Annotated in this window: 400 protein-coding genes, 6 tRNA genes, 3 rRNA genes, 1 other RNA gene and 2 pseudogenes (1 of these 412 running past the window's edge); 227 read left to right on the forward strand and 185 right to left on the reverse strand. The window is 48.8% G+C overall.

The window, feature by feature from the left end; translation table 11 throughout:
- Together AWQ22_RS12635 and AWQ22_RS12640 are read right to left on the reverse strand one after the other, a co-directional pair.
- Positions 1-1022: the 5' portion of an S-layer homology domain-containing protein gene (locus AWQ22_RS12635; RefSeq protein ID WP_065711308.1), read on the reverse strand. 190 nt of this gene lie to the left of the window's left edge; 1022 of the gene's 1212 nt are visible here — the first part of the coding sequence; the start codon lies at positions 1020-1022; its stop codon lies beyond the left edge, outside the window.
- A 105-nt stretch (positions 1023-1127) separates the two neighbouring features.
- Complete coding sequence (locus tag AWQ22_RS12640; protein WP_065711309.1) at positions 1128-3101, reverse strand: flotillin family protein; 1974 nt, start codon at positions 3099-3101, stop codon at positions 1128-1130.
- Positions 3102-3332: 231 nt separating this feature from the next.
- On the opposite strand from AWQ22_RS12640, the gene AWQ22_RS12645 reads away from it, so the two are divergent.
- A complete protein-coding gene (locus AWQ22_RS12645; RefSeq protein ID WP_012308107.1) occupies positions 3333-3542 on the forward strand; it encodes a ferredoxin-thioredoxin reductase variable chain in 210 nt (69 codons plus the stop codon).
- Positions 3543-3633: 91 nt separating this feature from the next.
- Here the strand turns inward: AWQ22_RS12645 and AWQ22_RS12650 are convergent, their stop codons facing one another.
- Together AWQ22_RS12650 and AWQ22_RS17320 are read right to left on the reverse strand one after the other, a co-directional pair.
- The gene (locus AWQ22_RS12650; RefSeq protein ID WP_065711310.1) at positions 3634-5535 is read right to left on the reverse strand and encodes a glycosyltransferase; all 1902 of its coding nucleotides are present in this window, start codon (positions 5533-5535) and stop codon (positions 3634-3636) included.
- A 147-nt stretch (positions 5536-5682) separates the two neighbouring features.
- The gene (locus AWQ22_RS17320) at positions 5683-6882 is read right to left on the reverse strand and encodes a YadA C-terminal domain-containing protein (RefSeq protein WP_065711311.1); all 1200 of its coding nucleotides are present in this window, start codon (positions 6880-6882) and stop codon (positions 5683-5685) included.
- Between the two features lie 600 nt (positions 6883-7482).
- Here AWQ22_RS17320 and AWQ22_RS12660 point away from each other — a divergent pair.
- Positions 7483-11127, forward strand: coding sequence for a hydantoinase B/oxoprolinase family protein (locus AWQ22_RS12660; RefSeq protein ID WP_065711312.1), 3645 nt, complete (start codon positions 7483-7485; stop codon positions 11125-11127).
- On the opposite strand, the gene AWQ22_RS12665 is transcribed toward AWQ22_RS12660, so the two are convergent.
- Complete coding sequence (locus tag AWQ22_RS12665; protein ID WP_065711313.1) at positions 11124-12665, reverse strand: pentapeptide repeat-containing protein; 1542 nt, start codon at positions 12663-12665, stop codon at positions 11124-11126. The two genes, AWQ22_RS12660 and AWQ22_RS12665, sit on opposite strands and share 4 nt — an antisense overlap.
- A gap of 193 nt (positions 12666-12858) precedes the next feature.
- On the opposite strand from AWQ22_RS12665, the gene AWQ22_RS12670 reads away from it, so the two are divergent.
- Complete coding sequence (locus tag AWQ22_RS12670; protein ID WP_065711314.1) at positions 12859-14040, forward strand: RtcB family protein; 1182 nt, start codon at positions 12859-12861, stop codon at positions 14038-14040.
- On the opposite strand, the gene argB is transcribed toward AWQ22_RS12670, so the two are convergent.
- The 4 genes from argB to AWQ22_RS12690 all read right to left on the reverse strand — a co-directional run bounded on the left by argB (position 14037) and on the right by AWQ22_RS12690 (position 17140).
- Entirely contained in the window at positions 14037-14948 is a 912-nt protein-coding gene (argB, locus tag AWQ22_RS12675; RefSeq protein ID WP_012308112.1) for an acetylglutamate kinase, read from the reverse strand. The two genes, AWQ22_RS12670 and argB, sit on opposite strands and share 4 nt — an antisense overlap.
- A 135-nt stretch (positions 14949-15083) precedes the next feature.
- Positions 15084-15644, reverse strand: a complete 561-nt coding sequence (locus AWQ22_RS12680) for a shikimate kinase (RefSeq protein WP_012308113.1) — start codon at positions 15642-15644, stop codon at positions 15084-15086.
- 56 nt (positions 15645-15700) lie between these two features.
- Positions 15701-15910: a lipopolysaccharide assembly protein LapA domain-containing protein gene (locus tag AWQ22_RS12685; protein ID WP_012308114.1), complete on the reverse strand. Its 210-nt coding sequence runs from the start codon at positions 15908-15910 to the stop codon at positions 15701-15703.
- Between the two features lie 3 nt (positions 15911-15913).
- Positions 15914-17140, reverse strand: a complete 1227-nt coding sequence (locus AWQ22_RS12690) for a bifunctional sterol desaturase/short chain dehydrogenase (RefSeq protein WP_012308115.1) — start codon at positions 17138-17140, stop codon at positions 15914-15916.
- A gap of 352 nt (positions 17141-17492) precedes the next feature.
- On the opposite strand from AWQ22_RS12690, the gene AWQ22_RS12695 reads away from it, so the two are divergent.
- Positions 17493-17681: a hypothetical protein gene (locus AWQ22_RS12695; protein ID WP_030007610.1), complete on the forward strand. Its 189-nt coding sequence runs from the start codon at positions 17493-17495 to the stop codon at positions 17679-17681.
- 90 nt (positions 17682-17771) lie between these two features.
- Here AWQ22_RS12695 and AWQ22_RS12700 read toward each other — a convergent pair whose 3' ends face one another.
- Positions 17772-18512, reverse strand: a complete 741-nt coding sequence (locus AWQ22_RS12700) for a DUF561 domain-containing protein (protein WP_065711315.1) — start codon at positions 18510-18512, stop codon at positions 17772-17774.
- A 121-nt stretch (positions 18513-18633) separates the two neighbouring features.
- On the opposite strand from AWQ22_RS12700, the gene AWQ22_RS12705 reads away from it, so the two are divergent.
- The 13 genes from AWQ22_RS12705 to AWQ22_RS12760 all read left to right on the forward strand — a co-directional run bounded on the left by AWQ22_RS12705 (position 18634) and on the right by AWQ22_RS12760 (position 27840).
- Positions 18634-19050: a ferredoxin gene (locus AWQ22_RS12705; protein WP_065711316.1), complete on the forward strand. Its 417-nt coding sequence runs from the start codon at positions 18634-18636 to the stop codon at positions 19048-19050.
- Between the two features lie 63 nt (positions 19051-19113).
- Entirely contained in the window at positions 19114-19758 is a 645-nt protein-coding gene (locus AWQ22_RS12710) for a response regulator transcription factor (protein WP_030007607.1), read from the forward strand.
- Positions 19759-19816: 58 nt separating this feature from the next.
- A tRNA-Thr gene (locus AWQ22_RS12715) sits at positions 19817-19889 on the forward strand.
- A 63-nt stretch (positions 19890-19952) separates the two neighbouring features.
- Positions 19953-21212, forward strand: a complete 1260-nt coding sequence (locus AWQ22_RS12720; RefSeq protein WP_065711317.1) for a competence/damage-inducible protein A — start codon at positions 19953-19955, stop codon at positions 21210-21212.
- Between the two features lie 185 nt (positions 21213-21397).
- Entirely contained in the window at positions 21398-21541 is a 144-nt protein-coding gene (locus AWQ22_RS16770) for a hypothetical protein (protein ID WP_156785477.1), read from the forward strand.
- Between the two features lie 58 nt (positions 21542-21599).
- Positions 21600-22046 carry a type II 3-dehydroquinate dehydratase gene (aroQ, locus tag AWQ22_RS12725; protein ID WP_065711318.1) on the forward strand — a complete coding sequence of 149 codons (447 nt, stop codon included), beginning with the start codon at positions 21600-21602 and terminating at the stop codon, positions 22044-22046.
- 8 nt (positions 22047-22054) lie between these two features.
- Positions 22055-22606, forward strand: coding sequence for a DUF4340 domain-containing protein (locus AWQ22_RS12730; RefSeq protein WP_065711319.1), 552 nt, complete (start codon positions 22055-22057; stop codon positions 22604-22606).
- A gap of 90 nt (positions 22607-22696) precedes the next feature.
- Positions 22697-23323 (forward strand): imidazole glycerol phosphate synthase subunit HisH, encoded by a 627-nt coding sequence (hisH, locus tag AWQ22_RS12735; RefSeq protein ID WP_065711320.1) that lies wholly within the window; start codon positions 22697-22699, stop codon positions 23321-23323.
- Positions 23324-23448: 125 nt separating this feature from the next.
- On the forward strand, positions 23449-23907 hold the full coding sequence (gene panD, locus AWQ22_RS12740) for an aspartate 1-decarboxylase (protein WP_065711321.1): 459 nt from the start codon (positions 23449-23451) through the stop codon (positions 23905-23907).
- Positions 23908-23998: 91 nt separating this feature from the next.
- On the forward strand, positions 23999-24412 hold the full coding sequence (gene psb27, locus AWQ22_RS12745) for a photosystem II protein Psb27 (RefSeq protein WP_065711322.1): 414 nt from the start codon (positions 23999-24001) through the stop codon (positions 24410-24412).
- A 184-nt stretch (positions 24413-24596) separates the two neighbouring features.
- Complete coding sequence (locus tag AWQ22_RS12750; RefSeq protein WP_065711323.1) at positions 24597-25772, forward strand: DUF2827 family protein; 1176 nt, start codon at positions 24597-24599, stop codon at positions 25770-25772.
- Positions 25773-26137: 365 nt separating this feature from the next.
- Positions 26138-26947 carry a YadA-like family protein gene (locus AWQ22_RS12755; RefSeq protein WP_065711324.1) on the forward strand — a complete coding sequence of 270 codons (810 nt, stop codon included), beginning with the start codon at positions 26138-26140 and terminating at the stop codon, positions 26945-26947.
- Between the two features lie 179 nt (positions 26948-27126).
- Positions 27127-27840, forward strand: coding sequence for a sulfotransferase family protein (locus AWQ22_RS12760; RefSeq protein WP_065711325.1), 714 nt, complete (start codon positions 27127-27129; stop codon positions 27838-27840).
- A gap of 37 nt (positions 27841-27877) precedes the next feature.
- On the opposite strand, the gene AWQ22_RS12765 is transcribed toward AWQ22_RS12760, so the two are convergent.
- A complete protein-coding gene (locus tag AWQ22_RS12765; protein WP_065711326.1) occupies positions 27878-29071 on the reverse strand; it encodes a response regulator in 1194 nt (397 codons plus the stop codon).
- 120 nt (positions 29072-29191) lie between these two features.
- Here AWQ22_RS12765 and AWQ22_RS12770 point away from each other — a divergent pair, with 120 nt between their 5' ends.
- Positions 29192-29509 carry a hypothetical protein gene (locus AWQ22_RS12770; RefSeq protein WP_012308130.1) on the forward strand — a complete coding sequence of 106 codons (318 nt, stop codon included), beginning with the start codon at positions 29192-29194 and terminating at the stop codon, positions 29507-29509.
- Positions 29510-29639: 130 nt separating this feature from the next.
- Here AWQ22_RS12770 and gatB read toward each other — a convergent pair whose 3' ends face one another.
- The 4 genes from gatB to sppA form a co-directional block, all read right to left on the reverse strand.
- Positions 29640-31130: an Asp-tRNA(Asn)/Glu-tRNA(Gln) amidotransferase subunit GatB gene (gene gatB / locus AWQ22_RS12775; RefSeq protein WP_065711327.1), complete on the reverse strand. Its 1491-nt coding sequence runs from the start codon at positions 31128-31130 to the stop codon at positions 29640-29642.
- 117 nt (positions 31131-31247) lie between these two features.
- A complete protein-coding gene (locus tag AWQ22_RS12780; protein ID WP_065711328.1) occupies positions 31248-31805 on the reverse strand; it encodes a Uma2 family endonuclease in 558 nt (185 codons plus the stop codon).
- 76 nt (positions 31806-31881) lie between these two features.
- Positions 31882-32295, reverse strand: coding sequence for a chorismate mutase (aroH, locus tag AWQ22_RS12785; protein WP_065711329.1), 414 nt, complete (start codon positions 32293-32295; stop codon positions 31882-31884).
- Between the two features lie 15 nt (positions 32296-32310).
- Positions 32311-33129, reverse strand: coding sequence for a signal peptide peptidase SppA (gene sppA, locus AWQ22_RS12790; protein WP_065711330.1), 819 nt, complete (start codon positions 33127-33129; stop codon positions 32311-32313).
- Between the two features lie 242 nt (positions 33130-33371).
- Between sppA and AWQ22_RS12795 the strand changes: the two genes are divergently transcribed.
- Positions 33372-34391, forward strand: a complete 1020-nt coding sequence (locus tag AWQ22_RS12795) for a DMT family transporter (RefSeq protein ID WP_065711331.1) — start codon at positions 33372-33374, stop codon at positions 34389-34391.
- Here AWQ22_RS12795 and AWQ22_RS12800 read toward each other — a convergent pair.
- The gene (locus tag AWQ22_RS12800) at positions 34388-35023 is read right to left on the reverse strand and encodes an alpha/beta hydrolase (protein ID WP_065711332.1); all 636 of its coding nucleotides are present in this window, start codon (positions 35021-35023) and stop codon (positions 34388-34390) included. The genes AWQ22_RS12795 and AWQ22_RS12800 overlap by 4 nt on opposite strands.
- 94 nt (positions 35024-35117) lie before the next feature.
- Complete coding sequence (locus AWQ22_RS12805) at positions 35118-36302, reverse strand: NAD(P)H-quinone oxidoreductase subunit H (protein WP_012308136.1); 1185 nt, start codon at positions 36300-36302, stop codon at positions 35118-35120.
- A 186-nt stretch (positions 36303-36488) separates the two neighbouring features.
- On the opposite strand from AWQ22_RS12805, the gene rnc reads away from it, so the two are divergent.
- The 3 genes from rnc to AWQ22_RS12820 all read left to right on the forward strand — a co-directional run bounded on the left by rnc (position 36489) and on the right by AWQ22_RS12820 (position 39540).
- Positions 36489-37265: a ribonuclease III gene (rnc, locus tag AWQ22_RS12810; protein ID WP_065711333.1), complete on the forward strand. Its 777-nt coding sequence runs from the start codon at positions 36489-36491 to the stop codon at positions 37263-37265.
- Between the two features lie 128 nt (positions 37266-37393).
- The gene (locus tag AWQ22_RS12815) at positions 37394-39115 is read left to right on the forward strand and encodes an AarF/ABC1/UbiB kinase family protein (RefSeq protein ID WP_065711334.1); all 1722 of its coding nucleotides are present in this window, start codon (positions 37394-37396) and stop codon (positions 39113-39115) included.
- A 35-nt stretch (positions 39116-39150) separates the two neighbouring features.
- A complete protein-coding gene (locus AWQ22_RS12820) occupies positions 39151-39540 on the forward strand; it encodes a hypothetical protein (protein ID WP_030007777.1) in 390 nt (129 codons plus the stop codon).
- Positions 39541-39588: 48 nt separating this feature from the next.
- Here AWQ22_RS12820 and AWQ22_RS12825 read toward each other — a convergent pair whose 3' ends face one another.
- On the reverse strand, positions 39589-41157 hold the full coding sequence (locus tag AWQ22_RS12825) for a glycosyltransferase family 39 protein (protein WP_065711335.1): 1569 nt from the start codon (positions 41155-41157) through the stop codon (positions 39589-39591).
- A complete protein-coding gene (gene topA, locus AWQ22_RS12830) occupies positions 41154-43796 on the reverse strand; it encodes a type I DNA topoisomerase (protein WP_065711336.1) in 2643 nt (880 codons plus the stop codon). The genes AWQ22_RS12825 and topA overlap by 4 nt, the downstream gene beginning before the upstream one ends.
- 435 nt (positions 43797-44231) lie before the next feature.
- On the opposite strand from topA, the gene AWQ22_RS12835 reads away from it, so the two are divergent.
- The 6 genes and pseudogenes from AWQ22_RS12835 (at position 44232) to AWQ22_RS12865 (ending at position 50699) form a co-directional block, all read left to right on the forward strand.
- A complete protein-coding gene (locus AWQ22_RS12835) occupies positions 44232-45809 on the forward strand; it encodes an NAD(P)H-quinone oxidoreductase subunit N (RefSeq protein WP_065711337.1) in 1578 nt (525 codons plus the stop codon).
- Positions 45810-45899: 90 nt separating this feature from the next.
- Positions 45900-47294, forward strand: a pseudogene (locus AWQ22_RS17140) (PIN-like domain-containing protein).
- Positions 47295-47314: 20 nt separating this feature from the next.
- Positions 47315-47689 (forward strand): ferredoxin, encoded by a 375-nt coding sequence (locus tag AWQ22_RS12850; RefSeq protein WP_065711340.1) that lies wholly within the window; start codon positions 47315-47317, stop codon positions 47687-47689.
- Between the two features lie 101 nt (positions 47690-47790).
- Positions 47791-48309, forward strand: a complete 519-nt coding sequence (locus tag AWQ22_RS12855; RefSeq protein ID WP_030007782.1) for an adenine phosphoribosyltransferase — start codon at positions 47791-47793, stop codon at positions 48307-48309.
- 32 nt (positions 48310-48341) lie between these two features.
- On the forward strand, positions 48342-49361 hold the full coding sequence (locus tag AWQ22_RS12860; RefSeq protein ID WP_030007783.1) for an ABC transporter permease: 1020 nt from the start codon (positions 48342-48344) through the stop codon (positions 49359-49361).
- Positions 49362-49469: 108 nt separating this feature from the next.
- Entirely contained in the window at positions 49470-50699 is a 1230-nt protein-coding gene (locus AWQ22_RS12865) for a zinc ribbon domain-containing protein (protein WP_065711341.1), read from the forward strand.
- A gap of 8 nt (positions 50700-50707) precedes the next feature.
- On the opposite strand, the gene AWQ22_RS12870 is transcribed toward AWQ22_RS12865, so the two are convergent.
- Positions 50708-52132, reverse strand: coding sequence for an efflux RND transporter periplasmic adaptor subunit (locus AWQ22_RS12870; protein ID WP_012308147.1), 1425 nt, complete (start codon positions 52130-52132; stop codon positions 50708-50710).
- 171 nt (positions 52133-52303) lie between these two features.
- On the opposite strand from AWQ22_RS12870, the gene AWQ22_RS12875 reads away from it, so the two are divergent.
- From AWQ22_RS12875 to AWQ22_RS12885, 3 genes are read left to right on the forward strand one after another with little or no spacing between them, the layout of a single operon-like run.
- Positions 52304-53188 carry a tetratricopeptide repeat protein gene (locus AWQ22_RS12875; protein ID WP_065711342.1) on the forward strand — a complete coding sequence of 295 codons (885 nt, stop codon included), beginning with the start codon at positions 52304-52306 and terminating at the stop codon, positions 53186-53188.
- Between the two features lie 58 nt (positions 53189-53246).
- On the forward strand, positions 53247-54473 hold the full coding sequence (locus AWQ22_RS12880) for an ABC transporter ATP-binding protein (RefSeq protein ID WP_065711343.1): 1227 nt from the start codon (positions 53247-53249) through the stop codon (positions 54471-54473).
- 42 nt (positions 54474-54515) lie between these two features.
- Complete coding sequence (locus tag AWQ22_RS12885) at positions 54516-55403, forward strand: DUF4922 domain-containing protein (protein ID WP_065711344.1); 888 nt, start codon at positions 54516-54518, stop codon at positions 55401-55403.
- Positions 55404-55416: 13 nt separating this feature from the next.
- Here AWQ22_RS12885 and AWQ22_RS12890 read toward each other — a convergent pair whose 3' ends face one another.
- The 5 genes from AWQ22_RS12890 to AWQ22_RS12910 form a co-directional block, all read right to left on the reverse strand.
- A complete protein-coding gene (locus AWQ22_RS12890) occupies positions 55417-56076 on the reverse strand; it encodes a M23 family metallopeptidase (protein WP_030007788.1) in 660 nt (219 codons plus the stop codon).
- 142 nt (positions 56077-56218) lie between these two features.
- Positions 56219-57643, reverse strand: a complete 1425-nt coding sequence (locus tag AWQ22_RS12895; protein ID WP_065711345.1) for a folate/biopterin family MFS transporter — start codon at positions 57641-57643, stop codon at positions 56219-56221.
- A 69-nt stretch (positions 57644-57712) separates the two neighbouring features.
- A complete protein-coding gene (locus AWQ22_RS12900) occupies positions 57713-58345 on the reverse strand; it encodes a transaldolase family protein (protein ID WP_065711346.1) in 633 nt (210 codons plus the stop codon).
- A gap of 38 nt (positions 58346-58383) precedes the next feature.
- Complete coding sequence (fabD, locus tag AWQ22_RS12905) at positions 58384-59262, reverse strand: ACP S-malonyltransferase (RefSeq protein WP_065711347.1); 879 nt, start codon at positions 59260-59262, stop codon at positions 58384-58386.
- Between the two features lie 83 nt (positions 59263-59345).
- Complete coding sequence (locus tag AWQ22_RS12910; RefSeq protein WP_030007792.1) at positions 59346-60680, reverse strand: histidine phosphatase family protein; 1335 nt, start codon at positions 60678-60680, stop codon at positions 59346-59348.
- A gap of 139 nt (positions 60681-60819) precedes the next feature.
- On the opposite strand from AWQ22_RS12910, the gene folK reads away from it, so the two are divergent.
- Both folK and AWQ22_RS12920 read left to right on the forward strand, forming a co-directional pair.
- A complete protein-coding gene (gene folK / locus AWQ22_RS12915) occupies positions 60820-61335 on the forward strand; it encodes a 2-amino-4-hydroxy-6-hydroxymethyldihydropteridine diphosphokinase (protein ID WP_065711729.1) in 516 nt (171 codons plus the stop codon).
- A gap of 96 nt (positions 61336-61431) precedes the next feature.
- Positions 61432-62244, forward strand: a complete 813-nt coding sequence (locus AWQ22_RS12920) for a tetratricopeptide repeat protein (RefSeq protein ID WP_084449003.1) — start codon at positions 61432-61434, stop codon at positions 62242-62244.
- Between the two features lie 100 nt (positions 62245-62344).
- Here the strand turns inward: AWQ22_RS12920 and AWQ22_RS16410 are convergent, their stop codons facing one another.
- On the reverse strand, positions 62345-62515 hold the full coding sequence (locus tag AWQ22_RS16410) for a metallothionein (RefSeq protein ID WP_012308158.1): 171 nt from the start codon (positions 62513-62515) through the stop codon (positions 62345-62347).
- 102 nt (positions 62516-62617) lie between these two features.
- Here AWQ22_RS16410 and AWQ22_RS12930 point away from each other — a divergent pair, with 102 nt between their 5' ends.
- A complete protein-coding gene (locus AWQ22_RS12930; RefSeq protein WP_065711350.1) occupies positions 62618-62944 on the forward strand; it encodes a helix-turn-helix transcriptional regulator in 327 nt (108 codons plus the stop codon).
- On the opposite strand, the gene gmd is transcribed toward AWQ22_RS12930, so the two are convergent.
- The gene (gene gmd, locus AWQ22_RS12935; protein ID WP_065711351.1) at positions 62941-64020 is read right to left on the reverse strand and encodes a GDP-mannose 4,6-dehydratase; all 1080 of its coding nucleotides are present in this window, start codon (positions 64018-64020) and stop codon (positions 62941-62943) included. The genes AWQ22_RS12930 and gmd overlap by 4 nt on opposite strands.
- A gap of 76 nt (positions 64021-64096) precedes the next feature.
- Positions 64097-64987 carry a branched-chain amino acid ABC transporter permease gene (locus AWQ22_RS12940; protein WP_012308161.1) on the reverse strand — a complete coding sequence of 297 codons (891 nt, stop codon included), beginning with the start codon at positions 64985-64987 and terminating at the stop codon, positions 64097-64099.
- Positions 64988-65143: 156 nt separating this feature from the next.
- Between AWQ22_RS12940 and AWQ22_RS12945 the strand changes: the two genes are divergently transcribed.
- Together AWQ22_RS12945 and AWQ22_RS12950 are read left to right on the forward strand one after the other, a co-directional pair.
- Entirely contained in the window at positions 65144-65350 is a 207-nt protein-coding gene (locus AWQ22_RS12945; RefSeq protein ID WP_012308162.1) for a DUF751 family protein, read from the forward strand.
- 86 nt (positions 65351-65436) lie between these two features.
- Positions 65437-66981, forward strand: a complete 1545-nt coding sequence (locus AWQ22_RS12950; RefSeq protein WP_065711352.1) for a peptide ligase PGM1-related protein — start codon at positions 65437-65439, stop codon at positions 66979-66981.
- Between the two features lie 75 nt (positions 66982-67056).
- On the opposite strand, the gene AWQ22_RS12955 is transcribed toward AWQ22_RS12950, so the two are convergent.
- The gene (locus AWQ22_RS12955; protein WP_065711353.1) at positions 67057-68784 is read right to left on the reverse strand and encodes a succinate dehydrogenase/fumarate reductase flavoprotein subunit; all 1728 of its coding nucleotides are present in this window, start codon (positions 68782-68784) and stop codon (positions 67057-67059) included.
- A gap of 138 nt (positions 68785-68922) precedes the next feature.
- On the opposite strand from AWQ22_RS12955, the gene ldpA reads away from it, so the two are divergent.
- Together ldpA and AWQ22_RS12965 are read left to right on the forward strand one after the other, a co-directional pair.
- On the forward strand, positions 68923-69987 hold the full coding sequence (ldpA, locus tag AWQ22_RS12960; RefSeq protein ID WP_065711354.1) for a circadian clock protein LdpA: 1065 nt from the start codon (positions 68923-68925) through the stop codon (positions 69985-69987).
- A complete protein-coding gene (locus AWQ22_RS12965; protein WP_012308166.1) occupies positions 69984-71759 on the forward strand; it encodes a R3H domain-containing nucleic acid-binding protein in 1776 nt (591 codons plus the stop codon). The genes ldpA and AWQ22_RS12965 overlap by 4 nt, the downstream gene beginning before the upstream one ends.
- Here AWQ22_RS12965 and AWQ22_RS12970 read toward each other — a convergent pair.
- The gene (locus AWQ22_RS12970; protein ID WP_065711355.1) at positions 71756-77488 is read right to left on the reverse strand and encodes an alpha-2-macroglobulin; all 5733 of its coding nucleotides are present in this window, start codon (positions 77486-77488) and stop codon (positions 71756-71758) included. The genes AWQ22_RS12965 and AWQ22_RS12970 overlap by 4 nt on opposite strands.
- 280 nt (positions 77489-77768) lie before the next feature.
- On the opposite strand from AWQ22_RS12970, the gene AWQ22_RS12975 reads away from it, so the two are divergent.
- Both AWQ22_RS12975 and AWQ22_RS12980 read left to right on the forward strand, forming a co-directional pair.
- The gene (locus tag AWQ22_RS12975) at positions 77769-79001 is read left to right on the forward strand and encodes a hypothetical protein (protein WP_065711356.1); all 1233 of its coding nucleotides are present in this window, start codon (positions 77769-77771) and stop codon (positions 78999-79001) included.
- Positions 79002-79025: 24 nt separating this feature from the next.
- Positions 79026-79874, forward strand: a complete 849-nt coding sequence (locus AWQ22_RS12980) for a mechanosensitive ion channel family protein (protein ID WP_232321380.1) — start codon at positions 79026-79028, stop codon at positions 79872-79874.
- Between the two features lie 32 nt (positions 79875-79906).
- On the opposite strand, the gene AWQ22_RS12985 is transcribed toward AWQ22_RS12980, so the two are convergent.
- On the reverse strand, positions 79907-81709 hold the full coding sequence (locus AWQ22_RS12985) for a GAF domain-containing sensor histidine kinase (RefSeq protein ID WP_065711358.1): 1803 nt from the start codon (positions 81707-81709) through the stop codon (positions 79907-79909).
- A 29-nt stretch (positions 81710-81738) separates the two neighbouring features.
- Positions 81739-82080: a hypothetical protein gene (locus AWQ22_RS12990; protein WP_030007807.1), complete on the reverse strand. Its 342-nt coding sequence runs from the start codon at positions 82078-82080 to the stop codon at positions 81739-81741.
- 199 nt (positions 82081-82279) lie between these two features.
- On the opposite strand from AWQ22_RS12990, the gene AWQ22_RS12995 reads away from it, so the two are divergent.
- Both AWQ22_RS12995 and AWQ22_RS13000 read left to right on the forward strand, forming a co-directional pair.
- Entirely contained in the window at positions 82280-83827 is a 1548-nt protein-coding gene (locus AWQ22_RS12995) for a pitrilysin family protein (protein ID WP_065711359.1), read from the forward strand.
- 615 nt (positions 83828-84442) lie between these two features.
- The gene (locus tag AWQ22_RS13000) at positions 84443-87013 is read left to right on the forward strand and encodes a hypothetical protein (RefSeq protein ID WP_065711360.1); all 2571 of its coding nucleotides are present in this window, start codon (positions 84443-84445) and stop codon (positions 87011-87013) included.
- Between the two features lie 493 nt (positions 87014-87506).
- On the opposite strand, the gene AWQ22_RS13005 is transcribed toward AWQ22_RS13000, so the two are convergent.
- The gene (locus AWQ22_RS13005; RefSeq protein ID WP_065711361.1) at positions 87507-87866 is read right to left on the reverse strand and encodes a hypothetical protein; all 360 of its coding nucleotides are present in this window, start codon (positions 87864-87866) and stop codon (positions 87507-87509) included.
- Positions 87867-88223: 357 nt separating this feature from the next.
- Here AWQ22_RS13005 and AWQ22_RS13010 point away from each other — a divergent pair, with 357 nt between their 5' ends.
- From AWQ22_RS13010 to AWQ22_RS13030, 5 genes are all read left to right on the forward strand, one after another.
- On the forward strand, positions 88224-89930 hold the full coding sequence (locus AWQ22_RS13010; protein WP_084449005.1) for a mechanosensitive ion channel family protein: 1707 nt from the start codon (positions 88224-88226) through the stop codon (positions 89928-89930).
- Between the two features lie 72 nt (positions 89931-90002).
- A complete protein-coding gene (locus AWQ22_RS13015) occupies positions 90003-90272 on the forward strand; it encodes a type II toxin-antitoxin system ParD family antitoxin (protein ID WP_065711362.1) in 270 nt (89 codons plus the stop codon).
- Positions 90269-90568 carry a type II toxin-antitoxin system RelE/ParE family toxin gene (locus tag AWQ22_RS13020; protein WP_065711363.1) on the forward strand — a complete coding sequence of 100 codons (300 nt, stop codon included), beginning with the start codon at positions 90269-90271 and terminating at the stop codon, positions 90566-90568. Before AWQ22_RS13015 ends, AWQ22_RS13020 begins: the two co-directional genes overlap by 4 nt.
- Positions 90569-90655: 87 nt before the next feature.
- Entirely contained in the window at positions 90656-93055 is a 2400-nt protein-coding gene (locus AWQ22_RS13025; RefSeq protein ID WP_065711364.1) for an endonuclease MutS2, read from the forward strand.
- A gap of 72 nt (positions 93056-93127) precedes the next feature.
- A complete protein-coding gene (locus AWQ22_RS13030) occupies positions 93128-93586 on the forward strand; it encodes a phosphate-starvation-inducible PsiE family protein (protein ID WP_030007941.1) in 459 nt (152 codons plus the stop codon).
- A gap of 76 nt (positions 93587-93662) precedes the next feature.
- On the opposite strand, the gene AWQ22_RS13035 is transcribed toward AWQ22_RS13030, so the two are convergent.
- Positions 93663-94469: a hypothetical protein gene (locus AWQ22_RS13035; RefSeq protein ID WP_030007942.1), complete on the reverse strand. Its 807-nt coding sequence runs from the start codon at positions 94467-94469 to the stop codon at positions 93663-93665.
- A gap of 107 nt (positions 94470-94576) precedes the next feature.
- On the opposite strand from AWQ22_RS13035, the gene murG reads away from it, so the two are divergent.
- A complete protein-coding gene (gene murG, locus AWQ22_RS13040) occupies positions 94577-95626 on the forward strand; it encodes an undecaprenyldiphospho-muramoylpentapeptide beta-N-acetylglucosaminyltransferase (RefSeq protein WP_065711365.1) in 1050 nt (349 codons plus the stop codon).
- Here murG and AWQ22_RS13045 read toward each other — a convergent pair.
- On the reverse strand, positions 95610-97415 hold the full coding sequence (locus AWQ22_RS13045; protein ID WP_065711366.1) for a protein phosphatase 2C domain-containing protein: 1806 nt from the start codon (positions 97413-97415) through the stop codon (positions 95610-95612). The genes murG and AWQ22_RS13045 overlap by 17 nt on opposite strands.
- A 146-nt stretch (positions 97416-97561) precedes the next feature.
- Between AWQ22_RS13045 and AWQ22_RS13050 the strand changes: the two genes are divergently transcribed.
- From AWQ22_RS13050 to hemH, 3 genes are all read left to right on the forward strand, one after another.
- The gene (locus AWQ22_RS13050) at positions 97562-97999 is read left to right on the forward strand and encodes an NfeD family protein (protein ID WP_030007945.1); all 438 of its coding nucleotides are present in this window, start codon (positions 97562-97564) and stop codon (positions 97997-97999) included.
- 144 nt (positions 98000-98143) lie between these two features.
- Positions 98144-100726 (forward strand): EAL domain-containing protein, encoded by a 2583-nt coding sequence (locus AWQ22_RS13055; RefSeq protein ID WP_065711367.1) that lies wholly within the window; start codon positions 98144-98146, stop codon positions 100724-100726.
- 160 nt (positions 100727-100886) lie between these two features.
- On the forward strand, positions 100887-102047 hold the full coding sequence (hemH, locus tag AWQ22_RS13060; protein WP_012308184.1) for a ferrochelatase: 1161 nt from the start codon (positions 100887-100889) through the stop codon (positions 102045-102047).
- A 69-nt stretch (positions 102048-102116) separates the two neighbouring features.
- Here the strand turns inward: hemH and AWQ22_RS13065 are convergent, their stop codons facing one another.
- From AWQ22_RS13065 to AWQ22_RS13075, 3 genes are all read right to left on the reverse strand, one after another.
- Complete coding sequence (locus AWQ22_RS13065) at positions 102117-104090, reverse strand: bifunctional aldolase/short-chain dehydrogenase (protein ID WP_065711368.1); 1974 nt, start codon at positions 104088-104090, stop codon at positions 102117-102119.
- 65 nt (positions 104091-104155) lie between these two features.
- Positions 104156-104803, reverse strand: a complete 648-nt coding sequence (gene pdxH / locus AWQ22_RS13070; RefSeq protein WP_065711369.1) for a pyridoxamine 5'-phosphate oxidase — start codon at positions 104801-104803, stop codon at positions 104156-104158.
- A 98-nt stretch (positions 104804-104901) separates the two neighbouring features.
- Positions 104902-105159 (reverse strand): MoaD/ThiS family protein, encoded by a 258-nt coding sequence (locus AWQ22_RS13075; protein WP_012308187.1) that lies wholly within the window; start codon positions 105157-105159, stop codon positions 104902-104904.
- Between the two features lie 149 nt (positions 105160-105308).
- Here AWQ22_RS13075 and AWQ22_RS13080 point away from each other — a divergent pair, with 149 nt between their 5' ends.
- From AWQ22_RS13080 to AWQ22_RS13105, 5 genes are all read left to right on the forward strand, one after another.
- Positions 105309-105866 (forward strand): J domain-containing protein, encoded by a 558-nt coding sequence (locus tag AWQ22_RS13080; RefSeq protein WP_030007951.1) that lies wholly within the window; start codon positions 105309-105311, stop codon positions 105864-105866.
- Positions 105867-106844: 978 nt separating this feature from the next.
- Positions 106845-107420, forward strand: coding sequence for a hypothetical protein (locus AWQ22_RS13090; protein ID WP_065711371.1), 576 nt, complete (start codon positions 106845-106847; stop codon positions 107418-107420).
- A gap of 153 nt (positions 107421-107573) precedes the next feature.
- A complete protein-coding gene (locus tag AWQ22_RS13095) occupies positions 107574-108593 on the forward strand; it encodes a hypothetical protein (RefSeq protein ID WP_065711372.1) in 1020 nt (339 codons plus the stop codon).
- A 95-nt stretch (positions 108594-108688) separates the two neighbouring features.
- The gene (locus AWQ22_RS13100; protein WP_065711373.1) at positions 108689-109492 is read left to right on the forward strand and encodes a hypothetical protein; all 804 of its coding nucleotides are present in this window, start codon (positions 108689-108691) and stop codon (positions 109490-109492) included.
- 72 nt (positions 109493-109564) lie between these two features.
- Entirely contained in the window at positions 109565-112417 is a 2853-nt protein-coding gene (locus tag AWQ22_RS13105; RefSeq protein WP_065711374.1) for a carboxypeptidase-like regulatory domain-containing protein, read from the forward strand.
- Positions 112418-112430: 13 nt separating this feature from the next.
- On the opposite strand, the gene AWQ22_RS13110 is transcribed toward AWQ22_RS13105, so the two are convergent.
- From AWQ22_RS13110 to AWQ22_RS13150, 9 genes are all read right to left on the reverse strand, one after another.
- A complete protein-coding gene (locus tag AWQ22_RS13110; RefSeq protein ID WP_065711375.1) occupies positions 112431-115184 on the reverse strand; it encodes a response regulator in 2754 nt (917 codons plus the stop codon).
- Between the two features lie 46 nt (positions 115185-115230).
- Complete coding sequence (locus AWQ22_RS13115) at positions 115231-118236, reverse strand: methyl-accepting chemotaxis protein (RefSeq protein WP_232321382.1); 3006 nt, start codon at positions 118234-118236, stop codon at positions 115231-115233.
- Positions 118237-118278: 42 nt separating this feature from the next.
- Positions 118279-118779 (reverse strand): chemotaxis protein CheW, encoded by a 501-nt coding sequence (locus AWQ22_RS13120; RefSeq protein WP_065711376.1) that lies wholly within the window; start codon positions 118777-118779, stop codon positions 118279-118281.
- 39 nt (positions 118780-118818) lie between these two features.
- Positions 118819-119184, reverse strand: coding sequence for a response regulator (locus AWQ22_RS13125; protein WP_012308196.1), 366 nt, complete (start codon positions 119182-119184; stop codon positions 118819-118821).
- A 78-nt stretch (positions 119185-119262) separates the two neighbouring features.
- On the reverse strand, positions 119263-120387 hold the full coding sequence (locus AWQ22_RS13130) for a response regulator (RefSeq protein ID WP_065711377.1): 1125 nt from the start codon (positions 120385-120387) through the stop codon (positions 119263-119265).
- 489 nt (positions 120388-120876) lie between these two features.
- A complete protein-coding gene (locus AWQ22_RS13135; protein WP_084449007.1) occupies positions 120877-122544 on the reverse strand; it encodes an AarF/ABC1/UbiB kinase family protein in 1668 nt (555 codons plus the stop codon).
- Positions 122545-122593: 49 nt separating this feature from the next.
- Entirely contained in the window at positions 122594-123421 is an 828-nt protein-coding gene (locus AWQ22_RS13140) for an A24 family peptidase (RefSeq protein ID WP_065711379.1), read from the reverse strand.
- A gap of 88 nt (positions 123422-123509) precedes the next feature.
- Positions 123510-124757: an S-layer homology domain-containing protein gene (locus AWQ22_RS13145; RefSeq protein WP_232321384.1), complete on the reverse strand. Its 1248-nt coding sequence runs from the start codon at positions 124755-124757 to the stop codon at positions 123510-123512.
- Positions 124758-125103: 346 nt separating this feature from the next.
- Positions 125104-125946 (reverse strand): prohibitin family protein, encoded by an 843-nt coding sequence (locus tag AWQ22_RS13150; RefSeq protein ID WP_012308201.1) that lies wholly within the window; start codon positions 125944-125946, stop codon positions 125104-125106.
- A 175-nt stretch (positions 125947-126121) separates the two neighbouring features.
- Between AWQ22_RS13150 and AWQ22_RS13155 the strand changes: the two genes are divergently transcribed.
- Together AWQ22_RS13155 and AWQ22_RS13160 are read left to right on the forward strand one after the other, a co-directional pair.
- Entirely contained in the window at positions 126122-127480 is a 1359-nt protein-coding gene (locus tag AWQ22_RS13155) for a Rieske 2Fe-2S domain-containing protein (protein WP_065711381.1), read from the forward strand.
- 225 nt (positions 127481-127705) lie between these two features.
- Positions 127706-128428, forward strand: coding sequence for a hypothetical protein (locus AWQ22_RS13160; protein ID WP_065711382.1), 723 nt, complete (start codon positions 127706-127708; stop codon positions 128426-128428).
- Positions 128429-128632: 204 nt separating this feature from the next.
- Here the strand turns inward: AWQ22_RS13160 and AWQ22_RS13165 are convergent, their stop codons facing one another.
- From AWQ22_RS13165 to AWQ22_RS13185, 5 genes are all read right to left on the reverse strand, one after another.
- Positions 128633-129076 (reverse strand): serine hydrolase, encoded by a 444-nt coding sequence (locus tag AWQ22_RS13165; RefSeq protein ID WP_232321386.1) that lies wholly within the window; start codon positions 129074-129076, stop codon positions 128633-128635.
- Between the two features lie 30 nt (positions 129077-129106).
- Positions 129107-130330 carry an RNA-guided endonuclease TnpB family protein gene (locus AWQ22_RS13170; protein ID WP_065711383.1) on the reverse strand — a complete coding sequence of 408 codons (1224 nt, stop codon included), beginning with the start codon at positions 130328-130330 and terminating at the stop codon, positions 129107-129109.
- A 212-nt stretch (positions 130331-130542) separates the two neighbouring features.
- Positions 130543-130866 (reverse strand): serine hydrolase domain-containing protein, encoded by a 324-nt coding sequence (locus AWQ22_RS13175; RefSeq protein WP_232321387.1) that lies wholly within the window; start codon positions 130864-130866, stop codon positions 130543-130545.
- Positions 130867-131002: 136 nt separating this feature from the next.
- The gene (locus tag AWQ22_RS13180; protein WP_065711385.1) at positions 131003-133315 is read right to left on the reverse strand and encodes a cation-translocating P-type ATPase; all 2313 of its coding nucleotides are present in this window, start codon (positions 133313-133315) and stop codon (positions 131003-131005) included.
- Positions 133316-133384: 69 nt separating this feature from the next.
- Positions 133385-134137 (reverse strand): serine/threonine protein kinase, encoded by a 753-nt coding sequence (locus AWQ22_RS13185; protein ID WP_157094630.1) that lies wholly within the window; start codon positions 134135-134137, stop codon positions 133385-133387.
- An 84-nt stretch (positions 134138-134221) separates the two neighbouring features.
- On the opposite strand from AWQ22_RS13185, the gene AWQ22_RS13190 reads away from it, so the two are divergent.
- The 5 genes from AWQ22_RS13190 to AWQ22_RS13215 all read left to right on the forward strand — a co-directional run bounded on the left by AWQ22_RS13190 (position 134222) and on the right by AWQ22_RS13215 (position 139249).
- Positions 134222-134530: a carbon dioxide-concentrating mechanism protein CcmK gene (locus tag AWQ22_RS13190; protein WP_062436057.1), complete on the forward strand. Its 309-nt coding sequence runs from the start codon at positions 134222-134224 to the stop codon at positions 134528-134530.
- Positions 134531-134638: 108 nt separating this feature from the next.
- Positions 134639-134974, forward strand: coding sequence for a carbon dioxide-concentrating mechanism protein CcmK (locus AWQ22_RS13195; protein ID WP_012308208.1), 336 nt, complete (start codon positions 134639-134641; stop codon positions 134972-134974).
- 126 nt (positions 134975-135100) lie between these two features.
- On the forward strand, positions 135101-136387 hold the full coding sequence (gene proA, locus AWQ22_RS13200) for a glutamate-5-semialdehyde dehydrogenase (protein ID WP_065711387.1): 1287 nt from the start codon (positions 135101-135103) through the stop codon (positions 136385-136387).
- A 682-nt stretch (positions 136388-137069) separates the two neighbouring features.
- Positions 137070-138086: a hypothetical protein gene (locus AWQ22_RS13210; RefSeq protein WP_030007440.1), complete on the forward strand. Its 1017-nt coding sequence runs from the start codon at positions 137070-137072 to the stop codon at positions 138084-138086.
- 41 nt (positions 138087-138127) lie between these two features.
- Positions 138128-139249: a CARDB domain-containing protein gene (locus tag AWQ22_RS13215; protein WP_065711389.1), complete on the forward strand. Its 1122-nt coding sequence runs from the start codon at positions 138128-138130 to the stop codon at positions 139247-139249.
- 7 nt (positions 139250-139256) lie between these two features.
- Here AWQ22_RS13215 and AWQ22_RS13220 read toward each other — a convergent pair whose 3' ends face one another.
- A complete protein-coding gene (locus AWQ22_RS13220) occupies positions 139257-140579 on the reverse strand; it encodes a hypothetical protein (protein WP_065711390.1) in 1323 nt (440 codons plus the stop codon).
- Positions 140580-140660: 81 nt separating this feature from the next.
- Between AWQ22_RS13220 and AWQ22_RS13225 the strand changes: the two genes are divergently transcribed.
- Positions 140661-141134, forward strand: a complete 474-nt coding sequence (locus AWQ22_RS13225) for a TspO/MBR family protein (protein ID WP_065711391.1) — start codon at positions 140661-140663, stop codon at positions 141132-141134.
- Positions 141135-141137: 3 nt separating this feature from the next.
- Here AWQ22_RS13225 and psb32 read toward each other — a convergent pair whose 3' ends face one another.
- Positions 141138-141836 carry a photosystem II repair protein Psb32 gene (psb32, locus tag AWQ22_RS13230; protein WP_065711392.1) on the reverse strand — a complete coding sequence of 233 codons (699 nt, stop codon included), beginning with the start codon at positions 141834-141836 and terminating at the stop codon, positions 141138-141140.
- 327 nt (positions 141837-142163) lie between these two features.
- On the reverse strand, positions 142164-142622 hold the full coding sequence (locus AWQ22_RS13235) for a photosystem I reaction center subunit XI (protein WP_030007435.1): 459 nt from the start codon (positions 142620-142622) through the stop codon (positions 142164-142166).
- 247 nt (positions 142623-142869) lie between these two features.
- Here AWQ22_RS13235 and AWQ22_RS16415 point away from each other — a divergent pair, with 247 nt between their 5' ends.
- The 5 genes from AWQ22_RS16415 to AWQ22_RS13255 all read left to right on the forward strand — a co-directional run bounded on the left by AWQ22_RS16415 (position 142870) and on the right by AWQ22_RS13255 (position 146469).
- Positions 142870-142986 (forward strand): photosystem I reaction center subunit VIII, encoded by a 117-nt coding sequence (locus tag AWQ22_RS16415; RefSeq protein WP_012308216.1) that lies wholly within the window; start codon positions 142870-142872, stop codon positions 142984-142986.
- A gap of 216 nt (positions 142987-143202) precedes the next feature.
- On the forward strand, positions 143203-143700 hold the full coding sequence (gene sixA, locus AWQ22_RS13240) for a phosphohistidine phosphatase SixA (RefSeq protein WP_012308217.1): 498 nt from the start codon (positions 143203-143205) through the stop codon (positions 143698-143700).
- Positions 143701-143782: 82 nt separating this feature from the next.
- Positions 143783-144925 (forward strand): citrate synthase, encoded by a 1143-nt coding sequence (locus tag AWQ22_RS13245; RefSeq protein WP_065711393.1) that lies wholly within the window; start codon positions 143783-143785, stop codon positions 144923-144925.
- 16 nt (positions 144926-144941) lie between these two features.
- Positions 144942-145541, forward strand: a complete 600-nt coding sequence (locus AWQ22_RS13250) for a hypothetical protein (protein ID WP_157094631.1) — start codon at positions 144942-144944, stop codon at positions 145539-145541.
- 7 nt (positions 145542-145548) lie between these two features.
- Complete coding sequence (locus tag AWQ22_RS13255; RefSeq protein WP_012308220.1) at positions 145549-146469, forward strand: NAD(+) kinase; 921 nt, start codon at positions 145549-145551, stop codon at positions 146467-146469.
- Positions 146470-146656: 187 nt separating this feature from the next.
- Here the strand turns inward: AWQ22_RS13255 and AWQ22_RS13260 are convergent, their stop codons facing one another.
- On the reverse strand, positions 146657-147418 hold the full coding sequence (locus AWQ22_RS13260; protein ID WP_062436071.1) for a pentapeptide repeat-containing protein: 762 nt from the start codon (positions 147416-147418) through the stop codon (positions 146657-146659).
- Positions 147419-147613: 195 nt separating this feature from the next.
- On the opposite strand from AWQ22_RS13260, the gene sbcC reads away from it, so the two are divergent.
- The 5 genes from sbcC (at position 147614) to ssrS (ending at position 157154) form a co-directional block, all read left to right on the forward strand.
- Positions 147614-150637 carry an exonuclease subunit SbcC gene (gene sbcC / locus AWQ22_RS13270; RefSeq protein ID WP_065711396.1) on the forward strand — a complete coding sequence of 1008 codons (3024 nt, stop codon included), beginning with the start codon at positions 147614-147616 and terminating at the stop codon, positions 150635-150637.
- Between the two features lie 66 nt (positions 150638-150703).
- Positions 150704-153742, forward strand: coding sequence for an efflux RND transporter permease subunit (locus tag AWQ22_RS13275; RefSeq protein ID WP_065711397.1), 3039 nt, complete (start codon positions 150704-150706; stop codon positions 153740-153742).
- 159 nt (positions 153743-153901) lie between these two features.
- Positions 153902-156229: a nitrite/sulfite reductase gene (locus tag AWQ22_RS13280; protein WP_065711398.1), complete on the forward strand. Its 2328-nt coding sequence runs from the start codon at positions 153902-153904 to the stop codon at positions 156227-156229.
- 139 nt (positions 156230-156368) lie between these two features.
- Positions 156369-156935 carry a hypothetical protein gene (locus tag AWQ22_RS13285; RefSeq protein WP_065711399.1) on the forward strand — a complete coding sequence of 189 codons (567 nt, stop codon included), beginning with the start codon at positions 156369-156371 and terminating at the stop codon, positions 156933-156935.
- Positions 156936-156971: 36 nt separating this feature from the next.
- Positions 156972-157154: non-coding RNA, 6S RNA (gene ssrS / locus AWQ22_RS13290), on the forward strand.
- Between the two features lie 39 nt (positions 157155-157193).
- Here ssrS and AWQ22_RS13295 read toward each other — a convergent pair.
- A complete protein-coding gene (locus AWQ22_RS13295) occupies positions 157194-157775 on the reverse strand; it encodes a CPBP family intramembrane glutamic endopeptidase (protein ID WP_030007426.1) in 582 nt (193 codons plus the stop codon).
- 13 nt (positions 157776-157788) lie between these two features.
- Positions 157789-158862 (reverse strand): DUF3326 domain-containing protein, encoded by a 1074-nt coding sequence (locus AWQ22_RS13300; RefSeq protein ID WP_065711400.1) that lies wholly within the window; start codon positions 158860-158862, stop codon positions 157789-157791.
- A gap of 175 nt (positions 158863-159037) precedes the next feature.
- Between AWQ22_RS13300 and glmU the strand changes: the two genes are divergently transcribed.
- On the forward strand, positions 159038-160387 hold the full coding sequence (gene glmU, locus AWQ22_RS13305; protein WP_065711401.1) for a bifunctional UDP-N-acetylglucosamine diphosphorylase/glucosamine-1-phosphate N-acetyltransferase GlmU: 1350 nt from the start codon (positions 159038-159040) through the stop codon (positions 160385-160387).
- Positions 160388-160422: 35 nt separating this feature from the next.
- Here glmU and AWQ22_RS13310 read toward each other — a convergent pair whose 3' ends face one another.
- Entirely contained in the window at positions 160423-161223 is an 801-nt protein-coding gene (locus AWQ22_RS13310) for an ABC transporter permease (RefSeq protein WP_065711402.1), read from the reverse strand.
- A 168-nt stretch (positions 161224-161391) separates the two neighbouring features.
- Between AWQ22_RS13310 and AWQ22_RS13315 the strand changes: the two genes are divergently transcribed.
- Positions 161392-162285, forward strand: coding sequence for a nucleotide exchange factor GrpE (locus tag AWQ22_RS13315; RefSeq protein ID WP_232321389.1), 894 nt, complete (start codon positions 161392-161394; stop codon positions 162283-162285).
- A 50-nt stretch (positions 162286-162335) separates the two neighbouring features.
- A complete protein-coding gene (locus AWQ22_RS16775) occupies positions 162336-162797 on the forward strand; it encodes a hypothetical protein (RefSeq protein ID WP_157094632.1) in 462 nt (153 codons plus the stop codon).
- 36 nt (positions 162798-162833) lie between these two features.
- Here the strand turns inward: AWQ22_RS16775 and AWQ22_RS13320 are convergent, their stop codons facing one another.
- From AWQ22_RS13320 to AWQ22_RS13350, 7 genes are all read right to left on the reverse strand, one after another.
- The gene (locus tag AWQ22_RS13320; RefSeq protein ID WP_012308232.1) at positions 162834-163292 is read right to left on the reverse strand and encodes an SRPBCC family protein; all 459 of its coding nucleotides are present in this window, start codon (positions 163290-163292) and stop codon (positions 162834-162836) included.
- 84 nt (positions 163293-163376) lie between these two features.
- Positions 163377-164576: a Coenzyme F420 hydrogenase/dehydrogenase, beta subunit C-terminal domain gene (locus AWQ22_RS13325; protein WP_065711404.1), complete on the reverse strand. Its 1200-nt coding sequence runs from the start codon at positions 164574-164576 to the stop codon at positions 163377-163379.
- A 255-nt stretch (positions 164577-164831) separates the two neighbouring features.
- Positions 164832-165541, reverse strand: a protein-coding gene (locus AWQ22_RS16570; protein WP_397428282.1) for an IS1 family transposase whose coding sequence is annotated in 2 segments (ribosomal slippage) — positions 164832-165256 and positions 165256-165541 — 711 coding nt in all. Because the reading frame shifts where the segments join, the coding sequence is not laid out codon by codon here.
- A gap of 96 nt (positions 165542-165637) precedes the next feature.
- Positions 165638-165898: a type II toxin-antitoxin system RelE/ParE family toxin gene (locus tag AWQ22_RS13335; RefSeq protein WP_065711405.1), complete on the reverse strand. Its 261-nt coding sequence runs from the start codon at positions 165896-165898 to the stop codon at positions 165638-165640.
- Positions 165879-166082: a hypothetical protein gene (locus AWQ22_RS13340; protein ID WP_223209935.1), complete on the reverse strand. Its 204-nt coding sequence runs from the start codon at positions 166080-166082 to the stop codon at positions 165879-165881. Before AWQ22_RS13340 ends, AWQ22_RS13335 begins: the two co-directional genes overlap by 20 nt.
- Before the next feature lie 48 nt (positions 166083-166130).
- Complete coding sequence (locus AWQ22_RS13345) at positions 166131-167042, reverse strand: o-succinylbenzoate synthase (protein ID WP_065711406.1); 912 nt, start codon at positions 167040-167042, stop codon at positions 166131-166133.
- Positions 167043-167825, reverse strand: coding sequence for a peroxiredoxin-like family protein (locus tag AWQ22_RS13350; protein WP_065711407.1), 783 nt, complete (start codon positions 167823-167825; stop codon positions 167043-167045).
- 111 nt (positions 167826-167936) lie between these two features.
- Here AWQ22_RS13350 and AWQ22_RS13355 point away from each other — a divergent pair, with 111 nt between their 5' ends.
- Positions 167937-172613, forward strand: a complete 4677-nt coding sequence (locus tag AWQ22_RS13355; protein WP_065711408.1) for a PAS domain-containing protein — start codon at positions 167937-167939, stop codon at positions 172611-172613.
- Positions 172614-172631: 18 nt separating this feature from the next.
- On the opposite strand, the gene AWQ22_RS13360 is transcribed toward AWQ22_RS13355, so the two are convergent.
- Entirely contained in the window at positions 172632-173432 is an 801-nt protein-coding gene (locus AWQ22_RS13360) for a hypothetical protein (RefSeq protein ID WP_232321391.1), read from the reverse strand.
- A gap of 298 nt (positions 173433-173730) precedes the next feature.
- Here AWQ22_RS13360 and AWQ22_RS13365 point away from each other — a divergent pair, with 298 nt between their 5' ends.
- From AWQ22_RS13365 to AWQ22_RS13385, 5 genes are all read left to right on the forward strand, one after another.
- A complete protein-coding gene (locus AWQ22_RS13365; protein WP_071925390.1) occupies positions 173731-174627 on the forward strand; it encodes a lipopolysaccharide assembly protein LapB in 897 nt (298 codons plus the stop codon).
- 54 nt (positions 174628-174681) lie between these two features.
- On the forward strand, positions 174682-176703 hold the full coding sequence (gene ligA / locus AWQ22_RS13370; RefSeq protein ID WP_065711410.1) for an NAD-dependent DNA ligase LigA: 2022 nt from the start codon (positions 174682-174684) through the stop codon (positions 176701-176703).
- 207 nt (positions 176704-176910) lie between these two features.
- Positions 176911-177096, forward strand: coding sequence for a PCP reductase family protein (locus AWQ22_RS13375; protein WP_012308243.1), 186 nt, complete (start codon positions 176911-176913; stop codon positions 177094-177096).
- Positions 177097-177197: 101 nt separating this feature from the next.
- Complete coding sequence (locus AWQ22_RS13380) at positions 177198-177914, forward strand: OB-fold-containig protein (protein WP_065711411.1); 717 nt, start codon at positions 177198-177200, stop codon at positions 177912-177914.
- A 64-nt stretch (positions 177915-177978) separates the two neighbouring features.
- Entirely contained in the window at positions 177979-178197 is a 219-nt protein-coding gene (locus tag AWQ22_RS13385; RefSeq protein WP_030007410.1) for a hypothetical protein, read from the forward strand.
- A 24-nt stretch (positions 178198-178221) separates the two neighbouring features.
- Here the strand turns inward: AWQ22_RS13385 and AWQ22_RS13390 are convergent, their stop codons facing one another.
- Complete coding sequence (locus tag AWQ22_RS13390; protein ID WP_065711412.1) at positions 178222-178566, reverse strand: hypothetical protein; 345 nt, start codon at positions 178564-178566, stop codon at positions 178222-178224.
- 266 nt (positions 178567-178832) lie between these two features.
- Here AWQ22_RS13390 and purB point away from each other — a divergent pair, with 266 nt between their 5' ends.
- The 4 genes from purB (at position 178833) to AWQ22_RS13410 (ending at position 183122) form a co-directional block, all read left to right on the forward strand.
- Positions 178833-180128 carry an adenylosuccinate lyase gene (purB, locus tag AWQ22_RS13395; protein ID WP_065711733.1) on the forward strand — a complete coding sequence of 432 codons (1296 nt, stop codon included), beginning with the start codon at positions 178833-178835 and terminating at the stop codon, positions 180126-180128.
- Between the two features lie 231 nt (positions 180129-180359).
- Positions 180360-181058: an EAL domain-containing protein gene (locus AWQ22_RS13400; RefSeq protein WP_229364887.1), complete on the forward strand. Its 699-nt coding sequence runs from the start codon at positions 180360-180362 to the stop codon at positions 181056-181058.
- A 179-nt stretch (positions 181059-181237) separates the two neighbouring features.
- Positions 181238-182377 carry a GTP-binding protein gene (locus tag AWQ22_RS13405; RefSeq protein WP_065711413.1) on the forward strand — a complete coding sequence of 380 codons (1140 nt, stop codon included), beginning with the start codon at positions 181238-181240 and terminating at the stop codon, positions 182375-182377.
- Positions 182378-182552: 175 nt separating this feature from the next.
- On the forward strand, positions 182553-183122 hold the full coding sequence (locus tag AWQ22_RS13410; RefSeq protein ID WP_065711414.1) for a lipopolysaccharide assembly protein LapB: 570 nt from the start codon (positions 182553-182555) through the stop codon (positions 183120-183122).
- Between the two features lie 108 nt (positions 183123-183230).
- Here the strand turns inward: AWQ22_RS13410 and AWQ22_RS13415 are convergent, their stop codons facing one another.
- The 6 genes from AWQ22_RS13415 to AWQ22_RS13435 form a co-directional block, all read right to left on the reverse strand.
- Positions 183231-184007, reverse strand: coding sequence for a hypothetical protein (locus tag AWQ22_RS13415; protein ID WP_065711415.1), 777 nt, complete (start codon positions 184005-184007; stop codon positions 183231-183233).
- A gap of 665 nt (positions 184008-184672) precedes the next feature.
- Positions 184673-184837 (reverse strand): hypothetical protein, encoded by a 165-nt coding sequence (locus AWQ22_RS16780; protein ID WP_012308252.1) that lies wholly within the window; start codon positions 184835-184837, stop codon positions 184673-184675.
- 113 nt (positions 184838-184950) lie between these two features.
- Positions 184951-185610 (reverse strand): Fe2+-dependent dioxygenase, encoded by a 660-nt coding sequence (locus AWQ22_RS13420; RefSeq protein ID WP_065711416.1) that lies wholly within the window; start codon positions 185608-185610, stop codon positions 184951-184953.
- 74 nt (positions 185611-185684) lie between these two features.
- Positions 185685-186509: a hypothetical protein gene (locus AWQ22_RS13425; RefSeq protein ID WP_065711417.1), complete on the reverse strand. Its 825-nt coding sequence runs from the start codon at positions 186507-186509 to the stop codon at positions 185685-185687.
- 67 nt (positions 186510-186576) lie between these two features.
- Positions 186577-187590 carry a multicopper oxidase domain-containing protein gene (locus AWQ22_RS13430; RefSeq protein WP_065711418.1) on the reverse strand — a complete coding sequence of 338 codons (1014 nt, stop codon included), beginning with the start codon at positions 187588-187590 and terminating at the stop codon, positions 186577-186579.
- A 177-nt stretch (positions 187591-187767) separates the two neighbouring features.
- A complete protein-coding gene (locus AWQ22_RS13435; protein WP_012308257.1) occupies positions 187768-187971 on the reverse strand; it encodes a (2Fe-2S)-binding protein in 204 nt (67 codons plus the stop codon).
- A gap of 225 nt (positions 187972-188196) precedes the next feature.
- Here AWQ22_RS13435 and bfr (AWQ22_RS13440) point away from each other — a divergent pair, with 225 nt between their 5' ends.
- Together bfr (AWQ22_RS13440) and bfr (AWQ22_RS13445) are read left to right on the forward strand one after the other, a co-directional pair.
- On the forward strand, positions 188197-188661 hold the full coding sequence (gene bfr, locus AWQ22_RS13440; RefSeq protein WP_012308258.1) for a bacterioferritin: 465 nt from the start codon (positions 188197-188199) through the stop codon (positions 188659-188661).
- A 67-nt stretch (positions 188662-188728) separates the two neighbouring features.
- Positions 188729-189196, forward strand: coding sequence for a bacterioferritin (gene bfr / locus AWQ22_RS13445; protein WP_012308259.1), 468 nt, complete (start codon positions 188729-188731; stop codon positions 189194-189196).
- Positions 189197-189281: 85 nt separating this feature from the next.
- On the opposite strand, the gene AWQ22_RS13450 is transcribed toward bfr (AWQ22_RS13445), so the two are convergent.
- The 3 genes from AWQ22_RS13450 to AWQ22_RS13460 all read right to left on the reverse strand — a co-directional run bounded on the left by AWQ22_RS13450 (position 189282) and on the right by AWQ22_RS13460 (position 192365).
- On the reverse strand, positions 189282-190283 hold the full coding sequence (locus tag AWQ22_RS13450; protein WP_012308260.1) for a phosphoribulokinase: 1002 nt from the start codon (positions 190281-190283) through the stop codon (positions 189282-189284).
- Between the two features lie 380 nt (positions 190284-190663).
- A tRNA-Val gene (locus AWQ22_RS13455) sits at positions 190664-190735 on the reverse strand.
- Positions 190736-190820: 85 nt separating this feature from the next.
- Positions 190821-192365: a DASH family cryptochrome gene (locus AWQ22_RS13460; RefSeq protein ID WP_065711419.1), complete on the reverse strand. Its 1545-nt coding sequence runs from the start codon at positions 192363-192365 to the stop codon at positions 190821-190823.
- Between the two features lie 496 nt (positions 192366-192861).
- Here AWQ22_RS13460 and AWQ22_RS13465 point away from each other — a divergent pair, with 496 nt between their 5' ends.
- The gene (locus AWQ22_RS13465; protein ID WP_065711420.1) at positions 192862-193443 is read left to right on the forward strand and encodes a GAF domain-containing protein; all 582 of its coding nucleotides are present in this window, start codon (positions 192862-192864) and stop codon (positions 193441-193443) included.
- 48 nt (positions 193444-193491) lie between these two features.
- Here AWQ22_RS13465 and AWQ22_RS13470 read toward each other — a convergent pair whose 3' ends face one another.
- From AWQ22_RS13470 to AWQ22_RS13505, 8 genes are all read right to left on the reverse strand, one after another.
- Entirely contained in the window at positions 193492-194295 is an 804-nt protein-coding gene (locus AWQ22_RS13470) for an alpha/beta fold hydrolase (protein ID WP_084449008.1), read from the reverse strand.
- Between the two features lie 104 nt (positions 194296-194399).
- A complete protein-coding gene (locus AWQ22_RS13475; RefSeq protein WP_012308265.1) occupies positions 194400-195077 on the reverse strand; it encodes a hypothetical protein in 678 nt (225 codons plus the stop codon).
- Between the two features lie 2 nt (positions 195078-195079).
- Complete coding sequence (locus AWQ22_RS13480; RefSeq protein ID WP_065711421.1) at positions 195080-195550, reverse strand: phycocyanin; 471 nt, start codon at positions 195548-195550, stop codon at positions 195080-195082.
- Between the two features lie 134 nt (positions 195551-195684).
- Positions 195685-196167, reverse strand: a complete 483-nt coding sequence (locus tag AWQ22_RS13485; RefSeq protein ID WP_157094633.1) for a hypothetical protein — start codon at positions 196165-196167, stop codon at positions 195685-195687.
- 34 nt (positions 196168-196201) lie between these two features.
- Positions 196202-196909 carry a V4R domain-containing protein gene (locus tag AWQ22_RS13490; RefSeq protein WP_030007396.1) on the reverse strand — a complete coding sequence of 236 codons (708 nt, stop codon included), beginning with the start codon at positions 196907-196909 and terminating at the stop codon, positions 196202-196204.
- A gap of 65 nt (positions 196910-196974) precedes the next feature.
- Positions 196975-197487, reverse strand: a complete 513-nt coding sequence (locus AWQ22_RS13495; protein ID WP_030007395.1) for a 2Fe-2S iron-sulfur cluster-binding protein — start codon at positions 197485-197487, stop codon at positions 196975-196977.
- Between the two features lie 23 nt (positions 197488-197510).
- Positions 197511-198326, reverse strand: coding sequence for a response regulator (locus AWQ22_RS13500; RefSeq protein WP_065711423.1), 816 nt, complete (start codon positions 198324-198326; stop codon positions 197511-197513).
- A gap of 391 nt (positions 198327-198717) precedes the next feature.
- Positions 198718-199227: a 2Fe-2S iron-sulfur cluster-binding protein gene (locus AWQ22_RS13505; RefSeq protein WP_012308271.1), complete on the reverse strand. Its 510-nt coding sequence runs from the start codon at positions 199225-199227 to the stop codon at positions 198718-198720.
- Between the two features lie 80 nt (positions 199228-199307).
- Here AWQ22_RS13505 and AWQ22_RS13510 point away from each other — a divergent pair, with 80 nt between their 5' ends.
- From AWQ22_RS13510 to AWQ22_RS13555, 10 genes are all read left to right on the forward strand, one after another.
- Complete coding sequence (locus AWQ22_RS13510) at positions 199308-200942, forward strand: hypothetical protein (protein WP_065711424.1); 1635 nt, start codon at positions 199308-199310, stop codon at positions 200940-200942.
- A gap of 98 nt (positions 200943-201040) precedes the next feature.
- Complete coding sequence (locus AWQ22_RS13515) at positions 201041-201520, forward strand: hypothetical protein (RefSeq protein WP_065711425.1); 480 nt, start codon at positions 201041-201043, stop codon at positions 201518-201520.
- A gap of 86 nt (positions 201521-201606) precedes the next feature.
- The gene (locus AWQ22_RS13520; RefSeq protein ID WP_030007391.1) at positions 201607-202035 is read left to right on the forward strand and encodes a hypothetical protein; all 429 of its coding nucleotides are present in this window, start codon (positions 201607-201609) and stop codon (positions 202033-202035) included.
- Positions 202036-202076: 41 nt separating this feature from the next.
- A complete protein-coding gene (locus AWQ22_RS13525; RefSeq protein WP_084449010.1) occupies positions 202077-202490 on the forward strand; it encodes a hypothetical protein in 414 nt (137 codons plus the stop codon).
- Between the two features lie 389 nt (positions 202491-202879).
- Positions 202880-204298, forward strand: coding sequence for a hypothetical protein (locus AWQ22_RS13530; protein WP_065711426.1), 1419 nt, complete (start codon positions 202880-202882; stop codon positions 204296-204298).
- A gap of 34 nt (positions 204299-204332) precedes the next feature.
- Positions 204333-205337 (forward strand): DUF1822 family protein, encoded by a 1005-nt coding sequence (locus AWQ22_RS13535; RefSeq protein WP_065711427.1) that lies wholly within the window; start codon positions 204333-204335, stop codon positions 205335-205337.
- Positions 205303-208626 (forward strand): CHAT domain-containing protein, encoded by a 3324-nt coding sequence (locus tag AWQ22_RS13540; protein ID WP_084449011.1) that lies wholly within the window; start codon positions 205303-205305, stop codon positions 208624-208626. Before AWQ22_RS13535 ends, AWQ22_RS13540 begins: the two co-directional genes overlap by 35 nt.
- Before the next feature lie 40 nt (positions 208627-208666).
- A complete protein-coding gene (locus AWQ22_RS13545; RefSeq protein WP_065711429.1) occupies positions 208667-209836 on the forward strand; it encodes a hypothetical protein in 1170 nt (389 codons plus the stop codon).
- A 6-nt stretch (positions 209837-209842) separates the two neighbouring features.
- Entirely contained in the window at positions 209843-211003 is a 1161-nt protein-coding gene (locus tag AWQ22_RS13550; protein ID WP_065711430.1) for a TonB family protein, read from the forward strand.
- A 121-nt stretch (positions 211004-211124) separates the two neighbouring features.
- Positions 211125-211943: a hypothetical protein gene (locus AWQ22_RS13555; RefSeq protein ID WP_065711431.1), complete on the forward strand. Its 819-nt coding sequence runs from the start codon at positions 211125-211127 to the stop codon at positions 211941-211943.
- Between the two features lie 100 nt (positions 211944-212043).
- Here AWQ22_RS13555 and AWQ22_RS13560 read toward each other — a convergent pair whose 3' ends face one another.
- Positions 212044-212496, reverse strand: coding sequence for an EVE domain-containing protein (locus tag AWQ22_RS13560; protein ID WP_065711432.1), 453 nt, complete (start codon positions 212494-212496; stop codon positions 212044-212046).
- A gap of 182 nt (positions 212497-212678) precedes the next feature.
- Here AWQ22_RS13560 and AWQ22_RS13565 point away from each other — a divergent pair, with 182 nt between their 5' ends.
- Together AWQ22_RS13565 and AWQ22_RS13570 are read left to right on the forward strand one after the other, a co-directional pair.
- A complete protein-coding gene (locus AWQ22_RS13565; RefSeq protein ID WP_065711433.1) occupies positions 212679-214397 on the forward strand; it encodes an ABC-ATPase domain-containing protein in 1719 nt (572 codons plus the stop codon).
- Positions 214398-214491: 94 nt separating this feature from the next.
- Complete coding sequence (locus AWQ22_RS13570; RefSeq protein WP_065711434.1) at positions 214492-215049, forward strand: universal stress protein; 558 nt, start codon at positions 214492-214494, stop codon at positions 215047-215049.
- A gap of 12 nt (positions 215050-215061) precedes the next feature.
- Here the strand turns inward: AWQ22_RS13570 and AWQ22_RS13575 are convergent, their stop codons facing one another.
- The gene (locus tag AWQ22_RS13575) at positions 215062-216363 is read right to left on the reverse strand and encodes a hypothetical protein (protein ID WP_030007381.1); all 1302 of its coding nucleotides are present in this window, start codon (positions 216361-216363) and stop codon (positions 215062-215064) included.
- Between the two features lie 374 nt (positions 216364-216737).
- On the opposite strand from AWQ22_RS13575, the gene murF reads away from it, so the two are divergent.
- The gene (murF, locus tag AWQ22_RS13580) at positions 216738-218090 is read left to right on the forward strand and encodes a UDP-N-acetylmuramoyl-tripeptide--D-alanyl-D-alanine ligase (protein ID WP_065711435.1); all 1353 of its coding nucleotides are present in this window, start codon (positions 216738-216740) and stop codon (positions 218088-218090) included.
- A 55-nt stretch (positions 218091-218145) separates the two neighbouring features.
- Here murF and AWQ22_RS13585 read toward each other — a convergent pair whose 3' ends face one another.
- Positions 218146-219072 (reverse strand): type II secretion system F family protein, encoded by a 927-nt coding sequence (locus AWQ22_RS13585; protein WP_065711436.1) that lies wholly within the window; start codon positions 219070-219072, stop codon positions 218146-218148.
- A gap of 171 nt (positions 219073-219243) precedes the next feature.
- On the opposite strand from AWQ22_RS13585, the gene AWQ22_RS13590 reads away from it, so the two are divergent.
- Both AWQ22_RS13590 and AWQ22_RS13595 read left to right on the forward strand, forming a co-directional pair.
- Positions 219244-219810: a thylakoid membrane photosystem I accumulation factor gene (locus AWQ22_RS13590; RefSeq protein ID WP_030007378.1), complete on the forward strand. Its 567-nt coding sequence runs from the start codon at positions 219244-219246 to the stop codon at positions 219808-219810.
- Between the two features lie 191 nt (positions 219811-220001).
- Complete coding sequence (locus AWQ22_RS13595; protein WP_012308290.1) at positions 220002-221000, forward strand: SPFH domain-containing protein; 999 nt, start codon at positions 220002-220004, stop codon at positions 220998-221000.
- A 108-nt stretch (positions 221001-221108) separates the two neighbouring features.
- Here AWQ22_RS13595 and gap read toward each other — a convergent pair whose 3' ends face one another.
- Both gap and AWQ22_RS16785 read right to left on the reverse strand, forming a co-directional pair.
- Entirely contained in the window at positions 221109-222152 is a 1044-nt protein-coding gene (gap, locus tag AWQ22_RS13600; protein WP_012308291.1) for a type I glyceraldehyde-3-phosphate dehydrogenase, read from the reverse strand.
- Positions 222153-222257: 105 nt separating this feature from the next.
- A complete protein-coding gene (locus AWQ22_RS16785; RefSeq protein WP_157094634.1) occupies positions 222258-222413 on the reverse strand; it encodes a hypothetical protein in 156 nt (51 codons plus the stop codon).
- 254 nt (positions 222414-222667) lie between these two features.
- On the opposite strand from AWQ22_RS16785, the gene AWQ22_RS13605 reads away from it, so the two are divergent.
- Positions 222668-223855: a hypothetical protein gene (locus AWQ22_RS13605; protein WP_065711437.1), complete on the forward strand. Its 1188-nt coding sequence runs from the start codon at positions 222668-222670 to the stop codon at positions 223853-223855.
- 6 nt (positions 223856-223861) lie between these two features.
- Here the strand turns inward: AWQ22_RS13605 and AWQ22_RS13610 are convergent, their stop codons facing one another.
- The 3 genes from AWQ22_RS13610 to infC all read right to left on the reverse strand — a co-directional run bounded on the left by AWQ22_RS13610 (position 223862) and on the right by infC (position 227308).
- Entirely contained in the window at positions 223862-224545 is a 684-nt protein-coding gene (locus AWQ22_RS13610; RefSeq protein WP_065711438.1) for a TIGR04283 family arsenosugar biosynthesis glycosyltransferase, read from the reverse strand.
- A gap of 5 nt (positions 224546-224550) precedes the next feature.
- On the reverse strand, positions 224551-226539 hold the full coding sequence (locus tag AWQ22_RS13615) for a serine/threonine phosphatase (protein ID WP_065711439.1): 1989 nt from the start codon (positions 226537-226539) through the stop codon (positions 224551-224553).
- Positions 226540-226771: 232 nt separating this feature from the next.
- Positions 226772-227308 (reverse strand): translation initiation factor IF-3, encoded by a 537-nt coding sequence (infC, locus tag AWQ22_RS13620; protein ID WP_012308296.1) that lies wholly within the window; start codon positions 227306-227308, stop codon positions 226772-226774.
- A gap of 208 nt (positions 227309-227516) precedes the next feature.
- Here infC and AWQ22_RS13625 point away from each other — a divergent pair, with 208 nt between their 5' ends.
- From AWQ22_RS13625 to mnmA, 7 genes are all read left to right on the forward strand, one after another.
- Positions 227517-228425 (forward strand): alpha/beta fold hydrolase, encoded by a 909-nt coding sequence (locus tag AWQ22_RS13625; protein ID WP_065711736.1) that lies wholly within the window; start codon positions 227517-227519, stop codon positions 228423-228425.
- Positions 228426-228478: 53 nt separating this feature from the next.
- A complete protein-coding gene (gene ilvN, locus AWQ22_RS13630; RefSeq protein ID WP_012308298.1) occupies positions 228479-228997 on the forward strand; it encodes an acetolactate synthase small subunit in 519 nt (172 codons plus the stop codon).
- Between the two features lie 186 nt (positions 228998-229183).
- Positions 229184-229615, forward strand: coding sequence for a YggT family protein (locus AWQ22_RS13635; RefSeq protein ID WP_065711440.1), 432 nt, complete (start codon positions 229184-229186; stop codon positions 229613-229615).
- Between the two features lie 146 nt (positions 229616-229761).
- Positions 229762-231354, forward strand: coding sequence for a methionine--tRNA ligase (gene metG, locus AWQ22_RS13640; RefSeq protein WP_065711441.1), 1593 nt, complete (start codon positions 229762-229764; stop codon positions 231352-231354).
- 167 nt (positions 231355-231521) lie between these two features.
- Positions 231522-232136 (forward strand): NYN domain-containing protein, encoded by a 615-nt coding sequence (locus AWQ22_RS13645; RefSeq protein ID WP_012308301.1) that lies wholly within the window; start codon positions 231522-231524, stop codon positions 232134-232136.
- 9 nt (positions 232137-232145) lie between these two features.
- Entirely contained in the window at positions 232146-233300 is a 1155-nt protein-coding gene (lptC, locus tag AWQ22_RS13650; RefSeq protein WP_232321393.1) for an LPS export ABC transporter periplasmic protein LptC, read from the forward strand.
- 151 nt (positions 233301-233451) lie between these two features.
- Positions 233452-234513: a tRNA 2-thiouridine(34) synthase MnmA gene (gene mnmA / locus AWQ22_RS13655; protein ID WP_065711443.1), complete on the forward strand. Its 1062-nt coding sequence runs from the start codon at positions 233452-233454 to the stop codon at positions 234511-234513.
- A 17-nt stretch (positions 234514-234530) separates the two neighbouring features.
- On the opposite strand, the gene AWQ22_RS13660 is transcribed toward mnmA, so the two are convergent.
- The 9 genes from AWQ22_RS13660 to AWQ22_RS13695 all read right to left on the reverse strand — a co-directional run bounded on the left by AWQ22_RS13660 (position 234531) and on the right by AWQ22_RS13695 (position 239901).
- Entirely contained in the window at positions 234531-235544 is a 1014-nt protein-coding gene (locus AWQ22_RS13660) for a VOC family protein (RefSeq protein ID WP_065711444.1), read from the reverse strand.
- 71 nt (positions 235545-235615) lie between these two features.
- Positions 235616-236491 carry a hypothetical protein gene (locus AWQ22_RS13665; protein WP_065711445.1) on the reverse strand — a complete coding sequence of 292 codons (876 nt, stop codon included), beginning with the start codon at positions 236489-236491 and terminating at the stop codon, positions 235616-235618.
- Between the two features lie 72 nt (positions 236492-236563).
- Positions 236564-236773 carry a hypothetical protein gene (locus tag AWQ22_RS13670; protein WP_012308307.1) on the reverse strand — a complete coding sequence of 70 codons (210 nt, stop codon included), beginning with the start codon at positions 236771-236773 and terminating at the stop codon, positions 236564-236566.
- A 36-nt stretch (positions 236774-236809) separates the two neighbouring features.
- Positions 236810-237424 (reverse strand): dephospho-CoA kinase, encoded by a 615-nt coding sequence (gene coaE, locus AWQ22_RS13675; protein ID WP_065711446.1) that lies wholly within the window; start codon positions 237422-237424, stop codon positions 236810-236812.
- Entirely contained in the window at positions 237411-237710 is a 300-nt protein-coding gene (locus AWQ22_RS13680; RefSeq protein WP_065711447.1) for a hypothetical protein, read from the reverse strand. Before AWQ22_RS13680 ends, coaE begins: the two co-directional genes overlap by 14 nt.
- Before the next feature lie 40 nt (positions 237711-237750).
- Positions 237751-238512 carry a hypothetical protein gene (locus tag AWQ22_RS13685; protein WP_065711448.1) on the reverse strand — a complete coding sequence of 254 codons (762 nt, stop codon included), beginning with the start codon at positions 238510-238512 and terminating at the stop codon, positions 237751-237753.
- A 100-nt stretch (positions 238513-238612) separates the two neighbouring features.
- On the reverse strand, positions 238613-238804 hold the full coding sequence (locus tag AWQ22_RS16790) for a hypothetical protein (RefSeq protein ID WP_198166501.1): 192 nt from the start codon (positions 238802-238804) through the stop codon (positions 238613-238615).
- 114 nt (positions 238805-238918) lie between these two features.
- Positions 238919-239155, reverse strand: a complete 237-nt coding sequence (locus AWQ22_RS13690; RefSeq protein ID WP_065711449.1) for a CDGSH iron-sulfur domain-containing protein — start codon at positions 239153-239155, stop codon at positions 238919-238921.
- A gap of 44 nt (positions 239156-239199) precedes the next feature.
- A complete protein-coding gene (locus AWQ22_RS13695; RefSeq protein WP_065711450.1) occupies positions 239200-239901 on the reverse strand; it encodes a pirin family protein in 702 nt (233 codons plus the stop codon).
- A 121-nt stretch (positions 239902-240022) separates the two neighbouring features.
- On the opposite strand from AWQ22_RS13695, the gene AWQ22_RS13700 reads away from it, so the two are divergent.
- Positions 240023-240919: a LysR family transcriptional regulator gene (locus tag AWQ22_RS13700; RefSeq protein ID WP_065711451.1), complete on the forward strand. Its 897-nt coding sequence runs from the start codon at positions 240023-240025 to the stop codon at positions 240917-240919.
- Positions 240920-240978: 59 nt separating this feature from the next.
- Here AWQ22_RS13700 and AWQ22_RS13705 read toward each other — a convergent pair.
- From AWQ22_RS13705 to AWQ22_RS13720, 4 genes are all read right to left on the reverse strand, one after another.
- Positions 240979-241060, reverse strand: a tRNA-Leu gene (locus tag AWQ22_RS13705).
- A gap of 127 nt (positions 241061-241187) precedes the next feature.
- A complete protein-coding gene (locus tag AWQ22_RS13710; protein ID WP_065711452.1) occupies positions 241188-242441 on the reverse strand; it encodes an MlaD family protein in 1254 nt (417 codons plus the stop codon).
- Between the two features lie 57 nt (positions 242442-242498).
- Positions 242499-243293: an ABC transporter ATP-binding protein gene (locus tag AWQ22_RS13715; protein WP_030007725.1), complete on the reverse strand. Its 795-nt coding sequence runs from the start codon at positions 243291-243293 to the stop codon at positions 242499-242501.
- Between the two features lie 52 nt (positions 243294-243345).
- Entirely contained in the window at positions 243346-244083 is a 738-nt protein-coding gene (locus AWQ22_RS13720) for a DUF3153 domain-containing protein (protein ID WP_065711453.1), read from the reverse strand.
- A 117-nt stretch (positions 244084-244200) separates the two neighbouring features.
- Between AWQ22_RS13720 and AWQ22_RS13725 the strand changes: the two genes are divergently transcribed.
- Positions 244201-245472 (forward strand): RNA-guided endonuclease TnpB family protein, encoded by a 1272-nt coding sequence (locus tag AWQ22_RS13725; RefSeq protein WP_065711454.1) that lies wholly within the window; start codon positions 244201-244203, stop codon positions 245470-245472.
- A gap of 14 nt (positions 245473-245486) precedes the next feature.
- Here AWQ22_RS13725 and AWQ22_RS13730 read toward each other — a convergent pair whose 3' ends face one another.
- Together AWQ22_RS13730 and AWQ22_RS13735 are read right to left on the reverse strand one after the other, a co-directional pair.
- A complete protein-coding gene (locus AWQ22_RS13730; protein ID WP_062436707.1) occupies positions 245487-246785 on the reverse strand; it encodes a TldD/PmbA family protein in 1299 nt (432 codons plus the stop codon).
- Positions 246786-246950: 165 nt separating this feature from the next.
- Positions 246951-247943: a ribose-phosphate pyrophosphokinase gene (locus AWQ22_RS13735; RefSeq protein ID WP_012308319.1), complete on the reverse strand. Its 993-nt coding sequence runs from the start codon at positions 247941-247943 to the stop codon at positions 246951-246953.
- A gap of 279 nt (positions 247944-248222) precedes the next feature.
- On the opposite strand from AWQ22_RS13735, the gene bioD reads away from it, so the two are divergent.
- On the forward strand, positions 248223-248936 hold the full coding sequence (bioD, locus tag AWQ22_RS13740) for a dethiobiotin synthase (RefSeq protein WP_065711455.1): 714 nt from the start codon (positions 248223-248225) through the stop codon (positions 248934-248936).
- Here bioD and AWQ22_RS13745 read toward each other — a convergent pair.
- The 3 genes from AWQ22_RS13745 to AWQ22_RS13755 all read right to left on the reverse strand — a co-directional run bounded on the left by AWQ22_RS13745 (position 248896) and on the right by AWQ22_RS13755 (position 251373).
- Positions 248896-249549 (reverse strand): ABC transporter ATP-binding protein, encoded by a 654-nt coding sequence (locus AWQ22_RS13745; protein ID WP_012308321.1) that lies wholly within the window; start codon positions 249547-249549, stop codon positions 248896-248898. The two genes, bioD and AWQ22_RS13745, sit on opposite strands and share 41 nt — an antisense overlap.
- Before the next feature lie 535 nt (positions 249550-250084).
- The gene (locus AWQ22_RS13750; RefSeq protein WP_030007730.1) at positions 250085-250723 is read right to left on the reverse strand and encodes a cofactor assembly of complex C subunit B; all 639 of its coding nucleotides are present in this window, start codon (positions 250721-250723) and stop codon (positions 250085-250087) included.
- Between the two features lie 149 nt (positions 250724-250872).
- Positions 250873-251373: a pentapeptide repeat-containing protein gene (locus tag AWQ22_RS13755; RefSeq protein ID WP_030007731.1), complete on the reverse strand. Its 501-nt coding sequence runs from the start codon at positions 251371-251373 to the stop codon at positions 250873-250875.
- Between the two features lie 408 nt (positions 251374-251781).
- Between AWQ22_RS13755 and AWQ22_RS13760 the strand changes: the two genes are divergently transcribed.
- The 5 genes from AWQ22_RS13760 to AWQ22_RS13780 all read left to right on the forward strand — a co-directional run bounded on the left by AWQ22_RS13760 (position 251782) and on the right by AWQ22_RS13780 (position 258528).
- Positions 251782-252315 (forward strand): FHA domain-containing protein, encoded by a 534-nt coding sequence (locus AWQ22_RS13760; protein ID WP_065711456.1) that lies wholly within the window; start codon positions 251782-251784, stop codon positions 252313-252315.
- A gap of 33 nt (positions 252316-252348) precedes the next feature.
- Complete coding sequence (locus tag AWQ22_RS13765) at positions 252349-254301, forward strand: FHA domain-containing protein (RefSeq protein WP_065711457.1); 1953 nt, start codon at positions 252349-252351, stop codon at positions 254299-254301.
- Positions 254298-254738 (forward strand): hypothetical protein, encoded by a 441-nt coding sequence (locus tag AWQ22_RS13770; protein ID WP_065711458.1) that lies wholly within the window; start codon positions 254298-254300, stop codon positions 254736-254738. Before AWQ22_RS13765 ends, AWQ22_RS13770 begins: the two co-directional genes overlap by 4 nt.
- 172 nt (positions 254739-254910) lie before the next feature.
- Entirely contained in the window at positions 254911-256527 is a 1617-nt protein-coding gene (locus tag AWQ22_RS13775; protein WP_071925391.1) for a protein kinase domain-containing protein, read from the forward strand.
- 69 nt (positions 256528-256596) lie between these two features.
- Positions 256597-258528, forward strand: a complete 1932-nt coding sequence (locus AWQ22_RS13780; RefSeq protein ID WP_065711460.1) for a S9 family peptidase — start codon at positions 256597-256599, stop codon at positions 258526-258528.
- Here AWQ22_RS13780 and AWQ22_RS13785 read toward each other — a convergent pair.
- Together AWQ22_RS13785 and AWQ22_RS13790 are read right to left on the reverse strand one after the other, a co-directional pair.
- Complete coding sequence (locus AWQ22_RS13785; RefSeq protein WP_065711737.1) at positions 258525-259724, reverse strand: glutathione S-transferase family protein; 1200 nt, start codon at positions 259722-259724, stop codon at positions 258525-258527. The genes AWQ22_RS13780 and AWQ22_RS13785 overlap by 4 nt on opposite strands.
- Before the next feature lie 127 nt (positions 259725-259851).
- On the reverse strand, positions 259852-260949 hold the full coding sequence (locus AWQ22_RS13790) for a mechanosensitive ion channel family protein (RefSeq protein ID WP_065711738.1): 1098 nt from the start codon (positions 260947-260949) through the stop codon (positions 259852-259854).
- 58 nt (positions 260950-261007) lie between these two features.
- On the opposite strand from AWQ22_RS13790, the gene AWQ22_RS17145 reads away from it, so the two are divergent.
- From AWQ22_RS17145 to mutY, 4 genes are all read left to right on the forward strand, one after another.
- Entirely contained in the window at positions 261008-261145 is a 138-nt protein-coding gene (locus AWQ22_RS17145) for a hypothetical protein (RefSeq protein ID WP_157094636.1), read from the forward strand.
- Positions 261146-261189: 44 nt separating this feature from the next.
- Positions 261190-262179, forward strand: coding sequence for a methyltransferase domain-containing protein (locus AWQ22_RS13795; protein ID WP_065711461.1), 990 nt, complete (start codon positions 261190-261192; stop codon positions 262177-262179).
- Positions 262180-262295: 116 nt separating this feature from the next.
- A tRNA-Glu gene (locus AWQ22_RS13800) sits at positions 262296-262368 on the forward strand.
- A gap of 67 nt (positions 262369-262435) precedes the next feature.
- Positions 262436-263485, forward strand: a complete 1050-nt coding sequence (gene mutY, locus AWQ22_RS13805) for an A/G-specific adenine glycosylase (protein WP_084449012.1) — start codon at positions 262436-262438, stop codon at positions 263483-263485.
- On the opposite strand, the gene AWQ22_RS13810 is transcribed toward mutY, so the two are convergent.
- Together AWQ22_RS13810 and AWQ22_RS13815 are read right to left on the reverse strand one after the other, a co-directional pair.
- The gene (locus AWQ22_RS13810) at positions 263482-263979 is read right to left on the reverse strand and encodes a YchJ family protein (RefSeq protein WP_065711462.1); all 498 of its coding nucleotides are present in this window, start codon (positions 263977-263979) and stop codon (positions 263482-263484) included. The genes mutY and AWQ22_RS13810 overlap by 4 nt on opposite strands.
- Positions 263980-264035: 56 nt before the next feature.
- Positions 264036-264485: a hypothetical protein gene (locus AWQ22_RS13815; protein WP_065711463.1), complete on the reverse strand. Its 450-nt coding sequence runs from the start codon at positions 264483-264485 to the stop codon at positions 264036-264038.
- Positions 264486-264595: 110 nt separating this feature from the next.
- On the opposite strand from AWQ22_RS13815, the gene selD reads away from it, so the two are divergent.
- Positions 264596-266791 (forward strand): selenide, water dikinase SelD, encoded by a 2196-nt coding sequence (selD, locus tag AWQ22_RS13820; protein WP_065711464.1) that lies wholly within the window; start codon positions 264596-264598, stop codon positions 266789-266791.
- Here the strand turns inward: selD and AWQ22_RS13825 are convergent.
- Positions 266788-268188, reverse strand: a complete 1401-nt coding sequence (locus tag AWQ22_RS13825; protein ID WP_065711465.1) for an ABC transporter substrate-binding protein — start codon at positions 268186-268188, stop codon at positions 266788-266790. The two genes, selD and AWQ22_RS13825, sit on opposite strands and share 4 nt — an antisense overlap.
- Before the next feature lie 70 nt (positions 268189-268258).
- Complete coding sequence (locus AWQ22_RS16800; RefSeq protein WP_157094637.1) at positions 268259-268489, reverse strand: hypothetical protein; 231 nt, start codon at positions 268487-268489, stop codon at positions 268259-268261.
- A 69-nt stretch (positions 268490-268558) separates the two neighbouring features.
- Between AWQ22_RS16800 and AWQ22_RS13830 the strand changes: the two genes are divergently transcribed.
- The 5 genes from AWQ22_RS13830 to AWQ22_RS13850 all read left to right on the forward strand — a co-directional run bounded on the left by AWQ22_RS13830 (position 268559) and on the right by AWQ22_RS13850 (position 271802).
- Complete coding sequence (locus tag AWQ22_RS13830) at positions 268559-268873, forward strand: GIY-YIG nuclease family protein (protein ID WP_065711466.1); 315 nt, start codon at positions 268559-268561, stop codon at positions 268871-268873.
- 219 nt (positions 268874-269092) lie between these two features.
- Positions 269093-269455: a photosynthetic/respiratory NAD(P)H-quinone oxidoreductase subunit C gene (gene ndhC / locus AWQ22_RS13835; RefSeq protein WP_012308340.1), complete on the forward strand. Its 363-nt coding sequence runs from the start codon at positions 269093-269095 to the stop codon at positions 269453-269455.
- Entirely contained in the window at positions 269446-270177 is a 732-nt protein-coding gene (gene ndhK, locus AWQ22_RS13840; protein ID WP_012308341.1) for a photosynthetic/respiratory NAD(P)H-quinone oxidoreductase subunit K, read from the forward strand. Before ndhC ends, ndhK begins: the two co-directional genes overlap by 10 nt.
- A gap of 3 nt (positions 270178-270180) precedes the next feature.
- Complete coding sequence (locus AWQ22_RS13845) at positions 270181-270705, forward strand: NAD(P)H-quinone oxidoreductase subunit J (RefSeq protein WP_065711467.1); 525 nt, start codon at positions 270181-270183, stop codon at positions 270703-270705.
- Positions 270706-270878: 173 nt separating this feature from the next.
- Entirely contained in the window at positions 270879-271802 is a 924-nt protein-coding gene (locus tag AWQ22_RS13850; RefSeq protein WP_065711468.1) for a hypothetical protein, read from the forward strand.
- Between the two features lie 16 nt (positions 271803-271818).
- Here AWQ22_RS13850 and AWQ22_RS13855 read toward each other — a convergent pair whose 3' ends face one another.
- The gene (locus AWQ22_RS13855; protein ID WP_065711469.1) at positions 271819-272304 is read right to left on the reverse strand and encodes a GNAT family N-acetyltransferase; all 486 of its coding nucleotides are present in this window, start codon (positions 272302-272304) and stop codon (positions 271819-271821) included.
- Between the two features lie 63 nt (positions 272305-272367).
- The gene (locus AWQ22_RS13860) at positions 272368-272985 is read right to left on the reverse strand and encodes a response regulator (RefSeq protein WP_157094638.1); all 618 of its coding nucleotides are present in this window, start codon (positions 272983-272985) and stop codon (positions 272368-272370) included.
- 297 nt (positions 272986-273282) lie between these two features.
- On the opposite strand from AWQ22_RS13860, the gene AWQ22_RS13865 reads away from it, so the two are divergent.
- On the forward strand, positions 273283-274737 hold the full coding sequence (locus AWQ22_RS13865; RefSeq protein WP_065711471.1) for an ammonium transporter: 1455 nt from the start codon (positions 273283-273285) through the stop codon (positions 274735-274737).
- A 207-nt stretch (positions 274738-274944) separates the two neighbouring features.
- Here the strand turns inward: AWQ22_RS13865 and AWQ22_RS13870 are convergent, their stop codons facing one another.
- Positions 274945-275988: a fatty acid desaturase gene (locus tag AWQ22_RS13870; RefSeq protein ID WP_065711472.1), complete on the reverse strand. Its 1044-nt coding sequence runs from the start codon at positions 275986-275988 to the stop codon at positions 274945-274947.
- 53 nt (positions 275989-276041) lie between these two features.
- Here AWQ22_RS13870 and AWQ22_RS13875 point away from each other — a divergent pair, with 53 nt between their 5' ends.
- The 7 genes from AWQ22_RS13875 to AWQ22_RS13905 all read left to right on the forward strand — a co-directional run bounded on the left by AWQ22_RS13875 (position 276042) and on the right by AWQ22_RS13905 (position 282188).
- A complete protein-coding gene (locus tag AWQ22_RS13875) occupies positions 276042-276266 on the forward strand; it encodes a hypothetical protein (RefSeq protein WP_045442321.1) in 225 nt (74 codons plus the stop codon).
- An 89-nt stretch (positions 276267-276355) separates the two neighbouring features.
- Complete coding sequence (locus AWQ22_RS13880) at positions 276356-276673, forward strand: TMEM165/GDT1 family protein (RefSeq protein WP_012308349.1); 318 nt, start codon at positions 276356-276358, stop codon at positions 276671-276673.
- A gap of 85 nt (positions 276674-276758) precedes the next feature.
- Positions 276759-277046, forward strand: coding sequence for a TMEM165/GDT1 family protein (locus AWQ22_RS13885; RefSeq protein WP_030007751.1), 288 nt, complete (start codon positions 276759-276761; stop codon positions 277044-277046).
- A gap of 92 nt (positions 277047-277138) precedes the next feature.
- The gene (locus AWQ22_RS13890) at positions 277139-278350 is read left to right on the forward strand and encodes a M20 family metallopeptidase (protein WP_065711473.1); all 1212 of its coding nucleotides are present in this window, start codon (positions 277139-277141) and stop codon (positions 278348-278350) included.
- A gap of 4 nt (positions 278351-278354) precedes the next feature.
- Positions 278355-279005, forward strand: a complete 651-nt coding sequence (locus tag AWQ22_RS13895) for a cupin domain-containing protein (RefSeq protein ID WP_065711474.1) — start codon at positions 278355-278357, stop codon at positions 279003-279005.
- A 142-nt stretch (positions 279006-279147) separates the two neighbouring features.
- Positions 279148-280806 (forward strand): EAL domain-containing protein, encoded by a 1659-nt coding sequence (locus tag AWQ22_RS13900; protein WP_065711475.1) that lies wholly within the window; start codon positions 279148-279150, stop codon positions 280804-280806.
- A gap of 137 nt (positions 280807-280943) precedes the next feature.
- Positions 280944-282188 carry a VWA domain-containing protein gene (locus AWQ22_RS13905; RefSeq protein ID WP_062436250.1) on the forward strand — a complete coding sequence of 415 codons (1245 nt, stop codon included), beginning with the start codon at positions 280944-280946 and terminating at the stop codon, positions 282186-282188.
- Positions 282189-282208: 20 nt separating this feature from the next.
- On the opposite strand, the gene AWQ22_RS13910 is transcribed toward AWQ22_RS13905, so the two are convergent.
- From AWQ22_RS13910 to gshA, 5 genes are all read right to left on the reverse strand, one after another.
- Positions 282209-282424: an RNA-binding S4 domain-containing protein gene (locus tag AWQ22_RS13910; RefSeq protein ID WP_012308354.1), complete on the reverse strand. Its 216-nt coding sequence runs from the start codon at positions 282422-282424 to the stop codon at positions 282209-282211.
- A gap of 24 nt (positions 282425-282448) precedes the next feature.
- Positions 282449-283186, reverse strand: coding sequence for a dienelactone hydrolase family protein (locus tag AWQ22_RS13915; RefSeq protein WP_065711476.1), 738 nt, complete (start codon positions 283184-283186; stop codon positions 282449-282451).
- A 145-nt stretch (positions 283187-283331) separates the two neighbouring features.
- The gene (locus AWQ22_RS17405) at positions 283332-285296 is read right to left on the reverse strand and encodes a peptidoglycan DD-metalloendopeptidase family protein (protein ID WP_065711477.1); all 1965 of its coding nucleotides are present in this window, start codon (positions 285294-285296) and stop codon (positions 283332-283334) included.
- A gap of 749 nt (positions 285297-286045) precedes the next feature.
- Positions 286046-286501, reverse strand: coding sequence for a tRNA (cytidine(34)-2'-O)-methyltransferase (locus AWQ22_RS13930; RefSeq protein ID WP_012308357.1), 456 nt, complete (start codon positions 286499-286501; stop codon positions 286046-286048).
- 56 nt (positions 286502-286557) lie between these two features.
- Positions 286558-287703 carry a glutamate--cysteine ligase gene (gene gshA / locus AWQ22_RS13935; RefSeq protein ID WP_030007759.1) on the reverse strand — a complete coding sequence of 382 codons (1146 nt, stop codon included), beginning with the start codon at positions 287701-287703 and terminating at the stop codon, positions 286558-286560.
- Positions 287704-287881: 178 nt separating this feature from the next.
- Between gshA and AWQ22_RS16975 the strand changes: the two genes are divergently transcribed.
- Both AWQ22_RS16975 and cobA read left to right on the forward strand, forming a co-directional pair.
- Positions 287882-288022, forward strand: a complete 141-nt coding sequence (locus AWQ22_RS16975; protein ID WP_012308359.1) for a hypothetical protein — start codon at positions 287882-287884, stop codon at positions 288020-288022.
- A 247-nt stretch (positions 288023-288269) separates the two neighbouring features.
- Positions 288270-289040: a uroporphyrinogen-III C-methyltransferase gene (cobA, locus tag AWQ22_RS13945; RefSeq protein WP_232321395.1), complete on the forward strand. Its 771-nt coding sequence runs from the start codon at positions 288270-288272 to the stop codon at positions 289038-289040.
- Here cobA and AWQ22_RS13950 read toward each other — a convergent pair.
- The 5 genes from AWQ22_RS13950 to AWQ22_RS13970 all read right to left on the reverse strand — a co-directional run bounded on the left by AWQ22_RS13950 (position 289023) and on the right by AWQ22_RS13970 (position 294811).
- A complete protein-coding gene (locus AWQ22_RS13950) occupies positions 289023-290660 on the reverse strand; it encodes an acetolactate synthase large subunit (RefSeq protein ID WP_030007761.1) in 1638 nt (545 codons plus the stop codon). The two genes, cobA and AWQ22_RS13950, sit on opposite strands and share 18 nt — an antisense overlap.
- A gap of 49 nt (positions 290661-290709) precedes the next feature.
- Positions 290710-292074 (reverse strand): NAD-dependent succinate-semialdehyde dehydrogenase, encoded by a 1365-nt coding sequence (locus AWQ22_RS13955; RefSeq protein ID WP_065711740.1) that lies wholly within the window; start codon positions 292072-292074, stop codon positions 290710-290712.
- 167 nt (positions 292075-292241) lie between these two features.
- Positions 292242-292766 carry a phycobiliprotein lyase gene (locus tag AWQ22_RS13960; RefSeq protein WP_045442612.1) on the reverse strand — a complete coding sequence of 175 codons (525 nt, stop codon included), beginning with the start codon at positions 292764-292766 and terminating at the stop codon, positions 292242-292244.
- A gap of 111 nt (positions 292767-292877) precedes the next feature.
- The gene (locus tag AWQ22_RS13965) at positions 292878-293078 is read right to left on the reverse strand and encodes a hypothetical protein (protein WP_030008230.1); all 201 of its coding nucleotides are present in this window, start codon (positions 293076-293078) and stop codon (positions 292878-292880) included.
- Positions 293079-293263: 185 nt separating this feature from the next.
- Positions 293264-294811 carry an AAA family ATPase gene (locus tag AWQ22_RS13970; protein WP_065711481.1) on the reverse strand — a complete coding sequence of 516 codons (1548 nt, stop codon included), beginning with the start codon at positions 294809-294811 and terminating at the stop codon, positions 293264-293266.
- A 233-nt stretch (positions 294812-295044) separates the two neighbouring features.
- Here AWQ22_RS13970 and ald point away from each other — a divergent pair, with 233 nt between their 5' ends.
- Positions 295045-296133 carry an alanine dehydrogenase gene (ald, locus tag AWQ22_RS13975; RefSeq protein WP_065711482.1) on the forward strand — a complete coding sequence of 363 codons (1089 nt, stop codon included), beginning with the start codon at positions 295045-295047 and terminating at the stop codon, positions 296131-296133.
- Positions 296134-296178: 45 nt separating this feature from the next.
- On the opposite strand, the gene AWQ22_RS13980 is transcribed toward ald, so the two are convergent.
- The gene (locus tag AWQ22_RS13980; protein WP_065711483.1) at positions 296179-297021 is read right to left on the reverse strand and encodes a tetratricopeptide repeat protein; all 843 of its coding nucleotides are present in this window, start codon (positions 297019-297021) and stop codon (positions 296179-296181) included.
- A gap of 115 nt (positions 297022-297136) precedes the next feature.
- Entirely contained in the window at positions 297137-298102 is a 966-nt protein-coding gene (locus AWQ22_RS13985; protein WP_065711484.1) for a tyrosine-type recombinase/integrase, read from the reverse strand.
- A gap of 762 nt (positions 298103-298864) precedes the next feature.
- On the opposite strand from AWQ22_RS13985, the gene AWQ22_RS13990 reads away from it, so the two are divergent.
- The 32 genes from AWQ22_RS13990 to AWQ22_RS14150 all read left to right on the forward strand — a co-directional run bounded on the left by AWQ22_RS13990 (position 298865) and on the right by AWQ22_RS14150 (position 327769).
- On the forward strand, positions 298865-299446 hold the full coding sequence (locus AWQ22_RS13990; RefSeq protein ID WP_065711485.1) for a hypothetical protein: 582 nt from the start codon (positions 298865-298867) through the stop codon (positions 299444-299446).
- 375 nt (positions 299447-299821) lie between these two features.
- A complete protein-coding gene (locus AWQ22_RS13995) occupies positions 299822-300880 on the forward strand; it encodes a hypothetical protein (protein ID WP_157094639.1) in 1059 nt (352 codons plus the stop codon).
- Positions 300881-301752: 872 nt separating this feature from the next.
- Positions 301753-302148: a hypothetical protein gene (locus AWQ22_RS14005; RefSeq protein WP_065711488.1), complete on the forward strand. Its 396-nt coding sequence runs from the start codon at positions 301753-301755 to the stop codon at positions 302146-302148.
- Between the two features lie 68 nt (positions 302149-302216).
- The gene (locus AWQ22_RS14010) at positions 302217-302723 is read left to right on the forward strand and encodes a hypothetical protein (RefSeq protein WP_065711489.1); all 507 of its coding nucleotides are present in this window, start codon (positions 302217-302219) and stop codon (positions 302721-302723) included.
- 2 nt (positions 302724-302725) lie between these two features.
- Positions 302726-303982 (forward strand): phage terminase large subunit, encoded by a 1257-nt coding sequence (locus tag AWQ22_RS14015; RefSeq protein ID WP_065711490.1) that lies wholly within the window; start codon positions 302726-302728, stop codon positions 303980-303982.
- Positions 303982-305448 carry a hypothetical protein gene (locus AWQ22_RS14020; protein WP_065711491.1) on the forward strand — a complete coding sequence of 489 codons (1467 nt, stop codon included), beginning with the start codon at positions 303982-303984 and terminating at the stop codon, positions 305446-305448. The genes AWQ22_RS14015 and AWQ22_RS14020 overlap by 1 nt, the downstream gene beginning before the upstream one ends.
- 113 nt (positions 305449-305561) lie before the next feature.
- On the forward strand, positions 305562-306155 hold the full coding sequence (locus AWQ22_RS14025) for a hypothetical protein (protein WP_065711492.1): 594 nt from the start codon (positions 305562-305564) through the stop codon (positions 306153-306155).
- Between the two features lie 10 nt (positions 306156-306165).
- Positions 306166-307125: a phage major capsid protein gene (locus tag AWQ22_RS14030; RefSeq protein WP_065711493.1), complete on the forward strand. Its 960-nt coding sequence runs from the start codon at positions 306166-306168 to the stop codon at positions 307123-307125.
- A gap of 70 nt (positions 307126-307195) precedes the next feature.
- The gene (locus tag AWQ22_RS14035; RefSeq protein ID WP_065711494.1) at positions 307196-307564 is read left to right on the forward strand and encodes a hypothetical protein; all 369 of its coding nucleotides are present in this window, start codon (positions 307196-307198) and stop codon (positions 307562-307564) included.
- A gap of 4 nt (positions 307565-307568) precedes the next feature.
- Positions 307569-307886: an HK97 gp10 family phage protein gene (locus tag AWQ22_RS14040; RefSeq protein WP_065711495.1), complete on the forward strand. Its 318-nt coding sequence runs from the start codon at positions 307569-307571 to the stop codon at positions 307884-307886.
- A complete protein-coding gene (locus AWQ22_RS14045; protein WP_065711496.1) occupies positions 307883-308356 on the forward strand; it encodes a hypothetical protein in 474 nt (157 codons plus the stop codon). The genes AWQ22_RS14040 and AWQ22_RS14045 overlap by 4 nt, the downstream gene beginning before the upstream one ends.
- Positions 308353-308964 carry a hypothetical protein gene (locus AWQ22_RS14050; RefSeq protein ID WP_065711497.1) on the forward strand — a complete coding sequence of 204 codons (612 nt, stop codon included), beginning with the start codon at positions 308353-308355 and terminating at the stop codon, positions 308962-308964. The genes AWQ22_RS14045 and AWQ22_RS14050 overlap by 4 nt, the downstream gene beginning before the upstream one ends.
- The gene (locus tag AWQ22_RS14055) at positions 308954-310420 is read left to right on the forward strand and encodes a phage tail sheath subtilisin-like domain-containing protein (RefSeq protein WP_065711498.1); all 1467 of its coding nucleotides are present in this window, start codon (positions 308954-308956) and stop codon (positions 310418-310420) included. The genes AWQ22_RS14050 and AWQ22_RS14055 overlap by 11 nt, the downstream gene beginning before the upstream one ends.
- 21 nt (positions 310421-310441) lie before the next feature.
- Entirely contained in the window at positions 310442-310918 is a 477-nt protein-coding gene (locus tag AWQ22_RS14060) for a hypothetical protein (protein ID WP_065711499.1), read from the forward strand.
- Positions 310919-310963: 45 nt separating this feature from the next.
- Positions 310964-311362, forward strand: coding sequence for a hypothetical protein (locus tag AWQ22_RS14065; protein ID WP_065711500.1), 399 nt, complete (start codon positions 310964-310966; stop codon positions 311360-311362).
- Positions 311363-311575: 213 nt separating this feature from the next.
- A complete protein-coding gene (locus AWQ22_RS14075) occupies positions 311576-313474 on the forward strand; it encodes a hypothetical protein (RefSeq protein ID WP_065711502.1) in 1899 nt (632 codons plus the stop codon).
- Positions 313475-313476: 2 nt separating this feature from the next.
- Positions 313477-314235, forward strand: coding sequence for a hypothetical protein (locus tag AWQ22_RS14080; RefSeq protein ID WP_065711503.1), 759 nt, complete (start codon positions 313477-313479; stop codon positions 314233-314235).
- On the forward strand, positions 314235-314639 hold the full coding sequence (locus tag AWQ22_RS14085; protein WP_065711504.1) for a LysM peptidoglycan-binding domain-containing protein: 405 nt from the start codon (positions 314235-314237) through the stop codon (positions 314637-314639). The genes AWQ22_RS14080 and AWQ22_RS14085 overlap by 1 nt, the downstream gene beginning before the upstream one ends.
- A gap of 1 nt (position 314640) precedes the next feature.
- Positions 314641-317340, forward strand: a complete 2700-nt coding sequence (locus tag AWQ22_RS17325; protein ID WP_065711505.1) for a peptidoglycan DD-metalloendopeptidase family protein — start codon at positions 314641-314643, stop codon at positions 317338-317340.
- Complete coding sequence (locus AWQ22_RS14095; RefSeq protein WP_065711506.1) at positions 317340-318068, forward strand: hypothetical protein; 729 nt, start codon at positions 317340-317342, stop codon at positions 318066-318068. Before AWQ22_RS17325 ends, AWQ22_RS14095 begins: the two co-directional genes overlap by 1 nt.
- Positions 318069-318073: 5 nt before the next feature.
- Complete coding sequence (locus tag AWQ22_RS14100; protein ID WP_065711507.1) at positions 318074-318409, forward strand: hypothetical protein; 336 nt, start codon at positions 318074-318076, stop codon at positions 318407-318409.
- A gap of 3 nt (positions 318410-318412) precedes the next feature.
- Positions 318413-319606 (forward strand): baseplate J/gp47 family protein, encoded by a 1194-nt coding sequence (locus AWQ22_RS14105; RefSeq protein ID WP_065711508.1) that lies wholly within the window; start codon positions 318413-318415, stop codon positions 319604-319606.
- Between the two features lie 2 nt (positions 319607-319608).
- The gene (locus tag AWQ22_RS14110) at positions 319609-320166 is read left to right on the forward strand and encodes a phage tail protein (protein ID WP_065711509.1); all 558 of its coding nucleotides are present in this window, start codon (positions 319609-319611) and stop codon (positions 320164-320166) included.
- A 4-nt stretch (positions 320167-320170) separates the two neighbouring features.
- The gene (locus AWQ22_RS16980) at positions 320171-322183 is read left to right on the forward strand and encodes a hypothetical protein (RefSeq protein WP_065711510.1); all 2013 of its coding nucleotides are present in this window, start codon (positions 320171-320173) and stop codon (positions 322181-322183) included.
- Positions 322183-322614, forward strand: a complete 432-nt coding sequence (locus tag AWQ22_RS14120) for a hypothetical protein (RefSeq protein ID WP_065711511.1) — start codon at positions 322183-322185, stop codon at positions 322612-322614. The genes AWQ22_RS16980 and AWQ22_RS14120 overlap by 1 nt, the downstream gene beginning before the upstream one ends.
- Positions 322614-323174, forward strand: a complete 561-nt coding sequence (locus AWQ22_RS16810; protein ID WP_157094640.1) for a hypothetical protein — start codon at positions 322614-322616, stop codon at positions 323172-323174. Before AWQ22_RS14120 ends, AWQ22_RS16810 begins: the two co-directional genes overlap by 1 nt.
- A 25-nt stretch (positions 323175-323199) precedes the next feature.
- The gene (locus AWQ22_RS14125) at positions 323200-324828 is read left to right on the forward strand and encodes a hypothetical protein (protein ID WP_065711512.1); all 1629 of its coding nucleotides are present in this window, start codon (positions 323200-323202) and stop codon (positions 324826-324828) included.
- Positions 324829-324848: 20 nt separating this feature from the next.
- Entirely contained in the window at positions 324849-325157 is a 309-nt protein-coding gene (locus AWQ22_RS14130; RefSeq protein ID WP_065711513.1) for a hypothetical protein, read from the forward strand.
- Positions 325141-325428 carry a hypothetical protein gene (locus tag AWQ22_RS14135; RefSeq protein WP_065711514.1) on the forward strand — a complete coding sequence of 96 codons (288 nt, stop codon included), beginning with the start codon at positions 325141-325143 and terminating at the stop codon, positions 325426-325428. The genes AWQ22_RS14130 and AWQ22_RS14135 overlap by 17 nt, the downstream gene beginning before the upstream one ends.
- A gap of 5 nt (positions 325429-325433) precedes the next feature.
- Positions 325434-326189, forward strand: coding sequence for a C39 family peptidase (locus AWQ22_RS14140; RefSeq protein ID WP_065711515.1), 756 nt, complete (start codon positions 325434-325436; stop codon positions 326187-326189).
- A 51-nt stretch (positions 326190-326240) separates the two neighbouring features.
- Complete coding sequence (locus AWQ22_RS14145; protein ID WP_065711516.1) at positions 326241-327365, forward strand: tail fiber protein; 1125 nt, start codon at positions 326241-326243, stop codon at positions 327363-327365.
- Between the two features lie 5 nt (positions 327366-327370).
- Positions 327371-327769, forward strand: a complete 399-nt coding sequence (locus tag AWQ22_RS14150) for a hypothetical protein (RefSeq protein ID WP_065711517.1) — start codon at positions 327371-327373, stop codon at positions 327767-327769.
- A 546-nt stretch (positions 327770-328315) separates the two neighbouring features.
- Here AWQ22_RS14150 and AWQ22_RS14155 read toward each other — a convergent pair.
- The 3 genes from AWQ22_RS14155 to AWQ22_RS14165 all read right to left on the reverse strand — a co-directional run bounded on the left by AWQ22_RS14155 (position 328316) and on the right by AWQ22_RS14165 (position 331682).
- Positions 328316-329779: a hypothetical protein gene (locus AWQ22_RS14155; protein ID WP_157094641.1), complete on the reverse strand. Its 1464-nt coding sequence runs from the start codon at positions 329777-329779 to the stop codon at positions 328316-328318.
- Between the two features lie 451 nt (positions 329780-330230).
- On the reverse strand, positions 330231-330791 hold the full coding sequence (locus AWQ22_RS14160; RefSeq protein WP_065711519.1) for an NUMOD4 motif-containing HNH endonuclease: 561 nt from the start codon (positions 330789-330791) through the stop codon (positions 330231-330233).
- Positions 330792-330971: 180 nt separating this feature from the next.
- Positions 330972-331682 carry a hypothetical protein gene (locus AWQ22_RS14165; RefSeq protein ID WP_065711520.1) on the reverse strand — a complete coding sequence of 237 codons (711 nt, stop codon included), beginning with the start codon at positions 331680-331682 and terminating at the stop codon, positions 330972-330974.
- Positions 331683-331885: 203 nt separating this feature from the next.
- Between AWQ22_RS14165 and AWQ22_RS14170 the strand changes: the two genes are divergently transcribed.
- Together AWQ22_RS14170 and AWQ22_RS14175 are read left to right on the forward strand one after the other, a co-directional pair.
- Positions 331886-332350 (forward strand): hypothetical protein, encoded by a 465-nt coding sequence (locus AWQ22_RS14170; protein WP_030008234.1) that lies wholly within the window; start codon positions 331886-331888, stop codon positions 332348-332350.
- 43 nt (positions 332351-332393) lie between these two features.
- Positions 332394-332954, forward strand: a complete 561-nt coding sequence (locus AWQ22_RS14175; protein ID WP_065711521.1) for a glutathione S-transferase family protein — start codon at positions 332394-332396, stop codon at positions 332952-332954.
- Positions 332955-333054: 100 nt separating this feature from the next.
- On the opposite strand, the gene AWQ22_RS16425 is transcribed toward AWQ22_RS14175, so the two are convergent.
- From AWQ22_RS16425 to AWQ22_RS14185, 3 genes are all read right to left on the reverse strand, one after another.
- Positions 333055-333192 carry a photosystem II reaction center protein K gene (locus tag AWQ22_RS16425; RefSeq protein WP_012308371.1) on the reverse strand — a complete coding sequence of 46 codons (138 nt, stop codon included), beginning with the start codon at positions 333190-333192 and terminating at the stop codon, positions 333055-333057.
- A 26-nt stretch (positions 333193-333218) separates the two neighbouring features.
- Entirely contained in the window at positions 333219-334355 is a 1137-nt protein-coding gene (gene tgt / locus AWQ22_RS14180) for a tRNA guanosine(34) transglycosylase Tgt (RefSeq protein WP_065711522.1), read from the reverse strand.
- Positions 334356-334436: 81 nt separating this feature from the next.
- Complete coding sequence (locus tag AWQ22_RS14185) at positions 334437-334892, reverse strand: hypothetical protein (protein WP_030008237.1); 456 nt, start codon at positions 334890-334892, stop codon at positions 334437-334439.
- A gap of 304 nt (positions 334893-335196) precedes the next feature.
- On the opposite strand from AWQ22_RS14185, the gene cobS reads away from it, so the two are divergent.
- The gene (gene cobS / locus AWQ22_RS14190; RefSeq protein ID WP_065711523.1) at positions 335197-335985 is read left to right on the forward strand and encodes an adenosylcobinamide-GDP ribazoletransferase; all 789 of its coding nucleotides are present in this window, start codon (positions 335197-335199) and stop codon (positions 335983-335985) included.
- Here cobS and AWQ22_RS14195 read toward each other — a convergent pair.
- The 7 genes from AWQ22_RS14195 to AWQ22_RS14225 all read right to left on the reverse strand — a co-directional run bounded on the left by AWQ22_RS14195 (position 335965) and on the right by AWQ22_RS14225 (position 343774).
- Positions 335965-336402 (reverse strand): PPC domain-containing protein, encoded by a 438-nt coding sequence (locus tag AWQ22_RS14195; RefSeq protein ID WP_065711524.1) that lies wholly within the window; start codon positions 336400-336402, stop codon positions 335965-335967. The genes cobS and AWQ22_RS14195 overlap by 21 nt on opposite strands.
- A gap of 196 nt (positions 336403-336598) precedes the next feature.
- Positions 336599-336716: ribosomal RNA gene (gene rrf, locus AWQ22_RS14200) — 5S ribosomal RNA — on the reverse strand.
- 79 nt (positions 336717-336795) lie between these two features.
- Positions 336796-339607 (reverse strand): 23S ribosomal RNA (locus AWQ22_RS14205).
- 207 nt (positions 339608-339814) lie between these two features.
- Positions 339815-339890, reverse strand: a tRNA-Ala gene (locus AWQ22_RS14210).
- Between the two features lie 39 nt (positions 339891-339929).
- Positions 339930-340003: transfer RNA gene (locus tag AWQ22_RS14215), tRNA-Ile, on the reverse strand.
- A 121-nt stretch (positions 340004-340124) separates the two neighbouring features.
- Positions 340125-341613, reverse strand: a 16S ribosomal RNA gene (locus tag AWQ22_RS14220).
- Together the 16S, 23S and 5S rRNA genes with 2 tRNA genes alongside form the textbook arrangement of a ribosomal RNA operon.
- Positions 341614-342022: 409 nt before the next feature.
- Positions 342023-343774 carry an ABC transporter ATP-binding protein gene (locus AWQ22_RS14225; protein ID WP_065711525.1) on the reverse strand — a complete coding sequence of 584 codons (1752 nt, stop codon included), beginning with the start codon at positions 343772-343774 and terminating at the stop codon, positions 342023-342025.
- 291 nt (positions 343775-344065) lie between these two features.
- Here AWQ22_RS14225 and AWQ22_RS14230 point away from each other — a divergent pair, with 291 nt between their 5' ends.
- Entirely contained in the window at positions 344066-345205 is a 1140-nt protein-coding gene (locus tag AWQ22_RS14230; protein WP_065711741.1) for an anhydro-N-acetylmuramic acid kinase, read from the forward strand.
- Here AWQ22_RS14230 and AWQ22_RS14235 read toward each other — a convergent pair.
- Positions 345199-346116 (reverse strand): histone deacetylase, encoded by a 918-nt coding sequence (locus AWQ22_RS14235; protein ID WP_065711526.1) that lies wholly within the window; start codon positions 346114-346116, stop codon positions 345199-345201. The two genes, AWQ22_RS14230 and AWQ22_RS14235, sit on opposite strands and share 7 nt — an antisense overlap.
- 40 nt (positions 346117-346156) lie before the next feature.
- On the opposite strand from AWQ22_RS14235, the gene AWQ22_RS14240 reads away from it, so the two are divergent.
- Positions 346157-346501, forward strand: a complete 345-nt coding sequence (locus tag AWQ22_RS14240; protein WP_065711527.1) for a hypothetical protein — start codon at positions 346157-346159, stop codon at positions 346499-346501.
- 120 nt (positions 346502-346621) lie between these two features.
- Here the strand turns inward: AWQ22_RS14240 and ftsY are convergent, their stop codons facing one another.
- Positions 346622-348241, reverse strand: coding sequence for a signal recognition particle-docking protein FtsY (ftsY, locus tag AWQ22_RS14245; RefSeq protein WP_198166503.1), 1620 nt, complete (start codon positions 348239-348241; stop codon positions 346622-346624).
- Positions 348242-348420: 179 nt separating this feature from the next.
- Between ftsY and AWQ22_RS14250 the strand changes: the two genes are divergently transcribed.
- The gene (locus tag AWQ22_RS14250; protein ID WP_065711743.1) at positions 348421-349203 is read left to right on the forward strand and encodes a photosystem II S4 domain protein; all 783 of its coding nucleotides are present in this window, start codon (positions 348421-348423) and stop codon (positions 349201-349203) included.
- On the opposite strand, the gene AWQ22_RS14255 is transcribed toward AWQ22_RS14250, so the two are convergent.
- From AWQ22_RS14255 to AWQ22_RS14265, 3 genes are all read right to left on the reverse strand, one after another.
- On the reverse strand, positions 349200-350633 hold the full coding sequence (locus AWQ22_RS14255; RefSeq protein ID WP_065711528.1) for an FAD-binding domain-containing protein: 1434 nt from the start codon (positions 350631-350633) through the stop codon (positions 349200-349202). The genes AWQ22_RS14250 and AWQ22_RS14255 overlap by 4 nt on opposite strands.
- A 113-nt stretch (positions 350634-350746) precedes the next feature.
- Complete coding sequence (gene ilvB / locus AWQ22_RS14260; RefSeq protein WP_065711529.1) at positions 350747-352522, reverse strand: biosynthetic-type acetolactate synthase large subunit; 1776 nt, start codon at positions 352520-352522, stop codon at positions 350747-350749.
- Between the two features lie 477 nt (positions 352523-352999).
- Positions 353000-355096 carry a hypothetical protein gene (locus AWQ22_RS14265; protein ID WP_065711530.1) on the reverse strand — a complete coding sequence of 699 codons (2097 nt, stop codon included), beginning with the start codon at positions 355094-355096 and terminating at the stop codon, positions 353000-353002.
- Between the two features lie 292 nt (positions 355097-355388).
- Here AWQ22_RS14265 and AWQ22_RS14270 point away from each other — a divergent pair.
- Positions 355389-356676, forward strand: a pseudogene (locus AWQ22_RS14270) (proton extrusion protein PcxA).
- Between the two features lie 122 nt (positions 356677-356798).
- Here AWQ22_RS14270 and AWQ22_RS14275 read toward each other — a convergent pair.
- Both AWQ22_RS14275 and AWQ22_RS14280 read right to left on the reverse strand, forming a co-directional pair.
- Entirely contained in the window at positions 356799-357434 is a 636-nt protein-coding gene (locus tag AWQ22_RS14275; RefSeq protein WP_065711531.1) for a type IV pilin-like G/H family protein, read from the reverse strand.
- A gap of 188 nt (positions 357435-357622) precedes the next feature.
- Positions 357623-358204, reverse strand: coding sequence for a type IV pilin-like G/H family protein (locus tag AWQ22_RS14280; RefSeq protein ID WP_084449051.1), 582 nt, complete (start codon positions 358202-358204; stop codon positions 357623-357625).
- A gap of 349 nt (positions 358205-358553) precedes the next feature.
- Here AWQ22_RS14280 and AWQ22_RS14285 point away from each other — a divergent pair, with 349 nt between their 5' ends.
- From AWQ22_RS14285 to AWQ22_RS14295, 3 genes are all read left to right on the forward strand, one after another.
- The gene (locus tag AWQ22_RS14285; protein ID WP_065711533.1) at positions 358554-358955 is read left to right on the forward strand and encodes an endonuclease domain-containing protein; all 402 of its coding nucleotides are present in this window, start codon (positions 358554-358556) and stop codon (positions 358953-358955) included.
- Positions 358956-359136: 181 nt separating this feature from the next.
- Positions 359137-360336, forward strand: coding sequence for an argininosuccinate synthase (locus AWQ22_RS14290; protein ID WP_065711534.1), 1200 nt, complete (start codon positions 359137-359139; stop codon positions 360334-360336).
- A gap of 342 nt (positions 360337-360678) precedes the next feature.
- On the forward strand, positions 360679-361632 hold the full coding sequence (locus tag AWQ22_RS14295; RefSeq protein ID WP_030007672.1) for a ribonuclease Z: 954 nt from the start codon (positions 360679-360681) through the stop codon (positions 361630-361632).
- On the opposite strand, the gene AWQ22_RS14300 is transcribed toward AWQ22_RS14295, so the two are convergent.
- The 3 genes from AWQ22_RS14300 to AWQ22_RS14310 all read right to left on the reverse strand — a co-directional run bounded on the left by AWQ22_RS14300 (position 361624) and on the right by AWQ22_RS14310 (position 363948).
- Positions 361624-361959, reverse strand: a complete 336-nt coding sequence (locus AWQ22_RS14300) for a hypothetical protein (RefSeq protein ID WP_083993550.1) — start codon at positions 361957-361959, stop codon at positions 361624-361626. The genes AWQ22_RS14295 and AWQ22_RS14300 overlap by 9 nt on opposite strands.
- Before the next feature lie 201 nt (positions 361960-362160).
- On the reverse strand, positions 362161-362874 hold the full coding sequence (locus tag AWQ22_RS14305; RefSeq protein ID WP_157094642.1) for a fatty acid desaturase: 714 nt from the start codon (positions 362872-362874) through the stop codon (positions 362161-362163).
- A 111-nt stretch (positions 362875-362985) separates the two neighbouring features.
- Positions 362986-363948, reverse strand: coding sequence for an orange carotenoid protein N-terminal domain-containing protein (locus AWQ22_RS14310; protein ID WP_012308397.1), 963 nt, complete (start codon positions 363946-363948; stop codon positions 362986-362988).
- A gap of 235 nt (positions 363949-364183) precedes the next feature.
- On the opposite strand from AWQ22_RS14310, the gene AWQ22_RS14315 reads away from it, so the two are divergent.
- The 4 genes from AWQ22_RS14315 to AWQ22_RS14330 all read left to right on the forward strand — a co-directional run bounded on the left by AWQ22_RS14315 (position 364184) and on the right by AWQ22_RS14330 (position 369401).
- On the forward strand, positions 364184-365569 hold the full coding sequence (locus AWQ22_RS14315; RefSeq protein WP_065711536.1) for a TldD/PmbA family protein: 1386 nt from the start codon (positions 364184-364186) through the stop codon (positions 365567-365569).
- 416 nt (positions 365570-365985) lie between these two features.
- The gene (locus AWQ22_RS14320; RefSeq protein WP_012308399.1) at positions 365986-366264 is read left to right on the forward strand and encodes a 4a-hydroxytetrahydrobiopterin dehydratase; all 279 of its coding nucleotides are present in this window, start codon (positions 365986-365988) and stop codon (positions 366262-366264) included.
- A gap of 306 nt (positions 366265-366570) precedes the next feature.
- Positions 366571-368292 carry an iron uptake porin gene (locus AWQ22_RS14325; protein ID WP_065711744.1) on the forward strand — a complete coding sequence of 574 codons (1722 nt, stop codon included), beginning with the start codon at positions 366571-366573 and terminating at the stop codon, positions 368290-368292.
- A gap of 242 nt (positions 368293-368534) precedes the next feature.
- Positions 368535-369401: an NAD(P)-dependent oxidoreductase gene (locus AWQ22_RS14330; protein ID WP_065711537.1), complete on the forward strand. Its 867-nt coding sequence runs from the start codon at positions 368535-368537 to the stop codon at positions 369399-369401.
- Here the strand turns inward: AWQ22_RS14330 and AWQ22_RS14335 are convergent.
- The 3 genes from AWQ22_RS14335 to AWQ22_RS14345 all read right to left on the reverse strand — a co-directional run bounded on the left by AWQ22_RS14335 (position 369379) and on the right by AWQ22_RS14345 (position 374310).
- Positions 369379-370449, reverse strand: a complete 1071-nt coding sequence (locus AWQ22_RS14335; protein WP_065711538.1) for a diguanylate cyclase domain-containing protein — start codon at positions 370447-370449, stop codon at positions 369379-369381. The genes AWQ22_RS14330 and AWQ22_RS14335 overlap by 23 nt on opposite strands.
- A 119-nt stretch (positions 370450-370568) precedes the next feature.
- Positions 370569-372836: a bifunctional (p)ppGpp synthetase/guanosine-3',5'-bis(diphosphate) 3'-pyrophosphohydrolase gene (locus AWQ22_RS14340; RefSeq protein WP_065711539.1), complete on the reverse strand. Its 2268-nt coding sequence runs from the start codon at positions 372834-372836 to the stop codon at positions 370569-370571.
- A 205-nt stretch (positions 372837-373041) separates the two neighbouring features.
- Positions 373042-374310 (reverse strand): RNA-guided endonuclease TnpB family protein, encoded by a 1269-nt coding sequence (locus AWQ22_RS14345; RefSeq protein ID WP_065711540.1) that lies wholly within the window; start codon positions 374308-374310, stop codon positions 373042-373044.
- A gap of 184 nt (positions 374311-374494) precedes the next feature.
- On the opposite strand from AWQ22_RS14345, the gene patD reads away from it, so the two are divergent.
- Positions 374495-374866 carry a heterocyst frequency control protein PatD gene (gene patD, locus AWQ22_RS14350; protein WP_065711541.1) on the forward strand — a complete coding sequence of 124 codons (372 nt, stop codon included), beginning with the start codon at positions 374495-374497 and terminating at the stop codon, positions 374864-374866.
- Here the strand turns inward: patD and AWQ22_RS14355 are convergent.
- A complete protein-coding gene (locus AWQ22_RS14355; RefSeq protein WP_065711745.1) occupies positions 374832-375974 on the reverse strand; it encodes a histidine kinase in 1143 nt (380 codons plus the stop codon). The two genes, patD and AWQ22_RS14355, sit on opposite strands and share 35 nt — an antisense overlap.
- A 316-nt stretch (positions 375975-376290) precedes the next feature.
- On the opposite strand from AWQ22_RS14355, the gene AWQ22_RS14360 reads away from it, so the two are divergent.
- The 5 genes from AWQ22_RS14360 (at position 376291) to AWQ22_RS14380 (ending at position 380899) form a co-directional block, all read left to right on the forward strand.
- Positions 376291-377880, forward strand: a complete 1590-nt coding sequence (locus AWQ22_RS14360) for a glycoside hydrolase family 57 protein (RefSeq protein WP_065711542.1) — start codon at positions 376291-376293, stop codon at positions 377878-377880.
- 242 nt (positions 377881-378122) lie between these two features.
- Positions 378123-378881, forward strand: a complete 759-nt coding sequence (locus tag AWQ22_RS14365) for a hypothetical protein (protein WP_065711746.1) — start codon at positions 378123-378125, stop codon at positions 378879-378881.
- A gap of 80 nt (positions 378882-378961) precedes the next feature.
- Positions 378962-379321: a phage holin family protein gene (locus AWQ22_RS14370; RefSeq protein ID WP_012308408.1), complete on the forward strand. Its 360-nt coding sequence runs from the start codon at positions 378962-378964 to the stop codon at positions 379319-379321.
- A 107-nt stretch (positions 379322-379428) separates the two neighbouring features.
- Positions 379429-380163: an ABC transporter ATP-binding protein gene (locus AWQ22_RS14375; protein ID WP_062436324.1), complete on the forward strand. Its 735-nt coding sequence runs from the start codon at positions 379429-379431 to the stop codon at positions 380161-380163.
- 40 nt (positions 380164-380203) lie between these two features.
- Positions 380204-380899, forward strand: coding sequence for a YkvA family protein (locus AWQ22_RS14380; RefSeq protein ID WP_232321402.1), 696 nt, complete (start codon positions 380204-380206; stop codon positions 380897-380899).
- A gap of 10 nt (positions 380900-380909) precedes the next feature.
- Here AWQ22_RS14380 and AWQ22_RS14385 read toward each other — a convergent pair whose 3' ends face one another.
- A complete protein-coding gene (locus AWQ22_RS14385) occupies positions 380910-381134 on the reverse strand; it encodes a YgiT-type zinc finger protein (protein WP_065711543.1) in 225 nt (74 codons plus the stop codon).
- Positions 381135-381175: 41 nt separating this feature from the next.
- Positions 381176-381700 carry a 5-(carboxyamino)imidazole ribonucleotide mutase gene (gene purE, locus AWQ22_RS14390; protein WP_030007687.1) on the reverse strand — a complete coding sequence of 175 codons (525 nt, stop codon included), beginning with the start codon at positions 381698-381700 and terminating at the stop codon, positions 381176-381178.
- A gap of 151 nt (positions 381701-381851) precedes the next feature.
- On the opposite strand from purE, the gene nagA reads away from it, so the two are divergent.
- Positions 381852-382886 (forward strand): N-acetylglucosamine-6-phosphate deacetylase, encoded by a 1035-nt coding sequence (gene nagA / locus AWQ22_RS14395; RefSeq protein WP_232321404.1) that lies wholly within the window; start codon positions 381852-381854, stop codon positions 382884-382886.
- Here the strand turns inward: nagA and AWQ22_RS14400 are convergent.
- From AWQ22_RS14400 to AWQ22_RS14410, 3 genes are all read right to left on the reverse strand, one after another.
- Complete coding sequence (locus AWQ22_RS14400; RefSeq protein WP_065711545.1) at positions 382883-383866, reverse strand: hypothetical protein; 984 nt, start codon at positions 383864-383866, stop codon at positions 382883-382885. The two genes, nagA and AWQ22_RS14400, sit on opposite strands and share 4 nt — an antisense overlap.
- Positions 383867-383990: 124 nt before the next feature.
- Entirely contained in the window at positions 383991-384701 is a 711-nt protein-coding gene (locus tag AWQ22_RS14405) for a DUF1176 domain-containing protein (protein WP_065711546.1), read from the reverse strand.
- Between the two features lie 46 nt (positions 384702-384747).
- Positions 384748-385827, reverse strand: a complete 1080-nt coding sequence (locus AWQ22_RS14410) for a PIN/TRAM domain-containing protein (protein ID WP_012308417.1) — start codon at positions 385825-385827, stop codon at positions 384748-384750.
- 187 nt (positions 385828-386014) lie between these two features.
- Here AWQ22_RS14410 and hemW point away from each other — a divergent pair, with 187 nt between their 5' ends.
- Both hemW and AWQ22_RS14420 read left to right on the forward strand, forming a co-directional pair.
- Positions 386015-387205, forward strand: a complete 1191-nt coding sequence (gene hemW / locus AWQ22_RS14415) for a radical SAM family heme chaperone HemW (protein ID WP_065711547.1) — start codon at positions 386015-386017, stop codon at positions 387203-387205.
- Positions 387206-387235: 30 nt separating this feature from the next.
- Positions 387236-388174, forward strand: a complete 939-nt coding sequence (locus AWQ22_RS14420; RefSeq protein WP_065711548.1) for a GDP-L-fucose synthase — start codon at positions 387236-387238, stop codon at positions 388172-388174.
- A 21-nt stretch (positions 388175-388195) separates the two neighbouring features.
- Here AWQ22_RS14420 and AWQ22_RS14425 read toward each other — a convergent pair whose 3' ends face one another.
- The 6 genes from AWQ22_RS14425 to AWQ22_RS14450 form a co-directional block, all read right to left on the reverse strand.
- Entirely contained in the window at positions 388196-389098 is a 903-nt protein-coding gene (locus AWQ22_RS14425) for an acyl-CoA desaturase (protein WP_071925392.1), read from the reverse strand.
- Positions 389099-389190: 92 nt separating this feature from the next.
- Positions 389191-389859 (reverse strand): Mo-dependent nitrogenase C-terminal domain-containing protein, encoded by a 669-nt coding sequence (locus AWQ22_RS14430; RefSeq protein ID WP_065711749.1) that lies wholly within the window; start codon positions 389857-389859, stop codon positions 389191-389193.
- Between the two features lie 219 nt (positions 389860-390078).
- Entirely contained in the window at positions 390079-391197 is a 1119-nt protein-coding gene (locus AWQ22_RS14435) for a response regulator (RefSeq protein ID WP_065711549.1), read from the reverse strand.
- Positions 391198-391399: 202 nt separating this feature from the next.
- The gene (locus AWQ22_RS14440) at positions 391400-393016 is read right to left on the reverse strand and encodes an RluA family pseudouridine synthase (RefSeq protein ID WP_065711550.1); all 1617 of its coding nucleotides are present in this window, start codon (positions 393014-393016) and stop codon (positions 391400-391402) included.
- Between the two features lie 76 nt (positions 393017-393092).
- Positions 393093-393539, reverse strand: coding sequence for a hypothetical protein (locus AWQ22_RS14445; RefSeq protein WP_065711551.1), 447 nt, complete (start codon positions 393537-393539; stop codon positions 393093-393095).
- A 26-nt stretch (positions 393540-393565) separates the two neighbouring features.
- Entirely contained in the window at positions 393566-394453 is an 888-nt protein-coding gene (locus AWQ22_RS14450; RefSeq protein WP_065711552.1) for a glycerophosphodiester phosphodiesterase, read from the reverse strand.
- Between the two features lie 97 nt (positions 394454-394550).
- Between AWQ22_RS14450 and ccmA the strand changes: the two genes are divergently transcribed.
- Entirely contained in the window at positions 394551-395405 is an 855-nt protein-coding gene (gene ccmA / locus AWQ22_RS14455; protein WP_065711553.1) for a heme ABC exporter ATP-binding protein CcmA, read from the forward strand.
- A gap of 20 nt (positions 395406-395425) precedes the next feature.
- Here ccmA and AWQ22_RS14460 read toward each other — a convergent pair whose 3' ends face one another.
- From AWQ22_RS14460 to AWQ22_RS14480, 5 genes are all read right to left on the reverse strand, one after another.
- A complete protein-coding gene (locus AWQ22_RS14460) occupies positions 395426-396007 on the reverse strand; it encodes a Uma2 family endonuclease (protein WP_065711554.1) in 582 nt (193 codons plus the stop codon).
- Between the two features lie 69 nt (positions 396008-396076).
- Complete coding sequence (gene stpA, locus AWQ22_RS14465) at positions 396077-397327, reverse strand: glucosylglycerol 3-phosphatase (protein ID WP_065711555.1); 1251 nt, start codon at positions 397325-397327, stop codon at positions 396077-396079.
- A gap of 112 nt (positions 397328-397439) precedes the next feature.
- A complete protein-coding gene (glpK, locus tag AWQ22_RS14470) occupies positions 397440-398954 on the reverse strand; it encodes a glycerol kinase GlpK (protein ID WP_198166504.1) in 1515 nt (504 codons plus the stop codon).
- 81 nt (positions 398955-399035) lie between these two features.
- Entirely contained in the window at positions 399036-401384 is a 2349-nt protein-coding gene (gene gghA, locus AWQ22_RS14475) for a glucosylglycerol hydrolase (RefSeq protein WP_065711556.1), read from the reverse strand.
- A gap of 179 nt (positions 401385-401563) precedes the next feature.
- Positions 401564-401809, reverse strand: coding sequence for a hypothetical protein (locus AWQ22_RS14480; RefSeq protein ID WP_232321406.1), 246 nt, complete (start codon positions 401807-401809; stop codon positions 401564-401566).
- A 111-nt stretch (positions 401810-401920) separates the two neighbouring features.
- Here AWQ22_RS14480 and AWQ22_RS14485 point away from each other — a divergent pair, with 111 nt between their 5' ends.
- The 4 genes from AWQ22_RS14485 to AWQ22_RS14505 all read left to right on the forward strand — a co-directional run bounded on the left by AWQ22_RS14485 (position 401921) and on the right by AWQ22_RS14505 (position 408330).
- Entirely contained in the window at positions 401921-403354 is a 1434-nt protein-coding gene (locus tag AWQ22_RS14485; protein WP_012308431.1) for an MFS transporter, read from the forward strand.
- Between the two features lie 160 nt (positions 403355-403514).
- A complete protein-coding gene (locus AWQ22_RS14490) occupies positions 403515-404720 on the forward strand; it encodes an MFS transporter (RefSeq protein WP_065711557.1) in 1206 nt (401 codons plus the stop codon).
- Positions 404721-405341: 621 nt separating this feature from the next.
- The gene (locus AWQ22_RS14495) at positions 405342-407021 is read left to right on the forward strand and encodes a PLAT/LH2 domain-containing protein (RefSeq protein ID WP_065711558.1); all 1680 of its coding nucleotides are present in this window, start codon (positions 405342-405344) and stop codon (positions 407019-407021) included.
- A 190-nt stretch (positions 407022-407211) separates the two neighbouring features.
- A complete protein-coding gene (locus tag AWQ22_RS14505) occupies positions 407212-408330 on the forward strand; it encodes a mannan-binding protein (protein WP_071925393.1) in 1119 nt (372 codons plus the stop codon).
- Between the two features lie 56 nt (positions 408331-408386).
- Here AWQ22_RS14505 and gghA (AWQ22_RS14510) read toward each other — a convergent pair whose 3' ends face one another.
- Both gghA (AWQ22_RS14510) and AWQ22_RS14515 read right to left on the reverse strand, forming a co-directional pair.
- Positions 408387-410936, reverse strand: coding sequence for a glucosylglycerol hydrolase (gene gghA, locus AWQ22_RS14510; RefSeq protein ID WP_198166506.1), 2550 nt, complete (start codon positions 410934-410936; stop codon positions 408387-408389).
- A gap of 526 nt (positions 410937-411462) precedes the next feature.
- Positions 411463-411723: a hypothetical protein gene (locus tag AWQ22_RS14515; protein ID WP_138071926.1), complete on the reverse strand. Its 261-nt coding sequence runs from the start codon at positions 411721-411723 to the stop codon at positions 411463-411465.
- A 103-nt stretch (positions 411724-411826) separates the two neighbouring features.
- On the opposite strand from AWQ22_RS14515, the gene ggpS reads away from it, so the two are divergent.
- The 6 genes from ggpS to AWQ22_RS14545 all read left to right on the forward strand — a co-directional run bounded on the left by ggpS (position 411827) and on the right by AWQ22_RS14545 (position 418383).
- Complete coding sequence (gene ggpS, locus AWQ22_RS14520; protein WP_030007709.1) at positions 411827-413329, forward strand: glucosylglycerol-phosphate synthase; 1503 nt, start codon at positions 411827-411829, stop codon at positions 413327-413329.
- 147 nt (positions 413330-413476) lie between these two features.
- Positions 413477-415177: a glycerol-3-phosphate dehydrogenase gene (gene glpD, locus AWQ22_RS14525; protein ID WP_065711563.1), complete on the forward strand. Its 1701-nt coding sequence runs from the start codon at positions 413477-413479 to the stop codon at positions 415175-415177.
- 196 nt (positions 415178-415373) lie between these two features.
- On the forward strand, positions 415374-416315 hold the full coding sequence (locus AWQ22_RS14530) for an NAD(P)H-dependent glycerol-3-phosphate dehydrogenase (RefSeq protein ID WP_339367123.1): 942 nt from the start codon (positions 415374-415376) through the stop codon (positions 416313-416315).
- A gap of 125 nt (positions 416316-416440) precedes the next feature.
- Positions 416441-417091, forward strand: coding sequence for a phosphoribosylanthranilate isomerase (locus AWQ22_RS14535; protein WP_030007711.1), 651 nt, complete (start codon positions 416441-416443; stop codon positions 417089-417091).
- Positions 417084-417680, forward strand: a complete 597-nt coding sequence (locus tag AWQ22_RS14540) for a molybdenum cofactor guanylyltransferase (RefSeq protein ID WP_030007712.1) — start codon at positions 417084-417086, stop codon at positions 417678-417680. Before AWQ22_RS14535 ends, AWQ22_RS14540 begins: the two co-directional genes overlap by 8 nt.
- Positions 417681-417705: 25 nt before the next feature.
- Positions 417706-418383, forward strand: a complete 678-nt coding sequence (locus tag AWQ22_RS14545; RefSeq protein ID WP_030007713.1) for a hypothetical protein — start codon at positions 417706-417708, stop codon at positions 418381-418383.
- Between the two features lie 108 nt (positions 418384-418491).
- On the opposite strand, the gene AWQ22_RS14550 is transcribed toward AWQ22_RS14545, so the two are convergent.
- Both AWQ22_RS14550 and AWQ22_RS14555 read right to left on the reverse strand, forming a co-directional pair.
- Positions 418492-422418 (reverse strand): AAA-like domain-containing protein, encoded by a 3927-nt coding sequence (locus AWQ22_RS14550; RefSeq protein WP_065711564.1) that lies wholly within the window; start codon positions 422416-422418, stop codon positions 418492-418494.
- 57 nt (positions 422419-422475) lie between these two features.
- Entirely contained in the window at positions 422476-423834 is a 1359-nt protein-coding gene (locus AWQ22_RS14555) for an AAA-like domain-containing protein (RefSeq protein ID WP_030008256.1), read from the reverse strand.
- A 327-nt stretch (positions 423835-424161) separates the two neighbouring features.
- Here AWQ22_RS14555 and AWQ22_RS14560 point away from each other — a divergent pair, with 327 nt between their 5' ends.
- The 6 genes from AWQ22_RS14560 to AWQ22_RS14585 all read left to right on the forward strand — a co-directional run bounded on the left by AWQ22_RS14560 (position 424162) and on the right by AWQ22_RS14585 (position 430702).
- Complete coding sequence (locus tag AWQ22_RS14560; protein WP_030008255.1) at positions 424162-424992, forward strand: hypothetical protein; 831 nt, start codon at positions 424162-424164, stop codon at positions 424990-424992.
- A 290-nt stretch (positions 424993-425282) separates the two neighbouring features.
- Positions 425283-425900: a peptidoglycan-binding protein gene (locus AWQ22_RS14565; RefSeq protein ID WP_052349742.1), complete on the forward strand. Its 618-nt coding sequence runs from the start codon at positions 425283-425285 to the stop codon at positions 425898-425900.
- Positions 425901-426006: 106 nt separating this feature from the next.
- Positions 426007-426555 (forward strand): hypothetical protein, encoded by a 549-nt coding sequence (locus AWQ22_RS14570; RefSeq protein WP_052349741.1) that lies wholly within the window; start codon positions 426007-426009, stop codon positions 426553-426555.
- Between the two features lie 67 nt (positions 426556-426622).
- A complete protein-coding gene (locus AWQ22_RS14575) occupies positions 426623-427606 on the forward strand; it encodes an amidoligase family protein (RefSeq protein ID WP_065711566.1) in 984 nt (327 codons plus the stop codon).
- 57 nt (positions 427607-427663) lie between these two features.
- Entirely contained in the window at positions 427664-428257 is a 594-nt protein-coding gene (locus AWQ22_RS16430) for a L,D-transpeptidase (RefSeq protein WP_030008251.1), read from the forward strand.
- A 777-nt stretch (positions 428258-429034) separates the two neighbouring features.
- A complete protein-coding gene (locus tag AWQ22_RS14585) occupies positions 429035-430702 on the forward strand; it encodes a mechanosensitive ion channel family protein (RefSeq protein ID WP_065711567.1) in 1668 nt (555 codons plus the stop codon).
- Positions 430703-430724: 22 nt separating this feature from the next.
- On the opposite strand, the gene AWQ22_RS16575 is transcribed toward AWQ22_RS14585, so the two are convergent.
- Both AWQ22_RS16575 and AWQ22_RS16985 read right to left on the reverse strand, forming a co-directional pair.
- Positions 430725-431518 (reverse strand): IS5 family transposase gene (locus AWQ22_RS16575; protein WP_157094579.1). Its coding sequence is split into 2 segments (ribosomal slippage): positions 430725-431185 and positions 431185-431518, totalling 795 coding nucleotides; the frame shifts between segments, so codons are not numbered across the junction.
- A gap of 116 nt (positions 431519-431634) precedes the next feature.
- On the reverse strand, positions 431635-431838 hold the full coding sequence (locus AWQ22_RS16985; RefSeq protein WP_030008313.1) for a hypothetical protein: 204 nt from the start codon (positions 431836-431838) through the stop codon (positions 431635-431637).
- Here AWQ22_RS16985 and AWQ22_RS14605 point away from each other — a divergent pair.
- The 3 genes from AWQ22_RS14605 to glcD all read left to right on the forward strand — a co-directional run bounded on the left by AWQ22_RS14605 (position 431837) and on the right by glcD (position 435415).
- Entirely contained in the window at positions 431837-432733 is an 897-nt protein-coding gene (locus tag AWQ22_RS14605) for an META domain-containing protein (RefSeq protein ID WP_065711568.1), read from the forward strand. The two genes, AWQ22_RS16985 and AWQ22_RS14605, sit on opposite strands and share 2 nt — an antisense overlap.
- 124 nt (positions 432734-432857) lie before the next feature.
- Complete coding sequence (locus tag AWQ22_RS14610; RefSeq protein WP_030008311.1) at positions 432858-433760, forward strand: phosphoribulokinase; 903 nt, start codon at positions 432858-432860, stop codon at positions 433758-433760.
- 173 nt (positions 433761-433933) lie between these two features.
- Positions 433934-435415 carry a glycolate oxidase subunit GlcD gene (gene glcD, locus AWQ22_RS14615; protein ID WP_065711569.1) on the forward strand — a complete coding sequence of 494 codons (1482 nt, stop codon included), beginning with the start codon at positions 433934-433936 and terminating at the stop codon, positions 435413-435415.
- Between the two features lie 63 nt (positions 435416-435478).
- On the opposite strand, the gene AWQ22_RS14620 is transcribed toward glcD, so the two are convergent.
- Positions 435479-436591 (reverse strand): VWA domain-containing protein, encoded by a 1113-nt coding sequence (locus AWQ22_RS14620; protein ID WP_065711570.1) that lies wholly within the window; start codon positions 436589-436591, stop codon positions 435479-435481.
- Positions 436592-436870: 279 nt separating this feature from the next.
- Between AWQ22_RS14620 and AWQ22_RS14625 the strand changes: the two genes are divergently transcribed.
- The 4 genes from AWQ22_RS14625 to AWQ22_RS14640 all read left to right on the forward strand — a co-directional run bounded on the left by AWQ22_RS14625 (position 436871) and on the right by AWQ22_RS14640 (position 441604).
- The gene (locus AWQ22_RS14625) at positions 436871-437113 is read left to right on the forward strand and encodes a DUF433 domain-containing protein (RefSeq protein ID WP_065711752.1); all 243 of its coding nucleotides are present in this window, start codon (positions 436871-436873) and stop codon (positions 437111-437113) included.
- Complete coding sequence (locus AWQ22_RS14630; RefSeq protein WP_030008072.1) at positions 437110-437472, forward strand: DUF5615 family PIN-like protein; 363 nt, start codon at positions 437110-437112, stop codon at positions 437470-437472. Before AWQ22_RS14625 ends, AWQ22_RS14630 begins: the two co-directional genes overlap by 4 nt.
- A gap of 148 nt (positions 437473-437620) precedes the next feature.
- On the forward strand, positions 437621-440032 hold the full coding sequence (locus tag AWQ22_RS14635; RefSeq protein WP_065711571.1) for a GH116 family glycosyl hydrolase: 2412 nt from the start codon (positions 437621-437623) through the stop codon (positions 440030-440032).
- 150 nt (positions 440033-440182) lie between these two features.
- Entirely contained in the window at positions 440183-441604 is a 1422-nt protein-coding gene (locus AWQ22_RS14640; RefSeq protein WP_065711572.1) for a diguanylate cyclase, read from the forward strand.
- A 170-nt stretch (positions 441605-441774) separates the two neighbouring features.
- On the opposite strand, the gene yvcK is transcribed toward AWQ22_RS14640, so the two are convergent.
- A complete protein-coding gene (gene yvcK / locus AWQ22_RS14645) occupies positions 441775-443193 on the reverse strand; it encodes a gluconeogenesis factor YvcK family protein (RefSeq protein ID WP_062436397.1) in 1419 nt (472 codons plus the stop codon).
- 405 nt (positions 443194-443598) lie between these two features.
- On the opposite strand from yvcK, the gene AWQ22_RS14650 reads away from it, so the two are divergent.
- From AWQ22_RS14650 to AWQ22_RS14665, 4 genes are all read left to right on the forward strand, one after another.
- Positions 443599-444279: an MBL fold metallo-hydrolase gene (locus tag AWQ22_RS14650; protein WP_065711573.1), complete on the forward strand. Its 681-nt coding sequence runs from the start codon at positions 443599-443601 to the stop codon at positions 444277-444279.
- A 72-nt stretch (positions 444280-444351) separates the two neighbouring features.
- Positions 444352-444888: a rhodanese-like domain-containing protein gene (locus AWQ22_RS14655; RefSeq protein WP_065711574.1), complete on the forward strand. Its 537-nt coding sequence runs from the start codon at positions 444352-444354 to the stop codon at positions 444886-444888.
- Positions 444889-444942: 54 nt separating this feature from the next.
- Complete coding sequence (locus tag AWQ22_RS14660; RefSeq protein WP_030008065.1) at positions 444943-445794, forward strand: sulfite exporter TauE/SafE family protein; 852 nt, start codon at positions 444943-444945, stop codon at positions 445792-445794.
- Positions 445795-446163: 369 nt separating this feature from the next.
- Positions 446164-447990, forward strand: coding sequence for an EAL domain-containing protein (locus AWQ22_RS14665; RefSeq protein WP_232321570.1), 1827 nt, complete (start codon positions 446164-446166; stop codon positions 447988-447990).
- Positions 447991-448096: 106 nt separating this feature from the next.
- On the opposite strand, the gene AWQ22_RS14670 is transcribed toward AWQ22_RS14665, so the two are convergent.
- Together AWQ22_RS14670 and AWQ22_RS14675 are read right to left on the reverse strand one after the other, a co-directional pair.
- Complete coding sequence (locus tag AWQ22_RS14670) at positions 448097-448474, reverse strand: hypothetical protein (protein ID WP_065711575.1); 378 nt, start codon at positions 448472-448474, stop codon at positions 448097-448099.
- A gap of 130 nt (positions 448475-448604) precedes the next feature.
- Positions 448605-450242, reverse strand: a complete 1638-nt coding sequence (locus AWQ22_RS14675) for a VWA domain-containing protein (protein WP_065711576.1) — start codon at positions 450240-450242, stop codon at positions 448605-448607.
- 157 nt (positions 450243-450399) lie between these two features.
- Between AWQ22_RS14675 and cysS the strand changes: the two genes are divergently transcribed.
- Positions 450400-451824: a cysteine--tRNA ligase gene (cysS, locus tag AWQ22_RS14680; RefSeq protein WP_065711754.1), complete on the forward strand. Its 1425-nt coding sequence runs from the start codon at positions 450400-450402 to the stop codon at positions 451822-451824.
- A gap of 102 nt (positions 451825-451926) precedes the next feature.
- Positions 451927-452400, forward strand: coding sequence for a nitrate reductase associated protein (locus tag AWQ22_RS14685; protein WP_065711577.1), 474 nt, complete (start codon positions 451927-451929; stop codon positions 452398-452400).
- The last annotated feature ends 55 nt before the right edge of the window (positions 452401-452455 follow it).

A 452455-nucleotide genomic window follows, 5' to 3' on the forward strand; every position in this document is an offset into this window, starting at 1 on the left:
TAGCCAAATACCCGCCGCACATTGGCTTGGTCACCGTTTTGAAAGTCCACGTAGAGGGCTTGGAGGGCTCTGGTGTCAATTTTGGCGGCATCCTGAAAGCCCCAGGTTTCGGCGATATTATCGAGGCTGGTTTGGGGCAGAGCCTGGCGACGGTCGAGGGGCACTTTCCAGGCGATCAGGCTTTCCCGGGTGAGGGGGGCATCGGGGCGAAAGGTGGTAATGGTGTCGTTGGTGAGGCTTGAGGGAATAATGCCGGCTTCGGCCAAGCCTTGAATGAACGGAAAGTCGGGGTCGTTGGCCGGTACATCGGTGAAGATGGGTTTACTGCTGGCATTGGCGCGGCGAATTTGTTGGTTTTGGCGATCGCCATAGATCGCGTTGTGGGCCTTGAAGAGCCAGCGGGCAAATTGGCGTCTGGTGATCACCGTATCGGCCTGAAAATCCGCAGCGGTAAAAACCTGGAGGGCAACGAGATCTTGTACCTGGGTAGGAAGTTCCGCATTTGCGTTATCGGTCGGTACTGGATCGTTAGTCCCGGTGGTGCTTAAAGTTCGGTAACTGAGGACGAAGGTGGTGCCTACAACGGCTTGGTCAGAGTTATTCGCTGTGGGAGAAGTGGCTTCTGACAAAGACAGGGTTACTTCTAGGTCGCTGGTGCGGGCGACAATTTCTAAAAGGTTATCCGTCGCGGCAGTGGGGGACGCGACAATTTCCCAGGGAGCTTCGCCAAAGGCTTTACGGTAAAAGGCTTCGAGGCTCTGGACATTATCGGCGATCGCCCAGACGGTGGTCTTGTCTTCTGCTTGAATGAGGGTTGCTTCGGGATAGAGGGGAATTTCTGCCGGAAAATCAGTCGGTAAGGACGAATCTGCTGGGGGGTCGGTTTCAGCGGCCTGTTCCTGTTGTTCTACGAGGCGCGGATCGGGGGCTAGACTCTCTTCTAAATTGCCCAACTGGGCACAGCCCCCCAAGAGAACCAATAACCCACCCAAAAGTCCAAATTTTTGCCAACTGTACTGCACGCCTGGTTTGCCGCTAAATTCACATCGTTTGTGATCGTAGCGTATTCCCTCGCTCGGTTGGCGATCGCCTTTTTGGAAAATCGAGTTTTAAAATCCCTGAAAAAATTATGCCCCTTCAGAATCTTTTGCCTCCTTGGGCAGCGGGACAAAAGTAGTGGGTAGCGGCGAGGTTTCAGAGGATGTTGTCGTTGTCTTTTTCTCCTTTAACTCAGCCAGGAGAGTTTCCACATTTTGCAACACCTCGTTATTGCTGGTGTCTGCATCGTTATCCTGCAACAGGCTTTTCACCTGGGCCAACAGCGTCCCCAGCTTACCGTCTTCTAAAAGACCATTGACCAACGACAAACCGCTCGTCGAGAGCAACAATTTATTAATCTCCCCCAGGCCAGCCCCATCGCCATTGGTGCCCGGAAAGGCAAATACTTTTGCATCGCCCAGGACGCCGGGTTGGGGAGCGAGGGACTTCATAATGTCTGGCAGTTGGTCGGCGAGGGTCGGTAAAAAGAGCTTCATCAATTCCGCAGTGCGGTTGGCATTGCTCAGGGCATTTTCTGCTTCGATTAGAGCCTGTTTCCCCTGGGCCTCGGCGAGGGCTTGGTAGCGGTTGGCATCGGCCAGGGTGCGGATCGATTCGGCCTCTAGTTCCGCCGCTTGACGGGCAATTTCTGCTTGACGTCGCCGCCGGAACACATCAATTTCCACCACGTTTTGGTCAGCGATGCGTTTTTGATCGGCTTCTTTTTCGGCATCAATAATTGCCAGGCGTTGTTCCCGGTTGGCCTGTTCGACGGCCTTGGAGGTGGCCACAGCTTCTTCGGCCCGGGTGCGTTCGGCCTCGGCGGCGAGGCGTTCTTTTTCTTTATTGGCAATGGCGATCGCCGCCTGTTGTTGAGCAATTTTTGCTTCTTCTTCCGCCTCCGCCATGGCAATTTTGAGGGCTTTATTTTGCTGCTCTAGGGAAATATCGGCGGCAATTTGGTTTTGCTGAATTGAGAGTTTCTGTTGAATTTTTTCCTCTTCGACGGCCTTTTCCTGGAGGATACGATTTCGTTCAATCTTGGCTAGCTCTTGATCCTGGGATGCCTGAATTTCCTGGGCCTGTTGCGCCTTGAGAAACTCAATTTCCTTCGCCTGATTTAACTTAGCTTCTTCCTTCGCCTTCGCAAGCTTCAGGGATTTTTGTTCGGCGGCCAATTCCTGTTCTTCGATTTCTACCTTGGTGTTGAGTTCTAGCTCCCGCTTTTCCTTCAGCACCGTTAACTCAACGTCGAGTTTTTGTTTAATGGATTTTTGGATTGTTTCCGTGCGGAGGCGGACCCCTTGGGCATCGAAGAAATTATTTTCATCGTAGGTGTCGCTTTCTTCGATTTCAGAAATGGCAATATTGTTGAGGGTCAGCCCTACTTTCTTGAGATCCTGCTGAATTAGATTCAAAACCTCGTCAGCAAATCCCAGTTTGTCAGAATCAATTTCGGCAATGCTTTTGCGTTTAGCGGCGGCCCGAATTGCGTCATCGGCTCGTTTCTCCAGGGCTTCTTTGATATCTGCTTCGGAAATGCGTCCCTGCTTGGATAACCGGGCGGCGGCGACTAAAACATCTTCTTCATTGGCATTGATACAAACGTAAAATGTGACTCGCATATTTGCCCGCAAGTAATCTTGGGTGCGGACAGCGAGGTTTCCAGTACGTTCGACATCGATGGAAATTTCCCGCAGCGGTACGCGAGTTAACTCGTGGAACCCCGGTAGAACAATGCAGCCCCCGTTGAGAATAACCGTTTTCTTTTTGCGAATGACGCCCCCGGTACGGACAAAGGCTTCGTTGTTGGGGGTAATGACATAGACCCTGGTGTAGGCCCAAATGCTCATCAAAAAGAGCACAATCAGGGTGACGATAATGCCTGGAAAGATCAACGCGCCACTAACGGGGAGTTGGGCGGGGGTCAGGGTGGCCGAGGCCGGGGAGGTGGGATGCGGATCAAGCCGCAGTGCCTGGGTGTCGATTTCGGAATCGAGTAACTCTACATCCATGGTGCTCAGTTCAGGCAGAGATTGGAGCAGGGTAAACCAAAACTTCATGGGGCACGCATCCTTTGGTAACGGGCATTCTGTTTTTATTTTGCCCGTGTCCCCTGGGAATCAAGCGATTCACGCAACAATATTTACATCTGTCCGATGAATGGGCTTTTTGCGATCGCCAGTTCCAAAAAAACAGTGCGGTAGGGAGCCCATGGCTATGTACAATGGAAAAACTGTTTGCTCTCCAGAGAGCTTTAGAGATATTTGTACGAGAGAGGACAAGAAAGGTTTATGAACGTTGGCGATCGCATCCGTGTTACGGCATCTGTCATTGTGTACAACCACCCCCAAAACCGGAAAAAAGCCTTTGATCTAAAAGGTATGGAAGGGACCATCGAAACGATTATCGGCCGCCCGATCACCGCAACGTTACCAATCAAAGTCCGGTTCGACCCGAAATATGCGGCCCACCTCCGGGAAGAGGAAATCGAAGTCATCTAAAACTCAGTCAGGGGCGATCGCCATGACGAGCAACTATCATTATCCAAAAACATCAAGAAGATTCTTGGTGTTTTTTTCTTTAAACCAAATCCTAAAACTGCTTAATACCATTTAGATCATAGGCATTTTTAATTTTTCCAATTTCTGTGCTAAGTCTGCCTATATGTCTACATACAATAGCATCGAAAAAAGCCGCAAAGTAACCGTGTTCAACAAATCGTTCACCATACTCTAGCTCAAAGTTTCCTGGCTGTTCTATAAACTTTCCAATGTGCTGTAAAACTTTTGTTTTCATCATGAAAGGCCGAAAAGAAAAGTGAGGCCAAAAGCAGTTAGTTAGTGAACCTTTAGGATATTTTTGTAAAAAATAATTGACATTTATTGAGTTTCTGCCGCCAGGAACATATTCATGGATAATATGCCTGATTGGTTCTTTGTTTAAGATTCCTCCTACAATATGTTGTTCATTTAGTAATTCCGTATAGTTTCGATTAAACATGACTTGGGCAAGATTCTCTTGGCTTTCTAAGATTGAAATCGCTTTTTCTATATAAGGCATGGATACTATAAATTCCCAGTCATCTTCGAGGTGTAACCAATAGTTACTATCTATCAAGTCAAATAAAAGATTCATACTTTGGGCATGACCTTTTTGCTTTTCGTCCTTGAAGATAAATTCAAAAAAAGGATATAGCTTTTGCATTTCGTTTCTATTTTCAGGAGATGAATTATCATCAATGCATATGAATTTATTGATTTTATATAAATCTTGACAGCAGTTTAGAAACGAATTTATTGTTCTTTTAAATAAATCAAGTCTTTTACATGAAGTAACAGTCAAAGTTACTGTACTTGATTTATTAAATCGAATTGCTTGACTAAGACTATTAAGTAGAAGTGATTCAATAATATCTTCGGGATATTTTGTTTTGATTTCTGCAATAACATCAACACAAAATGAGGCATTTTTTTCAACTCGTTGCCTATCTTTTTCTGGCAATAAATCCCCCAGTAAAAGTTTCTGACAAAGATTAAATGATTGTTTTTTATCACCAGTCCAAAATGCAGCAATGGCCGCTTCATCCATTGCTCTATAACGATAAGCCGAGTTTTCGAGAAACAAAGTATCATTTGGTTTCTTGATTTTTAGCGCTTGTTGAGCAAAGATATTTGCGAGGTGATATTTTTGTTTTTCTCGATAAAATCGAGCTAACTCTACTAATGGTTCTGCGCGACTGGGTCTAAACTGATAAGCAGCTAAATAAGCATTACATATTTTCTCTTCTGGCTCATCTAGGCGCTCATTTAATTTTGCAATTTGATATAGCGAATACCAGATTTCTTCGTTCCATCCGCCAATTTCTATACGTTTTCTGTATGTTTCTCTAGATTTTAATAAATTATTATTGTCTCTATAACTTTGAGCCAGATAAAATAAACTCCTCGAATTATTAGGATTTTGTTTTAGATCTTCGAGCAATAAGTCAATATCTCTCTGGAATTTTCCAGCCCGGTTAAAACCTGATGCATGATCGATAAACCACAATTCCTTTAGTTGTTTTGGCAGACACGATATTGACAAATATTCATGGGTTACACCTATATATTGAGCTTCTAAATTGGCTTGTATTAGTCTTGTATTGTAATACCATAGTTGGTTTCTTTGTTGGATACTGTAAGCTGGCTCGCAGAGTCTAGACTTAAAATTTATATCGTCAACAACCAGCTCCATATCTGCATCAGCAAATAAAATATAATCTTGAATAACGTGAGAGTTTTTTGCCTTTTTTAGTGCTTCATTTCGTGCCTGTTCCCAATTAATAAAGGGGAATTCATGTATTGTTCCAGGTATTTTGTTACTGTTGAAAATATTTTGGATTTTTTGTATTGTATCGTCGGTCGATCCTGTATCACAGATAACATATGAGTCAATCCAAGATAACATTGAATTTAAGCAGCGTTCAATGTTTTCTGATTCATTTTTAACGATCATATTTAAACATATTGTCGCCATCAGAAGCTCCTCAGAATACTTTTAGATATTTCTATATATTATTTCAAAGCTACCATTTGTCAATTATCAAATAAAAAAGCCTGTCCTTCAAAGACAGACTTGCTGAGTTCGTAAAAATTTAGACTTTTAATCGAATTCAAGTTGTAAGCCAGCACCAAAACCAAAGGTATTTCGATTGATCCCCCAACCTGCCGTAACACTAAAATCAATAACTGTTTTTTCTAGCGCTTCGTCGGGATCTGTAAAACGAAAGATTGCGCCAGCCGCAACAGCAGACTCTCCTTCAAAATTACCAAATCCCATGCCGAAAGAATATTTCTTGCCATAACTTAAACCACGAGTAGCATTGATCATGGCATAACCCATGGCAATACCGGAACGATTATCCAGGATTTCCTGTCTGTTCTGCTCAATTTGGTCTCTGTTGTTTTCAATCTTGCCATAGATGTTGTTAAGTGTTTCTTGATCGACTGCACCAGTCGCACCTGTAGGGCCAGTGGGGCCAGTATCGCCAGTGGTACCGGTCGCACCCGTAGCACCTTGAATACCCTGTTCACCTTGTTGACCTTGAGGGCCAGTGGGGCCAGTATCGCCAGTGGCACCGGTCGCACCCGTAGCACCTTGAATACCCTGTTCACCTTGTTGACCTTGAGGGCCAGTGGGGCCAGTATCGCCAGTGGCACCGGTCGCACCCGTAGCACCTTGAATACCCTGTTCACCTTGTTGACCCTGGGGGCCAGTGGGGCCAGTATCGCCAGTGGTACCGGTCGCACCCGTAGCACCTTGAATACCCTGTTCACCTTGTTGACCTTGAGGGCCAGTGGGGCCAGTATCGCCAGTGGCACCGGTCGCACCCGTAGCACCTTGAATACCCTGTTCACCTTGTTGACCTTGAGGGCCAGTGGGGCCAGTATCGCCAGTGGCACCGGTCGCACCCGTAGCACCTTGAATACCCTGTTCACCTTGTTGACCTTGAGGGCCAGTGGGGCCAGTATCGCCAGTGGCACCGGTCGCACCCGTAGCACCTTGAATACCCTGTTCACCTTGTTGACCTTGAGGGCCAGTGGGGCCAGTATCGCCAGTGGCACCGGTCGCACCCGTAGCACCTTGAATACCCTGTTCACCTTGTTGACCTTGAGGGCCAGTGGGGCCAGTATCGCCAGTGGCACCGGTCGCACCCGTAGCACCATCGAGATCACAAAAAGCTTGTCCTTGAATATTCCCAGCTTGATTGGGTTGTTCAACTTGAGTTACTTCAAAAACCCCATCATTATCTGTATCTGCGACATCGAAACACGTTGCTTCTTGACCTATTGTCTGTGCCATTATTGAGGATCTTTCTCGAAACGTTCCAGGAAGCAATGACTGTACAAAGTTTAAAACTACACCTGCAGAGGCATATAAAACAATTAATGAAAGCTTAGATTTTTTTGTAGACTGCATATTATCTAAAAGTGTTTATGGCTTTAATGGTTTGGCAAAACTGCTTAAGTTCTCGTGCTTTTAAATCCTCTAAATAATATTAATTTAAATCAATATTGCAACCCTGTGTAAATTTATATAAAGCACTCCATAAAACACGATAATGCTCGAATTCTTCATGGTTTCTTCATATAAGCTTTATGTGTTTTTTATATAGTCAAGAAAACTGATAGAGACTTTATGGACTTTATGACTTCTGGGATTAAAAATTATGGTACATGGCAAAAAAAACGGAGTTTTTTTCTAAATGCATTTTGTCAATGCGTTATTTGTCGCGATTTTAGGGTGCTCAGTGTAAGCTTTAAATTGCCAATTTTTGATCTCATGCATACAGTTTTGCTATTTACTAGCCAATATCTACGATGTGATATGACAAAGTCATTTCGCGTACCCCAAGCTTGAAATCAGGTTTAATAGAAAGGCTTCAGCTATTTCACGGAAATTATGGGCGCAAGTAACCTTCCACAACAATCGCGCTGGCAATTTTGGATTGATCGAGGTGGCACCTTTACGGATATCGTCGCAAAACGCCCCGATGGCGGGCTGGTTACCCATAAGTTGCTGTCAGAAAATCCAGAATGTTACCCCGATGCGCCGGTGCAGGGTATCCGGAATTTATTGGGTCTCAGTCCGGATCAATCGATCCCCACTGAAAATATTGAAGTGATCAAAATGGGGACGACGGTGGCGACCAATGCCCTCCTGGAACGGAAAGGCGATCGCCTAGTTCTCGTGATCACCCAGGGCTTTCGGGATGCGTTGCGTATTGGTTATCAACATCGCCCGGATATTTTTGCCCTAGAGATTAAACTGCCGGAGATGCTCTATGAACAGGTGATCGAAGCGCCGGAACGAGTCGATGCCCAAGGCAATATTTTGCAGCCATTGGATCTCGATCAAGTACGGCAGGATTTACAAAACGCTTTTGATGCGGGGATTCGCAGTTGTGGCGTGGTGTTGATGCATGGCTACCGTTACCCTGACCACGAACGAAAAATTGGGGCGATCGCCAAAGAAATTGGGTTTACGCAAATTTCCCTATCCCATGCAGTCAGCCCGTTGATGAAGCTGGTCAGTCGGGGCGATACGACGATGGTAGATGGTTATTTATCGCCAATTTTGCGCCGCTATGTGGATCAGGTGGCGGGTTATCTCCAAGCCGAGAGCCAGGGGCCAAAGCTGATGTTTATGCAGTCCAATGGGGGATTAGCCGAGGCGACGCAATTTCAAGGGAAAGACAGCATTCTCTCCGGGCCAGCGGGGGGCATTGTCGGCGCGGTAAAAACCTGTGCGATCGCCGGCTTTGAGAAAATTATCACTTTTGACATGGGGGGCACCTCCACCGATGTTGCCCACTACGATGGTAGCTACGAACGCAGCTTTGAAACGGAAATTGCTGGGGTACGTTTGAAAACACCGATGATGGCGATCCACACTGTCGCGGCGGGGGGCGGTTCCCTAGTGCAATACGACGGCGCACGGTTTCGGGTCGGGCCAGAATCTGCCGGGGCGCATCCGGGGCCAGCCTGTTACGGCAAAGGGGGGCCACTGACGGTCACCGATTGCAATGTGCTGTTGGGAAAAATTCAGCCAGCTTTCTTTCCGCAGGTTTTTGGCTCAGACGGCAAAGCCCCCCTAGATCGCGTCATTGTTACAGAGAAGTTCCAAGCCCTCGCTGAAAATTTAGCGCAAGAGCCCGCCGAGATTGCCGCTGGTTTTTTGGCGATCGCCGTGGAGAATATGAGTAACGCAATCAAGCAAATTTCCCTGCAACGGGGCCACGATGTGAGTGACTATGCCCTCTGCTGTTTTGGTGGGGCTGGGGGACAACACGCCTGTGCGATCGCCGACACCTTGGGGATTAAAACCATCGTGATCCATCCCTTTGCGGGGGTACTGTCCGCCTATGGCATTGGTTTGGCCGAAATTCGCATCTTAAAGGAAAAAGCCATTGAAAAGGTTTTAGCAGTAGATCTTTTCCCTGAACTAGAAGCAGAATTCCGGCAACTTAAGCACCAGGCCACCGGGGAACTTAGTCAGCAACATCCCCCAAGCCAAGCCGAAATTTTTGAGGAACGGAAAGCCCATCTCAAATACCAGGGCACCGACTCGACGTTAATTGTCACCTTCGCTGATCAAAAAACCATGGTGGCAGAGTTTTCCGCCCTCCACCAACAACGCTATGGGTTTACTCTGCCCGACAAGGCACTGATCGTCGAATCCATTAGCCTAGAACTCATTTGCGAAACCCAAGCCGCGACGGAAACGCCCCATCCCCAACGCACTGCTGGCCCTGTAAAACCGATGGAAACAATTGCGATGTACAGCGGTGGTCAATGGCAACAAACCCCCGTTTATGACCGCGCGACCCTCCAGCCCGGTGATGTTATTCCCAGTCCTGCCCTAATCATCGAAAAAACTGGCACAAACGTCATTGAACCCGGTTGGCAAGGCCGCTTAAATGAATACAATCACTTGATCCTCGAAAAAGTCAGTGACATCTCTCAGGAAATTACACTTGTAGCCACAGATTTCCGTCAACCAGATCCCGTCACCCTCGAAATTTTTAATAATCTCTTCCGGGCGATCGCCGAACAGATGGGCGTGACCCTGCAAAACACCAGTTACTCGGTCAATATCAAAGAACGCCTCGATTTTTCCTGCGCGATTTTCGATCCCCAGGGTCACCTCGTCGCCAACGCCCCTCACATTCCTGTCCACCTCGGCTCCATGAGTGAGAGCGTTTACAGCTTGATCCAGGCCCACGGAACGCACCTCCAACCCGGAGATGTGTATATGTCGAATAACCCCTACAATGGCGGCACCCATTTACCCGACGTGACGGTGATTACGCCTGTTTTCGCGCCGGGACAAGGGGAAAATACTCAGGCTAAACCTTTATTTTTCGTTGCGTCTCGCGGTCACCATGCCGATCTAGGGGGGATTACACCGGGGTCGATGCCGCCCCAAAGCACCCAGATCCAGGAAGAAGGGATTTTAATCGACAATGTTTGCCTTGTGAAACAGGGGAAATTCCAAACGGAAACTGTGGCGCAATTGTTCACGGACGCGGTTTATCCCGTGCGCAATTTAACGCAGAATTTAGCGGATCTCCAGGCGCAAATTGCCGCCAACGAAAAAGGACTCCAGGAACTGCAACGGCTGGTGCGCCATTACGGTCAGGGGATGGTTTTGGCCTATATGCAGCACGTGCAAGATAACGCCGAACAAGCGGTCAAACAGCAGCTTCAACGACTCCGGGATGGAGAATTTACCGTCAATCTAGACAATGGCGATCGCCTCCAGGTCAGCATCCAAATTAATCACGAGCAGCAAACGGCCACGGTGGATTTTACCGGCACTGCCCCCCAATCGAAGACGAATTTTAACGCCCCGAAAGCCGTAACCCAAGCGGCGGTGTTGTACGTTTTTCGGAGCCTAGTACAGGACGATATCCCGCTAAATTATGGTTGTCTAAAGCCGATCAAAGTCATTATTCCTCCAGGCTGTCTGCTCAATCCCCAATATCCGGCAGCGGTGGTGGCGGGCAATGTGGAGGTATCCCAGAATATTACCGATTGTTTGTATGGCGCTTTGGGGGTGATGGCGGCTTCCCAGGGAACAATGAACAACTTCACCTTTGGGAATGCCCAGTATCAATATTACGAAACCATCTGCGGCGGCTCCGGCGCTGGCCCAAATTTCCACGGGACGGATGCGGTGCAAACCCACATGACCAATTCTCGCCTGACGGATCCAGAGGTCTTGGAATGGCGTTTCCCGGTGCTCCTAGAAGAATTTTCCATCCGTAAAAATAGTGGTGGCCCAGGAGAATTTCATGGCGGCAATGGCATGATCCGTCGCTTGCAATTTCGGAAACCAATGACCGCAGCGATCTTGTCCAGTCGGCGATTAGTAGAACCCTTTGGGCTAGAGGGGGGCTTACCGGGCGCTTGTGGGGAAAATAAAGTGATCCGCAGCGATGGCACTGAAACAATATTGCCCAGTACCGTTGAAGTGGCGATGGAAAAAGGCGATCGCCTAGAAATCCAGACCCCTGGGGGGGGTGGCTATGGCTCCCCTAGTTAAATGCCCTTCGCCCCGGTAATTTTCGTCTGATCGTTCACGTAGGCAAAATAAAACTTTGTGCCACTGAGATCGGTTTCGCGTAGGTTACTCCCCAGAAAGCTGGTGTTGTGGAGCACCGCATCCTGGAAATTACTGCCACTGAGGTCTGCCTGGTCGAAATTGGTATTTTGCAGGCGGGTATTGCTGAAATTTGACTTGGGAAAAACCGTTTCGATGCAGGTGGCACAGGACAAATCTGCCCCAGAAAAATCAATGCTGCCCTGGTAATAGGGATATTTTTTGCTGCCTTGGGTGGCACTGCCATTGAGGTTCGTGCCGCAGAGCCGCGCGCCGATAAATTTAACGTTCGACAAATTGGCATTGGCCAACTCCATTCGCTCCAGATTCCCCTGGGAAAAGTCCGCATCTACCAACACCGCTCCTTCCCATTGACTGTTAGTAAATGTCGTTGCCGTAAAGTTGCCTTTTTTGCCGTTGGTTTGGTTGAGGATCGCCCCCGCAAAGCTCGCCTGGAGACAGTTGGTTTCTCCCAGATTGCCCCCGCACCAATGCACATTCTGGAGATTTGCCCCCTGAAAGTTGGCGCGGTAAGCATTGGCCTGATTGAGGGTTGCAGCGGTTAAATTGGCTTGGTTGAAATCAGCGTTCACTAGACAGCTATCCGTTAAGTTAGCTTCTGTCAGATCTGCTTGGCTAAAGTTAGCCAACTCACCGTTGATACCTGTTAAATTCGCTTGCATCAGTTGGGCCTGGCTTAAATTTGTGCCTCCTAGGTTCGCCTGACTCAGATCGGCCCCTCGTAAATTGACCCCCTGCAAATTGGTCTGACTGAGATCCATGCCGCTCAAATCAGCACCGGCGAGGTCGGGTAAATAGGTTTCATATTCCCGGAATTGGTTCCAGGCTTTGATGCCAGCTTCCCCGGCTTTGAGGAGTTGGATCGCGCGCTTAGTGCTGATCAGGTTAGATGACTCCTGGGGCGCTTCACTATCGGGCGGATGTTGGGTAGTCTTTTTTTGTTTGGCTGTTTTTTCAAAGTGAGCAAGAAGTTGTTGGATCTGCTGTTTGATACGGGGTGAGTGCACCACCGATAGGGCTAATTCGAGATAGGTTTTAATTTCTGGGGCGATCGCCACCGGATTATTGTCGAGCAACTGGCGGCTGTAGAGCATTAAAACTTCGCCATAGAGATCGGCGCATTGGGGATCGGTAGGAAATTGCCCGTAGAGACCCTGGGCCTGGGCGATCGCCGCCTGGAAATTTTGTTGATCCCGGAGTTGCCGGACTGTGCGCAATCGATCTGCTTTTTCAGTGCCTTGGAGGTCTTGGTTATATTTTTGTCGCTGTTCTGGATTAGATAAAATTTCGTAAATCTGATTGAGTTCCTTAAAGTCTTCCTCCGCTTGTTTCCGTTGGTCGGCGGGGGTATTGATCGTCAGGGTGTCTGGGTGGAGGGCGATCGCCTTGCGTCGGTAGGCCGTTTTAATTTCCCGTTGGTTGGCCGTAATCTGAATCCCCAAAATCTCGTAATAATTCATAAGTGCCCTGCTGCGACCGATGATTTTCTATCCTAGTGCCCACCCTTTAACCCGTCGCAACGGTGCCGTGATTTATCAACTAAACGTTAAAAATATTTATGCTTGGATACGCAATCGTTATGATCTGAAGGAGTGACAAATAACCCAATCTTTTTTGAATCACCTCATTTTTACTGCTGTTCCGTAGCCCCCGATGCCCCACCAACCCCTACCGATCCAAACCGAAAAACCCGTTTATTCTTGGGCTGGCCATGATTTAGCCTCCCAGGAACTGCAAATGGCGAAAAATGTGGCCTCGCTGCCGTTTGTGTTTAAACACGTTTCCCTGATGCCCGACGTTCACCTAGGGAAAGGAGCCTTGGTGGGTTCTGTCATTGCCACAAAAGATGCCATCATTCCTGCGGCGGTGGGGGTCGATATTGGTTGTGGCATGGCCGCCCTCAAATTGCCCTTTAAAGGCGATCGCCTCGACGGCAAACTTAAGCAAATCCGCAAAGACCTCGAAGCCATTATTCCCGTTGGTTTTGAAGAAAACAAAGACGTTGATAAAACGGTGAGTAATTGGGGCGGCTGGCAAAACTTTAAAGATCTCCACCGGGGCGTGAAAAACCTCGAAAGCAAAGCCCTCAAACAAATGGGTTCCCTCGGTGGCGGCAATCATTTCATTGAGGTGTGCCTCGATGAAGAAAATAATGTGTGGTTAATGCTCCACTCCGGTTCGCGGCATATTGGCAACAAACTTGCCCAATGTCACATTGGCACCGCCAAGGATCTTCTGAAACTCGCGGAAACTAAAGTACCAGATCCCGATCTCGCTTATTTCGTGAAAGGTACGCCGGAATTTGAAGCCTATTGGCGCGATCTCCAATGGGCTCAAAATTATGCTCATTTCAATCGCGATGTGATGCTGGCGCGGTTTAAAAAGGTCATCGAAAAACATCTCGCTGGTGGCAAACCAACAAAAGCCTTGATGGTTGTGAATTGCCATCACAACTATGCCGAACAAGAAACCCATTTCGACGAAGAGATTTACGTCACCCGTAAAGGGGCAGTGCGGGCACGCCAGGAAGACTACGGTATTATTCCCGGTTCCATGGGCGCAAAATCCTACATCGTTAAGGGCAAAGGCAACGTGATGAGCTATTGTTCCTGTAGCCACGGTGCGGGCCGTTTAATGTCGCGGGCCAAAGCTAAAAAAACCTTTACCTTAGATGACTTGGTGGCCCAAACGGCTGGGGTTGAATGTCGCAAAGATACCGGCATCATCGACGAAATTCCCGCCGCCTACAAACCCATCGAACAGGTGATGGCGAAACAGGCAGATTTGGTGGAAGTTGTCGCCACCCTGAAACAAGTGATTTGCATCAAGGGCTAGTGAAAAGGCGACATCGGAAACTGACTGAGGTAGTCCGACGCGACGATCATCGAGCCAATGCCATCGTTGGTAAAGATTTCAAGGAGGAGAGCATGGGGGATCCGCCCGTCGATAATGTGGGCTGCTTTAACGCCTTGGGCCAGCGATCGCACACAACAGGTCACCTTGGGAATCATTCCCCCGGACACAACACCTTGATCAATTAACTCCCGCGCCTGCTGCAGATTCAAGCGGGGAATCAAGGTTGCGGGATTATGGTAATCCTCTAGAATGCCAGGGGTATCGGTGAGTAGGATCAGCTTTTCAGCACTAAGGGCGGCGGCTAGCTCCCCGGCGACGGTATCGGCATTGATATTGTGGGCTTGACCTGTTTCATCGGCAGCCACGCTGGAAATGACGGGCACATAGCCATTTTCCACGAGGGATTGAATCAATTTGGTATCAATGGTGGTCACTTCCCCGACAAAACCAACCCCTTCTTTCCCGACATGGCGGGCTTGGATCATATTGCCATCTTTGCCACAGAGGCCCACGGCAGCGCCACCTTCTTGGTTGATTAAGGAAACAATTTCTTTATTCACCCGACCGACGAGCACCATTTCCACCACATCCATGGTGTCGGCATCGGTAACTCGCAGGCCATCTTTAAACTGGGGTTCGATGTTTAATTTAGCCAGCCAGGTATTAATCTCTGGGCCACCGCCATGGACAACAATCGGCCGCATACCGATACAAGAGAGAAAGACAATGTCGCGAATCACTTTATCTTTGAGGGTGCTGTCTTTCATCGCGGCGCCACCATATTTCACCACAATGGTACGCCCCGCAAATTGTTGCATATAAGGGAGGGCTTCGCTGAGGATGCGGACGCGGGTGGCTTCGACTTCTCTGATGTATTCGCTTTCCATGAATTGTTGTCGTTTCTAGGGATGGACTGAGCCCGGTGATGTGGCTCGACATGGGTCGGTATTGTACGGGATCGGCGATCGCCCCATTTGTTCCCGATTAGCATTTTTAACGAATTTTTAGGTTTGGGTCTTAATTCAAGGGCGATCGCCAATAAATTCTGGCGGTTTCCGCAGCACCGAAGGAATTTGGGCGATGATGTCCTCTGCCACGGCCCGGGGGGGACGATTGCCGGGAATTTGGATATGTAAATCTGCCTCCGCATAACGCGATCGCCGCTGTTGGAGCAGTTGCGTTAATTTGCGCTCAAGATCAACATTTTGCAAAAGGGGGCGCGACGTATCACTCCGCAGCCGTTCTACCAAGATTGGCACTGGCACATCCAGCCAAATGGTCAAACCCTGGCGCAGATAATACCAATTGGCCTGGGACACCACAATACCGCCCCCCGTCGCCACCACCGTCCGGGTTTGTACCGCGATTTGCTTGAGGACTTGGGTTTCGAGTTTGCGAAATTCCGCCTCTCCCATCTCGGCAAAAATCTCACTGATCGACTGCTTTGCTAGGGTTTCAATGATGCTGTCCGAATCCAAACTGCGGTAATTCATCAACTCCGCAATAATTTCTGCGAGGGTACTTTTCCCCGTGCCCATCATGCCGATGAGATAAATATTTAAACCTTTGAGCAAATCATCCATGGATTAGCGAGTCCAAACCGACAGACAACCATCATAAAGGGTTTTTTCCCACTGCCCTAACGACGAGAGCCGAGGGGAATTAAACTGCCCAAAATCAGACCCAGCCCGACCCCAATGGCGAGTAAGATGCCGAAGGGTAAACGCACCGATTGCCACAGAAGAAAGCGGATCGACACCAGTTCAATATTTTGGATTGACACCACCGCCACCACCACCATCACAGCGGCAAGGAGAGACATGGCAATCAAGCGGCCTAGGGTCTGCATGGGTTATGCTCCGCGACTAAACAGCTTGAAATAGCTTGCCACAAAAAATTCCTTGATGGGAAACAACAGATAGGTGAAGGGGTTGATGGTGACAATGATATTGCGAAAATCTCGCCTAGCCCCACCGACGATCCCCTTTGCGACCCAGCGGGCTGACATCACGCCCACGGGATTTAAGGCACTCTTGAATGGCCCTAAAATTAGCTTGCGGATCACGATGGGAGAATCCAACCGCTGTAAAGTAACGAGATCGCCTAAGGCCCGCTTACTCAGTTCATAGAGAGGACTGACGGCGGGACTGACTTCCGCTTCGGAGGTGTTTACCCAAATTTCTTTGCGTACCCGGTCTTGGTTGGTTTCCACGGTGCTAAGGAACAGCTCAATTAAACGCTGCTGGGAAAAGGTATTGATCGCGTAGGATTTGTGGATTGCTGCGGGGGTGCGATCACCATGGACATTGATCCCGTGGTTCAGGACAAGAATGTCAACTTTTTTTAAGGTTTCTAATAAATCTGCTTCTGCGCCGATCTGCCAAGGCACCGTTTGCAGGGGGATTTCTTGATTCTTAATTGTCAGGGAAATGGTTTCTTGGCTCGAAGTGAGGGCGATCGCCTTGGCTCCAGCCTGGTGTAGTTCCGTGAGGAGAGCATGGCCCAGGGTCCCCGAAGCACCGGTTACAGCGATTCGTTTACCTTTGAGAGAAAGTGCCGTGCCCATTAGTTTATCCACGAGGGTAAAGGTGCCACAATAATAGGCCTCCTGGTTATCAAAATGGTGCCGCCAGTGGTAGGGGCGATTCACAAACCAATCCCCTGGTAACTCGGTAAAGTCTCCGGGACGGTGGGTCAGATCCGTCAGTTCATCCACGTAGGGTAAACCCAAACCCCTAGCGATCGCCGCCCCCAAAAACGAGAGCGTATACAAGCAGCCCGCCAATCCCAGCCAAGCCGTCGGCACTGCCAGCGCAACCAATAGCCCCCAAAGCAGTAGCCCAAAACTGAGCATCACCAGCGCCTCTGGCACATCATTGTACCAATGGGCTTTTCGGTAAATTTCCGCGTTGACTGGCGTTAGATCCCGCCGGAAAACCCGATGGTGCCATCCATGGAGGCGGCCCACTGGTTCCCAAACATGGGCAAGGACATGGTACAAATCCCGCACCAGTTCCACCCAAAAGACAGACCCAAAAACCAGACCACTACCGAGAACAAGTTGGCTACTGCTGATCATGCCCAAAGAATTACAAAAGAATTATCGAGAGTTTTTGCTACCCAATTGTTGTAGCATTGTTTCTTTTTCTTGGGAACTTCAGACGTTGCCCAACCTTCCCAGGCTAACAACCCAATCCCCCCCTTTGGCGATCGCCTTAAACCCCACCACACCCTAAACTTGATGTCTGCCAATTTATACTTGACAAAAATAAAAATCAGTGGATTTTAAAGTTGTTTTTGATGGCGATCCCCGCAAGCTTCGACAAAATAAGGCTTTAGGCAGCCCCGCAAATCTTAAGACACCCTGAATTTTTCCCGCTGATTTGCAAGACAATGTATTAGAATGGAGCTAAGTTAACAAAAATTAAAATATGCTGGTTCCAATTCTCATCTTTGATGTTGCCTTAGTTGCGTGGTCACTCCACCTGATGCAACAGGCATTTGACCAACAGGAGTTTTCTCTGATGTTGGCAGGAACCTTAGTTGCCGCCGCCGCCGCTGCCATGATGGTTGTGTACTTTTTGATGAACAACTGTCTCCATCATTTGTTGTTGTCCTGAGAAGCAAGAAATAAAACTCCCAAAATAAAGCCCCCCATGCACGATGGAGGGTTTTATTTTGGCCTCAACCGAAACTGTTGGCACGAAATTTTAAGCTTCTACGCCCACAACGGCACCATCGAGGGCCTCGACTAATTGGCGCACCGTTGCCACCATCGCCAGGGGATCATTGAGTTTATTGATTGCAGAGCCGACGCCAATCCCAGCAGCACCAGCGGCGATCGCCATGGGAGCTGTCACATCAGACAACCCAGACGCACACATCACAGGGACATCTACCGCGCGGGAAATGGCATGGGCTGCAGCCAAGGTGGGCGCTGCCTTTTCGATTAAACCAAGGGTTCCAGCGCTGGTGGGACGGCTGGAAGTGCCCCCTTCTGTTTGGATAATATCTGCACCCGCTGCCACGAGTTGTTCGGCGAGGGCAACCTGCTCATCGAGGGCAAGGATATGGGGAACCGTTACCGAAAGGGTTACGTTAGGTAATAACGCACGGGTTTCTTTAGTGATTGCCAGCACTTCTTCTGCCTCAAAGCGAATCCCCTGGGCGTAGAATGCATCAAAGTTTCCAATTTCCACAAGATCAGCCCCCGCTTCAACCGCATCAGCTAAAACTTGAGCATCAACCCCAGACACGCATACAGGCAGAGAAATGACTTCTTTCACCTGACGAATCAAATCTGCATCGGCGGCAATATCGACGAATGTTGCGCCACCGGCTTCGGCTGCCCGGGCCACAGCGAGAACATTGGTCGCATCAAAGTTATTCAAACCACTAATGACTTTTAATGCCCGACGTTGAGCAAAGGCATCTTTGAGCATGGGATCCATAGAATCAAACAGTTATTCAAAATTTTTGCTTCCCTCTAGTGTATCCTTCAATGTTCCTTCCTTCGCCGCCGGATCGCCTGACTCGCTAAAATTGTTCGCGTCCCCCTAGAGAATCTTGGTAATGCCAGAACAATGTGATGCAAGTTTGAAAGTCTGTGCGCAAAATCTTGGCCTCGACCGAATTGATCGCCATGTGTTTATCTGTGCCGATCAAACGAAGCCCAAATGTTGTGATAAGCAGGCCAGCATTGACGCTTGGAATTATCTCAAAAAACGCCTCAAAGAATTGGGATTAGACGCTCCCAGTGACGCTTTACCCCACATTTTCCGCACGAAAGCGAACTGTCTCCGGGTCTGTAGTCAGGGGCCGATTTTGGTGGTTTATCCCGATGGCATTTGGTATCACAGTGCCACACCAGCGGTCATTGAACGGATTATTCAGGAGCATTTAATCGGCGATCGCCCCGTCCAAGATTATGTATTTATGGCCCATCCCCTACCCGAACCATCGCCAGTAAACCCCGTCCCAAATCCCTAATCCCAGCCAAAATTCCTTTGCTAAGATTTGGCTAACCCTGATCTTTGCGACCCTATTCCTGCCATGAGCGATTTTCCTAATCCCCAAGGTACGACTCTACTCCTGATTGACGACGATCCCAATCTCATTTTGTTAGTGCGCGATTATCTCGAATTTCGCGGCTATGACATGTTGACCGCGGCCAATGGTGTCGAAGGCCTGCAAATCCTCGAAGAGACAACCCCTGACTTAATCATTTGTGATGTGATGATGCCAGAAATGGATGGTTATACCTTTATCCAAAATGTCCGTCAAAATTCGCAAATTAGCTGGATCCCTGTAATTTTCCTCTCGGCAAAAGGGCAAACCCGCGATCGCATCGAGGGCCTGAACCAAGGGGCGGATGTGTACCTTGTGAAGCCTTTTGAACCAGAAGAATTAGTCGCCCAGGTGGAATCGTCGTTAAACCAGGCCCGGCGTATCCTGAGTCATTCTGGGGCGACAACCTCGTCCATGGCCTTTCAGGTGCCGAGTCATGTGGAGCTTACCCCCACGGAAACTAAGGTTGTGAGCTTTGTGGCCCAGGGACTTTCTAACCGGGAAATTGCCGAGAAGCTCAATGTAAGCCAGCGCACCATCGAAAGTCATGTGTCGAATATGTTGAACAAAACCAGCTTAAATAACCGCACGGAACTGGCGCGGTGGGCCATGGACAGTCGATTGGTGTAAAAAGCTTGACAATTTCCGGTGCGCTTTTGCTATACTTGCATACGGTTTAGAGACCAATGCCCACGTAGCTCAGTTGGTAGAGCAGCTGATTTGTAATCAGCCGGTCGCAGGTTCAAGTCCTGTTGTGGGCTTTTAAAATTGAATGTTTACCAAACAAATGAGGAAAGGCGATCGCCTTTTACTGAAGGAGCACCATGGCGGCGGAAATTATCTGTGTTGGCACTGAGATTCTTTTGGGAGATATCGTCAATAGCAATAGCCAGTACCTTGCCCAGGAGTTCGCAAAGCTTGGCATCAGCCATTATTTTCAGTCTGTGGTGGGAGACAATATTGCTCGCATCCATTCCCTCCTAGAGATTGCCGTGCAACGGGGGACAGAAATTATTGTCTTTACGGGTGGCCTTGGCCCCACCCCCGACGATCTCACCACCGAGGCGATCGCCGCCTATTTCCAAACGCCCCTCGTCGAGCGACCAGAGATTGTCGCCGATATCACCACAAAATTTGCCCAACGGGGGCGCATCATGACCCCCAACAACCGTAAACAAGCCCTTTTGCCGGAGGGAGCGGAGATTCTCCCAAATCCGACGGGAACTGCCCCTGGTCTGATTTGGCAACCCATTGAGGGACTAACAATTTTTACCTTTCCGGGCGTCCCTGGGGAAATGAAGCGGATGTGGCAAGAAACTGCTGTCCCCTACCTCAAGGCCCAAGGCTACGGTCAGATTGTGATTCACAGTGAAATGATGCGCTTCCGGGGTATTGGTGAATCGAGTCTGGCCGCTAAAGTGAATCATCTTTTTGCATTGACGAACCCGACCGTAGCTCCCTATGCCTCTAAGGGAGAAGTCAAGTTACGGGTGGCAGCCCGGGCAGAATCCGTTGCCGCAGCTAAAAAATTAATGGATCCGGTGGTTGCAGAAATTAAGGCGATCGCCGGATTGGATTATTTCGGTTCCGATGGGGCCAGTCTCCCCCTAGTCATCGGCGACTTACTGCGGACGCGCCAGGAAACCCTAGCCGTTGCCGAATCTTGCACTGGCGGCGGCCTAGGCGCACTAATTACAAGCGTTTCCGGCAGCTCCGACTACTTTTTGGGGGGTATTGCCGCTTATGCTAATGCCGTAAAAATAAACCTTCTCGGCGTGAATTCCGCCGACCTGCAAAACCAGGGGGCCGTCAGTGAAACCGTGGCCCAACAAATGGCGCTGGGGGCCAAACAAGCCCTCGGTAGCGATTGGGGCATTGGCATTACCGGCATTGCTGGCCCGAAGAGTGATGACTCCGCCAAACCCATCGGCTTGGTTTGTATCGCCTGGGCCGATCCCCAAAATCACGTATTTAGCCACACCTACCGCTACGGTACAGACCGAGACCGGGAATTAATTCGTTACCTGAGTGCCTGTGATGCCCTCGATGGCCTCAGGCGATATTTAAAGAACGACAAATCTTAAAGTTTTGTTACGAAATATTATGGTTTCTGAGGAAAAAGTCTAAGCCCTAACTAAGGATTCGGCGATCGCGCCCCGAAAAGCTTGTGTTATTCTTAATATATCTATAAGAACAACGTACCAAAGACGCCAAGATTTATGATGAATAAATTAGAGCGTGGTACATCGAGTTTACAGGAGTCGTCTTTTTGATGGGCTATATCGAAAAAGTACTGGAAAAACTCAGAGAGTGGGCGGGCAAAGTCATTGAAACCCTCCTTGGGCCAGCGGCCGAACCTGAGCCTGAACTCATCCCGATCCCTGTCCACGACCGTCAACGTCGCCGCTACTAAAGGCCTCGGACGTTGGGATGCTAACCTTATTAGTTAATCTGCGTTAGGTTCACCACCGTTGTCCACCCTGAATATCCTTGTGCTCCACGGGCCCAATTTAAATTTGTTGGGCTTACGGGAGCCTGAAATCTACGGCGCCACAACCCTCAAAGACATCAATGCCCGCCTCGAAAAGGAGGCAAAAGCTCTTGATGCCTCTCTGCACTGTTTTCAATCCAACCATGAGGGCGCGTTAGTCGATCAGATCCAGGCCGCCCTCGGTAAATTTTCTGGCATTTTGATTAATCCGGCGGCCTACACCCACACCAGTGTCGCCCTTAGGGATGCTTTAGCGGCGGTAAATTTACCCACCATAGAGGTGCATCTCAGCAATATTCACCAGCGCGAAACCTTCCGTCACCATTCCTATATCGCGCCCATTGCAGTGGGTCAAATCTGCGGCTTTGGGGCGGAAAGTTACTATCTCGGTTTACGGGCTTTGGTAAACCATATCCGCGCTAGATAAAAATCGCCATGGTGCAGCGGAGTACAGGAATTTGGCTGGTGATCGCCTTAGGACTTGGGGGAATCACCTGGGCTGTTACGCAACGACAAAATACCTTAACACCCTCAGAATCAGGTTTCGTTGCCGCAGATGCTGAGGTGCTTCTTCCCATTCAGGAAGCGGAGATCCAGACTTTATCTTTAGACATTCAAGGGGAAACCCTCAACTTTGAACAACGCTTTGCACCCGTCCCTCAATGGTGGCTGACTAGTCCCGTTGAAAAACCGGCAAATCGGGGGGCGATCGCCTATTTGCTCAATTTACTCATCGAACCCCAGGGTTACGCTAGTTTTTCTGTGGCCTCTGAGGAACTGGCCGATTATGGCCTCCTTGAACCCAAAGCTGTGGTCACGCTCCAAACAGCGGCAACTCAACCCTCTCAACTCAGCCTCGGCACTGAAAATTTTGACCAAACCAAAATCTATGGTCGCCTAAATGATGAAAATATTGTTTTAGTCTTGCCGCTGGAATTTCGTCATGCTGTAACCCGGCAGTTGTCGGAATGGGTGGATGAAAGTTAAGCGTCAACATTCTAAAGAAATTGTTAGGATCAAATTCCTTTTGTGGTGTATGTTAAGGGTTTCTAACGTGAACGTTCGGGCAATGAGAAGATGGTGAATATTGCGGTTGTTGACTACGACATGGGGAATCTCCACTCCGCCTGCAAAGCCCTAGAAAAAGCGGGGGCAACTCCCACAATCACGGATCAATCGGAACAAATCCTGGGGGCCGATGCGGTCGTTTTACCGGGGGTTGGGGCGTTTGATCCGGCGATGCAACATCTCCGCGATCGCCACCTCGAAGCTTCCATTCACCAGGCGATCGCCAGTGGCAAACCCTTCCTCGGCATTTGTTTGGGGATGCAAATTTTATTTGACAGTTCCGCCGAAGGCACAGAAAAAGGTTTAGGCATTATTCCCGGCAGCGTGAAACGATTTCAGCCAGAGCCAGAGATTACCATTCCCCACATGGGCTGGAACCAACTGCAACTAACCCAACCGGATCATCCCATTTGGCAGGATTTACCGAAAGATCCCTTTGTTTATTTTGTGCATTCTTTTTATGTGGCCCCGACAGATCCTGAAGTAAATGCCGCCACCGTCACCCACGGCCAGCAAACCGTCACAGCGGCGATCGCCAAAGATAATTTAGTTGCGATGCAATTTCACCCCGAAAAATTCTCAGCAATTGGCCTAAAAATCCTCGAAAATTTTGTGCACTGGGTTAAGCAGCAATGAAATTCTTCAAGTCTCTTGTAGAAAAATGATTTAGAGATTTATTAAAGTCTCCCTTCCGAAGAGAGATTTAGAGGGATATCCCCCTTCCCAATCAACTTTCTTTACCTTTACCGTTTTCCTTTACCATGGCCCAAATCAAACTGATGCACGCGAAACTCCACCATTTGCGGGTGACCCAGGCTGAGCTAGATTATGTGGGCAGCATCACCATCGACCAAGCCCTGATCGAGAAAGTGGGAATTTTGCCCCTCGAAGAAGTCAATATCTGGAACGTAGAAAATGGTAACCGCCTGACCACCTACGTTTTGCCTGGTGAGCGAGATAGTGGTGTCGTCTGTCTCAATGGTGCGGCGGCCCATCTTTGTAGCCCAGGCGATCGCCTGATTGTCGCAGCCTATGAATTACGCGATCGCGCCAGTGTTTTAGCGCAAGGTCATACAGCAAAAGTGATCCTGGCCGATGAGCAAAACCGCTGCCAGACGTTTTTTGAGCAACGCCTCAATCCCCAAGGCCAACCAGGGGCTAACTTACAGGTAACAGATCAATCCTCAGTGACGACGGACGCACCGATGCTAATTTGCTAACGATCCCTACAAATAGGGTGATAAGCATTGGTTGAATTTTCGCGGTAGGATAACAGTTAGCTCTAAGCGTGCTTTGTTATACCGAAAAACTATGTTAAAGAAATTTTTATCTCGCCTTGTGGCGATCGCCCTGGTGATTATGGTGAGCGTAACCGGGCTAACAGCCTGTAGCGGCACCAGTGCCAGTGGCCTAACCGGGAAATATGTAGATGATACTTTGCTCGTCGTCGAAAATCTGACTGAAGCCATTCAACTACCTGGCGATGCCCCTAACCGTAGCGAAGTGCAGGCAGCGGCCCGCTTGCAGATGAATGAATACATGTCCCGCTATCGTCGTGACCCCAAAACCTCTGGGTTGCGTTCTTTCACTACCATGCAAACTGCATTGAATGCTTTGGCTGGCTATTACAGTTCCTTTGGTAGTCGCCCCTTACCTGAAAAATTAAAAACACGTTTAGCGACAGAATTTGAAAAAGCGAATATTGCTGTTAAACGTGGAATTTAATTAATCATCTCCAAAGATATTTAAGGAATTGACAAATAGTTATGTTAATTCCTTTTTTATTTCTTTGCAAACCAAAAGAGAAAAAAATGCTCTGTTTAAGCAATATGAATTCATAGATTTTTTTATACTTCTACTTTTAACCAATGAAGCCGATCAATGCTCTAAGAGAATCAATAAATAAGCAATGAAAAAAATCAAAATTGGATTTATCATTTCTAAGTACAAAGGACTAGCCACCAAATATAATTATGGGCTAGAACAAAACACTTATTTTCTGGTGCAGTTATTTCGCTCTATTCCAGAATTTGATGTTTCCTATGTCATTTGTGAGGAAAATGTCCTGGAGGAATCTCTAAAAAATCGTGTGGAAGTTGGAGAAGATACGCCATTAGTTGAACAAAAAGATCTCAACCCAGATTTAGATAGCCACTTAATCTATGATGTATTGATCACGACAGAGGCTTATCTTGCGCCTAACTTAATGAAAAAAATCAAGGAAAAGTACTCCACTAAAATTGTTGAATTTCATGCTGGGATCATCATGTGGGGGTTGATTGAAGATGTTATTTACAATATTGAAAATCGTTTTAGCGGTGCACTTCTTCAACGTGAACCCGGCATGGTTGATGAAATCTGGATATCACCTCATCATGCCTATCACAAATCCTATGTCGAGACAGTCTCTAAATCTCGAGTGACGATTAGTCCTTATTTATATGAACCTTGGTTTTTGCAAAAATTAGAAGTTGATCGAATAACTATCAATCCTAATTTTAACCCACGCTATCAAAAGAATAATAGTAAGCATATTGGCATATTAGAACCCAATATCAATCTTGTAAAAAATTTTGTGATTCCGACAACAATTGTAGAATCTTTATATTCCCAAGATTCGTCTATTTTTGGACGCAAGAATGCTCGAATTTATTGCTCCAATCATATTATTGAACGTCAGGCTTTTAAGCATTTTTATAGCTATCTGAGTTGCCAAAAGATTTTATCTTCTGAAAAACGCTATCCAGTAATTGATATTTTTCACTCTGACTGCAGTCTAGTTATCAGCCACCAACATCTCTGTGAACTAAACTATCTTTATCTTGATGCTTTGTATTACGATATTCCTCTAGTCCATAACTCTCCTTTCTTGCAAGATTGCGGTTACTACTATCCGGAATTCGATGTCAAAAAAGGTGCACTAGCTCTTAAACAGGCCTTAACGGAGCATGATCTGAAGTTAGACGAGTATAGAGATCAAGCTCAAAAGACTTTGTATCGGTACAGTACTAAGAATCCAGACAATATTCGTGGTTACCGAAGCATTATCCAAAATTTGGTTAATGATCAACTTGAACAAGCATAAGCACTACGGCTACATTTCTTATGTGCTTCAAAAAGTGGATTGAATTCATGATGACCAGTATCAGAAAGTCATAAAAGTCACATTGATTAATACATGAGATATAGTCATGTATTACGCAAAAGACTTAAGAAAAACAAATACTGCAACACAAAGACATTTGCTGTTTTTCGGAAGGTTTCGAGGTATATTTTGGAAGCAATCAGTTCACACACCTGTTTCGTCTCCTCAAAACGGCACTCTCTTAGACTAGTTTGCTAAACCTAAATTCTTGACAAACGCAATAAGTTAAAATCTGGGCTTTGCAATCCAGGAAAGATTTTTAAGGTGACTAGTCTAAACAGTACAACTAGGGAAACAATTCTCCAATGAAAATCAAAAATTATAGCCTCTTATTCAACAACATCCTTGGACTTGCTGTCCTCCTCAGTGGTTGGTCTTTTGCATCGCCTCGTGCAGCAGCACAAGCTTGTCCTGCCCAAACAATTGATGGTGTTACTGTAATTAGCTCTGTCTCTTTTCAGAACTTCCAATTGAACATCACTACTGCGGAAGTGGCAACTGAAGGTTCTACTCAAAATGCTGTTGATAATTTAGTTAGTTGCAACAATGCTAACTCCACCAACATCGTGAGTAACGCTAACGATATCGCGACCAACTCCACCAACATTGTGAGCAACGCTAACGATATCGCGACCAACTCCACCAACATTGTGAGCAACGCTAACGATATTGCGACCAACTCCACCAACATTGTGAGCAACGCTAACGATATTGCGACCAACTCCACCAACATTGTGAGCAACGCTAACGATATCGCGACCAACTCCACCAACATTGTGAGCAACGCTAACGATATTGCGACCAACTCCACCAACATTGCGACCAACGCTGCTGACATTGCTGATCTTAAGCAAGATGTCAAGGAGCTCAGAGCTGGTGTAGCTAGTGTTATTGCAATGGATAATGCAGAACCTGAACTACGTCCTGGCCACCGCTTTGGTATTGGTGTTGGTTTTGGTACTTTCCAAGACGAAACGGCCCTCGGTGCCGCCGCAAAATTCCTCTTCACTGATCCAAACAGTACCGGTACGGCTGTGACTTTTAAAGGTAGTGCCGGATGGGGATTGAATGAAGATACATTCTCAGCAGGTGCTGGTCTCGGTATTAGTTTCTAAGATCACATCCTATTGATTGGGTAGAATTTTTTTCTCTACTTTAAGTAAGATAAACCTCGTACTTTATATCTTTAGGTATGAGGTTTATTTTTTATAAAAAAATGACTTACGACACTAATGCCAAGTGTAGACTAAGGTGATTTAGCCTATCTACTCAAAAAAACTTTCATTTGCAATATATGATGAATAAATATCAAAATCAAATTATCCAATTTAAAATCTTTGGAGAGCGCCACACTGCAACAAATGCGATCGCGAGATTACTGATACAAAACTTTGATTTAGATTATCCTTACTATGATTTCCTCGGTTGGAAACATCGCAAAGCTCCTAATGCAGAGGAATTGCAAAATAAGCCCTTGGTTGCTCGCACATTATTTATTATCACAGTACGTCATCCCTATGAATGGGCGGCAGCAATGCACCGTTGGCCGTACTGCGATTCTGATGCAGTCATTCACCGGTACAGTTTCAAGCGATTCTTAGACTATCCCATTGAAGACTACGCAAGTATTTTAGATATGTGGAATCAAAAATATGCTAGCTATCAAAAGTTCATCGAACTGGTGCCCTATGTAAAAGTTATTCGATATGAAGATTTCAAAAAAGATCAATTAGCTGTTCTTCAGGATTTATATCAATGGATACCTCAACCAGAAAAGCCGGAAATTTTTAACCAATATATGCATGGTGGCGTTGGTTGGAATTTAACTTTAACGAATCGCACTATTGAAAAACTTATCTATCAACATTGGCTACAATTTCCAGTGGATGCTAGTAATTCTAGTGCCCCTCAAAAACCTCTGGAACCAATTACTGATGACATTGCTAGCATGATTGATAAGCAGATAGATGATTCAGTTTTACGTTATTATTACCCGACGCTTGCTTAACTAAATTTTTCACAATTATTTGCCAAAAGCACTGATCCTAGCGGAGATATTTTTGCAGTGCTTTAAGCAGTTCGTCTGGTGTACCTGTCTTTGAAATAAAGTCTGTGACCCCAGTTAAGCGCCCTTTAACGCGATCAAAAAGACGATTATTATCGGTCATGAGCAAGACTGGTGTTTGACGAAATAGTGATAGTTTTTTCAATTGGGTACAAAATTCAAGGCCATTTGTGTTGCCATCAAGTTCTAGATCTAAAAGGATGAGATTCGGTTTTTCTGTTAAGAGATCCGGCAGTGCCTTGGTGAGATCGGCGATCGCCAAATAACGATAACGCTGTTGCTTGAGGATTTGACGGAGGTGCTGATGTTGTTTGGAGTCTAGGCTTAGATAGGCGATGAGTGGCTGATTCTCAGCAATCACTGGTTTTGAAGCCGTCGGCTGGGGGGGAGCATTCGTCAGCGGTGACGACAGATCATCTAACATCTTGACATCAATAAACCCTAACTTCATGTAGGGCATCAAGAGTCGGGCGACCTGGGGCACATCCTGTTTGAGACGGATCGATAAATCCCAAAAGGTTCGCCGTCCCGTGACCAAACTCGTTAGTAACTGGTAATTGGCTTCCGAAGAGCGCGCCTGTAACAGATCTGGTTTAACAATAACAGGGGCAACCTGGGGCGACAGGTGGGCAATCTCTAGATTATTCCACTGTTCAAAGAGTCGCCAAGCTCGCAAAATACTTTGGGCTGGGTCAATTAAAATCAGCGGATCTTCCTGCTGCTCTGTGACGGGGTCGAAATGGTAGGTGACTTGCGTACTCTGGCTGACTTCAAAAAAAATCTCGGTGGCGATCGCCTCAATCATGCGACGAATTTGATCACGCGTAATCCGTTGTTGCCCATGCCAAGTTTGAATCAAATCATATTCCCAATGCAGTTTAATCGCCTGGGATGTAATGGCCGATAAACCCTGTTGCAATAGTTGCGTATTGGCCGCGATGTGGGGCATTTGAGCCGTCAGATGACGCCGCCAACGCCGTACCGAGTGGGTTCCCCCCGAAGCATAGATCAGACGACCAAAATACAGGAAAAAAGACCATTGATGCGATCGCGGATCCGTCAAGATCAAGCGACCTGTGAACTGCGGCATTTTGAGGGTCTGAAAAAGGGTTGTTTGCTTCGCTGCATCAAAATTGCGAATCGGAATTTCCGGGGGCAAGTTGGCATTTGTCATCGCATAACCCTTAAGCTTCAAAATAGAAACACCACTGCAACATTAATTGACAAACAAACCGCAGTGATTGCCTACACTAATACTCAATACTAAGTCATTTATTCTGTTCCTATCATCACCATGACACACCAAAGTACAGATTTTTCCCGTTTAGCCAAACACCTCGAAGCCTATACCCGTAAGTATGCCCATGAAGTGCTGCTACTTCACCTAGGCCACGGGGAAATAGAAGACCAAATTATTATTTTTAAAGGCTTTTCTAGTTCTTTGATGCAGCCAACAGACTATAATCCCGATAACCCAGTTCTAGCAGAAATGCCAATTCTCAGGATTGATCGTCTCCAAAGTCCCTACAATCCAAACCAGCCTATTTTCCTCGAACAAAACCTTTCCCTAGAACAGATGCAGCAATACCTGAGCGATGCCGACATCTGTTAAAGGCTAATTTCTCTAACCGACAAAAAAAGGAGAGCCACCTTGTGACTCCCCCAATCATCAGGGTGCATCTACTATCTTTAATATAGCCCAGTCTACCTGGGGGGACAATCCCCTCACCCCAAGAAAATTTCTAGCCCCGCAGTTTCTGGGCCAGGATTTGGTTGAGCAGTTTCGGATCAGCACGGCCGCTGGTTTTCTTCATCAGTTGCCCCACAAAAAAGCCCTGTAACTTTGTTTTTCCGGCGCGGAATTGTTCTACTTTCTCAGGATTGGCGGCCAAAACTTCGTCCACCATGGCCTCTAGGGCACCTGTGTCTGAAATTTGGGTCAAGCCGCGACTATCAACAATTGCCTTGGGCGAACCGCCTTGCTCTAACAGTTCCGGGAGAATTTCTTTGGCAATTTTGCCGCTAATGGTGCCATCGTGAATTAAATTGACGAGTTCAGCTAATTGCGTTGCCTTTAGGGGAAGCTCAACAATCGTTAGACCGACATTTTTATTGAGGTGGGCAGCGATGTCTTGGGTCACCCAGTTGGTCACTTGTTTGGGATCTGCCCCAGCCGCCACAGCCGCTTCAAAGTATTCAGCTACGTCGCGGTCATCGGTTAAAACTCTCGTGTCATAGGAAGACAGACCATACTCAGTTTCGTAACGCTCTCGTTTTTGGGCGGGGGTTTCGGGGAGTTCGGCAGCCCATTTTTCTAGTTGTGCTGGGGTCACTTCAATGGGGGGCAGGTCTGGCTCTGGAAAATAACGGTAATCGCTGGAGCCTTCTTTTTTCCGCATACTAAAGGTGCGTTGGCTACTTTCATCCCAGAGGCGCGTTTCTTGGTAGATGGGTTCCCCTGTTTCGACGGCTTTGATTTGTCGCTCGATTTCGTAGTCGATCGCCTTTTGGATCGCACTGAAAGAGTTCATATTTTTGATTTCGACTTTGGTACCGAATTCTTCTTGGCCGACGGGGCGAATGGAAATGTTTACGTCACAGCGGAGAGAGCCTTCTTGCATGTTGCCATCGCCGATGCCGAGATAGCGGACGAGGCGGCGCAATTCCTGGGCGTATTCAGCAGCTTCTTTCCCAGAACGAATATCGGGTTCGGAGACAATCTCCAGGAGCGGAATCCCGGTACGATTGAAATCCACTTTAGAGTAGGTAGAACCCGCGAGGCGATCGCTCCCGGCATGGACTAATTTTCCGGCGTCTTCTTCCATGTGGAGGCGGGTCACGCCAATGGTTTTTTTGACGGGGGGGTCACTGGGTTTGTCGGCGATTTCAATTTCTAGGTGACCATGCTCAACAATGGGCAGATCGAATTGGGAGATTTGATAGTTTTTGGGTAGGTCTGGATAAAAATATTGTTTTCGGTCAAATTTGCTGTAGGGGCTGATTTTTGCATTGAGGGCCAGGCCCATTTTCACCGCCGATTCCAGCACCTTTTCGTTTAAAACGGGCAAAACTCCAGGATAGCCTAGGCAGACGGGACAGACATTGCTGTTGGGGTCGCTGTCAAATTTAGTAGAACAATGACAAAAAATTTTGCTGGCGGTATTGAGCTGACAATGGGTTTCGAGCCCAATAATCGCTTCATACTCGGTTTTGCGGGGTGCTGCAACTGCCATAGGACTTTTTTTATTTAGGAAACGTACAAAAATCAATAGCCTCTATTCTATCCTTGGCTGGTTGAGTTACTGTGCTCGGTTAGGGTGATACCAAGGAAAAAGCATTGTTATTACAGCTCAGAGAGCAAAGAGATCCTGTGGGGTCAGGGTCAATTCAGGAAACTGTTTTGAAACCAGCTTCTCTTCTTGTGTGAAAATCCTTTCATCGTATAGACCTTCATTAAAAGTCAGAATTGTAATTTTTTCGGCGCTCGGATCAATGAGCCAATATTCCGGAACGGCGATCGCCGCATATTCAGAGCGCTTATAACGGTAATCTCGAATCACCGACTCTGGATTGACAATTTCCACGACCAAGTTGGGTGTCGATTGATAGATGCCAGCTTGATCCACCGCAGCGGCAACCTTTTGTTGATCAACCACCATCAAATCGGCAATCCGTGATTTTGCGTAACCAACCCGCAACCCTGTTTCCCGGAGGCAGTACAGGGGGAGATTTAAGCGCGTGATTTCTTGTTTCAGGCGATCGCCCAATTTTTCCGCAAGTAAAATATGGCGAAAGGTGGGGGGCGTCATTGCAACTAAATTGCCATCTTCAAGTTCGTAGCGGGTATCGGTGCCGTCATCATGGCAATACGCTTCAAAGCTATAACGGTTTGTCGAGGTGGCAACCATGGGCGGAAGTTTCTTTAGGGAAATAACTTCATTGCTTCCCATTGTACTGGACTGTTTTTCCAGACATCGTTAAACGTTAACGGCTCGCAATTTGGGCGAGGTGCCAATCGGGGCGGAGGTTTTGGGCGTGGCGCAGGTAAGAGTGGTAAATCTCCGCCTGGGGTTTGGGGGTATTGAGGTGAATTAAGACGCGAATACAACGCTCCAGGCTTCCTTGGACAGCCATTTGCTGCACATCGAGGAGGGGCACATTATCCCAGTTGGGCCGTTGCCGGGCGATCGCCGCCGGAAAAATAGCGTCCAAATCGGCAGTGGCAGTGAACACCACACTGATAATTTCTTCGGGGTCTAGTTGGTTGCGGACTTCAATGTCATCGAGTAGTTCCCGCACCGCATCGGCGATCGCCTCCTTGGTATTGGCCGTTGCTGTAATTGCGCCTCGAATAGCCCGCACCTTCCAGTCCACGTTGGTTTCCTCCGCCTCAAGCATCAAAAATTTTCGAAATTAGGGTCGATAGAGCCACAGGGGGTGTCCCGCCGTTGCCAGTTCAAATTCTACCCAATTAAGGGCGTTCCCCACGGGCGAACTCAGTTGATTGCGACTCAAAAGGCGAGTAATCAGGGGTTTGGGTTCCTCAATGGTGCGACATTCTGCCTTATCTGGATCTAAGCCCGCTAATTTTGCGGCCCAAATACGTGCATCTTCTTCAGTGCCGAGGCGATCAACGACACCAAGCTCCTGCGCTTGTTCTCCGGTAAAAATGCGACCATCGGCAAAGGTTTTCACTGTTTCCACATCCAGATTGCGGGCTTCGGCGACGGTTTTGACAAATTGGCCGTAGCTGACATCGATCATTTCCTGGAGAATATTTTCTTCCGCTTCGGTCAACTCCCGGTCAAAGGACAAAATATCCTTGTAGGGGCCAGACTTAATCACCTTAAAAGAGACACCAACCTTTTCGAGAAGCCGCTCTAGGTTATTGCCCCGCAAAATAACGCCGATGCTGCCTGTAATTGTCCCCGGATTTGCAACGATGTGCTGCGCTCCCATGCCGATGTAAACGCCCCCGGAAGCCGAAATATTGCCGAAGCTGGCGACAATCTTTGTTTTTTCCTGGAGTTTTTTGAGGGCGTAATAAATTTCTTGGGAGTCGCCCACGGTGCCCCCAGGGGAATCGATCCGCAACAGCAGGGCCGGATATTTTTTCTCTTCGACTTCTTCGAGGGCTTTTAGGACTCGTTTTCGGGTATCAGCGGCGATCGCCCCGGTGATTTCAATACGCGCAACTTGTTTACGGGTTTTCGGAGGAAACGGCCACACCATAGGGATTTGTCAAAAATAAATAATGAAATGTTAGCAGGCCCTGCAGATTAGACGTTGAGGGCACTAATCCCCTATGCTAACTGATCCGCTGGGTTTTACCGTGGTTTTTCCGGCGGTAGTGGGCAAGTTTTGGGGGCCAGTGGCGGGGGGACTGTACGGGAAAGAACAACAAAAATTATAAATTTCCCCTATGCTTAACATTACTACACATTACCGCGAGTCTTTATAGTTGCCCTGAATTTATGGCCCTCAATCTCTCGAAGTCGAACTTTAGTCAATTTCCCTTGGTACTGATTGCACCCTTTTTCCTGTGGGGTACGGCCATGGTCGCGATGAAGGGCGTGATCCCCCAAACCACACCTCTTTTTCTAGGAGGGGTGCGCTTAGTGCCAGCGGGATTATTGGTGTTGCTGTTCGGACTCCTATCGGGACGCGATCGCCACATTTCTTGGCAGGGTTGGCTCTGGATTGGCCTTTTTGCCCTAGTCGATGGCCTCATGTTCCAAGGCTTTTTAGCAGAGGGACTCGTGAAAACGGGAGCAGGATTGGGTTCCGTGATGATTGATTCGCAACCCCTTGCCGTGGCCCTTTTATCGAGTTGGCTATTTGGGGAAGTGATCGGCCTCTGGGGTTGGCTAGGGTTAGGTTTCGGGATTTTGGGGATTAGCTTAATTGGCATTCCTGATGCGTGGATTTTGGCGCTGTTCCAGGGAGATCTTTCTTTTTTTCAGTGGGAAAACCTCGGTATTAGTGGTGAAGTGTTGATGCTGGGAGCTTCCCTATCGATGGCAGTGGGCACGATTTTAATCCGTTATGTCAGTCGCCATGCGGATCCGGTGATGGCAACGGGCTGGCACATGATTCTCGGCGGGATTCCGCTCTTTATTGCTTCGGATCAACTAGAAACCCTGCAATGGCAATTTATTAGCACGTCGGGCTGGTGGGCCTTGGCCTATGCCACGATTTTTGGCAGTGCGATCGCCTATAGTTTATTTTTCTACCTGGCGTCCGAGGGGAATTTAACCAGTCTTAGCGCCCTGACGTTCCTCACCCCTGTTTTTGCTCTAATTTTCGGCAATGTCCTCCTCAACGAAAAATTAAGCCCCCTGCAATGGGTCGGTGTGGGCTTGACCCTGGTGAGCATTTATTTAATTAACCAACGGGAAAAAATTGCCGCTTGGTTTTCCCAAACTGAAGCTGTAGCAGGGGTAGGCACGCCCCAGGACAGTAAAATTCCCGTCGAAAGCAGTAAACAAAATTAGGTTTCTTTCTGAAGCAAATGCTGGTTTAGAAACTGGGATATTCGGGCTAAGGCGATCGCCGGAATTTCGTGGCCCCCAGAAAATTCAAAATAGTCGAGGGGAACGCCCACTTGACCCAGTTGGGTTTTGGCTTGGTGGGCTGCTTGGATCGGCACCACGGGATCTTGGGTGCCGTGGATTAGTAACGTCGGCGAAAAATCCCCTGGCCGTCTTTGGGGTTCGTAATGGAGATAGCCGCTGCAACTACAAAGGGCCGCGAAATTGAACTGTAAACCGACATCGAGGGTCATCGCGCCTCCCTGGGAAAAGCCAATCATCGCGGTTCGTTCCGGAGGAATGCCCGTATTTTCTGGTAGGATTTGCAGCCACTGAAAAAGGCGATCACGCGCCTCTGGCAAACCCTGAAAATCTTCCCGTTCCAGGGCATACCAAGCCCGCCCCTGGGGACTTTGGAAATGGGGAAAAGGTGCATTGGGGAAAAGAAAGTGACAGTGGGGAAGATCCAGCATCCGGGCCAAGGGCTTGAGGTCATGGTAGTTGGCCCCCCAACCGTGGAGCATCACCACCAAATATTGCGCGGTCTCCGGTGGGCAGTTGGCAAATTCTAAACTTTCTAACGGGGCGATCGCCATAATTTTCTATTCTCCAAATTTTCAAAACATTAAATACCGCAAACAAAAAAAGAGAGCCGCCATAGCCCTCTTTCACATTTCTCACTCAGAACAATTAACGGTCAACGGAACCCATAATCACGTCAATGCTACCGAGGATCGCCATAATGTCCGCTACTTTCACGCCCTTTAGCAGGTGGGGCAAAATTTGGAGGTTATTGAAGTCTGCCGAACGAATTTTCCAGCGCCAGGGGAACACATTGTTATTGCCCTGGATGAAAATTCCCACTTCGCCTTTGCCACTTTCGAGACGGACATAATGTTCACCGTCAGGAATTTTAAAGGTCGGCGCAACTTTTTTCGCGATGTATTGGTAATCGAAGTCGTTCCATTCGGATTTTTTCCCTTCTAACATCCGCTTGGCTTCGAGGTTTTCGTAGGCACCGCCGGGCATTCCTTTCAGGGCTTGGCGAATAATTTTCACTGACTCGCGCATTTCCCGAATCCGCACCAGATAACGGGCAAAACAGTCCCCAGCAGTTTCCCACTGCACATCCCAGTCAAAATCGTCGTAGCATTCGTAGTGGTCTACCTTGCGGAGATCCCATTTCACCCCAGAGGCCCGTAACATTGGCCCTGACAGACTCCAGTTGATCGCTTCATCGCGGGTGATCGTGCCGACCCCTTCTACCCGGCGGCGGAAAATGGGGTTATTGGTGATTAGTTTTTCGTATTCATCAACTTTGGGATCGAAATAATCGCAAAAATCTAAACATTTATCGTTCCAACCATAGGGCAGATCGACGGCTACACCACCAATGCGGAAATAGTTGTTGTTAATTAGGCGCATTCCGGTGGCGGCTTCCCACAGATCATAGATCATTTCCCGTTCCCGGAAGATGTAGAAGAAAGGCGTCTGGGCACCGACATCCGCGAGGAAGGGGCCAAGCCAAAGAAGGTGATTGGCAATGCGGTTCAGCTCCAGCATGATCACGCGGATATATTGGGCGCGCTTCGGTACTTCGATATCGGCGAGTTTTTCGGGGGCATTAACGGTGATCGCTTCGTTAAACATCCCTGCGGCGTAGTCCCAACGACTCACATAGGGGACATACATGACATTGGTGCGATTTTCGGCAATTTTTTCCATACCCCGGTGCAGATAGCCGATGACGGGTTCGCAATCAACGACGTCTTCCCCGTCAAGGGTGACGATCAAGCGTAATACGCCGTGCATGGAGGGGTGGTGAGGCCCCATGTTAATCACCATAGGTTCGGTACGAGTTTCAATTCTTGTCATGGATCCGCAGGTCTTCCGTTATGCTTATTTAAATTAAATCTGGTGATGGGGTGAGATGGTTTGTTTGTGCATTGCGTTTTTCCAATCTCCTGAATCACCGTTGCTTATGAGTTGCAGTGATTGGCTTTTAGATGGTTTGACGCTAGGTTTATTTACTCTCTGAACATTATAAAGTTTCGCTTAACCATGACAAGCTTGCCCACTTTTCGGCGATCGCCTCTTCTGTTACAGGCGTTGACCCACCGCTCCTTTGCCAACGAACAACCAGAGACAATCCAAGACAATGAGCGTCTGGAATTTTTAGGCGATGCGGTGCTCAAGTTCATCATGGGAAAGCTGCTGTATGAGCGTTATCCTGACTTTCAGGAAGGGGAACTGAGCCGGTTGCGGGCCAGTTTAGAAAATAATCGCCACCAGCTCGCTGAATTTGCCCAGGCCTTGGGTCTCGATCAGATCTTGCGCCTCGGCAAAGGGGCCGAAAAGGAAGGGGCCAGGCAAAACCCAGAGATTTTAAGTAATACCTTTGAGGCGGTCGTCGGGGCTTACTTTCTAGATGCGGGGATCGAAGCGGCGATCGCCTTTGTCGAAACCTTAGTCATTCCCGTGGCCGATCGCCTCGTGCAACAACCAAGCAATTCCCTCGCCCAAAATTTCAAAGGCCAATTGCAAGAGTGGGCCTTAGCAAACCACGGTGAAATCCCGAAATACAAAACCCTAGAGGAATCCGGGGCCGACCATGCAAAAACTTTTACGGTGGCGGTTTATCTCCAAGGACAGGAATGGGGCCGGGGTCAAGCGGCCTCGAAGAAGCAAGCCCAAAAAGCCGCAGCCCAGGTTGCTTTACAAAAATTAACCTCTTCATCAGTGCCCACCGAGCCGTCTCCTAAACCACCTGCAACAGATGATCGTTTTGCCCTCCTCCAAGCCCTTGCCACCCAAATCACCCCGCGCCAATCCCTTTAATTGGGCGAGAAAATGGCTGTCCTTGATCCCCGATGCAGGCTTGGTTTGGTGTCGCTGCGAAAAATTTCGATACAATATAGTGTGATTTACTTTACAAAACCACACAATTCATTGACGGCGAAACCACTGTGACCCAGTATCCTTCCGTTGCCCCCGACCACAAACTTGGTTCTACCACCTTGACCCGCTATGACGCCAAGGCGATCGCCAAACATTACCGTTGGCGACCCTGGCAATCCCTATGGCGGGCCTTTACGATTATTTGGTTATTTGGGTGGTTTTCCTTCAAATTGTGGCTAGATAGTAAACGCGAAGAAGACCCCGAAACCCGCGCCCGTCGCGCTAACGAACTGCGTGAAATTCTGACCCGCTTAGGGCCGACATTTATCAAAGTGGGGCAAGCCCTTTCAACCCGGCCGGACTTGATTCGTCCCGACTTTCTCGAAGAATTAATCAAGCTCCAGGATCAACTGCCTTCTTTTGATAACGAGATTGCCTTTGCGATTATTGAAAAAGATCTCGGTCGTCCCGTCGATGACATTTACCAAGAAATTTCCCCCCATCCCGTCGCGGCAGCCAGCCTCGCCCAGGTCTATCGGGCACGTTTGTATAGTGGTGAAGAAGTTGCCGTTAAGGTACAACGTCCCAAATTACTCCCGCTGCTGACCCTTGATCTGTACCTGATGCGTTTAGGGGCAAGCCTGTTTGCCCCCTATCTTCCCCTCAACTTGGGCCATGACTTGACGTTAATTGTTGATGAATTTGGCACCAAGCTTTTTGAAGAAATTGATTACATTAACGAAGGTTGCAACGCCGAGAAATTTGCCGCTAATTTTCGCGACGATCCCACCGTTAAAGTCCCTGCCATTTATTGGGAATATACAAGCCATCGCCTTCTCACTCTGGAATGGATTCAAGGTTATAAGCTCAACGAATTAGACCGCATCCGTGCCGCTGGCCTAGACCCTGACAAAATTATTGAAATTGGCGTAACCACGGGACTGCGACAATTGTTAGAACATGGTTTCTTTCATGCTGATCCCCACCCAGGTAATCTGTTTGCCACCTTTGATGGACGCATGGCCTACATTGATTTCGGCATGATGGATCAGTTGGATAACACCACCAAAGAGACCATTGCTAGTTCCGTTGTCCAGCTGATTAATCAGGATTATCAAACTCTGGCGAAGGATTTTGTGGAATTGGGTTTTCTCGCCCCTAAAACAGATATCCGTCCGATTATTCCGGCCCTAGAAAAAGTATTAGGGAAAGCGGTGGGGGAAAGTGTCGGTGATTTTAATTTTAAGACGATTACCGATGAATTTTCGGCGCTGATGTATGAATATCCGTTCCGGGTGCCGGCCAAGTTTGCGCTGATTATCCGCTCCCTTGTGACCCAGGAGGGATTGGCCCTGAGTTTGAATCCGGATTTCAAAATCGTCGAAATTTCCTATCCTTATGTTTCCCGGCGTTTGTTAACCGCTGAAACCCCAGAGCTACGCCGCAAGCTCCTAGAAGTACTCTTTAAAGACGGAAAATTCCAATGGCATCGCCTCGAAAATATGTTGGCGATCGCCCAGGCAGATAATCAGTTTGATATTTTACCCACGGCCCAAATGGGTTTTCAATATCTAATGTCCGAAGAGGGTGCAGAAATTCGCCGGATGATCCTCCTGGCCTTAACGGAAGACGATCGCCTCCATACCGAAGAAGTACAACGACTCTGGGCGCTCCTGAAAGACGAATTTCAACCCCAAAAATTACTGGGGGCCGCCTGGTCAAACCTCCGTCAATTTTCCGGTGAGCGTTTAACGGCTGTTTTGCCGAGTTTCGCCCAATCTCGGTCATAATGAAGGCTAGTTAATAAAGTTTTGTTAAAAAATCCATGGAAGAATATTATTACTATTACATTCCCCAGCCGCCGTTTTTGTTGGTGGGCCTTGGCTTGTTTATTGCCCTAACTAGCGGCTTTGCGTTCCAGAGTACCCTGAAGCTCAAAGCACGGGGGATTGTTGCCAATAACGACGATATTCGCAAACAGTTATCCACCATTGATTTACAACTGCCTCTCTTTGGCATTGGTATGGGCATGAGTATTTTTCTCGCCAGTGGTTTAGAAGTCTTTTTTATCCCCGCTTGGTTTGCCTACAGCTTGTCTTTACCTTTAACTATCGGCACTGTGGGTCTTTTATGGAAACAATTGGAGCGAGTCTTTGCCATTCTCCGGGAAGGTGGATCAAAAGCCCTAGAAGTTGATTCTTTCAATATTTTTTAAGGCCAATTTAGCGCCCAACACAACCGAATTATCGCTCAATCGCCTCCTTTAGTCCGGGAAAAAATGCACCAGGTTAAATCCTGAGGCTCGTCCCAGCAGTTCCAAGGGAGGCAATGCTTCTTTTAGGGCCGGTTGTTCTGTTAACAGATTTTGGTGAATGAGCCAATATTGCTCGCCAACGGGCGCTTCGAGGGGCTGGGGACGCACAGGGCGATCGCCATAGAAATCTAAGCTGGGCCGACTGTAATCAAAGGTGGTGAAAATAATCGCATCGGCTGGGGTTTCCGCCCGAATAATGGCGGCAATGGGTTTGACCGGAAAGACTTCGTTAATTTCCCAGACCCAAGCCTGGGAGCAAAACAGCAGAGCTAAACCGCAATACATTCCTCCCACCAAAATATAAAGAGCCTGGGGCCGGGGCCAAAGCCAGGTAGTCACGGCAAACATCCCCCCTAGGGTAAGGGCCATTAAAATTAAGGGAATCTGGGGATCTGTGAAGTAGAGATAAATACCTCCCCCCAAAGCGGCGATCGCCAACAACCCAAATAGCCCCCGCAGAAACATCGCCTTGCGTGGTGGTGCATCCCAGAGTTTCGCTAAGTAATGTCCCAGCGCAAGGGCCAAAAACGGGTAAACCGGCATCACATACCAGGGCAATTTTGTCCCCATCACAGAAATTAAACCCAGATAAAAGATGCTGCCCGTCAAAATTAATTTGCTGCTGGATATTTGGCGGGTCTGCCAAAGATATTGATAACTTTGGGGTAGAAAAAATAACCAAGGGGCCGTGTATTTGGCTATTTCTAATAAATAAAACCAGGGGGGCTCTTGGTGACTTTCAACGGTACTGGCGACCCGGTCAAACCCTTGGTTGAAAAAATGGACCTGAATAAAAGTCGCACCATAATGCTGAATTTGCGCCCCATACCAGAGAAGCACCGGGCAAGCGCCGAGACCCAACCCCAGCCAAATATAGGAATTTTTAAAAACAAACCAGCGACGATCCCAAATCACAAACAACAGGGCGATCGCCCCCAGGGGAAGCATTAATAACCCCTTGACAAAGGTAATGATGCCCAAGCCCAGACCGAAGCCCAGTCCCCAGATGGGAGATTTTTGCACCTTGAGTAAACACCAGAGACTGAAGATGAGGGCCGTTAAAACCAGACCATCAAGCATCAGCAGACGACCATGGCGCACCACTGGCAAGAGGGTGAGATAGACCAAGGCACTCCACAGGGTAGGTGATCGCCCCTGGAATAATTGCCGTCCGAGGCAGTAGAGGAGAGGCACTCCCAGGGCACTGCCGAGAGCCCCCGGTAAGCGACTTGTCCATTCATTCACGCCACCGAGGGTATAGCTACTGGCCACGAGCCAATCCATTAAGGGGGGTTTCAGCAGGTAAGGATCGCCGAATTGGGTGGGATGCAACCAGTTGCCAGTACGGAAAATTTCCCGCGCCACCAGTGCCCTGGTGCCTTCATCCCAATCCCGGAGGGGCATATTTCCCAGATTCAGGCAAAACAAAAAAAGGGCCGCTAGGCTTAAACCTAAGATAATTTGGCGATCGCCAAGGGTTTGGCTCCAATCTTCCCACCGACGCTTGCTGTGGCTCATGAAGAAGTTTTTGTTTTACGGCTGGTGGTTTTTTTTGCTGTTGTTTTTTTCGTCGTCGTTTTCTTTTTTGTCGTCGAACGCTTCTTCGTTGCTTTGCTACCCGCTTTTTCGGCGATTAGTTCGAGGGCCTTTTCGAGGGTAATTGTTTCTACGGTTTCTCCTTCTGGCAAACCTGCATTCACTTTTAGGTGATTCACGTAGATACCATAGGGGCCTTCATAAACATTGACTGGTTCGTTATCAGCGGGATGTTTCCCCAGTTCCTTCAGGGGCGTCTTTGTTTTGCCCCGGCCACGGGAACGCTTTGGTTGCGCTAATAGTTCCATGGCCCGTTCAAAATCGATCGTAAAGAGATTGTCTTCTTTTTTGAGAGACCGATAATCTTTACCTTCTTTCCCTTGGTCGTGGACAACATAGGGGCCAAAGCGACCGAGACCCACTTTGACGGGTTTGTTGGTTTCGGGGTGTTCTCCCAATAGGCGCGGTAATGCTAACAGATCCACCGCCATCTGTAGGGTGAGCTCTTCAGGCTTAACGGTTTTGGGAAGGGAAGCACGCTTGGGCTTTTTCTTCTCTTCGGTGACTTCGCCCAGTTGAACGTAGGGGCCATAGCTACCCACAAGTAAATAGATAGGATCGCCTGTTTGAGGGTGCGTCCCCAATTGTTCGGGGCCTTCGGTTTTTTGTTTGAGGATTGTTTCAACCTGCTCCGGATCGAGATCGGCGGGGGTTAAGTCCGCTGGTAGGGATGCAGTGATCGTTTCTTCGCCGTTAGCAGCTTCAATGTAGGGGCCAAAGCGACCAATTTTGACTTTCACGGGGAGGTTTTCGATGGCGATCGCCTTCGCAGTGGCCGGATCAATATTTTCCTCGCGCACTTTTACTTGGGTACCCAGGCCATCATCTCCGAGGTAGAAATTTTTTAGATAGGGTAACCATTGGGCTTTGCCGGTGGCAATCTCATCGAGGGTCTGTTCCATTTGGGAGGTGAAATCTGTATCCACCAGATTGGGGAAATGTTCCTCCAGGAGGGCCGTCACCGCAAAGGCCGTAAAGGTGGGAGTTAAGGCTTTATCGCGAATTTGCACATAACCGCGATCAACGATAGTGCCGATGATTGTGGCGTAGGTGCTGGGGCGACCAATGCCTTTACTTTCGAGGGCTTTGACCAAACTGGCCTCGGTATAACGGGCCGGGGGTTGAGTATTGTGATCGACTTCTTCTAATTTTTTGCAGGTGGGTTGGTCTCCTTCCTTGAGATCGGGGAGCACCACTTCTTGGTTTTCGAGGGCAGCATCGGGATCATCAGAGCCTTCCACATAGGCCCGGAAAAAACCCGGAAAATCAATGCGTTTACCAGCAGAGCGGAACTCGGCATCATCGACCTTGAGAATGACCGACAGTTGAGTGAGACGAGCATCGGCCATCTGACAGGCGACGGTGCGTTTCCAAATGAGGTCATAGAGGGCTAACTCTCGACCACTGAGGCCGGTTTCCTGGGGCGTACGAAAGCTGTTACCCGCAGGCCGGATCGCTTCGTGGGCTTCCTGGGCTCCTTTACTTTTCGTTTTGTATTGGCGCACCTTGGGGCTGAGATATTCTGTGCCGTATTTTTCTGCAACGCAACTACGGGCTGCGGCGATCGCCTGCTCGGAAAGATGCACCGAGTCCGTCCGCATGTAGGTAATGTAGCCCTCTTCGTAGAGCTTCTGGGCGGTACGCATGGTATCCCGCGCCGAAATACCGAGTTTGCGGTTGGCTTCCTGTTGCAGAGTGGAGGTGGTAAAGGGGGGCGACGGGCGGCGGGTACTGGGTTTTTCTTCGGTTTTGCTGACCGTCCAAGGTTGATCTTGTAAACGCTCCTTGAGGGCGATCGCCTCTGCTTGGGAGAGAACGACAACTTTTTTACCCTTGCTGAGTTTCCCCGTGGCCGCATCAAAGTCACTCCCAGACGCTAATTTCTTGCCGCCGAGGGTGATCAGCTTGGCCTCAAATTTTGATTTCTTCTGGAGCAGTTCTGCCTTGAGATCCCAGTAATTTGCTGATTGGAAGGCCTGCCGTTCCCGTTCCCGTTGCACCAACAAGCGTACAGACACCGATTGTACTCGTCCCGCCGAGAGACCTTTAGCAATTTTGCGCCAGAGTAAGGGCGAGAGGGTGTAGCCCACTAAACGGTCTAAAATCCGGCGGGTTTCCTGGGCATGGACGAGGTTTTCGTCAATTTCCCGGCAATTAGTTAAAGCTTTTTGGATGGCTTCTTGGGTAATCTCATGGAAGACCATCCGTTTAATCGGCACCTTGGGCTTGAGCACTTCGAGCAAATGCCAGCTAATACTTTCCCCTTCGCGGTCTTCGTCCGTCGCCAGAATCAATTCATCGGCTTCTTTGAGGGCTTGCTTGAGTTCGGTGACAACTTTCTTCTTTTTCTTCGGCACGATGTAGAGGGGCGCGAAGTTGTTTTCCACATTGACCCCAAGCTGAGACCAGGGCTGCCCTTTTTGTTCCTTGGGGATTTCCTCGGCAGAGGAGGGTAAATCGCGGATATGGCCCATGGATGCCGTCACATGATATCCCTTCGGTAGATAGTTCCGAATGGTACGGGCTTTGGTCGGGGATTCAACGATGACAAGGGTAGACATGGGCTGTCAAAAAAAGTGAGGGTTTAGGTGTTTAGGCTTCTGATATACCTTACATATCTAATCAATGGCCCATAAGCCCCTGTTTCGTCAAGGATTAAATTTTTCTAAGTCTCCGGCATAGAACTGAGAATTCAGGCGTTTACCCTGTTTTTAAGGTTTTGTTGCACGGCAACGGGTTGAAATCCCCGTCCTTTGGGGCGTACCATGGGTTGATACATCTTGACCACTGCATCCCGCAGCGCAAACTTAAGCCCAGCGGGTCGTGTCGCAAGAAAAAGTATTGGGTCTGGGGAACCCGGACGCCTGCCTGTGGAGGCAATGTAAGACCAAAAGAACGACTGAGATCTAGAGGCCATTGCTGTCGAATCAGGAAGCTCTGCCCGTCTGTGGTGGGGTAGTTCACTGGAAGTTGGTTCACTAAGCCGAAGAGCAAAGATGGATTTTTCAAGCACTGTGGCAAGCCAGTTGTACACTGGGGCAATTCTGCCGGAAAGTATCGTTATTTTGACCCTCATCGTTGTTTTGGTGGGGGATTTAATTGTCGGACGCGCTCGTTCGGGTTGGATTCCCTACGCGGCGATCGCCGGACTGTTGGGGTCAGTATTCGCCTTGTACCTCGGTTGGGATAATCCCCATCCCGTTGCCTTTTTGGGGGCATTTAACAGCGATAACCTCAGTATTTTATTCCGGGGCATCATTGTCCTGTCTACGGCCTTCACGATCATGATGTCGGTGCGCTATGTGGAACGTTCCGGCACCGCCCTCTCTGAATTTATCTGCATCTTGCTCACGGCCACCCTGGGGGGGATGTTCCTCTCTGGGGCGAATGAGTTGGTGATGATTTTTGTCTCCCTCGAAATGCTTAGTATCTCGTCTTATCTACTGACGGGCTACATGAAGCGAGACCCCCGTTCCAATGAGGCCGCCCTCAAGTATTTGTTAATTGGGGCCGCGAGTTCGGCGATTTTCCTCTACGGTGTGTCTTTGCTCTACGGCCTATCGGGTGGCAAGACAATTCTCAGTGAGATTGCCCTTGGATTTACGGATCCCCAGGGGGGCCAGTCTCTTGCGTTGGCGATCGCCCTGGTCTTTGCGATCGCCGGGATCGCCTTCAAGATTTCAGCGGTGCCCTTCCACCAATGGACCCCTGACGTTTACGAAGGTTCTCCGACCCCCGTTGTTGCGTTTCTCTCGGTGGGGTCTAAGGCCGCTGGTTTCGCCCTGGCGATTCGTTTATTGGTAACGGTTTTTAACCCCGTGAGCGAAGAATGGCACTTCATTTTCACAGCTTTGGCAATCCTCAGTATGGTCTTGGGGAACGTGGTGGCCCTGGCGCAAACCAGCATGAAGCGGATGTTGGCCTATTCTTCCATTGCCCAGGCGGGTTTTGTGATGATTGGCCTCGTTGCGGGGACTGATGCGGGCTATTCCAGCGTAATTTTCTATCTGCTGGTGTATTTGTTCATGAACCTGGGTGCGTTTACCTGTGTGATTCTTTTCTCTCTCCGGACGGGCACAGACCAAATCGCGGAGTATGCAGGACTTTACCAAAAGGATCCGTTACTGACCCTCGGCCTCAGTGTTTGCCTACTCTCGCTTGGGGGCATTCCGCCCTTGGCTGGGTTCTTCGGGAAAATTTACCTATTCTGGGCAGGTTGGCAAGCGGGCCTCTATGGCTTAGTGCTGTTGGGTTTGATCACCAGTGTGATTTCGATCTACTACTACATCCGCGTGATCAAGATGATGGTGGTCAAGGAACCCCAGGAAATGTCTGATTCTGTGCGCAATTATCCAGCGGTCACCTGGACGGCTGTAGGGATGAAACCTTTACAAGTGGGTCTGGTACTGTCGGTGATTATCACGTCTTTGGCGGGAATTCTCTCGAATCCGTTGTTTGTGATTGCGGATCAATCCGTCACCAGTACACCAATGTTGCAGGCGGCAAATCATCCCACAGAACAGGTCGTTGCCCAAGTAGAAAGTGAAATACTTGGAGTGGCGATCGCCGATTAGAAATTCTTACTCTACAATTTAATATAGTTCTCTAGCTCCAGTTTTCAATATAAATTGGGGCTTTTTAGTACAGTCTATACGTTGAAAATTATGAAAGAATTATTCCAATGGAAGTTGCCTCTGTCAAAGGAAAATTATGATAATCTTTGGAGAGAGGCTATATTTATTTTTGATACAAACTTTCTTTTAGATCTGTACAGAGGATCTTCCTCAACAACCGATGATCTGATAAAAATCTTACAAGAATTAAAAGATAGAATCTGGTTACCATATCAGGTGGCTGATGAATTTTTAGATCGTCGGGAGAAAATATTTAATGAAGGAAAAAACTCATTTAATGCAGCACTTGAAGCCATTGAAACTTGGAAGTGTTCTCAGCTTAAGTTAAAAGACCTCCAAGAGAAACTCAAGCAGTCAGGTAGGATTATCAATGCCGAAATAGAGGAATTCTTCGATCTAAGCCTTGATGAGTATGACAAACAAGTCAATCAAGTAAGTGATGCTATATGCTCAAGAATAGCTGAAACCCAAGAAAGCCATCGGATTTATTCTTTAAATGAAGATTCTGTTTTACCTATTCTCCTTGAGCTGTTTGAAGAAAAAGTAGGGCTCAATTACGAACAGAAAATATTAGAGAATTTGTATAAAGAAGGAGAGACTCGATATGAAAGAGAACAACCTCCTGGCTTTAAAGATAAAAATAAGGAAGATGATAGAAAATATGGTGACTTAATTCTCTGGAAATAAATCTTGGATTTTGCAAAAGAAAAACGATGTTCTGTGATTTTTATAACAGGAGATAGTAAAGAAGATTGGTGGATAAGAAATAATGAAAAAATTGTTGGCCCACATACCGAGTTACGAAAAGAATTTCATGAAGAAGTTGGACAGCTCTTCTGGATGTACCGGACTCAACGCTTTCTGGAATTGGCCAAAGAAAAATTAAGTATAAACATTAATGATTCTTCAATTAGCGAAATTGAAAATATTGAAAATTCACAACTACAAGAAAAAAAATCTGCGTTGCTGTATTCAGACAGAGAAGCTGATTATAATTTACCGGGCTTAGATTTTTTGAAGCCTAATAATTGGTTGGGGTCAAGGTCATTTGCTGATATAGAGCGGGCAAATAAAAGTGTGAATAAAATACTTGAGTCTTTTCAGCTTTCACAAAAAAATATTAAAGGACTTCAGCCTACCCAAGAAGTATTGGAGGCACTTGGGTTATTCAATTCTGATCAAAAAGTACTTGAATCACTTAATTCTACGCAAAAAGCAATTGAAAAAACTCTTAAACTTTCACTCTTATCCGAAAAATTGCAACAATCTCTAGCGTATTATCAAAATCTTGAAGATCAACAAAAGAAAATACTTAAACAGATTGTTTTGTTAGATTTACAATCTTCTTTAAACGGTCCAATAACTGCTATCCGTAATCATCCTGATCCTGGACAAATTTCACAAGATAATTTGTCTGACGATTGATTAAAACAAAGGTGTGAATATTGAAAAAAACAATCCTTGTTTGTTGTCACCATACTTGTCCAAAACAGGGTTCAACGGCGATTTTGGCCGCCTTCCAAGCCCAAACTCCGGCGGATGTTGAAGTGCGACAGGCTGGTTGTTTTGGGGAATGTGGCAATGGCCCCCTGGTGCGCGTGCTGCCCGATGAGGTGTGGTATGCCCATGTACAACAAGCCGATATTCCAGCAATTGTTAAACAGCATTTGCGCCAAAACCGACCCGTCAAACAGAAGCTCTATGGCAAATTTCACCAACCCAATCATGGGGCGATCGCCGCTCTCTTTTTATTTTTTTCCTTTTTCGGCTTTCTGATCGGGCTATGTTGGCTCTTGGCTAGTCACACGGAAGTCTTTTGAAAATCATGAAAATAAGCTGGCCGCCAGTGATGTTTACGCGCCAGAACTCGCTAAGATGAGGGGCGATCGCCTTTTATTCCCCTTAAACCGCTCTAAAAACTATGGATCTAAAATCCCTGATTCGTGACATCCCTGATTTCCCCAAGCCCGGCATTCTCTTCCGCGACATTACCACCCTCCTCAACCACCCCGAAGGTATGCGCTACACCATGGATGCCCTAGTGCAACTCTGCCTTGAAGCCAACCTCAAACCCGATCATGTGGTGGGGATGGAGTCTAGGGGGTTTATCTTTGGGCCGACCCTCGCCTATAACCTCAATGCTGGTTTTGTCCCCGTGCGTAAACCCGGCAAACTCCCCGCCGCCGTCCACACCGTCGAATACGAACTCGAATACGGCACCGACACCCTCGAAATTCACCAGGATGCCGTGGGGTCTGGGGACAAAATTGTCATCGTCGATGACCTGATCGCCACCGGGGGTACCGCCAAAGCCACCGCAGAACTGCTTACAAAAATTGGCTGTGACATCATTGGTTTTGTGTTTATCGTCGAACTCCTAGATCTTAAGGGCCGCGATCGCCTGCCAGACGCCCCCGTGCTTTCCCTCATACAATACTAGGCAGGATTTGGAACACCCGATTTAACCCCCCAATGAGCATTCGTAATCCCCTGACGATCTTTGATCGAGAAACGATTTTTTATATCTTAAAGCGCCTACTCCAGGCGATTTTTACCCTATTTTTGGCTTCGATCCTGAGCTTTGTGATTATCCAATTGGCTCCAGGGGATTACCTTGATGCCCTCCGGCAGAACCCAAAAATGACCGAGGAGACGCTCTTAGATCTCCAAAGTCGTTTCGGCCTCGATCAACCGATTCTGACCCAATATGGCCGCTGGCTATGGCGGGTGGTGCGCTACTTTGATTTTGGCATTAGTTTTGAATCCTTCCGGCCTGTCCATGAGCTGCTCCTAGAACGGATGCCCGCCACCCTACTCCTGGCGCTCACGTCAATTATCGGTACCTGGGCGATCGCCATTCCTTTAGGGATTCTCAGTGCGGTGAAGCAAAATACCGTCCTCGATAAATTTTTGCGGGTGATTAGTTACCTCGGCCAGGGTTTGCCCAGCTTTATTACGGCCCTCGCCTTGCTGATGGTGGCCCAACAGGTTTCCCCGTTACTCCCGGTGGGGGGCATGACCAGTATTAATTTCGTGGATCTCCCCTGGTACGGCAAAATTCTCGACATCGGCTGGCACATGATCCTACCCACTATTGCCTTGAGCTTAACGGGCTTTGCGGGGTTGCAACGGCTGACCCGTGGTCAACTCCTAGATGTGTTGCGGCAAGATTATATCCAAACGGCGCGGGCCAAGGGCTTACCCGAAAATCGCGTGATCTATGTCCATGCCCTCCGCAATGCGATCAATCCCCTCATTACCCTGCTGGGCTTTGAATTTGCCAGTCTGTTGAGTGGCTCATTTATTTCTGAATTTTTCTTTAACTGGCCGGGCCTGGGAACTTTGACGTTACAAGCGGTGCAATCCCAGGATTTGTATTTAGTCATGGCGGCCCTGATGATGAGTGCAACCATGCTCATTGTGGGGAATCTCCTGGCAGATTTGATGTTAAAGTTTGCTGATCCCCGCATTAAATTAGACGATTTGAAGTAATTGCATCATGGCCTCCAGAAGGCGCTACAGCAGCAAAGATTTATGACCAAGGTTCCCCCGTTGGGGCTTCTTTTCCTAGAGTAGAGAAAACGACGGGGGACTTATTTTATGGTGCGTTGGCTGAAGCGTCTTTGGTGGAATCTTGTCCATAAATCGACCCATGTCCGTCAGGAACCACTCAATAAAGTGAGTATTGTAATCCTGATTTTGATCGACATTTTTGTGTTGATCAATGTGTTTCAGGGTCTTGATAGTGTTGGTAACTGGCCCCTTTCGCCCCAGGAACGGTATCCTTGCTACCGCGTTTATCAGACCTATCAAAATAACAATAACTCCGATAAAGACTTTACCTGGGTAATGGAAATGTTGGGGGATTATCCTTCCCAAGACATTCAGCTCGTTGAAACAGAAGGGCGCTTGGGGGAAGTTTCTAGCCAGTGCGATCGCCTTTTGGCCCTCACACCAACGGTAAAAAATCCGGAAACCCTGGCTTTATCCAAAGAGATTCAGAATTTACAAACCCAAATTAATGAAGTCAACCAACGCATTGCCACCTACAAAGAGCAATATGATTCGACGCTTTTAGAAGAAATTGCGGGCCAAGATCCGAATCAATCGATCAACGAAACAACGGCAGCCCAAACGAAGGCCGACATTGAGGCCGCCGAAGCCCAAAAAGCGACCCTGACCGAGACCCTAGATCGTAAAAAAGCCGAGCTTCTTAATCAATCAGAGGTACAGGCTTATTTAACGGCCATTGGCGATCGCCAATTTTTTGCCACTTTAAAACAGGATTTTGAACGGGCTGAATTTTGGCACCCCAATCGGCAATTCTTTTTGCAGACCCTTTTCCTCTTACCGCTGATTTTGATCAGCTATTTTTGGCATCGTCAGGCCGTAGAGCGGCACCGGGGAACCCAGGCGCTTTTAAGTTGGCATTTATTACTTATTTTTCTGATCCCCCTGCTCATTAAAATTCTCCAATTTATCCAGTTTGGGAATCTAGTGCGGGCGATTTTTGATGTCTTGATCGCAATTTTTGGTGGCTTAGTTTTTATTTCTAGCTATCTGCTGATCTTGATTATCCCGCTGTTGGGCTTTGGCTTGATTAAATTTCTCCAGCGGTTTGTTTTTAATCCCAAAGTCCAGGCGAAAAGTCGCATTCAAAAACAGCGCTGCATTCAATGTAGTAGTCGGCTCCGTAAAGACGATCAATTTTGTCCTTTTTGTGGATTTGAACAATGGATTAGTTGCCCAAACTGTGCGGCAAAAACCTATAAATACACAGAATATTGTCGCCAGTGCGGGGTGGATTTATCGGATTCTCTGCCCCAGTAAATCTAAAATTATTCAGGCCGCTCTAGGTTTTCTGGGAGGTCAATAAAGACCCGGTCTTCTGGGGTGACGCCCCGGACAATCTGGGTGCGATCGCCGACGGTCGCGCCGATGATCACAGGCTTAAATTGGGGGGTGTTATTCGCATCAGGAATGAGCACCCCGGTTTCGCCATTTTCTGTGGCGATCGCCACCGTGGGCACTGTCATCACATTAGTTAAATTTTGGCCGACGAAAGTAACGTCAGTATTCATCTTCGAGCGGAGAAATTCCCGACCCGATAACAGGGCAATGCGCACCTCAAAGGAAGTCACATTATTTTCGACAATCGCTTCCGGGGCCACCAACAACACCCGTCCCCGAAACACCTGGGCGGGATCCGCATCGGCAACAATTTCCACATCCTGACCCGGTTCAATTTGCTGAATATCCACTTCTGGCACCCTGGCGACCACCTCCAAACCCCGCGCTAGGGCCAAAATAGACGAAGAGGTGGCCGAGGCCGTACTCGAAGCGGCAGTCGTTGGCGTTACAAATGCCCCTTCGGTGGCGAATTTTTGGGTGATCACCCCATCAAAGGGCGCCCGAATAATGCTGTCTTGGAACTGTACCGCCGCAATTTGTCGCTGGGCCTGGGCCTGTTCGAGGGCCGCTGTCAGTTGAGTTAACTGGGGTTCAGCGTTGCGTTCGAGGCGATCTAGGCTCGCTCTGGCTTCGACGGTGGCAGCGGTAAGGGCTTCAAGTTCGGGATTGGCGGTATTTCTGACCTGGGCTAACCGTTGCTGGGCTTCAAAAAAGCGGGCGCTAGCATTGTCAAATTCGTTGCGGACATCGTCATAGGTTTCCTGGGCGATCGCCCCACTGTCGAGGAGTGTTTCAAAGCGTTCAACCTTGTCCTGGGTGCGCTGGAGATTGGCTTGGGCTGCCGCCAGTTGCGCATTGGCTTGATCAATTTCTTTGGGAATACGCTGCTCCGCCTGTTGCAGTTGGGCTTGGGTGCGAATGTAGCGGGCGCGGGCTTCTTCAATTTCTCCCTGGATACGGGTTTCTGTGGCCCGAAGTTCGGCAATGCGTTGTTTCGTCAGAGATTCAGCACGAATCCCCTCGGCATACAGTTCACTATTGTCCATAATTGCCAGTTCTTGGCCTTCGGTGACAACATCTCCCTGTTCCACGAGCAGTTGGGCGAGGCGACCGGGGGTTTTGGGACTAATGTTGACGCTCTGGATCGGTTCGACAATGCCGTTGGCCTCGATGCGCACCGCTAAATTTTCCACTTCAACGGGAACGGTCAGGGCTGCCAGTTGTTCTTCATTCACCCCTGCTTGGCGATCGCCAAACATTCTCGCCACCGGCAGACCAATGAGTAGCACCCCACCAGCTAAGGCAGCCAAGGACAAAACAACTTTTTTGGGGGTGACAAGGGCACCAATCATAGGAATTTTTGCGGGGGGTTGCGTGAACAGGACTAATCCGTAGTCTACTGTAATCCCTCAAAATTGAAATAGTCCCCCGTGGGGAATCTTTTTACAATGGTTTTACGTCAATTGCGGGGGAAAGTCGCTAGACTTGGTTTTAAGAATCGTTGTTTCGTGAAGAGTTGAACCGTGCCTAAACATCGTTGGTTAGTTGCCCTTGGAGCCTGTGTTAGTGTGTTGTGGATGGGAAATAGTCCTGTGCGATCGCAGGCGGTACTGCCCCTGAGGCGGGATTTTGACCAGGCCCAAATGGAACAACAGGGGCTGATGCTCATCGAAGATGCAATTCAACTTTCTCGCTTCCAACAATATGAATGGGCGATTCCCCGGGCCAAACTCGCGACCCAACTGGTGCCAGAACGTTTTGAAGCTTGGTACATTTTGGGCACTCTCCTCGTGCAAGAGCGGGAACTTGATGCCGGGATTCAGGCCCTCACCACAGCAAAACGACTCAACCCCCGTGAAAGTGGTGTCCATAGTATTTTGGGGTCGGCCTATTTCCAACAGGGAGATTACGAAGGGGCACTACGGTCGCTGAAAACGGCTACCCAGCTTGGGGACAATTCCATCGAAACCCTCTTTGATCTCGGCAATACCCAGTACAAACTCAAGCAATATGATGCGGCGATCGCCACCTACAACCAAGCCGTTGCCCTCGATGCCACCTTTTGGCCGGGGATTAATAATATTGGCTTAATCCAGTACGAACAAGGCAAGGTTGATGCTGCCATTGACAGTTGGCAAAAGGCGATCGCCCTCGACCCCACCGCCGCAGAACCCCAACTCGCCGTTGCCGTGGCTACCTACACCAAGGGTGATCGCGCGAAGGGCTTAGAACTGACCCGTACCGCCCTAGATCTCGATGGTCGTTACGGCGAAATTGATTTCCTCGTGGAAAACCTCTGGGGTGAAAAATTGATCCAGGCCACTCAAACTGTTTTTGATACGCCAACCGTCCAGGCTTTTTTTACAGAACTCGACCGCAGGGCATTTCAACCGGAGATGGAACCCTAGGGACAAGGGTGCGATACCATAAGCATCACTGCTTCTCTGTTGATGGGAAAACATTGCCGTGGCCCAGGTTGTACTCAACGATATTCACAAATCTTTTGCGGATCGCTCCACCGGAAAAATGACCGCCGTCTTGCGGGGGATTAACCTCCAGATCCAGGCGGGGGAATTTATGGTGCTGGTGGGAGCTTCTGGGTGTGGTAAGAGTACGTTATTGCGACTCATTGCGGGCCTCGAAACGGTGACAACGGGACAAATTGCCATTGGCGATCGCCCGGTGAATGATCTTCCGTCTAAACAGCGAGACATTGCCATGGTGTTCCAAAATTACGCCCTGTATCCCCACCTCAATGTCTATGACAACATTGCCTTTGGGTTGCGGCGGATGCCCACGGCAGAAACGAAAAGTCATTGGCTGCAAAATACCTGGCGGGGCGTCACCAGACCACTCCCAAAATCCCTGCGTTATCAACCGACTGCCGAATTACAGATCCGCCAAAAGGTGCAGCAGGTCGCCCAACTGTTGCAGATTGACCATCTCCTCACACGACTCCCGAAACAATTGTCCGGTGGCCAAAAACAACGGGTTGCTCTGGGGCGGGCGATCGCCCGCAATCCCCAGGTTTTTCTGATGGACGAACCCCTTTCTAATTTGGATGCGGCCCTGCGCAGTGAAACCCGCGCCCAGATCGTTCAACTCCAGCGTCAACTGGGGATTACAACAATTTACGTGACCCACGACCAAACCGAAGCAATGACCATGGGCGATCGCATTGCAGTGATGCACCAAGGGGAAATTCTCCAGGTGGCCCCGCCCCTTGAAGTTTATAATCGCCCGGTAAATCGCTTTGTGGCGGAATTTATTGGCTCGCCACCGATGAACTTTCTGTCGGTGCAGTTGACCGTCGCTTGCGTCGTTGAACATCCCCAATTCCGCTTTCCCGTCCCAGAAGGTTGGCGACCCTTACTCCAGCCCTACCAGGGGCGATCGCTCCTCCTGGGCATCCGGCCCGAACACCTCAGCCTCAGTACCGCCGCCCCCGAAAATCTTGAAGTGGCGATCAATCTTGTCGAAGCCCTGGGCAATGAAACCTTCCTCTCGGCTCACCCCGTTGACTTGCCGCTACAAAATCTCAAGGTGCGCATTCCCCCCAAGGCTAAGGTTGCCCCCCAGGAAAAAGTCTGGTTGGCCTTTGATTTAGAGCAACTCCACTTTTTTGATCCAGAGACGGAATTCAGCCTCGGTCAACCCCACCCCAAGGGTGAAGCGGAACAACTGATCCGTTAAACTTTGGGATGTTGAGTCGTGTGGCGATCGCCCCAGCACCCTATGAATGAATTGCTGACCAAAATTCAACACACCACGCGCCACGCCAAACAGGCAGGGGCGCTGCATTCTTTGACCACGGCCCAGGAAGTGATTGTTGACCATGGGATTCCCTTTGTGGTGCGCATTTTAGAGCAACTCGACCGCAAGGAAAATTATCAAGCGAAGCAAGAAAAAGCGAAGGTGAATCCTTTTTTGCCCTACGAACAGGATTTATTCGTTTGTGATCTGACGCCCCACCATGTCTGTCTGCTGAATAAATTTAACGTCGTCGATCACCACATTTTGATCATCACCCGGGAGTTTCAGCCCCAGGAAACCTGGTTAATGGAAGCTGATTTTACTGCCCTGGCCCATTGTCTCCAACGTCTTGATGGCTTGGCCTTCTATAATGCCGGGGCGATCGCCGGGGCGAGTCAACCCCACAAACATTTGCAATTGATCCCTTTCCAAAGCAATGGGGAAACCTTTTCAGTGCCCATCGACCAAGTGTTATCCCAGCTCAATGATCGGATGCAGCCCCAGCAAATTCCTCTTTTTCCCTTCATGCACGGGATTATCCCTCTACCCCAGGATTACGACGGCAAGATTTTGTTCGATTGTTACCTCGCCCTGCTGCGTTTTCTCCGCTTCATTGACGGGCCGCTCAACCCCGGCTGGCAAACCCAAGCCTATAATCTTCTCGTTACCCGCCGTTGGATGTTGCTGGTGCAACGGGCCCAGGATCAGTATGAAAAAATTCCAGTGAATTCCCTGGGGTTTGCGGGGGCTCTTTTGGTGCGTAATCAGATGCAGTTGAGTTTGCTCAAAAAATTAACCCCCCTGCAACTATTAGCCTCAGTGGCGGCACAGGGGGATTTATCCCAAAGGGCGATCGCCCCCTTTGAATAAGCCAAAAAACTGGCTATGTGGGCTGTACCAAATCATCCAGGGAAGCCGTGGGCTGGTTGTACATTGCCTGGAGCACAAGGGCCGGATCGACATAGTTCCCGGAATATTTCAAGCCCCAGTGGAGGTGGGGGCCAGTGGTGCGTCCGGTCATCCCAACACGACCAATGCGAGTGCCAGCGCTCACTTCCTGACCAAGCCAAAGCTGAATGCCACCGTTGCGATCCATGAGGAAAGTCCCTTGACCAGAGGAAGAAACATAGCCACTGAGGTGACAGTAGATATGTTCCCAATCACCGGATTTAATCTGGATCATTGTGCCGCAGGCGGTGTTATCCGAAAGGCCCACAACTTTACCACTCCACCAGTTACGGATGTAGCTGCCGAGGGGGGCGGCAATGTCTAAGCCTTGGTGAAATTGGCGTTGGCCACTGGTGGGCGACGTGCGATAGCCAAACCCAGATGTGTAACTTTGAAAATTTTCGACGGGAAAGGAAGCCTGTCGCCAACTGTTGTTGATACTAACGCGGGTTTGGGCCTGGGCGATCGCCAGGGGTGTTGATTGTGGCTGAGGTAAGAGATTAAACCCCAACACAAGGGCCAAGGTCACAGCCCCCAGCAGGATTGGTTTAATCCAGCGGCGAGCACGACGGAGATAAAACTGTAGGTTAAGCATTTACATCAAAGCCTAAAATCCATGGTAAGGGGATGTCCCAGACAAAAAAGATCATGTTGACAAACCATTGTAAGTCTAGTCTTTAGTCTGCGCACTTTTGTTTCACAGATTTTTGACCTGCACCACTGCTGGCATGACATTTTTAAGACTGTTTTTCCGACTGGGAACCCACCAAATTCGGTTCTACCGTCGGGAAAAGGGCCGATTCTGTTCCCGAAATTGCCGCGTGGTGTTCGTAAAGCTCTACTGAGGGCGTGGGGTGTTCTTCAAGATCAGCCTGGGGATCCCCTGCCGGGAGCCATTTCAAGAAGACAAGGGGCAATAGGGTCGTCAGATTCGTGATCGTGACCAAAAGCCAAAGTCGGTCAAAATTGGTTTCTGTCACTCCGAGCCACTGGGTGAGAAGAGCCCCCAACTCATGGGAGAGTAAACCCGCCAGGTTCCAACTCGACATCAACAGGGCAAACATGGTCGCCTCGACACCGGGCGGACAAAGGCGCGCTGACAAAACCAAAATGGGCATCAGGGCAATTTCGCCAGTAACGGTCAAAATCAAATTATCCCCCAAGCTAAACCAGCGATCATCAATGCCCAAAGCACGGTTGGCGTGGGTCACAAGAATAAGGGTGGTAAAACCAAGGACGGCGGAAATGACGGTACTCCACCCCAACATTTTCCGGAACGAAACTTGCTTGAGATATTTTTGGTAGATGGCAATCCCCGCCAGGGCCGCAAAGCTAGTAACTAGGCGCACCCGCCCTAAAAATTCCGGGTTAAAGTCTAGCTCGTTGGTGACAAAAAAGAAAAAGGCAGAATCGGCACTGGGGGTGGCCTGCCAGAGGAAAACAAAGGCCGTGGGCAACAGAATTTTTTTCTGCCGTACTGCTCCCCAGAGGGTTTTCATCTGGTTGCCAATGTTATCGGTGGTAGCTTTTAGGGATATGGCTTCACGGGGTTGCTCAATAATTAACAAGGCGATCGCCGATACCAACAGCGGAAAAATGGCCGTAATCCCAAACACAACCCGGGTACTAAATTGTTCCAGTAACCAACCGCTCAAGTAGGCTGTTGTTAAACTCCCCACCGCCGCCACGGCCCAGGTCAAGGACTGGAGTGACCCTACTTTATCTAAAGATTCGGCCCGGGCGCGTTCGACCACCACCGAATCGACAATCACATCACTAATTGCCACGGAAATCGAACTCAAGACAATCATCGTTGCTGCCAACCAGGGCGCTTGGACAATGGTGGCCATCGCCGCCCAAGCACCACAACCGAGTAAGCCCGCCAAAATGAGATAGGAGCGTCGTCGATAACCAAAGATCGGAAAGCCATCCGACAAAAAGCCAAAAAGGGGCTTGACGACCCAGGGAAATGCCGCGAGTCCCGTAAGGGCTGCCACTTCTGCCGGGGTTAGGCCGAGGTCATCTTTGAGGAAAAAGCTCACCGCAAGCCGGGAGAGATTGAGAATCCCCTGGACGAAATACACCGTCAACAGAGCAAACAACTCTGGGGTGACAGCATGGCCGAAGAGGGTTGGTTTTTTGAGATTGTCGAGAAAGGTCATCAAGGGAACGCTTATGATGAAGTTTTGTAAAGTCTTTTCTCAGTATAGACAACCTTTTCTGAAATCTGTTTAGCGTAAACCAAACCCTAAGCGATTAAATTCGGCTTTGGTTTCTTCCGATAAGGAATGTGTAGTCAGGGTTTTGAGCAGAGCCAAAGGAACGGTAATGTGGTCTGCCCCAGCAATTATGGCATGGGTGACTTCGGCGGCGGATTTAAGGCTGGCGGCCAGAATCGTGGTTTTACTTCCTTGTAACAGAGCTTTCATGGCGCGGAGAAGGCTACTACCATCCCCCTGGAGGTTTGTGGCGCGGTTCACGTAGGCGATCGCATATTTGGCACCACCTTCTGCAGCGATTAACGCTTGGGTCGGCTGATAGATGGCGGTGACAGAGCAGCTCATTTCCGGGGCGAGTTTGGGCAAAGCCTGAAAGCCGTTGAAAGTGGCGGGAATTTTAAGCACGAGCTGATCGCCAATGATTTCCCGTGCCCGGTGGGCCTCGCGGAGCATCCCCTCACAGTCTTCACTGACTAACTGGTAATAGAGTTCTCCAGGCGTGATGGCCGCCAAGGTTTTTAGGGTCACTTCCGGGGGCGCATCACTTTTGGCCAGGAGGGTAGGATTGGTGGTAATGCCCTTGACCCAACCCCAGGCCATGGCTTCGGTGGCTTCGGTGGCGATCGCCGAATCTAAATAAATCATGGTTCCCTTTGGGCGCAATGGTTTGGTATGCCTTGAGCCTAGCCAATACTGGCGAGGGTATCAATGTTTGCCGTGGTCATGTCTTTGCAGGTGCGTTTAATCAGGCCCGTTAACACTTTACCGGGGCCAATTTCTACGGCCTCTGCAACTTCTAGGGCGCTCAGTTGCTGCATGATTTCGAGCCAACGGACAGAACCGGTCATTTGGGCCTTGAGGCGCTCCTTGAGGGCGGCTGCTTGGGTTTCCGGTTGGGGATCGACATTAGACAGTACGGGTACCTGGGCATCGGCAAAGGTAACGGCATCGAGAATCGCTTCAAATTGGGCGGCGGCTTCGGCCATAAACGGGGAATGGAACGCACCAGAAACATTCAAGGCGATCGCCCGCTTGGTTTTGACACCATTCATAATCGCATCAACGGCTTCTGGGGTACCGGAAATGACAACTTGTTGTTCGCTGTTGTCGTTGGCGAGGGTCACGCCCTCGGTTGCCGCAATTTTTTCCATTAATTCAGTACGGTCAAACTTCATCAGGGCCGCCATTTTCCCCCCAGACGCTTGATCCATCAGTTGGGCGCGCTTTTGCACTAATTGCAAACCGGCGGCGAAATCATAGACCCCAGCCGCATAAAGAGCGGAATATTCACCGAGGCTGTGGCCCGCCACAAAGTCTACCTGGGGCGCTTTCTCCCGGTAGCGATCGCAGAGAATCGCCTCTAGCACATAGAGACAGGGTTGGGTGTAAAGGGTGCGGGAGAGGGTCGCTTCATCCCCCTGGCATTTTTCTAGAATCGACCAACCGAGGATTGCCTCTGCTTCAGCAAATCTTGCTTTGGCGACGGGATGTTCGGCAAGATCAACACCCATGCCCACCGCTTGAGATCCTTGGCCCGGAAAGACCCACGCAATTTTACCCATTACACACGCTCGTTATTGTTGCTACAAAAATTTTCCAGACTTGATTATAGGGGATGGCGATCGCCCCTCATTTTTTCCCAGGCTTACAAAGCTCCGGCTGCCGTCTGATCAATCACCCCAAAGCCAAGGTGCGACGTAATATTTAGCGCCTGGAGTACCGGTTCACTGTCTGCCCCCTGGAGATAGTCAATGACCGTCACTGCACAGTTCCCCTGTTTCACCGCCCAAATATCCTGGGGCTGTAGTCCCATCAAGCGACAGAGAATCACCTTGTTAATGGCATCATGGGCGACCACTAAACCCACTTGATTCGGGGTTTGGCTATACTGCGCCACAATCTCATCCCAGGCTTCGTTGGCCCGGTCCCACACCTGTTGGAGATTTTCCCCCTCTGGCATCTGGACTGTTTCTGGCTTGGTTTTCCACTGGGCCAGCATGCCGGGGAAGCCCGCTTCAATGTCAGCTTCTAGTTTGCCTTCCCAGAGGCCATGGCCAATTTCTTCTAATTTAGGGTGGGTACCCAACACCACCCCAGGATGGGCTTGCAGAATGATTTCAGCGGTTTCTTTGGGCCGACTCATGGGGCTAGTCATGCCGAAATGCAGGGTCACATCCTTAAGGAATGCACGGGCTTTGGCGGCTTGGGCTTGGCCATTCTCATTTAATGGAATATCCATGGTGCCTTGGAAACGCCCTTCCTTATTCCAGTTGGTTTCCCCGTGGCGCACGAGCAGCAAACGGAGACCTTTGTGGCCCGGACGGTAGCTGGGGAGGGGCAGGCCGAGGTGGGCCGTTTGGTTAATTGATTCAAATTGAACAATGTCTCCCAACTGGCCGACAAAATTCAGCACATTGATGCAGCAGTTAGATTGTTGAATGCTCTGATATTTACTGGGGGGGATGCCCGCCGCACTCATCAATAAACAGCGGTTGATGCCATTGTGGGCGACGATTAAAATAGTCTCCCCTTGGTGTTTGGCGAGGATTTCCTGCCAAAATTGTCGGGCTTGGTCATAGAGGTCTTTAACCGGAGAGTGCTCGCTCCCATCGGCGTGGGTCATCACAAATTCAGCGGGATTTTCGTGCCAGAGGCGATAGGCTTCTGGATATTGTTCTTTGACGTCACTTTTGAGGAGTTTTTCCCACTGGGGCAAATTAATTTCTAGCAGACCCTCACTGGTGATGGGAGCGGGGGCCTTGTCGAGGTGCTGGTGGATAATTCCAGCGGTTTGCTTGGCCCGTTGGAGGGGGCTGCAATAGATCGCAGCAAAGTCGATGCCCTGGAGGGTTTGGCCTACGGTGGCGGCGTCGGCACAGCCTTTGTCGGTGAGTACTGATTCATCACAACGGCCCTGGATCATTTTGAGGGCGTTATAGCTACTTTGTCCGTGACGCACGATTATGACGCGGGTTGCCACCTTGGTTTCCTCCATTATTTGGGTGTGGTGTTGCGAGGGGGGAATTTTTGCCTACACCATAGTATCTGGTTCGGGGTCAGGGGAAAAGGTGAAGTTCGGGCTATGATTTTGGGGCATGAATACGGGGAAATTTTTTGCAATGGAACGGGCTGTGGATGTGGCGATCGCCCTCGGAAGTAACTTGGGTAACTCCTTAGAAATCTTAGAAAATGCCATTCAACATTTGAGCGAACATCCGGCGATCGCCCTAACGGCTCGGTCTGCTTGGTACCGCACAGCCCCGGTCGGCCCGCCACAACCGGACTACATCAATGGTTGCGTGACTGGTCAGGTGCGCAATCTCAGTCCCGAAGCTCTCCTCGAAATCCTGTTGGCGATCGAGCAAGTATTTGGACGGGAACGGCGAGAACGTTGGGGGGCGCGGACGTTGGATTTGGATTTGCTTTTGTATGGCCAGGACATGATTTATCTGCCCCATTTGCAGGTGCCCCACCCCCGGATGCAGGAACGGGCCTTTGTGTTGGTGCCTCTAGCAGAGATTGCGCCCCATTGGTGTGAACCCCGGACCCAACGAACGATCCAAGCCCTCAAGGAACGGCTTCCCCTCACTGGAATTCAGAGATTAGACAGCGAAACTACGGGGAACCATTATTGATTGTAAATATCTCCCCCTAGGAAAAGCAGCGGCAACGGTAATTCTGACTATGATGGAAGATATTGGACGAATGGCAATATTTGGTGGAGTGTTCCCATGGTGCGTATTTTTTCTAGGCTGTTGGGTGGTATGGGTCTAGCCTTGGTTTTGGGAGGAACATTGACGCCGGCGATCGCCCAAGCGCGCCCCTGTGGTTCGACTCCTTGCCTCTTCGCCCAAGGTGCTGGCATGACCGCCGATTCAGTGGATGAATTGGTATTCCAGGGCAATGAATATTACGACCAAGGGCAATATGAACTGGCCCTCGCCGCCTACGATGCCGCCTTGATTTTGAATGCGAACGATGCAGAGCTTTGGATCTGGCGGGGCGTTACCCTAGGGGCCTTGGGGCAGCACGAAGAGGAATTGGCCAGCTATGATCAGGCGATCGCCCTTGACCCCGATCAAAACCTGGTGTGGTACAACCGGGGCGTTGTGTTAGGAGCTTTAGAGCGCTACGAAGAAGAACTGGCTAGCTATGACCGCGCCCTGGAACTGGATCCAGGGGATGTGGATGCTTGGTATAACCGGGGTATTGCCCTGGGCTTTCTGGAACGCTATGAAGAAGAATTAGCCAGCTACGATCAAGTACTAGCGTTAGATCCCGCAGATGTGGATGCCTGGTTTAATAAAGGCTATGTTCTGGCCGATCTAGGTCGCCATGAAGAAGCGATCGCCACCTATGCCGCCCTCCTAGCACTCGATCCCGACGACGCCGAAGCCTGGAATAATCAGGGTATTTCCCTCGAAGCACTGGGGCGCTATGCCGAGGCGATCGCCAGCTATGACCAAGCCCTCGCCATTGACCCAGACTACGAAGACGCTTTGATCAACCGAGAAATTGCCCAAGCTGCCCTAGAGCAACTTTAAACTTCAACTAAATCAATCTTTATCAAAAAAAATACCCAGCTCCGGTGATGGGTATTGCTTCAGCTTATAAATTTGGCTCAACTTTTTTCTATTGATGGCTCTATTGGTGACAAGTACAGCCCCCATGGCCACAGCCTTCACTCCCTGCGGGATGGCCATCGGCACAGGCTTGGCTGCAATAGCTCTTACCTTCCTTTTGGATAGCGCTATTGAGATCCACGATGCAAAGACAAGATTCACAGGCACACTTCATTTGGGTCACAGTTACCATGGTTTAAACCTCCAAGGTATTGTCTTAAATAGTTGAACGATTGTTCACATTTTTAGATTAACACATGAACAACTATTCAGGTATTGTTTGGATCAACGAACCATGACAGACCACAGTGGCAAAATCTTGAACCAAGTCAAGGCCCAACGGATGGCCGAATTTTTTGGTGTCTTGGGGGATGCCAATCGCTGGCGTATTCTTTCGGCCCTGGCCACCGGAGAGATGCGGGTGGGGGAACTCGCCGCCGCCGTTGAAATGAGTGAATCGGCTGTCTCCCACCAACTAAGAACCCTGCGCACGGCACGTTTAGTGAGCTATCGCAAGGAAGGGCGGAATGTGATTTATCGCCTCAAGGATCACCACATTCTTAATCTTTATCGTGACGCTTCGGAGCACCTAGACGAACCAGAGGATGGACACACCCACTAATCAACGCGGCTGCCGGTTGCTTGGCGGATATAGGCTTGATCTGCCTCGTAGAGTTTGCCCATCGCTGGATTGTGGGGCGGTAAACCCAAAATGGCAAGATCTGCTTCGACCATAATCCCGACGAGGGTCGGAAAATCAATACTCGGCTCCCAGTTCAGTTGTTTTTTAGCCTTTGTGGGATCGCCAATGAGTAAGTCCACCTCGGCAGGACGGAGATAACGGCGGTCAAAGGCGACATAATCTTCCCAGTTTAGATTAACGTAGGCGAAGGCGGTTTCTAAAAATTGGCGGACTGAATAGGTTTCCCCTGTGGCAATGACATAGTCGTCGGGTTTGTCCTGCTGCAACATCAGCCACATCGCCCGCACATAGTCTTTTGCATAACCCCAGTCCCGCTTGGAATCGAGGTTGCCGAGGTACAGTTTGTCCTGCTGTCCGGCGATAATTCGGGTGATCGCCCTGGTGATTTTCCGAGTAACGAAGGTTTCCCCCCGGCGTGGCCCTTCATGGTTAAACAAAATGCCATTGCAAGCAAACAGATCATAGGATTCGCGGTAGTTCACCGTTTGCCAGTAGCCATAGACCTTGGCGCAGGCGTAGGGACTGCGGGGATAAAAGGGGGTCGTTTCCTTTTGGGGCACCTCTTGCACAAGGCCAAACATTTCCGACGAACCGGCTTGGTAGAAGCGTACTTCATTGCCCGTCCGTTCCTGGTAGTCCCGAATCGCTTCTAGGATACGCAGCGTCCCCATCGCCACGGTATCCACGGTATATTCCGGCGAATCAAAGCTCACCCGCACATGGGATTGGGCACCCAGATTGTAAACTTCATGGGGCTGGATTTTTTCGATTAATTTTCCTAGGGATGTGCCATCGGTGAGATCCCCGTAATGAAGAAAGAACCGAGCGTCGGGGGTATGGGGATCGACATAGAGATGGTCAATGCGGTCGGTATTAAAGGTAGAAGCGCGACGGATAATGCCATGAACTTCGTAACCCTTTTCGAGGAGTAGCTCCGCCAAATAGGAGCCATCTTGTCCGGTGATCCCTGTTACCAGTGCTTTTCGATTACCCATGGAGCTCGTGTTTACTCAACATATCAATTAAGCAATTTTAGAACAGTATTCACCGATATGGACTTTAAGACGCCATTTACATGGTGCCCTTAAAAAGACCCTGGGGCCGCACCAACAGCAAGACCACCATAATGAACAGCGCAACCCCCAGCTTGTAGTCTGGGCCAAGCCAGGCCACACTGAGTTCTTGGGCAATGCCAATCACAAAAGCACCGGCGATCGCCCCGTAGGGATTGCCAATGCCCCCCAAGATCACCGAGGCAAACATCGGCAAAATTAAAAACCAGCCCATATTCGGCCGCACCGTGGTGATCAGCCCGTACATACTGCCGGCGATCGCCGTTAAAGTCCCTGTAATAATCCAAGTCCAGAGCACCACCCGTTCCACATCAATGCCGGACACCCGTGCCAGGTCAATATTGTCAGCTACTGCCCGCATCGCTTTGCCAACCTTGCTATTTTGCAGGATAAAATGCAGCCCTAAAATTACTAAAACCGTCAGCACCATCACCACGACCCGATAGTAGGCAATACGCAAATCTGGCACCGTTTCCGGGAGTCCCACAAGTTCGGTCAAGTTAATGGCCCGTACCACCGGAAGATCATATTGTTGATTGCCACTGCCCCAAATAAACAGCACTGCACTACGGATAAACAGTGCCAAACCAATGGAGATGATGATCAAGGTTGTCGGTGTCGCCCGCTTATCTCGCATCGGCTGCCAGAGTAATTTTTCTGCCACGAGCATCCCACCAATGGTGCCAAAGGCCCCTACCACCATCGACAGCCAAATATTTAACCCCAGGGAATTACTTAGCCAGGTAATGTAGGCTCCCAAGGTCATATAATCCCCGTGGGCAAAATTGGATAAGCGCAGAATCCCGTAGGTTAGGGTCAGTCCCACGGCAGCAAGGGCCAGGATACTCCCGACCGACAGACCATTGAGAACGAGTTGCAGGGTGTCCATGGCGAAGGTGAAGGTAAGGGCTAAGGAAATAAAAAATGAATTAATCTTACCAAGCCTACCTTGGCAGGGGAAAACTGGGAACGCAGAGGGGAATGCTACAATTTGAAGCCATAAAATCTTCCCTATTTAAACCCATAAAATTCCCCTTCCGGTGCTATGCAAGAGTTTTTTGAGAACGTCCTCCGCTACCCCCGTTACATGATCAGTTTGATCCTGGGGATTTTTATCAGTGTATTTGAATGGCTGAAGCCGCTATTTTTTAAAAATAAAGCGACGGCCACCGCCACGATTGGGCTTTTGGTGGGTCTCTTTGCGTTTCTCTACTTCACCCTGCGGGCAATGCTTGGTTTAAGTGTTGTTTAGCTTTTTTGTAAGCTGGACAGAAAATTTTAAGATCAGACGTAGGGTGGTCAAAAACGATCCTATGAGTTCGATCTGGGCAAAAAACGGTGCATAATCCTTCTTTCCAGACCTTTGCGGCCTTACAACAGCAACTGCGCCAGCGTTGGCAAGATTCGGCTGATTTTGAGGCGGACGATCAAGATATTTTAGTGGTGCCTTCTTTTAGTGTGGATCAGCGGGTCGGCCAGAAGGTGCCTGGATTTTTGCATTATGAAGAGCGGTTACTGTTCTCACTGATTCGCCTGCGCAATCCCCACACGCGCTTGATTTACGTTACTGCCCAACCGCTCGCTCCCTTAATTATTGATTATTATCTCCAGCTCCTATCGGGAATTCCGTTTTCCCATGCCCGCGATCGCCTGCTCTTGGTGACCACCTATGACAACTCCTACAAACCTTTAACCCAAAAGATTTTGGAGCGGCCCCGGCTGGTGGAAAGAATTCGCCGCGCCCTGCGCCCCAACCAGTCCTATATGGTGTGTTACAACTCAACGCCCCTAGAACAGGAACTGTCAGAAAAACTGCAAATTCCCCTCTTTGCCGCTAGCCCCAGCCTGAACTATTGGGGCTCGAAAAGTGGCAGTCGCGAGATCTTTCAGACGGCGGGTGTTCCGTTTCCCGATGGCAGTGCTTTGGTAAAAACGGTGCCGGAATTGATCCAGGTTACGGCGCAACTATGGGAGCGACAACCCCACCTCAAACGAATCGTGATCAAACTAAACGAGGGCTTTTCGGGGGAAGGGAATGCAGTGTTAAAGTTACCTGCTCTGTCGCCAGGAGCCAGTTTTACGGAACATTGTGAACAGATTGCGGCGGCTTTGCCCAAGCTCAGTTTCCAGGCCAGCGGCGAAACCTGGGATAATTTTGCCTCGCGCATTCCCGAACTAGGGGCGATCGCCGAAGCCTTTATCGAAGGAGATCCAAAGCGATCGCCCAGTGTCCAAGGGTTAATTACGCCCAGTGGCGAAGTCCAAATCCTCTCGACCCACGACCAAATTCTGGGGGGACAGGATGGCCAAATTTACTTAGGATGCCATTTTCCAGCCGCCAGCGAATATCGCCTACAGTTACAGGAACTGGGCCTAAAAGTCGGCAAGATTCTCGCTGAAAAGGGAGCGATGGAACGCTATGGCGTTGATTTTATCGCCACCGAAAACCCCGACCACAGTTGGGATCTCCAGGCCATTGAAATTAACCTCCGCAAAGGGGGCACCACCCATCCGCTGATGACATTGCAACTGTTAACCAACGGCTTCTATGACTGCGCTACAGGGTCATTCTTCACCCCCCAACACCAGAAAAAATACTACATTGCCTCCGACAATCTCCAGAAACCCCAATACCAAGGCCTCCTGCCCAGTGATTTGATGGATATCATCGCCGCCCATGGCCTCCATTTCGACAGCAGTACGAAAACAGGGAGCGTGTTTCACCTGATGGGCACTCTTTCAGAATTTGGCAAATTAGGGCTGACCAGCATTGGGAATTCTCCCGAAGAAGCCGCCCAAATTTATCAACAGGTCGAGCAAGCTTTGGATTTAGAGACAACCAGTCAACGCCCTGCAACGGTCACGCTTCCCTTGACGTGGTAAGTCTTTTCTAAGGAACCTCAATCCGTATTCTTGGGCAAGATGCCACAGCACCACCTTTGAGAAGGGCTGAGGGCTTCAATACTTGCGCTCTTTGGGCTCAAAACGATTAATGACGACGGGCATATACTCAATCGTTACACCTGTGTCGTTGCAGAAACTCAGGGTATGGGCTAGATAGGTTTGATCATCCCTGGTGGGGAAATCTTCCCTGGAGTGCGCCCCCCGGCTTTCTTTGCGGTGGTAAGCAGAGGTAAGAATGGCTTCTCCGACTTTTAAAATGCTCTGTAACTCTAGGGCTTCAATCAGTTCCGTATTCCAATGGATATCTTTGTCATCAAGAAAAAGATGATTGTATTGATCCTTAAGATGTTGAATTTGTTCTAGCCCTGCCGCCATGGTTGCCTCGGTTCTAAAGACACCACAATGGTCGCTCATGGCGTCTTGAAACTGCTGCCTGAGATTATGGATGCGCAGATTGCCGGATTGATTGAGAAGTTGCCCGATGCGATTTTTCGCTTCGTCTAAATATTGTTGTTCGTTAATCTCTGGAAAAAGGCGATCGCCAATATAATCGGCAATCTTGCCACCGACCCGCTGGCCATAGACCACACATTCCAAAAGAGAATTGCTGCCGAGACGGTTGGCTCCATGGACAGAAACACAGGCGCATTCCCCCGCCGCAAAAAAGCCCTCGGTTAATTCGGTACTGTTGCACCGCACCCGACCATCGGTATTCACGGGGATGCCGCCCATGGAATAGTGAGCCGTGGGACGCACAGGCATCGGTTCATTAATGGCATCAACGCCGACAAGACGGTAGGCTTCTTCCCAACAAAAGGGTACCCGCTCCATAATTTTTTCCTTACCCATGTGGGTGAGATCGAGATGGACAAAATTGCCGCCCGCACTACCATCAGGATGAATGCCCCGTCCGGCCCGAATTTCTAGGGTAATCGCCCGGGAAGTAATATCCCGTGGGGCCAATTCCATCTGCTTCGGGGCGTACTTTTCCATAAAGCGATCGCCATCACTATTTCTCAGATAAGCTCCTTCTCCCCGCACCGCCTCCGAGATCAGAACTCCCACTGGAAAAAGTCCGGTCGGATGGAACTGCACAAATTCCATATCTTCTAAGGGCAACCCCACTGCCGCCGTCATCGCCAGACCGTCTCCGGTGGAAGCAAAATCATTGGAGGTCGTATTAAACACCCGGCCATAGCCCCCCGTTGCAAACATCACGGCCTTCGTTTGGACAATTTCTAAATGTCCAGTTTCGATGTGATACATGACAATGCCCTTCGCCTGATTCTCCTCAAAGATCAGGTTCATCACGTACCATTCGTCGTAGATTGTGACCCCATTGCGCCGTAGGTTATTCACCAGTTCATGGAGGATCGCGTGACCTGTTTTATCGGCGGCGTAGCAAGTCCGTTTGTGGGAATGACCCCCGAAGGCGCGTTGGGCAATGCGACCATCCTCTAGGCGCGAAAACAAAACCCCTAAATGTTCCAATTCGATAATCACATCCGGGGCTTCTTTCGTCAGAATTTCGACGGCATCTTGATCGGCGAGGTAATCAGAACCTTTGACCGTATCGAAGGCGTGGGCTTCCCAATTATCTTCTGGATCAACATTTTTCAAGCTGGCAGCAATCCCCCCTTGGGCCGCCACGGAATGGGAGCGGATCGGATGGGTTTTCGCGACGAGTCCCACATCAAAGTTTGGATTTTTCTTTTTAATCTCAAGGGCAGCGCGGCAGCCAGCCAAACCACCACCGACAATAATGACGTCGTGTTGCAACATATCCACAAAGATCAGGGGTTATTCTTTCTATTGTGGGTTAGAGGTCGGGGAGAAAGGCGATCGCCCTTACGGTTTTTTACATCTCTCTCTCCTGATCAAGACTTTCCAAAGGGAAAATTAGAGCGTTACGATAAAGGGGTGAAGCAATCTCTTTTTCCTGCCCAATCCCTCACCGCTGGCCACTGGTTCAAACTCATCTGTGGTGCGAGTTTTCAGCATCTCCCCGCCATCCGTGATTTGACCCTCGTCTATAGCTTAGTGGGTGCCGATTGCATTGATGTGGCCGCCGATCCGGCGGTGGTGACCATGGCCCAGGAAGCGCTCACCCAGGCGGAGGCGATCGCCCGTCAAAATCCCGCAAAATTTCCCCAATGGCAGGGCAAACCCTGGTTGATGATTAGCCTTAATGACGCCGAAGATCCCCACTTCCGCAAAGCGTTTTTTAATCCAAATCGTTGTCCCGCCGATTGCCCACGCCCCTGCGAAACCGTTTGTCCTGCCCTAGCGATTGATCACACGGGTGTAATTGGCGATCGCTGTTATGGTTGCGGCCGCTGTTTGCCCATCTGTCCTTTGGGTTTAATCGAAGCGAAAAATTATATTTCTAGTCCCCACATTGCGGCGGAAATGATCACGACCATGGCGATCGATGCGGTGGAAATCCATACCCAAGTGGGCCATTTTGCTGATTTTCAACGGCTTTGGCAGACCCTCAAACCCGTCCACCATCACCTCAAATTACTTGCGATTAGCTGCCAAGATCATCCCGATGTGTTGTCTTATCTCGAACAATTGCTCATAGAAATTCAGCCCCTAGATTGTCTCCTCCTTTGGCAGACCGACGGACGACCGATGAGTGGCGACATCGGCAAAGGGACAATCCATGCCAGTATCCAGTTCGCCCAGAAGGTTCTCCAGAGCGGCTTACCGGGTTATGTGCAACTGGCGGGTGGTACGAATAATCACACCTTCGATAAATTGCGACATCTTGGTCTATTGAATGAAGGGCGATCGCCTTTTATTGCTGGGGTTGCCTTTGGCGGTTATGCCCGAAAAATACTCCAACCGTTCCTTGAAAATGCCGTTGAAATGCAGCCGCAACCCCTCGAATCTGATCCCGAACGGTTTGACCAGGCGATCGCCCACGCCACCCAGTTGATAAATCCATTAAAATCTTCGTTAAACCCAAGCCTTAGTCTATGACTGCACCCCAATCCCCCGCTTTTCCGGCCCACCGTCGCCTCGTGACGGACGATCTCGAAAAACTGCTGACAATTTTGCCCGATGCGATCCGCGATCGCCTCGCCGACCACCCCAATAAAAACGCCCTGATTGAAGTGGTGATGGATCTCGGTCGCATCCCCGAAGCTCGCTTTGAAAATAGCACCGAAGACCTAGGCGATCGCCCCATTAGCCGCGAAGATTTGCAATATTCCGTAGAGCGGGTGGGGATGTTTAGTGGCGACAACCGGGCGGGTATCGAACGCACCCTGCACCGGATCAGTGCCATGCGCAACCGCCAGGGGGACATCGTTGGTTTAACCTGTCGCATCGGTCGCGCCGTGTTTGGCACGATTTTGATGATCCAGGAACTCGTTGAAAGCGGTAAATCGATTCTCCTGTTGGGACGGCCTGGGGTCGGTAAAACCACGGCGCTGCGGGAAATTGCGCGGGTTCTCGCCGATGACTTTGGCAAACGGGTGGTGATTATCGATACCTCCAACGAAATTGCCGGGGACGGGGATATTCCCCATTCCGCCATTGGTCGCGCCCGCCGGATGCAGGTGGCTACCCCGGAATTGCAACATAAGGTGATGATCGAGGCGGTGGAAAACCATATGCCTGAAGTGATTATCATCGATGAAATTGGTACAGAACTTGAAGCCCAGGCCGCCAGAACCATTGCCGAACGGGGTGTTCAACTTGTCGGGACAGCCCACGGTAATCGCATCGAAAACCTGATTAAAAACCCGACTCTCTCGGATCTTGTCGGCGGCATCCAAGCCGTTACCCTGGGGGATGAGGAGGCTCGCAAACGGCGATCGCAAAAAACCGTCCTCGAACGAAAAGCGCCTCCAACCTTTGATGTGGCCGTAGAAATGCTAGAACGACAACGGTGGGTGGTTCATAGCGATGTGTCGATCACCATTGATACCCTCTTGCGGGGTCACCAACCGTTACTGGAAGTACGCACCGTCGATGATCAAGGCAATGTGAAGATCACCGAGGAAATGGAGCACCCCGTTGAGATTCCTAACTGGAACCCCCAAACAAAGATGGCCCCTGAACCCAGCCGTCCACGGGGACTGCGTGCTTCTGGCAAAATGGCTCCTCTCCCTTTCGGTAGCCAGAAAAAAAAATTAGTTTCCCCGAGAAGCAACGCCCTCGATCCCCTCATTGATCAATCTTGGATTGCCCGTGATCCGCAACAGCAGGAGAAAGTGCGGGTGCCTGGCCCCAACGGTGAAGATTACCCCGTGTATGTCTATCCCTACGGCGTCGGGCGATCGCAGCTAGAGCAGGTGATCGAAATTTTGCGGCTGCCCATCGAACTCACCAAAGATCTCGAAGGGGCCGATGCGGTTTTAGCGTTGCGATCGCAGTTAAAAAATCACTCTAAATTGCGTCAAATCGCCCAAACTTGCCATGTGCCGATCCATGCGGTGAAGTCCAATACGATCCCCCAAATCACGCGGGGTTTGCGGCGCATTTTGAATTTAGATGATCCCCAAAACCAAGAACCGACGGATTTACGGTTATTTGCCCAAAGCAATAGTGACGACGAAATCGATGCCCTCGAAGAAGCCCGCCTGGCGGTAGAGCAAATCGTGATTCCCCAGGGTCAACCCGTGGAACTGCTGCCCCGTTCGGCCAAAATCCGTAAGATGCAACACGAATTGATTGAACATTACCGTTTGCAATCATCGAGCTTTGGGGAAGAACCCAACCGCCGCCTGCGGATTTTCCCTGCCTAATTCACCTCTAACGTCGAAGAAGTACTTCTGCCAAAGGTTTCGGCGTTGTATTGCAGTGACACTTCAGCCCCAGGATAGTCAAAGCTGCCGGGGGTGATGGCGCGGACTAAATAGTGCAGGTTGTATACGCCCGCATTCAGGCGATCGCCATAGGCAACGACTTTATCTTTATAGATTTTCTGGTAACGCAATTGCCATGCGTCCTGTTGGGGTTGGTAATAGGTGGTGGCGGTTTGGAAGGCGGTATCAATCGCCTCGAAGCCGGCGGGCAGGGGATCGCTAATCAGCACATGATCGACGGGGTGATCGGTAATTACTTCTAAGCCAATGTCAAAGACTTGTCCGGCTTCGACGCTAAAGGGTTCTTTGAGGTCGTACAACCCATATTTACGAACAACCTCGGTTTGGTTGGCGGGGCGGATATAGCGGGTGATGCGCAATCCATTTAATTTGCCGGGTTGGCTGCCCGGGAGACGGTAGTTAAATTCACTCAGGTAATGGAGTTTGCCGTCGCCGTCTTGTTGAATGATCAGTTGGCGATCGCCTTTGGGGAGATCCTGCATCGGCACATTGACAGTGGCACTGGGATTTTCGTAGCCTTGGAAATTAAATTCACCCAATTGTTGGCGGTCAAGTTTGACAATACTACTCAAGTTCGGTGGGGTCGTTTCGGTTTCGCTATAGACGGTCAGTGCGGTGAGGGCTTGGGCGTTGTCATAACTGGTTTGCCATGTGCCATCGCGCCGTTGATCGAGCAACCCTTGTAAGACTTGGCTGAGGGTGGTGGGGGTTTGCTCAATGTCCACAAAAAGCCGGAGGGCTTGGGACTGGGCGGTGGTGTTGGAGTGATACCAAAACCAGCGTTGGGGCAAATTAATCTGGGCGGTGCGTCCGGTTTGATAAATTAACTCGTTGACTTCATCAGCTAACTCCTGGGCTTGGATTTGCCAATCGAGCAGTTGGGAAAGGTGGCGGGCTAATTTAATGTTGCCGACGGTATCAAACTCCTCGCGGGCATCATACAAAGTTGCCGCAAAGTCGCCGCGCACATCCCCCAGTTGATCGAGGGCTAAGAGGGTTTCGAGGCGGACGGTATTTTTACAATTGGTGGTGCTGCATTCGCTAAATTGGGCAGGATTGGCAAGGGTTTGATCAAGATAGGTTTTCAGTTTATTCACCAAATTTTCATCAACGGATAATCCGGCTTGCTGGGCAAGGGCGATCGCCTCGGCGGCGTAGGGGGTGACATAGGGATCGGGGGTGTCGTCTCCGGGGAAGGAGGCAAAGCCACCACTGGCGAGTTGCAATTGGCTGAGATGGGTGAGGGCTTGGCTCGCTTCGGTTTGGATATCAAAATTCTCGAAGGCTTGACCATAACGCTGTTTGAGGATTTCTAAATTCGCGGCAATGAGTAGTTGACTGGCAGTGGGTTCGAGGAATGGGAAATCGTCGTCGTTAAACGTATCTTGGGCCGGGGCGGTTAATTCTGGGATTAGGGTACTGGCAACGGTGACCGTTAAACTGCCTTGGTTGGGAACCACCTGCCGATCGATGTTCAGGGGAATTTTTACTTCAGCCTCGGTCAAAATCCCCGTGGCGATCGCCTGTTCTTTGACCGCTAATTGCTTCACGTCGAGGGGCACTTCCACGGCATCGGCGACCCCATTTTTCTGGGTTGTAAATTTAAAGGTGGCGGTTCCGGCTTCGTTGGCGACCATCGGGAAACGGTACACCTCGGTATTATTGCCAATTTCGGCGGTTTGCGTTTGCCGTTGTTTATTCCCTTGGACAAATTCCATCGCCCCCTGTACTTGGGCTTCAATATTTAAGCGACCTTTGGCACCCGTGGTATTGGTGACCATCACGCCCCCCTCAAGGCGATCGCCCACCCGCGCAAATTGGGGGAGAACGGGATTGGTGAGCAGGGGTTGGGTGGCGATAAAGGTTTCGTCGCCATTACCAAAACGCATTTGATCATCCGTTGCCACCACGAGGACGCGCCAGGTGGTCAGGTCATCGGGCAGCATGAAGGAGACGACCGCTTGACCGTTGCTGTCCGTTAAAACGGAACTATCGTAGAAGGCGATCGCCTTAAAATCGGTGCGGGTGCGGGTATTTGCTAAAGCCGAGGATGCGCCACCGCCATAACCCCAACCTTTTGCTTCGGTCGAGTCCATCGGCGCAATGGTCACATCGGGGCGATTGTCTGCCCAGCGGGTGGTGATCGGTTGATCGCGATAAATTTCAGCCAGCAGATCGGGAGGACGATAGCCCGTCAATTGCAAAATCGCTTCATTGACCACCATCACCGTTAACTGTCCGGCAACGGGTTGATCCGCTTGGTCTTTGAGTTGCAGATTTAAGGTTTGTGCGTCACCGGGCATCACCTGATTCTGCTGGGGCTGAATGGCGACGGTTAATTTTTTCTCGGCGAGGCTCGTGCGGAAATCGTCAAAGCCAATTTTCATCAGCTTATCCACACCATTTTTGCGGGCAGCTTCAATGGATTCCCCCTTATGAATTAAAACGGCTTCCACCGCAGCATTGGGCAACATCTCCGGCGTGACGGTAAATTGCACTTGGGGGGCGGCTCCGGTCACGGTTTGCTGGGTTTCGTACAGCACGCCGTGGCGAATCACAGAAAAATATAGTTCTGCTTCGGGGTAGGGGGATTGAATTAATGCGGTTGCGGTGTCGCCAATTTTGTATTCATCTTTGTCGAGGGTGACTTCCACGCGGTTATTGTCGAAGCGATCGCCCCAATTAAACCAGCCCGCACCGCTGACCCAAATGAAACTATCGGTGGCGGCGGCATCGGGTTGCCCGCTAATGGTGGCATGGAGGCGATAGGAACCACTGTCGGGGGCAGTCAGTTCAACGGTTTGGGGTTTGGCAGCAGATTTAATAGTTTGGCTGGCGATCGCCTCGTATTCCACTTGGGGGCGTTTAACTTGAGATCCCTCGATAATTTGGGAAACTTCGCTGTAATTGACCTTCTGCAATTCTAATTTGACCGTTTGCCCTTCCATCGCTTTCCCGTCGGGACTGGTGACAATCACTTGGGTTTTAAAGGGTTTTTCCGCATCGGCAACAAAATCATGGTTGATCCCAATCAGGCGATCGCCGGGCAACGCGGTAAAGGTTTGGGTATTGGACACGGATAGATTCGCCGCATCGGTCACTTCCGTTTCCACGCGATAGGTCACTGGATAGGGCAAATCTTTCGCCACTTCAATTTGCTGAGAACTTTGTCCCCCATCGTTTAAGGTTTTTTGCGTTTGCAGAACATCGCTACTAATGGACGGCTCCGTTTCCGACCAATGCCACTGCCGCCCAAACTGGAATTCGTCCCACCCCTCCGGTTGAAAATAACCGCGACTGCGGGTGACGTAATAATTCACCTTGCTGTTGCTCACGGGCGCACCAAACAAATAATCGCTCTGGGTCGTAGCCGTCAGGCGATCGCCCATCTTTGCAAATTTTTGATCAAGCTTGAGATCCACTTTGAAATTGGGCGGCCGGAATTCAGCCACTCGAAAATCCCCGTAAATATTCACCCCATTCGGTGCTTCGGCGCGGAGGTAATAACTCCCCAAATCCTGCGTTTTCGGCACATCCCATTCCACCGTAAACGTGCCGTAGCGATTCGTTTGGAAGTTGCCTAAAGTGGTCTCTTCCCCCTCTGGATTACTCAAGATTACCTTGTAATTTTGGTTAATATCCTGCCGCAATTTCCCATTTTTTAAATAATAGGCAACCCCTGTAAAATAAGCCTTTTCGCCCGGTTGATACAGTTGGCGATCGCTAAAAATCGTGCCCCGCCCTTGGGTTTCCCCATTATCCCAATCGGCATAAATCCCGTAACCGTAGGAACCGCTGTACTCATCGGTACGCGTAAAAGCCCAGTCCGAATTTTCGCGGGCAATCACGAGTAATTGCGGCGCATATTCTTGACCCTGCACACATCTGCGCCAATCACGTCCCGTCACCAGCAAATTACCACCCCCATCGGTCTGTCCCGTAAAACAAGCTTGGGGATTTCCCTTCGTTTTTTGATCTAACTTGGATTGATAAATTTCGATCTGGACATTAGGGACAGCCTCCCCCGTATCCAGATGGTGTACCCGCACAATGCCCGACTCCGGAAACCACTGGGCAAACACCCCCAAATTCGTCAACTGCACCAAGCCATAATATTGTGGCGATCGCCACTGGGTTTGATTATTCTGATCCTTATAGGTATTGGTTTTTGCCGTAATCCCGTAGGCGAGTAAACCCGTATTCCCACCCAATTTTTCCCGAATCGGAATCGGCGTTTTCACCGACTGATTTTTCGGTTGTTTGACTGTAATGCTTTCCCAACTGCCTTCTGACGGCACTAAATCAGTGCTGTTATTTTGCGGATAAGCCGTTTCCGCATAAACCAAATCCGTCGGTTGCACCACCCGATAACCCACCTGAAACTTGCTTTCGGGTAAATTAATCGTTTCAATATCAAGATTCAGATCCGTCCCCGCCGGAAAAATATTCAGATCCCGCTGCGCCCAAATATCCGCCGCCACATCACCGGGGTTATAGGTAATGGTTTGATCCTTGCCGAGGGTCTGCCCGTATTGATCCTTAAGATTTTTGCTAATCGTGATCGTGTAATCGGTATTCGGTTGGAGCACCCACGGATTCAGATCCACCGAGCGGCTACCGGGATAGGTACGAACGGCGAGATCATCCCCCTCCGGTTTTGGGCTAATCGTAATATTTTCTACCGCCGAATCCGCATCCAAACCATTATTAAAAACCAGTTGCGCACTCCCTTTCACAAAGCGACCATAGGCTCCCCCCGCATCCGGCTGCCCATAGAAAGTCATTTCTTCATATTGCAACGGCGCATAGGTTTTAAAGACGGAACGAAAGCTTTTTTCGGTGGGCAAGTTGCCTTGGTCTGGGGCGATTCCCGGTTGAAATTCTAGGGTGTATTGACTTGCTTTCTGTAAAGGTTGACGAGGTTTAATAATGTATTGCCAGGTTTTTTCTGGATCGAATTGACCGTCTGAAAGAATATCTGCTGGCGGTTCCTGCATCGTAACAGTTGCCTTAACTTTGCTCTGGCCGCTGACAAAAACAGTATGTTGCTTGAGGGAGTCGAGGTCGAGTCGGGTGTTGCTAGTCACTGTGCTTGCTTCCTCAAGACCCAAGGGTTCTGCATCTTCGGGCAAAGTGCCAACAACCCCGGGTAAATTGCTGAGGCGAATTTGGGGCGTTTGAAATGTCCAAGCTAAATCTTCCGTGAGTTGATTATTTTCGAGATCCCCTAAACCGGATTTGAGAGTGACTTGGAAACGGGTAGCTTTGGGTAGGGGTTGGTCGGCTTGAAAACCAATCATTTTCGGTGTGAGAAAGCGAAATTGCCCAGAAATGGCGGGAATCAATTCAATCTTTTGGAGGAGGGCTGTTTCCTGGGGGCTTTCGAGTTGGGCGACGGGAATCAGGGGATGTTTAAACAGAATCCTGATTTGGGCGAGGTCGGCGGCTTCTCCGGTGGGGCTAATTTCGGTGATCCAGTCGGGTAGTTCTGGTAAAGGGAGCGCAGCAACGGCGGGAAAAGGCGCGGCTTGGTTGGTGACTTGGCTGATTTGGAGGATTTGTTGGCACCCAGACAATCCGGCGATCGCCAACAGACAGCTTAAACAGGCCAGTAAGAGAAATTTAACAAAGCGACGTGGAAACCCCATACAATGCCCTCTGATTCTCTCTTCTGTGATAACGAATCCCCCTGGCAATAAACGATTTTTCGTATATTTCTTAAAAACGACAAAGATATTAATTCGTGACGAAATTGTGGCGATCGCCGGGGGAGCCATTGGGTAAAATGACGCAATCTTGATGAAAAAGTCGGCTGCTCTGCAAATATCCCCTAAAATGGCGGACAAATTGTGAGCAAATGGGCTTGATAACGATGATTCCTCCGGGAATGGATTGGCGATCGCCCCGTAGCTTTTCCCTACCGATGCCATGGCACCTCTTTTTGTTGACTCCCTCAAACAGCAGTTCCACACCTGGTTTACCCAGCAGCAGGCGACCACGGAAGAAGCTGCCGACTTGGTAGAACTCCCCGATACCCTGTCCCTCCAGTTGGCGCGTCAACTGGAAACCCTGGCGAGTCCAGAGGGCTATTGTGCGCCTGTCAAAACCTCCATTACCGAGGCCATTGAAACTTGGCAAACCAATTTAGAAGCCCCCAATAGTTTTGTGCTCCTGGGCAATCCCGTGGAGCCGCTCCCGAAAATTTTGAGTGAGAGTATTCCCCGCCAAACTTTCCCTGATCTGGAAATCCTCACTCCCCTCGCCTGTTTGCAGCGCCCCCTCCACCCCAGGCACATTAGTCAACAGATCCAAAAGGCCCTAGAGCTCTATCCCCAGATTGATCTCAGCCCAGGCGATCGCCAAGATCAGCCCACTGTGGATCAACTAGAACAACGACAAACCCTGGTGATTATTCCCTGTCTAGAGCAATGTTTTCTCCGGTGTATTGGCGGTTGGGAAGGCATCGAGACCCTCCGGGATATCACCATTCAAAATCGCCACTGTTTCTGGATCATGAGCTGTAACCATTGGGCCTGGGACTTTCTGGATTTTGTGGGACAAATCAGCGCCTATTTTAGCCATGTGGACACCCTGCCTAAGTTAAAAGGGGAAATGCTCCAGACTTGGTTAGAACCCATTGCCCAGGTGGTTTTGCCACCCCCTAACGTCCCCGAAGACCCGCCAGAGGATACGGCTGAATCAGATTCCCCTAAAGGGGAGCGTCTCGATGATTGGCAAAATCTCGCTAGTCAAGCCGACGGCACAGGTCAAATCGCCGCAAATCTTTGGCTCCAAAGCTTACGGATTCACCAAGAGCAAATCGAGCAACACCCAAACCTCCAATTTGATTTCGACGCAACAGATCCGCACCAACAGCCCCTCACCCTTGAGAGCGTTAAACCAGCTCTACCCAGTCTGCCCAGCTTAGCCAGTGGTGATCTCTACATTCTCCATTCCGTCTTGATCCATGGCCAAATTAGCCGCGCCCACCTAGCCTTGAGTTTGGGAGAATCTCGGAATCGCATCCAAGCGCGGATCCAGTGGCTCCTCCGCCAGGGGGTGTTGCGGGAAAATCAAGGGGCCCTCTCCATCCAAGCGGCCCACTATATCCGCCTCAAAAGTGAGCTGGCCAATAACAATTTTTTTGTGGGGGAAGATTGATCGATGGGAGTATCCTTTGTGCCGATGTCTGAATGGTTCACCCTCTTAGCCCAGGTTGACCCGCCTGAAAATTTATCCCAAAGACTTTTAACGGATTTCACGATCCAAAAAATCCTCCGGGCCGTGCTGGCGATCGCCATTGCCTACGGCACGATGGCCCTGATCCAAGGCACCATTAACTGGCTGTCGGAACGGGTGCCCCGGCGCTTGCGGCTCTTGATTAAACAATCAATCCCCTTCTGGAAAGGCTTGATCCTAATTTTAATCCTCGCTTATCTGCTGAATTTATTTTTTAATCTCTCCCAAAACAATCTCATCGCCCTAACCGGCACCATCGCCGTGGCCTTGGGTTTTGCCTTTAAGGATTATGTAAGCTCAATTATTGCCGGGGCCGTGGCCTTGTTTGAAGCCCCCTACCGCGTTGGCGATCGCATTAAAATTGGCGAACATTATGGCGAAGTCGTTGGCTATGGCTTGCGGGGGATTCAGCTCCAGACCCCCGACGATAACCTCGTCACCATTCCCCATAACAAAACCTGGACAGAGGCCGTTTCCAATGCCAATAGCGGCCAACTCGAAGCCCAGGTCGCCACGGACTTTTTCTTTGGCCATGGCGTTGATGTGGAGCAGGTGATCCAAATTCTCTACCAAGCGGCCTACAGCAGCAAATATACCCAGCTTAAGCTACCGATTGTGGTGGTGATGCAAGAAAAAATGTGGAGCACCCAATTCAAGCTCCGTTGCTATCCCATGGATGCGAGGGACGAATTTATCTATAAAACGGATTTAATCCGTCGCGCGAAACAAGCCTTCGCCCATCAAGGTCTGCCTTATCCGAGGCTTGTGCCCCAAACCATGGATGCCGAGGAATAAGTCTTAATTATATTGATCTAAAAATCCGCCCGTTAAAACCCGGCGATCGCCTGGGGAAAATCCAATAGAAAGCACGTGCGGTAATCATTACGGTGAGGATTGGGGTCACTAGAAACGGTAATGCTACCTTCTAAATGTTCAACAATGGTTTTCACGAGGGCGAGACCAAGACCAGTACCAGGAATGGCCTGGGCTGTGGCCCCGGTGCCCCGACGAAATTTATCAAAAATTTGGGATTGTTCTTCGGCGTGGATGGCGGCTCCATCGTTACAAAGGCGAATTTGAATCCGGGCGGGCGATCGCCCCAAATATTCAACGCTGAGGGTAACGTTACTCTTGGGGGTGGCATATTTCCCGGCATTGGTGAGGAGTTCACTCATGGCATTGAGAAACTGTTCTGGATCCGTCTCAAATTGCAATTTTGTGCTGAGAGCCTTGGGCTTAAACCGGAGGTGAAACTGGAGTTGTTTGAGGGGAGTCCAACGATCTTGGAATTTTTGCACAAGCTCTGAGAGGGCCGGGCCGATGGCGAGGCGTTGGGGTTTGAGGGCAAATTCACTGGCCTCTGCCTGTTGGAGCTGGAGCAGGTCGTGGATGAGTTTGCTTTCTCGGTTGAGTTCTTGATCGAGAATGTTTAAATAAGTCCGTTGTTTTTCTGGCGATCGCCCCGGTTGTTTGAGCATTTTAATCGCCAGCTTCATCGTTGCCAGGGGAGTATTGAGTTCGTGACTAACAGTGCTCAAAAAATCATCCTTCAAGCGATTAAGGTGCCGCAGTTGTTGAATTTGGTGCCGCATCTGTTGACTAAGTTTCGCCTGGACTTCAAGGCTCCATTTCAATTGACTCGTGCGTTCTTCGACTAGGGATTGTACCTGCCGGAGGGCCTGGTGGTGGATCATCGTGCGGCCCAATTGGTGAGCAATGCTGGCCATGGTTTGAATTTCTTCGGGGAGCCATTGTCGGGGCGATCGCTGGGCCAAAATCACAAAACCTAAGACCGGTTGACTGTGCTGGGGAGACAGTTGCCCACCCATTAACGGAGCAAAGAGTAGGCTACGAACTGGGGATCCCAGGAGAGGAGATTGCCAGGGATGGGTTGTGGTATCGGCGATCGCCCACACCAGAGGCGCTTTTTGCCAAGCCACCTGACAGAGTTCACAGTCCTGGAGCGACCATTGGGTCGGCAGCTCAGACCAGCTAGACTTAAGCTCCAAAGTATCCGTCGGATCAGGTTCCTGTCGTTGACGGAGGGGATTCGCCGATTTGAGTAAAAGGATACCTCCCTGCTCGACGCCGAAAATTGTTTGGAGTTGGGTACTGGCGGCCTGAAATAATTTTAGTGTGTCTTGAATTTCATCAATGAGCTGCTGAATTTCCCGCTGGGCCTGTTGGTACTGTTGGCAGTTGGCGATGCGGTTTTGCTGGGCCAAGATCCCAAGGGCCAACTGGAGCGGTGGACGGAGTGCCTCAAGGGTGTTTATCTGGGGTAAGGTTTGGGACTGACAACCGAGCCATAGATAACCCTGGGCCTGCTGTGCGGGGAGGGGCACAGTGGCGATCGCCTCCAGACCCTGGGCCATCAGAGCGTGGTAAGGCGTGTGACGTAAATCGGCATAGGTGCAAATGTCAGGATGAAATTCTTGGGGTAGAACAAAATTGACATCGGCTAGGTTCGTGGGCCAGGTCTCGGTGAGGCTTTGGGATGGGCTTAAATCGACCCTCAAACAAACCCAATCTACCTGTAACTGCCGGGCGATCGCCGCCGTTAAGCGGGCTAAAAGGCGTGGGGATGAGATGCCAAATTCTAAGCAGTCGTAGAGGGCAGCGGAGACCATGGTTTCGCCTGAAATATCTTGCTCTATTTTTATTCTTCCCCGTCATCCTCAGAATCATTCTCTAGGGCTTCTGACTCCACCGCCAAAAACTTTTCCAAAATAAACTGTAACTTCGGCCGCGCAATGTAGGGCCATCCCCCTTCCGTTTCCATGTCCCGCAGGATGTTGTACAGATCCCGCCGTCGTTCCGGGAGACTCGGATAAAAATAATCTTCAGAAATTTGACGATGGGTAAATTCTAGTTCGCGCAAAATCTCCAGGAGCCTTTCCCCATTGCCTTCATATTGGGCGGCGATCGCTAATAATTCCTGCTGGATACGGTCAAGTTGTTCAGAGAGATTAGCGGCAGAATCAGGGGAAACCATGGGCATCGAAAATCAAAGATAGGACAAAGTAGACCCGTCGATCTTACTATTTATTCCCGCCAAAATTTGCCAGGGAGTCGCCCATTTCTCCGGTTTTCAGGGGATCAATGCCGCTATTTTCCGATCTAACCCGTCGGGCATTCCAAAAACTTTCCTTTAGAATAGGACGAGAATATTTTCTTCAAGATCATCACCAAAAATCTCCATGTTTAAAGGGTTGTTCCGTCGTAGATTACTCGCCAGTTGCTTAATCGCCGTGATCAGTTGGCAACTTTCCCCCGCCATCAGTTGGGCCCAGGTTCCTGGTGTGACCCCCTCGATTCAACCCTACCTCGACCAAGTCATTGAAAATATCACCGAATTTACCCTCGACAATGGCTTGCAATTTATCGTGCTCGAAGACCGGAGCGCCCCCGTCGTTTCCTTTGTCACCTATGCTGATGTGGGCGGCGTCGATGAACCCGACGGCAAAACAGGGGTGGCCCACTTCCTCGAACACCTCGCCTTTAAGGGCAGTACAAACCTCGGCACCACTAACTACGAGGCCGAACAAGTCCTATTAGATCGCCTTGATCGACTCTTTGACCAAATGCAGCAGGCCAAGGAAGCTGGCGACATGGCCCAGTTCGAGACCCTTGAAACCGAATTTCAGCAGGTGCAAGCAGAAGCCAACGAATATGTCATCCAAAATGCCTTTGGCCAAGTGGTTGAAGCCGCTGGGGGGGTTGGGTTAAATGCCGCCACGTCCGCCGACTATACCCAATACTTTTACAGTTTTCCTAGCAACAAATTGGAATTGTGGATGTCCCTCGAATCGGAACGCTTTTTAGATCCTGTTTTTCGGGAATTTTATAAGGAGCGGGAGGTGATCCTCGAAGAACGGCGGATGCGCACGGACAACTCCCCCATCGGCAAAATGGTCGAAGTCTTTCTTGATACGGCCTTTTCAGCCCACCCCTACCGTCGTCCGGTGATTGGTTATGACGAAGATATTCGCAATTTGACTCGCCAAGACATTAAGGATTTCTTTGGGGAACACTACACCCCCGATAACCTCACCATCGCCATCGTGGGAGATGTAGACCCCACCCAGGTCAAAGCCATGGCAGAGGTTTACTTTGGTCGTTTTCCCAAAGCTGCAGCCTTGGAGGAACCGCCGCTTCCCGTGGAGCCGCCCCAAACAGAAACCCGTTCTGTCACCCTCGAACTCCCCAGCCAACCGTGGTACTTGGAAGGCTACCATGCGCCCCAGCTAACAGATCCAGATTATGTGGTGTATCAGATTATCGCCTCAATTCTCAGCAATGGCCGCACGTCCCGTTTGTACAAGTCCCTTGTAGAAGAGCAGCAGGTGGCCCTGAATGCGGAAGGGTTTAATGGTTTTCCGGGGGAAAAATATCCGAATATTATGTTGCTCTATGCCCTAACGGCTCCAGGAAAAACCGTAGATGATGTGGCAGCGGCTTTTGCGGCGGAATTGGAACGTTTAAAAACAGAGCCGGTGAGTCCCGAAGAGCTAGAGCGGGTAAAAACCCAAGCCCGGGCCAGTCTATTGCGATCGCTAGATTCCAATATGGGGATGGCGCGTCTGTTGGCGACCTATGAAGTGCAAACCGGGGACTGGCGGGAGTTGTTCACGGAGCTAGACCGCATTGCTGCGATTACGGCGGAGGATGTGCAACGGGTTGCCCAGAAAACCTTTACCCCAGAAAATCGCACCGTTGGGAAGTTGTTGTCGGCACCGACGGAATAGAGACGGAATAAAGGCGATCGCCTCAGAATCAAAAAATGCGGTGCGAGTACATCCCAGAGAGTTAAAGGCCTTTGCCTTTGTGTGTAGATACACTCTACTGAAACCATAGAGGTAACTTATCGTGGGTCAAAACTGACACGCTATTAATTGACTAATGAAATACAGCTAAAGTGTTTATGCACACCAATGCAAACACCTCACAGGGCTATGAGTTGTGGGGAGTGTTATGTTCAAATCACGAAATATTAAGAATAGCTACAAAGTGTCACAAACAATTCTCGAAACAGTGATTTACTGCAAGTTTAGGTGTGGTTTTAAAGTATCAGGACAAAAATTATCGATAAAACTTGCACTTTTCATAACAAATAGTAATCAAGAGCCTAGTTTATCTAGCTATTCACCACCCCACATTAACTACTTTGCCAAATAAATAAAAAGCAATCAGTCTAAGGGTAGATTTTCGATCGTCTTGAATTTTTGATGAAGAGTGATTGAAAAATAAAGTAGCTCATCTAATATGTGAAGAATATTGTTTCACTTGTTAAATAAGTTTGGATTCCCTCGGATTTTTCGGGAAGTCTACGTAAAATAGAAGCATAATTTTGGTGTGTGGGTATGAACTTCAAGAATTTAAAACAAGTCAAAGGTATTAGGGCAGTAGTCTATACTGCGATCCTTCTATCTTGTGGCCCTATCTTCGCGGCTTCAGCGAATCCGGCAGAGCATCTTCTCTCAGACTCCAGCCCGATCATAGAAAGACAAGAAAACAAAAGACGCGTCAAACCTCAGTCCGTCCCTGAGCTTGAAACTCGACAGCAGACAAGTTTAATTGCTCAATCTGGTAGTGGTGCTTCATCGACAGGCCAATCCTCGTTACCAGGAGTCACTGGTGGCGTCGAAGATACGAGTGTTTCAGAGCCTGGCTCCCCTTCTAATATTAGAAATGTTGATGAAGAATTAGAGCAACTGCTCTCTGAGCCAGACGAAGTATCGCCAGAGTCAGAAGTTGATGACGAAAGTATCGTCGGGGAAGGAGAGGATCCAGAACAAGAGCTAGAAGATATTCTTTCTGAATCAGACAATCAGAGCGAAGACACTGACGTACAAGTCATTTCTGACAGTCAGCTTCGAACGTTAAATCCCCGGTATTCCACTGTTTATCTGGACGAACTTCCTGTTTCTCACCTCTCTGACCTAGAGGTATCGACTAATATTCTCAGTGGAGATTTCACTATTCGGGACACCGGTTTCCAAATCCTGCAAAATTTAGGGTCTAGTACGAGCGCCAGTGTTGAAGATAATGTCTTAACCACAGAATTCCATGGGAATTTTCTCCAAGTCAAGACAGCCCAACAGCTTAGAGAAGTGACGACAACATTGGAAGTGCCTGTAACAATTCAGGGCTTTCGTATTCGATTTAGTCTTACTGGCTCCTGTGAGCTAGTACCTCAAGCAGGTGAAAATCCACCAGATGGTTCTATCTGCAGCTATACACCACCGGTAAGGCTTGTTTATGATGAAAATGAACCGACCAATCTAATTCCTACAGATATTCTCCTTGGGGATGACATTCCCGATGGCTATCAATTTAGAGAAGTTGTTCCTGCCTCAGATGGCGATGGTGAGCCTATCCCGGGATCCTTACTGGCTAGAATTGAAGAATTTGATGGTGATGGTTATATTGGCTCTGTAGAAACCTTGTTGGAAGGTGAGAAGCAGCTAGGCATTGATGTGGATGTACGCAATTCTGGTTTTGCTGAAGATACGAGCCGCGACCGATTTACCAGAAGATCTGAAGAAATTGATTATGTAGTGACCACTAAGGTTGCCAATGTTCGGCAAGTCATTAAGCAGAACAGCGAAGAAGCTGTTTTAGGTCGTACCGTCCGGGCGCTCAACATTATCCCCAATGATGAAAGTGTTGAGTTAGATATCGTTGCCCAGCTTGCGAGTATCTGGTTACCTGATGCAGAGCCGACTCTAGAGGGAACAGATGAGCCCTACAACGCTAATATTAACGTTAATATTTTCAGAGCAGCCGATGCAGCTAGAGTGCCGGCGAATAGCTTTGCTTGGTATCATGCGGGTATTGCTAAAGCAGAAAGTCTACCTCCATTAGCACCAGGTGAAGAGCGTAAATTCTCAGACATTCCAGTTGGTCGCTACAACGGGATCTGGCTTGGTTTATCACCGGTAATTGATCGCAGTTTTGAAGTAACCGAGAACGGAACTCGTTTTAGAAATATCTCGGCACCACGTTTAGTAGATTCTGTATTTGAAGAAGCTGGTTCAGGTGATCTCGACGAAGAGCAAATCAATGTTGATATCTTTGGTTTGTTTTTGGATGAGTTTGGAGAAGTAACAGATATCATCGACTTTGACTTTAGCGATATTCCGGATGCTTATACCCAGGTAGGTCTTGACATTTTCGAGAGAGATGCGATCGCCCCTAATACTCTTGTTTATCGTGAACGAACAAACTACATTCCCCATGTAAGTTTCACCGGAACTAAAGTTGATGCTCGCAATCGTAAGCGCTATTACACTGGTCTGCTTTGGGACTATACCGAAGGAGAATCAGGGCAAAAGTTCCGTTCTTATCTAGGTGCTGATTATCAATATCTCAACCCAGAAAGAGGTGTGCGAGCCTTTACTGGTTTGATTGGTTACATTAATCCTGACCGAGACTACTACAGTCAAGTTTGGGGTGAAATTGCCAAAACGTTTAGTTCAGCTGATAAAAATACCAGCTTTACTCTCGGCACATCTCTCGTTTATGCCATTGACCAAGCAGACGACATTGGTAACGATATTTTCGTTGATGCAGACGCCAGTAAGTTTTTATTAAGTGCCGGTGCTCGTTTTGGTTCCATCAGACTGGGTGTGGATCAAAATATTGACTTTTTCCCGAATTCTGATGATGCAAGCACAGTTTTATCCGCAGGCATTGACTTTGGAGAAAGTGTTACCTTTGCCGGTTTTTATACTCCCTACGATGAAGGCAATAATGTCGCTCTAGTGGGAGCAAACCTGGGTTTCCGCTTCGGTACTGACTACAATAGCCCAAGATTATCTCTGGGTTGGAGTCAAAATGAGTATCGATTTGATACTAATAACTTCATTGACAATCGCTACACGTTGACCTTCCGTGTTGGTCGACCTGGCAATCCGTTTGGTCCTCGGTAAGAGTCAATTTAAGTTCCTCCATTCAAAAAGCATAAAGATGGCGAAAAGTAAATTTTCGCCATCTTTATTTTTATTCTTAGTACTATTAACAAATAACAGTTTAGATATAGCAACCTTGTTATTGACAAGTTATTTTTAAGAGCTTATTTTTGTATTCCTCATTTTTAAGATCGAGGATAAGAGGATAAATTGTCTAACAACAAGCACAAAGATTAAGACACGGCCAGATAATCTGAGAGAATGTGTTTCTGGAAATTACTTACACATCGAATTTTTAACTAAGACTAAGATCTCTTTAAATTGACTTTTTTATGTCACCATTCTTAGAAATTAAAATGCCATCTGATTACGGAAAGTAAAAAATCTATTTTCTGCATCAAAGAATAGCTTGGTAATTTCTCATCTTAATCAAGCCATAAAAATAAGACTTAGACATAACATCTAAGCCTTTAAAATAATTGATTATTCAATTTCAAGAACTGAATACCTAAACCTAGGAAGGATCTTCACCAATAGTGAATTCAACAACTTCTCCTTCATCATCGAAGGGGTTTAGCTCGTTAAGTTCGATAAATACGGAGGTTTCAGAATTACCGATAGCATAACCTTGGGTAATGACAATGTCGGGACCAAAAGGAATTTGCACAGCAGCAGCACCGGTTGCAGCAGCAGCGTAGCCGTCACCAAAAGCAACGGAGCCAGAGAAGCCAGTTTGATCAGTGCCAAAACCACCGACAACTTCCTGATCTACAAAGGAAACGGAAGCAGCGAATTCAGCTTTTGCGGAAGAGGCAAAACCGAGAGAAAGAGCAGCAGCACCAGCGGCAACAGCAGCGATTTTTACAAAGTTCATTTTTGTTTCTCCAATAATCAAAATTTTGAATGTGTAATTGGATGGAGCTTATACTTAATATATAGCCCCTTACTCTAGTAAATATACCCCACTTCCCCAAAAAAACGATCATTCTTTATAAGAAATTTACGTTTAATTGTTGTGAGTAATTAATATTTTTTTTGTTAAGAATCAGTCAAGTTAACAACTACATTGAAAGCTTTTTTTTTTCAAGTATCCCAGGGAATAATCTTTACGTAAGTATAACTTTGACAGCAAGGGCAGTTGGTTTTCGTGTACTGCTTATGGGTTTGGGTTGTTAATTAGATTGTTTTTGGCCAAAAATAAAGATTGAAGTTTCCATAACACCTTGCATTTGTGAAAGTTACTAAATTTTTATATAGTCACTTATTCAAAATTTGGCGATCGCCTTTTTTCCTTTTTCTCTCCTCCTGCCTGCTGGTGATCAGCCTCAGCCTTGGATTGCAGCAACCAGCGGGAGCAATTTTTGGTCTACCCTTACCGGAAGCAGATCTAGGGGAGGTGTTGCCGAACAATGGTCAGGAGCTAATCGTCGATCGGTGTGTGTATTTGGATGGCCACTGTATTTTTAAGGTGGCGGCTCCCCGTTCGGAACTTTCGACACGGCTAAACTATATCCAAACCCAGCTCAACCGAATTAAACGGGTGTATGACGCGGAAAATGCCCCAAACATTCAAGTGATACCTGTTGGATCTGAGGGGGAAGCGAACGGTGATCTAGAAAACAATATTCAAATCCAGGTGGGAGATGATGAATCCATCCGCTTGATGACCGTGACCCGCTGGGACGCACAACTGAGTGGCGAAGATATTGAAGGACGCACCGAGCAGATTATTGGTCAGATTGAAAGTGCCTTAGACCGGGCTCAGTTTGAACGAACGGACACATTTTTAAAACAGCGGGTGGCGATCGCCATTGGTGTTGCCGTGGTGGCCTTAATCCTAGAAATTTTCGGGCGGCGCTGGCAGCGTAAACTCCACAAACAACAGGAGCGGGAAGCAGAATTTCCCCAAGGCAATACGACCCTCATTTCAATTCAACTGAGCCAACGGCAAAGCAACAACCTCCGGGAAGTCAAAGTTCGTTTGAGCCAACTGCTTCAGGGAGGCGCGATTACCGCAGCCATTTTTATTAACTTGGGCTTATTTCCCCAAACGCGGATCGCCCAGGTTTGGCTGTTGGGCATTTTTAGATATCCTCTTTGGCTCGCCTTGATTGCCCTAGTGAGTTACTTACTAATCCGGCTGAGTTATGCGTTGATTGCCAAATTTAACCAACTCCTGGCCGATGGTGCCCTCGAAGCGTTTACATTCATCACCCAAGAGTCGAACCAGCGGCTAGAACTGCGGGTACAAACCTTTTCCCAGGTGATGCGCAGCGTCGTCACCCTGATTATTTTAGTGATTGCCCTGCTGGTCTTTTTTTGGTCGATTAATATCAATATCGCGCCTCTCCTTGCTGGGGCTGGGATCATTGGTTTGGCGGTGTCCTTTGCAGCTCAAAATTTACTCAAGGATATTATCAATGGTTTTTCGATTATCCTCGAAGACCAATATGCCGTTGGTGATGTGATTAATGTGGGCTCGGTGACGGGTTTAGTTGAAAATATCAACCTGCGCATTACCCAAATTCGGGATGCAGAAGGCCGCTTGATTACGATTCCCAATGGAGAAGTGCGGATCGTCGCTAACCTTTCAAATCAATGGTCACGGGCCGATCTTAATATTCCGGTGCCCTACGAAACAGATGTCGATTTTGCCCTCAAGGTGTTGGGGGAAGTGGCCGAACAAATGTATACGGATCGAGATTGGCGATCGCGCATTATTGAAGCGCCCTTAGTCCTGGGGGTGGATAATTTCAATGAGCGGGGTATGGTGATCAAGCTGTGGATCAAAACTTTGCCCCTCAAACAGTGGGAAGTGTCACGGGAATTCCGGCGACGGGTCAAAATTGCCTTTGAAAAAGCGGGAATCATTATTCCTGTCTTCCAGAGTGATGTGTGGCTCCACGGTACAGATCAACCCTTAGAGCCTCCCCATTAAGGGCGATCGCCTTGCTCAATTCATTTTCTATAATTGAGATAAATACTTATTCCTTTTCCTTATCCAAAAAAAATGGAAATCGCCTTTCCACCGGAAATTCAAGCTTTTGTACAACGTCAAGTTCAGGCCGGAAAATACGTGAACCAATCCGCCTTAATCGTTGCGGCAGTGCAGTTACTACAACAACAGGAAGATCTTTATCAAGGTCGCCTGTTGGAATTACAACGGGAAGCACTGATTGGTTGGGATGCTCTGCAACAGGGTGAGGTGATGGACGGAGCAACTGCCCTTAATGAAATCCGACATCACATACATGAGCAGTACCGCCACCCAGAAGTATGACCGCAAGATTTCGGCTCACCAAGCCTGCCCTGAAAGATATTGAGCAAATTGCTGATTACATCGCTCGGACTGGAGGAGTCGCCCAGGCAGATCTATTTTTGGACGAATTAAACCAGAAATTAGTAAAAGTTGCTCAATTTCCGAAACTTGGCCGCCAAAGAGATGAAATTTTGCCCAGTGTACGCAGTTTGTCCCTCAAAACCTATTTGATTCTCTACTTACCAACACAGAACGGCATTGATATCTTGCGAGTTGTGAGTGGTTACCGCGATCTCACTCATCTATTTGAAAATTAGGGCGATCGCCTTCCCTTTAAATCGGTACCAGTTTCATCGTCCGAAATGACTATAATGTAACCCTTGCAGTATTTCTGATGGTTGTCCTTGACTGAGATCCAAGCCGAAACCCTTAAACTTCTCGAATGGCAACGCCTATGCCAACATTTATCTACTTTTGCCGCAACAAAGTTAGGGGCGATCGCCGCGCAGCATTTGGTTTTTCCCCAGAGCCAAGCAGACAGTGAGATTCTCCTCGCTCAAACCGTCGAAATGCAGGCCTTGGATGAAGCAGTGGACAACGGCGTTTCCTTTGAGGGGATTGGCGACATTAGTGATGCTTTGGAACGGGCCACCGTGGGCGGGCTGATCACTGGCAAAGATTTATTGCTCATTGCCACCACCCTGGCCGGAGTGCGTCGTTTGCGGCGCTTGGTGGAAAATGCGGAACTAGAACTCCCCCAACTGACGCGCCTGGTAGAGCAGGTGCGCACCTACCCGGAATTAGAACAAGATATTCACCATTGCATCGATGACCGGGGAGATGTTACAGACCGAGCCAGCCCGAAGCTCGAAGGAATTCGCGTTAAAATTAAAGGGGCCAGGGAGCAGATTTACCAAACCTTGCAGCGGATCATGCAGCGGCACAGTGGCTCGATCCAGGAAGCGGTCATTACCCAACGGGGCGATCGCTTTGTGTTGCCCGTTAAGGCAGGGCAAAAGGAACAAATTCCTGGCATCGTCCACGATATTTCTAGCACGGGCTCGACCCTTTACATCGAACCCAAGGGGATTGTGGAGCTGGGTAATCGCCTCCGCCAGGCCGTGAAACAAGAGGAGCGGGAAATTGAAATTGTCCTGCGTCAGCTCACCGAAAAAGTGGCCGAGGTAGTCGAGGATCTCGAAAAACTCCTGGCGATCGCCACCACCCTCGATCTCGCCATGACCCGTGCCCGTTACAGCCTTTGGCTCGATGGGCACCCGCCTAAATTTATTGCCTCTGATCAACCGACGGTATTGCGGCAGTTGCGCCATCCTTTGCTGGTGTGGCAAGAGAAACAAGAAGAAAGCCTGGAAGTGATGCCGATCAATGTGCAAATTCGCCCAGAAATCCGCGTCGTGGCGATCACGGGCCCCAATACTGGCGGCAAAACTGTCACCTTAAAGACTCTGGGAATGGCCGCGCTCATGGCGAAAGTGGGCCTTTTTATCCCGGCGATCGCCCCGGTGGAAATCCCTTGGTTTGACCAGGTTTTAGCTGATATCGGCGATGAACAATCCCTCCAGCAGAGTTTATCGACTTTTTCTGGCCATATTCGCCGTGTAGGTCGGATTATTGAAGCTTTAGACCAGGAGAGTCAGAATAATCTTGTGCTCCTCGATGAGGTGGGGGCCGGCACCGATCCCACCGAAGGCAGCGCCCTGGCGATCGCCCTGTTGAAATATTTGGCAGACCAGACCCAGCTCACGGTGGCCACCACCCACTACGGGGAACTGAAGGCCCTAAAGTACGAGGATGAGCGCTTTGAAAATGCCTCGGTCGAATTTGATGAATATTCCCTGCGGCCCACCTACAAGTTGCTCTGGGGGATTCCGGGACGTTCCAATGCCTTGGCGATCGCCCAGCGTTTGGGCCTAGATGCGGAGATTGTGGAAACAGCCCAGGATCTGTTGGGGAATACTAATACCAATGTCAACGAGGTGATCGCCGCCCTCGAAGCCCAGCGCCGGGAACAGGAACAAAAAGCCAAGGAAGCCGAAGCTCTCCTCAAACAGACCGAACGGTTCTATACGGAAGTTTCCAGTAAAGCCGCCGATCTCCAACGCCGGGAAGCTGAACTCAAACTCGCCCAAGACCAACAGGTACAAGCGGCGATCGCCGAAGCTAAAGCCGAGATTGCCCAGGTAATTCGCACCTTACAAAAGGGCCAACCCACCGCCCAAAAAGCCCAGGTTGCCACCGAAGCCCTGGGGGACATTGCCGCCAGCAAAATGAGTCAACCCAAACGGAAAAAACCGGGTTATCAACCGCAATTGGGGGAAAAAATTCGCATTTCTAAGCTGGGACAAACCGCCGAGGTCATTGAACTAGACCCTGACAATAAAACCCTCGTCGCCCGTTTTGGGGTGATGAAAATGTCCCTCGATTGGACAGAAATTGAATCGCTCCAGGGCCAGAAAGTCGAGGCAGAGCCCAAGCCAAAAACCCCGAAAAAACAAGCGCCACCCAAAGCAAAAACACCTGAGACCGTGACGGTGCGCACCACCCGCAATACCATCGATATCCGGGGACAACGGATGCACCAAGCAGAAAGTAGCCTCGAACAGGCGATCGCCAATGCCACTGCTGCGGGTTCCCAGGTCATTTGGATTATCCACGGCAAAGGTACCGGCAAGCTCCGGGAAGGCGTCCATGAATTTTTGAAATACCATCCCCAAATTCAGCGCTACGAACTCGCCGATCAAAAAGAAGGGGGGGCTGGCGTCACCCTGGCCTATTTTTCCTAAGAAGGCCGCATACTACAATATTTCCCTGGGAATCCTTTTGTACCAGAACACCACTCTAGCCCCAGGGACTCAATGCTCAAGCTCTTTAAACGCTACGAAAAATTAATGATTCAAATCTTGCTGGCGATGATGGCGATCGCCATTGGCTTAGCGACCCTGGATTTTGGCTGGTTCCTGTTCCAAAGTATTGCCGCCCCCCCAATACTGTTGTTAAACGCTGACCAACTGCTAGAAGTTTTTAGTCTCTTTATGCTGATCATTATCGGCATCGAACTTTTAGAGAGCATTATCAACACCTATCTTTCTAAGGGACGCCCCCATTTTGAGGTGGTTTTATCCGTCGCCATTATTGCGATCGCCCGGAAGGTAATTATCCTAGACATCAAAACCACCGATAGCGTGAGTTTATTCGGCATTGCCGCAATTATTCTTTCCCTGACGGTGGGCTATTACTTCATGAAGCAAAGCCACCCCGAAGATGGGTATTCCCCCGACCTAGATCCGACCAAAGACCAAAAACCGCCCCAGTAGCGTTCTCAAACATTGAACACGGAGCGGTAATTGACGCTATTTAGAGATTTCACTCAAACAAAATTAGCCGGACAAACTATAGACCGTTGGCCTGGAGAGGCGCATCTTCAACCTTGACCCGGTGGGTGGTGAGCACCATGCCATCACTGCGTACCACCAGGGCCGAGTACCACATATCTCCCGCTTCGGTGGGGGCTTCTACCCGTTTAAAAATGCCGCCAGCAGGCAGAATATCCAGGTCAAAGGCCTCCGGATTCGTGTAGGTGCTACTGGTAATCGGTTCTTCGAGGGCACCCCCCAATAAAATTTCTTCTCCCAAGGGATCCTGCACAATCACATCAAAGCCAAAATCAGCGGCAGGGGCAACGGTTTCTGGGATCAAGACTTTCAAGGCGGGGGGATTGTCGCCACTGGTGAGGGTTGACGCTTCAGACAAAATATCTTGGCTAATCAGTTTGTCCCCTTGGAATGTCTGTTGGGAACGGATTGTACTTTCATAATGAACCCAGCGGCCTGCTTGTTTCTTGAGGCCCCGCACTTGGGTTTCGGTTTCGGCCACGAGGCGATCGCCTGTTTGTTCCCAATTGAGGAGCTTGGTGTTGTAGCTCAGGCGGGGATATTCTTCCCAGAGTTGGGTTAACAAGTCCTGGAGATCCGTTTTGGAGAGTCCGTCGCTGTGGGTAAAATTCTCACCATAAAAATTTAAGAGTTGTTCTAATTGTTGGTCATTGGCGGCTTGGTCAATGTCTACCAAAAGATCCGTGAGGGAAGCTGGGGCAGTGGCCGGAGTGCGGGCCTCGCTGCGTAAACCAAATCCCAGGGTTAAAACTCCCGTGGCGATCGCCATGCCAAAAAACCGTTGCCAAGATTGCCAGTAGCCCATAAATTTTCGATCACTCCTTCAAGCGGACAAGTTCCCATCAGTTGATCAGAACGTGTAATCTATTCTAGAACCTGAGACGAAAAACGACTGAAATTGTGGCAAAGGCAGTGACCCGAATCTTGATGGCGGCCAGTGGCACCGGGGGACATCTCTTTCCGGCCCTGGCGGTGGCAGAAAAATTAACGGACTGTGAGATTGAATGGTTGGGGGTACGCGATCGCCTCGAAACGGATTTAGTGCCTAATCAATATCGCCGTCACGCGGTCACGGCCAAGGGACTCCAGGGCAACCCCCTCCAAAAGCTAGTCAATGGTTTGCAGTTGCTCGCGTCTATTTTTCAAACCTACAAAATTTTAGGCGATCGCCAGATTGATCTTGTCTTTACCACCGGGGGATATATTGCCGCTCCGGCAATCCTGGCGGCGCGACTGCGACGAATTCCGGTGATCCTCCACGAGTCCAATGTACTTCCCGGTAAAGTGACCCGCCTGTTGGGGCAATATGCCACTGCTGTGATTATGGGCTTTCAGGAGTCGGCCCAATATCTACCCAAAGCAAAAACCATTCACCTCGGCACCCCAGTGCGAGCCGAATTTCTCACGCCCCAACCTCTAGAGTTGGATATTCCAGGCGATCGCCCCTTGATTTTGGCGATGGGAGGCTCCCAGGGAGCCGTGGGGATTAATCAATTGGTGCGTCAATGTGCGGGCCGCTGGCTCGAAGCCGGAGCCTCGATCGTTCATATCACCGGGAAAAACGACCCTGACGTTGGTCAGTTCCAGGCCGAAAACTATCTCACCTTGCCCTTTGTTGAGAATATTGCTCCCCTCCTGCAACGGGCGGACGTGGTGATTAGTCGCTCCGGGGCCAGCGCCCTGACGGAATTAACCATTACCAAAACGCCGTCCATTCTGATTCCCTATCCCTACGCCGCCGAGGATCACCAAACCCTCAATGCCCAGGTTTTTGCGAAACACGAAGCCGCACTGTTAGCACCCCAGGCTGAATTAACCCCTGAATCCCTTACAGCGATGGTCTTGGGTCTATTGGGAGCACCGGGAAAACGGGAGGCGATCGCCGCCAATGCCGCTGCCCTAGGGATGCCAGAAAGTGCCGAAAAAATCGCCTATTTCCTGCGTACTACTCTGCGTTTGTAGGGGTTTCAAGATTCGGATCACCCGGTTGCGTCGGTAGAGGTTCACGGTTTAACAGCCAGTTCAAACCAAAGGCCGCCAGGACTAACATCAAAAGAATCGCCACCAGACTCACCAGAATTAAGGTGAACTGGGATAGACTGTTTTCTGTTTCTGGTTCCGACGCCAGTTCCGCCTCAAGGGTTGTGTCTAGGGCGAGATCCGGGGGGACAAATTCTGGCTCAAAGTCTTCAGGGGCGGGAGCCGTTTCAAGTTCCGCGGCCTGGGTGAAGGTGTCCGTTGTGAAGCGGTAGAAAGCGATCGCCGCCGTAATGTTATCTTCAGGATTTTTGGCGATCGCCTTCTCAATCAAGCTCTGGAGCAGAGCCGCCGGGGGCAAATGACCCTGGATAATCACCGGGGCGAAGGTCTGCCAATGGGACTCTAAAAATTGCTGGTCACTCAGGCCGTCAGAACAGACCACCAACACCCCATCTTCAGCAAACACGAAGCGGCGAATCACAGGATGGAGGCGATCGCCCCCTTTAATCCCTAGGGCTTGGGTGAGGGCCATGTGATCGGGGCGCTGTGACCCTTGACGATAAATGGCCCGGCCCGCCTGGACTTCCCGACTGAGCACATCATCGTCCACCGTTAAGCAAACGCATTGATCTTTAGTGAGCCAATAGGCCCGGCTGTCCCCCACCTGGGCAATGTAGAGTTCGTGGCTGTGGCTATCCTGGAGTTCGTCGGCCTTGGGTCTTTGGGGTACCTGGAGGGCAAGGGTTAGAGTAGTGGCCATGCGATCGCCTCCCGTGCGTCCTTCTTGATCGTTACGTTCGGCGATCAAGTTATTTGTAATGCGAATGTAGGCCGCTAGCTGTTGTTCGATGACCGCCGGGGGAACCACTTCATCGGTATCAAATAGCCCTTGGAAAAAACCTGTCAATTGCAACTTGAGGGATTGAATTGCCAACTGACTCGCTACTTCACCTTGGCCATGGCCTTCAACGCCGTCACACACCATTAGTAAATGATCACTCAAGGCCAGGGTTGCCGTAGGGGGAGCGGCTAAATCCTGGGTCGTGGGGTAGTGGGCATCTTGGTTGCTTGTGGGGAGTTTTCCCTGGTCGGTGGCACTGGCGATCGCCATTTGCAGATGTTGCTGGCTAGACTGCTCTAAAAGGAGCTGATTTAACCGGGGCAAAATGATCTCTAGATCTGCATCCGCTTCGCTGAAACTTTCAATTAGTTCCGTCAGCATTGCTTGGACTGGCGGCGTGCTTTCGGACAGGAGCGATCGCCAGGACGTTACTAAGGCCCCTAAGGTGACAGGGGCACCAGGGGGATCGGCCAATAATTCCATCAGTCGGAGTCGCCAACCATCGACCCGGATATTTTCTAACGGCAAAAGGCTAGTGCCCATGGCCACGGCTGCCAAATCTTCCCAGAGATCAAGCATTTGCCACAGCCAATTTAACTGTTGCAGCGGGGAAGCATCGGCCCAAACCGATCCTAGGGCAGGCAGCAGTTCCCCTTGATTGTTAATTGGGATGTTGTCGAGGAGTAAAATTTCCCCTTCCGGGAGAGACAAAATATCGTAAATGCGGGGCAAGTGCAGTTGACGGGAATATAATTTGCCATAGCGTTGGGCCAGGTCATTGGGGGCTGTGCAGTCCGGTGGTGCTTCGGGCTTGGTGTCTTGCCAAATTTGCGGCGCAACCACCCAGTAGCGATCGCCAACAAGATCCGCTGCCTGAAAGGTTAACGCCAAAGAACCCGATGCTCGGAGATAAGGAAGAGTAATAGACATAAACTTTAGAAAACAGTACAGCGCACAAACAGCCCAGGCCCAGTAGTCAAGCTATGATGAAGTCAGCGGTCAATGGTGCTGACCCACGGAGGCCATCCCTGATCGAATTATATGGCGAAAAATCCCCAGTATTAGGGTCTCGGTGAATGCTCAATCCTTTAATGGTCTGGTTAATTATTGGCGCGGTGCTTTGCTCCCTAGAGTTTATTTTTCCCACCGCCTTCATGGAGTTTATGCTAGGGCTTGGGGCCGTGGCTGTGGCTGTCATTGTGTATCTCATTCCGAGCCTGAATCCGAATATACAAATTTTTCTATGGCTGCTGTTTTCGACCATCGCCATTGTGAGTTCCCGCCGTTTTTTTACCCCCAAAACTTCCATTCGAACCCTCAGTGATGCTGCCGATGCCGAAACCCTAACGGCGATCGCCCCCGGTGAAGCTGGCCGCGTTTTGTACGAAGGCAACTCCTGGCGCGCCCGCTGCGCCGACGAAACCGTCACCATTGATCCCCACCAGACCGTTTATGTGCTACGTCGGGAGGGCACAACCTTAATTGTTATGCCCCGGCATCTCCTTGAACCCTAGGCCCATGTCCCCAACTCAGAAGAGGTTTAGTTAAGCTCAGTTAACCTGTAAGCAATTCTATAATTTGAGAAGTTTTTCACCGATAAAATACATTTAGATTGCAGCTTTTTTCCGACACCATTTCTTACCGCTCTAGCCATATCTATGTACCAGTCCCTTGCTGCCCTATGTGCCGCTTTGATGTTAACGGGCATTGTCTATGTCCTCGTAAAACATGATCAAAAAATCGCGATGCGGCAACAGGACTATCGCTACATTATTTTTGGTTGCATCCTGTTAGCTTTAGGGCGTTGGTTATCTTTTTTGCAATTCTCCCAATACCTCGGTACCCAGTGGCAATCTTTAGGAACGGTCTGGCAGTTCGGTGAGCGATTTATTAGTGAAGGTGTTGGGCTGATCTTCGTTGGCGTTGGACTGGTGCGGTGGTTGCCAACTTTAACGACGTTCCAGCGGCGGGCCTCTGCCTACAGACAGACCAGTGAAGCCTTAGAATCCGAACGCAATATTCTGCAAGGATTATTTAATAGTCTCCAAGGCGCGTTGTTCGTCTGTGATGGTGCGGGTAACTTTATCCGTTGGAATCGTTTTTATCAAGAAGTGCTCGGTTTTAGTGATGCAGAGATGTCTCACCTCAAGGCGATTGAGACGGTTGTGCCTGAAGATCGAGAGTTTGTGCAGCAACAGTTACTAGAAGTTTTTAGTCAAGGCTATGCAGAAGGGGAATTTCGAGTCCGGACAAAACAGGGCAAGACCTTAAGACTATATGGATTTGCGTCGCGGGTTGAGCTTGATCTCGATCAAAATGCTTCGGGATTTACGGGCATTGCCATTGATATTTCCGCTCTCAAACAGGTCGAAGCGGAACTACGACGTTCCCAACGGTCTTTGCAGATGCACAATTGCTTCTTGACCTTGGCCCATGCCCTTACCCAGCGGTTACATGGCTCCCTAGAAATTGAAGATATCGCCCGGGAAACCACGACAACGCTACATCAGTACTATGCAGAGACTTGTATTGGTTTTTATTTATTAGAAGGTGCAACTTTTGAGGATGGCCTACTCAAGCTCCAGAGCCATGCGGGTTTTTCGTCGGAAAGGCGCGTTGCCCTCAATCAACTCACCGCCAGCCATCGTCTTTTTCGCTATGCTTTGCAGGATAAAACGCTCCAAATTTTAGACGCTGCGGAATTGGCTTGTTTTTGTGATGATCTCAGTCCCCAAAGTGTTGCCCTGAGCAATGCGGCGAAGGTTTTAACGATTCCTTTGATTTTCCATGAACAACAGTTTGGCTTGCTGTTGATGCTATTCCAAGAGGATAAAACCTTAGCTTCCTATGAAATTGATACCCTCCGCGCCCTGGGTCAGTCGATTTCTTTGGCGATCGCCAATGCGCACCATTTCAAAGAACTGCGCTACCAAGCCCGCTACGATAGTTTGACGACCATCGGCAATCGCAATTTATTCCATGACACGATTCAGGAATGGTTAAATGCGCCCTCCTTGGGGTACGAGTTAATCATTGTGATGCTCATTGACCTAGACCGTTTCAAGGATCTCAATGACACCCTGGGCCACAAGCTTGGGAATACCTTTCTGCAACAGATTGCCCTGCGCTTACTCTCGGCCCTCAGTCCCTACCAGGGGATTGTCTGTCGTTTGGGGGGAGACGAATTTGCCGTTGCCTGTCCGATGATGCACAGCGAATGGGAAGAAGCCTGCCAGCATGCGGTGGAATTGGCCGATATTTTGCAGGCGGCAATCCAACAGCCCTTTGTCACGGCGGGCAATGTGATTCATATTACGGCGAGCCTGGGAATTGCGATGTTCCCCAACCACGGGACAGACAGCCACGCCGCCCTCCGCAGTGCCGAAGTGGCGATGTATGCGGCAAAACAAAAACGCACGGCCTATGAGATTTACCACGAAGATATTGACCACTACACCCCGCGTCGCCTCGCCATTCTCTCTAGCCTCGGGAAACCGAGCGCCCGCCAACAATTCTTTTTGTGCTATCAGCCCAAGTTTGATCTCCGGCAAAAAAGACTGATCGGCGTAGAGGCTTTAGCCCGTTGGCACCACCCCACGTTTGGGCTTATTTCCCCCGCTGAATTTGTCCCCCTCGCGGAACAAAGCGATGCAATCCACGCGCTGACCTACTGGATTTGGGAAGAAGCTTTCCAACAAAAAAAAGCCTGGCAAAACCAAGGTCTTGATTTGGCGATCGCCCTTAATCTATCGGCCTGTAGCTTGTTAGATCCAAACTGCCTAACCACCTTTGAGTCGCTCCTCCAGCAATATGAAATCATCCCTGCACAGGTTGAACTCGAAATTACAGAAACCGCCCTCATGAGTGACCCGCGCTATGCCCTAGAGCTATTACAATGCTTCGCTAATCTGGGGGTGCATTTATCCATTGATGACTTTGGTACCGGATATTCTTCTCTGAGTTATTTACAGCGGTTTCCGGTTCATGCCCTAAAAATTGATCAATCCTTTGTGGTGGATATGCTCACCAACGAACAAAGCCTGGTGATTGTCCGCTCGACGATTAATTTAGCCCATAGCCTCGGCCTAGAAGTGGTGGCAGAAGGGGTCGAGAATCAGGCCATCCTGGATTTACTCAAAGAAATGGGGTGTGACATAGCCCAAGGATATTTTCTCGGGCGTCCTCAAAGGGCCGAACAGGTCCATCGCTTCTCCGCTGAAGGCCTCAAGCGAGTTGTTTAGAAAGACACTACTTGGGCTTGCCGAAAACCTGAAAAATAAAGTGGTGAAATGTAAACTTTTTCGACTTTCTTGTAGCCACCACGACAGGCACGCCGTCCCAAAGAGATATATTGTTACAATAACTTAAAGAAAATACCAGTAAATTTAATTTGTATCAGCTATGGGTCGTGTTGGGGTCTTATTACTTAACCTAGGTGGGCCAGACAAATTAGAGGATGTCCGTCCTTTTTTATTTAATTTGTTTGCTGACCCCGAAATTATTCGTTTACCCGCGCCATGGATGCAAAAGCCGCTTGCTTGGCTCATTTCCACGCTCCGGGCCGGCAAATCCCAAGAAAACTATAAAGAAATTGGCGGTGGTTCGCCCCTCCGACAAATCACCGAAGCCCAGGGGACAGCCCTCGCCCAAAAATTGGCGGAGTGGGGTCAAGAGGTCAAAGTTTATGTGGGGATGCGCTACTGGCACCCCTTCACCGAAGAGGCGATCGCCGAAATCAAAAAAGACGACCTTGATCAGCTTGTGGTATTGCCACTCTATCCCCAGTTTTCTATTAGTACTAGCGGGTCTAGCTTCCGGGTGCTCGAAGAAATGTGGCGCACTGACAAAGACCTCAATCAACTCGATTACACCCTCATTCCCTCCTGGTATGACCATCCCCAATACATTGCTGCGATGGTCGATCTCATTCGCCAAGAGCTGGATCAATTTGATAACCCAGACCAGGCCCATATTTTCTTTAGTGCCCATGGCGTCCCCCAAAGCTATGTCGAAGAGGCAGGGGATCCTTACCAACGGGAAATCGAAGAATGCACCAAGTTAATCATGGAAGCCCTTGGTCGTCCCAATGACTATACCCTGGCCTACCAAAGTCGTGTTGGCCCCGTGGAATGGCTCCAACCCTACACCGAAGATTCCCTCATTGCCCTGGGCGAAAAAGGCGTGAAGGATTTGGTGGTGATTCCCATTAGTTTTGTGTCTGAGCACATCGAAACCCTCCAGGAAATCGATATTGAGTATCGGGAAGTTGCCGAGGAAGCTGGCATTGAAAATTTCCGCCGCGTTCCGGCTCTGAATACCCATCCATTGTTCATCGAATCTTTGGCGAACTTGGTCACCGATTCCCTCGAACAATGTCCTCGCACCTTTGGTCAGGTCACCCACCCCAAAGAAAATATGAAAATGTATCCCCAAGAATTGTCCTGGGGCATGAATACCAGCGCCGAGGTCTTAAATGGCCGCCTCGCCATGATCGGCTTTTTGGCGTTGTTGTTGGAGTTGATTAGTGGCCAAGGCCCGCTCCATTTTGTTGGCATTATGTAAATAACATCCCCTAGCTCCCCCTTCGGAAGTGACATCCCCTTAGCTCCCCCTTTCAAAGGGGGATTTTTGTTAAATGACGCGCTCGTTGCCGCCATCAAGGGGAATTTGGGCGGCGGTTGTTTTAGCGAATAGATCACTGCAAAGGGTTACGGCACATTCAGCGACGTCCTGGCTAGTGATTTCCACCTGGAGGAGATTGTTTTTCTTGTAATCTTCAATGGTCAGGCCGTAGGCTTTGGCGCGTTTTTCGAGCACTTCAGGTGTCCAAATTCCTGTATCGAAAACGGCATTGGGATGGACGGTATTGATCCGAATCCCGTCTGAACCCCATTCGAGGGCGGCCACCCGTGCCAGTTGGTTGAGGGCCGCTTTGGAAACGGAATAGGCAGCCACCCCTTGACCTGGGGCAGCAACATTTTTCGAGCCAATGAGCGCGACCCGGCCCCCTTTCGGTGCCAGTTTCAGAAAAGGATGGCATTCCCGCAGCAGAACCAAATTGCTGTCGAGATTAATGCCGAGTACCTGTCGCCAGTGGTCGGTGGGAAGATTGGCGATCGCCTGACTGGGGGGGAAAATACCGGCATTGAGAATCACCAGATCCAAACCGCCAAAATACTGAACCGCTTGCGCTAGGACGTTTTTGAGTTGGGTTTCGTCGGTGAGATCGCAGGTCAGGCCCAAAAAATCGGGGCGATCGCAGAGGGTTTCGATGGCGGGGTTGATATCCAGAGCTACCACCGCTGCACCTCGTTTGAGGAGAGATTCAACGCAGGCTTTGCCAATGCCAGAGGCGGCCCCTGTCACCAGGGCAATTTCCCCGGTAAATTCTGGTGGATTGCCGCCTTTTTTCAGTTTGGCTTGCTCTAGATCCCAATATTCCATGTCAAAAATATCTTTTTGAGAAAGGGCTTGGTAATGACTGAGCTGTTCAGCGCGGGAAATAATTTCGATGGTGTGGCGATAGATATCGGCGACAATGTTGGCGGCTTTTGCTGTTTGACCAATGGTAATTAAACCGAGTTCCGGATCGAGAATTACCCTGGGGGCCGGATCAAGCATGGTTTTGGGTTCCTTGGCCTGGGGCGCTTGGTTGGTGAAATAGGCTTTGTAAGCGGCGGCGAACCCTTGCACATCGCGGCCAATTAGGGGCACAGGTTTGGTGCGAATTACATGGTCGGGGGTGGCGGGATTTTGTTGGGAAATGCGCGCTAAATCGTCCCTCTGGGTAAAGTTCAAAATTTCCGGGCGGCGATCGCCTTTGAGAATGACCGGGAAACCTGCCACCTGGGAAACGTCGTAACGGAGTTGGGCTAGGGTTTTCGCGATGGGAGTGTCACTGGTTTTTACAGAACGTTGGGGAATCTGCCAAGCCCCTTGCTGCTGGAGATAGGTTTCTGCTTCCTGGACAAGGGCAATCATCCGTTCGTAGGATTCCTTGGCGGTGGCCCCAAAGGAGAAAATCCCATGGTTTAACAAAATCATCCCTTCGGTTTGGCCGTGGGCTTCGGCGGCAAACCTTTCGGCACAAAGGCGAGCCAGGTCAAATCCCGGCATGATGTAGGGAATAATCACCAGGCGATCGCCATAAATTTCTTTGATTCGCTCCAGTCCCTCCGGCGTGTTGCTAATCGTCACAATTGAGTCGGCATGGGTGTGATCGACATATTTGTAGGGCAAAATGGCGTGCAAAATCGTTTCCACCGAAGGAGTCGGGGCGGTGGCGACGGTCATTTGGGTCTTTAGTTCGTTGACCATCTGGGGGTCACTTAGACTGGGTAATTGAGCCAATTTCAACAAATGCTGCAGCCGCACCGGGGCAAAACCGGCTGCTTCGATGGTTGCCAAATCCCAACCGCTCCCTTTGACGTAGAGGATTTCTTCTGTTTCGCCAACTAGGTTCGTTTCCGTGACCTTGACAGAGGTATTACCACCGCCATGGAGTACCAAAGAGGGATCTCGCCCTAACAAACGCGACGTGTAAACCCGCAGGGCCAAATCCCCCTGGTAGGTGGCTGCTTCTTGATCATTCCAAAGGCTTTTCATGTACTGACTTTCCGTGAATCTGCTCAGTACAAATCTTAGGCCGCTTCGGGTTGCAGAGCTAAAATTTACGGCGCTAAGCGTTGCCGTTGCCAGGTGCGATCGCCTTGTAAGGTAAACACAAGTCGGTCATGGAGCCGACTGGGACGTCCTTGCCAAAATTCAATTTTTTCGGGCTTCACCAAAAAGCCGCCCCAATGGTCTGGCCGGGGAATCTCTTTATCGGCGTACTCGGCTTCGAGGTCTTTGAAGCGCTGTTCGAGAACTTCCCGGTTGGCGATCGCCTGGCTTTGGGCAGAGGCCCAGGCCCCAATTTGGGATTTACGGGGGCGGCTGGCGAAATATTCATCGGAGCGTTCAGGAGGCAGTTTTTCGACGGTGCCTTCGATGCGCACTTGCCTTTCTAGGGGTTCCCACCAAAAGACCAAAGCCGCATATTGGGTTCCTGTTAGTTCCAAACCCTTTTGGCTGGTGTAGTTCGTAAAAAATGTAAACCCTGCTTCACTAAAATCTTTTAAAAGCACAACCCGTGAACTGGGTTTCCCGTCAGGGCCGACGGAGCTGAGAACCATCGCATTGGGCTCACGAATTTCATCAATTTCCGTTGCCTGTTGGAACCAGGTGGCGAATTGCACCATGGGATCATCACTCACATCATCTTCATGGAGACCCGCTTTGGTGTAATTTTGGCGGAGATTGGCAACGTGCATAATCATCGGCGGCACCAACGAACTAACGGTAATGGACTCAAAGGACAGAACAAAAGTCGCTTTGTATTGTAGTGGAATTTTTTTGCGGATGTTGGCCCTAAAAACTAACCACCACTGACGGGAGGAATCAAAACCACCTCATCGCCCTCCTGGAGCACTGTTTCCGGGGAGACAAATTCTAAATTCACGCCAAAGCGGGTGACGGCCTGCCATTCTGCCAAACTGGGATGTTCACTGAGAATGCGCTGGAAAACGTCCATAACCGTACTGCCAGGGGCAACTTGCCAATGTAAAACTTCGGTGCCGTAGGTTTCCTGGTAGATTGCGAAGAGCTTAATGGTGATTTGGAGCGGGGCAGACATTGAATGTTTTCGGGTGAGGGGGAGTTGTGAGGACATTTTCAGAGGATCATAGCGGTGTTGTTGGGGTTTCGCCAAAGGAATCACGCTGACAGGATTTTTTTGGGGTATCCTTGGGTTAAATTTCGCCTCCTTCCAGATAACAACCATCGATGAATCTCCTTGAGTGCTACAAAATTTTAGGGTTACGGGTTGATGCAGAGCTGGAAGCAGTAAAAGCGGCCTATCGTCGTTTGGCGCGGCAATGTCACCCGGATGTAAATCGCGGCGATCGCCAAGCGGAATACAAATTCATCCAGATTACCCAAGCCTACAAAGTCCTAGCAGAAATCCACCGTTCTCCGGACAAACAAACCTGGCTCCCGTCCCCAGAACCACAGCAGCCCCCAGGGAGGGCGATCCTTTCTCCTTTAGATCAGCGGCTGAAGTGGCAGAGCTACCAACGGCTCCAGGACTGCCTACAACAACAACGCTATGCCAGGGCGATCGCCTTAATGGAAGGTCTAGCCCAGCGGCTCCCCCAGGATCTAGAGGTGCGCCAATGGCAAGGGATCACTTATCTCAGTTGGGGCCGCCATTTACTCCAACAGGGGCAACACCACAAAGCCCGCACCTATCTCCACAAAGCACTCCTGGCTGACCCCCACAACCGCAAGCTACGCCAACGGGTAGAGGAACTATTACAGACAATTTTGATCCCTGCGATTTAATCGAGGCCGCAAAAAGTGTAGTAACCGCCGTCATTGCACCTTTTCTGGTGGGTGGGTGGCTGTTGGGGACTTGGACATATTTGACGAAAACTGCTGGCGATCGCTTAATGAGTACCACAAAATAGGTTTAGCCTTGTTTTAAGACGAATCTTAACCCTGGATCGGCTCAGCCAAAGACATCTGCTGCCAAAGGCTGACAATTAAGTTTTGTAATCCTGGGTGCGTCATCTGTCCAAAGGCAGATCGCTAGATAGACATCGTTAAGAAATGCAGATATGATGAAAGAACAGTAAAGAAAAACCATCTTTTTGTAATGGAAAAATAAAGTACATATACTTACTAGCAAAAGTAGCTCTAAAAAAAAGGAGATCGCCGCTAGAGCTTGTCGTTAACAAAAACATTTTTTCTGCGCTGTTATCGGCCAGTTGTTGTTCCAACTGACCCAACAAAATTCAAAAAACCAAATAAAACAAAGTTTATTTTTTTTAGAGAACTTCTTTAAAACAAACTGACTCAGGTATCTTTTTTTGATCAAGGAGATGCCCTCTTTGTAGTAAAAAAATCAAAAGCAACCCATAAATTGCTCGATTTTTGACGACGATTTTGTGTGCAAATACAAAATATTTAATCCATTTAACTTGATATCCGTAATATCAATTAGGCATTCTTACTTGGTACTGTTTTGACCGTAAAAATACCTAAAAATGCCCTTAAAACCACTATACTTAGGTGTAATTAATATCTTTTAAACATATAAATCAGTGAAAATAATTGCTTTTTCTTGTGTTTTTACCTGAAAACAATGAACTTTATGAACTTTTGTATTTTTGTTTTTTTTGCTATTAGGTTTTGGATCTCTTTTGGGTATGATTAGGAGTATAAAGCAAAAAGAAATTTGTCAAGCCAGACGATCACTGCCTCAAATTCAAAAATGCTTTACAGGTCAGAAGTTTTTTGTTTTAAAACTGAGGAAAAGCCATGAGATCCCACAACTTTTTCAACTCCAAATCTGCCAAGCTTATTATTGGTGGTACGATCTTTGTCTCAGCCATTACCGCTGCTAACTTCACAATGCTGTCAGCTTATGCTGATCCAACGGATGCTAATGATGTGGCATCTTTCTCCGGAACAGTCGATGCTCAATGTGCTATCAAGACGAGTGCAGGCTTTGATGCAACGGCTGTTGATTACACACCAGACAACGTGACGGTTCTTGAAAATACCGGACTATCCGCAAGTGACCAAATTGACTTTGACTGTAACAGTGAAACAGTGAATATTTCACTCACTAACATTACTGCCACCTCACCTACTAGCACGAATACTGGCGCTGACACCCTCGAAAGCAGTGTTTCTCATACTTTCACTCAGAGTATTAATGGTGCAGGAGCAACTGCATTTAGTGATGGCTCAGGTAATAATCTTACTGGTGAAATTACTGATGCAAATGGAGATATTAGTCTTGTAATTGCTTCGGCTTGGTCTACGACTGCTGATGAGTTAGTCGCTGGTGCTTACTCTGCATCTGTGACTGTAGACATCACCGCACAGTAGTTTCTACTCTTTCCTTGATTGTTGTGTCAGAACAGTTTCCTCTCATTTTTTGGGGGGAACTAACCTAACCATTGCACCTTAACTAAATTCATTTTTTTCTTCGGCAGCTTCTAAAATATCAAGCAGTCACGTCATCGGATCACACTTCAGGTAATGAATTCTCAAGCCGTTCCATCTCCCAAGTGGTGGTTTCAGATCATCTTCCTCTCTCTGTTTTTGAGGGGATTCCAAACAAAGCAAGCCTCCGCCCAAACCCCAGGATGCTTTACGACGAATGTCCCCTCTTCCCCTCTCAGCTACGATGTCACCAGCACAACCCAAACCGAAAGCTACGCCGTGACATTTCGCTGTACTGATGATGGCACGACCGGAGGAAACAACCTCAGTAATGTCGATCTAGATGTGACGCTACTGCCGCTTACGGCACCGACCACTGGCCCGGCTAATCTGGATCTCGGTTCCCCGAATGGCGTTACTCATACAGTTTCTGTCGGCACAGGGGCTTCTTTTACAAATCTGGTCGATACTCAAACCACCGTAAATACCAGTGGCTCAACCAATTTAGTCGTGTCAACTGCTGGTGGTAAAGGCGAAAATCTCTCCCTCGATGGTACCGGAACGATCACGGTGAATATCCAGTCCAGATTTGCCCTCCAGGGGAGCGCCTCCGAATTTGCTGCTGGCACCTACACCACCCAGTTTGAAGTTGATGTAACCCCAGTTGGTGGGGGCACCACTGCTGATGAAACTACCACAATCAGTAGTACGGTCAGCCCCAGTTGCGTCCTCGATAATGTGATTCGCTTCCGGGAAACAGCCACCCCCTATATCAAAACAGGCAGTGAACCCAATGTTTCCCAGCTTCAAGCCAGCGATACAGCGAAGTTTGACTGTAATGCCACCACCGTCGATATCAACTTTAGTGCAGACAGCGCGACCTACACGCCGCCAACAGGGGGGGCAACCAACCTGACCGCGACCCATCAATTCGCCTATGAACTCAATGGCAACGGCTTCAACAATTACAGTGGCCCAGAGCTTATTGAAAACCAAAATACAGATGACAATGGTGATGCAACCTTAACGATTCGCTCCACCTGGACGCCGAATAGTGATCAACTGTTCGCTTCAGAATACAACGCCCAAACCACTGTCACCATTACGGCTAAATAATACACACATAGGCAATTTGTAAGCAGCCTTTCTCCGTAGATTGCTTCTGGGCCATCATCTTTTCATTATCCATTACTTCTTTTCTTCCTTGTCCTATGGCTTATTCTGTTGTGTCTTGGCGCAAAAACCTTAGCTGGGCGCTCTGTTCTTTGGCTTTACTTTTGCCACTCCCCCTCAACGCCCAGGTGCAAGTCTCTCCCATGGTGATCAAAACAGAAACCAGCCAGGGGATGGCAAATGGGGTGATCAGTCTAACAAACCAGGGAACCCAATCCCAGCGGGTACGCCTCTCGGCGGAATCTTTTACCTATACTCGAACTGGTTTTTCCACCGCAGAGTCCGATCCCTATGACCTCAGTCCTTATTTGATGTTTTCCCCTAAAGAGTTGGTTCTAGAACCCGGCCAAACGAGACGAGTGCGACTGATTACGCGAATGTTGCCTTCGACGGCAAATGGTGAATATCGGTCGGTGATCTTTGCTGAACCCCTGCGAGAACGAGATGAAGCGGGGGGCGGTTTGAGTATTCGGGCCCGTGTGGGGGTGACAGTTTACGTGAAACATGGCCAGGTCAATTTTGCCTTGACTCCCGTTGAGGCGAGCTACGATCCAACGAAACAAGAATTTCAACTTTTGGTGAGTAACCCCAGCAATGGTACGGTGCAATCAAAAGGCACCTGGACATTGTCACAAAATGATCAGCCTTTGCTCCAGGCAGATATTGATCAACGTACTGTAATTGCCGGAGGCGATCGCCTTTTTCCGCTAGAGCTGCCCCCAGACCGGACTAACTTGCCGGCGGGAACCTATCAAGTAGCAGGGCAGTTGCAATGGAGCGAATCTGGAGCAGTGACCACAACACCATTTTCCTTTGATGTCACGGTGCCTGCCGCACGGTAGCGTGCCTTAACCCGACCCTCACCAATGGGAAAAATAAATTCAGCCAGATGACTTATTTTGTTGTGAGAAATTGTGGCGCACTCTAACCTGAAAAAGTCTCACATTTTTCCCCGTCGTTTAGAGTATTTACCCTTGACCTTTCGGCTACTACTATTCAGCTTTTTCATGCTTTTCCTATTGGGTGCTGAGGTTGTTGATGCCCAACAGGACAGCGAGCCTGCTGATAATGGTGCAACGGAAACCACGTCGGAGACTTTCCCTGCATCCTTTGATTTGATTCCGGTGGGGATTAAGCTTGGCGATCGCACTGCCAATCCTGGCACCTTGGTTCGGGGTTCAGAAAATGGCATTCAAGCTATTGATTTTTCCAACTGGGCGATCGCCTACAATGATGTCCTAAAAGCGCTCCAATTTACGGCAACCCCCCTTGCCGATGGCACCATAGAATTGCGGTCTCCGGCAGCAGTCATCAGGCTCGATCCCAGCCTTCTCGATACAGATCCACAATTGGGCTTGGTATTCACCGTCACCCAGATCCGCGATCTGCTACAAATTCCGGTGGAGTTTGATATTTCTGAATATGCTATTGTTCTGACCCCTGAGTGGCTGAGGGCATCAGGTTCTTTGGGATTAACTGGGCGATATTCCCTCCCGGAGCGGCCCATTGTGCTGGAGGGTCTACCCCGCATTGAAGCTCCGAATTTGTCTTTTAGTGCCATTGGTCAAGAAATTCGTGTGACAGGAGGAGGCGATCGCCCCACAGAATACGAAGGCGATCTGGTTGGCATCGGGACATTTTTTGGGGGAAGTTGGTACAGCAAGATTGATCAACGCGATTTAACCGATCCCCGCAGTTGGCAACTCGAAGAATTTCAATACCTACGCCAAACCCCTAGCACCGACTATGTCATCGGCGATCAGCGTACCTTTTGGCCAGAGGGCAGTGGTCGCTATACAGGTGTCAGTATCGTGCGCCGCTTTGGCTTTCAACCTCCCACCGAATTTACCAATGCCAGCGATGGCTTTAATCCCCAACAACGTCTCAATAGCGATCGCCTAGAGCGTGATATCCGAGGCCGCGCCGAACCAGGGACCCTCGTTCAACTGGTCAATAAAAATGGCAATTTAATTGTTGGGGAACAACTCGTTGATCAGTCTGGCATCTATCGCTTTGAAAATATTCCCAGTGCTTCTACCAATAAAGGCAGAGGCGGCATAGCCGGTAATCGCTACGAACTTCGACTTTATCCCAATGGTCAACTGAGCGCCTTCCCAGAAATTCGGGCCGCTGAATTTTCTTCTCTGCCTGGGCAGCTGAGTAAAGGCACCTCAGCCCTCCTTCTCTCTGCTGGCTTTGAACGGCTTCGACAAGCGGATACTTTTTTTGGCTCCCTCTCGGATGATCTCCAGGGAGGATTCGCCTACCGTTGGGGCGCCACGGACAATCTCACCCTCGGTACGGGTCTTTTTTACGATGGTCAACTTAAAGGTCTAGGGGAATTTTTCTTTCAGCCCGGTCGATTGCCCCTGCGGATCACGGGAGCAGCAACCTTTAATAGCGACGAACAACGGGGAGAACAACAATCTGATCTCCGCTACGATCTCAATGTCCGCTTCAATCCAGGCCAGAGGTTTGATTTTGAGTTTGACAAAGATGAACTATCTGAGCGCATTCGCACCCGCTGGGATGTCAGTGACAATTTTCGTCTTGCCTTCAACAGTAACAGCAGCGATCAAATCGCCCAGGCCACTTGGCGGCTTTTTCCGGGTTTTAGTACGCGGGTTGGTTGGAGCTTTAACAATAAAGCCCTGGAAGGTGGATTCGACCTCAGTGGTGCCCTTGGGGATCTTTTAATTCGCAATAGCGTAACCTTTAGTGCCGACCAAAGCCCTGATTGGCGATTGTTTTCCCGCTATCAAAACCTCACCCTAGACCACCGGCTGCGTGACCGTCAGATTGCAACGGAAGTAGAGTATTTTTTCCGTAATCCTGAAGCCCTGGTGGATACGGGTCACTCGGTCTTTGTGCGCTACCAAAGTAGCCCCAACGAGGACAACGAGGCCCGGACGAACGAGCTGCTCGTGGCAGGGTGGCGCTATGAAATGAATTCGACGGTGGGCGATCGCCTTTCCGACTGGATCGTCGATCTTGGCTATGGCGTTGGCACCCAGGGAGCAGGATGGCAAATTGCTGTAACCACCAATCAGCTCTTGGGCCTGAATCTAACCGCGCGGTACCAAGATATTTCTCTTACGGGTAATGAGTCAAGCTTCAGCCTCCTCATTGGTTCCGATGCAATCCTTTCACCTAATTTCAGCCTAAAACCCAGTCGCTTTGAACGTTTACGAACAGAGGGTGGCATTGTGGTGATCCCTTTTATCGATGCCAATCGAAATGGTGTCCAAGATGAAACAGAAACGGCCTATTTGCAAGGGATTGAGGCGGAAACCGCAGACTTTTTATTCTTGATTAACGAACAGCCCATTAACCGCTTTAGTGAATATGAGCCGGATTTGCGACGGAGAGGAATCTTTGTGCGACTGCCACCAGATACCTATCGCTTCGATGTAGATCCGGCGGGCTTGCCCCTGGGCTGGCAGACAACGCAGTCGGCCTTTGCAGTAGAAGTGAGTGCTGGTAGTTACACGCCTATTTATGTGCCCCTTACCCGTGCCTACATTGTCGCGGGCACGGTGGTCAATGCCCAAGGGAAACCACTGGGTGGGGTAAGGGTCGAAGCAGTCAACCAAAACAACCCCCAGGAGCGATCATTGTCGGTGACCAATGGCGCAGGTATCTACTATCTAGAATCTGTAGGAACTGGTGTCTATGACCTATTCATCGATGGCAAACCCGCTAAACCGGGCCAGCTCCGCATTGAGATAGATGCTGAAGAATTTACAGAATTGGATTTGCGCCTGTAATCTTGGTTTGCGGTTAAGCCTCGACATATTGGGCGATCGCCTTCAGGAAGCGCACCGGGTGAAACGGTTTTGTGAAGTAATCATTGGCACCGAGATCCTGGGCTTTCTGGCGGTGGAGATCATTATCGCGGGAGGTGAGCATTACGAAGGGTAAGTGATCCCATTGGCTTTGGCCCCGCACCATTTGCAAGAGGGTAAAGCCATCATAACCAGGCATTTCCAGGTCACAAATTGCGAGATCAAAGGTTTGTTTTGAGCGGTTGAGGAGGTTCCAGGCCTCTTTGCCATCCCGGCACTGCTGCACCTGATAGCCGACTTGATTCAATAGTTTATTGAGGGTACGGCGGACAGCAACAGAGTCATCAATGACCAAAATCGTCGGTTGGCGCTTGGGTTGTTCAGGGGCGGGGCTAGAAGCTTGGGGTTGCTCTGGGCTGGTCAAGAGTTGCTCAAAGGCATCGGGTAAAAGCACCGGAATCACTTCCCCGGAACCCAACACGGTACACCCCGCAACGTAGGGAGGATAGGCCACGGTATTGTCTAGGGATTTCAGCACCAGTTCCCGCTCCCCAAGGATTTCGTCCACGGCGATCGCCAAAGATTTTTTCCCCTGGCGTACGATCAGACCGATGGTGGGCGCTGGTCGCTGTTCCGGGGGCAAGAGGAGATTGCTTTGGGGATAGGGCAGCAGTTGATCGAGGGCATGGAGTTTGAGGGGGGTGCCCTGCCAATCGAGAAATTCTGGATACTCTAAATTGTCTTTGTTAACCAGCGAGAGCACAGCTTGGACAGTCACCGAAGGAAAGGCGATCGCCTGTTGCTGGCAGCGGCAGAGGAGTAACGGCAAAATATTAAAGCTCAGGGGAATGCGGATCGTAAATTTTGTCCCCTGGTGCCGCTCACTACTGGCGGTAATGGTGCCCTTGAGTTGGGCCAGTTCGAGGCGGACAATATCAAGACCTAGACCCCGACCGGAGAGATCGCTGACGGTGTCCCTCGTCGAAAAGCCTGGGGCAAATAAATATTCAAGGATTTCGGCTTCGGTCGGTTGGTGATTGGGCGCACAAAGTCCCTTGGCGATCGCCTTTTGTTGCACCCGGTTTAGATCAATGCCCCGGCCATCATCCTGCACCAAAATTTCCACCATATTGCCCCGCAATTGCGCACTGAGGCGAATGGTTCCCGTCTCGGTTTTTTGGGCTTGGCGGCGTTCCTGGGGCGGTTCAATGCCATGGTCAAAGGCATTTCGGATTAAGTGGGTCAGGGGCGTGCGCAATTGTTCCAAAATTGCTTGGTCTACCAAAACCTGTTCCCCCTCAATGGCTAGCTGTGCCATCTGGGGATAGCGTTTGCTTAAGGTCTCCAAGGACTGACGGAAACGGCGTGCTAAGTTGCCAAAGGGCATCAGGCGTGATTGAGTCAGATCCTGGTTGAGATACTCTAACTGTTGCCGCACCCCTTCTAAAGATTCTTGGAACTCCCACCGCATTAGTTCCAAATCTTCCTGGATCTCCTGCACCTGAACCATTAGTTCCTGGAACTGCTGGAGTTGGGAATGGGCCTGGGTGTATTGGTCAAAGTGGAGGGTATCAAATTCTGTATGGGTCGTAGTGGCCAATTCTAAGGACGGTTTCTGGCTGCCACCATTTTGGCCTGAACCAGCGGTAGCCACAGCCAATTTATCGTAGAGGGCTGTCACTTCATCGCGGATCGGGTTGAGTTGCTGGGTTCTTTTTTTAAGATTGCGGCTAGCCCGGAGGAGTTGATCTTGGTGCCGGGTGAGTTTTTCATAGCCAATAAACAGTTCCCCAACGGCATTCCCCATGCGGTTGAGTTGCTGGATCGGCATCCGAATTTGCAGGCTAGAGGTTTGTTTGGGAGCAGGTTTTGGCGTGGCAGGAACTGGATCGGGACTGGGGTCAGCCTCGGCTGGGATCTCAAGTTTTGGTGGTTCTGGAACGCTTAGGAGAGCTTGGAATGATTCGCTAATCTTGGCCTCATCAGGGTTGGTTAGGTATGCCTGGGTCAGACGACGGATTTCGGCGATCGCCCCTTGGCTGAGGGTAACAGAATCAATGGCCGCACTATCTAGGGCCGTTTGGATCAGGGTGGCAATGGCCTTCAGCCAGGGAACCCCAAGGGCATCCCCTAGGAGGCGGCATTCTTCTTCGAGGGTTTTGAGTTGGCGGGCGGCACTGCGGGGGGTGGGATCGTGGGTGAGGAGTTTTTCGAGGCGCTGCACACAGGCTTCGAGGTCCACCTTAAGGGCGGTGGCGACAAATTTACTGGGGGCATTACCAGCAGGAGCAATGGCTTCGGGTGCAGGGGTCTGGGCCTGACCGAGAAATTCTTGGAGGGCGATCGCCATTTGTGCGGCCCCCGGACTGTCCCCTGGGTGGTCGTCGTCCCGGGCTGCCAAGTCGAGGCAATGTTGCACCTCCTCCATGGCGAGGCTGATCAAATCGAGTGCAGTCTGTTCTGCTTTAATCCGGCCGGCGGCGATCGCCTCTAAGAGATCCTCCATCTGGTGGGCTAGGTTGTGCAGGGTCGATAATTCTGCGATGCCAGCGCCCCCTTTGATGGAATGGGCAGCGCGCACCAGATCTTGGTATAGCTTTGCCTGATCGTGGCCTGCGGGTTGTTGGAGTTCTGCTTGCAACAGCCCCATACTTTGGTGGAACAACTCAACAAAATCCGGGGCATCTTCCAGCAAAAAGCAGTGGCGGGCTTCGAGGGCGATCGCCTTTAAACTAGCAGCATCCAACATGGCAAAGATAGTAAAAGAACATTAAAACAGCCGAAAAATACAAACGTTACTCAATCTCAAAGCGGGACGAAGAATCCTTCAGGGCGATCGCCACCTGGGTTAGCGCATCCAACTGACCAGACATCGTTTGGGATTCTGCCGCCGTCTTTTGGGCCACCTCCGCCGCCGATTGCATAATTTTCGTGACCTTCCCAGACACATCCCGCTGGGAGACCATTGCCTTCGAGATCCGCGCCAGCACTTTGTCAATTTCCTCACTAATGCGGGACACACTCTGGAGCGTCGTTTTTGTCTTTTTCACCAATTCTGTTCCCGTGACTACTTGGGAAGTACTTTCCTCCATCATCTGCATCATCTGAGCCGTTTCTTCTTGAATCCCGCCGATCAACTGCTCCACTTCCTGGGCTGCTGTGGTGACCTGTTCTGCCAAGCGACGTACTTCATCAGCGACCACCCGGAAACCCTGGCCATTTTCCCCGGCTCGCGTTGCCTCAATGGAAGCATTAAAGGCCAGGAGGTTCGTCTTTTCGGAAATGTCAGAAATGATGTTAACGATCTTCGAAATTTCCTGGGAAGATTCTGCTAGACGTTTCGCTTTCTTCGAGGTATCTGCCACTGAACCCCGAATTAGATCAATACTTGTCACCGTTTCGTCCATGGTTGCCTGGCCTTCCTGGGCCGCCAAACGGGATTTTCGGGCAATTTGGGCTGCCCCCTGGGCCGATTTCGCTACCGCTTGAATGGATTGGGCAATGCCTTGTACCGAACGTTCCGCCGATTGGATCGCCTGTTCCTGGACTGTGGCTTCCGTGGAGAGGCGCGTGATCAAGTCATTGTTGACGATCGCCAAATCATATACCTCGTCTGCCGAAGATTTCACCTGGGAAACCAAGGCCCGCAGACTCCGGAGGGTGGCATTGAAGGCATCGGCAATGGAACCCACTTCCCCTTCGTCTACCATCGCCTGTACCGTGAGGTTCCCCTGGCGCACCTCTTCAATTTGGAGCAGCAACCGAATCACCCCTTCCTGGAGACGTTCCCGCTCCTGGCGTTGGAAGGCCGCCTCTTGATCTTTAGCTTGAGCTTGGGCTTCGACGGCATCGGTAATGGAGCGAATTTGCGCTGCCATATTATTAAACGTGGTGGCTAACTGCCCTACTTCATCCTTGGCAAAAACCTCGGCCCTCGCATCAAGGTTCCCGGCCCCAAACTCAGTGGTTACCTTTTGGAGGCGCTTGATCGGTCTTGTGATCGTGCGTCCCAGGAGCCACGCTAGACCAGCCGCCACAAAGACCCCAATTAAACCCACCGTTGTCTGAAGCAGTAAGCTGTCCTGGATCAGGGCATTGAGGGTATTTTCATCGGTGCCCCGGACAATGATCGCCACGGGTTCCCCGGCGCTATTGAGAATGGATTCCGCCGCGAGGGTATAGGAGATGCCATCGATCACCTGGGTATCGACCACGGTTTCCCCCCTAGCGTTAACGGCGGCCGTCAGGAAAGAGAAATCCGGTAGCGTGAGCAGATCAGGGGCATTAAGGGAGGTCTGGATCACCTTACGGGTACTGTCTTCCCCTTCTTCCTGGGCATCCTGTTGGTAGAGGGCACTGGCGAGCTGGAAACCACCATCGGGATTGACTTGGTAAATCGCACTGTAACCGCCATTGAACGCGCTGACAGTATTCGCGGCAATATCCAATTTGGCATTGAAAATCACATCGCCGGAAACCAAGGCCCCAAGAAGATTATCGTTACTGCCGATCACGGGGGTAACGGTGTAGCGGACGAGGGCAAATTCGCCTTTTTTGGTGCCAATGGGGAATCTGGTTACTTCTCGATTCAGGTCATCCCAAGAGAGCAGTTCGCTGGTTTTGAGTTGCTGTCTCGTTTGGAGGGCTTGGGTGACGAGGCCATTGGGGTCAAACACTTCCCCTTGGCGATCGCCGTTGCCGTTGGTGATAATCCGGAGATTCGTACTGACCAGGGTGGCATATTCGATATTACGGGCTTGGATTTCGTTTTGGAGAATGGCCTGCACCTGGGCGAGCTGTTCAGGGGGAACGGTACCTGTACTTTGGTAGGCCGCTGCGGCGGCGATGATTGCAGCGTTATCCGATTGGCCCCGGAACCCAAAACCCATCTGGTCAATTTTGACGTTGTAGTTAATGTCGTTGACCGCGAGCTCTGAGGTGGCCTGTTCCCGCAGCTGCGATCGCCCAGAAGTAACAATAATCACCGCCCCTGCTGCCACCACTCCGGTGATCGCAATGGCACTGGAAACAAAAATACCGATGAATTGTTTCTGGGCAATGGAAAGGTTTTGTAATCGCTTCAGGGGAGGGGAGGTGACATCGACATCGGTATAGTCAACATCGTCGTAAACCAGGGCAACGGGTTTGGGGGCTTGGTCTGGGAGGGCGATCGCCGAGGGGTCATCGGTCTCTGGATCGGACTGGGGCAACTGTGCCTGGAGATCCGCAAGGGCTTTGGCGGCACTGGCGGCAAAAATGCCTTCGGGATCTTGGTCAATGATTTGCTGATAGCTGGCGATCGCCTCTGGAAAAAAGCCTTCGCTTTCGAGGGCACTGGCGAGGCTAATTTGGGCGACCATGTCCGTGGGATCAGCGGCGATCGCTGCTTGCAATGCCACAATCTCTGGGCTGTATTCTTTCGTTTCTGAGACTTCTAGGACAATGGGAGATTCTGGCGGGTGGGCCGTAGCCGTTGTTCCGTTCCCGTTGGTTGATGCCGCTGGGCGATCGCCATTGTTACCATTGCCATTCTTTACCTCTGGGAAATCCATCGCTTCCCCTAGGGCAAGGAGCGCCTGTTGGGCACTGGCGGCAAAAACGCCGTCTTGATCCGAAGCCACAATGTCGCGGTAAACTTCCGCCGCCTCCGGCAAAAAGCCTTCGGTTTCCAGTTGACTCGCCAGACTGATTTTCATCACGATATCTGTCGGATCAAGGGCGATCGCCGCCTGGAGTTCTTTGATTTCCTCAGAAAAAGCCGGAGAAGTTGCCGTGTTCATGGTCTGTTCTGTTGTGCCCATAGGTAGTGATTCTGTGAAATTGACGTTGAAAAAACTCAAAATTTACTGATTGACCGGGACGCCCTGTAGGTGGCGGGATAAATGGGCCATGGCCAACGTAAATCCCGTCTCTGGCCCCTTGACCAGTTGGCGATCGCAATGGGGATAAAATCTCTGCCAAGCCGTCGCCACCGGAGCCGCCTCCCCCAAGTCAAACGGCGCAATGCCCTCAAGCTGGGTTACCACAAAGCCCACTTGCCCTGCATCCCCCTGGCCAAGAAGCACCACCGTTAGCTTTTCCTGGGGATTGGGCCGCGCTGCAGATGTTCCTAATCCCGAAGGCGATCGCCGATCCACCACCCAAATCAACTGCCCCCGTTGGTTCGTCACCCCCAACACCCCTGGAGCGACCCCTGGTACCGGGCAAATGTCTTGGCGGGGCAGGGTCATCACTTCCAACATATTTTCTAGGGGAATCAACAAGCGCGTTTGGGCAAGGGGATCAGCCCCAGCAGGATACAGTTGAACCCGGAAGAAATCGGTTTGGGTAGGGGGAGCGACCATGGCAAAATCAGACCTTTATCGAAGAAAAAACAGCACTATCTAAGCCAAATACTCTTTGACTGTTTTCATGAATTCCATCGGACTGTAGGGTTTTGTTAAATAAGCATTGCCCCCTTGACGTAACGCCCAAAAACGGTCGAAGTCCTGGCTTTTGTTAGAGCAAAAAATAATTGGCACCTCCTCGTAACCCAGACTTTCGCGAATTTCTCGGCATAAATCGAGGCCATTGAGCCCAGGCATCACAATATCGAGGAAAATTAGATCCGGTTGGTCATGGTTGCGCAGCCAAGTTAAGGCTTCATCGCCATTGTCCGCCAGGCTGACCTCTAGGCTCATTTTTTCCAGGAGTGCCCGGACAAGGGTTTGTTCCGATTTAGAATCATCAACAACTAAAACTTTTTTCATCTTATTTTTCTTGATCAGTGTTAGAACTTGGCGCAATTTATTCTGAAAATTGAGTTTAGAGATTATGAAATACAACCTCTAGGGCGTAGATTGCGCTGATGTTTGCTCCACATAGGACTGCACCATCCGTATCAAATCCTGGGGATTGAACGGTTTAGCAATGTAGTCAGAAGCCCCCACCATCTTGGCACGGAGGCGATCAATAATTCCATCGCGCCCCGTAAGCATCACCACGGGGATATCCCTAAGCATTTCGGATTGGTTGAACAGGCGACAAAGTTCGTAACCATCGATTTCGGGCATGTTGATATCCATCAGAATTAGTTCTGGCCGTTGGCGAGCAAAGGTACTCAGAGATAAAGCAGGTTCAGTGACCCCGATAACCTCAAAGCCACTGGCTTCTAGGGTCATTTTGACGACCCGTTGTATTGATTTGCTGTCATCAATACAGGCAATGCGGGGTTTGGGTTTTTGGGGAACGCCCGCATAGGGAATAACTTCAATCAAGCCTGTCTTGACGAGGGGATGGAAGAGTTGGCTGAGTTCGAGGGTAGAACGGCGGGTGTGGTGACTCAGCTCATAGAGGGTGACTTGTTGGTCGAGGTGCTCCCGGAGGCTTTCCATAAATTGATAGTCCTGGAGGTTTAGCCAGGAGCGGCTCCGGATTTCACGGAAATCTTTGACTTGTAGGCGCTGGAAAGGGGAAGCGATTTCGGGGCGGAGTTGTACCCATTGGCGAACGGTCGGCTGGATTGGGCGCACCATTTCTTTGAGGGACAGGGACAGCAACAGGGGATCTAGATTAAGGGCGCGTTCAAATTTAATGGCAGCGCGGGGCAGGGATAAAAACTGGGCGATCGCCTCTTGGGTCGTAAAAAATAAAACTTGGCGGACTTGCTGGAGGGACAATTTTCCGGCTTTCCAAATTTGACAAATGTAATCGTAATCTTGGGAAAAGCTATCTCCCATGGGAAATTTCGCTTTCGGAAACAGTTGCCCTAAAAGATACGTTAAGCGCTCCCGTTTACCCATACCGCTGGTGGCAAAATGCAGCTTCCCGCCCCCAAAATAAAGCTGCCAAAATACCGATTCATCTAGGGGATCGTAAATGGTCATGGTCCCCGACATTTGCCGTTGGATCAGGGATTGGAGGACTTGGCCCGGAATCACAACGTTTTTGGTGATGGCATCTTGCACTTTCATATGAAACACACTAGCGGGAATTGATTTGAAGAGGATTTAGCGCCTTTGGTCTTTACCCGTGGCTGGAAAACATGGATCGGGAGGGTAGTGGGTAAGCGCAGCGACAGAATTATGTCAGGGGCAATTTATTCTAGATCGACTTTATCGCCTGAAAAATATGGATTTCATAGTTTTATCGGGTTGCCTGGTGACTAGGCTCAAACCGCAGTACAAAAAGCTTGAATAAATGGGGCTAGGGCAAGATTGAAAATTCATGGTGCTTGGGGGCAACTCTATTAGTTAATCTGAGCAATACTAATGCTACAGAAAGAGATTATTTTCTTACCATAAAGACTTGGTTAAAAGTAGTATGTTTAGCTACGAAAAGACTTTGACCTCACCGATCTTGACGCCCCATTAATATACTTCAAACCTAGATATAGCAAGGAATTTTAGGATTTTTACCTCGTGCTGTTCCAATGGTGTCTAAATTGAAATCGGGGGAGCCTCTTAACGACGGATTAAGTGATCGAGGCGTTCTTGGATGAGCAGTTGGAAGAGGGCGCGGAGGGTTTGGAGGCCAAAGAAAAATACGGTAAGGGCGATCGCCCCGATGAGGAAGAGAGAGGCCGCCTGGCTCCAGACTAAAATACCGACCACGCTACTAAAGCCCCAGAGGATGCCGTACATCATGGTTTTGATCGCGAGGTAGATGCGGCGCAATTGGCGATCGCCTTCAACGGATTTAACGCGAAATTGCAGTTCCCCTAACTCAATGCGTGATTCGAGGCGTTTAATGGCCATTTCGGTGCGGCTGGGTTTCTGGAATTGGTACAGGACAAATTCTTTAGTCTGTTGAGCGAGGCTCCCCAGGCGATTTTCCCCAGGTTTGTGACTCACGGCCAAGCTACGAATAAACGGTTGGGCCGCCGCCATGAGATTGTATTGGGGGTCGAGGGCGCGGGCAATGCCATCGAGGGTGGTGAGGGCCTTGATGATAAAAGTCATTTGGGGCGGCAGGCGAAACGGTTGCTGCTCAAACATCAGGTAGAGCTCGTTACTAATCTGCTCAAATTCCTGGAGATCAATGGGGCGATCGCGGAACCGATCCAAAAGAAACGCGATCATCCGTTTCACCGGGGTCATATCTGCCATCGGCTCGATGAGGCCCATGTAAACCAAAGTTTCGACCACCTCGTCCGTATCCTTGCGCAGCACCGCAAAAAAGGTGCGCATCATCTGGGTTTTTTCCATGGATTTGACTTCGGTCATCGTGCCGAAATCATAGAAAATCAGCTTCCCTGTGGCATCGACGGCCATATTACCGGGGTGGGGATCGGACTGAAAAAAGCCATCCTGGAGCAGTTGTTTGAGATAAGAAGAAATGCCGAGGCTGATCACATGGTCTGGGTCAATATTGCTCGCTTCGAGGGCAGCCCGGTCGTCAATTTTAATGCCCGGTAGATATTCGAGGGTTAAGACCTTGCGGGTAGTGTATTGCCAATAAACCTTGGGCACGAGAATTTGCTGATCGTCGGCGAAATTTTGCCGGAAATGATCGCCATTTTTCCCTTCATGGATGTAGTCAATTTCTTGGTAGAGAAGCTCGAAAAATTCCCGGTAAATCTGATTGAGATTGTATTTTTTGAGGTCTTTTAAAAAATAACTGGCCCAATGCAAAAGTTTTTCGAGGACTTGCATATCCACTTGGAACAGACGACTCAGGCCGGGACGCTGGACTTTTACGGCTACTTCTTCGCCGCTGTAGAGGGTAGCCCGGTGCACTTGGCCCAGGCTAGCGGAGGCGAGGGGCTCTAGTTCAAAATCCTTAAAGAGGGCGTAGATAGATTTGTTAAATTCTTGCTCGATGACGGCGATCGCCGCCTGACCCTTAAATGGCGGCACCCGGTCTTGGAGTTGGCTCAGTTCCTCGATGTATTCGATGGGAAATAGATCCGGGCGGGTTGACATGGCCTGGCCAATTTTGATGAAAGTCGGCCCCAAATCCAGGAGATGATTGACGAGCCAGCGGGCTTGGCGATGGCGTTTGCGGGCGGGGTTGCCACCGGGGAGTCGGTCTTTGCCGAGCCGGAGGATAAACTGGGCGGCCACGGTAAAGATTTCCAGTTGCCGTTGCCTGAGACTCAGTTTGCGCCGTTGCCAGCGGGGAGTTTTCACGATTGATTTTGCCCTAGATTTCGACCATCCCTCATCATACAGAAAAGCTTCAACCCAAAAACGTGTTTAGGTAGAGTTCGATCAGGCGATCGCCCCAAAAGAGACTACTAATCGCCCCCAAGGCAAGAAACGGCCCAAAGGGTAAATGTTGCCCCCGCTGGTGTTTACCGAGGCCCATGGCCCCGCCGATAATCATTGTGCCCAGGGCGCAGGCCAAAATTACCGTTAAGAGGACGTTTTGCCAGCCCAGCCAAGCGCCAATCATCGCCAAAAGTTTCGGATCGCCGCCCCCCATGGCCTCTTGGCCCAGCATGGCCGAACCAATGACACCAATGCCATCTAGTAACCACAGCCCCAATACCGCCGCCCCAATGCCACCCAGAAGGCCATAAATTGCTCCGGTGAAGCCATTCGCCTGGAAACCTAGCCCCATCTGGAAGAGTAAACCGAGTACGAGGCCCGATTGGGTTAAGGGGTTGGGCAGGGTAAAAGTGTCGTAATCAATGAGGGCCAGGGCCACCAACCAAAACAATAGGGTAAAGGCGGCGATCGCCTCTAGGGTCAACCCAAATTGAACCACCGTGGCGACACAGAGCAAACCCATCAGCGTTTCGACGAGGGGATACCGGGCGGCAATGGGCGTTTTGCACCAGCGACATTTGCCCCCCAACAGGAGCCAACCCAACACCGGAATATTTTCCCGTGCCCCTAGTTGGTGGCCGCAGTGGGGACAGCGGGAGGGGGGATGTGCCAGGGATAAACCCGCTGGCAGCCGATAAACCACCACGTTGAGGAAACTGCCGAAACAGGCTCCCCAGATGAATAGAAAAATAAAGGCGATCGCCAGTAAACCGGACTGTTGTAAAAGCGCGAGCATGGTGATGTCTCTCAAACCCTAGCCAACCAGCCCCATTATCCCCTTAGGCGATCGCCAAATTTTCAAAAACCCTAAAACAATCTTTTTCCTAGGGATTGACCTGAAGAATCAGGTCATTGGCCAAGGTGAGATCAAGATCCGTATCGGTTTCTACCACCAACAAATCCACGCGATCAAGGCCCAAAAATTGGGGGATTAAGGTTGCGAGGATGCCAGCACCAGCGCCAATTAAGAGTTCCTCTGTGGCGATCGCCCGGTCTCCGGTAATGGCGGCGATCGCGGCGGCGGCCCCCGTACCTAAGGCCGCATTTCTCAACAAATTGCCCACATCAGTGCCCCGACGCACACTCTCCGTATCTGTGATCACCTGGGAGGCCGCGTTGATATTGTACATTTGGCCGTTGGGTAACTCTAGGCGTTGGGCGACAAAGCGCGTCCCATTCCCTGACGGTCGGAACTCCCCTTGAATTTCACTGCCCTGGGGAATCAGCACTATCCCCTGGGTATTGACAATATTGGCATCCACCGTGAGGGTTACTGGTAAAATTTCATCCTGGGTTAAGAAAATTTTGTCAGCGGTGTAACTAATCGGAATAATCGTGCCCGCTGTGATGCGATAGTCCACAGCCACCACATCCTGGGTGACGATATAAGGGGAATTTAGTGCCTGTACCTGGCCCTGGGAAAAGAGAGCCTGATAAATAAATGCGGCCACCTCAGCCCGTGTGGCATTGCGCTTGGGATTGAGTTGTTGCAAATTGGCATAGTTCACCACCATCTTTTGTTCTGTCGCGGCGGCAATGGGGCTCCGGGCAAAATCAGCAATATTCGCCGCATCCTGGTAATAGCCGAGGGTGGTATTGATGTTGTTACGGGCTGAATAATTTAAACCATTGGCTAGGGCGACTAAAACCTGTTCCCGGGGAATATTTTGTTCGGGGCGGAAAACCTGACCTGGATATCCCGAAAGAAAGCCCATCTCATAGGCATTATTAATCGCATTAAAAGCCCAATAGCTGCTGGGGACATCCACAAAATTAATCGCACTGCGGTCTTGGCTCTTGGGGAGGGCTTTCTGCACCATGGCCGCAAATTGAGCACGGGTTACAGGTGCATCGGGCCGAAAAGAACCATCGGGAAAACCGGCAATGATCCCCCGGTTGACTAATTCATTAATAAAGCCTGTGGCCCAATAGTTACTCGGAACATCTGGAAATTGGCTTGTTTGGGCCACCACCGCTGCGGGTTGTAGCAACGATCCCTGGAAGGGTAATGTACTTCCTAGTCCGAGGGATAGGGCTAAAAGAAGAGCGGTGGATTGCTGGGTTCGCTTCATAGAAGGCATATTATTTTTCCTTGCGTTTCAGATTAGGGTGACTGCTTGATTTCAGGTTAGCGTTGTTACCGTCACTTCTCACTTAAACAATGCTTAAATCGAATTATTTAAGCTAAATTTGCTAGGTTTTTAGACGACTTGTTCCCGTAAATGTTCCGCTGATTTTTTCGTTTTCAACTGCTTGGAAATGTTCTGAACAATAATGGGGATTGCTAAATTTATGCAGGGATTATTGAAGACTAGCCCTACTTAAAAAATGTTTCCAGCTAGTCAAAAGCAACATAAAAAGGCGATCGCCTTTGGATCGCCCGATGGTAATTTTGTGAAAATTTTGATTGTTGTGGGGCTATTTCGGCATGTCGTTGAGATCAAAGATAAAGGGGGCACTGGAGCGTTGATCGCCCATGACGAGCACCTTCGGCATTTGTGCGCCTCCTTCTTTCCAGGCTTCGATGGCTTCTTTTTTGAGCACGAGGTCTCCCCCCTGGGCCTTGAGGGTTTCCGCGAGCAAGCGTTGGGCTTCGGCTTTCCCCTTGGCTCGGTTGATATCTGCCTGGGCCTGCTGTTCGGCTTCTTGGGCGACGTAGATGGCCCGCTGCGCCCGCTGTTCGGCGATTTGTTTTTCTTCGACGGCGCGGGAAAATTCTGCGGAGAAGTTTAAATCAACGACGCTGGTGTCGAGGACAAGGATGCCATATTTTTCGAGGCGGGTTTCGAGGGCGGTATCAAAGTCATCCTTAAGTTCGGTGCGTTTGGTGATCGCTTCTTCGACGGTGCGCTTAGCAGCAGCAACCTTAAAGGATTCTTGGGTTTGGGGGGCAATAATTTTCGAGACGATATTTTGTAGGGTGCCCTGGGTACGTCGAATTTCGACGACTTTCACGGGATCGAGGCGGAAGTTAATGGCGAAACGGGCGGTCAAATCTTGCAAATCCTTGGTCGAGCTTTGGGCTGGGACTTCAAATTTTTGGACAGTGACGTCGTAGACATCCACGCTGGCAATCAGGGGCGGTTTGAAATGAATTCCTTCCAGGAGAGCGCCGTCCTGGGCTTTCCCAAGAACGCTCAAGACACCAGCTTGGCCAGGATTAATGATGACAAACGCATTGAGCACGATGAAAAATAACAGGGCGATCGCCACCCCAATCAGTGAGAGGGGAAAATTTTGGTTGGGAGTAATGTTACGCACGCGGTTTTGGTCTCCAAATCAGTTCTAGCGGCTCGGTTTTCCATCCCATTGTAGTGAAGACGACCAGGAGGCAAAGGGCAAAACCCAAAGGCGATCGCCCCAAGGAAATGTAACAATTCGTTAAGCTAAAAGCACTGACCCCAATCATTCCGTCTGAAATTTCCTTTTCTAATCTATGGTTGCAACGCCCCTCCCTGAACCCACTGCCGACACGACGCCTGCCTTTGATTGGCACGCAGCCTGGTATCCGATCCATTTCGTGCAGGATCTCGACAAAACCAAACCCACCCGCTTCGTCCTGCTGGGGGAACCCCTCGTGATTTGGTGGCAGCCCAAAACCCAGCAATGGCAAGTCTTTGGCGATGTGTGTCCCCACCGCCTCGCGCCCCTATCCGAAGGTCGCATTGTCGATGGCTGTTTAGAATGTCCTTACCACGGTTGGCAATTTGCGGAGACGGGCGCCTGTACTAAAATTCCTTTCCAAGCCCCAGACGGTGAGGCCCACCACAGTCCCAGAGCCCAGGTAAAAACCTATGCCAGTTGCGTTAAACAAGGGTTGCTGTTCGTCTATGGGGGCGATCGCCACGAGGCAGCCCAAACGCCGATCCCGACAGTACCCCAGTTAGACCAACATCCAGGGGAATGGGTGATGGCTGATGTATTTCGTGATATTCCCTACGACGCCACAACCCTCTTAGAAAATGTCCTGGATACGAGTCATGTGGCCTTTACCCACCACCCCCGGGTCGGTAACCGTAAAAATGCCAAGGAATTTATCCTCGATGTTTCTGAAGTAGAAAAAACAGGCTTCACGGGCAATTGGGAAGAAGGCCCCCGACGCGGCACCCTCGGCGCCCAGAAAACAACTTTTTTTGCGCCGGCTGCCATGTGGCACGACATTCCCGAAAGTCCCTTTGGCCAGGTGATGACCGTTGTCTACGCGACCCCCACCGAAAAAGGACGCTGCCGGGCGATTGTGCGGCTCCCCTTCCGTTTTAAAGCGGCCATACCCCGACTCGCGTTTAAATTTACTCCCCGGTGGTTTTCCCATCTGAATCAAATGGGCATCCTTGAAGATGATCAAATCTTTTTGCATCTCCAGGAACGGGAATTGGCAAAATCGACCCAAAACTACGCCAAAACCTGTTATTTGCCGACCAGTTCAGATTTGTTTGTGTTGGCCTATCGCCAATGGGTAGAACGGTATGGCGAACCTTTCCCAGACGAAGATTTTTCGCCCGCAGAACCACAACAAAGCCAATTGTTAGAGCGTTACCATTCCCACACCAAAAATTGCGCCAGTTGTACCCAGGCTCTTCATCGAATTCAGAAAGGGAAAAAAGGTGTCATTGGTTTGGGATTTCTGCTGTGGTTGGGTTTGCCCTTCGCGATTTTTTCTGGTTTGCCCACTTGGAGCCTTGGGGCGATCGCCACGGTGATTATTCTTTTGGCGGGCCTCTGGTGGCAACTCTATCGCCTAGAACGTCGATTTTTTGAAGGGGAATATCCCCCAACGCGAAACTATCAAAAGTGATCAGGACGTACTCTCTTTAGGGAAATTTCTTGTAATCAGCCAGAAAACCTAGGTCACCTCCCCAAGAGCTGCTTATAATTCAGCTAGAGTCGGCTATTCCGAGAAAATCTGCATCAGTTCTTGGCCTCAGCAACTATCTCTATCTAACGGACTTGTTTGCCCAAGACCCAACTGAAATTTATTTCGCGCACTACTTTTCCCTATCTTTTCCCTCTAAAAATCCCCATGAAATCCACCTTACGGCCCCTGCTCTCTTGTTTACCCGTCCTCCTCGGCTTTTGGGTTGAGGGGGCGATCGCCAATCCCAGTCCCACGGTTCCCACCACAATCCCTAACGCCTACCCGGTGCTGGTGAGTCAAGTTCCAGTTGGACGACAAGTTGCCACCCAAAAAACAACCTACGCCCCCAGTGAACCGATTATGGTGAACTACGCCAATCTACCGGGCAATTCTGGAGATTGGATTACCATCGTTCCGGCCAATGCCCCCGACAATAGCTACGAAGAATGGTTTTATACCGATGGTCAACGCTCTGGCTCCCGTCAATTCAAAGGTCTCGCTGCTGGCAGCTACGAAGTGCGGGTTTACCACAACTGGCCCAATGGCGGTTATGTCGTCCAGGATCGGTATCGTTTCACTGTCGGGACACAAGCGGCAACACCAATTAACAACCGTCATATTTCTACCAATAAAACGGTCTACCAAGCTAATGAACCGATTATGGTGAACTACGCTAATCTCCCTGGTAATCGCCAGGATTGGATCACCATTGTTGCGGCCAATGCCCCAGATGATAGCTATGGTGAATGGTTTTATACCCAAGGGCAGCGCTCAGGTTCCCGTCAATTCAGAGGTCTCACCCCAGGTAATTATGAAGTACGCGTCTACTACAACTGGTCTGCGGGTGGTTATGTCGTCCAAGATCGTTACGCCTTTACGGTGCGCTAGCCAGCCACCAATCTAGGCCAAATTTAATTGATTCTTGTCTTCCAATGCTTAAGCTCCCCGATAGAAACGTTCACCAAGCTTAAGCAGCGGAAGATTTTTTTAACCCTTGCTTATGAAGACGGCATCGAACAAATAAAATCGACTTGGGTCTAAACTTTAGACTAAATTTGCTTGTCTAGGATGGGCAAATTCGTTTTCCAACACTCAAGTCTGACATATCAACGCAGGATCATCTTCTAAAAGAGTACCGTAGACCTGCTGGATTAAACTGCGGGCGTGGTTATTCTGAGCATCTACAGAGCTATTAAATAGAGCAGAAATAATCACTTGATTACAAGGGAAATACACATAAAATGAACGATAGCCCAGTGTTTCGCCTTGATAAAACCAATAATTGCCCCAACGTTCGTCGTAACCCTGGATAATCCCCAAACCAAAACCATAGGGATCTGTCGCTGTTGTTTGGGCGATCGCCTCTCTTGTCTGTAAAGAAACGATTTGCTGCATTTCTTCTTTTTCTTCAGCGGACAGCAAATTGTCTTCAACGAATAATGTTCGTACCCAGTAGATAATGTCTTCTGTATTTGAAACTAAGGCCCCCGCCGCCCCTGCCCAAGACAGGTTGTTACGGCTAACATCTTTTCCCACAAGTTCTGGGTTGGTTTGACACTCCCCTGCCTAAAGGTGAGGGGATTCTTTGCTCAACGACTCAACTTGCCCTGACAGAACGGATTCAGCCAGAGTAGTGGTCAAATCTCCCAAAGCGTACATTCCGGTGTGCCCCACCGTACTCAATCCTAAACGCAAGATGTTTATCGCTGCATTATGGTCACGGTCTAGCTCACAGCCACACTCACACACATGAGTCCGCACTGAAAGAGACTTCTGCACCGTTTGACTACAGGCGCTACAGTTCTGGCTGGTGTAGTGGGGTGGCACAGCAATGGTAATCTTCCCAAACACCTTACCGAAATACTCCAACCACACCCGGAACTGATACCAACTTGCATCGTTGATCGCTTTCGCTAGGCAATGGTTTTTCACTAGATTTTTCACCCGTAAGTTTTCATAGGCCACTACATCGTTAGATGAGATTACGCACCGTGCCAACTTCACCGCATGGTCTTTACGCTGCCTACTTATCTTCAGGTGAACTCTCCCTAGTCTGTTGATTGCCCTGCGTCGATTACTGCCTCCTTTTTGCTTGCGAGAAACAAGACGATGCGCTCGTTTGAGACGCTGCTCCCCTTTGCGCAAAAAGCGAGGATTTTCCACCGCAAACCCATTGGAGTCGGTGTAGAACTCTTTTAAGCCTACATCTAACCCAATCGCTTTTCCTGATGGCATTACTGATTCCTGACGGTCTACACTTACCGGAAACTGAGCATAGTAGCCATCAGCCCGGCGCACTAATCGCACCCGCTTAATTTGCTCTGGTTGGTAAAAGTTCAGGTCACGGCTTCCCAAGAGTTTCAATCGACCAATCTTATTTTTGTCAGTGAAGACGATGTATTTACGATTGTCCTCTAACTTCCAGCCTGAGGTTTTATATTCCACAGAGCGACTGTTCTTTTGGAATTTGGGATAACCCTTTTTGCCTAAAACTTTCTTCTTGCAGGCTTCGACGTGAGCGCTCAGCCGAACGGCTTCGTAAAAACGAGCGATCGCCGACCAAGCCCGTTCAGCGGCAGATTGTCTAGCCTGAGAGTTCAAGTCATTGGCAAAAGGAAACTCCTTGGCCAATACTGCGCATTGTTTATTGAGGTCGTACTTCGTGACATTGGGATTATCCATCCAATAGCGGATAGACTTATTCCGGATGAACTGAGTTGTCCGAATAGCCTCGTCAATGGCGTTGTATTGAGCAGGTTTACCTTTGACTTTAAACTCAAGAATCAGCATTAGTTCGAATGTTCTAGTGTTTATACTGGATATTTTAAAATAAAACAGAAAATGTAGTTTGCTTCTTCCCCTTGGTCAGACTTCGGCGAGCTCAGTCGAGTCGTCGCTCGGCTTATATCCCCGCTCTAAAAGAGGCAGGGTTTTACGCCGACTTTCCGATAATTTGGCAAGCCAGATGTCATATTCAAAAGCTGCGTGGTTGTAATGCCAGATCAGTGGGAATATTCAGGTAAATATTGGGTAAAGTCAGCATTTAGATCAAGGGCTTGGTTACGGTCATTTTGAAGCAGTAAAGCCGCCGTAAAAGATTTCGTGATGCTGCCGATGTGAAAGAGGCTTTCGGCTGTAATGGGCGCACTGTTGGGGTCATGACTTTCCCGACCGATGACGTAGGTTTGGGTTGGGGCTTCGTTAACTTTAACGGATAATTGAATCCCAGAGAAATTTTCTCGTGTTTGGTATTGGGTGTAGTGTTCTGTTAAATATTGATTAATTTTTTGATCGGGTAGCGCTTTAGCAATGGTTGGAAAGGTCATGGAAGTAGTAATTCCCAAGAAGGCTAAAGCTAGCATTTTAAGCATGATAAATATTTAATTCTATTTGACACCGCATTCATTATGGAATGAATATTCAGAGGCGAGTCCAGTGGTTTAAAAATATTGATGTGAGGCTTTATTGGGGATTTTGATTTGTTTTTTGGAACGATTTTTTTAAGGTGAGGGAATTCGTCACAACTAATACAGAACTCATGGCCATTAAGCCTGCGGCTACAGCGGGACTGAGGGTGAAGTTAAATTGCGGCAAGAGAATCCCTGCGGCGAGGGGAATTGCGATGAGGTTATAGCCAAAGGCCCAGATTAAATTTTGGCGGATCACTTTGACGGTCGCTTGGCTCAGATGGAGGGTTTGGGCAAAATCCATCAGGCGATCGCCCATGAGGATAACGTCAGCGGTGGCGAGGGCAACGTCGGTACTCCCCTGGAGAGAAATGCCAATATCGGCGGTGGCGAGGGCTGGCGCATCGTTAATGCCATCACCGATCATCGCGACTACTTTTTGTTGAGCCTGGAGGCTGCGGAGTGCGGCGGCTTTTTCGATGGGGGAAAGGGCACCTTGATAATGATCAAGCTGGAGAGTTTGAGCAAGATTTTTGACGACGGGTGCTTGATCGCCACTGAGGAGGATTACCTCTAGATTTCTGGCGCGTAGATTTTCGATTAGAGCGGCGGCATCGGGACGAATTGGATCGGCGATCGCCACTAAACCAGCCACCTGGTGATCGATGGCAATAAAAATGGTGGTTTTGCCCGTGGCTGACCAAGTTTCGAGATGGTGATGGCAGGCTTCCGGGATTGTAATTTGGGCGGTCTCAAGCCAGGCTTGGTTGCCAATATGTACCGACTGGCCATTCACTTGACCGACAATGCCTTTTCCCAAAGCGGTTTCAACCTGATCAGGGGCAAAGAGTTCTTGGTTTTGCTGTTGGGCGATCGCCACAAAGGCTTGACCATAGGGATGGGTGCTGCGCTGTTCCAGGCTCGCGGCCCATTGCAGCAGGGAATCTTGCGACCAAGGGGCAAAGCTAACCCACTCGACAATCTGCGGTTTGCCCTGGGTGAGGGTGCCTGTTTTGTCAAAAACAACGGTGGTCAGTTGATTGAGGCGTTCGAGAATATCTCCCCCTTTGATCAAAATGCCCTGCTCAGCCCCAAGACTTGTCCCCACCAGGAGAGCCGTGGGCGTCGCTAACCCCAAGGCACAGGGACAGGCCACCACCAAAACGGCGATCGCCAATTTCAGGCTTAAGATTTCTGGGTTCGTCGCCCCTGGATCTAACCAGAGTTGGCTGCCGATCAGCTCCCAAAATAAAAAGACCAACACCGCCAAAGCCATCACCCCATAGGCAAAATATCCCGCAATGATATCCGCCATTTTTTGCACGGGCGCTTTGCGGGTCTGGGCCGCTTCTACGGTACGAATAATCTGGGCGAGCATCGTATTTTGGGCCGTTTGGGTGGCTTGCACAATGATCACCCCCAGTTGATTGAGGGTGCCGGCCTTCACCGATGCGCCGACTGTTTTTTCCTGGGGCAGCGCTTCCCCTGTCAACATCGATTCATCCACCGTGGTTTCACCGCGAATAATTGCTCCATCCACAGGAACTTTTTCGCCGGGTAAAATGCGCACCCATTCGCCAATCTGTACCTGGGCCACGGGAATTGTAATTTCTTCGGTTTCACCTTTTTGTTCTCGACCCATCAGGCGCGCCCCCTGGGGTTGCAGAGCGAGGAGGGATTCGAGGGCGGCGATCGCCTTAAGTCTGGCATTACCTTCAAGGGTGCGGCCAAGGAAGATAAAACCCAGTAACATCACGGGTTCATCAAAGAAACATTCCCAATCCAACTGGGGCATCAGCCAAGCCACACAGCTTGTCAGGTAGGCGCTCAATGTTCCGAGACCCACCAGAGTATTCATATTGGCATGGCCTTTAATCAGCCCCGTCCAACCGTCCCGCAAAATCGGCAACCCCGGAATAAATAAGGCTAAGGTGGCGATCGCCCAATGGACACCCATCAAATGAAGCAGGGGGATTTTCAGGTCCGTCAGGTGATGCAAATGGCCCAGGCTCGACGCGAGGAGCAAGACAATCGCCGCCCCCAAACGCCAATATTGTTCTCGCTGGGATTGGGTGCGTTTTTCTTGGTATTGGTTAAAGGTTTCGACTTTTGTTGCCCTGGGTTCGCTAGGAAAGCCAGCTTGGGATAGACGGTTGGCGATCGCCTCTGGTTGAATTTTTTCTGGCTCATAGGTGACCACCGCCACCTCCGTAATCAGATTCACCACCGCCGAAAGCACCCCAGACTGCTGCGTTAACTGGCGTTCTACGGCCTTGACACAACCCGCACAACGCATCCCCTGAACATCAAAGGTCGTCGTGGTTTGTGGCGCAAGGCGCGATTCGGGAGAAAGAGAACGGGAAGTCATACCAAAGGCCCCAACTGCAACAGGCTGTCCCCTGAGTATGCCAAAAATTTTTCGTCCCAGGGCTGATTATTACCGTTGTTTGCAACCTAGGGCCGCCATAATCGCTTGAAACTGTTCAAAATGGGGTTTTTGTTTGTAAAGTCTCAGGTGCGGCATTAATCTTTGTCGCTGATTCGCCGGAAAATCCGGGGCAAAATACTCCGCCAACGCACTCCCCCACAGCAGTCCCTGGAGCGCACTGGTTAGGTTTTGGGGGCGGCGGTTCAGGCTAGCACCACTAAAATCTAAAAGCACGGGCTGGCATTGAGCGTTAACAATCACATCCTGGGTCAAACGCCCCATGTCCCCGCGATCTAACCCCACCTGATCGAGGGCAAAGGCTTGGGAGAGGATATTTTCCATCACCGTCCATCTCAAGGTTTGATGTGCTTGACCTTGGTGGGTCTGCAACCAAGCCAGGAGCGATCGCCCCGCCACAAATTCCATTAAGAGGAAATCCGCTGCACCCTTGAGCAAACGGGGGCCAATGCCGATCTGATTGGCCTTGACTAAACAGTCAATTTCCGGCCACAAGCTGTCGTGGTTACTATCCAAACGGCGAATTTTCAGCGCACGGGGCTGCCCCCGCCAAAGCACCATGACCACAACCCCCACGTAACCCAACCCCAGAATCGGTAGAGTACCGAGGTTTTTCGTCCCTACCGCAACCATCGCCTCAATGCCCCACTGTTTCAAATGCGATCGCCGCCGCTCGATCTCCGGTGTTGTCGCCTGGGGATAACCCAAAATCTCCGGGGGCAGTGGCAGCAAAGAACCAGTCAAGACCATTCCAAAAAATTTCCTATAGCAGAAGGGAACCAATGTGGGAGAATATAGCCCTATCCCTTGCCCCCAGGAGTCGAGATTATGCAAGAAGCCGTGGGAGTCATCGAAACCCTAGGTTTTCCCGCCGTCCTTGCCGCCGCTGATGCCATGGTCAAAGCGGGCCGTGTCACCATTGTGTTTTTTGACAAAGCCGAAAGAGGTAATTTTATCGTTGTCATTCGGGGTCGCACCTCAGAAGTGCGCCCTGCCATGGAAGCCGGTCTAAGGGCCGCCGAGGAAACTGTCGGTGGTCAAGTGATGAGCCATTACACTGTGCCCAATCCCCCCGATAATGTTGTCGGGATTTTACCCCTGGAATATACCCAGGCCTCCCTCGAATTTCGCTCCTAGTGCAGCGAAGATCTTGGTGTTTTGCCCAGTTTAGAGAATAATATGTGCTTGGGTGAAGAACCAAATATGAATAAGTTTTACTAATCACAAAGATAAAGGAGACCCCCTATGCCCGCTCAAGCTGCGGTTGGATCACTTGAAACAAAAGGCTTTCCCGGAGTACTTGCCGCTGCCGATGCGATGGTTAAAGCCGGTCGTGTAACCCTGGTGGGTTACATTCGGGTTGGTAGTGCCCGCTTCAATATCAACATTCGTGGCGACGTTTCGGAAGTCAAAACGGCAATGGCTGCGGGTATTGAAGCCGTCGAGAAAGCCCATGGTGGCGTTTTAGAATCCTGGGTGATTATTCCCCGTCCCCATCCCAACGTCTGTGCGGTACTGCCCATCGACTACAGCGAAGATGTAGAACCCTACCGGGCCGCCGTAGAAGGAACCCGCGTTTAAATTAACCTTCTCAAAACCGCAGATTCATCACAGAAAAGCCTATTTCGATGGGCTTTTTTCGTTGTTGGGTCGGGCTACGGGTGATGTTAAATAGAACCATAGGACTGGATAAATTTGGAGGGAATCATGGCAACTCAGCTAATTGACTTGGCGCAACAAACGCGGGCGGCGGCTCAAAAACTAGGCACCTTAAGCCTGGCCCAGCGCAATGATGCTTTGGCAAAAGTGGCCCAGGCCCTCGCTGCTAATCAGGCGAAGATCGTCGCGGCAAACCAAGCGGATTGTGAAGCGGCCCAGCGGGATGGGATTGCGCCAGCCCTCTATGCCCGTCTGAAGTTGGGAGAGAGCAAATTACAAGCGGCGATCGCCGGTATCCAGGATGTGATTAATCTCCCCGATCCCGTCGGCCATCTCCAGCTACACCGAGAATTAGATCAAGATTTAGTGCTGAAGCGGGTCACTTGTCCCCTGGGGGTTTTAGGGATTATTTTTGAAGCTCGCCCGGAAGCCCTAATTCAGATCACCAGCCTCGCAATTAAATCGGGTAATGGTGTGATTCTCAAAGGGGGCAAAGAAGCGATCCAATCCTGCACTGTGTTGACAGAAATTATCCAAACCGCCCTCCAGGACACGGCTGTTTCCCCCCAGGCTGTCACCCTCCTGACCACCCGCGAAGAAATTAAAACCCTCCTGTCCCTCGATGAATATGTGGATTTGATCATCCCGCGCGGTTCCAATGCCTTTGTGCAGTATGTGCAGCAAAATACGAATATCCCCGTGCTGGGCCATGCCGACGGCATTTGTCACCTATATGTTGATGTAGCGGCAGATTTAAGCAAAACTATTCCGATTGTCGTCGATGCGAAAACCCAGTATCCGGCGGCTTGTAATGCGGTGGAAACGCTGTTAATTCACGAAAAAATTGCCCCAGAATTTTTACCCCAGATTGCTGCGGCTTTAACGGTGAAACAGGTCACTTTGCGCGGCGATGCGGCAACCCAAAAGATCATTCCTGTCCAACCTGCGACGGCAGAAGATTGGCGTACAGAATATAGTGATTTAGTGCTAGCGATTAAAGTTGTGCCCGGTGTCGAAGCGGCGATCGCCCACATCAATACCTATGGCTCCAAGCATACCGACGGGATCATCACAGAAGATGCGGCCACGGCCCAGATTTTCCTCAATGAAGTGAAAGCAGCGGGCGTTTACCATAATTGCTCGACCCGATTTGCCGATGGTTTCCGCTACGGCTTCGGTGCAGAAGTAGGCATCAGCACCCAAACCCTGCCGCCCCGTGGCCCCGTGGGTTTAGAAGGACTTGTGACCTACAAATATCATCTCGTCGGCAATGGTCAAATCGCCGCGACCTATAGTGGCCCCGATGCCAAGTCTTTTACCCACCGAGATCTCTAGCGATTATGGCGATTATGGCGATCGCCGGATAAGTGGAATTCCAATTTGCCCCTAGCTTTGGGGCATTTTTTTTGTGATCAGTGGGATTGATTGACTTTATAAGCAGCTTCTTGATTTTTTGTGAAGCATCAGTGGTCATTGTCAATTTAATAGTGATTTAAGAATATAAAATATTTCTTTAGATAGAGATCATAGCTCGTTTTGTAAAAACAACTTCATCAAAACTGATTGCAATTGTTTTTACTCTAAATTTATTTGAATTTGTTTTGTTTTTTGTTGCGGCACTGATCGTATCTTTGAATCCTTGAAATTCATGCTTTAAAATCCATATTAAATATGTAAAATACTTTCGTCGAAAATAAAGAATCGTTTGTTTAAAGCTTTTATAGAGGGTCTTTGTCGAGAATTTTAAGTAGATTTTAAAGACAAAATTCATTGTTTGAATTTGTCAAATTTGAAGTAAATAAACACATTTTTTATTGCTTAATTTTCAAAAAAAAAAAACGAATTGCAAAAGAAAATTTTAATGTATCAAATCCAAGTAAGCAATGACTTTTTAATTGATTTCAAAATCTGATTCTACGCTATTAAATTTATTGGAGGTCTGTTTAAATACATGAAAAATTATTTAAGGCTGACTTTTCTCAAACTAATAACCTTAGGATTGTGCTGTATTTCTCCTATGCAGTCTAGTCTTGCCCACAGTCCGACTAATTTGCAAAATGACCCGGCCTCTACCAAAACATCTGGGCTTGAATTTCTCGTCGGCGAGTCAGATCTAATCATTTTCGGCGAAGTTATTGACATTCAATATCGCAACTCTCAACCCACACGGGAACAACCCCAAGGATTACCCCATACTTTTGTAACTTACAAAATTCGTGAAACCTTACGGGGCAGAACGCCAGGGGAAACGATTACCTTGCGAGTGCCCGGTGGCGCCGATGGCAGTGGTGGCATCTACATGGAGACTACTGCACCGATATTTGCTCGCAACCAGGCAGATATTTTATTTCTAACCGGAGACGCCGTAACGGAATGTCCCTTGGTAAATTGCGTTGACGGTCGCTTTAGGGTTGTAGACAATCGTGTGTTTAATGGTTGGGGAATTCCCGTGGTTGAAGCGACAGAAAGACTAAGGATTGGGGGAAAACCCCGCTTTGATCTCAATGTGATCGAATTACCAAGGCCTTCTTTTGAGCTGTTATTAAAACAACCAGAAACCCAAAGAATTATTCAGCAAGAAAGCCAGAGAACGGGTCAAAGCATTGCCGAGCTACAACGACGCTACGAAACAGAAGCACCTGCGGCTTATCGGGTGGGTTATGGTTTTCAGGCGGCAGTGGCAGCTGGTGATAATTTCGATTCTCCTGAAGCAGCTCCCATAGAAACCTTTGGGCCGCCCCTCAGTTTGTCTGCGTTTTTTGAAGCTGTACGCCAGTGGAACAACCGGGTACAACCCCCCCAGTCTTCAATCCCATCGGCTGATCCGAACAAACCATTCAATGTGGCGGATCCAAGGTTAGAAGAAGTCAGAGCTGTCACAGTTCCGGATCAGATTACCGAAGAAGAAAAGAATGATGTTCAGGCCCGGGAAGGAGAAGGACAAATTCGTGATCTTTCGCCTAATTTGAGAGACCTTTCACCGCAACCCATTTCACCTGAGCTAAGACCCGACTTAAGACGGATAAACCCCTAATTCAGCCAGAATCACAACCAATTATTACAGGGGCTTTTGCTATGAAGTTCAACTTGTTTAATCCCTATCTACTTGCGGCCTCAGCCATTATCTCTGCTTGTTTTATCCTGCCAAAACCCACCCAGGCAGCTTCCTGGCTAGAGTGTAATGGTGATAGCGGTAAGAAATTACGGTGGAGTGGCAATTCGACAACAGCCCGTATCAATACCATTAGTTTTCCGCCCGGTAGTTTACTGCAATCGGTGGAGCGGGGCATTAACGCGACCAATACCAACCCCTCTCCCTTTGTGATCAACACAACAACGGAAACAGGAGGAGTTGGTAGTGGCAATGGACAAAATGAGATTTACGCGAGTAGTATTTCTCCACCTGGGGTCGCCCGGATGCGGTACCACTGCTACTGGTTATTTGGTTGGCACTATGGTTTAGATGAAGTGGATATTGTCCTTGATTCATCGGGCCGTTCTTGGACGACTTCCCAGAATAAGAGCTCTAATACGGTCTACACGGGGTCTCGTTTGCCGATTGATGCAGTAATTAACCATGAAGCGGGGCATTACCTCGGCTTGATGCACGTTAATTGGGAATACAACGTGATGGGAGATTCTTGGCGGCATCACCATACTAATGGTGCCACAGCACGTACTTATTTTGGAGAAGATGCTTCCCATGGTTCCCGTGTTCTTTACGGCAGTCAAAATTCTACGTTTAATGATGTTTCTGCATCCCACTGGCGCAGAACGGGTGCAAGTGGTGAGTATTCAAGTCATGGGCGGGTAAGGATTCGTAATGCTTCTAATACAGCCACTTTAAGTGGGATTACGATTGCGGGGGAGCCGGGCTATCGCGTCAATCGTGGCAGTACAGTTCGTCCTGAATTTACGATTGAGAATAATGGTAAGCAGACCCATAATAATGTTTCCTATGGGATCTACATTTCAACCAATGACTATATTAGTTATGGTGATACCCGCATTGGCGGTGGGTCGTTTGGGTCAATCCATCCGGCGGACGTTTATACGACGACAATTCCAGTCACGATTCCGAGTAATCTGAATCCTGGTCAAAATTACTGGCTTGGGATCATCGTGGATGAGAACAACACCATCTCTGAGGTCAGTGGTTCTAATAATCGGGCTTACATTCCAATTCGCGTAGACTAAACAAGCGTTATTGACCTTCTTCTAGGCGTCGTTCCCAATCTTTGGCGAGGTCATCACGCCCTTGCAGTTGTTGATCGAGAAGATCTTGATCAGTGCCATAGGTGATGGTTTCGCCGGTGAGAATTTTCTGGGTTGCAAATCGCTGGGCATAGGCTAGTTTTTGTTGCAGTTCAGGTTCGCCAGTGTTGAGTAGGGCCGCCCGTTCTTGCCGCTGGGCGTTGCGATTTTCGATGGCTTGGTTGCGGCGCTGGAGCCAAAAGTAGCGGCCGAGGGGAACCGCCAAAAAGGCGATCGCATAGGCGAACAAGAGGGGATAAAGGGCCTGGGCAAGACCCACCAAGCCGCCAAGTTCGGCCACCAGGGCTGAATCTTGCAATAAAACGCCTAGCATCAGGGCCAAGACTAAGTTGACACCCCCAAGGGCGATCGCCAAAAATTTCTGACCTGTAGGAGCAAGGGTAAATGTCCAGCGCTGTTCTTCTAAATAGTTGGGGACAGATTTCTGACGGCGTTCCTGGGCTTTGACCTGGAGTTCTGGGAAATAATAAACTAAGTCTCCCGTGGGGGACACTTCCGGGTAGCCATTGAACCGGGCCAAGACCGGTAACATATAACTTTCTTCCGTCTGTTCCGTGGATGATAGCTTATCGAAATAGGGGGAAAGTTGTTCGGCGATCACGGCTCCATCGTTGTTTTGGATGACTTGACCGATGGTTTGCCAGCGACGTTCCTCCAGGTTTGGATTGGGATCACCATCGCCGAATAGAAACGAAAAAACGGCTTCGAGGAAATTCATTCCCCCCTTCTCGGTGTTGCTCGTTGTGCTTTTTGAAGATGTTGCAGAACCATAGCGTCGGGGGCCGTAGTAGTTGGGACTAAAGACACGAAATGGATTAGGCCCCCACCAAACGAGCCAGGGCAGATTAAAAGAAGAACTACGACGGCGGGAAGAATTGTTATTGTCCTGACTACTAGCGGCTGTCACTAGAGCCAGAATGGCGATCGTCATCAAAAGAATCGAGAGGATCAGGGCGATGCCAAAGGAGATCCGAATCAGGAAAAAGACAACTCGCCAGGTTTTATCGAGCCATTCCTGGAGCCGAATTTTGAAATATTTATTGCGGAGGATTGTCCGAAAGTTTTTGGGAAACTCAAAGACAACATCCCCCGTTTCTGCCACCTGGAGGTGCCCACCGGCATCGGCTGCGAGATTATAAAGACCGTTTTGGGCCACATTGAGTTCTAGGCCAGCCTGGGTCGCCACTTCCCCGACAGTCGCTCGATATTGGAGGGTTTCGACGGCGCGCATTAGTTGGGGCGAGAAGGTCATGGCTCTTTGGATCGTTAGAAATAATCTGGGGGGCTTCTGTTACCAGTATAGAATTGGGTTGAAATTCTGGGGGACAGAGAAATGCTGGGAACGGGATTATTGATCACCTTGGTGGCGATCGCCCTTGGGGTGTTACTCAACCGAGCGATTCGCGCCGATCAACGCTGGTTTTTCCAATTGCGCCGTCCGGCCTGGCTCACCTTTGAAGGCATTATCCCAGTGGTGTGGACGAGTATTTTTATCTGTGGGATTATTTCCGCTAACTATGTTTGGCATGCAGATCCCCAGGAGTTTCGCACCTGGCTGTTGATGGCGGGCTATGGTCTGTTGGAGTTGGTGATCTTGGCCTATACCCCTGTGATGTGCAAAACCCGCAGCCTAACGGTGGGAACCATTATTGGGGCTGCGGGTTTCGTAGTGGGTTTATTGTTGGCGATCGCCGTTTTTCCCGTCTCGAAAACGAGTTTTTGGCTTCTGTTGCCTTTTTTGCTGTGGAGTCCAGTCGGCACCTACATCACCTGGGAAATGATTTGGCTTAATCCTGGCAAAAGTTAATCCCTAGCGTACGTACCACCAGTAAGTAGCCATGGGAATGATTGTCGCCAAGAGAAGCAACACCACAACCCAAATGGTTGAACTGGTTGTTTTTGTGTCTTCGGCCTTGGTGAAAGTGCTTTCGATGTTAATTTCGGCGATGTCTGGGGGGCCAGGATCTGCTTCCCCGTTCAAAATGGTGCCAATGCGGGCCTCAGCATCCAGGAAGGCTTGGTTATAGGAACTGCTGCGCAGGGGATAACCGATCGTTTCTCCGGTAATACTCTCGGCTGTCTCCGGTGGAATCAACTCCTGGATATTATTTCCCAGGGCGATCGCCACATTATTCGTCAGCACATCCATCGCCACCACGATTTCATCGGCCCCTGCCTCCGGTGTCGGAAACCACTTAGCAAAGACCTTGTCGGTAAATTCTTCCATGGTTTGACCATAATCAAGGCGACGAATCGCGACAAAATGCAGACCCTTGCCCGTTGTTTCAGCTAACTCGCTGAGCTCTCGATTTAAACGCCCTTCGTTGGCACGACTAATTGCTTCTGCTTGATCCACAATCCAGATCGGTTGATCCCCCGTGGCGTAGGGCACATCATAAACACCAGTGGCCTGGGCTGCCGAAACAAAACTCCCAAAGGTAAACAATACCGTTGCGAGCCACACCCCCAGTTTTTGCCACCATTGCAAGCTTTTGGGTTGAGATATCATCTTAAAAACTAGTCCAAAAATTGTGCGTATCTTTTAGGTTCTAGAATAAACCAAGGGCGATCGCCACCGAAACTAACTGACCTTTGAGCCGCGCCGATTAGCCCAGTCGCGCTTTTCCTTAAGCCCCTTAAATTTTAGGCATTGAATTCTGTCAGACACAAAAAAACCCAGTGAATTTTCACCGGGCTTTACAAACAACAAACTCAATTGACCAGATCTACTAATTTGTAATTTTTAAAGTCATATATTGTGGCGGCCGTCGAATAACCAAATAGAACATTAGATTATCCTACAGAACACCTTGTATAAAAACTTATCAACCAATCCCTAGATGGTATACATCATCGGTAAGGCAATACAGAGACCATAGGCAACCAGGGCACCACCACAGCCGCCAATCAAGAAGCCAGCCGCAAACTCGCTCCAGCCTTCCTTGGTTCCTAGATTTTCAGGAGGATTGGGCGTGGTTAGAGTTGCGGTGGGTGTGCTGACGCCGACACTTCCGTAGAGGGAAAGGGCAAGGGTCAACAGGGAAATCAAGCCAACGGTTCCTAATAGGCCAGCAACTCCAGCAAAGTCTGCATTCCGCAGCGGGCCGAGGAGAGCAAAGGGGCCATAGAGGAAATAACCATGGGCCATGCCAATTTCTAGACCACGGCGCTGTGCCGAAAGTCCTTGACGATAACCCGGTAGATTATTAATGAAAGCTTTACTAAATGCAGAAGCATTAATCGGAGTCGCGAGGTTTCCTACTTGAGGATCTCCACCATGTTGAATAATGTCCATTTAATGTTTAAGCTCCTCTCAAAACAAACTTACAATTTAAGTTCAGATAAACACTTGTTACGGATTATAAGAGATATTGCTAGATTTACTGGCTTTCTTAGTATTTGGCAACATTTAGGGCAAGTCCTGGGAATTTCGGCCATTTATGTTAAGAATCGTAATGTCTGTTCCCTCCCAAGACCTCTGGCAGTAATATCCAAGGTATTGTGAAAACCAGTTTGTTAATAGCATTTAGGAAAGATTTAATATGAACGGCGCCTACGCAGCTTCTTTTCTGCCTGTAATCCTTGTCCCCTTGGCGGGTGTTGTTTTCCCGGCTTTAGCGATGGGACTTCTGTTTAACTACATCGAATCTGACGCTTAAGTAAAAAATTCTGGGCGATCGCCTCAGGAATTTACCTCACATCTAGGATTGTTCTCGTTTCCCCATGCACCGTAACCAGAGGTTGTGTGGGGAATTGTTTTTGGGGTGTGGCACCCTGGGATCAAGGCAAGCTTGGCCCATTGCTGGCCATTGTCGTTAAGAATAGAAAATGGCTGCTGCGTGTTCCAGCACCATCATCTCCCAGGAGGAAAAGTAATGGAATTATATTTTTTTCGCCATGGCATCGCCGCTGACCGGGCTGATTATGCAGAGGATGGCGATCGCCCTTTGACGACCAAAGGCGAAACCCGAACAAAACTTGTGGCCCAACGATTACAGCAGCTTGGTCTCCACTTTGAGGGGATTTTAACCAGTCCTTTATTACGGGCCAGACAAACCGCAGAAATTTTGGCCGCCGCAGAGCTAGGCCCCCACCCCCAAGTTTTTCAAGGCCTAGCACCACGGGGTTCCCTGGGAGCATTTTTAGCCTGGCTAGAACGTTGGGAAGCTGCTCCGGATGCAAAATTAGTCCTTGTGGGCCATCAACCAGACTTGGGCGAATGGGCTGAGGCGATCGCCTTTGGTCAGACAGGCCACCACCTCAACCTCAAAAAAGCAGGCATCATTGGCCTTCGTTCCGGTGCCGCCCGGATCCAAGCCCACACCGATAATGAGCTATTTTTGTTGACCTCGCCAAAATGGCTACTGCCATAATCCCCGTGATAGGCTAAGTTAGCCACGGGCATCAAGAAATTAGCCTCAATATTATTTTTAGGATCTAATCAAGGTACACAGTATGACGACTGGTTGCGAATTTAAACCCGGCTTAGAAGGAATTCCTGCAGCCCAATCCAGCATTAGCTTCGTCGATGGAAAAAATGGCATCCTCGAATACCGGGGGATCCCGATTCAAGAATTGGCCGAAAAAAGTTCTTTCCTCGAAGTTGCCTACCTCCTGATCTGGGGTGAACTGCCGACCTACCAGGAACTTGAAGATTTTAAAAACGATATTCTCTATCACCGTCGGATCAAATACCGCATCCGGGACATGATGAAATGTTTTCCGGAAACCGGTCACCCGATGGATTCTTTGCAAACATCGGCGGCGGCCCTGGGGCTATTTTATTCCCGGCGTGCCTTGGATGATCCAGAGTACATTCGCCACGCCGTTGTTCGTCTGTTAGCTAAAATTCCCACCATGGTTGCGGCGGCCAATTCGATGCGCAAGGGAAATGATCCGGTTCAGCCCAACGATAGCCTTGACTATGCGGCGAATTTTCTCTACATGATGACCGAGCGTCGCCCCTACGATCTCCAGGCGAAGATTTTTGATATTTGCTTGATGCTCCACGCCGAACACACGATCAATGCTTCCACTTTTTCGGCGATGGTGACGGCTTCTACCTTGACGGATCCCTACGCGGTGATTGCGTCTGCCGTTGGCACCTTGGCCGGGCCGTTGCATGGAGGGGCGAACGAAGAAGTGCTTTTGATGCTCGAAGAAATTGGCTCCGTCGAAAATGTTCGTGGGTATGTCGAGACCTGTGTCGCGAATAAACAAAAGATCATGGGCTTCGGCCACCGGGTTTATAAGGTTAAAGATCCCCGGGCGGTGATCCTCCAGAGGTTAGCGGAGGAACTGTTTGAACTCGAAGGGGAAGACCCGTACTACAAGATTGCTCTGGAATTAGAAAAAATCGTTGAGGAAAAATACGGCCACAAGGGAATTTTCGCCAACGTTGATTTCTATTCGGGCTTGGTTTACCGCAAGTTAGGGATTCCGAGCGATCTATTTACGCCCCTGTTTGCGATCGCCAGGGTTGCGGGTTGGCTCGCCCACTGGAAAGAACAACTGGGTGTCAACCGGATTTTTCGACCGACCCAGGTCTATACCGGTGTGCATAATCAGACCTATATTCCAGTAGAAAAACGCGGCTAAAGGAACAGTGTTCACGATGAAATTATGCCGATGGCGCAGCTTAGGACTGGGGGTATTGCTGCTCTTTCTGTGGGGCTGCGGGGCAAATCCCCCTGGCCTGGAAACCGAAATCCTGACCCCCAGCAACCAGTGGCAAACCCTCACTACAGAACAGGTGCAGTTGGACGTTCCACCGGGCTATGTGGGCGGCAATCCAGGCTTAGATCTCCCCGCTCTGGCAGCCACCTTAGAGGCCTGGGATAAAGGCGATCGCCTTGAGTGGCTTAATCAAAATGCCGAAACCCTAGAATTGCTTGCTTTCCAAGCAGAGGGCGATCGCCTGAACAGCATCACCATCGTCCAAGAAGAACGCCCGGAAACCCTGACCTTAGAGGATTACCTCCAACAACAGGTGGCGACACTCCAGGCCGCTGGCATTACGGTGAGCCTTACCCAAACGACGGATCAAGGGCGCTTAGAATTGAACCGAGGCGACCTCACCCAGGTGAATTATGTCTATCCAGAAACGACCACCTTTTGGGTAATTACCTATAGTAGTGATAGACCCACCGCTGCCTTTACGGCTGGGGTCGAGCAAAGCCAACAAAGTTTTCAGGTGCGCCCCGAGTCATCTTAGAAATGCCGTGAACCTTGATCAAGTAATCATTGCCTATAAAGCGGGTGACCCCTTCGCTAAAAAATGGGCCGAACGCTGTGCCCACGAATTAGAAGCCCAGGGGAGTCGGATTTTGCTCGGCCCCAGCGGCTTTAAGGATAATCCTTACCCTGTGTTTTTGGCCTCAGTCAGTGAACCCATTGATCTCGCCATCGTCCTGGGGGGAGATGGCACCGTTTTAGCAGCAGCCCGCCACCTCTCTAAGGAAAATATTCCGATTTTGGCGGTGAATGTCGGCGGCCACCTGGGCTTTTTGACTGAACCTTTTGAGCAGCTTGAAAATAGTCAGGCCCTTTGGGAGCGACTCCGCAACGACACCTACGCGGTGGAAACTCGGATGATGTTAGAGGCCAAAATCTGTGAAGGCGATCGCCAAGATCCAGAAATTGTCAGCGAAACCTTCTATGCCCTCAATGAAATGTGTGTCAAACCCGCTGCCGTTGACCGGATGCCCACAGCCGTCTTTGAAATGGAAGTCGATTGCACCATTGTGGATCAGTACCACGGGGACGGGTTGTTGGTGGCGACTTCCACTGGGTCAACCTGTTACACCGCTTCTGCGAATGGGCCGATTATGCACCCTGGCCTAGAGGCGATCGTAGTGACGCCCATCTGTCCTTTGAGTCTGTCGAGTCGCCCGATTGTCTTGCCCGCCCGCTCCAATGTGGATATCTGGCCCTTGGGGGACTACGATCTGAATAACAAGCTCTGGATGGATGGGGCCTTGGCGACTTCCGTTTGGCCGGGCCAGTGGGTCAACGTCCAAAAGGCCCATTGCTACTGCAAATTCATTATCCTGCGGGAAACCTATTCGTTTTACCAAACCATTCGCGACAAGCTCCAGTGGGCCGGATCGCGGATCCGCTACCAGAATAATCACCGCAATTGAGCTTAGAGTCCATTTATGAAGCCCCTAAGCCCCGAATTTGGGGAGATTTAGGCTTCTACATGAGACTTCGGCGTGAGCTCAGTCGAACGGGACAAATTAAGAAATTCATTTACTTTATAAATAGCTTATAAATAGCCTCGCCCAGGCAAAAGAGATGGCGAAAAAGTTTGGGAACAGCCTAGAAGGTTTAAAAGAAGAAACGCAACAGCACGGAGCTAATAGCGCTGAGGATATTGCCAGCAGTATTTCCAGAATCTTGTTTCGGGTTGAGGGCGAGGTCAATTTCATCGAGTAATCTCTGGCTGGCATCTACACCAACAGTTGATCCTTGGCTGGTGAACAGGGTTTGGGCAAAGGTGGCATCCTGTTGGGCCTGGGCAAAATCGCGCAGTTGGTAGCGGGCGATCGCCCGGGATAGATAAATAGCCCCATTGTCGGGTTCTTGGTTGGCGGCGGCATCATAGTAGGCGATCGCCATGCGGTAATTTTTATTTTCCCCTTCCACAAAGCCCCATTGATAAAGTTGCTCCGCCGAAACAGGAGCATCCAACAAACCCACCGCTCGCGCAATGTAGAACGTCCGCAGGGAAGTATTGGTAAAATTCGCCCCGGCTAAATAGGCTTCCCGGAGATCCGCGCCGTCTAAATTGGCCCCTTCTAGATCAGCTCCGGCTAAATTGGCCCCTACCAGGGAAGCTCCCGTTAAATTGGCCCCCCGCAGATCCGCAAGGCTCAGATCCGCCCGACTCAGGTTCGCTTGACGTAAATCCGCCCCCCGCAGGTCAGCCCCATCTAAGCGGGCATTGGCAAGGCCGCTCCGGGTCAGTTGGCAGTTCTGACATTGACGACTCGATAGCAGTTGGCTGAGGTGGGTCAGGTTTTCGGCTCGTACCTGGGGGGCGATCGCCAAAGGCAAAACACAACAGGCGGTAAAGAGTAGCTTTTTCATCGGGAATTGGGGAGGGAGGACTGGAACTGTAGACCATCAATCAGGGCAAAACGTTTCCGGCTACCACCGATTTTTCTGCGTCCATGGTAGCAGTCAGGTTCTCGCGAGATGACAGATCCATAAAATTCTTTGGGGTTGGGGGACGAAACAACGGGGATATGATGGGGATTAGCGTTTGTCACCGACAGTCTACCCATGACGCCCCTAAAACTTACCCTGAAAAATTTCCTCAGTTACCGTGATGCTGTTCTAGATTTCACGGGCTTTCACACGGCCTGTATTTGTGGGCCAAATGGAGCTGGGAAATCATCCCTATTAGAAGCGGTGACTTGGGTGATCTGGGGCAAAAGTCGCACCAGCAGTGCCGATGACGTGATCCACATGGGCGAAATGGATGTGCGGGTTGATTTTGAGCTACTTTGTCACCAACAGGTTTATCGAATCATTCGAATGCGATCGCGGGGGCGAGGGGCGACTTTACAATTCCAAGTGCGATCGCCGACGGGGGACTTTACCAGCATCACGGGTAAGGGGATTCGGGAAACCCAAGATCTCATCGACCAAGAGATCAAACTAGACTACGACACGTTTATCAATTCCGCCTATTTACGTCAGGGCCACGCCGATGAATTTATGGTGGCCAAGCCCGCAGACCGCAAAAAGATTTTGAGTGATCTCCTCAAGCTTGACCGTTACGAAAGCCTCGCCCAACTTGCCAAGGACAAAGCGAGATCCTTTAAACTCAAGGCCGATCTTCTCGAAGAAAGCCTCGCCCCCCAAACCGAACAACTCCGGGCGAAACCCCAGCTAGAAGCAGAACTCGCCGCCATCGAACAGACCATTAGCGAAGGCAAGCAACGGGAAAACCAACTCCAGGAGCAGCTCCAAAAAATTCAGGCGATCGCCCAACAACGGCAATTCCTGAAAAACCAAGTCGATACGTCCCAGCAACAGTACCAGCGCCGCCACCAAGACCTGACGCGCCTCAGTACCCAAGCCCAACAACTCCAACAGGATTTAGCGCAAAATACAGCGATCCTGCACCAGACCGACACCATCGAAGCCGAATACCAACGTTGGCAAACCCTCCAGCAGCAGGAAGAACAGCTCAACCAAAAATCCCAGCAATACCAAGACCTCCAGCAGGAACAACAAACCATTCGGCAAACTATCCAGGCCGAAGAAAACGAGGGACAACGACAGATTCAGCAGCTAGAAGTACAGATCCAGACCCTCACCCAGCAGCAAGCTGCAGTCCAAGAAACCTTGGCGATCGCCCCCGACTTGACCACCGCCCTAGACCAACTAAAGCGCACCCGCAACCAGCTCAATCGCCTCGAAGCCGCCCACCACCAAGCCCAACCCCTCCTCCAGCAACGACAACAGCTAGAAAACCAAATTAGTCAGGCCGCCGAAAAACTGAAGTTACAATTGGCCGCATCTCGACAGCAACAGCAAAACCTCGCGGAAAAAATTGCCCAAATTCCCCAACAGCGGGCGGAATTGCAACGCCTCGATCAAACCATGGCCGATCTAGACCGCCAGAAAAAACATCTAGATCAGATTCAGCAACAACACCTTGATGTTTCAACCCAACAAGTCCGTTTCCAGGACGCTAAACGCAACTGTCAAACGCAACTCCAGGAACTCCAACAAAAACTTGCCCTGCTGCAACAACCGGGGGCGACTTGTCCCCTCTGCGAACAAAACCTCGACCATGACCACCACCAAAATGTGATGGCCAAAACCCAGGCCCAGTACAGTGCCACTGAAGCAGAAATTCTCACCTTCCAAAATGAACTTAAACGTTGCGATCAACTGCTGCGCGACTACAACCAAGAACTGACGGCCCTCGACCAAGTCCGGAGTAGCTATGAAAGCTATGACCAACAGATGATCCGCCTGGAGCAGGCCATTGAAACGAACCAAGCCCTCGAAAAGGAATTGAAACAGGTAGAACAAGAATTACTTAACCTAGAACGCGCCCTCCGCCTGGAAGCCTACGCCGAGGATCTGCGGGCAGAATTGGCGGAAGTGCAGCACCAGTTAGAGACCCTGAAATATGATGAATCCCAATTGGCGATCGCCAGGGAAACTGAAAAAGAATACCGTTGGGCAGAACTCAAAGAGGTGGAATTAAACCAAGCGCGCCAACGCCTGGACACCCTCCAACGGGAAATCCCCCAACAAGAAGCAGAACTTGAAACCCAGCGCCATCAACTCGACCAAAATAGACAAACATCTCCCTGGCAAGTCCGCCTCGTACAACTCCAAGAACAGTTAAACGGCCTCAACTACGACCGCAATGCCCACCAACAACTCCGCCAAGCACTCCAGCAGGGGCAAATTTGGCAACAGCGTTACCTCGAACTGGGCCAAGCCCAACGGCAACAAACCAGCCTCGAAGCGCAACTACAGGATTTAAACCAACGTCAAACGGTTGCCCAAACGGAGCTGGCGCAACTCGAAGAACAAATTATGCAATTGCAGGAAAATTTAGACAATCTTCACGCTGATCAAGGGGAGATTAACCACCTAGAGAGTCAATTGCAAACCTGTCGCCAAGCCTTGGAAACAGCAATTACCCAACGCGGCCAAAGGCAACAATCTTTAGAAAATCTCCAGGCGATCGCCACCGCCCAGAAAAACAGCAAAACAGAACTCAAGGAACTGCGGCGCCAATACCGAATCCACCACGAACTCGGTCAAGCCTTCGGTAAAAATGGGATTCAGGCCTTGATGATCGAAAATGCCCTGCCCCAACTAGAGGCCGAAACCAACCAAATCCTCGGTCGCCTCACAGAGCACCAATTCCATGTGCAGTTCCTCACCCAAAAAGCTAAGAAAGGCAGCAAAAAAACTGCCGCCCAGATGATCGACACCCTTGATATTGTCATTGCCGACGCCCGGGGCACCCGCGCCTACGAAACCTATTCCGGGGGGGAAGCATTCCGGATCAACTTTTCAATCCGCCTCGCCCTCGCAAAACTCTTAGCCTACCGTTCAGGCACCACCTTGCAAATGCTGGTCATCGATGAAGGCTTTGGCACCCAGGACACCGAAGGCTGTAACCGCTTAATCGGGGCAATCAATGCGATCGCCGCTGACTTTGCTTGTATCCTCGCTGTGACCCACATTCCCCAGTTCAAGGAAGCCTTTCAAAGCCGCATCGAAGTCTACAAAGATCAGCAGGGCTCCCAACTCCAGGTCAACAACTAACCCCCATATTGCCAACAACTGTGCCTAGAATAGAAGCTGTAACAAATCGCAACAGTTGCCCCTGGTATGTCCTTTCACCTCTCTGCCTGGTCCATCAAAAATCCAGTGCCGACCCTCGTGGCCTTCATGATTATGACCATCGTGGGGATCTATTCGTTTTTGAATCTTGGCATTGATAATACGCCAAACATCGATATTTCTGCCGTGACCGTGAGCGTCAGCCAGCCAGGGGCCGCCCCAGAAGAGATTGAAACGGAAATCACCAAGAAAATTGAAGATTCCGTCGCGAGCCTCGCCAATATTGATCAAATCACCTCCACCGTGACCGATGGCAATTCCCAGACGGTTGTGAATTTTGAGTTGGGCACCGACACCGACCAGGCGACCAATGATGTGCGCAATGCGATCGCCCAAATTCGCTCATCTCTACCCCAGGACATCACTGATCCCATTGTCCAAAAACTTGATTTCGCTGGGGGAGCCGTGATGACCTATGCCCTCTCCTCTGGGGAGCGTACCGTCGAAGAACTCAGTGATCTCATCGATCGTCGCATTGGCCGAGAACTCACCAATGTAGAAGGGGTGGCCGAAATTCAACGGCTGGGCGGTGTTGACCGGGAGATTCGCGTCGATCTCGATCCTGATTTGCTACAGAGCTTGGGGATCACGGCAACCCAAGTTAATGACCAGATTGCTCAGTTTAATCTCAACCGTCCGGGGGGCCGCCTCGAACTGGGGGGCAATGAGCAAAATGTCCGGACTCTTGGTAGCGCAGAGAGCATTCAAGAATTGCAGCAATACCCGATCACGTTACCCAACGGAGATCTGGTGTCTTTAGAAAACCTTGGCCGCGTGGAAGATAGCTTCCGGGAACCCAGGGTGGCAGCGACCCTCAACAACGAACCAGTGGTGGCATTCTCCGTACTCCGGAGTCCTGGGAGTACCGTTGTCGGCGTTGATCAAGGGATCCGAAAGGCGATCGCCGAGTTGCAAACCACCCTCCCAGAGGATCTCCGTTTCGATTTGATTTTTACCCGCGCCACAGAAATTCAAGCCTCCTACGACGGCACCATTATGGCCCTCTGGGCGGGCTGTATTTTAACGGTGATTACCGTGGGCTTTTTCCTCAAGGACTGGCGGGCCACTTTAATTACCGCTGCCGCCTTGCCCCTCTCCATTGTGCCGACGTTCTTTGTGATGCAGGCCCTCGACTATACCCTGAACGGGATGACCCTCCTCGCCTTGGCCCTGGCGATCGGTAACTTAGTCGATGATGCGATCTGCATGATTGAAAATATCGACCAACACCTGCAAATGGGCAAAAGACCTTTCCAGGCTGCCATCGATGGCGCTAGGGAAATTGGCCTCGCCGTAGTGGCAACCACCGCAACCATTGTGGCTGTATTTCTGCCCGTGGCCTTTATGGGGGGCGTGCCGGGACAATTTTTCCAGCCCTTTGGGGTCACCGTCGCCGTCTCAACGATGTTCTCGACCCTGGTGGCCACCACCATGACGCCGATGCTGAGTGCCTACCTATTAAAATCAAAACTAGGGGCTTTTAATGGCCAGAAACAACCGGGTTTTTACCGGAATCTGCTCGGCTGGGCGCTGCGCCATCGTCTCACGACCCTCCTCGTTGCCTTAGCCTTTTTTATCGGTAGCCTCCAGCTGATCCCCTTCATTCCTACAGGACTTTTTAGCAGTAGCGATACGGGCATTAGTACAATCGCCTTTGATCTGCCCCCGGGTGCCACCCTGGCCGATAGCGAGCAAGTGATGACGGAAGTGAGCGATCGCCTCCAGGCCAATTCCGCCGTGAGTAGTGTTTTGGCAACGGCGACCAACGTCAACAGCGGCACCATTTATGTTAACCTTGTGCCCCAAGCGGAACGGGTTTCCCAGGCAGAATTTGAACAAACCCTACGGCGTGATTTCCAAACGATTCCGGGGGCAAGGGTCTCCTTCCAAAGTACGGGCGGGACAGGCAATTCTAAGGATCTCTCCATTGTGCTCAAAAGTGAAAATGCCCCGCTTCTATTAGAAACAGCGACGACCCTAGAGCAACAGATGGGCAGCGTGCCGGGGCTAGTTGACATTTCGTCGAGCGCAAGCTTGGTTAAACCCGAACTAATCATTCAACCTGATCCGCAACGGGCCGCCGATCTCGATGTTTCTGTGGCGGCCATTTCCCGCACTGCTTCCCTGGCCTTAATTGGCGACAATGATTTTAATTTGCCTAAGTTCAATTTAAGCGATCGCCAAATCCCGATCCGCGTTCAACTCGATCCCGCCCAACGCAGCAACATTGAAACCCTCAAAAATCTCCAGGTACCGAGTAACACCGGTGAATTAGTCCCCCTAGCTGCTGTGGCTGAATTAAAGCTCGGTAGTGGTTCGGCCCAGATTGACCGCTTTAATCGCTTCCGTCAAGTGGAGGTGGGAGCCAACCTAGAAGGAACATCCCTAGGGGATGCCTTTGCTGCCGTGAATGCCTTGCCCGTGATGAGCCCCTTACCTTCTGGCGTGACCATTGAACCCGCGGGCGACGCAGAAATTATGCGCGATATTTTTAGCCGTTTCCTCACGGCGTTGGGGGCGGCTGTCCTGTGCATCTATGCAATTCTGGTGCTGCTTTACAACAACTTCCTCTATCCCTTTGGGATTCTAACTGCTTTGCCTCTCTCCATTGGGGGGGCTTTGTTGGGGCTGATGATTACCCAAAAGGAACTGGGTTTATTTGCCCTGATTGGCATTGTGTTGTTGATGGGTCTGGTGACAAAAAACGCAATCTTACTGGTGGACTTTACCCTCTCTGGCCTACGGGAAGGCAAAACCCTGAAAAAATCCCTCGTCGAAGCTGGGGTCTCCCGGTTACGGCCCATCTGTATGACATCCCTCTCGACCATTGCCGGGATGTTGCCCATTGCCCTGGAGTTGGGAGCCGACGGTGCGACCCGGAGTCCGATGGCGATCGCCGTGATTGGGGGCTTTAGTACCTCCACCGTTTTGACCCTGATCGTCGTACCGGTGATCTTCACCTACATTTATCGCTTTGTCCGCTGGCTCGTTAAACCCTTCCAAAATGCCCAATCTGCGCCCCTATGATTTCCTGCCACAAAATTACAGATTTTATCGGACTTGCTCGGATCACCGAAATTTTGTGTCACCATAGTACATCCGAGTAATTTTTATCGATATTGCGGGCCTGACCCTTAAACCATTCCAGGCCAATCCGAATTAGCTCCTATAGAAGAAGAACACCCTATGACCACGACGACAACTCCCAAAACTTGGAAAGAGGTCCTTGGCGATCGCATTCCGCCCCAGATGGCCGAAGAAATTGACACCTTTGAAAACCAAATGGCCCTCCGCTGCCAGGACAAACTCGACGAAAAAGTGTTTGCCGAACTGCGTCTTCGTCGGGGCGCCTACGGTCAGCGTTACGATAACGGCTTCCGGAATGATGGGGTCAAAGCCAAAGCAATTCCTTTTCCCAAAACAGAACTCACCAAAGGCCCCGATACCAAATGGCAGGCCCCAGGCATGCAGCGGATCAAAATTCCCTATGGGGGGATGACCGCCGAACAAATGGATGTTCTCGCTGACATTTGCGAAGAATATTCCGACAACATTCTCCACATCACCACCCGTCAGGACATCCAACTTCACTTCATTTCCCTCGATAATGTCCCGGATATGCACCGTCGCTTAGCGGCAGTGGGCATTACGGTACGGGAAGCCTGTGGTAACTCCGTGCGCAACGTTACTGCTTGTCCCCTCGCTGGTGTTTGCCATGACGAAGTCTTTGATGTCACAGGCCATGCCCAAGAACTAACGGACTTTTTCCTCGGTCACCGGGATATCCAGGATTTTGGCCGTAAATTAAAGATCGCCTTTTCTGGTTGTGAAGATCATCCCTGTGGTTTGACTTCCATGCATGACCTTGGGTTTATCGCTAAAACCAAAGAAATTGATGGTGAAATCGTTAAAGGATTTAAGGTTTATGTCGGTGGCGGCTTAGGTTCTGTACCTTTCCTGGCGAAACTCTTTGAAGATTTTGTGCCCCTTGAGGAAATTTTCCCCCTCTCCCAGGCCATCTTCCGCGTCTTTGCCCGCCTTGGGGAAAAGAAAAACCGCAACAAAGCCCGGATCAAGTTCCTCGTGCAGAAACTGGGCCTAGAAGAATTTAAACGTCTGGTCACCGAAGAACGGGCAACTCTCGAAGCTGATCCCGGTTGGACAGCCTGGGTGGATCGCCTGACAACCTACGAAGAAAAAGGTAAACTCGCTCCTGTCGCTGCGGATCAAACCTTCGACCATGGGGAAGAATTCACCAAGTGGAAAACCACCAATCTCTATCCCCAACGGCAAGCGGGCTTCTATACCGTCGCGGTTTCTCTGCCCCTAGGGGATGCTACTTCGCCCCAATTCCGGGGTCTGGCTGATATCGTCCGCAAATATACCAATGACACGGTACGGACAACCGTTGAGCAGAATATCTTGATCCGTTGGGTACATGAAGCAGATCTTCCCGCCCTCTATGCAGATCTCAAGGCGATTAACCTCCATAGTGGTGGTGCCCATTCGATCATTGACATTACCGCTTGCCCGGGTACAGATACCTGCAAATTGGGGATCGGTAGTTCTCGCGGTTTAGCTGGGGAATTACGGCGTCGCATGGCCCTCAAGGGTTGGCAGTATGACCAGGCGGTCAAGGATATCCGCGTCAAGATTAGTGGCTGTTTCAACTCCTGCTCCCAGCACATGGTGGCAGAAATTGGTTTCTATGGCTCTAGTCGTCAGGTACAACGGCGACGGGTGCCCCACTTTAACTTGGTACTCGGTGGAGAATGGGCAAATAATGCCTCTACCTACGGCAAATCCATGGGGGTTTTGCCCTCGAAGCGGATTCCCGATGTGGTGGAATTTCTCATTGATACGTTCATGCAGGAACGCCTGGAGAATGAGAAATTTACAGAATTTTTCAACCGCATTGGCCGTAAGGAAATGAAAGAGCGACTCCAGCCCTTCACGGAAGTGCCTAGCTACGAAGCAGATCCTTCGTTCTATTCTGACTGGGCCGATACCCGCGAATTTACCCTTGGGGATATTGGTGTCGGTGAATGTGCGGGAGAAGTGGTCACTCTCACGGACTTTAGTATGGCTGACGCAGAAAGCCTCCACTTTGATGCAACGGTGCTGCTTGACAATCCGCAAAATGGCGATGTTCAACTGGCGGCGGATAAGGCGATCGCCGCCATGGTTAGTGCGGCCCAGGCCCTGTTGAAATTCCAGAACATCGATATCAGCGATAATCCGGAAGTGGTGAGTGCTGAGTTCCGCAAGTATTTCTACGATACGGAACTGTTCTTTGATCCCTTTGCGAAGGGGAAATTTGCCCAGTTCTTCTTCTCCGCCCTGAAGCATAAAGACAAAGCCGCCAGCCTTGAACAGTCCCAGCGCTTGGTGGAAGAATCCCGTCTCTTTATTGAAGCAGCCCACGCTTGCAACGGTCGGATGATCGAGGCAGGGATCACCAGCCCAGTGAGCTTTAAGCAATGGCTCCTGAAGCAAGGATTTGGCATCAACTAAACGGCACAATGCTGCGTTAGGTTCCTCAGAAAAAATCGGGTGGGCAAAGTTGCTCACCCCATTTATGTCCGCCTTGATCTGCTTTAATGTTGCTCGAAGCAATTATTGTCTAAGTCGTCACTGAAAAGTAAAAAAGCTTGTGTATATTGAACGTTTTTGTGTAAAATTCCCGGCCCAAATGCCCGCTGGTTTTGATGAGGCATCGTTAATTGGCGTTTTTCAAGGATGGATCCGGGATGAAAAAATTGGGGGCACCTTAATTGATGTGGTGGACTACCGCCATGTGCCCGACGGCCCAGGGATTATGCTCGTCACCTACGAAATCAACTACATGATGGAGCACCAAGGGGGCTATGGCCTTTATGCCCAGCGGCGCTGGAGTAGCGTGGAAAATCAACCCCATACCGAGGCGATCGCCGATTTAGTCCAGTCGGCGGCTAAATTTGGAAGTTTGCTTGAACAAGAAACAGAGATTACCCTCAAGGGCAATGAATTTCTCTACATCAGCAATGACCGCCTGAACGGGCCAAATACCGATGAAGGATTTGCGGCGGTGAAAGCAGATCTCAGCGCTGCCCTAACCCAAATCTATGGTGGGAAAGCCTTTACCATTGAGCGGGTACACAACAATCCCAAAGAGCGCCTGACCCTTTCTGTCAAGGTGGATAGTCCGGTGGCGATCGCCGAACTTTGTACGGTTGCATAAGGATAAAAAAATCCTTTAAGATGACATTTAACAGGATCAAGCCTACCGCGTTGGTGACTACCAATATTGTTTGTTGATCTATGCTTGAGCTAATTGGGAAGCCGATTAAGTTCTCGCGGCAGTAAACCGAGCTTGTACTCGGAAACGAAAGCTGAGAGCTGTTCTTCCCCCCTGGATTTTCCAGGTCAGAAGCTGAGGTAAGACGGCGTGGCGGGTGCAAGTCCTGTGTTTTTTTTGCTCAATTTTTGCCGCCCAAGGCTAGGGTGCTTCGTGGCGGAGTTTCCAAATCAGGCTTGAGGTGAAGTTTGTCACGATATGGGCAATCACAGGCACAAGTAAATTTCCGGTGGCGATCGCACTGTAACCGAGAATAAACCCAATTACCGTCGCCCAAACGGCATAGGACCATTGCTGGGCGCCGCTGATGTGGAGTACCCCAAAAATCAAGCTCGATAAACAAAGGGCGCCCCATCCCAAGCCCAAGCCCGGTAGCATAATCCCCCGAAACAGAAATTCTTCACTTAGTCCCGGCAACAGTCCCAACCAAATGGCATCGGGCACGGCCAGGGGTTTGAGGACAAATTCAAGGTAAGTATCGACACTGCGACGGTATTCTGCCCAGACAGCGTAGAGGAGACTGCTGGCGACAATGATCCCCAAGGCGATCGCTACCCCCTGGATAAGAGCCAGTCCCGAAAATTCCCAGGCCAAAAGTTCTACATTGCCGATTAACCGCCAGAGATTTCCCACAATAAACAGCAACAGCGCTGTGATCCCCATAAGAAGGAGCACCTGTTGGCGGGATAACGGTTCTAAGGGCGGTTGGTTGGATTGATTCACAATAAATATCGATCTAGATTGCATTGAGGGGGGGCACAGTGGGTCGCAGACTCGAAAAATCTAATCCGGCACGGTGGGCGACCATGATCCCAATTGCCTCCAAGTATGAGTCTACCCGACGGGCTTTAATCCCAACGGATTCTGGAAAAATGCTTAATGCAGTGTCATTTTCGTTTACAGCAATGATCAATGTTTGGGTCTGGGCGAGGCTCAAAACGGCACTACCGCCGCAGGCACTGGCGGGGATCACCAGGCTATCGACCTGATCCGCCCAGATCTCCCCAGCTTGGCGATCGCCTTTTGTCACAAATTGGGGCGCGTAGCTCAACCCGGCCAAAATACAGGGCAAAAAAGTGTAGCCTAATTCTTCGGCAGCGGCTTTTGGGGAAAGTTCCGGTTCAATGGGTAACGGTGCTAATGCCGGGGCATGGGCGCAGGGAATCTGAAATTTTTTCACGAGCAGGTGGGAAATCACTGCTTCAGCCCCCGCGAGGGCATCGACCCCAGATCCCTGGCGATACTGGGCGAGTAACTCACTATCTTCGTCGTCAGGAAAGCGAGCCACAACGGCGATCGCCTCCACTTTGGCCTGGGTAATTAGTTTTTCCGCCGCCCGCAGCAAACTGCCCACATTTTCAATCGTCCCCCAACTGACCCCCGTTTCCGAAACTTTGAGGGTGACATTCAAGGGCGCATCCGTCACAACATAATCTGTGATCGGCAAACCTAAGGTCGCGCGACAAGCTTCGGCCCCCTGGATGTGACGGGTTTTTAATTCTGCTTCAATGCCTTGATCGAGGAGTAATCCCACTCTATTTTGTCGCACGGGTCGTAACCCCCAGTTCCCCGCAGCGAATTGATCGAGGCCATAGCCTTCTACATAAAAGGTATTGGGCATGGGCCAAAACAGTTGCGCCCCGTTTAAAACATTGGGGTGGGTAATCAGGCGATCGCACACCTGGGCCATCAGCCGTGCAATGGGAATCCCATCCCCCGCATAGCCACCAATTTTCGCGCCGATCCCCGTGGGGATGATCAGCATTGAGGTGTAGGGAGCAGTGCGGCTTGGGGTCGGTGCGAGGAACATAAAAATTCACTGGAAAAGAACGTTTGAGAAATTTAGCACTAATCCGGTAACCGCTTCAGCCCCCAGGTTTTTGGGTGTAAACAAGAATCTTCTCCGGCACCGATGCCGGAAGTCCCAAACAATACGATATACTCCACACTGAAACGATGTCAGTCAATCGAACACAGCAAAGGCAATGGTAGCGGTAGCAATTTTGGCAGCAGGCAAAGGTACACGGATGAAGTCGGATCTCCCAAAAGTCCTTCATCCCCTCGGCGGGCGATCGCTCGTGGAACGGGTGATTGAAAGTTGTGCCCTCATTAAACCAGAACGAATTTGTACCATTGTCGGTTACCGCGCGGCTGAGGTAAAAACGGCCCTGGCCCATTTGCCCCACCTAGAATTTGTTGAACAAACGGAACAACTCGGCACCGGTCATGCTGTCCAACAGCTCCTCGAACCTCTCAAAGATTTTGTGGGCGATGTCGTGATTCTCAACGGCGATGTGCCTCTCCTGCGCCCTGAAACCATTGCAGATCTCGTTAAAACCCACCAGAAAAATAATAATGACGCGACCCTGTTAACGGCCCAACTACCGAATCCCACGGGTTATGGTCGTGTATTTTGCGATGGTGACAACCTAGTCACCCAAATCGTCGAACATCGCGACTGCAACGATGCCCAGCGCAAGAATAATCGGATCAATGCGGGTGTCTACTGTTTCAAGTGGGAGGTGTTGGCCGAGGCGCTACCCAAATTAACCACCAACAACGATCAACAGGAATATTACCTCACGGACGTTATTCTCCATTGCGATAAAGTGATGGCGATGGATGTGGCGGATTTCCAGGAAATTAGCGGTATTAATGACCGTTTTCAGCTTTCGGCAGCCTACGAAATTTTGCAAGACCGCATCAAGGAAAAATGGATGAAGGCCGGGGTCATGATCCACCAGCCCGATACAGTCACCATTGACGACACCGTGCAGCTCGAACCAGATGTGCTGATCGAACCCCAAACCCATCTGCGGGGCAATAGTTTGATCAAGACTGGTTGCCGCCTAGGGCCGGGCAGCTTAATTGAAAATAGCGTCATTGAAGCTAATACAACAATTCTCTACAGCGTGGTGAGTGATAGCCAGGTGGGGGGGAATACCCAAATTGGCCCCTATACGCACATTCGCGGCCAGGCTAAGGTTGGGGAGCAATGCCGGATTGGGAATTTCGTGGAGGTCAAAAAATCGACCATCGGCAACAATACCAACATGGCCCACCTCTCCTATATCGGCGATGCCACCCTAGGAGCAAAGGTCAATATCGGCGCTGGGACGATCACAGCAAACTATGACGGTGTGAATAAGCATCAAACAGTGATTGGCGATCGCAGTAAAACCGGAGCCAATAGCGTCCTGGTTGCGCCCATCACCATCGGCGAAGATGTGACCATTGCGGCAGGCTCAACAATCACCAAGGATGTGGATAATGATTGCCTCGTTGTCGCCCGGGCTCGCCAGAAGGAAATTAAAGGGTGGCGCTTGCAGTCTTGAACGGAGAAGCAGGCGTAATGGGGAATCAAACCTGATTAAAATTGCCGCCGACTGAAAATAAAGATGGCGATCGCCTGGAGCAAAATCACATAGACAAGGCCATAGATCGCACTAAGTAGTAGGGTTTGGCCATCGGGAACCACCCCATAGACCACCTCATTACGGAAATTGAGACGCGATAAATCCGGCAAAACTTTATAGAGATTTTCGGTGATCCACTGAACTCCGGCATTTTGGCTCAATTCCCCTAATTTCACTAAATCGGTGCTGAAGTGGCCCATCAGGTAAATCCCAAAGGAGAACAAGGTCGCCAACAGAGAACTGGTAAATACCCCAAAGGCGATCGCCACGGCAATGATCAGCATTAGCTCAATCAATAAATAACCGAGGGAAAGGGAGATTGGCCCCAGCGGCACCGTTGAGTCCTGCCACAACAGCGGCATCATACTTTGTGACCAGGCCAAAAGCGCGAAATAAATAATTCCCATGGCAACTAACATCACCGCCACCACCGCCGACAGCCCCAGATGCTTCCCGACAATCAGTTCGGCGCGGCTAATCGGTTTGGGGATCAGCACCAGGATTGTGCGTTTTTCAATTTCTTTGTTGACCAAGCCTGTGCCGACAAAAACAGCCACCAGCACACTCAAGATACCGATCATCCCCAGGCCAAAATCTACGACGATCTTCGCCCCTGCCGTCGCCGACACATCGGGTAAAATCCGTACCGCCAGGGCAAACACCAGGCCGTAAAATCCCAAAAAATACAAAATGCGATCGCGGATCACTTCTCGAAAACAATTACTGGCGATCGCCCAAATGCGCTTAAGATTCATCGCTTTTCTCAACAGGACAAGCATCAAGGAAACAGCATATCAAGATTTTTTCATCCCGCAGCGAAAATGCCCCGACAAACACCCCAAAATCGTGATTTTTTAACGATTTAATAAAAAAGGCTGCATCCCTTCTCAGCCATGGGTGAGAATGCCAGAGTATCCCTACAGATGAAACTGTCCCTCCCCATGAGCCATCCCCACGCTGCCCAACTTCAAACCCTCATGGCCCAAGCCAATGTGAGCGATGTCATTCAACTGGCGGCCTATTCGCGGGTCGCAGCGCGGCAAATTTACCGACTGCAAGCTGGGCTCATTCATAGCATCCCCGTCGAAGCCGTGGTGAAATTGGCTCAATATTTTGATCAATCGGTGGATAAATTTCTCGCTCTGTTTCTGCCCACGGGTATTCAGCCGTTAGAATTTACCCCCAAAACAACCCAAACGACTGGCGTTGACCCCGCCGAACTCGAAGCCCTTCAAGCAGAGGGCGATCGCCTCCGCGCCCAACTAGAAACCCAGGCCATTAACCACGCCGAGGAAATCGAGCAGCTCCAACACCATCTCCAAGCCCAGCAGCAGGAATATACCGACAAAATCGATCACCTCCAACAACAGTTAACCGACCAAGCCGAAGCCCAGGCCCAGCAGGAAGAAACCCTCAAGGCCGAGTATGCCCGCCTAGAAACCCAACTCGACAGCCAACAAGCGCAAAATGAGCAACGCTGGCAACAGGAAGCCCTGGATATCCTCGAAGCTTGGCTGTTGCAATGGTCTGCCGCTGCCAAGGCCGCCCAAGACAATGCCCAGTTCCCCGCTAGAACCCTGGTGGCCCTCACGCAGCCCTTTGAGCAACTCCTGGCGAGCTGGGACGTAACCCCCATCGGCACCGTCGGCGAAATTGTGGACTATGACCCCCAAGAGCATCAATTGGTGAAAAATCACAGTGATGTCGGCCCAGGGGATGCGGTAGTGATTCAAAATGCGGGCTACCGCCAAGGCGATCGCCTTTTGCATCGGGCGAAAGTGATCCATCAGGAAGAACCCAAAGGGACAGAAAACTAAGGTTTGTCATTGAATCCTAATCTCCAAGCCCTAGTGATGACAAATCCACCATGCGCATCCTAAAAAGCACTCCCCGCCAACTACATATCGAATTTCCAGAAGAATGTACGGCCCAAGCAACCTTAGGAATCGTATTTGTAATTACGGCGTTACTTTCCCTAGGATTAGTACTGATGGCAGGAGGGGGCGAAAGTCTTTTTTTTCTAGTACTGTCAATAGTGGTCGCAGTTTATTGCTTTTTAGAAAAAATTCCCTACGCCTGCTTAATAGACCGCACCGCAGCACAGCTAAGCATTCTTCGTCGCAATAGTTTAGGTCAGCAGCAGTCCCTCATCTACTCCATCAATGACATCGACACTGTAACTGTAATCCGAAATGTGCGCCGAGGGCGGCCTTGTAGCACCAATGTTTGCTTGAAGTCAGGTGGGCGATCGCGGCTAATGTCCTACCAATCCTGTGCCGCTCAGCACCAAGTTGCAGATCGAATCACAACTTTCTTGCAAGACCCATAGCTACATCTGGCTGAATTGATGACACACTCCAGGGATCTAAACAGAGGTGGGCGATTGTTCCTGGAGATTTTTAACATAGTCTCGGAAACGGTGGAGATCGGCTTGGATGGTTGATTCCACGACCCGGCCTAAGAAGAGATTATCCATAACCTGTCCCAAAATACCGGGAATATCGTAGGCAATGCTGAGGCGAACAATGGTTTTGCCATGGCGGTCGTAGAAACGGATCGCCCCCCGATTTGGTAGGCCATCAACGGATTCCCACTGAATAATTTGGTGCTTAACAACCTTTGTGATCCGAGAGAGCCAGGTAAATTCAAAGGAACCACTGGCCAATTTCCAGCGGGACAGATCTGGGTCGTCCTTGAGGATGGCGACAGAATCAATCCATTTCATCCACTGGGGCATTTGTTCGAGATCTGACCAGAGTTCCCAAACGAGATCGATGGGGGCGTCAACTTCTACCTGTACGCTGTGCTCTAGCCAACCTGACATAAAACTTTATAAAACCAAACATCCCCCTCACTGTAACAGAATTCCCGAATGAATTGGTACCGCTTCTGGAGGGGGAAATAGCCCCTAGTCTTTAGGCAGTTCGTACTGGGCGACGATTTTTTTCGCAAACTCTGGCACATGGGCATCTAGCTTGCCTGGGTAATTGCGGCGGGTATAGAGATAGTTCCGCGTAAAGTGAGAATCAATGGAAAATTTTGCGTACTCTAAACCCTTCGGGCCAATTTTTTCGATCACGACTCCCATCAGTTTCGCGGCCCACATTGGTAGAGTAACGCCTTTGTCATAGGCAGGAATACTATTTTGCACAGCGGCGCGGCGATCGCCTTTAGAACTAACCGGCTGCGTTTCAATTTGATCGGCGACGAGATCAAACATTTCCTGGCCTGTTTCGTTGCGCACCACCATCCACTGCCAACCAAATGGTGCGCCCATGTAACCCACCACGAGATCCGCTAAACCGTTGGTATAGTCGAAGCAACTCATACAAGACGGTGCAAACACATCCTTCAGTTGATTGGTTTTTAAGCCAAAGAAGGGGACTGTTTCCGTCGAACCATCCTCATGCTTAAAATGCACCTTAAAATCCTGCATGAACTCGTAGTAAACCACCGTTTCCGGGGAGCGACTGGTGGTATCGAGGAATTTTTGCAAACCCGCGCGAGTAACATTATCCACACAGGGCAAGCCCAAAACATAAAGTTTTTCGAGGCCCAATTTATCCTGTACTGCCCGCAAAGCTTGGATCTGGCAACCCACACCGATCACCAATAGTTTCTTAAATTCCCCCTGTTCAATCTGCTCTAGGATCGTCAAGTTAGGCGACAGGGTCGGTTTGTTGACACGGGCGGCGAGGATTTCCTCTGGGGTAGTGGCGATGATCGGCATCGGCTGAAAGCGATCATCAGGGGAACTCTGCACACAGACCACACCTTCTACCAGTTTTTCTTCGAGCATTTTGCAGGCGAGGGAACTAACAATCCCCGTCCATTGCGCCCCTTCGATGGGTTCCGTTTTCCGGGCGGCGACCATTTTTTGATGCACGCCAAAATACATTTCCTGCTCTTGGTCTAGATCCCGCTTGCGGCCATGGACTTTGGTTTCGAGCTTGTCAAACTGCTGGTTCAGAAAAGCACAGGCTTCTTTGACATAGTGGATAAAATGGGTGTCACAGAGACCACAGTCACTACACAGGGCCTTGGCCGGACGGACACTTCCCCGGGGTAAACCTTTCGCTTTCTTGTGGGCAGGAATTTGGGCAGTCATGGGCAGCAAAGTCGATCAAAGAACAGTATTTGTCAGCGTAATGGAAAGGATTACCGGAAAGGGAGCTTTTGTGACGAACTGTAACGCGATCGCCGTCAGGATGATTGAAGACCGAAAATCAAGCAGATATCAATCGGCAGTTCAAACACCGTATCCAGGTTGCACAGGGGAAACAAGCCAAACGAGAAATTTATTAATTTTGCCAAATCCACCAGATTGACCTCGAACCAGAGGCGATCGCCTAAGTTGGTAGTACTAAAGGGGTAATGAGGAATTGTAGTGATGGATGAAATTCCACAATAGTCCAATGTGATTAAATACACACTTGGAGAAGGCTAGACTGCGTCTCACAAACCGTGACATCCTTTGCCTCACAGTACAATTAAAGCGCTCAATATAACTGGTTTTACCACTCTGTTTGCTAACCACCCGATGACGCTTTGAAGGGAATACGCCACGGTAGGCTTCCCACTCATCCGTGTAGAAGACTCCACATTGCCGATATACCCCAGGCAATGACGCCCACAGTGCTTTTGCACTCTCTCGACCACGGCAACCAACGTGCAGACCAATAATTTCCCGGGTTTGAACGTCAAGGGCCAGCCAGACCCACTGTTTATTGCCTTTGTGGTCAACAAAAGACCAGAGTTCGTCACACTGCACCTTTAAAGACCCCTTTTTTTGGGGACAACCTTGGCCCTTCTTGGTACTTGTGCTGCTTTCATATTGACGTAATTTTGCAGCCATTGTTCAGAAACTTGAACAGCTCTGGCGATGCCGGCCATCGAAATACGTTCGAAAAGCAGACGGTCAATCAGAGCGCGGGTTTCAGCATCAATGAGTTTATTGGTGGGATGTTCCACGAATTGACGACCGCATTGCTTGCAGAGAAAGCGCTGTTTACCGTTGTGGATGTGCCCATTTTTGACTGTATGTTGGGATTGACAGCTGGGACATTGAGGCATGGGTCGGAGTCAATGACTTCCGTTCTACCTTAACAAAACCGTCATTACCCTTTTAGTACCACCCCTAAGTTTTTATCAACAAAGAGTCGTTTCTACTTATTCATAAACATTTTGGCGATGACCAACACGAATAATTTCAATGATTAATGCATTTTTTAAGACAGAATAAATAATGCGGTAATTGCCTTTGCGAATGCGATAAGTTGAGGACATCCCAGCCATTTTTTTACAACCATTAGGATAGGGATCAGCCGCTAAAGATTCAACAGCTTTAATAATTTCTGGAATAATCTGAGGTTGAATTTTTTGAAGTTCTTTTTTTGCTGAAGCTTTCCAGCTAATTTGGTAGGAGTCCATCAGCTTTTAATTCTTCGATAAATACTTGATGTTCTGTTGTTTCTTCTTGTTGCCGCTGAATGACGATGGCAAGGTCTTCAAGCTCTTCAAGTAGCGCTTCAAATTCTCGGATGGGTAAAATGACTTCTGTTTGTTTCCCGCTTGAATCTGTGACATATTTCGGATGCAAATCTGCAATATTCATAATCATAATCATTACAGGTGTTGGAAACGGATATTCAGCATCGTAACATCAAATCCACTGGGTGCCGCCCATACCCAAGGCTCGTCGGGACTGGACAAAATCCTGAGAAAAATTTAAAAGTGCCCGTTGGCCGACTGCCGTTTCAAAAACAGTAGAGAGTACAAAATCCAGCTTTTTAGTTTGACAAACATCTTGAAGACGGGACGGAAAGCCGGCGATCGCCAATTTAACAACAAAGACACCGCGCCAACCCTGGGCATAGCAATGTTCTAAAGAAGCGACCTGGGAAACGGACTCATCGAGGGCGATTTGGGTCTGAAATTCGACGTTTAGCTGCAATAAATCCGAAAAATGCGCAGGAGCTAAAGGTTGCTCGATAAATTCTAGTTTTGCCTGGGCTTCCCCCCAATCTAACCATTGCTTCGCTTGTTCTAGGGTTAAACCACCATTGGCATCAAGGCGCAACTGACCATCGGCGGGCAAGGTTTCCAGGATCTGCTGGCAGAGGGCGATTTCTGTTGCGGGTGTATCCAGGGCAATTTTCAGTTTAAAGGTGCGAAATCCTTGTTGTAGTAAAGTTTGTAGGTCTTGGAACAGGGTGGGCGATCGCCGGATTAACTGACAGAATTTTATAGGGTGTAGAGGGGCTAAATTTTCGGTACTGGCAAGATTAAGTTGGGCCGTCTCAAAACCGAATTGACAGGCTGGCAGAGCATCGGGAATCGCCGCAATTTGCCCATCAGTAATGTTTCCTCCAAAGGCAGTACAAAAGGCGATCGCCTCCTTAATGGTTTCTGTTCCAAACCACGGCAAAGGTGCAATTTCCCCCTGGGTAATCTGTCCCATTTCATCCCGGAGCGACAGAATAATGCCCTCCCGCACCGTCCACAAACCATGGTGAGTTTGCAGAGGCGTTTTAAAGGGGCGGCGGTAGGGGGCAAAGCGAAATTGATAATTCACCTACGCGACCCGCTGCACATCAGGAAGATTTTCCAGGAAGGTCAAAGGCCGGCTCATATTTGCCGCAAACCCTAAAATGTTTTGGTCGCAGTGCTGATATTGCAACGTGCCATCGGCATCAAATAAGAATGTTGCTCCTCTTTGGGTCATATACTGGGCATCGGGCACGTAGGTAGACCAATTCCCCAGGACTTCGGCCATATTTCGCAGGCGGAGGGTCGCCAATTCTAAGGGCCGCTGAAACCCTTTTCCGCCAGCCGCCGCAAAAAATTCTCCTTGTAGGGCTGGTAAAGAAGCCGCTTTAACGACCTCATCATCGGCAAACAGTTGGGGTGCTTTTTTATCCCCTGTATAACCCCGCAAAACTTCCTTAAGGGTGCCCGGACTGCCAATGCCAGCACACATCAACATCAGATTCACCCAAGCATTTTGCCCTGCTTTGAGTCCGGGAATTTTCCAGGTTAGACCGCGATATAGACCCAGTTCTTGATGAATCGTTGCCTTGGGATCGATGAATAATTTCTCGGCCGGGAAACCCGTATAGTCACAAAATTTCTGACCGGAACGGCGATCGCCAATGCCCACCGCGACACAATCTACCCAGCGACAGAGATCAGCATCTTTTTGGAGCCACCAAGCATACTCAAGACTGTCAAAATCGCCGAGTTGGGATAGGATCAGCACCATAAGGGGTCGAGTCAAACCAGACGGTACCAACGGTGTCAGTTGACCATCGCTCACCCGCTGCCGTTCTGTGTGTTGAAAAAACTGAAGATAATCCACGGTTATTGGGAAACATTTAGGATAGAGAACAAGGGTTGCTATGGCACCATAGCCTCACCTTCGTCAGGATAAACAGATTTCTTTTAAAAATGCTACAGTGCCTGTCGCCCTATGGTTGCTACTCATTATAGTGTTGCGGTTTTATCAACGGATATCAGCGTTTACCAACGGCTGCAAACGCTTTTGGTGGGGGAACAGGCTGAAGATTTACAACTGGTTTGGCTTGATTTGACGACGGAGTCTGCCCTGCAAAGTTTGGGCCGCCATGATCTTTATCTCAGCGATGCACCACTGCCTTATTTGATTGACCATGCTGAAGTGCTGCAACGGTGGCCTTGGATTGGGTTAGCGGATGAGGTAGCGCTACAGGATGAAATGTTGCGCCTTGGGGTTTTGGATTGTTTTTTGTGGTCTGAACTGACGGGGCCGCTGCTGGTCCATACGCTGCGGGTTGCCCTACGGACGATGTTGGGCCATGGCCAGGGGACACTTTCGCCTGCACCTTTAGGTGATTTCCAAGGCGATCGCCTCCAAACGTTGATTCAAAATATTCCGGGCACCGTGTATCGCTGTTTAAACACGGCAGAATGGCACGGGATTTACTTCAGCGAAACCATTGAACAATTGGTGGGTTATCCTGCTGCGGACTTTCTCCCAGGGGGCGATCGCCATTATGCGAGCCTAATCCACCCCAATGACCAGGCCTTTGTGCGCCAGATTATTGAGCGTAAAATACAGGAGAAAAAACCCTTCGCCCTTGAATATCGCCTCAAACATCGCGACGGCACAGTGCGATGGGTCGATGAACGGGGACAAGGGGTCTTTGATGACCAGGGAAATTTGCTGTGGCTCGATGGGGTGATCATTGATATTTCCGAGAAAAAGGCGATCGCCCTCGAATTAAACCAACAGGCCATCCACTACTACGAAAAAACACCAGCAATGTTGCATTCGATGGATGCAACGGGGCAAATCCTTGCGGTTAGTGATCGCTGGTTGCAGGTGCTGGGTTATGAACGGCGGCAAGTCATTGGCTGCAATGTAACTGATTTTTTGACACCAGTTTCCCGCCAGAAAGCCCAACAAATCCTCCTGCCCACCTTAACGACCCAAGGCTCCGTAGAAGATGATGCCTATCAGTTCATCAAGAAAAATGGCGACATTCTAGAAGTGGAGTTGGCGGCTGTCTGCGAACAAACAAACCATCACTCTCGGCTATTAGTCGTCTTGACGGATGTGACCGCCCGTAATCACTTAGCCCAACAGGTCAACCGTTATCAAACCCACCTCGAAGATCTCATTGAGCAACGCACCCAAGCCCTCGCCGCGAGTCAAGCCCGCCTTGCCCAAGCCCAGGCGATCGCCCAGATTGGCGTTTGGGAATGGGATGTCCAGGCAAATCAAACCTACTGGTCTCCAGAAACATTTCAAATCTTTGGCTTTGCCCCCGGTGAAATTCAACCCAATGCGGAAACCTTTTTTGAGCGGGTGCACCCCGACGACCGCGATCGCATTCGCACCAATATTGAAAATATCTTTACCGGTCAATCCCTCCCAAGTTCTGAATATCGCATTATTACGCCCGACGGCGAAGTGCGTTACCTCAAGGATTACCACGAGCTGACCCGGAACGAACAGGGACAACCCATTTTCCTGGGGGGGGCAGTGCAAGACATTACGGCTATGCAGCAGACCCTCAATGCCCTGGCCGCCAGTGAAGCCCATTTAGAGAAGGCCCAGGCGATCGCCCACATTGGGAGCTGGGAGCAACACCTGACAAGCGATGACCTCATTTGGTCTGACGAAGTTTATCGCATCTTTGACCTAGAACCCCAGGCGATCGCCCCAACTTTTGACCAATTCATGGCGATGGTACACCCTGATGATCATCCCCACATTAAAAACAACATCAAAAAATTAGAAGCAAGACAAAGCATCAAGGGCTTTGAATACCGAATCATCACTGCCCAGGGTCGTGAAAAAATTGTGATGGAATATGCAAATTCCCTCCAAGATGCCCAGGGTAACGTCTATGGCTTTGCTGGCACTATTCAAGACATTACGACGATCAAACAGACCCTCAATGCCCTGCAAAAAAGTGAAACGCGCTTCCGTGAACTGGTTGAGCATATCGACGAAGCGTTCTGGATCAATTCCCCTGACCCCACCGAAGTGATTTATGTCAGTCCGAACTACGAAAAAATTTGGGGCCTTAGCTGTCAAAGTCTCCTTGATGACGGCACATCTTGGCTAGCAGCAGTACACCCAGACCACGAAGGGCAAATCCAACAGGCGATCGCCCAGATGCAGCAGGGCCAAAACTTTGACGAAGAATACCGGATTGTCCGCCCCGATGGGGTTGTGCGTTGGATCTATGCCCGCTCTTTCAAAATCTATGACCCAAGCACTCAACAACTGTTGCGCCATGTGGGGGTCATGACCGATGTTACCGAACGCAAAGAAGCAGAACTCAAACTACAGTCCCAGGAAGCGCGCCTACGGACAATCTTCGACCAGGCCGCCCTGGGGATTGTGCAAATTGACCGCACCAATCATTTCTCCTTGGTCAATCAAGCCTTCTGTGAGATCTGTGGCTACAGTGAAGCAGAATTACAGCAGTTCACCTGGCAAGAACTCACCCACCCTGAAGATATTTGTATCTGTCATGAGGCACGGGCAAAGCTCGACCGCCGCCAAGCGGCCAGTGCTGTTTTAGAAAAGCGTTACCGTCACCGCCTGGGACATTTTATTTGGGTGAAGGTGATTTGCTCTTATATTTACGATGACCAGGGCCAACCAGAATATCTTTTGACCATTATCGAAGACATTAGCGAATACAAACAGGCGGCGATCGCCCTGGTCGAAAGCCAGCATCGCTACCAAAAAATGGTCGATGGCATCCCCGCGATCATCTACCAATATTCGCCCCAACGGGGTGGTTTGTTTTATTCTTCCCAGGTGGAGCAGATCCTTGGCTATGAAGTGCAACATTTGCTAGATGAACCAGAACTCTGGCACCGGTCGATCCATCCAGAAGATGTCGTCGATGTCGATCAAGTCCTCCAAACCTTACACACCGGGAAAAACTTTGAGCTGGAATATCGGATCCGGGATGCTACTGGAAATTGGCACTGGTTCTACGACTGCTCCTTTAATATCCATGCGGTCGATAGTGGCGATCTAGTTATTGATGGTTTTGCCCTAGATATTACGGAGCGAAAAAACTTTGATGAGGTGCTCCGCCATCGCCTCAAGCTCGAAACCATGCTGGCTGAGATGTCCCATCTGATGGTCGTTGAAGCTGAGCTGAATTTAGAGAAAGTTTTAGCGTTACTGGGGCGTACTTTTCAGGCAGACCGCGTTTCGGTGATGATCAGCCAAATGGAGGCCAACTCTGTCGAACGCCTTGTGAGTTGGCATGCTGGCCCTCACCTCGACCTCGACGAAAACTTTAACACCATCGATCTCAGTGCCTATCCTTGGTGGTTAGACCATTGGCAGCAACAAAAAGTCATTCTCTTTGATCGCCAACATCCCCTCCCGGAAACGGCAAAACCGGAACAGACATTGGTCGCTTACTTGGATCTTAAGGCAGTATTGTGGGTGCCGATTCAGGATGCGACCGGGCAACCCTGGGGTTACATTGCTTGCTCTTCGACAGCGGTAGATCATCTGCTGTGGTCAAAGGAAGATGCGGATATTTTGGCGATCGCCGGGAACTTGATCTACAACTATTACCAGCGGCAGCAGGCCAATAAGCAACTCGAACTGGCGAAGGAATTGGCGGAGGCTGCAAACCATGCTAAAAATCAGTTCCTCACAAGCATGAGCCATGAACTAAGAACCCCCCTAAATGCGGTCTTAGGCTTTACCCAAATTATGGAGCGATCGCCAGACCTCTCGACGGATCACCAGGAATACCTCAGCATCATTCATCGGTCGGGGAAGCATCTCCTTGCGTTGCTCAACGATATTCTTAACCTGGCCAAATTTGAAAAGGGCACCCTACAACTAAACCCCAACCTGTTTAATCTCCATGATCTTCTGGATGATCTCGCCCAAATGTATGCCCTCGAAATCCAGCACAAAAATATCCAGCTTGATATCCACTGGGACGAACAGGTGCCCCGCTATATCAACGCCGACCAAGCAAAACTCCACTCCGTGCTGCTCCATCTTTTGAATAACGCCCTCAAATTTACCGACAGTGGCTGCGTTCAACTGACGGTCAAAACCCTGGCGCAAAATCCCCTCCGTCTCCGGTTTAGCGTCACGGATACAGGGATTGGCATTGCCGAAACAGATTTCACCAGACTCTTTGATAATTTTGTGAAATTAGAAGCAGGCGATCGCATGGGTCAAGGCAGTGGTTTGGGCTTGGCTCTCAGTCAAAAATTTGTCAACCTCATGGGCGGTGAAATCGTTGTCAGTAGCCAGCCAGGAGTCGGTTCTTGTTTTTCCTTTGAGCTCACGGGGGCGACCCCGGCCAACCCGATGTACCTGGCCCTCTATCCTCCCCAAGCACGGGATGAACAACTCCCAGCCTTAACACCAGAGGCCTTACAAAAATTTCCCCCTGAATGGTTAACTGCCTTTCACCAAGCCGCCCTCGCGGCCCGGGCCCAACACCTCAAAGCCCTCATTGATCAACTGCCGCCCCAGGCAACGGCGATCGCCCGGGCCCTAGAAATCTTGGTACAAAAATTCGCCTTTGATACCCTGGCCAAACTCAGCCAACAAAGAACCCCCAATGACTTTTCTTCATCAAAGGGGGAAACTGGAAGTTAGCCTAAAAACGACCGTGATTTAGCCCTCACTATCCTTTGGTTTGGGTCGAGGCACCGGTCTCGCTCTGGCAGTTGCCCCATGGCTGTCACTGGCGTGATGATCGGCGACGGGTCTGGGCTTGCTCTTGTCGCGGTTAAAGGGTTTTCCGCCTGGCTTGGGGCCTTTGCGACGGCTGCTGATATAGCCAATATCTTCGCAGGTTTGAATCATCAGCATATTATCGAGGAGCTTCGCCTGGAGATCGTAGAAATGGTTAACGGGGCGATCCGGCAGAGCACCGATCAGTTGAATCTTGAAAAACTTGGGCTTGTCCCCTTGCTTCTTCGGGGATTGGCGAATTTTAACGATGACTTTTTTGGATTCGGCATCATAGAAAACCACCTGGCCGCGAATGGAAAAATAGCCGTCTTCGACTTGGTCACTGGTGGGAATAGACTCCGTGAGGGCCTCTGGATCATCAAGGTTTTCGGGCTCCCAAATGCCGAGAATCTGGAGGTGGAGATGGTTATCATCCTGACGGGTGCGGGGATAGACGACCCAAACGTGCTCTTGGTTGAGGTCAATGTGATTTTTGATCAGGCTAATCACACGACCCAACAAAACGGCTTCGATGGTGCCATCTGTTGTGGCGATCGCCCCCTTACTAATTTGCTCTGGATCTTCGGGGGTATATTTGCCGCGCACAATGCCAATGGCCCGATATTGACGGGGGTGGCTCGCGGGGGGAATGGGATGTTGCCGTAGTTTTTGGGAGGTCGTCTGGTCCTCATGGGGATTCGGCGCTGGTGGAGACGATAGATGATGGTTAGATTCAGACACGGGCTTATCCAATGCTTTCTAGGTGGGCTAACAAAAAATACAGATCGTTTTCGATACCAGATAGTCAACTATCAGACATCAACATCATCGGTAGGCGATCGCCATCACGATAAAAATTAGCATTCTGCCTTCGATCATATAGGACGGACGAAGACGTTTAGCGCCTGCCTATTGTACTCAATGGGGTGTCAGAGGTGATAAATCAGTAAAATTTAGATAAAATTTTGCCAACCTTCTGACTTTTCCGGTCTTTTGGGTCTGGTTTTTATCCCTCTAGTTTTCCCCACTATCTATAGCCATGGCGAGTCACATCATCGAAAAATACTATCGTCCCCGTCCCTGGGTCTATGGTCTTTCTGGGCTTCTGTTTCTGTTGGCTGGGGGACTTTTGGTGATGCCCCGCTTCGACCAGTGGATGTTGGCCCGGCAGACGGCAGCGGCGGCTAAGGTGCAACCCGAAACAACTCCTGATCCGGCGATCGCCCTCCTCGAAAAAGACCAACAAAGTTATGAAATCTGGTTAGAAAAAGAACCCAATAACGAGAAAGCGCTGCGGGGTCTCTTGGATACCAGCCTCAAGCTTAATGATTTAGAAAAAACGGCCACTGCCCTCGATGGTCTGGCGCAAATCCACAGTGATAATCCCGATTACCTCGTCCTGTTGGGCCAGGTGGAACAGGAGGCCAAGGATTATGAAGGAGCGGCGGCCACTTACAAAAAAGTGTTGTTGACAGATCCGACCCACATCAACGCTCTCCAGGGCATGGTGGATCTGCTCCTGGTGCAAAATCGGCCAGAGGGGGCGATTGAACTGCTCCAAACCACCCTCAAGGACATGGGGCAATTAACAGAAGACGAAACCATTGAAATTGATCCAGAAAAAGTGACGTCTATTCAACTGATGCTGGGGCAAATTTACGTCGCCCAAAAACGCTTCGGGGAGGCGATCGCCATCTATGACCAAGCCGCCACGGTGAATAAAACAGACTTTCGGCCAGTCCTCGCCAAGGCCATGGTCTTAAAAAATCAAGGGAATGAAGCCGCCGCCAAACCCTTTTTCATGACCGCGATCAACCTCGCCCCCGCCACCTACAAAGACCAAATTAAGGAAATGGCCGTGCTCAGTGCCGCAGATCTCAAGGCCCTCGAAGCCGTCCCCACCGAAACCGATCCAGAAGCAGAGGCAACGGAATAATTTCCCTGGGGCGATCGCCTATAATGGCGGCTTGAAAATCTTTCCCCCGAACCCATGTCCGACGCCCCCCAAACCCGCCTGGCCCAACTGCGATCGCAACTGCAAAAAGCAGCCTATGCCTACTATGTCCTCGATGCGCCGTTCATGGAGGATGCTGTCTATGACCAGCTCTATCGGGAACTGGTGGCCCTGGAAACGGCACATCCCCAACTCATCACCCCCGACAGTCCTACCCAACGGATCGGCGACCAGCCCGCCACCCAATTCACCAGCGTCAAACATAATATCCCCCTCTACAGTCTGGAAAATGCCTTTGACTTTGGGGAACTGACCCAGTGGGAACAACGGTGGCAACGGGCGTTGGCCGGAAAAATCCCCAGCGATTCCGGTTATGTGTGCGAACTTAAAATCGATGGCTCGGCGATCGCCTTAACCTACGAAAACGGCATTTTAGTGCGCGGAGCCACCAGGGGCGACGGTGTGACAGGGGAAGAAATCACCCAAAATCTGCGTACCATTCGTACCATTCCCTTGCGTTTAAACCTCGACAATCCGCCCCCTTTAGTGGAGGTGCGGGGGGAAGCTTTTTTACCCCTAGAAACCTTTGAAAAGATTAACCAAGAGCGGGAAAAAGCGGGCGAAAATCTATTTGCTAATCCGCGAAATGCCGCCGCTGGTACTCTACGACAACTCGATTCCCGGATTGTTGCAGCTCGCAAGTTAGACTTTTTTGCCTACACCCTCCACCTCCCAGAATCGCACAATTCCCCTCAGCTAAACAGCCAATGGGAAGCTCTCGAATTTCTGAAAAAAATGGGGTTTCGAGTCAATCCAAACCGTGAGCTTTGCCCTAATTTAACTGCCGTTAAAAATTATTTTGAAAAATGGGATGAAGGCCGCAAAAAACTCCCTTACCTGACCGATGGGGTTGTCGTTAAACTCAATGACTTTTCCCTCCAGGCTGAGTTGGGCTTCACCCAAAAATTTCCCCGCTGGGCGATCGCCTTGAAATATGCCGCCGAGGAAGCCCCCACCACCGTCAAAGACATCATCGTCAACGTGGGCAGAACGGGGGCTGTCACTCCCATGGCCGTCATGGAACCGGTGCAACTGGCAGGAACAACGGTACAACGGGCCACCCTCCACAACGAAGACCGCATTAAAGAATTAGATCTTAGAATCGGTGATACAGTCGTCATTCGCAAAGCAGGGGAAATTATTCCGGAAGTTTTGCGAGTTTTAGTTGATTTACGCCCAGAAGCAACTATTCCTTACGAATTTCCAAGTCATTGTCCCGAATGCAACTCAGCCCTGGTACGCCCCTCTGGAGAAGCCGTCGCCCGTTGTGTGAATAGTTCTTGTCCGGCGATTTTGCGGGGTTCCCTCGTCCATTGGGCTGGCCGCGACGCCCTCGATATCCAGGGTTTAGGCGAGAAAAATGTGATTCTTTTGATTGAGCATGGTCTAGTGCAATCCATCGCCGACATTTATGACCTAACCAGCGAACAGTTGCAGTCTCTCCCCCGTATGGGGCAAAAGTCAGCGGCAAATTTAATCCAGGCGATCGCCCACTCAAAAGATCAAGACTATGCCCGTGTTTTGTATGGTTTAGGCATCCGCTTTGTGGGGAAAGTCAATGCAGAAATTTTGGCACAAAACTTCCCAACTTTAGACCAACTCCAAAAAGCCAGCTTCGCCCAATTACAGGGAGTTTATGGCATTGGCGAAGAAATTGCCCAGTCCGTCGTCGATTGGTTCCGGGTGGATGCGAATCAACAATTGATCGAAAAGCTGCAACAAGCGGGCTTGACCTTTGCCCAAACCCAGACGGCCCAAACCCAAGCCAATCATCAGATTTCCGGTAAAACCTTTGTGATCACAGGGACATTACCGACCCTCAAACGCACTGAAGCTGCCGAAAAAATCAAAGCAGCCGGCGGCAAAGTCACGAGTTCTGTCAGCAAAAATACTGACTATCTTGTGGCGGGCGAAAATGCCGGATCTAAACTAGACAAAGCCCGACAATTGGGGATTCAAGAACTGAATGAAAACCAGCTTTTAGAGTTGTTGATATAGAAAAAATCTTTTGAATATGACGCAATCTCAACCGCCAATTGCCGCCCTGGCGCTCCGTTAGAGAATCGATGGCAAGTGACTTGGGATTTGCCGTGGAGACAAAAACATTTGCACTAAAAAAATATCAAGAAATTTAACGAAACCGCGCTTTTAACCCCCGGAAATCCTTGCTATGATTCAGAAAACTCCCCCTAAGGTACTGAAACGATGACTTATCCTAATTTTCCTGACGAAATCCCCTGGACGGAAGAAGCGAAAACCAAATACAAAAATATTCCTTTTTATGCCCGTTCCCAGGCGCGACAAACCATCGAAGAACTTGCCCGTGAAGAAGAAGTTGAAGAAATTACGGCGGAACTGGTGATGCGCGCGCAACAAAAATTTGGGAAATAAGTCTAGAGCTAGATTATGGTGGTGGCGATCGCCAAAAAAATTCCTAGATTTGGGGAGCGACCCGTGCGAATTTTTTACTCTGTCCCGGATACGGTGCATCCATGATTTTTGATGCGTCAAACTTAGGCTACTGGGTGCTTCTGGGGAGTGGCATCCTGTTGTATTTGTTTGTCATTTTCTCTGGGGGTGGGGACGATGACCTCGATATGGAGGCCGATTTTGATGCGGACATTGACGCCGATATGGACTTAGATGCCGACATTGATGGTGATCTCGATGGGGATACCGAGGTTGAGGGCGAAGGGTTTGGTCTCTGGTCGGTGTTGTCTTGGTTTGGCTTTGGGCAAGCGCCGTTGATGTTGCTTTTGGCCACAGATTTGAGTCTGTGGGGTCTGTTGGGATGGATGTTCAACGTGGGCCTGGGGACACCGACGGGATTTTTAGGGATTGTGGTCTTTTTTGGGAGTGGGGCGATCGCCTTCTGGATCGGGAAACTGTTGGCTTACCCCCTGGGGAAAGTGTTTGCCGCCTTTGGGGAAGATGTCAGCAGCGATCGCCTAATTGGGTGCCTGGGGGTGGTCTCTTCTAAAACTCTCCCCCATTACGTCGCTGGCAAAATTGGCCAAGCGGATGTGTACGATTCGGCTCGGAACCTGATGACTGTCCCGGTGAGTTTACCCCACTGGGCCGAGGTGATTCCCCGACGGGGCGACAAAATTTTGATCGTTGATCGCACCGAACATAGCTATCTGGCGATCGCCAAGGATAGTTCCGACGAAGACCGCTGGCTCGCTGAAGTGAAACAGCTTCCCCAATAATCTTTTCCCCTTTTGCCCTAGGATAAGGCCAGGCCAAATCGCACCTTGTGGAGAGTGAGCACCGATGCCGATCGAAATTATTGTGATCGTCGCCGCTTTAATTATTTCTTGGTTAGTTTTTACCGCGTTTATCAAAATCGTGAAAACCAGCGTGCAAACCGCTGTGACCATTGCGGCCATTGTGCTGGTGTTGCAACTGGTCTTCGGGATTCAGTCGGGGCAGGTGATTACACAGATTATTGAACTCCCCCGCATCATCTGGGACTTTTTCAATAACCGCTAAGGCATAAACATTAAAGACCTTTGGCTAACGGTACTGTTCAATTAAATCCGCCAGACGGTCGAGTACCTGCTTAATTTGCGCATCGGTTTTATGCTCTAGGCCCATGGCCACCATCAATAGGCCCATTTCCACTGCATCATTTAGGCTCAAGGCTAGATCAACGGCTTCGGTAGCTTCGAGGACATCATGGAATTTTTCTGGGTGATCAACGCTTAGGTCAACGTAGATAGCAGCAGGGTTTTTGCGAGGATCGTCTCGTTTTTCTTCCACGCGAGAGATGCGATTGGCCCGTGCCGTCACACTGGTCACATTACTGGTGAGGGTGATGTCACCCGTGGTGATTTCTGTGGTGAATAGTTTGTTTGTCATGGTACAAACCCCTCGGCGATCGCCAACGATAATTTAGAACAACATCGGCTACTTTTAGCTTAACTCCCTCCTTTGGGGGCAGGCCGGAAACTGTACATATCTTGAGCTTGATGGCGCTTTATGGTCTAAACCGAACTTTAGGGCAATGCCGACGAGAGACTTCTGTCCCAAAGGCGATCGCCTCCCCCGTAAACCCCCGTAAAAACATTGCCAAAATTTGAACAACCCCTTGTAAAATAGCTAGGTTGTATTCTGCGGCACATCTCGTGATTGAACGTTATACCCTCCCCGAAATGGGGAATCTCTGGACAAATGAAGCAAAACTCAAGGCCTGGCTGAAAGTCGAAGTTGCCGTCTGTGAAGCGCAAGCAGAGTTAGGGTATATCCCCACAGAAGCCGTAGAAGAAATCAAAGCCAAAGCCCAGTTCGACGAAGCGCGGGTTTTAGAAATTGAGAAAGAAGTGCGCCATGATGTGATTGCTTTTCTCACCAACGTCAATGAATATGTCGGCGATGCGGGACGCTATATTCACCTCGGCATGACCAGTTCCGATGTTCTGGATACGGCCCTTGCTCTGCAGATGGTGGATAGCCTCGATCTAATCCTGACCTGTGTCGAAGAACTGATTCAAGCGATTCGCTACCAAGCCCAACAACACCGCTACACCGTGATGGTGGGTCGTTCCCATGGTATCCATGCCGAACCGATGACCTTTGGGTTTAAGCTGGCGGGTTGGCTGGCGGAAATGCTCCGGAACCGCGATCGCCTTGTCGCTGTGCGCAAAGAAATTGCCGTGGGACAAATCTCTGGCGCTGTGGGAACCTATGCGAACATTGAACCCCGCGTTGAAGCTTTAGCTTGTCAAAAACTCGGCCTGGATCCCGATACTGCTTCGACCCAGGTGATTTCCCGCGATCGCCACGCCAACTACATGAACCAATTGGCTGTGTTGGCCGCCAGCATCGAACGCTTTGCCGTAGAAATTCGCAACCTCCAACGCACCGATGTATTAGAGGTCGAAGAATATTTCTCCAAGGGTCAAAAAGGCTCTTCAGCGATGCCCCACAAGCGCAACCCGATCCGTTCTGAACGTTTAACCGGGATGGCACGCTTGGTGCGGGGTAATGCGATGGCCGCCCTCGAAAACGTTGCCCTCTGGCATGAGCGGGACATTTCTCACAGTTCCGTCGAGCGGGTTGCCGTGCCCGATAGCTGCATCCTCGTGCATTTTATGCTGCGGGAGACCATTAGCCTCGTGAAGAATCTTTTGGTGTACCCAGAGAACATGAAACGTAACATGAACATCTATGGCGGCGTGATTTTCAGTCAGCGGGTACTGCTGGCCCTCGTCGAGAAAGGCTTGACCCGTGAGGATGCCTACCGCCTTGTGCAAGGTTGCGCCCACACCGCCTGGAACACTGAAGGCGGGAACTTCCGCGCCAACGTCGAGCAAGATGCGGAAATTACCCAACACCTCTCTGGCGAGGAGATTGCAGCCTGCTTTGACCCACAATTCCAACTGCGTCACCTCGATCAGGTCTACCAACGCCTCGGTATCTAAACCTTTCGTTTAACCGACGTCAATTTGGCGATCGCCTTTTTTGAACTAAGATCCAAGAGAGGCGATTTTTTATGGATAAATATTGATCTTCATGGAAACAAACCCTAACCGCTGAATATGTTGATGTTCAATATTGATCATCGCCAAGATAGTTAAGAGACCCTATAAATTAGGTGCACCATGGAATGTAGAGAATGCACGAATCGAAATAAACTCGATTTCGAATTCACAATGGCCTTTCAACCCATTGTCAACCTAGAAACCCAAACAATTTTTGCCCATGAAGCCCTGGTGCGGGGTTTAAATAATGAGTCAGCCCAAGCAATTTTTCAACACATTAACGACAGTAACCGCTACTTATTTGACCAGTCCTGTCGCACCACAGCGATTCGTCTTGCTGCAGAACTGCATATTCCCTGTTTTTTGAGTATTAATTTCTTACCCAATGCCGTTTATGAACCAGAACGCTGCATTCGCACAACCCTAGAAGCGGCGGAAACCTATGGATTTCCCATTGAGCAAATTATTTTTGAGATTACCGAAAGTGAACAAATCACAGATTTAGTCCACCTCCGAAAAATCGTTGAATATTATCGAGCCCGTGGTTTTAAAACAGCCATTGATGATTTTGGGGCAGGCTATGCTGGGTTAAATCTTCTATCAGAAATTCAGACTGATTTGATCAAACTTGACATGGCCTTAATTCGCGGCATTGACCAAGATAAAGTGCGGCAAGCCATTGTCAAAGGTGTACTACAAGTTGCCGGGGAACTCTCTAGTCTTGTCATTGCCGAAGGCATTGAAACCCAAGCAGAATTAACCACCCTCCAAGGGCTAGGCATTAACCTTTTCCAAGGCTTTTATTTTGCTAAACCCACATTTCAATCCCTGGCCCAAATTCCGTCAGATAGGTTTGCCAATGTCGCTTAATTTTGGCGATCGCCATGGTCAATATCGCCCTTCTCCTCTGACGCATTTTTTCCAAGTTGACCGTGGCCTTCTCATCTGCGCATTCCTAACTTTTCCCAAAGCATCGCTCCGACTCTAGACGCCAAAAATACTGTGTAAGATAAGAAGAAGTTGTTTTCTAATTGAAAGTGAAAAATATTATGCCCACAGTCAGTAGCCAAGCCCCAGGTGCCGATACCTTAGATGCCAGTAAAAGTGGCCTTCCCGTAACGATTATCACCGGATTTCTCGGCAGCGGCAAAACGACACTACTAAACCACATCCTCAGCAACCAAGAGGGACTAAAAACCGCTGTCCTCGTGAACGAATTTGGGGAAATTGGGATTGATAATGAGCTAATTGTCACCACCGAAGACAACATGGTGGAACTCAGCAACGGCTGTGTCTGCTGCACCATCAACGAAGATCTGGTGAATGCGGTGCATAAAATCCTTGATCGGGGTGACAAAATTGATTATCTCGTCGTTGAAACAACGGGGCTGGCAGATCCATTACCTGTGGCCTTGACCTTCCTGGGGACAGAGTTACGAGACCTAACCCGCCTAGATTCCATTGTGACCATGGTGGATTGTGCCAATTTTAGTTTGGATTTATTTAATAGTGAAGCGGCCTACAGCCAAATCGCCTACGGTGACATCATCGTGTTGAATAAAACGGATTTGGTTGAGGAGTCAGACGTTGACGCCCTAGAAGTCAGAATCCGCGACATTAAAGAAGGGGCTAGACTCCTGCGCACCCAAAAGTCTGAAGTACCCTTGCCGTTGCTACTCAGTGTGGGCCTGTTTGAGTCGGATAAGTATTTTGATGTGGCAGATACCCATGTGCATCACCACCACAGCCATGATCACCACGACCACGACCATGGGCATAACCATGACCACCACGATCATGACCATGTTTGCACCCCAGAGTGCGACCACGACCACGAACACCATCATCACCACTCAAACCATTTAGAAAACGATGGGTTTACGTCAATTTCTTTCCAAAGTGACAAACCTTTTGCAATTCGCAAGTTTCAATATTTCCTAGATAATCAGTTACCCGTGAATGTGTTCCGGGCGAAGGGAATTCTGTGGTTTGATGAAAGCCCGCTACGCCATGTGTTTCACCTGAGTGGAAAGCGGTTTACGATCGATGATTCGGAATGGAAACCTGGGGAAACGAAAAAAAATCAGTTGGTGCTGATCGGCCAAGATTTAGATGAGGCAACGTTGCGACAACAGATAGAAAACTGTTTCTGCATGCCCTCCAAAAATCGTGGTCAGGGTTTTTCGTAATATCATTTCATTTGCCAACGGCATTAACCGCTGAACGGCCAATCTACACAACGCCTGGGGTAAGGAAAGTCAATTTCTTTACCTCTTTTTCGTCTCGGCAAGATGATCGAGATTTACCGCTAAGATGGAAGGACTTTGGTTTTTTAAGCGCGCTGTTTTTTGGGTTTAATTTTTTATGCGATCGCCCGCTCCTTCCCGGACTGTAACCTTCCCCTTTTGGCTGACCCTCTGCTTACTCTTAAGTTTAGGCACTGTAGGGGTTTTAGGGACAGTGCCAGCCGTTGGTCAGGGGCGCAAACAAAACGCCGAACAAAAATTACTCCAGCGTAAAGATGCGGATCGTCATTTTGAACTTGCTCGCCAGGCCCACAGCGAAGGCAACCTAGAAACAGCACTGTTTCACTGGCACCGGGCCGAGGCGATTTATCGACAGTTTCGCACTTGGGATCAGCTGAATTTAACCCTCACAGCCTTAGCTGATACCTATTTGACTCAGGATAATCTCCAGGCAGCAGAAACCGTCCTGCGGCAACAACTCCATCTGGCCCGCGATCGCCAGGACGTACAGACCCAAGTTGTGGTGCTCAATCAACTCGGCTATCTCCTTGAAAGCCAGGCCCAACCCCAGGTTGCGGCGGCTATTTTTGCCGATGCCCAGGCGATCGCCGCTGGATCGACCACAGGCAAAATTCCGACCATCGCAAATGAATTTCAAACAAAAAAAGCGGCTAGCCATAAATTCTAGCCACTACATCAAGGGTGAGGAAAAGTTTTTTAGGTTAAGTGGATAAGTCCAAGGTTTTTAGCGAGGGAATACGAACCCATATTCAAAGATTGAATATATGATTGCCGCCTAAAACTTCATTTCAAGGTTGAACGATAACACTGCATCCGGTACATCTTCACTCAGTCCAAACAACAAAGCAACTCTTGGTTCAAGCACACGATCTTTACCGAGGCTAGTCTCAAAATAAGCCGCAGGGCCAATAAAGTGGGATTGCTCTTCTGTTCCACCGAAAAATCCTTCTAATTCGCCATAGGCTTCGATTCCTAATGCAACTGATTCACTGACAGGGGTAGAAGCACCGAGAGCATAAGCCAACCCTGCATCTTCGTCTTTGAAAGGAATCTCAACTATGAGATTGCCAATAAGGTTAACGTCTCCAATAGTGACTTCTCCAATAGGGCCAATTTCAAGGGCACCTTCATCAATACCACCTTCATTGGGAATTTCAAGCCCTGCAAAAAGGCCAAAGGCACCGCCATGTCCATGGCCATGCTCTTCATCATCGTCGTCATGGCCATACTCTTCTTCACCTGTCGTAAACAAGAACACGTTAGTGAACTCAATGCCTTCAACCTCTAAGTTCCCGCCTTCGATATCTGCTAACTCAATAGCAAAAGTGGGTTTCCAGAAATCAGTGACTCCATAGCCAAGAGCAAATTCAAAGGCAGCTGCTTCTTCATCGTCTTCTACTTCGCTAAGGGTAACCCCTGACAGTACTTCAAGCTTGAACTTACCTTTATCTACATCAGGATGAATGATTTCAAAGACTTGTGCCTGTGCGGAAGTAGCCTGGAATGCCCATAGGAATAGACCCGGCAAAAATATTTTTTTTAGTGAAAGCATTATCAAAAGACCTCAAGGATTAGATAAAAGGATTCAGATAGGGACAAGAGTATACAGTGAAATCAAACCCAGAATGATAATCATAATCATTTTTGTTTGATTATCAGTTCACTATAAGCAAACTAAGAGGAGATAAACTTCTGTGGAGAAAGTAGACTGGCGGCGATCGCCATACTTGTAGAAATGAGAATATCAAGGTGATAAGAGCAGACTGACACGCTACTCGCTTGGGATATACCGGAATAAAAAGAGATGAGTATGCTGTGCAAGTTAAGAAACAGTGTCGATCAAGCTTTCATCTCAATTGGGGATCGCATCCTTCTACAACAATGGTTTATCTAACGCAAACACGGGCAGGCTGAGTGTGTTCGCCGCTGGGTACGTCCCATGAGAGACCTTAAACTCGCTGCAGCGAATCCTTGGGTTGAGTGCATTACAAAATTCTCCACACACTAAATTTACGAAAACAATAATGATAATCGTTTTCGTAAAAGTCTACAAGGGAGATCGTCTTTTGTGGAGTCTAGTTGGCAAGAATGCTAGCGGGGTGATTCCGCATCAACTGGCGAAAAACCAAGGCAAGCCGCAAACATAAAGTAAAAGAAATCAATCATTTTTTTATACCGAGAAAATAAAGTGGTTTTAACGAAATATCTGGTCTAGCCTCAGGACTCCGCTAAAGCATGGTCTAAACTGAGGGTCGCTAAATAATATTGGGCAAGATCAGGAGCCGTGTGGGGCTGTCTACCTTGGGATTGCTCTGGGGCATGGCTATCTTGGCGGAGCTGCTGGGTAATATCGGTTGTACCGCAGGAGTGGACAATTTTCATGGGATACTTTAATGAAAATAATTCTTATTTAAACTAGATAAAGTGTATCGATACTTAGGAAGTTCGTCAATAGTATTGATACTTATTTTCAATAAAATCTTGGGTGAGTTTGTTTACTCACTCCAGAGCCGCAGGAGATTCGCCACGCTTTTCGAGAGAAGATCAAATTCTGTGGTTTTACCGCTCTGGGCAAACAGGCTACGGCGACTGACATCGAGATCAAATAAAATTTCCCGCTTTTGGGCATCGCGAATCCAACTTTGTACCCAACCCACCGCCACCAAGCGCGTTCCTTTCGTCACCACATTCACCCGGTGCAACGAGGTAGAAGGATAGGCGATCGCCGTTCCAGCAGGCAGTTTATAGCTTTGTTCAGAATCTGCCCCTTCAATGACAAGTTCGCCCCCTTCATAGTCACTAGGTTCATTGAGAAACAGGGTAAATGAAACGTCTGAGCGCATCCCATTCATCAGGGCATTGTCGGTGTGGCGACCATAGGCCATGCCGGGGCCGTAACGGCTAAACAGCAGGGTGTGGACAGTTTTGGGACGGATCGCCGTTTGAAAGAGAGCATTGTTCTGGAGGGCTTGGCGCACTTGCTCTTCTAGGGCTTGGGCCGTGGGGGTTGCCTTGGCCAATTGTTGATTTTCTTTGACCAGTTTGGCATACCAACCTGCCGTAAGTTTGCCATCGACAAATTCGGCTTCGGTCAAAGTTGTGGTTATTTTTTCGAGGGCCTCTGGTGTCAATACCTGGGGAATTTTAAAGAACATTTGTCTTACCAAAAAATCTAAAAAACCCCAGTTTTACCGGGGTTACTGTCAATGATATTCACAGAACTTTGGGATTAGCGGTTGCTGGCGGCTTCAATCTCAACAATACGGCTTAAGACTTCCTGGGGCGTTTTCACGGGGGTTTGGGGTGGTTCCACCGTGGGCCAAGCGGTTTTGAGATCGGCTAAAGCCGTGGCGATCGCCTCCTGAGTCTCCGGGCTGAGTTGATCCGCAACCTGTTCATAAAGCATCTCGCTATGGAAAACAAAACCACGGGAATCTTGGTATTCCACCGCTTCGACGATCTGATCATTGGCGATCGCCGCCGCGTATTCTTCCCCGGCCACCTGGAGGAGATTATTCATGACCCCAAGGACAAACTCAGGGGACTGCAATTCTGCTTCGCCCAAAGCCGCAAGCGCTGTATCAATAGCCTCAATGGAAGCGTCGAGTTGGGTTTGTAATTCGGGAGATTCCGGTGCTGTCTTAATCAAATCATGGGCACTGTTGAGGACATCTTTAAAATTGACCACGCCGCGATCACCCAATTGACCCTCAATGGCACCATACAATTCTTCTACAGGGTGGCCAATATGCGGTTCTGCCTGTTCATATTCCCCCACCGCAATTAATTCTTCGGCCACCATCAAATGTCCCAACATCAACGAGAGGGTCGTGGCATAGTCTTCATCGGGATTGCTGGAACTGGCACCTTCGCCCCCTTCACCACCCTCTCCGCCTTCGCCGCCATGGTCAGCACTATTCTGTTCTACGGCTTCCGTCGTGGCAGCATTTTCTCCTCCCTCCCCACCGTTGTCTGGGACAGAAGTACCGCAAGCCCCAAGGCTAACAGCTAAACCCAGGGTTAAGAACAATTCAACGGGCTTCATAGATTTCATACTAATTAAGAATAATTTTCAAGCTTGCAATACGCTAAGGTTTTTAGTAGTTCTTGTCAATAAAGATTTAGGCTCCGGCTGGGAGCACTTCAAAAAAGCCCATGCAGCCATGTTCGGCGATGTAATCTTGATGGGGATGGAACATATATTTACCAGGGAAAGGATAGGCAAACTCTAGGATGTGCCGTTCGGCGGTGCCCATGGTGACCACATCGCTTGCTTCGTGGGGCGTCATAGCCATGCCAGTGCGATAAAGCTGAAAAAAGTTGGCGTGGATATGGAAGGTAATCGCCGGATCAAACTCGATCATATTCAAGACATAAAGTCGTACCAGTTGATTTTGCACGATGGGGATGGGGCGATCGCGGAACACGTTGGGAATGCCGTTAAAAGCATACAATTCGTTTTTTTCATCATCATTAATATCGTAGCCCCCTAGCACCAACACCATTTCGTCAGCGGGCGGTCTTGGTTCAGGGGGATCAATAATAAAAAGTCCGAATAAGCCTTTACCGATGTGGCGCGTCACCGGGGCAATGTGGCAATGGTACAGGTGGACACCGTAGGGTGTTGCGTCAAATTCATAGATAGTGGTTTGACCATGGCGCACTGGTTTGACCCCATCCATCGTATCGGGGTGAGTCCCATGAAAGTGGAGGGTGTGGGAGTGTCCATCGGCATTATGAAAAATAATTCGGACGCGATCGCCTGCCGTTGCCCGTAGGGTTGGCCCCGGCACCCGTTGATTAATATTCCAACTCACATATTCAAGGGCGGCATTGAGGTAAATAGTGCTGCTGTTGGCTTCTAGGTGAAATTCTCGCACCCGTTGCCCCTTTTCTTCGCTCACTTCCCCGTAGTCAAAATCTCGCAAAATTTGCATCGGGTCAAAGCCATTGCGGGTAATGCTGTCTTGGTCGAAGGTCACCGGAGGAATTTTGACTTCAGCTTGGGCAAGAGAGTTTTTTTTACGCCAACCATAGGTGGCGATCGCCCCTGTTCCCAAACCGACTAATCCTGTCTGTAAAATTTGCCGCCGACTCCAGCGAGAGAAAACCCCACCACGCCTTAAATTATCCATAAACTAATTTCTACTACCCAATTCGTCGCCCGTTATCAGCGGTTGACCACCCTAACTTGAAACGCCATTGATCCTGAACTGGGCTTTTTTAATAATCCAATACCTTAATAAATCCAAAACCTTCTCTAAAACAAAAGGATCTAAACAGAAAGACTTGCAAATAAAATTTTGTCTATCTTAGGCAATGCTCGAAGTACAGGGTTGCTTCACACAGCCTTGTTCATGGTGATCCTGCAATAGCTGGGCGGCATATTCTAGGCAAGTGCCACAATCCATTCCAACGCCCATCACACTCGAAAGCTCTTTCATAGAGCAGCTTTGTTGTTCCGCAGCTTGGCGGATTTGCTTTTCGGTAATGCCACGGCAAAGGCAAACGTACATGGTGACCTCAAGGGGAAAATGCTTGATTTAACTGTCATCCCCTACTATGCCCTATTCTGAAAATTATTGCAATAGATTCTCATTCTTTGTCCTAAAGTTGATCAGAAAATAAAATTTTGTGAGTAAAGCCCCCCAATGTTGGGAACTGCCCTAAGCTAGACATACCGAAGTATTTATGACACCTTTTAGATTAAAGGTGGCCGATTTGGAGTGAAATAAGGCGAAATGCAAGGAAAATCCGGCATTAACACCCAGCTTAATGCAGTCTTAAAGTCCCAGTTGACTGCAATTAACCAGTTCTTTCTCCACGCGAGAATGGCCAAGAATTGGGGCTTGGGGACATTGAATGATCAAGAATATAAGTACTCCATCAAGGCCATGAAGCAGGCCGACAGTCTTATTGAACGGATCTTGTTTTTAGAGGCCTTGCCCAACCTCCAGAGCCTTGGCAAATTGATGATTGGTGAAGATGTGCCAGAAATGTTGGCCAATGAGCTAGCGACCGCCACAACGATCCGCAATGAGTTACTAGCAGTGATTCAATTGTGTGAGACAGAACAAGATTATGTCAGTCGTGATCTTTTGGGCGAAATTCTTGAAGAAACCGAAGAACAGATCGACTGGTTCGAGTCCCAGCAGTGGCTGATCGAAAATTCTGGTTTAGAAAACTATTTACAGTCGATGATGTAGATAGGGCAAGGGTATGGGCCACGCTATGGCCATGTTTTTATTCACTTAGAGTATTGAGACAATTCCGATGAAAGGTAATCAAAACGTTTTAGAACAACTCCACAAACTGCTGCGCAATGAGCTAGCAGCCCGGGATCAGTATTTTACCCATTCCCGGATGTACCTAGACTGGGGCCTGACAAAGCTCTATGAACGCATTAACCACGAGATGCAGGACGAGACGGGCCACGCATCTCGATTGATTGAGCGGATTTTGTTCCTCGAAAGCACTCCAGATCTGTCCCAACAGGATGGGTTGAACATTGGTAAGACTGTGCCTGAGATGCTCCAAAATGACCTCGATTATGAGTACAAAGTCATTGGGGATCTCAAAGGGGCGATCGCCATTTGTGAGACAGAACAAGACTACCAAACCCGCGATATCCTCCGGCAGATGCTGGCCGACACCGAGGAAGACCATGCCCACTGGTTAGAGCAACAGTTGGGACTGATCGAGAAAATTGGCCTGCAAAATTATCTGCAATCCCAGATGTAAAGCGCCATATATCGTCATTGCCATAAAAAAATGTAGGGGCTTGCCATGGCAGGCCCCTACAACTACTTATTGGTGTTGATTTTTTCTATACGCTTGCGGCGATCGCCCCTTTCCCAGTGGTGAGATATTCATAGGTTTGGCGCATCTTGAGGCCAACGAGCACTTGGAACAGACCTGTACCGTTATCGGAACCGGGGTAGTCCTTGTGCTTCAGAAGCAGCTCAGTCATTTCACCATAATACTTAGTGCCCGTTTTGCTGAGGTGGCTTTCGATGTAAATCATTTCTTCGAGATTATCGAATTTCCCGTCTACTTCCAGGACAGAAACCTCATTGCCGAAGTAGTTATCGGGGCCATAGTACATCTTGATGCCGGGATAGTTACAGGTGAGCTTCCGGCCACAGGGACGCCAGTTGATGGTAGAGCCTTCATCAAAGAGATAGGCTGGTTCGAAGCCCGCAACTCCTTCTTTTTGGACGAGGCGTACCCGGAGATATTTACCTTCTTTGTCATCGACAAGTTCAGTGGGGAGCACCTGGATCACCACATCGGCGAATTCTCGTTGGGGTTCGATATAGGCGCTGAAATCCGGTTTCCGGGCATTAATTGAAGCGAGAACATCCTCGTAGGTGTGGCCCCGTTCTGCCATGTCCCGTTGAATCTTCCACTGGATTTTGACTTCATCGCTGATGTCGAGGTACACGCCGAAATCGACTAATTCCCGCACCCGGGCATCGTAGAGGGGATGTAGACCTTCGATCACAACAACTTTGTTGGGTTCAATGCGTTCGGGCGGGTCAATTTCCCCGGTTTCGTGGTTGTAGATGGGCTTATCAATGGCTTTTCCGTTCTTTAGATCACGGATTTGCTCTGCCATGAGATCAAAATTGTTGGCCTTGGGATTGAGGGCAGTTACCCCAGCTTCTTTGCGGCCTTTGCGGTCAAGGCTATGGTAGTCATCAAGGCAGATTACCGTCATGAACTCTTCGCCGAACAGATCGGTAAGCCGGCGTAAAAAGGTAGATTTTCCGCAGCCGGAGTCCCCGGCAACACCAATAATAACTACACGGTCTGTCTGACTGGTCATAAATTTCCTCTGGATCTGCAAATTTTATGTTTTAAACTCATCCGTTATCTATGGCGGGAATTCGTGACGAATCGGTTTATTCGCGAGGCTCAGGCGTGTAAATAACCTTAGCTTTGCCACACTGTCACCCCGAAGGCGATCGCCCAGATAAACTCGGTACGAAAATAATTGCTTTTATTAATTTCGCCGCTTATTATACAACGGCACTAACATTTAACCATGGTGCTCCCCCAGAAGCGAACAAATATGGAGTTTGTTTGCCGTTCATGGGGAAACACAAATTTTCTTAAATCCCTGTTAAGGCCCCGTTTGCGCCTAATGGGTCACGGAAAAATAAAAAGCCACCCCAGAAGGTGACCTTGGCATATTCTTCTTAAGGATGGGCGTTACTGGATTTGAACCAGTGGCATCCTGCTTGTAAGGCAGGCGCTCTACCGCTGAGCTAAACGCCCTTAAGCCTTAACAACTATAACAGGGGATTTTTTAAAACGCAAGGGGAGAGGCAAAAGTTTTTTTGAACTGCCTCGTTTAGATTGACTAACGCCGCCAACGGGCTTTGGGAGTATCTTGATTGCATTTGAAATTTTTACGGGGCTTTCGGGATTGGGACTTAGGGGCCAGACCCAGGGCTTTTTGGTAAATGCGTTCGTTTTCTTGGACAGAGGTTTGCAGATCAACCATCGGTTTCGGGTAGGTTTCCCCCAAAATAATTTGGCGATCGCCTAACGCTTGCACAGGTAAACGCCAGGGTTGATGGATCTGTTCACCGGGGAGGGCCGCCAACTCCGGAAGCCAGTGGCGCACATAGTCCCCCTGGGGATCGTAATCCTTGGCCTGTTTGGGAATGTTGAAATAGCGAAAACCCCGCGCATCATTCCCCACGCCAGCGGTGTAGTTCCAATTGCCCCAGTTGCTGCACACGTCGTAGTCAATGAGTTGCGACTCAAACCAAGCGGCGCCCCAGCGCCAGTCAATCCCCAGATTTTTCGTCAGAAAGCTACCAACATTTTGCCGGCCCCGGTTGGACATAAAGCCCGTATACAGGAGTTCGCGCATATTGGCATCGACAAAGGGAATCCCCGTTTGGCCCGTCCGCCACAGTTCAAAGGCTTCGTGGTCTTGTTTCCAAGGAATTTTTACCCCCTGTAAACCTTCGGGTTGGAAAATTTGGTTGCCGTGTTTGGCACAGATCCAGCGGAAATAATCCCGCCAGAGCAGCTCAAAAATCAGCCAGTAGGTGGAGTTGTTAGCGATCCGTTTTTGTTCGTATTCGGCGACTTGGGCGGCAATGTAACGGGCCGAGAGACAGCCCAGGGCGAGCCAGGGTGAGAATTTTGAGGAGTAATCGGCTCCTAACAAACCATTGCGGGTTTCTTTGTAAACCTTGAGGCGATCGCCTTCCCAAAAATAAGCCTGGAGTCGTTGCAAGCCTGCCGTTTCACCGCCTTTAAACGGGAGCACACCACGGGGATCAATGGTTGGTTCCGGCAAACCCAAATCCTGGAGACTGGGAATCTCGCCTGGAGCAAGGGTTTCGGGGAGGGGGGGCAATTGGGTTGGTGTGGGTACTGGGGAGGCGATCGCCGCATACTTTTCCACATCCTTACGAAATTGCGTAAAAACCTCCGGCACTTCGTTGATCCCAAAAGGCAAATCCCCTGGATCGTGGAGGGTCGTTCCCCAAAACGTTTCCACTTGAACGCCCCGTTGCTTTAGGGCTTGGCGCAGTTTTCGTTCAACGCGGGTTTCCTCTGCCGTCACCTCCCTGTGCCAATAAACAGCGTCAATCTGCCATTGCTGACATAAATCAGGGATTAACTTTTCTGGGATGTCCTGGCGCACAATCAAATCACTGCCCTTGGCACGGAGATTTTGCCGGAGATCCTGGATGGCTTCCCGGAGAAACTGACCCCGAAAGGCACCTGTTTTTGGGAAATCTAGCCCAATTGAACCAAACTCCCGGGGGTCAAAACAGTAGAAAGGAAAAATCTGGGCCTGTTGTGCTAGGGCTTCCTGGAGTGGCTGGTGGTCATGGAGCCGGAGATCACGGCGATACCACAGAAGAATATTGACAGAAGACATTGTGATCTAGCGAACGATAAAGTAGAGGCTCATAAGGTAACGTTAATTGCCATGGAGATTCAATTGATTCGGGGACGCATGATTTTTATGAGTTTTAAAAATTGTCCTCTCAACTCAAAATAAAACTGTCATAGTTTTTGCTGAAAATCACTTGAAATATCCCAAAAACAAATCGATAAGAGGCAATTCAAATGCTAGTCCCCAAGGTGATTTTTCGGCATTTTAGCGTATCTTACTAATCGTCATAAAATTCTTCCAAGCTAGTCTACCAAGAGATTTTGGGTGATTTATGCCTTTTTTAGAAGTTAAGATTAAACACAAAAAACTGTCAGAAATATGTATGACTTGTACTATTTATTGCTAAGATTTAATTTGAGTAGCTGATGTCATTCTTTTGCTCATCATTATTGGGGTAAACACTCCGATAAAGTTAATTTTTGGTTAAGCCACACCACAATATACCCCCATCATTTTTTAATGATTGTCCGTGGATTCTATGATTGCTCCTCCAATCCTGACTAACGAAGAACATCGTCTTGCGGCACTACACCGTACCTATCTACTGGATACCCCCCAGGAAGCAGCCTTTGATCTCATCACGCGGTTGGTGGCGCGGCTCTGCGGCACAAAAATTGCGGCAATCTCTTTGGTGGATCGCGATCGCCAGTGGTTTAAGTCACGCTATGGCTTCACCCTCGAAGAAACCTCCAGGGTTATTTCTTTTTGTGCCCACGCGATCGAGGATACTGAGCTTTTTGAAATTCCTGACGCCAGCCTGGATAAGCGTTTTTGGGACAACCCCCTCGTGGTTCAAGCGCCCAAGATTCGTTTCTATGTGGGTGTTCCTCTGTATACAGCCGATGGTTATTGTTTGGGTACCCTCTGTGCGATCGATGATCGCCCCCAAACTCTTTCTGACAGACAGCGCCACCATTTACTGGGCTTGGCAAAACAAGTGGAACGACATATCCATTGGCGCACCGCGTTTTTGGCCCAGTATCCTGACTCCCAAACATTGGTCTCTCCGAAGGAAGCAGCTCATCAAGGCCCCCACTGTAGTCTTTCTTCTGTGGTTTAGCGCTGTGGCAAATTTTTCATGGGATGGCGATCGCCTTTTGCTGTGAGTTTAATGGAGAAAATCTTTGAGGGCAGCGATCACCGCCTGGGGATTACTCAATTGGGGAAAATGCCCCTTGGCGTCAATCCAGTGGAGCTGACTACTGCGAATGGCTTGGTGGAGATATTCGCTTACAGCTTTAGCCACAAAAGGATCATTCTCGGCTTGCAAAATTAACGTTGGGAGCTTCAGTTGACTCACCTCGCGACGATAATCAGATTTGAGGATCAGCGAAAAGGTCAAAAAAGCATAATCAGGCCGTAGACGGAGGAGGGTTTTTGAAAATTCCGCCGAGAGTAATGGTTGCTTCGGGGTATTCATGATCGATGGCGCATATTTACGCACCCATTGGAAATAGTTCTGGGACATTTCCGCCAAGATTTCATCGGCTGTGGCCTGATCAAAACTCCCCACATAATCTTGGTCATGGATATACCGGGGTGAGGCACTGATGAACACTAAACGGGTAATGAGATTGGGGTGCTTGAGAGCCACCAGGGTGGCGGTCATACTACTGACTGAATGGGCGACCAGTTGCACTTCCTCCAAGTCGAGGGCCTCACAAATGTCGAGAATGTCCTGGGCGTAACTTTCGAGGCGTGTGTGATGTAGTGTCTCGTTTTCGTCTGCCTGCGATCGCCCACAACCCGGCAAATCAAAAAGCACCAAACGGTAGTCCGCCGCAAAGGCCGGGGCCACTAAACGCCAACTGGTTTGATCACTGCCAAAGCCATGGGCAAAGAGGAGTACCTTGTCTGAACTGGCATTGCCGAGGATTTGAACATTATGTTTGGTCAGAACATCAGTTGTCATATCGATTATGTAAGCAAAACACTTGTTGAACTTGCTTCCATCATGCCAAGAAACGCTCTAGGCCGCAGCGCCCAGGGTTTAGCATTAACAAAACCTAGATCAATTTAGGCATCGGTCACTGCAAATTTTTCGATAATCTCGGCGCTAGAAAGACCTTGTTTGACCCACATTTCCGTCTGTTCAATTTTTGGCCCTAAGCCCACCAAGAAGTTGGCAAATTGTGGCGGATTCGCCATTAACGTTGCCGCATCCTTTGGTAAATCCACTGCACAGGCCCGAATGCCTTTCCCAGCCCAACGGGAAAACCAAGCTGCAATAAAACCCGCTTCTAAATGATAGGACGGTGTTTGTTCTGGTTTCAGGCCAATTTCCGTACCCAACTGCATCATCGAGGCTTCTACCTGTACCTTGATTAGGCCCAAATCACGGTGGGTAAAATCTAAATTTAAGTGCCCAAAACCGTGGGTTTCCCAAATTTGCCGCATCATCACCAAAAATTCTAGGGCATTCATCTGGGGGATCGTGCGTTGGTAGTATGCTTCAATTTCTGTTTTCAAGCGGTCGTAAAAGGCACCCCCCCACCAAAAACCAAAGGTATAGAGGGCGAAAGGGGTTGCTTCACCTGTTTCTTCCCGTAGGGCTTTATGGATGCTCCGGAGCAACACTTCTGGTACGGCCAAGAGGCGATTCCCGTGGCGTGTTTTTAAAAGGCCCGTTTCCGGTTGGCATTGGATATAGGTGCGGGGGGTAAAGTAATTCCCAGGGACAGGGGACAAAGTCATGGTTATTCGCTCAGGTATTGGTGGGTGACTTGGAGATAGGGCAGCATCAGTTGGGCGTATGGGGCGGAGAGTTCTTCTTGGATGACCTCTTGGATAATGCGGTAAACTTCGTTGTTGTATTTTTGATTTTTCAAGGCCCGCATAATATTTTGCATCCAGTACAGGAAGCGATCTTTGAGGAGTTCTTCGTCCTGGAGGAGCATCGCTGTGGCGCAGTTGCGGAGGACTGAGATGAGGTCGCCTTTACATTTTTTGAGAACTGTCTCTGGGGCCGAGCGCAATAGCACTTCGTTTTCGGTTTGGAAGCGCCGGAGGGTCTCGTCGACGATTTTTTCTTCTTTCTCTTGGATCAATTGATAGGTGATCCGGCGATCGCCCCAGGATTGGAGAGTCTGATCGACTTGATCAAGATCTTGGGGTTCGATATAAGCCCCGTCGGAACGTTCAAGGAGGGTTTCTAAGAGGGTGATCATAAAAATTTATCCTGATGAAAAAAGTAGGCAAAATTTACGCTGGAAAAATTCTAGGTTTTTCTCGAAAAGGGACGGTAAATTGTTTTATTTTTTAATAATTCCGTTTTTGTAAGGAGTTTTAGCCACCTAACGCCCTAAATATCGGCGAGATCTAATAAATCGTCGAGTAGGTCGTAGTCATCGGGGTCAACTTCTCGGAGAGTTTGACCTTGCTCTTCCCAGGTGAGGAGGGCGACAAGATCTAAATTTTTGAGGCCATCGACGGTTTCGATATTCTGTAGGCCCCGAATGAAAAAGTCGGTATCAGATTCCTCGGTTTCAACAACGGGCGATCGCCTAGGTGAAGTCCCTTGGAGAGTGGCAGCATATTGATCCAATTCGGAAGGCGGCGCACTCCACTGTAGGGCTAACAGCAGATCATCCCGGGAGAGAAAAGCTGCTTCCTCAAACCCCTTGAGAAAAAAAGGGCCATCTGGTCGAGGCGATCGCCGGACGAGGGTCGGGGCAGGGGTTGCCCCACGGGTAGGGACAGGGGCTGCCGTAGGAGGCTTGAGTTTTTCAAAAAGTCCCACAAAAGTCGGAAACCAGCGCCGGAGTAGAGAATCATCTTGTGCCATGTGATTTGATTTGTCCTTGAAGTGTGCCTTTGCTTTATTCGCGCCCAACCGCATCAAGTGCCGCTTCCGTTTTGAGCGCCTGAAAGCGAGCTTCAATATCCGCCGCCGTTGCCCCAGATGTCAGCCAAAATTCCGCCGCCTTCACCCGTTTTTCCGAACCGATTAGAAACCGACAAAAATCATTCCCCATGGAATAACACTGAATTTCAGTGCTACTCAAGGCCCGGTCAAAAAAGCTCGAAAAGAACCCCGCAAATAGCCCCGCATAGAGGAAGCACACGGGCTTACCGACATCACCGAGGGTTTTCGCCACCGCCGAGTCAAATAGATCAATAAATAAAAAGCCTTCCTTAATCGAAGACAAATCCACCTGCCATTTCCCCCACCCCTGGGCCGTCAGGGGCCACCACCAGGTTTCGAGGGCAAACCGGAGCGCCGCATCTTTAAAATACAAGCCGAACTCATCCTGGAACCATACCTTAAATTGGGCCGCATCTTCGACGCCCCACTCCTGGCCGATCAAGTACATTAACCAACCGGAAGCTTCACCGACTTCATGCTCAAGGCCCTTTTGTAACCCAATAATGAAATCTTCCGTGGTAAGGAGATTCCGTTGGCCATGGCGATCGCTTACGGTGCCTTGGGTGGGATCAAACTGAAAGAAGGTATGACGACTATAGTGGCAGGCTTTTTGCCAGGAACGGTGGTATGGGAGAGTTTGGGAACGGGCAGAAGAAACCATAGGATCAATAAATCGCAATCACAACAGTGAGAAAGACAAGCTTAAAAAAGCGAGAAAAGCCAAAACTAATCAAAGTAGTTGGCAATATTTGACACAGAAGAGGGTTGGAACACATCCAAAAGATTGGTTTCTAAAGCCGCATCAATATTGGCCATTTTTTCGAGGGCCGAGCGCAGAATTAATTTGTTTTCTTCGACGAGAATTTCTCCGGTCAAAGGGTGAATAATATTTTGATTAGCGCGGGTACCAACCAGGGATTTGAGCTCGCCCATGGAACCGATGTACATCCCCCTGGGCACTTCGATAACGGCCCCATCACCACAGATCTTCGTTTGACAGGCAAGGCGAGAATTGGCTTGGGCGGTGGCAATAAAACTGAGGGTCAGTCGTTCTTGGTCATTCATCGGGCTGAGGGCTTCCCCCCCAGATTTGACGTAAATATGACAAGTGGCACAGCGCCCTTGGGCACCACAGGCCTGCATGACACTCATGTCTTCCCGGAGTAGCACATCAAGCAAGGTCTCTTGGCCCTGGACGGGAACGGTTTTATCGAGGGGTTGGATTGAGATTTTATTCACGGGGAATTGGGGGGGTAAAAAATTTAAAGGAGAAAGCGACAATCAGCTTCGCTGAGGGCATATTGGCGGAGCAATTGGGCAAAGTCTACAACAATGCGTTCGCACTCTTGGGTAAAGGTCGCTACCCATACTTTGAGGCTCTGTAGTTCGGCCTGACTGAGGTGCGGTTCGGGAGAGGCGATCGCCCCTTGCTCTGGATCAAAACTGCCCCAGTGATCCACCACCCAACAGTCCAAAAGGGGATGTTCTGACTGGAGCGTTTGCTGGGCTTTTCGCCAATAATTACCGATGGCAAGGTTCCCAAAATACTTTTGACTAAATTCACTAATTTGATTCAAAGCAATGATGGCTCTGGCCCTGGAAATATCCGTACCCTTAGCTGGATTTGTGACCACCGGGATTGGGATGGGCGGCATGGTGCGCTTGGCCGTGGCGGCAACGGGCTCTAACAGAGGAAACAAAATATCTTGGACCGTAGCTTGTAACTGGGCGAGATGTTGCACATAGCTGCTGAGTACCGCTCGCACCCCCTGTTTCAGCGCCCAATCACGAAAGTAATCATTGACTAGGGGTTGGTGGGCGAGGAGTACCACGGGTAAATCTTGCCAAAAATCTCGACATTGCCGAAATAAATCGAGACTGTTGGTATGGGGGAGCGTGCCCAGTAACAGTAACTGGGGATGACGACGGTCGCATTCTTTGAGTAGAGCCTGCCTCGTCTCAGACACGCAAACAACGGCTCCAGCGCGGGTGAGTTGCGTGGCAATGGGCTTATACACGCGCTCATTCATTTCCGCGATGAGAATGATCTGGTTGTGCAAAGTAGATGTACCAACCATAGGCGGTAGCTTGGAACAAGCAAACGACGATACAAAACTCAACAAATTGTCATTGGCGACAACATTGTCGATGTCTAAATCTAATTTTTTAGGGAGGCACCACTGGAACCAAGCAATTCAAACGTCCAAGTCCGTAATTTGTTTGGTTAGTATGGCTAAAAATCGAGTTAACTCATTACACATTCTCAAAGGGGACTAGAACCCTTTGAAAGTCCTGGATTTTGGACGATATCTAAGAAACCCCTTAAAAAACGAGAGTTATAAGACTAGGACTTTGTTATGGAAACCAAACATAGCATGGAAATCTCAGCCCCCCGGCGAAACCCACAATCAATCAACAAAACTTAATTGTTTCTTAATGAAAATTTATATTTTTTTCTAGAAAAGGACTTCAGGCACTTAACAGGCGTTCGAGAATATCCTGAGTCACAATGCCCCCCTGCTTAACAAGCAGTTCTCCGGTGCGGGGGTGGCGGATATCTTTCGGGGCATAGCGATTTTTTAGACGATCGAGAATTTGTTGTAACTTTGTGAGGGTACGGGATGGTAGGTCACAAACAACGGTTTCTCCGTCACGCACATAGGCCTGGCAACTGAGGCGATAGGTGTCGCTAGATTTTTTCAGATTGTTGAGGATGGTTTGTTCTTGGGCCGTCACCGGGCTGAGTTGGGTCGCACCACTAACAACATGAACGACACAGGTACCGCAATAGCCTTTGCCGCCACAGATGGCATCGAGGTGAACTTTGGCCCGCAGGAGCGCCTTGAGGAGAGTTTCGGTTTCGAGGGTTTGGAGTTGGATCGCCAGGGGGTCGATGCGGATTTGCGCCATGGTTAAATTCGGCTCAGAATTGGGATTAGGTAAGGGAACAAACAAGAAATCTTTATCAAAATAAGTCACAAGCTTTCCCCTGGCAAACTTTCTCAGGTGAAAACGGCAGGGAAATTTATTTCAATAGTTTTAGGGAGTCAGTAAAGGTGATGCGACAAAGTTTATGGGCTAGACAAAATGGGTTGGGGCGATCGCCTTGGGTTTGGGTTGGGTTAATTTGCCTCGGTGCTTGTAATGGGCAGTCTATTAGTTTGGAGGAACAGCCAGGGGATGTAACAGCGCCATCTACCCCGGCCAATTGTCCCAGCACCGATGGAGCAGCCCAGCGATTGACGATTCAAGCGGATCTGTCAGTGGCGGATCAGTTCGATTTTACGGCGTGGGACATTCAAGCTGATTCAGATACTGTGACGGTGCAAACTCGGCATCATCAATTGGTTTTTTGTCGGGAAACCCAGAGTTGGGCGATTCTGCCGCCAACCACGGACAACACCTCTAATGCCGTTCAGGATCAGGAGTTGCTTTTAGCAGGGGAAGATCCGGCGTTTCAAACAGTCGAGCTAGCGGGAGAAGCCTATCAATACCGTGTCCTCTTACGGCCAAATCCTTTTCTAGATTTTGAGAATCCCCCCGAAAAGGCAATTTTTGAACTGATTCCCCCAGGGGAAACCGAGGCGATCGCCTTAGATCTTTATACCCTCGAACAGTTGCGGGCCAGTGGCATTGGTGCGGATCTAGGCATTCCCACGGTGACAGCGGCCATTCCTGTCGAAGAAACGTTATTTTTTGCGGTTTCCTCAGAGCAAGGGGAAGGCTTTAGCGGCTTGAGTAGCCTAGTTCGCTATGACCCAAGCAACGGCAGCCTCGAATTACAGCAGCCGGACGAGTTGATTGCCACCCAAATTACTGACCTCCAGGCCACAACCAACGACGATCAAACAACTCTTTGGTTGGGGACAAAATATGCCGCCGAAGGTTCAAGCCTCATTCCCGCACGGGGCTTGGTGGCCTATGAATTTAATCAAGATTGGCGTGATGGCAAAATCTCGTTTCACACGATTCACAACAGTCCCTTGATCGGGGCGATTCCCACCCAACTCTATGCCGAGGGGGATGTGCTCTGGGCGGCGACGGGGAACGGCATTTGCAACATTCAGTGGCGCAATATTGACCAGTGGGACGCGTGGAATTGTTGGCGCTTTGCCCTAGAAGCACAAGTGCCAGAGTCAGGTTTACCTATTTACCGCAGTCTGTTGGCAGAAACTCCCAGCACCACCCTAACCGCAGACACCGCCGAAGTGCTCTGGTGGGCGAGTACCGTCCCCTTTGGCATTGCCCATGAACAGCCGAAAAAAGGGCGTTTTGAAGTTGCTTATCCCACGGGTTTTCGGGTGACGGTACCGGAAGGGGCTTTCCAGTGGGACAGTGAACCCGGTGCGGATTTGTTGCCTTGGGAAGATCGTCTCTACTGGCCCGGCGAAGAATGGCATTGGGCAGGCGATCGCTTTGGGCGGAGTTTTGATGAAGTGATGGGGCAACAGGTGGGCCTGGGGCCAGTGGGCATTAGTGAGCAGGGCTATAACCCTGAAGGGATTCAAGATCTCAATGCCCTGCGGGGAGACTTAACACTTTTTGCCCTCGACCTAGACAGTACCACCGTGGATTATTTTTCCGGCTGGGTGGACGATGCTCTCCTCGAACCCGACTTTACCCTTGTTCCTTCTGAGAAAAAACCGATCACAACGGAATCCCCCCTCAAGGCGATCGCCGCTGAACTTTTCTAGAAAATTTTCTGGGGCGAAAGATAAAAAACTGCATAAGCAAAATTTCTGGTCACTATCACCTGGCAACACACAACAATCAATCAACAGGTAACTGACCCATGACTACTTTCACTTTCTCTCGTCCCCAATCCCTCAAACTTGCTACCGCTGGTGCTTTCCTCGCTCTCGGTGTCCTGAGTATCGCTCAACCCGCTAAAGCCGATAATGTTTCTAGCAGCACAATGATTTCTAATCAAACCAGTGCCGCCGTCGGTGTGGGGAACTCCACTTCTAACACCATGGGCCAATCAAATTTCCAAAACCAAAGCGGCTTCTTTAGTGGTGGCAACAACGGCGCCCAGTCTACAATTGTCGGTTCCCAAACTGCCGTGGCTGATGGCTTTTTCAACAACGTCAACAACAACCTCGGTCAATCCAGCACCCAACTCCAATCCGACGCCTTTGGGTTTGGCAATAATGCCAGCGTTGCCCAGGTGGGCGCCAGCCAAACAGGTGCGGGGAGCGGTTTCGGCAACAATGTCAACAACAGCAGCTTCCAGAACAGCTTCCAAAACCAAAGCTCTATCTTTTCTTTCTAAGACCAACACCAGGGCAGTGGTTTAACCCAACTCTCCGTTCACAACTGCCCTGTTTTTCCCCTGTTCCCTTCACCGAGGCCAAATCAATGAAAATTCTCTTTGCTGGTTCCCCCTTCTGGATTATCTTTACCCCTTCTCTGCTTGTTCCCGTGACTTCTATCGGGATGCCCGCCCAGGCCGCCTGTGTGATGACCGATGTGTCCCTCCAAGTGGCAATCCACGGTTCTCCAACTCCCGCTAACCAAAGTAACCAAGTCTTTATGGGCACAGGCAACCAACCCTGCTGGGGCAATACCACGACCAACACGAGCAGCCAGCTTTATGTCGGCTCTGGTAACGCCACCCAACAACGCACCAGTAGTCACTTTGTTGATGGCAATGGCGCGAGTCCCCTGGCTCCCTACGGCATCCAAAGTCCAACCATTGGCACCCAAATTAGTGTTCCCATTGATATCTATAGTCCCGCCCATGATCCAAATTTCATGGAGTCCCTGGGATTACCCCTTAGCCCTTAAATCTACTATTTACTTTTTACTCGCCCCCGGAGAAACCAACCATGTTTAACACAACTCGCAAGCTCGCTGTTTTTGGTTTAACAATGCTACTGCCCCTTAGTTTTGTCCCTGGGGCGATCGCCGACGACTATCAACCCTGGCTAAGCGTAGAAGAGGCCAAAGAATTCTGTAATACCCAGGAAATGGAAGACATGACCCAGGTGAACAGTTTCCACAACGAGGCCACAGTGACCGATAGCACTAGCACCCCGGACAGTACCACGACCCAGCATATCGATGCCCAAAATACCGGTTGGGGCATGCAAACCATCGGTTCCATGAGTGCCAAGGATTGCTCTGCCGTGATCCAAGCAGAAGCCCACCGTTACGCCACCTACCAACAGCTAGAAAACGTGCGCTATGTGAATGACTCTAATTTGCGCCAAGGTCTTTTGGGGAATATGTTGGCTTGGTAACCGGTTGGTGAACTACTCCTTCCTCGCTTTAGCGTGAAGAAGCTTCCTACCCAAAGAACTGCTTTCTACTCCGAAAAATAGCGAGTCTTACATTCTGGCGATAGGCGGAAAACCCTCGTTCCGAAGGCCAAAATTCTTTTCTTGCAACACTGCCCGTTTAGCTTGGTTTTCGCTTAGGGAGAAGTGGTCAAGACAAACTTATAGTAGCATGAGTCTAACTCGCTTTCATCCCCTCCCTGCTCGTCACAATAAACTGTGTGCGAGGAAGACGAATTCCCGCTTGTATCAGTTAAGAAAAAGCTCAATTAAGATGTATAGCGACAGGATAATGATACTTACAAAAACACCGCTATGCATTTTTGCTTGAATGGGGAACCCAAGGGGAGATCATGAGTTATCCGAAGCAGTACTGGCACCTATACCGCATCAGTCTCCAGCATCGCCAAGGATACCACTGGGCACCACTCCCGACCGCCCAAACTTGGTTAGAGACCACAACTTTTTCGGCTAACACTTTACCAGAGCAGCTCCTCCAGGTCTTTCAAGGCAACCAAGGGGAATCATATTATCAGGCATTAGCAGGGCTATGTTTACGGTGTTACGTCTCCCAACCGATTCTCCAAAGTTGCCAACGCCTCGCGAGTTTATTTAGTGCCCAACAGAATTTTTCTTACCAAGACCTTTTGCCTCTGGTGCTCCACGACGACGGCCAGAGGTTAATTTTGATTGATGAGGCCACGGACAGCAATCAAGTCCAACTCAACGAAGCGGCCCAACTTAGCCCCTGTCAGTTTCAGATTTTTGCGGTGGAAATTCTCCGCTCCTATGGGGCTCAACGGGAAAATAAACTCAGTTTGAAAAATTGGGCTTTTTTGAAAACGAAACAACATCCAGAGATTCGGGCTTTTTTAGCGGAATTTGGGTTTCAGCACCTCACGGATTGGGCCTTGTTAAACCGCGCCCGCAAAAGTCAGTTTGAGCAGTTAGCGCCTGCGGATCAATGTCTGCTGAAGGCTTTCCATGGGGTGTATCGTCGCGATCGACGCCAACAGACGAAACAACGCACCAAGTGCCAAACCCCCACGGAAGCACAACTTTTGGAAATGGATGCCTACTGCGTTGACCAGGGTTATCCGAGCCGCGCCCCGAAGTTACTCCTGGGGGATTTGCATCGCCTCGCGGAACAGTTGCGGCAATATGACATTTGGCGATCGCGGGAAAGTTTAGAAACCTACGACGCCGATAGTGGTGACTATGCCCCCAGGCGGGATCTTCCCCACGAAAGCCTCGATGAAGGGAACCTCGAACAACGGGAGCTGATCCAATTTTTGCATGACCAATTGGCGATCGCCTTTGACGAGAGCCTCCAGGACAACCTCAAACAAAAACAACAAAAACTCGCCAAGAGCAAACGCTACAAACCTTTTGCTGATCGCTACTTGCAAGGTCTTTTTCTCTATTACATCGAGGCCCAATCCCTCGCCGAAATTGCCCCCCAACTGGGCATGAGTAGCTGGGATCAAGCCCGCCGCATCCTCAATCCTGGGGATCTGCTGAATCAAGTGCGCCGCCAAACCACGGAAAAATTGCTCGCAAAACTCCTCGATCTCGCTCGCCAAAAGGGACTCACTGGCCCGGAACCCGACCCAAACTACCTAAGTTCCCTTTGCCAGCAACTAGAACAATTTGTAGACCAAGAACTGTTTACGGAGGCCGCCGCCGAAATCCGCAGTGGCAAAAACCGTCGCTTCGACAGTGCCTACGCCCAAAAACTAAAGCATTACTTAACGAATGCCACCCCAAACTAACCCCTAATCTTGCTTGACGCCGAGGAGCCCCAAAATGTTCACCCAATCTGAATTCCGCCTACTGATCCCCGAAGAAATTACCCTCAGCGAGCTTGACTATGCCCTTGTCCAAACCTGGCCTGCTGGAAATTTGCCAGAAGCTGACCAGTGGCAGGCTTATTTAAATGGGCTGGGGTTAGTGGCCTTTGAAAATTGGCTTGGCGATCGCCTCCCAGAAAAACGTCGCCAACGGGATCTGACCCATCTGCCCCAGGTGGCCTATGTGACCGTAGGGGGTTTTAAAGTTTGCCTTTTAGCCCAGAGCGATTACCTCGACGAACAGGTGCTCTGGCCCCAGGAATACATTGAACAACCGGAACTCGCCGCCCATTTCTACGGCATTGTCGAAGTCGATGAAGAAGCAGAAACTGTCATTCTCAGGAGGATCAGCCGGGGCGATCGCCTCCAAACTGCCCCCAAACGGGATGGCCATTATTGCTTCAGCCTCGATCACTTTGATGCCGAACTGAATCATTTCCTCGCTGACTGCCGTTACCTTTCCCCCGCCGCTATTCCCCTCCCCGTGAATGCCCTGGCAGAACTCAGAACCCAGGTGACAGAAACGATCACGAAACTCGGCAACTGGTTTGATAATGTCCTCGATCAAGGTTGGCAGGCCCTCGATCAGTTGATGCTGCCTGAAGCCCAGCTCGCCTTTGCCACCCGTAACCTCAGCGAAGATATCCAAGCTGGTAAACTCCTCGATCTTGGTTTGAGCCTGGGCAATGAACAGGTGGTTCTCCTCGTCACCCTCGCCCCCACCGACGAAGACGATAAAGTTCGCATCCAGGCACGACTCCTCCCCTTTGAGGCAGAGTATCTCCCAGCGGATTTAAGTATTTCCCTCAAATCTAAGTCCGGCAAGGTGCTGCAAACAATCACCAGTCGGCAACAGGACAGCTACATTCAACTCAAACCCTTTAAGGGTGTTCCCGGTAAAGTATTTCAAGTGGAGGTAAGCGGCGATGGTTGCACCGTCAACGAAACCTTTGAAATTTAATTGGCTCAGTGATGCTAGCGTCACCATTTCCCTGGCCTTTGGTCGGGGGAGCCTCACCGAAGGATTTCCGACAATCACAGCCCAGATTTGGGAGATGGATGTCCCTTTACCTCAGCAATTTGTTGGGCAACTGCCCGCTTTCCCAGACCTGCTCAATAGTCTGCAGCAGTGGCAAACGGTTTATCTCGCCCTCGCCCAGCGGCTGCAATTAGGACGACAGCGACAGGCCGAGGGAATGCGCAGTTTTGACGAAGAAGACGATGATTTTGAGATCGAAGAAGACGCCGTTACCCATGTATCCCAGGTCAGCTTTGAGGACTTGTCCCAGCGGCTCCAACGGCAACTGAATGAATGGCTCCTCAGCCCCGGATTTACGCCCATTGTCCAGGCATTGCGATCGCATCTTTCCCCAGAGATGCCCCTGCGGTTAATTTTGCAGACAGATGACCCGCATTTGCACCATTTGCCCTGGCAGGGTTGGCAATTTTTGGTGGATTATCCCCTGGCGGAAGTGGCCCTCAGTCAGCCCCAGTTTTATCGTTTAAAAGAGATCACCCCCCAGAAAAAACGGCAACAGGTACGCATTTTGGCGATCCTCGGTAGTAGCCAGGGCATCGATCTGACGGCGGAACAACAACAACTCTCTGAAATTCCCGATGCGGAGGTGCAATTTTTAACGCAGCCCACCCGCCAGGAATTTGATGCGGCCCTCTGGGATGAGCAAGGTTGGGATATTTTATTTTTCGCGGGCCACAGCCAGACAGATCAGCAAACGGGCCGCCTCTATCTCCACGATGGGCCAGAACACCGCAGCTTGACCCTGGAGCATTTACAGGAAGGCCTCCGCACAGCTTTGGAACGGGGGTTGCAGTTGGCGATTTTCAATTCCTGTGATGGGTTGGGTTTGGCGAATAGTTTAGGTAATCTCCAGATTCCCGTGACCATTGTGATGCGCGAACCGGTGCCGAATCGAGTCGCCCAGGACTTTTTTCAACGTTTTCTCGAAGGTTATGCGATCGCCCAACTGCCCCTTTATCAAGCAGTGAAACAGGCTCGACGTCAACTGCAAGGCCTAGAAAATGATTATCCTGGGGCGGCTTGGCTACCAATCATTTGCCAAAATAGCGCTTTATTGCCCCCCACTTGGTTGCAACTCGGTGGTTTGCCCCCCTGCCCCTATCGCGGTTTGAACACCTTCCAGGAACAGGATGCGGCGGTTTATTTCGGGCGGGAAAGTTTGCGAGAAAAGTTGGTAGAACGGCTCCAAAGCCAACCGCTGTTACCGTTGGTGGGAGCATCCGGTAGTGGGAAATCGTCCCTGGTGTTTGCGGGGATTGTGCCCCAGTTGCGACAGGATGCTAGGTACAACTGGGCGATCCAAGTGATGCGTCCCGAAAATGATCCCGTAGCAAGGTTGGCCCATGCCGTGGCAATGTGGCAGCCCGATATTTCAGAAACAAAATTGTTGCAATCCTTCCGAGGGGATACTCAAAGTTTAGGGACAGCGTTAGGACAAATTCAGCAAACCCAACCAAGGCAAACCCGCCGACTGCTGATCATTGATCAATTCGAGGAACTTTTTACCCTTAATCACCCAGAGGCACAGCGGCAATTTTTAGATCTGTTGGTGGCCGCCATCCAAGAAGCGCCCCAGTTTGTGGTGCTGCTTACTCTGCGGGCCGATTGTGTTGGGCCAGTGCTAGAACATCCCGGCCTGGGGAAACTCTGGCAACGCCATGAACCAGAATTTCTGCTGCCCCTTTCCCGTACGGATCTCCAGGCGGCGATCGCCCAACCTGCAGCCCTGATGGGAGTAAGGTTTGAGCCGGGTTTAGTGGAAAAAATAATCACAGAAGTACAAGACCAGGTGGGGAATTTACCCCTCCTCGAATTTGCCCTGACCCAACTGTGGCCCCACCAAGAGAAAGGTTGGCTCACCCATACCGCCTACGAAAATCTGGGGGGAATTACCGCCGCGCTCCGGGACTATGCCGAACAGGTTTATGGAAAACTCTCCGCTGACCAGCGGCCCCAGGTGCAAGCCCTCTTTTTGCAACTGATCCAAGTGCGGGAAGGAGCCGAAGCTACCCGACGGATTCTGCCGCAAACAGAAGTTAAAGCCTGGCCTCTCGCGTTGCAATTAGCTTCAGAACGGCTGTTGACGACGAATCGTGACCCGATCGGCAATACTGAAACTGTCGAAATTGTCCATGAAGCGTTAATTTGTCACTGGCAACGTCTCCAGGGTTGGATTGCCGACAATGCTGATTTCCTACGATGGCAAACCCGTTTAAATAACGCCATTGAGCAATGGGAAAGCCACAATAACAGCGACGGTTATCTGTTGCGACAAGCGCCCTTGGTGGAGGCAGAGTTTTGGCTGGATAAAAGCCCCGATCGCCTCAGTGATGCCCAACGGTTTTTTATTAACTTGGGTCTGGATTTGCGTACCCAAGAGGAAACGGCGATCGCCCTACGGCAACAACGGGAACTCGACCAGGAACGGAAAATTCGGCGCGGTGCCCAAAAACTGGCGGTGCTTTCCTCTGTGGCTTTGGTATTGCTAGGTTTAGCAGGGGGCTGGACTTGGTGGGAACGCCAACGATCGCTCAAAATTATCGAGACGATTTCGATTAATAGCTCGGCCACAACCCCGACCCTCCTCCGGGATTTACCCCGGTTCCTGACCATTGCCCAACGGCGACAAAATACGGGGGACTTTGATTTGGCGATCGCCTATTACCAGAAAATTTTGCAGGAGATCACCAAACTCCAGGCGCGACCTGATTTAGCGGCGGCCCAGCAGCAGGAATTACAAGACCTTGCCAGCCAAACAAAACAACAATTAGTGGCTGTAATCCAACAGCAAAAATTGCCCACCCTCGAAACCGCCCTCGCCCAGGGAGAATTTGGCAGCCTCAAGCCCGAAACTAACCTTTTGGATTATGAAGATCAATATACCCCTGGGGCATTACGGGAAACTTATGGCCTCCTTTTACGTCCCCAGGGAACAAACGCTGACCTCAACCAGGACGGGGAAATCAATAACCCGACGGAAGCCCAGCAACTCCCCTGTCAGCTTCTCCAAGACCTTGAAGCCCTCTGGCGTGACCACACCGATCAACAATGTGGTTTCTACGGCGATCGCTCCTTTTATGCCGCCCCGACCTGTGCGCCCCTCCAAGGCAGAACATTGACAGAAACGATTTTTGTGGGGGATTACGAGGCGATCGCCACGCAACTGAAAGCTTGCCAGGTGGCCCCAGAATCCGCTGATCCCTATGAATAATTTGACGCATTATTTAGCCAAACCATTGAGGAAAAATACCGTGAAGCCCCCAAAAATTGCCCTCCTGAGTAGCCTTTGTTGCCTCGGTTTTACGTCCTTGGCCGTGGCGACCTTGCCCCAAGCCAGCCAAATTGTTTCCGTGCGGGGCAATTACTTAATGATCCAACGGGGTAATCAACGGCCCAGCTTTGCCCGGATCGGCGATCGCCTCGAAAATCGTAGTCAAACTCTCCTTGTCCCCGGCAATAACTACTCCCTGGCGCGGTTGTCCTTTGTGGGGGGCGGCCAAAATTATGCTGGTTTAGCGGTGCAAGCCGGCCCCGATCTCCAGCAAACCCACTACCAATTTCCCTGTGTCGTCAGTCGGGGTAAAGTCACCCTCAGTTGGCGTCAGGGCAATAATCGCGGTTGTGAAGAAGGGATTTATCTCAGCCCCAACCGCAGCAATAAAAAAGGCTTGAAACAAACAGAAAAAGAAAAGGCGACGACAAAGGTTATCGAGGGGATCGTCATCCAGCCCAAGGACAACAATGAAGTGATCCTCCAGGCCCGCACCCTAGGCGATCGCCAGATTGTTGATGCCCTAGTTGGCGAAATCACCCTCACTTCGGCGGCTCACCCCAGAGGGTTTACGCTCCAGCCCGGCCAACGCTACAGCCTCGATGGGACGAACCCTAACGCCAGCCCCCAGGTGGAACCGATTAATGCGACGGCCATTCTCAATTCCCCCGAATTGCAAGAATTTCTCGCCCCCAGTAGTTGGCTTCCCCAAGAAGAAACCCTGGCCAATGCTCCGACTACCCCCGACTCCGGCTGGCCGATCCGTCCCCCCGTCCAGCAACCGCCGACCGGAAATACCGCTGGGTCAAATAATGGCGGTTTCTGCGAAAACTACTTCACCGCTCTCCAAAGTTTTCTCCAGGAAGCCCAAACAATCGCGCCGGGAGCTTGGGACTTTACCAACAACCCCTATGCCTTTTTGGCGCAACCGGAGGCCAGTTGGCTAAACGATGTCAATGCTCCTGAGGGGCCACAACTGACGCGACTCCAGCAACGGGCCGAGGACTTTATCCGTGAGTTTGAGCGGTGTCAGTTTGCCTTACCGGATTTACCGACTGATCCCGAACCTGAAAACAATCCCAACGATCTCCCCCCCGAAAATCCAAATTCATCCCCGGAAATTTATCCCGATAGTCCTTCGTTCTACTAAAAAACCATGTTTAAGCCCATTACGTTATTGAATGTTGCGCTTCTGGGGCTTCTGGGTTTTACCCCCCTCCTCCAGGCCAGCACCCCCAATGCCAGTCAAATTGCTTCTCTCCAGGGCGATCGCCTCTTACTCCAAAATGGCAACCAACGCCCCAACCCGGCCCGCGTGGGCAATCGTCTGACCAACCAAAGTCAAGCCTTAATCGTCCCCGGCAATAACCGTTCCCTAGCGCGCCTTGCGTTCGTGGGCGGTGGCCAAAGTTACGATGGCCTCCTGTTACAGGCGGGGCCAGACCAACAACAAACGGAGTACCGCTTTCCCTGTGTCATTGTCGGCGGCAAAGTGACCCTCAGTTGGCGTCAGGGGAACAATCGCGGCTGTAAATATGGTGTCCATCTCAGTCCAGGACGGAGTTCAGCGGCCCCTAAACAACAACAGAAACCCAGTGCTGCCAGCAAACAACTATCCGAGGATTCTTCGGAGATCAAGGAAGCCTCCCTCACCATTCAACCCCTGGGAACTGACCCAATTTTGCTCAGGGCTGTTGTTGACGATAATCTCCAGGCCATTGAAACGCTCCAAGGGGAAATTTTGATTATTTCGGCCCAATATCCAGAGGGTTTGCGGCTCCGTAGTGGTGAGCGTTATTTCAATTTGGGTGACGGTCAAGATCAAGTGGAGCCTTTTAACCCCACCGAGGCGATCGCCAATTCCCCAGACTTACAGGAATTTTTAAACCCTGAGATCTGGCGCGAGTCCCAGTTACCGGCTCCCGTTTCCCAGGACATCAACAACCACCTGATCGCGTTTCGGGATCTCAATCAAAATACGGCCGCCACCGATACCCCGGACATGACCGACCTGAGTTTAGCCTGCCAAGCTGAGGTAGATTTTTATCTAGCCAACCTCAAAGCCACCATGGGCAATACCTGGCGGCCCCCTTATCCCCCATCCCCAGGGGTCTGGCGCACCGAAGTTAACTATCTCCTCACTAAAGATGGTCGCGTCCAAAATCTCCAGGTGGCCCAGTCCAGCGGCGCCAACATTATTGATCAGGCGGCCCTAAGCCATGTGCGTACCCTCGAACAGCGATTCGAGCCGTTCCCTAGTTGCTATCCCTACGAAGCTTTGCCCGTCGATAACAACTTCACCGTCCGTTATCAATAGAGGCGTTGATCCTAAAAAACTGCATCAGTTCCCCAAGCCAGTAACTACTACCCAGCATCGAGCCAAGGTGATGATTCTCCCGCACCCCTCGAAGCCGCTATTTTTACTGGAAGAACCTGCCATGTTGTTTCAATCCTCTCTCTACCAACGCCTCCTCAAGTCTGCGACGATTCCTTTTCTGTCTCTCTTGGTAATGGGTACCCCGGCCCCCGCTTTTGCCAACCCCCAAGGGGCGATCGCCGAGCCTTCCCTTGAAGTCCAATTGCAACAACTCAAAGCCCGCCTTGCTGGTCTCGAAGCCCGCACTGGCAGCACCGATACCACTACCCAAACCGTTGCCGCAGCACCGATTAACTCTTCCCCGAATCATCACTCACCTACGCCGACGACCCTTGCAACGCCTTCCATCACTCCCGCTGCCCCCACTTCCCTGATGGCAAAACTCAGCCCCGCCAGTGCCATTTTGGTGAACTTTCCCAGTGCTGTCGTTGTCGATGTCGGCCAAAAAGATGACTATCCTTTGACCCTGCCGTTATTCCAAGACCTCCGGAGTGCATCGGGAGAACTGCTTGCCCCAGCAAATACCCCCATTACCCTACGGGTTAAACCCCATAAAGATGGCGCAATCCTCGTTGCTGATTCGATTATTGTCAATGGCCAAGTGGTGAATATCCAGGCCCAAAGTAGCACGATGATTCCTGGCCGCACCGTCACCCAGCGCACCGCCCAAGAAATGGCCAAGCAAAACAGTGCCGTTTGGGGAAATCTCACCACCTCCCTCGCTGGGGCTGCTGGCACAAGTATTGGTACCCAACAACAGTTTGGTTTCCTGGGCGCGGCAGTGGGGATTCTTTCCGGTATGGGTTCCCCTGATGACCTCCGGATCGTCGAAATTCCGGCTGGCTCTGTCCACCTCCTGCAAGTCCAAGCCCAGAATTAACTCTGGTATCACTTCCAGCAAGGCAAAATTTAAAGTTTTAACGGGTAAAGGGTTTGGGAATCACCTTTTACCTTTTTCTGTGGTCACAAACAAGCTTTATCTAAGACACCATCGCCAGGAGTCGTTCAGCAACGGTTTCAGGAACGGGCATCACAGAAAGACGATTACCCCGCCGCACCACGGCAAATTCTTCGGGGGTAAAGCTGGCCTTGAGTTGATCCAGGGTGATGATCTCGGCACAAGTTTCTTGGTAGCCCACTTCGACGGTGTACCAGCGGGGTTTTTCTGGGGTCGCCTTGGGGTCAAAATATTTACTTTCCGGGTTAAATTGGCTCGGATCAACCAGATTCGCTTGGGTGACCTTAGCAAGGCCGACGATACCGGGGGGTTTGGTGTTGGAGTGGTAAAAAAAGAGGCGATCGCCTTTTTCCATTTGCTGTAAAAAATTCCGCGCTTGATAGTTCCGCACCCCATCCCAGAGTTCTGTCCCATCGGCAGCCAAATCCGCCAAACTATATTCACTGGGTTCTGATTTGATCAACCAATAGCGCATGGATGCAGTGATGGCACGGAAAAAACAATAGCAAGCATCACATCTACTGTAGCGTGTTTTGGTCAGGCAGAAGGACAATTTCTAGAAGGAAAATTTGGGTTGCATCGGCCCTAAAGTGTAATCTGGAGAGCACGTCATTCGTTTCTCAGCCACTTGATTTTAGTGCGTTTGCCAGTTGATCTATGAAAAGCCAAGCCGATCTTTCCGCGCTCCTGTTTGCACTTGATAGCCGGGGATATAAGGCCTACAAGCAGATAAAAGGGGAGTACAGCTTCCCAGACTTCACACTGATCATTGATTATGTCCAGGGAGATCCCTTTGCCGCTCCGACCCAGTGCAGTGTGATTGTTCCCCAGGCGATCGCCCAGTTTCCCCCTGCCCTCTACAACAGCCTCAGTCGCGAAATTGCCCTACGGGATTACCTCACCAGGCAGTTTTATCAAGTGGCCAAAGACTTTAGTGGCTTTCGGGGGACAGGTAAAAGCGGCTTGATCCAAGGGGTAGAACCTGCCCAGGAAATATTAGAACGCACTGCTGTATTTATTGATGACCAGGACTTAGAAGTACGTTTTTGGGTGGGCTTACCCGCTAAGGGACGGTCGATTTTAGGTCGCCAAGCGGAGGAAATGCTGTGCTACGACCTACCCCAGATTGTCCAAAAGTCCTTGCTTTTCCAGAACCTCAACGCCGCGGCCCTAAAAACCCACGTCGAAACTAGCGAAGATGCCGACTGGATCCGCAGTGAACTGGCGAAACGGGGTCTTGTTGCCTTCATTGCCAATGGGGCGATTTTACCCAGACAGAGCGGTGTCGATGCCCATCCTTTAACAGAAAATGTAATTCCCTTCCAGAGTCCCCCAGAACTGACAGTAAGCTTTGACTGCCCGAACCATGGCTCGATCACAGGAATGGGCATTAAACAGGGGATTACCCTGATCGTTGGGGGCGGCTACCATGGCAAATCAACGCTGCTCAAAGGAATTGAACTGGGCGTGTATAACCATCTGCCGGGGGACGGGCGGGAATGGGTGATCACCGACGCCAACGCCGTCAAAATTCGAGCCGAGGACGGACGCAGCATCGCCAGTGTTGATATTTCGCCGTTCATTAACCAGTTACCCCAGGGCCAATCAACCCAAACCTTTTCGAGTAATAATGCCAGCGGCAGCACCTCCCAGGCCACCAACATCATCGAAGCGTTAGAAGTGGGAGCAACGACTTTACTACTAGATGAGGACACATCCGCCACGAATTTTATGATCCGCGATCGCCGCATGCAACAGCTCATCCACAAGGACAAAGAACCGATTACCCCCTTTGTGGATAAGGTGCGCCAGCTCTACCAAGATTATGGGGTTTCAGCAATTCTCGTGATGGGGGGCAGTGGCGATTATTTTGATGTGGCCGATACGGTGATTGCCATGGATAATTTTCAACCCCAGGACGTCACCGCCACCGCTAAACACATTGCGGCCAGCCACAAAACTGAAAGACTTCTAGAAGGGGGCGCACAATTTGGCACCATTACCCCCCGCATTCCCGCCGCCGAGAGCATTGATGCCAGTCGGGGAAAACGGGCCGTCACTATTAAAGTGCGGGATACCAGTCGCCTTGGGTTTGGCACCGAAGATATTGACCTCAGCGCTGTGGAACAGTTGGTTGAAACGACCCAACTGCGGGCGATCGCCCTTGGTATTCTCTACGGTCGTGATCAGTATGGCCAAGATAATCTCACCCTTACAGAAATGTTGAACCGGGTTTTAGGCGACATCGAAGCAGAAGGACTTGATATTCTCAGTGAATATCCCCAGGCCGATTTGAGCTATTTTCGCAAATTTGAACTGGTGGCGGCCCTCAACCGCCTGCGATCGCTAGCCATTGTCCCCCAGGTGACAACATAAATTTTTCTCTCAAAGCCCTGGGATTTCCCCGATGGAATGACACACTGGAAGGAGAAAGGCACTGCTCTTGTTGTCACTGTCGGAGGACGCTGCTATGTTACCGACCCCATCTGCCCAAACCACTACCCCTGGGCCACAGACGACGGCGATTCAAAAAATTCTCGTGGCCCTCGACTATCGCACCGAAGATCCCAGCATCTTTGCCCAGGCCCTCAATTTCGCCGAAAAATTCCAAGCGGCCCTCACCATTTTTCACTGCGTCCAGCCCCAACCTGTGGCGATGCCCGAAATCGGCTCCCTCGCGGCCTACGGAGGGATGATCGATTCAACGGCGATCGCCCTCCAAGAAGAACAATTCCAGCAGCACCTCAACAACGTCGATCATTGGCTCCAAAGCCTCGCTCACCAAGCCCGCCACAAAAAAATCCCAACCACCATCCACCAACAAATTGGTGATCCCAGCGAAACCATTTGTGCGATCGCCAAAAACCAACAAGCCGACCTAATTATCCTCGGACGCCGGGGTTTAACGGGCCTAGGGGAAGTCTTTTTAGGGAGTGTCAGCAGCTACGTACTCCACCATGCACCCTGTTCCGTTTTGGTCGTCCAACATCCCCAAACTCCGGAAAAATCCCCTAAACACCGCAAGTAATCGTAAATCCCTTTACATAATTTGCTTGAGAAACGACACATCCGCATCACCAAAATGCACACTGAGGGCAATGTGGAGGTTTTCTAAGGATTTGATCAACCAAGGTACCCCCTCTTGGGATTGGGATTCGTAGTGGCTGAAGAGAATTGAAAAGCGCCTTTCGAGGTGGGGTTTCGCCTTACCGCACATCAAGACCAACTTCAGGAGCAATGCCACCGTCACCGTCGGGCCAAGGTTCGTGATCATATCTACAAAAACGTAATGCTCTGGCCGCTGGGGACTTTCCACAATGAGATAATTGAGCAGTTGACTGGCCGTGCGCATCATCAACAACTCATTGGGTTTTTGGTGATCGTAGTTCGGCAACATGGTTTGCAGCTTTTGGTAGAGCCTCTGGTTAAACTGCAACTTGCCATACTTTTGATCGACGCTAGAAATTAAGTAACTAAATAGCTCATGCTTAAAGTCTTCGTAGGAGAGAATTTCCGTCGTCCGGCGTAAAAAATATTGAGACAAGTCCCGGTAGCTGTGGCCCCGCTCCGGTTTCCCCACAAAATATTTCAGGGCAGTTCCCAACTCTCGCTCCGTGAGTAAAGTGGGATTTTGCACCCCCTGGAGCATTTGTTTAGCATCTTGAATTGAATGCTTACGGCGAGCCAGTTGAGCCAAACGCACCTGATACATGACATATTTGGAAAGGTCTAACTCAAAGGCCCGTTGAATTCTCGCTTGCACCTGACGGACGGTCTGCTGGTGTTCAAAGCTGCTATCTTCACTGAGCAGGCAGTGTTCATACAGATAGGGATAGCGTTGAATTAATTGGCCTACCGAAACGCTTTGGTCATTCCAGGTAAATTTCTTTTTACTGTCGTCGTCTTCTACCACCCGCGCCAAACGTTGCAGGGTGAGATATTGTTCGGAGGTACTAAAGTCCGCCACTAATTGGCGATGTAATTTCGTCAGGCGGGGCGTCGAAAGGCTCGGCGGCGGGATAGAGTCAAATAGTTCAACCAACCGAGGGATCGATTTTTGGAGCTGGGGGTGGATTTGCCAGCGGTTGATAATGATGTGGCAGCAGCGGTTCAGAATGAATTTAAAATCTTCTTCGACACCAGGGGTTTTGAGGATAGTGATCAGGGCCTGGTGTAGTTCGGGGGTCGGCGCTTGGCGTCCTTCAAGGAGAAATTGCTTGAATTCTTGGAGCAGCTCATCGGGGGTATGGCTCTGGACGGCGTGCATCAAATAGTCATATAGCTCTTGTTCGGCGGAATTGGTTTGCCGGAGATAAGAGGCGATGGGAGTTACTTTCGTCACGCTAATCGAGGAACTGGGTAAGGGATAGGCTGATGACAAGGCGAGGGACGACAGAGGAGAGCTATTAGATTTAGGGGAGGCTGATTTTTTTCTATCTTAAGTGGCAACTAAGGGGAAGAGGCGCGGCTTTTTGTGTTTTCTTGGTAAAGATCAAGGCTACGGTTGTAAAAACGGGTCTTGGGAGAGTTGAGCTTTGCTGCGGCTATTTTCTCTGATTTTACTAGGCTTCTGGGGTTTGGTTGCTAATTTTGTCACAGGGCATCTCTTTATAATGTAGGCGATCGCCGCCCCGACGCTGGTGACAAATATCACTAGGGGCTACCCAAAATCCCGTAAGATTGCCTAGGAAAGTTTGTTGTGGGGTTACTCAAGTCATGGGGATTGTGTTGATCTTGTCTCAGTTGACGGCAATCTTGGGGGAAAATTTACGGCGATCGCCCCAGCAGATTTCCCCTGAACCCGCCACCGGCGTTTCGACGGACACTAGAGATTTACAGCCGGGCAATGTGTTTGTGGCCCTCGTGGGCGAGAAATTTGATGGCCACGATTATGTTGACCAAGCACACCAGGCCGGGGCGATCGCCCTCATTACCAGTCGGCCCCTAGAGACGGATTTACCCCAGTGGATCGTCAACGATACCCTCCGGGCTTACCAAGATTTAGGGGCGTGGTGGCGGCAACAGGTCAACATTCCGGTGATTGGGATTACGGGTTCTGTCGGGAAAACCAGCACCAAGGAACTGATTGCGGGGGTTTTGGGCACCCAGGGCAAAGTGCTCAAAACCGAGGCCAATTTTAACAATGAAATCGGCGTCCCCAAGACCTTGTTAAACTTGACCCCAGACCATGATTTTGCTGTGATTGAAATGGCGATGCGGGGGCCAGGGGAAATTGCCCGACTCGCAGAAATTGCCCAGCCAACGATCGGCATTATTACCAACGTCGGGACAGCCCACATTGGTCGCCTCGGATCACGGGAGGCGATCGCCAAGGCCAAATGCGAACTGCTCGAATTTATGCCCAAGGACAGCGTGGCGATGCTCAACGCCGATAATGAGTTACTGATGGCGACGGCAGCAACGGTTTGGTCTGGGGAAACCCTCAGTTATGGCTTTAACCAGGGGGATTTAACCGGGGAATACATCGCGCCGGATCAAGTCAAAGTGGCCGATCAAGTATTTCCGGTGCCCCTGGCGGGTCAGCACAATGCCCTCAATTACCTGGCGGCCCTGGGCGTGATGCAAGTGCTGGGTTTTGGTTGGCAGGGTTTAACGACAGAAATTTTCCTGGCCATGCCCAAGGGGCGATCGCAGCGCCTGGTGCTCCCCAATGACATTGTCTTATTAGATGAAACCTACAATGCGGGGCTAGAGTCGATGTTGGCGGCCCTTGATCTGCTCAAACAAACCCCCGGCGATCGCCACATTGCCGTGCTTGGGACAATGAAGGAACTAGGGGAATTTTCCGAGGCGCTCCATATCCAAGTGGGCGAAAAGGCCCAGGCCCTCGGTCTCGATCAGCTCTATGTGCTGGTGGATGACCCCGAAGCCCAGGCGATCGCCGATGGTGCCCCAGGGGTGCCGAGTCTTTGTTTCCCCGACCATAGGAGTTTAATCGAGCATTTACAGGCAACTATGCAACCCGGCGATCGCCTTTTGTTTAAAGCCTCCAATTCCGTGGGTCTCAGTCGCGTGGTGGAAGCGCTCCAACAGGCCTATGCTGCCTAATTATCTGGATGTAGGGTAGAGTGGAGGTTTGGCAGACCTCTGCCGTTCGGGAAAGTTAAAAAGCCTCAAATTGCTGTTGCATTGACTGAATCACATCGGCCCCCAACAGCGCCACAAATACCCCAAAGCTCAACAGACTTAACAGCAAAATTTGCACCCGCAACAACGTAAAACGGCGGAACAGTTCCCGTTGGTAATATTGGCGAATTTGACTAAAGCTGAGGGGCAAGGTGCCGGCTGTTTCCCCAGAACGAATGATTTGGCGCACCATCGGCGAAAAATAGGGGGCGATCGCCGTCGTTAAGTCTGTGCCCCGGCGCACCTGGGGTTCAATGCGTCGGCAAATGGTTTGGAGGTCTGGATCTGGAAATCCCTCGGCTAACCAGGCGATCGCTGCCGTTAGGGGCAAACCACAATCCAGGGGCAACTGGAGATAACCCAGATGAATGAGCATCTGCAACCGAGTAATGTTTCGCAGCGGTGGCACCCGCCGTAAACCGAGGCGCAGCGGTTCCCAAGTGATCGCCCCATACAGAAAAACCATTAAGGCGATCGCCGTAACTAATGCCGTCGTCCCGAAGTCTCCCGCCAGGAGTGAGCCCCCCAGCAGCAGATAAATAACCATCACCCAAGACCAGACCATGACCAGTCCCCGCAGGAGCATCCCTCGGATTAAGCGCCGCCGTTCTGCCATTTCCACCAAGGTATCTGACACATCCCGGCAAACGGTCACCAAGGCCCCACTGGTTTCGGCCATCTCCAGGAGGGCGATCGCCCAGGCCGAAAACTGCGATCGCACCGGTAGCCAACTTTCCCGGAGACTATGGCCCCGCTCTAACTGTAAAATTACCCCCTGCCAAGGCTCCCGTTGGCGCCGGGGAATTTCCCCCATGGCCAAGGCCACCGCCTGACCCAAGCCCATGCCTGCTTTGAGGGTTGACCCCAACTGCCGAAAAAATAACGCCTGTTGCTGTTCTTTCATTGCAAATTATCTCTCTGCTGCACCATCGCAATCTAACCTCCCAGTACCGATAAGTATTTTTTCTTAGGTTTTCTGGCGATCGCCCTACCCATGCCCGTAGGCTAATGCGATAATTCACCATAGTGACGCCAGCCAAGTTCATAACCCTTTAAGTAAAACAAAAATTCCATGATGCAAGCCCGGCACCTTTCCCCCAAGCACATTCTTCTTAGCCTCCTCGTTATTCTCATAACAACGCTATCCCTATGTGTCACCCCCGCCTGGGCGAGCCTCAACGATGATCGCTACGATGGCAATGTTTTTGTTCTTTACGCAGGCAATGGTTCCCTCGTACCGCCCCGCCTCTCCCTCCAAGAAACTAGGGAACGGGAACTTCCCGCCATGTTGGTTTTTTATGCCGACGACAGTAGCGACAGTAAGCGTTTTGCCCCCATTGTCTCCGAAATCCAGTCCTACTACGAAAAAGTGATCAGCATTATCCCCGTGGCGATCGACTCCATTCCCCAGAAAAAACGCTACAGCAAAGACGAAGTCGGTTATTACTACGGCGGAAAAATCCCCCAAACCGTCATCCTCGATGCCAAGGGCAAAGTCATTTTTAATGAAGTCGGCCAGAGCGATTTTAACGACATCGACAATACCTTCCGGAAGCTCTTTGACCTGCCCCTACGGGAAGGCGAGAACCTCAAAAAACCGATCCAATCCTTTAACGAATACAACTCCGGTTTCGCCCAATAACCACTACTTTTTCCCATAATCCAGTTCCTAGAGAATGAGCCAAGCGCTGATTCTCTTTTTTTATGTCCTGGTTTCACCTCCCCAGCCCAGGTAACTTTTCCACAACAGAAGCCCATCAAGACAAACGACCTGCGCTAGCCTGAAAACAAATCCTGCTTATATTTACTCAACAACCATTGAGGCAGATTCCAATGAACCCTTTAGTATTTATCATTTTGGCCCTGGGTGGTTCCGCTGTTTTTGGTTCCGTCAAGATTGTCAACGAAAAAAATCAATATTTAGTTGAAAGCCTCGGTAGCTATAAAAAAACCCTTGAACCGGGCTTAAATTTCGTCACCCCTTTTATCGACAAAATCGTTTATCGCGAGACCATCCGGGAAAAAGTTTTAGATGTCCCCCCCCAATCTTGCATCACCCGTGACAACGTTTCCATTAGCGTGGATGCGGTGGTTTACTGGCGCATTGTCGATATGTACAAAGCCTATTACAAGGTAGAAAATCTCCAATCGGCCATGGTGAACTTGGTTCTCACCCAAATCCGCTCGGAAATGGGCAAGCTAGAACTTGATGAAACCTTCACCGCCCGCACCGAAATTAACGAGCTCTTGCTGCGGGAATTGGATATTTCCACGGATCCTTGGGGCGTAAAAGTCACCCGGGTCGAACTGCGCGACATTGTACCCTCAAAGGCGGTGCTGGACTCCATGGAGCTGCAAATGGCCGCTGAGCGGAAAAAACGGGCCGCAATCCTCACCTCTGAAGGGGAACGAGAATCGGCGGTCAACTCTGCCCAGGGTCGTGCTGAGTCCCAGGTGTTAGAGGCCGAATCCCAGAAAAAAGCAGCTATTCTCCAGGCAGAAGCAGAAAAAGAAGCGATTATCATGCGGGCGGAGGCGAAACGCCAGGAAGAAGTGATGCGCGCCCAGGCCTCTGCCCAAGCGATGCAAATTGTCGCCCAACAGCTCAAAACCAATCCTGCCGCCGGTGAAGCGTTGCAGTTTATCTTGGCCCAGCAATACCTCGAAATGGGGCAAACCATTGGTAGTAGCGGCAGCAGTAAGGTGATGTTCCTCGACCCCCGCAATATGATGTCTACCCTAGAGGGGATGAAATCGGTGATTGGTAATAATGCGGATATTGCCGCTTTAGACTTGGATTTAGACCAGTTGGATCGCCACCAGGCCGGTTAGATGCATTGCGGTTTGAGATAAAAAATAAAAACCTAAAAATCATGCTGAAAATCCCCCTGCATCCACAAGGGGATTTTGTGTTTTTAAGAGATCTTAGGTGAGGTTCCCCTAGGCGGCGATCGCCATTTCTGTTTCTTTTTCCTTAGCAGCCATACTTAGGAGCAAATCTAAAACGCGATTGGCATAGCCCCATTCGTTGTCATACCAGGCCACTACCTTAAAAAAGTGCTCATTCAGCGCCATCCCAGCCCCGGCATCGAAAATGCTGGAATGGGGATCGCTGGTGAAGTCTGTAGAAACCACATCATCCTCGGTGTAGGCCAAAACACCTTTGAGCTCACCATTGGCCGCCTCACGCATCGCGGCACAAATTTCCCCATAGGAAGTGGGTTTTTCGGTGCGGAAGGTCAGATCAACCACCGAAACATCAGGGGTCGGCACCCGCATTGCCATCCCGGTTAAACGTCCGGCCAACTCCGGTAAGACCAAGGTCACTGCCTTTGCCGCGCCAGTAGAAGCCGGAATAATATTCTGACCTGCGCCGCGACCACTCCGATTGTCTTTTTTATTGGCTCCATCCACGGTGGGCTGGGTCGCTGTCATCGCGTGGATCGTCGTCATCAACCCCTCTGCTAGGCCAAAGTTATCGTGGATCACCTTGGCAATGGGGGCGAGACAATTGGTCGTACAACTGGCGTTGGACACAATGCGGTCATAGGCCGGGGAATAATCATGGTGATTTACCCCAACCACAAAGGTGGGAATGCGCTGGGGTTCGCTGGTAGGCGCAGAAACAATTACCCGTTTCGCTCCGGCTTCTAGGTGCTTGGAGACGCCGACAAAATCCCGGAAACATCCAGTAGATTCAATCACATAGTCAACGTTCAATTCTTCCCAGGGCAACATACTGGGGTCTTTGACCATCGTGCAGCGGATAAACTGACCATTCACATAAATACCATCGGCGGTGGCTTCGATGGTGCCCGGAAAACGACCATGGGTAGAGTCATATCTGAGGAGATAGGCAATCTTTTCCGGGGAAATCAGATCATTGATGCAAACAAAATTGAGATTGGGGTTGTGGAGGGCAGCACGAAAAACGAGGCGGCCAATGCGGCCAAAACCATTGATTGCGAGATTGAGAGAAGCCATAATATTTGTGCGTCAGTCCAACTGGATAGAACTGGGTAGGTTGGTTACGGCCCCATTCTAGGCAGTGAATTTGGGTCGGCTGAGACAGCTCAAAGAAGTATAAAGTTACGAAAAATTTTCTTCTTTTACGAAGGGTATGGGCAGATGAACTTTAGTAACGCTAATGGGGGGATTGCCGTGGCGATCGCTTTTTTTGCTGCGATATGTTTCGGGGATCGCTCCAGAAAAAAGCAATGCCGCCCTGAGATCCGGTGTTGTCATCGCCAGTTCATGACATCCAGAAGTTGCGAAACGTAAAGCCTGCCCGAAAATCTCGACAAAGGGGGTGATCGCTTAAAATTCTGTAAAGCTTCTTCGAGAAATCATGCCTGGCCCCTGAACCAAGGGGTTACACTAGAGGGCAATCTTGCTGGACTACTTACTGAGCTTTGGTGGTGCTAGTCCTCGGTTTTAAAAATTTTTTTATATTAATATTTCCGCCGTTAAAAAACTATTTTGTCTCCCCCGACGCTAATATGCCAGCCCCCTTGCCCATCACCATTGAGCCCTTTACTTGGTCTAATCTCGACTTGCAGCAGACCTTTCAGCTGATTGATCGCTATTTGCCCCTGAATCTTTGCCGTAATCACGAAATTCTACCCCTCACCCTCCAAGATCGCTGTCTCACCCTGGGCATTGTCGATCCCCAACGCTCAAGCGTCGCGGCCATCGTCAATAAACTGCTCAGTCGCGGCGGACTGCAACTCAAAGCCCAAAAGCTTGATCTCAAAACCTACCAGCTAATTCTGTCTTCTTACCTGAATTACCATCAAAGCAAGCAAAAATCTCCGCCCCAACCCAAAACGTCCCCAGTCCCTGGCCGAAAAAACGCCACCCCACCAATCTCAGAACGGGCGACTTTAGTCATGGAAAATGGACCACCACCCATGCCGTCGTCTGTTTCTAATGATGCGGATCAAGACACTGCCGTGTTTTCTGGGGAGACAACGGCTCTACAGATGCCGGTGAATAATGAACTGTCCGAATTTTTTCGACATGTGCCAGCGGTGGTGATTCCCAAGGGGCCAGTACAACTGCAAGCGTCACCGTCTGCTACGGCGAATGATGCAGGGGAATTGCAAATTTCACCGCAATATCTCAACACTCCCCTCGAAGAACTCAACCACTTATCCGCGTCGCAACTATACCAAGAACTGTTGGGCCGCATTTTAACGGAGGGCATTGGCCGCCTCTATTTTGAAAACCACGCCCGGGCAGGCCGCATTTTTCTCAGTGAAAGTGGTTTGATGAAAGGGTCATTGTCCGGTATTCCCCAGGAAACATTCCACGGCATCCTCGATGAATTTAAGCGCCTCGCTCACCTGCCCCCAGGGCCCATCGACCGACCGAAAAAAGTGGAAATGGAACAATACTATCAGGGTGAGCGAATTTTACTGCGGCTGCGGGTCATGCCGGGACAGTACGGTGAAGAGGGCACCTTGCAAGTCTTACGGGGTCAAGCACTGGCGTTTTATCAACAGCAGCAGATGGATGAACTTGGACAAGAGGCCATTGAAGCGGCCCAACGTCTAGAGCGGAAATTGCGCCATATTTATCTGCGGAGCCAAATTAATCCGGCTCCCCTTAATGCTTTGGATGAACTGTATGGTTTTTGCGATCGCCTCCGAGAACAACTTGATAATCTGAACAAGCCCCACCAATAACGATCTTCAATTACGGATTTGTTGACGATACCATTGACGGAGAATCTCTGGATCAATGCCGAGATGATAACCGAGGAGCATTTTTTGGTTAATCCAAGTGGTGCGCCACAGACCCAGTCGCTGCCATCTGCGAGCTGAAGTTTGTACAGGTTGGCTTGTCAGGCGAATCTTGCCCCGTTTTCTCAGCCGTTGCATTAGCTCATAGTCTTCCATAATGGGAATTTCGGCATAACCCCCCAGGGCTTCAAAATCCTGACGCCGCAAAAAAATGGCCTGGTCACCGTAGGGCAAAGCCAAAAGTTGCGATCGCCATTGGACTAACTTTTCTAAAGCACGAAATCGCCACCGAGAATCGGCAATTCCTAAAGGAAAGGCTCCAGCCACCACCTGGGAATCCGCCAAGGTCTCTGTCACAAGGGCAGCAAAGTCCTGGGGTAATTGGGTATCGCCATGGAGAAACAGAAAAATGTCTCCCTGGGCGATCGCCGCCCCTCGATTCATTTGTTGGCCGCGCCCCCCAGTGGTTTGACAAAGGGTCACCGGAAACTGACGCACTAGATCACAAGTCGGATCCTGACTGCCCCCATCCACAACAATAATTTCTAAAGGAGTAGGAACTTGGAGCAAGGATTGTAAACAAGGGACAATACCGGCTGCCTCATTTAAAACAGGCATAATCACTGAAATCATGATTTCTAAAAACTTGAGGCCCCAATATTAGGACGCACCCGTAACCGCACAAGCACCGCCGTAATGTTGTCATGACCATTGCGTTCATTAGCCAGGGCAATTAAGCGATGCACCCCTTCATCTAAATTGGCCCGGGCACTCAGGAGGGGGAGGAGCATTTCTTCCCAGGTCGTTTCAATTAAGTCATTGTCCGATAAGCCATCGGAACAGAGCAAAAACAGACTATCTTCGTTCACCTGGAAAAAATTAATATCCGGCTCCACAAAACTATTTTCCCGGGGGCCAATGGCCTGGGTCAGTTGGTAGGCATCGGGCCTCCCATAGGCAATCTCTGGGGTGACGCCCCGATGTAATTCCCGCTGACCCACCTCATGGTCAACGGTGAGTTGTTCGAGATTTCCTTTGCGGCTCACACGATAGATGCGACTGTCTCCCACATGGGCGATCGCCACCTGATTGTCTTGAACCAACATCAAAACTAAGGTCGTGCCCATGCGCCCGCTCCCAGAACGGGAATTTTTCAAGTTGATATTGTAAACCGCCTCATTGGTCTCCCAAATGGCCTGGCGGATCACGGCCTCATCCGGTAACTTGTCCTGCCAATGCTCCTGGAAAAAAGCCTGAATCGTTTCCACAGAAAGGGCACTGGCCACTTCCCCCGCCGCATGGCCGCCCATACCATCACAGACCACATAGAAGCCGCGCCCTTGAATTTGTCTCCCCAGGAGATTTTCCTGCTTTTCGATGCGGGTACGCATACCAAAATAGTCCTCGTTGTGATCCCGCTCTTGACCAATATCCGTGCAGCCTGCATCGTCTAAACTCACCAAATTCATCGGTAAGACTACCGTTGAGGCTTCCTCTTCCTCTGGGAAAGCCAAGGGTTCAAAGTCCCCCGAAGCAATGCTCCCTCCAGAATGTTCAATCTGGGGTGAGTCCTCGGCTTCTGATTCAGGATTAGCCGTTGCTGTTTCTCCGTCCGGGGTTTCTGCGAGATCTTCTGGGCCTAAATCAGCCGACAACAAAACATCATCCAGGGTGGTTAAATCCTCTGGCTGTAATTCGATGGCTTCTAACTCTCCCTCCACTTCCCCATAAAAATCATCGGTATCTTCTGGGGCGAGGGCACGGAGGGCTTTTTTTAGGCGGGAGACCGTATCCAAACCACCAATTTGGGCCGTTTCAGTCAGCTCATAGAGGGGTTGCCACGCTGGTTGGGTAGATAGGTGAAACAAATCTTGCCATAGTTGAGGCAGTCGCTGCAGTGCCGGGAGATGGTCTGGATCATCCTGGAGGAGTTGTCGCACCACGAGGCTTTGGTCTTCGTCGAGGTATAAATTTGTTGGTTCAAGGATAGTTTGGCAACATTGGAGGGGCACCAATTCTCGCCATAGCTGCACCATCTGAAAACACCATTGCAGCAGTTGTTCGTAGAGGGGGGTTTGTACTTGGCAGTAGGTTTTTAAGGGCGTGATGGGCTGTGGGCGTTGCTCAAACAGCAGCACTTGATATTCTGGCTGACGCCAAGCTTCCAGGAGTTTTGGCACCGCAGAAAAATCATCTTGCAGGCTGAGATACTGACGGGCGATCGCCGGAATTTCTTTATCTTGCCAGAGGTCGGGATCAGCGAGCTGGGCGGGATCGGTTATTTCTAACTCTTGGAGGGCAGTTTCTAAAATTGTTGGGGTTTCTGGGGTTGTATCGATCACCGCGAGCCAAGGAAATGTTTCGGCCCGTACCGTTGGGCGATCGCCCAGGCGATAACGACCAGCTTCATCAAGGGTTTCTCGTGCTTGGCAAGATGCCGCTTCACCGTCCAGGATCAAGGCTGTGAGAGGCCGACTGACCCACCCTTGGCAAGATTCACATTGCTCTTGCTGTAACCGTACGGGCGTTTCACAGTGGGGACAGGGCCTCGTCAGAGAGCTTCCACAATACTGACAGAAACGATTTTCTGGCGGGTTTTCTTGGGTACATTGGGGACAAACAACCATGGTCACAGGGGCCTTCTGGATGGGGGGGACCCGCGAAGCTTAACCTAAGCTTGTGGGGGAGAAACCTAAATTTGCAAACAGTCTGGGTGTTTTAGGAACTTTTGAGCAGCGACGGGCCATGGTTGGCTTTAACGTTATAGAAACAACATTGGGGAGTAGCCTTTGCCCGCAAGCACAACTGACTCCCCAGCGATAAATAGCTACATTTTCATGTTGGCCGCCTCAATCGCGCCTAGGTAGATTTTTTCGGGGCGAGAATCATCATCATGTTACGCCCTTCTCGTTTGGGTCGCTGTTGAATTTCACCGACTTCTTCGAGGTCTTTGGCCATGCGATCTAGCAGTTTTTGGGCGAGGTTGGAGTGTTGGATCTCCCGGCCCCGGAAGGTGATCGTTGCTTTGACTTTGTCGCCTGATTTGAGAAAGCGCTGGGCACTGTTTACCCGGACTTGGTAGTCATGTTCCTCAATTTTGTAACGCATTTTGACCTCTTTGAGATCCGCATTGTGCTGTTTCTTTTTGGCTTCTCGGGCGCGTTTTTCCTGCTCGAATTTGTACTTCCCGTAGTCCATAATCCGGCATACTGGCGGCTTGGCGGTTTCGCTGACGAGGACAAGATCGAGGTCTTCTTCTTCGGCGATCGCCAGGGCCTCGGCGGGGGTCATGATGCCAAGTTGTTCCCCGTCTCCACTGATGACTCTGATATTTGGAAAACGAATTCTTTCGTTAATTTTCGGGAGGTCACGTTTTACGCGTCTTTTATCTTTCACAGGCTATGCGTTGAATGTTGTTACGATTTGGTAGGTAGGTTTATTACAGTCAATAAAAAATTGAGAACTATGCCCATTTTACTCATTGGCGGACTTTTCGTTACGTCCTGGGGCAGATTTTAGGGACAATTTGTGATGATTTTTCAAGCGAGGATGCTCAATTTAAGTTATGGCGATCGCCCAACACCCTAGGGGAATAAATGCTGCAATGGCGCTTCAACCTTGGTCACAACGGATCGGGTCACAACGGTGCTGGATTTGGCGGGGCTGGCAGATTCGTTACAGTTTTTGGCGCACGGTTCCGGAAAACAGGGGGCGATCACCCCTTGTCCTCCTCCATGGATTTGGGGCGGCCCTGGAGCATTGGCGTCATTTAATGCCCTTGCTGGCCCAGGATCGCGATGTGTATGCTTTGGATTTATTAGGGTTTGGGGGTTCGCGGAAAGGCAGCGCAGAGTTTGGCGTCCCCCTCTGGACAGCGCAACTGAGCGACTTTTTAAACCTTGTGGTGCGGCGTCCGGTAATTTTGTTGGGCAATTCCCTTGGTTCTTTGGTCTGTGCCAACCTGGGCCAAGATCCGAAAAATCAGGTCGAGGCGATCGCCCTGATGAGTGTACCGGATGTCGCCCAACGCCAAGCGATGCTCCCAAAACCTCTGCGCCCGATTGTCAATGGTTTGGAGCGCAGTGCCATGCAACCCTGGCTCCTGAAACTCATCTTTCGGGTGGCGCGCCGTCCCTTTGTCCTGAAAAATTGGCTGAAATTAGCCTATCCTTCCTGGCCAAACATTGATGCCGAACTGTTAGCAATTGTGCAGGCCCCGACCCTGGATCAAGATGCTGCTCAAGCATTTGTTGCCCTGAGTCGCCGCGTTGGTCAGCCAGGTTTTGCGCCGCCCATGGCTGAGGTTTTTGCGAAAATGCCTTGTCCGATATTGCTGCTCTGGGGTGAACAGGATCGCTTTGTCCCCGTGGCGATCGCCCCCCAACTTGCCGCCGTTAATCCCCGGATCACTCTAAAAATTTTGCCCAGCCTTGGCCACTGCCCCCACGACGAAGCCCCGGCCCTCATCTATGAATTATTTTCCCAATGGCTAGAAGGTGCCAGCGAGCTATAGTAATATATCCCCTTGGTTTTAGTACGTAGCGCCGCCCCAATCCCCAGACCATGATGAAACACACCCTCTCAGTTCTTGTTGAAGACGAAGCCGGAGTCCTCACCCGCATTGCCGGACTCTTTGCCCGTCGTGGTTTTAACATCGAAAGCCTCGCCGTTGGCCCCGCCGAAAAAGAGGGTATTTCCCGGATTACCATGGTTGTTCCCTGCGACGAAAAAGAAATTGAACAGGTTTCTGCCCAACTCGACAAGCTCATCCACGTGCGGGAAGTGGACGATGTCACCGCCAAACCCTGTGTGGAACGGGAACTGATGTTGGTCAAGGTCAATGCCGATGCGAGCCAACGCTCCGAAGTGATGCAATTGGTACAGGTTTTCCGGGCGCGGATCGTCGATATTTCTGACAGAACCGTGACGGTGCAGGTGGTGGGTGACCCCGGCAAAATGGTCGCCATCCTTCAAATGCTCGAAAAATTCGGCATCATCGAAGTGGCGCGGACTGGAAAATTAGCCCTCGTCCGGGAATCTGGTGTAAACACAGAATATTTAAAATCTGCCGGTAGAAAGGCCTAATTTCCCCCATGAGTGCTAGGGACAGACAGTGCATTACAGCATTGATGAAACTGTCCTAACTCTTCTGAATTCCACAAAATTTTTCTTGATTTTCCTGGGACTGACTTGATGTTTCTTAACATCTAAGCCCGCCTTTGTGTGGCTAAGATCATGGGGTGACACATTTTGATCAGGGATAGTCTAGCTATGAATCAGTACCCCAACCCAAATCCTCAGCCTGAGGATGATGGCTCTGCGAATGAAGTCGCGAAACTGCGCCAAGAACAGCAAAAAGCGGATGCGATTCGGAAAAGGGTTTTGTTTAGGCGCATCGAAAATAGCATTTACATTCTCGTGGGTTTACTGGAAGTGCTCTTAGTCTTGCGGTTTTTCCTGCGGCTATCTGGCGCCAACCCAGAAAATACCTTTGCAAAATTTATCTATGCTCTTTCGGGGCCTTTTGTCTCGCCCTTTTCAACGCTGTTTATCAGCCCGGTAGAACGCACCGATGCAACCCTGGGCACGAATATTTTTGATGTCAATCTCCTTATTGCGATTGTGATCTACGCGCTGTTGGGCTTCCTTGCCAGTTGGATTGTTCGTTACATCTATCGGCAAGTTGCCCCGACAGATTTCTAGGGAGCGGTAAGCCTAAAAAAATTTTCATTGGGAGCCGGGCGAGAACCTTGTAAAATAGGGCGAATGTGCTTGCTGTCTTGCCCTTGGTTTGACACAGTAGCGACAAAAAGTTTGTATTGAATCTATTCCTAGGCGATCGCCCCTGTATGACTTCTCCCGTTCGTTTTGCCCTGACAACTCCCCTCTATTACGTCAATGACGTGCCCCACATTGGCAGTGCCTACACAACGATGGTGGCCGATGCGATCGCCCGTTTCCATCGCCTTAAGGGGGATGACGTGCTCTTTATTACAGGCACCGACGAACATGGCCAAAAAATCCAGCGCACCGCCCAGGAAAAAGGCGTTGATCCCCAGGTACACTGCGACGAAATCATCGGTAGCTTCAAGGATCTCTGGCAGCACTACAACATCCAATACGACCGCTTTAGCCGCACCACCGCCCCTAACCACGCGAAAATTGTCGCCGAATTTTTCCAGCGGGTCTGGGACAACGGCGATATCTACCTCGCCCAACAACAGGGCTGGTATTGCGTCGCCTGCGAAGAATTTAAAGAAGAAAAAGACCTGATCGAAGACCACCACTGCGCGATCCACACCAACAAACAGGCCGAGTGGCGGGACGAAGAAAACTACTTTTTCCGTCTGTCTAAATATCAAGTCCAACTCGAAACCCTCTACCAGGAAAATCCCGACTTCATCCAGCCCGCCAGCCGTCGCAACGAAGTGATCAACTTTGTGAAACAGGGATTGCAGGATTTTTCAATTTCCCGCGTCAATCTCGACTGGGGTTTCCCGGTACCCACCGACGAGAACCACACGATCTATGTTTGGTTTGATGCGCTGTTGGGTTATGTTACGGCTCTGCTAGAAGACGGGGAGGAAGTCAGCCTCGAAAATGCCCTAAAAAAATGGTGGCCCATCAACCTTCATTTAATTGGTAAAGATATTCTGCGCTTCCATGCGGTCTACTGGCCAGCGATGCTCATGTCGGCAAACCTGCCCCTGCCTGATAAAGTATTTGGCCACGGCTTTCTCACCAAAAATGGCCTCAAGATGGGTAAAAGCCTCGGCAATACCATCGACCCCATCGCCTTGGTCAATCAATATGGTGCCGATGCCCTGCGTTACTACTTCCTCAAAGAAGTGGAACTGGGGAAAGATGGTGATTTTAACGAAACTCGCTTCGTGAATGTGGTCAATGCTGACCTGGCCAATGACCTGGGGAATTTGCTAAACCGCACCCTAGGCATGCTGAAAAAATACTGCAAAAGCGAAATTCCGTCCCTAGATCTGGCTGCCATTGCCGCCGACCACCCCCTCAAAGCCCTGGGGGAAACCCTTGGCGATCGCACCTGTGCCGCCTACGACAACCTCAACTTTACTGCCGCCTGTCAGCAGGTATTAGCACTCATCCAAGCCAGCAACAAATACATCGATGACCGCGCCCCCTGGGCCTTATTTAAAGCGGGAGAACAAGCCCAAGTCGAAGAGATTCTCTTGACGATCCTAGAGTCAGTGCGTCTGGCGGCCTATTTACTGTCTCCAGTGATCCCCAATCTCAGCAATCAAATTTATCGTCAATTAGGTTTCCCTGGCGACTTCAATCGCCCTGAAGACCTTGTTAATCTGGCTCCCTTTGCCAGCCATAGCCGCTGGGGTCTGCCTTGGTCTGAACGAACCCTAACGAAAGCCCAGCCTATCTTTGCCCGCCTTGAAGTCCCTGAAGCCTCTGCTTAAGCGCAGCCCCAAAACCGAGGGAATGATAAAAGTTTTGACGAAGTTCCAGCTTTCTCAGTAAGCTTAGTTATTGGGTTTCCCTTTTTTACAATGGGGCATCTATTTTTTTATAAAAACTGTTTCATAAATATTTTCGTTTTAATAAAATCTCAAGAGGCATAATCACAATGCTGGATCACTTTGGTAGCGATCCGGTTTTCTCGCCTGAACAGGTACTTGAAAATCGAGGTCGTGTTGCGATCTTTATCGATGGTTCTAATCTATTCTATGCAGCGCTGCAATTAGGCATCGAAATCGACTACAGCAAACTTCTTTATCGTTTAACGGGCGGGTCACGGCTACTGCGGTCTTTTTTCTATACAGGGGTTGACCGGGCTAACGAAAAACAGCAAGGCTTTTTGTTGTGGATGCGCCGCAATGGTTATCGGGTCATCGCCAAGGATTTGGTGCAACTGCCGGATGGTTCGAAAAAAGCCAATTTGGACGTGGAAATTGCAGTGGATATGATGGCCCTCGTGGGCTCCTATGATACGGCGGTGCTCGTCAGTGGTGACGGGGATCTGGCCTATGCGGTGGATGCGGTCAGCTATCGGGGAGCACGGGTTGAGGTGGTTAGCCTGCGATCGATGACTAGCGATAGTTTGATTAATGTGGCAGACCGTTACATTGACCTAGAGCAAATCCAGACGGATATCCAAAAGCTCCATCGGGGCCAGTTTTCGGAACCGAGGCTGATGGAAGATCGTGGTGGTGGCACAATTGAGTTACCCAGTCATGAGTAAGTAAATGTGATGGTGCGTTTGTGTCGATGGAAATGGGGGCGATCGCCAAAAATCTTCGCCTTAGCACTACTCCTGATGGGGAATCTTGGGGGAATAACGGCCTGTCGCAATAGCCCGCCAGCGGCGGAAACAGAACCCCAAAGCCAAAATTCTGAAAATCGCCTCATTGTCGAAGATGCCCTCCTCGAACAATCCGATGCCGAGGGAAATATTCTCTGGAAAATCCAGGCCGAAGAAGCCATCTATAGCCAAGACCGCAAAGCCGCCACCCTCACCAAGCTCGTGGGGAACCTCTACCAAGATGGGGAAGTGATCCTCAGTCTCCAAGCGAACAAGGGCCAGGTGATTAACGATGGCGATCGCATTATCCTCGAATCAGGGGTTTTAGTCACAGATAATCGTCAGGGGGCCGTCTTTGAAACCGAGAAAGCCGAGTGGGAACCCGCCAATTTCATCCTCCAGATCACCACGGGTCTCCAAGCCAAATATCCCAACGGCACACTCAGCGCCAAACAGGGCAAATATTTCATCGACCGCCAGGATTTAGAACTCGCCGATACCGTCGAAGTGGTCATTGTGGAGCCCCCCTTGCAACTCCAAGGCAGCAAGCTCAATTGGCTCGTGGCTGAAGATAAAATTACCGCCGCCGAGGGCCTCACTGTCCAGCGTTACACCGCAGAAACGATCACCGATCGCCTCCGGGCAGATCAAGGTGAAGCCCAACTCAAAGCCCAGAAAATTATTGTCAGTGGCAATGTCTTGTTAAATAGCCTTGACCCAGAGATTCAGTTTGCCAGCGGAGCCGCCACCTGGGATATCCAAGCGGGTATCATTACAGGCCAAGATTCTGTACAACTCACCCAAACCGCCGAACGAGTCCAATTTCGAGGCAACCAAGGACGCTACAATCTCAAGACCCAACAGGCACAATTGAGCGGTGCGGTCAGGGGAACGAGCGAAGATCCCCCCACCTCCCTCAAGGCCAACCAAGTGGATTGGAATCTCACCGCCGAAGAAGTGGTGGCCGTGGGCAATGTGGTTTATGAACAGACTAACCCCCGGGTCAAACTCAATGGCGATCGCGCCGTGGGTAAATTCAAACAAAATCAATTGGTTGTGACAGGGTCAGCCCAAAAACCAGTCACCACGGAAGTCATCCCCTAAGTGATCAACAAGTTCAGCACATCCTTAGGGAGCGACACAGCCCAGCAGCGAGGGGATACCAGTACAATGGTAAATCGCTAGGTACATCAGGCAGTGCATTTATCTAGTTGTAGGCAATTCACCAAAAAAGATATTGAGATCAGATAAGGCCATGGGTAAAGTTGCAGTTGGGTTATCAGGGGGCGTAGACAGTTCCGTCACCGCAGGGATTCTCCATCGCCAGGGCTATACCGTCGAAGGGGTGACCCTCTGGCTGATGAAAGGCAAAGGTCAATGTTGCTCGGAGGGGATGGTCGATGCGGCAGATATTTGTGAGCAATTGGGCATTCCCCACCACATCGTGGATAGCCGTGATTTGTTTCAGAAATACATTGTTGATTATGTTGTGTCTGGGTATGAAGCGGGAGTGACACCTTTACCCTGCTCACAGTGCAATCGGATGGTGAAATTTGGGCCAATGTTGCAATGGGCCAAGGCAGAGCTGGGCATTGATCAGATTGCGACGGGCCACTATGCCAGAATTCGTTACAACGACCAAACCGGACGCTATGAACTGTTGCGGGCGGTGGATCGCCATAAGGATCAATCCTATTTTCTCTATGATCTCACCCAGGAAATGCTGGCGGGGACGCTGTTTCCTTTGGGGGAAATGACCAAGGGCGAAACCCGGCAAATTGCAGCGGAAATGCAGCTTTCGACGGCGAAAAAACCAGAAAGCCAAGACCTCTGCCTCATTGAAGCCCATGGTTCGATGAAAACCTTTTTAGATAAATACATCGAACAGCGGGAAGGAGAAATCGTCGATCTCGACGGGAAAGTGCTGGGGCACCATACAGGCATCCATCATTACACCATCGGCCAACGAAAGGGCTTGGGCATTGCCGCCCCGGAACCCCTCTATGTGGTGAAGCTAGATAATGTGATGAATCGGGTGGTGGTGAGTACCCGCGATCGCGCTGGTCGGTCTGAATGTACGGTACAGCGCATGAATTGGTTGGCGCTCCCAGGCATTACAAGCCCCATCCGCGCAGAGGTGCAGGTGCGTTATCGCAGTGGTGCGGTGCCTGTGACAGTGATTCCGCTAGAAGGCGATCGCCTTAGACTCGTTTTCGAAGAACCCCAATTTGGCATTACCCCTGGCCAAGCGGCTGTGCTCTATGACGGCGATCGGGTGCTGGGGGGCGGCATTATCGAACATCCCGAAGCGGCTTAGTTCTATTTGCCGGACATTTAGGGGCGGGGGGAAACCAGCCGTTGCCGTTGGGCCTGTTCAATGGCTTCAAATAACGCTTGAAAATTCCCTTCGCCAAAGCCCTGGGCCTGTTGTTTGCGTTCGATAAATTCCCAGAAAAATGTCGGCTCTTTAAAAATAGGCTGGGTGAAAATTTGTAGGAGCATTTCCTTGGGCGATCGCACCACATCCACGAGGATTTTTTCCTGTTGAATTTGGGGCCAATGGGGTAATGTTTCTAGGTGGGGATAGCGATCACAGAGATTCTTGTAATAGGTGGCCGGAACGTCGAGAAATGCCATATTTGTCCGGCGAAAGTGCCCGATTTGCTCCGGTAAGTTTTTGTATTTCAGGGCAATATGTTGAATCCCAGCACCACGATTAAACTCGATAAATTCTTGGATTTGGGAACGCTGTGCCGTTTCCGGATTTTCACAGCAGTCTCCCGGTTGATTAATGGGTAGTTGAATTCCGCTGGGATGGGAAAGAACCTGGGAAGCGAGACCGGAATAATTGGTTTTGATCGTAAAAGTTTGCTGACGGTTAAACCCAAACTTATCTTCGTACCATTGCACCGTTTCTTGGAGTTTTCCTACTGGTACATTGAGCACTAAATGATCGATTTGGGTATTCGTTCTAGGAACTGTATCTCGATAAATAAGGGTGTGTTGAAACCCGACATTATTGCGTAGTAAAGTAACAGATTGATCGGTATTTTTTGGCTGAAAAAAAGCTTTTTGGTCAATATAAAAGGCAACATCCGCAACACCACAGGGATGATGGGTTAAATACTGGGCGACGGTATCGGCAGGGGTTTGGGGCGCCGAGAGCATCAGGGTTAACTCTGGGCGACTGAGTTGGATGGTGTTTTGAGGTAAAAACGAAAATGTTGCTTGGGGGGCGGTGATGTTGAGTTGAAATTTTGTTTGAAACCAGGTCTGCCAATAATCCAGATCGTCTACATAGAAATGGACATAGGCGATCGCCAAATTCGGGGGGCTCTGGTTTGCCATGTGTCGGGAAAGATAAACAACAGCTCCTATTCAACTTAGCGTACTTTCTCAGGATTGACCGATGGCTTGGGTTATTGCTGGGAGCGTTCGAGAAAGTCTCGGTTGAGCTGGGCTGCTTTTTTGCCACAGAGGTAACTGGCGATCGCCAAGGGCAGCCAAATCACTGTCAGCAGCCGACCAAAGCGTTCCCCAGTGCGGCGAATGTCTGCTTCGGTGCCGAGGGCAATTTTTAAGCGACCTCCCAGTGGATCAACCAATTGTTGATCCCGCAGGGCCGCCACCACCGTGACTGTTTGGCCGTGGGGCAGGACGCGACGATCTAAATCCGTCGTAATGTAATCAAGTCTGCCCCAATCTGCGGCGGTGAGAGGGAAGGTTTGATCGGCATAGGTAATGGCTTTGGGTTTACTTAAGCGGGCCGATTCTCCGGTGCGTTCGATCTTGGGACGCTGGTCAGGCTCTGGTTGCGCCGCCGGGAGGGGAAATTGCTCCAGGGCGATCGCCAAGGGAATGCTGGTCTCCCCATCACTCAAAAAAACCTGCTCAACGGCGGCTTCCCAAGTAAACAGCACCTTTTGAATTGTGTCTTCGGCAGTGCTGGGGCCATTGCGGGCGACCAGTTCAATTTTGCCCTGAATGATCTGTAGGGCGGGATCATCGGGCAGCGTTGGGGGATTGTCCGCCACAAGATAGCCTTCGAGCTTAATGAGATCGCGATTCGTCGTTGCTTCACTGGCGGCCTGTACCGAAAGCGACTCCACCTGGGCAAGTTCCTGGGATGTTTTGAGAGCTTGGCCCGTTAGCCCCATCAACAAAGAGATCACCGCTAAACCACCACTGGCGATCGCCCCCAGCACGAGGAATTCAAATTTGGCATATTCATTTTCACTGACATTGCGCGGTGCGTCCTTCCACCAACTCCAGCGCATCCGTCGTTTTGGGCTCATGGCTTTTCGGGGCGGGTTACAACGAAAAATTTGTCACGGAAAATTCAAAGGCGATCGCCTTTGAAATACATTTTAAAAACTGAGCTTCAGGGCATTGACGGGCACATCATCCCAAGAATCAACGGTGCGGATCTTTGCTTCCCAGCCGATGGTGGTTTTATCCGTGGCGAGTTTTTGTTTCCATTGCTCATGGCAATCCTTCGCGGCTTCTTCATTTTGACAAGCGATACAAGCTTGAAGAATGCCCGTCGGATCAATTTGTTCATTTACCCAAATGGTCATCGCAGCTACCTTAAAATGATGATTTCACCGCTCATTCTAGCAACCTCTTTTAAGGGCTCGATCAACTTGGTGATGGAGTGTTGCAAGATCCAAAGAATTATCAAGCACCACATCAGCCCGCTGGATTTTTTCGGCGAGGGGCATCTGGCTGGCGATCCGCGCTTGGGCCTGGGCAATGCTTAACTGGTTACGCTGCTGGAGCCTCGCCAACTGCTGCTCAGAAGTACAGGCAACCACCCAAATTTCCGTAACAAAATCCGTTAACTGCGCCTCAAACAGCAGTGGGATCGCGCAAATCACCGTGGCCTGTGTCTCCTGAATGGTTGCTAAGGCTTCACGGAATCGCTGGCGCACGTAGGGATGAATCTGGGCTTCGAGCCACAGTTTTTCGTCGGGATCGTTAAAAACAATGTCCCCTAAAGCTTGGCGATTGAGGGAACCATCGGCGTTTTGTACTCCCGCCCCGTAGCGGGTAAAAATTTGCGTCAATATTGCCGAGGGCGGGGCGATCGCCTCACGGGCATAAACATCGGCATCAAGAATGGGGAGTTGGTAACGTTGGGCCAGGTAAGTCGTTACGGTACTTTTTCCCGTTGCTATTCCCCCTGTCAGACCGATGATTCTTGGTTTTGTCACTTTATGGTGCGACATGACGTTTCACTAACAGTGGAATCCCGCAGTCATGCCAAAATTCAGGGCTTATCCCGCCGCTAGACATGCCGCCATGCATAAATCTTTCGACGGTGAAATGTTCTCTATGATTGATGGGGTGACCTGTCGCTACTTCGTATTCCTTCTTAAGGATGCTTTTGAGTTGTTCGGGTGTGTCTGGCATATCAACGTTATCCAGTCTTTCCTTCAATTCATGCCAAAGATATGGATCACCCCGCAATCCCCATTGTTGGGGTTCGTCCTTGAATATTTCAGATATTTTCATTTTCTGTCAGGACTATAAAGTCAAAGGTAACCAGCGTGAGTCAGCGCGTCTGGTTTACCGCATTGTTAGCAGCCTTTTTGATCTTAACTTTTTCCCAAGACCACTGGGGCCATCCCTGCGACTTATCATATTTTTCTTTCAGTATGCCGGTTTTTTCCAGCAATTCAAAATTATCCTTGTTTTTTGCGAGGTTATTGACCTGGTCCTGGGAAACCTCGAACTCAACGAGCTCCGATTCAATTATTGCTGCATGACGCGTTTCTACCTCAAACACTACTGTATACTTTCCCGCCTCGAATAGAGGATTGTTTTTCCTGAAATCTATGCGATCAATTGTTGTCTTAGCCTTAAGGAAATCATCAAGATTCATTTGACCAGTCCTCGTTTGGTGGTTTAAATGTTCCTGATATGCACGATTTACCTTTTCGGCTTTTTCAATTAAGTCAGGTGATTGCATTCGAATCAGTGCAACCGTCATTTCATCCCTCGTTACATTCAAGCCTATCGCGTCATCAGTGCCATCTCTATCGACTATGAACTGCCATTCGAACAAAGTCTCGCGGCCTGATTCATGCGTGACTCTTGAAGTGATTCGTGTAATTAGCACGGAACTATTCTTTGCGTAGAATGCTAATTTGGGATTGAAGATTGGGCCTAGTTCAGTGAACCCAATTTCTGCCCAGTTATCTGATAGAACTTCAAGACGTGGCTTTTCTAGTATCTTGATAATCACCGAAATTAGGTGCGGAATCCAGGCCAATGCTCCGAGTATTGCAGGAATTGACGTGAGCCATGCCATCATTTTATTCTCCGTTTGTTGTCCTGGTGGTTGCTAACTAGGAGTTACACCGCACCTGCAGCATCACAACCCAAATCTACCAGAATATTACCGCAGACTTTGGCTACAGAATAGCGGCCAAGAGGCAAATACCATAATCACAGATAGCTTGCAGATCATTTAACTCAAGTCGCAGTTGCTTACCAATGAGCACCGCTGCCTGTTCCAGCAATTCATCCAAGAAAAAACCGATATGCTGATTGTTTTTCATTTTGGCGATTCTTGGCGATCGCCTTACGGACATAAATATCGGCATCAAAAATGGAGAGCTGATCGCGTTGGGTCAAGTAAGTCTTGCTATACTTTTTCCCGTCGCGATGCCCCCCATCAAACCGATGATTCCTGGCTGCGTCACCGTTCGCGAATCATCCTATAGCTTGGCATGACTGCCATCACAAAACGGCGCATCTTGGGTGTGTTTACAAAGACACAGCGTCACTTTTTTCTTCTCTTCTAGGGTGAACTTTTGGGGCTTAAATTCTGTACCCTTGTGACTGCCATCGCAAAAGGGTTGATCCGCAGATTTACCGCAGGCACACCAGAAATAATCGCCGGCCTCAAGTTCCAGCGTCATGGGCTTTTTCGCCGCAATCGTTGGTTTAGCCATATTCATTTTTCCTCTATAAACTTTGGGCAACAAACTCGGCTGACCTAGGGCAAATCAAACAATAAAAATTCCGTTTCGGCCCCTTGACCTGCAAAAATCAGTTCTGTTTCGCCACTGATGCCAGCCCCATCGCCCGCTTCCATCGTAACGCCATTCACCGTGAGGCTTCCTTTGACAATTTGTAGCCAAGCATGACGGCCCTCTGCCAATGGATGGGTGACCTTGGCTCCAGAAGACAACAGTGCCGCATAAATCGAGGCATTCTGGTGAATTTTTACGGAGCGATCGCGCCCATCGGGGGAAGCAACAATTCGCAATTGATTTTCTTTTTCTTCCGGGGCGAAGTAGGTTTGCTCGTAGCTGGGTTCTACATTTAGTTGATCGGGGGTAATCCAAATCTGCAATAAATGCACAGGCTGTTCTGACGAAGGATTAAATTCGCTGTGCAAAATGCCAGTGCCCGCGCTCATGCGTTGCACATCCCCAGGACGAATAATCGAACCATTGCCAATGTTATCTTTGTGGGCCAGTTCCCCTTCGAGGACATAGGTGACGATTTCCATATCGCGGTGGCCATGGGTGGCGAATCCTTTGCCTGGGGCGATGTAATCTTCATTGATCACCCGCAGGTTAGAAAAATTCATGTGGGCCGGATCGTAGTACTGGGAAAACGAAAAACTAAAGTAGCTCTCTAGCCAATCTAGTTTGCCACGACCCCTTTCAGCAGAGGGACGGAGTTGAATCATAAAAACCTCCGAGGCGTTTTTTAGCGGGTTTAGGTGATTGCTTCTATTGTAGATTGCCGCCAAATAAAAGACAATAAGCTATTTTATATACAGAATGTATCTTAAAAAGAAACAATAGGCCATGGATAAGTTAGCCAGTTTGTATGCCTTTACCCAGGTGGTGGAAGCGGGAGGATTTGCGGCGGCGGCACGACAGATGAATGTCGGGCGATCGGCGGTGAATAAGCTAGTGATTGCCCTCGAAAATCACCTCCAAGTTCAACTCCTCCACCGCAGTACCCGCAAGGTGACACCGACCCCCACGGGCCTCGCCTTCTATGAAAAATGCGTCCAGATTTTGGCGGATCTAGAGGAGGCAGAGCTATCAGCTTCGCAACTACACGGGGAACCCAAAGGCTTGTTACGGGTAAATGCGCCGATGACCTTTGGCCGGATGCAGGTGGCCCCCCTCGTGGCAAAATTTATGGCCCAATATCCCCAGGTGCAAATCCAACTCACCCTAGAGGATCGGTTTGTGGAGGCGATCGCCGAAGGCTATGACCTCGTGATTCGGATCGCTGAACCCGTCGAATCGGCCAGTCTCATTAGTCATCCCCTCTGTGAGACAAAACTAAGCCTCTGTGCGGCCCCCAGCTACCTAGAACGCCATGGTATCCCCCAAAGTCCTAGGGATTTAGTTCATCACAACTGTTTGCGCTACGGCCCCACGGGCAATACCTGGCATTTGGTCGGCCCCCAAGGGGAAGTTTCTGTTAACGTGTCCGGCTCTTTTTGTGCGAACAATGGTGAAGCATTGGCGATCGCCGCGGCGGCGGGCTTAGGCATTGCCCAGTTACCCCAATTTATTCTCGATGCAGCCCCCTGGACAGAACAACTCACGGTGGTCTTGCCTGAATACAATCACCGCACCCTCAGTACCTATGCCCTCTATCCGATCAATCGCCATCTTTCCACCAAGGTAAAACTCCTGTGCGAATTTCTCCAGCAACACCTTGCTGCTGCTGATCCTTCAGGCTAACTTTAAACACAAAAAAACCTCCCCCTGAGGTTTGGGAAGGCTTTCTGTTTTTTATGGTATGCGGATGGCGAGACTCGAACTCGCAAGGATCGCTCCACACGCCCCTCAAGCGTGCGTGTCTACCAATTCCACCACATCCGCTCGTTTTGACTTGAACGAATATAGCATACTCATTTGGTGATCGCCAAGAGTTTTTGAGAAAAAAATTATCCAATCTCTGAAAATGGTTCTTGTCTTTGCCGAAAGTCTCCAGCCGATTTCTGTCTGGTTAATTTCTGGACTGACCTTGGTCTGGGTTTTGGGACTTGGAGCGTAACGAGATTTGTCGTTGCTGGTTATAAATGGGGCGCTGTTGCTCGATGCGATTAGCCACCTGAATCTGTTGTTGCAGTTGATCCGTCGAGGAAACCAACTGACTGAGACCATTCACCAAATCAATCAGATTTTTCCGAAACTGCGGATCTCCGGTTAGCTCATCCAGGTCTGAGGTGATTTTTTGGGTATTTTCAAAGGTGACCCGGGCTGCATCAAGGGTTTTTTGCAACATCAACACATTGGTTGGATCGTTCAGGGCCGTTGAGACATCCTTGAGATTTTCCGAAGCCGTTGCCGCGTTGGCCGTTAGCACCGTGAGATTTTCCAAAATTTCCTCGGTATTCGCTGCACTGAGATTTTGATTGACCGTATCGAGGGTCGTATCAAAGGAAGCCAAAGTGCGCTGCATTTGATCACTGGTGCGCCCAATGCTATTGAGGGTACCCACCAGAGCCTGGCGATTTTCGACCACAAGGCTATTAAAATTCCCTGTTAGCGTATTCACCTGTTCAAGGGTGCGGTTGAGTTGATTGGAACTAGTCACTGCCGCATCACTGATGGCTTGGGCATTCTCGGCAAAATTATCCACTTCTCCCCGCACTTCCTGAGATAACAGCGCTAATTCTTCGGTGAGGATCGCCACCTGGGCCGCCGCATCACTGGAATTGTCCGCCAAGGTACGTACAATTTCAAAGAACTCTGGATCACCATACAGTTCACTAAATTTGGTGGTATTGCGGAGCACCTGCTCGAAGCTCACCCCGATCACCCCCTCTAGGGTTGTACCATCACAGAGAATTGCTCCTTTTTCCGGGCAGTCCGCTGCGAAGGGACTCTGGGCCATTTCTGCTTGGGTTAATTCTGTTTGGGGAATAATTTCGAGGGAGGTTTCTCCGATAAGTCCCCCTTGGTTTGCCTCGACCACGACCTCTCGCGGCATGATCAGATCGGGGGTTTGGATTTGAATTTGGATCTCAACGCCATTGCTAGAAGGTTGTACGTCAATGATGCGCCCCACCTCCAGACCCCGGTAGCGGACGATCGCCCCCTCTTGCATCGCATTGGCATTGTCAAAGCGGACATTAATCGAATAGGTGCGTTTCCCCAGGGTTGCCCCTGTCAGCCAGATGAGCACGACGCCGAGCAGGGAGAGTCCAGCGAAAATAAATAAACCGAGGGAGCCTTCTTTGAGGGTACGCGATCGCATTGGATTCGTCAGTAGGGGGAATAAATTTACGTTTTATTGTATGGGGGAGGATGAATTTTAGCCGATAACTTTAATCGGGCCTTCCACCGCCGCGTCAAAAAACTGGCGCACAAGGGGATTATCGGTCTGGTCAATTTCTGCCACTGTCCCCGTCCATTGGATCTTACCGCCATAGAGAAAAATAACTCGGTCAGCGGTGCGACGAATCGTGCTGTCCTGGTGGCTGACCATCACGTAGGTACCACAAACCCCTTGCATTTGTTGGAGATGGCGCACGAGATCTTCAATCACCGTTGAGGCAATGGGATCAAGGCCAGCGGTGGGTTCATCGTACAAAATAATTTCGGGATTGTCCTTGGGATTATCAGGGTTGGCCATGATTGCCCGGGCAAAGCTAACTCGTTTGCGCATCCCCCCAGAGAGTTGGGATGGGTAGCGATCGCCGACCCCTGACAACCCCACCATATCCAACCGTTCTTCTACCAATTCGCGAATGGTTCTCGCAGACAGGTTTGAATGTTGATAGAGCAAAAAACCGACATTTTCCGCCACGGTGAGGGAGTCGAAGAGGGCCGCCTGCTGGAAGACCATGCTGATCCCAATGGGATCGTTGCCATCCTCGATCAGTCCCCGGCGTTTGATGCCATTGATATAAATTTCCCCTGCATCTGCTGCCAGTAGTCCCGCAATAATTCGCAGGATGGTGGATTTCCCCGTACCAGAGGGGCCAATAATCACGAGGGCTTCTCCCCGATAAATGCTCAAGTCAACATCATCGAGAATGACATTTGACCCGAAGGCCTTGGAAATTCCCCGCAATTCAATTAAGGGTTCGGCTTGGGTGGCAACCATAGGACGCAAAAGATGAGGGCAATTGATTTTAACAATAGCGATAGATCCGCAACTACACCGGCAAACGGCGATATTTTAGGTAATAACCCAGAAATAACAACGCCACTAGGCCCCCGGAGCCAAGGCCTACCCAACTGGGCACCCAAAAGGCCACTTCCAGATGATTGAGCTGCCCCGGTTGTAATGTCCAAATTAGGCGATCGCCTTCCTTGCGGGTGACGGGCGCCGCCGTCGTGTTGCGATTAATCACCCGTGCTCCCAAAGGCGTTTTTAGGCTGACGTCTAAATCCAGGAGGGAACCGGGACTGAGGATCAAACTGCCCCGCTGGGACAAAACGCCTAAGGCCCGCAAATCCACATCCAGGGTGGCTCGGTTACGTTCAAACAAAAGCCAGTTTTTTTGTTCAAGGGCGATCGCCGATTTGAGTTGTACCAAATCGAGATCCGTGGCCTGGAGATTTTGTCCTTCCGGGTTAAAAAAGTCATTGAACTTTTCTACTAAATCTGCCCCATTGTGGAAGGGAATTCGTACATCCAACTCCTGGGTCGAGAGCCGCTGGGCAGAACCATGGAGCCCCCTAGCGCGTTTTTCCACACTTTTGAGCCAGTGCTTTGCTTCTTGCTGATTAAAGTTCGTAAACTCATCCCCCAACTGGAGATGCTGGTGAATTTCGCCATGGTGCTGGTGGTCGAAGGCGATCTCCACATCATAGTCCACACAACCCGCCAGGCAGAGGACACACACACAACAGAGACTCAGCAATCGGATCAAAGATTTCACAGGCATCATCGCTCACAATGCAGGGGCAAGTATGGCAATTTTAACTAATGAGGAGTTCGATACCCCAAAAATCGACACACTATTTATCGATTCTAACAGGAAGTGCAAATCTGTTAGAATGTAGCTATGTTGAATTTGACCTACAGCTACCGAATCTATCCAGAAGTTGACCAAGAAGCACAGATGCTTGATTGGTTGGAGCAATGCCGTCGCGTGTATAACTACGCTTTAGCAGAGCGCAAGGACTGGATAAATTCGCGTAAATGTCCGGTCAATGCTTGCAGTATCAGACAGGAATACATCATCCTTGCTGACGCGCCATATCCCGACTACTACAAACAGCAAAACGCGCTGACCAAGGCAAAAGGGGTTATCCCAGAACTGAAGGCAGTTCATTCTCAAGTCTTGCAAGATGCTTTGAAGCGGCTGGATAAGTCGTTCAAGTTTATGCAAGAGAGAGGGTTTGGATTCCCTCGTTTCAAAAAGCTCGGTCAGTACCGCTCGTTTGTATTTCCGCAGTTCAAATCGAATCCAGTCAACGGATTTGAAATAAAGCTGCCGAAAATTGGAGCCATGCCCATCAAGCTGCATCGACCGATTCCAGAAGGATTTGAGGTTAAACAGGTGCGGATCCTGTTCAAGGCATCGGGTTGGTATGCTCAACTGATTCTGCAAGCCGATGTTTCTATTCCTGATGTCACGCCCCATGGCGAACCCATTGGCATTGACTTGGGACTGGAGAAATTCTTGACTGTATCGACGGGTGAGTTGGTGGAGCGCCCTCGCTTTTTCGTGGATTTGCAAAGCAAGCTTCGATGGCTGCAACGCAAATTGAGAAACAAGAAAAAGGGTTCTGCTAATTACCGCAAGATTCAAGCCAAGATTCGCAAACTGCATGAACACATTCACAACGTTCGCCGCGAGTTCCACTTTCTGACGGCTCACAAACTTTGCGATGGTGTTGGCATGATTTTTGCTGAGGATTTGAACCTCAAAATGACCAGTCGCGGTATGTTGGCAAAGTATTGTTTGGATGCTGCTTGGGGGAGTTTCTTGGAAATTCTCAAGTGGGTTGCTTGGAAGCGTGGAGTCTATTTTGCGAAGGTTGACCCCAATGGGACAAGTCAAACTTGCCCTCAATGTGGAGCGCACACTGGCAAGAAAGAACTGAGCGAACGAGTACATCATTGCGATGAATGTGGATATGTAACTGACCGAGATGTTGCTGCCGCTCAAGTGGTAGAACAACGAGGTCTTGCTAGCACTGAGCAATGTCGAAGTGTAGCCGTTGGACAGACGGTGATACTGCCTGTGGAGGAAGGTTGCCTAGGAACCCCGATGAAGCAGGAAATCTCAAGAGCGATCTTGGGAAGCCCGCGCTCTACCCGCTTCGGGTGAGCGTCGGGAGGATGTCACACCGCCCTGGACGCAACCCCCAACTTGCCGAACAGAATCGCTGGCATATAAGCACTACCACCAACCCATTCGCAGGTGTCACTAAAATCAACTAAATCTGCAAAGGCTTCAAAGATGCTGCCCGCCACCATGGTATTTTTCAGGCGACCAACAATTTCGCCGTTTTCGACTTTGTAACCGAGGTCAAGGTTCACGGAAAATTCTCCAGCTAGCTGATTAGATTGACCCGCTCCTAACACTTGATCAACGATCACGCCTTCCTTCATGCCCTTGATCAGCTCCGTTAACGGGGTTTTCCCGGCCCCCATGCAGAAATTCACCATGTCGGGACTGGGACGAGAAAGACCGCCCCGGAAACCGTTCCCCTGGGCCTCGGCGTTGCCCCGGGCGGCCCACTGGCGATCCCAATAGAATTGCTGGACAATGCCGTTTTCGATAAAGGTTTTTTTCTGGGTGGGGGTGCCTTCGTCGTCAAAGGGACAGGCAGAAACGCCAATGGTGGGATCTTCGTAAATACTTAGGCGATCGCCAAAGAGTTGTTCGCCAATTTTTCCGGCGAGGGGTGAGGCTTTTTGCACGACCACTTGACCGGAGAGAATCGTATCAAACAGGCCGCCGATGGCGCTGAGGGCCGCCCTGGGGGTAAACAGCACCGGGTATTGGCCGCTGGAAATTTGGGCCGCTTTTTCGGCATTGGTATATTTTTCGATGAGGGTAGCGAGGATTTTGTCATAATCCGGTTCCCCATCCTTGGCGACATCGTAACCGTAGGCATTGAGGAAATCTTCCCCCTGGACAAGATTTCCCCCCAGGCTGGCACTAACAATTTTGCTGTTGCGCTCGCCGTAGACGCCGCTGGTAGTGGCCAGTTTGGTCTGACCGGAGCGGATATGGAACCCCGCACTGACGAGAATATCGTCGTTGTAAGCCCGTACTTTTTCGATGAGGGTTTCGCCAATTTTTACCAGTTTTGCGGTTTCTGGCAGCACATAATCGCTTTCGGGGACAACCCCTTGAAAATCCTTGGCAAACTCAAAATCCACGGGATCACCGATTTCTGCCGTGGCGATCGCCGCATCAACGACATCTTCGAGGCGCGTTAAATCCGTGGCACTGGCAAAGCCCAATTTCCCATCGACGACCACCCGCAGGGCAACCCCCTGGCTCGCTTTGGTTTCGAGGGACTTGAGGCGATTATTCTCAAAATCGATGGGAGTATCACGGCTACTGCGGTAGTACACCTCCGCTTCGATACCCTTTTGTTTGGCGAGATCCAGGATTTGCTCAACTACCATAAAACTTTCTAAACACAATTTGAGAATAACGGCCGCTCCCCATTGTAGAAGATTCTTTTGGATCACCGGGGGCGATCGCCTTTGGCTGAAAATTGCCTAAAAAAAAGAGGGACAAATGATCTTTCCCTCCCCAAAATCAATTAATTGTTCTAGCCAAGCCAAAATTTACCGAAACATACTGCTCACAGAACTTTCTTCGTGAATGCGCCAAATGGTTTCACCGAGGAGATTGGCCACCGTCAGCACCGTCAGTTCTTCAAATTGCTTATCGGCAGGCACCGGAATCGTATTGGTTACGATAACTTCCTCAAACAGGCCACTAGAGAGCCGTTCCACCGCAGGCCCAGAAAAGACTGGATGGGTCGCACAAGCGTACACTTCCTTGGCCCCTTCCTTCTTCAATAGTCTGGCCCCTTCCTGGAGCGTCCCAGCGGTGTCGATCATGTCATCGACGAGAATCGCGGTTTTTCCTTTGACTTCCCCAATGACGTTCATCACTTCGGCGACATTGTGGGCCTGGCGACGTTTGTCAATAATGGCCAGGGGCGCATCATCTAACTTTTTCGCAAAGGCCCGCGCCCGCGCCACCCCGCCCACATCGGGAGAGACCACCACAATATCCTCTAAATTTTTGCTTTTGAGATAGTCAATGATCACCGGGGAACCGTAGACATGGTCACAGGGAATGTCAAAATACCCTTGGATTTGCGCCGAATGGAGATCCATTGCCAGCACCCGACCGGCCCCTGCCTGGGTAATCAAGTTAGCCACCAGTTTCGCTGTAATGGATTCGCGACCAGCGGTTTTGCGGTCAGCGCGAGCATAGCCATAGTAGGGGATCACCGCTGTGATTTGGCGTGCCGAAGCCCGACGACAGGCATCGATCATGATCAACAGTTCCATCAGGTGATCGTTGACCGGACGGCAGGAGGGTTGAATGAGGTAAACATCGCAACCCCGGATCGACTCTTGCACCTGGATGTACATTTCACCGTCGGCAAACTGCTTCCGGATCATGGGGCCAAGATCCATGCCCAGATAACGGGCCACTTCGTTGGCTAGGGGCAAATTCGCCGATCCCGAAAAAATCCGGAGACGGTTGCTATCGGTGGGGGTTTGCAGAACAGATTGTAAGGCGAGGGTGGCGGAGTGGCTCACAGCAGAATAAACCTCTCTTTCGGTTTGATAAAGGACATCCAAGGGATCAGTGCAGACACCATAATCCTCCTTTTGGTCGTTTCGGTGATATGTGTTACTAAAGTACAATTACTTAGCCCCATTTTTTAGACTGGATAGATACGGTAAAACCATTGGGGGCAATCATCGCCACTGGAAAGGATTAGGGTTAATAGAAAATAAAAAAATTGTTAAGGAAGGTGCTGATCTTCAGGGTCTATTGTACTCAATAAACCTTTAAATTCAATTTGAAATTTTTCTATGCTGCAAAATTGCTTGTTAATCGCGGGAACAGACACGGAAGTGGGGAAAACAGTGGTCAGCTCGGCCCTGATTGCCTATTGGCGTCATTTTCTTCCTTTTTCTCGGCTAGGGGTAATCAAACTACTCCAGACAGGGATCGGCGATCGCCAATGGTACGAAAAATTCTGTGATGGGGGAACAGTTCTCAAGGTGCCTTTGGAGTATGAAACCCCGGTTGCGCCCCCGGTGGCTGCCCGCCTAGAGGGAAAAGCCATTGATCTGGGGATCGTCTGGCAGGAGCTCCAGGATTTGAGGAATGCTCAAGATTTTGTCATTGCTGAGTCCCTGGGGAGCTTGGGATCGCCTGTAACTGACGAGTTGACGGTGGCAGATTTAGCAGGGCAGTGGAAGTTGCCGACGCTGTTGGTGGTGCCGGTGAAATTGGGTTCCATTGGTCAGGCGATCGCCCAGGTGAGTTTGGCACGGGAACGGAAGGTCAATCTCAAGGGAATTATCCTCAGTTGCGGTACCCCCGAAGCCATGGGACAAATTGAGGCTTTGACGCCACCGACCATGGTGCAACAGTTCACCCAGTTGCCTGTGCTTGGAATCATGCCCCACTTGGAAAACCTTTTAGACGCGTCGGCTCTGGCAAAAATCGCCGCCAATTGGCACTTAGAACAGTTGGTTTCTAAGGAACATTTGCGGCCCCAGGCTCCTTTGTCACAGTAACTTGACCCCGATCAATGTGCCAACAACGGTCGGCGATCGCCTCTAATTCGTGGGGATCGTGGGTGACGATGAGCAACGTCCAATGTTGTTTGAGTTTCGCCAGTAATTTTGCCAACTGCGATCGCATCGACCAATCCAAGCCCGCCGTCGGTTCATCCAACATCAACAGGTTTGGCTGGCGAATTAATTGCACCGCGAGGGATAAACGCCGTTGCTGGCCGCCACTCAGGGCATGGGGTGAAGCCTTGAGATCCAAATTTTCGAGACCCACCTCCGCCAAAGCATCTTGGATTTGTTCTAGGCGTAATTCTGGATGGCCAAACCGGACTTCCTCTAAAATCGTCGAGGCGCAAAAGTGACGCTCCGGAAATTGAAACACGAGGCCCGCCAACTGTTGCAAATGGAGATTTGTTAAGGTTTGTTCTTGCCAGCGGATCTGCCCCTGGGTCTGCTGGGCCAAGCCCGCCAAAATTTCGAGTAACGTCGTTTTCCCAGAGCCACTCGGCCCCACAATCATTCCCATTTCCTGGGGAGCTAACTTAAGGTTCACCTGCTGCAAAATCGGCTCAGGCGTTGCCGCAGGATGGTACACCAAATCTTGGATGTAGAGCATTGACAGGCCCAAAGAGAAATCTTTTCCCAAGCTACCATAGCCGTTTGTGTAAGGGGGCGATCGCCTGGAAAATCGACCGGGTAAACTTGAGGCCAAATATTTACTTTTCTTCACAGAAAAAATTGTTTTTACTCAGTGAAGAATGAACTTTCATTGAAAGTAATTGTTTTGGTCAAGAAACCCTGTTAAATTAAGAATTGAAGTTAGGTAGAACTTAACTTCCCTGGCAGATAAAACAGCCACTGTCTGAGTAAAGTAAAGTTAGTTAAGGAGATAAACCAAGCTGTTTCTTTGCATATCTGTCTCGTCGAACGAAGCAAAACCACTCAAGCGCGAAATCCATACTTCCAACCACCTGTAGCAACAGGGAGCAACCTAACTGAATAAACTGTCAAGTCGGGCAGCAAGATAATTCAGTTAATGTCTCCAGAGAGTCTTAGTTAAAGGGTTCCGGAAGTTCTGAGGAAAGTAGGTTCTGGGTGGTTTTGTTCTATTAAGGTTCAATTTGTATGGGAAACTCTTCACCCGAAAATCCCTAAACTTCCGCAAGGGCGATCGCCAATTTCTCAGCAAGAGCTGCGACCCAATTTTCATCTTGTTTTGTATAGCTGCGGGGAATATTTGTCCCCAAAACTAAGAGACCTGTTTCACCGAGAGGCTGACAAATAATGCCCTGGGTATTTTCTGGTAAATAATCAAATTCAACCCGCCCCGGATACATTTTTAAGGTCACCAGATACACTGCCTTTTGGGTTTCGAGGACTCGCTTGGCGATCGCCCCAACATTAAAATCTTTTTTCGCCCCAAAAATGCCCCGCCGCAGAATTGTCTCGCCATCACGGTAAACCACCACCGATTTTGTCACCGTATTGGTCAACAGTAGGTGGGATGCCCAAGCCAGTTCTGTTTTGACAGCGTCCGGCAGATCCTCGGCCAATTCAAACTGCTCTTCTCCTTCTAGAATCACCGCTTCTGGAGCCTTGGGCTGGATCTGTTCCCACAGCAAGGTGGTCAAAATCAAAACAGCACTGAGAATTACCCCCACCACGTCGGAACGGGCCTGGGAATCACTGAGGGCGGGAGTCAGTAAACGGTTAACCATCAACATTGTGCCCCCGATCATCCCGACGGTAAGCGGTAGATATTGCAACGGATTGCGCCCAGAATCAGCCATGGTAAACCCCAAGATATTTTGTTTCAGCTTCCCTGAATTGATCGTTGAAAGTCAATAAAACCCCAAACAAAAACCACCTCGCCAGGGTCGCTCAGGTGGTCAACGGGCAGTGATTCAATATTTTGATGAAACTTGATCGCGCAGAAAACCTAGGGGCAGTATAGGGTTGCCGCGGTATCACGGCCTGTGGTGGGATTGGTGCCGCTGGCCAGTTCGCAAAGCTTGTCATTTTCCCGCGCCAAGATCAGGGCATCAGTAAAATCGGCCCCTTCAATAACTGTGGATGGCGTAATTTTGACGCTGGCGAGGAAAGCCCCCTCTAGGTTGGCATTTTTAAAGTTCGCGTGGCCAATGCGGGCAGAATCTAAGACGGCTCCCCGGAGATCAGCCCCTTCAAAGTTGACGAATTCGAGATTAGCCGAGAAAAAACGCACCCCCCGCAGGTCTGAATAACTAAAATCGCAGCCCCGGAGACTGGAGAGATCGTAACTATTGTCCCGCAAGTCCTGGTGGGAAAAATCTTCTTGAATAAAGGTGCGCTTGTTGTAGTCTACGGCCCAGGCCTTTGGTGGGTCAAAATTGCCCCAGGCGAAACTTATAATCCCCACAACCAAGGCGATCGCCATTAGCCGTTTGCACATTGCTAGCATACCAGTCAGCTCCCAAGCTCTTTTCGTAAAGTTCACTCAAGCCTATTTTATCGGGAATCGACCCCAACAAAATACGTCCGCAGCATTGACCTGGATCAAAAAAAGTGTCTTTTCTCCAAAAAAATAATTCGCTTTTTAGAAATCCTTGAGGACAGTCGTTGAAAAATAGATTCACCTTTAAATGTCGATCAATTTCCCATAGAAAAGAGTTGATTTGTTCAAAAAACTATTGATTTAAAAACTAAATTTTTGACAAAGAGCATCACTAAATCGGCATGAATAAAGCTAACATCTGGCCATTAAAAACCATAAAGTTTCTGCTTCTTTTTAGCGGATGATTATTATAATTTGATAGAAGACAAAGCCAATCTATACTTAGACAGCTACGCGCAGTCAGTCTTGAGGACAATGGAAAAATTAACCCTAGCGTGGTCGTTACAAAATCATCTACACCACTACACATTCCACCAAGCTGCAACCACAAAAGTTGCCCAAAAATTGCGGATTGGCCGAGACCCAGCCCAGTGTGACATTATCTTTGCTGACCGCAGTGTTTCTTCTCTCCATGTTGAGCTATTTTTTAGTGCGGCCTTAGATGCTGCGCTCATTCAGAATCTGCGTCCCTCTAATCCTCCGCTCATTGATGGCTTCCAACTGACCCAAGGAACAGCCAATCTATCCCAGGGCAGCCAAATTCAACTGGGTCGCATTCAATTGCAGGTATCCCAGTTAGTCCTACCAGGCCAAGCTCAGGTGGCAGCCCCGCCCCAACCCCAACCCCAAGTCCTCAATACGGCCTCGGCCTACGGTTTAAAATGCCCTAATCCGTCCTGTGGCAAGGTTTCTCGATATGATGAGCAGGTGCTTAAACAGGGATGTCCCTGGTGTGGATTTTCCTTAGCCGCTGCAAATACGGTGATGATGGTGCGGCCACAGTCCTAGGGTTTCTCTTGTTTTTCCTCAGAATTCATTGATATGACAACATTGCAGCAGGTCTGGTTAAGCTGGAAAGATCCCCTCACAAGTGACATGCAAACCTTAGCTCTGGGGTTACCCATTGCCATTGGTCGTGATGCTAACAGTATGCCGACGGCGATCGCCAATGGACAACCTGTCGCCAAATTAACCCTCAATAGCTCCCAAGTTTCTCGGTACCATGCCCTCATTTCTCTCCAGGCCGATCAACTGTGGATTGGGGATCAAAATAGTAGCAATGGCGTGTTTGTGAATGGCCAGCGCCAAACCCAAAGGAGCTTGAAATCTGGGGATGTGGTGCGGATTGGCCCCTATGAAATTTCGATTACCACCACCGCCCCCAACCAACCTGCGACCCAGCGCCGCTCCAGCGATTCTTTCATTCAGGTGCCAGACCAACAACTGCCGGATCCCCCCAGCAGCAGTTCCCCATTAGAAGCCTTTCCCCCCGCAGAGTTTCAAGCGCAGTATGTCAGCCCCCAACAGTTATATGCCACCGGATTACCCGTCGAAGAGATAGACTATGTGGCCATTGGGGCCGGGCTTGGCAGTTATATTTGGGTTGATTTTTTACGGGTTTACGGGGTGCAGGCCCAGCAAGTTCGTGCTTTGGGCCTAGAAGGAAAACCCTATGGCCGCTACCAACGGCTCTGCTTAAACTCGCAAATTCCTGCCCACGAGCGGCTACGGTCGAACTCGGATTCTTGTCCGGATAATCTCTGGGGTTGGCCGAGCTATGCGTTACGGGAAGCCTACGGCGATTTTTTGCGGGGACATTTCCAGGCAGCTCTACGGCATCTCTGGCAGGTCTTCACGGAACCGATTTTGACGGAAACCTATACGCCTCGTTCTGGCAATGTCTTCAAATCTATTGACCGGGAGGCGGCACGGATTGGGTGGCACCATATGTATCGCTTTGGGCGGGTGCGGGCAATCCGGAAAACCGATGATGGTCGTTATGCGATCGCCTATTCTGCGGGACGGGGCCGCCATGCCTTTGTCATTGGCCGTTATGTTCATCTGTGTACCGGATATCCGGTGATCCAATTTTTGCCAGATCTCCAGGACTACCGCGAAAAAACAGGGGATTTTAAAACGGTCGTCAATGCCTACGAGGAACATGACCACGTCTATAGCACCCTCGAACGCCAGGGGGGGACAGTCTTGATTCGGGGTCGGGGGATTGTCGCCTCTAGGGTGATCCAGCGCATCTACGAAGCCCGCCGCCGTAACCCCAACATTTCGATCTTGCACCTAATGCGATCGCCAAAACCCGTGGGAAATAAATTTGGCCTGGCCCAGCGACCCGTGAGCAACCATTTTGAACTGCAACCATTTAATTGGCCTAAGGCCTGTTGGGGCGGCACCCTGCGCGAACAATTAGAAAACGCTGCCCCCAGGGAACGCACTAACCTCCTGGCCGATTGGGGCGGCACCACCACCGCCGATCGCCATGACTGGCGCGATATTATCCAAACGGGTTTAGATAAAGGCTGGTATCGAATTGTTTTTGGGGATGTCGTAGCCGTCGAACCCGATGCCCAAGGACGTCCGGTGACGCGGATTCGCGAAAAAGGCATCACAGGGGAACTCACCCTCACCGCCAACTACATCATTGACGCCACGGGTCTCGATGGTAAAGTCAAATCCACCCCCCTGCTCAATGACCTCGTGACCCATTACCAACTGACCCTGAATGCCCTTGGCCGCTTCCAGGTGAACAATGATTTTGAAATGCCGGAAATGCGTAACCGCTCAGGACGAATGTACGCCGCCGGCGCCATTACCTTTGGTGGCCCCCATGCCGCCGTCGATAGCTTTTTGGGGTTGCAATACTGTGCCCTAAAATCAGTAGAAGCCTTGGCTCAGGAAAATGCTTCCCAGGTGCGCCCTTTGCATCCCTTGGCTTCCCTATCCCAATGGTTTAAATGGATTAACAATCAAGCCCCATGACCCCAACACTCCTTGGCCGCTGGCAAACTCGACTTCTTTTGATGGGTACGGTCGGTGCCCTCCTCACAGTCTGCTTTGCAGAGGGACTCTGGGGTAATCCCGTTGGTGCTGTCTATTGGGCGGTTTGGGGTTACATCACCGTTTTTGGCCTTGGCTGGGACTGTCTTTACATCTATTTACAAAATTACCGTTGGGATCAAGATTGGCCGGCGATTCTACAATGGCTGGCGGCCCTCTGGGAAGGGATATTCTTTTTGCTTTTGTGGGCTGGCTTACCGAATTTTGCGGGCGTCGCCTTACCCCTAACGGCAGATCTGTCTTTAACCTGGTTTGTGATTCACTACGGCTCGGTTTGGCTGGGGATCTTTGTGGTGTCCCAGAGTTTGATGCGTATCTTATTTCCCCTGTGGCGTTTCCATGGTGGACGTTGGTTTTAGAAACGAAATTTTCCCAGAGGCGGCCTTGATATTTGACGGTAAGTAGAGGGCGATCGCCTTTTTGAAGTGGGAATTTCTCACCTCTAACCAGACTTTTGAGATTCTCCGTTTATGATGAAAGCATCAAAGGCCCCAAGTACTCCTTTGACATCGCGAAATATAACCTGAAGCCATGACGAAACAGACAATCGGTTCTGGTCGATATCAAATTCTCCGTGAGTTGGGTAGTGGAGGATTTGGCGTCACATACCTCGTAAAAGACAGCTACATGCCCTCCCAGCCCATCCGGGTCGCAAAACAGCTTCGGCCCATTGAGGATCAATCCGAAATCTATCGTCTGGTGCAGGAACGTTTCCAACGGGAAGCCGTATTACTAGAAGAACTCGGCAGCAATCCCCAAATTCCGAGCCTCTATGCCTATTTTGAGGAAGATGGCAAATTCTACCTCGTCCAGGAGTACATCGAAGGTCAAACCCTAGAAGCACTTTTAAAAAATGAAGGGCCCCAGTCCGCCGCCACCGTCCGGCAAATCTTAGTGGACACCCTCGATATTTTGGAATTTATCGAAACCAAACAAATTATCCACCGGGACATCAAGCCAGAAAATATCATTCTGCGCGCAGCGGACAAAAAACCTGTGCTGATTGACTTTGGTGCAGTCCGAGAAATTATGGGCACCCAAATGATGATCAGTGGTGCCACCCCAAAAAGCTCCATCGTGATCGGTACCCCTGGATTTATGCCCCCGGAACAGGCATCCGGTCGGCCCGTTTTTTCGAGTGACTTGTATGCCCTCGCTCTGACGATGGTTTATCTCCTCACCGGAATGATGCCCCAAGATTTTCAACATGACCCCATCACCGGCGAATTAACCTGGCCCAGTCAAAATATCGCGGATCAACACCTGGTGGCGGTGCTCAATTTTGCCATTAAGCCCAATCCGAAAGAACGGTTTATGACGGCTAAGGCAATGCGGGCGGCCCTTACAGCGGCGATGCCCAACAATCAAGCCACGGAGGTCATGCCAGAAATTTTACCGACCATCGTTGCCTCTACCATTGCCACAGCACCAGTTGGCACGGGTTCCAATGCTAATGCTGCGGCTGGTACGCCGGTCACACCGCCAACCGAGATTACCGGGGGAGACCAAGCCCCACCGACCTATCACGTGGCCGAAGAGCTTTCTTTTTCGGCGGCAGATCTACAACAGAACAGTTCCAAAAAACGCGGCGCTCCCTGGGGATTACTCCTGGGTTTAGGGCTACTGGGACTGGGTGGCTACCAACTTTATCAAGTGGTGCAACAACGTCAAATTGCCGGGGAAGTCCAACCAGGGGTAACGCCCAGTAATCCAAATCCGGGGACAACGCCACCGGGAAATGGAGAAAACCCAAATCCTAACCCCACTAATCCGACCACGCCAGCAACCCCGACAACTCCCACACCAACAACACCCGATCCGGTTATTACCGCCCCGACTGATGGCGTCTTTTTTGGGGCGATCGCCTTTTCGGAGGCCACCGGGGAATATGGCTATGTGATTGATGTGCCGACCCAAGCAGAGGCCGAGCAAGCCGCTGTGGAAGATTGTGAATTTTTTGCTGCGTCTGGTGATTGCCAAGCCTTAGTCTGGTTCCGCAATGCCTGTGGGGCGATCGCCATGGGGCCAGAGGCCTATGGCAGCGGCTGGGGGGCTGATATTGAGAGCGCCGAGGCAGCAGCCCTCGATGTGTGTAGTGATTTTGGCTCCGGCTGTGAGGTGGTCGATTCCATTTGTACGAGCCAATAACCATTGTGGGCCTGGCTTCCCAAGGGGTAGAGTAATAATCAGTTTGAATTTTCTTGGGTTTTTTCTACCATGGCCACTCCGCAAACCGCCCCCTACGGCACTTGGCGATCGCCGATTACCTCTGACCTGATTGTTTCGAGCAGCATTGGTTTGGGGGCAGTGGCCTGGGCTGGCACAGATCTTTACTGGCTTGAGGGCAGACCCCAGGAAAAAGGGCGCAATGCCCTGGTAAAACGCAATAGCGACGGAACGACAGTTGATATTACGCCGCTGGGTTTTAATGTGCGTAGCCGTGTCCATGAGTATGGTGGTGGTGCTTTTCTAATTACGGAAACTGGCACCGTTTATTTTTCCAACGATGGCGATCGCCGCGTTTATGTCCAAAAGTCAAACCAGGAACCCCAGGCCCTCACCCCAGAAAATCAACGCCGCTATGCTGATTTCATTCTTGATGCAGCCCGCAACCGTTTAATTTGTGTTAGCGAAGACCACAGCGTCCCAGGCCACGAACCCAAAAACGATTTGGTGGCGATCACCCTCGATTCCGGCGACCTTCAAGTCCTTGTTGAAGGCAATGATTTCTACACTTCGCCCCGTCTTTCCCCCGATGGCACAACCCTCGCCTGGGTCAGTTGGGATCACCCCGATATGCCCTGGGACAACAGCCAACTTTGGATCGCGGCGCTTCAAGGGGATGGCACCCTAGGAGAAAAAACGCTCGTAGCTGGGGGCAATGGTGAATCCGTCGTTGAACCCCGTTGGTCGCCCGGTGGTGTGTTGTATTTCAGTGGCGATCGCAGCGGCTATTGGAACCTCTATCGCTACGTTGAGGGAACTGTCCAAGCGGTCTATCCTGCCGAAGCGGAATTTGGCTATCCCCACTGGGTATTTGGGGAATCGATCCTCGGCTTTGTCGATGAAACAACTCTGGTGTGCACTTACAACGACCACGGCACTTGGAAGCTGGCGACCCTCAACCCCGACCGCCGTGCCCTTACGCCGATCCCCGTCCCCTACAGCAGCATTAGTGACCTCCAGGTGCAGGGGGAAATGATTGCCTTTATCGGCGGTGCCGCCACCCAACCCACCGCCATTTTTACCCTGGATCTGTTTACGGGGGAAACGGTGCGGGTCAAGGAAGCCAGCACGTTACAGATTGATCCCAGTTATCTGGCCCAACCCCAGGCGATCGCCTTTCCCACAGAAAATGGCCTCACCGCCCACGCCTGGTATTACCCCCCAACAAACCAAGATTTCCAAGCTCCCACCGACACAGCACCACCTCTATTGGTGAAAAGTCACGGTGGCCCCACGGCGATGGCTGCAGCGAGCTTAAATCTGCGGATTCAATATTGGACGAGTCGGGGTTTTGCCTTTGTGGATGTGAACTACGGCGGCAGCACGGGCTATGGTCGGGAATATCACCAACGCCTTGATGGGAATTGGGGCATTGTCGATGTGCAGGATTGCGTCAACGTGGCGAAGTATCTTGTGGAAAAGGGGTTAGCCGACGGGGAGAAACTGGCGATCGCCGGGGGCAGTGCCGGGGGATACACAACCTTAGCCGCGCTCACGTTCCATGATGTCTTTAAGGCCGGGGCCAGCTATTATGGCATTTCTGACCTGGAGGTACTCGCCACCGATACCCACAAATTTGAGGCCCGCTACCTCGACCGCCTCATCGGTAAATATCCCGCAGAAAAGGAAAAATACGTCGGGCGATCGCCGATCCATTTCACCGAAAAACTCGCCTGTCCCGTGATTTTCTTCCAGGGCTTAGAGGATAAAGTCGTCCCCCCCAACCAAGCGGAAATGATGGTAGAAGCGATTAAAACCAAAGGTTTACCCGTTGCTTATGTTCCCTTTGAAGGAGAGCAGCACGGTTTCCGTCAGGCCGAAAATATCAAAAAAGCCCTCGACAGCGAATTTTATTTCTACAGTCAAATCTTTGGCTTTACTCCGGCCGATGTCCTCGACCCTGTGGAAATTATCAATCTCTAACGAAAATTGGCCGGATCTTGGTCGCGGCGGTGGCGCACGGGGATCGGTTCCCCCTGTCTTTCCCCAGCCAGTTTCGCGGTGTTTTCCAAAGCTGTTCGTAAATGTTTTGCCGCATAGATCGACATATCTCGCGGTACATTCAGGCGATCGCGCAGATACCGCAAGGCTTTGTCGGCATCCTTAGGTGGCTCACAAACTTCTCCGGTGATCATGGCGGTTAGGGCACAACGCAACGCTTGGTCAAAAAATTGATCATTGGCGGGATTAACCTTAACAATATTGCGGCGATGTTTAATCACCCGGTACAGGGCTTCCTGTTTGGCGTTGGCTGGCTCAGGGTAAGCGACATCCGGCAGCCCAAACCAATCCCCTTCATCAACTTTGAGCTGATTCTCTAAAGCTTGGGGTTCGCCGTTGGCATAGCAGCCGCCCATTTGTGGAGGAAGGTCATGGACATGGGTATGGAAATCACTCTGGGTACCCCGGTAAGTTAGGCGAGTTTCCATGGCATCAAACCAGGCGGCAAATCCAGGATTTTCCTCCCGCAGGGAATAGCCTTTGTAGTAGTAGAGGCTGGCATTCATCCGCTCTACATAGGGCGTGAAAATCACATCAACCACGCTAAATTCTTGGAGGAAGTAAGGGCCTGGGGTGGCGGCTAAGGCTTCTTCTACCTGTTGCACCACCTGGATAAACTTGCGGCGACCTTCTTTATCTTGTCCGGGAAATAGCGGTGGTCGACAGAGCCAATTGCACCAGGCGCGGAATAGTAATCTTTCGAGGCGACGCAGGGGCAAAACTCTGGGATCCGTCAGACTAGAAGTGAGCGGCCCAAATGCCTGTTCTAAGGCGAGTAAAATATCGTCGCTCTCGGTGATCATTCGTCTATCGAGTTCCAGGGCTGGCAGCATGCCAGAGGGGACTTTTTGCTTGTACCAGGCTTCTTTTTCGCCGTAGCAAAACATGGTTACTTTCTTGATGCGGTAGGGGATGCGCATTTCTTCGAGCCAGAGCCAGACCTTTTGGCAGTAGGGACACCAGGCATGGTTATCCCGGTAGAGAGTGACCCGAATATCGCTTTCTGACTGACCAAAGAGCCGTAAACAGGATTGGGCGTTGGTCGGGCCGTTTTCGTAGTCAAGCTGAAAATCGGTGAGGGCTTCGAGTTCTGGCCAACTGAGGGGGGCAAAGGTCATCGCTTTTGGGGAAATACGCAACAGTTGATTATTATGACGAAATTTTGTGGCTGGGGGCGATATCTGGTCAGAAAAACCCCCCAAATTTAAAACTTGAGGGCAGCACTGTGATCAATAATTCAAAGAATTAACTGTTCGTGGCAGTTTCTGGGGCGATCGCCTTTTCGGCGTTGGTATTTAAGCCTTGGACATAGGTCACATTGGTCGGGTAAGCGAATTCAATGTTCCGCTGACTGAACGCCTCAAAGATGGCTAGATTGATTTTTTGTTGGGTATCCATGTAGAGGGCGTAGTCACCACTTTCAACGTAGTAGACAATTTCGTAGTTCAAACTAAAATCGCCATAGTTGGCAAAGTGAGCCCGGTCGAAACTAACCTGTTCTTGGGCGCTAATGATGTCCTGGATGAGGGCCGGAATAATTTCTAATTTTTCTTTAGGCGTTTCGTAAAGCACACCGAGGCTAAAGACAATCCGTCGCCGCTTCATGTGCTTAAAGTTGCGGATGCGGGAGCCCGTGAGGTCGGTGTTGGCCATGACGATTTCTTCGCCGCTGAGACTCTTGAGCCTCGTGGTTTTAATGCCGATATATTCCACGGTACCGATGAAATCGCCCACGATAATAAAGTCTCCCAGGGCAAAGGGACGGTCGAGGACAATGGAAAAGTAACTGAATAAATCCGTTAAAATCCCCTGGGCCGCAAAGGCGATCGCCAAACCCCCAATCCCCAGACTGGCGACCACGGCAGAGATATCAAAGCCGAGGTTATCCAGGAGGAAGACCGCACCGATAGCCCAGAGTATGGCCCGCAAAATGGGCATCAGCGCACTAAAACTTTGTTCTAGCTCAATGTCGCCTTTACGCAGGAGGTAAGAGCGAATCGCATATTCTGCCAATTGGGAAATGAGCTGAATACCGATCACCGTCGTGGCAATAACCGTTAAAGCCCGCACCGCTTGGTTCAAAATGGGGTGCAAGTTGAGATTCCCAATCGCCAAAAAAACGTTCCCCACATAGAGGAGACGCACTAGGGATTGACTGAGAATTTTTGTGATGCGCGGATCGAGGGTCGTTTGGGTCTTTTTGGCCCAGCGCCGCAGTGAACTGAGAATGAGCGCCCTGAATCCATTGATCAGGAGAAAGCCCACCACCAGCACGGCGATCGCCATGGCATAGGCGGCGAGGGTATTCCCCAAAATACTTCGGGTAAGAAAATCTAAATTCATAAAAAAAGATGCTTGAAGCTGCGTAAAAATTAAAAAAAGAATGAACATTTTGCAGTAAATGCCCGTCCAACTTAACAAAAATACATGGAATCCGCTTCTAATCAATGGCGTAAAAGCAATCTTTCCTGGGGTAGATTTTTTGATTCTTGAATTTCCGAAAATGGCGATCGCCAGCCTCCCGGCGCGGATCAGTTAGGATAATTTGAGCCCTTTTTGCCGCAGTTCACGCAAACTCAACCCATGAATATCTTGCTCCTTGCCCTGGGGATTAGTGCCACAATTTTGGCGATCGCCCTCATTAGCTATCTGCTGACAGCCCGCCGTTACAAATCTGCCGACACCGTCGCCGACTCCTACGACGAATGGACCGAGGACGGCATCCTTGAATATTACTGGGGCGAACACATTCACCTCGGTCACTACGGCAACCCCCCGAGGGCGAAAAATTTCCTCAAAGCCAAGGCTGATTTTGTCCATGAGATGGTGCGCTGGGGCGGTTTGGATCAATTACCTCCTGGAACCAAAGTGCTGGATGTGGGCTGTGGCATCGGTGGCAGTAGCCGCATCCTCGCGCGAGACTATGGCTTTGACGTAACTGGGATCACCATCAGTCCCAAGCAAGTGGAGCGGGCAACTCAACTCACCCCCCCAGGAATCAGCGCCAAATTTGCCGTTGATGATGCGATGAATTTATCCTTCGCCGATGGCAGTTTCGATGTAGTTTGGTCCGTAGAAGCTGGCCCCCACATGCCCGATAAGGCGATTTTTGCCCAGGAACTGCTCCGGGTACTGAAGCCAGGCGGAAAATTAGTTGTCGCCGACTGGAACCAACGGGACGATCGCCAAATTCCCCTCAACTGGTGGGAAAAACCCGTGATGACCCAACTCCTTGACCAATGGGCGCACCCGAAATTTTCGAGCATCGAAGGCTTTTCGGAACTGCTAGAGGAGACAGGTCTTGTTCAAGATCACGTGATTAACGCTGATTGGAGCCGAGAAACGCTTCCTTCCTGGTTACACACAATTTGGGTCGGCGCAATTCGGCCCTGGGGTTGGCTGCAATACGGTCTACCCGGTTTTATCAAGTCAGTACGGGAAATTCCGACCATTCTGCTGATGCGCCTAGCCTTTGGTACGGGCCTGTGTCGGTTTGGGATGTTCCAGGCGGTGCGGGGCGAGGGCAACCCAGTGGCTGAAAATCGGACAACCCAGCAGGCCATTTCCCGTTAGATGAATCCCGCCAAAAAGTTTGGGCAAAAGGGTTGACATCTCAAAATTCTTCAGTTAGATTGTATAACTGTGAGTCGCAAGCGAAACAAACAAAAGCGCTTCTGCTCAGTCCGCAAGCCCCCATCGTCTAGTGGCCTAGGACACCTCCCTTTCACGGAGGCGACAGGGATTCGAATTCCCTTGGGGGTACTAAACCTAAAGAGAGCTTCAGTTTTGGCTGGGGCTCTTTTTGCATTAAGGGAGAATTTTTTTGACCATGGTAGCCCTGTGGACAGCAGAAATCTTAGCGGAAATGCGGCGATCGCTTTTGGATTGGTACCAACAGGCGGGCCGCACATTACCCTGGCGCAACGAACCGGATATTTATCGGGTCTGGATTTCGGAGATTATGCTCCAGCAAACCCAGGTAAAAACGGTGATTCCCTATTACGAACGGTGGTTAGCACAGTTCCCGACGGTGGAAGCCTTAGCCGCAGCGGATTTACAGGCTGTTTTAAAGCAGTGGGAAGGGTTGGGATATTACGCCCGGGCGCGGAATCTTCACCAGGCCGCGCAACAGGTGGTGACGGATTTTGCTGGGCAGTTTCCCGAAGATTTAGACAAGATACTGCGCCTCAAGGGAATCGGGCGGACGACGGCTGGGGGCATTCTCAGTTCGGCTCGGAATTTACCGCTAGCAATCCTCGATGGCAATGTGAAACGGGTTTTGGCGCGGCTCATCGCCCTAGAAGTTCCGCCCGTTAAAGCGTTGAATGAACTATGGGATGTTTCAGAAAACTTGCTCGATCCAGACAATCCTAGGGATTTTAACCAAGCCTTGATGGATTTGGGGGCGACCCTCTGCACGGTGAAAACCCCAGCTTGTCCCCGTTGTCCTTGGCAAAATCATTGCACTGCCTATCTCAAGCATCAACCGACGGATTTTCCCCGCAAGGCCCCGAAAAAACAAATTTCCACGAAAAAAATAGTAGCGGCGATCGCCTTTAATCTGGAGAATCAAGTTTTTATTCAACAGCGGCCCCAGGACGGACTTTTGGGAGGACTGTGGGAATTTCCGAACCAGGAAGGCAATATTCAGCCCTTACTCACGGATTTATTTCCGGGGGCACAGTACGAACGCAGTTTAAACACGGTTTTCCATGCCTACACCCATTTTAAAATCCAGGTGGAACCGCAAATTTATCGGGTAAATTTATCAGGGGCGGGTTGGGTCTCGCTCCAAAGCCTCAAGGATTATCCTTTCTCAAAAGCCCATCTCAAAATTATTGAACAGTTGCAAGATCCTCAATTAAGCTTGCCGATCTAACGTTTTTTGCCGTGGCATTGTTTGAATTTTTTGCCACTGTTACACCAGCAGGGTTCATTTTTCTTCGGTTGTAGGGGCGGCAGAATGTCCCCTTCGAGGTAAAACCAGCGGCCTTTTTCTTTGATAAATTGCGATCGCTCGTGGAGTTGACCCACTGCCTTAGCTTCCTGGTAAACGGCGACAAATTCCACCATACCCGTTTCGTCCTGGGGGCGTCCCGCTGCCGTTGCAATAACCGTTAAACTCAACCAAGAAATGCTATTCGCCGTTGCTGTAATCAATTGGCGACTATCTGCATTGTGGCGGCTGGGATGTTCCGTTTTCAGCAGGTAATCCACATCCCGAAAACAGTAGGCGGTGTAGCGCGATCGCATCAGGGCTTCGGCGGTGGGGGCAGCCAGTTGACCTTGAAGATAAGGGGCACAACATTGGGCCAAAGGCTTTTGACTGCCGCAGGGACAAAGACGGGACGGGCGATCGCCAGAAATTAACACAGGCAAACAATGGGAAAGAACGGTCTTATTTTACCGAGCTACCGAATTCTAAAAGTTTATTTAAACGGTGTAAGCCAGCCCTGTTGCCTCCCGAAATTCAACGCCAAAGCCGTCAAACCAAAGACCACAAAATTTTCGCCACAGGCCGCCACAAAGGGCCAACCTTTTTGGGCGATCGCCGATCCCGCATCCACCAGAGCCACCCCCCGCACCAGGGCAAACGCCGCAATCACCCCAGCATTCAATTGAGGATTATCATCGGTGCGCACCGCATAGCGGTAAGTCAGGGCAAACAGGGCACCGGATAAGGCGGAAGTACCCAGATTAACCAGCAAGGTGAGAGTGCCAAGGCCGCCCCCAAAATTTAGGGGCAATCCTTCAGAACCTGCGAAACGATGGAGTAATAAAAGTCCGAAGCTCAGCAATCCGGCAGTCACACCACCGGCGATCGCCGTTTTCAAAGAGGCAATGCGTTCGGCAGCAGAAAAACGAGAAGAAGTTGTCATGGGGGTCAATGGCGGTGATTTTTCTTGATTTTAAGCGTTCTGACCTTGGCTTGCGGTAGGGTAGCAAGCAGCAGCTTTTTCATCGTTTCCGGGGCCTGGGATTTAAGAAAATGAGTGATCTTGTTTTTGTTGGGGGGGGTCATAGCCATGCGATCACCCTGAAAATGTGGGGGATGCAGCCGCAGGCAAAGGCGCGGTTAACCTTGATCAGTGATGTCACCTATACGCCCTATTCTGGGATGTTACCGGGCTATGTGGCGGGTTTTTATGGCTACGAAGAAACCCACATCGATCTACGGCGCTTGGCCCACTTCGCCCAGGCAGATTTTTTGAAAGATAAAGTGATTGGCCTCGACCTCGATCACAAGGTTATCCATTGCGAAAATCGTCCCCCTGTCCGCTTTGACTATCTCTCGTTGGATATTGGCAGTACCCCGGCAACAGAAACGATCCCTGGGGTAAAAGCCTATGCGATCGCCGCGAAACCTGTCCCCCAATTTCTCGACGTTTGGCAACGAATTCTCGACACGGCAAACCAAGCGCCCGACCAACCCCAACGGATCATCATTGTCGGTGGCGGGGCCGGGGGCACAGAACTCGCCTTCAATATCCACCATGCCCTCAGCCAACGTTTAGCTTCGCCCGAATTATTAGAGTTGCACCTCGTCCACCGGGGCCAGCAACTTATGGGCACCAACCAAAATCCTGGGGTCAGTCGCCAAGCGCAAAAGCTGCTGCAACGGCGGAATGTCCAAGTCCATCTCCAGGAAACGGTCGTTGAAGTGATGCCTACGGGGGTACGGTGTCAGTCTGGATTGGTGCTGACAGGCAAAGTGATTTGGGTGACCCAGGCAGCAGCCCCCTCTTGGATCAAAGAAAGTGGCCTCCAAACTGATAACCGCGGTTTTGTGTTGGTGGATCAAACCCTGCGATCGCCTTCCCATCCTTTTGTGTTTGCCGCTGGTGATATTGCCACCATGCGCGACGAACCGCGACCCAAAGCGGGGGTTTTTGCGGTGCGCCAAGGGAAACCGTTACTACGGAATTTACAGCGGGTTATCCTGGGCGAAACATTAGAAGCCTACCATTCCCAAAAACGTTATCTTGCGCTCATTGGCACGGGGGACAAACAGGCCTTTGCAACCTGGGGAAAATTGAGTTGGCGATCGCCTCTGTTGTGGCGCTGGAAAGATCACATTGATCGCAAATTTATGGCGCAATTTGCCGACTTGCCTCAGATGTCCCGGACAAGCGAATTTCCAGCCCAAGAACAACCTAAAATGTATTGTGCTGGTTGCGGTGCTAAGGTCGGCAAAGATATCTTAGCGAGCAGCTTAAAGGGCTTAAACTTACCCACCCATGCTGATGTGATCGTCGGTCTAGATCAGCCCGATGATGCGGCGATTATTCAAATTCCGAGGGATCAACTCCTCGTCCAAACCATTGATTATTTTCCGAGCTTAATCAATGATCCCTTTCTACTCGGCCAAATTGTCACCCATCATTGCCTGAGCGATCTTTACAGTATGGGTGCAACTCCCCACAGTGTTCTTGTACTCGCTACATTGCCCCATGGCAAAGCGAGGGTACAACAGGGAATGTTGCAACAATTGCTTGCAGGGGTTGTCGAAATTTTAAATCGGGACAACATTGCTTTAATTGGCGGCCATACTAACGAAGCGGATCAACTGGGGCTGGGCTTGACCTGCAATGGTTTGTTGCAAAAAGACGCAATTTGGCGCAAAACTGAGCTAAAGCGAGGTCAAGTATTAATTTTGACGAAATCGCTTGGGACAGGCACTCTTTTCGCCGCAGAAATGCAAAGAAAAACAAAAGGACATTGGATCGATGGGGCGATCGCCGCCATGGTGCAATCCAATAAAACAGCGGCGGAGATTTTACGAAACCATGGGGCCACGGCCTGTACCGATGTAACCGGGTTTGGACTAGCAGGCCATCTTCTGGAAATGTTGCAACCCAGCGGTTTAGGGGCTGAAATCTACCTTGATCAATTGCCTATTTTGGAGGGGGCCAGGGAGACTCTGCAACGGGGTTTAACCAGTTCCCTCGCACCCCAAAACCACACCGCCGAACAGTTTATTCAAGTCACCCCAGCCCAACGGCAACGACCAGACTATGAACTACTTTTTGACCCCCAAACCTCCGGCGGACTCTTGGCGGCGATCGCCCCAGAAAATGCCCAAGCTTGTCTCCAAGCCTTACAAAGCAACGGCTATGCCCAAAGCGCGATCATTGGTCGGATTGTTAAGTCCCCAGCAAGCCAAGCCCAGATCAGTATTTCCTAAGGCACTGGCACAAAATCATAGCCAAAGCCCGACCGTTCCCCTGGTTGGACGGTGACCATTTCTAGGGCCTGGTTGCGATCGCCGGACGGCAAAAATTGAATCGTTTGGGCCGCCCCCGCTGCGGAAAAATTTGGATTAGCGAGAATTTGTTGCAAACCTTGACGATCGGGTGTGGGGCTTTGTTGAATCCCGGTCATGAGGGCGATCGCCGCATCGTAACTTAGGGCCGTGCGCCAGTTCACATCACCCCCCCACAGAGCGCGGGACACCTGGGGAAAGGTGCCATTGGTATGGTTCAAAATGTGCCAAGGAATCGCCACCACCATATCCACGGCATCGCGCCCACCAATTTGTAGGGTTTCTGGTTTGTAGAGGCTATCGCCAGCGACAATGGGAAGCTGATTTTCATTCACCTGGATGATCTGGAGCGCTTGGTTGAGGGTCGGGGTATCGGTGACGAGGGCGATCGCCGTTGCCCCTTTATTTTTCGCGTCCGTGAGAGCTTGGGCACCATTAAATCCCCCAGGGCTCACATCCACCTCGGCCACCACGGTACCACCACGGGTAAAGAGTTCTGTGGTGAGGCTGTCCTTGAGGGAATTACTATAGCCACTGGCACTGTTAAAAAACACCACCACTTGCTGCTGATTCAGACGCTCTAAAAGATAGTTGGCCAGGGCTGTCCCTGTGAAGCGATCGCTCGGTACTGTCCGAAAAATATAATCCCCTGCTGTAGAGAGGGACACCGCCGTACTCGTGGGGGAAATCATCACCAGGTTCTCGGCCTCATAGATTTGGGCCGCCGCCAAACTGGTATCACTACTAAAATGACCCACCACCCCTAAAATGTCCGCTTGATCCGCGAGGGCTTGGGCCACCTCAGCGGCGATCGCCGGATCGCCATCATCATCAGCAAGTACCACCAAAAATCCGCGACCCCCATCAAGGGCTTCCTTTTGGGCCTGGGCCACACCCCGCAAAATTTCCTTCGCGCCGCTTGTATCGGTATCCACTGGTAAAGAGACCACTACGGCGATCGCCTGGGGATTGGCAGTTTGCTGGCGGATTTTAGCGTTATTCAGATAAATCAAAGTTTCAGGATCGTTGGGGCTCGCCTGGAGAGAAGCTTGAAAGAGCCGAATTGCTTCCGGGAAATCTCCTGTTCCATAGGCCGCAATTCCTTGTTCTTTGTCCGGTTGGCGATCGCCTTGGAGCAGTAACCTTTCCCCTCGACTAAGGCGATTTGCGGTTTCCCCCTGGCCAATTACATCTCCCAGGGAAGCCGGCAACTGGAGAGATTGATTTTGTTGGAGAAACCACCAGCCACCAGCGCCCAATAACCCCAAGGTGATCACCAAGGCTCCCAATAATGCCGCCGTATCATTCTTTTTCGCCATGGCTTTTTTCTCCTCTACTACCGAATGCCTCTACTGTGATTGTGCCGAAAAATTCCCTCAAAACGTTGCTTCATAGCCGAAGAAACCATAAATCTTTTTGAATGACGTCTTTTTGCCTCTTATCCAGTTGATCTGGAATCGTTTGATCTGTCGGCAAAAATTCCAATGCACCGGAGGAAGAACCATTACGCAAACCAGAGGAGACTTTAAAGGCGATCGCGGAGCTTGACCAAGAGAGTGCAGAAAATTTGGCTAGTATTAGGTCGATGTTGGGTTTGTCGCTGGTTTCGGCTTCGCTCAACCAGCTTTTAAGACAGATGAGGGCTGAGCGGAGTCGAAGCCCGATCTTTTGACAACAAGGAGTTCAACTATGCCCCACATGTATATTTTGGAATGTGCCGACGGATCGTTTTATACGGGTAGTACGAAGGATTTAGAGCGGCGTTTATGGCAGCATCAAAATGGGCAGGGGGCTAATCATACGAAGAAACGTTTGCCTGTTAAATTGGTTTATGCGGAATATTATGATCATGTAGCCAATGCTTTTTATCGGGAGAAGCAGGTGCAGGGTTGGAGTCGGGCGAAAAAGTTAGCTTTGATGAATAGCGACTGGGATCGTCTTCATGTTTTGGCGGAATGTCAAAACGAGTCGCATTACCAAAAACGAAGAATTAACGAGGGCTGACAAATTAATGAGGGTTGAGCATTGTCGAAGCCCGGTCGCTGGTTTTGGCTCCGCTTAGCCAGTAAAGGCGATCGCCTCCGGTGCAAGAGCGTTCCAATCCTCAACTCTCACTTATGTCACTGATTAGGAGCATCTACCTATGATCCCGCCGGGATAGGTTTTATACTGGATAGGACATAAAAATTCCAAGTCAAAAAACTGCGAGGTATTACAACACCAGTGTTTGTCCTCTCCGGCTATGAATATTTCCTAGGCTTTCTCATCGTCAGTAGCCTAGTCCCGATCCTTGCCCTCACCGCATCGAAACTGCTGCGTCCTAAAGGGGGCGGGCCTGAACGCAAAACCACCTACGAATCAGGGATGGAACCCATCGGCGGCGCGTGGATTCAGTTCAACATCCGCTACTATATGTTCGCCTTGGTGTTCGTTGTCTTCGACGTGGAAACCGTTTTCCTTTACCCATGGGCGGTGGCCTTTAACCAACTCGGCCTCCTTGCCTTTGTTGAAGCCCTCATTTTTATCGCAATCCTCGTGATTGCCCTTGTGTACGCCTGGAGAAAAGGAGCCCTTGAATGGTCATGAATCCGACATCCTTTGAACAACAGCAAACCGAAAAACTGCTCAACCCCATGGGGCGATCGCAGGTCACCCAAGATCTCTCGGAGAATGTCATCCTCACCACCGTTGATGACCTCTACAACTGGGCGCGCCTCTCTAGTCTGTGGCCGCTCTTGTACGGGACAGCCTGCTGTTTTATCGAATTTGCCGCCCTCCTTGGCTCCCGCTTTGACTTCGACCGCTTTGGCCTCGTGCCCCGTTCTAGTCCTCGTCAGGCAGATCTAATTTTGGTCGCTGGTACCGTCACCATGAAAATGGCTCCGGCCTTGGTGCGTCTCTACGAAGAAATGCCCGAACCGAAATATGTGATCGCCATGGGTGCTTGCACGATCACCGGCGGGATGTTCAGTAGCGACTCCACCACCGCTGTCCGGGGCGTTGATAAGCTGATTCCGGTGGATCTATATATTCCCGGTTGTCCCCCCAGACCAGAAGCCATCATTGATGCCATTATCAAATTGCGCAAAAAAGTTTCTAACGAAACCATTCAAGAGCGGTCTTTAAAAACAGAACAGACCCACCGCTACTACAGCACCGCCCACAGCATGAAAGTGGTAGAGCCAATTCTCACCGGGAAATATTTGGGTATGGATACCTGGAACAACCCGCCGAAAGAACTCACCGAAGCGATGGGAATGCCTGTTCCCCCTGCACTGCTGACCGCGAAACAAAGAGAGGAGGCCTAAGCGATGGCAGAAGAAAATCAAAACCCCACCCCCGAAGAAGCCGCCATTGTTGAGGCGGGTGCTGTCTCCCAATTGTTGACAGAAAACGGTTTTAGCCACGAATCCTTAGAGCGAGATCACTCTGGTATCGAGATTATTAAAGTCGATGCTGATCTCCTAATTCCCCTCTGCACTGCCCTCTATGCTTTTGGGTTTAATTATCTCCAATGTCAAGGGGCCTATGATTTGGGGCCAGGCAAAGAATTGGTGAGTTTCTACCATTTGCTGAAGGTCGGAGACAACGTGACCGACCCAGAAGAAGTCCGCGTTAAGGTATTTCTACCGAGAGAAAATCCAGTGGTACCTTCGGTGTATTGGATTTGGAAAGGGGCCGACTGGCAAGAGCGGGAAAGCTATGACATGTACGGCATTGTCTATGAAGGACACCCCAACCTTAAGCGGATTTTGATGCCGGAAGATTGGATCGGCTGGCCGCTGCGGAAAGACTATATTTCCCCTGATTTTTACGAACTCCAGGACGCTTATTAAGGTCTACTGAACAGCATTGACGGCTTGGAATTTATGGTGGCACCTCCTAGATGGGGGTGTTTTTTTATTTTGTAGCTTGGGGGAGACTACAACATTTTCTGAACTTTTGGGTCAGTGGCCCAACGGCGTTGCCTACCATTTGAAAGAAAACTCCTGAGAATTTAGAGATAGCAATGGGTATCAAAAAGGCGATCGCCACTTTTTTTATTAGCACAGCACTTTTTCCCCTAGGCTTCAGCAGTGGTGCCCAGGCCGAGGTCGCAACTCTAGAATTTGATTACGAAACCCCCGATCACTCTGGAAGTATTACCAGCCAGGGAGTAACGGCGAATCTCAGCTATGCCGAACAAACCAATCCAGAGGGCTGGAGCAACTATGTTCCGACCTTGACTATTCAGGTGGATGAGCGAGAAGTGTTACGGCGGACAGAAGACAGTTCCTTTATGATGTACAGCCTGGTGCAAATCGCGGAGATGGATCCGAAGAATGACTTCCCAGAGGTGATTTTTTCCCAATATTCCGGTGGTGCCCATTGCTGTGCCATGGTGCAAATTTTCACCCAAAATCCCGACAACAATACCTGGGAAGTGGTCGATTTAGGAGCCTTTGATGGGGGGCCAATTCCCGTCGAAGATCCCGATGGCAATGGTATTTATGAATATGTCACCAGTGATAATCGGTTTCTCTATCGCTACAGCAGCTATGCTGGCAGTTTTCCGCCCGTGCAAGTTTGGCAGCTAGACGGTTTAACTTTACAGGATGTCTCCCAAGAAGAACGGTTTTACCCCCTCCACCGGGAACGACTCCAAGCGATGTGGGCCGCGATTCAAAATGCAGAAACAGAAGGCTATGAAGTGAATGGGATGCTGGCGGGCTATGTGGCGACAAAGGCCATCCTCGGTGAAACCCAAGCGGGCTGGAATTTAATGCTCAATCGCTACGACAGAACTAGTGATTGGGGCCTCGAAGAATGCCGGGGCAATTTTGACGATCAGGGCAATTGTGAGGGGGGCTTGTTGACCTATGATTCTTTCCCCGCAGCCCTCAAAGACTTCCTAGAAGAAGCAAATTATTTAACAGCAGGAGAAATCAAGTAATTTTTCTGGGAAAAACTCACGGTAAATATTTAATGTAAGCGAGGTCACAGCGGGCGGTTTCGACATCGGTGATCGGTTGATAGCCTTGGCTTTCATAGAGTTGAACCGCTTCCTTGAGAACAGTGACAGTTTCGATCCAGATTTCTGCAAAGCCCCGGTTGGCGATCGCCTTTTCGAGTTCCTCCAGGAGATATTTTCCTAAACCCTGGCCCCGCACTTCAGGCAGAAGGTACATCTTGCGGATTTCGACGGCCTTGTTGCCTTTAGGAATGGGGTAGTAGGCGGCAGTGCCGACAATGGTTCCGGCCTGCTCGATAACCCAAAATTCACCACCCTGTTGCCAATAATACTTGTCGATATTAAATAATTCCTCGTCGGCTCCTTCCGGTTCCCAGGGTAAACCGTACTCTTTTAAAACCTGTTCAATGACCTTGGCCGCATCGGCGCGATCGCCTGGTTGCCAATCCCGTACCCAAAATTTATCTCGCCAAACTTGATCCATGGTGCAAAGCCTTAACCTGAGGCGAAGCTATTATGCCATGGTTTTTATTGATCGCTCTGGAGCTTAATAATCGCGGCCTCGATATTTACGGGTTTTCGGGGCAGGGGCTTCCGGTGGTGGTGAGGCAACAGTCGGCGTGGGCGGTTTTAGTTCAGGTGTATTTGAAGACACGGCAGGGGGAGCAACGGGAAATTCTTGACCCGCTTCTAGCTCCCGTTTCAGTTCCATGATGCAGGTGACGAGGGTATTGTTGACGATGTTGATATTTCCCAGCACCTTGGCGACGGTTTTGAGGCCACTGACGGCTTCGATCGCAATGCTATTGAGATCAAATTGAGGTAAAAGATCTGCTGCTCCATTGGCGATCGCCGTTTCTCGATCAGCCGGGGCCACCTTACGGGTTTGGGCCGCAATTAAAATCACCGGAATCGGTTGCTCAAAGCTTTGCATCCACTGGCAAAATTTTGCCGTATCAAAGCTGGGTAGTTGTTGCTCTAATAAAATCAAGTTGGGTAAAGATTGTTGGGCCGCCGACAAATCCAGGAGCTCTCCCTGCAGATCAACGCTAAAGGGCAAGATCACAGACTGTAGCCCTTGGGAATGGAGGATTTTTTCCCAGATGTTCCCCTGCAACTCCGCTTGATGGAGAATCACGATTTTATCGGCAATGTTCATCAGCATTGGTTTTTATGAATATCCATAGGGGTGTGCGGAGGGGCGATCGCCACAGGGTAGAAACCCAAGTGATGCAACGGATATGACTCAACGGCCGCTGAGGGCTTGGTGGGTAACAACATCCCCTGGGGAGATACAGCTCATTTAAAAATTATCCTTGAGTCCAAGGTTCATCTTAAGGAGTATAAATTTTTTTCTTAGTGACGAAAGCTACATTTTGCGCGGCTTTAATGACGTAATACAAGATTATTACGGCAATACACTCATGGACCATAATTATGGGTTCTTCATTTTTATTTTGCTATGACTTTTTCATTTGATTCGTGGTTTCGGGGGCCTTCCCCTCGGCTTGGCTACCCATTTCGCCGCCAGGGCCGCTTATTGCTTTTGGCCTGTGTGTTACCGCTCCTTTGGCAGGGGGTGGCGATCGCCCAAGGGAGCCTTGGTGAAATTCCCCCAGCCGTTCAGGTCACCCTAGATACCCTCTGGGTTGTTTTCGCAGCAATGCTCGTGTTCTTTATGAATGCGGGGTTTGCGATGTTAGAAAGCGGCTTTTGTCGGGCGAAAAATACCGTCAATATTTTGGCGAAAAACCTAATTGTCTTTGCCCTTTCGAGCCTTGCTTTTTGGGCGATCGGTTTTGCCCTGATGTTTGGCGATGGCAATGCCGTTTTAGGCTGGAATGGCTTTTTTCTTACTGGAGCAGATAATAGTCCCCTCACGGGTTCGGCCTACAGTGGGATTTTTTCGTCCCTAAGCTGGGCGGGGATTCCCCTTTACACCAAGTTTTTCTTCCAATTGGCCTTTGCGGGAACGGCGGCCACCATTGTTTCTGGGGCCGTGGCGGAACGGATTAAGTTTGCTTCTTTCGTGATTTTTAGCCTGTTCTTAGTGGGATTTTCCTATGGTATTACCGGCCACTGGGTTTGGGGGGGCGGTTGGTTAGCGACCCTCGGTTTCTATGATTTTGCCGGATCAACGGTGGTGCATTCGGTGGGCGGTTGGGCTGCTTTGATGGGGGTGATCCTCTTGGGGCCGCGCCTCGAAAAATTTGCTGGCGATCGCATCAATGCCATTCCGGGTCACAACATGAGTACCGCCACTTTAGGGGGATTAATCCTCTGGTTGGGTTGGTTTGGGTTTAACCCAGGTTCGACGATGGCCGCTGATCCCGATGCCATTAGCCATATCATCGTTACGACCAATATGGCTGCTGCCGCTGGGGCGATCGCCGCGACCATTACCTCCTGGATTCAATTTGGGAAACCAGACCTCTCGATGATCATTAACGGTGTCCTGGCTGGGTTGGTGGGAATTACTGCCGCCTGTGCCTATGTAAATGTTCCTTCGGCCATTGTGATCGGGGCGATCGCCGGGGTGATCGTGGTTTTTTCGGTGCTGACCTTCGAGGGTTTACGCTTTGATGACCCCGTTGGTGCTCTCTCGGTGCATCTCGTCTGTGGTATTTGGGGCACCCTGGCCGTGGGCTTATTTAGTGTGGGGGGCGATGTTTACCCCTGGTATGCCGCCGATGCTGGCCCCAGCGCCGGATTATTATTCGGGGGTGGTGTTGCCCAACTGCTCAGTCAATTTATTGGTGTTGTCGTGGTGGGTATGTTTACCGCTGGCTTTAGCTTTGCCATCTGGTTAGTCCTAGAACTGAGTATGGGCCTCCGGGTGAGCAAAGAAGAGGAACTAGAAGGCCTCGATATTGGTGAACATGGTATGGAAGCGTACCACCGCTTCTTCCGGGAATAATCTCAGCACCTCCTTTCCTTTTAGGGACTCACCCGCCCCCTTCGGCACCTCCCTCCAGAGAGAATGTTAGGAGGCTCTTTAGCATCACCAACAAAATCTCCTTTAGAGGGGATTTTTTTTACATAAAAAACACCCTAGGTTTTAGGGTGTCGAAACAAAAGCTCAGTCGGCAATATTTTCGTTTTTTAAAAAATTGTTTTACTGAAATTAGCGTTTTTGATGTTGCGCAAAGGAAATGTAATTGTGCTCAGCGTCGTAGAGGTGACATTGCTCGGTAATCGCTTTCATCAACTCCCAAGAAAATTTGGTTTCGTAGAGATATTCACCCCAATTTTGCTTGATGCTGGCGTAGGCTTTGCGGAGATTGTAGGAGGGAATCCCGGTGGAAAGGTGGTGGGGCACATGGACATTGATGTCGTGGCAAAGGACTTCAACCCACTTGGGATAGTCGCAATGGACGGTTCCAGACAGTTGGGCGATCGCCTCATTCCATTTGTCCCGGTAGCTAAAGGGAATTTCCGGTACGGTGTGGTGGACAAGGGTAAAGGTGCTCATCCAGAAATGATAGCCAAGCCAGGGTATCAGCCAGAATTTCACAACGCCCCAAACGCCGAGGGTGTAGAACATCACCGGAAAGGCGATCGCCCCAGCAATAATCACAAATAGGGCCGAAAAGCGCACCTGTTCCCGTTGTTTTCCTTCAAAGGCGAACCAATTGAAGTGGAGTTTCAGTTGGTGAATCACCGAAGCGAGCCACCAGAGTTTGCCCCGGATCGCCCGGTAAACGGCTTTAATAAATGCCGGAGAGTCATCGTATAGCTCAGGGGTAAAGGGAGCCCAGGCATTGTCCTCATCCATATTGTTGGTGTAGCGATGGTGATGATTATGGAGAATGCGCCAGCTATGAAAAGGATAAATAAGGGGCAAAAAGGCCAGGTGACCGACTAAGTTATTGACCCAATTTTTACGGGAAAAGGAGCGGTGGCCGCAATCATGGCCAATCACAAAAAAACCCGTTAGGGCAGTTCCAGTTAAAAACCAAACGGGTAAAAGTAAATACCAAGGGGCGATCGCCAAGAGGGCATAACAACCCACCACCGCCGCCACACTTAACAGCACCCTAGACCAAGCTTTTAGCGGATTTATTTCGTAGACGGAACGGGGCAATGTATCGAGGATATCCCGGAGCCGTAGATTTGGATGCTTTTCTAAAAGAGTTGTGGCACTAGGGCGCACAGTAACTGATGTCATTGATATTGTTTGCGAAATGTAACATGGTTTCTAAAGGTTATACCACGATCACTATGCAAGCGTTTTTTTTCGATTACCGGGTCTGGCTCTTGGCGAGTCTCCATTGTTTGATGGGGGTGATGGCGGCATTGGTCTCTTGGCGCAAGGGTTACAGCTTCCGGCGTTGGTTGGGTTGGGGCCTTTTGGGAGGGACACCAACGCTCATTTTTGCCCTGGGGCGATCGCCTCATAATTCCCCCACCGATCCTGAGAAAAGTCCGCCGAACCATCCCCTTTAGCCTCCCTAGACTTTCACTTTTGTTTCATATTCACGAAACATACCTGATAAACTAAGCCATGGTTTTAAGCGAGATTTTCCCCAAGTAATATGACGGCCAGTCACCCCCCCAAACAGGAAAGACCCTGGAGTATTTGGACTGTTTTCGGCTCCACTTTTTTGACGATTTTCATTGCAGAAATGGGGGACAAAACCCAGTTAGCCACCCTCTTGATTTCGGCCCAAGCAGCTTCTCCCTGGGTGGTCTTTCTGGGGGCCGCCCTTGCCCTGGTCAGTACGAGCTTACTGGGGGTAATCATTGGCTATTGGCTCGCCCGGAAGTTGGCCCCCGATATTTTGGATATGTTTGTTGGCGTGCTGCTGCTCGTGATTGCGGGTCTTCTGATTGTGGATATGCTGGCAGCCTAATGCCTTTCCCCAGGCAACCGTTCCTGGTTTTTGATTAACGTGATTCACCGATACCGATAAAACAGTTTTCTCACCCATGGTAGATATCGATTGGCAATTACTAAGTCTCACTTTTATTACCGTCTTCTTGGCGGAGATTGGTGACAAGAGTCAACTGGCGGCGATCGCCTTAGGGGGCAGTTCCAAATCACCCATTGCCGTATTTTTTGGCTCCGTGACGGCCCTAATTACCACCAGTCTTTTGGGTGTCATTGCCGGGGGAGCTTTCGCTGCGTTTATCCCTGCCCAGATTCTCAAGGGTCTAGCGGCCATCGGTTTTGCGACCCTCGCCGTACGGTTGTTGTGGCATCCGACCCCAGCAGACGAAGATTAGGCCTCTATTTCCCCAGTCCGCAGATCGACGGGAGAAAAAAGAATCTTCTACACTAGAAGGGCAGATTTTTACGCCCTTGCGTTGGGTTTCCCATGGTTGCCACCGTTAGCTTAGATGCCGTTCTCCATAAACACCGGATTCGTCCCACGATCCAAGCGCTCCAATCAGAAATTGTCCAGTGGCGTCGCCAGATCCACCAGAAACCGGAACTGGCATTTCGAGAAAATCTGACAGCAGAATTTATTGCCCATAAGCTCACGGCATGGGGCATCCCCCACCAAACTGGCATCGCCGAAACCGGCATTGTCGCCCTCATCGAAGGTCACCAAAAGGGTAAAGTGCTGGGGATTCGTGCCGATATGGATGCCCTACCGATCCAAGAGGAAAATGAGGTGGATTACCGCTCCCAACATCCGGGGGTGATGCACGCTTGCGGTCACGATGGCCATGTGGCGATCGCCTTGGGGACGGCCAAATATCTCCAGGAAAACCGCGACAGTTTCCGGGGATCTGTGAAAATTATTTTCCAACCTGCTGAAGAAAGTCCCGGTGGCGCGAAACCAATGATCCAGGCGGGAGTGCTCCACAATCCCGATGTAGATGCGATTATTGGCCTGCACCTATGGAACAATCTTCCCTTGGGCACGGTGGGGGTACGGCCGGGGGCGTTGATGGCGGCGGTCGAAAGCTTTGACCTGCGGGTACAGGGGAAAGGAGGCCATGGTGCTCTCCCTCACCAGACTGTCGATGCGATTGTGGTAGGGGCGCAAATTGTCGGTGCTTTGCAAACCCTTGTGTCCCGTATTGTTAATCCCCTCGATGCAGCAGTAGTCACGGTGGGCGAATTTAAAGCGGGCCACGCGATGAATGTGATCGCCGACTATGCCGATCTCAAGGGCACCATCCGCTACTTCAACCCCCAACTGGAAAAAACCATTGGCGATCGCCTCGAAACCATCGTCAACGGCATTTGCCAGAGCTACGGAGCCAGCTACAAATTAGACCATGTGCATCTTTACCCGCCGACGATCAACGATCCCGCCATGGCCGAGTTGGTGCGTTCCGTCGCCGAGGCAACCATCGAAACACCCCTAGGCGTGATGCCCGAATGCCAAACCATGGGCAGCGAAGATATGTCCTTTTTCCTGCGGGAAGTGCCCGGCTGTTACTTCTTCCTTGGTTCGGCCAATCCCTACTTTGATCTCGCCTACCCCCACCACCATCCCCGCTTTAACTTCGATGAAACAGCCCTGGGAATGGGGGTAGAAATGTTTGTCCGTTGTGTCGAAAAATTTTTAGCCTAACCCCATGCAACTCCACGCCGATTTACAAGAACGCGTCGTCCTCGATACCAACGCTTTACCCTGGCAAGCCTCACCCATGGCCGGGGTCGAACGGCGAATGTTAGACCGGGATGGGGCCGAAGTTGCCCGTGCCACCTCCCTGGTACGCTATACCCCCAATAGTTATTTTTCGGAACATACCCACGGCGGCGGCGAAGAATTTTTTGTCCTCGAAGGCACCTTTGCCGATGAACATGGGGAATATCCCTCCGGCACCTATGTGCGTAATCCCGTGGGTTCCAGTCACCGTCCCCACAGTAAAACGGGCTGTACGATTTTTGTGAAGCTCTGGCAAATGGATCCGGCGGATCAAACTTTTGTGCGGGTGAATACCAAAGCTCAATCCTGGGTACCCGGCTTAGTGAAAGGTTTATCGGTGCTGCCGTTGCATAACTTCCAGGGGGAAAATGTTGCCTTGGTGCGGTGGGAACCGGGCACTTATTTTCAAACCCATCGCCATTGGGGGGGTGAGGAAATTTTTGTCCTGGAAGGGACTTTTGAGGATGAACAGGGCAGCTACCCCGCCGGCAGTTGGTTGCGCAATCCCCCTGATAGTATTCATACTCCCTTTAGTCGAGCAGGCTGCATTATTTATGTGAAAACGGGCCATTTGTAAGGCATCCATCAAATACCAGGGGATTTTTGCGTTTCTGTGGGATCTTGCTTTGAAAATCTGTGCTAAAACCCAACATAGGTGCAGACACTATCATTGAGTAGCGTTAACCCGTAAAACCATAGGTAAATTTCCCCGGAGCCATATGACTTTTTTTTGGCAGAATGATGACCTGGCTACGGGTCAAGGGATCAGCTTTGAGCAGCCGATTTTCCTGGATAGTCAGACGTCCCTCACCGAGGCGATCGCCCTCATGACGGGTCAGGAAAAAGATTCTCCCCAAAGTTGCTTAATCATTACGGAGGGGGAACAAATGGTAGGAATTTTAACGGAGCGGGACTTGGTGCGGCTGTCCCTCTCACCGAAAGCACTCCACCAAACCTTGGTGCGGGAAATTATGACCAGCCCGGTGGTGACCATTGAGCAGAAAAATTTAATCGACGTTTTTTCGGCCTATAACTTAATGCGGCGGCATCAGATCCGCCATTTGCCCGTCGTGGATGAACAGCAGCGTGTGATTGGGGTTACAACCCTCAGTCTGTTGCGGCAGGCGTTACATTTGGGCTATTTTCTCCGGTTTCGGGAAGTGCGGGAGGTGATGTCTAGTCAAGTGATTTCCGCCCCACCAGAAACCTCTGTCCTCGAAGTTGCGCAATTGATGGCGAGGCGACGGATTAGCTGCATAGTGGTGGCCATCGAAGCTGGATATTTCATCAAGCCTATTGGTATTGTCACAGAAAGAGATATCGTCAAATTGCAAGGCTCTGGTGCTGATTTAGAGGCATTGGGTGTTGGGGAAGTGATGAGTGCGCCCCTCATCCAGTTACATCCTGGGGATTCCTTGGCGATCGCCCAAGAAAAACTCCAACGGCATCGGGTGCGGCGGATCGTTGTTACCGGAAAAGACGGGGAATTACGGGGTATTTTGACAGAAAGTAATCTCTCGCAAATTCTCGATCCCCTAGAACTGTTCGGGATGTTAGAAATTTTGCAGCATCGAGTCAAACAGCTGAGTGAAGACCGCGATCGCCTCTTACCCCACAAAAATCTTCACCTCCAGCAGGCCCTAAAAAACGGTGAATTTTTGCTCTATTACCAACCCCAGCTCGACACCGATAGCGATCACATCATTGGGGCAGAAGTGTTAGTGCGTTGGCAATCACCGGAACAGGGTTTGGTTTCACCGGGGGAGTTTATCCCCCTCGCCGAAATGACAGGCTTTATTGTGCCCCTGGGGGAATGGATCCTCAAAGCAGCCTGTACCCAAGCCGTCCAATGGCAACAACGGGGCCTGACTCCCTTGCAAATTTCGGTCAATCTTTCGAGTAAGCAACTACAAAGCCCCCAACTGGTGCCCTGCCTCAAGGCAATTTTGGCGGAAACAGGGCTTGAGGCCCGCTGGCTCAAACTAGAACTGACCGAAAGTGCCCTAGTGGAGAATGTTGATTTTACGATGGCCCAATTTCGGCTGATTAAGGAACTAGGCGTGGCGATCGCCATTGATGATTTTGGGACGGGTTATGCCTCCCTGGGGTACCTGCAACATTTTCCCTTTGATACCCTCAAAATTGATCGCTGCTTCGTGGAAAATATTCACCAAAACCCTAAAAATGCCGCCATCACCAAAGCCTTGATCAACATGGCCCAGCGGCTTAACTTTTCGGTCGTCGCTGAAGGGGTAGAAACGGCTGAAGAAATGGAATTTTTGCGCCAACATCACTGTTACACATTCCAGGGTTTTTTCATTAGTCGCCCCCTGCCGACGGCGGCCTTCGAAACATTTTTAGCAAATTATCCAGCCTAAAACTCCGAATCATTACGAAACCCAGTCGTCGTTGCCCGTTCCCCGAGGGAAACAGTTATGCTGAAATTGCGAAAATATTTGCCTCTGTCTGCGGGGTTTGCCCCCAATAATTCACGCCTTATCAAGAAATAGCCATGATGCAAGTCGGACTGCAAGCGCTCCTTAGTGATGCCCATTTGGATGCCACCCAGGCCCAAAGTCAACGGCAACTCTCCCTCTCCATTGGGGCGATCGCCAGTGATTTTCAAGACGCCACCCTGCCGCTCAATCTTTGTTTAGTGCTCGATCACAGTGGTTCAATGGCTGGGCAACCCCTCCGCACCGTTAAAGAAGCCGCAATACAACTGGTTGACCAACTGCGGGAAGGCGATCGCCTCTCGGTGATTGCCTTTGATCACAAAGCAAAGGTGATTGTCCCCAACCAAGACGTCACGGACAAAGCCCACATCAAAGCCCAGATCGATCGCCTTGAGGCCGCCGGGGGCACCTGTATCGACGATGGCATCAAGCTTGGGTTACAGGAGCTGGCCAATAGCCCCGGTAAACGCGCCGCCCAGGTGTTTATGCTCACCGATGGTGAAAATGAACATGGCGACAATGGCCGCTGTTTGGAAATTGCCGCCGTCGCTGCCGAACATGGTGTCACCCTCAATAGTCTCGGTTTTGGCGAAAATTGGAACCAGGATGTCCTCGAAAAAATTGCTGATGCGGCCAATGGCAGCTTGGCTTATATTGAAACCCCCAATCAGGCCCTCACCGAATTTGAACGACTGCTCCAGCGGGCCCAATCGGTTGGTTTAACTAATGCTCAACTGCTTTTACAACTTTCTCCCGGTAGTCGCTTGGCAGACCTCAAACCCCTCGCCCAGGTGGCCCCAGAAACCATCGAGTTACCCGTGGTCAAAGAAGGCGATTTTTACGGTGTCCGCCTTGGGGATCTCTTAACCGAAGCGCCCCGGATCATTTTGGCCAATCTCTACATCGACCAACTGCCCCCCGGCCACCAAGCCATCGCCCAGGCCCAAGTCCGCTACGATGACCCGGCCACGGGCCAAACTCGGCTCATCTCAGAAGCGATTCCGATCACCGTAGACGTCCAAGAAAACTATCAACCAGCCCCGAATCCGGTGGTGCAACAATCGATTCTCGCCCTTGCTAAATACCGACAAACCCAACTGGCCGAAGACAAGCTCAAGGCAGGCGATCGCCAAGGGGCCGCGACTCTCCTCCAAACGGCAGCAAAAACGGCGATTCAACTGGGTGATACCAATGCGGCCACTGTCCTCCAGCAAAATGCGACCCAACTCCAAGGGGGCCAAGACCTCTCCGAAGGCGATCGCAAACGCACCCGCATCGCCGCAAAAACAATGATTCAACCTTAATCTTTAGGAAACCACCCTACTCACTCGTCAAATTCAACTTGGAGCGTTGTCCCTTCAAAGCTGACCAAATCCCCGTGGCGTAATTTCCGTTTGCGGCGGGTTTCTGTTTCTCCATTGACCTCCACGAAGCCCCCCTGGATGACCATTTTGGCCTGGCCCCCCGTCGCCACAAGGTTCATAATTTTCAGAAATTGATCAAGCTGAATTGTAGGGTCGTCGGTCGGCATCTGGGTCATTGGGGTTAGACAAAAATAAAAAATTTAGAGGGTTTCAGCAAAGAGGGTCTGTACCTCTTGCCATGCTGCTTGGGCGGCCTGTTCATTGTAACTGGCACGGCGATCGCAAAAGAAGCCATGGCCAGCCCCTTCATAGCGAACAATCTTGTGCTCGACTTGGTGTGTTTTTAAAGCCGTCTCGATCTGATCTACTTGAGCCGCCGGAATCGACGCATCGGCCATCCCAAAGAAACCGTAGAGTTTGCCTTGGATTTCAGAGGTGTAATCAAGAGTTGTCTGGGTTGCTTCCCCAGGACACCAGGTGGTAATCCCAGCACCATAAAAAGACGCTGTTGCCTTAATCTCCGGCAAACTGGCCCCCAAATAGACCACATGACCACCAAAGCAAAAACCAATGCTACCAACCCCCGTGGGCTTCACCTGGGGCAGATCATAAAGATAATCAATGGTTGCCTGGAGATCACTAAGCAGTTCTGTGGCCTTAGTTTGTTCTTTATATTGCCGTCCGACTTTCACGTCTTCTGGGGTGTACCCTGTTTCAAATCCTGGGGCCAACCGTTGATAAATCGCCGGGGCGATCGCCACATAACCCAAGCGGGCAATGCGGTCAGTGACATCACGAATGTGGCCATTAACCCCAAAAATTTCCTGCACCACAATCACAGCGGGCAAGGGTTCCGCACTAACTGGATAGCTCAAGTAAGCCGCAATCTGCAGATCACCATTGGGAATTTGAACCGTTTCTGTTTGGAGTGGGGACATCACAAAAACACTGGATAAATAACTTCGTCGTTCCCATTTTAAAAGGTGCTTCCTGCGAGATTGCTTTGCCCATAGTCACAAAAAAAGAGGGAAAGACTCCCTCTCTTAAATCAATGTATTGAACTTAAAAGTTAAATATTTTGCCCTAACGCTTCGGCAAGAAGGCCATCGGGTTAACTGCTCCCTGACCCTTCGGATGAATCTCAAAATGGAGGTGTGGGCCAGTGCTAAAACCAGTGCTACCCATGGCTGCAATTTGTTGGCCTTGCTTGACCTGTTGGCCTTTGCGTACCATGATCCGGCTATTGTGGGCATATAGCGTGACACTGCCATCACCGTGGCGGATCTTGACGAGGTTGCCATAACCACCAGAGTTCCAGCCAGCCGTAATCACTTCACCACTGGCCGCCGCAAAAATGGGGGTGCCTGTGGGGGCAGCGATATCAATCCCCCGGTGCATCCGACCCCAACGGGGGCCATAACCAGAGGTAAAGGTTCCTTTCGCCGGCCAAATATAACCATTGAAGATTTCAGCGCCCGGTAAATATTCATCGGGAGAGGCCAGGGGAGGCAGATCTGGGCTCACGGTTTCACCAACAGAGAGACGCAGAAGCGCGTTGTAGTTGGCGACGTTGCCAGGAGAAGCCGCTGCAATTTCCTGGGGCGCTTCGGGCACTTCCACGGTGCGGGGGGCCGTAGCAGAAGGCTCAGGTTGTTGTCCTTGCCATTCTGGGTTAACTACCGGGGCCGGGGCCGCAGCGCGCTCATTGCTAGTGAATTCGACATTGGGAGCCGGAACCTTGAGGGCAATGGGCGTTGATTGCTGTTGATATTCCCGACGTAGCCGCGCGATGTCAGTTTTAAGCTTTTCTACGGCGGCTTCCGTGGTGATTCGGTCGCTGTCCGGTGCGGTTACAGAACCAGTTTCTGCCTGTAATTTGGGCTGCGGTAGAGAAACGGCATTCGCTAGGGTTGCACTATTACGATTCACGCCTTGGGTTACCTCCATTTGGGGAACAAGGGCCACAAATTCTTTTTGGGGCTGGGGTTGCTGGGCGCGAGCCGGAATCGCTAGCTTTTGGTTGACGTAGATTACGTTGGGATTGAGCAGCTTATTGGCGGCAATCAATTCACGCCCTGAGATGCCATAACGACGGGCGATCGCATATAAAGTTTCCCCGGGACGAACCACATGGGTTTTGGGCACGGCATTGGTGTTTGCTGCAACCAAGACTTCCGCTGGGGCTGCTGGAGTAGCGGCCTTTTCTTGGGGACGCACCAGAGGCGTCGAGGCATTGCTCTGGGCTGGCGGAACAGTCAGGGTGACAGAGCGGGCCTGTTCTGCTTTTTCTTCTTTTTTCGCTTCCAATACCAATTCAGGGGTAGGAGATTGGAGCTGGGGGGGTTCCGGTAAACGCTGGGGGCTAGAAACCGCATTATTAGCGATTAAGGTTTCCGGTGTGGGTTCCGCTTTGGCCGTGGGCGCACTGAAGTCCTGGGGTTTCGGTACAGGAATTGTGACAATGCCCTTGGGGGCAGCGGTGGGTGCCTGGGGAGTCAAAGCAGTGGAGCTAACCAAGGTTTCGGGTTGAGGCGCCTCTGTTTTGGCCTCAAAAATCACCTTTTCCACAGGCTGGCTTTTTAGGGCTTGAATACTTTCGACGAGTTTGTCCTGTTCGGCGCGTAATGTAGCGGTAGGTGCGTCGGCCTCAAGGCGGGCAGAATCGGCATCCATGAGGGCTTGGGAAGGAAGCTCAAGGGCGGCAACTTCGACGCTGGGCTTGGGGAGCGTGGGTTGCTCGCTGGGGGCGATCGCCGGAGAGTCAATCTCATAACGGGCGATCGGTTGTTGGGAAGGGGCCGGAATTTTTAGTGCTTGCCCAACCACTAGAGTACTTTCGACAGTGAGATCGTTTAAGGTGGCGATCGCCTCAGGGGCCACGCCATACCGTTGAGCAATGGACCAAAACGTATCAGCTTCAGCAACAATGTGCTTGATGGCGGGTAGTTCAGGCTCAACCCTACTGACAGAATTTGAACTTACAGCAGCGACGAGTTGGGGGGATTCGACCTCCGGAGCCGTTGCTAAAGTAACTGGAGCAGGAATCATAAATGTTTCTCCTTGGGAAAAAAGACGGTCTGTTCGTGAATTGGGCAAAGCCGTTACTTCCGTGGTCAACACCGGAATCGGTGAAATTTTTCGTAGCCCTCAATGGGAAGACAAAAAATGTGAGAAGTGAGGCACGTTTTCCAGAAAACCAACAAGACTCCAAGGGGAGCAGGCTGGTGGGAAAACAGACGCTTGGTTCGACTTTACCGACGTTGCCAAAGCTGCAGTACCTTCAGGGGATACAATGCGGTGCTTTTGGGATACGTCCTTCAAAAACAACCTCCTACTTGTGTCGAGCAGTGGTTTCATTCTGCTTCAACTGAAACAATTGAAGTAACAATTCTACCGACTTCTCGTGATTGAGATCACTTGAATTGGACATTTGGTGAATGTCTAGGAAAGGTTACCCTGGTTTCTTCTTTTTAACAAGTCTGGGTTGATATATTTTGATTTTTCTGGGGGAAAAACACTGGGATCAATGGGTAGTCCAGGATACAGAACAAGGGTGATTTCAGTTAATATTTAGTTGCACTTTTCCCCACTGGCGATCGCCTAGCATATTTTTTCGGTTTTGACAGCTTCTCTAGCCCAGACACCTATTGCATAAGCTTTTTAGGCTTTCTAAGTGCACATTTAGCGATAGTATTTTTGTTTTAAAAGAATAAAATCTCCACCGATTCAGGGGAGATCTGTTAATGTTTTCGGCGCACTACGGGGGGGCGGTGATAGAAATATCTTATCGGGGAAAACTAAAGCCCTAATTGACGCCGCACTTCAAAGAGACCCACCGCTGCACTCACGGAAAGATTAAGGCTCCGAACATGGGTCTTATTGATAGGAATAGTTAGGGTTGCATCGCAGCGTTGGAGCAGTTCTGCGGGGAGGCCTTGGGTTTCACTGCCAAATAGCAACCAGTCATCATCTTGGTAGGTGAATTCTGTGTATTGGCTCGTGCCCCGGACGCTGTAACCCAGGAGACGCCCTCCTCTGGTGGCCTGGGCCTGGAGGAAATGCTCAAGGTCGGGATAGAAAGAAAGTTTGACATGGGGCCAGTAATCTAGGCCGGCGCGTTTTAGGTGGCGATCGCCAATTTCAAAACCTAGGGGGCCAACGAGGTGTAATTCCGTATCGGTCGCCGCACAGGTACGGGCAATATTACCTGTATTGGGGGGAATTTGGGGGTGAACAAGAACCAGTTGGGGCATCGGCGCAGATTAATAAACAAAGTCTTACAAACAGTTAAAGATACCCATTCAAGCACCTAGGCAACAAGGGCAGCGGGTTCGCACAAATATTGGGCTAATTCTTGATCGAGGGTTTCGGCTTCGGCGATCGCCTTTTGGATAATCATCTCTAAAGGTTGACCTTGACGATGGGCCTGGAGCCATTGTTGAGCCTGATTCCCCTCCCGGAGTAACTTTTGCAAGGGGCTGAGAAAACAAGCAAATCCCGCCTGTTTCGCAAAGGGATAGACTTCTGTATAAATTTCTTGGATCCAATCCACCGCTTGAATCGGCTGGCCTGTGCGCCAGTGATAGAGGGTCGCCTCTAGGCTAGATTGGGCCGCCAGTTGCTCATTGGCATCGGTAATTTCCAAAAGGCGGGCTGGATTTAGCTGACTGGACTTGAGGGGGTCGAGGTGGGGCTGGGCCAAAAGCTGCTGGATTCTTGCTTCGACGAAGGCGACAATGGCCAGCAATTGCAGGGGATGGATCACCAAATCACAAATTCTCAATTCCAAACGGTTTAAGGAGTAGGGACGGCGATCGCCATTGGGACGCACCGAAGACCACAAATGTCGGACATTTTGCATCGTCCCCAGGCGGAGTTGCTCATTAGTCCAATCAATAAAATGTTGATGGCTGGTAAATAGGGGCACCTGGGCCGGAGTTTTCGGGAACACTTGCCAGCGGCGGGAATGGGAACCCGTCACGCGACCATCTAGAAACGGCGAGGCCGCACTTAGCGCCAGGATCAACGGGGCTTCGAGGCGCATTAACCGACAGGCCCGCATCAAAATTTCTGGATCCTCAATGCCAATATTAATGTGGACACTGGCCGTCACCACATCGGTGCCATAGGTCTGTTCAATATAGGCATGGTAGGGATTTTGGGGATCCGAGCGAAAAAAGCGACTCGCATCACCGAGAGAGAGGGTACTGCCAGGAATGAGGGTGTAGTTCCCCAGGGTTTTCAAAAACTGACGCAGTTGCAGTCGGGGCTGCAAAATTGCACAGAGCAAACTTTCATAGCTGCAACAAGGGGGCGTGGTGTATTCGACATTGCGATTATCGGGTTCCCGCACAAAGCCTTCGAGGGCCTTTACCACTTGATCGGAGAGGCCGATAATTTCTCCGGTGGGGGTGCCTGTGTAGATTTCAATCTCTAAACCTTTTGATAGCAGCAAAATGTATCCTCAAATCCTGGCAATGGGGGATGAATCATGCAGATTATCCAGCAATACACTATTTTATGCTGCCCTTCTCTCTCCTTGTGCGAAAATTTCTCCCTGACGGTGGGGAATTTTAAGTTAATATACTCATTCTCTTAATAAACGCCATTTTAAAATTGCTTTAGATCAAACCATGAGTCAATGTACAGTCCAGGATAAAGCCGCCAATACATTACCCCTAGACACCCGGGTAAAATATCTCTCGATCCAAGCGGAATTGGAACTATTGCTCCAGCAAATCCGGTCTAATCCCCAGAAGCAGGAGCGAGCCTAGGATAAATGGGGCGTCATGGTTTTTCATTGGGGCCATGGCTCCTCATTTTTAGATTTTTAGGGATTTTTTGGCGGAAAACGAAAGGGGCGATCGCCTTGTCAAGGGAAAAATTAAGTATTTCTTTAGAAAGGGCAACCAAAGATACAGAAAAAAAAATTGCCCGTGTTAATCTGGGATACCTTACGGCTCCTCAGCCATTTCCCTTAAATTTATTTTCTCCCTGAACCCCTCCTCCATGGCAAATTCCATGACCCCTAGCACTCCAGTCGGCAAAGTTTACCTTGTTGGGGCAGGCCCCGGTGATCCTGGCCTCTTTACCCTAAAGGGCAAAACCCTCCTCGAAATGGCTGATGTGGTTGTTTATGATGCCTTGGTCAGTGAGCCAATTTTGGCGATGATCAATCCCCAGGCCGAACGGATCCATGCGGGGAAACGCCGGGGCAGACATTCACTCCCCCAGGAAGAAACCACAAAAATTTTGATTGAAAAAGCCCAGGAATTCGCCATTGTGGTGCGCTTGAAAGGGGGCGATCCGTTTGTTTTTGGGCGGGGCGGCGAAGAAATGGCTGATCTCCAAGCCGCAAATATTCCCGTCGAAATTGTCCCAGGCATTACCTCTGGCATTGCCGCTCCCGCCTACTGTGGCATTCCCCTCACCAGCCGTGGTTATAGTTGTTCAGCAACCTTTGTCACAGGCCATGAGGCCGCTGGCAAGTATCGACCCCAGGTCAATTGGCAGGCGATCGCCCAGGGTTCCGAGACCCTTGTGATCTACATGGGCATCCACAATCTGCCCCAAATTATTCCCCAGCTCCTCGCAGGGGGCTTAACCACAGACACTCCTATTGCTCTAATTCGTTGGGGAACGCGCCCGGATCAAGAAGAACTCCTGGGTAATCTTGGGGACATTGTCCAAAAAGTCGAAACAACGGGCTTTGCTGCACCGGCGATCGCCATTGTGGGTCGGGTAGTGGAACTCCATCCCCAGTACGACACCCTGTTACATACGGCAAATTAAATCCCCTGATTTTTGGGAGAATTTCACATTCTCACTGTAGTCCACGGGGCAATCGATTACCGCTGGTACATCCTGGGCTAGGGCTTCTTTTAAGGTTGGCACAAGGTCGGCGGCGGCAGTAATCCGATAACCCTTGAGGCCCATACTTTCTGCAAACTGCACAAAATCGGGATTACCAAACTCCACAAAGGCTGGTGCGCCGAACTGGTTAATCTGTTTCCAACCGATCAAACCATAGCCACCGTCGTTAAAAATTAGGGTGACAAAATTCGCCCCAATGCGCAGGGCCGTTTCGAGCTCCTGGCAGTTCATCATAAATCCTCCGTCCCCCGTGACAGCCACGACATTTTTTTCTGGGTGGACTAATTTCGCTGCTACAGCACCGGGAATCGCAATGCCCATCGCCGCAAATCCATTGGAAATCAGGCAAGTATTGGGGCGATCGCAATGGTAATGGCGGGCCATCCACATTTTGTGGGCCCCAACATCGGAAATGACGATGTCCTCTGGGGCCATCACTTGGCGGAGATCGTAGATGATTTTTTGGGGTTTGACCGGAAAACTAGCGTCGGTGCCGTGGCGTTCATAGTCCTCCCGAATCTCAGCCCGGACATTGAGAAATTTTGGCGCGGTTTTGCCCTCACGGTCTGTGCGTTTACGGATTTCATTTAAGGCATCACCAATGTCACCAACGACTTCTGTGAGGGGAATATAACTACTGTCAATTTCGGCGGCCACTTCACCAATGTGGATAATTGGGGTCGTTCCCTCTGGGTTCCAGCGTTTGGGGGAATATTCGATCAGATCGTAGCCCACTGCAATCACTAAATCGCTCTGTTCAAAGGCACAGGTGACAAAATCGCGCTGTTGGAGTCCCACCGTCCACAGGGACAGGGGATGGGTGTAGGGAATTGCCCCTTTGCCCATAAAGGTGTTGACCACGGGAATATTCAACTGGGTGGCAAAATCGGTGAGGGCTTCGGCGGCATCGGCGCGAATAATGCCATTACCCACCAGGATTAAAGGACTCTTGGCATGGGCGATCGCCTCGGCAGCCCGGTTTAAACTCCGGCTTGAAGCATAGATTTTTTCACGACCATCCCGCTGGAGGGGCTGACCTTCTACGGGCATCGCCGCAATATTTTCAGGGAGGTCGATGTGTACGGCCCCTGGTTTTTCCTGCTGGGCAATTTTAAAGGCACGACGTACCACCTCCGGGGTCGTGTTCGGCCGGACAATTTGTTTATTCCACTTGGTGACGGGGGCAAACATCGCCACCAGATCAAGATATTGGTGGGATTCAATGTGCATGCGGTCGGTACCCACCTGCCCTGTAATCGCAATCAGGGGAGCCCCATCGAGGTTCGCATCGGCAACCCCGGTCATTAGATTGGTAGCCCCAGGCCCCAGGGTAGACAGACAAACCCCCGCTTTTCCGGTTAAACGACCGTATACATCGGCCATAAAAGCGGCACCTTGTTCATGGCGGACGGTGATAAAGCGGATGGGAGACTCCTTAAGGGCTTCGAGGATATGGAGATTTTCTTCCCCCGGCAGCCCAAAAATATACTCCACCCCTTCATTTTCTAGACATCGGATCAATAATTCTGCAGTATTCACGGGCGATCGCCTCCTCAGGCACCAAAATCGTTGGGATAAAGTCGGGGGGTTATTTTAGCCACACCGTTTTGGCATTCACAAAGGTGCGAATCCCAGCGAGGCCCAATTCTCGCCCATAACCAGAGCGTTTCGTCCCACCAAAGGGGAGGCGGGGGTCAGATTTCACCATGCCATTGATAAAAACGGCCCCAGCATCGAGCTCTTGAATAAAGCGTTGTTGTTCTGCTGGATCATTTGTCCAGGCGCTGGCCCCTAAACCAAAGGGAATATCATTGGCGAGGGCGATCGCCTGATCGAGATCTTTAACCGTAAAGACCATCGCCACCGGCGCAAACAGTTCCTCCTGGAGAATCTTTGCCCCTGGGGGAATCTCTGTCAAAATGGTCGGCGGATAAAAATAACCGGCGCGGTCTAGGGGTCGCCCGCCCAACAAAACCTTGACCCCAGCAGCCACCGCTTGATCCACTTGGCGGCTGATATCCTGCAAGATGCCCTCCGTTGCCAAGGGGCCAATCTCCGTCTCCGGTGCCATGGGATCGCCGATCTTAAGACTGGCAAATTTGAGGTGGAGTTTTTCGAGAAATTCGGCGGCGATCGCCTCGTGGAGAATAAATCGTTTCGCGGCAATACAAGATTGACCATTGTTCATCGTACGGGCTACAGTACCGACCTCGACTGCTTCATCAAGATCCGCCGACGGAAAGACCACAAAGGGATCACTGCCACCCAGTTCCAACAGCGTCGGTTTAATTTCCTGGCCCGCTAGACTGGCTAAACTCGCCCCCGCTGGTTCGCTCCCTGTTAAGGTGGCGGCCTTCACCCGGGGATCTTTAATCACCTGCTCTACCTGGGACGCGCCAATTAACAAGGTTTGAAACACCCCTTCCGGAAATCCTGCCGCCTCTAAAATCGCTTCCACCGCCAGGGCGCACTGGGGCACATTGGACGCATGTTTTAACACCGCCACATTCCCGGCCATTAATGCTGGGGCGGCAAAACGAAACACCTGCCAGAAGGGAAAATTCCACGGCATCACCGCGAGCAGAATGCCCAAGGGCTGATAGCACACATAACTTTCTGTGGCCTGGGTTTCTGTGTATTCGTTGGCCAAAAACTGTTCACCATGTTCGGCATAGTAGCGACAGACTAAAGCAGATTTTTCGGCTTCGGCGATCGCACTTTTATGGGTTTTTCCCATCTCAGTGGTCATAATCTCCGCAAACTTACTGGCGTCCCGTTCGAGGATGGCCGCTGCATTTTCGAGCCACTGTCGCCGTTGGCTAAAACTGGTGCGCCGATATGCTTGAAATGCTTCCTGGGCCTTGGCTAATTTTGCGTCAATTTCTGCTGGGGTCAGGGCTTTAAAACGCTGACAAATTTCTCCGGTCGTGGGATTGATCGTGGCGATCGCCATAACTCTCTCCTTTGCCGCTGCGGGCTTGAGGCCTCCACTCTTCTCAGTGTAAGCGGGAATTTTTGCAATTTTTAGCGATACCGATAAACCTAAACAATCCGTGACATACACTCGACACGGATATTTTTATGCAAGGGAGATTTTTTAAAACGGCAAATTTAGGATTCCTAAAGACGCGTTTCTAAATATTGCGCGATCATCAGTTCTTGTCCCGCACGGGAAGTAATAGTTTGGCGTGTGCGGTGTTTATCCCCAACAAATTTAATTTCTTCTTCAAAACTGGCGCCGTCGTAGGCAGTCTGGAGTCGCATCACGTGGGGTTGAATCAATTCAAATTCGGCCACAATCGGGGCTGTTGTCGAAAAACCACGGTCGCGGTACATCAACTGATCCCGAATTCCAAAAATCGTCTCTCCTTTGAGAGGTTTGCGCTGCACATTGGTATAGGTGCTTTCCCAAGTAACTTTTGCCCCACATTGAAAGGCCTGATCAGGGGAAAGGTGGTGGGCGATCGCCAAGGGTTTGAGGTGGGGATGCTCGGCGGGTAAAAAGACGACTTCGATTGCTGAAATGGCCTCCAGGGGTTCCTGGTCACTGTTGAGGGTGTAGTAGCGGCGCTGGGAATGCCACCGACCGGCAGAGCGCTGAAAAAAGGCGGTGCTGGCACTGGGCGAAGTCGCAAGTAAATTCATGGGCAAAGAGCTTCGAGAGCTGCGGCAAATGTCAATGCTTAGTTTATATATTGTTACATTTTCTTGTAATCCTGGGCAAGGCAAGGGCGATCGCCTCACCCAGGCGCGGCCCTACTTCACGTACTGCCACTGATTGCGAATGAGGGAAAGAAAGGTGGCGTACCCCGCAGAGGTGGACGGGAAATCGGGTTTGTAAAATTCCGGGAACTCCGTGTAGGGACGCCAGGGATCAAAGGCTTTTAACCTAAGGTGTAGTACCCCTTCCGATGCGCCACCATTGGGGCTCCAGGTCATTTGTCCTGCTGTTTGCATGGTTTTTACTCCTTACTCGAAATAGTCAATGAGTATTTATAACTATTATTTTGGGGAAATAACCCAGGGTTTCCGTGGGATTTGTTACGGGGTGAGAGAGAAATATGCGGAAGTGTTAACTTTTCGTAATATTTCAACCCAAGCTGGCGATCGCCTTTTTCCTTTCTCTCAGCAGTTGCTTTGGCTTAAACAGGTTCCTCCGTCAGTTGGGCCATAATTGCGGCGGGAGTCTGGGTGGTATCCAGGGTTTTAACCAGGGGATGTTCCTCTGGGATAAAGGATTCAAAATGTTCCTGTTGGCTCGTGAGCAGATCGGCTGTCGCATCGGAAATATCGTTGGTGCGGGTCGTTAACCGCTGGGCCAAAATTGGCAACGGTGCCTGACAGTGGAAAATTTCTAGGGGAATGTCCTGGTCAGCACAAGCTTTAATCACATTTTTACGATAGACAAGTTTGTCATATTTGGCATCGAGGATGACGGTAAAACCCTGTTTTGCCAACAGTAAACCAAGCTCTTGTAGGCGAGCATAGGTTTGTTCATTCATCGCTTCACTGTAGAGGCGGTCATCGCCTTTTGCTTCTAAAGATAAGCCTGCTAAATGTTTACGCACAGCATCGGAGCGCAGTTGAATTCCATTCCATTGGCGAGCTGCCGCCCGGGCCATCGTTGATTTGCCAGCACCGGATAAACCACACATTACAATCACTTTTCCCTGGGGGCGTTGGGTATAGCGCCAAGCTAGATCGTAGTAATCTGAAGCGATCGCCGCAGCCTGGATTTTTGCTTCTGGGGCGATCGCCGGATCATCTAAAAGAAATGAAGTCACTTTCGCCCGCACATAGGCCTGGCGACTCAGGTAAAGGGGCAAGACCTGGAGCCCTTCCCAATCTCCGGTACGTTCAACATAGGTATTGAGAAAAGCATTCCCCTGCTCCCTGGCCCCCCGCGCATCTAAATCCATCACCGTAAAAGCCACGTCATACATGGTATCTACGAACCGGAAAGGCTCATTGAATTCGATGCGGTCAAATAGTTGAATCTGATCTTGCCAAAAACAAATATTGCGCAGGTGCAGATCGCCATGGCATTCTTTGATTTTTGCTTCGCGGCGGCGTTTGGCAAAAATTTCCTCCCGGCTAGCAAAGAAATTATCTGTAAATTGTTTGGTTTGCTCGAAGCGCTCTTGGGTCTGGACAGTGCCAATATATTTGGCCGTTTGGGCGTAGTTTTCATCAATGGCCTGGCGGATTTTGGCAATTTCCCCAAAGCTCAGAATGTAGTCGTTGGTGGTCGCCCGTTGATGAAAATCAGCGACAGCTTTTCCCAGTTGCACCATGTGCGCTTCGGTAAGGGTGCCTGCTGTAAACATCTCACTCAACAGATTTTCCTGGGGGAATTGACGCATTTTCACGGCATATTCCACCACTTCCCCTGCCCCATTAAAAGCATAGGTTTGGCCGTCATAGGTAATGGGCAGCACTTCTAGGTACAGGTCAGCAGCCAGGGCACGATTTAGCTCCAGTTCTACTTTGCAGAAATGTTGACGCTTGTCTAGGGTCGAAAAATCCAAGAAGCCGAAATTAACCGCTTTTTTTAGTTTGTAGGCATAGTCCCCAGTTAAAAACACGTAGGACACATGGGTTTGCACTAAGGCGATCGCCTCCTGGGTCGGGTGGGGATATATCGCTGGCTGTTGTAGCGCTTCAATCAAGGCCGAGATCGAATGGGACATCTAAAAAATTTCACCGTAGAAGATATTGAGGTTTATTGTGCCATCTTGCTCCGGTTCCCTCTGCCCAGAGTCTGAATCACTACTATTTTGTCTAAGTTAATTTAGTCTTTTTACGAAGCAATGCTTGGTTCAAGTTGAATTTGTGTCGTTTGGGGAGTAGGTGCTGACAGGGCCTCAAAAAAGTCCTTAAATAAAAAGCACAGATCCCAAGACAAAACATAGAGGCGTTGAGGATGAAAATCGGTGTCCCCAAGGAAATCAAAGACCAAGAATTTCGGGTTGGTTTGTCACCGAGCAGTGTGCAAGTCCTCGCCAGTGCGGGTCATCATATTTTTATTGAAACGGGGGCGGGCCTCGGTTCTGGATTTACGGATTCGGAATACCAACAGGCCGGAGCCGAAATTGTTTCTACGGCGGCGATCGCCTGGGAACAAGACATGGTCGTTAAAGTCAAAGAACCGCTCCCCTCAGAATATGGCTCGTTGCGCCCTGGTCAAATCCTATTTACCTATCTCCATTTAGCCGCTGATCGCCAGCTCACAGAAAATTTAATGCGATCAGGCGTGACGGCGATCGCCTACGAAACGGTCACCGACGGCAAAGGTCATTTACCACTCCTTGCGCCGATGAGTGTTATCGCTGGGCGCTTGGCCGTGCAGTTTGGGGCGCGCTATCTCGAAAAACAGCAGGGAGGCAGAGGCGTTTTACTCGGAGGTGTCCCTGGCGTTGGGCCGGGTCGTGTGATGATTCTTGGTGGGGGGACCGTCGGCACCGAAGCGGCAAAAATGGCCGTGGGCCTTGGGGCCCAGGTACAGATCCTCGACATTAACGTCGATCGCCTCAGTGATTTAGAAGCGCTATTTGGCTCCCGGGTGGAACTACTCTACAGCACACCGACCCAAATTCAACGCTGGTTACCCCTCGCCGATCTGGTGATTGGGGCCGTGCTTTTACCGGGCAAACGTGCACCAATTTTAGTGTCCCGTGCCGCAGTCAAACAGATGAAACGGGGTTCTGTCATTATTGACGTAGCCGTAGACCAAGGGGGCTGCATCGAAACTCTGCGGCCCACCAGTCACAGTGCCCCCACCTATCTCGAAGAAGGGGTTGTCCATTTTGGGGTGCCCAATATGCCGGGGGCCGTACCTTGGACAGCAACCCAAGCCCTTAATAACAGCACTTTGCCCTACGTTCTCCAACTGGCCAATCAAGGTCTAGGAGCGATTAAACAAAATCCGGCGATCGCCCAAGGATTAAATATTGCCGAGCGGCGTTTAGTCCACCCTTCGGTGCGAGAAGTCTTTCCCGATTTAGCCGACTAAAGTTAAGCCATACTTAGATTTTCGCAAATGAAGCTCGCTCTTTGTTTACTGGAATAACACCCGCACAAAAGTTTCTGCCCGTCGTTTGCCCTCCATATCTCCTTGGGCATCAAACATCGCGATCGCCTTCTCTAGATCTTGACGGGCCTCTTGATTTTGCCCCAGACCGGCCAAGGCAATACCGCGATTGTTGTAAGCAACGGCAAGTCCCTCATTGAGATCAATAAGAACATTCGCATCCTGGAGTGCTTTTTCATATTCGCCCGTCCGCACATACAAACTAGACCGGTTGATTAAAGCAATGACGTTTTGGGGATTGAGGCGGAGTGCTTGGCTAAAATCCTGAAGCGCTTCTTCCCGTAGGCCGGCATTGGTTAAGATCAAGCCACGGTTGATGTAAGGATCAACCCACTCAGGCATGAGCGTAATCGCCTGGGTCAAATCGTCATAGGCTTGTTGTGCCTGGCCAAGTTTATGGGAGACGGTTCCCCGACCAAAATAAGAGGCTGCAGAATTTGGATCTAAAACAAGGGCACGATTAAAGTCAGCGATCGCCTGTTCGTATTGCTCTAATTCTCCGTAGGCAATCCCCCGGTTATTGTAAGCTTCAACAAAATTTGGATCCCGTTGAATCGCTTGATCAAAAGCGGCGATCGCCTGCTCATATTGACCTTGGGCAAGGGCGATAAGACCTTCCTCTAGAGATTTTTCAGCCTCACTCAATGGCTGTTCTTGGGGTACATCAGGCAGCAAATCAGCAGCGCTTTGGGCTCGTCCCAGGGGAATTTCCACGAGCAATAAACTCGAAGCACCAATGGCTAACCCCACAAAGACCTTCAAGATCAGTCGGTTAGCGAAACAAAAACGCAAAAAATGAGCCTGATTCATAATCTTCAAATTAAATCTTCTAACCATGTTGAGTCAAAGCTCTTTGAGTACGATAGATACTGATATTCATCACAGCGCAATGGGTTTGTTTTTGCTTTTCTGGATCAAAAAGCCCCTAGATCAAATTCGCCAAGAGATCTGTAATTTCCCCTTGGACATCCCTGCGGTTGTCATCATAAATCATCAAGGTATTGAGGTCGGCATGACGAGAAAATTTTTGTACCTTACGCACGTCTCCATTGGTCGCATCAAGGGCCGCCGTAATCCCAGAGTGACGAATGCGGTGGGGTGATAATAATTTTGTGACGCCTGCGGCCTTGGCTGTGTTCCGGACTAACTGGTAAATAGCTGTCCCCGTGAGACGGTGGCCCAGGTGAGCGCGATCAAGGGCAACAAATAATGGCTGAATTTTATTTTTAGATCCGGGACGGACGGCTAACCAAGCTTTAAGGGCTGTCACTGTTGCGGCAGAGAGTGTGACCCATTGTTTTTGGCGGCCTTTTCCCTTACCTAAAATTGCGAGCGATCGCCGTTCGAGGTCTAAATCTTCTAAGTTGGTTTGGACAATTTCATTACGCCGCAGCGCATTATCCCAGAGCAATCTCAAAATAGCGTAATCACGCTTTCCCTTGATGGTCTTCTGGTTAGGAATTTTTAAAATTTGTCGATAAACAGTTTGTGAAATCCCAGTGGTGTCCCGATAGCGACTGACCTTTTCTCCTTTGATGCCACCGAGGGTATAGCGACATTGCCCCAACTGATTCGCCAAACGAACCAATGCTTTGAGGGCGGCAAGACGACGATTAATGGTGGCTTCCTTGAGGCAGCGGACATCCCGTAGATGATTTTTGTAGCGCAGAACGAGGGCGAGGGCCTGGGGTTGCTCCAGATTCAGAAAGGCTTCGACCAGGAGCGGTGTGGGTTCGTTGGCATCGGCCACAAACCGAAAAAAATCACGAATATCTTTTTTGTAGGCTCGCCAGGTATGGGGCGATTTTTGGTTCTCAAGGAGTTGACTCAGAATGTCCGGATTGTCCGCAGGGACGGAAAAAGGGCCAAGGCTAGCCAGGGATGTTTCCATAATCGGCGATCGCGCAAATCTTTATTTTCTCTACATTTTAGCGGTTTAGCTTATGATAATCTTACTTTACTTAAGCTCCAGCATTGGAACCTAGATATCATAAGGCTTTCCACTGTTTTTAGTATATCAGATCTACCCTATTTTTGCAATAAGGAACGATTTTATTAGCATTTGAAGCTATCTTATTCTCAATAGAGTATTACCGATAATTATCGACAATTCCCGTATTTCTCAGCTCCAATTCAGAGACATCATTGATAACAATATCTTATTAATGATAAACAACAGATAAATGAAAGGTTATAAAATCTCTGAGAGGGAATATAGAGCCTCTGAGGAGAGATAGCCTCATATTGATAGATAAGACCTAGACAACTAAATAGCCTCCTTCATGGATAAGAAAAGAGCCAGTAACAATGTACTGACTCTAGGTGAAGGTTTAAAATTGTAGACTAAAACACCATTTTGATTAAATTTGTGTTAATCCAAATATTCGATTATCCGATCCACTCTCTCTAGTATTTGGTTGGTCTTGTCCTGTAGTTCCTTGAGGATCTCCTCAATCTGTTCAAGCACTTCGTTATCTGCCATTATCAATAACCTGTCTTTATCTTGATGCCCTTACTGTATCAGAAATTCCAAAACAGAAAGTGAGCAATATGTAGCATTTTGTGATCCGTTGCGTTAGACTAGGCGGGCTTGGTCAACACCAAGCACCTTTAGTCAAAATGGTACACATTATGAATTATTTCAAAATTAATCATGACAAACTACTTATCCTTCAGCGAGGTCATGACCCGCCTAGGGTTTAACGATCCTCAAGAGCTCTTAGCTTGCGTTGAGGACGGTGTTCAGAATCCTCACACAGGAGAAACCTACTTCTTAGCGTGTGAGACAGACGCAGAAGGCCACATGGTCTTCGATTTTGAGGAGCTTTATCGATTTGCTGATGCCATCAGCTTTGATGAAGATATCGAGTTGTACCTAGATCTTGCTTGGGAAAGACATCTCCAAGAAAAAAGAGGAGATGATTTCACCAGAGGCGATCTGTTGGCTGAGATGTTTTATTCAGAGAGACATGGGTATCTAGCTGAACACTATCTAGCTGAACACTATAACAACCCTGATCATCGACTCCTAGAGCTTCTACTAGGGGAAACATCTGAAGAACTCTCTGAAGATCCACCTACTAAACTCTCTCCTAGCAAAACTGAAGAAAGACCCTCTGGAGATCAGATTATTGAGGACTTCCATAAGAGAAGAATAGACTACATCGTAGAACACGATCTAGATCCCTACTCAGATGGATTCCTAGACGATCTCCTAGATGACATAACTGAATAACCAGACATAGGCTAGCTCTCAATTGAGGGCTAGCTTTCTTAGTGTACAAGCGAGACAATAAAAAAGTAAATTGAAAATCACAATAAAGAGTAAATTAAATCGTCAGATTAGGGAGGAGGAATAGGGAGGAGAGAAAGGGAGAACAGGGGAGAGAAGAGAGGACAAGTAATAAGTAAAACACTAAATACACTCAAACCCTCACCCTGTATAGCTTTGAGTGCTCTTCGATTTTTCGTATACCCCTAGTTTAATCAACATCAAACCTCCTGTTTCTTCATCAGCAGGAGGTCTTTTGTTGTCTAACAATCTGCCTACTTTCTAACACTTTAAATCCGTATAGTGAGGACATACAGTTACAAAACGAAAGTAAAACTGATGTCTGATTTAAAAAATAGCATTTTAGCTCTCAACCCTAAAGCTGATCCTTCAATATTAGAGGATTTAGTTCAATATTGTTCTGAATATTCCCTCAAGTGGATTCCTTCTACTCAAGGTAAGGGAGCTTATTTCATAGCCTCTCAATTGTCTGAAGCTAAGGGACTTGATGTAGAAGATTATAGAAAGAATTGGAGTGATAAAGCCACGACCGCTACTAAACAGCGGTCGTCAGATTCAACCAAATTAGCGGGTAAGGAATATAAGGTAACAGCCAATGACCTTAATAAATTAAAGAAAATCTATCACGCTATGTATGGAGAATCTCTAGGTAGAATCAATTCTCTCCTAGTAGTTGATTGGAAGAGAGCTTATTCATATTTAGTACAGGGATCTAGTGATACCGCTAAGGACTTCCAAGGATTAGGAGCTAAAGCAATTGAGAGAGCTACCTCTACTCAAATAGCTCAATTCTCTGATACTAAATCTATTTATTCCACTGAGTTAGAATTCCATGCTGCTCTCACTTATCTCTCCTCTCTCACTAATTACACCTTAAAGTCTGAAGTAAGTATCTTAGATACTACCGATAGTAAATGTAAGCACAGACGCTTTGATTTAATCCATCAACAGCCTCATAGAACTAAAGGTAAGGTAGTTACCATCTATGAATTAAAAGCCAATATGATCACCTATGAGGATGTAATCAACACCATAGAGGCTAAACAATATCTCAAGTTAGCTAAGGACAATTATGGAGAACATACCTCTATCATCTTTGTTAGTCCTCTAGGTGGTAGTCCTGAAGCTCTAGCCTATGTTCAGAACTTAGATGATGTGAGCATTATGACAGGTAGACAGCTCTCTCTCTTCTTATTAGAAAAGGCTAAACAGAAGCATGATAAATCTGGAGATGGTTATTTTGTAGAATCTCTTCTACCTAAGAACAATTCAATCATTAAGAAGCTAATAAAAAGTCCTCAAGAATCCAGATTACAGTTATCAGCAGCTCCAAGTAAACCAGCACCAGGGCCTCGTCGAGCACGTACTTTATTATAGGATCTAGGTGCTATCAATAGTGCTGCTATCTTCATATAAGGCTCTAATTTCTTAGCTTCCTCATATTCTTTATCGAGTTGTTCAGGTGTCTTTTTTATATCAGCCAGGAAGCTCAAAAAAAATGGAACAGCAACTACAAATATAATGGCTAGACCAAGCCTGACGTGTTCTCCATGGCAAGTAGACGCGGTTCCAATTGTCAAGAAAAAAATAAATCCGATTAAAACTGAAAGACAACCCATTGTAAGTAACTCCCTTGAGATTGATTTCCAGACTAGATCTTGAAAATCATGAGCACCATTATAGTAAATACCTCATAAATCGAAGAAAGAGTTTTGTTACAATTTGACACTCAATAAAAGCTGTTTGCGATTCCCTCCCAACTCCCTAATCATCTAGGGAGTTTTTTTATTGCCTACTTTTCAACAACTACTTAGTTATATAGTAATAGTAACTAATTTGAAGGAATTAATGAAATCACCAACTACTGAAGAGCTGTTTATTTTATTCCTCAAAGGCAACAACTTAAGGACTATTTCCAAAATGACTAACATTCCTAGATCTACTTTGAGCTATAGATTTTCCAAACATTACGGAAAGAACTACTCCAGCTTAAAAACTAAGAATGGAGTGAGAACCATCCTTAAAGAGTACCTAGAAGGAAATCTACTGAATCTAAATCATAAGAAGTCTCTTAGAGAGTGGATTTGTCACAATGATGAACTCATTCTAAAACACGATTTAGAAAACAGAGACAACATTCTATTTACCAACAAACAGTTAGACTCTCTCACTTATTCTGAGTGTTCTAGATCTGATAAAGATTGGAAATACATATTTGAAAACGTACTCATTCAAGCCGCTTAACTACTATGCCTTACTCAACTCAACATTCCTATATTGATCAATCCGATTTAGTAGACGTATTAGAACTATATTTCCTCAATAGCTTAGATGATGTAGAGGAGTATCTACCTAATCTCTATAAGCATCCTAGAAACCTCAATCCTTCTAACTCTTTATTTGGACAAGTAACCACTGAAGAGATGGATTATTGTTTCAGCTTCCTAACTGAAATAGATAAAAAGATAATGAAGTACATCATCCTCAGAGATGAAGAATCCTTAGTAGACATTACAGACCATTACATTTATCAAGTGTTACCCAATCAGAACAGTAAACAGTTTGATGGGTTACACAATTGGATATGGAAAGTCTATTTTGAGGCTAAAGATAGCATCAGTTATACATTGTTAAAGCTTCTTTAATTGGACAAAACCTATTAATAGATATCGATAAGTGATGAGAGAGCCCTGCTTCTCTCATTTTTTTATATATGAATAAAAATAAGAGAAACAGACTAACTAAAAGACATGATCAATTTATTCTCCTGCTACTGAGTCTATCACCCTCTCTAGAGTTAGAGCAGATCAGTGAGATGTTTGAGAATAAATATGGTTTTCCTCTCAAGGATCACCAGCTCAGTAAAGCAATTGAAAGAGTTAAAGATAGGATTGATGACCTCAAAGATTCAGAGGCTCTCACTCTAGAGATTGCCTATGAAGTAGGGTTTATTACTCTCCATAGTCGTACTAATAGAATCCTAGCCTTAGAGGATATAGTCCACAAGAATATTAACGGCTATAAACATCAAGTGAACTCTCCTAAAGGTGAGATTGTAGAAATCATCAAGAAGGATCATAAGGTAGCTATTGAAGCCCTCAAAGCTATTAAATCTGAGATGGGTAAGGATAATGAGAAATCAGCTATTTACAACCTACAAATAGGTGAAGCTACTCCAAATGATGAAGAGGATGATTTAGAGTCTGATGATGAATTATAAATATGACTTCCTTAAAACTCAATTTACATAAAGCACAGAAAGAGGTATTTGATGATCCAGCTAGATTTAAGTTAGTAGTAGCGGGTAGAAGATTAGGAAAGAGCCGCTTATTATTAACCACTGCTATCACTAAAGCAATGAGTTTTCAAGGCTCTATTGATCCTGCTTCACCTCCTGTAGTGTTAGTAGTGATGCCTACATTAAAAGCCTGTAGGTCTATCCATTGGGAACCATTACTCAGATTATTAGAAAGGCAACCTTTCATAGAGAACATATCTAAGAGTGATTTCAGAATCAAACTGAAAGGAGAGAAGCCAGATATTCTCATCAGAGGTGCTGATAATCATGGAGACAGTCTTAGAGGTTTAAAAATATATTGGGCTGGAGTAGATGAGATACAGGATTTCTCTCCTAAAGCATGGGAAGAGGTAATCTATCCTGCTTTATCGGATACTCCTAACAGTAGTGCTCTGATGATTGGAACTCCCAAAGGTAAGAATCACTGGTTATATGATTTCCATCTGAGAGCTAAAGTTGAAGAGAATTGGAATTATTTCCACTACACTACTAAAGATAATCCCTTTGTTCCTAGAGCCTTCTTAAGGCAAGCTAAAAAGACATTACCTCCTAAGACCTACAATCAAGAATTTAGAGCCAGCTTTGAGGATTTTGAAGGTCAGATATTTGATCAATTCAAAGACCATCACAAGATCACCAAACCTGTAGATAGTGATCAATTATCTTATTATATTGGTGTAGATTGGGGTGAAACAAATCCAGCTTTATCAGTTATTGCTCTCAGTCACGATTATCAGAGATTTTATATAGTTGACTCCTGGTATAACCACAGTAAAGCAGCTATTACTCAGGATGAATTCCTAGAGAAGCTCATTCAGTATTGTGATAAATATAATGTGTATCGCTGCTATATGCCTGATGACAGACCTAGCTCTATTATTAGTGCTAGAAAACTAGGAGTTAAGAGAGGAGTTAACGGTTTAAGAAGAGCTGTATCTGTTAGTAGAAATGAGATAGGAGTGATGGATGGTTGCGATATGATCAACTCCTTATTCTATCAAGACAGATTATTTATCCTTTCCACTCTCAAAGATGTAATTTCTCAGTATGAGAATTATCACAGAGATACTGATATTTATGGAAAACTCATTAATAAGCCAGCTAAGAATCAAGGAATACACATATTAGATTCTAGCCGCTATGTAATTACCAGTTTATATAAGAAGATACTTCAAAAATAATGTTATATCCCCAAACTATATCTCTATCTCCATTAGAGAGTAAGCATCCTGAATACAATAGATATGATTCAGCTTTAAGAGAGATAGATCTATTAACTTCAGGAGGCTATAAGCTTAAATCTGTAGTTAAGGAATTCTTACCTGCTAGACCTGGAGAAGATCCTGTTACCTACCGTAGTAGAATCAACAAATTCACCTATCTAAACATCCTAGGCTCTGCTATCAATGATCAAGTAGCCAAGGTGTCTAATGGTTCTCTAGTGGTATCTGGATTATCAGATAATCCTTTATGGAATGAATTCAGAACTAATACTGATTTAGCTAACAGACATGAAAAGAGCCTACTCTCACAAGTCCTTAGAGAGGCTTTAAAGTTTAAGAAGGTCTACATTCATCTAGATAAACCTAAGAGCCTTGTAGAGCCTTTAAATAGAGCTCAGGAGCAATTGTTAGGTTTACGTCCTTATACTGTTCTATATAGCCCGTTTCAGGTAATCAATTGGTCTGAGACTTCAGGTAAATTGAATTGGATCAAAGTAAGACAAGTAGTAGAAGAATCAATTAATCCTCTATTACCTCCTGTTACTAAAGTCATTTGGACTATTATCGACAATGAGCACATCACTAAGTATGAAGCTACCGTTAAATTAAATAGTCAGGGTGAAATAGAGCAGATAAATGATGAATTTATCAATGATGAAACCCAAGTAACTCAGATTAGCAGTGTAGCTCATGGATATGGAGAAGTACCTGTAGTTAAGGTAGAGATACCTGAAGAGTTATGGGTAGCAGATCAAGCGGCTCTAAAGGCTTTAGAACACCTGAGAATAGATTGTGCTAAGTATGATCTATTAACTATGGCTTATTTCCAGAGAACCTATAAGAAGATCAATTTACCTGATGATGACTTTGAGGTATCTCATATTGATTCTGCTGATCAACCTTTACCTACAGGATTACAGCACGTTTTAGAGTTAGAGAAATTTGATTGGAGTGAGCCTCATGGTTACATCCTACCTCACCTCATGGACTCTCTAAGCCAGATAGAAGATCAAGTAAAGGATTTAGTATCTCAAGGTGGTTTCTCCTCTAATAAAGGAGCTATAGCCCAATCTGGAGAATCTAAACAGATGGACTTCTATAAGGAGGAGAGCATTCTGAGAGCTCATGGTGAATTACTCATCAAAGCCTATGAGCAACTATTACATTTAGTAGCTAGAGCATTAGGAGAGAATCTAGACATATCAGTTACTGGGTTCTCTAACTTTGAAAATAACTCTTTAGATGGTGATATCAAGAAATTAGATCAGTTATCAAAGATCAATTTTGAAGCTTTAAAACTCAATCTACCCAATGAAGCTTATAAGGTAATGTATAGCTCCTTAATATCCAAGTATGTAGGTAATATCAATCCTGAACAACAAGAAGTGATCAACAATCAGATTGATTCCATGTTGTTAAGTTAAAAACTTGGACAAAATCTATATATAGAGGAACTGGTTAACCTCCACAAACCAGATTACTCTCTAACTTGGAGAGAGATTTTTATTAAATACCAAGATACATAAGATTTTTAATTATGACTCCTGAAGAAATTCAAGCATTAGTTGCTAGCCAGTTAGATGATAAGCTCTCTGAATTTAGAGAGGAATACACTAAAGCTAATCAAGGATTAGCGGCTAGTCTCAGTAAAGAAGTTAAGAAAACACTAGAGAAGATTGAAGCCTCTAGCACTTCTCCTCAAGATAACCCTGAAGTAGAAGGTGAAAAGTTAAGTCTTAAGTCTTTAGAGAAGCAATTAGAGGATATGAGAAAACAGTTAGCAGAAAAGGATCAAGAAACCTTTAAAGCTAAGAAAAACAATGCGATCAATCAACTAATTGCAGAATCAAAAGCTTTAAACCCTAAAGCATTACAGAAACTCTTTGATCTAGAGTATGGCGGCTACATTAAAGAAGAAAACGGTAGCTGGTATGTAGATAAGGGAGAAGATGATGTTGTTTCTTTACAAGATGCCTTGGATTCTTATCTCAATTCTGAAGAGGGTAAATTCTATCTACCACCTTCAAACACTCAAGGATCTGGCTCTACAGAAGTAAAAAATATGAGTCCTAATCCTAATCAACCCGTTAAAGCAGGTGAAGCTTTAATGGAAGCTTTTTCACAATATTAATTTTTAAACTATGTCCGTAATTATCGATCCCGTTAAGTCTCTCCAATTAGTAGTAGAAGAAGAAATTGCTTCTCTTCCCTTGGGTCTGTATCCCATGCTCAACCGCTTACCCAAGCGTGTTATCTCTCAGAAGGTAATCAAATGGAATGTTAACGCTGGTGGTGCTGGTGTAACTGGTGAAGCTACTACTGCTGATGTTTCTACTTTCTCTGATGATGCTGTTGTAGGTGCTCAATTGAGCATCGGTGATAACCGTTTACGTCACAGCTTCCAAGTACAGAAAGAAGATATTGCTCAGGCTAGAGCCGCTGGACAGGGTGCTCTACGCGATCTCTTTGGTTATGAAGTTCAATCTGGTATCCGAGCTCTCATGGAATCCATGAGTGATCTTGTTTATACAGGTGCTGGTACTGCTGGTGATGGTGGTGTTGTTGGTTTAGAGGCTGTTGTAACTCAAGATGTTGCCTACGCTGGTATTGACCCTGCTACTTATCCTCTCTGGGAATCCATTCTATCTACTGATGTTTCCAATAGAGCCTTAACTTCTACTCTTCTTTTCGATCATGAAGCTGCTATTACCTCTGTAGGTACTGGTTTTACTGCTGTATATACCACTCCTCAGATTGCAGCTAGATATAAAGAAGTCTTTGCTGCTAATGTCAGCATCAATAACAATCTTCCTGCTGGTCAAGCTGATCTTGGATACACTGGTTTAACCTACGCTGGTAGACCCATCATCCAAGACCCTTACTGTACCGCTAATACCCTTTACTTTGTTAATGAACCTGAAGTAACCCTCTACACCTTTGGGCAAAATAACACCGCTAATCAGAATGGTATGCAGGTAGCTGTAAGTGCTTTACCTTCTAATAATCCTGATGCTGAGAAGTACGTTATCTACGTTAAAGGTCAACTCAAAGTAGCTAACCGCTTGAAAGGTGTATCTGCTCTAGACTTCATCACTCAGTAAACTCTAATTTTAAATCAGTCATCTATGAGGATGGATTTAATCTATCCTCATTTTTTTATTTATTAAAATAATGTCCGTGTCCCTATCTCAATCTCAAATAGAAAACATTGAAAGAATAGCAGGGTATCAGACTGTAGATTTAGTAGTAAGAGATAAACTGAGCTCCCCTTATTCTCAAGCTATCTATGATCAAGTTATCAAATTAATAGATCAATTAGAGCAGATAGACCTTTTACTGGATGAAGCTTTAGATACTAGCTTTGTTAGAGAAAGTGGGAGATCTAAATTATCTTATGGTGCTCATGTAAGACACCTTAAATCTGAAGGAACAAGATTACTAATGGAGTTAACTCATATCCTAGATATAAGTATCCGCTACAACAAATACAATCCTAGTCCTTCAGTTAATAGAGTATCTCCTACTGTCTCTTATTGGTAACAATATGTCCTTCACAATAAAAACAACTGGAAAGATTTTTAAATCAGGGTTTAACTTTGAGAAGGAAATTATTGAACCAGCTATAGATTTTACAGCTTTATGGGCTAGAGCTACCATCAGTGATAGAACTCCTGTTAAGACAGGTAAATTAAGAGCTGGTTGGTATAACTACATGAATAATCCAACTAAAGCCACTATTGATAACCCTGTATTCTACGCTAAATATGTAGAACCTAGACGATTTATGGTTAGTAGATCTATTCCTGAAATCAGAAAAGCCGCTGCTTTAAATATATCGAAACGTATTAAAGAAAAGCTATGACCCTATATAGTAAGCTAGCTACAATAGAGTCAAGAATGGCTAGCATAGAAACTAAATTAGGGCTTCCTCAGAGGAGAGATCTAGTATTAAGAACTCAGACCTATGATCCTGATCAAAAGAAAGTAATCACTACTGATACAGTTATCAACCCTAAGCCCTATATCACTACAGTTCAACCACGCTATTCAAATCTACAGGTATCAATTGAGGGTATGGATTCTATATTCATATCGGCTAATGATTTACAAGTAGAGATACCTAGAACTTATCCTAAAGAAATATTTAACCCTGCTGATAAAAGCACTGTTAGATTTTATGTAGATGTTTCTTTAGATCCTTCAAATCAAATCATCTACCAAGATCCCGCAACTAAAAAGATAGATGACTACTCCTACAAATTGGTCTTTGTTATTGATGAAGATCCTGTAGTGTGGAAGCTCATTCTTACTAGAGAGAGGGATAAGAGATGAACATACAAACAGTAAGAAATGATCTAAGAGCGTTTATATCTTCAAAGGTTCTTATTCATGCTTGGGATTTAGATTATCCTGATGTACTTTATACCGTCATAGATGATCAAGAATACCCTGCTAATACAGCTATAGAATTACCTGTACAGAACATCTTCCATGTTAAGGATGGTAGGAACAGCATTAAGACTTCAGCTAGGTTTACTTACCGTATAGCTTATATCTTTCCTGAAGTGATGCCTTTTAATGATCTTCCCTGGAGATCCTTAGAGGGAATAGTTTCTACTATCCATATAAAAGCATTATTAGAGCCTCCTGGTGGAATTGAGTTAATCCTACCTGCTGAGATAGAAGATTCTCTATCAGTAGCTAGATCTGATGATATGTCTGGAGATTGGCTTATTTATTTAAACTTTGGATTTGATGTGACCTTTAGGACTACTGAGCTACCTGATGTAGGAGATTTACAACCTCCTGACATTTCCGATTTTGGAACTCTTCAACAGCTTCAAATTCAAGTTAATAGAGCTAAACCTGAATTCTCAAGATTAGACAACACTACTTTTAACGAAGATACCGTAATAACTATTACTGCAAATGACAACTAACATTTTTTCAAATATTTTAAGCCCTAGTGTGAGAGTAGTAGAAAGCACTCAGGGTTATAGATCTCTAGAAATAGCATCTCATCAGACTGTTTACATGATTGGATCTGCTGAAACTGGAGCTACTCTAACACCTACTCAAGTAATCTCCTTAGAGGATTTTACTAACGTATTTGGAGCTAGTCCCTCTGAGAATGCTGTTAAGCTATTCTTCAGAAATGATCGTAGAGGTATTCTCTACTTCATCAATGCTCCTATTGCTAAACGCTTCACTGTCACTGTAGATACTGCAACTCAGGGAGCTGATTATACAGTTACTATTAATGGAGTTGATGTTACTTATACTGCTCAGATTGGCGATACTGTAGACAGTATTGCTAGTGAATTAATCAGCGCTGTTAACCTATCTGCTGAAGCTGACACTGTAACAGCCTCTTCAGGAGCTGCTACTGATGAATTAGTAGTAAGAGTAGATGATCCTCTAGATACCTCTCTTACTGTCACTGTTAACGCTAACATGAGCGTTGCTGATAGCACTCCTAACTCTCCTAGTTCTATTGATTATGTCTACGCTATAGAGAATAGTTTTGATGTAGAAGACGCTTATGAGCAAGGTTTCCTCATTGCTCCTGAAGCCTTCACTCTCCTAACTGATCAATCTGATAGATTGTCTGTAGGTTTAGCAATGGAAGCACACGCTTCTAATGACCAATTTGATTGGGTAGCTCTTATTGATGCTGGTGCTAGCTTAACTCCTGTACAAGCTAAGGCTGAAGGTCTTCTCTATAACTCTCCTCAAGGTCATAGCTCTTTCTTCTACCCTCATTTAGTTGATTTAGAAGATGGCGTTGTACCTGCTTCTGCTGGTGTAGCTGGTGTAGCTACTAGACGCTTCAAGGATGAAGGATTCCAACAACCTCCTGCTGGTGCTAAATTCCCTGTATTAGGAGTTAAAGATGTAGTTACTAAGGTTTCTACTCAAGTTCAAGACACTCTTAATCCTGATGGTATTAACGTAGTCAGAAATCTACGAAATAAGGGTGTAGTAGTTTGGGGCATGAGAACTAGATCCAGCTCTGAATTCTACAAATTCATCAATACCCGTGTGATCATGAATGTTCTTAACGGTACTCTCCGTAAGGGCTTTGATAATGAATTGTTCAGCGTTATTGATGGTCAAGGTGTCCTATTAAATAGCATCTCTCAAACCGCTGCTAAGGTCTGTTCTAGACTCTGGAGAGGTAAAGCTTTATTTGGTGCTACTGAAGTAGAAGCCTTTGAAGTTAAATGTGATTTTGAAAACAATACTCCTGAAGAATTAGAACAAGGGAATGTATTACTAGAGGTTTATGTAGTACCAGCTCCCGCTATGGAGAAATTGCTGATTTCTACTATCAGAGTGAGTATTGGAACTTTACCTCAAAATGAAAATCAGGTGGCTTTCACTCCTTTAAACTAATCAATAATTATTTAACGTATAATGGCTAGACTAGACTCTATAAATCCTATCAATAACTCAGACTACCTGTTAACTATTGAAGGTCTTAATAGTGGTGGAACTCCTGTATATTTCACTGAGTTCTCTGGTATTAAGTTGTCCCGTAAATCCTCCTCCTTTAATGATGGTTTATCTAACGTGGTTAGAAAGACTGAAGGTGGCTTAAAAGAATATCAAAATGTTACTATCGGTAAACCTCATGATCCTGAAGCTGATCAGGTAGTAATTGATTTCATTAAACAGAATGAGAATGGGACTCCATTTGATTTCCGTCTTAGACCCATTAAAAGAGTGAGCTCTTCTAATGGTACTAATGAATTTAGAGGTAATAAAGCTTGGGATTTAACAGGCTGTAGAATTGAAAACTTCACTATTGCTGAAGGTATTGATACCTCTGATGGTACTAAGACTACAATGCTTAAGATTGAATTCAGTCTTGAAGCTGCTGAATATAAGTAAATTTAACTAATAAGCCCTCATTAACTGAGGGCTTTTTTTATCGATATGACAACACCTAAACGTAAGCCTCCTAAAGTAGTTGAAGCTCCCGTAGAGACTAAACCTAATAGTGATGAATTTCAAGCTAAATTCAATCCTGATACTCAGACGGCTCAATTCAGTTTAATTGATGGTACTCCAGTAGAGATTAAATCACCTAAAGCTAAACAATTTTTACTGTTAGATAGCTTTATTAATCATGCTAGTGAAGAGTATAAGACTGAGAGTTTTATCTTTCTTAAGTTAGCTTCTCTATGTATCACCTCTTTTGGAGATAAAGATAGCATCAGTTTTGAAGAATTAGTAGACCTCTTAGAGATTGAGGATATTGAGCGTATAGGAGCCTCTATGTCCTTTTTTCGAGATAAATTTGATTATCTCAGCAGAAAATCAAGTAATGTTTAATGTTCAGAATTCTGGATATTTTACATTCCCTCATTTAAGTAAAAGCATCATAGCGGCTACAGGTGGTCACATTAACCCTGCTTATTTCCAGATGTTAGATATGGAGATATCCGAGTGTCTATATCATCTGTTTATTTATGTAGACCACACTGAATCTAATAGACCTTCAAAAGTAGATGAATGGGGAATAAATAATAGTGATTTTGAATAATTATGGCGAGTAATAATAACAATGTAATAGTTACGATATCTGCTAAGGATGAAGCTACTAAGGTATTCCAAGGTCTAAATCAATCCTTAGTAGCAGGTGTAGCCGCTGGTAACTTATTAGCTGATACTATTAAGAATGCTGTTGGAGGTGCTTTCAATTTCCTTAAGGGTACAATCGCTGAGAGTGCTCAAATTCAACAGAGTAGTATCACCGCTGCTAGTTCTATAGCTGCTCTTACAGGTAAATCATTTAGTGATGCTGGTAAGTTAGTAGATGAATTAAACAATAAATTAGCTGATGCTGCTGCTTCATTACCAGGGACTACTCAAGGATATAAAGATATTGCCCTAGGTATATCTGACAATTTAATTCCTGCTTTTACTGATGCTTCTGGAGTCCTAGATGAGAGATCCTTTGTAGATGGGTTAGAAGATATCACAGTAGGTTTAGGTGTCTTAGGAGCTGCTTCTAATGTTGCTGCTAGTGATGTATCTAAATTCACTGCTAAATTCTTAGGTGGATCTTCAATGTCTGAATTGAAGAATCTAATGTTTGCTGAAGCTAACCCTGCTTTCCTAGCAATTGTAGAGAAAAAGCTGAGTGAATCAGGTAAGAAGTTAGAGGAGTTAACCGCTAAAGAGAGAGCTACTATCCTTCAAGCTGTTCAGAATGAGTTAGTAACAGATGATGTTATCTTTGCTGCTAGTAATTCTGTTTCTGGTATGTGGGAGGGCTTTAAATCTAGTCTATTTGATCAGACCTCTGGAATCTTTGGTTTGATGAGAGATTTAGATGAGGATATGGAAGGTAATCAAAGTGTCTTTGCTTCATTACAGAGAGTGATGATGAAGATCTTTGGTTCTGATGGAGTTATCACTAACCTTAATCGTATTCTTCAGGAATTAGGTATAGAAGTAGACCCTATGGAGGGTTTAGCTAATGGTCTAGGTAAAATTGGAGGATGGTTAGACAGTCTGAACAGATGGCTTAGTACCCTCTCTTTACCTGATCTACAGAATCTATTCTCTGGAGAAGGAATAGGATTTAGATTATCTCAATACTTCTCAGGTGTACTAAATAGAGCATTTGGTTTCCTCAGTAATCTTAATGATGGAGCTACTGTAGAAGGTATTGCTGATAGAGCTACTAATTTACTAAAAGAAGGGCTTCAAGCCGTATTTACTAATATAGCTGGAATATTAGTTAGCACTGATTGGGGTGATGTTGTCTCTGGTATTATCGGTTTATTTAGATTAGGTTTTGCTCTATTGAGAGTACCTGCTAGAGCCTTATTTGATTTCATCATTGAAGGTATTCAAGGATGGATTGCTTTAATAGGTCAAGGTATTAACAATCTAAAGGATAGATTTGTTGAGAGATTCTCAGGTGTTATTAACCTTGTAACTAATGCTGTAGATGCTGTTAAGAATGCTTGGCAATCAGTTAGAAGTGTATTTGATAGCCGTTGGAATGGAGTTAAGACAGCAGTTAACAATTTTGTAGGTAGAATCACCTCAGCTATCAATAATGTAACCAGCTTCATTAATAGAATTCCTGGTGTTAATATCCCAACAGTAGGTAATGCTTCAGTAGGTAATTCCTATGCTGGAATGAATTTCTCCTCTCTTCTGAATGCCGCACAGAGAGAACTCAATAATGCTCCAGGTGGATCTAATCTAGTAGTCGCTAATGATTCAGAAATTATCCTCAACAGAGCACAACAATCAACTATATTATCTGCTCTTAATGGTAGAAGAGAAGCTATCAATTTTAATGTAGGTGGTATTACCGTTAATTCTCAGAATGGAAATCCTCAACAGATAGCTGATGAAGTGATGAGAGTTATCAGTAGAGAGTATGCTCGATTCAGTCAAAGTTACTCTACAGCTCCTGTTATTTAATTATGATCAATGAACAATTATTAAACAAACTTGAAGCCGCTAGTAAAGTAGAAGGTATCTTTGCTCATCTAGCAGATTTACAAGGTAATGTAGTAGCTGAGTTCTTATTTAATCCTGAGCAGAAATATTACAGCAGATCAGCTAGATATGCTGAAGGAGTAGCGGCTTTAACTTCATTACCTTCTCAACAATATCAATACTCCTCTGGTTTAGAATTAAATCTGAGTAACCTACTCCTACAAACTCATTCTCAAGGTAAAACTGTTAAATCTATCATTCAAGGAATACAGGATTTAATGGTAGCTGATCCTATCAATGAGAAATATACACCTACTCCTGTTAAGTTTGTTTGGGGTTCTGATTCCTTTGGCCCTTGTGTAGTCACTAATCTCAATTGGAATGAAACAGCTTGGTTAGATGGATTAGTAGCTGATGCTAGATTAGACATCAAACTTCTAGAAATACCTGATCCTTCAACTAGAAGCCCTCAACAGGCTCAACAAGGTACTCCTAATACTAATCCTGACCTAACAGACAGAGAGAAATCAACAGCCTCTACAAAGGCTAATGAGTGGCTTAAATCAAACACTTCAAAATTAAACTCTACATTAGCTCCAATAGTAAAAGCTAATCGCTACAGATTACTTACTTCAAATCAAGGAAGAGTATCAATACTAGACGCTAAGAATAATGTCTTAGGTATTGTTGGAGATTACATTAACGGTTCATTTAATACAGATAGCAATAACATACAGAAATAATGATTATCAATGCTAATGGAGATAAATTAACCATCACAGCAGGAGATTCTCTATCTAAGATTGCTAATGATGTTTTAGGTGATTACTCCCAATGGAGAGAACTCGCTTATGTTAATGATCTCAACATCTTTCAACCCTTAGAAGCAGGGATTACTATCGATTTACCTAATAGAGCAGAATTACAAGCTGAGATTGATTCAGTTACCAGTAGAGTTACTTCTGCTGTTAATAATGTGGAATCTAGAGTTAATGAAATAGTAAACAGTAGAGAAGCTCAATTGATATCTAAGATTCTAGGTGTAGATACGAGTAAGCTCCTAGAGGGTCTTGACCTCAGTTCAATTACAGAAAATCTATCAGATCTTCAGCTACCTGATTATCAGTTGCTAAATTGGGTGCTCTAATATGTTCAATCAAAATAACCCTAATCCATCTCAATCTTTATTAGCTCCCTATGTAAGGATAACCCTAGGTAATAGTGATGATGAAGATAAAGATGTATTTATAACTGGTGATGGTAAATTACAGAGATGTACTGTCACTCTAGGAGAAGGGCCATTACAATCTAATTGTCAATTTAGCGTATATGATCCTGATAAAAAACTGATAGATAAGTATCTAGCTTATGTTGAGGAGAATGATGGATTAGATCCTGTAGATGATGGTGTTACTAGCTCTACTCCTATTGATACTGCTAGTAGTCCTACTGGCAATGCTGAAACAGCAGTAGGTCAAGTTATTTATCAGAATGTACAGGCTACTTACTATAGACTGTCTAGCACTACTGGCACTTATGGAACTGTTAACTATGATGCCAATCAAGCGGCTATGTATAACGCTAAATACGCTAACTCAGTAATGAAGGTAACTAGCCTTGATACTGGGAAATCAGTATTAGTGAAAATTGTAGATACAGGCCCATTTGCTAACGTTAACGGTAGAGCTATTAGACCTCTACAGGAGCATCCTACTAGAAAGATAGATTTAACTCCTGGTGCTGTTAGAGCCCTAGGCTTATCTGAATCTCAAGGTGTTTATAACGTTAATATTGAATGGGTAGAAGCAGATATGAATGCTGCTCAGGCTGAAGTCAATAGACGTAGAGGAGCACCTGGACAATGGGTTAATCCTCCTGATCTTGATCAGACCTCCTTTGCTGGATTATCTAATAACAGTCAGGTAAGAGAGACTACAAGACAGATAAGCAGTCAAAATAATCAAAGATTACCGCTAGTATCAGCGACTAGAACAGGTACTAAGAATAGTAATGGTCTTTATATCTACAATGTGACCTTCAAGGCTGTAGATGAAGAATTCACCATCCCTATGGTTTCTGGTGTACCTAGCACTCAAGATTCAGGACAGGAGAACGTAAGCGGCTCTCTAGCTCCCTTACCTTCAGGTGAGTATTCCCTAGCTCCTGTTGTCACCAGTGGAGGTTTAGTAGCTAATCCTGCATTAGGTGGAGTATGGGCTGCTCTCACTCCTAAATTCAGCACCAATAGAACAGCATTAGGTTTACACCATGATGGAGGTGCTCTAGGTACTGCTGGTTGTTTAGCTACTATTACTCTAGCTGATAGAGATCGTATGGTAGCTTTCCTTAGAAGACATAGACCTACTGTATTTACTCTAGGAGTAACATCAGCTCCAGCTACTGCTACAAATAATGCTGCTAGCTCTAGAGATATAGCCAGAACTAGAGTAATTCAGGATATCCCTAATACAGCCTCTAGATCAGGTGGTCAGATATTGATAGAGATGGGATTCAATGGTGAATCTATAGTTGCTTACAGTTTCCTACATACTGGAATTACCTATGATTTATTTAAACCAGATGAATTACAATTCTCAGGTCAAGCGGCTAACTGGGTATTAACTAGAAGATCTAAGAATACTGCTTATACTAATATCACTCTTAGGAAGCTAGCTAAGAAAATCACCTCCTATTATGGTCTTAATCTAGAGATGGAAGATGAAGGGCCAACTTATGAATACTTTCCTCAAAGAGGACAAAGTGATTATGATGCCTTACTGATTGAAGCTAGAAGATTAGGTTATAGAGTTTATACCAAAGGTAATACCTTATATATCAGATCTAGAGATCAAGCTTCTGCTGATAAAGAAGTATTCTTCTTAGAATATGGAGACAATCTAGGTACTCAATTTACTCTAAATCATACTGCTTCTACTGATTCATCTGGAGGAGCTAGATCCTCTACTCCTGGTGCTAACAATAAAACAGGTATTAGGAAATATGAGATTGATCCTACTACAGGTCAAATTAATCAGACTGAGAAAGAAAATCCTATAGGTACAGGACAAGATGAATTATCTGTTACTGGTTCTCCTATAGTTCAACCTCAACCTAAATCTACTGAAGCTCTAACTGAAGAGGATAACCTCAGAGTAGACAATGAAAATAGAGTTAAAGGAATTACTGCTCAGGCTTCAGCTCCTACTACTCCAGAGGCTTTATTAGTAGATCCTGATACTCCTTTAAGAACTAAAAATATCAGTAAAACAATAGATAGATTTTGGGTGGTTGATTCTGTAACTCACAATTATGATTTAGGTTACATGACTACTAACTTTAATCTGTATAGTCCTTTGAAGAATAAAAGACCTACTACCGCTATTAATTCTAATCCAATTACTAATACTAATAATGGTCAAGCTACCTCATTTAATCCTAACTCTCCTCAATTTATCAACCCATTACCTAATGCTACATTTACTAGTCCCTATGGCCCTAGAGGTGGAAGATTACACGCTGGAGTAGATATCAGTAGTAGAGGAGGTTCAGGAGCTGGATCGCCTATCCTAGCCGCTGCTAGTGGTACTGTTACTTTCGCTGGTTTCGGTAATAGCTCTAATGGTTATTCCTCCTATGGAAATATCGTAGTAATTGATCATGGTGGTGGTTGGACTACTAGATATGCTCACTTGAGTAGTATTTCAGTTAATCAAGGTGCTCCTATCAATCAAGGAGCTACGGTAGGTATAGAAGGAAGTACAGGTAGATCTACTGGTACTCATCTACATTTTGAAATTAGAAAGAACGGTACAGCAGTTAACCCAGAGCAGTATGTGAAATTGAGATAATGAATGAAATATTTAAACTTTGGAAACAGTCAGAAACGGCTAGTCAGATAGCATTAGACACTGTTAATAGAGTATCCTACCCTAGCTTAGGTATTGTCACTAATAATGAAGATCCTGAAGGTAGAAGACGTATTAAAGTAGCTCTACCTTCAAACCCTAATCTAGAAAGTGATTGGTTAATTAGAATAAGCTCCCATCCTTTTATAGATGCTCCATTACCTCCCATAGGACAAACAGTAATCATCTTTTATATTGATGGTTTAGAGACTAAGGGAGCCTACCTACACATCATTAATGATACTAACCCTGCTTTAGATAAAGGTGATCCAGTTAAGGATTTATTTGAATCCATTCCAGGAGATAAAGATACTCAAATTCAAGGCTCTCTTAACACTCAGATTGAAGGCACTCTTAACACTCAAATTCAACAAACTGAAGATAGAAGAATAGAGGACAATTTAACTGTTGATTGTGGTTCTAGAATTACTCTACAAACTGATTCAGGAGCTTCTATTTTATTAACTGAATTTGGAGAAGTGATAGTAACTGATTCAGTAGGTAGAAGTATTAGATTAGGTGGAGGTGTAGATAACCTCAATCAATTCAATCTTAATGGTCACTCTATTGATATATCAAATGCTTCTGATTTAACCATTAATGGGACTTCTGTAGTAGTGGTAGGAGCTGACACTTCTGACGGAGCTACTGTAATTAATAAAGGTTATTAACTCCTATGGAAATAAACACAATTAAATTCCCTCTCACAGTAGCTAATGGCAGTCTACAAGTAGTAAGCGGTGCTGATAGAATCAGATCTCATATCTTACATTATTTACAAGTGTTTAAGGATGAAAGAGTAATGCGTCCTGAATATGGGATAGATGATTATTTATTTGACAATGTAAGTAACGTTACAGCTATCACTTCTGATCTACTAGCTGGCTTAAATAGATATATCCCTGAAGCTCAATTCTCTGTAAACGGCACAGTAAATGATTTAGGAGAGGTTCTTATTAATATTTACTGGCTTTATGAAGATGTAGAATCCTCCTTTGAAATTACCTTATAAACTATGGAAGATATTAACAACTTAATCCCACTAGATGAAGTCATATTAGATAACAGAAATGAGGAGGAATTATTTGAACAGGCTAGAGTAAGGGTTTTTAACTCCTCTCAAGGTACTCTCAATGATTTTACAGAGAATTCACCCTTAGCTTCAATACTTCAAGGTCAAGTGTTTGCAGGTGCTGAATTCTTATTCTATGCAAACCAATTACCTCTAGCTCTAGTAGTTGATTTCCTTAAAGTGACAGGAGTACAGAGAAACTTAGGCACTAAAGCTAAAGTAACTCTTACCTTCTCTATTACAGCTCCTCAACCAGTATCTTATGTTATTCCTGCTGGATTTGAAGTAGTAGATGTAACTTCTAAGTACAGTTACTTTACAGACTCTACTCTCACTATTCCTCCAGGATTAACTCAAGGTTCTATTACAGCTACTGCTGAAGAGGTAGGTAGTGCTTACAATTTACCTGCTTATTCTATTAACAATTTTATTCAGCCTCTCACTTTCTTAGCAGGGGTTACTAATACCGCTAATGCTGCTGGAGGTACTGATGAAGAGCCTATAGCTACCACTATTAAAAGAGCTATAGAACAATTGAATTTAAAGAATCTAGTATCAGCTACAGATTATGAATTAGCAGCTCAGGAAATACTAGGTGATGGTTCTAGATGTAAGGCTATTGGTCTATTAGGTGCTCAGAAACAACCAGGAGTATTAGGAGCTGTTCACTTATTCCTCATCAATGCGAATAAAGACCCTGCTAATGATGCTCAATTAACTCAGGTTAAATCAGCTTTATCTTCTAGGATTCAGCTAGGTACTAGCTTATATGTTTCTCCTATGGAGTTAATTAATGTAAGTGGTGATCTCATTGCTGAATTAGCTGAAGATGTTTCTCCTACTGAAGCTGCTGATGATTTATGGCAAGCCTATCAAGAATACTTAGATCCTTCTACTTATCCAATAGATGAGGATGTAATCCTGAATGAAGTTGAATATCAACTGAGATTAACAGGAGTCATCAATAAGATTCAATCCCTTGAGTTAAATGATCTAACCTCTAATATTGCTCTCCCTAATGCTTATACTCTCCCTAACGCTTATAGCCTCACTATGACTCTCATAGATAGTGAGGGTGTTGTTTGGGAAATGAATAGAGGTGCTGGAGAATTCCCTGATTTTGAGCCTACTCCTTAATTATGAATACTTATGAAGCATGGTCTACAGGTAGACCTATTTATTCTAGATTACCTGATTCATATAAAGAAAATAATGTAGCCGATCACATTACCTCCTTCTGGGATCAATTGTTAGTAGATTATAAAGCTAAGGTAGACGATTTACCTAGACAATTAGACCCTACTAACTGTGATGCTAGCTGGTTAGACTTCTTAGCTCCGTTATGTGGCTTCTATGGTGAATATTGGGATACTAATTGGCCTGAAGATTCTAAGAGATTACTACTAGCTAATTCCTATACCTTGATATGGAAGGATAAGGGCTCTAGAGAAGCTCTATCTTTTATTCTGAGTGCTTTACATATTGACCATAAGATCTGGGAAGGTAACGGCTTTATCTTAGGTACTTCTCAATTAGGTATCGACACATTAGGTACAGCAGCTTGGCAATATAAAATCCTGTTACCTAAAAAATACAAACCTAATAGCTATGAATTCCAACTAGCTAATAAAATCAATCGACTCCATGGGCCTCTATGGTGTGAATCAGAAGTAATTTATGAGCATTTAATATTATAAAAATATGACCACTGTACTCGGAACAATTAAAGATTCTGCTGGCAATGTATTAGATGGGGTTCTCACTGTAACATTAGCTGGCTCTATGGTTAATGCTGTAGAAAACGTTCTATTCACTCCTAATCCATTCTCCTTTGATATAGTAAATGGAGTAGTTAATATTGATTTAGAAGAGAGTGAATCTAAGAACACCTCCTATGAATTTAACTTCTTTCCTTATAGACTTAATGAGACTGTAGATCCTCCTGTACTGGAGTTATCTAATGTACCTGTAGCTCCATTCCCTTTTAATGCTGTAGTTCCTCAATTTGCTTCAGTCAATTTAGCTGATTTAGCTCCTACAGGAATAGTTACTGATGTATTAGATACAGGAGCACTAAGGGTAGCTCAATTAATAGCAGAAGATCAAAACCTATCTGATCAGGTAGGTGGTGTATTCCCTCTAGGAGAATGGGATAATGCCACTGAATATAAGAGAGGTTCTATTGTCACCTATCAGGGTGATAGTTATGTAGCCTCTACAGCAGTACCAGCAGCTATATTACCTACTGATACTGATTATTGGATGTTTTTAGCTTCTAGTGGTGGAGCTGGAGCTTCTGCTGATCTAACTCCTTATGGTTTAGCTTGGGATGGTTCAGATTTAATCCCTACTCAGAATACTGTCTATGATGAAGTTGAAGCTGTTAAGACCTCTATTAATACTAAAGCTCCTATTGATTCACCTACCTTAACAGGTACAGTTACTCTCCCTTCTACTACTTCTATAGGTAATGTCAGCTCTACTGAATTAGGTTATTTAGATGGAGTAACCAGCGGTATTCAAACTCAGATAAACTCTAAAGCTAATTCAGCATCTCCTACCTTTACAGGAACTGTCACACTACCTTCTACTACCTCTATAGGTTTAGTTAGTTCCACTGAATTAGGCTATCTAGATGGTGTTACAAGCTCTCTACAGACTCAATTAAATAGTAAAGCTAATTTAGCTTCTCCTTCTCTTACTGGTACTCCTACAGCTCCTACCGCTACCGCTGGTACTAATACTACTCAACTCTCTACTACTGCCTTTGTTCAAACTGCTATCTCTAATCTGAACTTAGGTACAGCAGCTACCCTTAATGCTGGTACTGCTGCTAATAATGTTGTTCAATTAGATGGATCTTCTAGATTGCCTGCTGTAGACGGTAGCCAATTACTTAATCTCCCTAGTGGATTCTCTGATCCTATGACTACTAGAGGAGACATTATCTATAGAAACTCCTCTAACGTTACAGCTCGATTAGGTTTAGGTACTAATGGACAAGTATTAGGGTCTGATGGTGTTGATTTAATTTGGACTACTCCTAGTGGAGGTGGTGGATTAGATTTAGAAGTTCTAGATGAAGGAGTTTCTTTAACAACAGCAGCTACTTCTATCAACATAGTAGGCCCATACATAACAGCTACTAATTCTAGTGGTGCTGTGACTATTACTAGCACTGCTGGTAATGCTCTTACTACCCAACCTCTTAGCCAATTTGCTTCTACCACTTCAGCACAATTAGCCTCAGTTATTTCTAATGAAACTGGTAGCGGTTCTTTAGTATTCTCTGGTTCACCTTCTCTTACTGGTACACCCACAGCTACTACAGCTTCTAGATCCACTAATAATACTCAGATAGCTACCACTGCTTTTGTACAAAATGTAATTAGAAATGTAACCACTTCTACTATTAGTAGTGGAACATTAACTATCAACTTATCTACCACAGAAATTACTGAAGTAACTCTCAACCAAAATATTACTACTTGGAACTTAAGTAACTTCTTTTCAGGATTATCTAAGTTAACGGTTTTTTTGATTCAAGATGGTACTGGAGGTAGAACTGTCGCATTTCCTGCTAGTTGGATATGGGCTGGAGGTATAGAACCTACTATCACTTCTACTGCTTTAGCTAGAGATATTATTCATCTAGTTTCTCCTGATAGCGGTACTACAATCTACGCAACTCTCATAGGACAAGGATATTCATAATGTTTAATTTAGATAGTAAGGCTCTAGATGTAATTAATTTCGGTCTAGAGCAGCTTAATTTAGAGGAATCAATACCTGAAGAGCATCAATGTAAACCAGCAGAAGAAGCCATAGTTACCCTGAATCAGGATAACCCTTTAATGACTGCTGGTGAATTTTGTGAGATAGCTAAAACCTTTCAAAAATGGGCTGGATTATGTAGCACTTGTTTAGAGTTTAACTCTATTCAAGCTGAATTAAATGAAGAGCTTCAATTAGTTATGTTAGAAGCAGCCTCATCTCATTTTACTTTGGCTAATAAGTTGTATTTTTTCTTTGGTGACAGTTTACCAGAACCATATAAGACAATTATCAAATCTCAGTTAGAGCCTAGATTACAGGATTATGTAAATAGTATCCCCGAAATACAACATTTAAAGAGGAATTTTTAATGTTAGTTACAAGCTGGAGAAACCCTACAGCTAACACTTTGATTGCCAACAATGGAGAGCCTCTAGTTAATCCTAGTAATGCTTATATTGATGATAATGCTTATGCTACAGTTAGTGCTTTACCTAAAAATACAGATTCTGATAAATATAGATTTACTGGATTTGGTTTTACATCCTCAGATATACCATCAGGTTCAACAATATTAGGTATTCAGGCTAGTATAAGAACTTTTGTTAGTAGCACTTCTAGTAGCCCCATAGCTACGTTAAATCTTTATAGACCTACTACTACCACTGAGACTAGCAGTAAGGTCATTAGTTATACCAGTACGTCTGAAGTGGCTTATGTTTTACCTAATTCAGTAACTGAATACAGATGGGATACTGATTGGAGTTATTCAGATATAGTTGGCAATTCTGATTTTGGAATCTCTATTTACTTTAGCCATAGTTCTTTTAGTGGTACTAGAGATTATAGCTTAGATGAGATAGCACTGAGAATTTTCTACACAACAAATACTACAGCCACAGCTTACTCAGGAGCTTTATTACTCCTTTAATACATAAATATAATAATAAAACAATATGACCATATTACAAGGAACTATTAAAGATTCAGCGTCTAATCCTTTAACAGGAAATCTAATAGTTGAATTAGCTGGAGTGATGGTAGATAACACTACTACTCCTCCTAGTGTTCTTACTCCAGAGCCTTACACTTTTTATATCGTAAATGGTGCTGTTAGCGTAGATATTCCTGAATCAGAAACAGAACAGAATAGCTACAGATTGAGATTCTATGTAGAAACAGCTCCAGGTGAATTTGAAGATAATCCTGAGTTTGATTTCTATACTCAGATACCTAACTTAGCCACTGTAGATCTAGTTAATCTCATTCCTACTGGAATGGTTAATGATATGTTGGCTACAGGTGCTCTGAGAATAGCTAAATTAATTATTAATGACCCTAATCTCTCTACTAAGGTAGGTGGTGTATTCCCTGAAGGTGATTGGGATAGTGAAACTGAATATAAGAGAGGTTCTATTGTTAAATATCTGAATAGAGCTTATATCGCTTCTATTGATGCTCCAGCAGGTGCTTTACCTACAGATACTATCTATTGGATGAATTTACCTACAGAGCCTGATGGATCTCTATTACTAGGTGATGCTACTCCTTATGATGTTTCTTGGAATGGTTCAGGTTTAGCGGCTTCACAAGATACTGTATATGATCAGATTGAATCTGTTAAATCAACTGTTAACACTAAAGCCAATATTAATAGCCCTACTCTTACAGGTACAGTCACTTTACCTAGCACCACTTCAATCGGTAATGTTAGCTCTACTGAGATCAGTTATTTAGATGGCGTTAGCAGCTCCATACAGACTCAATTAGACTCTAAAGCACCTCTAGCCTCACCAGCATTAACAGGCACTCCTACGGCTACTACAGCCTCTCTAGGTGACAGTTCTCTGAGGATTGCTACTACTGCTTTTGTTGCTAATGCTATTGCTCCTAAAGCTCCTTTAGCTTCACCTGAATTAACTGGTACACCAACAGCACCTACAGCTACTTTAGGGACTAATACAACTCAATTAGCTACTACTGCTTTTGTACAAGCTAATAAGAGAACTGATGAAGAAATTGAAGATTTAAGTGCAGGTCTTTTAACCAGTGGTACTCATACAGATATCTCAGTAACTTACAATGATACAGCAGTACCTCCTACTATTGATTTAGAGTACACAGGGACTTTAAACAAAACAATAATCTATTCTGATTCTTCAGCCTCATTAGGCTTTACGGGCTTAAGACGACATCCTATAGACGGAATTGTTCGGTCTGTTTCTTATGCTTCTATAAGTACAGTGAATGACAATTTCACCCTACAACCAGGAAATTATTTAATTGAGCTTATTTGTAGACCATTAGCTAATGAAGACCCTATTGTTGATATTTATCTTTATGATGATGATACTGAGGCTGTAGTTACTGATCTTGCTGGAAGGAATTGCCAAGGAGAGGTTAGAGCAAGCACAGGTAATAGTAATACTGCTTTCCAACCTGGAGGTACTTTATCTTTTTTATTGACTGTTTCTACAGCAAGAACTTTTAAGGTGTTGTTAGAAGCCTCTTTGTCTTCTAACCAAGCATTCAATGCTGGAGGTCAGAATGGTCTTCAAATTGTAATCACTCCTAATGCTTTCTAATTACTATTGCCTAATTATAAATGAATATTTTGAAATTCTTAATGCAGTTAGCTTTCATGGAAGCTATCTTGAAGCCTGTAATAGTAGCTCTAACTAAATTAGTGTTAAAGGATTACCTTAAGCCAGCTTTTAATAAATTAGATGAGCTGCTGATATTACCTGACAATTGGGAGAGACTTATAGAAGCTCCCTTTGAATGGATATATCAAAATGTAGTCTCTGATTATAGTGAATTGGAACTGATAAAAAGAGAGTGGTTATCTCAATTACTCTTAGATGAATTTAATATGAACACTTTCCTCAGTAAGGCTGATGTCAGAACACAATAAAGACTTACAGGATCAATTACTTGAAGCAGGTAAATCTAATCCTGGTTTTGATATATATGATTTCCTATTGATGCTCATTATAGGTGCTCCTCTCATTAAAGCAGCGGCTTTATCTGGCATAGGAGTATTTATAGTATTCTTCTCTAATATGCCTCCTGAGAGAGTTGGTATGGGATGGAGCTTAATAGGTTACTCAATAGGTGCTCCTACTCTCAATGAGAAAGGAGTTCAGGAATTAAAAAGTAAAAAGAAGAAGGATTTAAAGCAATAACTCTTATGAAGCTTACAGCTATCCGAGATACTAAAATTAAATATGAACCTGTTCAATCCTCCACTATTAAGGAGGATTTTTTAGTGCATTCTCTCTCTAAGAAAGAATCACTAGAAATCAATTGGATTAAATATGATGCTGATACTAAGCACTATCTCTTTGAATTGAAGGAACCTATTAACGGTAGATTCAATTGGTATGCTTATAAATCTCACTTTGAGACAGATTCTCCAATTAATACTTATCCTAATTTGAAGGTTCCTTATTTCTCTCAGAGAGATAATAAAATCAGACCTAGCCAAACTTGTAATGTTACTTCTATGGCTATGGTAATAGCCTTCTATGACTTAGATCCTAATCCTAAAGACCAAGTACAACTAGAGGATGAAATCACCCGCTATATGGTCAATAAATGGGGTAATAGATCCATTTATTATCATGGTCTAATATCTCAAGCTTTCAACAATTGGGGAGTTAAATCTAGATTCAGCACTACTACTAGCTGGAGAGCTATTAAAGAGCACCTACAATCAGGTCATCCTGTTATCTATAGCGGTAGATTCACTAGATCAGGTCACATCATTGTATTAAGAGGCTTTGATGATAAAGGTTGTTGGGTTAATGATCCTTGGGGAGAATGGTTTAGCTCTGGTTATCAAGCTACATCGGGTGAGAATCTCCATTATTCATGGAATATGATGCACAGGCTTAGTTATGGCGGCTCTAAAGCGGCTTGGGCTCATCTATGTAAGCCTCTTTAAATAATATAAATTAACTGCTTTAAATTAATAAAAATAAATAAATAAATAATTATGGCTAGAAAAGTTTTCAATGATGGAGATATTCTCTTTGCTGATGACGTTAATGTGATCGGTAATCCTATTGTTGATGGTCAAGATGAATTAGGACGTGGGCCTAAAGTCTTAGATGATTACTTATCAGATGAATCAGACCAAATAAAAAATAGATTTTACAATTTCTATGATCGGCTTAAGGTAACAGAAAACGTAGGATTAACCGTTAACTATAATGGTGGAAATGTTCTCTTAGGTAATGGCTCTAGAGTAACTCTCACTCCAGGTACTCTCAATTTAACGGATAACTCTACTCTATTTATCTACGTTAATAATTCAGGGAATGTAGAGGTAGCTAACTCCTTAGCTAATGAATCTTTCCCTATGGCTTATGTTGTGACCTCTAGCGGTAATATCACTACTCTAGAGGATCTCAGAGATAAGCTCATTGATAGAGTAACCGCTGCTGGTATTCCTCCTGTAGATGTTATTCCAGCAGGTTCAGGTATGGAATATTACGGCTCTACTCTCCCTAATGGTTGGTTATGGGCTGATGGAAGTTTCTATGATCCTCTTAATTATCCAGCTCTCTTTAGTGCTATCGGTTATACCCATGGTCAATCAGGTAGCTTATTTGCTGTACCTGATAAGAGAGGTAGAACGGGTATAGGAGCAGGTCAGGGTGCTGGTTTATCTAATAGAACTCTAGGACAAGTATTAGGAGAAGAAAGAGTAACTCTATCCATTAGTGAGATGCCTTCTCACTCTCATGGATTAAATCAGACTCCTCACTCTCATGGTATTACTCAAACTCCTCACTCTCATGGAGTGAATGATCCAGGTCATAACCATAGACTCTATTCATGGTCTAGCGGCTCTAGTGATGATAGAACTGATGCTCTTAATAGAGCTAACACTTCTGTAGCTGGTGAAGTGGAACCCGGTAGATCTTATCTAGATGTAAATGGTAGTGGTACTAAACTCATTGAAACTGCTACTACAGGGATATCTCTACAATCAAGCAGCTTAAATATATCTCTCAATACTGCTAACGCTAATATCTCCGTTAACAATAACGGTGGTGGAGCTTCTCATAACAATATTCAACCTTCCTTAGTCTGTAACTACATTATTAAATTTTAATCACTATGACTCATGAAACTAATCCACCGCTTCATCATGAAACTCCTGAGCATATCACAACAGTTCAGGGTGCTATAGATCCAGTATTAGCTAATAAGATATTTGATCAAGTGGTGCTTCAATCTTCAGGTATCGCTTTAGGAGTGCTATTTACTCTAGGAGTGTTAGTTTTAGCAGCTAGATCTATGGGTTTAAATGATTATCTACAGAGATTGATTAAGAAAGCTGAAAAAGATTCAGAGGTGCTAGAAAACTTACTAGAAACTCTTATAGAGAGTAGACAGAACCTTAATGAAATTAGATTGGAGATATCTAAAAACAATCTAGAACTTAATGTGATGTTACTCGATATGGAAGAAAATATATTGAGACAGATTCAAACACTAAATGATGATCAATCATAATTCTCTCATAATTCACTTATCAATTGTTTAAATTGAGCTAAATGATTTGTTAGTGAAGTGGGAATAGATGGTATGATAGGGACTTGATGAGACTCCTATATAGAGCGTTTTCTAGATAGAGTTGGTGATCATCAATCCCTTATCTAGTCTAGGTTTCAGCTCCCAATATCAATTATGACAAGTTGCTTGATGTGGTTGATAGATTGATGAAGAAATTTATAAGAAGCTCATGCCTCCGGCATCAAAAAATGTCAAGCTTTTTTAGGGGATTTTAACAAAATTTAACAATTTAATTTGCTTATATATCTATATAGTTATATTTGACAAACCCTATAGTAGGTATAGGCTTTGTCAAATGTGTGCATATAGCTATTCAGTGATTAATTAAACATTCTTAACATCAGTAATATTGATGCAACTATAGAGTTTAATCACCATTAGATATATAAAAAGCTCTCATCAATGAATGAGAGCTTAATTAGTGACACTTATAATAGTTAGACTGTACTGATATAGGCTTATTTGTGATTTAGGATAGGTAATAACCTATACAAAGGATTTCAATTCTAATTGAGCATACTTCAAGCCTGATTGAGTCTTAGCGTATTCAATAGCTTCAGGTGGTATCTCTCCTATGGTTACTACTCCATCGTGTTGATTGCTAATCACTTGGTAGTTATGGTTAGAGGATATGACTGTAAGGTGATGAATGAAAGCGGCTTCATTGCCTTGTAATAGGAAAGCAGGGAGCTTTCTCTTTAGTTCAGGTGTCCAAGATCCTTTCTTATCTTTATAGTCATCAAGAGTAAGAGTCATAGCTGCTTTATTGATGAGTATCTGAGAACCTCTAGGGTAGACACTGTTCATAGGGATGTAGGTATCTAGCAGCCAATCTACCCAATGATTGAGGACTTTCTTTAAGGGAGAGAGGACAGTAAACAATTCAGCAGCGGCTTTATTGGCTAAATCTTTATCTCCATTGAACTCATTGAGTAAGGCTCTACTGATGGAGTTGTCATTATCTTTGACTGTAGATGTGAGATTAGCACCCATTATCAGAGCCATGAGGCAGTGTTTCCAGGTGTCTACACTAATTCCTACCTGATCAGCATAAGTCGGCTTAGAGGACTCTAAATAGGTGGTTAGCCAAGATGTATCTATATGAGCATACTCTAACCATTGAATCAGTCCATAGATTTGAGAGGACTTGAGATCATAGTTATACAGATTGGGTATTCCAGTAAAAGCGGCTTCTTTCATCTCTCTAGTACAGCTCTGTAATCCTATTCCATGTTCACTCAGTCTACCTGTTAATTGAGGAGAGTGAACAGGAGTGTATTTATAAATTGAAGAATGCTCTGTAGTCACAATATCAGCTTGCAATATGTTGTGATAAGCGTTTAAGTCCTGTTGATAGCGGTGAGGGTTTAGTTCACCTGCTTCTACAGCGGCTTTAGATTGGCTTAGGAAGCGGTCTATTTGTTCTTTGTTGAAGTAAACCCCATTATCTCTTAAGGTCTTCATGCTGTCCTTAATAAGCTGAGGATAAGGATTGCGATTGTGATCATAATATTTAGTCTTATTGGATTTTTTGGATATCTTACCTGTCATTAGGTTATATATCTGCTTCCATCCTTCTAATTCAGAGGGATAATAACTGTTAATGTTCTCTAGAATGTATAGCGGTACTCTGTATTCTCTACAACGTTTATAAAATTGACTATATTCAAACTGAGCACCATTAATATCAAATTGTTTGACCTCGATAAGCCCGCTATTTATCAATTCTTCAATATCAGGGAAGTCTCTACCCCATTCTTGCTTAATGGTCTTATAGGGGAAAGGAACCCATCCCTCTTCATCTCTATTGGTAAGTAAATTGGTGTTGTACAGGATATGACAGAAGAATTGCTTTGTATTTTGATCAAATTCACTGAGCAGCACATCGTAAATGTGATTGAACACTGCTTTAGGAACTCTGAAATAATTGATAACGAAACTAGTTTTCATAATTGGTATAGGGTGTTTTCTAACCTTCATCTACTACTATACAATAACAGCTTTTTAAAAAGTAGGCAGGGTTGATATTTTGGGTTTTGAAGGGTTGATTGATGAGGCTGAAATTAGGGGGTATACGAAAAATTTAACAGCCCTCTAAGCCTTGCTGTATATAGCTTGTAGCTGTTTTTATGTACTACCTATTACCTGTCTCCTCTCTTCCCCCCTCCTTTTCCCTCTCCCTCCCTCCTCCTAGCTGACGCTTCAATTTGCTCTTTAATTTACTTTTTTATTGTCTGAAATTTGGGGGGTATACGAAAAATAAAAATCGCTGTAATCCTTATGGAGTAAGCGATACAGCGATTTAGTGTTTTACCTATTACTTGTCCTATCTTTCCTCCCTAATTCTCCCTTTCTCCCTCTCCTCCTAATCTGACGATTTAATTATTCTTTAATTTAATCTTTATTGTGATTTTTGTTGTTCTCTGAATTCAGTGATAGTCATTCCAAAGGGAACCGCTACAGCCTCTTCATCAGTCCAACCTCTAGCTAATCTATTCCTCACAATATAATCGTTGCCAGCGATCCTTCTAGACCATTCTAAGAGGGTCAATTCTAATCCTTGATACTTAATGGTCTTCGATTTTCCCTTGAAGGAATGAGCGATATTCTGAGCATGAGAGACATATTCCAAATTTCTAGCTCTATTGTTATCTCTAGAGCCATCTTTATGATGTACCACCGCTTTAGGGTCTGGAGGATCACCAATAAAAGCCTGAGCTACCAATCTGTGAACATCAAACCTCTTTCCTCTCCTCTCTCTATGGAGAATAACATATTGATAGCCGTGCCTATCAGTAGCCTGAGAGAGCTCTTTACTCTGATAGATAACAGGAGTCCTTTTACCTGATTTGTAAGCCTTAATGACTGTCCTAGTAACCGATCTTACCTTTCCTAAATTACTGACTTCATAGAAACCTTCATAATCTTTAATTGGTTTCCATCTCTCTTTAATTCTTGGCATATCTTAACCTAATGTATCTAGACTGAGCTCTCAAAATGTGATATAGATCATCTATCAACTGTCATAGATAATAACAGCTTGATAGCGATAATCTTACTTTTCGTAAGCTTGTTTTAAAAGCATTGATTAGCGGTCCCAACCCCAACTTGAGCGTTCAAATTGAGGCTGAGTAAAGAGGTTTTAGGGAGAACGGTGGTCAAAGAGCAACCAACAGGCCACACCAAAAAATGGCACAAAACGTAGGGTTTGCCAGAAGCTATCTTTGGCAGTGAGATCACCCATGAGGAAAATTTGGATAAACCAAAAACAAAGGAGATCCACCATGAAGGCGACGGTGAGGCGGCTATCTCCCAGGCGCAAGAGAAAGTAATCGAGGCGATCGCCGAGGAGACCAAATTCAGGACGAGCTAGACCAAACCAACCAATGGCAATAATGCCGACGCAGATTCCGACCCAAGCAAAAAGGCGCGTAAACCATGGTTTAGGTAAAAAAGGCTGAGGGGCAATGGCTCGCCGGAGTGCCATGTAGGGCAGCAAAAAAACATTGGTAAGAAACATCCCACAACCCCAGAAGGCGAGGTATGGCAGATGTTGACCCTTGCGATCGCTCGCCATTACTGGCAGAAAAAGCCACATCCAGGCGACAGCAAAATTAAAGAGGGCCTCATCTACAGGATTGAGCACCGGGGCCAAAGGCGATCGCCAACCCAAATAATTTAAAATCGGCAGCACAAAAAAGAAATTAAGCGATTCTTGTTTCACCTCTGTCAAAGTTGCCGGTTGCAGTTGCCACAAAGGTTCTCCGCCGAAGGGGAAATGACTGGGGGCAAGGAGTAAAGAACCCACATAAAGCAGCCAAAATCCCCAAAAAAAGTTTAATTTTAGATTCATTACCATCAAGACATTACTTTTTTGTGTTTCACCTTAGAATACTGGCCCAGGCTTGGATATGGTCAGAGGTAAGGGTTGGGTATTAGAGATCATTCGCTGCAATTAAAGAATCCTTTCTTTCTGTCTCGTACGCCCCAAAAGCTCGTTAGGATCAAAACGGAAAATTCAATCCTTATATTTAGTTTCAGTAAGTAAAAATTCTTATGCCTACATTACAAGATTTTTTTCAGACCCATCATTTAGCGAGTGACGATTATTGTGTTTTTGGCGTCGCCAGTTGTTTTGTCCGGGAGGAGGGCGAAACCCAGGCGGTTTCTATCCTAGAACCGATTCCCTCAGCGGCTCTCGAAGCACTGTTAAAAGGAATTCCCACATCTTATCGGGTTGCCCAAGCCCTGCCCCTTGGGGATGTTATCCAAGCGGATCAAATCACCTTACCCACAGCCCTAGGCGATCGCCTGCAAATTCCCGATGACTTTTTAGAACGCACCGCCGCCGCCGCCCGCACCTACAAACGCCGCCCCGAAGCCCAGGGCCATATCCCCCTAGGGACACTCCACCAGGAGTTCAACCATTCCACTGCGAAAAAGCGCGTCCTCAATCAGGTTAATATCGTCAACACAGAGGACAATGTGAAGCAACATGCCCATACCCACAAAGTTCTCTAAATGAATTTGTAGACACATTTTTGGCCTAACAAAAACTCACACTATGCTAAAACTCTACGGTGGGGCGCGTAGCCGTGCCTCAATTGTGCGTTGGTACCTCGAAGAGCTCGGTGCTGACTATGAATTTGTCTTTCTCGATATGCAGGCGGGCGAACATAAACAACCGGATTTCCTTGCCTTAAATCCCTTTGGGAAAGTGCCCGTCCTAACCGATGACGAGGTTACTTTGTTTGAATCCGGTGCCATTTTGCTCTACCTCGCAGAAAAATTTGGTCACCTCGGCCCTTCCCCGGCAGATAAGGCGATCGCCTACCAATGGGTGTTATTTGCCAACTCGACTTTTTCTATGGGACTCACCCCGGCTGAAAATCGCAATGAAGTTATGGCCCGTTATTTGCAGCCCCTAAACGATATTTTGCAAAACACGGCTTTTCTCTTAGGAGAAGCATTTACGGTGGCGGATGTGGCCGTCGGTTCAATCCTCGCCTACATTCCTTTGATGTTCCAAGATGTGGATCTCAGTGCTTACCCAGCCCTACAGGCTTACTTAAAACGATTAGGCGATCGCCCCGCTTTCCAAAAAGCAATTATGAATCGCGGTTAATTCTCGTTACATTTAGTTACAAATTAGTCGCAAAAAACAAAAAAGCATCCCCGCAAGGATGCTTAATCAATTTCTTTTTTAAATAATTCAAAAATGGTGTTTATTTGAAGCCCACTGCCGCTTGCCATACAAATGCCAACAGCAAGAAGAACAAAGGAATTAGAGGCAAAACATCCACGAGGGGATCGAAAATTGAGTAGGCCTCAGGTAATTTCGCAAGTAATAATGCCGCTTCCATATATTTCCTTGTTGAACTGATTTTTCTTATGGTTTGCAGTCAATCCTAGCATGAGTTGGTTCGGGTTCTAGCCATTCGCCGAATTCTTCCACGAAGCGATCGCTAAGGATTGATTCACGAATTCTCACGGTAAATTGAATCAATTCTGTAACGTTATGTAAAGAAAGTAGCATATAGGCTAACATTTCTTTCGCTTTGATTAAATGGTGCAAATAGGCCCGCGTAAAATTCTGGCAGGTATAACAAGGACAAGTTTCATCCAAGGGGCGAAAATCTTCTTTAAACTGGGCATTTTTTAAATTCCAGCGATCGCCTTTGACTAGGGCCGCACCATGGCGCCCCAACCGCGTCGGAATCACACAATCAAACACATCAATCCCCGCGGCGATCGCCTGGGCCATTTCCCGATAGGTGCCCACCCCCATCAAATACCGAATCTTGTTTTTCGGCAGGAGCGGCGCTGTATGCTGTACTACTTGGCGAATATTTTCCGGCGATTCCCCCACACTAACACCCCCGATGGCATAGCCCGGTAGGTCTAATTTCGTTAAATCTGTCACCGCTTGGGAGCGTAAATCTAAGAAAATGCCCCCCTGGACAATCCCAAACAACGCTTGATCGTCCCGTTCATGGGCTTCAATACATCGCTCTAGCCAACGATAGGTTCGTGCTGTTGCCGCCGCCACCGCCTCCCGGCCCGCATCTCCTGGTGGACATTCATCAAAGGCCATGATCACATCAGCACCCAGGGCATTTTGAATCTGGATTGATCGCTCCGGGGTCATATCAATCAAACGTCCATCCTTCGGCGAACGGAACACCACCCCTTCCTCACGAATCTTACGCATTTCACTGAGACTAAAAACCTGGAATCCCCCGGAATCCGTGAGGATCGGCCCCTCCCAAGCCATAAACCGATGCAGTCCTCCGGCTTTCTGGACAATCTCCTCTCCCGGTTGTAAGTGGAGGTGGTAAGTATTTGATAAAACCATCTGGGCCTGGGCCTGGACTAAATGATCCGGCGTGATGCCTTTCACATTCGCAAGGGTACCCACAGGCATAAATCGGGGTGTTTCCACAATTCCGTGGGGCGTATGAAACACGCCGACCCGGGCATTCGTATGGCGACATTCCTTATGTAGCGAAAAATGAAAATGGCTCACAGATGATGTTCCGAAGATCAATAAAAAATAAAAACGGCAGCAAAAGCCACCGCTTATTCTACCGAGTTCAGGAAACAGAACCTAGAAATTGAAATTTTCATCGTCATCCATGTGGACATCCCAGCGGGCCGATAAAACCTGAGTCACCATCTCTTCTAAGGTACTTTCGGGAACTGCTTTGGTATTGAAAGGATTGGCTTGGGGATTTTCTGCTACTTCCAACCGTAAGACACGATTATCCTGCACGAGTTCAAAATAAGTCTTATCGGTTTCAGCCTGTTTCAGGGCAAGGTAATCGAAGCTATGTAAATTTAGATATAAGGACTGATTGACCACCAAAGTAGCCTGTTGTTCATCATCAAAGACTTCTACAATCCAACCTTCGCCCTGTTTTTGCACTTCGCCATCGAGGTAATGGGAATAGCGGACCCATGCGAGATCTTGGAGTAGACGTTTCATGTCACTTTTATTGACAAGAATACCGGTAGAAACCACACAAGGAGCGGGTAAGGAAGTGGGATGACATTGATGACTCATGGGAATTGACTAAGGGTAAACAAAAAAATATGACAGACTGAAGGTAAATCATCCATAACACTGCCTAGACATGGCAAGCAAATGAGCGCCACCACATCAGGATGAGCCTATGCGATTGTCATTTTACTTGTACAAAAGCTAGCACCCAAGGACAAAGGCTGTGGTTTTACAGTATTGTCTTGGTGTTATGGCGGAGGATGTTTATTAACGGTTTCCAATGCCTCGCCATAATCTTAACTTAAGGTTTGAATTTTGACATCTGAAAACCCACAATCTATCCAATTCTGAGCATCTCAATCAATTTATGGTTCGTTTTTTATCAGGCTTGCTACAGCTTTGGCGATCGCTATTGGGGGCCATTCTTTTTTACACGCTGTTACCACTGCCCAAGGGAGTACAGCCTAGTTTTATTCGCATTGCCCGTTGGTGCCCTTGGGTGGGCTTGATTATTGGGGGGATATTACTGGGGAGTTTTTGGGGTTTAGAGAGTTTAAAGGTTCCCACTTTACTCAGAAGTGCGATTTTAGTTGCCTTTTGGTTGGGTTTGACGGGAGGCTTACATTTAGATGGGGCAATGGATGCGGCCGATGGTTTAGCGGTGACGGAACCGAAACGCCGTTTAGCGGTGATGGCTGATAGTGTTTCTGGTGCATTTGGGGTGATGATAGGGATCTTAATCCTGTTGCTCAAGGTCGCTGCCCTCGAAGGTTTAGGATTAGAGTCTTGGTATTTTTTTGTGTTGATACCGGCCTGGGGGCGATGGTCTCAGGTGGTGGCGATCGCCTTTTATCCCTACCTGAAAGCTGAAGGCAAAGGGGCATTCCACAAGCAGCAGTTCCAGTTATATCCAGATTTGTGCTGGAGTATCTGCCCCATGCTCTTATTCGTATTTTTGAGCTACTTTTTCCTACCGATTAGCCAATGGTTGAGTGTTATACTCAGTAATCTTTGGTTTATGGCAGTGGCGATCGCTGTCAGCACTTGGTTTGGTCATAAATTCCAAGGTCATACAGGCGATACCTACGGTGCCACTGTGGAATGGACTGAAGTCGCTTGTCTCGTCAGCATCGTTTTACTCGCGAATAGGCTGTAGGCGCGTTACTTTGAGCGAAAAATCACCATTTCCCGTTTCCCCAAAGGCCCGTACCCGCACAATATAGCGTCCCGTTTCGTTGATGCGCACAAATAGTAATGAATTCGTTGAACCGTCGGCGGCATCGTCATTTTCCGCAATCGTCGAACCATCCGCCGCCAGCAGCAACACAATCGTATCAAAATCGTCCGAAAGCAAGTCAATGGCGACTTGATCGCCCTCTTGGAGAGTAATCACATAATCCCTAGCAAACCCCCCTTCCCCCGTGGGGATATCCTGATCCGAAAGCCGCTGGTTAATCTCTTGACCAGAGCGAATTCCAAGGGGTCGATACATCATCTCATTGGCGATCGCTTGATTTGCCAGCCCTAAAACACTAAAAAATCCGAATATACAACCCCAGTAAATCCGATTCATTCAAATACCTATCAACTTATTGGCTTACTCTTCATACTCTACAACACTACCCAAGCAACGGAATGGGACTTCACTCACTACAAAACAAAGGATAAAGAAAGCAAGATAAAATAAAGCCCTCAATTTTCAGATTGAGAGCTTTGATTAGAATATAAAGTTGAAGAATAAGATATTCAGTTTTTCATAAAAGAGAGAAGCTTGGCATTGAGCTATTTTCCCGGTAGGCTACCCCACAGGTATCGTCGCCGCTATAGCGTTTCACATCTGAGTTCGGGATGGAATCAGTGTGGTTCCACTATGCTAGAAACACCAAGCAGTGGTGTGGTCTCACACCCTCAAGACTGCACAAAATACTTATTAGTTCATCGAAATACTTAGTCTAACCATCTGTTTAAGGACAAGCCCTCGGTCTGTTAGGACATCTCGGCTCCATATGTTGCCACACTTCCACCTAATGCCTATTAACGGGTGTTCTTCCCGTGACCTTACTGGATTAACTCCATGAGAGCACTCATCTTGAGGTGGGCTTCCCACTTAGATGCTTTCAGCGGTTATCCGCTCCGCACTTGGCTACCCTGCGTTTACCGTTGGCACGATAACAGGTACACCAGCGGTGCGTCCTTCCCGGTCCTCTCGTACTAAGGAAGACTCCTCTCAATGCTCTTACGCCTGCACCGGATATGGACCGAACTGTCTCACGACGTTCTGAACCCAGCTCACGTACCGCTTTAATGGGCGAACAGCCCAACCCTTGGGACCTACTTCAGCCCCAGGTTGCGATGAGCCGACATCGAGGTGCCAAACCTCCCCGTCGATGTGAACTCTTGGGGGAGATCAGCCTGTTATCCCTAGAGTAACTTTTATCCGTTGAGCGACGGCCCTTCCACGCAGCGCCGTCGGATCACTAAAACCGACTTTCGTCCCTGCTTGACTTGTAGGTCTCGCAGTCAAGCTCCCTTCTGCTTTTGCACTCGATGGCTGATTTCCAACCAGCCTGAGGGAACCTTTGTGCGCCTCCGTTATCATTTAGGAGGCGACCGCCCCAGTCAAACTGCCCACCTGATACTGTCCTTTCACCGGCTTCACGGTTTAAAGTTAGAATTCTAGCCTTGTTAGAGTGGTATCTCACCAGTGACTCCATTACTCCCACAAGAGTAATCTCAACGTCTCCCACCTATCCTGCGCAAACAAAGCCCGAACCCAATACCAAGCTACAGTAAAGCTTCATAGGGTCTTTCTGTCCAGGTGCAGGTAGTCCGTATCTTCACAGACAATCCTATTTCGCCGAGCCTCTCTCCGAGACAGTGCCCAGATCGTTACGCCTTTCGTGCGGGTCGGAACTTACCCGACAAGGAATTTCGCTACCTTAGGACCGTTATAGTTACGGCCGCCGTTCACCGGGGCTTCGGTCGTCAGCTTCGCCTAAGCTAACCAACTTCCTTAACCTTCCGGCACTGGGCAGGCGTCAGCCCCTATACGTCCTCTTACGAGTTTGCAGAGACCTGTGTTTTTGGTAAACAGTCGCCTGGGCCTCTTCACTGCGACCAGCTCTCGCTGGCACTCCTTCTCCCAAAGTTACGGAGCAATTTTGCCGAGTTCCTTAGAGAGAGTTACCTCGCGCCCCTCGGTATACTCTACCACCCTACCTGTGTCGGTTTCGGGTACGGGTCTTATGCTTTCAACACATAACTAGCTTTTCTAGGCACTATCCTTTACTACGCGGAGACCGTAGTCTCCTCCCAATCCATTCAGGGTGTAGCTATCTTTCATGCGTCATAGTTATGCTCCCACATAGGAGTTGAGGAATATTAACCTCATGTCCATCGACTACGCCTTTCGGCCTCGCCTTAGGTCCCGACTAACCCTCCGCGGACGAGCCTTCCGGAGGAACCCTTAGGGTTTCGGGGTATGTGATTCTCACACATATTTTCGCTACTTAAGCCGACATTCTCACTTCTATACAGTCCACATCTGCTCACCGCTAATGCTTCACACCATATAGAACGCTCCCCTACCACTCTTTCGAGTCCGCAGCTTCGGTAACTTGCTTAGCCCCGTTCATTTTCGGCGCAGGAGCGCTTGACCAGTGAGCTATTACGCACTCTTTCAAGGATTGCTGCTTCTAGGCAAACCTCCTGGTTGTCTATGCACTCCCACCTCCTTTATCACTTAGCAAGTATTTTGGGACCTTAGCTGGCGGTCTGGGCTGTTTCCCTCTCGACGATGAAGCTTATCCCCCACCGTCTTACTGGCTGAATTTTACATGGTATTCTTAGTTTGTCTCACTTTGGTACCGCTCTCGCAGCCCGCAGCGAAACAGTGCTTTACCCCCATGCAAGGAAACCAACCGCTGCGCCTAAACACATTTCGGGGAGAACCAGCTAGCTCCGGGTTCGATTGGCATTTCACCCCTAACCACAGCTCATCCGCTCCTTTTTCAACAGAAGTCGGTTCGGACCTCCACTTGGTATTACCCAAGCTTCATCCTGGCCATGGTTAGATCACCCGGGTTCGGGTCTACAAACTGTGACTAACGCCCTTTTCAGACTCGTTTTCACTTTGGCTTCGGCTTTTCACCTTAACCTGCCACAGCCTGTAAGTCGCCGGCTCATTCTTCAACAGGCACACGGTCAGACGTTAAATCGTCCTCCCATTGCTTGTAGGCTAACGGTTTCATGTTCTATTTCACTCCCCTCCCGGGGTTCTTTTCACCTTTCCCTCGCGGTACTTTTACACTATCGGTCACACAGTAGTATTTAGCCTTACGAGGTGGTCCTCGCTGATTCAACCGGAATTTCACGTGCTCCGGCCTACTCGGGATACAGTTAGGCTACTTTGATTTTTGACTACAGGACTTTCACCTTCTTTGGTGTAGCTTTCAACTACTTCGTCTAACCTCTATAGTCCACATCACTGTCCCACAACCCCAACCGCCTAAGCAGTTGGTTTAGGCTCTTCCCGCTTCGCTCGCCGCTACTAAGGGAATCGATTTTTCTTTCTCTTCCTTCAGCTACTAAGATGTTTCAATTCGCTGAGTTGGCTCATACCATCCTATATATTCAGATGGCTGTATTTAGGGTTGCCCCATTCGGAAACCTCCGGCTCAATGCTTGCTTCCAGCTCCCCGGAGTATATCGTCGGTAACCACGTCCTTCATCGCCTCTGTGTGCCTAGGTATCCACCGTTAGCCCTTTGTAGCTTGACCTTTTTTTCGAGGTCAGACTCTTGGCTATTTTTGGATTGTTTGTACTTTCGTACTTTCCTACCTAGCTATTATTTCGACTATCTAATATTTTTTTGTGCAGTTTTCAAGGTGCTTTGCTGAAATCTCTTTCAGCATTCAACAACATCTTTCGTCTTTTTTCTTAGACTGTGGTGTTGATGCTGAGATTGTTTCATTATTTCGTGGTTTTGGTGGAGGTAAGCGGACTCGAACCGCTGACATCCTGCTTGCAAAGCAGGCGCTCTACCAACTGAGCTATACCCCCATTGGTATCAACAATTGATGATTATCAACGGTTGATAAGTGGGCCATCCTGGACTTGAACCAGGGACCTCACCCTTATCAGGGGTGCGCTCTAACCACCTGAGCTAATAGCCCATGTCCACGAACCTAAATTTGAAAGTGACTCCCGTTCCTCCCCCTCGCACGACCTTCGAGATGACCTTACTGCGTTCTATTTGCTGATTGCTTTCAAACTTCAGTAGGTTAGGTCTCCCTAAAAGGAGGTGATCCAGCCACACCTTCCGGTACGGCTACCTTGTTACGACTTCACCCCAGTCACTAGCACTGCCTTCGGCGCCCTCCTCCGCGAACGGTTAGAGTAACGACTTCGGGCGTTGCCAGCTTCCATGGTGTGACGGGCGGTGTGTACAAGGCCCGGGAACGGATTCACCGCAGTATGCTGACCTGCGATTACTAGCGATTCCTCCTTCATGCAGGCGAGTTGCAGCCTGCAATCTGAACTGAGGCCGGGTTTGATGAGATTCGCTTGCCCTCGCGGGGTTGCTGCCCTTTGTCCCGACCATTGTAGTACGTGTGTAGCCCAAAATGTAAGGGGCATGATGACTTGACGTCATCCCCACCTTCCTCCGAGTTGTCCCCGGCAGTCTCCCTAGAGTGCCCAACTTAATGCTGGCAACTAAGGACGAGGGTTGCGCTCGTTGCGGGACTTAACCCAACATCTCACGACACGAGCTGACGACAGCCATGCACCACCTGTCTCCGTGCTCCCGAAGGCACTCTCGCATCTCTGCAAGATTCACGGGATGTCAAATCTTGGTAAGGTTCTTCGCGTTGCATCGAATTAAACCACATACTCCACCGCTTGTGCGGGCCCCCGTCAATTCCTTTGAGTTTCACACTTGCGTGCGTACTCCCCAGGCGGGATACTTAACGCGTTAGCTTCGGCACTGTCCGGGTCGATACAGACAACGCCTAGTATCCATCGTTTACGGCTAAGACTACAGGGGTATCTAATCCCTTTCGCTACCTTAGCTTTCGTCCCTCAGTGTCAGTTACGGTCCAGTAGAGCGCTTTCGCCACCGGTGTTCTTCCCAATATCTACGCATTTCACCGCTACACTGGGAATTCCCTCTACCCCTACCGTACTCAAGTCACACAGTTTCCACCGCCGATCCACAGTTAAGCTGTGGGCTTTGACAGCAGACTTGCATGACCACCTACGGACTCTTTACGCCCAATAATTCCGGATAACGCTTGCACCCTCCGTATTACCGCGGCTGCTGGCACGGAGTTAGCCGGTGCTTATTCCTCAGGTACCGTCAATATTCTTCCCTGAGAAAAGAGGTTTACAATCCAAAGACCTTCCTCCCTCACGCGGTATTGCTCCGTCAGGCTTTCGCCCATTGCGGAAAATTCCCCACTGCTGCCTCCCGTAGGAGTCTGGGCCGTGTCTCAGTCCCAGTGTGGCTGCTCATCCTCTCAGACCAGCTACTGATCGTCGCCTTGGTGGTCCCTTACACCACCAACTAGCTAATCAGACGCGAGCTCATCTTCAGGCCAAAAAAGATTTCACCTCTCGGCATATCGGGTATTAGCAGTCGTTTCCAACTGTTGTCCCCGTCCTGAAGGCAGATTCTCACGCGTTACTCACCCGTCCGCCACTAAGCCCGAAGGCTTCGTTCGACTTGCATGTGTTAGGCATACCGCCAGCGTTCATCCTGAGCCAGGATCAAACTCTCCATATTAGATTCCTTACTCATTCGTTAGAATTTTCATTCGTCTTTAGCAAGAGATGTTTTTTAAGGCTCTCTTTATCCTTAACTAAGTTCCTTGGTATCGATTGTTTCAATCTCAACCAGCTCACTTGTTATAATCTTGTTTAAAACAAGGGGGCGGATAGTCACTTTCAAATTCTATTCTTTTGTCTCGGTTCGGGGCGGCGGTCCAGTGCGTCTCTCTCAACCGCGCTTAACTATATTAACCACACAACCCGGAGATGTCAACACCTTTTTCTAATCTTTTTTCGGTATTTGGATGAAAAATCCCTGGAATGCCCTCAGAGCAAGAGGTTTGGTGGCTGGAAAAATTTGGAACTTTAAGTCCTTAAGCCCATCAATCTGGATTTGACAACCACCTCCCTACGTTTGCTCTCGATTAGGTGAGGATTTCAGCGAGTTGGTTTTGCTCCCAGAGTTGTTTGTATAGTCCGTCTTGGTTAATTAGCTCTTCGTGAATGCCTGTTTGGACGATTTTGCCGTGATCCATGACGAAAATGCGATCGCCTTTGGCGGCGGCGGAAAGTTGGTGAGTAATGAAGATGACGGTTTTATTTTGGGGAGAGCGGGAGAGGTAGTCGAGAATTTCCGTGGCGGTTTTGTTGTCCACACTAGAGAGGGCATCGTCGAGGATGAGGACAGGGGCATCGATCATAAAGGCGCGAGCCAGGGAGCTACGCTGGCGTTGTCCACCGGAAAGGGTGATGCCGCGTTCGCCGACCAGGGTGTTGTATTGCCTTGGAAAGTTCAGAATTTCGTGGTGGATTTGGGCCTGTTGGGCTGAGGATTCAATTTCGGGTTGGTCGCTACCGGGTAAACCGTAGGCGATGTTGTCACGGATTTGGCTACTAAATAGAAAACTTTCTTGGGGTACATAGGCGATCGCCTGGCGTAGATCTTGAAGGCGAATATCAGTGAGATCTTGCCCATCGAGGAACAGTTGACCGGGTTCAATATCAATCAGCCGCGGCAGGGCATTAGCAAGGGTCGATTTCCCTGCCCCAATAGACCCCACAATGGCAATGATTTCACCGGGGTTAATGGTGAAATTGAGATCATCTAGGGCCGGACGATTGTCACCGGGGTAAGTAAAAGAAAGATGCTTGGCAATAATTTGGCCTTCGACCTGGTGACGATCCAAGGGATGGGCAGTGGTGCGGTCTTGGATGAGGGGTTGATTGTCGAGGATGGCTTCAATGCGATCAATACTCACCTCACCCCGTTGATAGGACGTAATCGTAAAGCCCAGTAGAGCCGTTGGTACGACCAATCGCTCTACCAATAGGATGAGGGCGATAAAGTTCCCCACCGTCAGTTCATCAGCGGTAATGGCCCTCGTCCCAAAGATCAGCAGGATCAATAGGCTGATATAGGAAATTCCTTCAATAATTGGAAAGAGGAGATTCCGAATCCGGGCGAGGCCAAGATTGGCTTGTAATAACTTTTGATTTTGCTTGTCAAAGGCTTGGCGTTCGTTGGCTTCCTGGGCATAGATTTTGATCAAAGAAATGCCACTCATGTCTTCTTGGATCAGTTGACTGAGCTCTGAAAGTTCCTCTTGGACTTCTTTTTGTTCGTCCCGCAAGCGACCACTAAACAGTTGTACCGTGAGTAACATGGCTGGATAAACGGCGATCGCCATCACGCTAAGCTTGCCATGGAGCGACAACATCACTGGTAAGGTCATCGCGTAGGCAAACACCGTATTGGCTAGACTAAGCACGGAAAAACCCAGGAGACGACGCACATTATCCACATCACTGGTGGCCCGGTTGATTAAATCTCCGGAGGATTGACTGGCAAAATATGCGGGCTCTAGGGTGAGGAGATGTTGGAAAATTTTTTGCTTTAGATCAAATTCCACTTGCCGACCCACACCAAAAATCGCCACGCGGGAGAGCATCCGGATGCCCCACATGACTGAGGCGAGGAGCAACATTAACAAAACAGCACGGGTTAAATTGCCTAGACCGATATCTGTTTGGAGCGAATCTACTGTGTTACTGAGGATAATCGGCAGATAAACGCCCAGGCCATTGACAAGAATGAGGGCGCCAATCCCTAGCCAAATGTCCCGTTGATAGGGTTTGAGGTAGGCCAGAAGTCGGCGCAAGCGAGAGGGAGCAGCCATAGCAGGTGTGTGATTCTAAAACATGGACAATTCTTCTATTGTGACGGATCGGCTCCAACGCTTCATCGAAATAGAGAATTTCTGCATCTTAGAGCCTGTTTATAAAGAAAAAATTAAATCAAGACTGGATAAGGGATTTGGCTTCATTCGTCGCCATGTAGATCAAGCGTCCTACATCGCTTAAGACCATTACTTCGCGGTAGATATAACCGCTTAAGATTTACTTTATAAATCCCCTCTTAAAGGTTGGGTGATAATAAAGTGGCGATCGCCTTTTGGGGAAAAGAATCTATGCGGGTAATTGGTTTAATGAGCGGCACTTCGGTAGATGGCATTGATGCGGCTCTGGTGGAGATTCAGGGGGAAGCTGACGCCATCGAGATTGAATTACTCGGCTTTACGACCTATTCCTACGCGCCCCCACTCCGGGAAAAAATCCTCGCGGTTTGTGCCGGAGAAAAATTCAGTGCCTTTGAATTCGCCGCCCTCGATGACGAAATTGCCCACAGTTTTGCCACTGCGGCGAGGCAACTCCAGGAACGCTACGGCAAAGCAGAGTTAATTGGCTCCCACGGACAAACTATTTTCCATCGTCCCCCCAACGGCAACTTGGGTTTGAGTTGGCAACTGGGGCGTGGTGAGGCGATCGCCCAACAAACTAAAATTAAAACAGTCAGTAATTTTCGTCGGGCCGATCTTGCCGCCGGAGGACAGGGCGCACCGCTTGTGCCGAAGGTTGATGCTTACCTTCTAGCTGACTCAACAAAACACCGCTGTATTCAAAACCTAGGGGGCATTGGCAATGTCACCTATTTACCGCCAAAAAATCAGGCCGATTGGGAAAATTACGTGATCGGTTGGGATACTGGCCCCGGTAACGTGCTATTAGATTTAGCGATTCAAAAGTTAACCAACGGTGCCCAAGCCTACGATCAAGATGGCATTTGGGCATCCCAGGGGACCCCCCATTTAGGTTTGGTAGAGCGCTGGCTAGCCGATCCTTTCATTGAACAACTACCGCCTAAGTCTACGGGTCGGGAATATTTTGGTGTCGATTTCCTCGAACAATGCTGGCGTGACGCCCAGGATTTCCAGCTTACAGAGGCGGATTGGTTGGCGAGTTTGACAGAATTTACAGCCTTAACGGTGCAGCAAAACTACGAACTCTTTTTACCGCAACTGCCCGATGAAATTTTTCTCTGTGGGGGTGGATGTCGAAATAGTTATCTCAGAGAACGCTTACAGGCCGCCTTCGGAAATCAGATTCCCGTCAGAAGCACCGACAACCTAGGCTTAAACCATGATGCAAAAGAGGCGATCGCCTTTGCGGTATTAGCCTACTGGCGCGTTCAGGAATTTCCGGGAAATCTGCCGAAGGTGACGGGGGCGCAATGTCCGGCTCTGCTGGGAGAAATTCATTGTCCTTACTGAACAAAGGGTTCGAGGGTGGCCACCACCGATTCTGCCAAGGTTTGGAGATGATAGCCCCCTTCCAGGGCAAACATCATTGGACAAGGTAACTGCTGGCAAAATTCGCTAAAAGTTTTGTAATCCTGGGGTTGGAGATTCATTCCTGCTAAGGGATCTTTCGCGGTGGCATCGTAGCCCGCACTGACAATTAATAGATCCGGCTGAAACTTTTGCAAGTAAGGTAAAACCACGTCCTGGAACTTTTGGGTATAGATCCTTCGATCTGCACCTGGTTTGAGGGGAATATTTAAAATATTTTGGTGGCGACCGTGATGGTGAGCCTGGCCAGTGCCCGGATAAGCCGGATCCTGATGGAGAGAACAATAGACAATCTGGGGATTTTCCTCGACTAAATATTCTGTGCCGTTGCCATGGTGGACATCCCAATCGAGGATCGCCACTTTTTGAACCCCCGCTAAACCCAGGGCATAGTGGGCGGCGATCGCCACATTTCCCAGCAGACAAAATCCCATCCCAGTGCTGCGGGTGGCGTGATGGCCAGGGGGCCGCACCAAGGCAAAGACAGGCTCCTTCGTTGTAAACGCTAAATCGACCCCATCCAAACAGACATTCACCGCCAAAAGCGCCACATTAAAACTTTGGGGTGAAACAGGAGTATCCGGATCCCAATAGCCACCGCCAGACTCTGCCAATTTTTGCAGTTCTTTCAAATAGTAGTCGTCATGCAATTGGCGCACCCAGGGCAAAGGATCTCGAAAGGTGATCGCCGTTGGTTCGTGCCACTGAATTTGGTTCGCCCAGGAGACTGTTCTCAGGGCTTGGGCGATCGCCGTTAACCGTCGCGGACTTTCTGGGTGGGAGCGCCCCGTGTCATGGTCAAGAAATTGATCAGAATAAATCAGATGAATCATGGTATTCGCTACACTAAAGCATTGCTAGGAACAAAAAACAATGAAATTTCTCGGTAAATTGATCGGCCTTGGCTTGATTCTTTTGGGCATTTATTTTCTGGGTAAAAATATCTTTTTCACAACCGGCGGCTATCGCTATTCTTTTTGGCGTGGTATTTCTGCCGATCTTGCCGTCATGACCCTGGCTGGTGGTGTCGTTTCCCTCTTCACCCTCCCAGAAAACAACCGTACATTGGGTTGGATTTTAATTGGGGCCTCAATTCTTTTGATTTTTGCAGGGGGACGCGCGGTTCTCACCCCTGTCAGTCTCTGGCAACTCTTTATTTCCCTTGCCTCCATGACCTCCGGTTACCAACTGCTGCGCACTGGCCGAATTAACCTTTAGCATACTGGGATTTTTCATCTGCCTAAATCCTTTGTGACAAAAGCTATTCTACAAGCCACAAAAAAAGGCAGTTGCTTAATGCAAATAGCCGCCTCTCAAGATTTTTGACTTTACTGGAGTCTAGCCATCCAGCAGCGCTTCAACAAATTCATAACTAGAGAAGGGCCGGAGATCTTCAATCCCTTCCCCAGCGCCGATAAAGCGAATTGGTAAACCGAGTTGTTGGCTCACCGCCAGAGCAACACCGCCCCGGGCCGTGCCATCTAATTTTGTCAGGACAACGCCACTGAGTTTTGCCGCTTCCGAGAAAACTTGGGCTTGCCGTAGACCATTTTGGCCGAGGGTTGCATCTAGGACTAAGAGGGATTCCACCTGGGCATCGGGAGCTTTTTTATCGACAATCCGCCGGATTTTCGCCAGTTCATCCATCAAGTTTTTCTTATTTTGTAAGCGGCCAGCCGTATCCACGAGCAAAATTTGTGCCTGCCGTGCTTGGGCGGCGGTAATACCATCAAAAACCACCGCTGCGGGATCAGTATTTTTACCGGGGTTGGCGATTACAGGAGTGTCAGTTCTTTCGCCCCAGACTTTTACCTGTTCGACGGCAGCGGCCCGGAAGGTATCAGCAGCAGCAATGACGCAGCGATAACCCGATTGGTTGGCAAGGTGGGCCAGTTTACCGATGGTGGTGGTTTTACCGGCACCGTTGACGCCAGTGAGCATCCAGACATTGAGCTTGTCGGCTTCGGGAGCAAATTCGGTACTGGGTAATTTCGCCAGGGGTTTGTCGAGGATATCCCGGAGGATTTCTTTGAGATAGGTGATCGCCGCTTCGGGAGGCAGTGCTTCCTGGCGGAGTCGTTCCTGGAGGGTTTCGATAATGTAATCGGTGGCCTCAATGCCCACATCAGCCTGGAGTAGGAGCGATTCAATTTCTAAGACTGCTTCGTCATTGAGCGGCCCTTGACCCACCACAGCCTTGAGTTGATTGACCAAACTACGGCGGGTTTTACCGAGACCATCCCGGAGCTTTTTGAGCCATTCAATTTCTTCGAGGGAAATATCACTGGCATCACGGCCTTGATCAGCAAGCACCTTGGCAGACCAAAGGAAATTTTCGTCAAACTCTAGTCCTTCCGTATCGATCGCCGTTTCTTTGAGCTTTTCGAGGCCGTCGGACTTTTGCATCCAAGCAGGCGTTGCTGGGGTAGTTTCCGGTTCTGGTTCCGCTACTGTCTCGCTATCTGGGGTACTCTCTACTTCGGCAGCAATTACTTCCGGCTCTGGTTCTGGGGCAACGGGCGCGACGGTTGCGGCGGCTTCAACCTCGGTTGGTTCACTGTCTGGTTCTGGGGAAACTGCTTCTGCTGGGGCTTCCGGTTGAGGAGTAATTGCTTCGATTGTTTCTGGAGCCGTTTCTGGAGCTTCTGCCGTTGGTTCGGGGGCTGGTGTTTCTGGTTCAGTTTCAGCAGGCGTTGATTCTAGTTCTGGCTCCTGGGGTTCTGTGGCTTCAGGTTGAGGGGTCTCAGTTGTTTCAATACCCTTTTTTGCTTGGATATTTTTGTAAGCGGATTTCGCCCAGTTTAGGTAGTCAATTTCTGGGGTTGATGGCGTCTCAGGTTCGGGGGCAGCAGCTTCCTCCGTGGGGGATTCTGGCACCTGTTTTTCTGTAACGGTTGGTTCAGAGGTGTCTTGGGATTTGTCAGTTGTCTTGCGCCGGAACCAATCAAAAATAGCCACAGAAATTCCTAGGAGAGTAAATGAACTGTTTTCATTATTATGGCTTGATTGGGGTTTGTAAACGGAGGGTTTCCCGACCGTTTAGGCATTGGCGACGGGGTGGTTTGGTATGATCGAGCGATGGTGTTTTTCCACTAGAAATTCTATTTTGTTATTTGGCGATCGCCTTTTCCCAGCCTATGAATTTACCGAAGGATGATTTGCTCAAGGGCGTTGAAAACCGTGCAGAACTCAGTCGGCTGCTCGACCAAGCGGATCAGGCGATTCGCACTTGGGAAATTGTCCAGACGGATTTTCTCTCGCCGCCGGTGCTCTACGAAGCCTTAGAAATTTTTGGCAAGCTCACGGAAGTCCAGGTTATCCATGGGGGCGGCTACCCCCAAGCAGAACGGCAACGGTTGGCGATCGCCCGCGAAGAAATTCCCCTCGATGCCAGCCATGTAGAAATTGCCGCCTTGGACATTGCCGGTAATTTTTTGTTTGATACGGCGACCCACCGAGATTTCCTGGGTTCGCTCCTCGGTACCGGGCTCGTGCGGGACAAAGTCGGTGACATTCTCGTCTTAGGCGATCGCGGTGCCCAGGCTTTGGTCATTCCGGAACTCGTGCCCTTTTTAGAAACATCCCTAGTGCAGGTGCGCTCCGTACCAGTGAAAACGCGGCCGATTCCCCTCGAAGAATTAAAAGTACGCCCCCCGAAAAAGAAAGAACTCACTACCGTCGAAGCGTCCCTCCGTTTGGATGCCATTGGTTCGGCTGGGTTGGGGATGTCCCGGGCAAAAATGGCCGAGGCGATCGCCAGCGGGAATGTGCGGGTTAACTGGAAAACCATTACCCAAAGCAGCTACAACGTCAAAGCGGGCGATCTGATTTCCCTCAGGGGCAAAGGCCGCGTCGAAGTTGGCGAGATCAACATGACCAAAAAAGAACGTTATCGCGTTAATCTCACCCGTTTTGTTTAGGCTTTGTCTTTGACTAATTTGTAGAGCCGCTTAAATTCCCGCTGGCGTACCCGGTGTTCCACAATCGGCTCTGGGTAATCATGCTGCTGACAGAGTAAACGGGGAATTTGGCCCGTGAGTAAAACCTGGGTATCCAAACCGCTGAGCTCTGGCAACCAGTGGCGAATGTAGTCTGCTTCGGGGTCAAATTTTTGAGCTTGGGTGTAGGGGTTAAAAATTCGCAGGGGTTTAGGATCCATGCCGCTGGAAGCACTCCACTGCCAACCGCCATTATTCGCCGAGAGATCACCATCAACGAGGGTTTGCATAAAATATTTCTCGCCCCAACGCCAATCGATAATCAAATCCTTGGTGAGAAAACTAGCAACAATCATCCGACAGCGGTTGTGCATCCAGCCCGTTTCATTGAGTTGGCGCATCGCTGCATCAATAATCGGATAGCCCGTTTGACCAGTGCACCAAGCTTGAAATTTCTGCTCGTCATTTTCCCAGGGAAAGTCTTTAAACTCTTCCCGGTATGGCCCCTGGGCAAGTTCCGGAAAGAAAAAGAGACAGTGTTGATAAAATTCTCGCCAGGCTAATTCCTGCTGCCAGGTGGTGACGCCAGCTTCTGCTTCTTTACTGCGGCAATGTTTTAGGGCCGTTTCTGTGGCTTGCCAAACCGTCCGAATACCGATCGCCCCAAATTTCAACGCGGCACTAAGGCGAGAGGTGCCATCGATCGCCGGAAAGTTGCGATCGCCATCGTATTTTTCAATCAAATTCTCGGTAAATCTATCTAATTGCTCCAGGCTGGCCGCTTCCCCCACGGGTACAGTAAATGGTTTATCCCAACTGAAGCCCAGATCAGCCAAACTCGGTAAGGCGATCGCCCCTAGGTCTTTCGCTAATTTCTGTTCTGCATCACTCAGCCCTTGGCAATCTTTGAGGGCCTTAACGGGGACGGCTTTGGGCTTTTGTGACCAGTTTTTCCAGAACGGCGAATACACGCTGTAGGGCTTTTTCGACTGGGTGAAGACTTTCCCTGGGGCATGGAGGAGCTGATCCCAAAAGGTTTCTACCTTGGCTCCCACCTCACGCAAGGCGATCGCCATCTGGTGATCTCGCTGTTGGGCATAGGGTTCCACGTCTAGATTCCAGTAGACCGTATGGACTTTGAGAGATTCTGCAACTTTGGGCAAGACTTCTAGGGGATTCCCCTGGAAAATCAGCAGTTGACTGCCCGCTTTTTGGTAATTTTCTGCCAATTCTGTTAGGCACGCTAACAGATATTTCACCCGCGCCGGAGCCACATCTTCTTTTTCTAAAATGGCCGGATCGAGGCAGAAAATGCCGACCACCTTGGCCGACTGTTGCCGTGCTTCTGCCAAGGCGACATTATCCTGTAGCCGCAAATCTCGCCGATGCCAATGTAAAACCAGTTCAGCCATCCTTAAAAATTGCCCTATTCGCTGCGGCTTATATCCTAATCGAGCCACAAAAAAGGAGCAAGGCAAAGCCCGACTCCTGGCATTTATCTCTTTATTATTTCACTGGGAAAAAATTATTCAGCCTTTCCAGAGGACTCTTGTAAACCCATCATGTGGGCATTGCTCTTGCCGGGGATGACCATCGGATAACAGTTTTCGTCCTTTTTCACCCGCACATCCAACAACACTGGGCCATCGTGGGCCAACATTTCGGCGATCGCCCCTGACAGATCATCCGGATGATCCACCACCATCCCCTTCACCCCAAAGGCTTGGGCGAGCAGTTCAAAGTTCGGCATCCCCGCTTCCATATTGGAGGAAGAATAGCGCTGACCATAGAAGTTTTGCTGCCACTGGCGCACCATCCCCTGCCAGCCGTTGTTGAGGATCACCGTCTTTACTTTAATTTGATATTGGGCCAGGGTTGCCAGCTCCTGTAAACACATCTGGAAGCTCGCATCGCCACTGATACAAATCACCTCTTCGTCGGCGATCGCCACCTTTGCCCCTAGGGCCGCCGGAAGGCCAAAGCCCATGGTGCCCAAGCCCGCACTAGAAATCCAGCGGCGGGGGCCATTTTTCAGGAACTGAGCCGCCCACATCTGGTGCTGACCCACATCCGTCGTGTAGTAGGCATGGGGAGCCTGGCGGTCTAACTCCACGATCACCGACTGGGGCGAGATCGAATCCGCAAAGCGAGGCGCGACCAAAGGATGTTTTTCTTTCCAGCCTTGAATTTTATCCAGCCATTCTTCCGTGGGCTTATTACCGAGGGGTAAACCCTTGCCGCCTAGCTGTTGCAACATTTCAATCAACACATGGCGCACATCACCAACAATGGCGACTTCCGGTAAACGATTTTTACCCACCTCAGCGGGGTCAATATCAATGTGAATCACCTTCGCTTCCGAGGCAAACTCATCTAATTTCCCCGTCACCCGGTCATCGAAACGGGCACCCACCGCAATCAAAAGATCACATTCACTCACGGCGAAGTTGGCATAGGCCGAACCATGCATACCGAGCATCCCCACGGAAAGGGGATTATGCTCATCAAAAGCGCCCAAGCCCATTAGGGTTGTGGTCACCGGAATTTGGAACTGTTCAGCTAATTCTTTAATTTCTGCGTGGGCACCAGAGGTAATGGCACCGCCCCCGACGTAAAGCAATGGCTTGCGGGATTCAGAAATTAGACGTACCGCTTCCCCAATTTTGGAGGTATCTCCTTCGGTGCGGGGTTTGTAACCAGGGATATCCACATCACCGGGTTCAACGGGAATATATTCACACAATTCCAGGCCGACATCCTTGGGGACATCCACTAATACAGGGCCAGGCCGACCTGTGCTTGCAATGTAAAAGGCTTCGGCAACGATCCGAGCCATATCCTTCGGATCCCGCACTACGTAGGAATGTTTCACTACGGGTAGGGTAATGCCAAAAATATCCGTCTCCTGGAAGGCATCTGTACCGATCGCCGCGCGGGTGACTTGGCCTGTAATCACGACCATGGGGATTGAGTCCATATGGGCTGTGGCAATCCCCGTGACGAGGTTTGTCGCCCCAGGGCCAGAGGTACCAAAACAAACCCCCACTTTGCCAGTCGCGCGGGCATAGCCATCGGCGGCATGGGAAGCTCCCTGTTCGTGGCGCACAAGGATGTGCTTAATTTCTCCCCGTTCTTCCACTGGGTGTAGGGCATCGTAGATGGGCAGGATCGCACCACCGGGATAGCCAAAAATGTATTCGACACCATGGCGCTTGAGGCTATCGATCAAAATATATGCACCGGAACGAACCTCTGAACGGACAGCAGTCTCAGTTGCTGCGGGGGAAGTTGTTGAAACCACGGGAGTTACCTAAGGAATAACTTAAAGGACGAAGAATACACCAGAAATAAGATCTCTGCTTCCCTATAATTTTTTCCGATAGGGGGATAGATTATTTTGGCGTTTTGTTGTATTGAAGCCTACATTTTAAAAGAATTCATGCAGACTGTCGAGATACTGTATCATAGGCTGCTTTTAACTTAGATCAGCTTATTTTTGAGAAGCAATCCCCTGTAAAGGGTTTGTTACATGGATGTCAGCGAACAATCATGAATGACACCTCTCTAGCTCCCCTCATAGGGGAGAATGGCACCCTCCGGCCTGGCGGCCACCTCCCTCAAGGGACACCCCTCTAGATCCCCTCATAGGGGAGAAGTTCATAGGACTCGCCAGTATACCCACCAACTGTTCCCCTCTTGAGAGGGGTTAGGGGAGTGTTAGCTCCAGGGGAAAGACACCCCTCTAACTCCCCTCGCAGGGGAGAAGGTACCCTCCGGCCTAGCGGCCACCTCCCTCAAGGGAGGATTGGAAGCATTCTTGGGTGGCTTGGATGAGGGGATAGAGGGGGCCAAGCTGTTCACTGCCATTGGTGCCAAAATCACTGTGGCACAGATAAATTTGGGTATCAGCGCGGGCCAGGAGGTCTTGGATAATATCCTGAAGCCGTTGGCGATCGCCTTGTTGTTCGAGCGCCAGAGACCAAGGCTCCCCTTGCCAATTGCGTTGAAACACACCGTAGCCAAACAAAGTTGCGGCACCGCCTTTTTCCCAGAGACGTGATCCCGCATCCAGCCAAAACTGATAGGGGTGATGGCGACGGGCGGAGCGGTATTGAAAGATGGTGACGAGGGTAATGGAATTGGGGGGTTGGTGGTTAAAGTTGTACTGGGGGCGCGGATTGGCGGTAATGGTTTCTGCTTGGATTAGTTGCAGCAGGTCAGCGAGCTGGGCTGTCGTTGTGTCTTGACTCCCTATGCGATCGCCACATTGCCAAAAGTGCTGGGCGGTCTCGCTGAGTTCCCGCAGGGTTGCCAGTTGGCCATAGCTGGGGGCCAGTTTTTGCAGATAAAAGGTTTGGATTGCCTGGTTTAGGGTCTGCAAAATGCCCTGGGGCGTAATTTGATGGGTTGCTTGGGTTTGCTCGATCCACTGGCGGATGGCTTCGTAGGCTTGGGTGGTTTGATAACCGAGGCGATCGCCCCTGGGCATCGTCGTTGCTGGGAGCAGTTGGGGCCGCTCCGGGTCGGGCTGGAAACAATAATCCACCAACAAACCAGCCCGCACGGGATCGATTAATGGCTTTTCGCTGGCGGTCTGGGATAGCATCATGAGCATTTCCGCCACAGCTTGGCTCTGGATTAGCCGTCCACTACCGGGATAAATTAACGCCAACAAAGTCAGCAGCGATCGCCCCCAGGGAGAACTTGCAATGGGCCGCTGTTCCCGCAGGGGTTCCAGGGGAATTTCGGCAACGGCCAGGCTTTCCATCAAGGTATAACGGGCGACCTCATCTAACCCAGGCGCAATAATCGCAATGTCTGCTGGCGCAATCCCCTGGTCTTTCACTAAAAATTGAATTTGTTCACCAACCCGTGTCAGCAGTTGGGCGCGAGAAATGGTTTGAATGGATTGGATAGTGGCGGGTAGTTGTCCCCCAAACTGGGGTTGGGTCACGGTCTTTTGAATTTGCGCTGTGAGGGTCGCCCCCAGGCCCGCTGGTCGTTCTAGGTGAATCACCTTGCACCGTTGCGCCAATTGGCTCCAATAATCAGGATCACCGCTCAAACCGAGGCGAATTCTCCCAACGGGATTTTCTGTAAAGACTCCGGTGCAACCTTGATTTAATAAAATGTCCGCTAAATCCTTGGCGATCGCCGGATAATCTTGGCCATCATCGGCGAAAATTGCCCCAAACCGTTGCCCTAGGGAAGCTTGATATTGTTCATTTTTGAGTAAATATTGCCCGTAGAGATTGTAAATAATGCCATAGGTGAGAAAACCTCGTCCTAAGCACCAATCCCGCCACTGTTGGATCAGTTTTCCTGCCGTTTCTGTAAATTCTTGGAGGTTTGTCTCTGCACCAATGGCCACCGTGCCTGTCAGTAGGGATAACTGTCCAGCTATCAGCCGCTGGGGAATCTCTTCTAGGGCAATGCCCGCCGCCCCCGCCAGCAGCAAAATATCCAATAGCCGTCGCACCAGACGATTTTGAAACCGCTCATTGGGCAGTAATTCCCAGGTAGCTAGGGTGTCGGCCCACAGTTCCCGCGCTAACTTTTGTTCCATCTCTGGCCGCAACCGCAGGGGAAATGGAGGGGCGATCGCCAACTGTTCACAGATTAATGGGAAAAATAGCTCTACCTCATCGGCCATGAACGCCACTGGGGTTTTACTCACAAAAGGATAGCTGCCGCGAATTTCTTGGTGAATCAAGTCCGCCAGCAGCCGCTGATTTTGATTATTCGCCGCCAAGACCAATAATCCCGGCACCAATACCGCCTGGGGATCCTGCCCTGCCACCCAAGCTTTTAGCCGCGCCACCAATGCCGTCGTTTTCCCAGAGCGCGACTGACCCCGTAACCAAATTGCCCCCATCAGACCCCCGTTTGTGCCTAACAATTCTTTTACAATATTGACCTAACATAAAACACACAAAAAAATCCTCCCTTGAGGGAGGTGGCCATCAGGCCGGAGGGTGTCACTCCCCTAACCCCTCTCAAGAGGGGGACAGTTAGCGGGTATGCTGGCAAGACCGATGAACTTCTCTCCTTAAGGGGAGTTAGAGGAGTGGCCCCTAGAGGAGAGTTAGAGAGGTGGCCCTTATTAGGGAATCCCAAAAAATAGTTTGTGGGTGTCTGCCCAGGCCATACAAGCAAATCTGAACCCAATGAATCTAAGCACTTTCATCAAAAAAGCCCGCCGCTGGTTTTACGACACCCCAGACCGTGCCCTGGAGCAAGCCTACCGTGCCGCCCTCAATATCCAGGCCATTGAACTCGAACACTTTGGTGGCAAACCCGTTTCTGGCCGCAATGCTGACTACAGCGACAGTGTGATCCGCTATTTCCAAGGGGAAGTGCGCAAACAACTCAAAATTATCGAGGTGCGCCTGCGAGAATTTCGCTCCTTTAATACTGTCGTTCCCGTCTCCGAAGAAACAATCCAAAAAAAAAGCGAGCAATATCTACTACCCCGATGCCGCCGACAAGCCGACCCTGATTATCGAGAAACTACGCTTTATTGACGAAATCACCGGACGCTATGGCCGTGGTCTGTCGAAACAATCCGTCGCCCTTGTTCCCCTCAATGACGAGACTGCCCAAACCAATGGCGATCGCCCCGATGACAAACCCAAGATCGAGACGGTGTCGGACAAAACTGGTCTCGTACCCCGCTCCATCATGCGGACATTCTCCCGAATCCAGCGGGAGATCGATCCCAAGTCCAACGAAGCAGAAGCAGAAGTAGTCACAAAATTTCGGCGATCGCGCAACAAAACCGCTGTTTCGATTCGGTTTCTCCTTACCCTCGTGATTGTGCCCTTGTTGGTGCATCAGTTGGCGAAAATTGCGATTACGCCCTTCGTGGAAGAGCATTTTTTCACAGAGGCAAGCCCGGCATTGTTCGTAAATTCCGATCTTGAAAATGAAGCTTTTGAGGAATTAGAGCATTACCGAGCAACTTTAGAAATGCGGCAGTTGGTAGGGTTAGCGCCAGCTCTCACAGAGGCAGAAATCACTGAAAAAATCCAAGAAAAAGCGACGGAAATTGCCCAGGATTATCGCGCCGAAAGTTACAATGCTTACGAAAACATTTTTTCAGATATTTTTAGCTTCTTTGCTTTTGTGGGGATTTTGTTAATCAGTAAGCGCGAAATTGCGATGTTAAAGGGCTTTTTAGATGAGATTGTCTATGGCCTTAGCGACTCAGCAAAGGCATTTCTTATTATTTTGTTTACGGATATTTTTGTGGGCTATCACTCCCCCCATGGCTGGGAAATTATCCTCGAAAATGTGGCAAAACATTTTGGTATTGCGGAGAGCCGAGATTTTAATTTTCTTTTTATTGCAACATTCCCTGTAATTCTGGATACGGTCTTAAAGTATTGGATTTTCCGTTATCTGAATCGTATTTCGCCTTCTGCCGTCGCCACGTACCGCAACATGAACGAGTAAAAAATCCTCCCTTGAGGGAGGTGGTCGAAGACCGGAGTGTGCAATCCTCCCATTAAGGGGAGCTAGAGAAGTGTCTCTATAGGAAAAACAAAAACTTTAAATTTCAACAAAGTAGCAAAAGATTAGCGGTCTGTGAGAACAGTTTTGTAGTGGGTGCCGTCACAGCGGACGGCATCGGCATCGGTAATCGCATCGGGGTTTAGTTGCATACCCCCGGTGCTAAAACTACCAGAACCATCAATCACTTCTAGGGTAATATTAGCAGCAGTACTTTGTTCTTCGCAGACGATAGACTTTAGGGTAACAACACCATTGTTGACATATAAAACAACACCACCAGCATAATTTTTAACTGCTAAAGGATCTTGGGGATTTGCAAATAAATATGTTGCATAGGGAATTGCGGTATTCTCAGTTAATCCTGGTGTTCCGCCAGAGTAGACATTTGTATAGCTGTAATTATCACTGACGACCCTAATCCCAAAAATAAGTTCAGAAATAGAGTCAGCAAAACGACTATTTTCTTGATAAAAACCGAGTTGACTACGATTAACAATACCTAAAACATTTCGTGCTTCTGTTTGTCGTGCCTTGGCTGAAAATCCCAAGTATGCAGGCCAGGCTATTAGTGCCAGAATTGCAACAATTAGTATTGAGATTAATAGTTCAATTAGTGTTAATCCTTGAATATAATTCAAGTTATTTAATTTTTTGTCTTGAGCTTTTTTAGTATGCATATGATTAAATTTATCAACCATATTGTATTTATTTCAAAAAAACTGACTACTTCTAAAAAATAGTTTTAATAACTCGAAATTATCAAACCAAAAAGCCAGCTCTTGTATCTTTTAAAAGCTGGCTTGTCAAAAAATATTTTTCTGACTTGAATATCAGTAATGATCCTGAATTAATCTATGTTATCGGAAATTTAGCAGAGAGTATTCTCTTAGTTACTGTCACCAAGTTCGATACTAGTAGTGCCGTCATTAGGACAAGTGATTGCCCCTTCAGCACTACCAGTAGTAGAAAAGCTAGCTGCAGGAAGACCAGGAACAAGAGTAGGATCGACTTCTTCACAAATAGATGTTGTTGTCGTTGTGTTACCGTTCTCTGTAAACACAGCAGCAGCACCTAAATAGTCTTTAACAGCTTGAGCATCTGCTGCGGTCGCAAACATTGTGGCATTACTATTAGCAGGACTAGAAAAACTACCATTATTTTGTGCAGCAGCATCACCGTAAGAGTAGTTTTCTGTTTCGTTGGCAAGACCTAAACCAAGAGCAGCAATGTTAGTAGCAAATGTTTGATCTTCTAAATAGGCTGCCTGCTGAGCTTTATTCAAAGAAGCAAGAGCTTGTTTCGCTTCGGACTGACGGGCTTTAGCGGCTTGGTTCAAGAATGCGGGCAGGGCGATAGCAGACAGAATACCGATGATGATGATTACAACGAGCAGTTCAATCAGAGTAAAACCTTTGTCAGCTTTCTTCTTGTTGAGTTGTTGCAGAAGCTTAAAAGTGAAATTTTTCATTTGGGGGCATCTCCTTATCCCGGCCTCAACCGGAATCATGTATCCGTTAACCCTAAATTACCCACCCACTTTCTTTTCCTATCACCCCCCAAAAAAATAGATCTCCCCTTCGGGGGGAGATGCCGTCAGGCAGAGGGGGGGTTACCCCAGGGGAGTTAGAGAGGTGTTCTCAATAGGTTACTGCTCAACCCACCCCAACCCCTCCCAGGAGGGGATAATTGGCCGGTGTTCCGGAAAGTTCTAAAAATCCTCTCTTGAGGGAGGTGGTCGAAGACCGGAGGGTGGTATCCCTAGAGGGCTGTCCCAAAAAAAAGTAGAACGTAAGATTACAAGAAAAACCATCCTTCCCATGCGCCGTAAAATTCTGCCCTACAACAAACATCTCGTCGGACGCGCCCGCCAACTCCGCAAAACCATGACCAAAGGCGAAATAATCCTCTGGCAACACCTCCGCAAAAAACAAATCCTCGGTGTCAGCTTTCTGCGCCAACGCCCCATCGACCAATTTATCGTTGACTTTTATTGCAAGGACTGGATGCTCGCCATCGAAATCGACGGCAGTAGCCACGATAGCCTCGCCGCCCAAGAACGAGACGCTTATCGCCAAGCCAAACTCGAAGCTCTAGGCGTTTCTTTCCTCCGTTTCAGCGAATACGATGCCCAAAATCACCCAGAGGCGATCGCCGAAACTATCAAAACCTGGCTCCTCACCCACCCCCAAAAAAAAGTTCTCCCCTCGCAGGGGAGTTAGAGGGGTGTCCCTTGAGGGAGGTGGTCGAAGGCCGGAGGGTGTTCTCTCCAGAAAGAAGACAATCACAACCGAGCGTGTCAGCATTTTGTGATAGCAGCAAAAGTCCGGTTTTTTCAAGCTTTTTCCAGGGCAATGTCAAGCTATAATCTGCCTTGATTCATCTATATACGGTATTTAAACTATGGGTCGCGCAGAAAAAGTTGTCCTCGCCTATTCCGGCGGTGTCGATACATCCGTTTGTATTCCCTATCTCATGCACGAATGGGGCGTCAAGGAAGTAATTACCCTTGCCGCAGATTTAGGACAAGGCGAGGAGCTAGGCCCAATTAAACAAAAAGCCTTAAATTCTGGGGCTGTAGTTTCCCTCGTTGAAGATGGCCGCGAAGAATTTATTACCGATTACGCTTTCCCCGCGATTAAAGCCAATGCCCTCTACGAAAATCGCTATCCCCTCGCCACCGCTTTAGCGCGTCCCCTCATTGCGAAAATGCTCGTCCGGGCCGCCGAAAAATATGGGGCTGATGCCGTTGCCCACGGTTGTACCGCGAAAGGGAATGACCAAGTACGTTTCGACCTGGGGATTTTGGCGCAAAACCCAGAAATCAAAGTGCTCGCACCAGCGCGGGAATGGGGCATGAGCCGGGAAGAAGCGATTACCTATGGTGAACAATATGGGCTGACCTTCCCCGTGAAAAAATCTTCGCCGTTTAGTATTGATAAAAACCTGCTCGGTCGCAGTATTGAGGCTGGCCCCCTCGAAGATCCGATGTGCGAACCCCCCGAAGAGGTTTTTGAAATGGTGAAAGCTATTTCTGACACCCCCGATGAACCAGAATATTTAGAGATTAGCTTTGAAAAAGGCGTCCCAGTGACGGTGAATGGCGAAGCCCTTGGCCCGGTGGCTTTAATTTCTAAGTTGAATGAGATCGTCGGAAACCATGGCATTGGCCGGATTGACATGATCGAAAACCGTGTGGTCGGCATTAAATCCCGCGAAATCTATGAATCTCCGGCGATGTGTGTCCTGGTGGATGCCCACCGCGATTTGGAAAGTTTAACCCTCACCGCCGATGTGACCCAATATAAGCGCGGCATGGAGCAGACTTATTCCGAGTTGATTTATCGGGGTCTGTGGTTCTCGCCCCTGAAGCAAGCCGTAGATGCGTTTATCGAGCAAACTCAGGAACGGGTTACGGGCGTTGTGCGCCTCAAACTTCACAAAGGAACAGCGCGGATCGTCGGTCGTCGTTCTGAGAAATCAATTTACACGCCGGATCTGGCAACCTACGGGGCCGATGACAAGTTTAACCACGAGTCGGCGGAAGGGTTTATTTATATTTGGGGTCTTCCTACTCGCGTTTGGGCTCAGGCCAATAAGTAACGAACACCCATCTAGCTCCCCTCAAGGGGAGTGGCACCCTCCGCCTGCGGCACCTCCCTCAAGGGAGGATTTAGGGGGGAGCTTTTCCGAAACATCAGCCAATTATCCCCTCCTGGGAGGGGCTAGGCTTCGACGTGAGACTTCGGCGTGAGCTCAGTCGAACGCTCAGCCGAACGGGTGGGTTAGCCAGTAGCCTACTGAAATTCCCCTACAGGGATATCACCCTCAGGCCTAGCGGCCACCTCCCTTGAGGGAGGATTTTTTTGGCAACTTTGCTTCTGGGGAAGATTTATGATGGATAGGATGTAGATTATGGCGATCGCCTCAACGGAAATCACCTGAATGGAAATCACATTTTTAGGAACCAGTTCTGGTGTGCCGACCCGGGCACGCAATGTATCAAGTGTGGCGTTGCGATTACCGCAGCGGGCCGAGGCTTGGCTCTTTGACTGTGGCGAAGGAACCCAGCATCAACTTCTCCGTAGTGATCTCCGTTCGTCCCAAATTAGCCGCATTTTTATTACCCATATGCACGGCGATCATATTTTTGGGCTAATGGGTCTGATCGCCAGCATGGGCCTCGCGGGAACGGGACATCCCTTGGAAATCTATGGCCCTCCTGGTTTAGAAGAATATCTGCGGGCCTGTGAAAAGTATTCCTATATGCGCATTGGCGATCGCCTGCGGGTACATTTAGTCAAACCCGGCTTAGTCTTCGAAGATAAAGAATTTCAAGTGACCTGTTTACCGCTCAAACACCGAGTCACAGCCTTTGGGTATCGGGTGACTGAAAAGGATCGTCCCGGCAGATTTAACCTCGCTAAAGCGCAAAAATTGGGGATTCCCCCTGGCCCCATTTATGGCGACCTCAAAAAAGGGAAAGTCGTCACCCTCGATGATGGCCGCAAAATTAACGGCTCAGACCTCTGTGGTCAACCGGAAATTGGCCGAAAAATGGTCTATTGTACCGACACTGTTTTTTGTGAGGCGGCGGTGGAGTTAGCCCAGGATGCGGACGTCTTAATTCACGAGGCAACTTTTGCCCACAAGGATGCAGAGATGGCCTTTGATCGGCTCCATTCCACTTCGACGATGGCCGCCCAGGTTGCCCTTTTGGCCCAGGTGAAGCAACTGATCATGACCCACTTTAGCCCCCGTTATATGCCGGGAAATGAGCTGACGTTAGATGATCTTTTGGCTGAGGCCCGGGCGATTTTTCCCAATACGATCATGGCGAAGGACTTTTTAAACTATGCGATTCCGCGTCGCAAGGCCCTAGCCCAGAGCTTACATTAGGGTGAGGATGCGGATTTTTGAGAGTTTATCGGCTGCTAAACCGTCTAATTCCTGCAGTTCTAACCAACCCTCTTTAATGAGTTGAGCGAAGGTAAAGACGAGGCTTTCAGGGCTGAAATCGTATTTGCCATCTAGATAATGCCGCCGGGCACTCAAAAAATCATTGAGCTGCCAGAGATCAGCGGGGTCTGCGGCGAGGGTTGCCTGGCGTTTTGCTTCGGCCATCACTGCGGCAATTTCTCGGCGGTAGGATAATTCAAACGCTTCTTTGGCGATTGTTTTTTCTTGCAGTGACCATTGAGTATTCGCAGTGGGCATCGTTAGCATGGGTGAGTAAAAAAGTGAATTTTAAAATAAGTATCGTTTTGACTTTAGTAAGTTCAAACTAATGGGCTTGATTATAATAAGTTATGTATCAAAAGCGCAGTCTAAATTCTCATAATTCCGCAATTTGGCGGCGATCGCCGAGACACGAATACCGCTCAAGCGACGTGCTCACAGGAATTTAAGGTTTTTATTACAATTTTGTTAAGAAACACCGTGATCCGGTAGCTGAAACCAAGGTTTATGGGGATGACGATGGTGTTCTTCGTGAAATGTGCCGAAATGGTAGCAGCTTAAAAATGACCAAATTCGCCACCCAATTGACTGTTTACTGATGCGTTTAGGGAGAGAGGGGCGATCGCGGTGGGGCAGATAAGTCCCAAAGAAAAACAGTTGCCAAGAACTGAGAAAAATCGGCAGCAGACAAAACACAAAAAAATTTTCGTAGGGCACATGGCCCAGCACATTTAACGGTAAGGCGATCGCCCCGAAAATTAGCACAAATCCCCAGAATTGCCGCCACGCTAAATATTTCCCCATAAAATGCCAGTACCAAAGCAGCGGATGGCGGTGCCGCCCATTATGAAAGTCCGGGTCTCCGGGTTGGGCAGGGTGGCGATGGTGCTTAGCATGGTTGCGGATACAGTCTTTGTAGGACAAGCAAGCGTACAAACTGACCCCCCAGCGGCCCAGGCGATGGTTCCAACGGGGGGAACTCGGCAACAAATTACCGTGCATGGCGTCGTGGGCCAGGATAAATAAACCTGTGTGGAAAAAAGTTCTCACGAAAATTCCCGCAACAATCCCAGGCCAGGACAGCCCCATTAGCGGATGACTCAACCAATACACAGCACTTCCCAGCCAAGCCGAGAAAATGGCGATCGCCCACAGTAGTCCCAGACCCTCTTCTTGCCGCATCAATTTCAAAATGTTGCCTCCAACCACGCCATACTGACAAAAAAACGCCCCAATTGGGACGTTACCAGGGATGAATTTATTGAGAATTAGGGCAATTCATCCAAGCATTCACTACTTACGCACAAGGTTGAGCAGTTCTTTCGCAGACGCGAGCAAATCAACGGCCACAAAGAAGATTTTCCCTTCAGGATTGAGGAGGAAGCGCCAAGCGACATTCATGCCTACCGCAGCACCAAACCAGGGCGTTTCACAGGTACCAGTGACTTTAATTTGGGTGTAACCATCATCAGTAGGTTCTACAACCCCTTTCTTCGGGTTGAGTTTCAGATTTTGACATTCCTCTTGGAAGAAGCGTAATACGGCATCTTTGCCGACAATCGGACGTTGGAACGGCGGCTGGAGAGCACCATCTTCTGCAAAGAGGCTGATCAATGCCGGAAAATCATTAGCATTGAGGTTGGTCATGTACTGGTTAATTGTGGGGTTATCGACACCTTCAATTTCGATTTTTTCCCGCTGTGCAATTTCCGTCGGCACGACAACCGGCTCAGAAACACGCTGATACCCTTCCATCTTGGCTGGGTCAAAACCCATATCCACAACGGCATTTCTCAAAACCGTAATTTGTTGGCCGGGTTCAAGGCTACGGATCGTATCTAAAACCGCAGAAGCATTGGCAGACAGCTTGTAGCCAGCGGGAATCGGTGCAACACTGCCTTCTTCCATCCATTCGCCGAGGCGGTACCAGAAACCGAGCTTAATATTTACAGACCAAGTCGCATAGGTGCGGTTGATAGGCGTATCGATACGGTTCGCCAGGTCGCACATTACCTGGGCTTGATCCTTAAAAGAGAGCTGCTTGATTTGCAAAAGGGTAGATTCTGCAAACTGCATATTTGCCGCACCAGGAGCAGCAATAGTGATTGACTTACCCATTTCCAGGTAAGCGAACCAGATTAATGCCAGTTGATCCTCTGCACTCAGCTGACTAAACCGAGCGCTGGTAGCCGGCACAACATCCGCAGTTAATGTACTGGGGAAGATGTTTCTTGCTGCATCGAGAGTATAAGGCATACAAATGTGCTCCGTGAAAGTTTAGTTTTTGTCCTTGAGTCAAGGTTAACACACAAAAACTTAACAATTGTTTACATCTTGGATAAGAATATGTTGGCAATGGCATTACTTTTGATTAGTCAAAGTGGGAAACTTAGACAAGGCAAGCCTTTTGGATCTCATCGACACTTTCTCAATTATCTAAGGCTAATGTCAAAATTGTTTTATGTTTAGCGCTCAGATTAAGGGGAAGGCAATGGAGAAAATTGTGGCTGGGTACAAGGATCAGCTAACGGATCTGATCCAACGGTACAAAAATCAAGTGGATTTTCTAGCGATTCGTTTGGAACAGTCAGCGGGGAGCAGTATTGTTTTGCGGTCAAATAAGATCGAGACCCTCAGTGAAAGTACCTCCCTTGGGGGCCAGGTGCGCGTTTGTCACAAGGGCGGTTGGGGGTTTGCGGCCTTTAATAATCTCGAAAATCTGCAGCTCCGGATCGAAGAGGCGATCGCCGCCGCGATTTTAATCGGCGATGATGAAACACTTTTGGCTCCCATTGACCCAATCCAAGCGGTTTGCTCTTTACCCCTAAGCGGAAGCGACCCACGCCACATTCCTTTACAGCGGAAAAAAGAATTATGCGATCGCTACAGTGATTTGCTCTTGAGCCAGAGCGGTAAGATTACCAGCACCAGGGTCAGTTACGGCGACAGTACCCAGCACATCATCTTGGCGACTTCAGAGGGCACCCTGATCGAACAGTCCTGGGTTGATCTAGAAATGCGTTTTTCCGCCACGGCCCGTGATGGGGAAACGGTGCAAACCGGGCGGGAAACCACCGGTTCCCGCAAAGCCTACGAAGATCTAGAAAACCTCGATGAACAAGTTAAAGGCGCAGCCCAGCGGGCCGTTAACTCATTAACCCTCCCCACAGCCAAAGGCGGCACCTATACCGTTGTCATTGACCCCATTTTGACCGGGCTATTTGTCCACGAAGCCTTTGGGCATCTCTCCGAAGCGGACATGGCCTATGAAAATCCCGATCTTCTCGAAACCATGAGCATGGGCCGACAATTTGGTGGGGAAGATCTCCAGATTTTTGATGGAGCCGCCCCAGTAGGCCATCGTGGTAGTTATCGATATGATGATGAAGGCGTTCCGGCTACCACGACCCAATTGATTCAAGATGGCAAACTTGTGGGCCGCCTCCATTCCCGCGAAACCGCTGGCAAGCTCGATGAAAAACCGACAGGCAACGCCCGCTGTTTGAACTATCACTATCCGCCCATTGTTCGCATGACCAACACTTGGATCGAACGGGGTAAAACGCCCGTTGCCGACTTACCCACGGACATCAAAGAAGGGGTGTATGCGAAAAACTGGCTCGGTGGCATGACCAACGGTGAAATGTTTACCTTTAGTGCCGGGGAAGCTTGGATGATCCGCGATGGCAAAATTGCTGAACCCGTCAAGGATGTCACCCTCTCTGGCAACGTCTTTAAAACCTTAAAAAATATTGAGGCGATCGCCGACGATTTTTACTGGGACGAATCCGGTGGTTGCGGCAAGGGAGGCCAAAGCGGTTTACCCGTCGGTTGTGGCGGCCCCTCCCTGCGCATTCGTGATGTCGTCGTCGGCTAAACATCCTCCCTAGAGAGAGGTGGCCGAAGACTGGAGGATGTTCCGGCCCCCAAAAGATCCTCCCTTGAGGGAGGTGCCGAAGCCGGAGGGTGGTGTCCCTAGAGTGGAGAATGTTGAATTTTCAAAATGCTTGTGCCAGCATAAAGAGGTTCTACCGGATAAAACCTGCCGGAGAATAGGAGGTGATGCCCATGAATGACAGTAGTAACAACATGGGTCTCACAGTTAAAGTAAATCGGCTGCGTGCCGGGGCTGTTCTCTAAAATTTTGCTTACTCTGCTGAGTAGGTTAAGAGAGTCGGAGTTCCTTCCGGCAGTCAGATTTTAACTAAAGAGACCCGACTAGACCGCCCTTGCTTCGTTATCGTAGAGATAACCCTAGTAAGGGCGGATAGTTTTTTAGAGGAGGTTTTCTCCATGGCAACCCGATTGACCGACACCGAAATCCAAGCACAATTGAGTCAATTTCCTGAATGGTCAAAGGTTGATAACAAAATTCAACGCCGATTTAAGTTCAAAAACTTTATTGAGGCCATTGACTTTGTAAACAAACTCGTCGAACCGGCCGAAGCCGCCGACCATCACCCCGACATCGAGATTTCCTACAACAAAGTCACCGTAAACCTAACCACCCATGACGCTGGCGGCCTTACCCAAAAAGATTTTGATCTCGCCGGAACTTTCGATCAACTGTAAACGTCAAAAGCCGCCAACACCTCAAACAAAACCTTAAGGAAAAACATCTGGGAAGTTTTTAGATTTTCTATCTAGAAGAAAAAAAATAAGCGCAAGCACTCTATCGATTCAAAATCCAGGAGGCTATGCTGTAACATTTCTGACAAAACTTCTCAGGTAACTTTTACTTAATGGATAGGTAAAGGAATCATCAAAAAATTCTTATGACGAATCCATTCCCAATCCAAAATTTTGAGCTAATATGATTGATACAAAGGCCTAATCTGAAATCTCAGAATCTAGTGCCTAATGTGTGAGGAAAAACAAATGAAAACATCTTTATCTCTCTGGAAGTCTCTATCCATTGCTTCCGCTGCTGTCGGCGTTTCCGTTGCCACTGCTGGCACCGCCCAAGCCCAAGCAAATAACAGCGAACTCCTTAATCAAATCAACACCTACAGTCAAGGTGACATTGCTCAGGTAAACAGCGTTTTCCAACTCAGCGATGTATCGCCTTCTGACTGGGCCTTTGACGCGCTTCGTAACCTAGTCGAAAACTACAACTGTATCGTTGGTTACCCCGATGGCACCTTCCGTGGTAACCGTCCCCTCAGCCGTTATGAATTTGCGGCTGGTCTGAACGCTTGTTTACAACAAATCGAGCGGATGATACAAAGCGGTGGTTCTGAAGTAACCCCCGAAGATCTCGCTGCACTCCGTCGCTTGATCAACGAATTTGAAGCGGAACTGGCTACCCTAGGCGCTCGCGTCGATGACCTCGAAGGTCGCGTTGAATTCCTTGAAGATAATCAATTCTCCACCACAACTAAACTGAAAGGTGAAGTTGTCTTCGCAATTGGTGATAGTTTCGGCGACGTGAATGCCCTAGACTTTCGCCTTGAAGGGGGTGAAGGAGACATCACAATTGATGATGTTGACTTGACACCTGGCTTCTTGAGAGATGGTGTAGCCAGCGGGTTTAACGGTGCCACCATCGTTGCCAATGATGATGATGATACTCAAACGACTTTCACCGACCGCGTTCGCCTGACCCTTGAAACCAGCTTCACCGGTAAAGATACTTTAATCACTCGCTTGACTGCTGGGAACTCTTCATCTTTCTCCCCCACTGCAGGTGCAGTTGTTGATGATGGTCCTGATCTCGGCTCTGGTGTAGGCTTCCAAACCTTTAACCTCGACACTGGCAACGACGTTGTCATCGACTGGTTGGCCTACTACTTCCCTCTCCGCAGAGCAAATGTTTACCTCGCAGCTTTTGGTGGTCTCCACAGTGACTACACCAGCACAACCTTCGGTGCAACTGGCCTTGAAGATTTCACCGGTGGTAGCGGATCTCTAACTCAACTTGCTGCATCCAGCCCCATCTACACCATTGGTGGTGGTTCCGGTTTAGGTTTCAACATGCCTCTCGGCCCCGTTGATATCTCCTTGGGTTACCTCGCTGATGAAGCAGCCGATTCCACTGAAAGCAATGGTCTGTTCAACGGTGAATACGGTGCACTAGCACAGATTGCTTTCAACCTCGGCGATCGAGCTGAGTTGGGTGTAACCTACGTCAACAGCTACCACGACAGCGGTGCTATCTATGACTTCGGTGGTGGTTCTGCAGTAAATGGTACAGCTTGGGCGAACGCTCTTGGCTTGTTCGGCACTGAAGCCAATAGCTACGGTGTTCAAGGTAAGTTTGACATTACTGACCGTATTTCCTTAGCCGCTTACGGGATGTACACTGATGCCAAAGTTTCTGGTTCTAGCGACGAGTTCGACATCTGGAGCTATGGTCTTGGTGTAGCCTTCAACGACCTCGGTAAAGAAGGTAACGTTCTTGGTCTCTTTGCTGGTGCTCCTCCTTACCTCGCAGAAGGTGATCTCAAGACTCCTCTGCAAGTTGAAGGTTTCTATAAGTACCAACTCACCGACGGAATCTCCATCACTCCTGGCGTAATCTGGTTGAAGGATGCGGCTCAGGGTGTGCTGGGTGAAGAAGATGCCATCATCGGTACTCTCCGCACTACCTTCACTTTCTAAGTCAGTTAACTTTGTTTAGACAGATTTAATTCTCACACTTTTTGATTTTGAGAAAGCCTCACCTCCGGGTGGGGTTTTCTTTTTGGACACCCCCACCCCTCAAGGGGAGAAGACACCCTCCGGCCTGTCGGCCACCTCCCTCTAGGGAGGATTAATGCTTCTCTAATTCCCTTCATACTCTGTTTTTCTAAAGCAGGATATTAGGGGAAGATGGTAAGTGATGTCTATGGAATCAGAACTTGATGAGAATTAGTGTTTTTGGGATGGGGCTAATGGGGACACCGATCGCCCTGAAATTAGCCCAGGAAAATTTTTTGGTGACCGCTTACAACCGGACAACAGACAAACTGAATCCTCTGGAAGAACAAGGTTTAACAGTAACGACGAATCCCCAAACGGCGATCGCCAACAGTGATTATTTAATTTTGACCCTCAGTGATGCGGCGGCAATCCAAACGGTCTTATTAGAAAACGCAGATACTTCCTTTACAGGGAAAACAATTATCCAGATGGGGACGATTGCCCCGGAAGAAAGTAAGGCGATCGCCGAAGAAGTTCAGCGACGTCAAGGTCAATATCTAGAAGCACCAGTCCTCGGCAGTATTCCCGAAGCGAAAAAAGGAACATTATTGGTGATGGTCGGGGGCGAAGAAACATTATTCCAAGCCTGTTTGCCAATTTTTAAAACCCTGGGGCAAGACCCGAAATATATTGGGGCAGTGGGTCAGGCAGCAGCCCTGAAATTGGCTTTAAATCAGTTGATTGCGGGCTTAACAGCTAGTTTTTCCCTGAGTTTAGGGTTAATCCAACGGGAAAAAGTCGATCTTGATAAATTTATGGGGATTTTGCGAGATAGTGCCCTCTATGCCCCCACCTTTGATAAAAAACTGCCGCGCATGGGCGATCGCACCTTTGCAAATCCCAACTTCCCCACAAAGCATTTACTCAAAGATACTAGGCTCTTTTTGGCAGCCGCAAAAACCGTGGGCCTCGATACGACTGGGCTAGAAGGCATTCGAGACATTATCGAGCAGGCGATCGCCCTAAATCTCGCCGAGGCAGACTACTCTGCTATTTATCAAGTGATTAATCCTGGCCCCACACCTTAGCGACCATTTGATTACGACCGCGGGCCTTGGCTTCGTATAGCGCGACATCCGCCAGGGCGACAAATTTTTCTGGATTCGTCGTCACACAGCCTGGTTCAATGGAGGCGATACCCAAACTGACCGTGACAATCGGCGCTACCAAAGAGCTCTGGTGGGGAATCTGCAAACTGCGGACTTGCTCGATGATATTTTCTCCTAACAATTGCGCCCCAATACCGGGGGTATCTGGCAAGATGACAATGATCTCTTCGCCACCATAACGGGAAACTAAATCTGTGGGTCGCTTCACTTGGCTGGCGATCGCCTGGGCTACTTCAAACAAACAATGATCACCAGCCTGGTGACCATAGGTATCATTGTAATTTTTAAAAAAATCCACATCAATGAAAATAATCGAGAGAGGTATTTGATTGCGGAGCATCAGTCGCCATTGACGCTCTAAAACCAAATCAAAAACCCGACGATTCGCCAGTTGGGTCAAAGGATCTAAAGCCGCTAACCGTTGCAATTGCACATTCGTCGCTTCCAAACGTTGGTAGAGCTTTGCCTGATAAATGAGATGGCGCACCCGTTGGCGCAAAATTGTCCAGTGGATCGGTTTGGTGATGAAATCCGTTGCCCCGGCGGTAAAGGCCTTGGTGACTGATTCGTCATCCTCCCGGGCCGTAATCATCAAGATGGGAGTGCGGGCGATCTTTGTCAGCAGATCTTCTGCTTGTTGGTAGGCCACCAATTCGTGACGAAGCAGGAAAGTTTCCTGGGAAGATTCAGTATTTTTTGCAGGAGAAATTTCAGTGCTGGCTTGGAGTTGTCGAAAGGCATTGCAAAATTCCAAGCCATCCATGACCGGCATCATAAAATCCAACAGGATAATATCGGGCATGGTTTTTTGGAATATTTCTAGTCCCTCTTGACCATTGGTTGCTTCAGCGACTGCATAACCTTCTTTTTCCATCCAAAAACGAATCAGGCGACGCGAAATTGGATCGTCATCAATGACAAGAATTAACGGTTGATCATCCTGCATTGAGGCAGAATCAGCGGTCATAGATTCTAGGCGCAAAAAGAACTATATGGTTATTCTAACGGGTTACTGCCCTAGGCAATCGGCCCTCTGATGTTAATTTGACGACCTTTCAGAGATTTTCAGTATGATCACTTAGGCTGCTATTCCTGCTCGATTTGGGTGACGCGGCGCACGTTCAAAGTATCGCTCATGTTTTTAATTTGATTAATGCTGTGGGCTAGTTGTTGGGCATTACGAATTTCAATCCGCAAAGAAATAATCGCTGGTTGGCCGTGGCTCGTTTTGACATTGGTACTCCGCACGTTGATGTGCTGATCGCTCAGGCGTGACAAGATATCCCGCAGGACTCCCACCCGGTCAATGACTTCAATGCGGAGATCCACAGGGTAGACCGGGGCGTGCTTTTGGTCGATGCTGGGATTCCAACTCACAGGAATTAGGCGATCACCATCGAAGTTTTGCACATTGGCGCAGCTGCGGTGGTGAATGGAAATACCTTTATGGCTGCGGGTGACAATACCGATAATCGGTTCGCCGGGCAAGGGCGCACAACAACTGGCGATGGTATAAACCAACCCTTCAATGCCAGCAATGGGGTATTTATGGCTATCTTGGAGGGGCTTGGCCGGTTTCGTCGCTGTGTTTAAAGAAGCTTCTAGTTCCAGTTGGGGGAGATGTTCTTCTTCCTGGTCGCGCACTTGATCCCGCCAGCGGTTCACCACTTGGTTGAGGGTGACTTCGCCGTAACCCAAAGCCGCCAACAGATCCTCAGTGTTTTGGTAATTGCACTTGTGGGCAACGGTTTGCATCGCCTCGGATTTGAGGATCGAATCGAGGCCCGTTTTCCCTAATTCTTTTTCGAGTAAGCTGCGGCCCCGTGCTAAGTTTTCATCCCGCCGCGATCGCTTAAACCATTGGCGAATCCTATTTTTGGCACTGGGAGTAACTACATAATTGAGCCAATCGAGGCTGGGGTGGGCATTTTTTTGGGTAATAATTTCGACGATATCGCCATTGCGGAGTTTTTTCTCTAACACCGACCAACGGCCATTGATCCGCGCCCCTTTCATGTGGTTCCCCACCTCGGTGTGAATGCGGTAGGCGAAGTCGATGGAAGTAGCGCCTTTGGCCAGGGCCACCACATCTCCATTGGGGGTAAAGACATACACATCATCTTCAAAGAGATTGTCCTTGAGGTTATCAATGTATTCTTCAGCATCCTTGAGGTCGCTTTGCCATTCGATCAGTTGCCGCAACCAAGTGAATTTTTCGTCTTCGGAAGTGAAACTAGCGGCGGAATGACCAGCTTCTTTGTATTTCCAGTGGGCGGCAATCCCGTATTCGGCGATGTGGTGCATTTCCATGGTGCGAATTTGCACTTCGAGGGGGCGACCATTTAGGCCGACAACGGTGGTATGGAGCGATTGGTAACGGTTGGGCTTCGGCAGGCCAATGTAGTCTTTAAAGCGTCCAGGAATCGGTTTAAAGGCATCATGAATCACCGCCAGGGCGCGGTAACATTCGTCATTGGTTTCGACAATAATCCGAATCCCAGCGATGTCAAAAATTTCGTCAAATTCTTTGTGTTGTCGTTGCATCTTGTGATAGATGCTGTAGAGGTGTTTCGGGCGACCTTTAATTTCCCAGACGTGGAGGCCCAGGTGACGCAGGCGATCGCGGATAATTTCGATGGCCTCTTCGAGTTTGGCTTCCCGCTCGGTGCGTTTTTCGGAAATGTGTTTTTGCATCGAACGGTAGGCTTCCCGCTCTAGATACTTAAAACAGAGGTCTTCTAGTTCCCATTTAAAACGCCAAATCCCTAAGCGATTGGCTAGGGGCGCAAAGATTTCACGGGTTTCCAGGGCAATGCGTTCTTGTTTGTCGGGGCGCAGATGTTCGAGGGTGCGCATATTGTGGAGGCGATCGGCGAGTTTCACGACAATCACGCGGATATCCTCGGCCATGGAAAGAAACATCCGCCGGAAATTTTCTGCTTGGCGTTCTGTTTTGCTGGAAAAAGTAAACTTGGTGAGCTTGGTTACCCCTTCAACAAGCTTGCGGGTTTCAGCGCCAAAGCGTTCTTCAATTTCTTCGGGACTGACTTCTGTGTCTTCGACCACATCATGGAGAAATCCCGCCGCAATCATTGCGCCATTTCCGCCTAGATCAAGCAACAATCCTGCTACGGCAATGGGATGGGCAATATAAGGCTCACCAGATTTACGGGTTTGACCTTCGTGGAGGGCATGGGCAAAGCGGAAGGCTTCACCGATGAGTTGGCGATCGCCTTCGGAGACCCCGACCAATTGCTCTGGCTGATAAAGGTAATTTTTCAACCAAGCAGGTAGCGGCACATCAAATTTTTCTGTTTCGGATGCGGCAGTTAATTGAACGGGAGAAGCAGTCATAGAAACACAGGGGAGAAGAAAAACAACAACGACAGCGACAGTGGGTTAGGCAGAAGCAGGACTATTGACAAAGGTGATTTAACTTAAGCTTAACCCACGCTTCTGGGTGGTCAAGAAAAAGCTAGGGACTTGCTCCCAAAGAATTAAGAATATGGAGTTATGAACTTTAACACTTCCACAATGGACCTAACGTAAAGACTGGTCTTCACTTAAGTATAGGTACCTTAATTCTCACGTGAACTACCTGATGCTCTACGCCTAGCGATGAGCATGGGCTTCCTGATTCAACGGGAACTGCATCCAACAAAACAGACGTTTTGCCAGGTTGTCTTACATTCCCTCCACAGGCAGTATCGCTGGTTCCCAACGACAATACTTGAACTGAGTCCAGTCGAAGTATCCGCAAGCCTTCATTTCTGATATTGATTGCTGCATTGATGTCCCTGTCATGATGAGTGCCACACCCTTCACAATTCCAAGTTCGTACATCCAACGGCAGACTTTTTACCCGGTTTAGACACACATGGCAGGTTTTAGAACTAGGAAAGAAGCGGTCAATCTCCAGATATTGCTTTTTTTCCCATTCCGCCTTGTACTTAAGCATCGTGCAAAACATTCCCCAGCCCGCATCACTGATTGCTTTGGCTAAATTATGATTTCTCACCATGCCCTTCACATTGAGATTTTCCACCACAATCACTTGGTTTTCGTTCACTACCTTGCGGGATAGCTTGTGGAGAAAATCCCCTCGACAGCGCGCAATCTTGCCATGGACTTTTGCCACCGCCAACCTTGCCTTCTGTCGATTCCGACTCCCTTTCCGTGTCCGAGAAAGCCTTTGCTGTTTTCGCTTTAGGTTCCGTTGATGCTTGGCAAAATGCCGGGGGTTTGCAAACTTAGAACCCTCACTGGTAATCGCAAAGTGAGTCAATCCCACATCAATCCCTACAGCCTTATCGGTCGGCCCCGACTCAACCTTTTCCTGTCTATCATCCACCAACACAGAAGCAAAATATTTACCATCAGGAGTTCGTGAAACCGTGACGGTTTTTATCGTTCCCTCAAGAGGACGATGAACACGACAGTAAACAGCACCAATCTTGGGTAGATGTACGTAATCCCCCTCAAATTTGACATTCTGGGGGTAGCTAATGGATTGCTTTCCATGCTTTGACTTGAAGCGGGGCAACATTGCCCGCTTCTCAAAGAAGTTTTTGTAGGCAGTCGAGAGATTGAGGGCGACCACCTGAAGGCACTGAGAATAGGGTTCTTTTAGCCATTCATGCTCCTTTTTGAGAGTAGGCAAAAGCCCTTGAAGATAGCCACGGGATAAACCTTTTCCAGTTGCCCGGTAAGTCTGTTGACACAAATGCAGCGCATAATTCCAGAACCAGCGAGCACAACCAAAAGATTTCGTGAGAGAAACCTGTTGGTCTGAAGTCGGATAAAGTCTGTACTTATAAGCGCGGTACATTAGTTAAAAAAGTGATCAGAAAGTTGTGCCATAAAACAAAAGTCTTGCTTTATTACCTCCGGGTCGAACCTCAGTGTCGAGACCTCGCCGAATTTTTGCTGAAGTATTTTGAAATGATCACCAATGTTAATTTTAATACAGTTTTGATGGCTTGTTTGTTCTCTAAATTTGCACTATCTACTCGATGAATTTTTCCGCCTATCAACAATTAAAAATCGATCTGCAAACCCTGGCCACAGATTTAACGCCCCTCCAACAGGAATCGGGGGCTTTAGTCCGTCAGGGCCAAGGGTTCCTCAGCTTTTGGGAAACCCAGTTAGCCCCCCTCACTGGGGAACAGCTTCCTGAAAAAATCTATAGCGCTTGGCGATCGCTCCACACGGAATTGTATCGGGGGCTGCGGCTCCTCAATACCGATTTAATCTTTCTCCAGGGCAGTCGTAGTCCCAGCACCCAAAGCCAAAAACAACAGCAGATCCAAACCCGCCTGACCCAACTCGATCAATACTGCACAGAAATCATTAAGCTTGGCGATCGCCTGACACCGGAAGCGTAAAGTGAAACTCGCTGCCCTGGCCTGGGGTACTATCGACCCAGATGCGGCCTTGGTGGGCTTGGATAATTTGCCGACAGACGGCCAAACCCAGACCGTAGCCCTCTTGGGTGGCGTCTCGCTTAAGACGAAAATGCCCCTCAAAAATTTTTTCCTGTTCCTCCTCCGGGATACCATGGCCCGTATCAATCACACTCACCTGTACCTGTTGGAGGGTGCGATGGAGGCCCACAAGCCGCACAAGCCCCCCTTCAGGGCTGTATTTGATGGCGTTGTCTAGTAAATTGACAATGACCTGCCGGATCAATTCCCGGTCTCCATAAACCTCCGGCAGATCCCGGGGGATATCTAAAACTAATTGAATTGATTTACGTTGAAACCGCTCCTGAATTTGCTCTGTGATTTGTTGGCATAGGGGACTCAGGGCCATCGGCTGGGGCTTAACATCTAATTTGGTCAGCAGTTGCCGTGACTCTTGGAGCAGCTCTGTGATCATCCGGTTCATGATCTGGAGTTGGTTTTTCGCCTGCTGATAAAGCTGCCCCCGCAACCCAACTGTTTTTTCCGTTTCCGGACGTTTTGAGAGGATTTCTAAGGTTTCGATGGCGATGGACGTTCCGGTGAGGGGACTGCGCAAATCATGGGCCAGCATCGCCAAAATCTGATCTTTAAATTCAATTTGCTTGAGGAGAGCTTCTTTTTCCCGTTGCAATTGGAAGATTTCGTCGGACAGGCGCATTACTTCCTTAGAATGTTCTGTCTGGGACGCAGCCAAGCGGCGATCGCATCGTTCAACCTCTGCCAATTGGCGATCGCCAAGCTGTTTTCTGAGTGCCGCTACTGTATCCAGCCACTGGCCCCACCACCGTTCTAGATCCGGCAAAATATTGCTGCCTGCAAAGACTTGCAACGGCTCCGGAAAAACCTTGACCAGAGAAGGCGTCGCCACCAAACGATACAATTCCACCAGTTGGGGTTGATCTTTGATATTGATAATTTCCAAAGAAAAATCCGTTTCTTGCCGCAAACGCTCAAGATAATCTTGCACCCGCTTGATCTCACTCCGATGGGCCAAACGCTCATCCGTAAACAACAACAATCGCAGTTGCATATCGGCCGTAACGGGTGAAAGTTGAGATTGATCTTCAGCAGACACAGGCAGTTCAAACAAGACAAATTCGCCCCAAGAAAGTAAGTGATCCACAATCTGTCTACCATGCACAATCTAGGGGAAAAGAACAGTTTATGGTGAGCTTACTCCAAAACCCATTGTAATCCGTAGAGGACCAATTACCCCATGTTCCCAGAGCCTCAAACTTGAGTTAGATGCGGTGCATTGACCAAATCGTTTTAGAATCTAATGGAAATTGACACCGACGCCTCAAAATCGTTCAGCAAGCGACTCTTTTTAAGGAAGGAATACCACTATGGCTTTAGGCTACGTTGCCCTCGTTCTCCATGCCCACCTCCCCTTTGTCCGTCACCCCGAAAGTGATTTTGTCCTTGAAGAAGAGTGGTTATTTGAAGCAATTACCGAAACCTATATCCCTTTGCTTCATGTATTTGAAGGGCTAAAGCAAGATGGGATCGACTTTAAAATTACGATGAGCATGACCCCACCTTTGGTGGCGATGCTCCGGGATCCTCTCCTCCAAGACCGCTACGACGCCCACATGAAGCTGTTAATGGAGCTGGTCGAAAAGGAAATTGTTCATAACAAATACAACGGTCACATTAAATATTTAGCGGAGTATTACCACAAAGAATTTAGCGCCATCCTCGACACCTGGGAACGCTATGACCGGGATCTCGTGACGGCCTTTAAGCAGTTCCAGGACAGTAACAACCTCGAAATCATCACCTGTGGTGCCACCCATGGCTACCTCCCCCTGATGAAGATGTACCCCCAGGCAGTTTGGGCACAATTGCAGGTGGCCTGTGAAAGCTACGAAGAGAATTTTGGGCGTCCCCCCAAGGGCATTTGGTTGCCTGAATGTGCTTATTATGAAGGTTTGGAGCGGATGCTCGCCGATGCGGGACTGCGGTACTTTCTCACCGATGGCCACGGCATTCTCTATGCGCGCCCCCGTCCCCGCTATGGTAACTATGCGCCGATTTTCACCGAAACAGGGGTGGCTGCCTTTGGCCGGGACCATGAGTCTTCCCAGCAGGTATGGTCATCGAAGGTGGGTTATCCGGGTGATGTCTGTTACCGGGAGTTTTATAAAGATCTCGGTTGGGAAGCGGACTATGAATATATCAAGCCCTACATTATGCCCAACGGCCAGCGGAAAAATACGGGGATCAAGTACCACAAGATCACCAGTCGTGATGGTGGTTTATCCGAAAAAGGCCTTTATGATCCCTACTGGGCGAGGGAAAAAGCGGCAGAACATGCGGGCAACTTCATGTACAACCGGGAGCAACAGATTGGTCGTCTGAATAAGATGATGGGGCATCACCCGATTGTGGTGTCTCCCTATGATGCGGAATTGTTTGGCCACTGGTGGTACGAAGGCCCCTGGTTCTTGGATTACTTTTTCCGCAAGTCTTGGTACGACCAAAATACCTACCAGATGACCCACTTGGCAGATTATCTAAAAATGGAGCCGACGCAACAGGTGGCTGTGCCGTCCCAATCGAGTTGGGGATACAAGGGATTCCATGAATATTGGCTTAACCAGACGAATGCTTGGATTTATCCCTATCTCCACAAGGCTGCGGAACGCATGATCGAGCTTTCGACGCGGGAACCAGCTGATGAACTAGAAGAACGGGCCTTGAACCAAGCAGCTAGGGAGTTGCTGTTGGCACAGTCATCGGATTGGGCGTTTATTATGCGCACAGGTACTATGGTGCCCTACGCGGAACGACGTACTAAGAGTCATGTGTTACGCCTGGAAAAAATCTATGAGGATGTAAAGATCGGCAAGATTGATGCGGGTTGGCTCGAAAAGATTGAGAAGATGGATAATATTTTCCCGAATATTGATTATCGGGTTTATCGGCCTTTGTAGGCAGAACACCCCTCAAGAAACACCTCTCTAGCTCTCCTCAAGGGGAGAGGACACCCTCCGGCCTATCGGCCACCTCCCTCAAGGGGAGAAGACACCCTCCGGCCTATCGGCCACCTCCCTCAAGGGAGGATTTTTTTTTGGACGGTTCAAAAAGTGGCACAGGGCAAGAAAATTTCTGGGATTGGGTCGCCACAATGGTGGTAATAAAGGCGATCGCCCTTGGGGCAGGAGAAAAAAATCTGATGGTTAGTTACAGTTTTATTAGCTTTGGATTTGGGTCGGGGTTTCTCGCCCTAGTGGTCTTTTTCATTTTGCAGTGGCTCCAGATTCCGGCGGGGAGTTTAGTCGATTGGCTGGTGGGCATTGCCAGTTTTTGGTGGCTGTTAGCGGTGGTAACGATTCCGTGGAATATTTATTTTGAGGCGGAAGAGACAAAGGCAGAGGCGGTGATTTCTCGCCAGAAAAATATCCCCGTTGATGCCCAACAGTTAGCCTATGTGGCAAAAATTGCTCGGTTTGGTTTGCTGTTGGCGATCGCCCTCCATCTGCTTTCGGCTTTGGGATTATATGGTCTGGCGGCCTGGGGCATTAGTCCGGTGGGGTATGTCACAGGCGGGGCAATATTATTGCTCACGGCATTGCGGCCAGCGGTGCGGGCTTACCAATTTATTGCCCAGCGTCTTATGTCGATTCGCCAACAAATTCAATATCCCCGGGAAGATGTGGTGGAATTACGTCACCGGGTGGTGACCCTAGAGGCAGGAGTTAAAAACCTACAAGAAATAACCGAAAAAAATAGCCAAACCCACCAGGAAGAATGGCATAGCCTCCGGCGCGATTTAGCGAAAATGCGGGCCGCCCTCGAACAACTAGAAGCCACCAATGAAGCGGCTCACCAACAACTCGCCCGGGAAGCGACGACGGCGATCGCCCAACTCAGTGAAGACAGCCAAGTGTTGAACCATGTGCGGGAAATTATTCACTTCTGGAAACAAGCTTAGGTTTAAGGTTTGCGCCGTTATGCCCTAATGGTCAAAAAGTCCCGATAGAATGGGAGCAAAACATCATCCCCGCACTCACTATGCCTCAGTTTTTGTTGACTTGGTTAGCGACGGCTGGCTCCCTCTTTCTTACGGCCACCATTGTCCCCGGTTTAGAAATTAATGGCCTGACCACAGCCTTGATCGGGGCGATCGCCCTTGGGTTTGTGAATGCCATTGTTAAACCAATTTTGATCCTCTTTACCCTGCCCCTGACCATTTTGACCCTCGGCCTATTTCTCCTGGTTGTCAATGCGATCGCCTTGGGGTTAGTCGGCTACCTCACACCGGGTTTAGAAGTCAATGGCTTTTTCCCGGCGGTGATTGGTTCCCTGGTGCTGACCTTTATTTCCAGCTTGATCAATCAACTCCTCGGCCAAGACGACGAACTCACCGAATAATCTTTTTTCGTCACTCACTCTACCCAAAATTTCGCCTCCCAGTAGTGAACCGGGGGGCAATTTGCTTTTATGCTAGGGAGAAAATCGGCAATCTTTACCCAAAATCTATGGCAACTGCGGAAAATCTCTTGGTCGTCAATGACGTCTATGCAGGATATATCAAAGATCTAAACATTCTCCAGGGCATTAACTTTCGGATCGCTCCCGGAGAATTAGTGGTGGTCATTGGCCCCAATGGCGCAGGAAAATCGACCCTCGCTAAAACGATTTTTGGTCTCCTGACCCCCAACCAAGGCAACATTACGTTCAAAGGAAAACCCATTACTGGCCTGCGTCCCAACCAAATTGTGCAACGGGGTATGTGCTACGTCCCCCAGATTCAAAATGTCTTTGCCAACCTGAGTATCGAAGAAAATTTAGAAATGGGGGCCTTTGTGCGGTCTGGCTCCCTCGAAAATCTCAAGGAACAAATTTATACGATGTTCCCCGTGCTGAAACAACGGCGCAAACAACGGGCGGGCACTCTCTCTGGGGGCGAAAGGCAAATGTTAGCCATGGGTCGGGCTTTGATGTTAGACCCGGATCTTCTCGTCCTCGACGAACCGTCAGCAGCTCTTTCCCCGATCCTCGTGGCTAGTGTTTTTGAACAAATCAAAGCGGTCAATCAACTGGGTAAAGCGATTATGCTCGTGGAACAAAATGCAAAAAAGGCGTTGGAATTTGCTGACCGGGGCTATGTTTTAGAAAGTGGCTGTGATCGCTTTGAGGGCACAGGGCAAGATTTGCTAACGAACCCGAAGGTCGGAGAACTCTACCTCGGTGCCGCCTACAAAGAGACCTAGATTCGCTACAGTAAAAACTAGAGCTTGGGTAATTGCGGTCGTGGTGAAGTTTCTGGACAATCTGAAAACCTCTTGGCGGCAATGGTGGCGATCGCCGGAAGCAGAAACCCCAGAAATTATTGATGTGGCCGCAGAACCCATCGAGACGCCCCCCCAGAAAACATCCCCCAAGCCCTGGCAACGGGTCATTGAGAGATTTCGCCCAACCCAGCCAGCGGTCACAACTCTCCACGACGATCTCGAAGAACAGGTTAAAGCCAATTTACGGGAACAGGATAAAACCCGCATTGCCCAGGTATTCCAGCGGTTTGCCCAGGGGGTAACGCCAGCGGATATTGAAAAAATTAAAGCTCATTTAGGGGAGATGCGCCGGGGGCCAATCAAAGATATTTGGCAAAAGGTGCAAGGCCTCGCCCAACTGATTAAGGATCCGAATGTGGCCTGGCGGTCAAAAACCATGGCGATCGCCGCATTGTTGTATTTAGTTTCGCCCCTCGATGCGGTGCCGGATGTGATTCCCTTTGCGGGGTTAGCCGATGATGCAGCGGTGATTATTGCGGTGGGTTCGACCCTCGCCTTTGAGTTAGAAAAATACATGACCCGTCAGGCAGAAAAAAAGGCCGAAATCGAAATTAAAAAGCACACCACCAACGTCAGAATAACACTTCTCGGCAGTATTGCCGCAGCGGCGATCGCCATTCTCGTCAAAATTGTCCTGAATATTCTGTCGTCCTAACCAACAAGTTTCAAGAAAAAGAATACACAGGCGTTTCTACAACTTTGAGGGGCGGTTGTTGACCCCAGATAATTTCCTGCAACCGATCTACCGTCTCCGGCGCAAATAATTTCTCGCCCGTCTCCTGGCAGACCCTAGCCGGGACATTTTCCACAACGTAAATCTTCCCGGCAATTTCCACGGAATAGGTCACAAAAGAATCAACAAAAGTTTCTTCAAAAGCAATGTCGCTCATCTACTAATTTCCTGTAGCAACTTCCTCCATTTTGCAAAACACTACATTTGCTTGAGGTAATCCTCATAACCGATCGCCGTTAATTGAGTTTGTTTATTGAGCACCATCTCCTTGAGACTTTGACGATAGGCTTGCACTTGTTGTAAAAGCGCTGGATCGAACGCCCCTAACATTTGCACCGCCAACAAACCGGCATTGGTCGCATTGCCGATCGCCACTGTCGCCACCGGAATACCACGGGGCATTTGCACAATGGAATAGAGAGAATCCACACCGCTGAGGGTACTGGTTTTAACGGGCACCCCAATCACCGGCAAAGGCGTCAGAGCAGCAACCATCCCCGGTAAGTGCGCGGCTCCACCTGCCCCAGCAATAATCACCTTTAAACCCCGTTCATGGGCTGTTTGGGCATATTCCACCATGCGCTCCGGGGTACGATGGGCAGACACAATGCCAACCTCGTGGGGAATATTAAATTGTCTACAGATGGCGATCGCCGCTTCCATCGTGGGAAGATCAGAATCGCTCCCCATAATGATGCCAACCAGGGGATTAATTACACTCATAGGTTTTTAGCTCATGTATGTCATGCCGACTAACCATCATAAACAAAGGGAGAACTCTTCACAAACCCTGATCAGGGCATGTCTTGTTGGTTTAGAAGGTCAATTTTGGTTGCGATTCGATGCAAATCGCTGTTTAACACATCTGGAGCCAATGGAAGCCGAAATTCCACTAGAATTCCAGGAAAATATCCAGGATATTGCTGGGGATTTATTATCCCTAGGGGGAGTGGATTTACAGATTAACGGTGGTTTGGGTTTAGCGTTTCCGGAAGTGACCCAGACGGATCTGCCGAAACTTCAAGAAATTTGTGATTATCTTTGGGGCCAGGGCATTGACGCATTTTGTCCGACCATCGTCACCACTTCTTTAGAAAATATCCGGCGATCGCTGGCTGTTTTTGCCGAGCTTTGGGGAGACCCGCAACCGAATACAGCAAAAATTTTGGGGATACATTTAGAGGGGCCATTTTTAAATTACGAAAAACGAGGGGCGCACCCAGCCCAACATTTACAACCGTTGACCCTGAAGAATCTGCAACAGGTAATCGGCGAATTTGCCCCAATGATCAAAATCATTACCCTGGCCCCAGAACTCGATTCCAGCCATAAATGTGTGGAATATCTGCGCTCTTTGGGGATTGTTGTTAGTTTGGGTCACTCCCTCGCTACAGAAACAGAAGCCAATCAAGCCTTTGCCCGTGGCGCAACGATGATCACCCATGCCTTTAACGCGATGCCCAGTTTGCATCACCGGGAGGCGGGTTTATTGGGAGCAGCAATGGTTAATCCTGACGTTTACTGCGGTCTGATCGCCGATGGCCAGCACGTCAATCCCACGATGTTGGAGATTTTTTTGCGGGCCGCGAAACGACCTTTTTTAGTCAGTGATGCCCTCGCCCCCATTGGTCTCCCGGATGGGGTATATCCTTGGGACGATCGCCAAATTACCGTCACCCACGGCACGGCTCGCTTGGACAATGGCACGTTATCCGGCACGACGTTACCGCTGTTTGCCGGGGTCAAAAACCTTGTCCGGTGGGGTATTTGTGATTTAGAAAAGGCGATCGCCTTAGCGACTCTGGCCCCCCGAAAAGCCCTTGGTATGGCGACTTGGACAACGGGCAAACCCATCAACCTTTTGCGTTGGCAAGGAGTAGATGGCACCGTTGAATTTAGCCGACTTTAGTGAATTTTTTCCACGTGCCAACCGGTTTGGGCACCAATCTTACCCGCTTTGACAAACCGCCAATTGCCCCGCTCAAAGCTATTTTTCCCTTTTTTGGGACTGGGTTGAACGCCGATCAATTGGGCCACTTCGTCCGTCGAAATCATCCAACCTGCCGTGGCGGCCTGTTCTAAAACGCTGAGATAAGCGAGGGGATTAGACGCTTGACGGGATTCCGAAAGGGCCGCTTCTACTCTGGCAAGCTTCTGGGCGATCGCCGCCATTTCTGTTCTCATGTCCCCTAGCTGATCACTTAAATTTTGCACGACCTCCTCTAGAGCAATTGTTGTCACCGTCGGGGTATCCGTTGGCAGAGGATCTGCTTTTTCTAAAACTTCTGGCCCTGCTATTGTCCCAGGCTGAGATGACGAAACAGTTGGCATAGGTTCAGGGGAAGTCGCTGATGGCGAATCATCCCAAGGATCTGGGGCTAATTGATTTGCTTTTTGTAAGTTCGGCTGAAAATCGTGGGTTTGAATCCAGGTACGATTAACGGCAGTGGCCAAATCCTGGAGGTAAGCTGCCGTTTGGGATTTACCTTGGTCTTCAAACTGCCGGGCTACCTCCTGCATAAACTTCACCAAATCCGGGGTGATTAATTTTTGATTCGCCGCTAAAATCTGTTGCTCTTCTCCCCGACGACAATTTAAAAGCGCTTCGATCAATTGGGCATAGGCTTGGGTAGTGGCATCTGGTTGGGGCGCGACCGGATTCGGTTGGGTGAGAATGTGATGTAATTTGCCCGCCCAGTTGTGGAGATAGCGAGCCCCATTCAGTTCACCTTCCGCCGCAAGGTAGTTAGCCACCTGTTCCATCACTTCAATAAATTGGGCATCCACCAACTGCTCGTTTTGCCGCAGGACAATCCACTCTTCACCCCGGCGGCAGTTTAAGAGTTTTTGTACCAAATCAAGGTAAGCTTTCAGATTTTTCTGTTCCATGGGTAATGGACTCAAAAATAGAACCATATATCTACCCATTGTGTCCTATTTTGGTGACATTTTAGCCAAGTAATTAGGACTTCACAGAGCTAAACAAATCAAGGCAAAAAACTTCATAATTTTCCTAGGGATAAACTTGAGGATAGTTAATAGGTTCAATATAGTTACCATCACATTCATCCTTGAGGAGAAACCGATTTAAGCTGAGATCTGTACCTGTAAATTGATAAAACCCCAAGCTACCGCAATCCCCTAAACCTCTGCCTTTCGTAAAAATACTAATGGTTTGGCTACTCGGATCATATTCTGAATACCCAGCTCTGGTTACTTCTGTTTCTTTAATCAATTGTTGATCCGTATCTTGGTAGAAATAAGTAATCGGTAGTGGCGTCAGATCGAATTGATCCTCGTCTCTTCGGTATAAAAAATAATTCTGGAGCAGTTGATAGGCCGTCGAGCCACAAACAAGGTGCACAAGATACTCATCTTCACCCACACGGTAAACATTAGAGGCCGCTTCTGTGAGCTCCGATTCAAATCTAAACTCTTGGCAAAGCCCCAATTCTTCCCGGTTTTCCAAAAGCTCCGGAATGATTGCTTGGCTGATATCAGGGGAGGAATAATTCTGATCTACTACTTCTACTTCCTTCGTATCGGCCCCTTGAGAATTAACTAGGGGCAATGGTTCAGCGGGAACAGGAATTGGTTCTTCTGTCGGATCGGTAGGTGTTGTTCCGTCGGGTTCAGGGGCAGAAGGATTAGACTGATTTTGGCAACTGCTTAACCCCAAGCCAAGGCTGATCAGGGTACTAAAAGTAATAAATTTAAACCTCATATATCTGACCTCCACGCACTAAATCATAAGAGAGTTAACCAGTTAATTAAAGAGCCAGGGAAGAACTTAATTTCGCAAAAATCATCCGTCCCGCAGAGGTTTGTAAAGATGAAGTAACGGTTACAGCGACATCGGAACCCATAAATTGTTTCCCTTCCTCGACAACGACCATGGTGCCATCTTCGAGATAACCCACCCCTTGTTTTTCTTCCTTTCCTTGCTTAAGAATTTTTACATCTAAATTATCTCCAGGGAGATAGATCGGACGAATCGCTTGGGCAAGGTCATTAATATTTAAAATCTCGACTTTTTGGAGATTAGCAACCTTTTGCAGATTGTAATCATTGGTCAAAAGAATCCCATTAATTTCCTGGGCCAAATGCACTAATTTAGCGTCCACAGTGGCAATGTCATCGTAGTCTGCGGGGTTGACAGAAACCCGTTTGGGAAAACGATTTTGCATACTCTGGAGAATATCTAAGCCCCGACGACCCTTGGCGCGTTTCTGGTCGTTGCTAGCGTCGGCGAGTTGCTGTAATTCGTTGAGGACAAAAATTGGAATGAGGATTTGTCCTTCGATAAAACCTGTTTTAAGGAGTTCTTCTAGGCGACCGTCAATGATACAGCTTGTGTCGATGATCTTTGTCGGCGAAGGACGGAGGGTTCCTTCAGCAACGAGGAGAGTATCTAAACTATTGGGATTGATCAGCCGCAGAAAAGTGCGCCCGTGGACATCGGCGAGGCTTACGCCAAGGTAGGCAAAGGTGATACTGCCGAGAATGGCAAAGGTAGGCTTAAGAAAACCAAACTCTGAAGGAATGGGCAACAGAAAAATGGGAGCAAGCATTAAATTTGCCACCAAAAGCCCAATCACTAAACCCACAGCACGGGTGACGATAATTTCGATGGGGGTGCGCCGAAATTGTTGCTCGAAGCGGCGATAGGTACTCTGGGCGAGGAGACCGATGGAAAGGCCCAGGAGTGAGGCAAAACCGGCCCCCACCCACCGGAGGGCGTCAATGTTGGAGGCTTGGTCACGCACGGAGGCAGGGAGTAAATCAATGACATCAAATCCCACAAGGGCGATCGCCACCACAAAGATCAGAACAAGGAAAATATCGAACATAGGTCTTACCCGGCTATAAGTCCCAGTTTTAGGGGGAATTTGGGGTTTAGGATAATGGAGAATAATGCCCTCATTATATCGGTGAGCCTTCTATTCCTTCGCGCCTCTGGGAATTAACAAAATTTGTTGATTTCTGCGCCAATTTTCCAGCTAAATGCTTCCTATTCCCCATTGAGACTGTTCTACCGTGGTTACCAGTGCCTACCTCCATCTCCCCTTCTGTTTACGCCGTTGTTTCTACTGTGATTTTCCGATTACGGTGACAGGGGAAAAACAAACTGCGGGGATTCGCACCCAGATGGAGGAATACGGGGCCTGGCTCTGTCGGGAAATCCGCGCAACACCGATCCTGGGGGGCGAGTTAAAGACGGTGTTCTTTGGGGGCGGCACACCCTCTTTATTTCCAGTAGATCTCTTGGAAAAAGTTTTAAGAACCCTTGATCAGCGATTTGGCATTGCCCAGTCAGCAGAAATTTCCCTTGAAATTGATCCAGGTACTTTTTCTTTAGAACAATTGATCCGGTACAAAAATATTGGTATTTCTCGCCTAAGCCTTGGGGTACAAGCTTTTCAGGATAATTTGCTAGCAAACTGTGGGCGATCGCACAGGGTAATAAATATATTTACTGCGTGTGATCACCTGGAGCGATCGCAGATCCCCTGGAGTTTGGATCTGATCTCCGGATTACCAGATCAGACCCGCGACGATTGGCAAGCTTCCCTTGATCAGGCGATCGCCCTTAATCCCCACCACATTTCCTGCTATGACCTAGTGATCGAACCCCAAACCCCCTTTGGCAAACAATACGAACCTGGTGAACGCCCCCTTCCTTCCGATGAAAATACCGCTGCCATGTATCGCCTCGCCAGTGAAACCCTCCGCAAAGCAGGCTATGACCACTACGAAATCTCCAACTATGCCAAACCCGGCTACCAATGTCAGCACAATCGCGTCTATTGGGAAAATCGCCCCTACTATGGTTTCGGCATGGGGGCCGCCAGTTTTACCCAAAATCAGCGCTTTTCTCGGCCCCGCACCCGCGCCGAATATTACGCCTGGGTTGAACAATACGAACAAAATAATGGTGTTTTAGACGTGGCGGTCTTAACAAAAGGCGATCGCCTCCTTGAAACCTTGATGTTGGGTCTCCGTTTAACGGAAGGTTTGGATTTATCTCAACTGATCACAGAATTTGGCCAAAGTCGTGTGGATCAGATTCTAGAAATCCTAAAACCCGCTTTTCAGAAAGGCTGGGCTCTCCTTTCCCCCACAACGCCACCACGTCTTGCCCTAAGCGATCCAGAAGGATTACTGTTCTCCAACACCATTCTCGCGGAACTTTTCCACCACCTCGACCCAGAAAACCCCGTAGAATAATCACGCCTTTCCCTTTCTCTTTCCCTACCCATGATTGATCTTTCTCAGAAAAAAATCCTTGTCACTGGCGGCGCTGGCTTCCTCGGCCAACAAGTAATTCACCAATTGATCCAAGCCGGTGCTCAACCGGAAAATATTACCGTCCCCCGTTCTTCCAGTTGTGATCTACGTCGTCTCGAAGCCTGTCAGCAAGCAGTCCAAGGTCAGGATATCGTCATTCACCTGGCGGCCCACGTGGGGGGAATTGGCCTCAACCGGGAGAAACCCGCTGAACTTTTTTATGACAATTTAATGATGGGTACCCAGCTAATCCACAGTGCCTACGAAACGGGGGTCGAAAAATTTGTCTGTGTCGGGACGATTTGCGCTTACCCGAAATTTACCCCTGTACCTTTCAAAGAAGAGGATCTTTGGGCAGGCTATCCCGAAGAAACCAATGCCCCCTACGGCATCGCCAAAAAAGCGCTCCTCGTGCAACTAGAAGCCTACCGCCTGCAATATAGTTTCAATGGTATTTATCTACTCCCGGTAAACCTCTACGGCCCTGGGGATAACTTCAAACCGGAAAGTTCCCACGTGATCCCCGCTTTAATCCGTAAAGTCTACGAAGCGCAACGGGATGGTGTTAAACAGCTCAAGGTTTGGGGAGATGGCAGCCCAACACGGGAATTTCTCCACGCAATGGATGCGGCCCAGGGCATCGTTTTAGCAACGCAAAAATATAATGAGGCAGCCCCCATCAATCTAGGAACCAATACAGAAATTTCTATTAAGGATTTGGTCGAGCTAATTTGTGAACTAATGGCCTTTGACGGAGAGATTATCTGGGAAACGGATAAACCCAATGGACAACCCCGCCGTTGCCTAGATACCCAGAAAGCCAAGGAGAAATTTGGTTTCGAGGCAGCGATTGGTTTACGGCAGGGTTTACAGGAGACTATTGATTGGTATTGCCAGAACCCAGAATAAATATTTCCCTTTGGGGAAAATCTAGGAATTGGCCGCGTTTTGTAGATCGGTAACGGTGGGTTGTTTTAGCTTACTGGCTAATCCCATGCGCTCCAGGAGACGAATAAAAGAATAGGTAAAGTCCGGTAGGTATTTCACCTTACCTTTTTGAATTGTGATTCCGTGGCGTACCGACCAACCAAAGGCATGGTGCAGATTGTGCCAACCTTCTCCGAGGCCAAGGACGGCAACCCAACCATTGTTACGGCTGTGATCGGTGGTTTGGAAAGGGCGATCGCCCCATTTGTGACAAACGGAATTCACGAAAGCGACACCATGAAATAGGAGAGTGGTGCTGATAAAAAATGCGGCCAGATATTCCAGGCCGCCGACCCCATAGGACAATGCGCCTAGGGCAATGAGGGGCACAAAATGGAAGCGATCAATCAGTTTCAGGATTGGATCTCGCTCAATGTCAGCGGGCAATTTTTTCGGGAAGGTATTGGGAGAAATGAGCCAGCGGTAATGGGCCCACCAAAACCCCTCCTTAGAGCTGTGGGGATCACCGGGATGGTCACTAAACCGATGGTGATCTTCGTGGTGAGCTTTCCACCAACTCGGCCCCATTTGCCCCGCCGAGGCAGTAATAAAACTGCCGATCCATTTCACCCAGGGGGAAGCTTGGTAGGCTTTGTGGGTCAGGAGACGGTGGTAGATGGCAGTGGTGCCGAGCATTCTCAGCCAGTACCAAAAGATAATCCAAAGGATAGCTCCCCAACTGAGACCTGTAAAAAAGGCGATCGCCATGCCGAGATGACAAAGGATAATCCAGACTGGGCCAGTGGCATAGCTGAGGAGCGTTAGTCGAGAATAGTTGCGGGGACGGGGATTAGGTTGTGGTGGTGTAGAGGGAATCGGGTCAAGAACGTTGCTGTAATGCGTCAAAATGCTTTCCTAACGAGTTGAGAATATCTTCTATGAAACCGTGTTTTTACATAACTTTACAACTCGTAAGTCCCGAATCCCTTGCGGTCGGGTCAAATAAATTCGGAAATGTCTTCGTCACAGTCATCGGCTAAATAAGATAAGGAACGGAAGCGGAGGCCGACCAATTGTTCATAGAGGGGGTTGAGTTTGCACATTGGCGGAATATGGACAATTTTTTTGCCAAATAGCTTGATATCCCGCTCAAAGGGGCATTGGGGCGGCACCATCTTACAGATGAAGCGGGCCACGCGGGGATCGTCAATGTCCATGCCATCGAGCCAGTTGCGGATTGGTTTAAGGGCATCAAGGTGAACTTCTGGTTGGGGGGTTTCGGTGGTGACAGTTTCGGGGTCGTAGAGGGTTTTTTCAAGGTTATGGAGGGCGCTGAGATCTACCCCAAGGGCTTTCCCAAAGGCTTTGATTTGATCGGCTTCAACAATGGAGTAGACCCCATCGGCGATCGCCATCATCACCGCTGTCCGGAGAAAATTTTCGCGGATATTGAGATCTTCTCCGAGGTCAGCCGCCAACTCTTGGCCCGTAATCGGTTCTAAGTCCCCTAGGCTACTGTGGGGGGCGAGTTCGTCCTGGGTCAGTCGCGTAATGAGCTCTTGCTCTTCGGCATCAAAATGACCGTCGGCCCAGGCAATGGTCAGTAGTCCCCGTAACCAAGCCGTGATTTGGCGATCGCTGTAGACAGTTGTGCTCGCAGAACTCATAGCTGTTTCAAAAATCTGTAACTCTTTCCCCATTGTAGGCAAGAAATCAAGAAGCCATAGAAAATACAGTGAAATTAATCCATGCCCCAAAAAGATTAAGATCTAATTATCAATTTTTCGGGCTGCTTTAACTAAATTAATGAGGTAAAATCGATGTTATTTATTGATTTTTAATAAGCTAATTTTCTAAACACTGTTTTGTGATTTACAGAATATTTTCTAAGTATTTGTTGGAGGTAGATCAAAACCAAAAGTAAAACAAAATTTAGCCCCTTGGTTAACCCGTGTTTCGGCCCAGATCTGTCCCCGATGCACTTCGATAATACGCCTAACAATTGCTAAGCCAACTCCTGTTCCTTCAAATTCAGATTGGGTGTGGAGTCGCTTAAATGGCAAAAAAATCTCTTCTAGATGTTCTGCGGTAAAACCAACACCATTATCTTCTAGGCAGTAAGTTTGAGAATCGATTTTATAAAATTTTATTTGAGGATTTTTGACCTTGCTGGTGTATTTCCAGGCATTTTCAAATAGGTTTTCAAAGGCCATCTTAAGGAGCGGGCGATCGCCTAGGATAATTACATCCGGTTCGATTTTAATTTCTATGGCTCGATCAGGGGTTTCACCTTGGAGATCCTGAATAATTTCTATGGCAATTTCACTTAAATTAATCCTCTCAAGGGTTAATTGCTTTTCTTTGATTTCTGCAAGGCGCATCAAGTCAGAAATGATATGATTCATTTCCTTAGCAGAATTCGCAATAATATCTAACGTCTCTAAGGTTTCTTCGTCAAAGGTATCAACATCACCTAAGAGCAAGTCACAAAACCCTAATAATTTCGTTAATGGCCGCCGTAAATCATGGGAAACCATATAGTTAAAGGATTTTAGATCTTGGTTGATCTGGGCTAACTGGTTATTTTTTTCTTCAAGCTCCTGGGCATTACGCAAAATCTTAAGTTGATTTTCAACGCGCACAAGCACCTCATACATATCAAAGGGCTTATTAATATAGTCAACACCCCCTAAGGAAAAAGCCTTCACCTTATCGAAAACATCATTTAAAGCACTGATGAAAATAATGGGAATTTTGGCGGTGTCTGGATTAGCCTTTAGCCGTTGACAAACGCCATAACCATCTAAGATGGGCATTTTAATATCCAGCAGGATCAAATCAGGGGGATCCGCTGCCACTGCTTTGAGGGCTTGTTTGCCATTGATCACCTGTCGCACTTCGTGGCCCTTTTCAACCAAAATTTCTGAAAGAAGTTGTAGGTTTTCAGGAACATCATCAACAATTAAAATATCGCCTCGGTGCTGCAGATAAGAATCTTGAATCATAATGCTTAAGTTCACCACATTGGCTTTGGAATTACCCCTGACAGGATGGCATTGAAATGATGAGAATTACGCGCATTAAAACATTGGTTTGGCTTAAACCCTAGTTTTCTTTTATTATTCCATTAATTTTTTTAGAAAAATGTAAAGAGTTCAAAAAGTATGCCATCCGGCTTTCATGATGCTTATTCTGATGATACAAACGTTAAAATTCTGGGGCGCTCTGGATTGTGTGTGGGTTTTTGGTTTTGGGGTGCATAAAAGTTAAGGCTGTGGCCTGGAGATGTAGACGGGGGGCGGCCCGGTTGCCATAGAGGCGATCGCCAAGGATTGGATTGTTTAACCCGTCGGGGTGGGCGCAATGGACCCGGAGTTGGTGGGTGCGGCCTGTAATTGGCTTGAGTTTGAGGCGATGGGAATCTAATTTAATGAAATAGGTTTCGCTGGGTTTGCCCCGTTGCGCATCTACTTTTTGCCGGGGGCGATCGCCAGGGTCTGCCCAGAGGGGAAGGGTAATTATTCCTTCTGGACGCTGAATTTTTTCCTCTAGGAGAGCTTCGTATTCTTTATGAATTTTGCGGCGGCGAAACTGGGTTTGCAGATTCTGTTGGGTTTCAGCGTTTTTGGCAAATAAAAGAATTCCGGACGTATCTTGGTCGAGGCGATGGACAAGGAAAATATCTTGATAATCGCGGCGCAATCGGGAAAATGCACTGTCATAGGTCTGGCTACTGCGCCCTGGAATCGAGGGGAGACCAGCGGGTTTATGGATGGCAATAAGGCTGTGATCTTCGTAGATGATTTCTAGGGGAATTTCTGGGGTCGTCAAAATATCTTGAAAAGATTTCCCCCCCAAGCCCGAAAGCAAAAAGCCGAGGATCGGTTGGCAGCGCTCTTCACAAGCTAAATAGAATTCGCCTACTTGTTTGTCAGGGCTGTTTTTACCCCACCAAAATTCCGCCATGGCCAAGGGTTTAAGGTTCTGTTTCGCGGCATAGTTGAGAAGCTTAGGCGCACAACAATCGCCGGTGCCGGTGGGTAAACCAGTGGGAAATAAATCGGCGATCGCCTTTGATTCTCCTTGAAAATTTTTGAGGTGATAGACCTGGTGCATCCGTTTTTGGAGGGTGCGAGACAGGGTTTTGCGGCGCTGGCGGAGGCTTTGTAAGTCTTGATCAGCTTGGTCAATAATCACCGTGAGAGGATTAATCTCTTGATCCCTGGCCTGTTTGAGATCGCGTTTGTGGTTGCTTTCCTGGCGGCTTTCTTCTTCAAGGGCGGCGATCGCTTGCGCTAATTCGGCTCCCGTTAAATGGGTCTGGTAAACTTCGCGTTTTTGGCGGCGTACCTGTTTTTTCTGGCGACGTTCTTGATTAAACTGCGCGATTTTTGTTTGCCATTGTTGCTGCAACGTTTGGTAAGTTTTTCGTTCTGGTAGGGTTTCTAGGCGTTGGATTTCCCGGCGAATCTGGCGTAACTGGGCGAGAATTTCTTGCTCTTCTAAAATCAGGCGATCGCCCCCATCCATCGGTGGCACCCAACCGGGGAGGACTTTTTCGCCTTTAAGCAGTCCCGAAAATGCCTTGAGAAATACCCGTTGCCCGGTGGCCGTTTCTGCTAGCAATACCCCGTACATTTTCCCTTCCCAATTAAAATCCGGATTTTCCCTTAGTTCCGCCATTAATTCACGGGCGATCGCCTCAGCATTTTTGGTGCGGGGGAGACGACAAAGTTGTTTAGTGGCCGGACAAACCCCCTCATACCAAGCAGTAACAACATCGGGTTCCAATTGTGGTTGATAGGGGAATCGGGGCGAAGCCATGACAATACGACGCTCATCTTTTGTAAACGTAAGCCCTTTATTTTAGGCGTGAGCACACCGTTTGTCCGCTGGTGACCTATGCGATTGCCAATAGTTGGCGCAAACATAATATTGATTGGCGTGCCTCAAACTTAAATGCTGCCGTGACAAAAATATAGCCGAAAATAAGCATCCCCACGGGAATGAAACCGATTAGAACAATAGATAATTCTAGTAAATGAAAAGCGGCGATCGCTAACAATCCAGAAGCAAAACCCAGCCAACCAACCATGAAACAGATTATTAAAATATGCGGGGCCATTGTCACTTTAATAATGCTTCCTTCCCCTGTGGATTTGATTTTACCTTTCATGATCGGCAGAAAAGAATTTGTGTAATGGATGACACGTCGAATTTCAAATGTGTTTTGGCTGACGGTACCTCGAACAATGTGATTTTGAATGGCATCGACTAATCTTTGTCGTACTGCTGCTGGTTGAAGATGTGTCTTGAGAATTAACTGAGTAAAAGGGCGAAAAGTCATCGGTTGGTTTGGTTTTTGTTGCGTCTTTAGAATACTTCGCCGCCGTCTAGGAGCTGAGCCATTGGTTGCGGTTGCTGCTGGAGATGCTGCTGGAGGTGACGGGGATGATCGGTAATGAAATAATCAATGTTTTGTTCTACAAGGCGATCAATCTGGGCTAATTCCTGGGCCAATTTTTTCGGGTTTTGACTTTTATGGGGTGGTGAAAAAATCGTCCAAGCACCGACGGCTAATTGGTGTTGATGGAGTCGCTGAATGGTTTGTTTTTTAAATAGATTAACGTTGAGACTGACTAAGCTGGCATCGAGGATTTTTTCTAAAATGTGACTTTCAGTAAATTTGCGAATGAAGAAATTTTTGGTCACCAAAGGCGAGTAGAGAATGCCTGTTTCAATGGGGTGATGGGTGAGCTTCAGCCAGATCAAAGCCCAAATACTAAAGGAGGTAACAAATGCTTCCTGTTGCAGCCCCATTTTTTCGATCAATTGGGCGACGGCAATGCCTGTTTTCCGTTGCTGGAGGTTGAGGCGGGGGGCTTTCATCTCGATATTGATTAACAATTTGCCCCGCAGTTCGCTCAACACATCTTCAAGGAGAGGAATTTTTTCGGGTTGGGGATAGGTGTAGGTTTGTTTGCCGATTTTGAGGGAATCTTTAATGCGCAGGGTTTGGATCTCTGGCCAGGTCATTTCGGTAATTTTCCCTGTGACCCCCGTCAGCCGCTTGGTATAGAGGTCATGGAAAACCACCAATTTGCCATCCTTTGTGAGGAAAGTATCGAGTTCAACGCCGTCTAAACCTAAGGCGATCGCCTTTTGGAAACCCGCCATGGTATTTTCTTGGTGATCGGTCACAACCCCCCGATGGCCCAAGATTAGGGGATGTGCGGACGGCTGAAAAAATCTCGATTGCATCGCGGAAAAATCCTCTAATCACTTCTCCCACGGTAAAAAGTAACAGCGCGACAGGGCATAATGGGGACAGTAAACTTTACAAACAGTTACAAATTCCATGACATCTGCGGCGGTTTCCCTCGATAAAGTCACCAAGGTTTTTAGTAAAGTCCCGGTGGTCAATGAGCTTTCCTTTGCGATTCAAGCTGGGGAAATGTACGGTCTGTTGGGGCCAAACGGGGCGGGGAAATCCACCACGATCCGGATGTTGATCACCCTCACCGAACCCACAAGCGGCAAAATTTCCATTGCTGGGGAAGATGTGATGCAAAATCGCGCCCATGCCAAACGCAATATTGGCGTGGTGTTGCAACAGATGAGTGTGGATGTGGATCTCACGGTTTGGGAAAACTTGGAATTCCATGGCCGCCTACACCATATTCCCAATCCCCGTCGGCAACGGTTAATTCGTCAGTCTCTGGAGTATGTAGAACTGAGCGATCGCCGCGATGCTCTGGTGAAAACCCTATCGGGGGGGATGAAACGCCGCGTCCAGATTGCCCGTGCTCTGTTGCATGAACCCAAAATTCTCTTTCTCGATGAACCCACCGTTGGCCTGGATCCCCAAACCCGCCGTCGTCTCTGGGAAATCATTCGTGACCTCAACAAAAATGGCATGACGATTCTCCTGACCACCCACTACATGGAGGAAGCTGCTACCCTCTGCGATCGCATTGGCATTATGGAAGCGGGTCGCCTGATCGACGAGGGCACTTTCGAGGAACTCCAGGCAAAATATGGCAAAGGTTTAGTCGTCAAACAAAAAGGCGATCGCTGGGAATACAAATTTTTCCCGACCCTCCAAGAGGCAGAACATTATCTCGACAACTTGCCCGATAAAACCAGCATGATGGTGCGCGAATCCAACCTCGAAGATATTTTCGTCGAACTCACCGGGCGGCAGTTGGACTAAGTTTTGAACGAAGTCAACGCTCACCAAATGGTGCTCAAATCCAATTGAAAATTCGGTAAGACAGTTGCGCCATCGAGAAACTCAGGTTGCTCAAGAATTTCTACGGGTTGACCGCTGCGATACACCTCAACTTGCCGATTTTGACGATTAATTAGCCAACCCAACCGCGACCCATTGTCGATAAATTCCTGTAATTTGGCTTGGGTGCGGGCTAGGGAATCCGTCGGTGACAATAGCTCCACAACAAAATCTGGACAGAGGGGTAAAAATCTCGTCTTTACTTCCGGTGCGAGGGCTTCCCAGCGGGCCGAGGGAATCCAGGCGGCATCAGGCGATCGCATCGCCCCATTGGGCAAAATAAATCCCCCAGAAGAATCAAATGTTTTACCCAGTTTGCATTGGTGATTCCAGAGCCATAATTGTGCAGTGAGGCTGGCATTACGTTCGCTAGTTTCGCCACCAGTGGGGGACATAATCGCTAAATCTCCTTGGGCATTCCGCTCAAAACGGAAATTTTTATTTTGCTGGCAGAGTTGAAAAAATTGTTCGTCGCTGAAATTGCAATTTTCAAGATTTAACTCTAAAGGAAGGGTCACGTCCATTGCCTAAACTTCCACCGGTGGGCTACTACTGCCATTATAGTGAGCTTGTTCAAGGCTCAAATTCACCTCTTATTTTTCAGCCCGGTTTGTCGCAGCTTGTTGAAAAAGGGCGGTGTATTGTTCAAACCCTCCCGGAAAAGCAACGTTAATTTGTAACGGATCAGCCGGATCGGTAATGCCCCCAATCACTTGGGTTTGACCATTGATTGTCCCCAGTTTTAAGGGAATCCGATTTTTTAATTCTCCCTGGGAGCTGTCGATATACACGACGAGATTGCCGCTCTTTGCCCATTTACCAATGTCTTGGACGAGCTGAAGGAATAGGCGATCGCTCCCCCCCCGTCGAACTTGATCGCCTTCGGTGTGACTTGTGACCGTATCGCCGACGCCAACGATTAACGGCATCAATTGCGGATCAAAATTCTCTTGCACCAGTTGCAATAGTTCCTCGTGGTTTTGGGGCGCTTGGCGAGCGTTAAAGGTTTCCCCTAGGGGATAGTGGCCCGTGCGTTGGGCATAATAATAATTCAGCAGCACTAAAACCCCCGCTTCTTTGACGGCACCACGCACCATAAACTGAAAATCTGTGGTGCCAGAATCCTTGGCTGTGGCAAAGCGAACAATTTCTTTCCCCACATTATCTCTGCCTAGATTAGGCGCATAGTGCACGAAAAAACTATTGTCTAAACCCTGTTGACTCGCTTTTTCAAGCAAATCATTCATCAGGGTTTCCATGGTGCGCTGGAGGTCTTGGTAAATCTCTAGGCGATCGCCTAAATATTCGGCCAGGACATTTAAATTTGCCGTTGGCGAAACGAGATTATCTAAAACAGAAGCATGGATCAGCTCAGGTTGAAGCTCAGCGGGGAAAATATCAGCGTATTTAGTAAAAAATCGCCCTAAACATTGACCAATTAAATCTGGCACCGTTCCAAGAAAATCTAGCTCTGCCTGGCTGACACCGGGATGGGAAATCTGACCATTATCCGTCTGCCATTGCACGCCCCCCGCCGCTAAACCGGGTAAATAGCTTGTTTCATCTTTAGCTGCAACATTGCGAAATGCCCGTTCGACGATGCGATTTACTCCCCTTCTGCCTTCATGTTCACCGTTGGTGAGGACAAAAAAGTGGTCTTTAAACTTGCGTGTGGCGCGGATATAGTCAGGATCAATTTTGCGGGTTAAAGGGTCTTTGACTAACCCCATGCAAACGCCATCTAAATCCTGAATAATGAGTAAATTTTCTGTGTTGCTGAGGGTTGAAAGGAAGGCTTCATGATCAAGGGAATAATGTTGGTCATGGAGCAGTAAAGCAGTCATAAAGTCTTTTGAAATTCAATGGGTGTGCAGTAGTTTGAGGAATTCGTATCCCCTAGATCTTCTTTGTGAAGGGGGACTTGCTGTGGGCAGAAGCCCTCCCCAAGGAGGAAGTTTAGACCCAGTTTTTCGCTCGTTCGACGGCTTTTTGCCAGATTTTGAAATGCGCTTGGGCTTGGGAGGCGTTGGCACTGGGTTTAAAAACGTAATCAATCTTGCGGTTTTGCACCAGGGTTTGGTAATCATCCCAAAAGCCAACGGCCAATCCGGCGGCAAAGGCTGCTCCCTGGGCCGTGGCATCCAGCACCGCAGGACGTTCCACGGGAATGCCCAATACATCGGCCTGGAATTGCATCAGAAAGTCGTTATTGCACGCGCCGCCATCGACTTTTAATTCTTGGATCGGGGTACCAGAATCTTGGTTAATTGCTTCGACTACTTCCTTCGCTTGGTAGGCGATCGCCTCTAGGACAGCCCGTACCATGTGTTCTTTTTTGACGCCTCTCGTTAAACCGAGAAATGCGCCCCTGGCACTCATATCCCAGTGGGGCGCCCCCAGGCCACTCAGGGCAGGGACAAAGTAAGCGCCGCCGTTATCATTCACCCCTTGGGCAAGATCATTCGTTTCCGCCGCCGTTTCAATAATTTGTAGGCCATCGCGCAACCATTGGATACAAGCCCCAGCGGTGAACATACTCCCTTCGAGGGCATAGCCAATATCGAGATTTGTGCCATCATGATGGGCTTGGGTGCACGCGATGGTCGTTAGGAGCTTATGTTTGGAGCGTTTAATCTCGTCGCCCGTGTGCGCCACCAAAAACGCCCCTGTGCCATAGGTGCATTTCAATAAGCCGGGGCGATCGCAACCATGGGCATAGAGGGCCGCCTGTTGATCCCCAAAGATGGCGGTGATCGGAATTGCCGCCCCCAATAAACTTGGATCAGTTTTACCAAATTCCCCTAGGCTCGACTGCACCGTTGGCATCATCTGGCGGGGAATATCGAATAAATCTAACAAATCCGGATCCCAATCTTTTTGGTTGAGATTGAGCAACATTGTCCGGCTGGCATTACTGTGATCTGTGGCGTGGACTTTGCCTCCCGTAAGATTCCATAAGGCCCAGGTGTCGATGGTTCCCGCAAGGACATTATTGGGATTGACAGCGCTATTTTCCTTGGCCCAGCTTAGTAACCAGTTCAGTTTTGTTGCCGAAAAATAAGCATCCAGCACTAAGCCCGTTTTGTTGTAAATTTCTGCCGCTTTCCCTGCTGCATTGAGGGTTTGACAGAGGGGAGCTGTCCGCCGATCTTGCCAGACAATGGCCCGATGGAGGGGTTTGCCAGTGGTCTTATCCCAGAGAACACAGGTTTCTCGCTGTACCGTGAGACCGATCGCCGCAATGTCTTGGCTTTCAATGCTGCTATTGTTGACGACCTGTTGCATGACGGCTTTGGTGTCATTCCAAATTTCCGTTGCATCATGTTCGACCCAACCGGGCTGGGGATAATATTGGGTTAATTCTTTGTAAGCTTGGGCAACGATATCGCCTTTGTGGTTAAACAAGAGGGCACGATTGCCAGTAGTACCAAGGTCTAGCGCGAGGATGTATTTTTGATGGGCCATGGTCATTGTTGAAATAAGGTTTTTAAAAGGGGTTAGATAAATTTAAAAGGTGTGTTTTTAAGTCGATTTTAGTTTGGAATTTATCGTTTAAGGAGGGATTTCAGACAATAGAAAACCTTCGCCATTATGCAGGTGAATTTGAGCTAAGTCACGGCTTGTATTGATCTCTAAGGTGGGAGTGGCGATCGCCAACTGCCAACGATCCAAATCCAGGGCGAGCCATTTACCAATCTCAACGGTCTTCGGAACCCCAGCCATGTGCGCCACTAACACAAGCCGCTGTTGGGTGTCGGGATTGGTGCGCCTGCCGTAGAAAATGGTGCGTTGGTGATCCGACCAATGGTGCAGGCGATCGCCCCTTGCAGGATCGAGATGATTTCGCAGCCAAGGCTGGGCCTGGCGATATTGCCGCAAACGTAAATTAAAGCTCGCCCGCTCATCCGGTACCGATCCACAATAATGGGAGACCCGACAAGCCTCGTGGCCATCCTCCATAAAGGCGATCGCTATTTCCTTCAGGTTGGCAATGGTAATCGGCTTTAAAAAATCAAATTGTGGTTCTAATTCGGTTTGCAGAAAAATCGCCAGCTTTGGTAGATCATAGCCAATCGCTTCAATGGCCTGTTCCACTGCTTTAAAGAACTGCCGCATTAACGAGAGATCATAAAAGCCCATGGTTTTAAACCGCCGAAATGCCCAGGATTGTCGGTAAATTTCCGGCGTAATTTGCCAATAGAGAAAGCCAATTTCGTCCGCCATAATTTTGACGGCATATTGATCATCTGTATTCCGAAAAAAGCCCCAGGGAGTGTGCATTAATGCATTTAAAAAATCCATCGGAATTCCTGGACTAAAGCCATGGATCCACAATTGGGTTGCCGGATTATCGTAGGCATTTTGTAAAATTTCTGGCAAAGAATCCCCTAAATATTCATTAATGCGAATTGCGACGGTGTTAATGTGGTTGCCCTTGCGTACCGTGTCATGGTTGGCACAACCGGTCACCCAGCGATCGCCATGGGCCATAATTTTGCACACATCCCGCCATTCCCGTTGCCAAAATCCCTGTAACGTGGGCGTATTATGCTCGAAGATCAACGGACTCCATTGAAAACAATCGGGCTTTAGGTAAATTAAATCCAAATGGGTAGCCATATCTTCCCAACCGACATTGGGCCAGGGGCGGCCATCTTCATAGATGGTGTACAGCTCGCGGGTCGCTGTCCCAACGGTTTGGGGTACCGCAGCCATCTTCAGCAGGAAATCATTGTCATAGTCTAGTTGGCCGGAAATGGCGTCGGACACCTGAAAATCTTGACCCCCATCGACCCGAATCCCATCAGCGCCTAAATTAATTTTTCGCCGCTGCAACTCCAGGAGAACAGCCCGCACCATCGGATTTTGCTGATTTGTATCATGGCCATACATATTTGCGCCCCGGAAAAATTGCGCATTAATTAATCCCAGGGCTTGGTGATGGATATGCCCGTAAACCAAGTCGAAAATAATCTGGATCGGGCGGGCAAAGGCGGTGTGGAGCGTGGCAATAAAATCCACAACTTCGGCGGGTCTGAGGGTACTGAGGAGGGCGGGACTGGTGGCCGCTGCCCCTAAAATCAGATCGTCATAGCCCCAATTTTGGGTGTCTGGTTTTTTCAAGTGAACTTGTACTTCTTGGTTGGCGATCGCCCGAATTTGCCAAAAAGCATGGATTGTTTCATTTTCGGCGGGGCGAAATTCCACCGTGGGTTCAATGGGTAACAGTTCAATCGCATCAAAGCCCACATAGTTTTTTTCAGCGGCGGTGAGGGGTTGGCTATTGGCCAATTTGCGGGCGAGGTCACGATAAATGCGTGTGAGTCCAGCTAGGGTGCCCGTGGGGGAAGCGGTACCCACATGGATTTGCAAAATATTGCGGGGCGGTGTGACCCAAGTTTCCTGGTGAAAATAGTCGCGGTCGGCCCTGTCTCGCTCCAGTTGGGCGATGTCGTAGAGCTCGGCTGGCGCAAACACACCGTAGGGCAGGGAGTGGGCAAAGACATCGCGGATAATCTGTTCACCACTGCGCAACCAGTAAAACGATCCCGCTTGGGTACGGGTGCCAGCTTTGAGACCCGCCACAACACCCCAGGCAAATTCCCCTTGGCGCGGCAGCTCTAGCACCTCCCGACGGAACGGAATGACTTGATCGGCAAGGCGAAAATCGATTGCCTCCATGGGCGTAAAAATTTCGAGGTAAACGGGGCGATCGCCCACCTCCGGAATCCAGAATCCTATTTGGGTTAGGCCATCACTGCCATAGGTTGCGCCCAATTTCTGACTCAGTTGTTGCCCCCGCTGAAATGGGTCTGGGGTGCCCGTGGCGATCGCCTTAGCCCAGGTCAATAAAGCTTGGGTGGGGGCTTCGACAAGTTGAATGGGGGGTGAAATATTCACGCGAACCTGAGGGCAAAACTGTAATTGACAATTTACCCGTGCTTGCTACAGTCGCCATTTTACTATGCTGATCTTAGTGACAAAAAATTCCAAAGCTAGTTTGTCACAATAAAGTTGATCGATGCAGTGTTCCCAATTATGGGATAGAAAATTTTTTTGACTGTGGCGATCGCCTTGGATTATCTGCCAAAGATGATCGGAATAATAATCGCCAATGTTGCCGCCACAATCAGGCTAAAAGCAAGGTTAACGACTTGGGTAGAGGCTTTTTGGTATGTATCGACGCGGTCATTAATAATCCGCACATCACCATCTAACTTGCTGACCTTATCGCCAAGGGAACTGATTTCAGAACCTAATTTTTCTAAAGTAGCTTCAATTCGGTCTAGTTTTTCACTGGTTCCACTTTCAGGCATGGGCATCATTGCTTAGGATAATCTCATTTTACACTGCTCAGTAAAGTGGCTAAAACACCATCAAGGGCATCGACCCTAAGCAAATAGTGTTAGTTTTTAGACTGTTGCGTGAACTTGTTAATGTCCAATCCGTCTTCTAACCCGCCCCATCAGGCCCTCGCCCCCCTCAAACTGAGTACCCAACTGGCCTATGGCGCAGGCACCGTTGGTGTTTCTATGACTGGGAATATCCTGGTCTTTTTTGTCTTATTTTTCTTTACGGATGTGGCGGGTTTACCACCGGATAAAAGCGCCTTAATTCTGATGGTGGGCAAGGTAATGGATGCCATTAGTGATCCTGTTGTGGGCTGGTTGAGCGATCACACTACTTCTCGCTGGGGGCGGCGTTTTCCCTGGATGATCTTTGGGGTGGTTCCGTTTGCGTTGTGCTTTGTGGCCATGTGGGGAATTCCGACGACCAATACCCAGTGGTTGTTGATCTACTACATTACCTTGGCGCTGATTTTCAATACGGCCTACACAGTCATTTTTTTACCCTACGTCGCCCTCACCCCAGAGTTGACGTCTGATTATAATGAGCGCACCCAACTCAATAGTTTTCGGTTTACCTTTGCCATTGGGAGCAGTATTTTGGCGCTGGCCCTGGCCCAGGGAGTGTTTCGGGTGGTGCCGGTGGTGTCCCAGCGTTACCTTGTGCTGGCGGTAATCACAGCGGCGATCGCCCTTGGCAGTATGTATTGGTGTGTGCGCGGTACGTGGCAGCGGGTGCAGTTCATGGAGCAGTATCGCCAACAGCACCAACAGCGCCACCAACCCCGTTTATCCTTGGTGCAGCAACTACAGATTGTTTTTAATAATCGCCCGTTTCTGCTGGTGATGGGCATTTATCTCTGTTCCTGGCTGGGGGCGCAACTTACGGCGGTGGTGATGCAATACTTTGTGGTGAGTTGGCTAGGGCTTTCGGATTTTGTCTTTACCCAGTTTGCCCTGGTGGTGCAGGGAACAGCCCTACTAATGTTATTTGTCTGGAGTCGCCTCAGTCGCCGTTGGGGTAAACGCACCGTTTATGCTCTAGGCATGGGGTTCTGGATTGTCGCCCAAGCAGGGTTATTTTTCCTACAACCGGGTCAAGAAAAATGGCTGTTTTTGTTGGGATTTATGGCGGGCCTGGGGGTTTCAACGGCCTATTTGATTCCCTGGTCGATGTTGCCGGACGTGATCGAACTCGATGAACTGCGCACCGGGCAGCGACGGGAAGGGGTTTTCTATGCGTTTATGGTGATGCTCCAAAAGCTCGGCATTGCCTTTGGGATTTACATTGTTGGCAAAGCCCTTGATTGGGCGGGCTACATTGAGCGGGTTCCGGGGAGTCCCCCGGCGGTACAGCCTGATTCTGCCCTCTGGGTGATTCGGTTGGTGATTGGCCCTTTGGGGACGGTGTTGCTCATTGGGGGATTGATCTTGGCTTATTTTTATCCGATTACCCAAGGGTTTCATGCTGAGATCCGCCGCAAACTCCAAGCGGGCGATCGCCTATCCAGTCCAGCCAAATAAAACAGGATTGATCCTGTAAATAAATACTTAATTTTTTGTTCTCTAGATTGGTTGGGATAGCTTAGTTTTTTATCGCAAGATTGCAAGATGTAAGGCTTTTATAGCGGGCTAAACGTTCTTCGCTATGGTGAAAAAAATTGTGGCGGCATAGAACAAGTTTATGGCAACCAAACAGAACAATATTCTTTGGCGACGGGTAATGGCGATCGCCGCAATCCAGGCAGCGATCTCTTTAATGTGGATTGCCTATCGTGCCTATCTCGGTACGTTGTTGGGCGGGTGGGGATTTTCAGAGGATTTTACGGCGCAACTGCTGACGGTAGAGGTTTTATTGGCGGTGGTGATGGAACCGGTATTTGGGGCCTTGAGCGATCGCCAACAGCGTTTTTTAGGGAGTCGGTTGCCTTTAATCAGTTTGGGGGTGATTTTAGCGGCGGCTATTTTCATTGGCTTGCCGATCTTGGGAGTGTTTCAATTGCCATTGCGGTGGGTATTGCCCGCAGTTGCCATTGCTTGGGCCTTGGCGATGACGATGTTTCGTACCCCGATTTACGTGCTACTGCTCAAAAGTACCCCCAGCCGCGCCGAGTTGCCCCTCGCCATCTCTGTGCTGACGATGGTGATCGGGGTGATGGGCGTTCTGAAACCGAGTATTCAAAATGGATTGTTAGCGGTGGGAGCTTTACCGGCTTTCCTTGCGGGATCAGTGACGTTGTTAATCGCCTCTTTGTGTTTAGGATTGGTGCTACCGAAGCCTGCTGCGCCCTTAATTGAGGAGGCACCAACCCCAAGCCCCTTACCCTGGTTGGGTTTTGTACAAACGATCCTCATGGCGATCGCCTTCACCTGGGGTAGTGCAATTGTTTTACAGCGGTGGCTCGATTTATTTGGTTCAATTCCGCTGACGTTAGGGATCAGTGTCGGCCAGGGCTTAAATTTTCTGGTGGCGATTTTGGCGATTCCTGTAGGTTGGCTAACGCTCCGGTGGCAGCGATATCCCCTCTTGGGTGTTGCCTTTGGTTGGTTGACCATCATTCTCTTGCTGCTGTTGGGGGCACCCGCCCAGGATGGCGGTTATGTGGTTATTGCTCTGCTCTGGGCCTGGGCCTTGGCGACCGTCAGAAACGGCACTTTACCCTACATTTTTAAGACAATTCCGGGGGATTGGGCTGGCTTGGGTATCGGCATCTTTTTTGGAATTTCTGGCCTTGCGGGGATGGTTTTGTCCCAGTGGGTACCAGCAGAAGCAAACCGTTTGCAGGGCTTAGTCGGGGTGGTTTGTTTGGCGATCGCCACAATTCTGGCTCTCATCTCCCAACATAAAAAGGCGAGTGCGTCCCTAGCTAACGAAGCCCCAAAATCATAACTGTGCAAGCTGCCACTTTTGTCTTGATGCTCCCTTTGTTCGGGGTTGAAGCCACTTTCTTCAACCGACTATATTTGGCCGTATTTCATTACGGTCTGCTCTGGATTGATGAGGGGAATCTATAACAGAACACACTTCAAGTCGATGAAGAAACGGCAGTAAAAATAGCAGATTTTTCAATGGAGAAATTGTCAAAGTTAGGCCTCAAGATTCGGAAAAGTTCATAAGAAATATTTCAATGCAAGCTGTTTTGTAAAACAGAATACTTTTTTGCTGTAATATGCAGCTTTAGGATGCAAAAGTAATGGCATTACTTGAATTTGCTTGCATTCAGCTTAAATAAAACGACTCAGCACTCTCAGCAAAGATACAAGTTTTTTGAAGTTTTTCCCACTGAATCTTAATAATTTTTTTTGGATATAAGACAGATTATGTGTGGTGTCTATATTCAACGATTAAAATCGAAATTTTCCTGAAACTCTCTTTTAGCAGTAGTTTCAAGGCTTCATTAATAATAATTCCAGTTCATAACCATCAAAAACTGCATAGGACAAATTTTTCTATAACTACTACCTTGCAACTGATTCATAACTGACTAACTTTTTACAAAGACTAAGAATTATGTTTAACTTTGATTCCTCTCCCCTCCTCAAAAATGCCGCCCTTGGAAGCTTACTAACGCTGGGATTCGTGGGCACAGTCCAACCCGCCCAAGCCCAAAGCACCATTCCCTACTGTATCTCTGTCAAAACTTACACAGATTCCGGCTCTGGTACAGATAATCCTATTTACATGACGATGCATGGCGAAAACGGCACGAGTGAACAATTCACACTGCAAGGTAGCCATGAAAATAATGATTTAGATGAATTTGTCCATGAAACCTTAGATATTGGCCTTATCAATAGAGTCACCATTGATGTCGATGGCTGGCTAGCCGATAAATGGGCCGCCAACTATGTCCGGGTTTACCGTGATACCACCTGTAATCGTAAAGATGATGCAGACGGATGGTCTGAATTCTCAATTCGCAAATTTTTAGATTACGATCCCGTATCCTTCAATCGCACAGGGGGAGCACTGCCTAGGGTAACGGTTACGCCTGCTGGCCCCGTTGTGAATAACCCGATCAGAATTACTTTGGCCCAATTCAGCAATAACCCAGGTACTCTTGAGCAGGAAGTAATGCGCATTACAGAAAGCTGGAGTCGGGTCGATGGCGTTTCTGTATCTAAAGACACGACTAATACCGTCGGCGCTGGAATTTCGATCACCTATGAAAGTCCGGAGACCGTGGCTGGAACCTTTGGGGCAGAGGCCCGTGCAGAATGGCAACGTTCCATTAATGAAGCAAGTTCCGAATCCCAGGAAAAAATGAGCGCTTCGGAATTTAATTGGGCATTTATGGCACCAGCTCATACAGCGATCATCCGTAAGATAACGTTTGAAGTTCCCTATGCTGAACAGGTGTATCGCTCCTCTACGGGTGAAAGTCGTGCTATCCGCAAAGTTGGTGCGCAAATTCGTCCTGTTAGTTCAGGTGATTTCCTCGTTATCCCTCAGCGCAACGAAGATGGTTCAATTACAACAATTGGTTTAGATACTCTAGAAGACGAATGGTTTACGCATCTCGATCCTGACCAAGTCAATACGATTCGTCGTCAATATTTACCCAAGTGGTTGCAAGCAGGTTGGGTTGTCTCTGGTCAAGGCGGTCAAATCATTGGTCAAACACCATCCACGCCAGCACCTCCCACAAACCCGACACCGCCCGTAAACCCAACAACTCCTACACCGAATGCCGTAACCGGAACCCTGATCAAATTTGCGAATGGCTATCTGCAAGAAACAAGTCCTGGGGTTTGGCAAGAGTTCAATGCCAACGGTCAAGTAACATTCACCTTCCAGGAAACAGGACGCGACGACTGGTCTGTTTATCTCAATGATTCCTCCCGGAATGTCCAGCTTCAGTTAGATTTGTACCGTAAGATGATCTTCTATGGGCAAAATAACGGGCCGAAAAGTGATCTATATCCGATTACAGCCTCAGATATTACCCTAGCGAGATTTGCAAACGGTCATCTACGAGAAACCAGTCCCGGAGTTTGGCAAGAGTTTAATGCTAATGGTCAAGTAACATTCACCTTCCAGGAAACAGGACGCGACGACTGGTCTGTTTATCTCAATGATTCCTCCCGGAATGTTCAACTTCAGTTAGATATTTATCGCAAGATGATCTCCTATGGACAAAATAACGAGCCGAAGAGCGATCTATATGCTGTGACTTCTTTCTACCGCTAATACCGGATATGACGATCAACAAATTAGTAATCTAAGGGCTTCAAAACAAGGAGCCTATTTTACTTATCAAGTATTTTACGGTAAGCATCTCAAACACAAAATAATCAGATCAAATATTATTTAGGTCAAATTCAACCTCAAAATACACCCCAGTAAAGCAACAAAATTACTACTCAAAGCGACAAAAATTATGTTTAACAAACTTGCTCTCTTTTCCTGTTTCACAACTTCAACGATTAGCCTCCTATTTTCTTTGAGTTTACCTGCAACTGCAAATACAACTCGTGCCGTTGAAGCTGGACCAATTTGGAATCAAAGTGATGCGAATATCAAGTGTCCCCGACTCGCTCAGGAAGAAGGAGGAACCTGGACTGGTCACTGGTGGACAACAATTTCAGGAGTTATGTCTGTCTGCCAGCTTGAATTTTCAAATAATCTTGAGAGCAAAAGTTTCTCTATTCTCAATTACAATGTAATGCTCTTAAGCCGCAATATTCCCGGCCAAGGCAATCTCATGCAAAATTACCGCGCCCAAGAAATTGCCACAGCGATTCGTAATTCAAACCCATGGGATGTCATTGTCATTAATGAAGCCTTCGATAATGAAGCTCGAAACAACTTATCGCGCAGTTTAAAAGAAGCGGGGTATTCCTCTGCTACTGAAGTAGTAGATACAAATAATGGAAAACTAGAAGATGGTGGGGTATATCTGCAAAGTCGCTGGCCGATCATGGCAACTGACCAGATTATTTTTTCTGATTGTAGTGGCTTTGATTGTCAATCCAATAAGGGGGCTGTGTACGCCAAAATTAATAAAGAAGGGATCATTTATCATATTTTTGGGACTCATCTACAAGCAGATACGGAAAATAGCGGTGTCAGAGCAAATCAATTAAGACAATTGGAGACTTTTATTAATCAAAAAACAGGGGGTGCACAAGCACGGAGAGAAGCAATCATTATCGCTGGTGACCTGAACTTTAATTATCAAACTGCTGAATATGACAATGCTCTTGAGACTTTAAATGCTCAGTTTTTAGGAAATATTCCCCAAGGTTATACTTTTGATCCTCGCATGAATGATCTCGCAAAATATCGCTATCCAAATGATCCATCTGAATGGCTAGACTATGTATTGGTTAGTAATGAAAGTATTCAACCGAATCGCACAACACTTGATCTTACAAAGTTTCGTACAACCTCCCAGTATGAACTGCCAGGGAAAGGTGATTTTTTGAATTTATTTGGTGGAACAATGGTGCGTGACTTGTCAGATCATTATGGACTATCTGCAATCTATCTTTTCTGATTTTGCAACATCATTCGATGATCTTAGGATTAATGATCTAACAAGACCATTAGCTTTTACTCGTCAAAAATACGCTCAAGAACGAGGCCTTGGCTATCTTTTAGTTCAAAGATCTTTAGCGCATCTTCTGTTTGACCAATGTCTAAACCAGGGGTGGCGATCGCCACACGCCATTCAGAAAGATCCAACTGGAGCCAATCACCGAGGGTAATGGTGGTTGGCTCGCCGCCCATGTGGGTCACCATCACGATTTGTTCTGGGGTTTGATCGTTCTCTTCGGCAAGAGGTTCCGTGCGCAGACCGTAAAAGATTGTGTGTTCTTCGTTACTGAGACGATTAAAGCGATCGCCTTCCTGGAGATTTTCCCGCAGCCAAGGGTGAGCGCGACGATATTCCCGCAGGGCTAAGTTAAATTCCGTCTGGGCGGGATCAACCCGGTCGAGATAATGGGAAACCCGACAGGTTTCGTGGCCATCCTCCATAAACGCCATGGCAATGGTCTTCAGTTTTGGCACCGTTAAATGGTCGAGGAAAGCCTGGTGATCGGACTCCCCAATTTCCTGCATCGGTTTAACTTCACAGACCCCATCGGGATTACCGATACAGCGTTGGCACAGATCGGCGGTTTTCTGTAAATCGTAATCTGTAACGATCATCGCCTCGTTCAAGGCGCGCATAAACCGCTTCAGAAAATCTAGATCCTCAAAGCCCAACTGTTTGAGATGCCGAAAGGCCCAGGGTTTAGCAAATAATTCAGGAGTAATCTGCCAGTCCAAAAAGCCCACTTCCTCCGCCGCGACTTTGACCCCATAAAGTTCGTCAGTATTGCGGAAAAAGCCCCAGGGCGCCCGCATCAAAGAATTAATAAAATCCATCGGCAGGCCGGGCATAAAGCCATAGACCCAGAGGGTAGTCGCCGGATTATCGTAGGCATTTAAAATAACTTCGTTGAGGGTCGCGCCCAAATGCCAGTTAATGGCGGCGGCTTGGGCATCGATTTGGTTCCCCCGCCGCACCGTATCGTGGTTGGCACAACCGGTGATCCAGCGATCGCCTTGGAACATCACTTCAATAATGCGGTTCCATTTGTAATCCCAAAACCCTTCGATGGTGGGTGTATTGTGGGCAAAAATCAATGGCCCCCATTGGTAGGATTCTGGGCGCAATTCGATCAAATCGCGATAGGTTGAAGAATTTTCCCAACCTTCTTCGGGCCAGGGCCGACCGTCCTCAAAAATGGTAAAGAGTAACCGTTGGCGATCGCCAATATCTTGGATCACATCACTCATCGCCAACAGATAAGCATCGTCCTGCTCAACGCGACCGGAAAGGGGATTAAAGAAGCGGAAATCTTGCCCGCCATCAATGCGAATGCCGTCAGCCCCGGAGTTAATGCGTCGCCGTTGCAACTCTAAAAGGATCGCCCGCACCTGGGGTAATTGGTGGTTGAGATCCTGCCCGTACATATTGGGGCCTTTGAGGTACTGATTGTTCAGGAGCTCCAACGATTGATTGTCCGCGTGGCCATAGACCAGATCATAAATAATTTGGATCGGCCCCCCCGCAAAATTATGGAGGGTACTGATAAAGTCCACCAATTCATCGGGACGGAGGCTACTGAGGATCGTTGGGTTGGTCGCCGCCGACCCTAAAATCGGCACATCATAGCCCCAATTTTGGGTTTTGGCTTTGCGGAGGGTGACTTCTACTTCGAGGCCACAGGCCATTTCCCCGGTTTCAATAGCTTCATTGGGGGCGATCGCAAAAAATTCGTGGTGGCGGTTGTCCCCCTCAAGGCGATATTCAATGGTGGGTTCAATGGGGAGCAATTGCAGCGCGTCGTAACCGACATAATTTTGTTCGGCAGCGGTGAGGGGTTCTCCGGCGGCAATCTTTTCCGAGAGGCGCTGGTAAACCTGGGTCAGGCCCGCTAGGGTTCCTTCGGGGGAGGCTGTTTTAAGGTGAACCTGCAAAATATTTAAAGGGGCTGGCACCCGGGGCAGCACTTCATTGGCATTATCAAGGATCGGCCGTTCCCAGGGGGCTTGGTCGGGGTCGAGGGGGGTCGAATGGGCCTCAAAATAGGCAAGGTCTGTTCGTTGCCCCTGGAGGCTGTCCATGTCGTAGAGTTCCGCTGGCCCAAAAACCCCATAGGGCAGAGAATAGGCCAAAACATCACGGATGATCGAAATTTCATTCTGGAGGCGATCGCAGTAGCGCAACCAATACAGAGAGCCCATGTGCTCCCTCGTGCCTGGGTGCATCCCCGCAACCACACCCCAACAGAATTCCCCCTGCTGTTTGAGTTCTACACAGTCCCGGCGGCACTTAATGGTTTGGCTGGGAGCGCTAAAGTCCACCGCTTCGAGGGGGGTAAAGACTTCCAAGAAGATGTCGCGGTTTGTTTGGATCACTTCCCCTGCCAGTTCCGGTGTCCAGAAACCGATCTCTGTGAGGCCATCCGCCCGGTAATGGGCCCCCAAGCGTTTGGCGAGGCGTTGCCCCTTGTGGAAATAACTTTCATTGGAATGGGTCACTTGGGCTGCCCAATCTAACAAAATTTGGGTGTCTGCTTCGCTAAGCTGAATTTGAGAGGCCGTATTCACTATCTAAGTAACCGTAACAACAACTAATTCATTGGATCGGGTGCCTGGGGCGATCGCCCGTTGCCAACCCATGCATCCTCGCATCTGCCGAATGACTTATCTTTTGATCGCAAAACAGCAAAGATAACTGATGAGTCGATGAGATAAATCAATATATCCTGACAGAATCAAATTATTTTTTCGGCTATCAATTTGTCGGCGATCGCCCCCAAAAAATCACTTTAAAATGCGGCTATTCATACCTTAATTACTTCAGAAAGCATCAGGAATCTTTGTGATGCATCGATTTTTTGAGCTTAAAACTACCTTAATTTAAGATTAAGTTTTGCCCGAAAGATTAACCTTTCGACGGGCTTTCACCCCACAGATAACCGTTTAAATAAAAAGTCCCACCCATAATAAATCATTATCTTTCCCTCCGGCAAGCCATCACTAACTCAGCCAAAAACATAAACTGAGAAAAATGTTATAATGAAAAAGTGTCCAATTGAATACGATGGCCATTTATCGACCATTTTTGTAGTTTTTACGGCCCATGAAACAAGCCCTCGGAAGTTTTGAAACCCAGCTTCCCCAGGTGAGCTTCCCCACTAAATTTGCCGTTCGTCGGGAAATAATGGCAACGCCCTTTACACTGGGCCCCTAAATATTTGTTGGTGAGCATCGCCCCAGTGTTGTGCCTCTGGTTGTGGGGAGTGAGTTCAAGGCTAGAGCCAATGGTTGATTTGGGTGCTGTGTAACGGCGATCGCCAACGGTTTGCCCCCCAAGATCCAGGTTGCAAATCATTTTTACCCGGTGCCCCCGGCCCACAACATCTGCTGGACACAGGCCCATTGTTACCGCAAGCGGCCTTTTTTTATCTGAACCATACCAACCCCTGGAGGTCTTAATGAAATCTTCTCTCGTCATTCTCTACCATAGGGAACCCTATGATGAGGTGCGCGAAAACGGTAAAACCTTCTACCGTGACAAAACAAGCCCTAACGGGATCATGCCGACCCTCAAAAGCTTCTTTGCCAACGCCGAACAAAGCACCTGGGTCGCTTGGAAACAAATCTCTGGCAAACAACAAGAAAAATTCCAAGCCAAGATGGCATTTCCCGGTCAGGAAAACTCCGTGGTTCACCGCATCCCCCTGTCCGCCGACCAGGTCAAAAACTTCTATCACATCACCTCAAAAGAAGCCTTCTGGCCAATTCTGCACTCCTTCCCCTGGCAGTTTACCTACGACTCCTCAGACTGGGAAAATTTTAAGCAAATCAACGAAATGTTTGCCGAGGCTGCCTGCGAAGATGCCGATGACGATGCTCTGTTTTGGGTCCATGATTACAATCTCTGGCTGACCCCCTACTTCATCCGCCAGAAGAAACCCAACGCGAAAATTGCCTTTTTCCACCACACGCCATTTCCGAGTGTTGATATTTTTAACATTCTGCCGTGGCGTGAAGCGATCGTAGACAGTCTCCTCTGCTGTGACTTGTGCGGTTTCCATTTGCCCCGCTACGTGCAAAACTTTGTCGCCGTCGCCCGGAGTTTGCGCAAGGTCGAAATTACCCGCCAAGTGCCCGTCGATGAGCACGCCTTTACTGCCGTAGGCACCGCCCTCGCAGAACCCGAAATTACCACCCAGTTGAAATATAAAGATCACCTGGTGAATTTGGATGCTTTCCCCGTGGGCACAAACCCCACCCAGATCCGCGCCCAGGTAGAGAAAGCCAGTACCCAAGAACGGATCCGCAAAATCCGGGAAGAACTGGGCAGCAACAAGCTGATTTTGTCCGCTGGACGGGTGGACTACGTGAAGGGCACCAAGGAAATGTTGGTCTGCTATGAACGCCTACTAGAACGGCGACCGGAGTTGCAAACCAAAGTGAATCTGGTGGTTGCCGCGGCCAAGGCTGCCTCTGGGATGCGGGTTTACAAAAACGCCCAAAGTGAAATTGAGCGACTCGTAGGTCGGATCAATGGTCGCTTTGCCAAGTTGAACTGGACCCCGATTTTGCTCTTTACCAGTGCCCTCTCCTACGAGGAACTTCTCGGTTTCTTTGGGGCCGCAGATATTGCCTGGATTACGCCGCTGCGGGATGGCTTAAATCTGGTCGCCAAAGAGTATGTGGTCGCCCATGGTTGCGATGATGGGGTCTTGATCCTGTCAGAATTCGCCGGATCAGCGGTGGAACTGCCCGATGCGATCCTCACCAACCCCTACGCGGCAAAACGGATGGATGAATCCATTGATCAAGCCCTGGCCATGCCCGTCGAGGAACAACAGCGGCGTATGAAGAGTATGTACCAGGCGATCCAACGCTATGACGTGCAGCAGTGGGCCAATCATATGTTCCGGGAAGCCAAGGCAACGGCAGTCCTGGGTAAGGAGCCGACCCCCGTCTAGGTCGTTTTTTTGCTTAACCTGGGGGAGAGGCGATCGCCGCCCCAAAAATCCCCTGGGTTGGGTAGTGAGACAAAAACGGTGGATTGCACCAGTCATGACCCAAGCCAACTAACCGCACAAGTTTGACCCTAATTCCCAACCTGAATAATGCGAGATTTTCAAACCATTCAAAACACAACCTACGATCTAATCATCATTGGTGGCGGCATTAATGGCGCTGGGATCGCCCGGGACGGGGCCTTACGGGGCTTAAAAACCTTGCTCATTGAAAAGGAAGATTTCGCCAGTGGCACCACCAGTTGGTCTACCCGTCTGATCCATGGGGGCCTCCGTTACCTAGAGTATTTAGAGTTTCATCTAGTGCGGGAGTCCCTCCACGAGCGAGAAGTGCTCCTGCGTACCGCGCCCCACCTGGTGCAACCGCTTCAAATGACGATCCCCCTCTATAAAGGGGCGGCCCGGGGCTACTGGCTCATCCAAGCGGGGATGTTGCTCTACGATATTTTGAGTTTTGATAAAACGGTCCCCTCCCACCGGATGTTGAGCGCCCGAAAGTTCCAGAATCTTTTCCGCACGGTGCGATCGCAGGATGTGGTTGGGGCCGCCCAATATTACGACGGCCAGGTAGAATACGCCGAGCGACTCTGTTTAGAAAATATTTTGGATGCCCAGGCAGCGGGGGCCACGGTTTTAAATTACACCGCCGTCACAGCTCTCCAACGGGATGAGAATACCGCCACAATTCAGGCGATCGCCTGTGAAGATCAACTCACGGGCCAAACCTTTACGGTTCAAACTAAAGGCAGCATGGTCGTGAATACCTCCGGCCCCTGGGTTGATGAAGTCTGTCAGTTAGGCCGCGCCGCCGGCGAAGCTAAACCCATCGGCACAGAACAAAAAATGGGTGGTACCAAGGGAAGCCATATTGTTGTCGATCCATTTCCTGGTGCTCCCCAAGCGGCCCTCTATGTGGAAGCGGCCAGCGATAATCGCCCCTATTTCATCATTCCTTGGTTGGGTAAATACCTCATTGGCACCACGGATCTGAAATATACCGGGAGCCTCGATCATGTGAAGGCCGACAACGACGAAATTGATTATCTCCTCGCCGAAACCAACCGGGTATTACCATCGGCCCAGCTCAGTCGGGCTGATATTCGCTTTACCTATTCCGGGGTGCGGCCCTTACCCTATGTGGGGGACAAAAAACCCGGCAGCATTACCCGCAGTCATATCTTGTTTGACCATAGTCCTGAAGGGGCGAGAAATCTTATTTCCCTAATTGGTGGAAAACTGACCACTTATCGGCAAGTGGGCGAAGAAATGGTGGATTTGGTCTACCGCAAGTTGAATCGTCCCGCTCCCCCTTGTCCCACCCGCAAACGGACTTTACCGGGGGCGATCGCCGCCGATTCCCACACCATTGAAACCATGATCCGTCGTTATACACCCACCGTTGATCGCACCACGATCCAACATCTGTTCCGGATGTATGGCGCTAAAGCCCCGGAAGTCCTCGCCCTTGTGGATGATGCCCCTGACCTGGGTGATCGCCTGGTGCCCTATCTCCCAGATATTAAGGCCCAAGCGGTCTATGCGGTGCGCTCTGAACTTGCCCATAACCTCAAGGATATTTGCCGCCGCCGCACCACCCTCGCGATGTTGGCCAACTACGGCTATGATGCCCTGCCGACCCTCGTGGCGACCCTCAAAACCCACTGTGGTTGGGATGATGCCGAAGGCGATCGCCAAGTGGCCGATTACAAAACCTTCATTGAGCAGAACTGTCTGCCTGACTATCGCATTGAGGCCCAGGCCCAGGCCTCAAAAACAGAAGTTTATTCCTAACGGTTTTGCCGTAGATCCTTACTTACACTAAAGCAAACAACTTCACCGGTAGGCGGTTGGCGTTGTTTTCGTTCCCGACTCAAGTTTGTTAGACCCGATTTTTCTGAGAAGATAGATGACAACCATTTCTCCCAATGACCTTGACCAAGACGCCCAATCCCTTAATACTGTTGTCCCGACAATACGTCTAAAGTCTGTGAATACAAACCGTAAAACCATTGCCATGCTGGGGACTGGGGCCTGGGGTTCCGCCCTCGCCACCCTAGCCGCCGTGAATGACCATGATCTGCGGCTCTGGTCGCGCCGGGGTGAGCTTTCTCTCGAAGAGGCGATCGCCGACGCTGACATCATCATTTCGGCCATCTCCATGAAGGGGGTATCCGACGTGGCAGAGCAACTCAAGGCGATTTCTCTCCCCGCCAAGGCAATTATTGTGACGGCCACCAAGGGTTTAGATCCCAAGACCACCCGGACTCCGTCTCAAATTTGGCAAGAAACTTTCCCTGACCACCCAGTAGTCGTGTTATCGGGGCCAAATCTCTCGAAGGAAATTGAAGCTGGTTTGCCCGCCGCGACGGTAGTAGCCAGCACTGACCTAGAGGCCGCGGAAACCGTCCAAGAAGTATTTGCGTCCGACTGTTTCCGAGTCTATACCAACAATGACCCCCTGGGCACTGAATTAGGCGGCACCCTAAAAAATGTGATGGCGATCGCCGTGGGAGTCTGCGAAGGCCTCAAGCTCGGTACCAATGCCAAATCAGCTTTAATTACGCGGGCGTTGCCGGAGATGATTCGCGTAGGGGCGCACTTAGGAGCCCAACCGGAAACCTTCCTGGGTCTTGCAGGGCTGGGAGATATGCTTGCTACTTGTACCAGTCCCCTCAGTCGCAACTATCGCGTGGGTTACGGCCTGGCCCAGGGCAAATCCCTAGAACAGATTCTCGAAGAACTGGGAAGTACCGCTGAAGGGGTAAATACCACCGCTGTATTGCTCGATTTGGCTAACCGTGAGGAAATTCCGATCCCCATTTCCCGGCAAGTTTATCGTCTTCTCAAGGGGAAAATTACGCCCATGGAAGCGGTGACAATGTTGATGGAACGGGATCTGAAGCCAGAAGCCTGTGATCTGCTGGAATAAAAGTGATCTCTATGGCCCCAGAGCTCTAGTTACAAAGATTTCAAACATGATTAGGGGCGATCGCCGCCTCTTTTTTTGCGGTGTTGTGCTAAATTCGCACCATGGTTATGGCGTAGGGAACTTTCATGCGGATAAAAATTTGTGGGCTGACCCAGATAGACCAGGCCCAGGCGATCGCCAAGGTGGGAGTAACGGATCTGGGATTTATTTGTGTCCAAAAATCGCCCCGGTATGTGACGCCCACCCAACTGGCAACCCTGACGGAAGCCTTGCCCGCGCACATTGGCAAAGTGGGTGTTTTCGCGAACCAGACATTGTCTGAAATGCTGGCAATCATTAGTCAGGGCAACCTCACCACCGCCCAACTCCATGGCGATGAATCCCCAGAATTGTGCCAGCAACTCCGCCAGCAACGGCCCGACCTGGAAATTATTAAAGCCCTGCGGATCCGCGATCGCCGCTCTTTAGAATGGGCAAAACAATACGAAACCGTGGTCGATGCACTGCTCCTCGATGCCTACGATCCCCAACAACTCGGCGGGACGGGCCACCAGATTAACTGGGATGATCTGCGCCAATTTCGCCCAGCAATTCCTTGGTTCCTCGCGGGGGGCCTCAATCCCGATAATATTGCCGTCGCCCTGGGCCAACTGCATCCCGATGGCATCGATCTGTCGAGCGGCGTAGAACTGTCCCCCGGCATTAAAGACCTCAGCAAAGTTCAAGCCTTGATGACTGCTCTCCAGATGATCGCCTCCCAGCCCCTCCATGCCTAATTCTGTGCCAATTTTTATTTTGCTTGGCGGAAAAAGCCAGCGCATGGGCACCGACAAAGCCCTTTTGCAATGGGGTGAACAAACCCTGCTCCGGCGTACCCTTGAGATAGCCACGGCCCTCAGTGACGAAATTTATCTCTTGACCCCCTGGCGCGATCGCTATCAACCCTATCTCAGCACCACTGTCCACTGGCTCGATGATCCCGCTCAACAGGGGGGACTCGTTGCTTTACATCAGGGTATGAAAACCCTCAATCTCCAGGGCTGGGTTTTACTGCTCGCCTGTGATCTGCCCAAGCTTGACCAGGGGCAATTAGAGCAATGGCTCAAGCAACTCGCAGCAATTCCAACAAACTACACCGCCGCCCTCGTTAATCAAGGGCAATTTTATGAACCCTGCTGTGGTTTCTATCGCAATACGGCCCAAACTTCGCTCCAACAATTTATCGATCAGGGGGGGCGCTCTTTTCAAAAATGGTTAGCCACTGTGCCTGTTTTTTCGCTGGCGATCGCCAACCCAGCAATGCTCTTTAATTGCAACACCCCCGCCGATTTCGCTACCTTGAAGACGCAACCGCCCTCGCCGTAGCCAATCAATTGACCGACCCAGTGCCATGCAACAAACCGCCCTTAACCTAATCGCCATCGGTGTTTTCTTGATGACCATGACCAGCCTTTTGGGAGGGATTTTTCAGTTGTCTCCCTTTGTCCCCGCTGGCATTACCGCTGCCGTGATGGCCTTTGCCACCGTGGATACGTTCAATTGGCAAGGGCGAGGCATGACCTTATTCCTTGATTTGTTTACCCCCGCCGAACAGCGCCAACGCATTTTGCACCACGAAGCGGGCCATTTCCTGGCGGGTTATCTCCTCAGCATTCCAATTACGGGCTACAGTCTGACCCCTTGGGAAGCGATTAAGCAGGGTCAAACGGGTCAAGGAGGCGTCAGTTTTGATCTCGAAAGCGTCGAAGCTTCCCTCAAAAATCCCCAGCAGATGAATCTTTTACTCGAACGTCTCAGCACCACCCTAATGGCAGGGATCGCCGCCGAAACGACGATCTACGGCAAAGCCCTAGGGGGAGCCAACGACCGCGACCAACTCCGCCAACTGTTAGCTAAACTCGGCATTTCTGTCGCCAGCTACCAACAACGGGAGCAATGGGCCCTACTCCAAGCAAAAAACCTCTTAGATCGCCACCAAGATGCTTTCCAAAATTTGGTCACCGCAATGGCTGACCGCGCCCCCCTAGAAGAATGCTTTTCCCTTTTAAATGACGAATCCCAAGCCTAATAATTTGATCAAACTCAAAAATAAGTGTTGTTGGCGAACATTACATTTACATTAAAAGCTTTATATTATTAAGCCTGCTAACGATAGCTTAAGTGATTATTTGGTAAGCTAATCATCTTGGCAAAGTTGCTGATAACGAAACTTACTGTCAATTTGATGAAGATATGGCTGTACCCAGGCGCAACCATAGCCCACAATCTGTTGCATGTCGATTAAATGATCCATCTCCCAAAGAATCACCACATCATCTAAACCACCAGAAACCAGCAAAGGACGATGGTTCTCATCCACAGCACGAAAGGCGATATCCAGAACCCGGTCTTCATGACCCTCCAGGGTGAGACGGAGAGTGCCATCTAGACTCCATAATTTAACCGAATTATCCCAACTTCCTGTCACGATAACGGTACCCCACTCCGTTGGTAAGCCAGTATTGGCGGGAATAAAAGTTACCGTATTCACCCGTTTTTCATGACCCTTAAGGGTTGTGAGTAAAGTACCATCCATGGCCCAGAGCTTCACTGTTCCATCTTCACTCGCCGTTGCAATCCTCTGACTGTCGGGGCTGAAGGCTACATCCAGGATGGTATCGCTATGACCTTGCAGTGCAAATTGGGGCTGAAGTGAAAAATGATCTGTTTCACTCCGTCGCCATAGCCAGAGAACTTTTTCTTCCCCCGCAGTTGCAATCCATTGATTGTCAGGGCTAAAGGCGACTGTATATAGTCGGTCATGATCTTTAGTTAAGGCTTGTATCAATGTGCCTTCTTTCTGCCATAACTTGACGGAGCCGTCCCAACTGGCTGTTGATAGTTCCTCGCCGTTAGGACTAAAGGCCACATCAAATACCACATCCTGATGGGCGTTGACCGTTTTTTGTAATTGGCCATCTATGTTCCACAAACTTAATTGACCATTGTTATGGGCGGCGGCGATCGCCTGACCATTTGGACTGACAGCCACCGACCATATTTCACCACTGGCACCGGCACCAAAGGCTAAGGTTTGCAGGAGTTGTCCGGCTCGATTCCATTGTTTAATTGTGTTGTCAGCACTGGCTGAAAAGATTGTGCCGTCAGGGGCAATGGCAACCCCCCATATCGAGGATTGATGGCCTCGCAGAATTGTTAAATTATGCGGCTGCGGTTGCCAGGTGCGGAGCATAGCGTCCCCTCCCCCCGAAACAATTTGTTGACTATCCGGGGTGAAATTTGCTTCCCAGGTGCCAGTAACATGACCCATCAAACTTTTAATCTGGTGGCTAGCTTGATCCCAGAGCAGCACCCGATTATCCCAACTGGAAGAGGCGAGGGTTTTTCCATCAGGACTAAAATTTAGATCCACAACGGCACTAGTGTGGGCGGCAATGCTTTGCTGTACCGTCCCATTTAAATTCCACCAAACCAGATTGCCATACCAGTCCCCGGTCACCAAGGTTTGCCCATCCCGGCTAAAGGCAACGCTGACGAGACGATTTTCGCCACGGTTACTTTCGGTGGGATTAGACCATGTTTGCAATGTATCACCCTGCAAATTCCAGAGAATCAGCGTATTGTCCCAACTCGCAGAAGCGAGGGTTTGGCTATCCGGACTAAAGGCCACATCCCAAACAAAGTTCTGATGTCCTCTAAATGTGTTGACCAATTCTCCCTCTATCGTCCAGAGCTTGACGGTGTTATCTTCGCTGGCCGTCGCGATCCATCGTCCATCGGGACTGATATCAAGGGCCATCCCTCTGCCCCGGTGTCCATCGATGGTTTTGAGCAGAGTGCCATCCGCGGCCCACAACCGCAGGGTGCCATCTTTCCCTGTAGAGGCCAGGACCTGACCGTCCGATGAGAACGCAATGTCATGCACTTCCCCTTGATGGCCGGCAAGAATTTTTATCTGGGTCCCCTCTGCATTCCAGAGGACGATTTCCCCCTGGTGATGGGCCGAGGCCATGTGTCCATTGATCGGATTTAAGGCAAGGCCGAGGATGATTCCCTGATTTGTATTAATCCGGTTACGTTCCACGGCTTGAAATGTTGCTTTGCGTAGGTTTTGTTCAACCTGGTGCACCAATGGACTGGGGGGCCACCAGAGTTTTTGGATACGGTTTTCGGCCTGGAGGGCAGTGACTAGAGCATCAAGGCGATTCCCAGAAGCGAATTGGGCTTCCGATTGATTGGCGATCGCCGCAATTTCTTGCAGAGCAAACTGATGCTTTTGGTGCCATGCAAAGACAGCCAATGTACTGGAAATTAAAAAAGCGGCACTGACTGAGCCGAGTAACCAGCGTTGCAGGCGCTGCCGTTTTTCCTGTTCAACGAGGCGGGCTTCTACTTCCCGTAGCCGTTTTGCTTCCTCCTTACGTTTGACTTCATCGAGGTCGGTACTTGTCCCAAACCATTTGATCACTTCTCCGTTATGGTCACAAATGGGCACCGCTCGATTTAAAAACCACCGATATTGTCCCTGGGCGTCCTGCATCCTCAGCTGTACTTCATAGGCTTGCTTGGTGGCAAAAGCCCGGTCCCAAGCCGCTAAGCTGGCATGAAGATCGTCGGGATGGATCAGACTATGCCGCTGGGTGCCAGCCAGATCTTGGAGGGACAGACCCGAAAAATCATGGCCCTGTTGGTTGGCATAGGAGAGATTACCATCCGGTTCAACAATCCACACAATCTGAGGAACCGCCTCCGCCAACTGCCGAAAAAAGCGTTCACTCTCTTGTTGAGCATTAAGTGCTGCCTGAATCCGTTGCCGTTCAATATCCTGACTGGCCGCTAAAAACTGATAATCTACATCACTCAGGCTTTTGTCTCTGGCCCACTGTTCAGCATCTCGCAGGGATTGCCCCTGTAATAGATAGGATTTATCTTGACGACCCGAGGCCAGCCATTGCTCCAGGATATTAGCGTATGGGCGCAGCTGATGGAGTTGACGGTCAACCCAGTTGAGGCTAAAAACCTGCTGGTAAATGCGGTTCTTGATGGTGAGTTGATTTCCCTGACGAACGACTAATCCCGAGAGTACTAAATCGGTTTGTTCACGGCTGTCATCGGTATAGACAGGTTCCTCCTGCAGCAGTTGTCGATAAATACCGAGTAAACGACCTGTGCGATTTTCACGCCAAAGTAGATGATCGCAGATAGTACGTAAATGAATAGGCTCATCCTGAGATTCCCAGTTTTCGATGAGGTGCGATCGCACAATGCCTTCAACCCAAACTTCGACCATCCCTGCTGATAACGCTAACGGCACCTGATCAGCCTGTTGCGCAGTCTGTAGCACAAGATCACACAGCTTTTGGGTCAAAAACGGTTGCCCGCCTGTCCAATCGAGAATGCACTTCAAAACCTGTTCTGGATCGCTAACCCAAGGCTCTAAGCCTGGTTGGAGGGGTTTACTTTCAGCTAAGGTGAAACCTGTGAGGGGAATAGCACGGCCCAAATTAAAAGGAGTACGTTGCTTATCAGCGATCAGATCGGAAGGGGTTGTCACCCCAAATAGCCCAAAGGTTAGACGACAGTAGCGTGGATCATGGGAGCGCTGGTTATAGCAGGAACGCATCCAGGCAAAAAAATCGTCGGTAGAAAAATCTAGGCTAAGCAGACTGTCAAGCTCATCGATGAAGATATACAGAGGTGGCCCCTCAAGGTCAGGAAGTAACAGTTCTTCTACAAGCTGATTTAGGCGTTGTACTAGAGTTAAGGCTTGATTTGCCTGCCACCATTGACAAAAATCCTTCTGGTACCCTAACCCCAGACTCTCAAGTATACTCATGCTCACCCCGGCATACCATTGGGTTTGAATCAGACCGATACTGCCCAACCGTGTCATATCCACATAGGCACAGCGGGCTCCGGTTTGTTGCAATTGTTGTTGCACTCGCACGAGGAGAGATGATTTACCCATCTGGCGGGCACTGAAAACATAGCTAAACTCTCGCGCTTTTAATGCTTCATAAAGCTTGCTATCCGCCTGTCGCACGACATAATCTGGAGAATCTGCTTGTAAACAGCCACCAACGTTATAGTGCAGGTTAGTCATGCGGCTACATCCATCTAAGACCCTACTTAAGGGCTGAATTTATAAATCAATTTTGCCTTATGTTTGGGAGAGAGCATGGGTTAGGTAGTCTCGATATAGATTTAACTTAATGAACCACCCTCCGGTAGTACGTTTAATGAGTCCTGCTGCCTCTAATTGATAAGCCAAAATTGTGTCTAGGGAAACGGGGTCATTGCCCATGACTAAAGTTTTGAGTTGAGCAGTTTGTTCTGGGCCATCTTGTACGTTGACCAAGAGCCGTCGCAGATAGGGGTAAAAGATACTGTTGGGCGTTGCTGCTGTATTAATCAATTCGTCGAAACTGAGGTCGGCCTGGCTGAGATGGTAAAAGGCGAGATTCAGGAGATATGGGTGACCACCCAATAGAGCGAAGAGGCGATCTAAATTGAAACTTTCCAGCGATAAGCCATAGTTCTGCGCTAGGGTCTGTACCTGGGCCGGGGTAAACTCTGACAACAAAAGCGGCAAACCAATATTAAAAGGTGATTGGTTGATATCTAGTGGTAGGTAGTGATCCGTCGCATAGGTTACCACCTGTCGTAATCTGCCCCAGATCCCATTGCGGCGGGATTCTTCATGCCAAGATCGCAACATGGGCAAAAAAGCTTGGGCACTTGCTGGGTAGACAAAGAGCCGATGTAACTCTTGGATACTGAGTAGTAATGGGGTGGAGTGGGGTTCTAGCAGTTGTTCTCGTACATAGGTCGTCGCGCTGAGGGTATTGCCTAAAATATCGCTCCAATGATCTTCTAGGTTTGACGATCGCCCAAGACTAAGGGCAAAAACACTGCAAAACCAGCGCAAGAAATTGCCACTATCGGCCAGGATATCAGGATCTGCCTGTTTCAAATCAACAAAGGCAATCCCGTAATTTAGTTGTTCCCCATGGGCCAAAATCCGTAGCAGTAATGAACGCTTGCCAAACCCAGATGGTGCTTTCAACCGGACAACACAGCCTGGTTGTTCAATTTCATGGCAGGCCCTGGTCTCAAGGGGAGGACGGGGAATGTAAAAGGGGGAATCTAAGGGGAGAGGCCCGCTGGGATAGGTTAATCCTTGGGATGGCTTAGCTGCCGCAGCAGACGCGGTGACTGTTGTTATCCCTTGTGCTGCGTAATGATCCTCAGAAAATTGATAATCAACAATATCTAATTCAAGGTCAAATGCTCTAAACAAAGCAACCAACGACCGTCTATCAACGCTAGAGTCATTGGACCAGATCCGACTAATAGTTGCTGCCGAAATCCCTGCCCGCTGACTAATCTCTTTGAACAGGAGTGGCTTGCTCTGATTCTCTGTTTCTTCCACTTGCCGGATGGCTTGTTGTAAACGCTGGCGACCATAGGCACTTAAGACAACCCCTCGTTTTCGCTGGCTAGAAAGATGATCACTCACTTTTTGATATTGAAAGACACTAAATATATAAACAAATGTAAAAGACCAGAGATATTAGGATTGTAAGCGAAATCTGTTTTATTTCCATAGTTTTTTGTTGATTTAGGTAGCAACCTCTTCTCTATCTTTTTTGTGACACAATTCTTTATGCTTATTTCATTTATTTCATTTAAGGTTGTCCCTATCTGGAATTGATTGGTAGTCCCAAATGTGAATGTTAATAAAAATTGATTTGCGAAAAGTTTTTTATCTTCTTTTTATATTTGTAAGGCGGCTATCGTCATGTTTATGGAATAGTATTAAGGGACTAAGTAATCCTATTGAATTATGTCGGTAACCCTAAAGAAAATTTCAACCCTCAGCATTGCCAGTATGCTCATGGCTAGTCAGGGACTGGTGTGGAATTTCGCTGCTTCTGCCGAAGTGCTCAATCGCTACCATGGACGTTGTAAGTTAAGTATCAATAACTCAACTTCCTATGATGGCTACTGCACAACTAGACACATGCAAAATAGCCAATATGACCAGTCAGTTGTCATTCAATTGGATAATGGAACCCAATATGATTTTCGTGGTAGCAGTCTAGACTATCTAGAAGTTCAGGATTGGGATGGTATTCACTCAGTTACCCACCAATATGACCGAGACCGTGAAATTTTCATCTGGAATACGGCAGGTAGTCAAAACAGCCTTTCCGTAAAAATGGACACTCAGCATGAGTCCCAAACTTCCCATGACGATGATAGCGGCAATGGGGGTACTGTCGGAGCAATTATTGGCGCTGGTTTGGGGTTGCTGATCGGTAGCTTGTTTAGTGGTGGTAGTGATAATAAGTCCCCTAGTACTTCTTTACCGGATAATCCCTATGCAAACAATATGGACTATTACAATGCCACTGCTTATTTTAAGTGTTCCGTAGGAGATGCGGATAAAGATCAGCAATGTCCTGGTGGCATTAAGCGCTATGGTGGCGGCAGAGCTTCCATTACTGTACTTTTCCCCAATCGCAATGAAGTTACCTATGATTTTAATGGTAGCAATGTGACCAGTTCCTTTAGTAATGATCTGACATGGGGTAAGTCAAATGATGTTTGGTCTATTGGTATTGACCGGAATTTGTTTATCGATATTCCTGAAGCGGCTGTCTACGGCGGCTAACGCTTTTTTAAGGCACTGATTGCACTTTTCAAAATCAACTTTGAACAACAGACTTTCAAGAAAATTATCCTGCAAAAATAATTTATTTTGTTAAGATATTCAAATAATTTTTTTGTTGTTTCTTGTTCCCATAAAAATATCCTAGGGGATAAAAGTATACATATACTTGTCATGAAAATTAATCAGTAATTATCTGTATATTTTTCCAAGACAACTACAATAAAGTAAAAGTATGAGCTTTGTAAGTAATGCCATTTGTTTAAAATAAGCTCTTCTACCATGGTGAAGTTATGGAAAAAATCTTCAAAAAACTAGGTTGGGCAGCATCTATTCTATTAATTCCTAGTGCTGTTGCCTTTAGCCCCGCCGCCCAGGCAGAACTATGTCACCATCGCGATATCCGTTATGACTGTGGTGATGAACATGTAGACGGTCGATTGTCTAAATACAACTTCATCAGTGCTCCCTTCCTCAGAAGTAAAGACTATCCAACGATTGTTAAAGATCTCCAGGTTCTACTACATGAGTTAGGGTATTACGAAGGAAAAATCACTGGTGAATATGACTCCGCCACAATGCTAGCTGTCAGAGCATTTCAAGATGCCTATCAGCTCGAAGTAACAGGCGAAGTGAACGACATCACTTGGATGGCGCTCAAAAGCCATGAGGAAGATGTTGTCTTTGAGGCAGGCGATCGCCTTGACATCGCCACCGGCACCTACATCAACGTTCAGAGCAGTTCTGCCGCTGCTGTCGAGTCTACAACAGCTAGTTCTTCGGCATCCGTCAGACAAACAGAAGTGGTCGAACAAAGAACTACTGTTCGTCAAACCGTGACCCAAACGAGTGGTAGTGCGACACAAATTAGTGAAACAACCCAAGCCAAGCCTGTCCGTGGACTTTGGTAATTCGACTTTTCTCAATCCTGCTCTTTTCTTGAGTTGCTTTCAGTAAAACTGTTAATTAATACAGTTTTCATCCTTACCTAAAACATCATGTCGTGAGGAATTTCCCATGGGACTAAATCCTAAATTATTTACCCTGTTTGTTTCTTGGTTTATCACCAGCATTTTGACAGTTTCTTTCGGCCCAGAAGCTGCTCAGGCGAGAAGTTTGAAGCCAGTGGCCCCTGAAAGCCCTGCTGCTTCTCTGGTTGCTCAGGGACCCAACCAAGCTGAGTATCTAGATGCTTTCTTCAACTCCGGAAAGTACACTTACTGTGATGCCCAAGTTCTGGGGAACTACTGGGGAGAATCTGCCGGTAACGCGAAAGTTCGTATTGGGATGATCTTATTAGGCGAGATCAGTAGTCCCAATCAACTCAGTGCAGATCAAAGACAGGCTCGTCAGGTTGCCGTTGATCGCCTTTGGTCTAGTCAGCAGCTCTGCTTTTTTGATCAAAAGGGTCTTACCTATGATGATGCTGTTGATCTAGCGAACTATTGGGGTAGTCAAGATCCGTTCCACGCTAAATTGTACGTCGAAAAACTCTTAATTCGGGGCGACTATCAAGAATTTGGTCGTTCGATGGACGCCGCTCGTCGTCAATATGATGGCGTCTAAGGCAACTTGATAATATTTTTGAACTAGACAGGGTAGTTTGCCCTGTCTTAATTTTTTCTACTCAATAATGACGACCCTAAATTGGAAAATTGGCTTCGAGCTTGAACTGCTTGCCCCCAAAGGCTTCAGTCGACAAGATTTAGCAGAAGCGATCGCCGAGAAATATCAAGGCTCCGTCCAGCGTTTCTTTTCTCTCCAGTCAGAACCCAGTAAAGTCCCCGGTAAACCAGTCTTTCAGAACTTAACTCATGGTTTCGAGGTTCTGGATGCAAAGGGAAATTTTATCGCTCGCTGTGTGGATGATCTCACTATCCAAGCAGATCTAGATAAAAGTTGTCCTAGCCTACCGGATTGGTATCGCATTGTGAGTGATGACGCTAGGCTTTTACATCTCATCAAACGTCAGGTCAATCCAGAGGATGCGATCGCCGATATTTTGCAACCCATTGCCGAATTATTTGGCACACCAATGACAGAGAGTGAGGGAATGTTTCGTGTCAGTGATGAGGTTGGTGCCTCTGTGGCGATCGCCGTGCCCTTACCAGGGGAGCGGGAACGTCCCTGTGAATTAGTGACAGCCCCCATTGAAACGGATCATTTTGCTGTCTTAGATAGTCTCTTAGCCATTGCTCGGGAACTGGGATTTACAATTCCCACAGAGGCGGCTACCCATTTCCACTTTGATGCCACTCGTCTCTGCTCTACCCCTATTTTTTATAATCTCGTCAATACCCTATGGGAAGAAGGGGAGCATTTACGTCAAAAAGTAAGGACAAATCCCCATTGTCAACGCTTAGGAAAATGGCCCGAAGAACTCCTTTTCTTGGTTAATACTCCAGGTTTTACGGCTCTTAGTTGGGATGAAGCGGTGACACATCTCAAACAACTGGAATTGACGAAATATTGTGATTTTAATATTAAAAATTTTATTTACCGACTTCCCAATAAAAATACCTTTGAGGCGAGAATTTTTCCCGGTTGGCTAGAGACAACGCCGGTTATCGAAGCCGCTAAACTCATGGAAGATATTTTATGGTCAGCCGTCGGTTGATCTCTGCTTTTAGGTTGCAAGTTTATAAAAAATACATTACCGACAATCCTACTGATTATGCTGCACACTCAATTTCACCAATCTACCTTATCGCTCTTTATCGGCTTTATCGCTGTGGGTAATGTTTTGAGTCTGCCCCAGTTGGCGATCGCCCAAGATGTTCAACCTTCCGAGGTCTCCCTCAATGATCTATTGCTGTCTTCAGTCAAAACGCCGCTACCTCCTTTAGGCAGTCCGACCACTTATCTTCCAAGCATTAATCAGCCAGTGCGTCTTCATCTGCGGCTTGGAGAACGAAAAGTTTATGTTTACCAGGGTGACCAATTGAAAGCGAGCTTTCCTGTGGCCATTGGCAAAGCAGGTTGGGAAACCCCCACCGGTGAATTTTCTGTGATGCAAATGATCAAAAATCCCGCCTGGGAACATCCCTGGAATGGGAGTATTATCCCCCCAGGAAAAGATAATCCCCTCGGGGAACGTTGGATTGGTTTTTGGACAGACGGCACAAACTTCATTGGTTTTCATGGCACACCAGACGAAAGCGTGATGGGTCAAGCGGTTTCCCATGGTTGTGTGCGAATGCGCAATGCAGACATCAAGCAACTTTTTGAACTGGTCAGTTTAGAGACGGCAGTCGTCGTTCAACCTTAGGCTCTGATTAATCGAGAGGAAGGAGCAAAGACGTTGCCACATCCTTTTTAGACATCCTCTAAGCTTCTTTGTGGAAGGACGCTTACCCCAGTTATTCTCAACTCTGGCTGAATCATTGAGAGAAAATTATTTCTATCTTCGATTATTTGATGGAGATTCGGAAAGTCATTTATGCCACTAACACCATTGACTCTTTAAATCGCTCTCTGTATAAAGTAATTAAAATAAAAGCTGTATTTCTTGATTAAGATTCCGTATTTAGGCTAATGTATTTAGCAATGAGGAATATTGCTCATAAATGGAAACGTTTCATGCGAGATCGAAAAGCTACTCTATCCGATTTCTCCATCTTTTTCCGGAATGTTTTCTTCTTCAACTCTCTCTACATAAAACTTAGATCACTCTCATGCAGGTCTACACAAGCTTTGTATTTCAGGATATTTTTCTTGATTTAATAATCTCAACCTGTTTCATGAGCTCTTTCCACTCAAAATTCTTCAAGTTATCGAAACTCTAGAGATTTATCTTGTATATTTAATTGAGGAATTTTATTTTGAAATGAGAACTACAAGACTCCGAAGATTAATACAAAGTTTAGCGTATTTCATTAGTCTTTTTCTACTGATTTTTACATTGCTTATAAGTTGTTTATTTCCAACTTTTGCTCAATCATTTACTAATTCAGAATTGCCGGAAAATACTCTGATCTCTGATAATAATACCCCAATGTTCAGGAGAGGGAATCTAAATGTTTCCCCTGTTTTTCTGAGTGGAAAAATGCTTGGGACTATCCCCTCATTCGTCGAATTAAGAACCGATAATGATATTCTGGAGAGCATCTATGATGCGTCAACCCGCTCTTATATTTTACATAGCAAGCTTGTCAATGTCTTAGAGAATATGCTCCGTTATACTCGAGAGATTGTTCCCCAAAATATTGGATTAGAACAACAAGAGAAAATCCTAGAGGAACAATTAATTACCAGTGTTGATGAGCAAAAAGGTATAACTGTAGTCCTTGTTTCCTTTCCAAAGGAAAATTTACCAGAGGTACTGTTTTCAGTAACTCAAGCTGATATTGAAAGGCCTCGATTGGGAGGCTCACAACCTTTTCAGATCGCAGATAACGTAGCGACAAGAGCTAAGAGTGATCTTATTCAAGCTTGGAAAGAACGTCAAACTCCTCACTTATTATCTCAGGCTCAACAGGCCCTTTTGATTCTGACTGCTCTGATTGGAGCTAATTTTTGTCTATCTCGAGGGCAGAAATGGTTATTTGCTAAACAAAACAATCTTGATGAATTCTTTTTAAATTCAGAAGATAAAGCTTCTCAAGATCAAATCGTTGATAAATTAAAGAGTTGGAGAGGCATGGAAGTCACTGAACTGCAATTTCAGAACTTTTCAATGAGCCCAAAATCCAACTTGAATGCATTGTATAGATCAGTTTTATTTTGGACTCAATGGCTGGTATGGCTCCTTGGAATTGGTTATCTTTGTAGCCTCTTCTATTGGTCTCGTCCCTTCAGTAATTGGATTTTAGGGGTTACGATCCGTGGGACTTGGGCTGGAAGCGTTGTTCCGAGTTGGGCTCCCATAGATTGGTTGATTAGCCTTGGTCGGCAAGCAACACTAGGTACACCATTACTTATGTTAGTGCTCGTGCTGACCTCAAGGTTGGCAATTAAAATAGGTGATGTTCTCTGTGAATACTTAGCCCAAAAATCTTCTGAAAGGCAACTACAACAGCGCCTGACGATACGATCTCGTACCTTGTCCAAAATGTTCAAAGATTGGCTCAGGACGATAATTTATTTGTTATTAGGTTCTGCCATTGTTTATCATCTTCATGAGCTAGGTAGTATCAACCAATCGGTTGCCTTTTTCTTTGGCTTCTTCGGCTTTGCAATATCTTTAGCTTCCCAAAGCTTACTTAAAGATTTAATTGCTGGGGTGATTATTTTATGGGAAGATCAGTACGCTGTGGGGGATACTGTAAAAATTGGTGATCAAAATGGTTCAGTGGAGAAAATTTCTTTACGAGCGACCCAGTTACGTAATTTAAATGGTGAATTGATTACCATTCCGAATGGGTCAATTGGAGTGGTACAAAATTTATCGAGTGATTGGTCACAAGTTAATTATGCTATTGAGGTAAGTTATGAAGCTGATGTCGATCACACCTTAGAAGTGATCGACAATGTGGCACAACAACTGTATAGCGATCCAGCATGGCATGAGAAAATTATCAAGAAACCTGAGATCTTAGGAATTGATAAAATTGCTCATACAGGTATCTTGATTCGTTTGCTTATTAGAACTAGACCACTCGAACAATGGTCTGTGGAACGGGAATATAGCCGTCGCTTGAAAAAAGCTTTTGATGAAAATAACATTGAAATAGGCATTCCAAAACTTCAATTAAAAAGTAATAGCAATCCTTAGAGGCCGTTTATAAAGTAAATCTTTAGGAAACTAGCCGACGTAGCATAAGACGACTCATGGAAGCGTAAATCCCTGCCTCCGATACCTCTGGTAATTGCTCATAGTCCTTACTAAGGCGACGATACCAATTCAACCAACCGAATGTACGCTCAACAATCCAACGTTTTGGTAACACCACAAATGCCTTACTGTTTCTGCTAATCACTTCCACCTTGGCTTGAACCATTAACCACAGACTTAAGGCAAAACGCCCTCCCCGATATCCGGCATCGACCCACATCAACCGAAATCGTCTCAATAGTTCCTGCTGCTGTTCCCTGAGTTCCATCACTGCCGCCAGGGTAAGGCTACGCTCTGAGCCATTCCCTTCAGAGACCAGGACTTTGTAGAGTAGCCCTAAACTGTCGACTAGCAGGTTTCTCCGTCTTCCTTTGACCTGCTTACCACCATCGAAGCCATAGACTTCGCCCTTTTTTCTGTCGTTTTAACCGATTGGCTATCAGCAATCAAGACGCTAGGTTCTGCGCTTTTCCCCACTGATTGGCGACAGCGGGTACGCAGAGCATGGTTGATTTCTTCCCAGACTCCTTGCCTCTGCCATTTGCGATAGTAGTAGTAGACTGTGGAAGAGGGAGGAAAGTCCTTGGGCAGATAGGCCCATTGACAACCCGTTTTGAGGAGATAGAAAATTCCATTGCAGACCTGTCGCATATCAGTGGTACGTGGATGACCGCCGGACTTTGGAGCAGGAATTAAGGGTTCTAGTAAAGCCCATTCTGCATCGCTTAAGTCACTGGGATAGGAAGCTTGAGACATTGGTGCTAGTTTCCTGTGTCGTTATGCTTATGTTTGACCTTAACGACTTCACGGGCAACAATCCTATTCTCTTTATCTTTACTTTATAAATACCCTCTTAGATAGTATTTATAAATTTAAAATAAAGAAGACAAAAAGTCTTTTTCTGGGGCAGAGTAACAAATTATATGAGAGAGAAATAAAAAAATGATAATGAAGCGTAATTCTTTTTCCCAGATATCAGTGTTGACGGGTGTCACAATGCTGCTGTTAAGTTCTCCGCTCATGGGCTGCCAGACGACGGAGACAAAAATGCCCAACTCATTTTCTGAAGTATCCATGGAACAAACAACACAAGATTCACTGGATCCAAACCATTCCCTTGCCGATACAGACTGGTATCTTGTGGAGTTTCAATCGATGGATGACGCAATTGGCACCATTCGTCCCGATGATCCACGCCTGTACATCATGCGCTTAAAAGGCGACGGGACAGTCTCTATGAAACTAAACTGTAATCGTGGTGTTGGTGATTGGTCTGCCGAAGCTAACAACGAAACAAGCGGCGGTTCCTTTCAATTTAGCCCTTTAGAAACAACCCGTGCCCTTTGTCCTGAACCTAGTCTAGATGAAAAAATTGCCGCTGATACAGCATTTATTCGCTCTTACATCTTAGAAGATGACAAACTTTATCTGAGTTTGATGGCCGATGCTGGTATTTATGTTTGGCAACGATATGATTCTTCCATCGGTGCACTGTTCCAAGCAGAACCAGACCCAGCCATCGAAGCGGCCATTCTCGATGCTTTCCCTGACTATAGACAAGAAATTATTGGTGAAGATGGACAGCAGGCACGCTATGTTTACAGTCGAGTAGACTTAAACGGAGATGGAAAAGAAGAAGTTTTAGTCTATCCAATGGGTTCTATTTTCTGTGGCACAGGAGGATGTGATTTATTGTTGCTAACCCCGGAAGATTGCGCTTATTCCCTAATCAATTCTTTTCCGATTAGTCGTCTGCCGATCATTGTCACTGACGAGGTTGCAGCAGGCTGGCAAAATCTAATTCGCCCCGAATCTGGTGGTGGTGCTACACCGTCCTATGTTCTCCATGTTTTTGACGGTCAGCAATACATTGAACAGGAGCGGCTCCCAGGGGATGTGCAACCTGAGGGGATATCTTACCTCCTGGGGGAACCCACATTTGATGAAGGGGCCATCCTCAAACTTAATTAACAATAGTTGGTCATGATCGTGACTGCAGGCGAATCCAGGCATTAATCTCGTCCCCTACCGAGAAAGACCCCACTGCCTGATATGATTTGTGCTACTTACCCTTGTCCGTTTACTATCACCATCCATGTCTAAAAAACATCCTATTGTTGCTGTCACTGGATCCTCCGGAGCCGGGACGACCACCGTAAAACGCGCCTTTGAGCATATTTTCCGTCGTGAGCAAATCAACCCCGTTGTCATCGAAGGTGATAGCTACCACAAATATAATCGGGTCGAAATGCGCCGCATGATGGCCCAGGCTTCCGCCGCCGGGAAAAACTTCAGTCACTTTGGCCTTGGGGCGAACGTCCTCGATAAACTCGAAGCCCTCTTCAAAGAATATGGCGAACAGGGCTCCGGACAACAACGCTACTATCTCCACAGCCCCGAAGAAGCCGAACACCACAACGAAAGACTCGGCGTCAGTTGTCAGCCCGGAGAATTTACGCCCTGGGAAGATATCAAACCCAACAGCGATATGCTCTTTTATGAAGGGCTCCATGGGGGCGCCGTGGGTAATGGCATCGATGTGGCCCAGTACGTTGACCTGTTGGTGGGGGTTGTGCCCATCGTCAACTTAGAGTGGATCCAAAAGATTTCCCGGGATAATGCCGAGCGTGGCTACAGTGCCGAAACCATCGTTGATACGATTTTGCGCCGGATGCCCGACTATGTGAACTACATCACGCCCCAATTTTCCCGCACCCACATCAATTTCCAACGGGTCGCAACGGTTGATACCTCTAATCCGTTTATTGCGCGGGACATTCCCACCCCCGATGAGAGCTTTGTGATTGTCCACACCAATCGCTGCTTCTACGAAAGATTTTCCATTGATTTCCCTTACCTGCTCAGTATGATTCCGGGTTCCTTCATGTCCCGCCATACGACCCTGGTTGTTCCGGGGGGCAAAATGGGCTTTGCCATGGAAATTATTCTGTCGCCCCTCATTGACCAAATGGTCGAAGAAGCCCGGAAAATCCGTTAGGAGTTGTTCCCAGGTTTCTAAGCTTGAAATTAATCATGGGTTATCCAATCGCCTCTGCCGCTGGTGGAGGCGTTTGCTTAGGGGCCAGCAACCGTAACAAAATCTGCGGTTTGTGCCGGGGCGACTCAGCCAGGGGATAAGATAGAAACCACTGTGCTTTCCTGAAAATAGCAATGGTTTTTTCGTCAGTATCCGCAACGCAACAACGAGATTGGCCCTGGATTCGGCGGCGACTGGTGGAAATTGTCGGGCGGGATGGCGTTGTCCGGCGCAAGGAAGAAATTCTTACCTATGAATGTGATGGCCTCAGTGCCTACCGTAAACGGCCTGCCCTGGTGGTGCTTCCCAGAACCACTACAGAAATTGCGGCGATCACCAAATTTTGCCACGAGCAAGAAATCCCCTGGGTGGCGCGGGGGGCTGGGACAGGCTTATCGGGGGGGGCTTTGCCCCTAGAAAATGGCATTTTAATCGTGACCGCGCGGATGCGAGAAATCCTGAATGTGGATCTTGAAAATCAGCAGATTACCGTGCAACCAGGCGTGATTAATAATTGGGTTACCCAGGCGGTGAGTGGGGCTGGCTTTTACTATGCCCCCGACCCTTCGAGTCAAACGGTCTGCTCCATTGGGGGCAATGTGGCGGAAAATTCCGGCGGTGTCCATTGCTTTAAATATGGCGTCACCACGAACCATGTACTCCAACTCAAAGTCGTCACCCCCATGGGGGATGTGGTCACCCTTGGCGGCGTTGTGCCAGAAATGCCGGGCTATGACTTGATGGGCGTTTTTGTGGGGTCAGAAGGGACTCTAGGCATTGCCACGGAAATCACCTTGAAAATTTTGAAGCGACCGGAAGCGGTTTGTGTGCTTCTGGCAGATTATACGTCCATCGAGGCGGCGGGAAATTCAGTAGCGGCGATCGTCAGTGCGGGGATTATTCCAGCGGGAATGGAGATTATGGACAACTTCAGCATTAATGCGGTGGAAGATATCGTCAAGCTGAACTGTTACCCCCGTGATGCGGCGGCTATTTTGTTGATCGAAATTGATGGGATGGCGGCGGAGGTCAAGGCAGCAAAGGAACGAATCAAGGAAATTTGCTTGGCCCAGGGAGCGCGGCACATCACCAGCGCCAATGATCCAGAAACCCGGCTGAAATTGTGGAAAGGGCGTAAATCAGCCTTTGCGGCGGCGGGTAATATTAGTCCCGATTATTTTGTGCAGGATGGCGTGATTCCCCGGACAAAGTTGGCCGAAGTTCTAACCGAGATTAATGCCATTGGCGATCGCCACGGATACAAAATTGCTAATGTTTTTCATGCTGGGGACGGCAACTTACATCCGTTAATTTTGTATAACAGCGCCATTCCAGGGGATCTAGAAGCCGTAGAAAAAGTCGGTGGCGAAATCCTCAAGCTCTGTGTTGCGAAGGGGGGCAGCATTTCCGGAGAACATGGCATCGGCGCGGACAAAAAAATGTATATGCCGGATATGTTCAACGAGGCCGATCTCGAAACCATGGGCTATGTGCGAGAAGCCTTTAATCCAAAGGGATTAGCGAATCCCGGCAAGCTGTTTCCAACCCCCCGCACCTGTGGCGAATCGGCCAAGATGACCAATGTGGCCGATCTAAAAAATAGCGAGATTTTTTAATGGGTCAGCCTAGGTTCGCTGCCCACAAAATTGCTGGAGGATGATTAATTTGCTTCCATAGCCCTAGCGGGGCAAGACAAACCCCTTGCGCGCCAGTTGACTCCGCAGCGCTTGGATCATCACGTAGTCTAGGGTATCTTTGGCGTCTTCATCGGTGGGCAAACTGCTGAGATAAGCTTCCCGTTGGGCCGTCAGGTCACGAATTTGGGCCTGAATTTGTTCGCGTTCTGCTTGGGTATTAGCGATGTAGGCTTCTTGTTCTGCCAGACTAAGACCCTGCAATTCCTCTGGGAGGGCAGTTTCTGCGAGGGTTTCAAGGCTTACTTCTGCTTCGGCGATCGCATCGACAAGATCCCAAGAACTGTTGCGGTAGTAGGCAGAGCTTTTCGAGATTCCCCGCGTCACAATGGCGGCCCCAGCATTCGCATCCTGTACCAATTGTCGCTCTAAGCCCTGCTCACCTAGACTGCCGTAGGGCAGATAAGTTTGGTTTAGTTCATCATTCAGGCGACGAATTTCAGCGTCATAAGGAGAGGGTTGAATCACCACAGCGCGATTTTGGTCGATATTAAAATTGGCCCCATCCCCCAACTCGGCTCCAGCAGCCCACAGATCCCGCTCGCGACTTTCGGCATTGCCGCAGTAGATTGTATTGACCAGAACATCTTGATTTTTGGCGAGATTCACCGCCTCGGCCCAGTTCACACTCCCCTGATCAAAGGGTTCATTCCCCGCAATAAAAATTGTCCGGAAGTCTTCGGGGTCGCTATCCCAATTGAGTTGGTTAATGGCATCTTGGATCACCCAGCCGCTATATTCCTGGCCGCCATTGGTGCGGATCGTAAATAATGCCTCTGAAACCCCGTCCAGTTCCGCTGTGAAATCTGTCAGTTGACGGTTAAAGCCTTCGTCGGGGGGTAAAGAATCATTGCCATAGTGGTATAGGGCCACCTCTAGGTCGGGGATTTCGCCATCTTTGCGCACATCTGTTAGGGCATTGACCACCGTCCACAACTGGCGGCGGGTCTGGTCAATGAGGCCATCCATACTATTGCTAGAATCCAGCAAAATCGCAATTTGGATCGTGGGTTTTTCTGCCGCCCAAACTCCCCCGGTGATCATAGTTAGGCTAGTGGCGATCGCCCCTACCGATAACGTTCGTTTGAATTGAAACATCTTTACCATCTCCCCTTGAGTGTTATGGAAAACGTTTATTCTTCCCTGACGTAAAAATCCCTCCTTTTGTTCAATGTCACTCACTAATGGGAGCGAACCGTAATTGTGTCAGTATTTAACCTCTCCTCCTTGGCTTTTTTCCTTGGGCAATATCAATTTAGCTAAAAACCTTGGACTTTTGAGAGACCCCCCTCTAACTCCCCTCCAGGGAGAATGGTTTAGGGGATTGGTAAAATAACAATGGATAAGTCCTATCGCCCCCGTCGAGTCAGGTCACAAATGCTACAGGCACTTAATCGAATTACTTTTGATCCAAATATCATGAGCGGTAAAGCTTGCATCCGGGGAATGCGCATACCGGTTTCCCTGATTCTAAACCTGTTAGCAAATGGCAAAAGTTCAGCCGAGATTATTGATGATTATCCTTACCTAGAACCAGAAGATATTCAGCAGGCGATGCTCTATGCGGCCTGGCTAAGTGAGGACAAAATTATTCCTCTGGGGCAACCCAAGGCCTCATGAAATTTTTGGCAGACATGGGAATTTCGCCCAAGACAGTGCGCTGGCTACGCAACCAAGGCCATGATGCCATTCATCTCCTAGAGCAAGGTTTAGAAAAGCTTACCGATGCACAAATTTTAGAAAAAGCCCGTCAGGAAAATCGCATTATCTTGACCGTTGATCTCGACTTTGGGACTTTATTAGCACTGTCAAAGGCGAAGCTGCCGAGTGTCGTCATTTTTCGCTTAGGGAACGCCAGCCGTGAGGTCATTGAAGACCGTTTAGCATTCGTTTTAGAACAATGTTCCACAGAATTGCGACAAGGAGTTGCCATATCGGTTGATGATGAAAAAGTTCGGCTTCGTTCTTTACCCATGTAGACCGCTCTAGAGGCACCCCTCTAACTCCCCTATGAGGAGAGAATACCCTCCGGCCTTCCGGCCACCTCCCTCTAGGGAGGATAGTTCGGAGAGGGAATAAAGGCGATAGACTGAAAGCTGTATTTAATCATGAGATCAGCCCGTCCCTATGAGTCTGTTTGCGGAACCCCCTGTCATCCCCGATTGTGCCTGGAAACGTCCCCTTGGTTTGGGATGGGATCACCCCTACACCGTCCGCTATGGCAGTAATTTAGACGATGGCCCCTGGCATGGGATGCCCCTCGGTGGGTTTGGGGCGGGCTGCATCGGGCGATCGCCCCGGGGAGATTTTAATCTGTGGCATTTAGATGCGGGGGAACACACCTTTCGCAATGCTGGTGCTTGTCAATTTAGTGTCTTTGAACAGCCGGAGGGAGAAGTAGCCCAAGCCTACGCCATGAGTACCGTCGCCCCTGAGGATGGCACCTTGGGCAGTTGGCAATGGTATCCCGCCGAAAAAGGCACCTATGCCGCCTTATACCCGCGCAGTTGGTACGAATATCAAGGGGTTTTCGCCGCAGAGCTGACTTGTGAGCAGTTTTCGCCGATTATTGCCCAGAATTACCAAGAAACCAGTTATCCCGTCGCTGTTTTTGAATGGACGGCCCACAATCCCACCGATAAGCCGATCACCGTCAGTATTATGATGACTTGGCAAAACATGGTGGGGTGGTTTACCAAAGCCCAAAAAACGCCGGAGGTGGTGCTGCGGGATGACGGCTCCCCGGTGTACGAATACCAATCCCGTTGGGGCGATAGCACTGGCAATTTAAACCAATGGGTGCAAGACCGCTACCGGGTCGGCTGCCTGCTGAATCGGGTGCGGCCCCATGCGGATCTCAGCGAAGGGGAAGGCCAACTGTGTTTTGCGACGGTGACGAATCCAACCCTGGAAGTCTTTTATCACAACCGTTGGAACCCGGTGGGGGATGGCCGCGATGTGTGGGATTATTTTGCCGGGAATGGCTCCCTGCCAGACATTGAAGATGAAACACCGGCTGCGCCTGGGGAACAAATTGCCGGGGCGATCGCCGTACGCTTTACCCTCCGACCCGGCAAAACGAAGAAAATCCCCTTCTTTCTCGCCTGGGATTTGCCTGTGATGGAATTTGCGCCGGATATCACCTATTTCCGCCGCTACACAGACTTTTTTGGCCGGAGTGGGAATAATGTCTGGACGATGATCCGCACGGCGATGAAACATAGCGATCTCTGGAAAGAACGGATCGCGGCCTGGCAACAACCGATCCTGGGGCGGGATGACCTGCCGGATTGGTTAAAGATGGCCTTATTTAATGAGCTGTACCTCTTAACCCAGGGGGGCAGCCTCTGGACGGCGGCCACGGAAAATGATCCCGTCGGTCAGTTTGGGGTTTTAGAATGCCTCGACTATTGCTGGTACGAAAGCCTCGATGTGCGGATGTATGGTTCTTTTGGTTTGACGATGCTCTGGCCGCGACTGGATAAAGCGGTGCTAGAAGCCTTTGCCCGGGCGATTCCCACCAGTGACGATACCCAACGGATGATCGGCTACAACAAGACCATGGCCACCCGCAAAGTCGCTGGGGCAACGCCCCATGATCTGGGGGCACCGAACGAACATCCTTGGGAAGCCACCAATTACACCGCTTACCAGGATTGCAACCTCTGGAAAGATTTGGGGTCAGATTTTGTCCTGCAAGTGTACCGGGATTTTGTGATGACCGGGGCCGAGGACACGGAATTTCTCTGGAGCTGTTGGGGAAGTGTCGTCACAGCCCTTGATTACCTGAAGATCTTTGATCTAGACGGCGATGGCATTCCCGAAAATGGGGGCGCACCGGATCAAACCTTTGATGACTGGAAGCTTAAGGGCATCAGTGCCTACTGTGGGGGGCTGTGGATCGCGGCCCTCGAAGCGGCGATCGCCATGGCAAAAATCCTCCAACAAAGTCCCAGTCACTTTGAAGAACACCAAAATCAAGTCTCCGCAGCAGAATTTGAGCAGGCGATCGCCACCTACCACACCTGGCTCGACCAGGCCCGGCCCCTCTACCAGGACACCCTCTGGAACGGCAGCTACTACACCCTAGATACGGGGAGTAATTCCCGCGTGGTGATGGCCGATCAACTGTGCGGTCAATACTATGCCCAACTGCTCAATCTCCCCGATGTGAACCCCGGCGATCGCACTGCCACAACCCTAGCTACCATTTACACTGCTTGTTTTGAAAAATTCCATGGCGGTCAATTTGGTGCGGCCAATGGCCTCAACCCCGACGGCACCCCCGAAAAAGAAAATGACACCCATCCCCTCGAAGTGTGGACAGGGATTAACTTTGGCATTGCCGCCCTAATGATTCGTAATGGGATGCAAACCGAAGCCCTGCGGATGGTGGAAGCCGTAGTGAAACAAGTTTATGACAATGGGTTACAGTTCCGCACCCCCGAAGCGATTACGGCCAATGGTACCTTCCGCGCCTGTCACTACCTGCGGGCCATGGGGATCTGGGCGATCTACGATGCCCTAGGGGCAATCTAACGCCTCAACTAGGGGCAAAAGGGAAGATCCTCACCAAATTTGTCACCGTCCCCTGCTAGTTTTTACGAGCCAACAGGACAAAATAGAAATAGCGGGCAAAATTAGACTGCGATATTTTCCTCCCCCAGCCCGTGGAACTCCAGGCTGCTGATGAAACGTTTTCCCTTTTCCCAAGCCCTGATTTATCTTGGTGCTGCCTCGGTCTGTACCCTAGGGATTGCTGTGATCTTTGGTTGGTATTTGCGCCTGCCAGAAATCATTCAGCTTCATCCTAGTTTTGTGCCGATGCAATTTAATACGGCCCTGGGGTTTGTGTTGGTGGGGCTGGCTATGTTTGCCTTGGGGCCGATGAAAAGAGTGGCGATCGCCCTAGCGATCCTCATCGGCCTCTTGGGGGGATTGACCCTAGCTGAATATATCTTTGGCCTAAACCTCCCCCTGGATGAACTTTTCATGCGCCATTACATTGTTGTGGCGACCTCCCATCCAGGACGCATGGCCCCAAATACCGCCCTCTGTTTTTTCCTGACCAGCATTGCATTGTTCTTGATTACGCAGCCGCAACAAAAAAGAAATTTGCTGGGGGGAAGTTTTTTGGGGGCGTCGGTGATGGGATTGGGGACGGTGGCTTGTTTGGGCTATCTTGCGAATATTGAGACGACCTACGGTTGGGGAAAGCTGACGCAAATGGCGGTTCATACCTCCAGTGGTTTTATCGTGGTGGGTCTGATCGTCATTCTCCAGGCGCGGCAGTTGAGTTTACAAATTCACCGTCGGGTATCAAATTTTTTCTTTCCTCTGGCATTGTTATGGCTGGGATTAACCTTGACGATCGCCCTGTGGCAAGCTTTTTTTTCCCATAGACTGCTGCTTGATGAGGAGACGACCCAGAGCTTATTTGAGCACCCGGTGGCCTGGGGAATCCTGATTTTAGGCAGTTCTTTGTCTTTGGTATTGGCGATCGCCGTGTGGTTTGCGATCCGTTTGCAGGCCCAGGTCGAAGCGTTAAAACAGGCCCAGCAGAAAATTTTGATGTTAAATCAGGAACTTGAGGAACTTTCCCACTTGGATGGGCTGACGGGCATTGCTAACCGCCGCATGTTTGACCTCACCCTAACAAAGGAGTGGCAGCGGGCGGTGCGATATCAGTACCCCTTGGCCCTAATGATGATCGACATTGATTTTTTTAAAAACTACAACGATCACTATGGGCACCAAAAAGGGGATAAATGTATTCAACAGGTTTCCTCTTGGGTAAATTTGATGGCCCGTCGCCCAACAGACTTGGCGGCCCGCTATGGAGGGGAAGAATTTGTGCTGCTATTGACCAATGTCGATTTTGCGAGCGCGAAAAACATTGCCCAGGAACTGATCAAGGCGATCGCCAAGGCCAAGATTCCCCACCCAAAGTCACCGATCAGTGAATTTATTACGATCAGCATCGGTCTCCATGTGGCCCAACCCCAACCCCAGGCGGATATGGGGCACTTCATTTTTCAGGCCGACAAAGCTTTATATCAAGCAAAACATGAAGGGCGCGATCGCATTGTGACATCGAGGGTTTCGGGGTAGAACATCACCCCTCTATGGGAGAAATTCATGGGGCTTGCTAGCTCACCGGCCAACTGTTCCCCTCTTGAGAGGGGTTAGGGGAGTGTTAGCTCCAGGGCCACCCCTCTAGCTCCCCTCTAGGGGAGAGAGAACACCCTCCGGCCTAGCGGCCACCTTCCCCAGGGAAGGATCTATTTGGTGGGGGGATGGGCCATTTTAGTTTGGACTTCGGCGGCGCGGCTAAACCAACGTACCAACATCCCCGCTAGACGTTCATGGTTGTGGCGGACATAGCCTGTGTCTGGGTCTTCGTCCATGATGTTGGCAATCACCACCCGTCGCCTCAGTCGCCCTACTTCTTCGCGGTCGAGAAATACAGGGTGGGAACGTTCGAGGGCATATTTACGGAGGGCCGCTTCCGACGGCGATCGCTGGTGGACAAGGACAGCATCGAAGAGTTTTTTGCCACAGGCGCGGTCAATGGCTTTGATGTGGTCAGCAACGGTATAACCATCGGTTTCTCCCGGTTGGGTCATGATATTGCAGACATAAATCCGGGGGGCACCACTACGGGCGATCGCCTCACGAATTTCCGGGACTAACAAATTGGGGATCACGCTGGTATAGAGGCTCCCCGGCCCCATGATAATAAAATCGGCTTCTTCAATGGCCTTGACTGCTGCGGGGAGGGCTGGCGGATTTTCGGGCCAACAACCCAACTCCATAATGTGTCCCCCAGCCTCTGGAATATTAGATTCTCCTTCTATAACTCGGCCATCGGCCATCCTCGCCCAAAGCTTTACATCACTGAGGGTCGCTGGCAAAACTCGACCGCGAATCGCCAAAACCTTAGAACTAGCCAGCACCGCCTGTTCGAGATCTCCGGTAATTTCGCTCATGGCCGTGAGAAATAAATTGCCAAAACTATGGCCCACTAACCCATCACCAGCCTTAAAGCGATATTGAAATAATTCCGTGAGGAGTCTTTCTTCGTCCGCAAAGGCCGCAAGACAGTTACGGATATCCCCCGGCGGCAGCACACCGATTTCCCGGCGCAGTCGTCCCGAAGAACCACCATCGTCGGCCACGGTCACCACAGCAGTAATGTTGCTGCTGTATTTTTTGAGGCCCCGCAATAGGGTAGAGAGACCCGTCCCACCACCAATGGCAACAATTTTCGGCCCTTTATTTAAGCGCCGGTGGTTGTGGAGCATATCAACTAGTTCTTCGTCCCCATCGGGATTTAGCACCGTGGTAATTGCCCCAAAGGTGCGATTTTGGCCCCAGAAAATCAGACTCAAACCAGCGGCGATCGCCACTGGCCCAGAAATATTACTCGGAACCACCGCCGTTAACCATTGCAGGAGTGCGCCCATCAAAGCCAACAGCCGGGAAACAGGGGTTAAATTCAGCCAAATCGCCAACCCCAACGCCGTAAATAGAACCCCCAAAGCACTCATCAAGAGCCATCGCTTGACCGAGAGACCCGGCATCATCCATTTGAGCCAATGGTTGAGGCGATGTTGTGGGTGATTTTTAGTGACTGCCATTGGTCGTGGATAGGCCCGGAGGTTTTTGCGGAAAGGACGACGAAATGGGTTGATCAGCATAATGGTGCATCGTTGAACAGCAGAGTCACCCCAGGGGGAGCATTGCTTAGGGTTGTTAAAAAAAAGAACACCCCAAGATCAAACAGGAAAAGAACCCCTTTTTTACAAAAATTTCCAGAATTTTTGCCTAGGTCTACCATAGGGCGGAATGGCGCTTCTGAATGTAACAAACTCCACGCTTATACCCTTGATTTGCGGGGTAATAGTCCAATGATGGGCAGAATTTAGATTTTTGGTGGACTGGCCCCGTCACCATGAGTATAGGCATTTAAACGGGGGGAGCGAGGGGAAATTTCCCCCAGAAACCTAAAAAAAGCCTAAAATTTTCTATTGATAAATTACTTTTTAGTGATATACTTATATTTAACGACCAGCTTAGTCACTCAGCTGCTGTCTTTGTGAACCATGCTCTTTCGCCAACTTTTTGACTACGAAACCTATACCTACACCTATCTTGTGGCTGATCCAGAAAGTGGTGAGGCGGCCTTAATCGACCCTGTGATTGAGCAAGTGGAGCGGGATCTTAAGCTTCTGCAAGAACTGGGTTTGACGTTAAAGTATTGTCTCGAAACCCATGTCCATGCTGACCATGTGACGGGAACGAGTCGGCTCCGGGAAAAAACGAACTGTTTGGGGATTGTCCCCCAGGGGGCAGAAGTCGCCTGTGCGGATCGTTCCGTTGCCGATGGGGACGTGCTCAAGGTCGGTTCCATCGAAATTCAGGCGATCGCCACCCCCGGACACACCGATAGTCACATGGCTTTCTTAGCAAATGGCACCCATCTATTCACGGGGGATGCCTTGTTTATCCGGGGCTGTGGCCGCACTGACTTCCAGAGTGGTGATGCAGGCACCCTCTACGATTCGATTCAAAAACTATTTCGTTTACCCCCCGAAACCTTGGTTTATCCGGGCCATGATTATCGTGGGCAAATGGTTTCGACCATCGCTGAAGAAAAGCAATTTAACCCCCGCCTCAAAGGCGATCGCCAAGCCTTTGTTCACCTGATGGATAACCTCAATCTCCCCGACCCGAAAAAGATTATGGAAGCAGTGCCCGCAAACCAAGCCTGTGGCAATGTTTAACTCTTTTTTCCTGGCAAGCAAGCCATTTTTCGTCTCGGATTACACCCAATCATCACCATTTTTTTTAGTGCAATGACTACTACCCAACAACAACAATTACTTGAACTTTCACCCGCCGAGTTTGCTACCCAGGTCAATTCTCCCAATACCGTCGTTTTCGATGTGCGCGAACAGGCTGAATACGCGAGAGAACACGTGGCGGGGGCGCAAAATATTCCCCTGTCTCGCTTGACCGTAGACACCGTGCCCCAGACAACGAAAAATGTGATCCTTTATTGTCAAAGCGGCAATCGCTCCCGACGGGCGGCAGAATTATTCTTTGCGGCAGGCTATTACCAAGTGGCCCATTTTGACGGCGGATTTACGGCCTGGAAGGGCGCTAACTTGCCCTACAACGAAGATAAAAAAGCGCCTTTACCGATGATGCGCCAGGTGCAAATTGTCGCCGGGGGTCTAGTCCTCGTCGGTACATTACTGAGTGCGTTTGTCTCTCCTTGGTTTTTGCTACTCACCGGATTTGTCGGCTCTGGGTTGATGTTTGCGGGCTTTACGGGCTTCTGCGGCATGGCGAAAATTTTGGCCCGTCTCCCCTACAACCGAGTCAAATAGATTTAACGAACGACATTGCTCCCCACAGTTGCTGGGGGCTTTTTTTTGGAGGATATGATGCAGCTCTTGGGATATTTTTTAGCGGCTTGTATTGGAATCAGTCTGGGCTTGATGGGGGGCGGTGGTTCGGTGTTGGCGGTGCCGATTTTGGTCTATGTGATGGGGGTTGACCCGAAAAGTGCGATCGCCATGACGTTGTTTATCGTCGGCATTGTCAGTGCCGTGGGTTTGGTGCCCCACTGGCGACAGGGGAATATTAACTTGAAAAAAGCAGGGATTTTTGGCTCGGCGACCATGGTCGGGGCTTTCCTGGGGGCGCAGTTAACCCGGTTACCCTTCATCACAGGGACGGTGCAGCTATTGCTGTTTGCGGTGATGATGTTGATCGCGGCGATTTTTATGATTCGCAAAAGCGGCAAGGCGATCGCCCACCAAGCAAATGAGCCACACCTTGAAGATTATCCGGCCCCGGTGTGCCGTTACTGTTGGCTGTGGTTGCTCACGGAAGGTTTGGGGATTGGCATTTTGACGGGGCTAGTGGGAGTTGGTGGGGGCTTTGCGATTGTGCCCGCCCTGGTGTTACTCGGTAAAACGGAAATGAAAGAGGCGGTGGGCACTTCCCTGGTGATTATTGTGATGAATGCGATCGCCGGATTCCTGGGTTACTTTGGCCAGGCTGATGTGGTTTTTGATTGGCATCTGATGGTGAACTTTACCTTTGTGGCGAGCCTGGGAATTTTGCTCGGCGGCTACAGTGGTCGCTATTTCAATGCAAAACAACTCCAAAAGGGCTTTGGGTATTTTCTCTTGGCAGTGGCGGCTTTTATTTTGTTTCAACAGCGCGATCGCCTACCCCGGTTGACTACCTTGCCCGAAACGACTGTGGCGATCGCCCAACAGAAATAGACAATCCCCTTAGCGAAAGCAATCTTTTGGTTTTAATTTTCCACGGAAAAAAATTAGAGTAGATACCCCAGATTTACTTTTTTCCCATCACCGTGTTACATTTCTACACATAACGCCTTTGATTTTCATAAACCAAAATTAAAGCGAGCCAACATTTTTCGCGCGTAGCCACCCCGCTAGTCCGAGGTTTGACCCCGAACCTCCAACGTTTTTGAGATAGCAATTGGCATCTACAGCGCAATGATTGTGGCACTTAATGAAAGAAAACATCCTTACAGAAACAGCGAACATCCAATTATCTGATGGCAAATAGCTTGGTTTCTTTCCCCGAAAAAATGTTCCACCAACGCCCTGAGATGCTGAGTGAATATGTCTCCTAACAACTTTTCCGTCCAAAATGATGTTTCCTCTGGCCTGCAAAATCCCGGAGAAATCACGGCGATTCTCGTCATTGAAGACGACTACGTTATCCGTAAACTGACTCGAAGAATTCTTACAAATGCTGGCTACATCGTTATCGAAGCGAGTGATGGTGAAAAAGGAATTCAGGCAGCCAAGGAATATCACCCGGATCTCATCATCTGTGATGTGATGATGCCCCATTTGAGTGGTTATGACGTTTTGGCACGGCTCCAGCAACAGGAAGCAACGGAAATGATTCCCTTCATTTTTTTGACGGCCCAAGCAGAGGGTCAGCAACTCCGCCAGGGAATGGCATCCGGAGCCGATGATTATTTGATGAAACCGATCCAAGCTGCAGAACTCCTCAAGGCTGTCGAAGTACGTCTCAACAAATACTCCAAGGTCAAACAATACTATTCCGAGCAGTTAAACCAACTGAGCGAGAAAGATAGTCTCACCGGTCTACCGAATCAAAATAGGATTACCTATGCTTTTGAAAAGGTGGTGGCACAGTTACCCCTCGGTCAAGAAGATAGTGAGACAGTGCCCTCCACTCCGCTTCTCTCCATTGGTCTAGACCGCTTTCAGCTCCTTAATGAATACCTTGGCCACGGTATTGTCAGCGCTTTACTCAAGCAGGTAGGCGATCGCCTACAACAAACCTTAGAGAAATACGGCACTGTCGTTAGTCTTAACACTTCAGAATTTTGTGCGATTCTTCATCCCCTAGAACATCGCCACGAAGTCGTCAACATTGCCGAAGAAATCCTCGCGGCCTTTAGCTCCCCCTTTACCACAGAAGACCAACAGGATGTCTTTATCAGCCTCAGCATCGGCATTGCCCTTTACATCAGAGATGGCATTACCCTTGATGAACTGCTCAGTAATGCCCACACAGCCATGTTGCGAGTTCAAAAACAAGGGGGCAATCAACACGCCTTCTATTCCGTCGCAATGAACGTGGGCCGCTTGAATACGGTTTCCCTCGAAGCCGACCTACGGCAAGCTCTCGAACGCAACGAACTCGAAGTTGTTTACCAGCCGAAGATGAACTTGCAAACGGGCAAGGTGGTTGGTGCCGAAGCCCTCTTACGCTGGTTTCACCCAACCCGTGGTTTGGTTTTGCCCAATCAATTTATTTCCCTGGCCGAAGAAACCGGTTTAATCATCCCGATTGGGGAATATGTCATGGAAGAAGCCTGTTGCCAATTGCGTCGTTGGCAGCTGGCGGGCCTCAAGGACTTTTATATGTCGATTAATCTTTCGGCGAAACAATTTACCCAACTCAATCTGCACCATCGCCTCAGCCAAATTATTATCAACAATCAATTGCAACCCCAAGATATCCAACTGGAATTGACAGAAAGCACCCTCGTGAACAATGGGGAAGTATCGATACGACGTTTAAAGGCCTTGCGGTCTTTGGGTTTGAAAATTGCTTTAGATGATTTTGGCACGGGTTATTCTTCTTTAAGCTATTTGCAGCAGTTTTCCTTTGATACCCTCAAGCTAGATCGTTCCTTTATCCATGGGATTCATCGGAACCGTGTTAATGCGACAATTATCACCGCAATTATTGAAATGGCCCACAATCTCAACCTTAAGGTAGTTGCTGAAGGGGTTGAAGATGAGGGAGAGTTGGAATTTTTGACGCGATTTAACTGTGATGAAATCCAGGGCTTTTTGTTTAGTCGTCCCATCAAAGCAGAGGAGTTTTTGAGCTCTCCTTTCATGGATCTTGAGCCCTATAGTTCTCCTTTTATGGATTTTGAAGCCTATACGGATGTTGCTTAGGTCACCGAACTGTTCCTTTGAACTCGCTTAAATCAAATCAAGAAATAAGATCACCCCGGTCAAAGTTTTCAGAAAACAGCACCATGGTGATCTTGTTTTTTGTGAGTTATCTTCCGGGCAGACCCAAATGCATTTTTTGAATAGCAGGAAGGAGAAGTTCTGCCTGGGGTTGGGGAGTCGGGGTCACAATAGTACCGGGTAGACAAGGGCCAAGCTGGAAATTTACTTCCTGGGGCCGGGGTTGCCAACCTTCTGGGCAGGTCAGAGGTTTAGGTTGAGCCTGCTGAGGACTTGGTAGAGGCGTGGCAATGGTACCGGGTAAGCAAGGGCCAAGCTGGAAATTGACTTCCTGGGGACGGGGGGCCCAGCCGGTCGGGCAACCGCTAGGGGGTGGCGGCGCTGCGTTAGCACTAAAGCTACTCCCCATTAAAATCATGGTGCCAAGCATTAAACCTTTGCCAATGGTGTGTCGTGTGATTTTCATTGATCTGTTCTCCGAAGGATATGTTTCATTTCGTGGTGCTATGTAGTGGCCGGGTGGCAGACCCTATGCACTTGGCGATCGCCTGACCCACAACCTACGGGAGAACAAAAAACTGCGTCGGCCTTCTTCTTTAAAATTTCAAAGCTTGGGCCGTTTTGACCAGTTGAATAAATTCACTGCGATAGCCTTCGGGATCTGCTCCTTTGCTGCCCTGGGCCAGTTCTAAAACTTGATCAAAGGAACTTTCGCCACGGTAGGGGGAGTCCCGCAATAGCATCCCAAATTCCGCTACCGCCGCCGCAAACCGAAAATCTGGAGAGGCTTGATCTAGGGGTGTACTGTCATTGGCGATCGCCTGGGTGATCAGTGCCGAATTATCGCCAGTGGGGGGTTTATAGCGGAGCTTCAATTGCAGCAATTCCCCCGCAAAATTCCCCGAATTGGATTGCGTTTCTTGGTATTTCAAATCATCCACCGTCGGCAACTCAACGGGCGAATCAATGCCCACTGGCACAATTTCATAGAGGGCCGTCACCGTATGGCCAGCGCCCAGTTCCCCCGCATCTTTGGTATCGTCATTAAAATCCTGGGCCGCTAACAGGCGATTTTCGTAACCCAACAGACGATAAGCCTGCACCTGGGCCGGGTTAAATTCCACCTGAATTTTCACATCCTTTGCCAAAGTTAAAAGCGTGCCACCCATTTCCGTCACTAGCACTTTTTTCGCTTCGAGGATGTTGTCGATGTAAGCGTAATTCCCATTGCCATTATTGGCGAGCTGCTCCATCTTGGCGTCCTTGAGATTGCCTGTACCAAAGCCCAGCACCGTCAGAAAAATATCCTGTTCCCGCTTTTGTTCGATCAGACGAATTAGTTCTGCATCGCTGGACATCCCCACATTAAAATCCCCATCGGTGGCCAGAATAATTCGGTTGTTGCCATTATCGAGAAAGTTTTCCGCCGCTTCCTGGTAAGCCAATTCAATCCCTTCACCACCCGCCGTGGAACCCCCTGTTTCTAAGTTATCCAAGGCCGCGAGAATGGTTTCTTTTTCAGCCCCAGACGTCGAGGGCAAAACTAAACCTGCCGCCCCGGCATACACCACAATGGAAACGCGATCCTCTGGGCGCAACTCGTTCACCAATAACCGAAATGCTGACTTGAGAAGCGGCAATTTATCGGGATCATTCATCGACCCCGACACATCAAAGAGAAACACCAAATTGCTGGGGGGAAGGGCTTCATTTGCAATTTCTTGGCCCTTAATGCCAATGCGGAGGAGTTGGTGCTGGGGTTGCCAAGGAGCTTGGGAGAGTTCGGTGCTAATGGCGAAGGGTTGATCGTCCGGAGCCGGATAGTCATAGGTGAAATAATTAATCATCTCCTCTAGGCGCACCGCATCAGCGGGAGGAAGCTGACCATCATCTAAAAAGCGCCTGACATTACTATAGGCCCCAGAGTCTACATCAAGGGCAAAGGTAGACAGCGGTTCAGTGCGCACCAATTGGAAAGGATTATCGCGGATGAGGTTGTAATCTTCTTGGGAAAGATCTGGCGCTTCCTGGGGAATGTCTCCATCGGGAGGAGGCATCACCGGCATGGACTCCGTTTCTGCCACTTGGGGGGCCATGGCATCCATCCCTGTGTCTGAAGTTCTCTGGGAGGCCATCTGACAACCCGCAAGGATCTGTCCCCCCAACAAACAACCACTGAGGAGGAGGGTGAGGGAACGTTGGGACAACGGTTTACGAGATGATGAAGTGGCCATGGGCTGACCTCCAGGAGAAGAATTACCTTCAACCTAACACCGTCTTTTGGGGCGATCGCCTAGGTTCAAAAAACTGTAACGGCAGGAGTCAATGGGGATTGAATTCCCTGGGCAATCGTGGGTTAGAATGAAACACGCTCAACGCCAGTGCTTACCAATGTCCCTCAGTCTTTACAATACCCTCCATCGTCGTTCTGAATCCTTTGAACCCCTCGAAGCTAATCGGGTGCGGATGTACTGCTGTGGGATTACGGTATATGACTATTGCCACCTGGGTCACGCACGCACCTGTTTGATCTGGGATGTGGTGCGACGTTACTTGCAATGGTCAGGCTATGAGGTGCATTACATCCAAAATTTCACTGATATTGACGACAAAATTCTCAATCGGGCGCGGGCGGAAAAAAGTTCCATGGGGGCGATCGCCGAAAAATTCATCGAAGCCTATTTCGAGGATATGGAAGCGCTCCACATTCAACCCGCCGATGAATATCCTAGGGCAACCCACAGTTTAGATGGGATTCAAAAGCTGATCCACGACCTAGAACAACAGGGTTTTGCCTATGCGTCTCAGGGGGATGTGTACTATGCGGTGCGCAAATTTGAGGGCTATGGGAAACTCTCTGGCCGCAAATTAGACGATATGCAAGCAGGAGCCAGCGGTCGCGTCACAGAAGATCCTGATCCCGATGCGCCGAAAAAACATGACCCCTTTGATTTTGCCCTCTGGAAAGCCGCCAAAGCAGGAGAACCCGCCTGGGATTCTCCCTGGGGTGCTGGTCGTCCCGGTTGGCACATTGAATGTTCCGCGATGGTGCGCGATCGCCTAGGGGAAACCATTGATATCCATGTGGGGGGCAGTGACTTGATTTTCCCGCACCACGAAAACGAGATCGCCCAGTCGGAAGCCGCAACGGGTCAGCCTTTAGCAAAATATTGGCTGCACAATGGCATGGTGAAGGTGGAAGGGGAAAAAATGTCCAAATCCCTCGGCAACTTCATCACGATCCGCGACCTCCTGCAAAAATATGACCCGATGGCCGTGCGTTTGTTCATCCTCCAGGCCCACTACACCAAGCCCCTGGATTTCACCGACGAAGCCCTCACCGCTGCGACCAAGGGCTGGGAAACCCTTAATGATGCGCTGCTATTTGGGGCAGAACATTTGGATACGAACAATATCACTGCGGACAAGGGCATCCTGGCGAAATTTAAAGCGATTGTTGACAATGATCTCAATTTTTCCGGTGGACTGGCGATTCTTTTTGAATTGGCGAAGGAACTGAAAAAAGAAAGGAATATCCTCGTCCACGAAGGTAAACTTCAGCAAAATCCGCAAATTCTCGCCTCCCTCTGGCTCACCCTTAAGGAATTGGCCGATATCCTCGGTTTTGTCCCGGAAACAAAGCAACAGGCCGCTGGTTTAACCGATGCTGAAATTGAAGACTTGATCCAACAGCGTAAAGACGCCCGCGCCAATAAAAACTATGCAGAAGGCGATCGCCTCCGGGATTTACTCACCGAAAAAGGAATTGTGCTGGTGGACAAACCAGGCGGCATTACTGAGTGGCACCGGGAGTAAAAAAAGAACTCTTAGTCCCTCTTCATAAGAGGGATTTAGGGGGATGTAAATCCCCAAGCTAACCCAACATGATGATATATATTTTCACTGAGGCAAAATCCCATGACAGATTTTTTTGGGTTCGAGCAGGACTTCATTGCATCGCTGCGCTGCATTCCGATGATCATGCGCTACAAACTCGATACCTGCGGCGTCAAAATGAAACTCGACCATTGGCACAAACTCACAGAGGCCGAAAAAACGCAATTGATTCAGATGCCCTGTGAAACCCCTGCTGAGGTGCAGCTTTACCACGAAACACTCCAAGGTCTGATTACAGAGAAAACTGGCACACCAGCCAAAGTCCTAGCCATTGACCCAAATCCCCCTTGGCTACAAACGGAAATTCCCGCCCAAGTGCTTGAAAAAGCCCGCAGTTGCAACGTAGAAATGACTCTCGATCAATGGCAAAATTTAACACCCCTGCAACGGTTTGCCCTACTGAAGCTGAGTCGCCCCAGTCACGAAAACCACAACTTTGTCCCTGCTCTACGAGAATTTGGGGTGTTGCCAGGGGTTCACACTGAGAAAAATTGAGCTACATTGAAAAGCCCAACCCCCTGTTCCCGTCTATTTTGTAGGATCAATCACG

Origin of the sequence: Picosynechococcus sp. PCC 7117, from assembly GCF_001693275.1 — a bacterium.
Taxonomy (GTDB): Bacteria; Cyanobacteriota; Cyanobacteriia; order Cyanobacteriales; family MRBY01; genus MRBY01.

Excerpts from the sequence above, each read along its gene's own strand:
- AWQ22_RS14620 (WP_065711570.1), bottom strand. The coding sequence starts at position 436,591 with ATGTTTCAATTCAAACGAACGTTATCGGTAGGGGCGATCGCCACTAGC.
- AWQ22_RS13905 (WP_062436250.1), top strand. The coding sequence starts at position 280,944 with ATGCAAGTCGGACTGCAAGCGCTCCTTAGTGATGCCCATTTGGATGCC.
- AWQ22_RS14355 (WP_065711745.1), bottom strand. The coding sequence starts at position 375,974 with ATGCAACTGCGATTGTTGTTGTTTACGGATGAGCGTTTGGCCCATCGG.
- AWQ22_RS14305 (WP_157094642.1), bottom strand. The coding sequence starts at position 362,874 with ATGCGGCAAGAAGAGGGTCTGGGACTACTGTGGGCGATCGCCATTTTC.
- AWQ22_RS13175 (WP_232321387.1), bottom strand. The coding sequence starts at position 130,866 with ATGACCTTTCCAACCATTGCTAAAGCGCTACCCGATCAAAAAATTAAT.
- AWQ22_RS12665 (WP_065711313.1), bottom strand. The coding sequence starts at position 12,665 with ATGAATTATTACGAGATTTTGGGGATTCAGATTACGGCCAACCAACGG.
- AWQ22_RS17405 (WP_065711477.1), bottom strand. The coding sequence starts at position 285,296 with ATGATTCCTGCTCCAGTTACTTTAGCAACGGCTCCGGAGGTCGAATCC.
- AWQ22_RS16790 (WP_198166501.1), bottom strand. The coding sequence starts at position 238,804 with ATGCCGATATTTATGTCCGTAAGGCGATCGCCAAGAATCGCCAAAATG.
- AWQ22_RS13125 (WP_012308196.1), bottom strand. The coding sequence starts at position 119,184 with ATGAAAAAAGTTTTAGTTGTTGATGATTCTAAATCGGAACAAACCCTT.
- AWQ22_RS13260 (WP_062436071.1), bottom strand. The coding sequence starts at position 147,418 with ATGAAAAAGCTACTCTTTACCGCCTGTTGTGTTTTGCCTTTGGCGATC.
- AWQ22_RS16780 (WP_012308252.1), bottom strand. The coding sequence starts at position 184,837 with ATGAAAATTGTCCACTCCTGCGGTACAACCGATATTACCCAGCAGCTC.
- AWQ22_RS14145 (WP_065711516.1), top strand. The coding sequence starts at position 326,241 with ATGGCTAGAAAAGTTTTCAATGATGGAGATATTCTCTTTGCTGATGAC.
- AWQ22_RS13055 (WP_065711367.1), top strand. The coding sequence starts at position 98,144 with ATGTACCAGTCCCTTGCTGCCCTATGTGCCGCTTTGATGTTAACGGGC.
- AWQ22_RS13595 (WP_012308290.1), top strand. The coding sequence starts at position 220,002 with ATGAACCCTTTAGTATTTATCATTTTGGCCCTGGGTGGTTCCGCTGTT.
- AWQ22_RS13190 (WP_062436057.1), top strand. The coding sequence starts at position 134,222 with ATGCAAGAAGCCGTGGGAGTCATCGAAACCCTAGGTTTTCCCGCCGTC.
- metG (WP_065711441.1), top strand. The coding sequence starts at position 229,762 with ATGACTTCTCCCGTTCGTTTTGCCCTGACAACTCCCCTCTATTACGTC.
- sbcC (WP_065711396.1), top strand. The coding sequence starts at position 147,614 with ATGACGCCCCTAAAACTTACCCTGAAAAATTTCCTCAGTTACCGTGAT.
- AWQ22_RS12695 (WP_030007610.1), top strand. The coding sequence starts at position 17,493 with ATGCTGGTTCCAATTCTCATCTTTGATGTTGCCTTAGTTGCGTGGTCA.
- AWQ22_RS14170 (WP_030008234.1), top strand. The coding sequence starts at position 331,886 with ATGCCTACATTACAAGATTTTTTTCAGACCCATCATTTAGCGAGTGAC.
- AWQ22_RS13325 (WP_065711404.1), bottom strand. The coding sequence starts at position 164,576 with ATGACTGCCCAAATTCCTGCCCACAAGAAAGCGAAAGGTTTACCCCGG.
- gap (WP_012308291.1), bottom strand. The coding sequence starts at position 222,152 with ATGGCTTCTCTCAATCTCGCAATCAATGGTTTTGGCCGCATTGGCCGC.
- AWQ22_RS14585 (WP_065711567.1), top strand. The coding sequence starts at position 429,035 with ATGCTTGGGACTATCCCCTCATTCGTCGAATTAAGAACCGATAATGAT.
- AWQ22_RS13335 (WP_065711405.1), bottom strand. The coding sequence starts at position 165,898 with ATGGACTCCTACCAAATTAGCTGGAAAGCTTCAGCAAAAAAAGAACTT.
- gmd (WP_065711351.1), bottom strand. The coding sequence starts at position 64,020 with ATGGGTAATCGAAAAGCACTGGTAACAGGGATCACCGGACAAGATGGC.
- AWQ22_RS13845 (WP_065711467.1), top strand. The coding sequence starts at position 270,181 with ATGGCAGAAGAAAATCAAAACCCCACCCCCGAAGAAGCCGCCATTGTT.
- nagA (WP_232321404.1), top strand. The coding sequence starts at position 381,852 with ATGGAAGCCGAAATTCCACTAGAATTCCAGGAAAATATCCAGGATATT.
- AWQ22_RS12895 (WP_065711345.1), bottom strand. The coding sequence starts at position 57,643 with ATGACCTTTCTCGACAATCTCAAAAAACCAACCCTCTTCGGCCATGCT.
- AWQ22_RS13180 (WP_065711385.1), bottom strand. The coding sequence starts at position 133,315 with ATGACTTCCCGTTCTCTTTCTCCCGAATCGCGCCTTGCGCCACAAACC.
- AWQ22_RS12795 (WP_065711331.1), top strand. The coding sequence starts at position 33,372 with ATGGCCCTCAATCTCTCGAAGTCGAACTTTAGTCAATTTCCCTTGGTA.
- AWQ22_RS14370 (WP_012308408.1), top strand. The coding sequence starts at position 378,962 with ATGCCTCAGTTTTTGTTGACTTGGTTAGCGACGGCTGGCTCCCTCTTT.
- AWQ22_RS13585 (WP_065711436.1), bottom strand. The coding sequence starts at position 219,072 with ATGAAAGAACAGCAACAGGCGTTATTTTTTCGGCAGTTGGGGTCAACC.
- AWQ22_RS12670 (WP_065711314.1), top strand. The coding sequence starts at position 12,859 with ATGCCCCACCAACCCCTACCGATCCAAACCGAAAAACCCGTTTATTCT.
- AWQ22_RS14025 (WP_065711492.1), top strand. The coding sequence starts at position 305,562 with ATGACTCCTGAAGAAATTCAAGCATTAGTTGCTAGCCAGTTAGATGAT.
- AWQ22_RS13005 (WP_065711361.1), bottom strand. The coding sequence starts at position 87,866 with ATGAACTTTGTAAAAATCGCTGCTGTTGCCGCTGGTGCTGCTGCTCTT.
- psb27 (WP_065711322.1), top strand. The coding sequence starts at position 23,999 with ATGTTAAAGAAATTTTTATCTCGCCTTGTGGCGATCGCCCTGGTGATT.
- AWQ22_RS14495 (WP_065711558.1), top strand. The coding sequence starts at position 405,342 with ATGTTTAACTTTGATTCCTCTCCCCTCCTCAAAAATGCCGCCCTTGGA.
- AWQ22_RS14030 (WP_065711493.1), top strand. The coding sequence starts at position 306,166 with ATGTCCGTAATTATCGATCCCGTTAAGTCTCTCCAATTAGTAGTAGAA.
- AWQ22_RS14420 (WP_065711548.1), top strand. The coding sequence starts at position 387,236 with ATGATTGATCTTTCTCAGAAAAAAATCCTTGTCACTGGCGGCGCTGGC.
- AWQ22_RS14450 (WP_065711552.1), bottom strand. The coding sequence starts at position 394,453 with ATGCAATCGAGATTTTTTCAGCCGTCCGCACATCCCCTAATCTTGGGC.
- psb32 (WP_065711392.1), bottom strand. The coding sequence starts at position 141,836 with ATGATATCTCAACCCAAAAGCTTGCAATGGTGGCAAAAACTGGGGGTG.
- AWQ22_RS14320 (WP_012308399.1), top strand. The coding sequence starts at position 365,986 with ATGGCAACCCGATTGACCGACACCGAAATCCAAGCACAATTGAGTCAA.
- AWQ22_RS14290 (WP_065711534.1), top strand. The coding sequence starts at position 359,137 with ATGGGTCGCGCAGAAAAAGTTGTCCTCGCCTATTCCGGCGGTGTCGAT.
- AWQ22_RS13100 (WP_065711373.1), top strand. The coding sequence starts at position 108,689 with ATGGCTTATTCTGTTGTGTCTTGGCGCAAAAACCTTAGCTGGGCGCTC.
- AWQ22_RS13980 (WP_065711483.1), bottom strand. The coding sequence starts at position 297,021 with ATGAATCAGGCTCATTTTTTGCGTTTTTGTTTCGCTAACCGACTGATC.
- AWQ22_RS14345 (WP_065711540.1), bottom strand. The coding sequence starts at position 374,310 with ATGTACCGCGCTTATAAGTACAGACTTTATCCGACTTCAGACCAACAG.
- cobA (WP_232321395.1), top strand. The coding sequence starts at position 288,270 with ATGACCCCTAGCACTCCAGTCGGCAAAGTTTACCTTGTTGGGGCAGGC.
- AWQ22_RS13755 (WP_030007731.1), bottom strand. The coding sequence starts at position 251,373 with ATGCTAGCAATGTGCAAACGGCTAATGGCGATCGCCTTGGTTGTGGGG.
- AWQ22_RS13315 (WP_232321389.1), top strand. The coding sequence starts at position 161,392 with ATGAAACTGTCCCTCCCCATGAGCCATCCCCACGCTGCCCAACTTCAA.
- AWQ22_RS13680 (WP_065711447.1), bottom strand. The coding sequence starts at position 237,710 with ATGAAAATATCTGAAATATTCAAGGACGAACCCCAACAATGGGGATTG.
- AWQ22_RS14570 (WP_052349741.1), top strand. The coding sequence starts at position 426,007 with ATGGGACTAAATCCTAAATTATTTACCCTGTTTGTTTCTTGGTTTATC.
- AWQ22_RS12755 (WP_065711324.1), top strand. The coding sequence starts at position 26,138 with ATGAAAATCAAAAATTATAGCCTCTTATTCAACAACATCCTTGGACTT.
- AWQ22_RS12885 (WP_065711344.1), top strand. The coding sequence starts at position 54,516 with ATGAATGAATTGCTGACCAAAATTCAACACACCACGCGCCACGCCAAA.
- AWQ22_RS13170 (WP_065711383.1), bottom strand. The coding sequence starts at position 130,330 with ATGCTGATTCTTGAGTTTAAAGTCAAAGGTAAACCTGCTCAATACAAC.
- AWQ22_RS12955 (WP_065711353.1), bottom strand. The coding sequence starts at position 68,784 with ATGTTGCAACACGACGTCATTATTGTCGGTGGTGGTTTGGCTGGCTGC.
- AWQ22_RS13210 (WP_030007440.1), top strand. The coding sequence starts at position 137,070 with ATGCAGTCTAGTCTTGCCCACAGTCCGACTAATTTGCAAAATGACCCG.
- AWQ22_RS13780 (WP_065711460.1), top strand. The coding sequence starts at position 256,597 with ATGGCCACTCCGCAAACCGCCCCCTACGGCACTTGGCGATCGCCGATT.
- AWQ22_RS14140 (WP_065711515.1), top strand. The coding sequence starts at position 325,434 with ATGAAGCTTACAGCTATCCGAGATACTAAAATTAAATATGAACCTGTT.
- AWQ22_RS12640 (WP_065711309.1), bottom strand. The coding sequence starts at position 3,101 with ATGAAGTTTTGGTTTACCCTGCTCCAATCTCTGCCTGAACTGAGCACC.
- AWQ22_RS14055 (WP_065711498.1), top strand. The coding sequence starts at position 308,954 with ATGACAACTAACATTTTTTCAAATATTTTAAGCCCTAGTGTGAGAGTA.
- AWQ22_RS12980 (WP_232321380.1), top strand. The coding sequence starts at position 79,026 with ATGTCTGAATGGTTCACCCTCTTAGCCCAGGTTGACCCGCCTGAAAAT.
- AWQ22_RS14105 (WP_065711508.1), top strand. The coding sequence starts at position 318,413 with ATGGAAGATATTAACAACTTAATCCCACTAGATGAAGTCATATTAGAT.
- AWQ22_RS14650 (WP_065711573.1), top strand. The coding sequence starts at position 443,599 with ATGCTCTTTCGCCAACTTTTTGACTACGAAACCTATACCTACACCTAT.
- AWQ22_RS13870 (WP_065711472.1), bottom strand. The coding sequence starts at position 275,988 with ATGACATCAGTTACTGTGCGCCCTAGTGCCACAACTCTTTTAGAAAAG.
- AWQ22_RS12765 (WP_065711326.1), bottom strand. The coding sequence starts at position 29,071 with ATGACAAATGCCAACTTGCCCCCGGAAATTCCGATTCGCAATTTTGAT.
- AWQ22_RS12930 (WP_065711350.1), top strand. The coding sequence starts at position 62,618 with ATGACAGACCACAGTGGCAAAATCTTGAACCAAGTCAAGGCCCAACGG.
- AWQ22_RS13385 (WP_030007410.1), top strand. The coding sequence starts at position 177,979 with ATGCCGATCGAAATTATTGTGATCGTCGCCGCTTTAATTATTTCTTGG.
- AWQ22_RS13400 (WP_229364887.1), top strand. The coding sequence starts at position 180,360 with ATGGCCTTTCAACCCATTGTCAACCTAGAAACCCAAACAATTTTTGCC.
- AWQ22_RS14155 (WP_157094641.1), bottom strand. The coding sequence starts at position 329,779 with ATGAAAACTAGTTTCGTTATCAATTATTTCAGAGTTCCTAAAGCAGTG.
- AWQ22_RS13725 (WP_065711454.1), top strand. The coding sequence starts at position 244,201 with ATGTTGAATTTGACCTACAGCTACCGAATCTATCCAGAAGTTGACCAA.
- AWQ22_RS13415 (WP_065711415.1), bottom strand. The coding sequence starts at position 184,007 with ATGCTTTCACTAAAAAAAATATTTTTGCCGGGTCTATTCCTATGGGCA.
- AWQ22_RS14075 (WP_065711502.1), top strand. The coding sequence starts at position 311,576 with ATGGCGAGTAATAATAACAATGTAATAGTTACGATATCTGCTAAGGAT.
- AWQ22_RS12825 (WP_065711335.1), bottom strand. The coding sequence starts at position 41,157 with ATGAGCCACAGCAAGCGTCGGTGGGAAGATTGGAGCCAAACCCTTGGC.
- rnc (WP_065711333.1), top strand. The coding sequence starts at position 36,489 with ATGACAAGCTTGCCCACTTTTCGGCGATCGCCTCTTCTGTTACAGGCG.
- aroH (WP_065711329.1), bottom strand. The coding sequence starts at position 32,295 with ATGCTTGAGGCGGAGGAAACCAACGTGGACTGGAAGGTGCGGGCTATT.
- AWQ22_RS13900 (WP_065711475.1), top strand. The coding sequence starts at position 279,148 with ATGACTTTTTTTTGGCAGAATGATGACCTGGCTACGGGTCAAGGGATC.
- AWQ22_RS13155 (WP_065711381.1), top strand. The coding sequence starts at position 126,122 with ATGGTTGCAACGCCCCTCCCTGAACCCACTGCCGACACGACGCCTGCC.
- AWQ22_RS13540 (WP_084449011.1), top strand. The coding sequence starts at position 205,303 with ATGGTTGCACCGTCAACGAAACCTTTGAAATTTAATTGGCTCAGTGAT.
- AWQ22_RS13535 (WP_065711427.1), top strand. The coding sequence starts at position 204,333 with ATGTTCACCCAATCTGAATTCCGCCTACTGATCCCCGAAGAAATTACC.
- AWQ22_RS14175 (WP_065711521.1), top strand. The coding sequence starts at position 332,394 with ATGCTAAAACTCTACGGTGGGGCGCGTAGCCGTGCCTCAATTGTGCGT.
- AWQ22_RS14065 (WP_065711500.1), top strand. The coding sequence starts at position 310,964 with ATGACAACACCTAAACGTAAGCCTCCTAAAGTAGTTGAAGCTCCCGTA.
- AWQ22_RS14610 (WP_030008311.1), top strand. The coding sequence starts at position 432,858 with ATGTCTAAAAAACATCCTATTGTTGCTGTCACTGGATCCTCCGGAGCC.
- AWQ22_RS12685 (WP_012308114.1), bottom strand. The coding sequence starts at position 15,910 with ATGCAGACCCTAGGCCGCTTGATTGCCATGTCTCTCCTTGCCGCTGTG.
- AWQ22_RS13795 (WP_065711461.1), top strand. The coding sequence starts at position 261,190 with ATGAATATCTTGCTCCTTGCCCTGGGGATTAGTGCCACAATTTTGGCG.
- AWQ22_RS12865 (WP_065711341.1), top strand. The coding sequence starts at position 49,470 with ATGGTGCGTTGGCTGAAGCGTCTTTGGTGGAATCTTGTCCATAAATCG.
- AWQ22_RS14400 (WP_065711545.1), bottom strand. The coding sequence starts at position 383,866 with ATGGAACAGAAAAATCTGAAAGCTTACCTTGATTTGGTACAAAAACTC.
- AWQ22_RS13760 (WP_065711456.1), top strand. The coding sequence starts at position 251,782 with ATGGAAAAATTAACCCTAGCGTGGTCGTTACAAAATCATCTACACCAC.
- AWQ22_RS14480 (WP_232321406.1), bottom strand. The coding sequence starts at position 401,809 with ATGATGCCCATGCCTGAAAGTGGAACCAGTGAAAAACTAGACCGAATT.
- AWQ22_RS12820 (WP_030007777.1), top strand. The coding sequence starts at position 39,151 with ATGGAAGAATATTATTACTATTACATTCCCCAGCCGCCGTTTTTGTTG.
- AWQ22_RS13310 (WP_065711402.1), bottom strand. The coding sequence starts at position 161,223 with ATGAATCTTAAGCGCATTTGGGCGATCGCCAGTAATTGTTTTCGAGAA.
- AWQ22_RS12680 (WP_012308113.1), bottom strand. The coding sequence starts at position 15,644 with ATGGATGATTTGCTCAAAGGTTTAAATATTTATCTCATCGGCATGATG.
- AWQ22_RS12645 (WP_012308107.1), top strand. The coding sequence starts at position 3,333 with ATGAACGTTGGCGATCGCATCCGTGTTACGGCATCTGTCATTGTGTAC.
- purE (WP_030007687.1), bottom strand. The coding sequence starts at position 381,700 with ATGAGTGTAATTAATCCCCTGGTTGGCATCATTATGGGGAGCGATTCT.
- argB (WP_012308112.1), bottom strand. The coding sequence starts at position 14,948 with ATGGAAAGCGAATACATCAGAGAAGTCGAAGCCACCCGCGTCCGCATC.
- AWQ22_RS13970 (WP_065711481.1), bottom strand. The coding sequence starts at position 294,811 with ATGTCCCATTCGATCTCGGCCTTGATTGAAGCGCTACAACAGCCAGCG.
- ndhK (WP_012308341.1), top strand. The coding sequence starts at position 269,446 with ATGGTCATGAATCCGACATCCTTTGAACAACAGCAAACCGAAAAACTG.
- AWQ22_RS13590 (WP_030007378.1), top strand. The coding sequence starts at position 219,244 with ATGCAAGCCCGGCACCTTTCCCCCAAGCACATTCTTCTTAGCCTCCTC.
- AWQ22_RS13140 (WP_065711379.1), bottom strand. The coding sequence starts at position 123,421 with ATGCTCGCGCTTTTACAACAGTCCGGTTTACTGGCGATCGCCTTTATT.
- AWQ22_RS14005 (WP_065711488.1), top strand. The coding sequence starts at position 301,753 with ATGCCTTACTCAACTCAACATTCCTATATTGATCAATCCGATTTAGTA.
- AWQ22_RS13770 (WP_065711458.1), top strand. The coding sequence starts at position 254,298 with ATGACCCCAACACTCCTTGGCCGCTGGCAAACTCGACTTCTTTTGATG.
- AWQ22_RS13775 (WP_071925391.1), top strand. The coding sequence starts at position 254,911 with ATGACGAAACAGACAATCGGTTCTGGTCGATATCAAATTCTCCGTGAG.
- AWQ22_RS12800 (WP_065711332.1), bottom strand. The coding sequence starts at position 35,023 with ATGGCGATCGCCCCGTTAGAAAGTTTAGAATTTGCCAACTGCCCACCG.
- AWQ22_RS13645 (WP_012308301.1), top strand. The coding sequence starts at position 231,522 with ATGCTGGATCACTTTGGTAGCGATCCGGTTTTCTCGCCTGAACAGGTA.
- AWQ22_RS13995 (WP_157094639.1), top strand. The coding sequence starts at position 299,822 with ATGTCTGATTTAAAAAATAGCATTTTAGCTCTCAACCCTAAAGCTGAT.
- AWQ22_RS13730 (WP_062436707.1), bottom strand. The coding sequence starts at position 246,785 with ATGGTAGTTGAGCAAATCCTGGATCTCGCCAAACAAAAGGGTATCGAA.
- hemH (WP_012308184.1), top strand. The coding sequence starts at position 100,887 with ATGGGTCGTGTTGGGGTCTTATTACTTAACCTAGGTGGGCCAGACAAA.
- mnmA (WP_065711443.1), top strand. The coding sequence starts at position 233,452 with ATGGGTAAAGTTGCAGTTGGGTTATCAGGGGGCGTAGACAGTTCCGTC.
- AWQ22_RS13380 (WP_065711411.1), top strand. The coding sequence starts at position 177,198 with ATGATTTTTGATGCGTCAAACTTAGGCTACTGGGTGCTTCTGGGGAGT.
- AWQ22_RS13075 (WP_012308187.1), bottom strand. The coding sequence starts at position 105,159 with ATGTCTGCCCCGCTCCAAATCACCATTAAGCTCTTCGCAATCTACCAG.
- AWQ22_RS13625 (WP_065711736.1), top strand. The coding sequence starts at position 227,517 with ATGGCGCTTCAACCTTGGTCACAACGGATCGGGTCACAACGGTGCTGG.
- AWQ22_RS14275 (WP_065711531.1), bottom strand. The coding sequence starts at position 357,434 with ATGGTTGATAAATTTAATCATATGCATACTAAAAAAGCTCAAGACAAA.
- AWQ22_RS13670 (WP_012308307.1), bottom strand. The coding sequence starts at position 236,773 with ATGACCATTTGGGTAAATGAACAAATTGATCCGACGGGCATTCTTCAA.
- AWQ22_RS13050 (WP_030007945.1), top strand. The coding sequence starts at position 97,562 with ATGCTCAATCCTTTAATGGTCTGGTTAATTATTGGCGCGGTGCTTTGC.
- AWQ22_RS13280 (WP_065711398.1), top strand. The coding sequence starts at position 153,902 with ATGACCACGACGACAACTCCCAAAACTTGGAAAGAGGTCCTTGGCGAT.
- AWQ22_RS13785 (WP_065711737.1), bottom strand. The coding sequence starts at position 259,724 with ATGACCTTTGCCCCCCTCAGTTGGCCAGAACTCGAAGCCCTCACCGAT.
- selD (WP_065711464.1), top strand. The coding sequence starts at position 264,596 with ATGAGTGATCTTGTTTTTGTTGGGGGGGGTCATAGCCATGCGATCACC.
- glpK (WP_198166504.1), bottom strand. The coding sequence starts at position 398,954 with ATGACCATGGCCCATCAAAAATACATCCTCGCGCTAGACCTTGGTACT.
- AWQ22_RS14445 (WP_065711551.1), bottom strand. The coding sequence starts at position 393,539 with ATGACTTTTCGCCCTTTTACTCAGTTAATTCTCAAGACACATCTTCAA.
- ilvN (WP_012308298.1), top strand. The coding sequence starts at position 228,479 with ATGAAACACACCCTCTCAGTTCTTGTTGAAGACGAAGCCGGAGTCCTC.
- AWQ22_RS14365 (WP_065711746.1), top strand. The coding sequence starts at position 378,123 with ATGGTTAGTTACAGTTTTATTAGCTTTGGATTTGGGTCGGGGTTTCTC.
- AWQ22_RS14150 (WP_065711517.1), top strand. The coding sequence starts at position 327,371 with ATGACTCATGAAACTAATCCACCGCTTCATCATGAAACTCCTGAGCAT.
- AWQ22_RS13865 (WP_065711471.1), top strand. The coding sequence starts at position 273,283 with ATGACTTTTTCATTTGATTCGTGGTTTCGGGGGCCTTCCCCTCGGCTT.
- AWQ22_RS13695 (WP_065711450.1), bottom strand. The coding sequence starts at position 239,901 with ATGATTCAACTCCGTCCCTCTGCTGAAAGGGGTCGTGGCAAACTAGAT.
- AWQ22_RS13790 (WP_065711738.1), bottom strand. The coding sequence starts at position 260,949 with ATGAATTTAGATTTTCTTACCCGAAGTATTTTGGGGAATACCCTCGCC.
- AWQ22_RS14120 (WP_065711511.1), top strand. The coding sequence starts at position 322,183 with ATGTTTAATTTAGATAGTAAGGCTCTAGATGTAATTAATTTCGGTCTA.
- AWQ22_RS14240 (WP_065711527.1), top strand. The coding sequence starts at position 346,157 with ATGAAATTTCTCGGTAAATTGATCGGCCTTGGCTTGATTCTTTTGGGC.
- AWQ22_RS14185 (WP_030008237.1), bottom strand. The coding sequence starts at position 334,892 with ATGAGTCATCAATGTCATCCCACTTCCTTACCCGCTCCTTGTGTGGTT.
- AWQ22_RS13420 (WP_065711416.1), bottom strand. The coding sequence starts at position 185,610 with ATGTTCTTTAAAATTCCCCAGGTATTGACACCAGAGGCCCTCGAAAAA.
- AWQ22_RS12855 (WP_030007782.1), top strand. The coding sequence starts at position 47,791 with ATGGATCTAAAATCCCTGATTCGTGACATCCCTGATTTCCCCAAGCCC.
- AWQ22_RS16775 (WP_157094632.1), top strand. The coding sequence starts at position 162,336 with ATGCGCATCCTAAAAAGCACTCCCCGCCAACTACATATCGAATTTCCA.
- AWQ22_RS12940 (WP_012308161.1), bottom strand. The coding sequence starts at position 64,987 with ATGGACACCCTGCAACTCGTTCTCAATGGTCTGTCGGTCGGGAGTATC.
- AWQ22_RS13860 (WP_157094638.1), bottom strand. The coding sequence starts at position 272,985 with ATGCTGATGAACATTGCCGATAAAATCGTGATTCTCCATCAAGCGGAG.
- AWQ22_RS14665 (WP_232321570.1), top strand. The coding sequence starts at position 446,164 with ATGTCTCCTAACAACTTTTCCGTCCAAAATGATGTTTCCTCTGGCCTG.
- AWQ22_RS12720 (WP_065711317.1), top strand. The coding sequence starts at position 19,953 with ATGGCGGCGGAAATTATCTGTGTTGGCACTGAGATTCTTTTGGGAGAT.
- AWQ22_RS13405 (WP_065711413.1), top strand. The coding sequence starts at position 181,238 with ATGCCCACAGTCAGTAGCCAAGCCCCAGGTGCCGATACCTTAGATGCC.
- AWQ22_RS13225 (WP_065711391.1), top strand. The coding sequence starts at position 140,661 with ATGCTGGGAACGGGATTATTGATCACCTTGGTGGCGATCGCCCTTGGG.
- AWQ22_RS13665 (WP_065711445.1), bottom strand. The coding sequence starts at position 236,491 with ATGAGCCCAAAACGACGGATGCGCTGGAGTTGGTGGAAGGACGCACCG.
- AWQ22_RS12900 (WP_065711346.1), bottom strand. The coding sequence starts at position 58,345 with ATGATTTATTTAGATTCGGCGATCGCCACCGAAGCCACCGAAGCCATG.
- AWQ22_RS13145 (WP_232321384.1), bottom strand. The coding sequence starts at position 124,757 with ATGAAGCGAACCCAGCAATCCACCGCTCTTCTTTTAGCCCTATCCCTC.
- AWQ22_RS13030 (WP_030007941.1), top strand. The coding sequence starts at position 93,128 with ATGCTCAAGCTCTTTAAACGCTACGAAAAATTAATGATTCAAATCTTG.
- AWQ22_RS13090 (WP_065711371.1), top strand. The coding sequence starts at position 106,845 with ATGAGATCCCACAACTTTTTCAACTCCAAATCTGCCAAGCTTATTATT.
- AWQ22_RS12750 (WP_065711323.1), top strand. The coding sequence starts at position 24,597 with ATGAAAAAAATCAAAATTGGATTTATCATTTCTAAGTACAAAGGACTA.
- AWQ22_RS13095 (WP_065711372.1), top strand. The coding sequence starts at position 107,574 with ATGAATTCTCAAGCCGTTCCATCTCCCAAGTGGTGGTTTCAGATCATC.
- ccmA (WP_065711553.1), top strand. The coding sequence starts at position 394,551 with ATGACATCTGCGGCGGTTTCCCTCGATAAAGTCACCAAGGTTTTTAGT.
- AWQ22_RS14010 (WP_065711489.1), top strand. The coding sequence starts at position 302,217 with ATGAATAAAAATAAGAGAAACAGACTAACTAAAAGACATGATCAATTT.
- ligA (WP_065711410.1), top strand. The coding sequence starts at position 174,682 with ATGTCCGACGCCCCCCAAACCCGCCTGGCCCAACTGCGATCGCAACTG.
- AWQ22_RS14685 (WP_065711577.1), top strand. The coding sequence starts at position 451,927 with ATGACAGATTTTTTTGGGTTCGAGCAGGACTTCATTGCATCGCTGCGC.
- AWQ22_RS14660 (WP_030008065.1), top strand. The coding sequence starts at position 444,943 with ATGATGCAGCTCTTGGGATATTTTTTAGCGGCTTGTATTGGAATCAGT.
- AWQ22_RS13465 (WP_065711420.1), top strand. The coding sequence starts at position 192,862 with ATGATTGCTCCTCCAATCCTGACTAACGAAGAACATCGTCTTGCGGCA.
- AWQ22_RS14490 (WP_065711557.1), top strand. The coding sequence starts at position 403,515 with ATGGCAACCAAACAGAACAATATTCTTTGGCGACGGGTAATGGCGATC.
- AWQ22_RS13910 (WP_012308354.1), bottom strand. The coding sequence starts at position 282,424 with ATGACCCAGATGCCGACCGACGACCCTACAATTCAGCTTGATCAATTT.
- AWQ22_RS13390 (WP_065711412.1), bottom strand. The coding sequence starts at position 178,566 with ATGACAAACAAACTATTCACCACAGAAATCACCACGGGTGACATCACC.
- AWQ22_RS14330 (WP_065711537.1), top strand. The coding sequence starts at position 368,535 with ATGAGAATTAGTGTTTTTGGGATGGGGCTAATGGGGACACCGATCGCC.
- proA (WP_065711387.1), top strand. The coding sequence starts at position 135,101 with ATGGCAACTCAGCTAATTGACTTGGCGCAACAAACGCGGGCGGCGGCT.
- AWQ22_RS14285 (WP_065711533.1), top strand. The coding sequence starts at position 358,554 with ATGCGCCGTAAAATTCTGCCCTACAACAAACATCTCGTCGGACGCGCC.
- AWQ22_RS12660 (WP_065711312.1), top strand. The coding sequence starts at position 7,483 with ATGGGCGCAAGTAACCTTCCACAACAATCGCGCTGGCAATTTTGGATT.
- patD (WP_065711541.1), top strand. The coding sequence starts at position 374,495 with ATGAATTTTTCCGCCTATCAACAATTAAAAATCGATCTGCAAACCCTG.
- cysS (WP_065711754.1), top strand. The coding sequence starts at position 450,400 with ATGTCCCTCAGTCTTTACAATACCCTCCATCGTCGTTCTGAATCCTTT.
- AWQ22_RS13045 (WP_065711366.1), bottom strand. The coding sequence starts at position 97,415 with ATGTCTATTACTCTTCCTTATCTCCGAGCATCGGGTTCTTTGGCGTTA.
- sixA (WP_012308217.1), top strand. The coding sequence starts at position 143,203 with ATGGAATTATATTTTTTTCGCCATGGCATCGCCGCTGACCGGGCTGAT.
- AWQ22_RS16410 (WP_012308158.1), bottom strand. The coding sequence starts at position 62,515 with ATGGTAACTGTGACCCAAATGAAGTGTGCCTGTGAATCTTGTCTTTGC.
- AWQ22_RS12730 (WP_065711319.1), top strand. The coding sequence starts at position 22,055 with ATGGTGCAGCGGAGTACAGGAATTTGGCTGGTGATCGCCTTAGGACTT.
- AWQ22_RS17145 (WP_157094636.1), top strand. The coding sequence starts at position 261,008 with ATGCCCGTCCAACTTAACAAAAATACATGGAATCCGCTTCTAATCAAT.
- AWQ22_RS14545 (WP_030007713.1), top strand. The coding sequence starts at position 417,706 with ATGCAACAAACCGCCCTTAACCTAATCGCCATCGGTGTTTTCTTGATG.
- AWQ22_RS14225 (WP_065711525.1), bottom strand. The coding sequence starts at position 343,774 with ATGGCTGCTCCCTCTCGCTTGCGCCGACTTCTGGCCTACCTCAAACCC.
- gatB (WP_065711327.1), bottom strand. The coding sequence starts at position 31,130 with ATGGCAGTTGCAGCACCCCGCAAAACCGAGTATGAAGCGATTATTGGG.
- yvcK (WP_062436397.1), bottom strand. The coding sequence starts at position 443,193 with ATGCTGATCAACCCATTTCGTCGTCCTTTCCGCAAAAACCTCCGGGCC.
- AWQ22_RS12705 (WP_065711316.1), top strand. The coding sequence starts at position 18,634 with ATGCCAGAACAATGTGATGCAAGTTTGAAAGTCTGTGCGCAAAATCTT.
- AWQ22_RS13500 (WP_065711423.1), bottom strand. The coding sequence starts at position 198,326 with ATGGTTGGTACATCTACTTTGCACAACCAGATCATTCTCATCGCGGAA.
- AWQ22_RS14160 (WP_065711519.1), bottom strand. The coding sequence starts at position 330,791 with ATGCCAAGAATTAAAGAGAGATGGAAACCAATTAAAGATTATGAAGGT.
- AWQ22_RS14625 (WP_065711752.1), top strand. The coding sequence starts at position 436,871 with ATGCTACAGGCACTTAATCGAATTACTTTTGATCCAAATATCATGAGC.
- AWQ22_RS12780 (WP_065711328.1), bottom strand. The coding sequence starts at position 31,805 with ATGGTTGCCACCTCGACAAACCGTTATAGCTTTGAAGCGTATTGCCAT.
- AWQ22_RS14385 (WP_065711543.1), bottom strand. The coding sequence starts at position 381,134 with ATGAGCGACATTGCTTTTGAAGAAACTTTTGTTGATTCTTTTGTGACC.
- topA (WP_065711336.1), bottom strand. The coding sequence starts at position 43,796 with ATGTCTACCCTTGTCATCGTTGAATCCCCGACCAAAGCCCGTACCATT.
- AWQ22_RS17325 (WP_065711505.1), top strand. The coding sequence starts at position 314,641 with ATGTTCAATCAAAATAACCCTAATCCATCTCAATCTTTATTAGCTCCC.
- AWQ22_RS13375 (WP_012308243.1), top strand. The coding sequence starts at position 176,911 with ATGACTTATCCTAATTTTCCTGACGAAATCCCCTGGACGGAAGAAGCG.
- glpD (WP_065711563.1), top strand. The coding sequence starts at position 413,477 with ATGCGAGATTTTCAAACCATTCAAAACACAACCTACGATCTAATCATC.
- AWQ22_RS13000 (WP_065711360.1), top strand. The coding sequence starts at position 84,443 with ATGAACTTCAAGAATTTAAAACAAGTCAAAGGTATTAGGGCAGTAGTC.
- AWQ22_RS12965 (WP_012308166.1), top strand. The coding sequence starts at position 69,984 with ATGACTGCACCCCAATCCCCCGCTTTTCCGGCCCACCGTCGCCTCGTG.
- AWQ22_RS14230 (WP_065711741.1), top strand. The coding sequence starts at position 344,066 with ATGCGGGTAATTGGTTTAATGAGCGGCACTTCGGTAGATGGCATTGAT.
- AWQ22_RS14535 (WP_030007711.1), top strand. The coding sequence starts at position 416,441 with ATGCGGATAAAAATTTGTGGGCTGACCCAGATAGACCAGGCCCAGGCG.
- AWQ22_RS12990 (WP_030007807.1), bottom strand. The coding sequence starts at position 82,080 with ATGCCCATGGTTTCCCCTGATTCTGCCGCTAATCTCTCTGAACAACTT.
- bfr (WP_012308259.1), top strand. The coding sequence starts at position 188,729 with ATGAAAGGTAATCAAAACGTTTTAGAACAACTCCACAAACTGCTGCGC.
- AWQ22_RS14080 (WP_065711503.1), top strand. The coding sequence starts at position 313,477 with ATGATCAATGAACAATTATTAAACAAACTTGAAGCCGCTAGTAAAGTA.
- AWQ22_RS14060 (WP_065711499.1), top strand. The coding sequence starts at position 310,442 with ATGGCTAGACTAGACTCTATAAATCCTATCAATAACTCAGACTACCTG.
- AWQ22_RS16415 (WP_012308216.1), top strand. The coding sequence starts at position 142,870 with ATGAACGGCGCCTACGCAGCTTCTTTTCTGCCTGTAATCCTTGTCCCC.
- murF (WP_065711435.1), top strand. The coding sequence starts at position 216,738 with ATGGGGATTGTGTTGATCTTGTCTCAGTTGACGGCAATCTTGGGGGAA.
- AWQ22_RS17320 (WP_065711311.1), bottom strand. The coding sequence starts at position 6,882 with ATGGCACAGACAATAGGTCAAGAAGCAACGTGTTTCGATGTCGCAGAT.
- AWQ22_RS14485 (WP_012308431.1), top strand. The coding sequence starts at position 401,921 with ATGTCCAATCCGTCTTCTAACCCGCCCCATCAGGCCCTCGCCCCCCTC.
- AWQ22_RS13115 (WP_232321382.1), bottom strand. The coding sequence starts at position 118,236 with ATGGGCACAACAGAACAGACCATGAACACGGCAACTTCTCCGGCTTTT.
- lptC (WP_232321393.1), top strand. The coding sequence starts at position 232,146 with ATGGTGCGTTTGTGTCGATGGAAATGGGGGCGATCGCCAAAAATCTTC.
- AWQ22_RS12995 (WP_065711359.1), top strand. The coding sequence starts at position 82,280 with ATGTTTAAAGGGTTGTTCCGTCGTAGATTACTCGCCAGTTGCTTAATC.
- AWQ22_RS14435 (WP_065711549.1), bottom strand. The coding sequence starts at position 391,197 with ATGATTCAAGATTCTTATCTGCAGCACCGAGGCGATATTTTAATTGTT.
- AWQ22_RS12985 (WP_065711358.1), bottom strand. The coding sequence starts at position 81,709 with ATGGTCTCCGCTGCCCTCTACGACTGCTTAGAATTTGGCATCTCATCC.
- AWQ22_RS13080 (WP_030007951.1), top strand. The coding sequence starts at position 105,309 with ATGAATCTCCTTGAGTGCTACAAAATTTTAGGGTTACGGGTTGATGCA.
- AWQ22_RS13130 (WP_065711377.1), bottom strand. The coding sequence starts at position 120,387 with ATGAAAGTGCAAGATGCCATCACCAAAAACGTTGTGATTCCGGGCCAA.
- AWQ22_RS13985 (WP_065711484.1), bottom strand. The coding sequence starts at position 298,102 with ATGGAAACATCCCTGGCTAGCCTTGGCCCTTTTTCCGTCCCTGCGGAC.
- AWQ22_RS12760 (WP_065711325.1), top strand. The coding sequence starts at position 27,127 with ATGATGAATAAATATCAAAATCAAATTATCCAATTTAAAATCTTTGGA.
- AWQ22_RS13160 (WP_065711382.1), top strand. The coding sequence starts at position 127,706 with ATGAAATCCACCTTACGGCCCCTGCTCTCTTGTTTACCCGTCCTCCTC.
- AWQ22_RS12870 (WP_012308147.1), bottom strand. The coding sequence starts at position 52,132 with ATGATTGGTGCCCTTGTCACCCCCAAAAAAGTTGTTTTGTCCTTGGCT.
- AWQ22_RS13300 (WP_065711400.1), bottom strand. The coding sequence starts at position 158,862 with ATGTTCCTCGCACCGACCCCAAGCCGCACTGCTCCCTACACCTCAATG.
- stpA (WP_065711555.1), bottom strand. The coding sequence starts at position 397,327 with ATGACTGCTTTACTGCTCCATGACCAACATTATTCCCTTGATCATGAA.
- AWQ22_RS12835 (WP_065711337.1), top strand. The coding sequence starts at position 44,232 with ATGGATTTTTCAAGCACTGTGGCAAGCCAGTTGTACACTGGGGCAATT.
- AWQ22_RS12710 (WP_030007607.1), top strand. The coding sequence starts at position 19,114 with ATGAGCGATTTTCCTAATCCCCAAGGTACGACTCTACTCCTGATTGAC.
- AWQ22_RS12770 (WP_012308130.1), top strand. The coding sequence starts at position 29,192 with ATGACACACCAAAGTACAGATTTTTCCCGTTTAGCCAAACACCTCGAA.
- AWQ22_RS13875 (WP_045442321.1), top strand. The coding sequence starts at position 276,042 with ATGCAAGCGTTTTTTTTCGATTACCGGGTCTGGCTCTTGGCGAGTCTC.
- AWQ22_RS13850 (WP_065711468.1), top strand. The coding sequence starts at position 270,879 with ATGGGTATCAAAAAGGCGATCGCCACTTTTTTTATTAGCACAGCACTT.
- hisH (WP_065711320.1), top strand. The coding sequence starts at position 22,697 with ATGGTGAATATTGCGGTTGTTGACTACGACATGGGGAATCTCCACTCC.
- AWQ22_RS14250 (WP_065711743.1), top strand. The coding sequence starts at position 348,421 with ATGAATTTACCGAAGGATGATTTGCTCAAGGGCGTTGAAAACCGTGCA.
- AWQ22_RS16975 (WP_012308359.1), top strand. The coding sequence starts at position 287,882 with ATGAGTCAATGTACAGTCCAGGATAAAGCCGCCAATACATTACCCCTA.
- AWQ22_RS13895 (WP_065711474.1), top strand. The coding sequence starts at position 278,355 with ATGCAACTCCACGCCGATTTACAAGAACGCGTCGTCCTCGATACCAAC.
- AWQ22_RS14050 (WP_065711497.1), top strand. The coding sequence starts at position 308,353 with ATGAACATACAAACAGTAAGAAATGATCTAAGAGCGTTTATATCTTCA.
- AWQ22_RS14295 (WP_030007672.1), top strand. The coding sequence starts at position 360,679 with ATGGAAATCACATTTTTAGGAACCAGTTCTGGTGTGCCGACCCGGGCA.
- glmU (WP_065711401.1), top strand. The coding sequence starts at position 159,038 with ATGGTAGCGGTAGCAATTTTGGCAGCAGGCAAAGGTACACGGATGAAG.
- AWQ22_RS13690 (WP_065711449.1), bottom strand. The coding sequence starts at position 239,155 with ATGGCTAAACCAACGATTGCGGCGAAAAAGCCCATGACGCTGGAACTT.
- AWQ22_RS13435 (WP_012308257.1), bottom strand. The coding sequence starts at position 187,971 with ATGTACGTTTGCCTTTGCCGTGGCATTACCGAAAAGCAAATCCGCCAA.
- sppA (WP_065711330.1), bottom strand. The coding sequence starts at position 33,129 with ATGGTGTGGCCGTTTCCTCCGAAAACCCGTAAACAAGTTGCGCGTATT.
- coaE (WP_065711446.1), bottom strand. The coding sequence starts at position 237,424 with ATGTCGCACCATAAAGTGACAAAACCAAGAATCATCGGTCTGACAGGG.
- AWQ22_RS13615 (WP_065711439.1), bottom strand. The coding sequence starts at position 226,539 with ATGGTTGTTTGTCCCCAATGTACCCAAGAAAACCCGCCAGAAAATCGT.
- AWQ22_RS14095 (WP_065711506.1), top strand. The coding sequence starts at position 317,340 with ATGAATGAAATATTTAAACTTTGGAAACAGTCAGAAACGGCTAGTCAG.
- AWQ22_RS13890 (WP_065711473.1), top strand. The coding sequence starts at position 277,139 with ATGGTTGCCACCGTTAGCTTAGATGCCGTTCTCCATAAACACCGGATT.
- AWQ22_RS12970 (WP_065711355.1), bottom strand. The coding sequence starts at position 77,488 with ATGGGGTTTCCACGTCGCTTTGTTAAATTTCTCTTACTGGCCTGTTTA.
- AWQ22_RS13965 (WP_030008230.1), bottom strand. The coding sequence starts at position 293,078 with ATGCAAACAGCAGGACAAATGACCTGGAGCCCCAATGGTGGCGCATCG.
- AWQ22_RS13365 (WP_071925390.1), top strand. The coding sequence starts at position 173,731 with ATGGCGAGTCACATCATCGAAAAATACTATCGTCCCCGTCCCTGGGTC.
- AWQ22_RS14440 (WP_065711550.1), bottom strand. The coding sequence starts at position 393,016 with ATGGCTTCGCCCCGATTCCCCTATCAACCACAATTGGAACCCGATGTT.
- AWQ22_RS13340 (WP_223209935.1), bottom strand. The coding sequence starts at position 166,082 with ATGAATATTGCAGATTTGCATCCGAAATATGTCACAGATTCAAGCGGG.
- AWQ22_RS13765 (WP_065711457.1), top strand. The coding sequence starts at position 252,349 with ATGACAACATTGCAGCAGGTCTGGTTAAGCTGGAAAGATCCCCTCACA.
- AWQ22_RS13195 (WP_012308208.1), top strand. The coding sequence starts at position 134,639 with ATGCCCGCTCAAGCTGCGGTTGGATCACTTGAAACAAAAGGCTTTCCC.
- AWQ22_RS14360 (WP_065711542.1), top strand. The coding sequence starts at position 376,291 with ATGGCTTTAGGCTACGTTGCCCTCGTTCTCCATGCCCACCTCCCCTTT.
- AWQ22_RS14675 (WP_065711576.1), bottom strand. The coding sequence starts at position 450,242 with ATGGCCACTTCATCATCTCGTAAACCGTTGTCCCAACGTTCCCTCACC.
- AWQ22_RS13510 (WP_065711424.1), top strand. The coding sequence starts at position 199,308 with ATGCGACAAAGTTTATGGGCTAGACAAAATGGGTTGGGGCGATCGCCT.
- AWQ22_RS14325 (WP_065711744.1), top strand. The coding sequence starts at position 366,571 with ATGAAAACATCTTTATCTCTCTGGAAGTCTCTATCCATTGCTTCCGCT.
- AWQ22_RS13015 (WP_065711362.1), top strand. The coding sequence starts at position 90,003 with ATGGAAATCGCCTTTCCACCGGAAATTCAAGCTTTTGTACAACGTCAA.
- AWQ22_RS13480 (WP_065711421.1), bottom strand. The coding sequence starts at position 195,550 with ATGATCACCCTCTTAGAAACCCTCCTTGAACGTTCCGACGGGGCTTAT.
- AWQ22_RS12975 (WP_065711356.1), top strand. The coding sequence starts at position 77,769 with ATGGCACCTCTTTTTGTTGACTCCCTCAAACAGCAGTTCCACACCTGG.
- AWQ22_RS14340 (WP_065711539.1), bottom strand. The coding sequence starts at position 372,836 with ATGACTGCTTCTCCCGTTCAATTAACTGCCGCATCCGAAACAGAAAAA.
- glcD (WP_065711569.1), top strand. The coding sequence starts at position 433,934 with ATGGTTTTTTCGTCAGTATCCGCAACGCAACAACGAGATTGGCCCTGG.
- AWQ22_RS13610 (WP_065711438.1), bottom strand. The coding sequence starts at position 224,545 with ATGATTTCAGTGATTATGCCTGTTTTAAATGAGGCAGCCGGTATTGTC.
- AWQ22_RS14280 (WP_084449051.1), bottom strand. The coding sequence starts at position 358,204 with ATGAAAAATTTCACTTTTAAGCTTCTGCAACAACTCAACAAGAAGAAA.
- ald (WP_065711482.1), top strand. The coding sequence starts at position 295,045 with ATGAAAATCGGTGTCCCCAAGGAAATCAAAGACCAAGAATTTCGGGTT.
- AWQ22_RS13855 (WP_065711469.1), bottom strand. The coding sequence starts at position 272,304 with ATGGATCAAGTTTGGCGAGATAAATTTTGGGTACGGGATTGGCAACCA.
- panD (WP_065711321.1), top strand. The coding sequence starts at position 23,449 with ATGGCCCAAATCAAACTGATGCACGCGAAACTCCACCATTTGCGGGTG.
- AWQ22_RS14550 (WP_065711564.1), bottom strand. The coding sequence starts at position 422,418 with ATGACTAACCTGCACTATAACGTTGGTGGCTGTTTACAAGCAGATTCT.
- AWQ22_RS13120 (WP_065711376.1), bottom strand. The coding sequence starts at position 118,779 with ATGGTCGCTCCCCCTACCCAAACCGATTTCTTCCGGGTTCAACTGTAT.
- AWQ22_RS14020 (WP_065711491.1), top strand. The coding sequence starts at position 303,982 with ATGTTATATCCCCAAACTATATCTCTATCTCCATTAGAGAGTAAGCAT.
- AWQ22_RS13215 (WP_065711389.1), top strand. The coding sequence starts at position 138,128 with ATGAAGTTCAACTTGTTTAATCCCTATCTACTTGCGGCCTCAGCCATT.
- AWQ22_RS13035 (WP_030007942.1), bottom strand. The coding sequence starts at position 94,469 with ATGGGCTACTGGCAATCTTGGCAACGGTTTTTTGGCATGGCGATCGCC.
- AWQ22_RS14655 (WP_065711574.1), top strand. The coding sequence starts at position 444,352 with ATGACTACTACCCAACAACAACAATTACTTGAACTTTCACCCGCCGAG.
- AWQ22_RS13955 (WP_065711740.1), bottom strand. The coding sequence starts at position 292,074 with ATGGCGATCGCCACGATCAATCCCACGACCGGAGAAATTTGTCAGCGT.
- AWQ22_RS14300 (WP_083993550.1), bottom strand. The coding sequence starts at position 361,959 with ATGCTAACGATGCCCACTGCGAATACTCAATGGTCACTGCAAGAAAAA.
- AWQ22_RS14255 (WP_065711528.1), bottom strand. The coding sequence starts at position 350,633 with ATGGCTGAACTGGTTTTACATTGGCATCGGCGAGATTTGCGGCTACAG.
- AWQ22_RS14235 (WP_065711526.1), bottom strand. The coding sequence starts at position 346,116 with ATGATTCATCTGATTTATTCTGATCAATTTCTTGACCATGACACGGGG.
- AWQ22_RS13430 (WP_065711418.1), bottom strand. The coding sequence starts at position 187,590 with ATGGATAATTTAAGGCGTGGTGGGGTTTTCTCTCGCTGGAGTCGGCGG.
- AWQ22_RS13460 (WP_065711419.1), bottom strand. The coding sequence starts at position 192,365 with ATGTCTTCTGTCAATATTCTTCTGTGGTATCGCCGTGATCTCCGGCTC.
- AWQ22_RS13410 (WP_065711414.1), top strand. The coding sequence starts at position 182,553 with ATGCGATCGCCCGCTCCTTCCCGGACTGTAACCTTCCCCTTTTGGCTG.
- AWQ22_RS14265 (WP_065711530.1), bottom strand. The coding sequence starts at position 355,096 with ATGGGGGCAATTTGGTTACGGGGTCAGTCGCGCTCTGGGAAAACGACG.
- AWQ22_RS14410 (WP_012308417.1), bottom strand. The coding sequence starts at position 385,827 with ATGTTCGATATTTTCCTTGTTCTGATCTTTGTGGTGGCGATCGCCCTT.
- AWQ22_RS14540 (WP_030007712.1), top strand. The coding sequence starts at position 417,084 with ATGCCTAATTCTGTGCCAATTTTTATTTTGCTTGGCGGAAAAAGCCAG.
- AWQ22_RS14635 (WP_065711571.1), top strand. The coding sequence starts at position 437,621 with ATGAGTCTGTTTGCGGAACCCCCTGTCATCCCCGATTGTGCCTGGAAA.
- AWQ22_RS13930 (WP_012308357.1), bottom strand. The coding sequence starts at position 286,501 with ATGCCCCAACTGGTTCTTGTTCACCCCCAAATTCCCCCCAATACAGGT.
- AWQ22_RS14315 (WP_065711536.1), top strand. The coding sequence starts at position 364,184 with ATGGAGAAAATTGTGGCTGGGTACAAGGATCAGCTAACGGATCTGATC.
- AWQ22_RS14575 (WP_065711566.1), top strand. The coding sequence starts at position 426,623 with ATGACGACCCTAAATTGGAAAATTGGCTTCGAGCTTGAACTGCTTGCC.
- AWQ22_RS14670 (WP_065711575.1), bottom strand. The coding sequence starts at position 448,474 with ATGAAAATCACACGACACACCATTGGCAAAGGTTTAATGCTTGGCACC.
- AWQ22_RS13960 (WP_045442612.1), bottom strand. The coding sequence starts at position 292,766 with ATGAATTTACTTGCGACTTCGCCCAGTGCCAGCACCGCCTTTTTTCAG.
- AWQ22_RS13710 (WP_065711452.1), bottom strand. The coding sequence starts at position 242,441 with ATGCGATCGCGTACCCTCAAAGAAGGCTCCCTCGGTTTATTTATTTTC.
- AWQ22_RS13660 (WP_065711444.1), bottom strand. The coding sequence starts at position 235,544 with ATGGCAAACCAGAGCCCCCCGAATTTGGCGATCGCCTATGTCCATTTC.
- AWQ22_RS14135 (WP_065711514.1), top strand. The coding sequence starts at position 325,141 with ATGTCAGAACACAATAAAGACTTACAGGATCAATTACTTGAAGCAGGT.
- AWQ22_RS14565 (WP_052349742.1), top strand. The coding sequence starts at position 425,283 with ATGGAAAAAATCTTCAAAAAACTAGGTTGGGCAGCATCTATTCTATTA.
- AWQ22_RS13530 (WP_065711426.1), top strand. The coding sequence starts at position 202,880 with ATGAGTTATCCGAAGCAGTACTGGCACCTATACCGCATCAGTCTCCAG.
- AWQ22_RS13110 (WP_065711375.1), bottom strand. The coding sequence starts at position 115,184 with ATGTTGGATGCTGCTAGTTTAAAGGCGATCGCCCTCGAAGCCCGCCAC.
- AWQ22_RS13355 (WP_065711408.1), top strand. The coding sequence starts at position 167,937 with ATGGTTGCTACTCATTATAGTGTTGCGGTTTTATCAACGGATATCAGC.
- AWQ22_RS13880 (WP_012308349.1), top strand. The coding sequence starts at position 276,356 with ATGACGGCCAGTCACCCCCCCAAACAGGAAAGACCCTGGAGTATTTGG.
- AWQ22_RS14505 (WP_071925393.1), top strand. The coding sequence starts at position 407,212 with ATGTTTAACAAACTTGCTCTCTTTTCCTGTTTCACAACTTCAACGATT.
- fabD (WP_065711347.1), bottom strand. The coding sequence starts at position 59,262 with ATGGGTAAAATTGCGTGGGTCTTTCCGGGCCAAGGATCTCAAGCGGTG.
- AWQ22_RS13475 (WP_012308265.1), bottom strand. The coding sequence starts at position 195,077 with ATGACTTTGTCCCCTGTCCCTGGGAATTACTTTACCCCCCGCACCTAT.
- AWQ22_RS14405 (WP_065711546.1), bottom strand. The coding sequence starts at position 384,701 with ATGAGGTTTAAATTTATTACTTTTAGTACCCTGATCAGCCTTGGCTTG.
- AWQ22_RS14125 (WP_065711512.1), top strand. The coding sequence starts at position 323,200 with ATGACCATATTACAAGGAACTATTAAAGATTCAGCGTCTAATCCTTTA.
- AWQ22_RS13570 (WP_065711434.1), top strand. The coding sequence starts at position 214,492 with ATGTTACCGACCCCATCTGCCCAAACCACTACCCCTGGGCCACAGACG.
- ggpS (WP_030007709.1), top strand. The coding sequence starts at position 411,827 with ATGAAATCTTCTCTCGTCATTCTCTACCATAGGGAACCCTATGATGAG.
- AWQ22_RS13715 (WP_030007725.1), bottom strand. The coding sequence starts at position 243,293 with ATGGTTGCCACCCAAGCCGAACCCTTAATTGAATTGCGGGGAATTTCC.
- AWQ22_RS13320 (WP_012308232.1), bottom strand. The coding sequence starts at position 163,292 with ATGTCAGGTTGGCTAGAGCACAGCGTACAGGTAGAAGTTGACGCCCCC.
- AWQ22_RS14110 (WP_065711509.1), top strand. The coding sequence starts at position 319,609 with ATGAATACTTATGAAGCATGGTCTACAGGTAGACCTATTTATTCTAGA.
- AWQ22_RS13235 (WP_030007435.1), bottom strand. The coding sequence starts at position 142,622 with ATGGACATTATTCAACATGGTGGAGATCCTCAAGTAGGAAACCTCGCG.
- AWQ22_RS13745 (WP_012308321.1), bottom strand. The coding sequence starts at position 249,549 with ATGCTCTACATCCAAGATTTGGTGTACCATCCTGCGGCAACGCCTGAG.
- AWQ22_RS13720 (WP_065711453.1), bottom strand. The coding sequence starts at position 244,083 with ATGATGCCTGTGAAATCTTTGATCCGATTGCTGAGTCTCTGTTGTGTG.
- AWQ22_RS12890 (WP_030007788.1), bottom strand. The coding sequence starts at position 56,076 with ATGCTTAACCTACAGTTTTATCTCCGTCGTGCTCGCCGCTGGATTAAA.
- AWQ22_RS13635 (WP_065711440.1), top strand. The coding sequence starts at position 229,184 with ATGAATCAGTACCCCAACCCAAATCCTCAGCCTGAGGATGATGGCTCT.
- AWQ22_RS13470 (WP_084449008.1), bottom strand. The coding sequence starts at position 194,295 with ATGACAACTGATGTTCTGACCAAACATAATGTTCAAATCCTCGGCAAT.
- AWQ22_RS13520 (WP_030007391.1), top strand. The coding sequence starts at position 201,607 with ATGAAAATTCTCTTTGCTGGTTCCCCCTTCTGGATTATCTTTACCCCT.
- AWQ22_RS13275 (WP_065711397.1), top strand. The coding sequence starts at position 150,704 with ATGTCCTTTCACCTCTCTGCCTGGTCCATCAAAAATCCAGTGCCGACC.
- AWQ22_RS14605 (WP_065711568.1), top strand. The coding sequence starts at position 431,837 with ATGGAACAAACAACACAAGATTCACTGGATCCAAACCATTCCCTTGCC.
- AWQ22_RS14375 (WP_062436324.1), top strand. The coding sequence starts at position 379,429 with ATGGCAACTGCGGAAAATCTCTTGGTCGTCAATGACGTCTATGCAGGA.
- AWQ22_RS13815 (WP_065711463.1), bottom strand. The coding sequence starts at position 264,485 with ATGACAACTTCTTCTCGTTTTTCTGCTGCCGAACGCATTGCCTCTTTG.
- AWQ22_RS13450 (WP_012308260.1), bottom strand. The coding sequence starts at position 190,283 with ATGACCAGTCAGACAGACCGTGTAGTTATTATTGGTGTTGCCGGGGAC.
- AWQ22_RS16980 (WP_065711510.1), top strand. The coding sequence starts at position 320,171 with ATGACCACTGTACTCGGAACAATTAAAGATTCTGCTGGCAATGTATTA.
- AWQ22_RS13825 (WP_065711465.1), bottom strand. The coding sequence starts at position 268,188 with ATGGCGAAAAAGAATGATACGGCGGCATTATTGGGAGCCTTGGTGATC.
- AWQ22_RS13020 (WP_065711363.1), top strand. The coding sequence starts at position 90,269 with ATGACCGCAAGATTTCGGCTCACCAAGCCTGCCCTGAAAGATATTGAG.
- bioD (WP_065711455.1), top strand. The coding sequence starts at position 248,223 with ATGCTGCAAAATTGCTTGTTAATCGCGGGAACAGACACGGAAGTGGGG.
- bfr (WP_012308258.1), top strand. The coding sequence starts at position 188,197 with ATGCAAGGAAAATCCGGCATTAACACCCAGCTTAATGCAGTCTTAAAG.
- AWQ22_RS13245 (WP_065711393.1), top strand. The coding sequence starts at position 143,783 with ATGACGACTGGTTGCGAATTTAAACCCGGCTTAGAAGGAATTCCTGCA.
- AWQ22_RS14085 (WP_065711504.1), top strand. The coding sequence starts at position 314,235 with ATGATTATCAATGCTAATGGAGATAAATTAACCATCACAGCAGGAGAT.
- mutY (WP_084449012.1), top strand. The coding sequence starts at position 262,436 with ATGGTAGCCCTGTGGACAGCAGAAATCTTAGCGGAAATGCGGCGATCG.
- AWQ22_RS12945 (WP_012308162.1), top strand. The coding sequence starts at position 65,144 with ATGCAAGAGTTTTTTGAGAACGTCCTCCGCTACCCCCGTTACATGATC.
- AWQ22_RS13550 (WP_065711430.1), top strand. The coding sequence starts at position 209,843 with ATGTTTAAGCCCATTACGTTATTGAATGTTGCGCTTCTGGGGCTTCTG.
- folK (WP_065711729.1), top strand. The coding sequence starts at position 60,820 with ATGGAACGGGCTGTGGATGTGGCGATCGCCCTCGGAAGTAACTTGGGT.
- AWQ22_RS16430 (WP_030008251.1), top strand. The coding sequence starts at position 427,664 with ATGCTGCACACTCAATTTCACCAATCTACCTTATCGCTCTTTATCGGC.
- AWQ22_RS16810 (WP_157094640.1), top strand. The coding sequence starts at position 322,614 with ATGTTAGTTACAAGCTGGAGAAACCCTACAGCTAACACTTTGATTGCC.
- AWQ22_RS14460 (WP_065711554.1), bottom strand. The coding sequence starts at position 396,007 with ATGGACGTGACCCTTCCTTTAGAGTTAAATCTTGAAAATTGCAATTTC.
- AWQ22_RS13065 (WP_065711368.1), bottom strand. The coding sequence starts at position 104,090 with ATGAAAAGCCTTTGGAATGATCAAGAAGCAGCCACCTACCAGGGGGAT.
- AWQ22_RS12920 (WP_084449003.1), top strand. The coding sequence starts at position 61,432 with ATGGTGCGTATTTTTTCTAGGCTGTTGGGTGGTATGGGTCTAGCCTTG.
- AWQ22_RS14015 (WP_065711490.1), top strand. The coding sequence starts at position 302,726 with ATGACTTCCTTAAAACTCAATTTACATAAAGCACAGAAAGAGGTATTT.
- AWQ22_RS13560 (WP_065711432.1), bottom strand. The coding sequence starts at position 212,496 with ATGCGCTATTGGTTGATCAAATCAGAACCCAGTGAATATAGTTTGGCG.
- AWQ22_RS13485 (WP_157094633.1), bottom strand. The coding sequence starts at position 196,167 with ATGGCACAAGATGATTCTCTACTCCGGCGCTGGTTTCCGACTTTTGTG.
- cobS (WP_065711523.1), top strand. The coding sequence starts at position 335,197 with ATGGTTCGTTTTTTATCAGGCTTGCTACAGCTTTGGCGATCGCTATTG.
- AWQ22_RS14035 (WP_065711494.1), top strand. The coding sequence starts at position 307,196 with ATGTCCGTGTCCCTATCTCAATCTCAAATAGAAAACATTGAAAGAATA.
- AWQ22_RS13220 (WP_065711390.1), bottom strand. The coding sequence starts at position 140,579 with ATGACCTTCTCGCCCCAACTAATGCGCGCCGTCGAAACCCTCCAATAT.
- AWQ22_RS13915 (WP_065711476.1), bottom strand. The coding sequence starts at position 283,186 with ATGTCCCCACTCCAAACAGAAACGGTTCAAATTCCCAATGGTGATCTG.
- AWQ22_RS12650 (WP_065711310.1), bottom strand. The coding sequence starts at position 5,535 with ATGATCGTTAAAAATGAATCAGAAAACATTGAACGCTGCTTAAATTCA.
- AWQ22_RS13425 (WP_065711417.1), bottom strand. The coding sequence starts at position 186,509 with ATGAAATCTATGAAGCCCGTTGAATTGTTCTTAACCCTGGGTTTAGCT.
- AWQ22_RS14430 (WP_065711749.1), bottom strand. The coding sequence starts at position 389,859 with ATGAGTTCTGCGAGCACAACTGTCTACAGCGATCGCCAAATCACGGCT.
- AWQ22_RS12805 (WP_012308136.1), bottom strand. The coding sequence starts at position 36,302 with ATGACAAGAATTGAAACTCGTACCGAACCTATGGTGATTAACATGGGG.
- AWQ22_RS13685 (WP_065711448.1), bottom strand. The coding sequence starts at position 238,512 with ATGATGGCATGGCTCACGTCAATTCCTGCAATACTCGGAGCATTGGCC.
- AWQ22_RS16985 (WP_030008313.1), bottom strand. The coding sequence starts at position 431,838 with ATGGATACTTCAGAAAATGAGTTGGGCATTTTTGTCTCCGTCGTCTGG.
- AWQ22_RS13250 (WP_157094631.1), top strand. The coding sequence starts at position 144,942 with ATGAAATTATGCCGATGGCGCAGCTTAGGACTGGGGGTATTGCTGCTC.
- AWQ22_RS12690 (WP_012308115.1), bottom strand. The coding sequence starts at position 17,140 with ATGATCAGCAGTAGCCAACTTGTTCTCGGTAGTGGTCTGGTTTTTGGG.
- AWQ22_RS13700 (WP_065711451.1), top strand. The coding sequence starts at position 240,023 with ATGGATAAGTTAGCCAGTTTGTATGCCTTTACCCAGGTGGTGGAAGCG.
- AWQ22_RS13490 (WP_030007396.1), bottom strand. The coding sequence starts at position 196,909 with ATGGTTTCTTCTGCCCGTTCCCAAACTCTCCCATACCACCGTTCCTGG.
- AWQ22_RS14310 (WP_012308397.1), bottom strand. The coding sequence starts at position 363,948 with ATGCCTTATACTCTCGATGCAGCAAGAAACATCTTCCCCAGTACATTA.
- AWQ22_RS16785 (WP_157094634.1), bottom strand. The coding sequence starts at position 222,413 with ATGACAACACCGGATCTCAGGGCGGCATTGCTTTTTTCTGGAGCGATC.
- AWQ22_RS13515 (WP_065711425.1), top strand. The coding sequence starts at position 201,041 with ATGACTACTTTCACTTTCTCTCGTCCCCAATCCCTCAAACTTGCTACC.
- AWQ22_RS13750 (WP_030007730.1), bottom strand. The coding sequence starts at position 250,723 with ATGGCTGATTCTGGGCGCAATCCGTTGCAATATCTACCGCTTACCGTC.
- AWQ22_RS14045 (WP_065711496.1), top strand. The coding sequence starts at position 307,883 with ATGACCCTATATAGTAAGCTAGCTACAATAGAGTCAAGAATGGCTAGC.
- AWQ22_RS14130 (WP_065711513.1), top strand. The coding sequence starts at position 324,849 with ATGAATATTTTGAAATTCTTAATGCAGTTAGCTTTCATGGAAGCTATC.
- pdxH (WP_065711369.1), bottom strand. The coding sequence starts at position 104,803 with ATGATTATGCACGTTGCCAATCTCCGCCAAAATTACACCAAAGCGGGT.
- AWQ22_RS13525 (WP_084449010.1), top strand. The coding sequence starts at position 202,077 with ATGTTTAACACAACTCGCAAGCTCGCTGTTTTTGGTTTAACAATGCTA.
- AWQ22_RS14335 (WP_065711538.1), bottom strand. The coding sequence starts at position 370,449 with ATGACCGCTGATTCTGCCTCAATGCAGGATGATCAACCGTTAATTCTT.
- AWQ22_RS14195 (WP_065711524.1), bottom strand. The coding sequence starts at position 336,402 with ATGAATCGGATTTACTGGGGTTGTATATTCGGATTTTTTAGTGTTTTA.
- AWQ22_RS14640 (WP_065711572.1), top strand. The coding sequence starts at position 440,183 with ATGAAACGTTTTCCCTTTTCCCAAGCCCTGATTTATCTTGGTGCTGCC.
- AWQ22_RS13990 (WP_065711485.1), top strand. The coding sequence starts at position 298,865 with ATGACAAACTACTTATCCTTCAGCGAGGTCATGACCCGCCTAGGGTTT.
- AWQ22_RS12700 (WP_065711315.1), bottom strand. The coding sequence starts at position 18,512 with ATGGATCCCATGCTCAAAGATGCCTTTGCTCAACGTCGGGCATTAAAA.
- AWQ22_RS14560 (WP_030008255.1), top strand. The coding sequence starts at position 424,162 with ATGTCGGTAACCCTAAAGAAAATTTCAACCCTCAGCATTGCCAGTATG.
- AWQ22_RS13830 (WP_065711466.1), top strand. The coding sequence starts at position 268,559 with ATGCCCCACATGTATATTTTGGAATGTGCCGACGGATCGTTTTATACG.
- AWQ22_RS13565 (WP_065711433.1), top strand. The coding sequence starts at position 212,679 with ATGAAAAGCCAAGCCGATCTTTCCGCGCTCCTGTTTGCACTTGATAGC.
- AWQ22_RS13555 (WP_065711431.1), top strand. The coding sequence starts at position 211,125 with ATGTTGTTTCAATCCTCTCTCTACCAACGCCTCCTCAAGTCTGCGACG.
- AWQ22_RS14515 (WP_138071926.1), bottom strand. The coding sequence starts at position 411,723 with ATGATTTGCAACCTGGATCTTGGGGGGCAAACCGTTGGCGATCGCCGT.
- AWQ22_RS12860 (WP_030007783.1), top strand. The coding sequence starts at position 48,342 with ATGAGCATTCGTAATCCCCTGACGATCTTTGATCGAGAAACGATTTTT.
- AWQ22_RS16425 (WP_012308371.1), bottom strand. The coding sequence starts at position 333,192 with ATGGAAGCGGCATTATTACTTGCGAAATTACCTGAGGCCTACTCAATT.
- AWQ22_RS14100 (WP_065711507.1), top strand. The coding sequence starts at position 318,074 with ATGGAAATAAACACAATTAAATTCCCTCTCACAGTAGCTAATGGCAGT.
- AWQ22_RS14630 (WP_030008072.1), top strand. The coding sequence starts at position 437,110 with ATGAAATTTTTGGCAGACATGGGAATTTCGCCCAAGACAGTGCGCTGG.
- AWQ22_RS14165 (WP_065711520.1), bottom strand. The coding sequence starts at position 331,682 with ATGAATCTAAAATTAAACTTTTTTTGGGGATTTTGGCTGCTTTATGTG.
- AWQ22_RS13605 (WP_065711437.1), top strand. The coding sequence starts at position 222,668 with ATGCCAGCCCCCTTGCCCATCACCATTGAGCCCTTTACTTGGTCTAAT.
- AWQ22_RS14040 (WP_065711495.1), top strand. The coding sequence starts at position 307,569 with ATGTCCTTCACAATAAAAACAACTGGAAAGATTTTTAAATCAGGGTTT.